Consider the following 461,373-nt stretch of genomic DNA (forward strand, 5'->3'; position numbering starts at 1 on the left):
AACCGGTCGCCCGCGGCGTAGACGGCCCGCTCGCCGGGCGGCTGGTGCACCTTGCGATGCCTGCCGAGCACACCGTCACCGGTGACGGCCAGCGCCGTGTTGAAGCGGACGTCGCCGTCGGCCTCGCAGTAGCCGACGCACACGACCATGTCCCGTGCCAGCGAGCCGATCCGCGCCAGGTGAGGGTCGTCGGGCGGCAGCGCGGGAGGCAGATTCCCGTCGTCGGGTTCGCGCAGGTCCGGCAGATATCCGCCGACGGCTGCGTCCGGCAGCACCAGCAACTGTGCGCCGGAATCGCGTGCGTGCTCGATCAGGGTGGCGATGCGGTCGAGGTCGAAATCGAGATCGCGGCCGAAGTGGGCGGCGACCGCGGCGATGCCGGTCAGAGCCATGTCGTGATCATCCCGCAGGTGCGCCGGCGGGGGCATACGCCTCGGGCCTGCGGTCGCGCAGGTGCGCCATCGAGCGACGTGCCGTCGCCAGCGCCTCGGCCACGTCGACCTCGGCGACCGCCAGCCCGTCACTCACACCCGTGTCCGCGACCACCTCACCACCAGGGTCCACGATCTTCGCGCTCGCCACGAACCGCAGGTCACCGAACGTGCCCGACTGGTTGGCCGACACCCACACGATCTGGTTCTCCAGTGCCCGCGCACGATCGAACAGATCGAAACGATGTTTCCACCGGTCCTGGGCGAGGTCGGCCGCCGCGTGGGTGCGACTGCCGGGCCATGCCGACATGCACACCCCGATCTCTGCTCCGTCGAGTGCCAGGGTCCGCGCCGACTCGGGAAATGCCTTGTCGTAGCAGATCATCATGCCGAGCCGGCCGACCGGAGTGTCGAACGCGGTGAACCCGTTGCCCGCGCGGTACGTGGCGTCCTCCGACAGCGGCTGGTGCACCTTGCGATGGCTGCCGAGCACGACACCGTCGGAGACGCACACGGCGCTGTTGTAGAGCACACCCCCGTCGGATTCGCAGTAGCCGGCCGTGACGACCAACTCGCCCGCGAGCTCGGCGAGTCTGCGGATCTCCGGGCCGTCGGCGTCCAGGGCGGGCGGCCCGTCGGCGCCGCCGTCGAGGTTCGCCAGATACCCGCCCAGACACGCCTCGGGCAGTGCCAGGAGCCGGACGCCGTCGGCGCGGGCACGGTCGATCAACGCGGCGATGCGCGCGAAGTCCTCGTCGAGGTCACGGCCGAACGGGGCGGCCGCCGCCGCGATACGCACCCCGGTCATGCCACCGTGCCCAGCCCGGTCACCGCCGTGTCGAGCACGGGGATCTCCTCTCCGTCGGGCCACCGCAGCCGGACACCGCCGGTCGCGGTCAACTCGCCGCATTCGGCCGACACGGCGGGCCCGGCCGCCGGTTCCCGGTCGCCCACGGTGACCATCGCGAAGCCCGGGAAGCACGTCAGCCAGTCGCCCATCGTCGCGTTCGACGGCCGTGGCACGTCCGCGACGTCCAGTACGGCGCCGCACCCGCTCGCCTCCGCCAGCATGCCGAGGGTTCCGGCGATTCCCGCCATGGACACGTCCTTGGCGGCCCGCGGGCGCACCGCGGCCACCGAGCTCTGCATCGTGCGGAGCTCGGTGGTCCGCCGAGTGGACGTCGAGTCCCACTGCGCACCGGTGTAGCCGGGCCGCCACGACCCACCGAGGTCGGCGGTGAGCCGCACCCGTTGTCCCGGCGCGCCGCCACCTCCCGGCACCGGGTCGGGAGTCCTACCGAGCGCCGTCACCGCCAACGACGCCGGTACGCCGAGCTGCGTGTGCCCGCCGAGCACGGGAACGTCCCAGGCCCGGCTCGCGGCCCGCAGCCCGGACAGCACCCGCGAGGCGAACGACGCGTCCCGCGCGCCCAGCGCGTCGAGCAGCCCGACCGGGCTCGCACCCATCGCGGTCAGGTCGTTGACGTTGACCAGCACCGAACACCAGCCCGCCCACTCCGGGTCGCGTTCGACCATGGACGGCAGGATCGCGTCGCACGCGGCGACCGTGTCGCCACCCGGAACGGGTACACCGTCGTCGCCGACGAACCCGGACACGCCCGTCATGCCCTGCAGCAGGGAGCCGAGGGCGGTCTTGGTCGACCGCACCAGCGCCGCCACCCGGCCGATCGGGTGCCGCATCAGCACATGCGGTCTGCCGGACACGTCCACCTCCCGGACACGCTGCCAGCCGAGGCGGCGGAACATCCGTTCGTTGGCCGGCTGCACCCTCGCCTCGAACCGCAACACGCCCGCGTTCTCCGCGTACGCCTGCGCCGCCCTGACGAGCGCGGCGCCGACGCGGGTGCCCTCGCGGCGGTGTGCCGGAGCCACCACGAGCCTGCTGCCGTACCACCACCCGATGTCTGCCCCGTCTGTCGCCGAATGCAGGCGCACACCTCCGAGCACGGCCCCGGACTGGTCCCTGGCGAGAAGCACCACTGTGCGCGGATCACCGTCGTGGCCGTCCGTGTCGTCGTTGTCGAAGATCCGTTGCTCGTCGACGAACACCGTGCGCCGCAACGCGCGGTACTCCGCGCGTGCGGCATCGTCGTCCGCGGGGCCGATACGAAACCGCGGTTGCCGCGCCACGCTGACCGGATCGCCGAGACCCGCCAGTACGTCGGGATACATGCTCACGCTCCCGCCGCACTCAGCGCACCGCAGGCGCCACAGGCGGCGCAGCCCGCCTGTTGATCGGCGCCGGTCATACCCGCGGCACGCAGGAGGGCCGCGACGCGTTCGGTCACGTCACGGACCAACGGCGCCGGGGGCGGCTGCACGCCGTCGGCACGCGCCAGCGTGCCCGCCATCGGACGCATCGGGACGACGAACGGATAGACACCGTGGTCGACGAGCTCGGCGGCGCCCGCCACCAGCTCGTCCGGGTCCTCGCCGAGGCCGACGAGCAGGTACGTCGAGACCCGGTTGCGGCCGAACACCCGCACCGACTCGTCCCACGCCTCCCAGTACTCGCTCAGCGGCACGGTCGACTTGCCCGGCATCCAGCGGGCCCGCACGGCGTCGTCGAGCGATTCGACATGGATGCCGATCGACGTCGCACCCGCCTGGCGCAACTCCGTCAGCACGCCGAGGTCGCCGGGTGGTTCGATCTGCACCTGGATCGGCAGTCCCGGCACGGCCCGGAGAACGGCCCGGACGCAGCGTACGAGGTGGCGCGCTCCCCTGTCCGGTCCCGCCGTCGTCCCGGTGGTGAGCACCAGCTGCCGCACCCCGTCGAGGCGTACGGCCGCCTCGGCTACCTCGGCCAGCTGGGCGGGTGTCTTCGCGGCGACCGTCGACCCCGCCCGCAGCGATTCCTCGATGGTGCAGAACCGGCACCGCTGGTCCTCGACGTAGCGGATGCACGTCTGCACCACTGTGGAAGCGAGCACGTCCCTGCCGTGCAGCAGGGCGATCCGGTGATACGGCACGCCATCCTCAGTGGACAGTTCGTAGAACCTCGGCCTGGCGACGGGTTCCACCGACAGGCCGAGGTCCCGGGTCCCGTCGAAAACCCTGCCGTCGCGCACGGTGTAGGGACTCTCCGGGTTCAGCGGCAGGGTCGCGGCGGCACCACCCACCACGAGATGGCCGTCGTCGCTCGGCCCGGCACCCTTGGTGCGCCGCACCGGTGTCTCCGTCCGGACTCCCTGCACCGCCAGATCGACACGCGTCGACACGACCGTGCTTTCGGCATCAGTTGTCACGACGTACCTCCGAACTCACCGACGGGCCCGATCACGGTCACCACATGTAGGTCGAATTGATGATCGCGCCCTTGCGCGCGTAGTGGATGAGCGCGTCCTGCACATCGAGCGGATGCGTGGGGATCACACCCTCGATGAGGTCCTCCTCGCGCAGCCCGTGCAACGACAGTCCGAACCGGCAGCAGTACACCTTGCCGCCTTCGGCTATGAACGTCTTGAGCTGTTCGTTGATGTTGTGCTCGCCGGGAAACGCCGAACTGCCCGTCGTCGGGAACCCGCGCGTGGCCATGCAGTTCATCGAACCGGGTCCGTAGAAGTAGATGGCGGCCTCGAAACCCTTCCGCAGCGCGCGGGTCGCCTGCAGGATCGCGACGAAGCTCACCGACGACTCGTGTGCGATGCCGTGCACCAGCGTGAAGTAGGACTGCCCGGGTTCTGCCTGGTAGTCGGGGAAGACCTTGGTGCCGCCGTAGATGTTGGAGCCGTCGGGAAGCGACGGGTGCGGGATCTCGTTCAGGCTCTGCTGTTCGGTCTCGGTCAGTTCGGGCACTGTTGCTCCTTCGTCGGTGTCGCGGATTTCCTGACTACGGCCGGCCGGATGTCAGCCGTAGAGCTTGTCGAAGTTCTCGCGGAACGCGAGGCGTGCGAGTTCCCCGTCGCCCGCGGCACCCCTGAGGGCCGCGAGTTCGGCGCCGTGGTCTCCCCAGGGCTCGTCGCTGGCGAACAGCACACGGTCGGCGCCGATGCCTCGCCGGGAGATCTCCTCGGCGAGCCAACGCGGCGCGAAGCCGATCGCCCACGACAGGTCGGTGTAGACGTGTTTGCCCGCCTCGATCCAGGAGAAGAAGCGGGAGCCGATCAGCTTGATGTGGCCGCTCATTCCACCGCCGAAGTGCACCAGGTGGATCTTCACGCGGTGGCCGTAGTCGTCGACGAGCGCGCCGACGTTGTCGATGTCCGAAGCGGCGCCCGGCGACGTGTGCACGTGAACGACGAGGTCGAGCGCCTCGGCGGTCGCGAAGATCTCGTCCAGCAACGGGCGGCAGTGCGGGTCCGTGGGATCGCCGCCGAGCAGGAAACTGAGCTTGAGTGCACGCACCCCCGGCTCGCCGGCGAGTGCCAGCGCCGCGCGGGTGCGCTGCTCGTCACGCGGCAACGGGGAGACCCACAGTGCGGCACGGATCCGATCGTCCGAGGCTGCAGCCTCCACGCAGAGTTCGTTGAACGAGAACGACACGGCCGGGTCGGGCACGCCGTAGTTCGGGATCACCAACGCGCGCTCGGTTCCCTCGGCGTCCAGGTCCGCGATCAGCTCGGCGATCGTCGCCCGTGCCCGGGAGTCGGGCTTCACCGCAGGCCCGCCGTAGAACGGGAACGCCAGCATCGAACCGAGGTGCCGGTGCGCATCACAGAAGTCGAACCGTGTCACTGATATCCTCCCACATCGCTGTGTCGCCGCGGCCGCACCACGGCGGCGGTGGCCGCGCCGCCGTTCTCGTGGCCGGTCATGCGACCGTGCTCGGTGACGTCCGGAACACACCGGCCGGGCAGGTGTCCCTGCGGGTTCCAGCGATCCACGGCACGTCGAGTTCTGCGCCCCGGGCTGTGTCGACGATCCGGCGCGCGAGGTATTCCGCGTCGCGGCCGACCCCGCTGAATCGCCCCGATCCCCACGTGCGCTGCCACGGCAGCCCCAGGAAGTACAGACCCGGACACCCCGTGGCACCTCGCTGATGTGCCGGATATCCGCGCCCGTCGAAGACCGGAACGTCGATCCAGCAGTGGTCCATGTCGAAGCCGGTGGCCCACACCACAGACGTGATTCCCGTGCTGTCCAGCACGAGCTCCCCGGTCTCGTCCGCCGGCTCCCACACCGGGACGTAGCGCCGCTCGGCGGGCGCGTCGAACCCGTGCAGTTCCACATACGCGTCGATCGAGTCCTTGATCCCCTCGGACACGGCGTCGGCGGCGTCGAGGTTCTCGCGCAGATCCGGGAGGAACCGCACGACCCCGGATTCCGCATCGGACAACCGCCCGTACAGCCGCATCCCCTCGAGGGCGAAGGCCCGCAGGTCGATGTCGCGACCGCCGCCCCGTCCGGTGACGTAGTGATTGGCCCGGAATCGGAGGGCATCGACGTCGGAGAACTCGTCGATGCCGCGGCGGTAATGGCCCATGTCCTCGAGCCAGTCGACGACGTCCCTGCCGCGGTACCGGCGTGCGACCCTCGGCGCGCCGCCCACGGACAGGTGTACCACGCGCCCGGCCAGATGCAGGTCCTCGGCGATCTGGCATCCGGACTGTCCCGATCCGACCACGAGCACCTCGCCGCCGGGGAGCTGCCGCGGATTCCGGTACGCCGACGAGTGCAGCTGGGTCAGTCCCGAAGGGAGGCGCTCCGCCAGTCGCGGGATCCGCGGGACTTGATACGGCCCGGTGGCCACCACGACCTGGTCGGCGGTCATCGTTCCGTGCGATGTGGACAGTACGAAGATCGTGCCGTCGTGGCACAGCCGTGTCACGTCCACTCCCGTGACGAGCGGACACGGGAAGGATCGTGCGTAGTCCTCGACGTAGGCCGCGACCTCGTCCCGGGACATGAATCCGCCGGGATCGCTTCCCTCGTAGGGAAAACCGGGGAGGTCGCATTGCCGGTTCGGGGTGACGAGACAGAACGAGTCCCAGCGCCGACTGCGCCATTCGAATCCCGGACTCTCCCGCTCCAGCACGACATGCTCGACCCGGTCCCGAGCCAGGCAGTAACTCATCGCCAGCCCGGCCTGTCCCCCGCCGACGATCGCGACAGTCCGATGCATTCCGTCCACAGTGGTCATCGGTCGAACCTTTCGACGAGCACAGCGGCGTCGGCGGGCAGGTCCGTAGCGAGATCGTCGAGCGCCACGACGGTGGCTGCCGCCCTGCCGCACGGGAATCCGTGCACCGCGGCGACTCGCTCCGACGCGACGACCAGCGCCGCCCTGGTCCGTTCCAGGAAATCGCCGATCCGGTACCGTCCACCGGTCCGGAGGTGCTCCTCGATCACGGTCGACGGGGAGTAGAACCGGCGCGACACACCGTCCGGCCAGCGCACGTGGAAATACACTTCGGGCACGAACACTCCTCTCACGGGGTGGTTCTGCAACGGACGGACGGGATACGATCGGCCCGCGGCCATCGCGGCGACGACTTCGCTGCAGTCACTCCGAACACCCGTGTGTTCCGAGCACCGACGGCGATCGGATGTGACGAGAACCAGTAGAGCCGCCGACGATTGCCGACCGATGTCACCCGGACTACCCGTGCGTTACCGAGAACGCGCCTTGTTACGAGAAAACGTCCGATAGCCTCGGGCGGTGATGAGCACGCCCGGAGCCACCGCATCCCACCCGGACACCGTGACCGATCCGGAGGCCGCGGCCGCCCTCGTGGACCGCGCCTACCGTCTGATCCTCGGCAGGACGCCCGACCCCGACGGCCTGGCCTACTACACGCACCGGCTGCGTTCCGGCGAGCTGTCGGACCGGCAGCTGTGCGCGGCACTGGCCAGCTCGGACGAGTTCGCGAGCCGGCTCTCCCCCGGCGAGACCGCGGCGTCCGGCGATACCGCACCCGCCGACGGGACGTCCGGCGCGCGGGAGGTGGTCGCCCGTGAACCCGGGTTCGTCGACGCCGCCGAACTCGCCCGCGCCGCGACGGTCGAGGATCTCGCCGCCACCGCCGAGGCGTACTTCTCGTCGCTCGACGACGCCGAACTGCTCCTGACCAAGCCGTTCAAGGAACCCGGCGAGGCGGCCGACCTACTGGTGACGTTCGGCCAGGTGCTGCGCGGGCTGCAACCTGCGGCGGGCATGACGGTGCTCGACTTCGGAGCCGGAACCTGCTGGACGAGCCGCATGCTGACCCAGCTCGGTTGCCGCGTGATCGCCGCGGACGTCTCGCCGTCGGCGCTCGACCTCGGCCGCGAGCTGTTCCGGCGGCAGCCCGTGCTCGGCGACCGGCCGGAACCGGAGTTCCTGACGTTCGACGGCCACCGCCTCGACCTGCCGGACGGCAGTGTCGACCGGATCCTGTCCTACGACGCACTGCACCACGTGCCGAACCCCGACCGGGTGCTCGGCGAGTTCGCCAGGGTGCTGCGCCCCGGCGGGGTCGCCGCGTTCGCCGAACCGGGGCCGGAGCATTCGCTGCAACCGCAGTCGCAGTACGAGATGCGGCACTTCGGCGTTCTCGAGAGCGACGTGGTGATCGAACGGGTGTGGGACCGGGCACGCGAGGTCGGGTTCACCGACGTGCGGTTGTGCCTGCTCGACTCGTCGCCGCAGTGGGTCGACCTGCCGACATTCCAGGACGTGCTGTCCGGCCGGGCCGACGACTCGGTGTTCCCGGAACCCGCACGCGCGGCGATCGGCGACCGGCGCATGTTCGTGCTGCGCCGCGACGGTGTCGAGACACCCGACAGCCGCGCCGCCGACGGGCTCGCCGCCGACGTGGTGCTGTCCGACGTCGACGTCACGGCAGGCGACGGCGACCCGATCGCCGCGACCGTCCGCGGCACGTGCCTGCTGCGCAACACCGGCACCCGCACGTGGTTGCCCTCCGACGCCCGGTACGGCCCCGTGTTCCTCGGCGCTCGCGTGCGCACCGCCGACGGCTCGCTCAGCGACCGCCTCGCCGACTCCGGGGGCCGCATCGCCCTGCCGGGACGCGGCGTCGCCCCGGGCGAGGAGGTGACCGTCGCCGTGGACCTCGACGTGCCCGCACGGCTCGGCGACGGCACGGGCGGCGGCCCGGTCGCCGTCGAGTTCGATCCCGTCAGCGAGTTCGTGTGCTGGTTCTCCGTCAACGGGTCGACCCCGGCGACGGTGCCGCTGCCCTGACGTCACTGGCCGGCGGCACCGGCTGCCGCCACGTCACCCGTCGCCGGACCTCACCCACGCTGTCCTGTTTGTCGGCTTCATCAGCGTTACTGGCCGGTCACCCCCGCGTTTTCTCCCCGTTGTACGACTTCCCGGACGTCCCGACCCATACGAATGAACCACTGTCGACGGGGAGCGGTAGCCTCCGCTCGCACATTCGGGGCAGACCTGCGGCGCAGGGACCGCATGGGACACGCGCAGACGGCGCAAACGAGGTGAACACCGATCCAGCAGGCGACGACGGCGGGCCCGGCAGGCACGGGCCCCACGGAGGCGAACCTGTACGCCGCCTTCCGCCGCTACGCGGTCGGCGTACGGATCGCCGTCGTGCTCGCGTGCATCGTGCTGGCGATGATCGGCATGCCGCAGCGGTACGAGCCGGCCGTGCTGGTCGCCGTCGTGACGGTCGGGTGGTGCGGCCTGTCGGCGTGGTGGACGTGGCGCGCCCCCGACCGAGCCGGACCCGCACTCGTCGTGGCAGCCGCCGTCGTCGCGCTGCTCACGGTCGAACTGCCCCAGGCCTGGACCGCGGTCGGCCCGTACAACGGCTGGGCGTTCGCGGTCGCGAGCATCACCGGCATCGCCGTCCAGTTCGAACTGCCCGCCCGGCCGCGGCTCGCGCTGTTGGTCACGGTCGTCGCCGCAGTGTCCTACGTGATCGGCGCGGCGATGGCCCGTCCGCTGCCGGACGCCGCTTGGTTCGGCGGCAGGGTGTTGCTCGACGCCCTGCTGTCCCGCTGCGCGTTCCTGCTCATCCGCTCGCGTGCGCGCGCGGCGGATCGGGCACGCGAACGTGCGGCCGCGGGCCGGCGCGCGGCCCGGGTCGCCGACGCCCGCCGCAGCGCCGAACGCGAGTACCTCGCCACGCTGCACGACACCGCCAGCGCCACACTGCTGATGGTGTCACTCGGCGCCGCGGCGCCCCAGCACTCGTGGCTGCCCGAGCGCGCCCGCAACGACCTCGACGCGATCACGACCGTGCCTGCCCCGCCCGGCGCCCGGCAGGGCACCGTCGACCTGCCCGTCCTGCTCCGGCAGGCCGTCGCGCACCCGCTCGTCGAAGTCACCCTCGACACGCCGGGGACACTTCCGCTGCCCGCGCGACCCGCCCTGGCGATCTCCCACGGCGTGCGCGAGGCCGTGGAGAACGTCGCCCGGCACGCCGGGGTCGGCGAGGCGCAGCTCCGTGTCCGCCCCACGGCGGCCGGGGCAGAGGTCACCCTGGCCGACGACGGCCACGGATTCGACCCCGCGACGATCGGCGACCATCACCACGGCATCAGCGAGTCGATCTCCCGCCGCATGACCGATGCCGGCGGTGCCGCCGCGATCGACTCCGCTCCCGGTAGGGGCACGACGGTGCGGTGGAGCTGGCATGACTGACCACGCCACCACCGCCCGGCCCGGTGCCGCCCCGGCGCTGCCTGCGCCCGTGCCGGATCCACCCGGGTCCGCGACGGCACCCGCACCGGACCCGCATCCGGCGCCGGCACCGCCGGGACAGACGGCCGAACAGGTGCGTGACCGGCTGGTTCGGGGTGCCCAGCTGGCCGTACTGCTCGTGGGCGTGACCACCCAGCTCACCAGCTGTCTGCCTCAACTGTTGGCCAACCGCGACCGCTTCGGTGCGTGGTGGACGGAGGTGGTGGGCTTCGTCGTACTGGCGGGCGTGGCCGCGACGATCGCGACCCGGTTGCTGCGGAGCAGACCCATGTCCCGACCGCTCGCGTTCACGTTGTGCGGCCTGTGCGTGGCCGCCGCGGCACTGGCGTCGATACCGATTCCGGCCCGTTTGCTCCTCGTGGCCGACGACTGGTCGTTCGGTATCGCGGGCTGGTACATCCTGGCGATCCTGCTGCGCACGCGTATGCGCACCATCGCGGCGGTCTTCGCGATCCACGCGCTCGTCACCGTCGTCGAGGTGTTGCTGAAAGGCGTGCCCGACCGGTACGTCACGGTGCAGATGGGCATGGTGGCCGTGTCGGTGTTCGGCCTCGAACTCGCCGTGGCGCTGCTCGCGGTGGTGCTGCACCGCACGGCGGCCGACGCGGGCGAGGCGGCCGAGCGCGAGGAACGAACCCGCACCGCGGAGGAGATCGCCGAGGCCACCCACCGCGACCACCGGGCCCGCTACACCCGGCTGCTCGACACCACCGTCCCCCTCCTCACCGGCCTGGCCTACGGCGCGCTCGACCCCTCCGACGAGACGGTGCGCAGACGCGCGGCCGTCGAAACGGCCCGCATGCGCCAGCTGTTCGCCGAGACGGACGACGTGTCCGACCCGCTGCTGCACGAACTGCGCGCGGGCATCGACGTGGCCGAACGGCAGGGTGTCTCGGTGCAGCTGGCGGTACGCGGCGAGATCCGGCCCGTACCGCAGCCGGTACGCCAGGAGCTGGTCGAGACCGCGGCAGCGGTGCTCGCGTCGGCGCGCACCACGGCCCGTGCCACCGTTGTACGCACCCCGGCGGCGATCCGCGTCAGCGTCCTGGCCGACGCCCCCGCCGAGGGCGCCGCGGCGGTCGACGCACAGCGACGGTCCCGCACGGAGACCACGACCACCACGAAGAACGGCAAACTCTGGGTAGAGGCGGTATGGCGGACGAAATCACCGTGACGGTCGTGGATGATCACCCTGCGATGCTGGTCGGCATCGAACAGTGGTATGCCGACGCACCGGAACCCGTACGCGTGGTCGCCGGTGGGGCGACCTCGAAGACCGCGTGGCTGCCACCGGGCGACACCGCGGACGTCGTGGTGTTCGATCTGCAACTGGCGGGGCAGGCGGCCCCCGCGCTCGGCGAGCTGCGCCGGCTCGTCGACGCGGGCCGGAACGTCATCGTCTACACCATGCGAGACGACGAACAGACCGCGCTGACGTGCCTCGACCTGGGCGCCGTGACGTTCCTGACCAAGACCGAGGGCGCCGACCACCTCGTGTCCGCGACACTGGCCGCCGCGAGGGACCGGCCGTACACCCCGCCGGCACTGGCCGGTGCCTTGTCCGCCAACACCAACTCCGACCGGCCGAAACTGTCGACCCGCGAGGAGGAGGTGCTCGTCGAGTGGTTCCAGTCCGAGTCGCGGGACCTCGTGGCCGAGCGCCTGGGGCTGTCCCCGAAGACGGTCACGACCTATCTCGACCGGGTGCGGTTGAAGTACGCCAACGCCGGTAGACCCGCGCGCAGCAAGGCCGCCCTCGTCGCGCGCGCCATCCAGGACGGGCTGATCAGCGTCGACGACCTCTGAGGCGACAGGCGACGGGGGCACACGGCGGGGTCGGGAACGTCCGGTGATCGTGCCACCCCCAGACGCACGATCACCGGACGTTCACCGGTCGCCGCTCCAGAGCGGCGAGTCGTTGCAGGTCACCGAGCCGGAAGGCGTCCGGGCCGCGCTGGGCGACGAGGCTGACCATGACCAGCCCACGCACCAGCGTCCGCGCCTCGTTCCGGTCACGACCGGTGAGACCCGCGACATCGTCGACGTCGAAGTCCAGCTTCCCCTCGGCCGCCAGTGCGTGCAGCAGTTCGGCCTGCGCCGGGGTGAGCCGGTCCTGGGCCCGCGTCAGTACCGCCCGCATGCCGGTCTCCACGTCCCCGGTGTCCAACAGGTCGAGCCGCGTGGCTTCGGCGCCCAGTCTGCTCGCGAGCCACGCCGGGCCCCGGCTCCCGCCGCGGGTGAGTTCCTCCGCGGCGATGCGCAGCGCCAACGGCAGGCCGTCGCACAGGTCGACCAGTTCGTAGACGTCGGCGGGTTCCGGGGCCTCGGCCCCGGCCAGCGCGGCGACCACACGCGCACCGTCCCGCGCCCCCAACGGCGCGACGGTCACGCGCACCGCACCCTCTCGGGCGACCAGTCCCCGCAACTGGTTCCGGCTGGTCACGATGGCCGCCGAGGTGCCGCCCGGCAGCAGCGGCCGGAGCTGGGCCGCGTCCCGGGCGTTGTCGAGCACGACGGCGGTGCGGCTCCGCGCCGTCACGCGGCGCAGCATCGCGCCGAGCGCGACCGGGTCCGCCGGCAGCCGTTCCGGCTCGTAGCCGACCTGGATGAGCAGGTCGGTCAACGCCTGCACGGTCGTCAACGGCGGTTCCGGATGGAAGCCGCGCAGGTCGACGTGCAGCACGCCGCCCGGGAACCGCGGCCTGGCCGCTGTTGTCCCGGCTGATCGGACCCAGTGGGACACCAGCGCCGTCTTGCCGACCCCGGCCGGCCCGTCGACGACGACGAGGCGGGCCCGCCCAGCGCCGAGCGCACCGTCGAGTGCCGCAAGCTCCCGCTGCCGACCCGGCAACGGGTCCGCCGGCTCCTGTCCCGCTTGGACCTCGGTCGACGGCTCGATCCCCGCCACCGGCGCCGGGTCGGTCGTGGCCTCCGCGGCGGTTCCGTCGAGGTCGGTACCGGCGCGGTCGCCGCTCACCGTCGCCTGGGTGCGGGCGGTGTCGGCCCGCACGCCGCCGAGGGCCGGGTCTCGTTGCGGGCCATCCTCACGCAGCAGCCGTTCGTGCACGGCACGCAGACTCGCGCACGGTCCGACCCCGAGTCCTTCAGCCAACGTGCGCCGCACCTCGTCGTAGGTGAGCAGCGCCTCGGCCGTCCGCCCGCTGTGATGCAGCGCCAGCAGCAGCCGGGCCCACAGGCTTTCCCGGTTCGGATGGGCGGTGACGAGTGGGCGCAGCTCGGACACGGCACGTTCGGCCTGGCCGAACTCGAGGCGCAGTTCGGCCCGCCGTTCGCAGACCTGCAGGTACTCCTCCTCGGCCGCGTCCGCGGCACTGGTGACCCACGGCATCGGCTCGAGCCCGCTGAGTGCCCGGCCGCGCCACCGGGACAGCGCGTCCCCCAGCCGCTGCAGTTCGCCTGCATGGCCGTGCGTGCCCGCGACCACCTGCTCGCCGGAGCCGTTGGGGCCGGACCCGGTGGGCGCGGACGCTGCTGCGGCGTCCCGCCGTAGCGTCCGGAAGCGCTCCAGGTCGACGTCCTCGGGTTCGACACAGAGCCGGTAGCCGCCCGGCACGGCTTCGATCGCCGTGTCCGCTCCGGCGCGGGCGAAGCCGGTCCGCAATCGTTTGACATAGCCCCGCAAGGTCGTGCGCGCCGTATCGGGCGGCTGCTCTCCCCACACGCGGTCGATGAGTTCCTCGGTGGTCAGCAGTCGACCCGGCCGCAGGGCGAGTGCCGCGAGAAGGAGGCGTTGCTTGCCTCCCGGGATGACCACCGGTGCGCCGGCCACGCGCACATCCAGCTCCCCGAGCATGCCGATCTCGATCGACGTCATCGTGTCCCCCACCTGAACGTGATGGCACCGGCCGGTCGCCCGGTGCGTCGCCGACGCTAACGACACGCACACGAAGAGGATGTCGGCAGAACTACCTACAAAATAGTCCGAGTCAGCGACCTCGCCGCAGGTATGAGAACTGTGAGTAGTCAGCCGGTTCCGTATCGGCGTGATGACGCCCCCGGGACACGGGTGGCGGCACCGGGGGCGGGGCCTGCGACGTCGGAGTCGGTTCGGGCGGCGGGCCGGGATCGGCGGGCCTGCGGTCGCCGAACACCCGCGCATCGGCGTCGAGGACACGGTCGAGCAGTTCGCTGTCGCCGAGCCCGCGCCGCACCACCTCGGCCTGCTCCCGCGCCGCCGCGTACCGGGCTTGTGCGATCGTGTGCGTCACCGACGCCGACAGTGCCTCCGGTGCGACGTCGCGGACACCGCCGGTGAAACTCACCCGGGAGACGCCGCCGTCGGCCGTCGCCACCACCGTGACGACCCCGTCCGGCGAGGTCGCCGTGCCGGTCACCTCGGCCAGCTCCTCGGTCATTCGCCGGTACGCCTCTGCGGCCCGTGCGTTGTCGGCCGCGGCCGTGTCGATCGCCTCGATCCGCCGCATCATGTCCTGCCCGGGGTCGGTCACCTGTCCCTCCGTCCTCGCCGCGTGGATCGCGGATGCTCGTCGCCGTCGTGGCCTGTCATTCACAGTCGTGGGGCTGGACCGCACCGTCGTGTGCTGTCACTACGCCCCGCCGGTCACGGTTCCCTGCGATGCCTGCCCGGCCGCCCGGGCGGCGAGTGCGGCGGCAGGCGTGGCCACGGCGGCCGGGACGGAGCGGGACGCCGACGGGGACGCGACAGGTCCGGCCGGATACCGCCGACGAACGCGTGGAAGTCGGCGATCAGTTGGGCCAGTTGGGCGGGCGTGGCCGTCAGCACGACGTCCACGACGAGCAGTCGGCCGCTGCCGGTGCGCTCGGCGACCGTGAGGAACGTCCGCAGCTGCGCCAGATCGGTGAGCTCACCGCCGGTCCGAACCCGCAGGCCGAGCGCCTGCGTCAGGCTGCCGCTCGTCTCGTCACCGGCCCGTTCACGTCTGCCGATCTTCACGGCCACGGCCTGCTCGGCCAGCCGCCGCGTGGACTCGTCGGCGAGCTCGTCGAGCCCCGCACCGTCCTCACGCACCCGGCCGGTCACGGCGATCGTCGCGGTGAAGCCCGCGCTCGACCCGGGGTGCACCGCGAGGAACTCCACGTCCGGTGCACCGGCCCGCGCCGGTGGCACGGAACGCCAACCGTCGGGGAGCGTGAATTCGATCGGGACGGGCAGCATCGTCACCAGCCCAGGTCGCGCACCATCGAGCCGACGGTGTCGGCCGCTCCGGTGACGGAATCGCCGAGCTGAGCCGGATCGACCGTGATCCCGCCACCGACCTTGCCCCCGAGGCCGACTCCGAGGCCGAGATCGGCTCCGACGTGGAACTTGCCGTCCTCGCCCATGCCGAACTGGAGGCCGGCCTCGGCACCCGCGCCTGCCCAACCCTCGGCGTTGACACCCGCCCCGATGCCGGCGATCTCGACACCTGCCCCGGCGTCCGCCCGCGCTCCGATGAACGCGTCGGCGCCCGCGTCGATACCGGTCAGCCCGACGTCGGCGTTCGCGTTCGCCGCGGCCTCGACCGCGGCGTTGGCCTGGCCGTTGACACCGAGCGGACCGAAGTCGAGTCCGCCTTCGGCGCTGCCCCGGGCGGCGTGCGCCTCGGCGCCCGCGCCCGCCGACACGCCGGTGAGATCGGCCGACGCCTCGGCGCTCGCGCTCGCCCCGAGCACGGATCCGCCGAGCGTTCCCTGCCCCGCGAGCGGGCCGCGGTCGAACTGGCCGCCGAGCTCGCCCTCCGCGACGCTCACCCCCGCTTCCGCCTGCGCGCTCGCACTGGGCAACCCGATGCCGAGCGTGTCGACCAGCCGCGCGACGGGGTCCTCCTTCAGCCCCTGCGAGCCGCCCCAGGACCGGTCCGCCCGCCGCTCGCGGATCCGTTCGTGTTCGCGGCCGTAGCCGCCCTGCCCGTCGGGTTGCAGGCCGAGTTTCGACGCCAGCTGTGCGCCGACCGCGTCGACCCGTTGCCGGGCGTTGTCGAGCACGGCCTGAGCCTCCACCAGTAGGCCGCCGCCCGGGTCGGTCTGCTGCGGGGGCGCACCCGCCGCGGCCTGCGCCTGGTGCCGCGCCATCGCCGCCCGTTGCACGGCCTGCGCCTGGGTGTGCATTTCGATCGCCCTGAGCGCCTCGCCTTGCCCCCAGGCCAGGACGTCGGCGAAGTCCGCGAGCGTCTGCCCTCCCCCGGCGACGGCGTCGACCAGTTCCGTCCACTTCGGCGGTTCGGCGGCGAACACGTCCCGGAACGCGGTGCTCGCGTCGCCGGTCCAGTCGCCTGGGTCGATCTGCCCCAACAGTCCGCCGACCTCGCCGACGGTGCCGAGGTTGCCGACGATTCCCCGCAGATCCGCGGCGATCTGCTCCGGCTCGCCCGGGATGAGCTGTTTCGGATCCGCCGTCTGCCCGAGCTGCACGACCATCTAGCCACCCCCGTCCAGGACGCTCGCGATCCGCCCCGGCGCCGCGCCGAACGCGGGCGCCCGCGGGGACCGCTCGACCGCATCCTGCAGTTCGGAGAAGACGCTCAGCCCCTCCTGCTCCTGCTCCAGGTACCGGTCGGCCGCGTCACGCAGGCCACTGCCGTGTTCACCGGCCCGTTCCCGGAGCGAGCGCAGTCGCCGATCGACGTCGTCCATGAACCGGCCCCACGCCGACTGGATGTCGCCGTGCCCGTAATCCCCACCGGGCCCCCGCCACGCGACCTCCGCGGCCCGTTCCACCGTGTCGGCGATGCGCCCGGCCGTCCGTCGCAGTTCGTCGGGTACCGCACCGAAACCCGCCATGCCGCTCCCCGTCGTCTCCTCGCCTCCTCGGCTCCGCTCACCGGGCCGTGCCCGGCCTCCACCCCTCGCCTGCCGGCGATACTGCCGAGGCGTCGTGGTTCTCCGGTGGTACAGCCGTGGCACCGGAGCGCGGGGAGGTGCCGTGCCGGCTCCGCGGAAGCGGCGCGGTCCGGGGTCAGCCCGTGCGCGTACTGTCCCGGACGACGAGCTTCGGCACCAGAGCGACGTGCGCGGCGTCGCGCGCCGCGGGCCCGCCCGCGGCGTCGGCCAGTAGGCGAACCGCCTCGTCCGCGATGCGCCGGGTCGGCTGGTCCACGGTGGTCAGTGGAGGCTCGGCGAGCCGGGTGAACTCGATGTTGTCGAAACCGGTGACCTGCACCCGGGCGGGCACCCCGATGCCACGGGTACGGCAGGCGCGCACCGCGCCGAGCGCGATCAGGTCGTCGGCGCACACGAGGGCATCGGGCAGTCGGCCGGAGTCGGCGAGCATGCCTACCGCACGTTCGCCCCACTCCACGCTGTAGTCGCCGAGGAGTGTCCACTGTGGTCCGGTTTCGACATCGAACTCGTTCGCGTGGCGGAGGAATCCGGCGTGGCGCAGTTCGCTCGACGAGTTGGTGAGCCGGGCACCGAGATACGCCGCCGACCGTGCACCACCGGCATGGACGTGTTCGACGACCGAACGCATCGCGGCGATGTCATCCACCCCGACCCAGTCCGTACTCGTGCCGCCGACGAACCGGTCGAGCTGGACCAGCGGGAGTCGCTCGGCCGTCCGCTGCACCGCGGGAGTGCTGTCGGTGCCGTGGCACGGGCTGACGATGATGCCGTCGACGTTGCGGGTCACGAGGGCGTCCAGGCGCTTGGCCTCCGTGTCGGGGTCGGACTGGGCGTCACAGAGCAGCAACTCCTTGCCGTCAGCGCCGAGTGCGTGTTCGACGCTCTCGACGAGCGCGGTGAAGAACGGGTTCCGGATACTCGGCACGACCATGCCGACCGTGTCCGTCCGGCTGACGCGCAGCGCCCGCGCGATCGGGTTCACCTCGTAGCCGAGCTCACGGGCGGCCGCCCGAACCCGTTCGGCGACGTCCGACGACACCTTGCGCCCACCCGACAACGCGCGGGAAACCGTGGCCGTCGAGACCCCGGCGCGGCGTGCGACGTCGGCAATGGTGACCCGCTGCAATCGTTTACCCCTCCGTAGTGAGCGAAACCGTAACTTAATCGGTTCCCTTGACACTGGTCCAGGCTAAACCATTGACGTTCCACCGAAAGTCTCTCTAACCTACTCCGCAATTCGCTGGCAATCGATTACACACGCGGAACGCCACGTTCGGGTCGCGGTCGAGCACCGGCCGCCGCCCACGACGACGGGACCCACCACAGGCGGCCCCCACGCTGCCGATGCCGTCCCGTCGAGCCACCCGCCCGCCGAGCCCCGCCCCGCCCATCGAGCACAGAGAGCACTGATGACCACCCTCGGAGTCTTCCCTCCCAAACCGCACGCCCTGCGTGAACTGTTCGGCACCGACAAGGTCGTGATCGGCGTCGTGCACCTGCCCGCTCTGCCCGGCAGTCCGCACTACACCGGAACTCCCCTGGCCGACATCCGCACGTTCGCCGTCGAAGAGGCCCGCGCCTATCTCGACAGCGGCTGCCACGGCGTCGTCGTCGAGAACCACTGGGACATCCCCTTCCCGAAACCGGGCGAGCACGGCTACGAGACCGCCGCGGCGATGGGAGTCGTCACCGCGGCCGTGCGCGACGCCACCGACGGCGGCGTCGGCGTCAGCGTGCTGTCCAACGCGGCCGAGTGCGCGATCGCCTCGGCGTGGTCCGGTGGTGGTGGGTTCGTGCGGGTGAACCAGTGGGCCAACGCCTACGTCGCCAACGAGGGCATCATCGAGGGCCAGGCGGCCGCCGCGACGCGCTACCGCAGCCGCATCGGCGCGGGCCCGGTGAAGGTGTTCGCCGACGTCCACGTCAAGCACGGTGCCCACGCGATCGTCGCCGACCGCACGTTGGCCGAGCAGACCGAGGACGCCGAGTTCTTCGACGCCGACGTGCTCATCGCCACCGGTTCCCGCACCGGGGACGCTGCCGCAGTCGACGAGGTGGCGGGCATCAAGGACCACACGAGCCTGCCCGTCGTCATCGGCTCCGGCATCACCGCGAACAACATCGGCGAGCTGCTGCCCGCCTGCGACGGCGTCATCGTCGCCTCGTCGGTGAAGGACAACGGCCGCTGGTGGGGCCGCGTCGACCCGGCCAAGGTCCGCGAGCTCACCGCCGCCGCCGAACGGGCGGGCGCGGTTCTGCCGTGATCGTGTTCTGCGGGTACGCCAACAACGACGTCACCGCGTCGGTGCCCGCGTTGCCCACGGCCGGGCAGCGGGTGCAGGCCGTCGCGGTCGACAGGGGCGACGGCGGAATGGCCGCCAACGCCGCGGCCGCCGCCGCCCGGCTCGGCGCCCACGCCCGGTTCGCGGGCGCCGTCGGCACGGATCCGCTGTCGACGGCGTTCCTCGATGCCCTCGCCGCCGACGGCGTCGACGTGTCGCTCACCCGCCGCGATGCGCAGCTGACGACCGCGTTCGTGCTGCTCACCCCGGACGGGGAACGGGCGATCATCAGTCAGGACGACGACCTCACCGGCACCGACATCGCGGAGGCCGCCCGGCGCGCAGCCGGCGGCTGGCTCTACCTGGACGGTTACCGCTTCCCGGAGGCGGCGCCGGCGCTGCCGGACTCCGCGCGGGTGGTGGTCGACCTCGACGGCTGCGAAACCCGGACGGCTGCGCTCACGGCACTCGACGTCGCCGAACACGTCGTACTGGGCCGCGGCCAGGCGGCGGCGTTGCTGGGTGACGACGACGCGTGCGCCTCGCTGGCCCACCGGCACGGCACACACCTGGTGATCACCGACGGGGGTCGCGGCGCGCTGCTGATCCCCCCGGACGGACGCCGCAGCCGGATCCCGTCGATCGAGGTGTCCGTCGTGGACACCACGGGTGCGGGCGACTGCTTCGTCGGCGCCTACTGCACCGAGCTCGCCCGCGGCGCCGCGCCGGCGAGCGCCGCCCGGTTCGCGGCTGTGGCCGCGGGCCTGTCCTGCACGCGCCCCGGTGCGCGCGCCGGACTCCCGCACCGCACCGCGGTGCTGTCCCGTCTCGACACCGGATCAGGCGCGGACACCGGTTCCCCCGGAGAGGAGCGAACGTCATGCGACGCAAGCTGATCGCGCTCGCCGCACTGGGCCTTCTGCTCGTGGTGACGGCGTGCGACACCGCCGCACGCCACGACATGGCGGCCGAGGCCCGGGCCCAGCAGCAGGGCCCGCCACCACCGTCCGAGGTGGCCGAGTCGTGCGAGGTCGACGGCGACCGGCCCAAGATCGGCATCGTGCCGATCAATCTGCAGGCGCTGTTCTTCAACCAGATCGTCACCGGCGCCGAGCACATCGCACGGGAGGCAGGCGTCGCGACGCAGGTCGTCAACGGTGACGACGACTCCCAGAAGCAGGCGAACGCGATCGACGACCTCGTGGCGAACGACGTCGACGCGATCATCGTCGACGCGGTCGACACCGACGGCATCCGGCCCGCGATCCGCCGGGCCGACGCGGCAGGGGTACCGGTGGTCGCGGTGGACGCCGTCGTCGACGACAAGGCCGTCTCCTCACAGGTGGGCACCGCCAACGTCGAGGGTGGCAGGCAGCTCGGTGACGCGCTGCTCGACCTCAGCGGGGCCGAGGGCGACGTCGGCATCGTGGGCGCGCTCAACAGCACCGTGCAGCTGCAGCGGCAGAAGGGCTTCTCCGACCGGGTGACCGACGGCGGAATGGCGATCCGGCACGTTGTGGACGGACGCAACATCCAGGAGGAAGCGCAGACGGTCGCCGAGAACCTTCTCACCGGCAACCCGGACCTGCCGTACGCCTACGCGACCGGCGAACCGGCCCTGATCGGGCTGGCGGCCGCGGTCACGAGTCAGCAGCGCAGCGACGAGATCGAGGTGGTCGGCTGGGACCTGTCGACACAGGCTGTCGACGGGCTGCGCGCCGGCTGGGTCAAAGGCGTCGTGCAGCAGAACACGTTCGAGTTCGGCTACCAGTCGATGAACGCGGCGATCGACCTGGTCTGCGGTCGTGACGTACCGGCCGACATTCCGGTGCCGACCCAGATCGTCACCCCGGACAACGTGTCCGAGTACCTCTACTACCTGGAGCGGGGATGAGTCACGAGAGCACCGACACCTGGGGCGGCGACAGGCAGGGCAGTGTCAGGCAGGGCAGTGACGGGCAGAGCGGCGACACGCTCGTCACGCTCGAGGGCATCACGAAGTCGTTCGGCGCTGTGCAGTCGCTGCGCGGCGTGGATCTGCGGCTCGGGCCGGGCGAGGTACTCGGCCTCGTCGGCGACAACGGCGCAGGCAAATCGACCCTGATGAAGGTCCTGTCGGGAGCGATCCGCCACGACGCGGGTTCGATCACCGTCGGGGGCAAACAGGTCCGCTTCCACAGCCCGGCCGACGCCCGTGCCGAACACATCGGCATCGTCTACCAGGACCTCGCCCTGTGCGACACGCTCGATGTCGCGAGCAACCTGTTCCTCGGCCGCGAACCGCGGACGGGACCGTTCGTCGACCGCGCCGAGATGCACCGGCGGGCCGCCGAGATGCTGTCCACATTGCACGTGCGGGTGCGTTCGACGTACCAGGAGATCGGCGAACTGTCCGGTGGGCAGCGGCAGGCGGTCGCGATCGCGCGCGCCGTGTCGTTCCAGCCGAAGGTGCTGATCCTCGACGAACCGACGGCCGCGCTGGCGGTCGCCGAGGTCCGGCAGGTGCTGCGCATGATCCGCGAGGTCGCCGAGCAGGGCGTCGGCGTCATCCTCATCACCCACCGGCTGCAGGATCTGTTCGAGGTGTGCGACCGCATCACGGTGATGTACGAGGGGCGGAGCGTCGACGACGCCGCGATCGCCGACCTCGACATCGAAACGCTCGTCGCGATGATCACCCGCTCGAACACGACGACCGAGGAGGCGGCATGACGACGCAGGTGGCGTCCCCGCGGCAACAGCGGGATCTGGCGGCGCAGCCCTCGTTGTGGGAGCGCGTGAACAAGGCGACCGTCGCGATGCTCGGCGTCACGGTGGCGCTGTTCATCGGATTCGGCGTGGCGTCGCCGAACTTCCTGACGTTCGGCAACATGTCGAACCTGGCGACCCAGGTGGCGATCACACTGATCGTGGCGATCGCGATGACGTTCGTGATCACGACGGGGCAGATCGACCTGTCGGTGGGCTCGACGGTCGCGTTCGTCGCGGCGATGACCGCCGAGCTGCTGCAGTTGGGTCTCGATTCGTCGCTCGTCATCGTGGTGGGTCTGCTGGCCGGCCTGTTCTGGGGTTCGGTCAACGGCTGGCTGTCGGCGTACCAGAACATCCCGCCGTTCATCGTCACGCTCGCCGCGATGTCGATCATCCGCGGGTTCGCTCTGTTGTGGACGGAGGGCTTCTCCGTCCCCATCGACCGGCGACTGTTCGTGGCGAAGATCGGCGAGGCCGAGTTCCTCGGCTTCTCCGCGCTGGCGTGGATCGCGCTGGGAACCGCGGTCATCGGCGGAATCCTGTTGTCGCGCATGCGGTTCGGCCGCTACGTCAACGGCATCGGCGCACAGGAGGAATCGGTACGCCGTGCCGGCGTGAACACCCGCCGCATCAAGATGATCACGCTGATGTTGACGGGACTCGCGGCGGGCGCTGCCGGCATTCTCACCGCAGCGCGCCTGGGGTCCGGTTCCGCCAACTCGGCGGAGGGCTTCGAGCTCACCGTGATCGCGGCGGTCGTCCTGGGCGGCACGAACCTGTTCGGCGGCCGCGGCACGATCGTCGGGACGGTGATCGGCGCGCTGATCACCGGCATGATCGCCAACGGCCTGACGCTCATGGGCGTGAGCCCGTTCCTCACCCCGATCGTGACGGGTCTGGTGCTGATCGCGGCGATCTGGATCAACCTGCGCGGCCGGTCGCTCGCCCAACTGGTCTCCCACCTGACGAAACGACCGACATGACCGCCGTCACCACCGTCACCGGCGCGGTGCCTGCCGCCGAGCTCGGGCTCACCCTCACGCACGAGCACCTGCACAACGACGTCCGGAAGGCGGTCGGCCCGCCCGCCGATCCGGAGCTGGCGTGGCTGCGCGACGCCCGCACCGGTCCGGAGATCGCGTGGCTGTTGCGCGAACAGCCCTACGCGTGTCTGGACCACTGCACGCTCGACGACCCGGACCCTGTCGCCGACGACCTGGCCGCGTTCGCCGCGGCGGGCGGCGGCACGGTCGTCGACGTCACGCCTCCGGGGCTGGGCCGGGATCCGTTGGTACTGCGCGAACTGTCCGAGCGGACCGGGGTGCGGATCGTCATGGGCTCGGGCTGGTACCTGGAGGACTTCCACCCGTCCGATCTGTCCACGGCGGACGAACACGTCCTGGCGACCGCGCTGGTCGACGAGTTCCGCCTCGGCGCGGGCCCGACGGGGATCGCACCCGGCGTGATCGGGGAGATCGGCGTCTCCCCCGCCTTCACCGACGCCGAGCACCGCACACTGCGGGCGGCGGCCGTGGCGCAACGCGAGGTGGGCGTGCCGCTGTACGTGCACCTGCCCGGCTGGCAGCGCCGGGCGCACGAGGTGCTCGACATCGTCCTCGACGAGATCGGCGTCGCGCCGGGCGCCGTCGTGCTGTGTCACATGGACCCGTCCGGCGGGGATGTCGCCTATCAGCGGTCCGTGGCGCGGCGCGGCGTGTGGCTGGAGTTCGACATGATCGGCATGCCGTTCCGCTACCCCGGTGAAGGCCAGTCGCCCGCTCCGGCCGACACGGCCGAGACCGTCGCGGGGCTGGTCGGCGACGGCTTCGCGGACCAGCTGCTGCTCAGCCACGACATGTTCCTCAAGAGCATGCTCACCGTGCACGGCGGCAACGGACTCCGCTACGTCCCGACCCTGTTCACCGCCCGACTTCGCGACCTCGGCGTGCCGGCAGCGGTCACGTCCGGACTGTTGCGCACCAACCCCACCCGGCTTTTCGGGGCTGCCGCCCCCGACTGAGGCCGCCCGCACCCACGATTCCCCACATCCGCACCCATCGACCGAGCCCCGGTGACGACCGGGGACCGCAACCAGAAAGGGACCACCTCCGTGGCACGAGTACTGATCGCCGGTGAAAGCTGGATCACGCAGTCGACCCACATCAAAGGCGTCGACTCGTTCGTGACGAGTTCGTACGTGGAAGGCGTTGCTCCCCTGCGGACGGCGCTGACCTCGCGCGGACACGAGGTCGCGCACCTGCCCGCACACCTCGTGCCGTCGGACTTCCCCGACGACAGGGCGGCGCTGGAGGCCTACGACGTCGTCGTGCTGTCCGACATCGGCGCGAACTCGGTGCAGCTCGCACCGTCGGTGTTCGAAGGCGCCCGCCCCGGCGGCGACCGCCTCGCCGCGCTCCGGGACTGGGTCGACGCGGGCGGCGGCCTGCTGATGGTGGGTGGCTACCTGTCGTTCACCGGGTTCGAGGCCAAGGCCGCCTACCGCAACACGGTGCTGCACGAGGTGCTGCCCGTCGACCTGCTGCCCGAGGACGACCGGGTGGAACTGCCCGCGGGCGCCCGCGGGCAGGTGACCGCCGATCACCCCGCGCTCGGCGGTGTCGACGGCGAGTGGCCGCTGCTGCTCGGCTACAACCGGGTACGCCCGCGGCCCGCCACCGAGGTCGTCGCGACGATCGGCGACGACCCACTGATCGCGGTCGGTACCTACGGCGAGGGCCGCAGCGCGGTCTTCACCTCCGACTGCTCGCCGCACTGGGCGCCGCCCGAGTTCTGCGAGCAGTGGCCGGGCTACGCGGACGTGTTCGGCGGCCTGATCGACTGGCTCGCCGCGTGAGCCGGTCCGAACGGCTCCTACGCGCAGGCGGTCCCGCACTCGAACGGGCGACGGCGATGCGGTTCGTCGGCGACGTCCACGACGGCACGATCGGCGACCAGGAGTACGCACGCTACCTCGAGTTCGAGGCCGGATTCGTCGACACCGCGGCCCGGCTGCACGGGCTCGCGGTCTGGCGGGCACCGCACTGGAGGGCCGTCATCCGCAACGCCGAGGCACTGCACGGGCTGGCTACCGAGCAGACGGAGTACTTCGCCGCCGCGCGCGCCGCGTGGCCGGTCCGGGCCGAGATGTCCGACAGCACCGATGCCGCACGACGCGCGGCGTCGGTGCTGTCGGACTACGCGCTGGCGGCCGCCGAGGAGGGCGGGTACGCGGCCGTCACCACCGTCATGTTCGCCGCCGAGACGCTCTACCTGACCTGGTGCACCCGTGCTCTGCAGGAGGGGACGCCGCCCGCCGGACCTGTCGCCGACTGGGTCGAGCTGCACACCCGCGAGCCGTTCACCTCGGGCGTCGCCGCACTCGGCGCCGCCGTCGACGAACTGCCCGCCGACGTCGCCGACGACCGCCTCACCGGCTGGTTCACCGGCATGCTCGACGCGGAGATCACCTTCCACGACGCGGTGTATCTGTAGCGGTGTATCTGTAGCGGTGTTCGCGAATCGTCTCGCGAGGGGCCCTGGGCATCGGAAAGCGACGGGACGCGGGCTCAGTCGTCGGCGAGTTCCGGCGGGAAGCCGCCGGTGGCGATCGGGCCCCAGTCGTCGATCGTGATGCGCAGCAGGGACTTGTCCTGCCGCCGCATCGCCTCGCGGTACTCGTCCCAGTCGGGGTGCTCGCCGGAGATGCAGCGGAAGTACTCGACGAGACCGTCGAGCGCGTCGGGCATGTCGAGCACCTCCGCGGTGCCGTCGAGTTGCACCCACGCGTCGTTCCACTCGTCGGAGAGCACACACAACGACACGGCCGGGGTCCGCCTCGCGTTGCGCGTCTTCGCCCGACTCCGGTAAGTGGCGATGACGATCCGGCCGCTCTCGTCGACGCCGCAGGTGACCGGCGACAGCTGCGGCCTACGGTCGGCCCTTGTGGTCATGAGCACGGTGCGGTGCCGCGGCCGCACGAACTCCAGGAGCTCGTCCTTGCCGACCCGTTCGGCGGTGGCGATGCGTGGCAACTCGGGACCTCCCGGTCTGCTGTCTGTGCTGTTTCCCGTTCGGCGGCAGCTGCTCCGCGACCGGGCGAGCCACCACGTCACATCGAACCGCTGAGGGAAGCGATTCACGATCGTTTTCGCGCCGAGCGAACACGGTCCGGCGATTCGCCACGGGGTGGCGTTCACCCGACAGCCGTGTGATCATTTCCCCGCGTGATCATTTTTCGGAACCGTGAAATGTCTCTACCAATAGTTTTTCGCGAATCCACCCCGAGTGATTTTCACGTTGCGTGTCCGGTTATCACACAGAGTATTGGACACGACACGCCGAGCACCATGCCACGTTCGAGCGACATCGACGAGCTGTGACCGAATGCCCACACAATGCCTCCCCCGTCGCTTTACTTCACTCACACGTGGCACAGTCTCCGCTGGTCACGGCGTTTCGCGGAGCAGTCTTGGCCAATCGGCACGCCTTTCTGATACGTTCTGCGGGTTGTCTGGCGTGAGTCAAAGAAAGCCGACTCCTGTACGCCTAAACCTTCTTTCGCAAAACGATCTGTGTTCCACGACACCGATACGTGACTTCTCCGTTGCCGTTTCGTAATCTCTCGGAAGGTGTTCGCGACAACCCCGCGTGTTCCCCAGCACGGTCGCGACCCTGCCGACTCGGAACCCCGACCGGTCGGCACGCGAAACCAAAAAGGAGAACCACCCCCGTGGAGTGGAACGACATCCCCCGGAACGCGAAGAACATCTTCGCGCGAAAGACCCTGACCCCGAGCTCCCCGAAACTGAACTCCTCCTTGAAGGAGAGTGTCCGCGGCTACGCCGCCGTGGGACTGCTCGCCACGGCGCTCGCCGGAGTCGTCGGCCAGGCCGCGTTCGCCGACGAGGAGGTCAACCCCGCCGCGTCCCAGCGCACCGCCGACTCCGCCGCCCAGAACGCAGGCGTGGTCCGTGCGCACAGCCACTTCGGTGTCGCCCAGCTCGGTGAGAAGGCCGCCGACTCCCAGAAGCCGGAGCAGTCCGGTGCGTCCGGTGGCCAGGCCCAGCAGGCCGCCCCGGCCGAGGGCGGGAAGCAGACCGACCAGAAGCAGCAGTCCCAGCCGCAGCAGAAGCAGGACGAGGCCAAGGGGCAGGGCCAGGATCAGGGCCAGGGCCAGGGCCAAGCCCAGCAGGCGAAGCAGGACAAGCCTGCCCCGAAGGCACAGCCCAAGCCGAAGCCCGCGCCGAAGCCGCAGTTCGACCAGGTCGACCGCTGGATCAACCGCGCGATCGACATTCTGCGGCAGAACAACGTGCCGATCACGCACGAGAAGCGGGACGAGATCCGCACGATCATCGAGAAGGAGTCGAGCGGTGACCCGCGCGCCATCAACCTGTGGGACAGCAACGCGGAGAAGGGCATCCCGTCGAAGGGCCTGATGCAGACCATCGACCCGACGTTCGACGCCCACAAGCTGGCGGGTCACGGCGACATCTACAACCCGGTCGACAACATCATCGCCGGCGTCCGGTACACCCTGGACCGTTACGGCGACTTCGACGAGCACCCCGGCCTCGCCTCGATGGCCGGCGGTGGTGACTACCAGGGCTACTGAGCACGCGGTTCGCGCGCCGACAGCCTCGCTCGGTCTCACAGGCCGCTCGGAGATCCCGGATCTCCGAGCGGCCTGCTCGTGTCGGGCGTACGACCGCCGGTCCGGCGACGCCGTCGGTCAGAGTTTGCGGCCGAGCCCGGCGAGGCCGGTCGAGGCTTCCGGGTGCGCGCGGAACTCGTCCGACGCGGGCGAGGGACGCAGGTCCGGTTTCCACTCCGGCGTCCAGGCGATGCCGGGCTCGACGAGTTCGAGACCGTCGAAGAACCGCGCGAACTCCTCGCGGGACCGCAGGAACAACGGCGAGCTGGACCGGGCGTACTGATCCCTGATAGCGGCCCGTTCCTCTTCGCCCTCGGCCGGCACCCCGTCGTCCGTCATGTGTGAGCTCAGCAGATACGAACCGGGCCGGAGCCGGTCCACGTAGTTGCGGATCACGCCGTACGGATCGTCGTCGGGACCGAAGAAGTACAGCACGTTGACGACGATGAGGCCGATCGGCTTCGTCGGGTCGAGCACTCCCGTGTCGAGGGCCGCCTCCCACACCTGGTCGACGTCGAGCAGGTCGGCCTGGACCACGGCATGACGGGTCGGATCACCCTCGCGCTCGAGCAGCACCCGGGAATGGGCCACGGCGACCGACTCGTTGTCGACGTAGACACAGCGGCTGTCGGGGTTGACCGAGTCGGCGATCTCGTGGACGTTGCCCACCGTCGGAACCCCGGAGCCGAGGTCGAGGAACTGGGTGATGCCCTGATCGGCGAGATACTGCACGCCGCGGCCGAGGAACTCCCGACCGACCCGCGCCATGGTGCGCACGTTCGGGAGGATCTCGACGGCCTTCGCGCCGAACTCGCGGTCGATGGCCCAGTTGTTGTGCCCGCCGAGGAACCAGTCGTAGATCCGGGCGGGGTTGGGGCGTTCCAGATCCACACCCTCCGGCACGGAGTCCTGGTCGTTCGGCGCCATCGTTCCTCCTCGTCGTCCCGCGGGCACGCATTGTTGATCAACCGCCCGTTGTCACCCTACCGGGGGAACGACCCGGGTCCCACCCGGCGCCGTGCCGGGTTCGACGGGGCCCGAACGCCACCCGCGGCCACCGGCCCGCCCGTCACAGTCGCCCGTCACAGCCGCCCGTCGCACCGGACGGCGCAGGGCATACCGGACGGCAGGGCATACCGGACGGCTCAGCGCACCAGCGAGGTGATCCGGGCCCGCATGTCCTTCCCGAGGAACCGGCGCAGCGCGGCGGTCAGGTCGCGGCGCGCCTGCTGCTGGTCGATCGCGAAGGCACCTGCCAGCTCCCCCATGGCCAGCAACGTGCCCGCGGGCGCGCGTCCCGCCTCGTGCATCCGGCCCGCGTGTTCCCTCAGCCCGTCGCTCTGCACCTCGCCGTCCTGGAACGCACCGAGGATGTCCTGGAGCTTCTTGAGCCGCTTCAACACCGCCGCGTACTCGGCGGCCGGGCACAGCGGCCGCGCGAACTCCAGCAGGTACCGCAGCTCCTTGCACTGTCTCCGCAGGTCGTGCACGTCCTCGGCGGGTGATTCCGGGGTGATGGCCGCCGCGTTGCGCGTCACCTTCTTCGCCGTGCGCGCGAGCCGGTCGCGCAGGAACGTCCGGACGTCCGGGACGGCGTCACCGCCCGCGGTACCCGACCCCGCGGCGGCGCCGTCCCGTCCCGCTGCGGCCTCGCCCGAGGTGTCCGCCTCCCCGCTGCTCTGCTCCCTGCGGCTCGTGTCCGTGTCCTCGCCCGTGTCGCCCGTGTCGCCGTCGCCCGTGTCGCCGTCGCCGATGACCTCCGTCAGCGCGGCGGGCCACTCCTCGAGCAGCCTGGCCAACCTGCGGGTGCGCAAGGCACGGACCAGCGCGCGACGGGCCGTGTCCCGCTCGCGCTGCAGGTGCTCGCGGTACGGGGTGAGATCGCCGGCCTCGCCCGCGGTCAGCCTGCTCGCGAGCTCGTCGAAGCCGAGCAGGTAGACGTCGAGATCACGCGTAGGGCCGGTGACGTCGCCGAGCCACTTCAGCGCCGGGGTGTGCCGCTCGACCGGCCGTGACGGCAGCACGTCACCCGCGAGCTTCAGCAGCGAACGGCTGCGCCGCACGGCGACGCGCAGGTCGTGCAGGTACTCGGTGTCGACGTCGCCGATCGTGCCGTCCACGTTGGCGGCGACGGACCGGGCGTGCGCCCGCAGCGCCAGGGCCACGGCGACGTCGGCGGGCGTGTCGGGCGTGAACTCGGGAGGCTCGGGCCGGTCCGGCAGTCCGGCCTCCGCGAGCAGCTCCTCGTAGAGGTCACCGGAGTGCTTGCGGAAACGCCAACCCGCACCGCCCTCGTCGCCGGCCTCCGAACCGGATGCGCACAGCGCCTTACGGATCCGCTTCGCGTGCTTGCCGACTCCCGCGGTGAGCACGTCCACGCGGATGAGCGGTGCCGTACGCACCGGTTCCTGCACCGTCGTCTCCCGCCAGACCAGACCGGCGACCACGGCTCCGTCGCCGTCGCCGTCGCGCACCCACACCTCGCGGGTCACCGTGCGCGCCCGCAGCACGGGGCCGACGGCGCGAACCCACATCGGCCCGGCGACGAGGTCGCGGACGTCGCCCTCGGGCAGCTCGTCGGCGAGCGCGGGCCACTCCGGTGGTCCGGACAGCGGCGTGCTGACCGTGTCGCCGCCGCGAACGGCCGTCAACGTGCCTGCGCCGGAGGCGCGATCGTGGGTCAACCGCGCGCCTTTGCGCCGCAGGCGCCCGTCGGCCGTGTCGAGGTACGTGCGATTGCGGATGCGGCGCGGGCCCGCCTCGAGGGTGTAGCGCTGCCCACCGGCCGGGGCGAGTGCCGCGAGCACCGCGTCGGCCTCACCGCGCGTCGGCTCGCCCTCACCCCGCACCGTCGCGAAGACCGCCGACGGTGTTTCCGCGTCCTCTCGCACAGCAGCCTCCTCGCGCCCTTCGCTTCTGTGCCGGGCCGGGAATTGTACGTCACCCGTGCCGGATCGGCACCGTCGAAGATCGACCCCCACGCCGTGCCGCCCGCCGCCGGATAGGCGAGACTCGCTCCGGCATCCGCAGTGAAACGACCCAGGGAAAGGGCTCAGCGAAGTGACCGAGAACGATATTCCGGTGGTGGAGCTCAACAACGGCGTGACCATGCCCCAGGTGGGGTACGGCGTGTTCCAGGTGCCGCCCGACGAGACCGCCGTCGCGGTGACGGCCGCGCTCGAGGCCGGCTACCGCAGCATCGACACCGCCACCCTGTACGGCAACGAGTCCGGCGTGGGCCGGGCCATCCGCGATTCCGGCGTCCCGCGCGAGGACCTGTTCCTCACCACGAAACTGTGGAACGACGCGCACGGGTACGACGCGGCACTGAAGGCGTTCGACGCGAGCCTGGCCGCATTGGGCACCGACTACGTCGACCTGTACCTGATCCACTGGCCGGTTCCCGATGCCGGCCTGTACCCGGAGACGTGGCGGGCGCTGGAGAAGATCAACGCCGAGGGCAGGGCGCGGGCCGTCGGTGTGTCGAACTTCCAGCCGCACCACCTCGACACCCTCGCCGAGAACTCCGACATCGTGCCTGCGGTCAACCAGATCGAGGAGCACCCGTTCCTGCAGCAGGCCGCCGTCCGCGAGTACGACGCCGCCCACGGCATCGTCACCGAGGCGTGGAGCCCGCTCGCCAAGGGTGGTGACCTGCTCTCCGACCCGGCCGTCACCGCACTCGCCGACAAACACGGCCGCACCCCCGCACAGGTCGTGCTGCGGTGGCACCTGCAGCTCGGCAACGTGATCATCCCGAAGTCGGTCACGCCCACACGCATGGCCGAGAATCTCGCGCTGTTCGACTTCGCCCTCGACGACGGTGACATGGCCCGGCTGGCCGAACTCGACCGCGGCGAACGGACCGGCCCGGACCCGGACACGTTCAACCGCCGCTGACGGCGGCCGCCCCCGCCGCAGCGGTTCCGTCGGCGACGGGCTCGTCGGCGCCCGGCCCATCGGGGTCCGGATCGCCGACACCCAGCTCGTCGACGTACCGCTGCGGCGGTCCGAACAACGCGGCGCTGCCGTGCGCCCGCTTGAAGTACAGGTGGGCGTCGTGTTCCCACGTGATCGCGATGCCGCCGTGCAGCTGGATCATCTCCGCCGCGATGTACTGCAGACTCTCCGAGCAGACGACCTTCGCCACCGCCGCGTCCTCCCCGGCCGGGTCCGACCCGCCTGCCGCGGACCCGACCGCCGCGTGACAGGCCGACCGCGCGGTCTCCAGCCGGACGAACGCATCGGCCAGCCGGTGCTTGACCGCCTGGAAACTCCCGATCGGCCTACCGAACTGGCGGCGCTGCAGCGTGTACTCGACCGTCCGCTCCAGGGCACGCTCCGCCGCCCCGGTCTGCTCCGCGGCCAGCACGACGACCGCCTCGCTGCGTGCCCGCCGCAACGCCTCCGCGGAAACGGCCGCGAGTCGCGTCCCCGCGGCCCCGGACAACGTGACCGTCGCGAGGCGGCGGAGCGGATCGAGCGCCTCGGCGTCGCGGCGGCTCACCCCGGCGGCCGCGCCCTCCACCTCGTACAGCGCCACCCCGCCGTCGCTGCCCGCCTCGTTCCCACCGTCGCACGCCAGAACCAGCAGTGTGTCCACCTCGTCCCCGTCCAGCACGTACGACGCGGTGCCTTCGAGCACGTACGACGCTGTGCCTTCAAGCGCAGCCGGCGCAGTGCCCTCGAGCGCGGCCCGCGCAGTGCCCTCGAGCGCGGCCCGCGCAGTGCCCTCGAACGCGGCCCGCGCAGTGCCCTCGAGCCCACCCGGGATCGCGGTGACGGCGGGCCGGTCGGACCACGCGCCGTCCTCGCCGGTCCACGCCACCGCAACGGGCCTGCTGCCGTCGGCGATGCCCGGCAGCAACCGCGCACACGCCGCCTCGTCCGCCGACTCCCGCAGCAGCCGTGCGGCCAGCACCGACGAGCCGAGCAACGGACTCGGCGTCAACGTGCGGCCCAGCTCGTGAGCCACGACGGCCACCTCCGCGAGCCCCGCGCCGGCACCCCCGTAGTCCTCGGGAAGCGCCAGGCCCGCGACACCGATCTGCTCGCACAGCAGCGACCACACCGCCGGGTCGTGACCGCCGGGCGACGCCATCACGGCGCGGACGTCGGAACGCTTCTCCAACAGTCCACGCACGGCGTCACGCAGCGCCGCCCGCTCCTCCTCACGTCCGTCAGCCGCCATGGCCACCCCGCACGGCCGTCAACACCCTGCCGCGGTGGGCGTCCGCTGTGCCCCACGCGCCCGCCAACGCGCGGACCTTCGTCAGCCACAGACCGAGGTCGTGCTCGGCCGTGTACCCGATCGCACCGTGCACCTGCAGCGACGTGCGGGCCGCCAGGAGCGCAGCGCGGGTGGCGGCGACCTTGGCCGCGGACGTGTCCCGCACGATCGCCGCCGCCCCCGCACCCGGAACGTCGGCACCCGGCGGATCGAGGGAGGAGGCGAGTGTCACCGCCGCCCCGTCGACGAGCGGGCGCGCCATCTCCAGGCGCACCGTGACGTCGGCCAGCAGATGCTTGACCGCCTGGTACTGCCCGACGGGCCTGCCGTACTGCCGCCGCTGCATCGCGTACTCGGTGGCCATTCCCAGCATCCGCCGCGCCGCGCCGACCAGTTGGGCCGACACCCCGAGCACACCGAACTCGACGGCGTGCGGCCGCGCGGCACCGAGCGGCACGCCGTGCTCGGGTACGGGAAACAGGCCCCGCGCCGCGTCGATCGACGGCACCCTGCCGCCCGGGTCCACATCGGAGGGAACGCGCGTGACGGACTCGCCGTCGAGCCGCAGCACGACGTCCGCCACGTCGGCGTCCAGAGCCCGCGGCACCTCAGGCGGGATCGCGACGGTCGCCATCGACTCGCCCGCGGCGACGCCGGCGAGTTCGTCACCGCCCAACAGTCGCGGCGCCACCACGGCCGTCTCCACGACGGGCCCCGGCACCGCGTGGTAGCCGCACGCCTCGAGCGCCACCACGGCGTCGGCCGGTTCCGCACCCGCTCCCCCGAGGTCCTCCGGCACGAGCAGTCCCCAGACCCCGAGATCGGCCAGGTCACGCCACAGCTTTCGCCCCGGTTCGCACCGACGGTCCGCCCACTCCCGTGCGACACCGGGCGTGTCGGATCCGGCCAGCAGTTCGTCCAGCGCCGCGGCGAAATCCCGCTGCTCGGGTGACAACGCGAACCTCATCGGCGCTCCTCCCGGGGCAGGCCGAGCACGCGCTCGGCGATCGTGTTGCGCTGGATCTGGTCGGTTCCGCCGTAGATCGGGCCCGCCAGCGAGAACAGGTAGCCGTCGACCCACGGCGAGGCGAGTTCCCCGTCCGCGCCGAGCACGTCGAGTGCGGTCTCGTGCAGTTCGACGTCGACGCCGGACCAGGCCAGCTTGTTCACACTCGACTCCGGCCCGAGCCGCTCGCCGTCGGCCAGTCGGGTCGCGGTGCCGTAGGTGTAGAGCTGGTAGGCGCGGGTGTCGATCCACGCGTCAGCCACCCGCGCCGCCGTCGCCACGGGCTCGCCCCGCTCGCCCCACAGGCGCACCAGGCGGTCGGCCGAGGCCAGGAACCGGCCGGGACTGCGCAGCGACAGACCGCGTTCGTTGTTGGCGGTGGTCATCGCCACCCGCCAGCCGTCCCCGGGTCGCCCGATCACGTCCTCGTCGGGCACGAACACCTCGTCGAAAAACAACTCGGCGAACCCCGGCTCGCCGTCCAGTTGCGGGATGGGTCGCACCGTGACGCCGTCGGCGCGCAGATCGAGCATCAGGTACGTCAGCCCGTGGTGTCGCTCCGAGTCCGGGTCACTGCGGAAGAGACCGAACGCCCGGTCCGCGAACGCCGCCCGCGAGCTCCACGTCTTCTGCCCCGAGACGAGCCAGCCTCCGCGAGTGCGCACCGCCCGGCTCCGCAGTGCGGCGATGTCGCTGCCCGCCTCCGGTTCGGACCACGCCTGCGCCCACACCTGCTCGCCCCGCGCCATCGCGGGCAGGATCCGGTCGCGCTGCTCCGCGGTGCCGTGGGCGAACAGCGTGGGGGCGAGCATGAAGATGCCGTTCTGCCCTACGCGCCCGGGTGCGCCCGCCGCGTAGTACTCCTCCTCGAAAAGCAGCCACTGCAGCAGTGAGGCGTCCCGGCCGGTGTACTCGGCGGGCCAGGTGACGACCGACAGCCGCGCGTCGGCGAGCTGCGCCTCCCACTCGCGGTGGGCCGCGAACCCCTCGGCCGTGTCCATCGACGGCAGGCCCCGCCGCGGCACGTTGTCGGCGAGCCACGCCCGCACCTCGTCGCGGAAGATCGCCGACTCCGGATCGATGTCGAGGTCCATGTCAGCTCCCCGAGTCGCGCATCGACTTCGCCGTCTGCCCCGCCAGCGGGTCCTCCTGCGTCTCGGCGTTGTGGGCGTGGGCGAAGTGGTGCAGACCGAACACCGAGTCCATTCCGGAGCGCATGCCCATCAGGTCCTGCGCCTGGTTGACGGCCTTCTTCGCCAGCGTGAGGCCGAACGCGGGCATCTCGGCGATCGTGTCGGCCAGGCCCAGAGCCGTGTCCCGCAGCTCCTCGCGGGGAACGACCCGGCTGACCATGCCCCACTCCTTGGCCTGCTGTGCGCCGAACCGCTGCCCGGTCAGCAGCACCTCCTTGGCGGCCGTGGGCCCGAGCACCCACGGGTGGGCGAAGTACTCGACCCCGGGGATGCCCATACGCACCACGGGATCGGCGAAAAACGCGTCCTCCGAAGCCACGATCAGATCGCACACCCACGCCAGCATCAGCCCGCCGGCGATGCACGCGCCCTGCACCGAGGCGATCACGGGTTTCGGGATCTCCCGCCAGCGCCGGCACATGCCGAGATACACCTCCGACTCACGGGCGAACCGGCGATCGCCGCCCTCCCGGTCGGTGTGGTCCCACCACAGCACGGCCTTGCGGTCGTAGCTGACGTCCACGTCGCGCCCCGGCGAGCTGATGTCGTGACCCGCGGAGAAGTGCTTACCCTCCCCCGCCAGCACGATCACCTTCACCTCGGGATCGTCGACGGCACGCGCGAACGCGGCGTCGAGCGCGTAGGTCATCACCGAGTTCTGCGCGTTGCGGTACTCCGGCCGGTTCATCGTCACCACGGCGACGGCGCCGCGGCGCTCGTACCGCACGGTCTCCTCGCCGGAACCCGTAGCCCGATCGCCCTCGCCCCGGCTCCCGTCGGGGCTGTACCCGCCGACGCTGTTCCCGGCGGACGTGCTCTCGTCGGTCATGCCACTTTCTCCTTGCCCAGCAGGCGTTTGAGGACCTTCCCCGACGCGTTCCGCGGCAAGTCGCCGACGAACTCCACCGAGCGGGGACGTTTGTAGTTGGCGAGGCGCTGCCGGCAGTGTTCGAGCAGCGTCTCCTCGGACGGCGGCCCGCCCGCCGCCATGTCGGCCGCGACGACGAACGCCTTGCCCACCTCGCCGAGGCGCGTGTCGGGCACGCCGACGACCGCCACCTCCGCGACGCCGTCCACACGGGACAGCTCTTGTTCGATCTCGGCCGGATAGACGTTGAATCCGCCGCAGATGTACATGTCCTTGAGCCGGTCGGTGATCGACAGGTTGCCCGCCTCGTCGAGCCGCCCGACGTCGCCGGTGTGCAACCAGCCGTCGACGTCGACCGCCTGCGCGGTCGCCTCCGGGTCGTCGAGGTAGCCGCGCATGACGTTCGGGCCGCGCAGCAGGACCTCGTCGCGGTCGCCGATGCACACCTCGAACCCGGCAGCCGCACGGCCACACGTGCGCGCGATGGTGGCGGGGTCGTCGCCCGGTTCGCACATCGTCGCGACGACGGCCTCGGTGAGGCCGTACGCGGTGAGTACGACGTCGAATCCGAGCTCGTCGCCCATCCGCTCGACGAGTGTGACCGGCACGGTGGCCGCGCCGGTGACCGCCAGCCGCAGCGACGAGAGGTCCGCCGCCGCGCGGTCCGGATGGTCGAGCAGGGTCCGGAACACGGTCGGCGCCGCGGGCAGGACCGAGACCCGCTCACGCTCGATCAGCTCGAGCGCGGCCGTCGCGTCGAAGGTGGCCTGCGGCACCAGCGTGGCCCCGGTCAGCAACCCGACGAGGACACCCGCCTTGTAGCCGAAGCTGTGGAAGAACGGGTTGACCACGAGGTACCGGTCGTCGGACGTGAGGCCGCCGCGGCCGGCCCATGCGGCAGCGACGTCGAGCGACTGGCGGTGCGCCGACAGCACCCCTTTGCTGCGGCCCGTGGTACCCGAGGTGAACAGGATGTCGGCGATGTCGTCGGCGCCGACCGCCTCGGCGCGCGCATCGGCCTCGGCCGGGTCGACGGCCGAGGCCACCTCGCCGAGCGCGTCCCAGTCGACGGCGACCGGATCGGGGCGGAGCGGCCCGGGCAGCGGCACCCGCACGACCAGGCGGAGAGTGTCGAGGTCCCCTTCTCCTGCGGCGGCCCTGAGGTCGGTGAGTCGGTCGGTGCCCAGGAAGTCCCCGGCGACGATCAGCGCCGCGGCCCTGCTGCGGCGGATGAGGTCGGCCGCCTCGGAACCGGTGAACCGGGTGTTGATCGGCACCAGCGTCGCCCCGGCGTAGTGCGCGCCGAGCGCGGCGATCACCCAGTGGTGCGTGTTGGGCGAGTTCACGGCCACGCGGTCACCGCTGCGGACACCGCGCGCCAGCAAGGCCCGGGCCATAATGCGAACGTGTTTCAGAAGCTGATCGAACGTGATCCGCACCGACCCGTCGACGATCGCTTCCCGGTGACCGAACCGTGCCGACGCAGCGTGCAACGCCTGCGGGATCGTCACCGGAGTTCCTGTCTCGCTCATCCCGCTCCCTTGCTGGACGAGAAATCTAGAACGTGTTCTTATTATGCTAGCGCACGGTAGCAGGAGGTGTGAGTGGAAAACCACGGGCGATTCCGGCGAGAGGTGGCCACCTGGCTCGCCGACAACCTCACCGGCGAGTTCGCCGGCGTGCGCGGACTCGGCGGCCCCGGCCGGGAACACGAGGCGTTCGAGGCACGACTCGCGTGGGAACGCCACCTCGCGGCCGCGGGATGGACGTGCGTCGGCTGGCCCACCCAGTTCGGCGGCCGCGGCCTGTCACTGGCCGAACAAGTGATCTTCCACGAGGAGTACGCCGCCTCCGGCGCACCCGCACGCGTGAGCCACCTCGGGGAGCAACTGCTGGGGCCGACGCTCATCGCGTTCGGCACCCCGGAGCAGCAGCGGCGGTTCCTGCCCCCGATCCGCGCGGTCGAGCAGCTGTGGTGCCAGGGCTACTCCGAACCGGGTGCCGGGTCGGACCTCGCCGCGGTGTCGACCACGGCCCGCCTCGAACCCGGCGCAGGCGGCGACGGTGGCCCGGGCTGGATCCTCAACGGCCAGAAGATCTGGACGTCGCTGGCACACGTCGCGGACTGGTGTTTCGTCGTCGCGCGCACCGAACCCGGGTCGACGCGGCACCACGGACTCTCCTACCTGCTCGTGCCGATGGACCAGCCCGGCGTCACGGTCCGCCCGATCACGCAGCTCACCGGGACGTCCGAGTTCAACGAGGTGTTCTTCGACGACGCCCGCACCGAGGCGGGACTGGTCGTCGGCGAGCCGGGTGACGGCTGGCGCGTCGCGATGGGCACGCTCGGTTTCGAACGCGGCGTGTCGACGCTGGGCCAGCAGATCGGGTTCCGCCGCGAGCTGGACGGCATCGTCGCGCAGGCGCGCGCGACGGGCACGATCGACGACCCGGTGCTCCGCGACGACCTCGCCCGCGCCCGGATCGACCTGCGGGTACTGCGCGCGCACGCACTCCGCACGCTGCAACGTGAGCCCGGGCCCGACGTCGCCGTCGGCAAGCTGCTGTGGGCCGGCTGGCACCGGCGGCTCGGCGAACTGGCGATGCGCGCCCGCGGCGCCCGCGGCCTCACGACCGGTGGCGACCTCGACGAGTGGCAACGGCTGCTGCTGTTCAGCCGCGCGGACACGATCTACGGCGGCTCCGACGAGATCCAGCGGAACATCATCGCCGAACGGGTGCTCGGACTGCCCAAGGAACCCAGGAACACGGAGGAACGCCGATGACCGAACCGGCAACGACGACACCGGAGCACTCACCGGCACCGAAGCACTCACCGACACCCGAGTACCCGAAGCCGCACGACCTGCTGGCGGGGCGGATCGTGGTGGTCACGGCGGCGGCGGGAACGGGCATCGGCTCGGCGACGGCGAAGCGCTGCCTCGAGGAGGGCGCACGGGTGGTCGTGAGCGATTGGCACGAGCGCAGGTTGACCGAGAGGGCCGAGGAGCTCGCGGAGTTCGGCGAGGTGCACGCCGTGCCCTGCGACGTGACCGACGACGACCAGGTGGTGGCGCTGATCGACGCCGCGTGCGATCGCTTCGGCCGGATCGACGTGATGATCAACAACGCGGGACTGGGTGGCACACAGTCCATTCTGGACATGTCCGACGACGAGTGGTCCCGCGTCCTCGACATCACACTGAACGGCACGTTCCGATGCACGCGCGCGGCGACGCGGCGGTTCGTCGCCCAGGGGGGCGGCGGGGTCGTCGTGAACAACGCCTCCGTCGTCGGCTGGCGGGCGCAGCAGGGCCAGGCACACTACGCAGCGGCAAAAGCCGGGGTGATGGCACTGACCCGCTGCGCGGCGATGGACGTCGCCGAGCACGGCATTCGTATCAACGCCGTCGCGCCGAGTCTGGCCGCGCACCCGTTCCTCGCCAAGGTGACGAGCGAGGAACTGCTCACCGAGCTCGCGGGCCGCGAGGCGTTCGGCCGGGCGGCCGAACCCTGGGAGATCGCGAACGTCATGGTGTGGCTCGCGTCCGGCTACGCCACCTATCTCACGGGCGAGACCGTGTCCGTGTCGAGCCAGCATCCGTAGGAGGAATCCATGGCCGAGGCCTACCTCGTCGACGCCGTCCGCACTCCCGTGGGCAAACGCGGCGGCGCACTGTCCACTGTGCACTCCGCGGACCTGGGCGGGCACGTGCTCGGTGCGCTCGTGGAACGGGCGGGGATCGATCCGGCGACCGTCGACGACGTCATCCTGGGATGCACCGACACGCTCGGCCCGCAGTCGGGCAACATCGCCCGCACGGCATGGCTGGCCGCGGGCATGCCGGATCACGTACCGGGCGTGACCGTCGACCGACAGTGCGGGTCGAGCCAGCAGGCGGTCCACTTCGCCGCGCAGGCGGTGCTGTCCGGCACGGCCGACGCGGTGATCGCGGGCGGCGTGCAGAACATGAGCGCCATCCCGATCAGCGCCGCCATGCTGGCGGGCCGCGAATACGGCTTCGACGATCCGTTGTCGGGCTCGGCGGGCTGGCACAAGCGTTACGGCGACGTCGAGGTATCCCAGTTCCGCAGCGCCGACATGATCGCACGGCACTGGGACATCACCCGTGAGCAGATGGAGGCCTACGCCTACCGCAGCCACGAGCGTGCGCTGCGCGCCGCCGACGAGGGGATCTTCGACGCCGAACTCAGCGGGCTCGCCGAGCTGACGGCCGACGAAGGACCACGCCGCGGGACCACGCCGGAGAAGATGGCGGGGCTGCCACCGTTGGCCGAGGACTCGCTGATCACGGCGGCCACGGCCAGTCAGATCTCGGACGGCGCGAGCGCGGCGCTCGTCGTGTCCGAGGACTACCTCCGCCGCCACGGACTCCCCCCGCGCGCCCGGATCCACCACCTGTCGGTCTCCGCCGCCGACCCGGTGTGGATGCTCACCGGTCCCATCCCCGCGACGTCGCGGGCGCTGCGCCGGACCGGTCTGTCGGTCGACGACATCGACCTGTTCGAGGTCAACGAGGCGTTCGCCAGCGTGGTGCTGGCGTGGCTCGACGAGACCGGCGCCGACCCGGACCGCGTCAACGTCAACGGCGGCGCGATCGCGCTCGGCCACCCCATCGGTGCCAGCGGCACGAAGCTCCTGACCACCCTGCTGCACGAGCTGGAACGCCGCGGCGGCCGCTACGGCCTGCAGACCATGTGCGAAGGCGGCGGCACGGCCAACGTCACGATCATCGAACGCCTCGCCTGACGCCGGTTGCTCCCGCCGTCGCCCACCGCCGCCCGTCCGAGCGTTGCGACGTCACATCGCCATGTCGACACTCGGCGCCGTCCCGACGCGCCGGCGACCACACCGGCCCGGGTGCCGGTTCATCGTCCCGGGAATCGACACCCCGAGTCCCTGAATCGACGACACCGGCCCCTGGGGACGCAACACGGGCCCCTGGGGAGGCAACACGGGCTCCGGAACCTGCGACACGGCGGGTCCGGATCGCACCGGCGGCGGCACGGCGGCGTCGCTCCTCGATAGAGTGCCGTGGGCGCGTGCGACGAAGGAGCGATGCGATGACCGGCACGAGACCACGGATCGTGGTCAGCAGGTGGATTCCCGACGACGCCGTGGCGCTGCTGCGCGAGGTCGGTGAGGTGTGGCTTCCCGAGCCGGACCGGGCGCTGCCCGCGGCGGAACTGCACGAGCGGCTCGCCGGAGCCGACGCCGCCGTGGTCACCCTCAGCGAGCAGGCAGGGGCGGACTTCGCGGACGCCGCCGGACCGCAGCTGAAGGTCGTCGCGAACGTCGCGGTCGGCTACGACAACATCGACGTTCCCGCGCTCGCGGAGCGCGGCGTCACGGTCACCAACACGCCCGGTGTGCTGACCGACGCCACCGCCGACATCGCGTTCGGCCTGCTGCTGTCGGTCACGCGCAGGCTCGGTGAAGGCGAGCGCCTGCTGCGTGCGGGCACGCCGTGGTCCTTCCACCTCGGCTTCATGCTCGGCTCCGGACTGCAGGGCAAGACGCTCGGCATCGTCGGACTCGGGCAGATCGGCCGGGCGATGGCGGAACGTGCCCGGGCGTTCGGCATGTCGATCGTCTACACGGGACGGCGCCGCGCCCCCGCGGAGGTCGAATCGGCCCTCGACGCGACGTATCTGCCGCAGGACGAGCTGCTGGCCACCGCGGACGTCGTGTCGCTGCACTGCCCGCTCACCCCGGAGACCCGGCACCTGATCGACGCCGACGCGCTCGCGGCGATGAAACCGACGGCGTTCCTCGTCAACACCACGCGCGGACCGGTGGTCGACGAGGCCGCACTCGCCGCAGCCCTGCGCGAGGGCACGATCGCGGGCGCCGGACTCGACGTCTTCGAGAACGAACCCGACGTCCACCCCGACCTGCTCGACCTCGACAACGTCGCGCTCGCCCCGCACCTGGGGTCGGCGACGGTCGAGACCCGAACCGCCATGGCGACCCTCGCCGCCCGCAACGTGCTCGCCGTTCTGGCCGGCAAGCCTCCGCTCACCGAGGTGACACCGTGAGAGGTGACGCCGTGACCGCACCGGCCCCACGACGTGTGGTCGTCGCGCCCGACAAGTTCAAGGGCAGTCTCACCGCGGTCGAGGCGGCCGACGCCATCGGCGCGGGCGTACGGGACGTGCTGCCGGACGCCGACGTCGCGCTGTGCCCGGTCGCCGACGGCGGCGAAGGGACCCTTGACGTGCTGATCGCGGCGGGCGGCACCCGCGTCGACCTGCGCGTGTCCGGTCCGCTGTCCGAACCGGTCGAGGCCTGGTACGTGATGCTCGACGGCACGGCATACGTCGAATCGGCACGGGCCTGCGGGATCGAACACGTCACGCCGTCACCCGACGTGGCACTCGGAGCGCACACGTACGGCGTCGGCGAGCTGATCGCCGACGCGCTCGGCCGGGGCGCCCGGCAGATCGTGCTCACCGTGGGCGGCACCGCGAGCACCGACGGCGGCAGCGGCATGCTGCAGGCCCTGGGCGCACGGCTCACCGACGGCGACGGCGGACCAGTGGGACTCGGCGGCGGCGCACTCGCCGACGTCGCCACCGTCGACCTGTCCGAGACACGCGCGCTGCTGGGCGATGCCCGGGTGCGCGTGGCGACCGACGTGACCAATCCGCTGCACGGCACCGACGGCGCCGCGGCCGTGTTCGGCCCGCAGAAAGGTGCGGGTCCTGCGGAGGTCGCTGCCCTGCAGGCCAACCTCGAATGCTGGGCACAGGCCCTCGGCTTCGCGGACCGCACGAGCGCGGGTGCGGGCGGCGGGATCTCCGGCGGGGCGATGGCCGCGCTCGGAGCGACCGCCGAGTCGGGTTTCGACCTCGTCGTCGAACTCACCGGGGTGGCCGACGCGATCGTCGGTGCCGACCTGGTCATCACCGGTGAGGGATCGCTGGACGCCCAGAGCCTCGCGGGTAAGGCCCCCGCAGGCATCGCCGCCATCGCGCGGCGTCACGGCGCGCGGGTCGCCGCGATCGCGGGCCGGGTCGCACTGTCGGCCGAGGACCTGGCCGACGCCGGAATCACGGCGGCGGTCGCGATCGCCGACCACGCTCCCTCGGTCGAGATCGCGGTCCGCGATGCCGCCGCACTGCTGCGTCGCCACGCCGCAGATCTCGTCCACACCGGACAGTGACGCACGGAACCGCGAACCATCCCGGCGGTCCACACGGGATCGCCTCGACCGCGCGCGAACCTAGGGCTGCAGCACCACCTTGATCGCACCGTCGCGCTTGGCCTGGAACATGCCGTACGCGTCGGATGCCTCGTCGAGCGGGACGTGGTGGGTGACGAGGTCGTCCACGCCGAGCGGATCGTCGTCCCCGGTCAGCAGCGGCAGGATGTCGTCGGTCCAGGCCCGCACGTTGGCCTGACCCATGCGCAGCTGGATCTGCTTGTCGAACAGCGTCATCATCGGCATCGGATCGGCCATGCCGCCGTAGACGCCGGAGAGTGACACCGTGCCACCGCGGCGCACGGCGTCGATGGCCGTGTACAACGCACTCATCCGGTCGATCCCGGCCGTGGTGAACGCCTTCTCGGCCAGCCGATCCGGCAGCAACGTCGCGAGCTGCTGCACGACCGTGCTCACCGGCGCTCCGTGGGCCTCCATGCCGACCGCGTCGATCACCGAGTCGGCGCCCCGGCCGTCGGTGCGGTCACGCACGGCCACACCGACGTCCTTGACGGTGCGCAGGTCGAGGGTGTCGATGCCGTGCCGCTGCGCCATCGCCAAACGCTCGTCGACCAGGTCGACCCCGAGCACCGTGCCCGCGCCGCGATGCCGGGCGATACGGGCTGCCAGCTGGCCGATCGGCCCGAGGCCGAGCACGACGCAACTGCCGCCCTCCGGCACGTCCGCGTACTCCACGGCCTGCCACGCCGTCGGCAGGACGTCCGACAGGAACAGGAAACGTTCGTCCGGCCCCGTCTCAGGCACCTTCACGGGACCGAAGTGGGCCTGCGGCACCCGCAGCAGCTCGGCCTGCCCGCCGGGCACCTGTCCGTAGAGCTTCGTGTAGCCGAACAGCGAGGCGCCCTTGTCCTGCCCGGGCGCCCGGGTCCGCTCGCACTGCGTGTAGAGCTGCTGTGAGCAGTAGTAGCACTGGCCGCACGCGATGTTGAACGGTACGACGACGCGGTCCCCTGGGATCAGGTCGGGAACGGCGTTACCCGTCTGCCTGACGATGCCCATCGCTTCGTGACCGAGGACGTCACCCGGGGTCATGAACGGGCCGAGCACCTCGTAGAGATGCAGATCCGAACCGCAGATCGCCGTGGACGTGACCTCCACGATCGCGTCGGTCGGTTCCTCGATGCGCGGATCGGCAACGTCCTGCACGCGAACGTCACGCTTGCCCTGCCAGGTCACAGCCTTCATCGCGGATGTCCCTCCGTCGCTCGTCGACTCGGTGCCGTCGGCTGCGACTACCCGCGATCACCGGGTGCGAACACACCGGTGCCGGCGCCTCCGAGGGAGACGCCGGCACCGCAAGACCGTTTTCGGGTGCGTCAGCCTTCGCCTTCCGGCTGCTGCATCACCGCGAAGTTCAGCTGGCCCTGTTCGTCCTGCTGGACGTCCAGCACCTTGTCGTCGAGGAACGACGACGCCTTCTCCTCGAGGAAGACCCGCGCACCGCTCTCGGTACCCAGCACCTGGTCGCCCTCCTCGGGCCCCGGAGCGACCGAAAGCGCGAGCTGAGCGCCCTCTTCCGTCTCCTCCCGGACCGCGAACCGGAGACCGGCGGCATCCTGACCGTCCTGGGCGGTCAGCGCGCTGATCGCCTCCACGGCAGCGTCAGTCATCGCAAGCATGGTCGCTATTTCCCTTCGGTTGCTTGGGGCTGCCATTCCCACCGTAAACGTCGCCCACACCGGGCGCCCTACCGGCACGCCCATTTCGGCTCGCTGACCGACTCCTCAGGAAATTCCACGAAATCGGTAGCACCGCTGAATTCGGACGTCTTTCCCGCTGCGACAGCCGGACGATCCGCGCCGCACTCGCCGCCGTGTCCACGTCGCATCGAGCCGAGTGCCGTGCCCACCGAAAACCCTTACGGCGTCAGGACGAACCGCCTCCCGGGGCAGGCCCGGGAGGCGGCGGAGTCCGAGTTCGCCGCCCCACGGACGGCCGCATCCCGAGCACTTTCCGAAAGTGGCGCACAGGAACTCTTCCGTCCCGCGGCGTGGGTACCCGGGGCCGATCTCACTAAACGCACGAGCCCCACGGGGAACGTCACACATGAGGCACCCATCCGCAGTTGAAAGCCCACGCAGATGTTCCTACGGTGGGAAAGGCAGGACGGGCGCAGATTTTCCGTCCGGGTAGATCCGCAGCACCGAGATATCCGCACACGTCCCGCGCTCGCCGATTCGACGGAGGGATACCGCAGTGCTACCCAGCCACTCCCACGACAGCGGCTCGCCTACCGACCGCAGCAACGACCCGGCCGGGGTCAGCGACCCCGCGTTCGGGCCGGCGCTCACCCCGGCGACCAAGCCGCAGGAGCCCACCGGGCCCGTGGACACCGTCGGCACCTCCGGTATGCGCATCGACGCCGAACGTCGCCCCGACGGCGTGGTGCACGTCCGCGTCGCCGGCGAGGTCGACCTGATGTCCGCACCGGACCTGCGCAAGTGGATCCACGAGGAGCTGAGTGCTCCGGCACGACTGGTGCTCGACCTGGACGGCGTCGAGTTCCTCGGTTCGGCCGGGCTCTCGGTACTCGCCGAGCTGTCCGAGCAGGCCGCGGGCTCGAGCTTGAACTGGGCGATCGTCGCGGGTACCCGGGTAGTGCTGCGCCCGCTGGAGGCCACCGGTCTCGCCGAGCAGATCCCGGTGCATCCGGACCTCGACTCGGCGGTTCTCGCCGTCCACCCGTCGCAGCGGCCCACGTCGTCGTGACCGGGCTGCCGCGTCCGCGCGGGTGCGGCCCGCGGACTCGGGTCGCACCCGGGCGGACGTTCGCCCACGGCCTGCCTCGCCCTCAGCCGGGGTCCGTCGTGGCGACCGACCCCGGCTGAGGGCGTGACCGGCAAGGACACGACGTATCGTGCGGGGCATGAGCTGTGTACGGGGCCGGACGCGCACGACGGCGCCGGAGCCCGCCGTCCGGACGGGCACCGCGCATCTGCCGGAGCTCGTCCGGCATGTGCCGCTGTACGTGCTGGGCGGAGCGATCAGCACCGGATTGCAGGCCCTGCTGTTCCTGCTGCTGCGCGATCCGCTGACTCCCGCGGCGGCCAATCCCGTCGCCATCGGCGTCACGACGATGCTCAACACCGAGTTCCACCGGCGGATCACCTTCGGTGACGTCACCGGTCCGCGGGCGCGCCGCCATCTGCAGTCCGTCGGCACGTTCCTGTTCTACGCGTGCGCCGGCACGGCGGCCCTCGGCCTGCTGCATCTGCTGGCCGACGACCCGTCACCGATGACCGAGACGACCGTGCTGGTCGCGACCAGCACGGTCGGCGGCATCCTGCGCTTCCTGGTGCTGCGCTCGTGGGTGTTCGTCTGGAGCCGGGACGCCGGGGCGGCCCGGTGACCACACGGAACCCACCACCCGAGGACGCCGACACCCGGGGAGAGGGCCGCACGCCCGACGAGGGCGACGGCGGCACCGGACCGATCACCGACTACCGGTTCACGCTGGCCAACGAACGCACGTTCCTCGCGTGGCTGCGCACCGCACTCGGCCTGGTCGCCGGGGGTGTCGCGATCCAGCAGCTCGTGCCGGGCCTGGCCTCCGAAGGACCGCGCACCCTGCTGGCGGCACTGTGCGTGGGTCTGGCGCTGGTGATCGCGACGGCCTCGTACCCACGGTGGCGGGCGGTGCAGCGGGCGATGGCCCGGGGCGGTCCGCTCCCCCGCAACATCCTGCTGGCCACCCTCGGCGGGGGCATCGCCGCGATCACGGCGGTCGCATTCGTGCTGGTGGTCACGGCGTGAGCGAAGGCCAGCCGGAACGCACCGGACTCGCGTGGCAGCGCACCGCGCTGGCCTCGGCCGCGTGCAGCGGCCTGCTGCTGCACGCGGCGGCCACCACGGGTCACGCCGCGCCGCTAGTCGCCGCGCCGATCTCGATCGTCACGACGGTCGTCCTCGCCGCTGCGGGAGCGGGGCGGGGCCGGCGGCTGCGCCGCAGCACCGCCCCGCTGTCACCCGTGCTGGCCGCGACAGCCACCGTCCTCGTCACGGCTACGGCCGCGGCGAGCCTCGGGGCGTTGCTCACCACCCTCTCAAGCGGCCACTGAACCCTAGTCCAGCTGCTTCCGCAGTTCCGGCAGCAACTCGGACTCGGCGGCCTCGAGGAACTCCTCCTGGTGGTCGCCGCCGACCTGCACGAGCGCCAGGTCGGTGAACCCGGCCTCCCGGAAGGGGCGAGCGGCGTCGACCACCGCCTGCACCGACCCGCCGCACGGGATCGCCGCGGCCACGTCCTCCTCGCGCACGTACTGTGTCGCGGCCGCGAACGCCTGCGTACTCGGTAGTTCGGCGTTGACCTTCCAGCCACCCGCGAACCACCGGAACTGCTCCCGTGCCCGGCGAGCCGCCTCATCGGTGTCGCGCCCCCACGACACCGGAAGCTGGCCGACCTTCCGGGACGAACCCAGCCCGAGCTGAGCACGCACCTCGTCCCACCGGCGGCACAGTCCCCCTGCCGGTTCCACCGCGATCATCGCCTCCGATGCCGCCGCGAACCGATCGACCGACTGGTCGCCCGACACCGCGACCCCGATCGGCACCCGCTGCTGCGGCAGGTCCCACAGCTTCGCCGAGTCGACCCGGAAATGCTCCCCGTCATGGTTGGTGTACCCGCCGTCGAACAGACCGTTGATGATCTGCAGCGCCTCGCCCAGCATGTCGTGCCGCACGTTCACCGGGGGCCAGCCCCGGCCGATCACATGCTCGTTGAGGTTCTCGCCCGCTCCGAGGCCGAGCAGGAACCGTCCGCTCGACAGCTCCTGCACGGTCGCCGCCTGCTGGGCCACCACCGCCGGGTGATAGCGCATGGTCGGGCAGGTCACGAACGACATCAGTTCGACGTCGCCGGTGACCTCCGCGACCGCACCGAGCACCGACCACGCATACGGCGCGTGCCCCTGCTCGTCCAGCCACGGCGAGAAATGATCGCTCATCACCTCGAACTCGAAGCCGGCCCGTTCCGCTCGCGCCGCATCGGCGACGAGCCGGCGCGGACCGGCCTGTTCGGTCAGCAACGTATAGCCGAAACGCACGCGTCTCCCCTATGGCCGGCGGCCACCGCCGGCCTGTCGTCGTCACAACGTTCGGTGCCCGCACCGGGCGACTGCCGGCGCGTCGGCGACTGGTCGGGCGCGGATGTCAGTGCAACGCGGGCTCGGGTTCGGTTTCGACACCGATCCGCTTGCGGCGGGCGATCGCCTCACGCCGCTCGGTCTCGTCGAGGCCTCCCCACACCCCGAACGGCTCCTGCACGGTCAAGGCGTGGTGTCGACATTGGACGATCACCGGGCAGGTGCGACAGACCTCCTTCGCCCGTGCCACGCGGTCGGCTCGCGCGAACCCTCGTTCGCCGTCAGGATGGAAGAACACCGAGCTGTCCAGATTGCGGCAGTTGCCGTGCCGCTGCCATTCCCAGATCTCAGCCACCGGGGTCGGCAGCCGGGACGTGTCGGCCATGGTGATCACCTCCGTGAAGATGTGCGATGCGCGGTGTACCCGGCGGGTGCGGAGCTCACACCTGCCGTTTCGTCAGCGGTACTCGTCGTCGTCGAGATCCACCGGCGCCGCCTGCTCGGCGACATCGGCGGGGTCGGCGTCCATCGGGACGGAGACCCCCGCCGGCCCGGGCTCGGACCCGGCTTCGGTGTCGCCGCTGAACTCGCCGTGTTCGATGTCGTCGACGGCCGGTCGCCGCTGCTCATCGACGTCCGGTTCCGGCGCGAGATCGTGGTTCTCCGTCATGATCGACGTGATACCCCGCCTGCGCGCGGTTCAATCACGGTTCGATCATCCGAATCCGCCGGCGCGGTTCATGGGCACGACCCGATCGGACATACCTCCGGTACGCTCCGCCCACACCGCAGCAGTGACGACGCCGGAGGATGGGCATGAGCGAACGGCAGTACGACATCGTGGTGTTCGGCGCCACGGGGTTCACCGGAGGACTGACCGCCGAATACCTCGCCGCCCACGTACCGGAGGGCTGCCGATGGGCGCTCGCGGGCCGTAACACCGCCAAGCTGGAGGCCGTACGCGAGCGGCTCGCCGGCATCGACCCCGCCTGCGCCGCCGTCCCGTTGCTGCAGGCCGACGTCACCGATCCCGCCTCCCTGCGCACCGTCGCCGAATCGGCCCGGGTGGTCGTCACGACCGTCGGCCCGTACCTGCAGTACGGCGAACCGCTCGTCGCGGCGTGCGCCGAGGCGGGCACCGACTACGTCGACCTCTCCGGTGAGCCCGAGTTCGTCGACCGCATGTACCTCGCCCACCACGAGACCGCCCGGCGCACCGGTGCCCGCCTGGTCCACGCGTGCGGGCTGGACTCGATCCCGTACGACCTGGGCGCCTACTTCACGGTCGGACAGTTGCCCGCGGACGGGCAGATCACGGTGGACGCCCAGATCCGCGCCAACGCCGAGTTCTCGGGCGGCACGTTCTCGTCCGCCCTGACCGCGTTCTCGCGCGCCCGGCAGATGACGGCGGTCGCCAAGCGCCGCCGAGCCGCCGACCCTCGGCCCGCCGACAGGAAGATCCGCACTCCCTCCGGACCGCCCACGCGGGACGCCGAGACCGGCCGGTGGCTCGTGCCGATGCCCACACTCGACCCGCAGATCGTGGCCCGCTCGGCCGCCGCACTACCGCGGTACGGCACCTCGTTCACCTACCGGCAGGCCGCGGCGATGAAGCGACTGACCACGCTCGTCGCGACCGGCGCGGGCCTGGGCGTGCTGGCGGTCGCGGCGCAGATCCCGCCCGTCCGGAACGCACTGGGCAAGGTCCGCAAGCCGGGTGACGGGCCGAGCGCGCAGCGGCGGGCACGGTCGTGGTTCCAGGTGCGGTTCACCGGCGAGTCGGCCGGGCAGCGCGTCGTCACCGAGTTCGCGGGCGGCGACCCCGGCTACGACGAGACCGCGAAGATGATGTCCGAATCGGCGATGTGCCTGGCGTTCGACGACCTCCCCCAGACAGCGGGCCAGGTCACGACCGCCGTCGCGATGGGCGACTCGCTCGTCGCGCGGCTGCAGAACGCGGGCCTGCGCATCCGCGTCCTCGACGAGTGAGGGTCGCGCAGGCCCGCTCGCGGGTGAGCCTCAGGTGACGAGTCGGCGGACGACGGCGTCGGCGAGGAGCCGGCCGCGGTCGGTGAGCACCGCCCGGCCGCCGTCGAGGTCGCGTGTGGACAGCAACCCGTCGGCGGCGGCGCGCCGGGCCTCGCGTGCGCCGCCGTCGTCCAGCGCGTCGAGCGGAAGCCCCTCGGCGAGACGGAGTTCGAGCATGACGCGCTCGAGGTGCCGGTCCTCGGCCGTCAACGCCTCCTGTCCGCCGACTGGCAGCGCCCCCTCGGCGAGCGTGGCCGTGTAGCGCGCCGGGTGCTTGACGTTCCACCACCGCACACCGCCGAGGTGCGAGTGGGCCCCGGGACCCGCGCCCCACCAGTCGCCGCCCAGCCAGTAGCCGAGGTTGTGCCGGCAGCGCGCCTCGTCGGAGGCAGCCCAATTGGACACCTCGTACCAGCGCAGGCCCGCCTTCTCGAGCATCGCGTCGAGCAGTTCGTAGTCGGCGGCCAGCACGTCGTCGTCGGGCGTCGGGATCTCGCCCTTGCGGACACGCCGTGCGAGCGCGGTGCCGTCCTCGACGATCAACGCGTAGGCGGACACGTGGTCCACGCCCGCCTCCAGCACGGCGTCGAGCGAGGCCTGCAGGTCCTCGGTGCGCTCACCGGGCGTGCCGTAGATGAGGTCCAGATTGACGTGGTCGAACCCGGCGGCACGCGCTTCCGCCGCGGCCTCGACGGGACGTCCCGGGGTGTGCGTGCGGTCGAGCACCCGCAGCACGTGCGGCGCGACCGACTGCATGCCGAGCGACACCCGCGTGTACCCGGCACCACGGATCCCGGCGAACAGTTCCGGCGACGTCGACTCCGGATTGGACTCGGTCGTGACTTCCGCGTCGGTGGCGAGACCGAAGGATTGCCGCACGGCGTCCAGCACCGCCGCCAGCCCGTCGGGACCCAGCAGCGACGGCGTGCCGCCGCCGACGAACACCGTGTCCGCGGCGGGAGGCGTCCCCAGCCGCTGCGCGGCCAGGTCCAGTTCCCTCCGCAGGCCGTCGAGCCAGTCCTCAGGCGCCGCACCGGAACCGAGTTCGCCCGCCGTGTAGGTGTTGAAGTCGCAGTAGCCGCACCGGGTCGCGCAGAACGGCACGTGCACGTACACGCCGAACGGCCTCGTGCCGAGCCCCTGCAGGGCCGTGTCGGGCAGGTGAAGATCGTCCGGGGTGCTCACGCCCTCCAGTGTCCCACCGGCGGAGCGGCGGCCGTGCGGCACCGGCCCTCGTCGCTGCGCAGCGGCCCCACTCCGCGGAAAGGATCGGCAGCTACGGGTCCACGGCCTACGAGTCCGCGGGTGGCGGGTCCAGGGGTTGCGGGTCCGCAGGTTGCGGGTCCAGGGGTTGCAGCCACGCGCCCGCCTCGTCGAGGCCGGCCGCGCCGGTCAGGTCGCCGGGCAGCAGCGGCACGGTCAGCACACCGCTCGCCCCGTCGCCGCCGAACCGTTCCCGCACGCGGGCCAGCACGGTGTGCTCCTGGTCCCGGCGACGGGCCAGCACCCCGGACTCCTCACCGGAGGCGACCCGGTTCACCAGCACGGCCGCGAGCGGCACGCCGGCCTCGGTGAGCTGGTCGGCGGCCCGTTCGGTCTCGGCCAGCGGCAGTCGTTCCGGCACGAGCACGAGGTGCACCCGGGCGTCGGCACGCAGCCGGGCCTGCAGCGCCTCGAGCCGCTGCCTGCGGGACTGCAGTCGTTCCAGCAGCGGGTCGCGCTGCGCACCGGCCTGGCCGAGCAGTCCGTCGGCGAACCGGTCGACGTCGCGTGCCTGCTTCCGGTTGTGCGCCAGACCTTCGATCCACGGGGTGAGCAGCTCCGGCAGGCTGAGCAACCGCAGCATGTGCCCGGTCGGGGCGCTGTCGACGACCAGCAGGTCCCAGTCCTTTCCGGTGCGTTCGACGAGGTCGGTGAGCCGGTCCAGCAACGCCGACTCGACGGTCCCCGGGCTCTCGACCGCGCGGCGCAGGTGTCGCTCCACGGCGGGCAGCACCTCGCGCGGCACCGCGTGCCGGGCGTCCTCGAGCACCTCGGCCACCCGCCTGCCCGCCTGTCGCTCCCCGCTGATCTCCGCGGCCAGCAGGGACTCGCCGGCCGGTCGCGGTTCGTCCGACAGCGTCGCGCCGAGCACGTCGCCCAGCGAGTGCGCCGGGTCGGTCGACACGACGAGTGTGCGCACACCGCGCCGGGCCTGCCGGACGGCGAACGCCGCGGCGAGCGTCGTCTTGCCGACTCCGCCCTTGCCGCCGAAGAACCGGATCAACAGCACACCCCGGCGTCGCCGAACTCGTCCCGTCCCATGCGCCGGTGCCACTCGTGGAAGTCCGCAACGAGGTACGGCACGGCGTCCAGCGTCTCGTAGGCGACCGGATTGTCGACACCCAGCGATTCGAGCAGCAGCAGCGTCCGGAGGGTGTCGTCCCTGCGACGGGCCTCCCTGCGCAGTCCCTGCCGCCAGCGGGAGACGAGCAGCAGCTCGTGACCGCGTTCGAACCGGCGCCAGTACCGGACCAGCCGGTCGCCGAGCCGCCGCAGTCCCCCGCCCGCGGTCACCGTTCGGTCAGCTCCGTCGGTTGCGGATCGCCCGCGTCGTCCCGGGCGACACCTCGCGCCCGGCGCAGTGCGAGTGCGGCCTCGACGATGAGCCACACGGCGAGCACGAAGATGATCGCGTCGAGCGGCGCGAGCACCCATTCGCTCTCGGCGACGAACGTGATGAGGTTGTCGATGAGCGCCCACGTCGTCATCACGACGAGGAACACCAGCGGCACCAGCACCGCGATCGGGTTGCGCCGGTTCTTGGTGACCCAGACCGCGATCACCGACAGGGCCAGGCCCGCGGTGAGCTGGTTCGTGGTGCCGAACAGCTGCCACAGCACGCCGAAGGTGTAGCCCGCATCGCCGCCGCCGGGCAGCAACGCCAGCACGAGGGGGATCAGCACGGCGATCAGCCCCGACAGCGTCAGGCTGCGCGACACCGGTCGGATACGGACGATCTCGGCGATCTCCTGCACGATGTAGCGCTGCAGGCGCACGCCGGTGTCCATCGTGGTCGCGGCGAAGCTGATGACGACCACGGCGGCGAACACGACGGCCGTCGCCTCGGGCACGCCGAGGTTGGCCGCGAAGTGCCCGACGCCGTTGACGAAGTTCGACGTCGCGCCGTCCGAGGCGGTGGCGAAGTCGGAGTACGCGGCGTGCCAGTCGGCGGTGGTGGCCACGATGCCCGCGGTGCACGCGAGGATCGACCCGAGCGCCAGCGACCCCTCGCCGACCGCACCGAAGTAGCCGACGTACCGGGCGTCGCTCTCCTTGTCGAGCTGCTTCGACGTCGTACCCGACGAGACGAGGCTGTGGAACCCGGAGATCGCGCCGCACGCGATGGTGACGAACAGCAGCGGGAACCAGCTCGGCGAATCGGCGGGGGCCTGGTCGTTGACCACGGGAGCCACGATCGTGTCCCAGCCGACGAGCACGCCGAGGCCGATCACGCCCAGCGCGATGAACAGCTGGTGGGAGTTGATGTAGTCGCGCGGCTGCAGCAGCACCCACACCGGGATGCGCGAGGCGATGAAGGTGTAGACGAACAGCAGCACGACCCAGATGTTGCGCTCGGTGAACAGGCCGTCCTCGGCGGCGATGCCCGCCAGCGAGATGGGCAGCGCCTGGCCGAGCAGGATCGTCACGTACAGCACGACGACGCCGACGAGCGACGGGACCAGCGCGGCACTGCGCGTGCGGTAGATGTACTGGCCGATGCCGATGGCCAGCGGGATCTCCAGCAGGATCGGCAGCACGGCCTCGGGGTTGGCCACGAACAGGTTCCCGATCACCACGGCGAACACGGCGTTCACGAGTGTCAGCAGGAAGAAGATGATCAGGAGGAACAGCACCCGGGCGCGGGTGCCCACCACCTCGCGCGTGAGCGTGCCGATGCTCTGCGCCTTGTGCCGCACCGAGACCACGATCGCACCGAAGTCGTGCACACCCGCCGCGAAGATCGTGCCCGCCACGACCCAGATCAGCGCCGGACCCCAGCCCCAGAACACCGCGATGGCGGGGCCCACGATCGGCGCGGCGCCTGCGACGGACGTGAAGTGGTGTCCGAAGAGGACGTGCCGGTTCGTGGGGATGAAGTCCACACCGTCCCGCATCGTGTGCGCGGGTGTCGGCCGGTCGTCGTCGAGTGCGTACACCCGACGCGCCAGGTACCCCGAGTAGTAGCGGTAGCCGAGGTAGAACAACACCCCGACGATCAGGACCATCACGATGGCCGGCATGGACGTTCCTTCCCGTGAGCGACGTTGACACGGTGGTCAGGCGACGTGGGACGGTAACAGCAGTGCGACCGGCGAGGTAAGAGCGGCGTGAATCCCGCGCTCGGAGACTGTGGAGGCGAAGCGACGGTGGACCGGCTGCGGGAGGCTTGGCGGCGTGCCGTCACGGCGGAGTTGTGCTGGACGAACCCCGACGGCACTCCCGCCGCGATCGCCGTGACGCCCGTGGTGCGCGGCGCCGGTTCCGCCACACCGACGCTCTGCGCCGCCCTGCCCTACGCGCGGGCGGACGAGGTCGCGGGCCTGCGCGAGGCCGACGCCGCCGTGTTCGCCGTGACCGACTCGCGCTCACTGCCCGCTGACGCGGGTGCTCCCGGGGCGGGTGCCGCCGGGTCGGGTGGCGCCGGGTCGGGTGGCGCCGGGTCGGGTGGCGCCGGCGCCGCGGCGGAAGCTCCCGTTCGGACCGGCGTCGCCGCGAGCGGCACCGTGCGGATCGTCGACGACCTCAAGGGCGAACTGTTCACCGACGAACTGCTCGACCAGGAACTGGTCAAGTACCCGCCGTCGCGCACCCTCGCCGACAGCGTGCTGCTGCGCCGCGAGAACTGGTGGTGGCTGCCCCGGATCGTCGTGGAGCTGACCGGCCCGGCCGCGGGCCCCGGCTCCCCGGAGGAGGCGCACCCGCCCGAGCGGACGAACCCCGCCCGGCACGGACTGCTGGTGACCGCCACGGCGGACGCCCCGGGCTCACTCCGCGCCCCCGAACTGCGCAGCGTCGACGTCGACGTCGATGCCACACCGCACGCCGCGGCACCGACTGGCGTCACGGGACTGCGAGACCTGACCGGTGAACCGCCGCCGCCGGCACCGAGCGCGCTGGTGTTCGGCTACGACTACACGATGCCGGATCTCGAACGATGGGAGACGTGGTCGCTGGCCGGGAGGGTCTCGGGCGGGCGGCTGTCCGTCGACGCGCGGAGCGGCACCCCGGGCGACGACCTGCGCACCCTGGGGCTGCTGGCGCGTACCCGGCGGCACCGCGCACTCGCGAAGGCGTGCCGGGCCGGTGTCCGCGCCGCCGAACGTCACCTCCACCCCGCACCCTGATCCGGGGTGCGAACGCCCGACAGTGCCGCCGAGGGGCTCCGCAGTGCCGCCGAGGGCACGAGCGGCATCGTCGCAGGTGACGTTGCTCCCACGATGCGGACGTCCCTGGACCACCCTGTGAACACCGTGGCAAGGTAACCGTCGTGACTGTGACGACCGCCGGTGTGGCCCTCGTGGTACGACGCCACGTGGACTACCTGCGTGTCTCCAGCAGTCTGTGCCGGTCCTGACCGCGACGCGCCGCTCCCTGCCCAGCCGCACGTCGAGCGCGCACCGGGCCGCACCCGGTCCGCCTGCCGGCGCAGGCCGATGCCTCACACATCGCCCACGCCCGCCAGGACGGCCCCTGGTCACCGACGCCCATCCGGCCCCACCGCGCGCACGTCCCGGCACCGGTCACGAGCGGCAGCACCGCCCCGGTCGTCCCGCACGACCCCGGCCGCCCGAACGCCCAGCCCGAACCGCCGCCGAACACACCGCCCTGGAGGACACCGCCATGGCCGCCGAGACAGGCCGACCCGCCCGCCCGAAGAAGCGCCGCGGGGAGGGCCAGTGGGCCCTGGGTTACCGCGAGCCGCTCAACCCCAACGAACGTTCCAAGAAGGACGACGCGCCGCTGAACGTGCGGGAGCGCATCGAGAACATCTACGCCCACACCGGGTTCGACGGCATCGACCCGGGTGACCTGCGCGGCCGGTTCCGGTGGTTCGGCCTTTACACCCAGCGCAAGCCCGGGATCGACGGCGGCAGCACCGCCACGCTCGAGCCCGAGGATCTCGACGACAAGTACTTCATGTTGCGGGTGCGGCTCGACGGCGGCGCACTGACGACCCGGCAGCTCGCCGTCCTGGGTGAGATCTCGCAGACCTACGCCCGGGACACCGCCGACATCACCGACCGGCAGAACATCCAGTACCACTGGATCCGTGTCGAGGACATGCCCACGATCTGGCAGAAGCTGGAGGACGCGGGCATGACGACGATGGAGGCCTGCGGCGACAGCCCGCGCGTCATCCTCGGCTCCCCCGTGGCGGGCATCTCCGCCGACGAGGTCATCGACGGCTCGCCCGCGATCGACGAGATCAAGCGCCGGTTCGTCGGCGACCCGACCTTCGCGAACCTGCCGCGGAAGTTCAAGACGGCCGTCTCCGGTCAGCCGGACGTGGCGCACGAGATCCACGACGTCGCGTTCGTGGGTGTCGAGCACCCCGAGCACGGCCCCGGGTTCGACGTGTGGGTCGGCGGCGGTCTCTCGACCAACCCGATGATCGCCCAGCGCCTCGGCGTGTGGGTGCCGCGGGACGAGGTGCCGGACGTGTGGGAAGGCGTCATCAGCATCTTCCGTGACTACGGCTACCGGCGGCTGCGCTCGCGTGCCCGCATCAAGTTCCTGGTCAAGGACTGGGGTCCGGAGAAGTTCCGCGAGGTGCTCGAGACCGAGTACCTGAAGCGCACGCTCATCGACGGCCCGGCCCCGAAGATTCCGGAGCGGCCGATCGACCACATCGGCGTGCACGAGCAGACCGACGGCCTGCGTTACGTCGGCGGGGCGCCGGTCGCAGGCCGTGCGTCCGGGTCGCTGCTGTTGTCGGCGGCGAAGGCCGCCGAGCGCGCCGGTTCGGGCCGGGTGCGCCTGACCCCGCAGCAGAAGCTGGTCGTGCTGGACGTGCCGGAGTCCGAGGTCGCCACGCTGCAGGCCGAGCTGGCCGAGGCGGGCCTGGACACGACGCCGTCGCCGTGGCGGCGCAACGTGATGGCCTGCACCGGCATCGAGTTCTGCAAACTGGCGATCGTCGAGACGAAGAAGCGCGCCTCGGATCTGGTGGCCGAGCTGGAGCAGCGACTGGCCGACCTGCAGGACGGCCTCGACGACCCCGTGTCCGTGCACCTGAACGGCTGCCCGAACTCGTGCGCGCGGATCCAGGTGGCCGACATCGGCCTCAAGGGCCAGATCGTCACCGACGCCGACGGCAACCGGGTCGAGGGCTTCCAGGTACACCTGGGTGGAGGCCTCGGGCTGGACGCGGGATTCGGCCGTAAACTTCGTGGTCATAAGGTCACGAGCGACGAGCTCACCGACTATGTGGAGCGGGTCGTGAGGAACTATCTGAAGCAGCGCGGTGAGGGCGAGCGGTTCGCCCAGTGGGTCGTGCGCGCAGAGGAAGCCGATCTCACGTGAGTGAGGCCACTTCCTCGAGGGCTACGCCCATGCACTGCCCGTACTGTGCCGACGAGGATCTCCGTCCGGAAGACGACGGTGCATGGCTGTGCACGTCCTGTCGGCGGGTGTTCACAGTGACCTTCATCGGACTGCGCATTCCGGAGGTAAAGCGATGACCGCGACAAGGACGGCCGAGGAGCTGCAGGCTCTCGCCGAACGAGCGTCAGGCGAACTGGCGGAGGCCACCACCGACGAGGCGATCCGGTGGGCGGTCGAGCAATTCGGCGACGATCTGATCGTCGCGTCGAATATGCAGGACGCCGTTCTGGTCGACATCGTCACCAAGGTCAAATCGGACATCGATGTGCTTTTTCTCGAAACGGGCTACCATTTCGCGGAAACACTCGGCGTGCGTGACGCGGTGGCGACGATCTATCCCGATGTGCGCATCGTCAACGCACAGGCCGAGCAGAGCGTGGCCGAACAGGACGCGGAATACGGTCCGAAATTGCACGACCGGGACCCCAACCAGTGCTGCCACCTGCGGAAAGTCGTTCCGCTGCAGAACACGCTGGCCGGCTATTCCTGCTGGATCACGGGTGTCCGTCGCGTGGATGCACCCACCAGAGCGAACACGCCGATCGTGACATGGGACGATCGCAATGGCCTGGTGAAGGTGAACCCGATCGCGGCCTGGACCGACGACGAGTTCAACGGCTACATCGACGAGCACGGGATTCTGCAGAATCCGCTGGTCCACGAGGGATACCTCTCGATCGGCTGCGCCCCGTGCACCGCGAAGGTCGCGCCGGGCGCCGACCCACGCAGTGGTCGCTGGGCCGGCAAGTCCAAGACTGAGTGCGGGCTGCACGCCTGAGGAAGGATGTCATGACCACACTTGAGGCCGCGGCCGATGCGGCGCGCGACAATCTCGCGGCGCTGGAATCGGAAGCCATTCACATCTTCCGTGAGGTGGCGGGCGAATTCGATCGTCCCGTGATCCTCTTCTCCGGTGGCAAGGACTCCACGCTGCTGCTGCACCTGGCGATCAAGGCGTTCTGGCCCGCACCGGTGCCGTTCCCGCTGTTGCATGTCGACACCGGCCACAACTTCGACGAGGTCATCGCCTTCCGTGACCACGTCGTCGAGAAGTACGGGCTGCGCCTGGTCGTGGCCAGCGTGCAGGACTACATCGACGACGGCAGGCTGGCCGAGCGGGCCGACGGCACCCGTAACCCGCTGCAGACACAGCCGCTGCTGGACGCGATCGCCGACAACAAGTTCGACGCCGTGTTCGGCGGTGGCCGCCGGGACGAGGAACGTGCCCGCGCCAAGGAGCGCATCTTCAGCCTCCGCAGCGCCTTCGGCCAGTGGGACCCGCGCAGGCAGCGCCCTGAGTTGTGGAACCTCTACAACGGCAGGCACCGGCCCGGCGAGCACGTCCGGGTGTTCCCGCTGTCGAACTTCACCGAGGCCGACGTCTGGAACTACATCGCGCGCGAGCAGGTCGAGCTGCCGTCGATCTACTACGCGCACAAGCGCAAGGTCTACAGCCGCGACGGCATGTGGCTGACCGAGGGCCCGTGGGGCGGTCCGCGGGACGACGAGGAGGTCCACGAGCTGATGGTGCGTTACCGCACCGTGGGTGACGGCTCGTGCACCGGCGCCGTCGAATCCACCGCCTCGACGGTCGACGAGGTCATCGCCGAGGTCCAGGCGAGCCGCCTCACCGAGCGTGGTGCGACACGTGCCGACGACCGCATGTCCGAGGCCGCCATGGAGGACCGCAAGCGGGAGGGGTACTTCTAACCATGAGCTCGTTGCTGAGGCTCGCCACGGCGGGCAGTGTCGACGACGGCAAGTCGACCCTGGTCGGCAGGCTGCTGTACGACACCAAGTCCGTACTCGCCGATCAGCTGGACGCCATCGAGCGCGCCAGCGTCGACAAGGGCATGACGACCCCGGACCTGTCGCTGCTGGTCGACGGTCTGCGGTCGGAGCGGGAGCAGGGCATCACGATCGACGTGGCGTACCGCTACTTCGCCACGCCGAATCGCAGCTTCGTGCTCGCGGACACGCCGGGGCACGTGCAGTACACCCGCAACACGGTCACCGGCGCGTCGACCGCGCAGCTCGGTGTGCTGCTGGTCGACGCCCGTAACGGTGTCGTCGAGCAGACCCGCAGGCACGCGGCCGTGCTGGCGATGCTCGGTGTGCCGCGGCTGGTGCTGGCGGTGAACAAGGTCGACCTCATCGACTACGACGAGGCCGCGTTCACCGTGATCGCCAAGGAGTTCGCCGCACACGCGACGTCGCTCGGCTATGCCGAGGGCACGGTGCTGGCCGTCCCGGTGTCGGCGCTGCAGGGCGACAACGTGGCGACCAAGTCGGAGAACACTCCGTGGTACTCCGGCCCGACGCTGCTCGAGCACCTCGAGGAGGTTCCGGTCGCACCGGACCCGCACGAGGCGCCGTTCCGCATGCCGGTGCAGTACGTCATCCGTCCGCGCACGTCGGAGTACCCCGACTACCGGGGTTACGCGGGCCAGATCGCGGCGGGCACGGTTCGGCCGGGTGACGAGGTCGTCGTGTTGCCGCAGGGCCTGAAGTCGACGGTCCAGAGCGTCGACACCGCCGACGGCTCGCTGGACGAGGCCGGCACCGGCAAGTCGATCACCGTGGTGCTCTCCGACAACCTCGACATCACGCGCGGCGACGTGATCGCCGCGGCCGACAACGCGCCGAAGGTCACCGACGAGTTCACGGCCGCCTTGTGCTGGCTGTCGAGCAAGCAGCTCGAGCCCGGCGCACGTGTTCTGGTCAAGCAGGGCACGCGCACGGTGCAGGCCATGGTCGAGGAGCTCAACGCCCGGTTCGACGAGCAGACGCTGTCCATCGTGGACGCTCCGGAGAAGTTGGAGCTCAACGAGATCGGCAACGTCAGCCTGCGACTGGCCGAGCAGTTGCCGGTGGACGACTACACGGTGAGCCCGCGCACGGGTGCGTTCATCGTGATCGACCCCAAGGACGGCGACACGCTCGCCGCGGGCCTGGTCGGACACCGGTTCAGCCAGCTCAAGGGCGTGACGGAGCCCGAGGACGCGTGACGGTGGCGCAACCGCCTCTGCTGATCGTCGCGCACGGTAGCCGGGACCCCAGGTCTGCGGCTACCGTGCGCGCGCTCGCGGAGGTGGTGCGCACCCGCTCCCCCGGTCCGGACGTCCGCGTGGCGTTCCTGGACCTGTCCGAACCGTCGGTCGGCGACGCGCTCGCCGGCCTGCATGCCGAGGGCCACCGCCACGTCGTGGCCGTGCCGCTGCTCCTCGGCCACGCCTATCACGCCCGGGTGGATCTGCCCGCGCTCGTCGACGAGGTCACCACCCGCCTGCCGCGGTTGTCGGTCACCGTCTCCGACGTCCTCGGGCCCGACCCGCTGCTGGAGGACGTCGCGCTCGACCGGCTCGCCGACGCGGGGGCCGACCTGTCGGATCCCGGCCTCGGTGTCGTGCTCGCCGCCGTCGGCTCGTCGCACGCACCGGCCAACGAGGTCGTTGCCCGGATCGCCCGCGGCTGGGACGGGCGCCGTCCCGCACGCGTCGCCGCCGCCTTCGCCAGCGCCGCACGACCCGACGTGCCCGCGGCGATCGCCAAGCTCCGTGTCCACGGCACGCGCCGGTTCGCCGTCGCGTCGTGGTTCTTCGCGCCGGGGCTGCTGCCCGACCGCATCGGGGAACTGACGGCCGAGGCCGCGCCGGGCGCGGTCGTCGCCGCGCCGCTGGGAACGGACCCCCGCGTCGCCGCGGTCGTCCTCGACCGCTACGCCGACGCGCTCACCGGCGCCGTCCGCACCGCCTGAGGCCCCGCCTGCACGGGTCGGCGTATGCCAGAGTGTTCGGCATGGCTGACGAACTCGTCCACTACTACCTCGACGGCGGGGTCGCGACGATCACGCTGGATTCTCCGCACAACCGCAACGCCCTGTCCGCGCAGCTGCGCAGCGAACTCACCGACGCGCTGACCCGGGCCGCGGACGACGAACGGGCGCGCGTGATCGTGCTGACGCACACGGGCACCGTCTTCTGCGCAGGCATGGACCTCAAGGAGGCCAAGGGCGCGGGCCACGACGACCAGGGAGTCAACGGCTTCCCCGCCATCCTCGAGCAGCTCTGGACGAGCCCGAAGCCGGTCGTCGCCAAGCTCGCCGGGCCCGCTCGCGCCGGCGGTGTCGGCATGGTCGCGGCCGCCGACATCGCGGTGGCCGCGACCGACGCGACGTTCGCGTTCACCGAGGTCCGCATCGGCGTCGTGCCCGCACTGATCTCGGTCACCGTGCTGCCGCGACTCTCCCCGCGTGCGGCACACGAACTGTTCCTGACCGGCGACACGTTCGACGCCACGCGCGCCGCCGAAGTGGGCCTGCTCAACGCGGCCGTCCCGCCCGGCGAGCTCGACGCGAAGGTCGCCTCCTATGTCGACTCGCTGGTGCGCGGCGGACCGACCGCGCTGGCCGCGACCAAGGAACTGCTGCAGGGCGAGCGCGGCCGCACCATGGGCGCCGAGCTGGAGAAGATGCAGGCGTTGTCGGCGCACTATTTCGCGAGTGAGGAAGGCCAGGAGGGCATCGCGGCGTTCGGCGAGAAGCGTCCGCCCCGCTGGACCCCCTGACCCTCGCCGTGAACACACAATGCCGCCCCTCCCCACTGCGGGGAAGGGGCGGCATTGCGCTGTCGCTCCTGCGATCGCGGCGTCGTCGTGCGCGGCCGACCTCAGGAGCGCAGGAAGTCCCGTAGCCCGGCGAGGTCGTCGGTGTTGATGTGGTCGACACCCGCGTCGCGAAGCTCTGTCCACACCGCGGTGCGCCCCTCGCCCGCGGCGTCCGGAGTCGCCCAGAACCGCAACCGCTGACCGGCGTCATGGGCACGGGCGACCATGTCGTGCAGCCGCGCCCGCTCGTCCGCGGGCATCGGCCCCTCACCGCTCCAGTCGAAGAGGTTCGTCCAGTTGTCGCTGACCAGCGGCATCAACTCGGCGGGTAGGTCGCCGCCCAGGTCGCCGGAACGACCGTCGTAGAACGAGCGCCGTTCGGTCGCCGCCGCCATGTCGTCGAGGGGCCGGTTGCCGCTCACCACGACCTGGATCGCACCGGGTTCGACCTTCCCGTCGCGGTAGCGCGTGAGCATGCCCTCGTACTCGGCGAGCTGCCGCTCCAGCAACCGCCATGTACGCGGCCCTTCGCTCTTGATGTCGACGAGCAACTGGAACTGCCCCTTCCAGCCCGGGTAGACGCCGGACTTACCGCGCACGGCGTCGCGGAGCGGATCCAGATACAGGCTGCGCAGCGTGCGGTCGGGGTCGAGCTCCCAGGAGTCGTGGGCGACCTGCAGTTCGCCGCCGGTGGCCCAGACGTCGGCCTCGACACTGGTGAAGCCGTGTTCCAGGGCGTCGAGCAACGGCCGGTCGTGCTCGTAGTCGTTGTGCGCGTGCGCCTGCGCCAGTGGTTCGCCGAGGTCCGGCCGTGGGTCGGCACCGGCCGCGGCAGGCGCGACCAGGGCGAGCACCGCGGCCAGAACGGCCGTGACGGTGACGCGGATCGGGCGCATGGGGGGCTCCTTCACATCGGCTGTGTCGGAGCCCATCGAAACGAGCGATCGTGGCCGCCCGGCGAACCTCAGGAATCGGCCAGCAGAACAGTGAACCGGCGGCTGCTCACCCGGTCACCACCGGCGGCGAGCGCGCGCTGGGCGTCCGAGAGCGTGCCGTGCACGGCGACGTAGGTCCGCGGATCGGCCCGCTTCAGCGCTTCGGCACCGACCCAGACGAGCACGTGCTCCCCCGCGGGCAGCCACGACAGGTCGGTCAAGCAGTCGTACAGCGCGTCCAGGTTCCGGCCGAAGTAGGACGGAAACCGCAGCAGCTCGGCGACGGCGTCGAGGGTCGCGGCCTTGTCGGTCAGGCCGGTGCCGTCGAGCACGTAGGTGAACGCGCCGCGCGCCTTGGCGTCGGCGACGAGAGCGCTGCTGTCGGGGTTCTGTGCAGGTGTGGAAGTCACGGTCAGGTCCGGGTATCGACGACGACGAATGATTCGTAATGGTCTCCGGTGTAGTACAGCTCGTCCTCACTGCCGGTGACGAGCCGTCTGGCACCCCGGTCCGGGCTTCCGGGCGTGGCCACCGTGTACTCGTGGTAGTAGCCGTGGGGTTCCTCGGGCAACAACCCTTCCCGGTTGCCGAAGACCGCGGCGTCCCGTTCGGGGTACGGGAAGGGCCCACCACGTTCGATGAGCTCCCACGTCTCCTCGGCCTCCGGGGGCAGGTCGGCGAGGGCCACCACCTCGAAACCGGATTCCGCGCCCGGCAGGCTACCGCCTCCGCCGGAGGCGTCACCGCCCCCGGTGAGCTCCCCCACCAGCCAGCCACCCAACGCCAGCAGGATGAGCCCGGCCAACGCCACACTGATACGCCTGCGCGAGAACACGCGCGCCTCCCTAGGAACGCCGACGGCCGCCGTTCGGCCGCCCGGCCTGCTCGTCCGGCCGCCCGGGCCGCAGCCGGCCGATGACGTTCATGGCGAAATCCACACCACGGCCGAGCAGCCAGGTCGCGGCGGCGCAGATCGGCAGCAGCACGGCCACGACCAGCACGAACTGCAACGGGAACCACTGCTGCGCGAGCCAGAGCTCGAACCCGTCCCACCAGCGGGCAACTCCGTCGAACACAACCGCGAGCCTACTGCAGGTACGTTGACGCCATGTTCGCCGTCTATGCCAACGAAGCCAATGCCGACGACCCCCTCGCCTCCCTCGTCGTGGGCGAGCGCCCCGACCCGGAGGTGCCCGAGGGCTGGGTCAAGGTGAATGTGAAAGCCGCAAGCCTGAACATGCACGACATCTGGACCCTGCGCGGGGTCGGGATCAAGAGCGAGCAGTTCCCCATGATCCTGGGCTGCGACGGTGCCGGCGTGCTCGACGACGGCACCGAGGTGGTCATCCACTCGGTCGTCAACGACGCGTCGTGGCGCGGGGACGACACCTTGGACCCGAAGCGCACCCTGCTGACCGAGAAGCACCAGGGCACGTTCGCCGACGCGGTCGTGGTGCCGTCCCGCAACGTCGTCCCGAAGCCCGCGGGCCTGTCGATGTCCGACGCGGCGACGATGGGTACCGCGTGGCTCACCGCGTACCGCATGCTGTTCGTCAAGTCGGGTCTGCGCCCCGGGCAGACGATGCTCGTGCAGGGCGCCTCCGGTGGCGTGTCGACCGCGCTGGTGCAGCTCGGTCGGGCGGCGGGCCTGCGCGTGTGGGTCACCGGCCGCACCGAGGACAAGCGAGCCCTGGCCGAGCGCCTCGGCGCGCACGAGACGTTCGAATCGGGCGCCCGACTGCCCGAACGCGTGGACGGCGTGTTCGAGACGGTGGGCAAGGCCACGTGGTCGCACTCGATGAAGTCGCTCAAACCGGGCGGCATCATCGTCGTGTCTGGATCGACGAGCGGCCCTGACGCGAGCGCCGAACTGCAGCGCCTCTTCTTCCTGCAGCTGCGGGTCGCCGGTTCGACGATGGGAACGCGCGACGAGCTGGCCGACCTGCTCGCCTACACCGAGCTGGCGGGCATCCGGCCGCAGATCGGCGCCGAGTTGCCGTTCGACGACGCCCGGAAGGGCTTCGAGGACATGCTCGAAGGTCGGACGTCGGGCAAGATCGTTTTCACACGCTGACCCGTGAAGACACCGCTGACCAGGCGAAACTCCGAACACGGAGAGCTACGATATCGTTTCGTGACCTTAATTACGGAGATCGAAACCGCGATCTGTGTTTAGCCTGGTGCCATGATCGCATCCCGGCGGGAGGCATCGGGCTCCCCGGCAGCAGCCGAGGTTCCGGGGACTCCGGACGCGTCCGACGCTCCGGAGTCCCCGGAACCTCCGGATACCGCGGCCCGCACCGGCGACCCCGGCGCGGGCCCGGACCAGGACCTCGACGTCGAGATCCGCTCCGGCTACCGCCGGTTCGGTGGCTTCTCGACCCGCGTCCTCGAAGCGGGGCCCCGGCCCGTGGAACGCCCCGCGGGACGACGCTTCCGCATGCGGTCGGACGACCGCCTGCGCCACGCACCCCGCCTCGTCCTACTGCACGGCTACTGCGACAGCGCCGACACCTGGCGTCCGGTACTGACCGAACTGGCGCGCGCGGGCGTGGCCGCGATCGCGGTCGACCTGCCCGGCTCCGGTGAGGCCTCGGCCCTGCGGTCCGGGGCGATGCTGCCGCAGCTCGACGTGTTCACCGCCGCCGTCGTAGCGGACCAGTCCGCACTGGGCGGCGTCGTGCTGGCGGGCAACTCGCTGGGCGGCACGATGGCCCTACGGGCCGCCCAGAACCCGTCGCTGCCGCTGTCGGGCGTCGCCTCGATCGCGGCGCCCGGGCTCTCCGACTCGTGGCTCGTGCGCGGTGTCGCGAGGAATCCCCTCGCCCGGCTGGCCACATCGCTGCCCGTGCCCGTCCCCCGCTTCCTCGTCCGGGGCATCGCCGAGCAGGTCGTGCCGCGGCTGCTGTACGCCGACTCGAAGCAGGCGGCGGCCGAGCACGTCGCACGGTTCGTCGAGCTGTTCCCGGACTTCAAGGCGACCGGCGAGCGCCTGGAGCAGGTCGCCCGCCTGATCGCCGAGCTCGACGACGCCTACGAGCTCGAACGGATCGCGCTGCCGCTGCTCGTCGTCGCGTGTGGCCGGGATCGGTTGGTCAACGCCGACGCGGGCCGTCGCCTGCATTCGCTCGTGCCACACAGCAGATTGCTGGTCCGCGAGGACTGGGGGCATTGCCCGCAGCTCGACGATCCGCACGGACTCACGGAGGCGCTGCACTACTTCGCGGGCAGCGCCCTGGCCGAACGGCCGCCGTCCGGGCGGCGGAACGCCCGGGCCGGGCTGCTGTCGGGCGCGGTGGGCTGACCCCTTGACGGGTAGGGCGGCGGCGCCTCGGCAGCAGCACCGCGGCCGAACCACCTCAGCCGAAGCGCCGTGCGGCCGCGGACGCGGCCTCCCGTGCCTCGTCGGCGAGCTGAGCGACGATCTCCCCCGCGGGACCCGACCCGCTCAGCGGATAGGTCTGCCCCGCCCAGAGGGACACCGCCTCGGGGTCGCCCGCGGCGGTCGCCGCGGCCCGCACGGGCTTGGTGATGTTGTTCAGCTGCGGATACGCGGCGGGCGCGCCCGCCGAGTTCTCCCGCAGGAATCGGTTCTCCATCCCGCGCGCGGGCCTGCCGCTGAACGCGCGCGTGATCGCCGTCGCCCGCCCGCCCGCGTCGAGGGCCGCGCGGTAGGTGCCGTTGGTGCCCGCCTCGTCGGCCCGCAGGAACGCCGTGCCCAGCTGGGCGGCGACCGCCCCCGCCGACAGCACCGCCGCGACGTCGGCGCCGTGCACCAGCCCACCCGCCGCCACCAGGGGCAGGTCGGTCTCGCCGCCGATGAGGCGGATCGCCGAGAGCAGGCCGAGCAACGGGCCGCCGCCGTCGGTGCTCGCGTCGTCGGTGAACACGGCCCGGTGCCCGCCGGCCTCGAAGCCCTGGACGCACAGCACGTCCGCGCCGGCCGCAGCCGCCTCGCGCGCCTCGTCGGGCGTCGTCACGGTCACCACGACGGTCACACGCGCCTCGTGGAGCCGCTCGATGTCGGCGGCGAGCGGCGTGCCGAAGGTGAACGACACGACCGGCACCCGCCGTTCGACGACGAGGTCCAGTTTCGCCGCGTAGCCGTCGTCGTCCCACCTGCCCGCACCGAGTGTGACCCCGTAACGGTCGGCCTCTCCGCGTAGCCGGTCGGCGTACGACGTCACGTCGACCAGTGACCGCACGCCGGGGACGAACAGGTTCACCCCGAACGTCTCTCCCGCGAGCTCACGGGTCTTGTGGATCTGATCAGCCAGCGTCGCGGCCGTGAGGTAGCCCCCGGCGAGGAACCCGAAGCCACCTGCCCGCACGACCGAGGTGACCAGTTCCGGAGTGGACGGACCGCCGGCCATCGGCGCCGCGACCACCGGGACGCGCAAGGACTCGAACATGCCCACATCGTACGAACGGGCGCCGCCGGGGCTCGATGCGGTATCGGAATGCCACCGGCGCGCGACCCGGGGGACAGCACACGCCGGCTCGCGATCATGTGACGTACGAGCCGCCAACGTAACGCCGTGATGACCCATCGTCACCCGCCTGAGCTACACCTCGCTTCGGGTCCGCTGACCCTGTCCGCCGAAGTGCGAGTGGACTGGTGCGAGTGGGCTGTGCGGAGCCGTGCAGGCTGCCGCTCATCCGCGGGATGCCTTCGCGCACCACCCGAGAGGAAGAGGACGCATGACCGCGAAGCAGCAGGCCCCGGTTCGCCGCGAAGCGTCGGCGACGCGCAAGCCTCGCCGCGAGTGCGCTCGCCGTCCCGGTGACGGGCGGAGGCCTCGCGATCCCGGGGGACCGTTGCGGCCTCCCGGCGCGAGAGAGCGATCACCACCGGCGCCCGCGACCACGGATGTCGCGATCGGACGGTCCGAATCGGACGCGATTCGCTACTTCTTGCCCTTGCCCTTGTCGCCACTTTCGCCGTCCTCAGCGGACAGTGCGGCGACGAACGCCTCCTGCGGCACTTCCACCCGGCCGACGGTCTTCATCTTCTTCTTGCCTTCCTTCTGCTTCTCCAGCAGCTTGCGCTTCCGCGAGATGTCACCGCCGTAGCACTTGGCGAGCACGTCCTTGCGGATCGCACGAATCGTCTCGCGCGCGATGATGCGGGAGCCCACCGCGGCCTGGATCGGCACCTCGAACTGCTGCCGCGGGATCAGCTCGCGCAACCGCTTGGTCATCTTGTTGCCGTAGCTGTAGGCGAAATCCTTGTGCACGATGGCCGAGAACGCGTCGACGGCCTCGCCCTGCAACAGGATGTCCACCTTCACCAGCTCGGCGGTCTGCTCACCGGCCTCCTCGTAGTCGAGCGAGGCGTAACCGCGCGTGCGGGACTTCAGCGAGTCGAAGAAGTCGAAGATGATCTCGGCGAGCGGCAACTGGTACCGCAGCTCGACCCGATCCTCCGACAGGTAGTCCATGCCGAGCATCGTGCCGCGCTTGCCCTGGCACAGCTCCATGATCGCCCCCACGAACTCCGAGGGAGCGATGATCGTCACCTTGCTGATCGGCTCGTGGGTCTCGGCGATCTTGCCCTCGGTCGGCCAGTCCGACGGGTTGGTGACGACGTGCTCGGTGCCGTCGTCGAGGAAGACATCGTAGACGACGTTCGGCGCCGTGGAGATCAGGTTCAGCCCGAACTCCCGCTCGAGACGGGCACGGGTGATCTCGAGGTGCAGCAGGCCGAGGAAGCCGCAGCGGAAACCGAATCCGAGCGCCACCGACGTCTCGGGCTCGTAGGACAGTGCGGCGTCGTTGAGCCGCAGCTTGTCGAGCGCGTCACGCAGCACCGGGTAGTCCGAGCCGTCGACGGGGTAGAGCCCGGAGAAGACCATCGGCTGCGGTTCGCGGTACCCGGCGAGCGGTTTCTCGGCACCGCGCCGTTCCGACGTGACCGTGTCACCGACCTTCGACTGCCGGACGTCCTTCACGCCGGTGATGAGATAGCCGACCTCACCGACGCCGAGCCCCTCCGACGGTTTCGGATCGGGCGAGATGATGCCGACCTCGAGCAGCTCGTGCGTCGCGCCGGTCGACATCATGCGGATCTTCTCGCGCGGGGTGATCTTGCCGTCCACGACACGGATGTAGGTCACGACGCCGCGGTAGGTGTCGTACACCGAGTCGAAGATCATCGCGCGGGCGGGCGCCTCCTCGTCGCCCTCCGGCGGCGGCACCTGTCGCACGACCTCGTTCAGCAGCTCCTCGACACCGTCGCCGGTCTTCGCCGACACCTTCAGCACGTCGGACGGCTCGCACCCGATGATGTTCGCCAGCTCGGCGGCGTACTTCTCCGGTTCGGCCGCGGGCAGGTCGATCTTGTTCAGCACCGGGATGATCTGCAGATCGTTCTCGAGCGCGAGGTAGAGGTTGGCCAGCGTCTGCGCCTCGATGCCCTGGGCCGCGTCCACCAGCAGGATCGCGCCCTCACAGGCTTCGAGCGCGCGCGAGACCTCGTAGGTGAAGTCGACGTGCCCCGGGGTGTCGATCAGGTGGATGACGTGGTCCTGGCCGTCGACGTGCCACGGCAGGCGCACGTTCTGCGCCTTGATCGTGATGCCGCGTTCCCGCTCGATGTCCATGCGGTCGAGGTACTGGTCGCGCATGACCCGCTGCTCGATCACGCCGGTCAGCTGCAGCATCCGGTCGGCCAACGTCGACTTGCCGTGGTCGATGTGGGCGATGATGCAGAAGTTGCGGATGAACTCCGGCGGCGTGAACGTCTTTTCGGCGGACGGGCGGTTCTTTGTCACTCGTTTCCTCGGATCGCTCGTGGACGGCCTTCCCCATGGTCCCATGCCGTCGACCGTGGGGTTCCTCCGGAGGCCGCCGCGTCCGACGAGGTCAGCGGCGGAGCCGCGGCCGCCGGGCGCCCGGCGTCAGCCGTCCGATGGCCGGACGTCGGTCCGCAGCGGATGGTCCGACGGGACCTGCACCAGCACGATCCGCACGCCGTCCGGGTCCCGCAGCCACGCCTCGTCGAGTCCCCACGGTTCGCGCCGCGCGTCGCGTTCGGGCTGCACTCCCCGTCGCCGGAGGGTCTCCAGCTCGGCGGGAAGGTCGCGGACCTGCAACCACAGCGCCATGTCCTCGCTCGGACCGGAGTTCGCACGGCCGACGATCTCCAGCAGGCCGCCGCCGAGGAAGAACACGGTTCCGCCGGGGAAGTCCCGGTAGATCGCCAGTCCCAGCGTGTCGCGGTAGAAAGCGGTCGTGACCTCCGGGTCCCGCGGCTGCAGCAGGATGCGGCTGTTCAGCACGTCCATGGCCGCAGGGTCTCACACGTCGGCCGGGCCTCACGCCAGCGCGATCGCCGTGATCCCCGCGAGCACCACCACCGACCCCGCCCGCCACCTGCGGCCGTGCGGCTCGCCCAGCAGCAGCCACCCCGCAGGCCCGCCAGGCCCGCCAGGCCCGATGCTCACCTCCCGCATCGGTGCCACCAGGATGACCGGCGCGAGCCGCATCGCGAACAGCACCAGCAGGTACGCCACCGGGGACAGGCGACCGACCAGCACCACAGCACCACGGTGTTCGCCCCAGAGCCTGCTGAGCGCGTGGTCCAGCGCGTCGCCTGAAGCCCCGCGCAGCGGTGTCGGCGAACGTTCCTGCGGGAGCGGGCGGGAGGCGGCGGAACCCTAGGTGCTGTCCGCGGGCGGGCTTACCTCCGCACGCAAGCGGCTCACCGGGCGCTGATAAACTCTTCCACCGCTGCCGTGCGGCATTCCGCCAGGGAGGAAACCCGGCTCAGCCGGGGCCGAGACGAGCGCGACAGCGAATCGAACCGCCGTAGGACACGGCCGAACGTGAAGGAGTCACCTCGTGGCCAACATCAAGTCCCAGATGAAGCGCATCCAGACGAACGAGAAGCGCCGTCAGCGCAACCAGTCGGTCAAGTCCGCGGTGAAGACCTCGATCCGCAAGTTCCGCGAGGCCGTCGACGCCGGCGACAAGGACAAGGCCGTCGAGCTGCAGCGCGCCGCGGGCCGCCAGCTGGACAAGGCCGCCACCAAGGGCGTCATCCACAAGAACCAGGCCGCCAACAAGAAGTCGGCCATGGCCCAGCGCGTGAACCAGCTCTGAGCTTTCACTCCTCGGCTCATGCGAAGCCCCGGTTCCGTCACGGAGCCGGGGCTTCGTGATGCGCCCACCCGTCGCACGCCCCAGCGACCCGCTGACGCGCGACTGTGTCTTCGGCGCCGTGTTGCGGATTCCAGGGGCCGTGTTGCGGGTTCCGGAGGCCGTGTTGCGGGTTCCAGGGCCGTGTTGCGGGTTCCGGGGTGCAGCGCCCGGCACCGAGGCTCGTCGTCCCCGGTCAGCGGCTCTGCTTCGCGCCGACGACATCGAGGACGGCGCGTTCGAGGGCGTAGTCGGGGTCGGCCGCCGCGCCTTTGACCTCGGCGTTCACACGGGCGACGGTGCGCATGGCCGCGGCGAGCCCTGCCGCGTTCCAGCCGCGGGTCTGGCCCTGTGCCTTGCGGATCTTCCACGGCGGCATGCCGAGCTCGCCGGCCAGCTGGTTCGGATTTCCCCTGCCCGCGGCCGACACGCGGGCGACGGTGCGTACCGCGTCGGCGAGCGCGTCGGCGATGAGCACGTGCGGGACGCCGATCTGCTGTGCCCACCGCAAGGTCTCCAACGCCGCCGCCCGGTCTCCGCCGACCGCCTTCTCGGCGACCAGGAACCCCGTGACGTCGGCCTTGCCGCGGTGGTACCGGCGCACGGCCTCCTCGTCGACCTTGCCGCCCGAGTCGGCCACGAGCTGGGTCGCCGCGGACGAGAGCTCCCGCAGGTCCGAGCCGACGGCGTCGACCAGGGCGGATACGCCTGCCGCATCGATCCGCCCGCCCGCCCGTTTGACCTCCGCGCGCACGAACGCCTCGCGCTCGGCGGGTTTGGTGATCTTGGCGCATTCGGTGACCTCGGCGCCGGCCTTCTTCAGCGTCGTGGGCAGCGACTTCGCGGCCTTGCTCCGGCCTCCCCCGGAATGCACGACGACGAGGGTCACGCCCCCTGCCGGGTCCTTGAGATACGCCAGCACGGCATCGGCGAGCTCCTGACCGATGTCCTGGGCCTGTTCGAGCACGATCACGCGGCCCTCGCTGAACAGCGACGGGCTGACCAGCTCGGCCAACTCCGGCGGTGTGAGATCGGACACCTTCACCCGCGTCAGTTCGGCTGTCTCGTCCACGGCCCTGGCCGCACCGACGGCGGCGTGCACCGCCCGGTCTACGAGCAGTTCTTCGTCGCCCAGCACGAGGTGCAGAGGCGCGGGAGCGGCGGAGGACGCGGTCACACCCAGATCCTGCCACGGTGACATGGATTGCAACGGCATGGCCGGGACTGATCGCCATGGCTTAGTGTGGTTACCGAACACGCCGCGCAGGCATACGGCGGATAAACGAATACCGCTCATCAAGAGGGGCAGAGGGAACGGCCCGTAGAAGCCCCGGCAACCGGCGTCAGCCTGTCATCTCGATTCCGCGAGGTAGCTGACGACAACGGTGCTAATTCCGACCCGTGCCAGCGGGGCAGATGAGGAAAGGAACCTCGCGATGACTGCAGCCCTGACCCCCTCCACCAACACCGCCGTCGACCTCGGTCCGGCCGTCGAACTGGTGTCGAAGGAAGAGGGGCACCGCCAGCCGCTCGCCCCGGAGTTCGTCTCCGCTGAGGACTTCTCGCCGCTCGAGGTCGGCTACGACTTCGGGAGGGTCCGCCGGGAGGACATCGAGTCCGGGCCGCGCAACATCTGGCGCTACAAGAAGCTGCTCCCCGTGCCGTCCAACGTCGAGGAGATCCCGAACACCGAACCCGGCTATACGCGGCTGGTGCGGGCCGACAACCTGGCGAAGGCGCTCGGCGTGAAGCGTCTCTGGGTGAAGGACGACACCGGCAACCCGACGCACTCGTTCAAGGACCGTGTGGTCGCCGTGGCGCTCGCCGCGGCCCGCGAGTTCGGTTTCGACACGCTGGCCTGCCCGTCCACGGGAAACCTGGCCAACGCCGTGGCGGCCGCCGCCGCACGCGCGGGATGGCAGTCGGTCGTGCTCGTGCCGTCGTCGCTCGAACAGGCCAAGATCCTCACCACCGCGGTCTACGACGGCGCGCTGCTCGCCGTCGACGGCAACTACGACGACGTCAACCGCCTGGCCACGGAGCTGGCCGCCGAGCACGAATCGTGGGCGTTCGTCAACGTCAACGTGCGGCCGTACTACTCCGAGGGGTCGAAGACCCTCGGCTTCGAGGTCGCCGAGCAGCTCGGCTGGCGCCTGCCGGAGCAGATCGTGGTGCCGATCGCGTCCGGTTCGCAGCTGACCAAGGTCGACAAGGGTTTCAAGGAGCTCGCCCAGCTGGGCCTCGTCGAGGACTCGCCTTACACGATCTTCGGCGCGCAGGCCAGCGGCTGCTCGCCCGTCTCGTCCGCGTTCCGCAACGGCCATGACGTCGTCCAGCCGGTGAAGCCGGACACGATCGCCCGCTCGCTGGCGATCGGCAACCCGGCCGACGGGCCGTACGTGCTCGACACCGTGAACCGCACCGGCGGCGCGATCGAGGACGTCACCGACGACGAGGTGGTCGAGGGGATCCGGCTGCTGGCCCGCACCGAGGGCATCTTCACCGAGACCGCGGGTGGTGTGACCGTCGCGACGGCGAAGAAGCTCATCGAGGCCGGCAAGATCGACCCGGACGCCGAGACCGTCCTGCTGATCACCGGTGACGGTCTGAAGACGCTCGACGCGGTCGAGGACAAGATCGGCCCGAAGGCGACCGTCGCACCGTCGGCCGCCGCCGTGAACGAGATCCTCGGCGGCTGAGCCCTCTCCCGCTGCCCTCCCGCTTCGGTCGCCTCTCCGGCGCGGGCCGTCACGGTCCCGGCCCGCGCCGGACGAGGACGGGTGCCGCCCCGTCGCCGGGCACCACGGCGAGGTCCCCTCCTCGGTCGGTGCGCGCGACGAGTGCGCCCGCCGCTTCCAGGGTCCGCAGCGTGACGGCACTGGGATGGCCGTGCTCATTGTCCGCGCCGACGCTCACCAGCGCGATGCGCGGCCGCACCGCGGTGAGGAACTCGGGCCGGGTGTAGCGGCTGCCGTGATGCGGCACTTTGAGCACGTCGGCGCGCAGGTCGACGTCGCGGGCGAGCAGATCGCTCTGAGCCGCCAATTCGATGTCGCCGCTGAGCACCACGCGACCCGCCCGTGTCGACGCCCGTAGCACGAGGGACGTGTCGTTGACGACCGTGCCGTCCTCGCTCTCGCCCGCCCGTGCGCGTTGCGGGGTGTGGTGCGGGCCGAGCACGTCGATCGTGAGCGTCTCCCAGCGCAGTCGCTCGCCCGTGGAGAGCTCGACGAGCGGCGTCCCGCTGCGACGCGCCGCGCCGGACACCTCACGCCACGCCCACGCCGGGCTGCGTCCGCCGCCGACCGCGACCCCTCCGACGCTGCGATCGTCCAGCAGGGCCCGCAGGCCACCGACGTGGTCGGCGTGGAGGTGACTGAGGACCAGCAGCGGCACGCGCTCCACGTCCAGCCGGTCGAGGCAGCGGTCGATCGTCCGGGGGTCGGGCCCGGCGTCGACGACCACCGCGCGGCCCGGACTCCCGGTCGCCAGCACGATCCCGTCCCCTTGTCCGACGTCGCACGCCACGACCGCCCAGTTCTCGGGCGGCCACCCGGGCTGCCACCACCGCGGCGGCAGGGTGACCACGAGCATGCCCGTCACCACGACGGCCACGGCCACCCGCGTCTTCCGATACCGCAGGGCCACCACGCCACCGACGACGATTCCGGCTGCGGCGATCCCGCCCCACCAACCCGTGGGCCACGACACGACCGCACCGGGCACGGCGGCCGCCTCCCTAGCGACGACCACCAGCCAACTCACCCCTGGTCCGGCGAGGTGCACCAGGATCTCCGCGGCAGCGGGCAGGGGAACGGCCAGTGCGGCCGCCGCGACGCCCAGCACCGTGACCGGAGCGACCACCGGCGCGGCGAGCAGGTTCGCGGCGACGGACACCAGGCTGACCTCGCCCGCCATCCCGGCGATGACCGGCGCCGTGGCGACGAAGGCGGCCACCGGCACGGCGAGCGCCTCAGCGGCACCGGGAGGTACCCGGCGGGCGGCGAGCGCCGCGGCCCACCGGGGCGCCAGGAACACCAGTCCGCCGGTCGCGACGACCGACAACGCGAAACCCATGCTCGTGGCCATCGCGGGGTCGACCAGTATCAGCCCACAGACGGCGACGGCCAACGCCGGCACCACCGACCGGCGGCGTCCGAGCACCAGTGCGGCCAGCCCCAGTGCACCCATCACCGCGGCACGCAGCACGCTCGGCTCGTACCCGACGAGCACCACGAACGCGGCCAGCGCCAGCCCGGCCACGCCGGCGGAGGTGCGGGGGCCGAGCCGGACCGCACGGGCCAGGAGGAGAACGGCTCCGCACACGATGGCGACGTTGGATCCGGACACGGCCGTGAGATGGGACAGTCCCGCGTCGAGGAACTCCTCCTCCACGCGCGCCGACTGCGCACCGGTGTCGCCGACGACGAGCCCGGGAAGCAGGCCCGCCTCGTCGTCGCCGAGCACGCCTGCGGCCTCCCGCAGCGCGGTGCGCACGACGTCGGCCGACCGCTGCCACCAGGACGCGGTGCCGACTCGCTCCGGCGGGCCGCGCACGTAACCCACCGCCACGGTCATGTCCCCGGGACGGGCCGGTGCCAACGAGACCGACGTGCCGAACCGCTGGCCCGGCAGGAGATCCGTCCACTCCCCAGCCGGTGCGATGAGCAGTACGCGGCCCGTCGAGGAGACGCCGCTCCTGTCGCTGTCCGCCGCCGCGACGCCGTCGTCGCCCACGTCCGCAACCCGCACGACGTCGACCGGCACCAGTACGGACCGGACTCCACCACGGCGGCCTCCGTAGCCGTCGTCCCGGAGCGGGCGCGGCCGTTCCCGCACCTCGGCCCGCAGCCGAACGTCGGCGCCGTCTGCGGCCACCGCGCGAAGGGGATCGTCGGTCACGTCATGGACCCGGATGCCGACCGGCACCAGCACCAGAGGTCCGCACACGCCCAGGGCCACCGCCGCCGCGGCGACCCTGGGCCACCGGCGACGCCTCGCATGCGCCGCGACGAGAAACCCCGCCACGGCGGCGAGGCCACCCACCGTGACCGCCGCCTGCCAACCCCACTGGAACCCGGCGAGGGAACCGGCCCAGACGACCGACGCTGCGGGCACCAACCGCATGTCCCGCCGTGCGCGGTACGACGGGTCGGCGGTGACCTCGGATGCCGCGCCGAGGCCTGCGGCGACGGTCACGCGACGCTCACCGCGTCGCGCAACGATTCGAAGCGTTTGGTCCCGATACCGTCGACCTCGCGCAGCTGTTCCACCGCGGTGAACCGGCCATGCTCGTCGCGCCACTCCAGGATCCGCCGGGCCGTGACCTCACCGACGCCGGGCAGGCTCTCCAGCTCCTCCTGATCGGCCGAGTTCAGCGGCACGGGTTCCTCGTCGGCCTCGCCGTCCGCCCCGGCCGTCTCGGCTGTCGCGCCACGGCCCTCGGCGCCGGTGCTCACTCCCGGCGGCACCGACACCCCGACGTAGATCTGCTCGCCGTCCACGAGCTCGCGAGCCAGGTTGACGGACAACAGGTCGGCGCGGCGCGGCGCACCGCCGGCGGATTCGACCGCGTCGGCCACGCGCGCGCCGGCGCGCACCCGCACGAGGCCGGGTTTCCGCACCTTGCCGACCACACTGACCACCAGCCGTTCCGGCGAGCCACCCGCCGCTCCCGAACCGGACGTGACCGGGGTCGCCGACCCCGCCTGCGAGCTCGGCTGCGGCGACCCGGACGACGGCTCCGCGTGGGCCGCGGGCAACGGCGGTGGGGCTTCGGCCGCGGGTTCGGCGGCGAATACGAACCCGGCAAGTCCGAGCGCTACCACGACCCCCGCCGCCACGGACGCGATCACCCGGCGCGACGGCCCGCGGCGTGCCCCGGCGGGCACCCATCGTTCGACGAGCCGCCCGGCACGGGCACGCAGAACCGCAGGCACCGGATTCTCGTGCCGGCCCCCGGTCTCATCCGACGGAGGACCGGCGCCCCCGTACGCGCGTACGCCGTCGTCCGACGGCGCGGTGTCGTCCGGCGGCGCGGTGTCGTCCAGCGGCGCGGTGTCGTCCGACGGCGCGGCTTTCCCGGTGGATGTGGACGGGCCCGCATGCGACGGTGCGTCGCGAGTTCGCGCGGGAATCACACCACGGCGTGCGGCCTCGTCACCCGCCGGCGGACACGCCGGTGTGCGGTCCGGCGGCTCTTCCGGAGTGCCGTCGAGAGGCGCGAGCGCGGCCAGGTCCGCCAGTCGTCGATGCGGTCCGCGCGAGGCGGTCGTGGCGGAGCGACCGGCCCGAACCTGCGTTGTTTCGTCGAACACACGCTCGACGTTAGGAAGCCGGCGAGCGACGCGGCAGAGGGAATGTCCGGCTCTGTGGACAGGCGGGGGTGTGTGGACAACTTCCTGGCCGAGGACAGGATCCGCCGATCACTGTCGGTGGGGTGTACTACGATGCCGCGCCGCCCTGCCGGCTGATCACGCGTCCCGCCCCGGCACCCGCTGCCCCGTCCTCACCGCTGCCCCGGCACCCGCTGCCTCATCACCCACTGCCCGTCGTCACCGCTCTTACGTCACCGTTCCACCGGCCTTGGTCACGGCTCGGGCACCGGGGGCTGCACGACGACGCCGAGCACGCCGGGGCCGGTGTGCGCGCCGATCACCGCGCCGAGTTCGCTGACGACGCACCCTCGCGAGCTGGGCAGACGCTCGTCCAGCCGCGTGGCCAGCTCGGCAGCACGGTCCGGTGCGGCCAGGTGGTGCACGGCGACCTCCACGTCCGACTCGCCTCCGGCTGCCTCCGCCGCCAACTCGACCAGCCGGGTCATCGCCCTGCTCGTGGTGCGTACCTTCTCGAGGGGCGTGATCTCCCCGTCGGCCATGTGCAGTACCGGTTTGACCATCAGTGCCGTGCCGAGCAGCGCCGCGGCGTGGCCGATCCGCCCACCGCGGCGCAGATGTTCGAGGGTCTCGACCACGAACAGGGTCCGCGACCGAGCCGCAGCCGCGGTCGCGGCGTCCTCGACCTCCTCACCGGTCACACCGGATCGCGCCGCGGCCGCTGCGTGGCCCGCTGCGAAGCCGAGTCCCATGGCCGTCGTCCGCGAGTCCACGACCCGCACGCGATCCGGCCCGACCTCCTGCGCCGCCAGCACCGCGGCCTCCCAGGTGCCCGACAGGCGTTTCGACAGGTGTATCGACACGACCGAGTCGGCACCCGCGTCGAGCGCCGCCCGGAACTCCGCCGCGAGCTCCGCCGGGGTCGGCCGCGACGTGGTCACGATCCGTTTGCGCCGCAGCGCACCGGTCAGGGCCTCGGGTCCGAACTCGCCGGACGGCACAGCCGTCCCGTCGACGAGCACGTGCAGCGGGACCACCCGGATACCGGCACGTTCGGCGAAGCCTTCCGGGAGATGGGCGGTGGAATCGGTGACGACGGCGACCGGCACGCCGCCACCCTACGTTCCGCGGGCCTCGCCGCCGACGACCGGCGCGGGCGCCACGCCGGGCAGCATCGCCGCGATCCGTTCCGCCATGGCGTGTCCCACGGCGGCGTGACCGTCCCAGCCCCAGTGCATGCCGTCGGGATTGCCGTGCCCGCCGAGGACGTGCTCGCCGACGACTGCCGCCACGTCGAGCATCGGGACGCCGGTGCGCTCGGCCCACGCGTCGAGCCTCGCCGCGGTCGCCGCGCGTTCGCTGTGCACCCGGCCGTAGTCGGCGGACCGGTGCACCGACGGCAGCCAGCCCACGATCGGCAGCTCCGAACGCAGGACGCGCAGCGCGCCGACGGCGGTGTCGAGATAGCGGACGGTCAACCGGGAAGGCAGCACGGCGGGCCTGCCCCGCGTGAGGCGGGCCAACGCAGGCTGCGCGCGACGGTAGGCGCCGCGGGCGAACCGCCGGAGCCCGTCGGGGCGCAGGTAACGCAATCCGGTGCGCAGGTACGTCGGCAACGGTGACGGCAACGTGTCCATGCTGCCGACGGCCAGCACGACGACGTCGGCGCGGTGCAGCTCGGCCCACAGCTGCGGGTCGCCGATCAGCGCCCACCACGCGTCACGCGCCGTCCATCCGAAACCCGCGAACAACACGGCCTCGCCGCCGATGTCGCGGGCGCACACGTTCGGCCACAGGCGGGGTTCGTCGGCCGGATGTCCGCTGTCAGGTCCATGGAAGCTCAGCGAATCGCCGAGCACCAGAATCCGTGGCGCGGTCGTCGGTGCCTGATCCGCCATCGCCGGTGCTATCCCGTCATACCCGCGTTGTAGGCCTGCAGGCGCCAGCGGTCGTCGCGACGACTCAGGTCCACCCAGTGGCAGTTGCCGATGCCACCGAGCGACGGCCACAGCGCCACGGGCAGGTCCACCAGGTAGGCGGTCAGCGCGAGGATCAGGCCACCGTGGGCCGCAAGCAGCACGGTGCCGTACTCCTCGTCGTCACGAACCAGATCGGCAACGACCTCCCCGGCACGTTCGGCGACGTCGACACGGGACTCGCCGCCGGGCGGGGCCCACGCCGCGTCGAGTCGCCACCGGTCCCGCTCACCGGGCGCCTGTGCGTCCACCTCGGCGCCGGTCATACCCTGCCACTCGCCGAGATGCGTCTCCCGCAGCCGCTTGTCGAGCCGCAGCGGAACGCCGATCGCGTCGGTCAGCACCGTCGCGGTGTCGGTGGCCCGGCGCAGGTCGGAGGCGATCACCAGGTCCGGTTCGAACCGCGTGAGGGCTGCCACGGCGAACCGCGCCTGGTTCCAACCCACCTCGGTGAGTGCCGAGTCGAGGTGACCCTGCATGCGGCCCGCGGCGTTGTAGTCGGTTTCGCCGTGCCGCCAGAGCACGATCCGTTCGACGCTCACTGGGCGTCCGATTCCTCGGCTGCGCGGGCCACGGCCTCGTCGAGGCCGTCGACCTCGAGTTGCGGGCAGTCCTTCCACAGGCGCTCGAGGCCGTAGAAGGCGCGTTCCTCGTCGTGCTGGACGTGGACCACGACGTCGACGAAGTCGAGCAGGACCCAGCGGCCTTCCCGCTCACCCTCACGGCGGACGAGCTTGTGCCCGGCCTTGCGCATCTTCTCCTCGACGTTGTCGACGATCGCACCGACCTGCCGTTCGTTCGGCGCGGACGCGATGACGAACGCGTCGGTGATGATGAGCTGATCGGAGACGTCGAGCACGACGATGTCGGTCGCTTTCTTGTCCGCGGCCGCGTGCGCGGCCACGTTCGCGAGGTCTCGTGCTTCGGCCGTCGCTGCCACGGTGGTGCCCTCCGGATTAGTACGTACGCCGGATGCAGGGTACCCGGAAGGGCGGACGCGCCCGTCGCCTCCGCCCGGTCAGTCGTGATCCGCGCGATACAGCCCGCGTTTGTGGATGTAGCGGACGACACCGTCGGGCACCAGGTACCACACCGGTTCGCCGCCGGCGACGCGCTCACGCAGCGCCGTCGACGAGATCGCCATCGCCGTGACCTCGACGAGACTGGCCTTGCCGGGCGGCAGGTGGTCGTCGTCGAGGCGGTACCCGGGCCGGGTCACACCGATGAAGTGGGCGTTGGCGAACACCTCGTCGGCGGCGCGCCACGTGAGGATCTGCTGGAGCGCGTCGGCGCCGGTGATGAAGAACAGGTCGTCGTCGGGATACTGCACGCGCAGGTCACGCAGCGTGTCGACGGTGTAGGTCTGGCCACCGCGGTCGATGTCCACCCTGCTGACGGAGAAGACCGGGTTCGACGCGGTGGCGATGACGGTCATCAGGTAGCGGTCCTCGGCGGGGGTCACCACCCGATCGGTCTTCTGCCACGGCTGACCCGTCGGGACAAAGACGACCTCGTCGAGTCCGAAACGGGCCTGGACTTCGCTGGCGGCGACGAGATGGCCATGGTGCACGGGGTCGAAGGTTCCCCCCATGACCCCGATGCGGCGCGACGACATGAGCACCCACCCTATACGGCCTCCGATACGGACATCGATCCGCGCCGGTGTTGATCCGTGTGGTGCGGGCCGGCCCTCCCCTGCCGGGTCGGCCCGCACCACACGGGGGCGGCGTGGTGACCTGGGGGCCGCACCACGCCGGCGACCGGGTCCCCGTTCCGATCGCGGATGAGACCTCGGCGCCGGAGCCCCATGACGCCGATTTCTCGTGTCCTGGGTCACATTCCGGCACGAGGGGCCCCTTCGCGACGGAAAACCGCCCCGCGGCGCGGACAGTGTCGGCTGCGGGGTGTAGAGCTGGACCCGTGACTACCGAGGAACACGGCTCCGGCGAGCATCCCGTCAGCAGCCGCCCCGCCCCCGACGACGGCGCCGGCACGGATTCCGGCGCAGGCCTCCGCGGCCGGGCCGCGACACTGCTGCGCGCGCTGGCGGGCGAGCACGCGCAGCTGCGCGACGACCAGTGGACCGCGATCGAGGCCCTCGTCGCGGAACACCGGCGCGCACTCGTCGTGCAGCGCACGGGCTGGGGCAAATCGGCGGTGTACTTCCTGGCCACGGCGCTGCTCCGCGAGCGGGGCGCCGGGCCGACGGTGATCATCTCGCCGCTGCTCGCGCTGATGCGGAACCAGATCTCGGCAGCCTCCCGGGCGGGCATCCGCGCCGCGACGATGAACTCGGCCAACCAACAGGAATGGGACGAGGTGCGGACCGGCGTCGACGCGGGCGAGATCGACGTGTTGCTGGTCAGTCCCGAACGTCTCAACAACCCGGACTTCCGCGACGCCGTGCTGCCCGAGCTGGCGGCGTCCGCAGGCCTGCTCGTGGTGGACGAGGCCCACTGCATCTCGGACTGGGGTCACGACTTCCGCCCGGATTACCGCAGGCTCCGCACGCTGCTGGCGGAACTTCCCGACGGCGTCCCCGTACTGGCCACGACGGCGACGGCGAACGACCGCGTCGTCACCGACGTCGCCGAACAGCTCGGCATCGGCAGGCGGTCCGACACGCTCGTGCTGCGGGGCCCGCTGGACCGCGAGAGCCTGCGTCTGTCGGTGGTCGACACCCCGACGGAAACGGCGCGGCTGGCCTGGCTCGCCGAGCATCTCGAGCAGCTGCCCGGTTCGGGCATCGTCTACACCCTCACGGTCGCCGCCGCCCACGACACCGCGGCCCTGCTCGCCCGGCGCGGCCACGAGGTCGCCGCCTACACCGGTAAGACCGATCCCGCCGACCGGCAGGCCATCGAGGACGACCTCCTCGCGAGCAAGGTCAAGGCCGTCATCGCCACCTCCGCACTCGGCATGGGATTCGACAAGCCCGACCTGGGGTTCGTCGTCCACCTGGGCGCTCCGTCGTCGCCGATCGCCTACTACCAACAGGTCGGCCGCGCCGGCCGCGGTGTGGAGCGTGCCGAGGTGGTGCTCCTGCCCGGCGCGGGTGACAAGGCGATCTGGGACTACTTCGGATCGCTGGCGTTCCCCGACGAGCACCGCGTCAACCAGGTGCTCGACGCGCTGGCGCACGCCGACCGTCCACTCTCGACGGCGGCGCTCGAGCCACGCGTGGAACTGTCCCGTTCGCGTCTGGAGATGGTGCTGAAGGTGCTCGACGTCGACGGCGCGGTCCGGAGGGTCAAGGGCGGCTGGATCGGCACCGGCGCACCGTGGAGTTACGACGCCGAGCGTTACGACCGGGTACGCATCGCCCGCGAGGCCGAGCAACAGGCCATGGTCGACTACGCAGCCACCGACGGCTGCCGCATGGAGTTCCTGCGCAGGCAGCTCGACGATCCGCACGCGCAGCCGTGCGGCCGGTGCGACAACTGCACCGGCGAGCGCTGGCCGTCCCTCGTCGCCGACGAGGTCGTGGGCGAGACGGCCGACGCACTGGCCAAGCCCGGCGTCGAGATCGCCCTGCGGAAGCAGTGGCCGACCGGCCTGGCGGCGCTCGACGTCCCGCTCTCCGGTCGCATCGGCGCCGACGATCAGGCCGCCCCTGGACGAGTCGTCGGCAGGCTCACCGACGTCGCGTGGGGCGGCCGGCTGCGCGACCTGCTCGGCCCGGAAGCACCCGACGGGCCTGTTCCCGACGAACTGGTCCAGGCCTGTATCGCCGTGCTGGCGTCGTGGGAATGGGAGGCCCGGCCGGTCGGCATCGTCGCGATGGACTCGCAACGGCGCCCACGGTTGACGACGGATCTGGCGGGCAGGCTCGCCTCGGTCGGCAGGCTGCCGCTGCTCGGCACGCTCGAGGCCGACGGGCCGCCGCCGCGCCGTGCCAACAGCGCGGTGCGCCTCGCGGACCTGTGGCAGCGGCTCCGGGTCCCCGTGGACCTCCACGCCGCGCTGAGCGAACTGACAGGCCCGGTACTGCTCGTCGACGACCTCGTCGACACCGGGTGGACGATGACGGTCGGTGCCCGGCTGCTACGGCGGGCCGGGGCGGACGCCGTCCTGCCTCTCGCACTGGCGTCGACGAGCTGACCGGGCCGCCGTGACGGTCGCCGCGTGCCCGATATGACCGGTGCGCGACGACGCGGGTCCGATGTGCCCGGTGCGGATCGCGCGTCCGGTGGCTTCCGTTGCGCGGCTCACTGTGTCACCGTGCGTTCTGCCGCGGCGCAGCACGCATCGTGGCCAGGCATCCCACGTCGAGGTGGAGGGCCGACATGGTCGAGTCGCACGTGCCCGCATCCCGCATCACCCGTCACCGGCTCCCGGTACGCAGGCTGGTCGCGGCGAGCGCGGGCAACGCGCTGGAATGGTTCGACTGGACCATCTACGCGACGTTCAGCATCTACTTCGCCAGTGCGTTCTTCCCCGGCGAGCTGGCGACGATCAACACGTTCGCCACGTACGCGCTCGCCTTCTTCTTCCGCCCACTCGGCGGGATGCTGATCGGCAGGCTCGCCGACGTACGCGGGCGCAAGCCGGCGATGATCTTCACGATCCTGCTCATGGCGGGCGGATCCATCATGATCGGCGTCCTTCCTACGTTCGAGCAGGTGGGCTGGCTCGCGCCGATCCTGTTGCTGCTCGCTCGGGTCGCGCAGGGCTTGTCACTCGGCGGCGAGGTGTCGAACGCGTCGGCGTATCTCGGCGAGATCGCGCCTCCCGAGCGCCGCGGCCGCTACTCGTCGTTCTTCTACATCTCCACCGGGTCGGCGGTGCTGCTCGCCTCGCTGCTCGGCTTCGCGCTCGCCCGCGGCATGTCAGAGGCCCAGCTCTACGACTGGGGCTGGCGGCTGCCGTTCCTGCTGGGCGGCGTGCTGGGCCTGGTGGCGCTGTGGCTGCGCCGCACGCTCGCGGAGACCGAGCAGTTCGAGGACAACAAGGCCACCGCCCGGCGGGTGCGGCATCCACTGTTGACGACGTTGAGCAAGCATCCGAAGGCCGTCGGCCTTCTCGTCGGGTTCACGATGCTGTCGACGCTGTGCTACTACACCTTCTTCAGCGCACTCACCCCGTTCGCGGTCAACTCGCGGGGCGCCGACGACGTCGACGTGTTCCTCGCCCTGTCGATCGCGACGGCCCTCTTCATCGCACTGCAGTACCCGATGGGCGCACTGGCCGACCGCCTCGGCCGCAAGCCGCAGCTACTGGTCTGGTCCGCCGCGACGGCGGTGCTGATCGTGCCGTTGTCGAGTCTCGTGGGACCCGGTTTCGGCGGGCTGCTCCTGGTGTTCTGTGTCGGACTCGGCCTCTACACGGCGATGACGTCGATCGCACCGGCGATCATGAGCGAGCTGTTCCCGACCTCGGTGCGCGCCCTCGGCATCGGGGCCTGGTACAACCTCACGGTCGCGCTGTTCGGCGGTACGGCTCCGCTCGTCATCACGGCGTTGTCCGACGCGGGCGCCGGAGTGGCGTTCTTCTGGTACGTCGCGGCCGCCTCCGCAGTGGCGTTCCTCGTCATCCTCCGCCTGCCCGAGACCCGCGGCTCCGAGCTGCGCTGACGCCGGGAGTTCAATGCCGGCCGATCGGCACCAGGTCGTCGGCGTGCACGACCTCGCGGCGGTGTTCGTCGGGTAGTTCGTGGGTCGAGCGGCCGATCATCTCGGGCAGCTCGGTGACGTCGTAGGCCACCACGCCCCTGGCGACGACCTGCTGCGCAGGATCGACGAGGTCGACGACGTCGCCGGCGCGGAAGTCGCCGTCCACGCCGACGATGCCTGCCGCGAGCAGCGACCTGCGTTTGCCGACGACCGCGGCGACCGCACCGTCGTCGAGCTGCAGCCTGCCTTCTGTCCCCGCGGCATAGCCGAGCCAGAATCTGCGTGCCGACAGCCGCTTGTCCGCGGCATGGAACGCGGTGCCGACGTCCGCGCCGGTCAACGCGCGCCGGGCGTCCGCCGCGGCCGCGACGAGCACCGGGATCCCACTGGAGGCGGCCATCCTCGCGGCGGCGACCTTCGACATCATGCCGCCGGTACCGAGGCCGGAACTGGACATGCCTACCTTCAGACCGTCCAAATCCGACTCGCCTGTCACCTCGGCGATCTTCCGCGTACCGCCCGCCCGTGGATCACCGTCATACAGTGCGTCCACATCGGACAGCAGGATCAGGCCGTCCGCCTGGACGAGGTGCGCTACGAGCGCGGCCAATCTGTCGTTGTCGCCGAACCGGATCTCCTCGGTGGCGACCGTGTCGTTCTCGTTGACGACCGGAACGGCGTCGAGGGCCAGCAACCGCGCCAGGGTCCGTTCGGCGTTGCGGTAGTGCGCGCGCCGGACGACGTCGTTGGACGTCAGCAGTACCTGCCCGACGGTGAGGTCGTAGCGGCCGAACGACGCGGCGTACGCGTGCGCGAGCGTGAGCTGGCCGACGCTGGCCGCGGCCTGCTGCGTGGCCAGATCCCGCGGACGGGTGTCGAGCGAGAGCGGGGCGAGACCCGCGCCGATCGCACCGGACGACACGAGCACGACCTGGCCGTCGCTCCCGACCCGGCCCGCGACGGCGTCGACAAGGGCATCGAGGCGGGCGACGTCGAGGCCGTCGTCGGCGGTCGTCAGCGACGACGATCCGACCTTGACGACGACCCGACTTCCACCCGCGATGGCCGCACGTGCCTCACTCACCGGCGCCCTCACTCACCGCAACACTCCGTTTCCGTCGCCGTCGTCTCCGCGCACCGGCCGCCGCCGCGTGGTGCCGACCTCCGTCACTCGTCATCGTCCGCGTCCGGTTCCAGGCCGTCCGGATCGCCGTCCTCCTCGCCCGCGACCCGGCGAGCGCGACGCGCCTGCTTCCGGTCGGCCGCCGACACGCGGTCGCTGCGTTCCAGTCGCGGATCCGTACCGCGTCCCGCCAGCTGTGTCGCGACACTCGGCGTCGACGGTTCCCACTCGAACGTGTAGTCGCCGATGGTCACGGGGCAGCCCGGCTCGGCCCCCATGCGGGCCAGCTCCTCCTCGACGCCGAGGCGGTTGAGGCGGTCACCGAGATAGCCGACCGCCTCGTCGTTGGCGAAGTTGGTCTGCTTGATCCACCGTTCCGGCCTCGGCCCGCGGACGACGAACCCACCGGGCTCGCCGGGGTCCGTTTCGACGGTGAATCCGCTGTCGTCGACGGCCTGCGGCGCGAGGACGACCTTGGTCGGCTCCGCGGGAGGCCGCTCGGCGCGGGTGCGCTCGACGATCTCGCCGAGTGCGAAACTCAGCTCCCGCAGCCCCTGGCGCGACACCGTGGACACCTCGAACACGCGCAGCCCGCGCTCCTCGAGGTCCGGTCGGACGAACTCCGCGAGCTCCGCCGCGTCGGGCACGTCCACCTTGTTCAGCACCACCAACCGCGGGCGGTCGGCGAGACTGTCCCCCAGCGCCGGGGTGTAGCGGGCGAGCTCGTCCTCCAGCGCGTCGATGTCCGACACCGGGTCTCGACCCGCCTCGTAGGTCGCACAGTCGATGACGTGCACGAACACCGCACAGCGTTCGATGTGCCGCAGGAAGTCGAGGCCGAGGCCCTTACCGCCGCTGGCGCCGGGGATGAGCCCGGGCACGTCGGCCATCGTGAACACCGTGTCGCCCGCGGTGACGACGCCGAGGTTCGGCACGAGCGTCGTGAAGGGGTAGTCGGCGATCTTCGGCTTGGCCGCGGACAGCACCGAGATCAGCGACGACTTGCCCGCCGACGGGAACCCGAGGAGGCCGACGTCGGCCATCGAACGCAGTTCGAGCACCAGGTCACGGGAGTCGCCTTCTTCGCCGAGGAGTGCGAACCCGGGTGCCTTACGGGCCCGCGACGCCAGCGCGGCGTTGCCGAGACCGCCGCGGCCGCCCTTGGCGGCGACGAACGTCGTCCCGGCGCCCACGAGATCGGCCAGCACCTCGCCGTCCTCGGTGAGCACGACGGTGCCCTCCGGGACCCGGAGTTCGAGCGTCTCGCCCGCGGCGCCGTTGCGATGGCTGCCCTGACCCTGCTTGCCGTTGCCCGCGCGCGCGTGCGGCCGGAAGTGGAAGTCCAGCAGCGTGTGCACCCCCGGGTCGACGACGAGCAGTACGTCGCCGCCCGCACCGCCGTTACCACCGTCGGGTCCGCCGAGCGGCTTGAACTTCTCCCGGTGCACGGAAGCACAACCGTTCCCACCCGAGCCGGCGGTCAGGTGGATCACCGCCCGGTCGACGAATCGGGTTGTCATGGCTCTGCCTTTCGAAATACGGACACTGTCGAGGTACCTGCGTTGCCGGGACACGGCCGGTGTCGAGGTGCGTCCCCGGCGCGGGCACGGTCGGTGTGCGGCGTTCCGGTGTCGAGATGCGGCGCCGCGATCGCGTACTACGCAAAACGAGGGGCGGGACCGGAAATGTTCCGGCCCCGCCCCTCGTCGGAGTTCCTCGTGGTGCTGGACGGGCCGTTCAGCCCTCGCCCGGAACCACGTTGATCATCTTGCGGCCGCGCTTCTCGCCGAACTCGACCGAGCCAGGGGCCAGGGCGAACAGCGTGTCGTCACCGCCACGGCCGACGTTGTCACCCGGGTGGAACTTGGTACCGCGCTGCCGGATCAAGATCTCGCCGGCCTTCACGACCTGGCCACCGAACCGCTTCACACCGAGGTACTTCGGGTTGGAATCCCGACCGTTCTTGGAGCTGGAAGCGCCCTTCTTGGTTGACATCTGAGCTCAGTCTCCTCTGGGAAAAGGCGAAAGCCTTACTTGCTGATTCCGGTGACCTCGACGCGAGTCAGCTTCTGACGGTGACCCTGGCGCTTGTGGTAGCCGGTCTTGTTCTTGAACTTGTGGATCCGGATCTTCGGACCCTTGGTCTGCTCGACGACCTTGCCGGTGACCGAGACCTTCGCCAGCGCGTCGGCGTCCGACGTGACCTTGCCGCCGTCAACGTGAAGCACGGCGGGGAAGGTGTGCTCGGTGCCCGGCTCGCCCTCGAGCTTCTCGACCTCGACGACGTCACCAACGGCGACCTTGTACTGCTTGCCGCCGGTCTGGACGACTGCATACGCCGACACGGAAGTCTCCTGCATTGCTCGACTGTGGGTGGGGGCTCACGTGATGGGGACCGCCCGAGGCGATCCAGCCTTCGCGTGTAGCGGCCCGCTCCAACAGCAGGCCGCTGTCCAGCTTACGTGGCACCCGGTGACGCTGGGACACCGGGGTCACGATCAGCTGCTCTCGTCATCGACGGGAGGCCCTGCGGGCCGACCCGCCGCCCGGCGCGGACGCCGGGTACTGCTCCGCACCGCGGAGACGGTCGCGACCGAGGTCGCGTCCTGCTCCGCCGTGCCCGGAACGCTCGCGTCGGAGGTCCCGTTGCTCTGACTCCCCGGCTCGGCCGGGGAGGACGACGAGCTCATCGTACCGGTCATCACCGTCTGCACCTCGACACCACTCCCCGTGGTGCCCGCGGCCGGCCCGGTGGGCCTGCCCGCGGCGCGCCGGGCAGAGCGGCGGCCACGACGCGCGCCACCGCCGGTGTCGTCGGAGCCGGCCGTCTCCCCGGCCGGTGCGGACGACGCGGTGCCAGCGGTCGCCGTGTTCTCGGTGGCCTGGGTGTCCTCGGTGGCCTCCACCGTGGGCGCGGCCGATTCCTGCACAGTGGCTTCCTGTGCTGTGGCTTCCTGCGCTGCGGTTTGCTGCGCTGTGGCTTCCGAGGTGGACTGCTCCGCAGCCGACCCGGTCGCCGCACCGTCAGACTCGGCAGCCGGTTCGGTCTGCGCCGCGGACTCTGCCGGCAGAGCCTCGGCCTGCGGTGCGGAACCCGCATCGGCGGAGTCCGGCACCGTGGCCACCGACTCCGCGACCTCCGACTCCTTGGGTGCGCCCCGGTCACGGCGGCTCTTGCGGTCACGGCTGCGCCTGCCCGCCTTGCCGGACGTCTCCCGGCCGTTCGCCTCCGTCGCAGTGGACGAACCCGTCGCGGCCTGCTCGACCTCGGTCGTGCCGGCGTCACCGGCGGCCGCGGCGTCGGAGGCCGCCTCGGAGGTGTCGCCCTCCGTGGAGTCCTCGTGCTTGGCCGCCTTCGACGCGTTGGCCACCGCCTGGACAGCCGTCACCAGGGATTCCCGCTGCTCCGGCGTCCGACCCTGGTCGGTCTGCTTCGACTTGTCGGCCTGGTCCGGCTGATCGCCGCCCTTGCCGCGGCCGCGCTTGCGACCACCGCCGTTGCCACCACCGTTGCCGTGCTGGTGACCGCCGGTGTTCGGCTCGGACGAGACGAGGACGCCGCGGCCCTTGCAGTGCTCGCACGTCGACGAGTACGCCTCGAGCAGCCCGGTGCCGACGCGCTTGCGCGTCATCTGCACCAGGCCGAGCGACGTCACCTCGGCGACCTGGTGCCGCGTGCGGTCACGGCCGAGGCACTCGGTGAGCCTGCGCAGGACGAGGTCCCGGTTCGACTCCAGCACCATGTCGATGAAGTCGATGACGATGATGCCGCCGATGTCGCGGAGCCGGAGCTGACGGACGATCTCCTCGGCCGACTCCAGGTTGTTCCGCGTGACGGTCTCCTCGAGGTTGCCGCCCGACCCGGTGAACTTGCCGGTGTTGACGTCGATGACGGTCATCGCCTCGGTGCGGTCGATCACCAGGTAGCCGCCCGAGGGCAACCACACCTTGCGGTCGAGTGCCTTGGTGATCTGCTCGTCGATCCGGTAGTCGGCGAACACGTTGCCGTTGCCGACGTAGCGCTTGACGCGCTCCATGAGGTCCGGCGCCACGTGCTCGACGTAGGAGCTGATCGTCTCCCACGCCGTCCGGCCCTGCACCTCGAGCTTGACGAAGTCCTCGGTGAACTGGTCCCGGACGACCTTGACCAGCAGGTCGGGCTCTTCGTAGAGCAGCGTGGGAGCACCGGACTTCTTGCCCGACGACGAGGAGGCCGACTCCGACTTCTCCTTGATGACCTCCCACTGCGCCTGCAGCCTGCGGACGTCGCGGTCCAGCTCCTCCTCGCTGATGCCCTCGGACGCGGTGCGGATGATCACACCCGCGTCCTCCGGGACGATGCGCTTGAGGATGTCCTTGAGCCTGCGCCTTTCGGTCTCCGGCAGCTTGCGCGAGATGCCCGTCGCACCGCCCGAGGGCACGTACACCAGGAACCGGCCCGGCAGCGAGATCTGCGTGGTCAGCCGGGCGCCCTTGTGGCCGACCGGGTCCTTCGTGACCTGCACCAGGACTTGGTCGCCACTGGAGAGCGCCTGTTCGATCTTGCGCGCCTTGCCTTCGAGGCCCGCTGCGTCCCAGTCGACCTCACCCGCGTACAGCACGGCGTTGCGACCACGGCCGATGTCGATGAACGCCGCCTCCATGGACGGCAGCACGTTCTGCACCCGGCCCAGGTAGACGTTGCCGACGATCGAGCCGCTGCCCTGAGAGGTGACGAAGTGCTCCACGAGCACGCCGTCCTCGAGCACGCCGATCTGCGTCGAGTCGCCGTGCTCCCGGACGACCATCGTGCGCTCGACCGATTCGCGCCGGGCGAGGAACTCCGACTCGGACAGGATCGGGGCGCGGCGCCGGCCCGCCTCGCGGCCGTCCCGGCGGCGCTGGCGCTTGGCCTCGAGCCGCGTCGACCCGCGGACGCTGCGCACACCGTCGCCGCCCTTGTCCTTGTCACCCTTGTCGTTCTTGTCGCCCTTGTCGCCCTTGTCCTGCTTGCCGTCGCGGACGTGCACGACGGTGTTGGGCGGGTCGTCCTGCGACTGGCCGTCGCCGTCGTCCCCGCCGCCGCTCTTGCGGCGACGACGGCGCCTGCGGCGCTTGCTGCCCGACTCGGACTGGCCGGACTCACCGTCGGCGTCGTCACCGTCGGCACCACCGTCGGCCTGGTCCTCGGAACCCGACGACTCCTCGCCCGCAGACGAGTCGCTCGCCGTCGACTCCCCGCCCTGCGAGTCGTCGCGCTCACCGGAGCCGTCGCTCTGCTGGTCCTCGCCGTTCTCGTCGCCGCCCTTGCCACGGCCACGACCGCGGCGGCCCCTGCGGCGGCGCCGACGGCCACCGTCACCGGACTGGTCGTCACCACCGTCGTCGGAGGCCGAGGCGTCGCTCGTGTCCTGCTCGATCGCGTCGGCGGTCGCGGCGCCCTCGTCCGTGTTCGAGGCGGGCTCGGCCTGCCCCGCATCGCCGGTGGCCTCACCCGTCTGGGCCGTGTCGACCGTCGGCTCCGGCGGCAGGAAGACCGGGGACGGCGCCGCGAACAGCGGCGTGTGCGGGGCCGCGGCGATCTCGCCCCCGGCGGCCTTCGGCGCGGTGTCCTGCCCAGCGCTTTCCTGCCCAGCGCTTTCCTGCCCAGCGGTGTCCTGCCCAGCGGTGTCCTGCGTGACGACCTCCGGTGCCGCCGCCTTCTCCGGTGTGGCCTCCTGAGCCGGCGCGTTCTCCGCCGTCACGTTCTCCGCCGCCGCGTCCTGCGCCGCCGTGTCCTGCGCCGTGTCCTGCGGCGTCGTGGCCGCGTCTGCGGCGGGTGTCTCGGCCGCTCCGGCCTCGCCCTCATCGGCGAGCACACCCGCCGTCTCGGCGACCTTCATCGCGACGTCGCGATGCACGCTGGACTGCGGGCTCCGGGCGGTTTCGCCGAGGTCGGCGAGCATCCCGAGCACTTCCCGGCTGCTGGAGCCGAGCAGTTTCGCCAGCGCGTGGACCCGCACCCGATTGGGCAGGTCCGCCAGTGCACGTGCGGTGGGTGTGGCGGCGGCCCCGCCGGTGTTCTCGGCGGGTGTGTCCGCGTTCGACATATGTCTCCTCCGCCCCCGGGCGCGCCTGCGTCCGTCCGGCCGAGGTGTCTCACCTCGCTGCCGGCACCGGACCACAGGACGCGGCCGCACAGGGGCCGTTCCTTGTTTACCGCCGTGGTGGGCTCACCACCGGCGGGAATCCTGTTGTCACTCGTGCCACCCGGGCGCCGGATCTTCCGACGTGCCCGATCTGGCGGGTCCCGCGGTGACGCGGCCGCCCTGTTCGCGACCTCTCGGTGCCTCCCGAGCCGTCGACGTCGACACAGCGTTCCGGCGTCCGGCCCGGTGTCCACGTCGTCCCAGCCGCCAGGCACATGGCGCGTGCCCGCGGCGACGACTCGGATCCGGAACCGGCACGTCACCGGGCCACCGTCCCTGCGTTCGCCGTACTGATCCGGCGACGACGGCTCGATGGCCGCATCCAGTATCCCACACGACGGGGCGGGCACTGCGCAGCGCGGCCTCCACGACGTCTCCGGTGCCGGTCACCCGGGTGGTGCGAGACACTTGGCACGCCCGGCCGCTCTGGCTACGGTGCGTCATGGGGTTGTCGCAGATCACAGCCGCGGATGCGATCACCCCTCCGACATCGACGGAGGTCCAGTGCTCGGCCGGAGGAGCCTGCCGCTCGTGTGTGCCGCGCTCGCCGTCGCCGCCCATCTGACGGCCACGACACCGGCTCACGCCACACACGGTGAGACCTGTCACACCGAATCCCGGGCGTGGCGGTACGTCGTGGTGTTCGACCCGGGCACGACGAAGGCCGGCGCACGAGACATGGTCGAGTCCGCCTGCGGCACCCTCACCGGCTACTTTCCCGAGATCGCGATCGCGGTCGCGACGTCGGCCGACCCCGGATTCGACGACACACTGGGACGCGATCGGGCGTTCAGCGCAGAGCGGGCACGGCACCTGCGCCGGGGCTCCGCGACCGCGACGAGCACGCACACGCGCCGCCACGGCGATACCCGAAACGGGCAGGCTGCCGCGGGCCGGGACGACGCCGGTGGCCATTCCACGGGCGATACCGGACCCGGGGACCGACGGCGAGGCCCGAACGGCGACGGTGCCGGCGCCCGCGCATCCGACCGGACCCGGGAGCAGTGGAACCTGCGCATGGCCGACGCTCCCGACTCCGGCACGGACCCCACCCGCTCGGCGCAGGCCGACCTGGCGGACGTCACCGTCGGTGTCCTCGACTCCGGCATCGACGACACGCACCCCGACCTTGCCCGGGCCGTCGACCCGGCCGCCTCGGCAGGCTGCGTAGGCGGCGTCCCGGACCGGCGCCGCTCGTCGTGGACGGCGGGCGAGTCGGCACACGGAACCCACGTCGCGGGAATCATCGGGGCCGCCGACGACGGTCACGGCGTCACCGGTACCGCGCCCGGAGTGCGGCTCGCCTCGCTGCGCGTCGTGGACGACGAGGGCTACGTGACGCCGGAGGCCGCCGTCTGCGGCTACGTGTGGGCGGCCCGGCACGGCATGGCGGTCGCCAACAGCAGTGTCACCGTCGCACCGTCGGGCGTGTCGTGCGCCGCGAGCCGCGGCCGACGCGTCGTGCACGAGGCCGTGTCCCGGGCGGTCGAGTTCGCCGAGCGTTCGGGAACGCTCACCGTCGCGGCGGCCACCAACGACGGCTTCGATCTCGACCCTCTTCCCCACAGCGAGCTCAGCGGCGGGAGCGGCGTCGACGACCTCGCCCGGTCCTGCGTCGCCGTGCCCGCAGGGCTGAGAGAGGCGGTCACCGTCGCCGCCGTCGACCACCACGGCGCCGCGACGGACTACAGCTCCTACGGCAGGGCCGTGATCGACCTCGCCGCGCCGGGCGGTACGGAAGGCCACTGCGTGTTGTCGACCGTGCCCGGTGGCCATGACCGGCTGTGCGGCACCTCGATGGCGGCCCCGCACGTCGCCGGGGCGGCCGCACTCCTGGCCGCCGCCCGTTCCGGGGATTCGTCCCCCGCGACGCTGGGGCGGATGTTGCAGGCGCAGGCTCGTCCGATCCACTGTTCCGGCACCGCCCGCGAGGACGGTGGCTGCACCGGCCCGCGTGGGGACGAGGCGCACTACGGCAGCGGCATGGTCAACATCGGCGCCGCCTACACGGCTCACGCGGTGCACCGGCTGCTGGTCCGGCTCGACGGTGCGCACTGAGCCTCACGCGTTCGGCAGGACTCCCGTACCGGCACCGCGCTGCCGGATCGTGGGCCCGGTCTCCACCACGTGTGCCCGCTGGGCGAGCTCGTCCGCGGAGCCCTGGACCACGAAGCCGTTGTCGGTGATCATCCGCAGGTCCGCCTGCGCCTGTTCGCCCTCGGACGTGAGGTAGTCGCCGAGGAAGATCGAGTTGGCGAGGTGCAGGGCCGCGGCCTGCAGGGAACGCAGGTGCATCTCCCGGCCACCGGCGATGCGGATCTCCCGGTCGGGGCAGACCAGCCGCGCCGTCGCCAGGATCTTCAGACAGCGTGCGGGGGTGAGTTCCCAGGTGCCCGCCATCGGCGTGCCCTCGAACGGCATCAGGAAGTTCACCGGAATCGAGTCCGATCCCAGCTCCTTCAGCGCGAAGAGGGCCTCCACGAGTTGCTCGTCGGTCTCCCCGAGCCCCGCGATGAGACCCGAGCACGGCGACATCCCCGCACCCGCCGCCTTCCGCACGGTGTCCACGCGGTCCGCGTAGGTGTGGGTCTGGACGATGGCGTCGTGGTGACTCTCCGCGGTGTTGATGTTGTGGTTGTAGGCGTCGACACCCGCGTCGGCGAGTCGCTGCGCCTGCCCGTCCTGCAGCAGGCCGAGGCAGGCGCACACTTCCACGTCCGGATGGTTCCGCCTGAGCTCGCCGACCGTCTCGGCGACCCGGTCGACGTCGCGTCGTGACGGCCCCCGCCCCGAGGCGACCAGGCACACCCGGCTCGCACCGGCCCGGATTCCGGCGCCCGCCTGCTCCAGGGTCTCCTCGGGCGAGAGCCACGAGTACTTCAGGATCGGCGCCTCGGAGCCGAGCGCCTGCGAGCAGTAGTTGCAGTTCTCCTGACACATCCCCGACTTCAGATTGACCAGGTAGTTCACCTTCACCGTGTTGCGGAAGTACCGGCGCCGCAGCCTGCCCACAGCTGCGACGACGTCCATCAGCTCGGCGTCATCGGCGCGCAGGACGGCCAATGCGTCGTCGCTGGCGGCCGGATTCCCCGCCAGCACCGCGGCCGCAAGGTTCTGGAAGTCGGTCATGCACCCTCCACACAGGAACCTGAACAGTGTTCAGTTGAACAGTGTTCAGGTTAGGGTGGTGCAGAATGCTCGGTCAATGGGAAGGCGCGAGAGGAGCCGAATGCGGCACAGCCGGGCCGACGTCGTGGCGCGCGCGATCACCGTGCTCGACGAGTACGGCCTCGAGTCGTTGACGATGCGCAGACTGGCAACGGAACTCGGGGTGCAGCCGAGCGCGCTGTATCACCACGTGCCCGACAAACAGACGCTGTTGGCCGCGGTCGCCGACGAGGTCCTGGCGCGGGGCAGGCGGCCGGAACAGGCTCACCGCTGGGACGACCGCGTGGTCGAGATCTGCACCGAACTGCGCGATGCCATGCTCGCCTATCGCGACGGGGCGGAGGTCGTCGTCACCGCGCACACCTTCGGGCTCGGCGCGGAGGGTCCCGCGGAACGGCTCCGCACGGCGCTGCGGGACGGCGGGTTGCCCGCCGATCTGGTCGAGACGGGGGCACGGGCGTTGCTGCACCTGGTGTTCGGGCACGCCGCCGAGGAACAGACGGCGTTGCAGGCCGCGAGTGCGGGCGCGATCGACCGCGGGCTCGGCGACCCGCCCGAGCTCGACCGGTCGCTCGGTCTCCTGCTGGACGGCCTGCGCGCTCGCATCGCCGTCCCGGACTGACCGGGTCCCGGCGAGGGCACGTCACCGCAGCAGCAGGCCCGCGAGCCGTTTCGCCGTGAAGTAGGCACCCGCCGCGGCGAGCACGAGCAGGTACGCGACGTGGCCGATCATGCTCACGTCCAGCACACCGACGGCGAGTCCCCGGGTCAGCTCGACGCCGTGGTAGAGCGGCAGGCACTGCACCGCGTACTGCAGCGGCTCCGGGTACACCGACAGCGGGTAGAACGTCGTCGACAGCAGGAACATCGGCATCACGGCGAGCTGGACGAAGTCGAACTGCGCCGGGGACTTCAGGAACGTCGCGCACACCATCCCGATGGCGGCGAACGCGAACGACACCAGCAGCGCCACCGGCACGAGCAGCAGCGCCCACGGCGAGGTGGCGAGCCCGAACCCGGCCATCACGCCGAGGAACGCCACCGCGTACAGCCCGCCGCGCAACACGGCCCAGCCGATCTCGCCGAGCGCGATGTCGAGCGGGCCGAGCGGCGTCGCGAGCATCGCGTCGTAGGTCTTGTTGTAGCGGAACTTGAAGAAGACGTTGAACGTCGAGTCGAACACGGCGCCGTTCATCGCGGAGGCGGCCAGCAGCGCCGGTGCGACGAACGCGACGTAGCTCATCGTCTCACCGCCGGGGCCGGTGACCTCCTCGACGAGCTTGCCGAAGCCGACCTGGAACGCCAGCAGGTACAGCAGCGGTTCCACCACACCGGAGACGAACACGAGCCAGGCCCGCGAGTACACCATCGCCGAGCGTTCGAGCAGCGCCCGCGCACGCCCGGTGTACAGCGGTGCGGGCAGCATCCGCAGCAGCAGGCCGCGCCGTGCGGATGCCGTGGGGGTGGCGTCGCGGGTCGTCGCCGAGGTCGTCGGGGCCATCCGCGTCACACCACCAGTCGCCGGTAGAAGTAGCGTCGCGCCAGTGCCGCGCTGAAGCCGGCCAGCACGCCGAGGAACGCGAGATGCCCGAGCGCGGGCCAGCCGCCGAGTCCGCCGAGCGTCACGCCGCGCGCGAGTTCGGTGCCGTGCCACACCGGTGAGATCCAGGCGAGCCACCGCACCGCGGCGGGGATCTGCTCGATCGGGAAGAACGTGCCGGAGAACAGGATCATCGGCATGACGAGGAACCGGAAGATGGCGGCGAACCGCTCCCCCTCGTTGTACGTCGTCGCCGCGACGGCCATGATCGGCACGCCGCACGCCACGGCGGCGAACACGCCGATCGGGACGACCAGCAGCGCCCCCGCGTTCAGCCAGGCGCCGAACAACAGCGCGACGAGCGTGTACACGACGCACGCGATGCCCACTCGCAGCACGATCCAGATGATCTGCCCGCCGAGCAGCTGCCCCGCCGTCACGGGCGTCGCCGTCACCGCGTAGTAGTCCTGTTGCCATTTGAAGCCGGACAGCACGGGATAGCTCGACTCACCGATGGCGTTCTGCACCGCGCCCGCGACCAGCAGTGCCGGCGCCACGTAGTGCACGTACGCCAGCCCGCCGGTGGCCGGGCCCGCCTCGACCTGGGAACCGAAACCGAGGCCCATCGCCGCGAGGAACAGCACCGGCTGCAGCCCCGATGAATACAGACTCGACCGCCAGTACCGCCGGTACCACGTCCAGTGCGCCTCCACCCGCAGCCAGGCCGCGCGCCACGATCCGACGACGCGGCCGGCCGAGCGGGATCCGATCTCCACGCGCGCCGTCGCGCCCGTCGCACCCGTTGTGCCCGTGGTGCCCGTTGTGCCCGTGGTGCCCGTTGTGCCCGTTGTGCCCGTGGTGCCGCTGCCCGTAGCGCCGCCGCTCGCCGTTCCCCCGTTCGCCATGTCAGTCCACCAGCGTCCGGCCGGTCAGACGCAGGAAGACGTCTTCGAGCGTGCTGCGCCGGACGAGGCTCGACACCGGTCGCACGTCCCGGCCGTGGACCTGTTCCAGCGCGCGTTCGCCGTCTCCGGTGTAGACGAGCACACGGTCCGGCAGCTCCTCGACCCGTTCGCCGAACTCCGCCACCCGCGCCGCGATGCCACCCTGCTCCCCCGGCGCGAACCGCAGCTCGAGCACCTCACGGGTCGAGTACCGGGCGATGAGTTCCGAAGGCGACCCCTCCGCGACGATGCGGCCGTCGTCCATGACGACGAGGCGGTCGCACAGCTGCTCGACCTCGTCCATGTAGTGACTGGTGATGATGAGCGTGACGCCACCGGCCTTGAGGCGGAACAACCGGTCCCACAACATGTGCCGCGCCTGTGGGTCGAGCCCGGTGGTCGGTTCGTCGAGCAGCAGCAGGTCGGGATCGTTCACGAGCGAGCGGGCGATCGTCAGCCGCCGTTTCATGCCGCCGGACAGCGCGTCCACCAGGCCGTCGGCGCGCTCGGAAAGCTGGGCGAACTCCATCAGCTCGGTCGCCTTGCGGCGCACGTCCGCCCGCGACATGCCGAAGTACCGGCCGTAGATCTGCAGGTTCTGCCGCAGTGTCAGCTCGGTGTCCAACGTGTCCTGCTGCGGCACCGAACCGAGGCGCGCACGGATCCGCGGCCCGTCGACGTCGGGGTCCATGCCCAGCACGCGCAGGTCGCCGTCGGACCGGGGTGAGGTCGACGCGATCATCCGCATCGTCGACGACTTGCCCGCACCGTTCGGCCCCAGGAAACCGAACGCCTCGCCCGTGCGCACCTGCACGTCGATCCCGCGGACCGCCTCGACGTCGCCGAAGCGCTTCACCAGCGCCTTGGCCTCCACCATCGGCGCGCCCACCATCGGGGCCGCCGCCTCACCGTTCATGTGCTCTCACCGCTCACCCGCCGAACATTGCCACAACCCACCGACAGGAAACGACGGATGTGGACATGGCAGGCGGACCGGTCCGAGCCCGGTGTCACATCACCAACCGGATCGGGAAGCGCACCGGAACGGCGGCCACGGCAAGCGCCGACGCGGTCGTGGCGATGGCGATGGCCGACCGCCCGAGCGGGCGGCGATCACCGCCGGGGTCGCCGACGCCAACGCGGCAACGGGGAGCACCAGCGCCAGGATGCCGTTGACGAACGACGGTGGCCGCTTCCTCCCGGGAGGAAGCGGCCACCGTGTCTCGAATGTTCAGGCGCGGCTCAGCACGCCCGAAGCACGCGCCGAGAAGCTCAGAGGCTGCCGAACCAGAGCTTCAGCTCGCGCTCGGCCGACTCGGGCGAGTCCGAGCCGTGCACCAGGTTGAACTGCGTCTCGAGGGCGTAGTCGCCGCGCAGCGTGCCCGGCGTCGCCTTCTCGACGGGGTCGGTGCCGCCTGCCAGCTGACGGAACGCGGAGATCGCCCGCGGCCCCTCGACAGCCATGGCCACGACCTTGCCCGAGGTGATGAACTCGAGCAGCTCGCCGAAGAACGGCTTGTCCTTGTGCTCGGCGTAGTGTTCCTCGGCCACGGAACGCTCGACGGTGCGCAGGTCCATCGCGGCGAGCGACAGTCCCTTGCGCTCGATGCGCGAGATGACCTCACCGACCAGGCCCCGCTTGACGCCATCGGGCTTGACCAGAACCAACGTGCGCTCAGTCACGGGGTATTTCTCCTTCAACACAAAACGGTAGTGGAAAAAGCGTAGCGGCCCCTCCCCGCGCCTTCTCGTGAGGGCGGGAAGCGGCCTGCCCGGTTCACTCCGGCTGCAGGGTCTTCGACCACAGGGAGGCGCCGGTGCCGTCGCGCAGGTCGACGGTCAGCGCGCCGCTCGGTCCGTCCACGTTGATCTCTGCGAAGTGCTGGAAGCCTTCCATGGGCGAGGCGTTCTGCCCGTCGGCAGGCGGTGCGTGCGTGAACACGGCCTCCGGGCCGAATGTGCCGTCGAGCTCGCTGGGGCCGAACGCACCCGCGTGCAGCGGACCCGAGACGAACTCCCAGAACGGGGCGAAGTCGGTGAAGCTCGCACGTTCCGGCGCGTAGTGGTGCGCGGCGGTGTAGTGCACGTCGGCGGTCAGCCACACGACGTTGCGGACCTGCCTCCTGGCGATCTCCGACAGCACCCACGCCAGTTCGGTCTCGCGACCGCCCGGCGCACCGCCGACGCCGTTGGACACGCCTTCCATGTCACCGGAGTCGCCGTCGGCGACGACGAGGCCGATGGGCAGGTCCGCCTGCACGATCTTCCACGTCGCCTTGCTGCGGGCCAGTGCGCGCACGAGCCATGCCGCCTGCCGCTCGCCCAGCACGGAACCGTCGCGGTGGGCGTCGCCGTCGTTGCGGTCCTTGTAGCTGCGCATGTCGAGCACGAACACCTCGACGTGGTCGCCGTAGGCGAAGTTGCGGTACACCCGCCCGTCCTCGGCGGCCTTCGGGTCGATCGGGTGCCACTCGTGGAACGCCCGGAACGCTCGCTGCGCCAACACGTCGACGCGTTTCTCGGTGTACTCGGGAAGGTCCAGGATCTCGCCGGGGTACCAGTTGTTGACGACCTCGTGGTCGTCCCACTGCACGTAGCTCGCGGTGGTGGCGTAGAACTCGCGCACGCTGTCGGCGAGCAGGTTGTAGGCGAACTGGCCGCGGTACTCGTCCAGCGTTTCGGCGACCTTCGACTTGGCCTCGGTGACGAGGTTGCGGTAGACGCGACCGTCGGGCAGCGTCACCGAGTCCTCGAGCGGGCCGTCGGCGTAGACGGTGTCGCCGTTGTGCAGGAACAGGTCGGGCCCGCGCTCGGCCATCGCCGTGTACGCGGGCATGCCGCCGATGTCGGTGTTGATGCCCCAGCCCTGGCCCGCCACGTCGCCGGACCAGGTGATGCGGACGTCGGAGCGGCCCTTCGGGGCGGTGCGGAACCGGCCGGTGAGCGGTTCGGAGGTCACGCGGCCGTCCAGGTCCTCGGCGGTCACGCGGTAGTGCACCTCGGCACCGGTGGGCAGGCCACGCAGGCGCAGTTTGCCGGTACCGCCGGTCTCGGGACTCAGCGCCGGACCGCGCACGACGCGGCTGCGGCGGAACGACGGGTCGGCGGAGACCTCGACGAACATGCGCGAGGGGCGGTCGGCACGTGTCCACACCATCGCCGAGTGCCGGTCCACGTCGCCGGACTGCACACCGTGGGTGAGCACCGGACGTCCGGAACGGGTGAACCCGGCAGCCGTACCGCCGGTGAGCGTGGTGGCGGCGAGTACGCCCGCGCCGACGGCACCAGCCTTCAGCAGGCTGCGGCGCTCGAAACCGTCGCCGGTCACGGACACGTCGTGGTGGGGAGGAAGATCAGTCATGCCGCACTTCTACCGCGCGGGCAGGGCCACCGGATCAACGCAGCGTGGCCGGACGATGAACGGCTCCTGCTGCGGTGTCTACTCCTGCTGCTGACTCGGCAGCGTCCCCCGGGCCATGCGCCGGGCGACGTCACGGCGCAGCCAGAGCAGCCACAGCCACACCCCGAGGAAGATCAGCCCGATCACGGCGATCGACGGCAGGGCCACGACGAACGCCAACAGCACGACGTGCAGCCCGAGGATCACCCACACCGCCCACGACTGCTTCAGTACACCGCACAGCACGAGCAGCGCCGCGACAACGGCCATGACCGTCCAGCCCTGGAAGCTCGTCACACCGTCGCCGAGCGTGCCGACGACGGGCAGCGCCAGCGCGACGACGATGGCCTCGATGACCAGCGTCCCGGCCTGCACACCGCGGAATCCCTTCATCGGGTCGGTCGCCGGCGCCGGAGCGTCGCCGTCCGGCCCGGCGCCCGCCGGGTCCGCGGAAGTGGCGCCGTCGTCGCTCATGCGGGCTCCTTGCCGAACAGGGTGCGGGCCTCGCCCGCGGTGACCACGGAACCGGTGACCAGCACACCGCCGCCGGAGAGGGGTTCCTCGGGGTCGTCGGGCTGCTCGACGAGGCTGATGGCGGTCTCGATGGCGGTGTCGAGCGCGGGCTCGACCGTCACCCGCTCCTCGCCGAACACGGCCATCGCGAGTTCGGCCAGCTGCTCGGCCGGCATGGCCCGCGGCGAGGAGTTGACGGTGATGACGACCTCGTCGACGACGGGGTCGAGCGCCTCGAGGATGCCGCGGACGTCCTTGTCCTCGAGGACGCCGATGACGCCGACGAGCCTGCGGAACGCGAACTCCTCGTCGATCGTGGCGGCCAGCGCGGCGGCTCCGTGCGGGTTGTGCGCCGCGTCGACGAGCACCGCGGGCGCGGCACGGACACGTTCCAGCCTGCCCGGCGTGACGATCTCGGCGAACGCCTCGCGCACCGACTCGCCGACGAGCTGCCGCTCCTTGCCCGCGCCGAAGAACGCCTCGACCGCGGCCAGAGCCAGCGCGGCGTTGTCGGCCTGGTGCTTGCCGTGCAGCGGCAGGAACACTTCCTCGTACACGCCGCCGAGGCCCTGGATGGTGAGCATCTGGCCGCCGACGGCCTTGGTGCGCTCCAGCACGGTGAACTCGCTGCCCGCCCGTGCGACGGCGGCGTCGACCTGGACGGCACGTTCCAGCAGTGGGCGTTCGGCGTCCTCCTGCTGCTCGGCGATCACGGCCACCGAACCGGCCTTGATGATGCCCGCCTTCTCGCCCGCGATGGTCGCGCGGTCGTCGCCGAGGTACTCGGCGTGGTCGATGCCGACCGGCGTGATGGCCGCGACCTGGCCGTCGGCGACGTTCGTGGCGTCCCACGCGCCGCCCATCCCGGCCTCGAGCACGGCGACCTCGACGGGCGCGTCGGCGAACGCGGCGAACGCCATGCCGGTGAGCACCTCGAACTTGCTCATCGGCGGCGCGTCGGCACCACCGGCCTGGTCGACCATCTGCACGAACGGAGCGACGTCGCGGTAGGTGTCGACGTAGCGTTCGGCGGAGATCGGCTGCCCGTCGATGCTGATCCGCTCGGTCACGAGCTGCAGATGCGGGCTGGTGTAGCGCCCGACGCGCAGGCCCATCCGCGTCATGAGCGCCTCGATCATGCGTGCGACCGAGCTCTTGCCGTTGGTCCCGGCGACATGGATCACCGGGTACGTGCGGTGCGGGTCACCGAGGAGGTTCATCAGCGCGGAGATGCGCGTCAGCGACGGCTCGAGCTTCGTCTCCGGCCATCGCTCGTTCAGTTCGGCCTCGACGATCTGCAGCTCGCGCCGGGACTGCTGCTCGATGGCGGCCTCGTCCTCGTCGCTGGGCGGCTCGGGATCGTCCGGCAACGGACCGGCGATGAAGTTGTCGCCCTCGGTGAGTTCGGGCGGAAACTCCTGCTCGTCGTCCGACACGCACACACTCCCTGCTGGTACTGCACTGGCGGGTCCGAGTCTACGTGCCGCGTGTCCTGCTCCCGCCCGTCGCCCAGCCACCGCCCCGCAACGACGCGCCGGCGCGCGGCTGCGGCCATGCGCGTGTCCTTCATTCAGACAGGCACCGCTCGGCGACGTCCGGCCGGTCCCACTGCCACAGCCGGTGCACGAACGCAGAACACGCGGGCCCGAGTGCGGGACACGCGCGGAGCGTCAAGCCAGGGAGGCCCACCAGCCCGCGTCGAGTTCGCCGCGGGCGACGAACTCGGCGGGCCCGGTCAGTGTCGAACCCTCGGGGTCGACCGTCACGGTCACCCTCCCGCCCGGGATATCCACTGTGGATGTTCCGGTGTCGGTACCCGAGAGGTGCAGTGCGGCCGCGACGGCGGCCACGGTGCCGGTGCCGCACGCACGGGTCTCTCCCACCCCGCGTTCGTACACCCGCATCCGCAGCGCGCCGGGCTCGACCGTGTTGACGAATTCGAGGTTGACGCCGCCGGGAAAGAACTCGTGGTCGAACCGAGGCTGGTCCCGCAGGTCCAGACCCGCGACGTCGTCATCCATTGTGGACACCAAGTGCGGGTTGCCGACGTCGACGGCGACACCGGAGAGCTCACGCCCGTCGACCACGGCGACCGATGCGCCGGTGATCCGCGCCGGGCCCATCGCCACGGTCACCGACAGATCCGGGTGCACCTGCACCGGCCGGTCGCCCGCGCGGGTGCCGACGGCGAACTCGCGCCGCGTCTCCAAGCCGGATTCGACGAGGTAGCGCGCGAACACCCGCACCCCGTTGCCGCACATCTCGGCCGCCGAACCGTCGGCGTTGCGGTAGTCCATGAACCACTCGGCGGCCGAGTCCTCGGTGCCGGGCACGTCGCCGGGCAGGGCCGACGAGCGCACGACCCGCAGCACGCCGTCGGCGCCGAGCCCGCGCTGCCGGTCGCACAGCGCGGCGGTCCGCTCCGGCGTCAGCTCCAACCCGCCGGCCGCGTCGGGCAGGATCACGAAGTCGTTCTGCGTGCCGTGCCCTTTGAGGAACTCGATTCCACCCATGCCGTCCAGATTACGGCGTCACCAGGCGCCGGACGCGATCGCCCAGCTCCGGATCGGCGCCGTCGAACCAGTGGATGCGGGTGTCGCGGCGGAACCACTTGCGCTGCTTGCGGACGAACCGTCGTGTCGCCTGCGCCGTCTCGTCGGCGGCCTGCGTGAAGTCGCCGGTCCCGGCCTCGAGCGCCGCCAGCACCTGCTGGTACCCGAGCGCCCGCGATGCGGTCCTGCCCTCCCGCAGGCCCTGCCGTTCCAGCGCGCGCACCTCGTCGACGAGCCCGTCGGCGAACATCTGCTCCACGCGCAGGTCCACGCGTTCGTCCAGTGCGGCGACGTCGCGGTCCACGCCGACCAGCACGGTGCCGTACCGCGGTTCTCCGGGCTTCGGCATGTTCGCCGAGAACGCCTCCCCGGTGATCTCGATGACCTCCAATGCGCGCACGATGCGCCGCACGTTCCCCGGAAGGATCGCCGCCGCCGCGTCCGGATCACGGACCGCCAGTCGCTCGTGCAACGCCTGCGCGCCGAGCCGCTGCGCCTCGGCCTCCAGCGAGGCCCGCACCTCGGGGTCGGTGCCGGGGAACCGCAGGTCGTCGACCACCGCCTGCACGTACAGGCCCGATCCGCCCACCAGCACCGGCGTCCGGCCCTCGGCGAGCAACCGCTCCACCTCGCTGCGCGCATCCCGCTGGTAGGCCGCGACCGACGCGGTCTCCGTCACGTCCAGCACGTCGAGCAGCCGGTGCGGCACGCCCCGGCGTTCCTCCACGGTCGCCTTCGCCGTGCCGATGTCCATCCCGCGGTACAGCTGCATCGCGTCGGCGTTGACGACCTCGCCGTCCAGGGACAGGGCCAGTTCCACGCCGAGAGCCGTCTTCCCCGTGGCCGTCGGCCCCACGACCGCGACCGGCCTGACGCTCATGCGCCCTCCCAGTAGGCGACGTGGTAGCCCACGCCACGCGGGGCGTCGGAGTAGAGCAGCTCACCGCGCCAGGCGCCGCCGCGTGCGAAGCCTGCGAGCACCTGCCACGGGACGCGGCCCGCCACCCGGAGTTCGGCGGCCAGGGCGGGGTCGATGTCGAGCAGGGCCTGCGTGTCGGCGCGGGCCAGCGCGGTGGCGACGGCCGCGTCGAAGCCCTCTGCCCGCGCGTCCTCCTCACCGGGTGGTGCGGTGTCACGGCGCGCGGAGCCGTCGCCGACCACCAGCAGACCGACCGGGCCGCCGTCGTCGTCGAACGCGGCGAGTTTTTCGCCGAGCATCACACAGTCGGTGGGACTCGCGTCCCCGGCGATCAGCTCCGTGCGCACCGACCCCGCACCCGCACGCACCCGCAACCACGCGGCGACGAGCGCGGGAAGGGGCAGGTCCTCGGGCTGTCCCACGGCGTGCTCGCCGAGTGGCACGACCACGTCGGCGCCGAACGCGCGGAACGTGCCCGCCCGATCGGCGGCGACCGTCACGGGCGCGCTCTCGGCGTCACCCGCACCCACCGCCACCCATCGCGCGGGCAGGCGGGACGCCGCGGCGACGGCGGCGGTACGCACCTCGTCGGCGAGCCGGGTACCCGGAACGAGCTCGGGCACCAGAAGCGGCGCAGCGGGAACCACGACGGCACACGAGATCACGCGTCCAGAGGTTACCGGTGACCCCTTCCGCGGGACGCGTTGAGGCATTCTTCCGGCAACGGAGTACCGAGAACCGCGCTGACCTGTTTGAATGCGGACAACATGACCCACCGGATCGCGCGCGATCCCAGGCAGCGACACCAACAGCACCACCCGGCCCCGCCCGCGGCGGGGCGCCCGCACCCACGGGCCTAGGTGAGAAGGAGCCGGCCATGGCCGAGCAGAACACCCCGGAGAACACGACGCACGTCCCGGCACCCAGCGAGGTGCCGCACACGCAGGCCGCATCCACGGTTCCCTCGGCGGAATCGCATCCCGAACGCTGGGGCCGCATCGACGACGAGGGCGCGGTGTTCGTCCGCACCTCGGAGGGTGAGCGACGGGTCGGCGTGTGGCAGGCGGGTACCGCCGAGGAAGGCCTGGTCCATTTCGCGCGGCGGTTCGACGACCTGCGCACCGAGGTGGAGCTGCTCGAGACCCGCCTCTCCTCCGGCGCCGGCGACCCGAAGCAGGCACTGAGCAGCGCGACTCAGCTCAAGGACGGCCTCCCCGACGCCGCCGTCGTCGGCGACGTCGATGCGCTGGCCGCGAAGCTGGACGCCGTGATCGCCCACGCCGAGCAGGCGGTCTCGCAGGTCAAGGAGAAGCGGGAGCAGGCCCGCGCCGAGGCCGTCGCCCGGAAGCAGGAACTTGCCGCGGAAGCGGAGCAGATCGCGGCCGAGTCGACCCAGTGGAAGTGGGCGGGCGACCGGCTCAAGGCGATCCTCGACGAGTGGAAGACGATCAAGGGCATCGACCGCAAGACCGACGACGAACTGTGGAAACGGTTCTCGAAGGCACGCGAGGCGTTCAACCGCAGGCGGGGTTCGCACTTCGCCGAGCTGGACAAGCAGCGCGCCACGGCGAAACGGCGCAAGGAAGAGCTCATCGACGAGGCCGAGTCGATGACAGAGTCGACCGACTGGGGCCCCACGGCCGCGCGGTACAAGCAGCTCATGGCCGATTGGAAGGCCGCGGGCCGGGCGCCGAAGGACTCCGACGACGCACTGTGGCAGCGGTTCCGCGCCGCTCAGGACGCCTTCTTCTCGCGCAGGGCCGCGGCGTTCTCCGAGCGGGACGCCGAATTCGCCGAGAACGCCTCCCGCAAGGAGGAACTGCTGGCCGAGGCGGAGAAGATCGACCCGTCGGCGAACCTGGAGGCGGCCCGCTCGCAGCTGCGGCGCATTCAGGAGCAGTGGGACGAGATCGGCAAGGTGCCGCGGGAGCGCATCCGCGAGCTCGACGGCAGGCTCAAGGCGGTGCAGGACCGCGTGCGCGGCGCCGAGGACGCGAAGTGGCGCCGGACCGACCCCGAGGCGCAGGCGCGCGTGGATCAGTTCCGGGAGAAGGTCGAGCAGTTCGAGGACCAGGCCGCCAAGGCCCGTAGCTCCGGGGACGAGAAGCGGGCCGCGAAGGCCGAGCAGCAGGCGGCGCAGTGGCGCGAGTGGCTGTCGGCTGCGGAGGCCGCGATCGCGGACCGCTGAGCGCACCCGTGGCGGGTGATGCGCCCCGTGTCAGGCGGGTCGCGTCACCGCACGCGACCTCGCCGACCGTCACGGGCGGGTCGGCGTCGCTCAGGTACGCGACCAGGCGAGGCGCGTCCACTGCACGGCCAGGACCGCCACGCAGATCCACATGAGGACCATGCCGAAGCCCGGGCCGGTACCGGGGTGGCCGCTCACGGGCGACGACTGTTGCGACCAGATGGCCAGTAGCCCGTCCACCGACGACACCCAGCAGCCGACGGTGCAGACCCAGCTGAGCCCCCAGCGGCGCGTGACGAGCGCCGCGGCGGAGCCGAGCACGCCGAACAGCGCACTGGTGGATGCGAACAGCAGCGGGATAGCGCCGCCGGCGCCCACGAACATGCGCCAGCCGGGTTCACCGCCCGCCCACGGCAGCAGCAGAGTGATGAGCGAGACGAACACGACGACCGCGATGGCGAACCCTGACCGGCCGGGCTCGATGGTCTTGGCCGCTTTCGACAACGTCGCGTCGACGTCGGCACCCAGCTCCTCGACCGCGTGGTCACGTTCCTCGTCGGTCACAGTCCGCATCCCGTCGCCGTGGTGGCCGCCACCGGTTCGGCGGGTTGGCCGAAGCTCGGCAGGCCGAGGCTGACGCCGTCGGTCTTGGGCCGTTGTCCCGCCTCTGCGTTGTCGCCCGCGCGGGTTCTGCGGTGGCTGAGCAGGTCGCCGTCGGCCACGAGGTGGTGCGGTGCGGCGTAGGTGACCGTCGTCTCGACGATGTCGCCGGGCCGCACTGCCGTGTCGATCTCGGGGCCGGTGGGGGTGAAGTGCACGAGCCGTCCGTCCCGGGCGCGCCCGCTCATGCGCTGCGTCTCGGCGTCCTTGCGGCCTTCGCCGGTGGCGACGAGCAGTTCGACGCGCTTGCCGACCTGCTTGCGGTTCTCCTCCCAGGAGATCTCGTCCTGGAGAGCGACGAGGCGTTCGTAGCGCTCCTGGACGACCTCCTTGGGCAGCTGGCCCTCGAGCTCGGCGGCGGGCGTGCCGGGCCGCTTGGAGTACTGGAACGTGAACGCGCTCGAGAACCGCGCCCGACGGACGACCTCGAGTGTCTGCTCGAAGTCCTCCTCGGTCTCCCCGGGGAAGCCGACGATGATGTCGGTGGTGATCGCGGCGTCGGGCATCGCGGTCCGCACCTTGTCCAAGATGGACAGGAACCGTTCCGAGCGGTACGAGCGGCGCATCGCCTTGAGGATCCGGTCCGAACCGGACTGCAGCGGCATGTGCAGCTGGTGGCAGACGTTGGACGTCTCGGCCATCGCGTCGATCACGTCGTCGGTGAACGCGGCGGGGTGGGGCGAGGTGAACCGCACGCGCTCCAGCCCCTCGACGGAACCGCACGAGCGCAGCAGCTTGCCGAAGGCGTGCCGGTCGCCGAACTCGACGCCGTAGGAGTTGACGTTCTGGCCGAGCAGCGTCACCTCGAGCACGCCCTCGGCGACGAGCGCCTCGACCTCGGCCAGGATCTCGCCCGGCCTGCGGTCGCGTTCCTTGCCGCGCAGCGACGGGACGATGCAGAACGTGCACGTGTTGTTACAGCCCACCGAGATCGACACCCAGCCCGAGTAGGCCGAGTCGCGCCGGGCGGGCAGCGTGGACGGGAACGTCTCGAGCGCCTCGAGGATCTCGACCTCGGCCTCGGCGTTGTGGCGGGCGCGCTCGAGCAGCGTCGGCAGCGAACCGATGTTGTGGGTCCCGAACACCACGTCGACCCAGGGGGCGCGCTTGACGATGTCGCCGCGATCCTTCTGGGCGAGACACCCGCCGACCGCGATCTGCATGCCGGGGTTGTCGTTCTTTCGGGCGCGCAGGTGACCGAGGTTGCCGTACAGCTTGTTGTCGGCGTTCTCCCGCACGGCACAGGTGTTGAGCACGACGACATCGGCGGCGTCGCCCTCGGCCGCCGCGACGTACCCCGCATCCTCCAGCTGTCCCGCGAGACGCTCGGAGTCGTGGACGTTCATCTGGCAGCCGAAAGTGCGGATGGAGTACGAGCGGGTCACGCCTTCCAGGGTAAACAGCCCCTCGACTCAGCGCCGCGGGCCCGGGTGGCTTAGGCTCTCCGCCCAGCGACTCCGGTCACGCGCAGTAGGCAAAACCGGAGTGAAAGATTGCGATTTGACTTAAATGGCGCACCGGGATTGACCCCATGGTGTTCAATCTCGGGGTTGCCGGACATGCTCGTCGAACCGGCAGCTCACCGTTATGGAGGCAAGATTGAGTACCGAGGCGTCCGGCTCCGGCGACGCGTCCACGGCCACCACCCCACCGATGATCAAGGCGGTCTCCGCGGACAAGTACTTCGGCGACCTGCACGTACTGAAGGACATCAACCTCGAGGTCCCGCGCGGGCAGGTCGTGGTCGTTCTGGGGCCGTCCGGGTCGGGTAAATCGACCCTCTGCCGCGCCATCAACCGCCTCGAGCCGATCAACTCGGGCTCGATCGAGGTCGACGGCGAGCCGCTGCCCGCCGAGGGCAAGGCCCTCGCCGCGCTGCGCGCCGACGTCGGCATGGTGTTCCAGCAGTTCAACCTGTTCGCGCACAAATCGATCGTCGAGAACGTCACGCTCGGCCCGGTCAAGGTTCGCAAGATCTCGCAGAGCGAGGCCCGCACCACCGCGATGGAACTGCTCGAACGCGTGGGTATCGCCGACCAGGCCGACAAGTACCCGGCACAGCTGTCGGGTGGCCAGCAGCAACGCGCGGCGATCGCGCGGGCGCTGGCCATGAAGCCGAAGGTCATGCTGTTCGACGAGCCGACCTCCGCGCTGGACCCCGAGATGGTGCAAGAGGTGCTCGACACGATGACCTCGCTCGCCGACGAGGGGATGACGATGGTCGTTGTCACGCACGAGATGGGTTTCGCCCGCCGGGCCGCCCACCGCGTGATCTTCATGGCCGACGGCGAGGTCGTCGAGGACTCCACCCCCGAGGACTTCTTCTCCAACCCGAAATCCGACAGGGCGAAGGACTTCCTCGGCAAGATCCTCACCCACTGATTCCACATGCACACCGGCCCCGAGGCGCCGCTGAGGGGGGCCTGTCCGGAGACCCGCCGCAGGCGGGGCGAACCACATGGAAGGAACACGACATGCGTTTCAGCCGAGTACTGCGTACCGGCGCCCTGGTGGCGGCGGTAGGCCTGACGCTCGCGGCCTGCGGCCAGCCCAACAGCGAGGAGGACGCGAACAAGTCGCTCGTGCAGCGCGCCGAGGACAACGGTGCGCTGACCATCGGCGTGAAGATCGACCAGCCCGGGCTCGGACTGAAGAAGCCGAACGGCTCGTACGAGGGCTTCGACGTTGACGTCGCCAAGTACGTGGCCAAGGAGCTGGGCGTCGAGGAGGGCGACATCGAGTTCGTCGAGACACCCTCCGCCCAGCGCGAGAACATGATCCAGAAGGGCGACGTCGACATGATCGTCGCCACCTACTCGATCACGCCGGAACGCGACAAGGCGGTCGACTTCGCGGGGCCGTACTTCCTGGCCCACCAGGACCTGCTCGTGCGGGAGGGCGACAACTCGATCCAGGGCGCCGAAGACCTCAACAAGAACAAGAAGCTCTGCTCGGTCAAGGGTTCGACCTCGGCGCAGAACGTCCGCGACGATTTCGCCCCGAACGCACAGCTGCAGGAGTACGGCGGCTACTCCGAGTGCCTCACCGGTGTCGAGAACAAGGCCATCGACGCGATGACCACCGACGACACGATCCTGGCCGGCTACGCGGCCCAGCAGCCCGGCAAGTTCAAGCTGGTCGGCGCCGAGCTCAGCAACGAGAACTACGGCATCGGCCTGCGTCAGGGCGACAGCGAGGGCAAGCAGGCACTCGACGAGGCGATCCAGAAAATGATCGACTCCGGCGAGTGGAAGAAGGCCGCTCAGAAGCACTTCGGACCGGCCGGTTACGAGGTCCCGGAGCCGCCGACCGTCGGCGAAGTGGTCGAGTAACTGACCTGAGACAGACACCGGATCGAGCTCGGGCCCACCTCAACAGGGTCGGCCCGGGCTCGTTCGGTCTCCGGAGGAGCACCACGTGTTCGATTTTCTGACCGAGTACGACATACTCGGCGCCTTCTGGGTCACCGTCCAGCTCACCGTGTACTCGGCGATCGGCTCGCTGATCTGGGGGACGATCCTCGCCGGGATGCGGGTCAGCCCCGTCCCCATCATGCGGGCGTTCGGCACGGCGTACGTCAACATCGTGCGGAACATCCCGCTGACCCTGGTCATCATCGCGATGTCCCTCGGTCTGTACCAGACCCTGAACGTCGCGTTGGGCGGCGGCACCATCACGACAACCAACTTCCGGCTGGCCGTTCTCGGGTTCGTGCTGTACACGTCGACGTTCGTGTGCGAGTCGCTGCGCTCGGGCATCAACACCGTCTCGGTCGGACAGGCCGAGGCAGCGCGGGCGCTGGGCCTCAACTTCGGACAGGTCCTGCGCATGATCGTGCTGCCGCAGGCGTTCCGGTCCGTGATCGGCCCGTTGACCAGCGTGCTGATCGCGCTCACCAAGAACACGACGGTGGCCAGCACCATCGGCGTCGCCGAAGCCTCACTGTTGATGAGCGAGATGATCGAGAACGAGAGCGACGTCATCGGACTGGTCTTCATGACCTTCGCGATGGGCTTCGTGATCCTGACCCTGCCCGTCGGGCTCCTGATGGGCCGGGTCGCCAAGAAAGCGGCGGTGAAACGATGAGCGCTCCCTCCGTCCTCTACGACGTGCCCGGCCCGAAGGCCAAGGCACGCAACGCCGTCTACACGGTGCTGTTCCTTTTGGCCCTCGCCGGCGTCGGCTGGTGGATCATCGCCACGCTGGTGGAGAAGGATCAGCTCACCTGGCAGAAGTGGGGCCCCTTCTTCACCGAGGGACAGGTGTGGACGACCTTCATCTTCCCGGGGTTGTTGAACACGCTCATCGCCGCAGGACTGGCGATCGCGATCGCGCTGCCCATCGGGTCGCTGTTCGGCATCCTCCGGATGTCGGATCACGTGTGGATCCGCGTGCCGGCCGGGGCCGTGGTGGAGTTCTTCCGCGCCGTCCCCGTGCTGATCCTCATGTTCTTCGCCAACGAGTTCTACTCCGAGTACACCGATGTCGACTCGGACTACCGGCCGCTGATGGCCGTGGTCACGGCGCTGGTCCTGTACAACGGAGCGGTGCTCGCCGAGGTGGTGCGTGCGGGTATCCAGTCGTTGCCCGCGGGCCAGACCGAGGCGGCCAAGGCGATCGGCATGCGCAAGACACAGACGATGACGAACGTCCTGTTGCCGCAGGCCGTCACGGCGATGCTACCGGCGATCGTGAGCCAGCTCGTCGTGATCGTGAAGGACACCGCACTGGGCGGTGCCGCGCTGGGCTTCATGGACCTGTTCAGCCAGATCCGGCCGATCGCGAACAACTACTTCGCGAACACGATCGCCACCATGACGGTCGTCGCGGTGATCTACATCCTGCTGAACAATCTGCTCACGGCCGCCGCGGGCTGGCTGGAGAAATGGTCCCGGCAGCGCAAGACGAGCTCCGGCGCCGTGGTGAAGCCGGTCGACGACAACGGCCGCAACGCGTAGCCGGTCCGACCGGTTCGGCTCCGACGAAGACGGGCCCGGCCGCTCTCACCCTCGGTGAGGCGGCCGGGCCCGTGTCGTTCAACCACGCGACAACTGCAGCGGCACCGCGGCTTCGGCCAGTGCGGCGCGGTCAGTCCGGGGTGGCGTCGTCGAGCGGGGTCGATTCGGCGCCGACGTTGCGGAGTTCCTCGCGCACGACGCCGTAGGACAGTCCCTGCGGGTAGCCCTTACGCGCGAGCATGCCCAGCAGCCGGCGCGTGGCCTTCTGCTCGTCGACACCCGTCATCGTCCGCAGCTTCTTGCGGACGAGGTCCCGCGCGCGTTCCTCCTCGGCATTCGCGTCGATCTCCCCGGCCGCCTCGGCGGCCACCTCGCTGTCGACGCCTTTCCGCCGGAGCTCGGCGACCAGCGCCCGCTTGGCCAGGCCCTGGTGGGTGTGGCGCGACCGCACCCAGGTCTCGGCGAACGCCGCGTCGTCGATCAATCCCGCGTCGTCGAGTTTGCGCAGCAGCTCATCGCAGATCTCGCCGTCGAAGCCCTTCCGCACGAGCGCCGACCGCAGTTCCTGCTTGGTGCGAGGCCGTGCGGCCAGGAGGTCGAAGCAGACCTCCTTGGCCTTCCTCCTCGCCTCCTCCGGGGGCAGCTCGGACACCGGGGTGCGAGCGCGCGAGCGCCGCGCACCCGCCGCATCCGGTTCGTTCACCGGCACACCCCTCAGAATTCGACGGGCGCAGGCTCGGCCGCGGCCTCCTCGGCGTCGACCTTAGCCCCGACCCCGAGCTTCTCCAGGATCTTCTTCTCGATCTCGTTGGCGACGTCCGGGTTGTCCTTGAGGAACCGCCGCGAGTTCTCCTTGCCCTGGCCGAGCTGGTCGCCCTCGTACGTGTACCAGGCACCGGACTTGCGCAGGATGCCCTGATCGACACCCATGTCGATCAACGATCCCTCACGAGAGATGCCGACGCCGTAGAGGATGTCGAACTCGGCCTGCTTGAACGGCGGGGCGACCTTGTTCTTCACGACCTTCACGCGGGTGCGGTTGCCGACCGGCTCTCCGCCGTCCTTGAGCGTCTCGATCCGGCGCACGTCGAGACGGACCGACGCGTAGAACTTCAGCGCCTTACCACCCGTGGTGGTCTCCGGCGAACCGAACATCACGCCGACCTTCTCGCGCAGCTGGTTGATGAAGATCGCGCTGGTGCCGGAGTTGTGCAGCGCACCGGTGATCTTCCGCAGCGCCTGGCTCATCAGCCGCGCCTGCAGGCCGACGTGGGAGTCACCCATCTCGCCCTCGATCTCGGCACGCGGCACGAGCGCGGCGACGGAGTCGATGACCACGATGTCGAGCGCACCCGACCGGATCAGCATGTCGGCGATCTCCAGCGCCTGCTCACCGGTGTCCGGCTGCGACACCAGCAGCGCGTCGGTGTCGACACCGAGGACCTTGGCGTACTCCGGGTCGAGCGCGTGCTCCGCATCGATGAACGCGGCGATGCCGCCGTTCTTCTGCGCGTTCGCCACGGCGTGCAGCGCCACGGTGGTCTTACCGGACGATTCGGGGCCGTACACCTCGATGACCCGGCCACGCGGCAGACCGCCGATACCCAACGCGATGTCGAGCGCGATGGCCCCGGTCGGGACGACCTCGACCGGCGGACGGGTGTCCTCGCCCAGTCGCATCACCGAGCCCTTGCCGAACTGCTTGTCGATCTGGGCCAGCGCCAGGTCGAGCGCCTTGCCCTTGTCCGGTGCACCCTTGTCCGATGCTGCTGCCATGGAACCCACCTCATTGGCCTTCGCGGTTGCTGTATCCGACGTTGCTGTATCCGACGTTGCTTGTCCGGGTCGTGCTCGTGCCGGCACCGAGTCGGTGCACGCATGCCGGGGCACGTGTGCCGGTCGCCGGGGCCGACACTACGGGCGGGGTCCGACAGTCGGCGCGACTCACGCTGAATCTGTGGACAGCCAACCCCGATGTGGACAACATCCTAGAGAACACCTGTTCGAGATCGGAAGCGACACCCCGATACGGTAGGATCTTTCGCCCTTCACCGGCGCTCGGCAGGCACCTCGAACTCCGTGCAGACCTGTTTCCAGATCTCCTTCGCGGACACACCCGCCTCAAGCGCCTCCTCGACGGTCCGGCCGTCGAGACCACTCAGGACGTGGTCCTTGGCCAGCATCTCCGCCCTGGTGGCGCCGAACTCGTCGGCCATCAGCCGACGGAACACCGTGATCCGCATCGAGGCCAGCGTAGTCGCGGTCCGGCGTCGTATCGTGGGCGCCATGCCACCCGACTCCGGACTGGGCTCCACCGCACTCACACTGGCCGCCATCGCGACGGTGACGGCCACACTCGTCGTACTGCTCGTGCAGGCCCGGCGTAACCGGCGGAAATGACCACCGCACGCGGTGCAGGCCCACGGGCCTGCCTCCCGGCCGCACCCGGCCCGCACCCCGAAATGTCGGTGACCGGACGCATCATGGAGACGTGACCACCCGCGCACTCGACCTCTTCTCCCCCGCGACCAGGGACTGGTTCGCGGGGGCCTTCGCCGCGCCCACCTCCGCGCAGGAAGGCGCATGGCGGGCCGCGCACGCGGGCGAGCACTCGCTGGTGATCGCACCCACCGGATCGGGCAAGACGCTCGCCGCCTTCCTGTGGGCCCTCGACCGGCTGGCCACCACGCCGCCGCCGGAAGAGGCCCGGCACCGGTGCCGGGTCCTGTACGTCTCCCCACTCAAGGCTCTCGCCGTCGACGTCCAGCGCAACCTGCGCTCACCGCTCACCGGCATCGCACAGGCCTCGAAACGCCTCGACCTGCCCGCACCCGATATCACCGTCGGCATGCGCACCGGCGACACCACGCCCGCCGAACGCCGGTCCTTCCAGCGCACTCCGCCCGACGTGCTGGTGACCACGCCGGAATCCCTGTTCCTGCTGCTCACGTCGTCGTCGCGGGAATCCCTGCGGGGCGTGGAGACGGTGATCGTCGACGAGGTGCACGCCGTCACCGGCGGCAAACGCGGCGCACACCTGGCGCTGTCGCTGGAACGCCTGGACGATCTGCTGCCGAAACCGGCGCAGCGCATCGGACTCTCGGCCACCGTCCGTCCGGTCGACGAGGTGAGCTCGCTGCTCGCGGGCGGCAGGCCGGTCACGGTCGTCCAGCCCGAAACGGCGAAGACCGTCGAGGTACGCGTCGAGGTCCCGGTCGAGGACATGGCCGAACTCGACGGCCCGGCCCCGGCCGCCGAACCCGGGTCCCTCGAGGACGAGGTGCCGGCCGCGGCTCCACCGAAACCGTCGATCTGGCCGTCGGTCGAAGGGCGCGTGCTGGACCTGGTGCGCGCCCACCGGTCGACCATCGTGTTCGCCAACTCACGGCGGCTGGCCGAACGGCTCACCGCCCGGCTCAACGAACTCGCCGCCGAACGCACCGAACTCGAACCCGGCGAGGAGTTCCCCGCCGAGGCCATCGGCGAATCCGGGCTGACCACCGGGGCCGAACCGACCGTGGCGAAAGCCCACCACGGTTCGATGTCCCGCCAGCAGCGCACCCGCGTGGAGGAAGAACTCAAGACCGGCACACTGCCGTGCGTCGTGGCGACCTCGTCGCTCGAACTCGGCATCGACATGGGTGCGGTCGACCTCGTGGTGCAGATCGAGGCGCCGCCCACGGTCGCCTCGGGCCTCCAGCGCGTCGGCCGCGCGGGCCACCACGTCGGCGCGGTCTCCAGCGGCGTGATGTTCCCCAAGTTCCGCGGCGACCTCGTCTCCTGCGCCGTCACCGCCGAACGCATGGCATCCGGCGCGATCGAAGCGACCCGCTACCCGCGCAACCCGCTCGACGTACTCGCCCAACAGATCGTGGCGATGGTGGCGCTCGAACCGCGCACCGTCGACGACGTGGCCGCGACCGCGCGCCGCGCGGCACCGTTCACCTCGCTGCCGGACGACGCCCTGCACGCCGTGCTCGACATGCTCGCCGGACGCTACCCCAGCGAGGAGTTCGGCGAGCTGCGCGCCCGCATCACCTGGGACCGCGTCACCGGCGAACTGCACGGCAGACCTGGAGCGCAGCGACTGGCCGTCACCTCGGGCGGCACCATCCCCGACCGCGGGCTCTTCACCGTGACCACGCCCGGCGACGGCGACACAGGCGACACCCCGGCAAACGGTTCGGGCAGTGTTCCCGCGCCCTCGGCGGGAAAACGTACCTCGGGCAGTGCCCCCACGCCCTCGGCGGGAAAACGTACCTCGGGCAGTCGCGTCGGCGAGCTCGACGAGGAAATGGTCTACGAGTCCCGCGTGGGCGACACCGTCCTGCTGGGTACGTCGTCGTGGCGGATCACCGACATCACGCACGACCGCGTCATCGTCGTTCCCGCCCCCGGCGTGCCCGCACGAATGCCGTTCTGGAAGGGCGACGCCCCTGGCAGGCCGCTCGAGCTCGGCAGAGCCCTCGGCGCCTTCCTTCGGGAGGTGTCCGGCGCCCGCGAGGAGACAGCCCTGCGTCGTGCGGCCGACGCGGGCCTCGACGACCGCGCTGCCTCCAACCTGCTCGCCTATCTGCGCGAACAACGCGAAGCCACGCGCCACGTCCCCAACGACCGGACCCTGTTGCTCGAACGGTTCCGCGACGAGCTCGGCGACTGGCGCGTCGTCGTGCATTCCCCGTTCGGTGCGCAGGTCAACGCGCCCTGGGCGCTGGCGATCACGGCGCGACTGCGCGAGACGCGCGGCGTCGACGTCCAGGCGGCGCACTCCGACGACGGCATCGTGCTGCGCCTGCCCGACGCGCTCGACGCCGACGGCCAGGAGATCACCCTGACCGGCGAGGACGTGCTGCTCGACCCGGACGAGGTGGAATCGCTCATCGTCACCGAGGTCGGCGGATCGGCACTGTTCGCCGCCCGGTTCCGCGAATGCGCGGCGCGGTCCCTGCTGCTGCCGCGGCGCAATCCCGGCAGGCGCAGCCCCCTGTGGCAGCAACGCCAACGCGCCGCGCAGCTGCTCAGCGTGGCGGCCAAGTACGAGCGCTTCCCCGTCGTCCTGGAAGCGATGCGGGAATGCCTGCAGGACGTCTACGACGTGGACGGCCTGCGCGAGCTGATGGCCGACGTGCGCAGCCGCACGGTGAAACTCGTCGACGTGGAGACGCCGTCGGCGTCGCCGTTCGCGCGGAGTCTGCTGTTCGGCTACGTCGGCATGTTCCTCTACGAAACGGACGCCCCGCTGGCCGAGCGCAGGGCGGCAGCGCTGTCGCTCGACTCCACGTTGCTGGCGGAACTGCTCGGCACCGAAGCGTTCCGGGAACTGCTCGACCCGGAAGCCGTCGCGGACGTCGAACGCGGGCTCCAGCGCCTCGACGAGGACCGCCACGCCCGCGGCCCGGAGGACACCGCGGACCTGTTGCGTTTCCTCGGCGACATGACGGCCGACGAAGCCGCAGGGCGCGGAGTGCGCCGCGAATGGCTGACCGAACTGGTCGACAGCCGCCGCGCGATCGTGGTGCGCATCGCAGGCGAGGACCGGTACCTGGCGATCGAGGACGCGGGGCGGGTTCGGGACGCACTGGGGGCGGCGCTGCCCGTCGGTGTCCCGGAGACATTCACCGAGCCCGTCGACGACCCGCTCGGCGACCTCGTCACCCGCTACGCGCGCACCCGCGGGCCGTTCGCGGCAGGGCAGCTCGCCGCACGGTTCGGCATCGGCACAGCCGTGGCGACGGGCGTGCTCGACCGGCTCACCGCCGACGGCAGGCTCGTCCGCGGTGAACTCAGTCCGCAGCCCCACGAGCCCGGCGGAGTCGAGTACTGCGACGCCGCGGTGCTGCGACGGCTCCGGCGCGCGTCGCTGGCGAAGCTGCGGGCCGAGGTCGAGCCCGTCGAACCGGCGGCGCTCGGCCGGTTCCTGCCCACCTGGCACGGCATCGGTGCACGACTGCGTTCGGCGCCGACGGCCGACGACGTGCTGGCGGTGGTCGAGCAGCTGGCCGGGGCTCCGCTGCCCGCGAGCGCGCTCGAATCGCTGATCCTGCCGAGCAGGCTGCCGGGCTATCACGGGGCGCTGCTGGACGAACTGACCACCGCGGGCGAGGTGGTCTGGGCGGGCTGCGGTGCGCTGTCCGGCGGCGACGGTTGGGTCACACTCGCACCGGCCGACGTGGCCGACCTGCTACTCCCCGAGGCGGACCACGACATCGCCGGAACCAGCCCGGTGCACCAAGCCGTGCTGTCGGCCGTCGAACACGGCGCGCTCTTCTTCCGGCAACTCGTCGACCGGGTGACGCCACTGCTCGACACCCCACCCGACGACGCCACGATCGTGGCCGCACTGTGGGATCTCACCTGGGCCGGGCTCGTCACGGGTGACACGCTCGCCCCGCTGCGCGCACAGGTCTCCGGGGGCGGTGCGGCGCACAAGCCCCGCCGGTCCGCGCCGCGGGGCCGCTACGCGCGCATGCGGGCGAGCAGGCCCGCGATGCCGTCGAGGAGCGGACCGCCGACCGTCGCGGGCCGGTGGGGCCCGACGCCGCCGCGGGAGACCGATCCGACCCGGCGGGCGCACGCGCGCACCGAGTCGTTCCTCGAGCGCCACGGCGTGCTGACCAGGGGTGCCCTCGACACCGAACGCGTCACGGGCGGCTTCTCCGGCATCTACAAGGTGCTGCGCGGCATGGAGGACTCGGGACAGGTCGTCCGCGGCTACGTCGTCGAGGGCCTGGGCGCCGCCCAGTTCGCCGCGCGAGGGGCGGTCGATCGGCTGCGCGCGGCGAGCGACACCGCGGGAACACGGGATGCCCAGGGGGCGGTCGTACTCGCCGCGAGCGACCCCGCCCAGCCATACGGTGCGGCGCTGCCGTGGCCGCAGCCGCTCGGCAGCACGAAACACCGGCCAGCCCGTAAGGCGGGTGCGCTGGTCGTGCTGGTCGACGGCGTTCCCGCACTGTACGTCGAGCGCGGTGGCCGGTCGCTGCTGTCGTTCACCGAACACACCGAGCCGCTGCGGCAGGCTGCCGAGGCCCTCTCGGCCGCGGTCCGCGAGGGCTGGCTGGGCAAACTGCAGGTGCAGCGCGCCGACGGAGAACAGGCTCTGACGTCGCAGCTCGCGGATGTGCTGCGTGACGCCGGCTTCCGCGCGACCCCGAAGGGCCTGCGACTACGGGCCTGACCGGCGGCGGGCACAGTTGTCGAACGCGGCGGCCCTAAGCTGGCACACCGACCCCAGTGGCGCGGCCGGCGCCGCATCACGACCACGAACTCGGCGGAGGACTACTGGCGATGGCCGTGCGCGAACTGCGGTATTTCGGTGACCCGGTGCTGAAGACCGTGGCCGATCCGGTGACCCGGTTCGACGACACGACGAAACGGCTGGTCGAAGACCTGCTGGACACGGTGGACATGCCGGGGCGTGCCGGACTGGCCGCACCGCAGATCGGGGTCGGACTGCGGGCGTTCAGTTACCGCCTCGACGGCAGGGTCGGCTACGTGCTGAATCCCGAGATCGTCGAACTGACCGAGACCACCCATGACATCGACGAGGGCTGCCTCTCCGTGCCGGAACTGCGGTACCCCGTCCGGCGCGCCACCTACGCCGTCGTGCGTGGTGTGGACCTGCGCGAGCAACCGGTCACGGTGGAGGGCGACGGCGTGACGGCTCAGTGTCTGCAACACGAGGTGGACCACCTCGACGGCATGCTCTACCTGGACCGGTTGGCGACCGACCAGCGTCGCTCCGCACTGCGGGACATGCGTTCCCGCGACTGGTTCCGCCTCCGCTGAAACCCCCGGAACTCGCCGGCCACGCTCCACCGGGTCAAGCCGACACGCCCCGAACCTCGGTCTCCCCGCCCCGGTGGTGCGCACCACCGGAAACCTCCCGTCACCTTTCTGACCAGCGATGATCGGAAGGGTTGTCTCGACCTGCTGTGCGCATTGCCACTCGCACGTGACGCCCCCGTTGCCGGTTCGTAACCTGTCCCCACCCCGATAGCCCACCCCGAGCAACCCCGAGGCAGGTCCCCATGTCAGGCCGACACCGCGCGGCGAATCCGCGCGCCCGGAAATCCCGAAGACCCACCCCCGGCGACATCCCGGCGCCGCAGAACCGCGGAACCGAGCGATCCCGACGCTCGTGGCCGCTCCCCGTCGGACTGGGCCTGGCCGCCGCCGCTCTACTGGGCGGCACCGTGTCGATCACGGAAGGTCTCGCCGGCTCCGACGCCGACCCCGCGAACGCCGCGCTCGCCATGAGCGCGCCCACCGCGTCCTCGACCTCGTCGACGACCACGACGTCGAGGACCACGACCGACAAACCCACCCCGAGCAGCACCACGTCGAAACCGAAACCGAAACCGAAGCCGAAACCGAAGCCGTCCACTACGACCCCGACGACGACGCACAAGCCGTCCCCTCCACCCCCGCCGCCGACGCCGGAGCCCGAGCCGTGCTCGACGGAACTGGAGGGCACACAGCCGCACGTGGCGCAGGTGGGAAACCACGTGCTGACGAAGTTCGACGTCGACTCGGTCGGCGGCGTCGCCAGCCGGTCCGGGGCGAGCGACCACCCGAGCGGACTCGCGCTGGACTTCATGACCACCGGCACCACCGGTGACCAGATCGCCGAGTACATCCTCGCCAACCAGTCCGAGTTCGGCGTGACGTACGTGATCTGGGAGCAGCGGTACAACGACGGCAGCGGCTGGTCGTACATGGAGGATCGTGGTAGCGACACCGCGAACCACTACGACCACGTGCACGTGTCGTTCGAGGAGTACGCGGACGTGGACGTCACCTGCTGATCCGCCATCGCGAACTCCCGTGACGCCGCGGCGGGTGCCGGTGCCCACCGCGGCGTCACGGGAGGAATGCTCAAAGTGGAATGCACAGTCGGCCGTCCTCGTCCCGCCAGACCGGTAAGAGCGCGGCCCGCTCGGCCACACGCGCGATCTCGGCGTGAGTGGCCGCCTCCGGCGTCGCGCCGCCGCGCGGTGTGACGTCGGTACACCGGCAACGCCGAAGGCGGTGTCAGCGGCCGGGCACGAGGTCGATCACGGTCCCGTCCGGATCGATGAGCCGGCCTGCTCCGCGGCGGGCCGCACCGAGCAGGCACAGCCGGTCGGCCTCGGCGGCGAACTCCCCCGGAGCCGCCGGTGCCGACGCGGTTCCGGCGGCGGCGTCTCCGTCGCTCGCCGGGACGGCCAGTTCGAGCCGGCAGCGCGGCGTCACCGGTGGACACGGTTCGGCCGACAACAGTTCCAGCCACGGGCCGCGGCCGTCGGCGTCACGCAGACTGACGAACTCCGGTTCGGTCCGCACGATCGGCCATTGTGTGGCACCGGACCAGAACTCGGCCAGCCGGTGCGGGTCCGGTGATTCGATCACCACGGCGGCGAGAGCCCCGGTGGCGGCGTACTCGGGGCGTGGTTCGAGGACGCAGAACTCGTTTCCCGCGGGGTCGGCCAGCACCTGCCACGGTGCCGGGATCGCACCCGAGTACTGCCCGATGTCGACGCGGGCGGCACCGAGCCGGATCGCTCTGTCCACAATGGTGTTCTGCTCTCCGGGCCCGTCGACACCTCCGGAGGCGAGGTCGAGGTGAATCCGGTTCTTGGTCGTTTTCCCCGCCGTGGCACCGACGAAGCGCATCGTGGGGCCGTCCGCGAGCCGGACTCGCCACCCGCCGTCGTCTCCGGCGAGTTCGCCGCCGAGCAACGCGGCCCAGAACTCCGCAACCGCCCGCGGCTGTTCGGCTTCGAACACCACTCCGGGCATACCGTTCACCGTGCACCTCCGTCCCGGCGGCACCCGCAACACCGGCCCAGCGTCGGGTGGTCGCAACATCATCATCGCGTTGCCAGCCGCATGAGCGCCAGCAATTGCCCGGCCGCGTCCTCGTCACCGGCCACGGCGACGGCGCCCGGCCGATTCCGGCCCCACAGCCACAGGTAGACCGCCTCCGGTCCTCCCGAAACCACGGCTGCGGCGTCTCTCGCCTCGGACTCCGGACAGCGGCGCACAGCCGTCTCTTCCGGTCCCGCGGACACGAGCCAACCGCGCCCGGCCGTGCACACACCGACCTCGCCCGCACGCGTTCCCCGGAGTCCGAGCCGGGGCAGCCGGTGGCCGAACCACAGCATGAGGGCCTCGTCGACCCCGTCGAGCGCCACGTCGGCGGCAACCCCGGACCAGGTCATGCCTCCGGCACCTTCGACGTCGACCCGGTGGACCGTGGTGTCGTGCGTCATGCGCCGGCACCAGAAGCCGTAGGTCCGATCCTTCGGCCACCATGTCGCCGCGGGCCTGTCCGGGCCGTGGAAGTCGAGGATCTCGCGCAGGTCCGCGTACCCCTGCCGGACGTAGCTCTCCTCGCTCTGCCCCGGAGCCGGAACACGCTGCCATTCCCGTGGTCGTTCACCGTCGATCAACCACGCCTGGGCCACTCGGTAGATGCTGCCGACGTGCCGCACCGTGTCCGCGACCGTCCACCCCGGACACGTCGGCACCGGCGTCTCGGGCGCGAGGCCTCGCGATGCCTCGATCAGCAGTGTGACCTCGTCGCCGAATGCCTCGGCGAGCCGCCGGTGATCGACCACCGGACCACCACTCGTCACGGTCACCGTCTCCGCGACCGTGGCCACGGCACGGTGGCTTCGCACGGCGTTGCTGCCCCGCGTCCGCCCGACTGCGCCTGCCCGCGCACGACCACGTCGGCGATCGCGAGGAACTCACCCGCCCGCTGCACCAGCTCGTTCGCCGACTCCTCGTCCGCGCCACGGGACGCGCCCGACTGGAGAGCGGCGTGCCGCGCCGAGAACGCCGCGAAGTAGGCCGCCCAGCCGGCCAGTTCCGGAGCCGCCGTTTCCAGCAGCGACCACGTGCTCTCCGGCTTGGCACGGCCCCGGTGGGGCCTGCCCCGCGCCGTGAGCACCGCCGCCGCGGCCCGCAGCGCCGACAGGTACGCACCCGTGAACCGCTCCACCAGGTCGGACTCCTCGCGCGCCGCCTGGACGCCGCGGCGGGCCTGAGCCAGCAGCGGAGCGGTCGCAGGCGCGGCGGGCGGTGCCTGCGCGAACGGCAGCGCGGGCTGCACGGCCCGCTTCCGCACCGACGGATCCTGCGGCGTCATGGCAACCGACACGGCCGCCCCCTTCCCAGTTCTGCCGCTCGTGGCACTCCCCGTTCGAGCGGCGTCCGGCACGGGATGCTTCCCCCATCCACGTGCCGGACGCCCGGGGATCCCCGTTGCCGAACATCTGTTCGACACTTTCACGGTAGCGCGCCGTCGGCTCCTCGAGCAAGCGCCTCCCACGAGCGATCTGCGTCGCACCCCGTACCGCCGACGTGATCTCATGAAGCCATGAGCACCCTCGACCATCCGTCGGTCGCGAAGGTCGCGGCCGCGCTCTCCGAGGCCGATCAGGACGCCGCTGTGCAGGGAATCCGTCTCCTACCGGACGACGCCCGCACGGCCGAGCTGGCCGCCGCGGCGCTGGGCATCGAGGTCGGCGCGATCGCCAACAGCCTGGTGTTCCGCGCCACGCTGCCCGACGGCACCGACCGCGCGTTGCTCGCGCTGACGTCCGGAGCGCACCGGGCGAACACGACGACACTCGCCGAGCTCGCGGGCGCCGAGAAGGTGGGCCGGGCCGAGCCGGAGCTCGTCAAGGCATCGACGGGACAGACGATCGGCGGCGTCGCCCCGGTCGGCCACCCGCAGCGCATCCTCACATTCGTCGACACGGCCCTGGCCGCCTACGACGTCGTGTGGGCCGCCGCGGGGCATCCGAAGTCGGTCTACCCCACCACGTTCGACGGGCTGCTCGCCGCGACCGGCGGCACCGCGGCGGACGTCGCCGCCGAACCGGGACAGCACCGATGACGGCGATGCCGAGCGCGCAGCGATACGTCCGGCTCTCCGGCGAGGAGTTCCGGCTGCGGCTGCGCGAGGCGCTCGACATCTACGTCGCTGCGATGAAGTACCCGCCGGGCACGGCCGAGCAGCGTGCCCCGATGTGGCTCACCCACGTGCTCCGCGAGGGCTGGCGCGCGGTCGCTGCCCTCGACGACGACGATCGTCTCGTCGGCATCGCCTACGGCTACCGCGGCATGCCCGGTCAGTGGTGGCACGAACAGGTGCGCCGCGGTGTCACCGACCGCGAGGGCGAGCAGACCGCCCACGCGTGGCTGGACGACTACTTCGAGCTCACCGAGATCCACGTGCGCCCCGGCGGCCAGGGCCGCGGAACCGGTGAAGACCTACTGCGCATGCTGCTCGACGGCGTCCCGGACGGGCGCGTCCTGCTGTCCACCCCGGAAGGCGACAGCCGCGCCTGGAAGCTCTACCGCCGGGTCGGATTCGACGACGTCCTGCGGCAGTACCGGTTCGCGGGCGACCCGCGGCCGTTCGCGGTACTGGGCCGCACCCTCCCGCTGGACTGAACCGCCGGGGCATGGGCACCGCGAACCCGCGCTGTGCGGCACGGGTTCTCCCGGGCCCACAACGCGACGCGAACGCAGAACACGCGGTGCTCACGTGCTCAGGACGGAGGTCAGCCGACGAGGAGTTCGCGGAGCGTGCCCAGCCCCATGCCGCCCATGCGGAGTGCGCGGCGGTGGAAGGCAGCCAGGTCGAACGCGTCGCCCTCACGGCGCCGGGCCTCCTCGCGCGCTTCGAGCCACAGCTTCTCGCCGAGCTTGTAGGAGGGCGCCTGGCCGGGCCAGCCGAGGTAGCGGTCGATCTCGTCGCGCACGTGGTCGGCGGCGGTGATCGTGCGGGTGAGCATGAACTCCAGCCCCAGTTCCGGGGTCCACCGCTGGCCCTCGTGGAAACCGGTGCCCGCGGGGATCTCCAGTTCGAGGTGCATGCCGATGTCGATGATCACCCGCGCGGCGCGGAACAGGTGCGCGTCGAGCATGCCGAGCAGGTTGCCGTCGTCGGACAGATAGCCGAGGTCGCGCATGAGCCGCTCGGCGTACAGCGCCCAACCCTCGGCGTGACCCGAGGTGAAGGCCATGAGCCGCTGGAACCGGTTGAGCGACTGCTCGTACACCGACGTGGCGATCTGCAGGTGGTGGCCGGGCACGCCCTCGTGGTAGACGGTCGTGACCTCGCGCCACGTGGGGAAGTCCTCCTTGCCGGGTGGCACCGACCACCACATCGTGCCCGGACGGGAGAAGTCCTCGCTCGGTCCGTTGTAGTACGCGCCGACGCCGCCCCCGGGCGGGGCGATACGACAGTCCAGCGCCATCAGCTCGTCGGGGATGTCGAAGTGCGTGCCGCGCAGCGACCGCAACGCCTCGTCGGAGAGGTTCTGCATCCACTCGCGCAGCGCCCGCTGCCCGGTGACGCGGTACTTCGGGTCGGCGTCGAGCGCCGCGGCGGCCTCGGCCAGCGTGGCGCCCGGTTTGATCCGCTCGGCGACCTCCTTGGCCTCCCGTTCGACGCGCGAGAACTCCTCCCAGCCCCACTCGTAGGCCTCACGCAGGTCCAGGTCGGCGCCGACGAAGTAGCGTGACGACAGGCGGTACACGTCCTCACCCGCGGCGTCCTTCTCGCGTGCCTCCGGCGCCAGCTCGGCGCGGAGGAACCCGGCGAACTCGGCGTAGGCCTCCTGGGCCGTCTGCGCCGCGTGGTCGAGATCGCCGCGCAGCGCGTCGGGCACGTCTGCGTCGGCGACGAGCGTCCGGAAGTACCCGTCGCCACTCATGCCGGCCCACGTCTCCGCCTGCTCGGCGACCTTGCTCACCTGGCGGATGGCGGGCACGCGCCCGGCGTCGGCGGACGCGAGCAGGGACGCGCGGACGCCGTCGAGCGCGTCGGGCACTCCCGCCATGCGCTTGGCGACCGTCTCCCACTGTTCGGGCGTCTCCTGCGGCATCAGGTCGAACACCTCGCGCACGTCCTGCACGGGGCTCGCGATGACGTTCAGGTCGGCCAGGTCCAGACCCGCCTCGTGGAGTTCGACGCTGACCCGTCCCCGCTCGGTGAACACGGCCTTCGCCACGCGTTCCGCCTCGTCGGTGGGTTCGGCGGCCTCCATGTCGCGCAGCGCACGGCGGGTCAGCGCCGCACGGTTGGCGTGCCCCTCGGGCGAGTAGTCGGTCAGCTGGTCGTCGAACCCGACGATCCCCATCGCGGTCGCACCGATCGGGTTGGCGGCCGCGTAGTCGTCGACGTACTGGTTGGCAATGTCGTGCACGCTCATAGCCCGGCACGCTACCCGTACGCCCGCGCGCGTCGCGCGCCGTTTTGGCCGATTCCGGGGCACGCGCCACCCGGCCAGCGCCCGGCTCGTCGTTTCGCGCGCCACAGTCGGCGATCGCACCGCACGGGCCGCGGGTGGCGCCTGGAACGATGGGGCCATGACCCAGCCCGACTTCGACGCCGACCTGCCCGCGGCCATCGGCGAGGCGCTGACCGAGTTCCTCCGCGACGCGAGCGAGTCGATCGGGCGGACCGAGCCCGCCTTCACCGGCGCCACCGACGCGTTGCGGGAGTTCGTGCTCGGCGGCGGGAAACGGCTGCGCCCAACGTTCTCCTGGTGGGCCTGGCGCGGGGCCGGCGGCGCGGCCTCCGGCGACGAGGCGGCGGGCGTGCTGCACGCCGTGTCGAGCCTCGAACTGATCCAGGCGTGCGCACTGATCCACGACGACGTGCTGGACTCGTCGGACTCCCGCCGTGGATCGCCGACGGTGCACGTGGCGTTCGCCAGCGAGCACGCCCGGGGCGGCTGGCTCGGCTCGGCCGAGCAGTACGGCCTGGCCGCGGCGGTGCTCATCGGCGACCTCGCGCTCGCGTGGGCCGACGACATGTTCGCCGACGCTCCGCTGCCGGCCGACGTGCTGCGCCGGGCGCGGCCCGCGTGGCGGGCGATGCGCTCGGAGGTCCTCGCGGGTCAGTACCTCGACGTGCGCACCCAGGCGACAGGCGATGCGTCGGTGGACGCGGCGCTGCGCATCGACCTGCTCAAGACGGCCGCCTACACGGTGCAGCGGCCGTTGCACCTCGGCGCGGCGCTCGCGGGCGCGGGCGACGACGTGATCGACCCGCTGCTGTCGTTCGGCGGCGACATCGGCGTGGCGTTCCAGCTGCGTGACGACCTGCTCGGCGTGTTCGGCGACCCCGGGGTCACCGGCAAACCCGCAGGCGACGACCTGCGCGAGGGCAAGCGGACCCTGCTGGTGGCGCTCGGCCTGCAGCACGCGGGCGCGGGGTCCGCGGCGGCGAGCGTCATCGATTCGGCACTCGGCGACGCGCACCTGACCGACGCCACCGTCGAGCGGGTGCGCGAGGTGCTCACCGACGTCGGTGCCGTCGCCGAGGTGGAACGCCGCATCGAGACGCTCACCGACTCGGCGCTGGCTGCGCTCGACACCGCGGGCCTGGCCGACCCGGCCCCGAAGCGGCTCACGGAACTGGCCGTCAAGGCGACCCAGCGCTCCCACTGATGCGACACGCACCCATGACGAACCGCTCGACGGCACACCGGCCGACGACTCACCGGCCTGCGCACGCGACGGCGGAGAGGCACTGATGCGGACGGTTTCCGGGGCCACCGACCGGGTGGTCGTGGTCGGTGCGGGCCTGTCCGGCCTGTCGGCGGCGTTGCACCTGACCGGTGCGGGCAGGCGGGTCACGGTGCTGGACGGCGCACCCCATCCCGGCGGCCGCGTGGCCACCGAGGAGATCGGCGGGCACGCGTTCGACACGGGCGCCACGGTGCTGACGATGCCGGAGCTGCTCGACGAGGCGTTCGCCGCCGTCGGCGAGAAGACGGCCGACCGGCTGTCCCTCACGCGGATCGACCCGGCGTACCGGGCACACTTCGCCGACGGTTCGTCGCTGAACCTGTACACCGAGGCCGAGGCGATGGAGGCCGAGCTGCGCGCCGTCGTCGGCCCGCGCGAGGTCGACGGGTACCGCAAGCTGCGCCGATGGCTGACCGAGCTGTACACGGCCGAGGCGGAACACTTCATCGGCGGCAACTTCGACAGCCCGCTGGACCTGCTGCACGCCGAGGCGCGACCTGCACTGGCGCGGCTCGTCGCGCTCGGCGGGTTCGGCAGGCTGTGGCCGAAGGTCGCCGGGTTCGTCACCGACGACCGGGTGCGCAGGCTGTTCTCGTTCCAGGCGCTGTATGCCGGGCTCGAACCGCGACGGGCGCTCGGGGCGTACGGCGCCATCCCGTTCATGGACACCGTGGGCGGCGTGTCGTACCCGGAAGGCGGGATGGGCGCGATCGCCGCCGCGATGACCGGAGCGGCCGAACAGGCTGGTGCCACCGTCCGCACCGGCACCCATGTGGCGTGGCTCGAACGCGTCGGCGACCGGGTGCGCGCGGTCCGCACCGCCGACGGCGAACGCATCGAGTGCGACGCCGTCGTGCTCGCGACCGAACCGACCACCGCGTACCGCCTGCTCGGCATCCGGCCCCGCAGGCTCGTCCGGACACGGTACTCGCCGTCGGCGGTCGTACTGCACGGCGAGACGTCGCGAACATGGGACGCGCTAGACCATCACACGATCTTCTTCGGCGCCGCCTGGCACGATACGTTCCGTGAGATCGTCCGCGACGGCACACCGATGAGCGATCCGTCGCTGCTGGTCACACGTCCCACAGCGACCGACCCTGCGCTCGCCGCCGACGGCAGGCAACTCGTGTCCGTGCTCGCGCCCGCACCCAACCTGCACACCGGGCCACTGGACTGGCCGCGCCTCGCCCCGGCCTACCGTGACGAGCTGCTGCGCACGTTGCAGACCCGTGGCCTCGACGGGTTCGCCGACGAGTTCCACCTCCACCGCATGGACACCCCGCACGACTGGTCCGCCCGCGGCATGGCGGCGGGCACGCCGTTCTCGCTCGCGCACACGGCGGCCCAGACCGGCCCGTTCCGGCCGGGCAATCTCGTGCGGGGCGCGGCCAACGTCGTGCTGGCAGGATCCGGCACCCGGCCCGGCGTGGGCATCCCACCGGTGCTGATCTCCGGGCGGCTCGCCGCCGAGCGCATCACCGGCAGCGCGACGTCGGAGCGGTCAGGACGACCGTGAGTTCCGCACGCTCCGCCCCCGCCGTCGCGGGCCGGTCCCTGCCGCCCGCGTTCCGTGCCTGCAGGCGGATCGCCGCCCGGCACGGCCGCACCTATTTCCTCGCCACGCTGCTGCTGCCTGCCCACGCCCGGCCCGCCACATACGCGCTGTACGCCTTCGCGCGACAGGTGGACGACGCCGTCGACCTGCCCGGCGGCGATCCGGGCCGCGCCCTCGACGACGCCGCGCGACTGCTCGACGACGTCTACGCCGGCCGCGAGGTCACCGGGCCCGTCGCGACGGCACTGGCCGGGACGGTCCACCGCTACGACCTCCGGCGCGTCTGGTTCGACGCGTTCCTGCGCTCGATGCGGATGGACTTGCACACGACCGAGTACCCGACGTTCGACGCGCTCGGCGAGTACGTGCACGGCTCGGCCCGCGTCATCGGCCTGCAGATGCTGCCGGTGCTCGGCACGACCGTGCCGCGGGCGGAGGCCGAGCCCTACGCCGCCGCACTGGGCGAGGCGTTCCAGCTGACCAACTTCCTGCGCGACGTGGGCGAGGATCTGCGCCGCGGCCGCGTGTACCTGCCCACCGAGGAACTCGCCGCGTTCGATGTGGACAGAGAGCTGCTGGAGTGGTCGCTGGCCACCGGCAGGCCCGATCCGCGAATCCGCAGGGCACTGCGCTGGCTGGTCGCCTACAACCGCGCGGTCTATCGCCGCGCCCGGCCGGGGATCGAGCTCCTGCGGCCGGAGTCGCGGCCGTGCGTGAGCACCGCCTTCACCCTCTACCGGAAGATCCTGGACGAGATCACGGCCGCCGACTACGACGTACTCCGCAGGCGGGTCGTGGTCGGCGGGGCGCGTCGCGCCGGAGTGGCCGCACGCGCGTTCGCCGGTAGGCTGGCGGCATGACTTCCAGGAACGTCCGAATTGGACTCCAACTCCAACCGCAGCACGCCGACTACGCAGCGATCCGCAGGGTGGCGAGCGAGGCCGAGGAGCTCGGCGCGGACATCCTGTTCAACTGGGACCATTTCTTCCCCCTCACCGGCGACCCCGGCGGCGAACACTTCGAGTGCTGGACGATGCTCGGCGCCTGGGCAGAACAGACGTCGGAGATCGAGATCGGCGCGCTTGTCACGTGCAACAGCTACCGCAACCCGGACCTGCTCGCCGACATGGCCCGCACCGTCGACCACATCTCCGGCGGCAGGCTGATCCTCGGCATCGGCGCGGGCTGGTTCCAACGCGACTACGACGAGTACGGCTACGAGTTCGGCACCGCGGGCAGCCGCATCGCCGAGCTGGGTGAGGCGCTGCCGCGGATCGAGACCAGGCTCGGCAAGCTCAACCCGGCCCCGACCCGCGACATCCCGATGCTCATCGGCGGTGGCGGTGAGAAGAAGACACTGCGCCTGGTGGCCCGGCACGCGGACGTGTGGCACGGCTTCGGCGATGTGGAGACGGCCCGGCACAAGCTGTCGGTGCTCGACGGCCACTGCGCCGACATCGGCCGCGACCCGTCGACGATCGAACGTTCCGTCGGCGTGCAGGGCGACCCCGAGGACTCGGGGGACCAACTGCTGGGCCTGGGCATCACCACGTTCACCGTCGGCTCCGGCGGACCAGACTACGACCTCTCGACCCTCAAGAAGTGGCTGGCCTGGCGCGACGCGCAGAACGGCTGACCGCCTCCCGCGTGTCCTGCCCCCAGCTCGCGTGTCCTGCACTCAGGCTCGCGTGTTCTGCGAGGCCGTCGCCCGAGCACGTCCTTCGACGACGCGCTACCGCGCGACAGCGTCCTCGCGGTCCTCGCGGTCCTCGCGCGTGGCCTGCACGATGCTGACGCGGCCGAACGAGCGGTCGACGTGGGCGACCTCTCCGGCGTCGGCGAACCCGGCGCCGGAGAGCAGGTCGACCAAAGCGTTGCCGTAGTTGCGCGCCGTCGTCGGGTGCTCGTCGGCCTTCGGGCGCAGCAGCCGCGTCAGCCGCCGCACGGCATGCAGCGGGCCGCGACCGTGTTCATGTCCGCCGTGTTCATGACCGCCGTGCTCATGACCCCGGCCGTGCTCATGACCGCGACCGGTGTGCTGCGCGGCGGGTGACGGGCCGCCGAAGTCGACGATCGTCACCGTCCCGCCCGGCCGCAGCACACGGAAGGCCTCCCGCGCGAATCCGTCACGGTCCTCGTCGGCGAGGTGATGCAACGCCAGGGCCGAGACGACGTGGTCGAACGAGCCGTCGCCCGAGGGGAGCCTGTCGGCGTAGCCCTGGGCGAGGGTGAGTGACGCCCGCCGCCTGCGTGCCTTGCGGGCGGCCCGGCGCAACGCCCCGGCGTCGGGGTCGAGTCCGGTGACCGCAGCGGTCGGCGTGGCCGCGAGCAGCGTGAGCGCGAGATTGCCGGTGCCGCATCCGACGTCGAGTACCGCCTGACCGGGTGCGACGCCCGCGACGCCGACGCCTCTCCGGTGCAGCTCACCGACTCCCAGCGCCCGGGAGAAGAGGTCGTAGATCGGCATCAGCCAGGTCTTGCCCATCCCCGGCAGGAACGGGCGATCGCGTTCGTCGGTGGTGCGTTCGTCGACGATGCGTACGTCGGTCATGGTCGGCTCCCCGTGTCGGCGCGTGTGTACCGATTCCAGGGTTGGACATTTCACGGCGATGGGGCAGGACATACCTTGGTGGGCATGGCACATTCGTCGGGCGATGCGGGATCCGCCACCACAGCCTCCGCGGCCGATGCCGTAGGCAGGCAGGTGGGCGGCACGCGGCGGCTGCGAACCGTGCGTCCGGACGGCACGCCCGTCTACCGCCACGAACAGCCCTCCAGCATGCCCGCCGTCACGGTGACCCGGCTCGGTTCCCCGGCACCCTGCGACCCCGCCGCCGACGATGCGGGTGCCCACAGCACGGTCGCCCCGCCGGAGCACCGCCACGCTCACGACTTCCTCGTGCTGACGTACGTCGAGCGGGACGTGGGTGCGATCGAGATCGACGGCGTCGTCCGGCCGCTGCGAGCCGGCGAGGTGCTCGCCCTGTCGCCGGGTCAGGCTGTGACCCCGGTCGTGGGGTCCGCGCCCGCGGACGGCAGCGCGTGGTCGGTCTCGTTCACGCCGGACGCCGTGCCCGCCCTGGCGTCGGTGTCCCCGCTGACCTGGACCGGACATCCGCTGCTCGCCCTGTTCACGCAGGACGCACCGGCCGCGCTCGTCCCCGAGCACGACCGCGACCGCTGGTCCCGGCAGCTGGCGGAGCTCGCCACCGAGCTGGCCGCACCGGAACGTCTCGGCGCGCGCGAAGCGGTCACCAGCCTGCTCACCCGGGTACTGATCGACGCGGCCCGCCTGGCCCCGCCACAGCCCGACACCCGGGACCCGCTCGTGGAGCGGGTGTTCGACCGCATCGAGGAGACGTTCCGGGAGCCGGTGTCGGCGGCCGACGTCGCGTCCGCACTCGGGTACACGCCGGGACACCTGACCACGCTGATGCGGGAACGCACCGGCAGACCGCTGCTGGAGTGGATCACCGAGCGAAGGCTGACGGAGGTGCGCCGGATGCTCCGGGAGACCGACCTGCCGCTCGGGGTGGTGGCGGCGCGGACCGGCCTGCGCGACGCGTCGTACCTCGTCCGCCGCTTCCGCAACCGCTACGGCGTCACCCCGCAGCGCTGGCGCGAGTCCCAGAGCGGGTAAAGCCCGGCGGCCAGGAGCTGCGTCCCCGCCGCGACGAGGAGACACACCGTCAACGACCAGGCCAGCAACGCACCGGCGAGCGCGGTTCCCGCGGCGATCCCACCGATCTTCAGGCTCGCACCGAGCATGAACACGCGGGCGCGCACCTCCGCGTCCGCCTCGCGGTGCCGTACGGCGAACAACGCGGCCAGCTGCGGTCCCTCACCGATCCCGCACACGGCCGCGGCCGCGATCGCGAAACCGGGGCCGGGTGCGACCGCCAGGAGGACACCGCCGCCGAGCACGAAGGTGCTCACCAGGAGCGTCGAATCGGGCCGCGGCTGCCGTTTCCGGCGCGCCAGCACGGCGTTGGCGAGCAGCCCGGCCGCAGCGAGGACTGCCAGCAGCAGCGCGCCGCGGTCCGCGTCGCCGAACCACCGCATCCCCAGCACAGGACAGCACACGACGAACATGCCGACCCCGACGTACGACACGACCGACACGGTGGTCGCGCGCGACAAGGACGTGCTCCCCGCGATCGCGCGCAGCCCGGCGACGACCTCCGTGCGCACGCGGGAACCCGGCATCGACCCGCGCCCGCGACCGGCACTGGCGGACGGCAGAGCCAGGGCCGCAGGCACGCCGACGGCCACGACCGCCACCGACACCACGACGCCCGCCTGTCCGCCGACGAGGCCCGCCACCGCTGGGCCGGCGAGGCTCGCGACGCTGAAGGTCATCGCGTCGAGCCTGCTCGCGCGGTCGAGGCCGGATCCGGCGACGGCGGGCAGCTGCGACGACCAGCCACCCGCGACCACGGGGCTGAGCAGTCCGGCAGGCACCGCTGCGGCCACGGCGACGGGTGCGGACACGTGGCCGAGGCACAGGACCACGAGGCCGAGCCCCGCGGCGTAGCCCGCGAGCGCCCCGGCCAGCACGGGGCCGGGTCTGCCGGTGCGGTCCAGCAGTACGCCGATCACGGGACCGCCCACGGCCGCGGCCGCCGTCAACGCCGTCAGTACGGCCGGGCCCTGTGTGATCGAACCGGTCACGGCGACGGCCGCCAGCAGCAGCGCGGGACCGGACATCTCGTCGCCGGTACGCGCCGCGAGCGCCCCGGCGAGGTACCCGGGCAGGCCACATCGAGGCCACGAGTAACGCCCTGACACATACGAGACGTTACACTGTGGTCGTGCCAGGACGCGACGACCGACCACTCGGCAGTTCCGCACGCGCGGCCGCGACGCGGGCCGCCGATCTGGTGAACGTGCTGCTGACCGGCGAACCCGACGTGGAAGCGGTGCGCGCGGTTCTCGTGTCGCACGGCGAACAGGAACCGCTCGACCTCACCGCGGCGGACCTTCCCCGCCTACGCGAGGCCGCACAGCGGTTGCGCACGGTGTTCGCGGCGACCACGGTCACGGCGGCGGCCGACGCTCTCAACGAGCTGCTCGTCCGTCACGCCCGTGCGCCGCGGCTGACCACTCACGAGGGAGCGCACCCGTGGCACGTGCACGTGGACTCCCACGACGACGCGCCGTGGGACGAGTGGCTGATCGCCTCGTCCTGCCTGGCACTGGCGAACCTGCTCGCGGACCGGCAACACGCGCCGGGAGGACTGTGCGCCTCGGCGAGTTGCCGCAGGGCGTTCGCCGAGCTCGGCGGCGGGAGTCCGCGGCGCTACTGCTCCACGCGGTGTGCGACCCGGGAACGTGTCGCGGCGCACCGCAGGCGCGAGTGAGGGCCGCGCGGCGCCGTCGTCCGCGCGGCCGGAGAGGAATCGCCCGTCAGAACGCCATCGCCTGGGCGCGGCGCTTGACCTCGGTGCCGTGACTGGTGCGCAGGGCGTTGATCGGTGTCGTACCGGGCAGCGACTCGTCTTCGGCGAACAGCCAGCGCAGCATCTCCGTACGGGTGAAACCGGCGTCCGACAGCACGGTGATCGTGCCGGCGAGGCCCTTGATCACGGCCCCGTCCCGCAGGAAATCGGCGGGAATCATCAGGTCGCCGTCGCGGCGGACGGCGATGAGGTGACCGTCCCGGAGCATCTGCCGGACCTTGTTCTGCGCCACGTTCAGCGTCTCCGCGACCTCGGCCACGGGTACGACCGCGACGTCGGCATCGAGCACATCGTCAGCCAGAGGGATTGCACTCACGTGCTCCACCCTGCCACACGCCACGCCGCGGAGGTGTCGTGCCAGGCTAATGGCGTAGCGGGGACACCGGACACCACCGGCATCGCCCGGCCGTAGGATCCCACGGTGTGACACGGACGGACGAAAATCTCGCCGGAGCGCTGCTCGACCGGCGGTACCGCGTGGACGGGCTACTCGCCCGCGGCGGCATGTCGTCGGTCTACCGGGGGCTCGACACCCGCCTCGACCGGCCCGTGGCCATCAAGATCATGGACTCGCGATTCGCCGACGACCGCAGCTTCGTCGAACGGTTCGAACGCGAGGCCCGATCGGCGGCGAAACTGCACCATCCGCACGTGGTCGCCGTCCACGACCAGGGATTCGACGGCACGCCGGGCAGCGAGCAGCGGCGCGCGTTCCTCGTCATGGAGCTCGTCGACGGCGGCACGCTGCGCGACCTGCTCGACGAACGCGGCGCCCTCACCCTGCCGCAGGTGCTGACGATCTCCGAGGACGTGCTGTCCGCACTCGGCGCCGCGCACGCCGCAGGGCTGGTGCACCGCGACGTCAAACCCGAGAACGTGCTCATCGGCCGCGGCGGCCAGGCGGGCAGCGGAGTGGTGAAGGTCGGCGACTTCGGCCTGGTCCGCGCGGTCTCCGCCACGGCCAACACGACGGGCAGCGTCATCCTCGGCACCGTCGCGTACCTGTCTCCGGAGCAGGTCACCAACGGCTCGGCGGGCGAGCGCGGCGACGTCTACTCGGTGGGCATCCTGCTCTACGAGATGCTCACCGGCCACGTGCCCTACACCGCGGACACGCCGATCTCCGTGGCCTACCGCCACGTCAACGACGACGTCCCCGCGCCGAGTGCGTCCCGCAGCGACCTGCCACCCGCGCTCGACGAGCTCGTTCTGCGTGCGACCCGCAGGGACGCCGAGGCCCGGCCCGCCGACGCGACGGCGTTCCTGGAACAGCTCCGCGAGGTCCGCGGTCAGCTGGGCATCCAGCGCACCGCGGTGCCGATTCCGGCGCAGCGGCAGCCCCAGCATCCGTCGTCGCCTTCCGAACACGCCGCGCCCGAATCGGACGCCGAGCGCACCGTCCCCGCGATGCAGGCCGTGACCGCGCCCACGGCGGGCGGGCCGACCGGGACCCAGGCCCTACCCCGGTCCGCGGCGGGCGCGGCCCCGGCGGCCGCCGACCCTTCCGAGGAGGAGCAACCCGCGAAGCCGCGGCGGAGCGGCGGGTGGCTCGCACTCTGGCTCGTGGCCGCGCTGCTGCTGGTGGCCGGCGTCGGAGCAGGAGGCTGGTGGCTGCTGTCGGGCCGCTACGTCGACGTGCCCGACATCTCCGGCATGGACCGGCAGCAGGCCGCGCAGGCTCTGCGCGACGCCGAGCTGACGCCGACGTTCGAGCAGGAGCGGCACAACACGGTGCCGAGCGGCACCAGCATCCGCACCGACCCGCCGGCGGGCGCGCGGGCCCTGCAGGGCGACCAGGTGAACGTGATGATCTCGCTCGGCAAGCCGGTGGTGCCGGACATCCAGCAGGGCATCTCGGTGGAACAGGCGCAGCAGGCGATCAAACAGGCCCAGCTGACGCCGACCCGGGACGAGAACACCGACCAGTACAGCACCGACGTGCAGCAGGGCGCGGTCATCTCGGTGTCGCCGCAACCCGGAACCCAGGTCAACATCGGCACGAACGTCGCCGTCGTCGTCTCGAAAGGCCCGGAACCACTGCCCGTTCCCGCGGTCGCCGGCATGCCCCGCGACCAGGCGTTCACGACGCTGCAGGAGGCCGGTTTCCAGCCGTACGACGCCGGTGAGGAGTTCTCCGCCGACGTGGCGGGCGGCCACGTCGTGCGCACCGAACCCGGGAACGGCGAGACGGTCGACCAGGGCAGCCGCATCGGCGTGTACGTGTCCAACGCGGTCGATGTGCCGGACGTGCAGGGCAGGCCGCTGCCGGATGCGCGGCAACTGCTGTCCGACGCGGGCCTGAAGGTGGCGGGCGGCTCCGGTGGCGACGACGACGGTGGCGGCTTCGGCGGCGACAGGTTCGTGTTCGTCGTCGGCCAGAATCCCGACCCGGGAACGCGCGTGAAGCGGGGTTCCGAGGTGGCCCTCTCGACGCTGCCGTGACCTGGATAGTGTGACGTCGCACCCACACCCCTCAAGCCGCGCGGTGGGATGCGCCGACAACGTCGACGGGGACCACGACCAGCTCTGCCGGACGTTTCCGGGTCGGCAACACGACGACCACGTCGGCGTCACGCGCGGCTGGTGCACTGATACCCAGCCGCATGCACACCATCTTCCGGGAGACTCCTATGGCACCGGAACGGCTCAGCGCACTCGACATGGCCTTCCTCTGTCTGGAGGGCGACGCGACACCGATGCACATGGGCGCGGTCGCGACGTTCCGCCCCAAACGGGACTGGGATGCCGACCACGTCGCGGGGCTGCTCGCCGAACGGGCCGCCCGCATGCCCCGGCTCCGGCGCCGGGTTCGTACCGGCCTGCTTCCGTTCAGCGGCGCCCATTGGGAGGACGACCCGGCGTTCGATCCGGCACGTCACGTAGCCGTCAGCAGCCTGTACGACCGGTACGCGCCCGATCCGCTCGCGACCTTCGCCGAGCACTGGATCGCCGAACCGCTCGACCTCGACCGTCCGCTGTGGAGCGTCCAGCTGGTGACCGGCCTGCCGGACGGGGATTTCGCGCTGCTGGTGAAGTTCCACCACGCGCTCGCCGACGGCATGGGCGCGGTCGAACTCGCACTCGCCCTGCTCGACGACATCACGCTGCCGTGGCAGCGCAGGCCCGTCGACGACGAGCCCGCGCAGAAACCGCGGTCCCCGCTCGGCGCGGCGACGGAATCGGCGACGGCATTGCTCGGTCAGGCCGCCGAGTCGGCGAGCATCGCCGGGTCGATCGTGACGTCGGCGCGTCCTTATCCGCTGTCGCCGACGGCGACGGTCAACTCGCCGAGCCGCCGCATCGGACTCGTCCGGCTGCCCGCGGGCGATGTCCGCGCCGTCCGCAGCGTGCACGGCGGCACCACCCACGACGTCGTGCTCGCGGTGCTCGCGGGCGCGCTGCGGGAGTGGATGATCAACCGGGGGCAGCGCGCGGACGCACGGTCGTTGCGCGCGCTCGTGCCGGTGAGCCTCCGCGGGCGCGACGGCGGGGATGCGGGCAACAGCCTGTCCGGCTATCTGTGCGACCTGCCTGTCGAGGTGGACGATCCGGTGGAGCGGCTGCGGCTGGTGCGCGAGGCGATGGCGCGCAACAAGGAGGCCGGTCCGACCCGCGGCGCAGGAGCGCTGCCGGTGCTGGCGAACAGGCTGCCCGCTGGACTGCACCGGCTGGCCACGAAGGCGGCGGGGCAGGCGGCACCGCTGCTGTTCGACACCGTCGTGACGACCGTGCCGGTGCCGAGCATTCCGTTGTCGCTGGCGGGGGCTCGGCTTCGGGAGGTGTATCCGTTCGTGCCGTTGGCGCCGCACCAGTCGGTGGGGATCGCGGTGGCGACGTATCGCGACGGCGTGCATGTCGGCCTGCAGGCGAACGGGCACGCCGTCAGCGACGTGGGTTCGCTGGCCGACGCCGTGAGCAAGTCGATGGCGCTGTTGCAGCTGGAGTCGTGACCCGGTCCCGGGCCGGGTGCGTTGCCCCGGCCCGGGACGGTCGTCAGGAGCGCAGCATCTCCGCGACGAGGAACGCCAGCTCGAGCGACTGCTGCGTGTTGAGTCGCGGGTCGCAGGCGGTCTCGTAGCGGCCGGACAGGTCGAGGTCGGAGATGTCCTGCGCGCCGCCGAGGCATTCGGTGACGTCCTCGCCGGTCAGCTCGATGTGCACGCCGCCGGGGTAGCTGCCGAGCCGGTTGTGGACCTCGAAGAAGCCCTGCACCTCGTCGACGACCCGGTCGAAGTGCCGGGTCTTGTAGCCGTTGGACGTCTCGTGCGTGTTGCCGTGCATCGGGTCGCACTGCCAGATGACCTTGTGACCGGAGCTTTCGACCTTCTCCACGATCGCGGGCAGCACCTCGCGGACCTTGCCGTTGCCCATGCGGGAGATCAGTGTGAGCCGGCCGGGCTCGTTGCGCGGGTCGAGCCGTTCGACGTACTCGACGGCCTGTTCCGGCGTGGTGGTCGGGCCGATCTTGAGGCCGATCGGGTTGGCGAGCATCTCGGCGAACGCGATGTGCGCACCGTCGAGCTGGCGGGTCCGTTCGCCGATCCACAGGAAGTGCGACGAGAGGTTGTACAGCTTGGCGTCGGGCGAGGACGGCTCGTCGAGGCGGAGCATGGCGCGCTCGTAGTCGAGCAGCAGCGCCTCGTGGCTGGCGAAGATCTCGGTGCTGTGCAGCGAGCTGTCCTGCACGCCGCACGCCGACATGAACCGCAGGCCGCGGTCGATCTCGCCGGCCAGGGCCTCGTAGCGTTCACCGGCGGGCGAGGTGCGGACGAAGTCCTTGTTCCAGTCGTGCACCTGGGCCAAGTCGGCCATGCCCGCACCGGTGAGCGCGCGGACGAGGTTCATCGCGGCGCCGGCGTTGGCGTAGGCGCGGATCATGCGGCCGGGGTCGGGCACGCGCAGCTCGGGCTCGGGCGCCAGCGAGTTGACGATGTCGCCGCGGTAGACGGGCAGCCCGAGCGCGTCCGTCGACTTGGACCGCGGCTTGGCGTACTGCCCTGCGATCCGGCCGACCTTCACCACCGGCAGGCTGGCGCCGTAGGTGAGCACGACGGCCATCTGCAGCAGCGTGCGCAGGTTGGCGCGGATGTGCGGTTCGGTGTTGGACTCGAACGTCTCGGCGCAGTCCCCGCCCTGCAGCAGGAAGGCCTCGCCGCGAGCCACCATGGCGAGCCGCTCGCGGAGCCGGTCGACCTCGGCGGGCATGGTGATCGGCGGCACGCTCTCGAGCAGCGACCGCACGCCCTTGACGTTGTCGGCGTCGGGCCATTCCGGCTGCTGCGCGGCGGGCCGGGCGAGCGCGTCGTCGAGCTGCTCACGCAACGGGGCGGGCAGCGGCGGGAGCGAGGGCAATGCGTCGAGGGGGACGTCCACAGTCCAGTTCACGCCCCTCAGCATACGAATGTCACATGCCGGGACGGCCCCGCCCCGTGTCGGTGGGTTTCGAGGGTCGCGAGTTCTCTCCGCAGACCGAGATCATTAAGGTGTCGGGCTGTTACATACCGTGATTGGGGAGGATCATGGCAGAGCCGGACTTCAAGGTCGACTTGGGCGGACTCGACGCGCTGAACAAGAACCTCGACCGCACCGCCGAGAACGTCGACAAGGCCACGAAGCGCCTTGCCAACCTCGGCCCGGACACGATCGGGCCCGACGTTCTGGACGAGGCGTGCGCCGACTTCCGCGACGACTGGGAAGAAGGCTTGGAGAAGTTGAGAGAGGCGATTGGGGACATCCGGGACGGTGTCGACAAGGCCAAGAACAGCTACGCCGAGGCCGAGAATCAGCTCAAGGAAAGTCTGAAGAAGATGGAAGGCGACCTCGCAGCCGCAGAGGTGGGTCAGCAATGAGCGAGAAGTACCCTTCGCTGGGCTTCGACCCCGCCCGCGGCAATGTTGCGACGGTCCGTGACCTCGCCACACAGATGTCGGACACCGCGACCTACGCGGGCGAGGCCCACGAAGTCATCAAGTCCGTGCAGGACAAGGAAGATGCGTGGAAGGGGCCGGCGTCACAGGCGTTTGCCGGCAAGCTCGGTGACCTGCCGGAATACCTCGACAACGCCCATTCGTCGCTGAAGAAGGCCGGTAGCGCTCGATACGTGGGCCGATCAGCTCGAACAGCACCAGAAGAAGGCCTCACACCTGGAGAAGGCCGCCTCAGAGGCGATCAAAGAGGCGAAGCAGGCCGACGCCGCGGCGACCGAGGCCAACGCCGCCGCCAACACACCGGTGATGCACGACGGCAGTCCTGGGTCGGCCCAGACAGCCCAGAATCAGCTGAACGAAAAGGCGGAAGCTGCGTCGACGGCGAACCGCGCGGCGGGTGCGGCGTGGGACAAGGTCGACAACATCCGACGACAGGCCCAACAGCTGATGGAGACGTGGCACCAAAACGGCGCCGCGTGTGCTGAGCAACTGAACCGGGCAGCTGAACTCGCTCCGGACAAGGGCTTCTTCGAGTCGATCGGCGATGCGCTGATCGGCGCAGGCGACTGGGTGATGGACCACCTGGAACAGATCGGCGATGTCGCCGGAATGATTTCCGCTGTCGCCGGCGCGCTGGCGTTCATACCGGTTCTGACACCCGTAATGGCGCCTATCGCCATCGTCTCAGGCGGGGCCGCTCTCGCCGCCCATGCCGGGGACATCGTCGCCAACGGCAAAGCTGGCAGCCTCAACGCGTGGATCAGCGTCGGTGGAGATGCACTCGGCCTCATCCCTGGTGTCGGCGCCATCAGTAGAGGCGTTGACGCCGCGACGACCTCGCTGCGGACCGTCGACGGCCTGATGCCCGCCGCCGCATCCGGCTTCAGCGATTTCGCCGCCGAAGCCGCCCGGACAGGCGGAGACGCAGCATCCGCGTTCAAGTGGTTGGGCCAGAATGCCGCCGATACGTTCGGCGGCAGTGCCGATGTGCTTGCGAAAAGCATGCAAGGCGGCGTCAACGTCGCACTCCAAGGCCCCACGGCTGCCGATTGGGTTGTTGGCAACGGCACAACCGGCGATGTCAAGAACGCAGCAGGTGCAGCCTCCGCTGGGCTCAACTCCGTACAGGGCGTGGGCAGCTACGGAGAGGCCGTCCATGGCGGGTTCGACATCGGCCGGTCCCTGCGTGGTTTCGCCGCCGCAGTCGGTTAAGGGGCCGAACTGATGACTGAGTCGAACCCAGCTGCTACGTTCCCCCTCACCTTCTCGCTGCCAGACGAGTTCCGCGAGATCGATCTCCATTCCGATCCGGCCACCCGCGCGGACGCGCTTTACGTGCGGATGAAGCAGTACGCTCCGGGCCTGCCGACGGGCCGGCAGCTCCATCTCATAGCGGCGCAGGAGGCCTTGGTGGAGCGCATGGTCGCTGAAGGCGTTCTTTACGCGGCTGCACTCATCACCCGGTCTGCTGGTGATCCTTTAATGCTGTCGACAGCACAGTTCACTGTGACCGTGAGAGATGCTCCGATCAGGCAGCGAGATCCCCTACCTCAGTTACTGTCGGCGATCGACAAGCGCCCGAACACCGAGGCTCGATACGTCGACCTGGAAGTCGGACGATGCATCGCCGTGATCGAAGAAGCTACGTTCCGACTCGGCCTCGATCTCATGGGAGCGCCGAATCCGAACGATCACCGCGTACGCCAGTTACAAGTCATCTACCCGATGGTCGACCGCGGACAGGTGGCCATGTTCGGCCTCAGCACCGAGTCAATCGACGACTGGGACGACTACGTGAACATGATGGCCGAGATCTGCAAAACGATCAGAGCGTCCGAATCTGGTGAATCCGGCAAAATCTCAGCAGTGTTGGGGTGATGAATGAGTACCGGACTATTGATCTTCTATGGGATTCTGGGGCTGCTCGGCCTGCTGGTCGTCGTCGGCATTGGGTTGTCCGTTGTGCAACAGCTACGGATCCCGATCGAGAATCGCAAGCGGCAAGTCCTCGACGAGCTCCGGAAGAACGAGACCGGCGCCGGGACCACGTACATCTCGCGCGGCCACCGCATCGGCGTGCGCGACGACGCGGTCCGGGAACTCGCCGACGCGCACGGCTACCGGTGGACCGGATATCGCGGGCGCAGACTCACCTTCCAGCGGAAGCTTCACGGGGCCGCGCCGCACGCCACACCTGTGTCGACCACCGGCACTTCGCAGCAATCGGCCACGCCGACACATTCCGCATTTCTCGCACAGCTCGCCACACTCACACCGGACAGTAGCGGCACCGCCCGGGTCGACCTCGGCGACTTCGAGCCTTCGAGCCACAAGGAACTCGTCCAGCTCGCCGAGACACACGGCTGGGCGTACGTGCGCCCCGACAGACGTGACGGCAGGACCGGATTCCTTGCTGCACGGACGGGTTCGGAGACGGTCACCATCAACGATCACTACTTCGTCAAAGGCCCCGGCGTCGAGGAGCTGCGCCGCCACCCGGCCGCCCACGATGCGGCTGTAGAAGCCGAGCGGCGCTTCGGCGTCAATCCCCTGTCCCGGTCGGCGTACAACGCCGCAGCAGCCCGATACAAGAAGGACAGCCAACGCGCGAACCGGTGGGCGGCGTTGTTCACTGTCCCGTTCCTCGCGCTGGTCGTGGTCGTTCCCACCACGGCGTCTGCGCTGGGCGATTCGGGAACGGACGCCACGACAATCCTCGCGATCTGGACAGTACTCGCCGTCCTCGTCGTCGTCGGTGTCCTCGGCCTGACGCGCGCGCACCGCGGCCGCAAGGCCAATCTCGCCCCGTACGAGGACGCCTACGACACCGTCGCCCGCGCCGTCGCCGGTGGTGGACGCGACCTCGAAGACCGCGCAGCCACCACCGACGACGGGCTGTGAGCCCGGTGTCGGGCGCTTCGGTTACGCCGCCGACGCCTTCTCGTAGAGCGTCTTCGCCTCGTCACCGAAGTAGGGACCGAACATCACGTTCGGCAGGAACGTGTAGCCGAAGCTGTTCACCGACTCCTGCACGCCCGTGCCCGTCTCGGGGTCGAAGGAGCTGAACCACGGACCACCACTGGAACCGCCGGTCATGTCGCAGTTCATGCCGTGGTCGTCGGTCAGCAGCGGATCGGTGAACGTGCCGCCGTTGCAGTAGGTCAGCGTGCTGCCGTCGTACGGCTCGGCCGCCGGGTACCCGAACGAGTACATTTCCTGGCCGCGCTCACCGTTGAAGGCGATCTGCTGCGTGCCGACCGTGTCGGCCACGGTCCTGCCGCCCTTCTCCTCGACCACGGCCATGCCGACGTCGTGGTTCATGTCCTCGTCGGCTTCCCACTGCGGCGTGGTCATCGTCTGCTCGGCGGCCCACTCCCCGTGCGGCGCCGCACCGTTGTCGTAGCCGGGGACGAACACCCAGTCGGTGTGCCACGTGCCCTGGTACTTCACGCAGTGGCCCGCGGTGACGACCACGCTGCCGTTACCGCTCTCCACGACGTTGCCGCTGCACGACGCGTCCTGCCCGTCCATCTTGAAGAACACTCGGCCGGCCGTCTTCGTGACCGCGCCTCCGCCGGTCCACTCGTCGCCCGTGGACGTGGCGCCGGGAAGCAGGCCCGGCAACGAGCCGAGAACCTCACTGACGAGTCCCGTGGACACCGAGAGCACCTTGTCCAGCGGCATGGCCGACCGCATCCGCTGCGGAGTCCAGTCCGCGGCATCGGCGTCCATCCGATTCACCGCGACGTCACCGGACGCATCCGGTGTCTGCGGTGCGGCGGCTGCCGGTATCACCGCCGCCGATGTCACCATCGCCGCTCCCGCCACCACGGCGGCGACTCTTCGCACTCCTTGCGCCCAACGCAACCGCACGATCACGCCTCCTCGTCGGAGATTCACAGAACCCCGCAAGAGTGACGTGGGCAACAACCGTTTTGTACCGCCGAGTAACCCAGGTGCTCGGCGGCCGTCCGGGCTCCCCTGGGCGTCTGTTCGGAGTAACCCCCACCGTGCAGGCGGACGAATCGGTGTCAGCCGCCGCTCTGGGGCAGCTCGCTCGACAGGGTCTCGAGACAGCCCCTGGTTGCACGTCGTCAGCACGTGCGACCCAGCGGACCGCCTGGTCCGGGACCTCCGGTTCGAGCGGACCCTCGGCGACCGCGGCGCCACTGGGCCGGTCGATCGCGAGACCGTGCTCGCCCACCGGCGCCGCACCGGTGGCACGTCCGCCGAAGATCTGGTCGAGATCAAGTTCGACGGGCAACCACGAACCTTCCGTCGCTGGGGCACCGGCCATCGCTGGTACGCCGCCCGGGAACCGGATCGTCACCCCGCGATCGTCATCGCCGCCCGCCACATCGACCCTGACGAGGTGGCACTGGTCCCGGTGCACGACATCGAGCCGTACCTGGCAGGTCGACGCGACCGGATCCGCGCGCATCGACAACCCGGATGACCCCGTCCCGCGTCGAATGCGCCACCCGGCCTACCCGCCGCCATCCGGCCCCGTGCGTCGAGTTCGTCCCACCCGGAACAGCGCCGCGACCACGCACCGCGGCTCCGGTATGTCCACATCGGACGTCTACATCAGACGACCGCCAACGGGAGCGCCGTGGGATGCACCGGGGACGGCAGCTCCGAATCGCCCATCAGGTAAGCGTCCACCGACGCGGCCACCGACCGCCCCTCGGCGATCGCCCACACCACCAACGACGCGCCGCGGTGGGCATCACCGCACACGAACACACCCGGCGCATCGGTCTGCCAGTCCGCGCCGCACGACACAGTGCCGCGCCCGTTCAACGACAGCCCCAGGTCGTCGATCAGCCGCATATGCTCGACACCCTCGAAACCGATCGCCAGCAACACCAGGTCGGCAGGCAGCTCCTGCACCTCGTCGCTGGTCGGCACGACCTCGCGGCGTCCCGTCTCCGGGTCCTTCTCCACGCGCACCGTGTGCAGCTCGGCCGCCCGCACCCTGCCGTCCTCGTCACCGACGAACCGCTTCACCGCGACGGCGAACAGCCGCTCCCCCGCTTCCTCCTGCACCGGGTAGGTGCGCAGGATGTACGGCCACGTCGGCCACGGCGACCGCTCGTCGTCCCTCGTGTGCGGCGGCTCCGGATACTGGTCGAGCTGCGTCACCGACAGCGCGCCCTGACGGATCGCCGTGCCGTAACAGTCCGCGCCCGTGTCACCGCCACCGATGATCAGCACGTGCTTGCCCTCGGCCGTGATCTCCGACGGGCCGTCACCCTCACACGACCGGTTCGCCGGAACCAGGTGTTCCATCGCGAGGTGCACGCCGTCCAGCTCACGCCCCGGCGTCCCCGTGTCGTCCCGGCCCCGCAGCGCGCCGACGGCCAGCACCACCGCGTCGTAGCGCTCCCCCAGTTCCTCGACGGTGATGTCCACCCCGACCTCGCAGCCGGTGACGAACGTCGTGCCCTCGCCGTGCAGCTGCGACAGCCGACGATCCAGGACCTTCTTCTCCATCTTGAACTCGGGAATGCCGTACCGCAGCAGCCCACCCAGCCGGTCGTCACGCTCGAACACCGTCACCTCGTGTCCCGCACGCGTCAGCTGCTGCGCCGCCGCCAAACCCGCGGGCCCCGACCCGACGACCGCGACATGCCTACCCGTCGCCACCTCCGGGGTGATCTCCTCGACATAACCGGATTCCCACGCCTGCGCGGAAATCGTCTCCTCGACCCGCTTGATCGCCACCGGACCGCCCGACAACGGCGAGATCGACAGCGTGCACCCCGCCTCACACGGCGCCGGACACAACTTCCCCGTGAACTCCGGGAAATTGTTCGTCGCGTGCAGCCGCTCACTCGCGGCGAACCACTCGCCGCGGCTCACCAGGTCGTTCCACTCCGGGATCAGGTTCCCCAACGGGCACCCCGACCGCTCGTTGTGACAGAACGGAATCCCGCAGTCCATGCAGCGGCTCGCCTGCGTACGCACCGCCTCGTTGCGCGCCTCCTGGCCCTGGTCCGCGTAGACCTCCCGCCAGTCCTGCATGCGCTCGGTCTTCGGGCGCTTCGGCGGCTCGGAGCGCTCGTGCTTCATGAAACCCGTCGGATCAGCCACGGGCCGCCTCCAGTGTCTTGCGGGACCGCACCCGGTCGGTGGCCGTGGCGGCTGCTCCGCAAGCTCCGCGATTGTCAGCCACGGGCCGCCTCCATGATCGCCTCGTTCACATCGCGACCCTCGGCGCGCGCCGCCTCGGTCGCCTCCAGCACCCGCTTGTAGTCGCGCGGCATCACCTTGGTGAACGCCGCCGACCGTCGCGGCCAGTCGCCGAGCAGCGACGTCGCCACCGCCGACCCCGTCAGCTCCGCGTGCCGGGCGACGACATCGTGCAACCACTCCAAGTCGTCGGCACTCGGCTCCTCGAGCTCGACCATGCCCGGGTTGACCTTGCTGCGGTCCAACTCCAGCACGTAGGCCTCGCCGCCGGACATGCCCGCGGCCAGGTTCCGGCCCGACGCGCCCAGCACCACGGCCCGGCCGCCCGTCATGTACTCGAAGGCGTGATCACCGACGCCCTCGGCCACGATCAGCGCTCCCGAGTTGCGGACACCGAACCGTTCGCCGACCTGACCGCTGAGGAAGACCTCGCCGCCCGTGGCGCCGTAGGCGATCGTGTTGCCCGCGATCACCTGACCCTCGGCGGAGAACGCCACGTCCGCGTGCGGCCGCACGACGATCCGCCCGCCCGACAGGCCCTTGCCGACGTAGTCGTTCGCATCGCCGGTCAATTCCAGCGTCACACCCGGCGGCAGGAACGCGCCGAACGACTGGCCCGCCGACCCCGTCAGCGCCACGCGGATCGTGTCGTCCGGCAGGCCCGCACTGCCGTAGCGGCGCGTGATCTCCGCGCCGAGCAGCGTGCCGACCGTACGGTTGACGTTGCGCACCGGCAGCTCGAGCCGCAACGGATGCGCGTCCTCGAGCGCCGCCTCGGCCAGCTGGATCAACGTGTGGTCCAGCGCGTGCTCCAAGCCGTGGTCCTGCTCGCGCAGCTTGCGCCGCGCGCCGCCGTACGGCGTCTCCTCCGGCATCGCGAAGATCGGCGCCAGATCGAGCCCGTCGGCCTTCCAGTGCTCGATCGCCTCCTCGGCGCCGAGCGCGTCGACGCGGCCGATCGCCTCGTCGAGCGACCGGAACCCGAGCTCGGCGAGCAGTTCACGCACCTCCTGGGCCACGAACCGGAAGTAGTTCACCACGTGCTCGGCCTGCCCGGTGTAGCGCTTGCGCAGGTCCGGGTTCTGCGTGGCGACACCGACCGGACAGGTGTCCAGATGGCAGACGCGCATCATGATGCAGCCCGCGACGATCAGCGGCGCCGTGGCGAAGCCGTACTCCTCGGCACCGAGCAGCGCGGCGACGACCACGTCCCTGCCGGTCTTCATCGCGCCGTCCACCTGCACGGTGATGCGATCGCGCAGACCGTTGAGCATCAACGTCTGCTGCGTCTCGGCCAGGCCGATCTCCCACGGCGTGCCCGCGTGCTTGAGCGAGTTCAGCGGCGAGGCACCGGTGCCGCCGTCGTGGCCCGAGATCAGCACGACGTCGGCGTGCGCCTTCGACACACCCGCGACGACCGTGCCGACACCGAGCGAACTGACCAACTTGACGTGTACCCGGGCCCGGTCGTTGGCGTTCTTCAGGTCGTGAATCAGCTGTGCCAGATCCTCGATCGAGTAGATGTCGTGGTGCGGCGGCGGGGAGATGAGCCCGACACCCGGCGTCGAATGCCGCGTACGGCCGATCCACGGGTACACCTTGTTCGGCGGCAGCTGGCCGCCCTCGCCGGGCTTGGCCCCCTGCGCCATCTTGATCTGAATGTCGTCGGCGCCCACGAGGTACTCGCTCGTCACACCGAACCGTCCACTCGCGACCTGCTTGATCGCGCTGCGCCGCTCCGGGTCGTACAGCCGTTCGGCGTCCTCGCCGCCCTCGCCCGTGTTCGACCGGCCGCCGATCCGGTTCATCGCGATCGCGAGGGTCTCGTGCGCCTCGGCCGAGATCGACCCGTACGACATGGCGCCGGTGTTGAACCGCTTGCAGATCGACTCGACGGACTCGACCTCGTCGATCGGCACCGGCGTGCGGCCCTCCGTGCGGAACCGGAACATGCCCCGTACGGCGCCGCCTGCACGGTTGAGCTCGTCGACGTTCGCCGTGTAGGCGCGGTACGCCTCCTCCCTGCGCGTCTTGCTGGCGTGCTGCAACAGGAACACGGTCTCCGGCGTGAACAGGTGAAGCTCGCCGTCGCGCCGGTAGGCGTACTCGCCACCGGACTCCAGACCGCGGTGCGCCCGCTCGGTCGGGTTGTCCGGGTACGCCCGCCGGTGCCGGATCGCGACCTCCTCGGCCATCACGTCCAGGCCGACGCCGCCGAGCTTCGACGATGTTCCGGTGAAGTACTCGTCCAGCAAGTCCTGCGACAGGCCCAGCGCCTCGAACACCTGCGCGGCGGTGTAGGCGCCGACCGTCGAGATGCCCATCTTCGACATGATCTTCAGGACGCCCTTGACCAGCGCGGTCACGTAGTTGCGCACGGCCTTCGCCGGCTCGATCCCCGTGATCGCGCCCTGGGCGATCATGTCCTCGATCGTCTCGAACGCCAGATACGGGTTCACCGCCGCCGCGCCGTAGCCGAGCAGCAGCGCGATGTGGTGCACCTCGCGGGCGTCGCCGGACTCGACGACCAATGCGACCTTCAGCCGCTCCTTCGTACGCACCAGGTGGTGGTGCACCGCCGACACCAGCAGCAGCGACGGGATCGGCGCCATGCGGTGGTCCGAATCGCGGTCGGAGAGCACGAGCGTGCGCGCACCGGCGACGATCGCCTCCGACGCCTCCCTGCGCACCCGCTCGATCGCCTCGGCCAGCGCCGGACCGCCGCCCTCGACGTCGTACAGGCCCGACAGCACCGCACAGGCGAAGCCGGGAAGGTCGCCGTCGTTGTCGACGTGGATGAGCTTGGCCAGCTCGTCGTTGTCGATCACCGGCTGCGGCAGTTCGATGTGCCGGCACGAGGCCGGACCGGGATCCAGAAGGTTCCGCTCCGGGCCCATGATCCGGCTCATCGAGGTGACCATCTCCTCGCGGATCGCATCCAGCGGCGGGTTGGTCACCTGCGCGAAGCTCTGCTTGAAGTAGTCGTAGAGCAGCCGCGAGCGCTGCGACGTCATCGCGGTCGGGGTGTCGGTGCCCATCGACCCCAGCGGCTCGGCGCCGCCCGACGCCATCGGGCCGAGCAGGATCTTCAGCTCCTCCTCGGTGTAACCGAAGGACAACTGCCTGCGCAGCACCGACTCGTGCGTCTGCGTGATGTGATCGCGGTCCGGTAGTTCCGCCAGCGACAACAGGCCCGCGTGCAACCACTCGGCGTAGGGCGCCCCGCCCGCGAGGCCGTCCTTGATCTCCACGTCGCTGACGATCCGCCCCGCGGCGGTGTCCACCAGGAACATGCGGCCGGGCTTGAGCCTGCCCTTGGCGACGACGTCGGCGGGCTCGATGTCGAGCACGCCCGACTCGCTGGCGAGCACAACCCGGTCGTCTGCGGTACGCCACCAGCGCCCGGGTCGGAGACCGTTGCGGTCGAGCACGCCACCGACGACGGTGCCGTCGGTGAACGTGACGCACGCCGGTCCGTCCCACGGCTCCATCAGGCTCGCGTGGAAGCGGTAGAAGGCGCGGCGCTGCTCGTCCATCGCGGCGTGGTTCTCCCACGCCTCCGGCACCATCATCAGCACCGCGTGCGGCAGACTGCGCCCGCCCAGGTGCAACAGTTCCAACACCTCGTCGAACGAGGCCGAGTCGGATGCGTCCTCCGTGCACACCGGGTACAGCCGCGAGAGGTCGCCGGGGATGAGGTCGCTCTCCAGCAGCGCCTCACGGGCGCGCATGCGGTTGCGGTTGCCGCGCACCGTGTTGATCTCGCCGTTGTGTGCGACGAACCGGAACGGGTGCGCCAGCGGCCACGACGGGAACGTGTTCGTCGAGAACCGCGAGTGCACCAGGGCGATCGCGCTGACCGTCCGCTCGTCCCGCAGTTCGGGGAAGAACAACGGCAGCTGCGCGGGCGTGAGCATGCCCTTGTAGACGAACGTGCGCGCCGACAGCGACGGGAAGTACACCCCGCACCCGGCGTCGACAGTCTCGTGTTCGACCCGCTTGCGCAGGCAGAACGCCAACCGGTCGAGGTCGATGCCCGACGGGAGTTCGCCGTCGGCGTCCGGCTCGCCGGTGACGTGCAGGTAGGCGAAGTGCGGCATGACCGAGCGCGCGGTCGGACCGACGTCGGCGGCGTCGACGTCGGTCGGCACGTCCCGCCAGCCCGCGATGCGGAGTCCTTCCTCGGCCGCGATGCGCTCGACGATCGCGACGGCCTCACGCCGCAGGTCTGCGTCGGCAGGCAGGAAGGCCATGCCCGCGGCGTAGTGGTGGGCACCGAAGGCGTCCGGATCGGGCAGGTCGAAATCGGCCTCCGCGCGCAACAGCTCGTCGGGCAGTTGCACCAGGATTCCGGCCCCGTCGCCGCTGGTCGGTTCGGCCCCCGCAGCACCGCGGTGGTCGAGGTTCGTCAACGCGGTCAGGCCGTCGCTGACGATGCTGTGGGAGCGGACGCCACGGATGTGGGACACCATGGCGACCCCGCAGGAATCCTGTTCCGTCGCAGGGTCGTACAGGCCCTGCTGTGACGGAATCGCGGAGAAGATCAACTCAGACCTCCTGCGTCGTCTTCGTGCTCGGTTTCTCGGGGCACGGGACGACGATGGCCCGCTTGTTATCGCGACTTTAACACCCGGGAAACGTCCCGGCGCCGGATCAGCGGCCGTTTTTCCGCTCGAACCGTAACGATCCGACGACCCCGGACGACTCAGTTTCTGATGAGCCGGTGGGTCGCGGCAAGAGCTCGCCGACGAGCATTCTTCACCCCGAGTGTACGTCGTACGAATCCGACATCCACAGGGAACGCGGACGCGGGGCTGGTAACGTCGTCTCGACGCGGGCGGTAGCGAAGTCCGGTGCGAATCCGGCGCTGTGCCGCAACTGTGATGCCGACCGAAGCGGGATGAGCTGGTGTTCTCCCGTTCCGGTGGGACGAGTCAGGTCGCCTTCGCCCGTGTCGACGCCTTGCCCACCTCCGGCGCAGAGGTGCGGCGTCAGGGACGGCCCTCAACCGCCGCCTCGGGCGCTCGAGGACTCCCCGCGGGTTCCGCACCGGCGCGGGCCGCCGCCCCACGCGGCCGCCGCACGCCTCCGCCGGCCGACCTGAACACCCGAGGCCCCCGATGGCTCACCAGCCGACTCCCCGATCCGGCGCGCGCCTGCGCGGACCCGCAGCGCCGCCCAGACCGGAACCCCGTGCCCACGACGCGCACGCCACCGGACAGTCCGGGCACCGCAGGCTCGTCCGGCTACTGGCACTGCTACCCCTGCTCGGTGTGCTCGCCCTCGCGGGCTGCGCCCAGCGGGCCGACGACAGCGGCGGCGGTGAGGCGGGCACCGGCTTCCCGGTGACGGTCGAACCCGCGGGCGCTCCCGCCGTCACCCTGGACGAACAGCCGCAGCGCATCGTCTCCCTCATCCCGTCGGTCACCGAGACGCTGTACGAGGTCGGTGCGGGAGAGCAGGTCGTCGCCGTCGACGAGATGTCGACCCATCCGTCGGAGGCGCCGCGCACCGAGATGTCCGGCATCGACCCGGACCCGCAGCAGATCGCGAGCCACGATCCCGATCTGGTGGTCGTCGGCTCCGACGCCGAGGGCAAGCTCGCCTCCGCACTGAAGAAGACCGGCGTCCCCACGCTGGTGCTGCCCGCCCCGAAGACGCTGCAGGACGCCTACGCGCAGTTCGCGCTCGTCGGCAAGGCCACCGGGCACGCGGACGAGGGAAGGCGGCTCGCCCGCGAGACCGAACAGGCGATCACCGACCTCGCCGACTCCGCCCCGGACAAGGACCTGAGCTATTACCACGAGGTCGACCCGACCTACTACACGATCACGTCGGCGACGTTCCTCGGCGAGGTGTACGACCTGTTCGGCCTGCGCAACATCGCCGACCAGGGCGATCCGAACGCGATGGGCGGCTACCCGCAGCTGTCGGCGGAGAAGATCGTCGAGGCGGACCCGGACCTCGTGTTCCTCGCCGACACGAAGTGCTGCGGGCAGAACGCCGACACGGTGGCGAAGCGGCCGGGCTGGAACACGATGACCGCCGTCGAGAAGGGTCGGGTGTACCCGCTGGACGACGACATCGCCTCCCGCTGGAGCCCGCGGCTGGTCGAGTTCGTGCGCGTCGTGGCCGACGCGGTCACGGAGGCCTGATGCTGCGCACCCGTTCCCGGCGCGCCACCGCGTCCGCGCATCGGGCCACCGCGGCCGAACATCCGGCTCGAGCGCGGGCCCACACCACGCGGCTGACACCGCTCGCGGTGGTCGTCGCGGTGGTGGTGCTCGTGGGCGTGGCGCTGCTCGGGCTCCTGATCGGGCCCGGTGAGCTCGCCGGTGGCCGGGTGCTGGCGGAGATCCTGGCCCAGCTCACGGGTGGCGTGTCGCCGCTGTCGGAGTCCGAGGCCGCGGTCGTGTGGCAGCTGCGAATGCCGCGGGTGCTGCTGGCGGCGCTGGTCGGGGCGGCGCTCGCGGGCGCGGGCGCCGCGTTCCAGGGCGTGTTCCGGAACCCGCTGGCCGATCCGTACCTGCTGGGTGCGGGAGCGGGTGCGGGCATGGCGGCCACCGCGGTCGTGGTGTTCGCGCCCGCCGTGACGGCGTGGTCGCTCGGCCCCGTGGGCCCGCTGCCACTCGCGGCGTTCGCGGGCGCACTGCTGGGCGTGGGCCTGAGCTGGGCGCTCGGCCGGTCGACGGGCGGCGCCGGCACGGCAGGCCTGCTGCTGGCCGGTGTCGCCGTGACGGCGTTCCTCACCGCGATCCAGACGTTCGTCCAGCAGCTCAACACCGACACGCTGAAACAGGTCTACACGTGGACACTCGGCGGGCTGAACATCACCGGCTGGACCGACGTGTGGCTCGTCCTGCCGTACGTGGCGCTGGCCGCGCTCGTCCTCGTGGCGGCGGCGCGGCTGCTGGATCTGCTCACGCTCGGTGACGCCGAGGCGGCCTCGCTGGGGGTGCGGCCGGGGCGCATTCGCCTCGTCGTGCTGGCGGCGGCCTCCCTCGCCACGGCCGCGGCCGTGTCGGTGAGCGGGCTCATCGGGTTCGTCGGGATCGTCGTGCCGCACCTGGTGCGGCTCCTCGCGGGCGCGAGTTACCGCGTGATCGTGCCGCTCTCGCTCCTCGGCGGCGCCGCGTTCGTGATCGCCGCGGACCTGGTCGCCCGGACGATCATGCCGGGCGAACTGCCGCTCGGCGTGGTCACCGCGTTCGCCGGTGCGCCGTTCTTCGCGCTGGTGCTGCGCACGAATCGGGAGCGGCTGTCGTGACCGGCGCCGCGACCACGACCGCGTTGTCGTTGCACGAGGTCAGCGCGGGATACGGCGCCGAGCCCGTCGTGCGGCACGTGTCGATGGAGGCCCGCCGCGGCCGGTGGCTGGCCATCGTCGGGCCGAACGGTGCGGGCAAGTCCACCGTGCTCAAGGCCATCGCGGGCCTCGTCCCGCGGCAGGGCACGGTGATGCTCGACGGCACGGCCACCGACACACTGTCGCGCAAGGAGCTGGCCCGCCGCGTCGGTTACGCGCCGCAGAACCCGGCGTTGCCGGAACGGCTCACCGTCACCGACTACGTCCTGCTCGGCCGGGCGCCCCATCTCGGCACGCTGGCTCGGGAATCGGCGTCCGACCTGTCCATTGTGGAGGATGCGCTCGTACGGCTCGACCTGGCCGGACTGGCCGGGCGGCGGCTGGGCACCCTGTCCGGTGGCGAGGCGCAACGGGCGGTGCTGGCGCGCGTGCTGGTGCAGCGCACACCGCTGCTGCTGCTCGACGAGCCGACGACCGGACTGGACATCGGCCACGCGCAGACGCTGCTCGAACGCCTCGACGAACTGCGCAGGGAGGACGAGACGACGGTCGTGACGACGCTGCACGACCTCACGGTCGCCGCGCAGTACGCCGACGAACTGGTTCTCATCGATCGCGGCGGTGTCGTCGCGGCGGGTCCGCCGTCACGGGTGCTCACCACCGAGCGACTGCGTGAGCACTACGCCGCCGACGTCGAGGTGCTCACCACGGCCGACGGCCATCCCGTCGTCGTACCCGTGCGCACCGCGGGCGCGGGCTGATCAGACCAGCCAGGCGACGGCACCGCCGACGGCCACCAGCGCGGCGAGGCCGAACGCGACGGCCAGGACGCGCGAACCGCCTCGCCACGTGCTGTACACGCCGCCGAGGAGGAAACCGGCCACGCCGAGCAACAGCACGCCGACCCACTGCTGATCCACTTACAGCACACCCTTCGTGGACGGCACGCCCCCGGCGCGCGGGTCGTTCTCCGTGGCGGCGCGCAGGGCCCGGGCCACGGCCTTGTACTGGGCCTCCGCGATGTGGTGCGGGTCCCTGCCGTGGATCACGCGGACGTGCAGCGCGAGCTGCGCGTGGAACGACAGCGACTCGAACACGTGGCGGGTCAGCACGAACGGGTAGTTGCCGCCGATCGTGAAGGTGTTGAACTCCTCCGGCTCGCCGGTGTGCACGCAGTACGGCCGGCCGGAGACGTCGATCGCCGCGTGCGCGAGCGTCTCGTCCATCGGGATCCAGCAGTCGCCGAAGCGGCGGATGCCCTTCTTGTCGCCGAGCGCCTGGCGGATCGCCTGCCCCAGCACGATCGCGGTGTCCTCGACGGTGTGGTGCGCGTCGATGTGCACGTCACCGGTCGCGGCGACCGTCAGGTCGAGCGAGCCGTGCGCGCCGAAGGAAGTCAGCATGTGGTCGTAGAACGGCACACCTGTCGACACGTCGACCTGTCCCGTACCGTCGAGATCCACTTCGACCCGGATCGACGACTCCTTCGTCGTCCGTTCGACCTTGCCCGTCCGGCTCACCGGCCGACCTCCTTGCTCGCCTCCAGGAAGGCGTCGTTCTCGTCCGGGGTGCCGATGGTCACCCGCAGGTGCCCGTCGATCCCGATGTCACGGATCAGTACACCCTTGCCCACATAGGACTTCCAGGTGGCCGACGGGTCGGCGAACCGTCCGAACAGGATGAAGTTGGCGTCGCTCGACACGGGCTCGAAACCCAGTCCTCGCAACGCATCCGCCACGCGGTCCCGTTCGGACGCGAGCGTGGCCACCGAAGCGAGTGTTGCGTCCGCGTGCCGCAGCGCGGCGCGTGCGGCAGCCTGCGTGAGCAGCGAGAGGTGGTACGGCAACCGCACCAGCTGCAGCGCGTCCACCACCGCGGGCGAGGCCGCCAGGTAGCCGAGCCGCCCACCCGCGAACGCGAACGCCTTGCTCATCGTGCGCGAGACGATCAGCTTCGACGGGTACCGCGGCAGCAGTTCCAACGCGCTCGGCTGCGAGGAGAACTCCGCGTAGGCCTCGTCGACCACGACGATGCCAGGGGCGGCCTGCAGCACGGCGTCCAGTTCGGCCAGCGGGATCGAACCACCGGTTGGGTTGTTCGGACTCGTCACGAACACGACGTCCGGCTTGCGGTCGCCGACGATCCGCGCGGCCTCGGCGGCGTCCAGCGAGAAGTCCCCGCGGCGCGGCGCGGGCACCCAGTCGGTGCGCGTGCCCGCCGAGATGATCGGGTGCATCGAGTACGACGGCTCGAACCCGAGCGCGGTGCGGCCGGGACCGCCGAACGCCTGCAGGATCTGCTGGAGCACCTCGTTGGACCCGTTGGCGGCCCACACGTGCCTGCTGGTGACCTCGATCCCGACCGACGACGTCAAGTACGCCGCCAGGTCCTCGCGCAGCGCCACGGCGTCCCGGTCCGGATAGCGGTGCAGCTGAGCCGCGACCTCACGCACCGCCTCGGTCACGTCGTCGACGAGCTCGGGCGGCGGAGGGTACGGGTTCTCGTTGGTGTTGAGCCGCACCGGCACGTCCAGCTGGGGCGCGCCGTACGGACTCTTGCCGCGCAGGTCCTCCCGCAGCGGCAGATCGTCGAGCGTCACGTCGTCGGACTGCTGCGAATCCCGAGCCGTCACCGGGCGTCTCCCTCGAATCGTGCCTGCACCGCCTCGCCGTGCGCGGGCAGGTCCTCGGCGTCGGCCAGCGCGACGACCTTGCCCGCCACCTCGCGTAGCGCGGCCTCGCTGTAGTCGATCACGTGGATGCCTCGCAAGAACGTCTGCACCGACAGGCCCGAGGAGTGCCGCGCGAAACCGCCGGTGGGCAGCACGTGGTTCGACCCGGCGCAGTAGTCGCCGAGCGACACCGGCGCGTACGGGCCGACGAACACCGCGCCGGCGTTGCGCACCCGCGCGGCGTCCTCGCGCGCGTTCGCCGTCTGGATCTCGAGGTGCTCGGCCGCGTAGGCGTCGACCACCTTGAGCCCGTCATCCACAGTGGACACCAACACGGTTCCGGACTGCGGGCCCCGCAACGCCGTGTCGACGCGCTCGGTGTGCTTCGTCTTCGCGACCCGGCGTTCCAGCTCGGCATCGACCGCGTCGGCGAGCTGCGCCGACGTCGTCACCAGCACGCTGGCGGCAAGCGTGTCGTGCTCGGCCTGACTGATCAGGTCCGCCGCGACGTGACCCGCGTCGGCCGTCTCGTCGGCGAGGATCGCGATCTCCGTCGGACCGGCCTCCGAGTCGATGCCGACGATGCCGCGCAGCATGCGCTTGGCCGCCGTGAGATAGACGTTGCCGGGCCCGGTCACCATGTCGACCGGGTCGAGCTCGGAGCCGTCCGTGTCGACCGCACCGTGGGCCAGCACGGCGACGGCCTGGGCGCCGCCGACCGCCCACACCTCGTCGACACCGAGCAGCGCCGCGGCCGCCAGGGTCGTCGGGTGGGGCAGTCCACCGAACTCGGCCTGCGGCGGGGAGCACAGCACCAGCGAACCGACGCCCGCCTCCTGCGCGGGCACCACGTTCATCACGACGCTCGACGGGTAGGCCGCCAGCCCACCCGGCGCATACAGGCCGACACGGGAGACCGGCAGCCAGCGTTCGGTGACGGTGCCGCCGTCGGCGACCTGTGTCGTCACGTCGCCACGCCGCTGGTCGGCGTGCACCGCGCGGGCACGGACGATCGCCTCGTCCAGCGCCGCGCGGACCTGCGGGTCGAGCTCGGCCAGCGCCGTGTCGAGCGCGGCCTGCGGCACGCGCACCGTCGCGGGGCGCACCCCGTCGAACTTCTCCGTGTACTCGAGCACGGCCTCGACGCCCCGGTCACGGACCGCCTCGACCACCGGCCGCACCTGATGCAGTGCCGCGTCCACGTTCACCTCGGCGCGCGGCAACGTGGCGCGCAGCTCGGCAGGCCGGGGGACGCGACCTCGCAGGTCGGTGCGGTTCAACATGCCACCAGGGTACGAGGTGAGGACCGCCACCAGCGCACGGGCCGCCGCCCCACCGCGGCCGTGCACCGGGTCCCGCCCGCCCCGGCGACCCGGACATCGCACCGCGGCGAGGCACGCCTTCGAGCGACCACCGCGCCGCCACCCCCACGTACGCTGACCCGTGCACGCTCGGACCCGGACACGGAACGCGAAGGAGACCGGTTGATGGAGGCGGCGCTGCGAATCGCCCTGTGCCAGGTCACGTCGACGGCGGACCCGGCGGCGAACCTCGAACTCGTGCGCACGTGGACGGCCGGCGCCGCGGCGCGCGGGGCTCGCGTCGTGGTGTTCCCCGAGGCCACGATGGCGCACTTCGGCGTGAAGCTCGCACCGTTGGCCCAGCCGCTCGACGGGCCGTGGGCCTCGGAAGTGGCCGCGATCGCGCGGGAGCACGGCGTGCTCGTCGTGGCCGGCATGTTCACCCCTGACGGCGACCGGGTGCGCAACACCCTGCTGATCACCGGTCCGGGCGAGCATCGGGGCTACGACAAGATCCACCTGTACGACGCCTTCGGATTCCACGAGTCGACGACGGTCGCCGGCGGCGATCAGCTCGTCACCGTGGACGTCGACGGCGTGCGACTGGGTGTCGCGACCTGCTACGACGTGCGGTTCCCCACGCTGTTCCAGCAACTGGCGGAGGCCGGCACGCACGCGGTGGCCGTCCCCGCGTCCTGGGGTGCGGGCGAGGGCAAACGTGAGCAGTGGGACCTGCTCACGCGCGCCCGCGCGCTCGACTCGGGCAACTGGATCCTCGCGTGCGGACAGGCCGACCCGGCCGCGGCGGGTGTCGAGGTGAACCCCAAGGCCCCCACGGGCGTCGGGTACTCGACGGTCGCCGACCCGTTCGGCGCCGCACACGCGCGGGCGGGAGCGGCCCCGGAACTCGTCGTCGCCGACATCGACCCGGCCGCCGCCGAGGCCTCCCGGAAGGCGACCGGCGCGCTCGCCAACCGCAAACTCCGTTGACCGTGCCCGCCCCGTCGGCGGACGCCGTCAACGGGTCAGATCCATCCCGACATCGAGCGCCGGCGAGGAATGGGTGAGCGCACCGACGGCGAGATAGTCCACGCCGGACTCGGCGTAGGCGCGGGCGTTCTCCAGGCGCAGCCCGCCCGAGGATTCCAGTCGGGTCTTCGGGCTGCGCTCGTCGCGCAGTGCCACGGCCTCCCGGCACCGCTCCGGCGTGAAGTTGTCGAGCAGCACCTCGTCCGCGCCCGCGTCGAGCGCCTCGACTAGCTGGCCGATGTCGTCGACCTCGACCTCACACGGCAGGCCCGCGGCGCGTTCCCTCGCCAGCCTCAGCGCAGCCGTCACCGATCCCGCCGCGACGACGTGGTTGTCCTTGATGAGTACGGCGTCTCCGAGCCCCATGCGGTGGTTGACCCCGCCGCCGCACCGGACGGCGTACTTCTCCAGCAACCGCAACCCCGGCAACGTCTTGCGGGAGTCGCGGATCGCGCATCCCGTTCCCTCCACAGCGGACACCCACGCCGCGGTCGCCGTCGCGATGCCCGACAGATGGCACACCAGATTCAGCGCCGTCCGCTCCGCGGTGAGCAGGTCCCGCACCGCTGCCCGCACCACCAGCACCGGCTCGCCCGGCTCGGCGCGAGCGCCGTCGGCCAGCCGCGACTCGACGTCGTACCGGTCGCCGAGGACCTCGTCGAACACCGCCAGCGCCGCGGGCACGCCCGCCACGACGCCCGACGCCCGCGGCGTCAGCGCCGCCGTCGCGGTCACGTCGGCACCGACCGTCGCCGCCGTCGTCGCATCCGGCCCGTACCGCAGGTCCTCTGCCAGCGCCGTTGTCACGACCCGGCGCAGATCCTCGGCGTCCGGTCCGTTCCCACTCACCTCGGCCACGTCACCCTCACTCACGCCGCCCTCGCTCCTGTCCGCATCGTTGGTGTCGCTGTGGTTGGTGTCGCTGTGGTTGGTGTCGCCGTGCTGGAGTCGCCGTGTTCACGCCGCCGCCAGGGCCGACGCCTCGGCCAGCACGGGCTGGCCGGACGGGCCCAGCCGGATCGTCCGACTGCGCCGCCAGGACACGTCGTCCCGGTCCGGGAAGTCCGTGCGGACGTGGCAACCCCGCGATTCGGTGCGCGCCGACGCGGCGGCCACGAGCGCCCGCGCCACCAGCGTCAGCGCGGCGTCCTCGACCCGCTCGCGTGTCCACCCGGCTGCGTGCGGTCCGGATTCGCAGGTTCTCCTCGCCGTCGCCAGGTCCAGGACGGATCCGGCGACGGCCAGGCCGTCCGCGTCACGACCGATCGCGGCGTACCGGCTCATCACACGCTGCACGTCGTCCCGGGGCGCGGACTCGAACGACGAGGCGTCCTCCCACGCGCCGGTCCCGGCCGCGGCGCCGTCCCCGGAGCGGACCGGCCTGCACGAGGCCAGGTCGGCCGCAACCGAGTCGGCCGCGCGCCTGCCGACGACGAGTCCTTCGAGAAGGCTGTTCGACGCGAGGCGGTTCGCACCGTGCAGACCGGTGCGCGCCACCTCGCCGACGGCGTAGAGGCCCGCGACGGGGGTACGCCCGTCGGTGCCCGCGACGACCCCGCCGCATGCGAAGTGCGCGGCGGGCGCCACCGGGATCGGCTCCGTCGCCGGGTCGATCCCCGTGGCAGCGCACGCGGCCAGCACGGTGGGGAACCGTGCGGCGAAGCCGTCGATGCCGGTCGCGTCCAGGAACACGTGGTCGTCGACACCGCCCGGCGCGGCGGCGAGGTGACGGATCACGGCCGCCGACACGACGTCCCGCGGCGCGAGGTCTGCCAGCGGGTGCACGCCCGCCATCACGCGCGCACCGGTGGCGTCCACGAGTACCGCGCCCTCCCCACGGACGGCCTCGGTGACGAGCGGGCGCCTGCCGCGCGCACCGGACGCGTACAGCACCGTCGGGTGGAACTGCACGAACTCCAGGTCGGCCACGGGGGCGCCGGCCCGCAGCGCGAGGGCCACCCCGTCACCGGTCGCGAGTTCGGGGTTCGACGTCGCGCCGTACAACTGGCCGAGCCCACCCGTGGCGAGCAGCAACGCGGGGGCGTGGACGATGCCCACCCGGCCCCGGTCGTCGAGCACCGTCACGCCTGCGACCCGCCCCGCCGGCGTGCGTACGGCGTCGACCGCCACGTGCCGTTCCAGTACCGGGACGTCGTCGGCCGCGGCCGCCACGAGGGCGCGCTGCACCTCGGCTCCGGTCGCGTCGCCGCCTGCGTGGATCACCCGCAGCGCGCTGTGCCCGCCTTCCCGCGTGCGTGCCAAGCCCGGTCCGTGCTCGGATCGGTCGAACACCGCGCCGAAGCGGCGGAGCCTGGCAACGGCCTCCGCTCCCCCGGCGACGATCTCCGCGACGGCCTCCGGGTCGCAGAGCCCGGCTCCTGCCGTCTCCGTGTCTTCGGCATGCGCGGCCACGCTGTCACGGCCGTCGCCCGGGGCACCGGCGACGCCGGGGACACCGTCCAGGACCGCGGCGATCCCGCCCTGTGCCCAGCGCGTGTTGCCGTCCTCGATCGCGCCCTTGGTGACGACGAGCACGCGCAGGCCGCGCTCGCGGAGCCGCACCGCGGCGCTCAACCCTGCGGCGCCGCTGCCGAGGACGACGACGTCCGCGGCGGCCTCCCACCGTGGACCGGGAAATCCGGTTTTCGCCTCTCGGTCGTTAACTGCGCCGGCCGCCGGGTCGCTCATTCGCCGCCACCCGGCGTGCCGATCTCGATCATCCGCCGCACCGACGCGCGGCCCCGTTCGGCGATCTCGGGTGCCACACGCACCTCGTCGGCGCCCTCCCGCAGCGACCGCAGCAGCGCCGCCGGGGTGATCATCTTCATGTAGCGACAGGACGCGCGGTCGTTGACGGCGCGGAAGTCGATCTCCGGCGCGGCCTTGCGGAGCTGGTGCAGCATGCCGACCTCGGTGGCCACCAGCACCGACTCCGCCTTCGTCTCACGCGCCGCGGTGAGCATGTCGCCGGTCGAGAGGATCTTCACGCGGTCCTCGGCGACAGCCCCCTCGCCCGCCAGATACAGCGCCGATGTCGCGCAGCCGCACTCCGGGTGGATGAACAGGTCGGCGCCGGGGTCTTCCTCCGCCCGCTCGGCCAGCTCGGGACCGTTGATACCGGCGTGCACGTGGCATTCGCCCGCCCAGATGTGCAGGTTCTCGCGACCGGTCACCCGCTTGACGTGCGCACCGAGGAACTGGTCCGGGCAGAACAGCACCTCGCGGTCGGCCGGGATCGACGCCACGACGTCGACCGCGTTCGACGAGGTGCAGCAGATGTCGGTCTCGGCCTTCACCTCGGCGGTGGTGTTGACGTACGAGACGACGACGGCGCCGGGGTGCTCGGCCTTCCACTCACGCAGCTGCTCACCGGTGATCGAATCGGCGAGCGAACAGCCGGCACGCGCATCGGGGATCAGCACGGTCTTGTCGGGCGAGAGCATCTTCGCCGTCTCGGCCATGAAGTGCACGCCGCAGAACACGATCGTCGACGCATCGCTCTCGGCGGCGATGCGGCTGAGGGCCAGCGAGTCGCCCGTGTGGTCGGCGATCTCCTGAATCTCGGGCAGCTGGTAGTTGTGCGCGAGCAGCACGGCGTCCCGCCGCTCCGCCAGGGAGCGGATCTCCTCCGCCCATGCCGCGTCCGCGGTCACGCCGCCGTAGGGCGTCAGGTCCGCTCCGGTGTCAGGGTCGCCGTTGATCGCCGTGTCGAGCGTCGGCATGTCGGGCCTCCGGTCCGTGCATTCCGTGGGTTTTCGCCTTACAATCGAAAACCGTGCGCTCCCATATTAACAGCCGCGACCCGCTGGCACACGAGGTTCTCGCCGCCGTCCTCCAGGTCCGCAGTGCGCGAGGGAGCGATCGGCCGCCGTCGTTGCAGGTCCTGCTGTGGCGGCGAGCCCTCGATCCACACCTCGGACGTTGGTCACTCCCCGGCGGCAGGCTGCGCGCCGACGAGGACGTCGAGACCTCCATCCGTCGCCAGCTCGCCGAGAAGGTCGACATCCGCCAGCTCCGGCACGTCGAACAACTCGCCGTGTTCAGCGACCCACGGCGCGTGCCCGGACCACGCGTGGTGGCCACGGCGTTCCTCGGCCTCGTGCCCTCCGACGTCGACCCCGAAGTCCCCGAAGACACCGCGTGGCACCCCGTCGAGGACCCGCCCCGCACCGCGTTCGATCACCGCGACATCGTCACCGGCGCCCGCGACCGACTCCGCGCGAAGCTCAGCTACACCAACCTCGGCTTCGCGCTCGTACCCCGCCGCTTCCCGATCTCCGTGCTCCGGGACCACTACTCGGCCGCGCTCGGCTACCGCGTCTCCGCGACCAACCTGCAGCGCGTCCTCTCCCGGCGCGGACTGCTCACCGACACCGGTGACACGGCGCCGTCCGGACGGAGCGGGGGCAGACCCGCCACGCTGTACTCGTTCGTCCACGACGACATGCAGGTCACCGATCCGTTCGCCGCCTTCAAACCACCCTCGGCCGGCAGGGCTCGGACCTCGTGAACGGGCGGTGTCCGGCGCGACGTCGTAACGTGAGGTCGTGGCCGACACGAGACCGGATGTCCAGCGGGAGACGCTGCCGTTGTTCCCGTTGCAAACCGTCCTCCTGCCGGGCACGTCGCTGCCGCTGCACGTCTTCGAACCGCGCTACCGCCAGCTGACCGCGGACCTGCTCACCGGCGCCGTCCCCGACCGGACGTTCGGCGTCGTGGCACTGCGCTCCCCGCTGCTGCGCGAAGTGGACGAACTCAACCACGTCCACACCATCGGGTGCGCCGCACGACTCGAGGAGGCGAAACCACTCCCCGACGGTCGCTACGACCTCACCACGACGGGCCTCCGGAGATTCGTGCTGCACGACATCGACACCCGGTCCGCCCCGTATCTCATCGGCACGGTGAGCCGACTGGACGACCTTCCCCTCGCGGGTGAATCGGACGACGACGAGGCCGCGGAGGATGCCGCGTCACGGTTGGGCGACCTGGCGCGGGCCGCACACCGGCGCTACTGCGACGCCGCGTGGCCGGAGGAGGGCAGGCGCACGCCCCCGTCCGACACCGATCCGGCCACGCTGTCCTACCTGCTCGCCGCGGACTGCCGGCTACCGCTCACCGACCGCCAGGCGCTGCTCGAACAGCGGGCCCCGCTTCCGCGCCTGCGGGAGGTGTGCCGGCTGCTCAACCGGGAGGCCGGATTCCGGTCGCTGTTGCGCGCGGTCCCGACGTCACTGCCCGACATGGACGGCGGCACCGGGGCGGGCGCGGCCGTGAGCCTCAACTGACGCACGCGCCGGTACCGGTCCGCTCACGCGGAGCGCGGAACGTCAGCCGAGCCTGCGCCCGAGGTCGTCGCGGCTGTTCCAGATCGCCGACATGCCGTACACGAGCGCGGTCGTCAGCGGCTGGGCGAGCACCGCCCAGCCGGTTTCGAGCACCGGTGCGGCCTCGACCACCGTGCCCACCTCGGGCGGTTCGGTGATCGCGTACCGGCCGCCCGCGAAGGACAGTCCCATCTGCATCGCCAACCACGCCGAGACCACCGATCCCAGCACCGCCGCGACGAGGATCACCGGTCCGCGCCGTTCGCGCAGGAGCCACACCACGAGCCCGACCGCGATCCCCGCGGCGAGCCCGAGGAGCAGGAACACCGCGAGCGCGTCGAACCGGTGCCAGCTCTCCAGCTGCAACGGAAGTTCACCCGCGGCGCCGCCCATCACGCGCATCCGCTGCGGGGGCGCCAGCAACGACCACAGCCAGCCGACGGGAATGCCCAGCAGCGCCACGAACGACACGACACTGATCGCGGGCAGCAGGTCCGCCTTCACGACCACCTTCGGCCGCTCGACACGCACGCCTTCGAGCGCCAGCGCCGACCATGCGGGCTGCTCGGTCCGCTGCTCCGACAACGGGCGTCCTCCTCGCTGCTGCGCTGTCCTCACCGTGGGTGCCGTCACATGCGCTGTGCCGTCACGTGCGCTGTTCGTCACATGCGCTGTGCCGTCACCGGAACGCGTTCTCCTCGGGGAACGCTCGGAGCCACCGGGTGGCGGCTCCCCGTGTCACGACCGGCCGCGCCATTCGCGGGGGTCTCCGCCGGGGTCGCCGGCAGGAGACCTCACGCGATGGCCGCGGCCTCGGCGGCGGAAGCGATCATCGTCCCCGCCGCCGGTCGGCGTCGGCGCGGCCGGGAACGCCGCGTGCCGACTCCGTGGTCGACACTAGCCCGCCCGCGCCGACCGCCGTCACCGGGCCTGCGCAGCGCCGTGCACGCCCGCGGGTTCGAAGTTGCTCGTCGTCGGATCCAGCAGGTAGACTTGCGCGTTGCCGAGGTCGAGGTACATACCCGTCAACGTCAGTTCCCCGCGTTCTACGGCAGCCCGCACCAACGGCGACTCCCGCAGGTGATCGAGCTGCTGGAGCACGTTGTGCAGGGCCAGTGCGTCACCCGGGTGTGCGGGCTCGGCACCGTCGAGGCGTACCGGTGCCGCCTCACGGCTGCGCGCCAGGCCCGCCTCACCGTGCTCGAGCCAGCCCGCGAGCCCTGCCAGGCCTTCCGGCGTGCCGTCGAGCAGCGCCCGCATCGCACCGCACGAGGAGTGCCCGCACACCACGACCTCACTCACGCCGAGCACGCCGACGGCGAATTCGACCGACGACCACACTGCGGCACCGTCGCCCGAGTGCCGTTCGTGCGGCGGGACGAGGTTGCCGACGTTGCGGACGGTGAACATGTCTCCGGGGCCGCTCGTGGTGATGACGTTCGGGACGATGCGCGCGTCAGCGCACGTGATGAACAGTGTGTGCGGGTGCTGCCCGGCGGCCAGCCTGCTCATCGTGTCGCGCACGAGTGGTGCCGTGCGGGCCTGGAACTCGGAGGTGCCGCGGCGCAGCGGTGCCTGGCGCTGGTCCGGGATCCGCACCTCCGGCAGTGGCTCCTCGGGCGCGCCGTCCCGTGCCATCCACTCCGACCATGGCGCAAGCCACCGCGGGACGGCCGCGCCGGCACGGTCCTTGCGGACGATCGGGCTGCCGCCCTTGCCGCGTGCGAACCACGGGTGGCCGACCTCGTCGACGATCACGCGGCCGCCCGTGCGCTCGTGGGCCTCCTGCCAGCTGTGCAGGCAGTCGAACGCGGCGTGGTCGAGGTAGTCCACGACGAGCTCCAGCGTCACGGTGGAGCGCTCGGGAAGTCCATTGAGGACGGCCGAGAGCCGCGGGACGGACAGGAACGTCAGCGCACCCTCGATGACGACCCGGCGCGTGTCGCCCGCCCCCTCGGCATGCGCCCCGGACCACATCGTGCGGTGGAGCATGAGCAGCACGGAGAGGCCGATGCCGATGAGCACGCCCGAGAGCAGATCGACGAGCACCACGCCCGCCACGGTCACGAGGTACAACGACAGGTCGCCGTGGCGCAGGACCTCGCGGATGTGGGCGGTGTTGACCAGCTTGGCGCCGACGTGCACCAGCAGGCCCGCGAGTGCGGCGAGGGGGATGCTCTCGATCAATGTCGCGAGCAGCGCGGTGAACAACAGCACCCACACGCCGTGCAGGATGGCCGACGCGCGCGTCCGTGCACCGGTGGCGACGTTCGTGGAGCTGCGGACGATCACGCCGGTGATCGGCAGGCCCCCCAGCGTGCCCGACGTCATGTTGCCGAGGCCTTGGCCGATGAGTTCGCGGTCGAAGTTGCCGCGCTTGCCGGTGTGCATCTTGTCGACGGCGACGGCCGACAGCAGGGATTCGATGCTGGCGATCAGCGCGATCGTCAGCACGGCGACGGCGAACTCGGTCCAGTCGCCGTCGGGCAGTTCCGGGGCGAACCGGATGTCGAGCACGTTGCCGGGCAGGTCCACGCGTTCGGCGGACGAACCGGTCGCGACGGCGAGGACGGTCACCACCACGATGGCGGCGAGCGGCGCGGGAACCTTGCGGACCGCCGCGGGAAGCTTGCTCCACACGAGCAGGATGCCCAGTGTCAGTAGTCCGAGGAACGTGGCCGGCCCGTGCAGGTCGAGCAGCTGGCCGGGCAGCTGCAGGATGTTGTCGACGGCGGAGCTGTTCGAGTCTCCGCCCAGGACGACGTGGAGCTGGCCCAGCACGATCGTGATGCCGATACCCGCCAGCATGCCGTGGACGATCGCGGGCGAGATGGCGAGCGCGGCCCTGGCGATCCTGCTCAGTCCGAACAGGACCTGCAGCAGACCCGCCGCCACGGTGATGGCACACGTGACCGCCCAGCCGAACTGGTTGATCGTCTCGGCCATGACCACGGTCAACCCGGCGGCCGGGCCGCTGACCTGCAGTGGCGATCCTCCCACGGAGCCCGCCACGATGCCGCCGACCACGGCGGCGATCAGTCCGGCGACGATCGGCGCGCCGGAGGCGAGCGCGATGCCCAGTGACAGCGGCACGGCGACGAGGAACACCACGAGCGAGGCCGGCACGTCGTAACGCAGCACCGTGCGCCACCACGGCACGGCATCAGCCTCCTGCTGGTCGCTTTCCTGACCGGTCTTCAGCGTCATTTGAAACGGCCTCCTCGAGGTCGGGTGAATTCCCCCGCGCATGTTTCGCAGGGGTAATGGCGCTCGGTCGACGGCGACCACGGACGCGTCGTCGCGGAACGGCCGGCACTCAACCGGCGGGCCGCGGCGTCCGCGCGCGTTTCGAGTACCAACACCAGGTACCAGAGGAACGCGCCGAGTGTCCGCCTCGGCAAGGATTCTCATGGCGTGCTCGCGTGCACGTCACTCCACAGAGGACAGCCGGACACGTAGATCAACATCTACGGGTGGCCCGACACTCACCCGATGAACGGACTTTCCGGAGGGCCCGATTACCGTTCGAATCCGAAAGCCCGGGAACACAATGAACAAAACCGGTTCGAGTGAATTTTGACGCCCAGCAGGGCGAGAAACACCGTGCTCATCCGGAAAACCCGGGCGATCTCAATGCTTGAGACTCAGGTCCGGGATCCGAGACGACCGTCGAGCAGCGTCTCGAGGCGCCGGGCGAGCACGTCCCAGCGCCAGTGCTCGCTCACCCACCGGCGTCCCGCCTCTCCCATCGCACGGGCCCGCACCGGGTCGGCCAGCAGCGCCGAGAGCGTGTCGACGAGCTGCTCGAGGCGCCTGCCGTCGACGACGTGTCCGGTGACCTCGTCGAGCACCGTCTCCGGTGCACCCCCGGAGTTCCCCGCGACGACCGGCAACCCGGTCGCCGACGCCTCCAAGTACACGATGCCCAGTCCTTCGACGTCGAGTCCCTTGCCGCGCGTCCGCGCGGGCATGGCGAACACATCGCCCGCCGCGTAGTGCGCGGGCAGTTCCTCGGCGGGCACCGATCCGGTGAGGACGACGTCGTCGGCGACCCCCAGTTGCTGTGCCAGGGACCCCAGCTGACCGCGGTACGGACCACCCCCGACGACCAGCAGCGCCGCCCCAGGCACCCGCTCCCGGATCGCGGGCAGCGCGCGGATGAGCATGTCCTGCCCCTTGCGCGGGACGAGCCGGGACACACAGACCACGGTCGGACGGTCGCCCAGCCCGTACCGGGTGCGCAGCTCGTCGCGGGCCGCGGCGTCGGGGCGGAACGTCTCCGGGTCGACCCCGGACGGCAGGTGTTCCAGACCGGCGAAACGGCCGAACGCAGCGGCGAACCGCTTGCGCGTGTAGTCGCTGACGTAGGTGACGACGTCGGTGGTGTCGCCGATCCGCCGCAGCGCCTGCCGCGCGGCGGGAAGCATGGACCAGCCGACCTCGTGGCCGTGGGTCGAGGCGACGACGCGGCGCGCACCCGCGGCCCGCAGCGGCGCACCCAGCAATGCGAGCGGGGCGGCGGCGCCGAACCACACGGTGTCGCACTCGCGCGAGGCCACGAGCTCCTTCGCACGCCGCAGCACGTCCGGTGTCGGCAGCATCAGCGCCGTGGGGTGGCGGACCACCTCGTAGGGCTGGCGCGCGTCGAACGCACTCGACGAGCCGGACGCACGCTCCCAGGCCGGCGCGTACACGACGAGGTCCTCGGAAGGCAGCCGCGAGGTGAAGGCCTGCAGATAGGACTGGATACCACCGGGCCGGGGCGGGAAGTCGTTGGTCACCAGGAGCGTGCGGCGCATGGTGACAACGCTATCCCGCCCCGGCCCGGGCGGTGTGCGGGTGTGCGGGTCAGGCGACCCGGACGGCCCCGCTGTATTCGTCCTGCAGCGGGCCGACCTTGACCGGCTCGCCCTCGGTCGGCGCGTGGACCATCTGGTCGTCGCCGATGTAGATGCCCACGTGGTACGCGGGCGACCCGGAGAACACGAGGTCGCCGGGCTTCAGCTGGTCACGGGACACCGGGGTGCCCCCACTGGCCTGCTGGTCCCGCGCCGTCCGCGGGATCGAGATACCCGCCGCGTCGTACGCGTAGGACGTCAGGCCGGAGCAGTCGAACGATTCCGGGCCGGTGGCGCCCCAGCTGTACGGCTTGCCGATCTGCGCCATCGCCGTGTCCACGGCGGTCTGGGCGGCCGGGCCGGGAGCCGTCACGGGGCCGACGTCCGGGCCGGTGTCCTCGAGCGTCGCCTGCTCCGACTCGTTCAGCATCCCGGAGGCCTCGCGGACCTCCGCGATCTTCTCGTCGAGGGCCTCCTTGCGCGCGGCGATGTCGCTCTCGAGCTTCGCCGCGGCGTTCTTGGCCTTCGCCGCCTGGTTACGCGCCTGCTGCGCCTTCTGCTCCGCCGCCGCGGCACTGTTGACCGCACCGCGGAGCTTGGTCAGCGCCCTGTTGCGGTCCTCCGCCAGTACGTCCAGCGCCGACGAACGCTCCAGGAAGTCCTGCGCGGAGTCACCGGTCAGCAGTGCCGACATCTTGTTCATTTGCGAACCGCTGGCGAACGACGCACCGGCGAACCGGTCGACGTCCTTGCGGTAACGCTCCTCGTTGGCGGAGGCACGCTGCTTCGCCTGCTTGGCGTTGTTCAGGCGCTTCTTCGCGTCGCCCAGTTCGCCCTGCTTCTTCTCGAGGTCGCTCTGCGCCTGCAGATGCCGCTCGTTCAGCTTCTCCGCCTTCTCCGAGAGCTCGTAGTACTTGTCGAGCGCCTCGGACTGCGTCTGCTGCTGTGAAGCCGGGGGGGTTTGGAGGGCGGGGTTGGGGGAAGCGGTCGCCGGTGACTGGAAGGTGACAACCGCGACGACGGCGGATGCCGCCAGCGCGCTCGAGATCACGCGCTTCACGGGCTGCGACTGCACGTCGCTCATGTCTCCTCTGCGGTAAGGCCGCCTACCGGTCGATCGGCCAGGTGAGGTCGGGGGCCCTCACCACGACCGGGCCCAGGGGTGACCACGACGTCCGGATGCGACATCCGGCACCGATGTGTCTCCGCGTTCGGCCCCGTCACACTACTGTGCGTGACGTCCGGCGCAGCTCCCCGACAAAAGCTGCTCTCGGCGGCGATCCCGCGTCGCCGAACATGGGGAACGGCTACCTGACGCGAAATCTCGGCCAGGTTACGAAACCCCATCGGCCACGTCCAGCGACCCCCGCATGTGATTCGTCGACCGCAGAGCCCGACACGTTCGGACCAGCGGTTCCGCAGTTGCTGTGACCGGTCTTACACAGCGCATCCGAAGTGGTCGCAACCGTTCACCTGATTGGTTGGACCGCTCACCGCACGACGAATGACGTCGCTCGACGACCGCGAGACCGCGCGCGGCGGCACGACGGTGCCACCGTGGGTGGCCCGACGGCGCGGCGCCGCCTCCGCAGCGACCCACGTGATCAGCCTGCGCGCCTGCCGTCGTCGGTCGGCTCCCCGGTCTCGACCGGCTCCACCGGAACGAGGCGCAGGTGCGGAACCATGCCACCGTCCGCCAGCGCGTCGACGGGCCGGCGTTCCGTCTCGTCCCACCGCAGCTCCGGAGGAGGACCGAGCAGCACACTGACGACACAGTCGCGGCACGCATCGCCCCGCACCCGGCACCGGTCACAGTCGATGATCAGCTCATCGTCGGCGTTCCCGTGCTCGGCGTCCCCGTGCTCGGAGTGCCCGTGGTGTGGACGTTCGTTCCCCTGTCGTTGCATGTCGCGCACGGTAGAGCCCGCCACCGACAGGAACGCGCCGCGAACCGTCGGCCACGGTGACGCACGTCTCGCAACGGTCACGCGGTCGGCGACCGGACCTCACGTGCGGCCGAGCCGCGTGAGCAGCACGTGCGACGGCACCGCGTGGGCACCACTGCGGCGCACGGCAGTGACGACCTCCTGGTCGGACGTCGCCACGATCACGGGCCGTCCGTGCGGTTCGGCGGCCACGAGATCGCGGATGACGTCGTCGGCGAGCACGCCCGGCTCGGAGAACAGCACCCGCACGCCGCGCGGGTTCGCGGCGGGGACCGACGTCACGCCCGCGCCGTCGAACACGACCGTGACCTCGGCGCCCACCCTCGCCTGCAGCGCCCCGAGCTGGCCCACCAGCCGCGACCGCTGCTCGGCCAGAGGCAGCTCGGCGTATCCGGTCTTGGTGACGTTGTAGCCGTCCACCACGAGGTGAACCGCGGGCAGGCGGAGCAGCCTGCCGAGCGCTTCGGCGTCGGCGATCCGCTCGGCCGCCTTCGTGGGCCCCGCGGTGCCTGCGACGGTGTCCGCGGGCGCCGCGCCCGTTCCCGTCTCGCCGAGGGCGAGTTCCCGGCGCAGGCCTTCGGCGGCGCCTCCGAGGGTGTCCAGCAGCAGCCGGAGCCGCACCTCGTCGGCGGCGCGGGCCTCCTGGGCGGACCGGCGGGCCGCTTCGGCGTCGGCGACCGCCCGTTCGGCCCGGGTGCGTTCGGCGGCCGCGCGTTCGCGTTCCCGCGCGAGTTCCTCGGCCAGCCGCTGCGCCTCGCCGCCGCGGGCACCGGTGGCCTGCTCGACGTCCCTGCGGGCCCGCTCGGCCGCGTCGCGCGCCTCCCGCAGTTCCTGCCCCTGCTTACGCAGGCGGCCGCGGAGCTTGTCGAGCTGGTCGGTCCGTTCCTCCCTGGCGCGCTCCACGTCGGCGCGCGCGGTCGCGAGTTCCTCGCGGGCCTCGACCAGCTCGGCCTCGAGTTTGCGCACCCGCGCGAGGGCCGCGTCCCGTTCGGACCGCAGCGAGGCGTCCTCGGCGCGGCGCGCCACATCCCGCACCTTCGCCGCGGCGTCCTGCTCGCCCAGCAGCAGGGCCACCGCGGCCGTCGTCGCCGGATCGGCCTCCGCGCTGACGTCGAGCGCCTCGGGCCGATGGGTGCGCGTCCATTCGACGACCGCGGTGCGGAACCGTGCCGACTCGCGCAGCCCGGCCAGCAACGCCGACGCACCCGAACCCGCCCGTTTCGCCGGAGCGAACCGTGCGACCGGCCGCACCCGCTTCGGCACGTCCGCCGCAGGGAGCGTGCTCAGCGCCGCCGCGGCGAGTTCTGCGAGGCGTTCCCGCACCGGATCGGGCAACGCACCCCAGTCGACGGTCTCGTCCCGGCCGGCATCACACGCCGTTCCCGTACCGTCGGAAGCGGACCGCCGCACGTCCTCCCGAGCCTGCTCCGGCGCGGGTTCGGAGACCGCGCCGCCTGCGGAACCGGCCCCCTGCTCGGGGCCGGACCGGCCCCCCGACGGGTCGGGACGGTGCGACGACGGTTGCATCCGTCCAGCTTAGGTTCCGGACGCCGCGCGCCCGCACACCCCGGCGCCCGTCCTCGTGTGGGCGCTGCCGGCTCACGACGTCGCCGTGCCGGCCGCCGCGACGCCGCGCCGGTGCCGACTCGCCGACGCCGCCCGGACCGAATCCGAACGACCGGAGTCAGCCGAGGTCGAGCTCCGCCACGACCGGGAGGTGATCGCTCGCCTCCGGTTCGTCGTCGAGCACCCGCGCCGACACGGGGGTCACGTCGCCAGCCGTGTACACGTAGTCGATGCGTTTCTCCGGCGCCTGCGACGGCAACGTCGCCCCGTCGCCCTCGCCCACGGCGGGCCAGACGTCGGTCAGCGTCCGGTCGAGCGGCGCGAGCTCGGGCGCACCCGGCTCGGCGTTGAGATCCCCGACGAGCACCGCTCGCCGGGTGTCCCCGATGAGGTCGGCGATCTGCCGCCCCTGCTCCGTGCGGTCGGACTGGGACGATGCCGCGAGGTGTGTGTCGTAGACGTGGACGCGCTCGCCGCGGATGTTCACCTCGGCGTGCAGCAGACCCCGCTGCTCCTGGTCGGGCGAACGGTGCAGGTGGGTGTTCGAGGAGTCCACGATCGGGTACCGCGACAGGATCGCCGTGCCGTACTGGACCCGCGGCGTGCCCGGCGCGGGCGGTGGATTGTCGATGTTGGCTCCGAACACCACGTGGTAGCCCAGTCGCTTCGCCAGCAGCCGTGCCTGGTCGGCCCACTCGCTGCGGTCCGAGTAGTGCCGGTCGACTTCCTGCAGACCCGCCACATCGGCGCCGCTGCGCTCGATCACGCGGGCGATACGGTCCAGATCGAGCACGCCGTCGGCACCTTCGGCGTGGTGGATGTTGAACGACAGGACCGTGAGCTCCCGCTGCTCCGCCGACGCCGGAGTGACCGCGCCGGCCGTCATCCCGACCGTCATCAGTACCGCCGCCAACCACCGCAGTGCCCGCATCCGCATGCCTCCAGGTTCGCCTCGGGCTCTCGCTGTCGACGGTGATCCTCGCCGAACAGAGCGGCCACGCGATGAGGCCAGGATGAACGCACGCGGAAGATCCCTCCCCGACTACCGCTCGGCACCGCACACGGACGCGTCCCCGACTACCCCGCCCCGGCCACCGCGATACCGGCGGACAGCCACGGATCACTGCATCGTGGGTCACGGCACCATCGCTCACCGGCGCCCTCGATCATGGGCTCCGTCGATCAGGGGCGCCGTCGATCAGGAGCGCCGTCGATCACACGTCCTCGGCGATGAGTTCACCGGAGCCGGGGATTGTCGGGGCCCGCCCCTACAGTGCGCGGCCATGCAGCTGGCTTTCGACGAACTGGGCACCCCGCTGCGCGACGTCACCTTCGTGATCGTCGACCTGGAGACCTCGGGCGGCGCGCCCGGCCCGGACGGGATCACCGAGATCGGCGCCGTGAAGATCCGCGGAGGTGAGGTGCTCGGTGAGTTCGGGACGCTCGTGGACCCGCGCACGACGATCCCGCCGCAGATCGTCGAACTCACCGGGATCACCACGGCGATGGTCCAGTCCGCACCACCGATCGACCAGGTGCTGCCCGCCTTCCTCGAATTCGCCGCCGGGGCCGTGCTGGTGGCCCACAACGCCGGGTTCGACACGCGGTTCCTGCGCGCCGCCTGCGAGGGCCACGGCTACACATGGCCGAAACCGGCCGTCGTGTGCACACTCACGCTCTCGCGACGAGTGCTCTCGCAGGCCGATACGCGGTCGCATCGGCTGTCGGCCCTCGCCCGGCTCTTCGGGGCCCGCACCACGCCGACGCACCGTGCGCTGGACGACGCCCGCGCCACCGTCGACGTGCTCCACGGTCTACTGGAGCGCGTCGGCCCGCTCGGCGTGCAGTCGCTGGAGGAGCTGCTCGACTTCCTGCCCGACGTCACGCCTGCCCAGCGGCGCAAACGCACCCTCGCGGCGGATCTGCCGGAGACACCCGGGGTGTACCTGTTCCGCGGACCGAACGACGAGGTGCTGTACGTCGGCACCGCCCGCAACATCCGCAGGCGCGTCCGGCAGTATTTCACCGGTTCCGAGTCACGCGGCCGCATGCGCGAGATGGTGGCGCTGGCCGAACGGGTCGACGGCATCGAATGCGCCCACGCCCTCGAGGCGCAGGTACGGGAACTGCGACTGTTGGCCGCGCACCGGCCTGCCTACAACCGGCGTTCGAAGAACCCCCACAGCCACTGGTGGATCGTCCTCACCGACGAGGCGTTCCCCCGGCTGTCGGTCGTCCGGTCCGAACGAGACGGAGCGCTCGGACCGTTCGGTTCGCAGGCACGAGCCAGAACCGCCGCCGACACCCTTGCCGGCGCCACCGGCCTGCGCACCTGCACGCAACGCATCCCCGCCCGCGCCCCGCAGGGGACACCGTGCGTGCTGGCCGAACTCGGGCGGTGCGGCGCGCCATGCGCGGGCAGGCAGAGCGTCGACGAATACGCCCACGCACCGCGGCAGATCGCCGACCTCGTCGCCGGAACAGGCGACACTCCCCTGCACGCCGCCCGCGCCCACATCGACACGCTCGCCGGAGACGGCCACTTCGAGCAGGCCGCGCGCCGACGGGACGAACTCGTCACGCTGCTGCGCGGCGTCGGGCACGCGCACCGGCTCAGTGCGCTGGCGGCGATCGAGGAGCTGGTCGCCGCCGCACCGGACGGCACCGGCGGATGGGAGTTCGCCGTCATCCGGCACGGCAGGCTCGCCTCCGCGGGTGTGGCCCGCCGTGGCACGCCGCCCATGCCCGTCGTCGACGCACTCGTCGCCTCCGCGCAGACCGTCCTGCCGTCGCCGGGGCCGCTGCGCGGCGCTCCCGCGGAGGAGACGGGCGTGCTGCTGCGGTGGCTCACCACACCCGGCAGGCGACTGGTGCGCACCTCACGGCCGTGGTCCGAACCCGTCCACGGCGCGGGCGGCTGGGCACCGTGGCTCGACAAGGTCGCCACTGCGGCGACACTCGAGAACATCGGCTGACCCGCGACTACGATCGCCCCCATGACAGTCCGTTCCCCCAGGAGGCCAGTGTGATCACCGCGATCGTCCTCATCAGCGCAGCAGCCGACCGGATTCCCGAAACGGCACAGGAGATCGCGGACATCGAGGGCGTGTCCCAGGTCTACTCGTGCGCGGGCGACGTCGACCTCATCGCCATCGTGCGCGTGGCCTCCCACGAAGACCTGGCGGCGCTCATCCCCGCCAAGATCAGCAAGGTCGACGGGGTCGTGAACACCGACACCCACATCGCCTTCCGCTCGTACTCCAGCGCGGACACCGGCACGGCGTTCGAACTCGGCATCGAGTCCGTCTGACCCGACCTTCGGGCTGCAACGACCCGGTCGCGACAGCCCACACACGACAGGGAGCCCCCAGTCACCAGGACCGGGGGCTCCCCTTCTGTTTCCGTGGTTACTCGCGCGACGAGCCTGCGGGCGTCTCGGACTCCTCCGAGTCCCCCGACTCCAGCTCGCGGGCACGCTGCTGCCGTTCGTGCTCGGCGTGCGCGGCCTCGAGCGCGGCGGTCTCGTCCGGCGGATCCGGCGACCACCAGCCGCCGGGCACCGGAGAACCGGCCGTGCCCAGCTTGTTCATCTTCTTCGGCACCGGAGCGCCCTGGTACTCGAGCGGCACCGCGTGACCGTGGTCGTCGACCGGGCCCAGCGGCTGGTGCAGCTCGATGAACTCACCGTGCGGCAGACGCTTGATGATGCCGGTCTCCAGGCCGTGTTCCAGCACCTCCCTGTCGGACCGTTGCAGGCCGATACAGATCCGGTAGGTGATCCAGTACGACAGCGGTGGCAGCAACAGGATGCCGATGCGGCCCATCCACGTCGTCGCGTTGAGCGAGATGTCGAACGCGAACGCGAAGATGTCGTTGAAGCCGGACATCTCCAGCACCATGAAGAACGTCAGCGCCATGACGCCGAGGCTCGTGCGTACCGGTGCGTCCCGCGGCCGCTGCAACAGGTTGTGGTGCGCGGTGTCCTTCGACAGTTTTCGCTCGATGAACGGGTACGCGATGAACACCGTGAACAGGATGCCCATACCGATCGCACCGGCGAAGAACACCGGCGGCACCGTGTAGTTGCCGAGATACAGCTCCCACGCAGGCCAGATCCGGAGAATGCCGTCGGCCCAGGCCATGTACCAGTCCGGCTGGGACCCGGCCGACACCTGTGACGGGTTGTACGGTCCGATGTGCCAGACCGCGTTGATCTGGAACAGACCCGACATCAGCGCGATCAGACCCGTGACGACTGCGAAGAAGGCACCGGCCTTGACGGCGAACACCGGGACGATCCGGACGCCGACGACGTTGGTCTCCTTGCGCTTCTTGCCCGGGAACTGGGTGTGCTTCTGATACCACACGAGTGCCAGGTGCACGGCGACCAGCGCGAGCATGATGCCCGGGATGAGCAGGATGTGGAGCGTGTACATCCGCGGCACGATCACCGTGCCGGGGAACTCGCCACCGAACAGTGCCCAGTGCAGCCAGGTGCCCGCCACCGGCACCGACAGCACGATGCCGGACAGCGTCGCGCGGATACCCGTACCGGAGAGCAGGTCGTCCGGCAGCGAGTAGCCGAAGAAGCCTTCGAACGCACCCAGGATCAGCAGCAGGGCACCGATGATCCAGTTGGCCTCACGGGGCCGGCGGAACGCACCGGTGAAGAACACGCGGAGCATGTGCACGACCATCGCCGCGACGAAGATCAGCGCGGCCCAGTGGTGCACCTGGCGCACGAACAGCCCGCCCCTGACCTCGAACGAGATCTCGAGCGTGCTCGCCATCGCGCGGGACATCTCGATGCCCTGCAGGTTCTCGTACGGCCCGTCGTAGACCACTTCGGCCATCGACGGGTCGAAGAACAGCGTCAGGTAGACGCCCGACAGGATGACGACGATGAAGCTGTAGAGCGCGATCTCCCCGAGCAGGAACGACCAGTGCGTCGGGAAGACCTTGTTCATCTGGTGCCGCAGGCCCTTGGACAGCACATACCGCTGGTCGGCGTTGTTCGCCGCCTCGGAGGCGTGCTGTGCGAGAGCGCTGGAGCCCTTGGTCGGTGTCGTCAGTGAGCTCATGACTTGCGCTCCCAGTAACCGGGTCCGATCGGCTCGATGAAGTCGTGCCGGGCGATCAGGTAACCGTCGGTGTGCACCGTGATGGGCAGCTGGGCCAGTGCGCGCGTCGCCGGACCGAACACCGGCTTGGCGTACTGCAGCGCGTCGAACTGCGACTGGTGACACGGGCACAGGATGCGGTTGGTCTGCTGCTCGTACAGCGACGTCGGGCAACCGACGTGGCTGCAGATCTTCGTGAAGGCGTAGAAGTCGCCGTAGTTGAAGTCCTCCTGGCCCTTGCGCTTCACCACCTCGGCGGCGTCGCCCGGGCGCAGCCGGATCAGCATGACCGGGTTGTCGGACCGGCGCACGGCGTGCAGGAGCGCCTCGTGGTCCCCACGCTCGGACTCGCGGAAGGGGAACACCGTCTCCATGCCGCCCGCGTCGATCTCCTCGGGGCGCACGAGCGATACCTCGTTCGCGTCACCGGTGTGACGGCGCAGGTAGACGATCTCGCCCGGGTGCTGCTTCTGCCAGCCCGTGTGGACCAGGCCGTCCTTGTTGTCCGCGTTGTCGTGCGGGTCCTTGATGAAGGACGCCACCGGCAGCGCGACCACGCCCAGGCCCAGCGCGCCGACGCCGAGACCGGCCGTGCGCTTGATCATCGACCGGCGGCCGATGGTCGCGCGGTCCCCGGCGTCGGCCAGGTGCGCGACGATGGTCTTGCGGTCGACCTCGGCCGACCCCTCGCCCATGTTGTCGCTGCGCTGCTGGATCGCGACCTCGTTCGGGATGAACTTCTTCGCGTACAGCAGCGCGCCGAAAGCGATCGCCAGCACCGAGACGCCGAGCGTGATGCCCAGCACCGGCGTGTACAGGCTGTACCAGAAGTGCGCGGACTCGTCGGTCCTCGGCTCGTACCGCCACGGCCACCAGATGAGCGCCACGACGAACGCCAGACCGGCGAGCGCGGCGACGAGGAACCACAGCGCCACGGCGCGCTCGGCCCGCTTCTCGGCCTTCGTGCCCTTGACCGGCCACGGGTCCGGGTAATCGACGATCTCGACACCGTCCAGCTGGCCACCCAGCTTGACGAGGTCGTCCCGGCCCATCGCCGCGAGTTCCTCGTCCGAAGGACGGGGTCCTGGCTCGTTGCCACTCATGCCTATGCCCTCGATCCAATCCACAGGGTGGCGCCGATCAGAGCGCCGATCCCCACGACCCACGCGATGACACCTTCCGAAGCCGGTCCGAGGCCGCCCAGCGAGTTACCACCCGGCTGGTTGTTGCCGTCGCTGACCGATTTCACGTAGGCGACGATGTCCTTCTTCTCTTCGGGTGTCAGCTGCCGGTCCGAGAACTTCGGCATGTTCTCCGGCCCGGTCTGCATCGCGGTGTAAATCTCTTTCTCGCTCGCGGGTCCGAGCTCCGGCGCGTACTTGCCGGACGACAGCGCACCGCCCTGACCGGTGAAGTTGTGGCAGGACGCGCAGTTGAGGCGGAACAGCTCACCGCCGCGGGCCGGGTTCTCGCCCTGCAGCTGCTCGCCGTGGCCCTCGGGGCTCTGCGGCCCGCCGCCGTGCGCCTGGATGTAGGCACCGAGCGCGTCGATCTCGGCGGGCGTGTACTTCGCGGGCTTGCGCGCGGCCTGCGCCTCCTGGCGCACCAGCGGCATCCGGCCGCTGGAGACCTGGAAGTACACCGAGGCCTCGCCGACGCCGATCAGGCTCGGCCCCTTGTCCTTGACGCCCTGCAGGTTCGACCCGTGACACGAGATGCAGGTGTTGTTGTAGATCTGCTCGCCCTTGCGCAGCTGGGCCGGATCGGACTGCGCCTCTGCGGTCTGCGGCTCCGGCGCGAACACGGCGTACATGCCGCCCGCACCGATCAGCGCCATCGCGAGCGCGGCGAATCCGGCGACCCGCCTGCGGAACTTCGAGCGGCGGCCCGCTCGCCGGTCGCCCGCCGCTGCGGGCTTCTTCGTGGAGGTCATCTTCTGCGGCAACCCTTGCTGTCAGTTCGGCCGTACTGGGGAGAACGGATCACAGTGGTCAATGCGTCAGGGGACGATGTAGATCACCGCGAACAGGCCGATCCACACGATGTCGACGAAGTGCCAGTAGTACGACACGACGATGGCCGAGGTGGCCTGCGCCGGTGTGAACTTGCTCAACTTCGTCCGGATGAGCAGGTAGACGAACGCGATCAGACCGCCGATGACGTGCAGGCCGTGGAAGCCGGTCGTCATGTAGAAGACGGTGCCGTAGGCGCCGGAGGGGATCGTCACACCCTCGCTGATCAGCGTCAGGTACTCGCCCGCCTGGCCGAGCACGAAGACCGTGCCCATGAGCAGCGTGATCAGATACCAGCGGCGCAGGCCGAAGACGTCACCGCGTTCGGCGGCGAACACGCCGAACTGACAGGTGAACGACGACGCCACCAGGATCGCCGTGAACGGCAGCGCGTAGGCGATATCCAAGTGGATCAGCTCGCCGGTGGCCTCGTTCACCGGTGGCCAGTGCCCGGTGTCGTTCTGCGCCTTGACCGTGAAGAACATCGCGAACAGCCCGGCGAAGAACATGAGCTCGCTGGACAGCCAGACGATGGTCCCGACGCTGACCATGTTCGGCCGGTTCAGCGAGTGCACTCGCTGGCTGATGTTGGGAGCTGCCGTTGTCACGAGTCGCATTATGTCTCTTCGCCTCCCGGCCGTGCAGCCCGGGTCCTACGGAGAGTCGTGGAAACCTCGGGATCGCCTGGTGATCACCTGGGTCTGGCGAGGTCGGGACGGTTAACATCGACGCGCGGCGGCAACGAGGCCGCCCGAACGCCCGACATGGAGGACGGCACATGACCGATCAGCCCCAGCGGATCCTCGTGTTCAGCCACCGGCCGGAGGTCCGTGACACGATCATGGGCGCCGTGGGGCGCAGGCCGGCGACGGACCTGCCCACGGTGACCTACGTCGAGGCGTCCGGGGTCGCCGACGTACTGGCCGAGATGGACGCCGGCACCGTCGACCTCGCTATTCTCGACGGCGAGGCCCAGCCCACGGGCGGCATCGGGCTGTGCAGGCAGCTCAAGAACGAGATCACCGCCTGCCCGCCGATCGCCGTTGCCATACGGCGCGCCGACGACCGATGGCTCGCGACCTGGTCGCAGGCCGACGCCGTGCTGGTGCACCCGCTGGACCCCCTCGCCGCCGCCGAAACGATCGCCGAGGTGCTGCGCAGGCAGCGCCTCCCCGCCGTACAGGGTTGATCTCACACATGCCTGACGCACACACCTGGCCCAGGATCCTGGGCAGGCTCATCGACCGCGCCGACCTCTCCGAGGAGGAGACGGCGTGGGCGATGGACCAGATCATGTCCGACGCCGCGACCCCGTCCCAGATCGGCGGGTTCGCCGTCGGACTGCGGGCCAAGGGCGAGACTCCCGCGGAGATCGCCGGTATGGCGTCGGCCATGCTCGCGCACGCTCGCACGCTCGACATCGACTACACGGCGGTCGACATCGTCGGCACCGGCGGCGACCGTGCCGGCTCGGTGAACATCTCGACGATGTCGTCGCTGGTCGTGGCCGCGGCGGGCGCCCCGGTGGTCAAGCACGGCAGCCGGGCCGCGTCGTCGAAATCGGGTGCGGCGGATGTGCTGGAGACCATGGGTGTGGCGATCACCATGTCTCCGGAGGACGTGCTGCGGTGCGTCTCCGAGGTCGGCATCGGCTTCTGCTTCGCGCCCGCCTTCCACCCTGCGCTCAAGTACGCGGGTGCGACGCGGCGTGAGCTGGGCGTGCCGACGACGTTCAACATGCTCGGCCCGCTGAGCAACCCCGCGCAGCCGTCGGCGAGCCTCATCGGCTGCGCCTACCGGGACAAGACGCGGGTACTCGCCGAGGTGTACGCCGATCGCGGGCACGACGTGCTGCTCGTACGGGGTGACGACGGTCTCGACGAGATCACCACCACGACCACGACGACGGCGTGGGTCATCACCGGCGGCACCATCCGGGAGACGACGATCGATCCGCAGGCTCTGGGCATCCCTCTCGCCACCGAGGAGGACCTGAAGGGCGGAACCCCGGAGATCAACGCGCGGGTCGTTCACGAGCTCGTCAGCGGCAAAGCGGGGCCCGTGCGGGACGCCGTGCTGCTGAACGCGGCCGGCGCGCTCACGGCCTATCACGGGTTCTCGGGCGACCTCTCCGCCGACCTGAGCGCCCATATCGGCCGCGCGGCCGAGGTCCTCGACTCCGGAAGGACCGCGGACCTGCTGCAGCGGTGGATCGACTTCTCGGCGGCGACCACGGCCTGACGCCCGCTCCCGCCTCCGAACACATGTGAAGGCCCTGCCACCCGGGAACACCGGGTGGCAGGGCCTTCACATGTGCGACTCGGGGGCCGCAGTGGCTGAGTGAGGTCGGTGGCTCAGTGGGGTCGGCGGCTCAGTGGTGGCTCGGACCCGAGTGGTACTCGAACACCAGACCGCCGATGGTGATCAGCAGGCCGATGATGGCGAAGATCAGCAGCCAGATCTGCATGAACGCGAGCGAGACACCCGCCACGGCCGCGAAGGCGGCGAGGCCGACCGGCCAGTAGCTGCCGGCGCTGAAGAAGCCCATTTCGCCTGCGCCGTCGCTGACCTCGGCCTCGTCGTTGTCCTCCGGTCGCGCCGGGATGCGGCGGCCGACGAATCGGATGTAGCTGCCGACGAGGAACGTGAGGCCGCCGGTCAGCAGCAGTGCGATGGTGCCGACCGGCTCGACACCGTCCCTGGTCATGACGCCCGTCATCACCGCGTAGACGGCCGCCACGAAGAACGCGAAGACCATGACGACGTCGAACAGCCTGGCTTCGTTCCTCATGTGCCCTGTGTCCTTACTGGTAGCTCAGCGTTCGTGATCAGCGTACTGGGAGTGGATCCGATACTGCGGCGTCCTGCCGCCGGCGGAACGATCCGCATCGGTCCGCCGGTGGCGAGGTGGTCAGCCCGACGCCGTCCGCAGCGTGCGGTCGGTGGCGAACGGCTTCGTCGTGGTCGCGGTCGGGCTGCACAGCTCCGCGTCGCAACCCTCGTTCTGCAGCGCCTTCAGCGCATCGGCCGCAGTGTTGGGCTCACCGGTCCGCGGGTTCACCTGTGCGCGCAGCTCGATGTAACGCTCGTACAGATCCGGCGACAGCGCACGGACCTCGAAGTTCATCATCGCGTGGTAGGTACCGCACAGCTCGGCGCAGCGACCCACGAACGCACCTTCCTGGTCGATCGTGTTCTGGAACGTGAAATCCTGGTTGTTCTTCTCCGGGTACGGCATGACGTCCCGCTTGAAGTTGAACTCAGGAACCCAGAACGAGTGGATGACGTCCGTCGACCGCAGGTTGTACTGGATCGTCCGGTCCGTGGGGACCACCATGAGCGGAATCTCCGAGGAGCTACCGACCGTGGAGATCGTCTGGCCGTTCTCGGCCTTCTGCTCGTCGGGGTAGCCGAACTCCCAGTTCCACTGGAACGCCGTGACGTCCACCGTCACGTCGGGCTCGTCCTCATCGGCCAGCACCTGGCTCTCGGTGGTGGCGGTGAAGAAGAACAGCACGCACACCATGATCACCGGCACGACGACGCAGAACAGCTCGAGCGGCACGTTGTACTGGAACTGCCGCGGGAGCGCTTCCTCGCCCGCCGTGTCGGCAGGCGAGGGCTTCTTCCGGTGGAAGATCATCGACCAGAACATCAGGCCCCAGACGATGGCGCCGACGACGAGCGCGGCGATCACGGACCAGGTCCAGAAGGTCCGCATGCTGTCGGCCTCAGGGGTGACACCTTCCGGCCACCCGAACCGCAGGACCTCCTCGCCGGAACATCCCGTCGCCAGGACGGCGACAAGCCCGGCGAGCACGGTCACCTTGGCGACCTTGCCCCGGCGTGTGTTCCGGGTGCGTTCTGGAACGCCCACTGCGCGATGCCTCCTCGCCCGATCACTACGTGACGTAGGGGGACTTTAGCCGAGGTGAACCGGATCGGCGCCCAAGGGGTATCCGTGCCCCCGCCGCCGTAACCGCGGACACACTGCGGGCATACTGGCGACTCCAGCGCTGCATCGGTTCACGGCCGGGTCACGGCCGGTGCGTGATCGGCCCCGGCGCCGACCGCCGGCAGGCCTTCTGACGAGCCGATTCGGCGAGCCCGCAACGAGCAAAAAGGTGTGTGAAGAGGCGTGTGCGGCCTGCTTGGACTGGTGTGTCCCAGTGAGAACGACGCGGCGACGGCACGGCCCGCCGTGGGCGAGGCGCTGCGCTGCCAGCGGCATCGCGGCCCCGACGAGACCGACACCTGGGCCGACGGCGAGGTCGTGTTCGGTTTCAACCGGCTCGCGATCATCGACGTCGACCACTCGCACCAGCCGTTGACCTGGGGCCCGCCGGAGAATCCGACGCGCTACACCATCAACTTCAACGGCGAGATCTACAACTACCTCGAGCTGCGGGCCGAACTCGCCGAGCAGCACGGTGCGACGTTCGACACAGAAGGCGACACCGAGGCGATCGTCGCCGCGTACCACCACCTCGGCCCTGCGGCCGTGGGCCGGCTGCGCGGCATGTTCGCCTTCCTGATCTGGGATTCCGAGGCGAGGGTCGTCTTCGGTGCCCGTGACCCGTTCGGCATCAAGCCGCTGTTCGTCTCGACCGGCCCGAACGGCGTGGCGTTCGCCAGCGAGAAGAAGAGTCTGCTCTCGCTGGCCGGCACGCTCGGCCTGGCCGACGAACTCGACCCCGTCGCACTGCAGCACTACCTGGTGCTCCAGTACGTGCCCGAGCCCGAGTCGCTGCACCGGAACGTGCGGCGCATCGAGTCCGGCACCTCGTTCACCGTCTCGCCCGGCGGCGAGCTGCGCACCGACCGGTACTTCTCCCCCGAGTTCCGCACCAGGCCGGTCTCGGGGCCTGCGCAGACGGCGACGCTGCACGAGGAGATCGCCGAGGTGATGCGCGACTCCGTGGCCAAGCACATGCGCGCCGACGTGACCGTGGGCGCGTTCCTGTCCGGCGGTATCGACTCGACCGCGATCGCGGCGCTGGCCAAGGAGCACAACCCGAACCTGATCACGTTCACCACCGGGTTCGAGCGCGAGGGTTACTCGGAGGTCGACGTCGCCGCCGAGTCCGCGGCCGCGATCGGCGTCAAGCACGTCGTCCGCACCGTCTCCGCCCAGGAGATGATGGAGACACTGCCGCTGATCGTCTGGTATCTGGACGACCCGGTCGCCGACCCGGCGCTCGTGCCGCTGTGGTTCATCGCCCGCGAGGCGCGCAAGCACGTGAAGGTCGTGCTGTCCGGTGAGGGCTCCGACGAGCTGTTCGGCGGGTACACGATCTACCGCGAGCCTCTGTCGCTCGCACCGTTCGAGAAGATGCCCGGTGCACTGCGGCGGCTCGCCGGAAAGGTGTCGAAGGCCATTCCCGAGGGCACGCGGGGCAAGGACCTGCTGCGGCGCGGGTCGCTGCCGCTCGAGGAGCGCTACTACGGCAACGCCCGGCTGTTCCGTGACGACCAGTTGCGCGAGGTACTGCCCCAGTACGCCGAGGGCGTCGGCCACCAGGACGTCACGCGGCCCTGGTACGACCTGTCCCGCGGCTGGGACCCGGTGTCCCGGATGCAGCACATCGACCTGTTCACCTGGCTGCGCGGCGACATCCTCGTCAAGGCGGACAAGGTGACGATGGCCAACTCGCTCGAGCTTCGGGTGCCGTTCCTCGACTCCGAGGTGTTCCGCGTGGCGTCGGCCATTCCGCTGGACCAGAAGATCACCAACGAGACGACGAAGTTCGCCCTCCGCAGGGCGCTCGACGGCATCGTCCCCTCGCACGTGCTGAACCGCCGCAAGCTCGGCTTCCCGGTGCCGATCCGCCACTGGTTGCGGAGCGACATGTACGACTGGGCACGCGGGATCATCGCCGACTCGCAGACCGGCCACCTGCTGGACAAGGCCGCGGTACGGGCTCTGCTCGACGAGCACCGCGCGGGCACCCTCGACCACAGCCGCCGGCTCTGGGCACTGCTGGTGTTCATGATCTGGCACGGCATCTTCGTCGAGAACCGCGTCAAGGTCGACGTCCCGGAGCCGCAGTACCCGGTTTACCTGTAGGACGAGAGCGACCCTCTCGACCACCGCCGCCGGCGGTGCCCCGTGCAGCGGGCGCACCGCCGGCGTCCGAACCGCTGGGCACGGTGATCCTGGCCGGCATCATCGCGGTGGACAACGCGTTCGTCGCGAGGACGCGGGCGTCGCTGTTCTGAACCGGCGTAACCCTGCCGAGCGACTACCGGGCGGTACGGCACCACTACCGATTGGTAAGCCTGTCGCCCCGCCGCAGCGCTGCCTAGGTTCGGTCGCGATGAACAGCACCGACCGTGATTCCGCGCTCCGCACGCCGTCCCTCAGCACTCCCTCGCCCCGTACCTCCGCGTCCCGCACGTCCGCGCCGGGTGCACCCGAGCCGGAGTCTCTCGACGACCTCATCGCCGACTGCCGCGACATTCCCCGTCCGCAGGTGCCCGGACAGCGCCCGCATCCGTCCGCTCGGCCGTGGAACGTGGACGACGCATGTCACGCTCAGGTTGCGGGACTGGACGCGTACGTCTGACACCAGGCAAGCTCTCCGGAGCCGCGGTCAACGGCGATCGCGGCCCCACTCCCCATCCCCGGGCCGGCGCCACACGACCGGCCCGATGACAGCGAAACGGGCGCCGGTCGATGACCGGCGCCCGTTTCGCAGTGTGGATGTCCCCGCTGTGGGGCGCGACTCAGTGGAACGAGTCGCCGCAGGCGCAGGAACCGCCCGCGTTCGGGTTGTCAATGGTGAAGCCCTGCTTCTCGATCGTGTCGACGAAGTCGATCTGGGCACCCTCGACGTACGGAGCGCTCATCCGGTCCACCGCGACGCGCAGCCCGTTGAAGTCGCGGTACAGGTCGCCGTCGAGCTCACGCTCGTCGAAGAAGAGCTGGTAGCGCAGGCCCGCACAGCCACCCGGCTGCACCGCGATGCGCAGGTGCATGTCGTCGCGGCCCTCCTGGTCGAGCAGCGCCTTGGCCTTGCCGGCGGCGGTCTCGGTCAGGACGACGCCGTGGGTGGCCTCCTCGGCGGCGGTGTTGCCGGTCTGCTCAGCGGTCGTCATGGCACTCCCTCAAGTCGCTGTCCCGGGGCTCGATCTCCACGCGGCAGTCACCTCGCGGAGCGGACATTCCCCATGCTCACTCCAGTATTCCACCGGAGGCAACAAGGAGGACGGCCGTCTTGTTCCCCGACGGCCATGGTGGCACATCGGCCGACCGCCTGAACATCGGCAGTGAGCACTGCAATACCCTGGCAGCGTGAGGTTCCTGCGCCGCAACAATGCCCAGAAGTCCGAATCCGATTCCACCGAGACCGCGGTCGACGTCGACGGGTCCGGCGAATCTCACGTGCCCAAGGGCCACACCCCGGCCAAGGGCAGGCCGACGCCGAGGCGCGTCGAGGCCGAGGGCAAGCGCCGGGGCCCGGTCGCGCCGCCGCCGACCACCACGCGCGAGGCGATCCGCCGGAACCGGGAGCTGAAGAAGCAGAACCCGGTCACCAAGGAGGACAAGGAAGCGCGCCGCGCCGCCGCCCGGGAACGCCGGGAGAAGATGATGGCCGGCGACCAGCGCTACCTGCTCCCCCGCGACCGCGGGCCGGTCAAGCAGTACGTACGCGACCTGATCGACTCGCGGCGCAACATCCTGGGCCTGTTCATGCCGCTGGCCGTGCTGGTGTTCCTGTCGCTGCTGGTGCCGGTCGTGGCGATCCAGCAGTACGCCACGCTGGTCACGACGATCTTCCTGCTCGGCATGCTGGTCGAGGGCTTCATCAACGGCAGGCGCGTGGCGAAGGCCGCGCGGGAGCGGTTCCCGAACGAGACGATCCGCGGTGCCTCGCTCGGCTGGTACGCGTTCGTGCGGGCGAGCCAGCTGCGGCGGCTGCGGGTGCCGAAGCCGCGCCTCAAGGCGGGCGACCCGATCCCGTAACGACGCGAGCCCGCTGCGCCGGGACGGTCGCCGCAGCGCGATCCCATGCCCGGCACCGCAGGGCGGCGTGAGACGTCTCGATCATCACACGTCCGGTTCGTTAGCCATGCGAACTAAGCCAGTAAGCTCGCGGTATGGAATTTCGACGTCTCGGCCGCAGCGGCCTCAATGTCAGTGAGATCTCGTACGGCAACTGGCTCACCCACGGCTCCCAGGTGGAGGAGGACCAGGCGCACGCCTGCATCAAGGCGGCCCTGGACGCCGGCGTGACCACTTTCGATACGGCCGATGTCTACGCGAACACCGCCGCCGAGTCCGTGCTCGGCCGTGGCCTGCAGGGACAGCGCCGCGAGAGCATGGAGATCTTCACCAAGGTCTTCTGGCCGACCGGCCCAAAGGGCCCTAACGACAAGGGCCTCGGCCGCAAGCACGTCATGGAGTCGGCGCACGCCTCGCTGAAGCGTCTCGGCACCGACTACGTCGACCTCTACCAGGCACACCGCTTCGACCACACGACACCGCTCGAAGAGACGATGCAGGCCTTCGCCGACCTCGTCCGGCAGGGCAAGGTGCTCTACGTCGGCGTCTCGGAGTGGACGGCCGAGCAGATCACCCGCGGTGCCGAACTCGCCCGCGAGCTGAAGATCCCGTTCGTGTCGAACCAGCCGCAGTACAACATGCTGTGGCGCGTCATCGAAGACCAGGTCGTGCCCGCTTCCGAGCGTGAAGGCATGAGCCAGATCGTGTGGTCGCCGATCGCGCAGGGCGTGCTCACCGGCAAGTACAAGCCGGGCCAGCCGCTCCCCGCCGGCTCGCGTGCGACGGACGAGAAGGGTGGCGCGAACACCGTTCAGAAGTTCCTGCGCGACGAGGTTCTCGAGCGGGTCGAGAAGCTCACCCCGCTCGCACAGCAGGCCGACCTGTCGCTGGCTCAGCTGGCCGTGGCCTGGGTGCTGCAGAACCGCAACGTCGCCTCGGCGATCATCGGCGCCTCCCGCCCCGAGCAGGTCCACGAGAACGTCAAGGCCGTCGGGGTGACGCTGGACGACGACCTGATGACGGCCATCGACGACGCGCTCGGCGACGTCGTGGTCACCGACCCGCGCGAGACGAAGAGCCCCGAATCGCTCTGAATCGCCGAGCCCATTGCCGCCCCGAAAGACTCAGCGGTCACGCCCGCCGTCGTCGGAATGACGGCGGCGGGCGTCGGCCGCGGCCGACCACACGAGCCGCACCTCGTCCAGCAGCCGCCACGGTTTGCGCGCGGCCGTGCGCGGCAGCGACCCGGTGAACCCGACCGGATGCCTGCGCAGCCTGCGAGCCATGCGGGCGGGTTTGCTGAGCATCCGGTGCCGCAGATCCTGCAGGTAGCGACGGCGGACGTCGCGTTCGATAGAGGTTCTGCACGTCAGGCACGTGGTGACCACCAGCAGCCGCCCGGCGTAGGCGAGTTCGTGTCGCGTCTCGCGGCCGCACCGGTGGCAGGCGAGCGTGGCGTGTTCGATCGTTCCCTTCGCACCCATCGCTTCCGTCCTCGTCGACGTCACGTCCGGTAGTCCGCCGCGGCCAGTACCTGCTCGGCGACCACGAGATCGTGCGGGTAGGTGATCTTGAAGTTCTGTTGTTCCCCGCGCACCCACCGCACCGGGAGCCCGGAGAACCGCTCCATCACCGAGGCCGTGTCGGTGCCCACGAAGTCATCGCGTGCGGCACGTTCGTAGACCTCGAGCAGCGGCCCCGCGCGGAAGCCCTGAGGTGTCTGGGCACGCACGATCGACGCCGGTTCCTGGCCGGTGAGCGCGCCGGACTCGTCCACGGCCACCAGGTCGTCGGCGGGCAGTGCGGGAATGGCTCCCCCGCACTCGCGGGCCTCGTGCAGCACACCCGCGATCAGTGCGGGACTCACCAACGGCCGTGCGGCGTCGTGGATCAGGACCGTGTCGACCGAACCCTCGTCGATGCGGCTCGACAGCCAGCGCAGCGCGCGCAACTCCGACTCCTGCCGCGTCTCGCCGCCGTAGACGACCTCCACCGGGGCGTCGACCTCGCGGTCCAGCACCCAGTCCACCAGCTCCCTGTCCTGCGGGCGCGTGACGAGCAGAAGGACGCCGATCTCGGGCACCCGCGCGAACGCGTCGAGCGACCACGACACCAGCCTGCGCCCCGCCAACGGCAGGTACACCTTGTTCATCTCCGCGCCGACCCGCGTCCCGGCCCCGCTGGCCAGCACGACGCCGGCCGCGGGCGGAACCCGGCGGCTCCGGCCCGCCGAGCCCCGCCGGGTTCTCCGTTCCGCCACGGCCGAGATCATACGAGACCGGATTCATCCGAGTCCCCCGCCGAGCAGCTCACCGATCGTGGCCAGCAGCCGCGCACCCGCGACGCCGTCCGCGACCCGGTGGTCGACGCTGAGCCCGAGCGTGCACCGCAGCCGGGTGCCGATCCCGCCCGGCACCGGCACCGCCCGCGGCTCGACCGTGCCGACGGCCAGCGCGGTGGCCTGCGGTGGCGTCAGCAACGCCTGGAAACCGCCGACGCCGCTGCCGCCGAGGTTCGACACGGTGCTCGACGCGGTCGCCGACAGCTCCGACAGTTCCAACCTGCCCGTCCGGGCGCGCGTGACGACGTCGTCGATACGCCGGGCCAGAGTCGGCAGGTCACCGGAGTCCGGGTCGGTCAGGACGGGCGCGAGCAGCCCCCGTTCGGTGTCGACGGCGATCGCGAGGGACAGCCTGTCGCAGGGCTGCACGCCGTCGCCGGTCCAGGTGGCATTCAGCTGGGGATGCCTGCGCAGTGCGGCGGCGAGCACACGGGTGAACACGACCGTCCAGCTCACCCCGCCGCGCAGGCGCTGGGCCTCCTCGAGATCGACGTCGCGGTACAGCACGAACTGCGGCACGTCGGCGCTCGCCGTCATGCGCCGGGCGATCGCGGCGCGCCCGTCCCGGCGGCGCGCAGGGGCGTTCGCGAACGCGGCCGGTTCCGGCGACCGTCCAGCGCCCCGCCGCTCCTCGGTCCGAAGCTCCTCGGCCCGAAACTCCCCGGTCCGAAACTCCTCGGCCGGGAGATCGGCCACCCGGATCGTGTGCCACGGGCCGGTCGGGGTGAGCGATGCGAGATCCAGCCCCCGTTCGCCTGCCAGCCGGCGCGCGGCGGGTACCGCGGCGGGCGGGCGAGCCGGTGCCGCTCCGCCCGCACCGTTGACCCCCAGGGTCGCTGGTTCCGGCGTGGGTTCGGGCTCCCGGGACACTACGGGTTCCGGCACTGTGGGGTCCGGCGTCGCTGTGGATTCCGGAGTCGCTGTGGGTTCCGGCTCCGGTGCGGGGCCGTCGAACAGTCCGTCCAGGAGGTCGTCGGCCTCGGAGTCGACGTAGGCGATGGGATCGCCGACGGCGATGACGTCCTCGGGGGCTGCGACGAGGCGAGCGAGCACCCCGTCGACCGTCGCCTCGACCTCCATGTCGACCTTGTCGGTCGTGACCTCGCAGACGACCTCGCCCTGACGCACCTCGTCGCCCTCGGCCTTGTGCCATGCGACGAACACGCCTTCGGTCATGGTCATCGACATCTTCGGCATGACGAGCGGGACCTGGTTGTTCACCATCGCCGCACCAACTCCGCCGCCTTCGTCACGATGTCGTCGACCTGTGGCACTGCGGCCTGTTCGAGCTGGGGCGCGTACGGGATCGGCACGTCGAGTCCGCACAGCCGGGACACCGGCGCCTGCAGCCTGCCGAACGCGGGCGATTCGACGATCCTCGCCGCGATCTCGGACATGAACCCGCCGGTCTTCGGAGCCTCCTGCACCAGCAGTGCCCGTCCCGTCGCAGCGACACTGTCCACAATGGTCTGATCGTCGAGCGGCCGCAGCGTACGCGGGTCCAGCACACTCGCCGACACGCCGTCGGCGGCGAGTCGCTCGGCCGCCTCCAGCGCACGCGACACCATCACGCCGGTGGCGACGATCGTGACGTCGGTGCCGGTGCGGCGGACGGCCGTCTCACCGAGCCGCACCCGGACGGGCTCCTCCGGAACCGGTCCGCTCTGCTTGTAGAGCAGCTTGTGTTCCAGCACGATCACCGGGTTCGGATCGTCGATCGCGCTGAGCAGCAGCCCCTTCGCGTCGGCGGCCGTACTCGGCATCACCACCTGCAGACCCGGCACGTGGGCGAACCACGCCTCCAGGCTCTGCGAGTGCTGGGCCGCCGCACCGGTTCCGGACCCGCCCGGCGCGCGCAGCACCATCGGCACGGTCGCCGCGCCGCCGAGCATGAAGTGGATCTTCGCCGCCTGGTTGGCGATCTGATCCATCGCCTGGGCCGTGAAGTCGGAGAACTGGATCTCCACGATCGGGCGCATACCCGCCAGGCCCGCACCCACAGCGGCGCCGACGATGCCGAGCTCACTGATCGGGGTGTCGCGCACCCGTTCGGTGCCGAAGCGGTGCACCAGGTCGCCACTGACACCGAACGCGCCGCCGTAGGTGCCGACGTCCTCACCGAGCAGGAACACCCGGTCGTCGGCCGCCATGGCCTGCGCCATCGCCTCGCGTACGGCCTCGGAGTAGGTCAGCGTGCGCGGTTCGGCCACCGCGGACACCGCGGGACCGACGGCGGATCTCGTGTCGCTGGTCGTCGTCATGCTCGGGTTCCTCCGGCGATCGGTTCCCCTGCCGGGGCGTAGACGGCGTCGGTCAGCGTCGCGGCATCGGCGTCCGGTGCGGCGTTCGCCGTGCGGATCGCCTCCCGCACGCGATCGCGCGCAAGAGCCCGGCACTCCTCGACGTCCGATTCGGACAGTGCGGGTGCCGTCGCGCCGCCACCGGTGACGGCCGCCTCGAACGCCGCGATCGGGTCACGCTCGCGCCAGCTCTCGATCTCCTCGCGGGTGCGGTAGAGGTTCTTGTCGCTCTTGGAGTGGCCCTTCCAGCGGTACGTCAACGCCTCCACGAACGACGGCCCGCCTCCGGACCTGGCCCGCCGCACGGCGTCGGCGACGGCGTCGTACACGGTCTGCGGATCGTTGCCGTCCACCGTCACGCCGGGGATGCCGTAGCCGCGCGCACGCTCGGCGAGGGTGTCGACGTTGAACGCCCGGTCCACCGACATCGACATCCCGTAGCGATTGTTCTCGCACACGAACACCACGGGCAGGTCCCAGATCGCGGCGAGGTTGACGCCCTCGTGCCAGGCTCCCTCGTTGACGGCGCCGTCGCCGAAGAAGCTGACGACGACCTCGGAGCCGCCGCGCATCCGCACGGCGAGGCCGGCGCCGGCCGCGATCGGCACGCCACCCGCGACGATGCCGTTGGCGCCGAGGTTGCCCGTGGCGACGTCGGCGATGTGCATCGACCCTCCGCGACCCCGGCAGTAGCCGGTCTCCTTGGCCAGCAGCTCGGCCATCATCGCGTCGAGTTTCGCGCCCTTGGCGATGCAGTGTCCGTGGCCACGGTGGGTCGAGGTGATGTAGTCGCCTTCGGACAGTGCCATGCAGGCGCCCGTCGGCACGGCCTCCTGACCGATCGACAGGTGCATCGTGCCGTGCATGAGCCCGCGCGCGAACATGTCGTCCACCGCCTCCTCGAAGCGGCGGATCGTCCACATCGTGGTGAGGGCGTGTTTGGCCCGGTCCGCCTCGGTTGTCAGCGTCATCGGACCGTCACCTCCTCGCCCGCGAGCAGCCGGTCCTGCAGCCGCCGCAGGGTGGCGATCGTCGTGCTCTCGTCCACGGCGACGTCGTCGGCCGTCAGCACCGTGCCCTCCGGGACGTCGCGCAGCACCCGGCCGCCCGCCACGAGGCCGAGGGGAAGGTGGCCGTCGCCGCTCACCGCGGAGGCCCGGTCGGTGACGCCGTACACGGTCGCACCGCCGATGCCGTCGATCCGCTCGCCCGCGGCGAGGTCGCGCTTGGCCACCGCGAGCACCTCGGCGTTCCACGCCACCGGGGCCAGACTCGGCGTGCGGTCCACGACGGCCTCGGCGACCGACAGCGGCGCCTCCACGCTCGCCAGGTGGTACGGGCGGTAGAAGGTGTAGTACGGACCCTTGCCCATGCCCAGGTAGGCCATTTCGGACACGACCGCGGGGTGATCGCTGCGGCCGATGACGAACACGCCGGGCGCGACCGGGCCGGTGCAGTAGTCGACCATGCCCTCGCCCGGCAGCACGCCGCCGTCGGACTCCGGGCGGAACGTCTCCGCCAGCGCCTCGACCGTGCAGTGCGGGCCTGTCATGCCCCGCGAGGGCACGGCCAGATCCACGCCGTTGGCCAGCGCCGCCATCTCGATCATCGTCTTCGAACCGTCGACGAAGCTGGCGAGCATGTGCGGGTTCATGCCCTTCGCCTCGGCCTCCTCGGTCAGCGACGCGGGCGTGGCCGACGGGCGGAGCGGGTTGTTCTTGCCCTTGCCCGCGCAGACGACGTCGAAGCCGATGTCGCGGACGTAGTCGGCGAGAGCCTTGCACTCGACGGGCTCATCACCGCGGCACACCGTGTACACGCGGCCGGTCCGCTCGGCGACGGTCTTGAGCAGGTAGCCGATGGTCACGTCGCATTCGACGTTCAGCATCGCGATGTCCTGGCCCGCCAGCAGACCGTGGAACGCCACCTGCGCGCCGACCTCCGGCACGCCGCTCGCGTCGACGAGCACGTCGAGCGGCAGGCCGGTCAACGTGGTCGCGTCCTCCGTGACGACCGGCGTGCCCGCCTCGATCATCCGCGCCGACTCCGCGCGATCGCCGCTCAGCACGGCGTCGCCGCGGCCCGCCTCGGCGAAAGCACGGCGCCCGCGGTCCGGGGCGATGTCGGCGATGGCCGCGACCTCCATCCCGTCGATCCGGCTCGCCTGGACCACGAAGCCGAGCCCCATCTGCCCCGCACCGACGAGCCCGACCCGGACCGGACGGCCCAGTTCCCGTTCCCGTGCTCGCAGCCGATCGACATACCTCATCCGCGTTCCTCCGGTCCGCTGTCGCCTGCGCCTGGTGCGGGTGAACGTGTGTGCACACCACCGCATTCACCCGACGCATTTGCACATTTGTGCTTAGCATGTGCACCTTGGTTCTTACTTGGTAGCACGGGAGTTCTGCAGCACACAAGATTCAGTTCTCTGCACATATGTGCGCGCATCGTGGGAGAAGACGTGTTCGAGACGGCGCGGCGGCCGAACTCCGGCCGCACCGGGACGGACGACCGAATCTGCGGACCGGCCCCGCACACACGCGCGGGCGGCCGCGTCCCCCATCACCGGGAGGACGCGGCCGCCCGCGTTCTCGTGTTCCGCCGGCCGCACCGCCGGCCGGGTTCGGTCAGGCGCGCGCCGAGCGCAGCCCGCCCGCGTTGAGCCGACCCGCGGTGCCGATCGCCTCGCGCACCGCCTTGGCCAACGCCGCCGTCCCTGCCCTCTCCTCGGCGCCGTCGATCGGGCCCCTCAACTCGGTCCGCTCCGTGAACCGGGCGAAGACGGACGCGCCCTGCATCGCCTGCGCCCGCGTGATCTCACCGCGCCTGCGGTCGATCACCAGCAGCACGATCGCGCCGCGGAGCCGGCCTTTCGCCCGTCCGCTGACCAGCAACATCCCGCTGCGGTTCTCGTCGTCGGCGAGTGCATTGACGGCGCTCTGGTACGCCAGGTGCTGCCGGTAACTCAGCACGCCCGCCACCACGAACGCGCCGAGGACGAGCACCACGGCCTGCCAGGTCACGGCGTCGCTCCCCGGAATCCGACGCGCGCACCCGCGGCCGGGGTCGAGACCGTGCCCTTGGCATGCACGGCTCCCGGCAACAGCTCCGTGCCGTCGTCGGGATTCAGGTACACCACGATGTGCCCGAGCGTGCTCAGGTTCTCGTGCGCCCTGTCGCCCACCGCGACCACCTCGACGTCCTCGTCACCGATGCTGAACACATCGCCGGTGCGGATCTCGCGCTCAGGCCCCTTCGCCGGACCGTGGACCACGCTCACGTCCTCCAGCGCGTCGGGGATGGGGTCTGCGTACAGGATCACGACGCCGCCTTCGACCATCTCCGCGGCCTCGTCGCCGGCGCGCAGGACCGTGCTCTCGTAGTAGAAGCTCATGTGTTCCTCCTCGAACTCACCGGCCGCTAGAGGCCGAAGCTTGCGGCCCACGCGATGACGACCGCAAGCGGCGACGTGATCATGCGGCTGATCAGCACCGCGGGAGTGCCGACGGCCACGGTTTCCGGTTTCGCCTCGCCGAGCGCCAGGCCGACGGGCACGAAGTCACAGCCCACCTGACCGTTGATGGCGAACAACGTCGGCAGCGCGTACTGCACCGGCAGCGCACCGATGGCGATCTGGCTGCCCATGAGGGTGCCCACGACCTGCGCGATCGCGGCGCCCGGGCCGAGCACCGGCGACAGGAACGGCAGGGCGACGACGAAGCTGATGGCGAGCAGGCCGAACGGATTGCTCGCGATCGGCGACAGCACCTGGCCCATCCACTCGGCCACACCCGTGTACATGACGATGCCGAGCAGCAGGCTCACGTAGGCCATGAACGGCAGGATGGTCTTCAGCGTGAGGTCGATCGTCTGCCTGCCGGCCGCCAGCATCGTGTTGACGAAGCTGCCCACGGCCGAACCGAACCCGACGAACACGTTCGTCACCGCGTTGAACGCCTTGCCCAGCGGGCCGCCGACGGGGAGAGTCGCCGCGACCGCCGACGCGGACGGCCGTTCGTCCCGGGGCGGCACGCCGCCGCCCGAATCCCGGCCGCCCGACATGGCGCCGTCGGACGTGCCACCGGCCGGAGCGGCACCCGCGGCGTCGCCGTCCGATGTGGACCGGGTTACCTCGTTCATGCCCACCGCGGACACGAACAGCTCCTCGGTGATGTACTTGGCCAGCGGGCCACCGGGAGCACCCGGATAGACGTCCACGGTCGGGATGCCCTTGCGCGGGTAGACGCCGATGCGCGCGGTGCCGCCGCAGTTGATGACGGCAGCCACCACCTCGTCGTCGGGCACCGTGGTGTTGAACCCGTCTACGGCCTCGGCGCCGGTGAGGTCGGCGATCTTCTGCGCCACGGGGTGAATCCCGCCGCCGGTCACCGAGAGCACCTTCGTCCGCTGCTCGTCGGAGCGCAGCGTCAGGCCCGGCCCCCAGCCGCCCGCACCCGCGCGAACGAACACCGTGGACGTCTCCGTGCCGGTCGCCGTGTCCGTGCCGGTCGCCGTCTCCCGGCCGGTCGTCGTCTCGTGGTCGGTCATGCCTTCTCACTCGCCTTCGCCTGCTCGAACTGCCGGTCGAAATCGGCGAAGACCTCGCTGCGGCCGGTCCGCTTGATCATGAACGCCGTGAGCTTCTCGGTGACGATGCCGCGGATGAAGATCACGAGGATGCCCACCAGGAAGTACCGCAGCGCCAACGGCACGGTGGACTCGCCGAGCTGCGTGACGCCGTTCGCGATGCCGAACCAGACGAACAGCTCACCGGCGTTGGCGTACGGGAAGAACGTCGTCACCGGGTGCACGAACGACACCGCGGAGTCGTAGAACGCAGGCTTGTACCGCTCGGGCAGGAAGCGGCCGAACGAGTAGGCCATCGGATTCGTCAACATCAGCAGCGCGAGGATCGGCATCACGGAGTAGCGGGTGATCCACCACCGGCCACACCACTGGACGGCGCGCGTGACGCGCTCCTCGCCGACGAACGTCGTGAGCGCGTACATGAACGTGAGCAGCACGATCAGTGTCGGCAGGATGCCGGTCACCAGATCGACGAACTGTGAGCCCGCTTCCTCGAACAGGCCGATGAAATGGGTTCCCAGCCATTCGAAGACACCCAGCACACCCCCGCTCGTCTCACCCTCCGGCTGAGCCGGCTGCTGCTGCGCCATTACAGCAAGCACTTGCATTGCCTGGCCTCCTTCTCGACCCCCGCGGATATGCGCTGATCGACACCCGGACCACCCGTGACCCGCCGGTCCGGCGCCTGCAGGATCGGTTCTCCGACGTGTCGTCGTCCCGATCGCCGCCCCGGACCCCTGTTGTCCGGGACTCGCTGGTTGTACGAAACTCGAATACAGAATCTCGTTGCACGAATGTGCAGACATTGTTCACGTTTGCCAGTGATGTGTGTAACATGCCGTCGAACCATCGACAAGGCCCCGGAGGCGACCGGGGTCGAGGAACGAAGGAGCGTCTCCATGCCGGAGATCCAGGTCAAGATCGGCTCGTCCGTCGGACTGCACGCCAGGCCCGCAAGTCAGTTCGTCAAAGCCGCTACCGCCACCGACAGCGACGTCCGCATCGGCAGGCCGGGCACGGATCTCGTGGACGCTCGCAGTATGTTGTCGGTGCTGAGCCTGGCCATCGGGCAGGGCGAAGAGGTCGTTCTGCGCACCGACGGCGAGGGCGCCGACGACGCGCTCACCGAACTGTCCCGCATGCTCGAGTCCGATTTGGACGCGTGATCCATCGATGCCACCGCCCCGCGATCAGCAGTCGCTCGTCGCAGCGGCGCGGCTGTACTACGAGGAAGGCCGCTCCCAGCACGAAGTCGCCAAAGCCCTGAACATCAGTCGTTCCAGCGTGTCCAGAATGCTCACGGCCGCGCGGGAACACGGCATCGTGCGCATCGAGATCAACGATCCAACGGGCCGCGACCTGGATCTCGAGGCTGAGCTCGCCGAGCGGTTCGGACTGCGGGACTGCCGCGTCGCCGAGATCCACAGTGGCGACCGGCCGCTGCAACGCGTCGGCGATCTCGGGGCGCGCTGGCTGCTGGACACGATCCAACCGGGACAACGGATCGGTGTGTCGTGGGGTACGGGCCTGCAGGCGCTGGTGCAGTCCATCCCGGATGACGGCGGACTCGACGTCGAAGTGGTGCCACTGGTGGGCGGACTGTCCGCAGTGGACACCGCCATCAGCGGCGAGGAGCTGGTCCGCGACCTGGCGGGCCGGCTCGGCGGCCGGTACCAGCGCCTGCACGCCCCCGCGTTGCTGACCTCCAAGGAGGGCAGGGACGTGCTGCTGGCCGAGCCGAGCGTCCAGGCCACCCTGGACTCGGCCCGGCGGGTGCAGGTCGCGCTCGCCGGCATCGGCCGGGTGGGCCGCGGCTCGTCGGCGTCGTTGGTGACGGCGATGAACCTGTCGGCCGAGGAACGTGCGGGACTCGACGCCGCCGCCCCGGTCGGCGACGTCTGCGCACGGTTCTTCGACGCCGAGGGCAGGGCGGTCACCGGCCCCGCAGACGACCGCGTACTCGCCGTGTCGCTGGCCGACCTGGCGGCGATCCCGACCGTCGCGGGCGTGGCGGCGGGCCCGGAGAAGGCCGACGGCGTACTGGGCGCTCTCCACACCACGGTGCTCGACGTGCTGGTCTGTGACAGCTCCCTGGCCAGGGCGCTGCTCTCGCGCGCCGCGCGGTAGCTTGAGCGCGTGAACATCGAGTTCGGCCCCGTCACCCTGCCCGACGAGAACGCCCGCGCCGGTGCGCTGCAGCGGCACGCGACACTGCTCTCACCCCCGCGCTCGCTGGGCAGGCTCGAACGGCTCGGCGCATGGCTCGCGGCGTGCCAGGGACGCACGCCGCCGCGGCCGCTGCGGCGCATGCGCGTCGTCGTGTTCGCCGCCGACCACGGCGTCACCGCCGAAGGCGTGTCTCTTGGCGGCCCCACCGCGACGCGTGAACTGCTCGGCGCGCTCGACGGCGGCTCCGCGCCGCTGAACGTCCTCGCCGACGTGGCGGGAGCCGGCATCCGCGTCGTCGACGTGGGCACGGCCGACGGTTCCGGACCGGATCACGTGCGCAGCGTCTCCGGCTCGATCGGCAGGGCCGATGCGCTCACCGAGGACGAGACCGAGGCCGCGGTACGCGCCGGGATGCGGGCGGCCGACGCCGAGATCGACGAGGGTGCCGACGTCCTCGTGGCGGCCGAGGTCGGCTCGGGCGTCACGACGCCCGCCGCCACGCTGGTCGCCGCTCTGACCGACACCGAGCCGGTGGCGGTCGTCGGCCGCGGTTCGGGCATCGACGACACCGCCTGGATGCGCAAGGCCACCGCGGTGCGGGATGCGCTGCGGCGGTGCAGGCCGGTCACGGGCGAGCCGCTGGGACTGCTGCGCACCGCGGGCGGCGCCGACCTCGCCGCGATGGCGGGATTCCTGGCACAGGCGGCGGTGCGGCGGACGCCGGTGGTGCTGGACGGCTTGCCGTCGACGGCGGCGGCACTGCTGGCCGAGGAACTCGCACCGGGCGCGCGGTCGTGGTGGCTGGCTGCGCACCGCGCGGCCGAGCCCGCACAGGTCGTGGCCCTGGAACACCTGGATCTGAATCCGGTGCTGGATCTGGAGATCCGCCTCGGCGCGGGAACCGGTGCCGCGACCGTGCTGCCGATGCTCGCCTCCGCGGCGCGGCTGCTCACCGATGTCGCACAGCGGCCTGCGCTGCCCGCCGACTCGGACATCACCTGACGCGGCACCACCCGGCACGACGGTGACGCCGCCCGTGGCACCGGGCGCCGAACCCCACGGTGCCGGTCCGCGGAACATTCCACGGACCGGCACCGAGAGCGGATGCGGCTCAGTCGAACTTGTGCACCCAGCCGTGGTCGTCGGGACGGGTGCCTTCCTGGATGCCGGTGAGCTGTTCACGCAGCGCCATCGTCAGCTCGCCCGGCTCACCGGTGCCGATCGTGAACTCGCCGTCGGCGTGCTTGACGTGTCCGACCGGCGTGATCACCGCGGCCGTGCCGCACGCGAACACCTCGGTCAGTTCCCCGGACTTCGCGGCGTTCTCCCACTCCTCGGTGGAGATCCGCCGCTCCTCGACGCGGTAGCCGCGGTCGACGGCCAGCTGCAGCAAGGACCTGCGGGTCACGCCGGGCAGCAGCGACCCGCTCAGCTCGGGGGTCACCACCGTCGCATCGGAGCCCGAGCCGACCACGAAGAACAGGTTCATCCCGCCCATCTCCTCGACCCAGCGGCGCTCGGCGGCGTCGAGCCACACCACCTGGTCGCAGCCCTGCTCACTGGCCTGCGCCTGCGCGACGAACGACGCCGCGTAGTTACCCGCGCACTTGGCCTCACCGGTGCCGCCCGGTGCGGCCCGCACGTACTCGGTGGACAGCCACACCGTCACCGGCTTCACGCCCCCGGAGAAGTACGACCCGGCGGGCGAGGCGATGAGCAGGTACAGGTACTCGGCCGACGGGCTGTTGACGCCCAGTCCCTCACCCGTGGCGATCATGAACGGCCGCAGGTAGAGGGCATCGCCCTGCCGCGTCGGCACCCAGCGCTTGTCGATGTCGACGAGCTCGGCGATCGAGCCGATGAACAGCTCGTCGGGCAGCTCCGGCATGGCGAGTCTGCGCGCGGAGTCACGGAACCGCTGCGCGTTCGCCTCGGGCCGGAACGCGCCGATCGTGCCGTCGGGCTGGCGGTACGCCTTGAGACCCTCGAAGATCGCCTGCCCGTAGTGCAGGACCTGCGTAGCCGGGTCGAACGTCAGCGGCGCGTACTCGCGCACCTCGGCGTCGTGCCACCCCTGCTCGGCGTTCCACTTCACCGTGACCATGTGGTCGGTGAACCGCACACCGAACCCCGGGTTCTCCAGTACTTCCGCTACGCGTTCCACGGGGGTCGCGTGCGTACTGGGAATCCGGGTGAACAGGGTTGTCGTCGTCATGCTCGGAGCATATCGCCCCGACGGCCCCACAGGGCCATACCCGGTCGTTACGATCGCGGGTGTGAGCATGAACCCCCAGCATCCGGGCCCCCACTACCCGGGATCCCAGCACCCCGGCTCCGGGCCGCGGTATCCGGGCGCCCCCTATCCGCCGAGTTCGCAGTCGACGGGCGCCGACGCGCAGCCGTCGCCGTCGGGCGGTGGGCTCCTGACCCTCGCCGGCGCCGCGCTGCTGACGTTCGCGGCCGGCATGGCCGTAGTGATCGGCTATCTGATGATCGGCGGGTTCGGCGCCTTCATCGGCATCGTCGGCGCGATCTTCGGCATCGTGTGGCTGGCGGGCGTGCACGGTGGCAAGGTGTTCCCGCGCGAGGGCTTCCCGGTGCGATCGGTGGCCGGTCTCGCCGCGGCCTCAGTGGTCATGCTGTTCCTCGCGTCCGTGATGAGCTGACCGGCAGTGCCCGCGGGCGGCCGCGTCACAGGCGGGTGAGCAGCCCGCCGAACAGCACGACGGCCGTCACGACGATCGCCACCCGCCGGGCGCCGCGCGGACCCGTGGCGGCGCGGGTGGCGAACTCGGCGAGAGCGAGCATCGCCGCGACCGTCACCGCCGCGGGGGGCGCCAGCAGCGCCGCGGGGATCGCCGCCACCGCGGCGGGTACGACCGTGCTCACCACCCGCGACGGATGAGCTCCGTCGCGGGCCGTGCCGAACGCGGTGAGGGCCGCGGGCAGGCACGCGAGCGCGACGACCCCGCCCAGCACCGGCACGAGCGGCTGGGCGTCAGCGGCGACGAAGACGTCCCGCAGCGACGTCGACGACAGGCCGAGTCGGAGCGGGCCCAGTTGGTACAGCGCGGCGCCCGCGACGACCAGCGCCGCCACCGCACCCACCACGACGGTGCGCCGCGACCGGCCGCGCAGCACCGGCACGAAGAGCGCGGCGGCGGAGAGCACTCCGGCGACCACGGCCCACGGGCCGCCGATCCCGCCCGGTTCGGCCACGGGCGACCGCACAGGGCTCACACCGAGACACACCGCCACGAACGCACCGCCCGCCACCAGGAGCAGACCGCCGACCCAACGTCGCCAGTAGGCGTCGAGCCCGATCCCCGCCACGTCGGCGACCGCCACTCCGGCCACGAGCAGTACCGCGACCGCGGGCCTGTGATCGGGCGCCAGATAGGCCGCGAACGTCGAGGCGGCCAGTACCACGATCGCCAATCGCGCCGCGCGGGCGAAGCCGTCGACCAGCCGCGGGAGACCGGGACGGGCCGCCACAGCGGCGCGAGCCGTCTCGGCACGGGCCTCGTCCCGGACCTCGTCACCGTCCTCCGAAGCCCCGCCGTCCCCGGTAGCCCCGCCGTTCTCGGCACCGCCACGATCGCGCGTCCCACCGGCTGCGGACGCGTGCCCGAGCACGCCCGGACGGCCCACCCCCGCCTCGGCGACCAGCACGAACGCCGCCGCCAACGCCATTCCCGCCGGCGCCCACCAGCCCGCGCCCGCCACGGCCGCCGCAAGCCCGCCGAGTACGCCCAGCGCGATCCACACCGCTGTCCACCCACCTTCGTCCGCGCCTCGCCCGCGTACCTACTTCCCGCGATCGCCGGAAGCGCCCATAGCATGGCTGACGAGTGAACAACCGAGATGAGGAGTCCGACGTGGCCGTTCCGAAGCTTGCCCTGACCGAGCTGACCGAGGCGTCGCTGGCGAAAACCCGCGCGCAGACCGTCGTCGTCGGCACCGTGCAGGCCGCGGGCGGCCTCCGACTGGCGCCCGGCGCCGAAGCGGTGGACGCCGCCTACGGTGGCACGCTCGCCGAGGTCCTGACCACGCTCGGCGCGACCGGCGCGGCCGAGGAGGTCGTGAAGGTGCCGTCGCTCGGCAGGCTGGCCGCCGACGTGGTGCTGGCGGTCGGACTCGGACAGCCGGAGGTGACGGCCGAGCAGGTGCGGCGCGCGTCGGGTGCCGCGGGCCGTGCCCTGTCGGGCACGAAGCGCGCGCTGACCACGCTGTCGGGCGTCGACCTGCAGGCCGCGGCGGAGGGTCTCGCGCTCGGGGCCTACACGTTCACCGAGTACAAGTCCGAGAAGGGCGACAAGCCGGTGCAGAACGTGGACGTCGCGGCGCCCGCCGAGGGCACCGCGAAGCAGCACCGCGCCACGCTGAAGGCCGCTACGGCCACCGCGGAGGCGGTCTGCACCACGCGCGACTTCATCAACACCCCGCCGAACGACCTGTTCCCCGCCTCGTTCGCCGACCGTGCCCGCGCACTGGCCGAGGACGCCGGCGTGGCCATCGAGGTGCTCGACGAGAAGCAGCTCAAGCGCAAGGGTTTCGGCGGCATCCTCGGCGTCGGCGTCGGCTCGTCGCGCCCGCCTCGGCTGGTGAAGGTGTCCTACAAGGGCGCCAAGGCGCGCAAGAAGGTCGCGCTCGTCGGCAAGGGCATCACGTTCGACACCGGCGGCATCTCGCTCAAGCCCGCGGCGAACATGGACAACATGACGTCGGACATGTCCGGCGCCGCGGCGGTGCTGTCGTCGGTGTTGCTGGCCGCGAAGCTGAAGTTCCCGCTCGAGGTCACCGCCTACATCCCGCTCGCGGAGAACATGCCGTCGGGCACGTCGTACCGGCCGGGTGACGTGCTGACCATGTACGGCGGCAAGACCGTCGAGGTGCTCAACACCGACGCCGAGGGCAGGCTGGTGCTCGCCGACGCGATCGTGCGTGCCGCCGAGGACGCCCCGGACTACCTCATCGAGACCTCGACGCTCACCGGCGCGCAGGTCGTCGCGCTGGGCAACCGGACGGCGGGCGTGATGGGCTCGGACGAGTTCCGCGACCGTGTCGCCGAACTCGGCCAGGTCACCGGTGAGAACGCCTGGCCGATGCCGCTGCCCGACGAGCTGCGGTCCGAACTGGACTCGAAGTTGGCCGACCTCGCGAACGTCACGGGCGCGCGCTGGGGCGGCATGCTCGCCGCGGGCATCTTCCTGCGCGAGTTCGTCGCCGACGGCCTGCCGTGGGCGCACATCGACATCGCGGGCCCGTCGTACAACACCGGCTCGCCGTGGGGCTACACCGGCAAGGGCGGCACGGGCGTTCCGGTCCGGACCATCGCGGCCGTGCTGTCCGACATCGCCGACAACGGCTGACGCCGATCAGCTGGCCACGGGAGACGCGAGTATTTCGGGAGACGTCCGGGTGACGGCGGGCAGGGGTGACCACCCCGAGGGGTCCGTCCGCACGGTGCTCACGGGGACCGACGACGCCGTCGACGCGACCGTCGCACGCGAGGCCCTTCTCCTCGCGTGCGCGGGCGCGCTCGGCGAATCGGACCGGCTCGTGCGGCACTGGCTGGCGGCCACCGACCGCAGCGTCGACCGGCTGGCCGCCACCGCCGTCACGGCACGGGCGTGGGCGATGTTGCTCGCCGCCCGTGACGAGCACTCCGACGACCGGCACCGGCGACCCGACTGGGCCGCCGGGCTGCTCCCTCTCGACCTGGACGCCGAACAGGCCGAGCACGAGAAGGTCCTGGCCGAACGGGACTCGCTGCCGGCGCGCGGCAGACGGCAGCGGGAGGCCGCGGCGGCGGCCGAGTACGCTGCGGCCTCCGGCGACCTCGACGCCGCCCGCGACGCACTGCACCGGTGGGCCGAGGTCGCCGGGGAGATCCCACAGCCGGACGCAGCGACGCTCGCCGCGTGCCGCCATATCGCCCCGCTGCTGGTGGACGGCGAACTGGCCGTCGACGCCGAGTGGGCGTGGAACTACACGGCCGCGCTCGTCGCAGCGCTCGACCAGCGGTACCGCGCCGAAGGCCCGGACTCCGACTGGCGGGACCTCATCGCCGAGATCATGCGGCTGCGCGGCGAGCCGGACGCCGTGCCGCCGCCCGCCTCGGTGGCGGCCGTCGACCACGCCGAGAACCGGCTGGGGCGAACGCTGCCCGAGGAGTTCCGCACGTTCCTGGGCGTGTGCGACGGCCTGCGGGCCGACGTGGTGTTCCCGCGGCTGCTCGGAGTGGCCGAGCTCCGCCACGGCACCGAGACCGGCGCGTCCGGACCCGGCATCGTGATCAGCGACCCGCCCGTGCTGACGCTGTGGCCCTCCGGCGAGGTGACCGAGGACGACGAGCTGTTCGGCCGCAGCGTCCGCCCCGGCATCCGAGCCGTACTCGAGGAGCACCTGCGCCTGCTCGAGGCGAGCGCCTGACGGTGGTGCCGGCGCCCGCCAGCCTCGCACGACGCATTCGGGCAGGTCCGGTACCAATTTTGGTACCGTTTACTCATGCCCGCGTTGAATCTGCAGTTCACCGACGAGGAAATGGCCGACCTGCGTGCTACGGCAGACCGGGAGGGAAGGTCGCTGAAGGTCGTCGCACACGACGCCGTCGTGTCGGTCGTGTCGTCGCGGAAACACCTCGTGGCCGAAGCCTCACGACGAGTGGCACGGATCAGCGGCGAGCTGAACGAGCGGCTGGCGAAGTAAGTGCCGGCTGTCTACTACCTCGATGTCGAGGACGTCCTGACAGCCACTCACCACGCCTCCGGCGCCGCGGTCGACGTACGCGATTTCGGGCTTCTTTCCGCTTCCGTGGCTCGTCCATCCGCGACCGTGTTCGGCCAGGACGCCTACCCGGACCTGCTCACCAAAGCCGCCGCTCTGCTGCACTCGCTCGTCCGCAACCACGCACTCGTCGACGGCAACAAGCGAGCCGCCTGGGCCGGAGCCTGGGTGTTCCTCGAGGTCAACGGACACCGCTTGCGCGATCCCATCGACGTCGACAGGGCCGAACAACTCGTGATCTCGGCGGCGAAAGGCGTGATCGATGTGCCCGAGATCGCCGAAGAGCTCCGCGCATTTCTGGCGAGGTGACCGAGGACGACGAGCTGTTCGGCCGCAGCGTCCGCCCCGGCATCCGAGCCGTACTCGAGGAGCATCTGCGCCTGCTCGAGGCGAGCGTCTGACGGTGGTGCCGGCGCCCGGCGGCACCACGCAGTGGGCGCTCACGCCTCCTGAACCCCGGGCCTGCCGTTCTCGACGACGAACCCGGCCAGCGTGCTCACCGGCGCGCCGGGCCGCGTGACGTACGGCACCACGCGGTAGTCGGCGCGATAGCCGTCGCGGTCCACCGTGCAGCGCACGTAGCCGCGCCGCTGGTTGTAGAACTTCATGTGGGGGTTGGCCGCCAGCCACTGCTCACCGCGCCGGTCCATGTCGGCGCCGTCGCCGCCCGAGCTGATCGACGTGCCGAGGAACTCCGCACCCACCGTGCGCGAATCCGGCTCGGCGAAATCCCGCTTCAGGTCCGCGGCCATGCTGCAGTGGGCGTCGCCGGTGATCACGACCAGGTTCTCGACGCACCGTTCGACGACACCGTCGAACAGGCGCTGCCGGGCCGGTTCGTAGCCGTTCCAGTTGTCCATCGGCAGCCGCAGTCCCTGACCGGGGTCGCGGTCGGCCCGCGCCATCACGGTCTGCTGGGCGAGGATGTTCCACCGCGCCGTCGACGCACCGAGACCGTCGAGCAGCCAGCGTTCCTGCTCCGCGCCGAGCATGCTGCGGTCGGGATCCTGCGCCTCCGGCGAGTTCCGGCCGACCTGGTCGCTGCGGTACTGGCGGCCGTCGAGCACGGTGAACTCGGCGAGCCTGCCGAACCGAAGCCGCCGGTGGATTCGCATGTCCGGCCCCTTCGGTACCGACGAGCGCCGCAACGGCAGATGCTCGTAGTAGGCCTGGTAGGCCGCGGCGCGGCGGACGAGGAAGTCGCCTGGAGCAACGTCGTCGTGCTGGGAGATCTCGTCCGCGTAGTTGTTCTCGACCTCGTGGTCGTCCCAGGTCACGATCCACGGGAAGGCCGCGTGCGAACGCTGGAGGTCCGGGTCCGTCCGGTACTGCGCGTGCCGGATGCGGTAGTCGGCGAGCGAGACGACCTCGCGGGCGGGAGCGTGTGCGCGGCCGAGGCTCCCGGTCGCGCCGCCCTCGTAGATGTAGTCGCCGAGGTGCACCACCGCACGCAGGTCCTCGTCGGCGAGGTGACGGTGTGCCGTGTAGTAGCCGGCCGGATAGTTCTGGCAGGACACGAACGCGAAGGCCAGCCGGTCGAGGTTCGCGCCGGCCGCGGGAGCCGTGCGGGTCCGCCCGACCGGGCTGATCTCGCCGCCGACCCGGAACCGGTAGAAGTACTCGCGGTCCGGCCGCAGCGTGTCGACCTCGACGTGGACCGAGTGACCGAGTTCCGGCGTGGCGTTGGACACCCCGTGGGCGACCCGCTCGGAGAAACGCTCGTCCTCGGCGACCTCCCATCGGACCGGCACCACACCGCGGCCCCGCATCCCGCCTGAACCGTCCTCGGCGAGGGGCTCGGGCGCCAGCCGGGTCCACAGCACCACGCCGCTGGGCAGCGGATCGCCGGAGGCGACCCCGAGCGCGAACGGGTGGCCGGCGAACCGGGAACGCTGTGCCGTGCGGAGCCGCCCGGCGGCGGGGCCGGCGTCTCACGCGTCGCGTTCGGCCTGCCTCCTGCGCTTCTCCAGGATCCGCTGCCGCTGCGTGTAATCGCGCATGCGCTGCGGATATCCGGTGCGCGCCACCTCGTACACCGGGATGGAACGCTTGCTGCCGAAGTCCTGTGCCTGCCCCAGACTGCCGATGCGCCTGCGGGTCCACTCACCGTCGTGCGCCACGAGCACGACCGTCGCCTCGGTGACATTGGTCCGGGGCTCCACGTACGCCTCGACCCCGCGCCGCTCGGACGCCCACGCGTCCAGATGGGCCGTGTCCGCGTCGCTCGCCCCGCGCAACGTCCCGGGCCGCTGTTTCCCACCGCGCTTGCTCCGCAGCCGGTCGAACAGCCCCACGTCGATCACCTCTCCACGTTCGCCTCCGACGATCATTGTCCCTTATTTCCGAAGTCGTGGGACACCCTCGCCGACCACACTTCGCACCTCCCGGACACGAAGTGACAGGATGAGGCATGACAAGCGCGCGCGTGCGCGCGTGCGTACACCACAGACACCCTCTGGGAGGCCGCGTGAGCACCCGGCGCCGCACAGCGCCGCGTAGTGTTCACAGGGCGACCGGGTGCCGGAGGAGACCTGCGCGAGGGAGTTGGAGAAGTGAGCGACGCTGAAGCCGACCTGGTGATCCTGGGTGGCGGATCGGGCGGTTACGCCGCGGCCTTCCGGGCCGCCGAACTGGGCATGTCCGTCACGCTGATCGAGAAGGACAAGCTGGGCGGCACCTGCTTGCATCGGGGGTGCATCCCGACCAAGGCGCTGCTGCACGCCGCCGAGGTCGCCGATTCGGCCCGCGAAGGCGAGCAGTTCGGCGTGAAGACCACGCTCGAGGGCGTCGACATGGCCGGGGTCCACAAGTACAAGGACGGCATCGTCACCCGGCTGTACAAGGGCCTGCAGGGCCTGGCGAAGCACCATCAGGTGACCTTCGTCGAAGGCTCGGGGACCTACGTCGGCGGTACGACCGTCGAGGTCGACGGCACCCGTTACACCGGCAAGAACATCATCCTGGCCACTGGTTCGTACTCGAAGACGCTGCCGGGCCTCGAACTCGGCGGGCGCATCATCGCCAGCGAGGAGGCTCTCCAGCTCGACTACGTGCCCAAGAAGGCGATCGTGCTGGGCGGCGGCGTCATCGGCGTCGAGTTCGCCAGCGTGTGGGCCTCCTTCGGCACCGACGTGACGATCGTCGAGGCGCTGCCGCGGCTCGTGCCGAACGAGGACGAGTTCGCCTCCAAGCAGCTCGAACGTGCGCTGCGCCGCCGCAAGATCGGCTACAAGACGGGCGTGAAGTTCACCGAGGCCAAGCAGGACGAGTCGGGTGTCACCGTGACGCTCGAATCGGGTGAGACGCTCGAGGCCGACGTGCTGCTGGTCGCGGTCGGCCGCGGCCCCAACACCGCGGGCCACGGCTACGAGGAGGCGGGCATCCAGCTCGACCGCGGCTTCGTCGTCACCGACGAGCGCCTGCGCACGAGCAACCCGAACGTCTACGCGGTCGGCGACATCGTGCCCGGTCTGCAGCTGGCCCACCGTGGCTTCCAGCAGGGCGTGTTCGTCGCCGAGGAGATCGCGGGCCTGAACCCGTCGCCGATCGACGAGGCGGGCATCCCGCGCGTGACGTACTCGCACCCGGAGGTGGCCTCCGTCGGCCTGACCGAGGCTGCGGCCAAGGAGAAGTACGGCTCCGACGTCGAAGCATTCACCTACGACCTCGGCGGCAACGGCAAGAGCCAGATCCTCAAGACCTCCGGCGCGGTGAAGCTGGTCAAGGCGCCGGACGGGCCGGTCGTGGGCCTGCACCTCGTGGGCGACCGCGTCGGCGAACTCATCGGCGAGGCCCAGCTGATCTACAACTGGGAGGCTTTCCCCGAGGACGTCGCGCCGCTCATCCACGCCCACCCCACCCAGTCCGAGGCGCTCGGCGAGGCACATCTCGCCCTCGCGGGCAAGCCGTTGCACGTCCACGGCTGACGCCCCGGCTCGCACCCAAGACCAACATCGACAACGAACCAAGGGAGTCAGCAAACGATGGCGTACTCCGTCACATTGCCGGAGCTCGGGGAAAGCGTCACGGAGGGCACCGTCACCCGGTGGCTGAAGCAGGAGGGTGAGTCGGTCGCGGTCGACGAGCCGTTGCTGGAGATCAGCACCGACAAGGTCGACACCGAGGTCCCTTCGCCTGTCGCGGGCACCGTCCAGAAGATCATCGCCAAGGAGGACGACACCGTCGAGGTCGGCGGTGAGCTCGCGCTGGTCGACGACGGCTCCGGTGGCGGCGAGTCCGCGCCCGCCGAGCAGGCCGCGCCCGCGGAGTCGTCGGCACCCGCCGAGTCCGCACCCGCAGAGCCCGCGCCGGCGGCTGCTTCGGAACCCGCTGCGGCTGCGGGCGGCTCCTCGTCCTCCGGCAGCCCGGTGACCCTGCCCGAACTCGGCGAGAGCGTCACCGAGGGCACCATCACCCGGTGGCTCAAGCAGGTCGGTGACTCCGTCGAGGTGGACGAGCCGCTGCTGGAGATCTCGACCGACAAGGTCGACACCGAGGTCCCGTCCCCGATGGCGGGCACGCTCCTGGAGATCTCCGCGGGCGAGGACACGACCGTCGAGGTCGGCGGCCAGCTCGCGGTGATCGGCTCGGCCGACGCGGCACCGTCCGCCCCGGCCCCCGCACCCACTCCGGAGCCCGAGCCCGCGCCGGAACCCGAACCTGCCCCGGCTCCGCAGCAGGAGGCGCCCGCCCCGGCTGCCCAGAGCGCTCCCGCTCAGCAGGCTCCCGCCCAGCAGGCACCGGCCCAGTCCGCCCAGCAGGCACCGGCCCAGCCCGCTGAGCCCGCCCCGTCCCAGCAGACACCGACCCAGCAGGCACCGGCCCAGGGTGACGGCGGCGGCACGCCGTACGTGACGCCGCTGGTGCGCAAGCTCGCGGCCGAGCACGGCATCGACCTGTCGAGCCTGACCGGTTCCGGTGTGGGCGGTCGGATCCGCAAGCAGGACGTGCTCGCCGCCGTCGACGCGAAGCAGCAGCAGGCCCCTGCGGCCGCGCCGAGCAGCTCGGCCGCTCCGGCAGCTCCGGCAGCACCGTCGAAGCCCGCCGCTGCGGCACCGGTGTCCGATGCGGAGAAGGCAGCGCTGCGCGGCACCGTGCAGAAGGCCAACCGGATCCGCCAGATCACGGCGGAGAAGACCAAGGAGTCGCTGCAGGTCTCGGCGCAGCTCACGCAGGTGCACGAGGTCGACGTCTCGAAGATCGCCAAGCTGCGCCAGCGTGCGAAGGTGGCGTTCCGCGAGCGCGAAGGTGTGAACCTGACGTTCCTGCCGTTCTTCGCCAAGGCCACGGTCGAGGCGCTGAAGCAGCACCCGAACGTCAACGCCTCCTACAACCAGGAGACGAAGGAGATCACCTACCACGGCTCGATCAACCTCGGCATCGCCGTGGACACCGAGCGTGGGCTGCTGTCGGTGGTCATCCACGACGCGGGTGAGCTGAGCCTGTCCGGTCTGGCCCACCGCATCGCGGACCTGGCGGAGCGTGCGCGCACCAACAAGGTCACTCCGGACGAGCTGACCGGCGGCACGTTCACCATCACGAACATCGGCAGCAACGGCGCGCTGTTCGACACGCCGATCATCGTGCAGCCCCAGTCGGGCATGCTCGGCACCGGCGCGGTCGTGAAGCGCCCGGTGGTCGTGGCCGACGAGGACGGCAACGACACCATCGCCGTGCGGTCGATGTCGTACCTGCCGCTGACGTACGACCACCAGCTCATCGACGGTGCCGACGCGGGCCGCTTCCTGACGACGATCAAGCAGCGGCTCGAAGAGGGCAACTTCGAGGACGAACTGGGACTCTGAGTCCCGTGGTCCCGGCGCTGCGCCGGGACCTGCCGGTTCGGTGGTCACCTGAGTCGTGACCACCGAGTCGGAGCCCGATCCCGTGCGAGGGGCGGGCCCGGTGGTACCGGGCCCGCCCCTCGAACCGTTTCGGCACCTCGTCCACATCGGACGGCACTCACCGAGGATGCGCTCCGCAACGTCGAGCACCGAGTGCGCGCAGCCCGGACTCCGGCACCCCGTCGGGACATCGGCGCACGGCACCCCGACGTCGTCGACCGCGCCGGTGGGTGGCAACGGCGGCGGAATACGACGAATCACCGATAAGGTGGGGCGTTATGCGAGTTGTGGTCGCGGGTTCGAGCGGGCTGCTGGGTGGCGCCCTGGTCACGAGGTTGCGCACGGCCGGGCACGACGTCCTGCGGCTCGTACGGCACGAGCCGCAGGCGGCCGACGAACGAGGCTGGGAGCCGCCCGCGGGCCGGATCGACGACGGCGCGTTCGACGGTGTCGACGCCGTGGTGAACCTGTGCGGCGCACCGCTGACCTCCGGCCGGTGGAGCGGCGCCCGCAAACAACAGCTGATCGACAGCCGCGTGGAGCCGACCGAAGTGATCGCCGACGCCGTCGCCCGCCACGGCACACCGGTACTGCTCAACGCTTCCGGCATCAACGTCTACGGCGACACCGGCGACCGTGAGGTCGACGAATCGGCCGGGCCCGGATCCGGGTTCCTCGCCGACCTGTGCCGCGACTGGGAGTCGGCCACCGACTCGGCGGCACACGCAGGCGCCCGTGTGGTGCACCTGCGCACAGCCCCCGTGCTGTCGGCCCACGGCGGGCTGCTCGCTCCGCTGCGGACGCTCTTCCGGTTCGGGCTCGGCGGAAAGCTCGGCGACGGCAGGCAGTACTTCCCGTGGATCGGGCTCGACGACCACATCTCTGCGATGGAGCTGCTGCTGCGGGACGGCGACCTCTCCGGCCCGGTGAACCTGACCGCCCCCGAACCGGTCACCAACGCCGAGTTCACCCGCGCTCTCGGCAGCGCCCTTCGCCGGCCGACTCCGTGGCGCGTGCCCGCCGTCGCGCTGCGGACCGCACTGGGTGACGCGGCCGACGAGATGCTCCTGTCCGGCCCGCGCGCCGTCCCGGGCCGGCTGCCCGAGGCCGGGTTCACGTTCGCGCACCCCCGCATCGACCAGGCCCTGGCCGCCGTCACCTGACAAGGGACTCCACGCCGTGCCCGGACAGCCGACCACCAGGTCGTCCACCGCGCGAACCGGACCGCACCGCTGTCGCCTCGCGGGCGCGGGCGCCGCGCTGCTCGTCGGTTTCGTCACGCTCGGCCTCCTTGCACGGGACGGCACGGATGCCGACACCGCGCTGAGCGACCGTCTGCACGGCGTGTGGCGCACCGCGGTGGGCGACGTCGCATGGATCGTCAGTGCCGTGCTCGGCCCTGCGCTGCCCGCGCTCCTCGGGCTCGCGCTGATCGTCGCCGCGGTGCGCCGTCGCCGGACGGATCCACGCCGCGCGGGTCTGCTGCTGCGGGTTCTCGTCGTGCTGGGCGTGTGCCGGCTGGTGAGCGTCGCCGCGAAACCGTTGTTCGCGCGCGATCGACCCCGCGAGTTCCCCGATTGGGCGTACCCGAGCGGGCACGTCACGTCCGTCGCGGCGACCGGGTTCGCCGCCTGGCTGCTCGCGGCGTGGCTGGCCCCGCGCCTGCGTCGCACGGTCGCGGTCGCCGCGGTCCTGGCCACCGTGACATGCGCGGCGTGCCGCGTCGTGTTGGACGTGCACTGGCTGACCGACACCGCGGGCGCGGTCGTCGGTGTCACCGGCGCGGGACTGGTGGCCGTCGCTGCGCTGCGACTGACGCCGATCCCGCCGCGGCCGCCGGAGTAGAGTCGGCTCCGTGACTGCGAACGCGAACCTTTCCTGCCGCACCGCGTCCGAGCCCGTCGACGTGCGGGAGATCGGCACGATCGACTACCTCGAAGCGTGGGAACTGCAGCGCACGCACGCCGACGCTCGCGCCGACGAGACCGGCCCCGACACGATGCTGCTGCTGGAACACCCGTCGGTGTACACCGCGGGCAAACGCACCCAGCCCGAGGACCGGCCGACCGACGGCACGCCGGTGATCGACGTCGACCGCGGCGGCCGCATCACCTGGCACGGACCCGGACAGCTCGTGGGCTACCCGCTGGTGAAGCTGGCCGACCCGGTGGACGTGGTGCAGTACGTCCGCCGGATCGAGGAGGCGCTCATCCACGTGTGCGAGACGTTCGGCGTGCACACGGGCCGCGTCGACGGCCGCAGCGGGGTGTGGCTGCCCGCCGACGACCGCGGACCGGAACGCAAGATCGCCGCCATCGGCATCCGTGTCCAGCGCGGCGTCACGATGCACGGGTTCGAGCTCAACTGCAACGCCGACCTGAGCGCGTTCGACCGGATCGTGCCGTGCGGCATCAGCGACGCCGGCACCACGTCGCTGTCGAAGGAGCTCGGCCGTGAGGTGCCCGTCGCCGAGGCGTTGCCCTACGCCCGCGACGCCGTGCTGGCAGCGCTCGAGGGCGACCTGCCGGTGAGCGACGACCGCTGGCTCCCCCGCCAGCAGCCGTCCGCCCCCGGCGTCACCTTCGCCCTCCAGAACTGAGTTCGGCACCCGTCGACGAACGGGGACTCAGTCGAGCTGGCGGGCGACCTCGGAACCGATGAGTTCGAGATGGTCCAGGTCCGACAGGTCGAGCACCTGCAGGTACAGCCTCGACACGCCGGTCTTCTCGCGCCAGGCGCCGATCTTGTCGACGACTTCGGCCGGCGTGCCTGCGAGGCCGTTCGCCTTCAGTTCCGGTACCTCGCGCCCGATGGCCGCCGCGCGCCGGGAGATCTCGGCGTCATCCCGGCCGACGGCCACGACCAGGGCGGCGGAGCGGCGGATCGGCGTGGTGCGACCCGCTTCCTTCGCCGCGACGTCGACGCGCTCGAACTGCGCCACCGCGGACTCGACATCCATGAACGGGGTGTTGAACTCGTCGGCGTACTGGGCCGCGAGCGCGGGGGTGCGCTTCTTGCCACCGCCGCCGAGAATCACCGGCGGACGCGGCCGCTGCGCCGGCTTCGGCAGGCCGGGGGCGCCGTCGAGGGTGTAGTGGTCGCCGGAGAACGAGAACGTCTCCCCTTCCGGCGTGTCCCACAGGCCGGTGATGACGGCGAGCTGCTCGGTGTAGCGGTCGAACAGCGTCTTCGTCTGCGGAAGGTCGATGCCGTAGGCGGTGTGCTCGTCGGCGTACCAGCCGGAGCCGAAACCGAAGTCGATGCGGCCGCCGGACATGCGGTCGGCCTGCGCGACGGAGATCGCCAGCACCGAGGGGTGCCGGAAGGTCGCCGCGGTGACGAGCGTGCCGAGCCGGATGGTCGAGGTCTCGCGGGCCAGGCCTGCGAGCGTGAGCCACGCGTCGGTCGGACCGGGCAGGCCGGACGCGTCACCCATCTTCAGGTAGTGGTCGGAGCGGAAGAACGCGCCGAAGCCGTTGTCCTCGGTCGCCTTCGCGACGCGGAGGAGGTCCTCGTAGTCGGCGCCTTGCTGGGGTTCGGTGAAGATCCTGAGTTCCACGGTCCAAAGACTAAGAGGTCACGCGCAGCCTGTCCCCTTGGGCGGCGGTGGGCGACGGGCGAGCTACCGCACGGTGGCGCCGTCGCAACGACGTCCTCGCCGTACCCGCCGCTCAGGCGTCGGCGGTGGGCGTGCGGACCTGGTTCAGCAGCCGCACGACGACGTCCTCGATCTCTTCGCCGACCTTGCGCTGGTCGGTGGAGTGAGCGATCTCGGTGGCGGCGCTGCAGAGCGCGCCGAACAGCAGCCGGGACGTCACCTCGAGAGGCACGGCCAGCACCTCACCGGCGTCGATGAGGTCGTGCAGCGCCTGTTTGATGAGGCCGAAGCTGTAGCGGTCCTCGGCCTCGCGCCAGCGTGCCCAGCCCATGACGACCGGGGCTTCCTGTAGCGCGATCCGCTGGTAGGCGGGGTCGAGACAGCTGCCGATGAACTCACGCAGCCCGGCCAGTGCGCGCTCCCACGGCGGCTGCGAGCCGGTCAGGATCTTCTCCAGTCGGCCTTTGACCTCGGCCTCGACCTCGTCGAATGCCGCCTCGAACACGGCCTGCTTACCGCTGAAGTGGTGGTACAGCGCACCCTTCGTCACGCGCGCCCGCTTCGCGATCTCGTCGAGCGACGTGCCGGCGTACCCACGTTCGGTGAACAGCCGAACGGCGCTCTTGACCAGCGCAGTTCGCGTCGATTCCGAGTAGTCGTCCCGTCTGGACCGCATTGTCACCACGCTCACAACTCTACTCGGGTTTCCGACCGCCATACCGGTGGTATGTTCGTGCTGTCGACTCCGTACTCACGGTATGCCGCAAACCCGCGGTATGACCATTTGTCCCGGTCACAGGGTGTCCCGGTGACAGAGTCGCGTAACCACGCAGCAGGGGGATCCCATGAGCTGGAACGACTACTACAGACGACGCGACATCCTCGACGCCGTCCTGCGCCACGCCCGCCGCGATCCGGAGGCACCGCTGGCGGTCTCGGAGATCCCGGGCGCGGTCGACGAGTTCGGCACCGAGGACAACCTGCTCCTCGCCCTCCACTACCGCTGGCAGCAGGCCCTCAGCGGCCGACTGCGCGCCGCGGTCGGCGGCCCCGAGGACTCCGCCGACCTGCCGGGTGGCCGTGACACCGACCACGTCGAATCCGTGTCCCGCGCGTGGCGCAAGACGTTGTCCGAGCACGCGACCCTCCGCACGGTGCTGGACGCTCACCTCGACGACCACCCCGCCCTGCGTCGTGCTCACGAGGCGGAAATGCGCATGCTGGCCGTCACGGCGGGCCTCGCCGAGCCCGGCGAACCGGCCGACGAGGTGACGCAGATCGGCAAGACCCTCGTCGGACTGATGCGCACCCGTACGTCCGAACTGGGTGCAGCGCCCCGCAACCCGTTCGGCCAACTGCTGCGCAAACTCGCACCGACCGGCTGAGCTGCGCCGCCGGCCGAGCTGCGCAGCTCAGCCGGTGTGGACAGCGGTCAGGAGTTCGGTGCAGCGGGTGCCGGGCACGTCGCAAGGCCAGGTTGCGCGGGGTGTACCGGGACCCCGGCCGGACGCATGTCCGCGGCCCCATTACCCGGTCCACGAGCCCCGGCCCGACGGCGGACGCTGTTGGCGGCTCGTAACTACGTGTCGGTAGGTTGTCGCCCATGACGCGGACGGACAGCTGGAGCGAATCCGACATCCCGAGCCAGAGCGGCAGGACGGTTCTGGTCACCGGCGCGAACTCCGGCCTCGGCCTGCACACCGCACGGGTTCTGGCCGCGCGGGGCGCCATGGTGCTGCTGGCATGCCGCTCCCACGAACGCGGCAAGCAGGCCCTCGACGCCATCGCCGCCGGGGCCGCCAGCCCACCGCGGCTCGTCGAGCTCGACCTCGCCGACCTGGCCTCCGTCCGCCGCGTCGCCGCCGAGGTCCGGGACCACACCGGCGACGCGCTCGACGTGCTGGTCAACAACGCGGGCGTGATGGCCCCGCCGCGCGAGACGACCCGCGACGGGTTCGAGCTCCAGTTCGGCACGAACCACCTGGGCCACGCCGCACTGACGTGGCTCCTGCTGCCCGCGCTGCGTACGCGTCCCGGCGCTCGCGTCGTCACCGTGTCCAGCCTCGCCGCGCGCGCAGGCCGCATCGACACGGTCGACCCCAACTTCGAACACCGCCGCTACAGCCCGGTCGCGGCGTACGGCCAGTCGAAGCTGGCCAACCAGGCATTCGCGCTCGAACTGGACCGCAGGCTGCGTGCGGCGGGCGACGACGTGCTGAGCGTCGCCGCACACCCCGGCTACAGCGACACCGGCCTGGCGCCGGCGATGGCGCGAGCCCAACGCAACGCCGTACTGCGCGGGGTCATGAACGTCGGCGGGCGGCTCGGCGGGCTGCTGCTGGCTCAGAACACCGAGCAGGGAACCGCACCGCAGCTCTACGCCGCGACCGCGCCGGACGTCTCCGGCGGCGACTACATCGGACCTCTCGGCCCCGGTCAGCTGCGCGGCAAGCCCGGCACGGTCTGCCCCCTGACCACGGCGGCCGACCCTGCCACCGGGTCCGCATTGTGGGACCTCACGGCCGAGTTGACGGGTGTCACGCCCGACCCGGCGTGACCTTGTCCGCTCCGAAGCGGGGCGTAGGGTGGGAACCGTGACTGCCTTGCCGGAGGGTCGGAAGCTGCTGCGTCTCGAGGTGCGCAACAGCCAGACCCCGATCGAGAGAAAGCCGTCGTGGATCAAAACGCGAGCCCGGATGGGCCCCGAGTTCACCGAACTCAAGGGCCTCGTCCGCCGCGAAGGTCTGAACACCGTGTGCGAAGAGGCGGGCTGTCCCAACATCTACGAATGCTGGGAAGACCGCGAAGCCACCTTCCTCATCGGTGGTGACCAGTGCACGCGCCGGTGCGACTTCTGCCAGATCGACACCGGTAAGCCCGCCGAGCTCGACACGGACGAGCCGCGCCGGGTCGCCGAGAGCGTGCAGGCGATGGGCCTGCGCTACTCGACCGTCACGGGCGTCGCCCGGGACGACCTCGAGGACGGCGGCGCGTGGCTGTACGCCGAGACGGTCCGCGAGATCCACCGGCTCAACCCGGGCACGGGCGTCGAGGTGCTCATCCCGGACTTCAACGCGGACCCGGACCAGCTGGCCGAGGTGTTCAGTTCGGAGCCGCAGGTGCTCGCCCACAACACCGAGACGGTGCCGCGGATCTTCAAGCGCATCCGCCCCGGATTCCGCTACGAGCGCTCACTGCAGGTCATCACCGAGGCCCGCAAGGCCGGACTGGTGACCAAGTCGAACCTGATCCTCGGCATGGGCGAGACGCCGGACGAGGTGGCACCCGCGATGCAGGACCTGTTCGACGCGGGCTGCGAGATCCTCACGATCACCCAGTACCTGCGCCCCTCACCGCGGCACCACCCGGTGGACCGTTGGGTCAAGCCGGCGGAGTTCGTCGAGCACACCCAGGCCGCCGAGGAGATCGGGTTCCCCGGCGTCATGGCGGGCCCGCTCGTCCGCTCGTCGTACCGCGCGGGCAAGCTCTACGCCAAGACCAAGGCGCACCGCGGGGAGGAGCTGTCCGAGAACCTGCAGCACCTGGCCGGCGAAGCGCCCGCCGCCCAGGAGGCCAGCAGCGTGCTGGCGCGTGAGTCCTCGTCCTGAGGAAGGACTTCCGGGTGATCCCTGACGCCGCGTGTGCGCGCCGACCGATAGTGTCGTCCGCACACGCGGCGTTCTGTTTCGCGGGCCGCGTCTGGTGGGGATGACGAACAGGGGTTGACCGTGGTCACCGACTTATTGAACTGGCTGCAGAGCCTGCCGCAACCGGCGCTGGTGGGGGCCACCGGTCTGCTCGTGCTGCTCGAATGCACGATCGGCCTGGGATTCCTCGCGCCCGGGGAGTCGGGGCTGCTGATCGCGGCCACGACGGCCACCACGGTGCCGCGGTTCCTCGTGCTGTGGATCGTCGTGACGATCTGCGCGGGTATCGGCGACTCGATCGGCTACACCATCGGCAGGCGGTTCGGGCCGAAGTTGCGCGAGACGAAACTGATCCAGAAGTACGGCGTCGACGCCTGGGACAAGGCCACCGGCATCCTCCAGCGCCGCGGCGCGTGGGCCGTGTTCTTCGCCCGGTTCTTCCCCGTCGTGCGCACGCTGACACCAGCGGCGTCCGGCACCTCGGGGTTGCCGTTCCACAAGTTCCTGCCCGCCGCGGTCGCCGGGGCCACCTGCTGGTCGGCCCTGCACATCGCGCTCGGCGCGGCGCTCGGCGAAGCGGCCAAACAGGTCGAGGACGCCATGAGCACCGGCGGCATGATCGTGGTGGCGGTGTTCGCGGCCGTCGCGGTATTCGCGTTGCTGCGGTTCAAGCGCAAGAAGGCGATGGCGGCGATGCCGTCGGCGACCGACGGCGACGACCCGGCGGACACCACGACGACCGGCGCGGTCGAGGGGCGGACGTCGCCCGCCGGTGACGTGACGGCTCCCGCGACCGGCCCGGAGTCCAACGAGCGGCCGTCGACGCCTCCCGGCTGATCCGTTCCCGGTGCCCGCCCTGCCGACGCGATCGCGGCGAGTGGGCGCATCATGGAACACATGGACGCCGACCTCCGGCGCGCTCGCGACCTGGTGACCGGGGCGAGCCGCATCACCGCGCTGACCGGCGCAGGCATCTCCACCGACTCCGGGATCCCCGACTTCCGCGGCCCGAACGGCTTGTGGACGCGGGACCCCGAGGCGGAGAAGCTATCGAACCTGCACGACTACGTCACCAGCGCCGACGTCCGCAGGCGGGCCTGGCAGGCGCGGCTCGACCACCCCGCATGGCAGGCGAGCCCGAACCCGGCCCACGACGCGTTCGCCTCCCTGCAACGACGCGGCACCCTCACCGCGATCATCACGCAGAACATCGACGAGTTGCACCAGCGCGCCGGGTCGGACCCGGCCACGGTCGTCGAACTGCACGGCACGATGTTCCACACCGAGTGCCTCGACTGCGGCGACCGGCGTGACATGGCCGAGGCGCTCGACCGCGTACGGGCAGGCGCCGAGGACCCGCCGTGCGCCGTGTGCGGCGGGATTCTGAAATCCGCCACCATCTCGTTCGGGCAGGCGCTCGACGCTGCTGTGCTGGACCGTGCCCGCGTCGCAGCGATCTCGTGCGACGTGCTGCTGGCCGCCGGAACCTCGCTGACCGTGCACCCGGCGGCGGGGCTGGTCGACATCGCCGCGGGCACCGGCGCGTCGATCGTCATCTGCAACGCCTCCCCCACGCCGTACGACGACGTCGCCGACGTGGTGCTGCGCGAACCGCTCGCGGAGGTGCTGCCCCGGCTCACGTGAGCGGGCCGTCGCGGCTTGCCGGTGACCGTTGTGCGGTGAGCCTGCGCTGCGGGTGCCGACGCGCGTCGGCCACCGCGACGGTCATCGCCACGAGCGTGAACCCGACCGCGCACAGCATCGCCATCGCGAGGCCGGCGCGGTATCCGGCGCCGTCGGTCACCCCGGCGTGGTACACGGCGCCGAGCACGGCCACTCCGAGGGCCGTGCCCAGCCGCTGTCCCGTCTGCAGAGCGGCTCCGGCCACACCCGCCATGTGCGTCGGCACTCGATCGAGGGTCAGCGTCGTGTTCGGCGAGATGACCATGCCGCCGCCGAGGCCGCCGAGCAGCAGCGGCACCGCGACCGCGTAGCCGACTGCGCCGTCCGGCAGAAGCGGCACCAGCACGGCGACGAGCCCGATGCCGAGTGCCACGAGACCGAGCCCGGTGAGCGTCACCTTCCGGCCCCACCGGGCGACCGCACGGCCCGCGAGCGGCGACGAGACGGCCGAGCCGAGCGCGAACGGGGTCACCAGCAGACCCGATTCCAACGGCGAGAAGCCGAGGCCCTGCTGGAAGAACATGGCGAACACCAGCCACATCCCGCCGAACCCGCAGAAGTAGGCCGCACCGATCGTCGCGCCGAGCGCGTATCCGGGTGTGCTCGTGTACAGCCGTGGGTGCAGTACGGGCATGCGACCGCGCCGCACCACCGCGCGCTCCCACTGCACGAACAGCCACGCGAACACGCCCGCCAGCGGGAACATCCACCACAGCGTCGTCAGCCCGCCCTGCTCCGACTGCACCAGCGGAAGCAGCACGCCGAGCACCGCCAAGCCGAGCAGTGCCATACCGGGGATGTCCAGCTGCGAGACCACGCCGGTCCGTGGGGATTCCCGTTTCGGGATCCACCGTGCCGCCAGCACCAGTGCGACCAGGCCGATCGGCAGGTTGACGTAGAACACCCACCGCCACCCGTCGTCACCGAACGCCGCGATGATCAGCCCGCCCAGCACCGGCCCGACGGCCGTCGACACCCCGACCGTCGCGCCGAACAGGCCGAACGCCCGGCCCCGCTCGGCACCGTGGAACAGTTCCTGGATCAGTCCCGTGTTCTGCGGCGCGAGCATTCCCGCGGCGACGCCCTGCGCCAGGCGCGCCGCGATCAGCATGCCCTCGCTCACGCCTGCGCCGGCGATACCGCTGGTGACGACGAACGCGGACAGGGCGACGAGGAACATCCGCCGCCTGCCGAGCGCGTCGCCCAGGCGCCCGCCCGTGACGAGCACCAGGCCGAACGTGAGCGCATAGCCGGACACGATCCACTGCGTACCCGCGACGCTGGCATCGAGCGCGTCCTGGATGGACGGCAGTGCCACGTTGACGATGCTGACGTCGAGCAACGACATGAACCCCGCGGTCAGCATGACGGCGAGGGCTCGCCAGCGTCGCGGATCCGGCGTGGCCACGGCGGTATCGCTCACCTCGCCACGGTAGGGCCCCCGAGCGAGGTGGGCGCGGTGACGACACCTGCCCTCGGCGCCGGCATCGGCGTGGGCGGAGCTTGATCAGGGGCACCGTCGGGAAGTTGAACGCCCCGAAGGTGCCCCTGGGGGCACCACCACGCCGGCACTCAGCCGGCCATGATGCCCGGGATGCCCTTGAGCTCGCCCATCAGCATCGAGCTGACCTTCACCGGATAGTCGTACAGCGCGAACAGGGTTTCGCGTTTGCCGACGAGCTTCAGCCGTACCGGCGTCTCCCCCGGGTGCGCCTTGAGCGTCTGCTTGAGCTCGACGACCACGCTCTGGTCGAGCTTCTCCGCCGACGCGACGAGCATCAGCGGCGGCTCCTCGTCGCCCGCGGCGATGTCGGACAGGTCCAGCGGTACGAGACCGCCGCCGAACACCGACATCTTGTCCTCACGCCAGTTGACGCGGCCCTTGACGACGACGGCGTTGTCCTCCACCAGGTCGGCGGCGAAGATCGCGTACGACTTCGGGAAGAACAGCACCTCGAGGGAGGCGTCCATGTCCTCGACCGTGCAGATCGCCCACGGTTCGCCCTTCTTGTTCACGCGCCGCTCGACCGACGTCAGCAGGCCCGCGATCTCGAGCTCACCCTCCTTCGGCGGATCGGCGAGGATCGCGGCGATGGGCTTCTTCGCATGCTTGCGCAGGATCCGCTCGGCTCCGTCCAGCGGGTGACCGGACACGTACAGGCCCAGCATCTCCCGCTCGTAGGCGAGCTTCTGCTTCCGCGGGTACTCCTCGTCGTCGAACTTGAGGTGCGCCAGCGGTGACGACGACGCGGCGGCGTCGGCACCCTCGTCGGCGGATCCCGCACCGAACAGATCGAACTGGCCCATCGCCTCCTGGCGCTTCAGCGGCACGACGGCCTCGACCGCGTCCTCGTGCACCTGCACCATCGACAGCCGCGTGTTGCCGAGCGAGTCGAACCCGCCCGCCTTGATCAAGGACTCGATGACGCGCTTGTTGCACGCGACGAGTTCGGACTTGTCGAGGAAGTCGGTGAACGAGGAGTACTTGCCCTTCTCGTCGCGCGTCTTGATGATCGACTCGACGACGTTGCCGCCGACGTTGCGCACCGCGCCCATGCCGAAGCGGATGTCGTCGCCGACGGCCGTGAACCGTGGGCCCGACTCGTTGACGTCCGGCGGCAGCACCTTGATGCCGAGCCTGCGGCATTCCGACAGGTACACCGCGGATTTGTCCTTGTTGTCGCCGACCGACGTCAGCAGGGCCGCCATGTACTCGGCCGGGTAGTTCGCCTTGAGGTAGGCCGTCCAGTACGACACCAGGCCGTACCCGGCGGCGTGCGACTTGTTGAACGCGTACCCGGCGAACGGGAGGATCGTGTCCCACAGGGCCTGGATGGCGGCGTCGGAGAACCCGTTCGCCTGCATGCCCGCGTGGAAGCCCTCGAACTCCTTCTCGAGGACCTCCTTCTTCTTCTTGCCCATCGCCCGGCGCAGAACGTCCGCTCGGCCCATGGAGTAACCGGCGACCTTCTGCGCGATCTGCATGATCTGCTCCTGATAGACGATCAGGCCGTAGGTCGAGGCCAGGATCTCCTTCAGGGGCTCTTCGAGCTCGGGGTGAATCGGGGTGATCTGCTGCCGGCTGTTCTTGCGGTCGGCGTAGTCGTTGTGGGCGTTCACACCCATCGGACCCGGCCGATACAGCGCGAGCACGGCGACGATGTCGTCGAAGCCCGTGGGCTGCATCCGGCGCAGCAGATCACGCATGGCGCCGCCGTCGAGCTGGAACACGCCCAGCGTGTCGCCGCGGCCCAACAGCTGGTACGACTCGGGATCGTCCATGCCCAGCCGGTCGAGGTCGATCTCCTCGCCCCGGTTGATCTTGATGTTGTCGATGGCGTCGCCGATGACCGTGAGGTTGCGCAGCCCCAGGAAGTCCATCTTCAACAGGCCGATGGCCTCACAGGACGGATAGTCCCAGCCCGTGATGACCGCGCCGTCGTCGCGCTGCCACAGCGGGATCGTGTCGATCAGCGGCTCGCTCGACATGATGACCGCGCACGCGTGCACACCGGCGTTGCGGATCAGGCCTTCGAGACCCCGGGCGGTCTCGAAGATCGTCGAGACCTCCTGGTCGCTCTCGATCAGCGAGCGCACCTCGGCGGCCTCGCCGTAGCGCTCGTGTTCCGGGTCGACGATGCCGGCCAGGGGGATGTCCTTGGCCATGATCGGCGGCGGCAGCGCCTTCGAGATCCGGTCGGCGATCGAGAAGCCCGGCTGGCCGTAGTGGACGCGGGCGGCGTCCTTGATCGCGGCCTTCGTCTTGATGGTGCCGAACGTGATGACCTGAGCGACCTTGTCGGCGCCGTACTTCTCGGTCGCGTAGCGGACCATCTCGCCGCGCCTGCGGTCGTCGAAGTCGATGTCGATGTCGGGCATCGACTCACGCTCGGGGTTGAGGAACCGCTCGAACAGCAGGTTCTGCGGCAGCGGGTCCAGGTTGGTGATACCGAGCGCGTAGGCGACGAGCGCGCCCGCCGCGGACCCACGGCCGGGGCCGACACGGATGCCGACACTGCGTGCGTAGTTGCAGAGGTCGGCGACGACGAGGAAGTAGGCCGGGAAGCCCTTCTGCGCGATGACGCCGAGCTCCATCTCCGCGCGATCGACGTAACCGTCGGGGACCCCCTCGGGGAACCGCCACTCCAGACCCTTGATGACCTCGTGATGCAGCCAGCTCGACTCGTCGTAGCTTTCCGGCACCTCGAACCGCGGCATCCGGTCCTTGTGCGCGTAGACGTCCTCATAGGACTCCACGCGCTCCGCGATCGCCAGCGTCGCGTCGGCCGCGCCGGGCACCTCGGAGTCCCAGTACTCGCGCATCTCCTCGGCCGACTTGAGGAAGTAGCCGTCGCCGTTGAACTGGAACCGGTTGGGGTCCGACAGCGTCTTGCCGGACTGCACGCACAGCAACGCCGAGTGGGCGTCGGCCTGGTCCTTCGTGACGTAGTGCGAGTCGTTGGTGGCCAAGGGCTGGATGCCGAGTTCCTTACCGATCTTCAGCAAGCCCTCACGGACCGAGCGTTCGATGGCCAGGCCGTGGTCCATCAGCTCGAGGAAGAAGTTCTCCTTGCCGAAGATGTCGCGGTAGTCGGCCGCGGCTTCGAGGGCCTTCTCCGGCTGACCCAGTCGCAGGCGGGTCTGTACCTCGCCCGACGGGCACCCGGTGGTGGCGATGATGCCCTCGGCGTTCTCGGCGATCAGCTCGCGGTCCATCCGGGGTTTGCGGTAGTAGCCCTGCATGCTGGCCAGCGACGACAGCTTGAACAGGTTCCGCAGTCCGGTCGCGTTCCGGGCGAGCATCGTCATGTGGGTGTAGGCACCGCCACCGGAGACGTCGCCGCCCTCACCGGAGTCGTCGGCGCCGCGCTGATTGCTCTGCCCCCAGAAGACCGGCTTCTTGTGGAACCGGCTCTCCGGAGCGACGTAGGCCTCGATACCGATGATCGGCTTGATGCCGGCCTGCTTCGCCTGTTGGTAGAACTCGTCCGCGCCGTACATGTTGCCGTGGTCGGTCATGCCCACGGCCGGCATCTGGAGCCGCGATGCCTCTTGGAACAGCGGAGCCATCTTCGCCGCACCATCGAGCATGGAGTACTCGGTGTGCACGTGCAGGTGGACGAAGGAATCCGTGGACACCGGCGAAACCTCCCCTTACGACCGCGCGCGTGCGCGGGCCCGCGAAACTCGGTGAAGTGCCCACCCTAATGGGCCGAGGCCGGGCTTCTGCGACGACATCCCGGAGCTCCGCGCGAGTGCGATCACACGCCCCTGAGCTCGGCCGTCGACGTGCACAGGCCGGCCGGTCACGGTACGCGCCGGAGCGGCAGCCGAACGCGCACTCACCCCACGAGGTCAGGGTGATGTGCGCGAAATGCCCCGTTCTTCCCGTACCACCGTCACACGCGCGCGGCCGTGATGGTTCACTGCAGACATGACACGTGACGAGGCGCTCGAGCTGAGGTGCGCAACAGGCTCCGACGTCGGCCAGCGGCGGAGCGGGAACGAGGACTCGGCGCTGGCGACCGCGCACCTGGTCGCCGTGGCCGACGGCATGGGCGGGCACGCGGCCGGCGAGGTCGCCAGTGCGATCGCGATCGACGCCGTCGCCGAGCTCGACACCCGGCTCGCCGAGAGTCCCGATCTGGCCCCGCTCGAGGAGCTCGCCTCCGTGTTCACGCAGGCCTCGACCGTGCTCGACGAGCGCGTCGGCACCGACCCCGAGCTCTCCGGCATGGGCACCACGCTCACCGTCATGCTGTGGCAGGGCCACGGGTTCGCACTCGGGCACATCGGCGACTCGCGTGCCTACCGGCTGCGCGGCGCCGAGCTGACCCAGCTGAGCCGCGACCACACGCTCGTCCAGTCACTCGTCGACGAAGGCAAGCTCGACGAGGAGACCGCGGCCGTACACCCCGGCCGGTCGGTGCTGATCAAGGCGCTGCTCGCGGGCCAGGTGGCCGAGCCGGACCTGGAGTTGCACGAGGCCGAGCCCGGCGACCGGTACCTGCTGTGCTCCGACGGGCTCACCGACGTCGTATCGATCCAGGAGATCGGCGCGGTCCTCGGGTCGACAGCCGAGCCGTCCGACACCGTCGCGACGCTCATCAAACTGGCCAACGAGGCGGGCGGTCCGGACAACATCACGTGCGTCGTCGTCCACGTGCTGGGCGCGGCCGATGTCGGCGACAGCACCGACACCGACAGCACCGACACCGACGGGGACGGCGAGGCGGCCTCGGCCGGCGACAGCGAGTCGGCCGGGGCCGACCAGGTCTGACACCCGTCGCCGCGCTCACGGCGACGCCGGCGCGCCGCTCTCCGACTCCTGTGTCCTCACGCCGCCGATGTCTACGGCCGGGGCGCTCCACGTGTCGCACGCGGCGACCGAGCCCCCGTTGAATCCGGTGGAGGCCCACTGCTTCTGCAGGCGGGCGCCGCCGTGGCTGTCGACGCCGCTCCAGTCCGCGAAGTCTTGGACCGCGGCCTCCGAGCTTTCACTCGAGCCACCCGATCCGGTGCCGCGGGTGGCGTCGAGGAACAGCCCGGCGAAGCAGGTGGCCTGCAGTTCGAACCGCCTGCCCACCTCGCTCTCGACCGCCGCGCTCACGTCCGACATCGCGTTGCCCGCCTCGGCGAACACACCGGTGAGCGCCTGGATGTGGTGGCCGTACTCGTGCGCGAGCGTGGCCAGGAACGCGGGTTCGTGCGTTTCGCCCACTGCGGTGGTCAGCCGCGAGTACGGCAGATGGATCGTGTGGTCGGCGTCGCAGTACAGGCCCAGCGCACGGTCGGCGGGTGGCAGCTCGCCGCACTCGGTGGTGCGGACGTCGGCGACGTCGACGGACGCGGGTTGCGGTTCGACGCCCATGCGGTCGAGCACCGGCCGCCACGCACGGTCGAGACAGTCGAGCACGGCGGTGTAGTAGGCGCGGGCGGAGTCCCGGCCTGGCCGCAGCTCCGGCGGCTCGCAGTCGACGGCCGCCAGTTGGGCACGGCTGTCGCGCAGGGCGGCAGCGGCGGAGCCGGGCGCGTTCGGGTCGGCGGCGGGCGTGATGTCCGACGCCGTGTCGCCGTCGCCCGCGACGAGATCGCTCACGACCACGACGCCGGCGACCATCAGCATCGCCACCACCACGGCGATCGCGACGGGAAGCCAGTTCGGGCGCCGCTCGCGAGGACGTGCAGGGGTTTCGTGGTCCGCACCGGTGGGGCCGGCGCGGTCGTCGTCGGGGGCCACGGACAACCTCGGGTCGGGGTGCGGCCGTCGGGGGAAACGGCCGGGGGCGCCTTCGAGGGTAACCCGTCACCCGCGCCTCGTCCGGCCCGCGCGTGGCCGGGCACAGCGACGGGAGGGCCCCCGCTGTGGCCGCCGGTCAGGCGCCGTCGCCGACACCACGGGCCGACTGGCCGTGGACCCGCCGGTCGAGGCCGGAGATGATCAGTTCCAGGCCGAACTCGTACCCGGCGTCGATACCCTCGTCGGCCCCGGTGGCGACCGGTTGGGTCTCCAGGTAGTTCCCCGCCAGCAGCACGGGAGCCAGGTGCGGGTACCGATCCGGGGTGACGACCTGGCTGAGCAGGTCCAGTCCCTCCGGGGTCACGGCCACGACACCTTCGTCGGCGAGGTTCAGCTCCAGTTCCACAGTGGACGTCACGTACTGGGAGACGGTCAGGATGACACCGATCTTCTCCTCGTCGGCCAACGGGAGGTCCCGCAGCGCCGCGAGGCCCAGGTCGGCCACGCGCACGCTGTTCGGCATCAGCACCGACACCTGGCCGCGCGGGATGCCCAGCACCCACGGGTGGGCGTGGAAGGCGTCGCGCACGAGGCCTGCCCACACGCGGAGCGCTTCGCGCCAGTCGCCGGGCAGCGAGACCTTCTCCGGCACGGCGACCGCGGCGTCCTGCATCAGCCGCAGCAGTTCGTCCTTGCCGGAGACATACCGGTAGAGGGACATCGTGGTGAACCCGAGGGACTTCGCCACGGCCTGCATGGTGACCGCGGCGAGCCCTTCGGCGTCGGCGATCTCGATGGCGGCGGCCACGATCCGCTCGTGACTCAGGCCGCGGTTCGGCCCGCGCTGGGGCACCTCCTGCATACCCCAGGCGATGGCGACGGCGCGTGGCAGTCCGGTCTCGGTCGTCTCGGCCATGCCGCGCATCCTCTCATCGCCACTTCCCGTCCCGATTACTAGTGTACGAGATAAACAGTGTATGTAATACTCGGTTTATGGCATACACAGATTCCCCGCTGCTGGCGCTCGACGGCCTGTCGAAGAGCTACGGCCGGCAGCGCGTGCTGACCGACCTGAACCTGACACTCCCGCCCGGTATCCACGCCCTGCTCGGGCCGAACGGTGCAGGCAAGACGACGCTGGTCAACGTCCTGTCGACCCTCGTTCCGTACGACGCAGGTCGCGTGCGAGTGCTCGGCCTGGACCCGCGGCGGGAGCGAAAGAGACTGCAGGGGCTCGTCTCGCTGACCGGGCAGTACGCCGCCGTCGACGACAAACTCAGTGGCGCCGAGAACATGCTCATGATGGGACGGCTGTTCGGGCTGTCCCGTCGTGACGCCCAGCGACGCGCCGACGACCTGCTCGAGCGGTTCGCCCTGACCGCGGCCGCCGGCAAGCGGGTCGCGACCTACTCCGGCGGTATGCGCCGCAAGCTGGACATCGCAGCCGGGCTCATCGGTCGTCCTCGGCTGATCTTCCTGGACGAACCCACGACAGGGCTGGACACCCGGAGCAGGCAGGCGCTCTGGGACGAGATCAGGACGCTGGCCGATTCCGGTGCGTCGGTCTTCCTCACGACGCAGTACCTCGAGGAGGCGGACGCGCTCGCCGACCGCATCGTGGTGCTCCACGGCGGCCGTATCGCCGCCGACGGCACTGCGGCGCAGCTGAAGAGCCGGGTGGGCGGATCGACGATCCAGCTCCACGACGACGCGGGCCACATCCTCGAGGAGATCCCCACGCGGGGATCCGCGCTCGACGTCGCCCGCCACCTGGACGCCGTCGCGGCGGCCCGACCGGACGTCGACGTCACGGTCCGCAGGCCGACGCTCGACGAGGTGTTCCTCGAACTCACCGGCCGGCAGGCCCGTGAGCGGACGCAGGAGGAGGTGCCGGCATGACCACGACGTCGCCCTCGCGAGAGGCACAGGAGCCCACGTCCGTGGGCAACGGCGCAGGTGCGCTGACCGGGCTGCGGGTGTTCACGGCCCGCAGCCTGAAGCACTCGTTCCGGGACGCCGAGTCGCTGCTGATGGCGATTCTGCTGCCGGTGATGCTCATGTTGATCTTCGTGCTCATCTTCGGCGAATCGATCGCAGCCGGTCAGGGCGGTGACCGCAGCGACTACCTGGCGTACGTGCTGCCGGCCGTGGCGCTGACGGCGGCGGGCTTCGGGGCCTCGTACACCGCCGTGGTGGTCTCCAACGACATGACGACCGGGTTCATGAACCGGCTGCGCACGATGCCGTTCCCCGCGGTGACGGTCCTGCTGGGGCACACCGCGGCGTCGATGGTGCGGAACCTGCTGGCCACGGGCGTGGTGCTGGCCGTCGCGTTCGCTCTGGGTTTCCGTACCGATGCGGGTGTCGCCGAGTTCGCGGGCGCGGTCGGGCTCATCGCGCTGTGGATCCTGGTGATCACGGTGGTGTTCGCCGTGCTGGGCATGACGGCCGGGTCGGCGGAGGCGGCCAGTAGCTACGGCTTCGTGTTGCTGTTCCTGCCGTACGTCTCGTCGGGGTTCGCGCCGGTGGAGACGATGCCCGGGTGGCTGCAGGGCTTCGCGGGACACCAGCCCATGACGCCGATCATCGACGCCTCCCGCGCACTGCTCGAGGGCGCGACTCCCGGCGACGCGTGGTGGGTCGGCCTCCTGTGGTGCGGCGGGTTCATCGCCGTCGCCGTGTGGCTGGCCGCCGTGCTCTTCCCGCGCAAGGTCGCCCGTTGACACGGTCGTCACGCCGTCGCCGCCGAGTCCCCGGTGGCGGGCACGGCGACGGCGTTGACCGGATCGTGCACTCGTCCGGCCTGATCGTGTCTTCCCGGCGCGGCGAAGCGAACACCAGACTCGGAGAACATGAACGGGAACCGGAACCGCGCGCTGCTGGTCGTCGATGTGCAGGAGTCGTTCCGTCGGCACGAGCTGTGGCCCACGATCTCGAATCCGGACATCGTCACGCCCGTGTCCACGTTGGTCGAGCACGCGAGGGCCGAGGGGGATCTCCTCGTGTGGGTGCTGCACACGGAGCCGGGGTCGGGCAACGTATTCGACCCGGCGAGCGGGCACGTCCGTCCGATGGCGGGCCTGACGCCGGGCGAGGACGAGCCGGTGCTGACCAAGACGGCGCACAACGCCTTCACGACGACCAGCCTCGACCGGATGCTGACCCGCCGGGGCGTCCGGAAGCTGGCGGTGTGCGGCATCCGGACCGAGCAGTGCTGCGAGACGACCGCACGGGTCGCCGCCGACCTGGGCTACGACGTCGACTTCGTCACCGACGCCACGGCGACGAATCCGGTGGCGCATCGCGACGCCCCTCCGGGCCGTTCGGTCGACGACCTCCTCGCCGATCCGCGCACGCTCGGCACCGGCGAGCTCGTCGCCCGCACCGAGTATGCGCTGTCCGGTCGGTTCGCCACGATCTGCAGCGTCGCCGAGGTGACCGGCTCCGACTGACGGACGTAGGCTGACTGGATCGTGCGTATCGTCTTCGTGCTTCTGCCGCAGCTGCACCTACTGGATCTCGCGGGGCCGGCGCAGGTGTTCTCCACCGCCGCGGAGATCGGTTGCGACTACGTGTTGCACTACGTGTCCCAGCCCGAGCTCGTATCCCGGCCGGCAGCCCGGTCCCTCAACGACGGTGACGGGGACGTGCGCAGTGCGCAGGGCCTGCCGTTGCGAGCCGACGTCGCGTGGCCCGACCTCGACCCGGCGGACCTCGTCGTGGTGCCCGGTTCACGCATCTCGCAGCCGCCTCGGTGGCCGCGGGTGCACCCGGAGACGGCCGAACGGCTGCGGCGGCACCATCGGGACGGGGGCACCGTCGCGAGCGTGTGTTCCGGGGCCGATGCGCTGGGGCGTGCGGGACTGCTCGACGGCCGCCGCTGCACGACGCACCACGAGCTGCAGGACGAACTCACGCGGCGTTATCCGGCGGCCCGCGTGGTGCGCGACGTGCTGTATGTGACCGACGGACGCGTCGTGACGTCGGCGGGCGTCGCGAGCGGCATCGACCTGGCGCTGCATCTACTCGCGGCGCGGCACGGTCCCGGAGTCGCCGCACGAGTGGCCCGAGAGCTGGTCGTCTACGCCCGCAGGAACGGCGATCAGCACCAGGATAGTGTGATGTTGCGGCACCGCGGGCATCTCGACGACGCGGTGCACCGCGTGCAGGATCTGATCGACGCACGGTTCACCGAATCGCTCCCACTGGCCACTCTCGCCGGGACGGCACGCTGCAGCGAGCGCACCGTGACGAGGCTGTTCGTCCGCGCCACCGGATTGACGCCGCTGCGGTACCAGCACGCGCTCCGGCTGGAACGCGCCGACCAGCTGCTCGCCCGGGGCGCGACCGCGGAGGGCGCCGCCCGGGCGGTGGGGTTCGCCGACGCCCGCATGCTGCGCCGCATCCGCACGCAGGTGCTCCACAGCGACGACACGGCATCGATCGCGGCCACGGGCGCACCTCCGCACGCGTAAGGAGCCGCCCCGGGGGGCACTCGGCGTCTCGACCACATGCTCAGCGCGCCGTGCCCAAACGGGGCGACCGTCTCAAGAATCACGTGGCGAGCCTCTGCCCCGAATCGACGTTTTCGCAGTTGAGAGACTATATGGTGGGCGCAGCTGGGTTCGAACCAGCGACGCCCTGCTTGTAAGTGCGCGGACATGCGCCAACCCGCCTGCCTACCGCAGGTCAACCCGACCTCACCTGTGTATCGAACGGCTCCGCTGCACCCCTGCGGACCGGTTTCGCACCCATCCTGGGTCCCCTTCTCGAGCGCAGCAAGCAAGGTCCGGTGCCTGCTTGTCGGTCACGAACCGTCCGCGGTCTTGGGGTGGGCACGTTCGGTCAGGTGGCAGCCCGTAACCGACGACAACGAAGTGGCCTTCTTCGTGCCGAACGAGAACTCCGCACCGTTGTCGTGGTGAGCGCTCACGAGGTGATCGTTCGGCCGGTCGACAACGGCCTTGGGCTTGTCGAAACCGTACTTGCCCATGATCTCGGTGAAGATCTCCAACGCTCGGGGCCAGTCCGCCTCCGGGATGGGGTGATCGAAGTTGGCCCAGTTGGGCATATGGATCGTCACGGCATCGAGGTCCTCATACTCCCCGGTACACCAATTCTCGGATTCCTCGTCTGTTGTCTCCCAGGAGTCCGGCAAACCGACTTCGGTGACCAGGCGACGTTGAATCTCGCGCTCGATCTCCGCGTGCTCGCTGATCACCGCGTCGATGTTCGGGCGCGCCGCAAGCTCCTGGAACGCACTCTGTGATGGCTCAGCATCCATGTCTTCCCCTTGACCTCCCGTCGAGGGCCCACTCGCACATGCCGCCAGCGTCATGGCCAAGGCCAAGAAGAACGGCATGGCGAACTTCGCAGAACGGCCGACGACTGACGATTGCTGGTGCACTACTTCTACCTATCTACGGCTCGGGAACAGGCGTAAAGTCAGGGGAACCGATCATTATCCGGGCCATCGCATACTCGCTCGTCTGGTAGACCTCCGAGCTCTGCCCCTGGCTCCGCTCCGATTTCATGTACTCACTGTGGCCCGTCGAAGCCTCGGTGCTTTGACCTGGAGCAGGTTCGTATTCCTCGGTGGACATGTGATGGATGCCGTCCTGCTCGACGACATCCTTGCCGTATCGCTCTACCACACCCGGAATGTTCGCGACGGCGTCCTCGCGAGCCTCCCACGCATAGACGTGGTTCTCAGGGACATTCAGCTCCTCGCCACTGTCAGTACCGATTCCCGGGGAGCCGAAGAATCCTGCTTCGTCGACGCCCGTTTCATGGTCACGCAGGGCATAGCCTTGGGTGAGCGATCCCCAGGAATGGCCGAGCGCGGTCATGTGCGGGTTGTCCGCGCGAGATGCATCGATACCGTTGTAGAACTCTGCGAGCTTCGGGGCCCCTTTCTCAGCCGAGTCGCCGGTGACGACAGCCTCGAAAACGCCGTCAGGATTCGTTTGAGGCGGTTCGTACCCCAACCATGTGACCGTGGCCACCGACTCGCCCCTGCGGTTCTCACGAACAAGCTCATCCTCTGCGTGGCGCTTCAGCGCGTCGGTGTCTTGCACGTAGTCGTCAAGATTGGTGTCAACTCTCGAGTTCATCCCCGGTGTGAACACGGCTACATTGTCCGCCTTGTCTACGTCGCCATTGGCAACCGCTGCTTTGACACGCTCACCGGAAGTATCAAGGAGCATGAGCTGTTTCCCAGCCTTCGGTTCACCGTGGCGGTCAGTCACTGTGCGCTCGACGGCAGCGAGACTGTCTAGCTTCTCCTCGGCCCGCGCGATCTTGCGGTCGATAGTCATCTGCTCCCCAAGGCCTCCCGGACCGCCGTGCTCGCGCCGCTCGGCCCGAAACTGCTTGATGCGGTTCTGCAGCCTGGTGCGCTCGTCATCGATGCGGAGCACGTTGGCAGCACTCCGATCAGATGCGGGTATGCCATCGCGATTGCCGACCTGACCAGGAAAGTCCTGGATAAAGCGCTTGCGCTGCGCGTCGCTGAGTGTCGCCCACCAGGCAGCGTTCTGGGCGACCGTCGTGTCGCTCAGGGGCGGAGGGGTGGGGATCGTGAGCGAGCCGACCTTCGTGCCGGCTTTCCCGGCCGCGGCGAGTGAGGTGGCGTCGCTGTCGGCGTCGACGGTGTCGCCCAGAATCTTGTCCAGGACCTTGCAGAAGTCGTTGTCAACGTCGTCGGCGCTGCGCAGTACGTTCTTCACTCGTTCCTGGAGCTCGTTCTTCACCCGCGCTCGCTCTTCAGCGACGGCTTCCCGCTGGTCCTTCGGTGTGTCCACTGGACGCCGTGGTCGGCTATCGAGCCGTCATCGGCAATGCTGAAATTGTTCGCCTTGGCGACTTCCTCGGCCTCAGTGACGCCGTTCTTGACTCCGCCGATGGCGTCGCTCGTCGCCGTGAACGCGGTACGGGCCGCTGCGATGTCGCCTGTCCATTCGCCCAACGCCTCAACCAGCTCACCGCACCGGCTGCCCGCAGCTTGCGCTGCCTGCCCGGACCAGCCGTCCGGCGACTGAATCTTGCCCAAGTCTTCGCCGGCGTTGATCAGCTCGTTGTACTCCCGGTTCAACGGCCCGATGGCTTCAGCGAGCGCTGCCGTTCCACTGCTTGACGTCGCTCCAGGTGACCATCAGACGGGCCTCCGGCCTCCGCCGCCGTCACCCAGGTCGGACCGAGCCGCCTCATCCGACTCCCGATACCGCTGCGCGGCAGTCGCCAGATCCTGCGCGTACTGGTCGAGCGCACCGGACAGCTCGGCACCTGTGCCCTGCCAGTGCTCTCTTTCACCCTGGCCAGCTTGGCGACCGCCTTCGCGCCTTTCATACCCGCGGGACTATCCGGAACGACCGCAGCCGGCTTGACCTGACGTACGGCCTCCGCCACGCCGTCAGCGGCGTCGCCACTCTCACTGATCGCCTCGATCTGTGCCTCGAACCCCACAAGACCGCCCCCTGGTCGTGTTCATGTCGTTACACACTGGCACCGCACATACCAACGATCAACCAGAAGCGACGTATCCAAGCCCTCCTACCTACCCCGTTCGGGGCGCTACGCACCCAGGGCTGAGTAACTTCACGGAGTACTCGACATCCAGCCGACGCGCCTCCCCCAGCCCCACGGCTGGCGCGTGATCCACTCCCACCGGACAGCCGCGCCCAGCGCGCCGCGCAACGCGAAATGGATCTTCGTGCTCGTCGCCGGCGACAACGGTCGGCAGACATGCGGCGGGCACTCCTTGACTTCGCATCCGGCCTGCTCGTAGTCGTGCGGCGGACTGCCCGGCGGCCGGCCGCCGGGCAGTCCGCTTGTGCTTCACGACGTGGCACTCCGTGCGGGTAGGTCGTCCGGTGGTCGACACGGCCCGGTTGGCCGTCACAGTGAGCACGGCACCGCCTCAACTCGGCGTAGAACTGCTCGAGTGTCCTCGGCGTGATCCTCGCGACCGGCTCGTCGCCGATCAGAGGGCCGATGTGGTGGGCGAGGAAACCCTCGTACAGCTCCCGGGGCGATTCATCCACCTCGTGGATCTGCAACCACTCTTCGAAGGTCCTCTGCAGCGTCGCTTGGGTCTTCCCATTGCGCTGCTCGTCGACCTCGTTCAGCAAGCGGGTCAGGATCCGCTCGGCCTCGGCCTCGTCGGTTGTCGACTCGCGGAGGTACAACCGCTTACCCGTGAGCGGATCGACGCCGGCATAGACCTTGATCCGCAGCGAGTTACCCCTGCGCTCGATCGTGCCGCGGGCTCGGGTCCCATCACAAGAATCCCTGAGGAGATCAGCGACCAAAACCCCAGGCCAATATGGTGGGCGCAGCTGGGTTCGAACCAGCGACCCCCTGCTTGTAAGGCAGGTGCTCTTCCGCTGAGCTATGCGCCCGTCACGGGTGGCGACGCCCGGGAGCGCCGACCACCCGGGAAACTCGTCAGCCGAGCTCCGAGACGGCCTTCTTCCAGGACTCCTGGTCACGCGGCTCGCCGGGCTGGTTCACCTCGGCGTACCTGACGACGCCTTCCTTGTCGATCAGGAAGGTTCCGCGCAGCGCGAGACCGGCCTGGTCGTTGAACACGCCGTACTTCGTGGCGACCTCGCCGTGCGGCCAGAAGTCCGACAGCAGCGGGAACTGGTAGCCCTGCTGCTCGGCCCAGGCCTTGAGCGAGAACGGGGTGTCCACCGAGACACCGAGGATCTGCACGCCCTCGCCGTCGTAGTCGGCGAACTCGTCGCGGAGCTGGCAGAGCTCACCCTGGCAGATGCCGCTGAACGCGAACGGGTAGAAGACCAGCAGTACCGGCTTGTCCCCGCGGAACGACGACAGGGTGACTTCCTGCTTGTTGTAGTCGTTCAGCGTGAAGTCCGGGGCCTGCGAACCGACCTCGACCGCCATAGGAGATTCCTCTCGCGCGCGTGCTCGTCCGGCCCGCCGAGATCCGGCGCGGCCGCATGTGCCCGTCCACCCTAACGCGAGCGGACACGACCGCGGCGGGCGCCGGTGATCAACGGCGGGTGAACTCAGCGACGGGACGTGGACCGCGGCACGAGCCGCGTGGCCGTCCAGCCGTCACCGACCGACAGGTTGGAGGTCTGCGACAGGCCGACCGTCGGCACCGCCTCGGCGATCTCACTGGGCTCGACGTGACCTGCCTCCCCGGTCTTCGGGGTCAGCACCCACACGACGCCCTCGTCGTCGAGGGGTGCCCTGGCGTCGACGAGGGCGTCACCGAGGTCGCCGTCGCCGTCCCGCCACCACAGCAGAACCACGTCGATCACCTCATCCGCGTCCTCGTCGAGCAGTTCCGCGCCGGTGCGGGCCTCGATGGCCGCGCGCAGGTCGTCGTCGACGTCCTCGTCCCAGCCGATCTCCTGGACCACCATGTCCGGCTTGATGCCAAGCCTCTCGGCGACGCTGTGCTGATCAGCGTCTCCAGCGGCGACCACGACTTCAATCCTCCAACGAACGACGGTGTGCGGACGGCGGATTCCGTCCGCACTGTTTGCACGGTTGGGTCAAGCGAACACTGAGCGCGGCTCCGATGCAACCGTCCACACCGGATCTGGCGCGTCGCCTGTGCCCAGCATCGCACGTCATGCCCGCAGCGGCCGCGGCGGAACCCGAATCGCCGCGCGCGCACGCGCGCGCGTTAGAGAGGCATAGAGCAGACTCGCCGAACACCTCGAACGCGGCGGGTCTAGGGTGGGGTGACCGGCCCCCGACAGGGGGCTGACCGGGGCCGATGACCGGGAAACCGCCGCGTCGGACGTTACCGCCGAGTAGCGATGACACGGCTCGTGGACACGACGACCATGTCCCTCGAACGGCCCGCACCCGGTCACCGCACCGGTCCGTGCCCGGCTCGCCGGACTGCGCCGCACACCGAGCGCAGCCTGCCTCCGGACCCGGACGAGGCGCGGCCCGGACAACGCAGTGACAACAGTGACGACAGCTGGCAACGACAACAGCGACGACTGGCGAGGAGACCCCTTGGCCCCGCAGAACGACAAGGCAGGGCGCGACGACGCCGCCCAGGGCAACCCGGCGCGCGTCCACGTGATCCGCAACGGCCTGGCGGCGCACCTGCCCGACATCGACCCGGAGGAGACCGGCGAATGGCTCGACTCCTTCGACGCAGCACTCGCCACCGGCGGTAAGCAGCGCGCCCGGTACCTGCTCCTGCGCGTGCTGGAGCGGGCACGGGAGCGCAACGTCGGCGTCGCCCCGCTCACCGAGACCGACTACGTCAACACCATCCCGACCGAGAACGAGCCGTGGTTCCCCGGCGACGAGGAGCTCGAGCGCCGCTACCGCGCCTACATCCGGTGGAACGCGGCCGTCATGGTGACCCGTGCGCAGCGCCCCGGCGTCGGCGTCGGTGGGCACATCTCCACGTACGCCTCGTCGGCGGCGTTGTACGAGGTGGGCTTCAACCACTTCTTCCGGGGCAAGGACCACTCCGGCGGCGGCGACCACGTCTTCATCCAGGGCCACGCCTCCCCCGGCATCTACGCCCGCGCGTTCCTCGAGGGCAGGCTCTCCGAGAACCAGATGGACGGCTTCCGCCAGGAGGTCTCCCACGCCGGAGAGGGCGGCGGCCTGCCGTCGTACCCGCACCCGCGGCTGATGCCGGAGTTCTGGGAGTACCCGACCGTGTCGATGGGCCTCGGCCCGATGAACGCCGTCTACCAGGCCCGATTCAACCGCTACCTGGACGCGCGCGGGATCAAGGACACCAGCGACCAGCACGTGTGGGCGTTCCTCGGCGACGGTGAGATGGACGAGCCGGAATCGCGCGGCCTCGTGCACGTCGCCGCCGGCGAGGGCCTCGACAACCTCACGTTCGTCATCAACTGCAACCTGCAGCGCCTCGACGGCCCGGTCCGCGGCAACGGGAAGATCATCCAGGAGCTCGAGGCGTACTTCCGCGGTGCGGGCTGGAACGTCATCAAGGTCGTCTGGGGCCGCGAGTGGGACGCGCTGTTGCACGGCGACCGCGACGGCGCGCTGGTCAACCTCATGAACGTCACCCCGGACGGCGACTTCCAGACGTACAAGGCCAACGACGGCGCCTACGTCCGCGAGCACTTCTTCGGCCGCGACCCGCGCACGAAGGACCTCGTCAAGGACCTCTCCGACGCCGACATCTGGAACCTCAAGCGCGGCGGCCACGACTACCGGAAGGTGTACGCGGCCTACAAGGCGGCGATGGAGCACCACGGCCAGCCGACCGTGATCCTCGCCCACACGATCAAGGGCTACGGCCTGGGCCCGGCGTTCGAGGGCCGCAACGCCACGCACCAGATGAAGAAGCTGACCCTCGACGACCTCAAACTGTTCCGGGACGCCCAGCGCATCCCGATCAGTGACGAGGAGCTCGAACGCGACCCGAAGCTGCCGCCGTACTACCACCCGGGTGAGAACTCGCCCGAGATCGAGTACATGCAGGGCCGCCGCAAGACCCTCGGCGGTTACGTGCCGGAGCGCCGACCCGCCCGCGCCAAGGCGCTCGCCCTGCCCGGCGACAAGGTCTACGACGCGATCCGGAAGGGCTCGGGCAAGCAGGAGGTCGCCACGACGATGGCGTTCGTCCGGCTCGTGCGCGAGCTGGCCAAGGACGCCGAACTCGGGCAGCGCATCGTACCGATCATCCCGGACGAGGCGCGCACCTTCGGCCTCGACTCGATGTTCCCGACCAACAAGATCTACAACCCGCACGGGCAGACCTACACCTCGGTCGACGCGCAGCTGATGCTGGCCTACAAGGAGTCCGAGGAAGGCCAGCTGCTCCACGAGGGCATCAACGAGGCGGGCTCGACGGCGTCGTTCACCGCGGTCGGCACGTCGTACGCCACGCACGGCGAACCGATGATCCCGATCTACATCTTCTACTCGATGTTCGGGTTCCAGCGCACCGGCGACGGGCTGTACGCCGCGGCCGACCAGATGGCGCGCGGCTTCGTACTGGGCGCCACGGCCGGCCGCACCACCCTCACGGGTGAGGGCCTGCAGCACGCCGACGGCCACTCGATCCTGCTGTCGGCCACGAACCCGGCGGCGGTGACCTACGACCCGGCGTGGTCGTTCGAGATCGCCCACATCGTCAAGGACGGCCTGCGCCGCATGTACGGCGAGACCGGCCCCGACGGCAACGGCGAGAACGTCTTCTACTACCTGACCGTCTACAACGACCCGTATCAGCAGCCCGCCGAGCCGGAAGGCCTCGACGTCGACGGCCTGCTCAAGGGCCTGTACCGCTACGCCGAGGCACCGGCCGGTGACGGACCGGAGGCGCAGATCCTGGTCTCCGGCGTGACGATGCCGGACGCGTTGCGGGCGCAGCAGATGCTGCTCGACGAGTGGGGGGTGCGCGCGGCCGTGTGGTCGGCGACGTCGTGGACGGAGCTGCGCCGCGAAGCCGTGGACGTCGACCGGGCGAACTTCCTGAACCCGGGCGATGCGCCGCGCGTGCCATACGTGACCGGGGCGCTGCAGGGCGAGAACGGCCCGTACGTGGCGGTGTCCGACTGGATGAAGGCCGTCCCGGACCTGATCCGTCCGTGGGTTCCCGGCGACATGCTCACGCTCGGCACCGACGGTTTCGGCTTCTCCGACACGCGCCCGGCGGCACGCCGCCACTTCCTGGTCGACGCCGAGTCGATCACGGTCGGCGTGCTCACGGCACTGGCGAAGCAAGGCGCGGTCGACCAGGACACGGTCTCCCGTGCGGCGCAGCAGTACCGAATCGACGACGTCGGTGCCGCCGGACCGCAGACGTCCGACTCCGGCGTCGCCTGATTCCCCGGCTGTTCCGGACGAAAAGGATGGCTCCCGCCACTGAAAGTGAGACCGCAGCGCGAATGGTTTCGCCGTTCGCGTGAGGTCGTTCCACGAACGAGTGAGGTCTCTGGCCAGCGACGATCCGTCCGGTCCATAGTGGAATCACCGGTGGGGACCGGGGAGAACGAAACCGCCCGACGCAGCGAATCATCGCCGCGTCGGGCGGTTTCGCGTCCGGCCGTTTCGCGTCGGGCCGTTTCGCGTCGGGCCGTTTCACAGGCGGTATTGCAGCGGGCGGTTTCGCATCGGGCACAGGTTTCGCATCAGACAAGGTTTCGCCCCGGTCTGCTCGGCACGCGGCCACGACGGCCACGACGGCCACGACGGCCACGACGGCCACGACGGCGAGTGTGCGCCACCGCTCAGTCGTCACCGCTCCGTGGCCGCTACGACGCCCGGCGACGTACGATCGCAGGCAAATGACCTCCGACGATTCCCGGCGCAAGCGGTCGAGTGCCGGCGCGAGAAACACGTCCTCGACCTCGCGGAAGGCCTCGACGACGACGTCGCCTGCGAAGGCCGAGAACTCCTCGCGCTCGAAACCCGCCACTCCGGCGGGCACCTCGACCCCGACGGGCACCTCGACCCCGGCGAAGGGCACCGCGCGGAGGTCGAATCGGTTGTCGGCGCGGACGCTGCGGGAGCTGGAACGCGCCTCGGGCAGGCTCGCCAAGGCCAGCGTCGCCGCGATGGAGGAGCGACTGTCCTGGTTCGGCAGGCTGCCCGCCGACCAGCGCGCCAGCGTCCTGCTCATCACCCAGACCGGCGCGGCGGGTTTCGTCCGCTGGCTGCGGGACCCCGAACACGCCCTCGAACTGACGACCGAAGCGTTCCGCGGCGCCCCGCGCGACCTGTCCCGCTGGATCAGCCTGCGGCAGACGGTCGGACTGGTGCGCCTGGCCATCGAGGTCTTCGAGCAGCAGCTACCCGAGTTCGCCGCCGACGAGACCGAGAGCGCCGCGCTCGTCGAAGGCATCCTCCGGTACGGCCGTGAGGTGGCCTTCGCCGCCGCGAGTTCGTACGCCGCGGCCGCCGAGGCCCGCGGCGCCTGGGACGCGCGACTGGAGGCACTCGTCGTCGACGGCATCGTCCGCGGCGACGCTGAGGAGTCCGTGCTCTCCCGCGCGGCCGCACTCGGCTGGGACCCCGCGGCCAGTGCGACGGTGATGGTCGGCACGTCGCCGTCGGACGATCCGCCGACCGTGGTCTTCGAGGTACGCAGCAGGGCCGCACGCGCGGGCTGCCCGGTGCTGCTGGGCGTGCAGGGCACGCGGCTCGTCGTCGTGGCGGGCGGCGCGGACGACGAACAGGCTCGCGACGGTGCGCTGCTGGACACGCTCGCGGCGGCGTTCGGCGACGGCCCGATCGTCGCGGGCCCCACCGTTTCCGGCCTGGCCGAGGCACACGCCAGCGCCGCGGAAGCGCTGTCGGCCATGCGCGCCGTCGTGGCCTGGCCCGGCGCTCCGCGCCCCGTGCGCTCGATCGACCTGCTGCCCGAACGCGCACTCGCGGGCGACCCGTCCGCGGAACGACGGCTCGTCGACGAGATCGCCAAACCCCTGGAGGAGGCAGGCCCCGCGCTGCTGGCCACGGTCGAGGGATACCTGGAGACCGGGGGCGTACTGGAGATGTGCGCCCGCCAGCTGTTCGTACACCCGAACACCGTGCGCTACCGGCTTCGCAAGGCCGCCGAACTGACCGGTCGCAACGCCGCCGACCCTCGGGACGCGCTCGTACTGCGCGTGGCGTTGGCCGCGAGCAGACTCGCCGGCGCCCGCAATCAATGGTGACGCAGCTCTCAGCCCGCCGGATCCGGCGCAGTGAGTCCGATCACGATCTTGACGACAGCCGCACCCGAACTGCGCAGAACCGACAAGGTGATCTCGCTGGACAACGGCCGACGCCACAGACCTTTGTATGGTTTCCACAACAGGGAAGGCGTGAGTTCGTGAGGCATCGGCATCCCCGCACCGGCCCGCCGACGTGTTTTCTGGTCACGTGATCGCGCTTCTATGCCCGGGCCAGGGTGCGCAATCCCCTGGCATGCTCAACGACTGGCTCGAACTCGACGGCGCACGCGAGCGCCTCCAGCAGTGGTCCGAGAAGGCGGACCTCGACCTGATCCGGCTCGGCACCGAGGCGGGCGCCGAGGAGATCCGCGACACCGCGATCACGCAGCCGTTGACGGTCGCCACCTCGCTGCTGGCCGCCGAGTACGTCCCGGAGACCCCGTCCGACGCGCCCGTGGCGGGCCACTCGGTGGGCGAGCTCGCCGCCGCCGCGATCGCGGGCGTGCTGCCTGCTGAGGACGCGGTCGCGCTGGCAGCAGTGCGCGGCGCCGCGATGGCCAAGGCCTGCGCGCTCGAGCCCACCAGCATGGCCGCGGTCATGCTGGGCGACCCCGACGAGGTCGTCGCCTGGCTGGCCGAGCGCGACCTCGAAGCGGCCAACCGCAACGGCGCAGGCCAGATCGTGGCGTCGGGCTCGGCCGAGGCGATCGAGAGGATCGTCACCGAGCCGATGGAGGGCACGAAGGTGCGCCCGCTCCAGGTCGCGGGCGCGTTCCACACCCGCTACATGGCTTCCGCCGAGGAAGCGCTGCGCGAGCACGTCGCCGGCATCTCCCCCGCCGACCCCACCCGGCCGCTGTTGTCGAACGCCGACGGCGCCGTGGTCACCGGCGGGGCCGAGTACCTCGAACGTCTCGTCGCACAGGTCACGAAGCCGGTGCGGTGGGATCTGACGATGCAGGGCCTGGTCGGCCTCGGCGTCACCGCCACGGCCGAGCTGCCGCCCGCGGGGACGCTCAGCGGCCTGGTTCGCCGCGAACTCAAGGGCACCGTCGCCTCGGCGGTCGCGCTCAAGAAGCCAGGCGATCTCGATGACGTGGACCCGGCCGCATGAGCGCACTGACCCTCCGGCAGGGACCCGCCGCGACCCGTGTGCTCGGCATCGGCAGCACCCAGCCCGACCGGGTCGTCACCAACGACGACCTCGCCCGGCACATGGACACCAACGATCAGTGGATCCGCGAGCGCGTCGGCATCGTCGAACGCCGCTTCGCCGGCGAGGACGAACGGCTGGTCGACATGGCCGTCGCCGCGGGCGCCAAGGCGCTCGCGGACGCGGGTGCGGACCCGTCCGAGGTCGACACGGTCATCCTTCCGAACTGCACCATGCCCACCCCGATCCCGAACGCGGCCGCCCAGGTCGCCGACCGGATCGGCATCACCGGCGCAGGCGCGTTCGACATCAACGCCGCGTGTGCCGGATTCTGCTACGGACTCGCGCTCGCCTCCGACCTGATCCGCGGAGGTTCGGCCGGCAAGGTCCTCGTGATCGGCGCTGAGAAGCTCACCGACGTCGTCGACCCGACCGACCGCTCGACGGCGATCATCTTCGCCGACGGAGCAGGTGCGGCACTGGTCGGACCGGCGGACGAGCCGGGTATCGGACCGGTGTCGTGGGGCAGCGCAGGCGACCAGGTCGACATGATCTACATGCGCGACCACAAGTACCTGTTCCAGGAGGGACAGTCGGTGTTCCGCTGGGCGACCACGCAGATCGCACCCGTGGCGACGCAGGCCGTCGAGCTCGCCGGCCTGCAGCTCTCCGATGTGGACGTGCTGATCCCGCACCAGGCGAACCTGCGTATCGTCGAGTCGATCGCCAAGCGGCTGCGTGCCCAGGGGGCGCGCGACGACATGGTGGTCGCCGACGACATCCGCTACTCCGGCAACACCTCGTCGGCGTCGATCCCCCTCGCACTCGACCACATGCGCGCGTCGGGCACCGTCTCGTCGGGCGATGTCGTGCTGGCCGTCGGCTTCGGTGCCGGCCTGTCGTACGCGGGGCAGGTTCTCATCTGCCCTTAACCGGAAGCGCGGACGGCGGATCACCCTGGTCCGTTAGTGTGCGTCCCGACCATCCATCCGAAAGCAACGAAAGGAACACCAAAGTGGCCGACAAGACGGAGCTGCTGACCGGACTCGCCGAGATCGTCGAGGAGGTCGCCGGCGTGGCAAAGGACGACGTCACCGCCGAGAAGTCGTTCGTGGACGACCTCGACATCGACTCCCTGTCCATGGTGGAGATCGCCGTGCAGGCCGAGGACCGGTTCGGTGTGAAGATCCCGGACGACGAGCTCGCGAACCTCAAGACGGTCGGCGACGCCGTGGACTACGTCGCGGCCAACTCCAAGTAAACGCCACTCGGCCGGCTACCTCGGGGAGACTCCACATGAGCAACACCGACGTCGTGATCACCGGTATCGGTGCGACCACGCCGCTCGGACCGGACGTGACGTCCACATGGGACGGTCTGCTCGCCGGGCGCAGCGGCGTTCGCGCCCTCGATGCGGACTGGGCGGAGACCTACGATCTCCCGGTCCGCATCGGCGCCACTCTCGCCGAGGAGCCGACCGAGAAGATCCCGCGCGTCCGGGCCCGGCGGCTCGACCGCTGTGAACAGGTCGCGCTCATCGCGGCGTGGCAGGCCTGGGAGGACGCGGGATTCTCGTTGCCGTCCGACGATGGCGAGGACGTCGAGCCCGAGCGACTCGGCGTGTCCATCGGCACCGGCATCGGCGGTCCGGTGACGCTGCTCGAGCAGGACGACAACCTCGAACAGCACGGCATGCGGAAGGTGTCACCGCTGACGGTGCCGATGTTGATGCCGAACGGGCCCGCCGCGCACGTCGGCATCGAACTTCGGGCCCGCGCGGGCGTGCACTCGCCCGCGTCGGCCTGCGCCTCGGGCGCGGAGGGCATCGCCAAGGCCTACGACATGATCCGGTCCGGCAGGGCCGACGTGGTCGTGGCGGGCGGCGCAGAGGCGTGCATCCACCCGATCACGATCGCCGGGTTCGCCCAGGCCCGCACCGTGTCGACCCGCAACGACGACCCGGAACACGCCTCCCGGCCGTTCGATGTCGACCGTGACGGGTTCGTGCTCGGCGAGGGCGCGGGGGTCATGGTGCTGGAGAGCGCGGCCCACGCCGAGGCGCGCGGCGCACGCGTGTACGGCAAGGTCGCGGGCACCGGCATCACCTCGGACGCCTACCACATCACGGGCAACCACCCGGAGGGCATCGGCCAGATCGCGGCGATGCGCCAGGCCATCGAACAGGCGGGCATCACCGCCCGCGACGTGGGTCACGTGAACGCGCACGCCACGTCGACGGTCGTCGGCGACGTGGGCGAAGCCGCGGCCATCCAGCAGGCGCTCGGCGACCACCCGGTCGTGACCGCGCCGAAGAGTGCACTCGGCCACCTCGTGGGCGGTGCGGGCGCGGTCGAGGGCATCGCCACGCTGCTGGCGATCTACCACGGCGTCGTGCCGATGACGCTCAACCTCGGCGAGCTCGACCCGAAGGTGGAGCTCGACGTCGTCGCGGGCGAACCGCGCAAGATGGAGCTGTCCGCGGCGATCAGCAACTCGTTCGGCTTCGGCGGCCACAACACGGCCCTGCTGTTCACCACGCCCTGAGCCCACCCTCCCGAGCCGCTGCCGACTCGGACCCGCGACCGTGAGAGCCGCGGGTCCGAGTCGGCGGTCGTGGCCGTCGGAGGCGGATTGCGTCCGGCGGCGGGCAACGGTCGTGGTCGCGGCGCCCCGCATTTCGGGTCGGCTGCGTTCCGCGTCAGCAGCGGGACTGTTCCGGCACCGTGCCCGGTGGGACGGTGCCGATCCGCCACCCCTCCTCCGCCCTCGTCAACGGGAAGGCCAGGCGCCACCGGATGCAGTCGGACTGCAGCTCGTCCGGCGCGTCCGCCGCGTCCTGCACGCTCGTGAAACCGAGCAGTACCGTCAGCCCGTCGTCGGATGCGGCCTCGATCCGGTACACGCGGATGCTGCCGTCGCGGGTACTGCGGTAGTTCTGGCGCCACTCCTGCTCGCCCTGCAGTGCGGCACGTTCGGCGACGACCGTGGTGACCCACAGGTCGTAGTCACGCCGGTTGATCGCGTCGAAGTAGTTCTGCAGCACGCCACGGACGGCCTGCGCGTTCGGGTGTGCGGCCGCGTCGGCGGTGAGCTGCACCCGTGTGGGCCCGGGTTGGTCGGCCGGCTCCACCGAGGTCGCCGCGGCCGATGTCGGCGGGGCCGCGGGCCGCGACGTCCGGGACGGCGGCTGATACACCTCGCGTGCGACGAGGCCACCCCCGACCGTCAGCGCCACGACCGCGACGAGCACCGGTACCAGCCAGCGCCGGTGCGGAAGAGACGTGGTCGGCACCGGTCCAGACTACTGCGCACACGGCACCTCGCACCTCCGGCGACCGCCGAACGGCGGTCCGCCGCTCCACCCGGTCCGCGGCCGCCCGCATCGGCCGGTTCAGCCGACCTGGTGCAGCCACGTCACCGGGGCACCGTCGCCCGCGTGGCGGAACGGTTCGAGCGCCTCGTCCCAGCCCGCACCGAGCAGCTCGTCGATCTTGTGGGCGAGCTGCTCCGACGCACGGCTCTTGGCGACCAGACTGCGCAACTGGTCCTCGGGCACGACGATGTCACCGTTCGCGCTGGTGCGCGCGTGCCACAGGCCCAGACCGGGCACGTGACAGAAGCGCTGACCGTCGACGCCAGGACTCGGTTCCTCGGTGATCTCGAAACGGACCATGGGCCACGCCTTCAGCGCGCCGGCCAGCTTGCCCGCGGTACCCGCCGGACCACGCCACTCGCACTCCGCGCGTAGCTGACCGGGGGCTGCGGGCTGCGCAGTCCAGCGCAATTCGGCACGCGTGCCCAGCGTGCCTGAAATCGCCCACTCGACGTGCGGACACACCGCAGACGGCGACGAGTGGACGTACACAACGCCACGTGTGCTCACTGCTGACCTCCGCTGTTCGACGAGGGGCGTCTTCCCCTACGACCTCGCGAACCACGCCGAGCCCAGTGCATGAGCACCGCTTGAGTTTTCTCTCGCACATTTTGCACCGCAGCGGCCCATTGCGCCACACGGACCCCTCAGATCACATCCCGACCTGGGCCAGCTGGACCCACCGGGAGCTACGAGCCGGTAGATTCCCGATGCCAGTTCACCAGGCGCAGGGAGGCTTGAGGCGTGCGACTCGTCCGGTTCTCGACCCGTCCCGCGCAGATCTCGCCGGACATCCGCGCCGCGTTGACGTCCCTGGGCCGCGGCGACGACCGGACCGGCGGTATCGGCCTGGTGGGCGTGCAGCCTCCCGAGACGGACGCACCGGTCGACGCCGTGGTCGTCACGGCACACGGCGTCGTGGTCGTCGTCGGTGTGGACCTGCCGGACCCGGCCATTCGGCTCGAGGCGCCGCTGCACGGTGTGTGGAAGGCCGACGACTGGCCGCTCGCCCGCGGTGAGGGAGGGTCCGGACCGGACGCGGGGAACCCGGCCGAGGACGCTCTCGCACTCTCCGAGCAGGTGGCCCAGCGGGTTCGGACCACTGCGGGCTCCACCGAACTCGCCGTCGGAACGGTCATCGCCGTGGGCCCGTTCGTCGAACACGTCGACCAGCCCGCCGCCGAGCTCTCCGGCCCGGTGCGCATCGTGTATCCGACCTCGACGAGCCTGCTCGCCTCGATCGTGTCCCTGTCCTCGACGCCGCGGCCACTCACTGTCGCGCAGGCACGTGCCGTCATCACCGCCCTGTCCCCCGACACCGAGCTCGACGACGACACACTCGCCGGCGAAGGCTTCGCCGCAGGGGACGCCGCCAGCACACACCCCACCACGGACGTCGCCGACTCCACGGACGCGGCCGACCCGCTGACCGACGACGCCGACACCGAAGCCCTCGACCACACGCCACGGCCATCCTCGCCACAGCCGGCCTCGCCACAGCCGGCCCCGGAACGACCCGACTCGGCGAGCAGCGCGGCGAACCCCGATGCGGCCGCCGGACCCATGACGACGAGCCCCACGCCGACAAGCCCCACGGCGCCGGTGGGCACGACCACGCCGCAGCCAGGGGCACCGCGAACAGAGACGTCGGCGGCAGGGACACCGGGGACGGCGGTCCCTGCCGCGGCTCCCGTTCCGGTTCCGGTTCCGGTTCCGGTTCCGGTTCCGGTTCCGGGCACGACGACCGTGGCAGCGAACCCCTCGGACTCGCCGTCGGCACGCGCCGCGGCACCGGCGACGTCCACGGCGTCCGGGCCCGCCGGTGCTCCGCAACCGCTCACGGCCCGGGAGGCACAGACCGGCGGCGCAGCGACCTCGGCCGGGACGGCGGCGCCGTGGCAGGCCCCGCGGCCGCCTGCACGTCCGACTCCACGGGCGAGTGCGCCACCGACTCCTCAGGCAGGTCGACCCTTACCTCAGGCCGGTGCAGGCCGACAGCCGCACGCGGTCCCGGGCGCTGCGGCAGGTGCAGCCGCGGTGCCCGCACCGGGCGGCCCGGCTCGCCCGGCGCGGTGGCGGCGCTTGTCGGCGCAGACGTGGCGATGGATCGCGGCCGGCGCGGCGTTCGTCGTGGCAGTCGTCGTGATCATCACGTTCACCGCCATGAGCGGCGGGGACACCGACGGTGGGCCGGTCCGCACGAGTGCGGGCGGGTTGGAGTTCACGCAGCGCGCGGCACAGCTCACCGAGGAGTGCGCCGACCACGCTGTGGGTGACCTGAGCGTGGCGCTGGCCGACGGCGGATGCACGGAACTGCGCCGCGGCAGTTTCACCACCACGGTCCGCGGCACCGACGTCGCCGTGTCGGTCGCCGCTCTCACCTTCACCGACAGGCAGGCGGCGCAACGCTTCCTCGAGGTCGCGGACACGCCCGGAACCGGCACGATCCGCGACCTCGCGACGACCTCGGGCCGCTGGGCGCCGCCCCCACCGGACTGGTCGGGTGCCGCGTACGTGAGCGATCTGGAGGGAAGCACGGTGCGGCTCGTACTGGCGTCGCCGCGCGATCGCGCCCCGGCCGAATCCCCCGAGGTCACCGAGGCCGCGGAAGCAGCTCTCGGCCTGGTCAAGCTGAACGACTGAGCGCGCGCCGCCGCGCTGCTGTTCCTCGGCGCCGGGGAGCCCGGCACGGACAGGCCGGGGCCCACTCGCGGGCACGCCCGACAGGCGGTTCGGACCCCGTGGCGCACTCAGTCGCACCATGCCTCGCCGTCGACGGACTTCGCGTCACGTTCCAGTCACCCGAATTGCCCGTTTCGAGTGGTGTGCCGGTACAGTCTGCTCCGTTTGAAGCGCGTGGGTTGATTTCGCTACGGGATTCGGGGCCCGGGGTTCGAGAGCCGTGTGCCTGCGCTGGAGCGACGGAGACGACGCGGATGACCACCACCGACACGCGCCCGACCACCGAACCGAGCGCCCGGCCGGGTCGCCCCGGATGGTGGAGAGCCGCGCCGGGCGCCGAGCGGAAGTTCCGACCGGAGTTGCAGGGCTTGCGGGCGATCGCGGCGCTGTTGGTCGTGGCGTATCACGTCTGGCTCGATCGGATCTCCGGTGGCGTGGACGTGTTCTTCGTCGTCTCGGGCTTCCTCATCACCGGCCAGCTCGTGCGCGCTCGCTCGCGTGGGCGCATCGCGTTCCGGCCGTTCTGGGGCCGGATGATCAAGCGGCTGTTCCCCGCGGCGTTGCTCGTGCTCGTGGCCACCATGGTCGCCGCCTACCTGTGGCTTCCGGAGCACCGCTGGTTCGCCACGATCCGCGATGTCGTCGCATCGGCGCTGTATCTCGAGAACTGGCAGCTGGTCGCGACCTCCGCCGACTACTTCGCCGCCCGCGACGAGGCGAGCCCGACGCAGCACTACTGGTCGCTGTCCATCCAGGGCCAGTTCTACGTGGCGTGGCCGCTGCTGATCGCGTTCCTCGGCGCGCTGGCCGCTCGGTCGGGATGGAGCCTCCGCAGGACCGTGTTCGGTTCGCTGCTGACGATCGGCGCGGGATCGCTGGCGTACTCGGTGTGGCTGACGGCGGCCGACCAGCCGCTGGCGTACTTCACGTCGTTGACGCGGATCTGGGAGTTCGCGCTCGGCGGGCTGCTGGCACTGGTGATCGACCGGATCGCGCTGCCGCGGGCGTTGCGGCTGGTGCTGGGCTGGCTCGGCGTGGCCGGGTTGGTCTCGTGTGGCCTGATCCTGCAGGTCGGCAGCGTGTTCCCGGGTTACGCGGCGTTGTGGCCCACGATGTCCGCCGTGTTGGTGCTGGTCGCGGGCGCCACGGCGAGCCCGGTGGGCGCCGACCGGTTCCTGTCCTCGCGGCCGGTGTCCTATCTGGGCGACATCAGCTACGCGCTCTACCTGTGGCACTGGCCGGTGCTGATGTTCTACCTGGTCGTCCGGGACCGGGCAGAGGTCGGCCCGAGAGGCGGCGCGGTGATCATCGCCGCGTCGCTCGTGCTCGCCGTCGCCACGTATCACCTGGTCGAGAACCCGGTGCGGCGGTCGAACATCGGAGCGACGAAGCCGTGGCGCGCCTACTCGCTGGGTGCGGCCATGCTGGTCGTGGTCCTCGGACTGGCAACGGTCTGGCAGGTTCACACCGTCGGTCGGGCGTCGTTCACGCAGCACGCCGACGACCCCGACCACCCCGGTGCCCTGGTGGTGAGCCACGACGCGCCGCTGTACGACCCGGGCCGCGACGTCGTCCCACCGGCCGCGGCGCTCGACGACGAGTACTACCTCCTCGAACCCGACGGCGACTTCGAGTGCAGCACCTCGCCGCGTTCCGACGAGGTGGAGATCTGCGTCAAGGAATCGTCCGGTGCGCCCACCCGGACCATCGTCACGGTCGGCGACTCGCACGTGCTCCAGTACGGCGCGGCGTTCGAACCGCTCGTGGACCGCAACGATTGGAGGATCGTCACGCTGTACAAGCGCGGCTGCGCCTTCAGCGCGGGCGATTACCATCTGAACGGCATGCCCATCCCGCCCGACTGCGCTCGGTGGAACGACGCGGTGCTGCCGGAGATTCTGGAGATCGACCCGGACGCCGTGTTCTCGATGGCGACCCGCGACGCGTATCCCGGGCTGACCGAGTCCACCCCGGAGAACTACGTGACCCAGTGGCGGCGCGTCGCCGACGCGGGGATCCCGCTCGTGCTCGCTCGGGACAACCCACGGTTCCGTGGCTGGGAGCCGTCCGAGTGCGTGCTGAAACACGGCTACGACGACGACCGGTGCACACGGCCGCGCGCCGAGATCTACGCGCCCGAACCGCCGTACGCCGCGCTGGCCGACCTGCCGCCGGAGGCTCACTTCCTCGACCTGACCGATCTGTTCTGTCCCGGCGACACCTGCGAACCCGTGATCGGCAATGTCCTGGTGTACCGCGACGACGACCACCTGACGCAGACCTACCAGACCACCATGGCGACGGTCCTCGAGGAGCGCATGGTCGACGCCCTGGACTGGTGACGCCGGCGCCACCGGAGCGGCGGCTGCTTCACAGGCCGTACTCCTCGAGCAACCGGAGCCAGACCTCGCTGATGGTCGGGAACGCAGGCACGGCATGCCACAACCGGTGCAGCGGAACCTCCCCGACGACGGCGATCGTCGCGGCGTGCAACAGCTCGGCGATGTCGGGGCCGACGAACGTCATGCCGAGCAGTACGTCCCGCCGGGTGTCGACGATCGCGCGCAACCGTCCCTGGTAGTCGTCGGCCTGCAGCGCGGACCCGGCGACCGCGATGTCGAGCTCCACGGCCCGCTGTCCGGGCCCGGCCGCCTCGCGCAGGCCGACCGACGCCACCTCGGGATCGGTGAACACCACCTGCGGCACGGCGTGGTGGTCGGCCGTCGCCGTGTGCTCACTCCACGGTGACGCGTTCACCGCGTCGCCGAGAGCTGCTGCGGCGACGACGTCGCCCACGATCCTCGCCGCGTACTTGCCCTGGTGAGTCAACGGTGCACGACCGGTCACGTCCCCGGCGGCGTAGAGCCACCGTGCGTCCACTCCGGACACGCAACCGTGATCGTCGACCGGCAACGATCCGCCGGGCTCCAGCCCCACGACGTCGAGTCCGAGATCGGACGTGGCGGGCCTGCGCCCCGTGGCCACCAGAATCCGGTCCACATCGAGCGTGGTGCCACCGTGGGTGATCCGCACGGCACCCGACCCGGATCCTTCTACTTCGGACACTCGCTCGACGGCGGTCTCCGGATACACCCGGACACCGCGGCAACGCAGACCGTCAGCCACCGCGTCGCCCGCGAAGGCCGGATAACCGGGCAGTGGTCGCGCCCCCTTCATGAACAGGTGCACCTCGGAGCCGAGTCGTGCCCACGCCTGCGCCATCTCCGTCCCGACGACACCACCGCCCAGCACCGCGAGCCGCCCCGGCACGGTCGACGACGTGGTCGCGTCGCGAGAGGTCCACAGCAGCTCCCCGGGCAACTCCTCGAGCCCGTCCACCGACGGCATCCTGACCACGCTGCCGGTACACACGATCACCGCCTGCCGAGCGTGGAACACGTCACCGTCGACGGTCACCTCGCGCTCGCCGGTGATGCGCGCGTGGCCACGCACCGGTTCGATCCCCGCGCTTTGCACCCATTCGACCTGCCCTTCGTCGTCCCCGCCGTGGGTGAACGCGTCCCGGCGGGCGAACACGGCCGCCGGATCGAGTCCGCCGCCGTCGCCGACCCCCGGCATCCGTTGCACGTCCGAGAGCAGATTTCCCGGTCGCAGCAATGCCTTGCTGGGGATGCACGCCCAGTAGGAGCATTCGCCGCCGAAACGTTCGTGATCGACGAGCGCCGCGGTCAACCCTCCGGCGACGGCGCGGGCGGCCGCGTTCTCCCCCACCGGTCCGGCTCCGATCACCACGACGTCGTACCCGCGCTGTGCCATACCGTCGAGCGCACACCACCGCGCGGTCGTCCGCAACCCGGCAACTACCCTCACGGAGGAGCGGACAGCGCGGGCGGTCGGCCCACGGCAAGCGGGAACGCCTGCGCCCACACGGAATTGCGGAGGACGTTGGTGGCACGGAACAGGGCGGTCGAGGTGCTCGACGACATCAGTGGCGAACCCGCACAGGAGACGGTGCGGTTCGCGCTCGATGGCGTTCACTACGAGATCGACTTGGCGACGGCCAACGCCGAGGTTCTGCGCACGACCCTCACTCGCTACGCCGACAGCGGACGCCGCACCGGCGGGCGGAAGCGGCCGCGGCGGCTGATCACCTCCGGCTCGTCCGGCACCGCGAAGGCGCCGGCCGAGAAGCCCACGGCGACAAAGTCCACGGCAGCAGAGTCCACGGCAGCCAAGACCGCCACCAAGAAGGCGGCGGCCAAGAAGGCGGCCGGGAAGAAGGCCGCGACCGAGAAGACCACGACAGCCACGTCCGCGGCTGCCAAATCCAGGGCAGCGAAGTCCACGACCGCCAAGACCACGGCGGCGAAATCCACGGCGGCGAAGAAGACCGCGGCGAAGAAGACCGCGACGACGAGCACGAGCGCGGCGAAGTCCGGTACGAAGTCCGTGACGACGCCGGCAGCCGCCGCGACGACCGCCAAGAACACGACCACCGGCACGGCCAAGAAGAACGCCACGGCGTCGAAGGCCGCCACCACCTCCAAGTCCGCCACCTCCTCCAAGTCCGCCACCTCCGAGGCCGCCACGGCGTCGAAGGCCACCACACCCCGGAGCGCGTCCCCCAAGAGCGCCGCAGCGAAGAAGACGGCCGCCACCACGACGGCGAAGGCGAAGGCCGCGTCGAAGACCACGGCCACGGCGGGAACAGCCAAGCGCGGCACCGAAACCACCGGCACCGAAACCACCGGAAAGAAGACCACCGGAAAGAACACCGACGCCGCGAAGAAGACCGCCACCAGGAAACCGACCACCAGGAAGGCCGCAGCCCGGAAGCCGACGGCCACGGCGGTGTCGGACAGCGCGGTGTCGGACACCGCGGTGTCGGACAGCGCGGCGGCCGAGAGCACGGCGACCGCGCAGTCGCAGCCCGCAGCGGCGGAGCGCGCGAAGCCGCCGGTCCCTCAGGTCACGTTCTCGGCGGCCCGCTGAGTCGACCGGCCGGTTCCCCGGTCACAGGCTTTTCAGCTCTTCGACGATGCCGCCGACGGACTCCTTGGCGTCGCCGAACAGCATCGCCGTCTTCGGATCGGTGAACAGGGCGTTGTCGATGCCTGCGAAACCCGAGCCCATCGAGCGTTTCAACACGATCACCGACCGGCTCGACGTGACGTGCAGGATCGGCATGCCGTAGATCGGCGAGTTCGGATCGGACTGCGCGGCCGGGTTGGTCACGTCGTTGGCGCCGATCACCAGCGACACGTCCACCTGCGGAAACGCCGAGTTGCTCTCGTCCATCTCCTTGAGCGACTCGTACGGCACGTCGGCCTCGGCGAGCAGCACGTTCATGTGCCCCGGCATGCGCCCGGCGACGGGGTGCACGGCGTAGGCGACGTCAATGCCCTTCGCCTCGAGCAGGTCGGCCATCTCTCGGACGGCGTGCTGCGCCTGGGCGACCGCCAACCCGTAGCCGGGAACGACCATGACCCGGCCCGCATAGGCGAGCTGAATCGCCGCATCGGCCGCACTGGTGCTGCGCACGGGACGGTCCCCGGCACCGCTCACGGTCGCGGCACCGCCGCCACCACCTCCGCCGAAACCGCCCGCGAGGATCGCCGGGATGGAGCGGTTCATCGCCTGCGCCATGAGGTTCGTCAGGATCGACCCGGACGCGCCCACGATCATGCCCGCGACGATCAGCGCCGTGTTGTCCAGCGCAAGGCCCATCGCCGCGGCCGACAGCCCGGTGCACGCGTTGAGCAGCGAGATCACCACCGGCATGTCCGCACCGCCGATCGGCAGCACCACCATGACGCCGATCAGGCCCGCCGCGACGAGCACACCGATGATCAGCCATTCGGACCGTCCGCCCGCGGCGATGATCACGGCGCACGCCAGAGCCGCCGCCAGCAGGACGATGTTCAGCGGCTGCTGGAGCCTGCCGAGCGTCACCGGCCTGCCGGGGAGGATCTCCTGCAGTTTGCCGAACGCGACGCCCGACCCCCAGAACGACACCGACCCCACGATCGCCGCGAACAGCGACGCGATCGCCACGTACAGCGGTTCGGCCTCGTAACCGGTCGTCACGCGGAACTCGACCCACGCGATGAGGGCGACCGCACCACCGCCGACGCCGTTGAACAGCGCGACCATCTGCGGCATCGCCGTCATCTTCACGCGCCGTGCCGCCGGGACGCCGATCGCCGCTCCGATGCCGAGCCCGAGCGCGATCAGCAGCCAGTTGCCCATTCCCGGCAGCAACAGCGTCGCGACGACGGCGACCGTCATGCCCGCCGCGGCGATCCAGTTGCCCCGGACGGCGGTGCGCGGACCCGTCATCCCCATGAGCCCGTAGATGAACAGCACGAACGCGACGATGTAGAGCACGGAGACGAGCGTGGTCACTGCTCGCCCTCCTCGCGCGCGTCCGCTCCGCGTTCGCCGGGGCGCTGCTCGCCGGGGCGCTGCTTGAACATGCCGAGCATGCGGTCGGTGACGAGGAACCCGCCGACCACGTTGATCATGCCGAAGGCGATGGCGACCACGAGCAGGATCTTGTTCAGCACTCCGTCGACGCCGTGGCCGAGCACGATCAGTCCACCGAGCAGCACGATGCCGTGGATGGCATTCGTCCCCGACATCAGCGGGGTGTGCAGCGTGTTGGGCACCTTGGAGATCACGGTGTAGCCCACGAATCCGGCGAGCACCAGGATCGCGATGCTTTCGATCGGCACCTACGCCACCTCCTCCGGCCTGCCGGCGACACAGGCGCCGGCCACGATCTCGTCGGCCGGGTCGATGGCGAACCGGCCTTCGGCGTCCACGAGCAGTTCGATCAGTTCGACGAGGTTGCGCGCGTACAGCTCGCTGGCGTGGAGCGGCATCCCGGCGGGCAGGTTGAGCGGCGAGCTGATCGTCACGCCGTCGTGATCGACGTCCTCGCCCGGCTCGGTCAGCTCGCAGTTGCCGCCGGTCGCCCCCGCCAGGTCGACGATGACGCTGCCGGGCCGCATCCCCCGGACGGCCTCGGCGGTGACGAGGGTGGGCGCGGTGCGGCCGGGCACGAGCGCCGTGGTGATCACGACGTCGAAGCCGCCGATGGCCTCGGTGAGCCTGCGTTGCTGCTCCGCGCGTTCGTCGTCGGTGAGTTCGCGGGCGTAGCCGCCGTCACCGATCGCCTCGATGCCGAGATCCAGCCACTGCGCGCCCACGGACCGCACCTGTTCGGCGACCTCGGGGCGCACGTCGTAACCCGTGGCCTGCGCACCGAGCCGTTTCGCCGTCGCGAGAGCCTGCAGCCCGGCGACACCGGCGCCGAGCACGAGCACCGTCGCGGGCGGCACCGTGCCCGCGGCCGTCGTGAGCATGGGGAAGAACCGCGGCGACCGCTGGGCCGCCAGCAGCGCGGCACGGTAGCCGGACACGTTCGCCTGCGACGAGAGCGCGTCCATCGCCTGCGCGCGAGAGATCCGAGGGATCGATTCGACGGCGAACGCGGTGATCCCGGCGCGTTCCAGCGCCTCGACCCGGCCGGGCGCGCCGAGCGGGTCGAGGAATCCGATGAGGACGGTGCCGGCCGCGAGCCGCTCGATGTCCTCCTCGCCCGGCGGAGCCACCGTCAGCACGATGTCGCTGCGACGGGCGTCGCCGGACTCCCCGCCCGCGAGCTCCGCTCCGGCGGCCGTGTACAGCGCGTCGGGCAGGCCGGCCCGGCTGCCCGCCCCCGGTTCGACCGCGACCCGGACTCCCCGCTTGACCAGGCGCTCGGCGAGTTTCGGCACCAGCGCGACCCGTCGCTCCCCTGGCGCCGTCTCGGCAACGACGCCGACCGTCAGCGGTCCTGCCACCTTGCACGTCCTCCTCGTCGAGGAACCAGTCGATCACCATCATGGACCATGATGTGACGCCAGATCACGTCTTGTGTGCCTCGGGGCGATGGCGTAGGACCGCCGGGCCACACGCCGATCACCTCCGCGGCTCGCGCTTCCGCTGCGTACCGTGGGGGTATGCACTCCACCGAGATCGAGATCCGCACCGGCGGCAGTGCGGTCGTGACGGACCTGACGCGCGAGGTGGAACGCTTCCTCGCCGATACGCCGAACGGTGCCGAGGACGGCCTGCTGCACGCATGGGTGCCGCACGCGACCGCGGGGCTGGCGATCCTCGAAACGGGCGCGGGCAGCGACGACGACCTGCTCGCCGCGATCGACGAGCTGCTCCCCCGTGACGACCGGTGGCGGCACCGCCACGGCAGTCACGGCCACGGCCGCGACCACGTGCTGCCCGCGTTCCTACCGCCGTACGCGACCGTGCCGGTGCTCGGCGGCTCGCTCGCCCTCGGCACGTGGCAGTCGGTCTGCCTCGTCGACACCAACATCGACAACGCCGTCCGCCGCGTCCGGTTCAGCTTCCTCGTCGGCTGACCCCGCTGACCCCGCCGGGTCCGCCGAACCCGCCGAATCGGCGGAGCCCGCCGATCCCGCACGCTCGGCCGCACTCCGCCGCGGCCACAGCACCGCGATCAGCCCGGCGACGAGCATCGAGGCGAGTACCCAGAGTGCGACCGTGACCTGGTCGGTTCCGGCCGTGCCCGCGAGCAGGCTGCGCAACCCCTCGGTCGGGAACCGGAACGGGGTCCACGACCACAGCAGCAGCCGGTAGGCCGGAGCGAGCATCTCGGGAACCTGCGACGCCACCGACGGCGCCAGCAGGTAGAGCGGCCCGAGCAGGGCCATCGCGGGAAGGCCGAGCCAACGCAGCAGCGCGCCCTGCACGGCGGCGAACGCGGTCGCCGTCAGTGCCAGGAAGGCGAGCGTCTGCCAGCCGAGCGCCAGGGTGGAGTCCCACAGCGCGAGGAACCCTGCCAGCACGCCGGTGACGAGCACCCCGATGAGCGCCACATGGCCGAGCCGCGCGCCGGCGCCCGGACGCAGCCGTCCACGGTGGACCTGTACCGCCAGCAGCGCCGAGCCGGCCAGTCCGCCGATCCACGCGAGCGCGCTCGCACCGAGCGGCGCCGTCCTCGCCGCGGGGCCCGTCGGATGGATCGTCTCCTCCTCCACCGGTGGCGGGTCCGCTGCCCGAACCTCGCCGATCGCCTCGGCGACCCGTCCGCCCGCGGTGGCCAGGGCCTGCTGCGCGACCTGCGTGCCCGCGGGATTGACGGTTCCCGATGTCACGCTCGTGACCGTGGGACCGCCGGCCCCGCTCCCGAGTTCGAGCACGCCGTAGACGTCCTCGTTCTCGAGCAGTGTCCGCCCCTGACCGGGCTCGACGATCCGCCAGTCGAGCGCCTCCCCGCCGGACCCGGTGACGCGTTCGGCCACCGCGTGCAGCGGGCCGGGCGCCTGCTCCGGGACCGCGACGGCGACGGGGATCCCGTCCGGCCGTGCACTCGCCTGCGCCCCGAACGTGAGAAACCCCAGCACGACGGCGACGAGCGCTCCCGCCACCGCCGTGCCCACGACGAGCGCGCCGCCCGCGTTCCGCTCCTCGACATGTCGACCACCCCCGGCCCGATTAATTCTTCATCCGTTGAATTCAACGTACGCGCCCCTCCCGAGGGGATGTCAACGCTTGTTGAAAAAGTCGGTGTCGAAAGAGTCGTCGGCTACGGTGTCCGGCGTGACGACCGGCGCACCCGAACACCCGCCCGACCATCTCGTGCTCTGGGACATCGATCTGACGCTCGTCGACCTGTCCGGCAGCGGCGGCGACTGGTACCGGCAGGCGCTCGCGACGGTCGCGGGCGTCACGCTCGAACGAATGCCGTCGTTTCCCGGACGGACCGAGCTGGCGATCACCACCGAACTGCTCACCGCACACGGGATCGAACCGACCCGCGAGCTCGTCGAGCGGCTGTGGCGGGAGCTCACCGCGCTCGCCACCGACCCGGCCGACGACCTGCGCGCCCGCGGGACGGCACTCCCGGGCGCGGCCGAGGTACTCGCGCGACTGGCCGGGACCGGGCGGGTCGTCCAGTCACTGGTGACCGGCAACCTGCCCGCGATCGCCCACCACAAGGTGAGCGCCTTCGGCCTGCACACCCACCTGGACTTCGACATCGGCGGCTACGGCTCGCTGTCGGAGCACCGCCCCGACCTCGTCGCCGAAGCCGTCGAGCTCGCCGGGGGCAAACACGGCGGCGCGCCGGAACAGGTCGTCGTCATCGGGGACACCCCGCACGACGTCGGCGCCGCGCTCGCCTGCGACGCGGTCGCCGTGGCCGTCGCGACGGGCAGACACGACGTCGACGAACTGAGCGCGTCCGGGGCCCACGCCGTCCTCCCGGACCTGTCCGACACCGACGCGGCACTGGCCGCCATCCTGCGCTAGGCCGGACCGGCACACATGCCTGCGGGCGGACCCGTCAGCCGGTGGGCGTGACCGTGACGGTGTTGCGGTCGGATTCCGGCACGGCACGGAAACTGCCGAGGATCCCGCGGACGTCCTCCGGGGTCGCGAGGTCGGTGTCGGCGTAGACGACGAGCGCCACCACACCGCCGCCGTCGTCGCCCGCCGCGACCGCCCGGGTGCCGACGAGGGCACGCTCCGGCACGCAACCTCCGGGCCGGGCCGGGGTCACCTCGGCGATCATCGATCGGGTGTTACCGGACTCGCCGTCTCCCCGGGTGAACGGACCCGAGTCCTCGGAGAGCACCCGCACCCCCGGTTTCGCGCCGCCCTCCTCGGTGTAGGCACGCGCGGAGACCTCGTCCACGATCGGGCGCGTGGCCGTGTCCACCGGCCGGTCGAAAGTCCGCACACCCGCGCCACCGGCGTGCGTGGCGTCGTCGCACTCCGTGCCCACGAAGGCCGACGCCGACAGCGCGAACCGGTCGTCGTATCCGCCGCCTGCCTCCCAGCCGTGCACGACACCCTGCTCGGGCTGCCAGCTCGGCGGCACGTCGTAGGCGTAGACACCGTCGCCGCCCGCCACCGACTGCCAGCCGTCCACCGCGGGCGGTACGCCGACCCGCGTGACGGGCGCCGGGGTGTCCTCAGCGGTCGGATCGGCCGAGTCGACACGGGCACTCGTGCCGTCGTCGGGGAACAGCTGCGGCACGCCCCACATGGCGGCGACCGCCACCAGCAGGGGAATCCAGCCGACCGCACGCTTTCGCCCCGCGCCACGGGACGACGTCTTCACCCTCGGCGGCGGCACCGGACCGCCCCGGGCGCCCTGAACCGGAGGCCCGTGAACCGGAGTTTCCGGATGGGGCGGGGCAGGCCGGTGCACTGCCGGAGTGTGCCCGGAGGGGTCGGGCGTGGGTGACGACTGCGGACGGTACGCGTCGCTCGCGTCGGCGGGCTCGTAGCCGCCGACGCCCTTCAGCGCGGCCTTGTCCTCGTAGCCGTAGCGTGCCGAGGTTTCGTCACGCTTCCTCCTCCGACCGAAGATCACCGGCGGCCTCCCCAGGCGGCGTGGGCTATCCGCGCACGAGTCCCGTCACGTGGTCGACGACGGCGTCCACGTCGATCTCGGTCCGCTCGCCGGTGGCGCGGTCCTTCACCTCGACCACGCCCTTCGCGAGACCCTTGCCCACGACGACGATCGTCGGCACGCCGATGAGTTCCGCGTCGGCGAACTTCACGCCAGGCGAGACGGTGCGGTCGTCGAACAGCACCGACACACCGCGCTGCGACAGCTCGCCCACGATGCGCTCACCGCCCTCGAACACGGTGTCGTCCTTGCCCGCCACGACGAGGTGGACGTCCGCGGGCGACACCGCTCGCGGCCACACGAGGCCCAGTTCGTCGTGGTGCTGCTCGGCGATCGCCGCGACCAGCCGCGAGACGCCGATGCCGTACGAACCCATCGTGATGCGCACGGGCTTCGAGTCCGGGCCGAGCGCGTCGAGCTCGAACGCGTCGGCGTACTTGCGGCCGAGCTGGAAGATGTGGCCGATCTCGATGCCGCGCGCCGCAACGAGCGTGCCGTGGCCGTCGGGCGAGGCGTCGCCCTCGCGGACCTCCGCGGCCTCGATGGTGCCGTCCGGGGTGAAGTCGCGGCCGCACACGAGGTCGACGACGTGGTGGTCGGCCTTGTCGGCACCGGTGACCCACGCGGTTCCCGTGACGATGCGCGGGTCGACGAGGTAGCGGACGCCGTTCGCCTGCAGCGCTCCCGGCCCGATGTAGCCCTTGACCAGGAAGGGGTTGGCCGCGAAGTCGGCCTCCTCGACGAGCGCGACCTCGGCCGGTTCGAGCCCGGCCTCGAGCCGCTTCATGTCGACCTCACGGTCGCCTGGCACACCGATACCGAGGAGCGTCCACTCCTTCTGTCCGGGCATCCGCGTCTTGACCAGCACGTTCTTGAGGGTGTCCGCGGCGGTGAACTCGCGGACCAGGCCCGCGCCGTTGAGGAAGTCGACGAGCGTCTCGATCGTCGGCGTGTCCGGAGTGTGGTGCACCTGCGCCTCGGGCAGCCCCTCGAGGGCCCGCGCGGGGGGCGCCGGCGTCACGACCGCCTCGACGTTGGCCGCATAGCCGGAGTCGGTGCTGCGGACGTAGGTGTCCTCACCGGCCTCGGCGGTCGCGAGGAACTCTTCCGACGCCGAACCACCCATCGCGCCCGACGTGGCGGCGACGATCACGTAGTCGAGCCCCAGCCGGTCGAAGATCCGGATGTAGGCGCCGCGGTGCTTCCGGTACGACGCCTCGAGACCCTCGTCGTCGAGGTCGAACGAGTACGAGTCCTTCATGACGAACTCGCGCCCGCGCAACACGCCCGCGCGGGGGCGCGCCTCGTCCCGGTACTTCGTCTGCACCTGGTACAGCATCACCGGGTAGTCCTTGTAGGAGCTGTACTCGCCTTTCACGGCGAGCGTGAACAGCTCCTCGTGCGTCGGCCCCAGCAGGTAATCCGCGCCCTTGCGGTCCTTGATGCGGAACAGCGTGTCGCCGTACTCGCTCCACCGGCCGGTGGCCACGTAGGGCTCCTTCGGCAGCAGCGCGGGGAACTGGATCTCCTGCGCGCCGATGGCGTCCATCTCCTCACGCACGACCCGCTCGATGTTGCGCAGCACGCGCAGGCCGAGCGGCAGCCAGGAGTAGCCACCCGGAGCGGCGCGGCGGACGTAGCCTGCGCGCACCAGCAACCGGTGGCTGGGCACCTCGGCATCCGCCGGGTCCTCACGCAGCGTGCGCAGGAACAACGACGACATCCTGGTGATCACGGTGTGCTCCTAGGGAGACGGAAAGCGGTGATGGACGAAGGGTAGTCGGCGCGCCCTGAGCCGGGACAACCGGTTATCGGGCCGGCTCGGCGACGGCACTACCCTCGGACGGCGTGCTCGTTCTGTTGCCCCCTTCCGAGACCAAGGCCGCAGGCGGTGGCGGCGCCCCACTCGACCTGGACGCGCTGTCGCTGCCCGAACTGAACCCGGTGCGGCGCAAGCTGGCCGACGCACTGGTCGAGCTGGCAGCCGACGTGCCCGCCAGCCTGACCGCGCTCGGACTGTCCGAACGGCAGTCGGGCGAGGTGGAACGGAACGCGACGCTGTGGACGTCGCCGACGATGCCCGCGCTGCAGCGCTACACCGGCGTGCTCTACGACGCCCTGGACGTGCGCTCGCTGTCCGGCGCCGCAGCCGACCGGGCGGCGAGCAGGCTCTCCGTGGCGTCGGCGCTGTTCGGTGTCGTGCGAGCGGGTGACCCGATTCCCGCGTATCGCCTGTCGGGAGGCAGCTCGCTGCCCGGCTTCCCGGCGTTGCGGTCGGTGTGGCGCCCAGCGCTGGAACCGGTGCTGCAGTCCGACGAACTGGTCGTCGACCTGCGCTCCGGGGCGTACGCCGCGTTGGCACGGATACCCGGCGCCGTCACCGTGCGCGTGGTCACCGAGGACTCGTCGGGCAAACGCAGGACCGTCAGCCACCACAACAAGGCCTACAAGGGACGACTCGCCGCTGCACTGGCCACGAGCCGCGCCGAGCCGTCCACTGTGGACGAGGTCGTGACCGTCGCGGAGAAGGCCGGCATGACCGTGGAACGCGCGGGCGAGACCGACCTCGTCCTCGTCACCGACCACTGAACCTGCGCCTTGCGGGGCTTCACACGGCGTTCTCGAACCGTTCGGGGCGGAAGAGCGCCGGGATGTCGGGCCGCTGCCCGAGCGCGGCCGCCGCGGCCAGACTCGCCGCGTACGGCCCGATCGTCAGCCCGCCTGCGCCGAAGCCGGTGAGCACCGTGACCTCGGGGTGGGTCTCGAGCGCACCGATGACGGGCCTGCCGTCGGGCGTGACGGGACGGAAGCCCACGCGCGTCTCCAGCAGTGTCGCGTCGGCCAGGCCGGGAGCCACCGTCAGCGCCTGCGTCAGCACCTCGCGTTGCCCCTCGGCCGTGACACGGTGGTCGAAACCCGCCCCGGTCTCGCGCGTGGCTCCCGCGACGACCCGGGCGTCGGGGAACGCGAGCATGTAGTGCCCGGACCCGACCGGTGACACGACGGGCCACGACGCGGTGCTCGGAGACGCGGTGCCGGGAGACGCGGTGCCGGGATCGCCGACCCCGAAATGGCTGATCTGCCCGCGTTGCGGCTCGACCGGCAGCGTCACGCCCAGCGACGCGGCCAGCGGGGCCGTCCACGCGCCCGCGGCGAGCACCACGCCGTCGGCCTCGACCACGTCACCGGCCACCCGCACGCCCGCGACGCCGCCGGAGCGGATCTCGAGTTCGGCCGTGCCGTCGAGGAGCCGCGCTCCCCGCGCGGCCGCCGCGGCGAGAAACGTCTCACGGAGCGTCCGGCCGTCGACCCGCCCGCCGCCCGCGATGTGCACGGCGCCGAGGTCGGGTGCCAACAGCGGCATGCGCTCGACGGCGTCCGCCGGGTCGAGCAGCGTCACCTCGCCCGCGTCGGGCCAGCGCCGCGCTCGCTCGACCGCGCGTCCGTGGAACTCGCGCAGCCACGTCTCGTCCGGCGAGACGACGAGTCCGCCGACGACCGCGAACGACGTCTCCCCCACTCCCTCGGCCGCCAGGTCCTCGACCAGCGTCCGGTAGTAGGCGGCGCCCTCCGCGTGGAAGGCGAGTTCCTCACCCTCGAGGGCCCGCGAGTTCCACGGCGAGACGATTCCGGCGCCCGCAGCCGTCGCCCGTCCCGCCAGATCGGCGTCCACCACGACGACCTCGGCGCCCCGCCGTGCCAACTGCCAGGCGGTACCCGCGCCTGCGATGCCCGAACCGATGATCACGATGCGCATGCGGCCACTATGCCCCCACCCACAGCCCCCACCCACAGCCGCTGCAGCCGCAGCCCCTGTACGCACGGGTCCGAAACACACGGGTCCGTGCACGGGTCCGTGCCCATCGCCGCGGGACAACCGGTGCGACACCTCACTCGCCCACCGCTGACGCACCGCTCCGGTCTGGGGTAGAGTGCCTGGAGCGCCGTGAGCCGAAGGGCTCCTTCACACGGCGATCCGATTTCCCATCCATTTGGCGCGCCACGTCGGCCGGACACGGCACCAGATTCCGGCGCGCCGGGTTCGTCCTTGCGAACGCCCGCCCGCACCTCCGACGTGCGACTCTCCCGGGCCTCCTTGCGACGTGCCACGTCCGAGAGGCCTGTGTGAGCACAAACCTGTCCACGTCCACATCCACGTCCACCGCGTCCGTGCCGTTCGCCGACCTGCCGTTGCCGCGCCCGCTGGTGCGCGCGCTCGAGGCCGACGGCATGACCGACGCGTTCGCCATCCAGGCGGCCACGCTTCCCGACGCACTCGCCGGCCACGACGTCCTCGGCCGGGCGCAGACCGGCTCCGGCAAGACACTCGCCTTCGGCCTCGCGCTGCTGGCCCGCCTCGAAGGCGGCAAGGCCCGCCCGAAGAAGCCCCGTGCGCTGGTGCTCGTGCCGACGCGCGAACTGGCGATGCAGGTCGCCGAGGTGCTGATCCCGCTGGCCAAGACGCTCGGCCTGTGGTGCCGCACCGCGGTCGGCGGCATGGCCTTCAACCGGCAGGCCGACGCGCTGTCCCGCGGCGTCGATCTGCTCATCGCCACCCCCGGCAGGCTGTCCGACCACGTCCGCCAGGGCACGTGCGCCCTCGACGAGATCGGCTACGTCGCGCTCGACGAGGCCGACCAGATGGCCGACATGGGCTTCCTGCCCCAGGTCCGCGAGATCCTCGACCTCACACCCGCCGACGGGCAGCGGCTGCTGTTCTCCGCCACGCTCGACGGCGACGTCTCCAAGCTCGTGCAGCGTTACCTGCACGACCCGGTGACGCACTCGGTCGCGCCCGTGACGGCGTCGGTGACGAACATGGACCACTACCTGCTGCAGCTCGCGCAGCCGGACAAGATGCGCGTGATCACCGAGATCGGCGCCCGCGAGGGCCGGACGATCATGTTCGTGCGCACCAAGCACCACGTCGACCGGCTCGCCACGAAGCTGCGGTCCCAGGGCGTGCCCGCCGGGGCGCTGCACGGCGGCAAGACCCAGGGACAGCGCAACCGCGTGCTCGCGGACTTCAAGGACGACCGCACCACGGTGCTGGTCGCCACGGACGTCGCCGCACGCGGCATCCACGTCGACGACGTCAGCCTCGTGCTGCATGTCGACCCGCCCGCCGACCACAAGGACTACCTGCACCGAGCAGGGCGCACCGCGCGAGCAGGCGCCTCGGGCACGGTCGTCACGCTGATCACGCGCGACCAGCGGCGGCAGACTCTGCGGCTCACCGACAAGGCGGGTGTGAAGCCCAAGTCGCTGCTCGTCACGCCGGGCGACGCCGAGCTCGTCCGCATCACCGGCTCGCGTTCTCCCAGCGGCGTGCCGCTGGTCGACAAGCAGCCGCAGCAGGAGCAGCGCCGTGCCGGCGGCGGACGCCCCGGCGGCGGTCGTCCCGGCGGCAGGAACGGCGGCCGTCCCGGCGACCGCGGCGGTCAGGGTCGTGACGGCCAGGGCCGTGGCGGCAACGGCGGCCAGGGCCGCGGGGGCAACGGCGGCCAGCGGCGCGGCGGCGGCCGCAAGCCCCGCAGGCCGGTCGACGCCTGACCCTCGGTCCCGTTTCCCCGAAGGGCGCCTGAGGGGCGTTGAACGCCCCTCAGGCGCCCTTCGGGCGTTTGCCGGTGCCGGAACGCCGCCAGAGTGCTCTCAGGGCGCTACATCGGGAACAGTTCGAACGCACATGCAGGCACGCCGCCGAAACGGGCACCCGCTTCGGCGGCGGCTTCGCGCAGGAAGGCCGGATCGGCCATCGACGCGTCGCCGAGGCCTTCGAGGTAGGCGCGGTGCTCCTGGAGCGAGTCCACCGCCAGATCCAGCGTGTCGGTGATGTCGACGGCGTGCGTGGCCTGCGGCGAGGCGACAGCGGCGACCCAGCGCACACCGTCCCACGGTTCGAGCCCCTGGGCCGTCAGCTCGCGGAAGACCCACCGGTTCGCGGCGTCGCGCACCGCATCCAACGTCGCGTGTCCCACGTTGCGGTGGTCGGCCATGTTCAGCCACGGACCGCCCGGCCACGTGTCCCGATGGTTCGTCATGATCACGAGCTCGGGCCGGTGCCTGCGGATCGCGGCGGCGATGTCCCTGCGCAACGGCAGGCCGTATTCGACGACGCCGTCGGCGTGGTCGAGGAACTCCACCGTCTCGACCCCCACCACGCGTGCCGCGGCGATCTGTTCCCGCTCGCGCACGACGGCCGCCTCCTCGGGCGCCATGCCGTCGATCCCCGCCTCGCCGCGGGTGGCGAGGGTGTAGACCACCGATCTGCCTTCCCGCGTCCAGCGCGCGACCGCCCCCGCACCCCCGTACTCCAGGTCGTCCGGATGCGCCACCACGGCCAGCGCCCGGTCCCAGTCACCGGGCATGACCTCCAATTCCGGCGTGTCGGCCACCCCTCGCTCCCCTCTCGTCGTCCGCCTGGTGCGACACTGCCACCCGTGAACGCACCCGGTCCAGCTCTTCCGCCCGACGAGGTTCTCGACTGGCTCGACGCCGAAGCGGCCACCCGGAGCGATTCCGGTCTCACGCGCAGGCCGCGGCAGCGCGGTGCCACCCCCGTTCCCGGCGAGATCGACCTCGCCGGCGACGACTACCTCGGGCTCGCGCGCGACAAACGCGTCGCGGGCGCCACCGCGGCAGCGGCGCTGAAGTGGGGCGCGGGCGCGGCAGGCACCCGCCTCCTCGGCGGTTCGCTCGAACTGCACGCGGAACTGGAACACGACCTCGCCCGGTTCGTGGGCGCGCAGGCCGCGGCCGTGTTCCCGTCGGCGTACACCGCGAACCTGTCCGCGGTCACGGCGCTGTCGGGCACCGAGTCGGCGATCGTCAGCGACAAGTACGTCCAGCCCTCGCTCGTCGACGGCTGCAGACTGGCCCGAGGCGACGTCGCCGCCGTGGCGCACCTCGACACCGACGCCGTCGCCCACGCTCTGTCCACCCGGCGCAAACCGCGCGCGCTCGCGGTGACCGAGTCGGTCTTCGCCGTCGACGGGGACGCGGCCGACCTCGGAGCCCTCGCCGCGACGTGCCGCAGCCACGGCGCGGCACTACTGGTCGACGACGCCCACGGCTTCGGTGTGCTGGGTGACGGCGGCCGCGGCGCGGTGTACGACGCAGGCCTGTCCTCGGCGCCCGACGTGGTGACGACGCTGTCGCTCGGCGGCGCCCTCGGCGTGCAGGGTGGGGCCGTTGTCGGGCCGCGCCGTGCGATCCGGCAGATCATCGACGTCGCCCGCGCCTACGGCTACGACGCCGCGCCGGCCCCTGGCACCGTCTCAGCCGCACTGGCCGCGCTCGCCGCACTGCGGGAGGAACCGGAACTGCCCGGAACCGCCGTCGACGGCGCCATGTCCCTCGCGCAGGGGCTGCGGGCGGCGGGACTGCGGACCAGCCTGCCCGCAGCGGCCATCGTGTCGTTACCCGCGCCCAGCGCGGCGGCCGCCGCCTCGTGGGCCGACGCGTGCGCCGAACACGGCGTGCACGTGGGTCGCGTGTGCCCACCGGTCGCCCCCGACGGGGTGACGCGACTCCGATTGACCGCCAGGGCCGGACTATCGGAGTCCGATGTGGACACCGCCGTCAAGGTCGTCTCCGAGACGGCGCCGCGTTCCTGACCGCACCGCGTCGGGCTCTCGGCACGCGACCACAGCCGTGACCATGGCGCAGAACGGGTACCGAGTGCAGAACGCGCGGTGACGGGCGGATCGGTCAGGCCGGTCGCAGGACGAGGTCGGCGTTCGCCCGCAGCACCGCGGCCGCGTCGGCCACGACGCCGTCGACGAGCTCGGCCACCGTGGGCAGGTCGTCGACCGCCCCCACGACCTGTCCCGACGCCAGCACACCGGTGTCCGTCCGGCCGTCGACCAGCCCGGACCGCAACAGCATCGGCGTGTTGGCCGCCATCAGAACCTGCCCCCACGTCAGGTCGTTGCCGCGCTTCATCGCAAGGCCCTCCCGTACCATCGCGATCGGTGACAGTCCGGTCAGTGCACGGAACCGCACCGCGTTGCGCAACGCCCGGACGGCACCGGCGAACCGGCCGGACGACTCCAGGCGCTCGACCAACTCGGTACGCAGCACGCGGTGCGGCATGCCGTCGACCCGGTCGGTCACGACCGTGCCCGAGACGTCCCGCTCCAGGTAGCGGCGTTTGACCTCCTCCGGCACGGTGCTCTCGGCCGTCAGCAGGAACCGGGTGCCCATCGCGATCCCCGCCGCGCCGTAGGACAACGCCGCTGCGAGTCCGCGGCCGTCGAAGAATCCGCCCGCCGCGACGACCGGGATGTCGACCGCGTCGACCACGGACGGCAGCAGGACCGTCGTCGCCACCGAGCCCGTGTGCCCGCCGCCTTCGCCGCCTTGCACCACGACGGCGTCGGCGCCCCACGAGGCCACCTTCTCCGCGTGCCGCACCGCACCGACGGACGGGATCACGAGGATGCCGTGGTCCTTGAGCTTCGCGATCTGTTCCCTGCGCGGTGCCAGCGCGAACGATGCCACGCGCACGCCGTGGTCGATCAGCAGGTCGACCCTGCGGTCGGCGTCCTCGGCGTCGGCCCGCAGGTTGACGCCGAACGGCCGGTCCGTGCGCCGTTTCGTCTCGGTGATCGCGGCCGCGAGCTCGTCGAAGGTCATCGTCGCCGACGCGAGGATGCCGAGGCCGCCCGCCTGGGCCGTCGCACCGACGAGCCGTGACCCCGCCACCCAGCCCATGCCGGTCTGCACGACCGGATGCCGGACGCCCACCAGGCGCGTGAGTGGAGTGTCCACTGTGACCGCCGGATCCGCACCTGCCGTCATGACGGCACTTCCTGATCCCGCATACCCGCGGGGTCGAGCACGTCGCGGATCAGGTGCAGTTCCTCGGCTGTGGGTAGGCGTGAGGTGCTCGCACCGGTGCAGTCGACGGGGAACGACGTCGCCTCCGCCACCTCGTCCTCGGTCACGCCGGGGTGCAACGACAGCCCGCGCATCACGTGGTCGGGCCCGCCGAAGTCGAACACGCCGAGGTTCGTCACCACCCGGTGGACGTCGTGGAAGCGTTGCGCCGCCGCGCCGGCCTTCGCCGCGTTGTCGTATCCGACGCCCGCCACGACGTCGACCGACTCCACGAACACGCGCCTGCCGTGGCGCGGCACCCAGTAGCTCGTGCGGTGGTTGACGGTGTTGCCCGGCGCCCCGCGCACGCCCAGCAGCTGCTTCGCGGGACGGTCGTGCTCGCCGATCGCGGAGATGTTCTGGTTGCCGTACCGGTCGACCTGGTTGGCGCCCATCACAACGTGCCGCCTGCCGTGCGGCACGATCGTGTCGAGCATCTTCCGGAACGGCTGCCACCCTTCGACCGTGCCGTCGCCGTCGACGAGGTAGGCCTGTCCGTCGGACAGCAGCAGGTCCGGCTCGAACGTCGCCCGCGCCAGCCGCGCACCCAACGACGGGACGGTTCCCATCGGGCTCGCCACGAGCTCGCCGTCGCCGCGGAACAGCTCGGCCACCGCCACCACGGCGATCTCGGCCCTCGTCACGTCACTCATGCGGCCACCTCCGTGGCGAACCGGTCGATCTCGGCCCGATACGCGGCCTCGTCTCCGGAGAGGAAACGGTCGACGAAGGACGGCCACCGCTCGGGATCCTTCGCGGAGTCGACATAGTGCTTCTGGAACTGTTCGTCCCTGCCGTAGTCCGGGGCCGCGGTGGTGAAGTGCGCCCCGCGCGGCGCCTCGATCACACCGTCCACAGCGGATCGGTTGAGCAACAGCGACTGCACCGGCCCGCCCTCGGTCAGCTCGGTCGTGGGCACGACACGTTCGGCCGACACGAAACGTGTCGCCGCGGCGAGGCAGAACAGGTCGTCGAAGTAGGGGTCCGGGCCGAGGTACTGGGCGTTGCCGCGTGCGTCGGCGCGGTTCAGATGGACGAACGCGACGTCGAGGGGCTGCGCGGGCACGGCGAGCAGCTCCTCGCCGTCCGCGTAGGGCGAACGCACCGTCCGCAGCTGCGGCGACAACCGCGGCACGTCGGAACCGAGGCCCGCTCGCGTCGGCAGGAACGGCAACCGCTGGGCAGCGGCTTGCAGCGCCAGACCGAACATGCCCTCGTCGTACTCGGTGACCTCGATGTCACCGCTCTCCCGCGCGCGGCCGAAGTGCGGATCGAACGGCACCGAATCGAGCGTCACGAACCCGAAAACGACGCGCCGCACCTTCCCCGCGGCGCACAGCAGTCCGACGTCGGGCCCGCCGTAGGACACGACGGTCAGGTCCTTCACCGGCGAGCGGAGGATCGCCCGCACCGCGGCCATCGGCTTGCGCCGGGAACCCCAGCCACCGATACCGATCGTCATCCCATCGCGCAGTTCGGCGACCGCGTCGTCGACGGTCGTACGTTTGTCGGCCATCACGACCCCTTCTCGTCCAGGAACGCCTGCCGCGCCGCGTCCGAGGCGCCGAGCAGGTTCAGCTCGAACGTGAAGCCCTGTTCGAACCGGTAACTGCGGTGCACGTCCTGCGTGTCGATGCCGTTGAGCGCCTCCTTCGCGGCGCGGATCACCCGGGTGTCCTTCGCGGCGATCGACCGGGCCAACTCCAGCGCGGCGTCGTCCAGTTCGGACGTCGGCACGACCGCGTAGACCGAGCCGAATCCCTGCAGTTCGGCCGCCGTGACCGTGCGTGCGGTGAAGTACAGCGTGCGCATCAGGTGCGGTGGCACCAGCCGGGCGAGGTGCGTCGCCGCGCCGAGCGCCCCGCGTTCCACCTCCGGCACACCGAAGGTCGCGTCGTCGGAGGCCACGACGACGTCGGCGTTGCCGACGAGCCCGACCCCGCCGCCGAGGCAGTGCCCGTGCACCGCGGCGACCACCGGCACCGCACAGTCGTAGACGGCGCCGAACGCCGCGTAGCAGCCCCGGTTCGCGCCCACGAGCGCCTCGTAACCGCTGCTCGCCTGGATCTCCTTGATGTCGACGCCCGCGTTGAAACCGCGTCCCTCGGCCCGCAGCACGACGACGTGCACGTCCGGGTCGGCGCCCGCCGCGCGCACGGTGTCGGCCAGTTCGAACCAGCCCGCGACCGTCAGCGCGTTGACCGGCGGCGCGTCGACCGTGACCACCTCGATGTGCTCGTCGACGCGTTTCCTCGTGATGGTCATCCGCCCACTCCGTAGACAGGTTCCGGTGCCGGCGCCTTCGCCAGCAGGTCCGTCACGACCGGGCCCAGTTCGGCCGGGTCCCAGCGTGCTCCCTTGTCGACCTCCGGTCCGTGGCGCCACGACTGGGCCACCGAGACCTTGCCTCCCTCCACTTCGAACACGCGCCCTGTCACGTCCGCAGACTCCGCACTGCCCAGCCAGACGGCCAGTGGCGAGACGTTCTCCGGTGCCATGGCGTCGAATCCGTCGTCGGGACGCGCCATCATGTCGGCGAACACGTCCTCCGTCATGCGGGTGCGCGCCGACGGCGCGATCGCGTTGACCGTCACGCCGTAGCGGGCCAGCTCGGCGGCCGCCACCACGGTCAGACCCGCGATCCCCGCCTTGGCCGCGGAGTAGTTCGCCTGGCCGACGCTGCCGAGCAACCCGGCTCCGGAGCTCGTGTTGATCACCCGAGCGTCCGGTGTGCGTCCCGCCTTCGACTCCGCCCGCCAGTACGCGCCTGCGTGGCGCAGCGTGGCGAAGTGTCCTCGCAGGTGCACCCGCATCACGGCGTCCCACTCGTCCGCGCCGAGGTTGACGAGCATGCGGTCCCGGACCACGCCCGCGTTGTTGACGAGCACGTCGAGGCCTCCGAAGCGCTCGACGGTGTCGTCGACGAGCGCCTGCGCCGCGTCGAAGTCGGCCACGTCGTGGGTGCTGGCGAGAGCCGTGCCGCCGCGGTCGGCGATCTCGGCGACGACGTCCGCCGCCGGTCCCTCGCCGGTGCGTGAGCCGTCCAGCGCCACGCCGACGTCGTTGACCACGACCCGTGCGCCCGCGTCGGCGAAGGCGAGCGCATGCGCCCGTCCGATGCCCCGCCCGGCGCCGGTCACGATGACCACCCGGTCGCGGCACAGCCCGTTACCCATGTGCGTTCTCCCGTCGAATGTCGCGGTCCGCGGTCGCGGTCCCAGTGGTGCCGCCGGGGTCCGCCGCGGCGTCGTTCGCGTCCGCCGCGGTGAGGAAGGCGGGCCGCTCACCGCCGCCGTGGACGAGGAGGGAGGCGCCGGTGACGTAGGAGGCGAGCGGCGAGGCGAGGAACGCCGCGCACCGCCCGATCTCCGCGGGTTCGGCGAGCCTGCCGAGCGGCACCGTGGCCCCGACCGCGGCGATGCCCTCCTCGCTGCCGTAGTGCAGATGCGCCTGCTCGGTGCGCACCATGCCGACGGCGAGGGCGTTGACCCGCACCTTCGGCGCCCATTCCACGGCGAGGCTGGCGGTCAGGTTCTCGAGCCCCGCCTTGGCTGCTCCGTAGGCGGCGGTGCCGGGCGAGGAACGCCTGCCGCTGACGCTGCCGACCATGACGATCGAGCCGCCGTCGTCCTGGCGCCGCATCACCGCGTTGGCCTGCTGTGCGACGTGGAGCGGTGCGAGGAGGTTGAGTTGGACGATCTTGTCGTGGAACCGCGGCGAGGCCTCCGCCGCGGCGGCGTGCGGTGCCCCGCCCGCATTGTTGACCACGACGTCGAGTCGGCCCCAGCGTTCGAGAACCTGTTCCATCATCGCCTCGATCTGCCCGGGGTCGCGCACGTCGCACTCCACGAAGCAGGCGTCGGACGCGCCGGGCGGAGTCCGCCCGCAGACGACCACCCGGGCGCCGAGTTCACGGAAAGTGGCCGAGATCCCCGCGCCGACTCCCCGCGCTCCGCCGGTCACGAGTACGACCGCCCCGTCGTACGAGAGCTCCCGATCCGCCACGAACACCTCCGTTCCCCGTGCGCCCATGAAACTAGAACATGTTTCTATTCTCGACAAGGTCGCCGCGCACGGACTTTCCGGGGTGACATCGAGCACATAGGGTGGGAACTCTCGTCAGCGCCGACCAGAACCCGGGAGTCCCCATGGCAGCACCGTCCGCGGACCGCCGAGCCGACGCCACAGCAGCCCCGCAGCCCGTCACCGCCGATCCCGGCACCGACACCATCCCCGCGCTGCTGCAACGCAACGCACGCGACTTCGCCGACCTGCCCGCGCTGACGTCACTCGACGTCGAAGGGGCCCCGACCCTGAACTGGGCCGCCCTGCGCGACGAGGTCGCAGCGGTCGCCCGCGGACTGGCGGACCTCGGACTGCGTTCCGGACAGCGGATGCTGATCATGGCGCCGAGCAGGCCGGAGCACATCATCGTCGACCTGGCCGCGACCTGCCTCGGCGCGATCCCGTGCACGGCCTACTCGACGCTGAGCAGCGACCAGATCGCCTTCGTCGCCGAACACAGCGCGGCACCCGTGGCCGTGCTCGCCGGCACCGACGAACTCGCCCGCTGGCGACCGGTGCTGGATTCACTGCCCGCACTGGCCCACGTCGTCGTGATGGACGACGACGCCGTGCCCTCCGGCGACGACCGGTTCCTCGCGTTCGACGAACTCCACGCGCAGGGCGCGGCCGCGCATCCGGCCGACCCGGACACGTTCGACCGCGCCGTGGCGGACGTCAGGCCCGACGACCCGCTGGCGATGATCTACACCTCGGGCACGACGGGCGTACCGAAGGGCGTCGTGCTGTCCCACCGCAACGCGCTCCACGAAGCCGTGGCACTGCGCGACCTGCACGAGAACCCACCGCACCTGACGAACGTCGCGTACCTGCCGCTCGCGCACATCGCCGAGCGCGTGCTGTCGATCTACCTGCCGACGGTCAACGCGGGCCATGTGCACACGCTCGTCGACCCCGCCAACGTCGTCACCGCCCTCGGGCGGGTGCATCCCCAGCAGTTCTTCGGCGTGCCGCGGGTCTGGGAGAAGATGGTCGCCGGCCTGAAGAACATGCTCGCAGGACTACCCGAGGAGAAGCAGACCGCGCTGCTGCAGGCCAATGAACTGTTGCAGGAGGGCTACAAGCTCCGCAGCGCTGGTGAGCCGGTTCCCGCTGACCTGGCCGAGCGCATCGCCGAGACCGACGAGGCGGTGCTCGCGCCGGTCCGGCAGATGCTCGGGCTCGACCGCCTGTTCCTGGCTTCCAGCGGTGCCGCGGCGCTACCCGTCGAGGTGCTGTACTTCATCGCCGGGTTGGGCGTCGAGATCCAGGAGGTGTGGGGCCTGTCCGAGACGACGGGCGCCGTCACCGCCAACACTGCGGGCGCGTTCCGTGCGGGCACGGTCGGCAGGCCGCTGCCCGGCATCGAGGTACGCGTCGCCGACGACGGCGAGCTGCTCGTCCGGGGACCCATCGTGTTCCTCGGCTACCTGCAGGCCGACGGCACGATCGAGGACGTGACCGACGACGACGGCTGGTTCGCCACCGGCGACATCGGCACGATCGACGCGGACGGCTACGTCACCATCACCGACCGCAAGAAGGAGCTGATCATCACCGCGGGCGGCAAGAACATCGCCCCGTCGCGGATCGAGGGTCTGCTCAAGGAGCACCCGCTGATCGGGCAGGCCGTCGCGATCGGCGACGACCGGCCCTACATCAGCGCGCTCATCGTGCTCGACGACGAGATCGCACCCGCGTGGGCGGCGGCGCGGGGTATCGAGGCGGCCGAGCCGGCCACGCTGGCGAGTCACCCACAGGTGCGGGCGGAGATCGAGCAGGCCGTCGACGCCGCGAACGAACGGCTCGCGCGGGTGGAACAGGTCAAGCAGTACACGCTGCTGTCGCGGTCGTGGACCCCGGAGAGCGGCGAGCTGACACCCACGCTGAAGCTCAAGCGGCGGGTGATCAACGAGCGCTACCGCGACGACATCGAGTCGCTGTACGGAGCATGACTCGGCCCCCTGTCAGGCGCTGCTGACGTTGAGCCACTTCCGAAGCCGCGGCGGAACCCGCTTCTCCAGACCGTACGGCTCGAGGTGGGCGCCGAAGACCTCCTCGAACGCACGTTGGACGCCCTCGGTGTCCCACACGTCGCGTTCGAGGATCGGTGCCTTCAGGTACGGCTGGCCGACGATGTGCAGTTGCGGCCCGTTGCAGCGCACCAGCTGGCCGGTGATGCCCGCCGAACCGTCACCGAGCAGGTAGAGCACCAGCGGCGCGATGCGGCTGGGCGTGCGGTCCGGCGGGCAACCGCGCAGCGCCCGTTCGGACGTCCACACCATGCGCGTGTGGGCGAGCGGGCACACGGCGTTGACGCGAATGCCCTCGTCCTCCATGTCGAGGGCCCACGAGTACGTCAACGACGCGACGGCTCCCTTGCTCGCGGCGTACGCGCCGAGCTTGCGCTGCCCGAGGGACGCGCCGGAACTGATGTTGACGATCGACCCGCCGCGGCCCGCGTCGACCATGGCGCGGGCCGCGGCCATGCCGGTGAAGGCCACACCGAGCACGTTGGTCTCGATCAGGCTGCGCACACGGGCCGGATCGTCCTCCCACGGCAGCGCCTCGTGGTTCACCGCGGCGTTGTTGACCAGGCCGTCGACGCCGCCGAACTCGCCGACGCACGTGTGCACGACGGCGGCGGCCTGGTCGGCGTCCGACACGTCGTGTGCACTCGCGACCGCGCGGCCACCGTGAGCCCGGATGTTCGCCGCCACGGACTCGGCGGCGCCGACGTCGACGTCGTTGACGACGACATCGGCGCCCGCGCGCGCCGCGTGCACGGCGAACGCCTCCCCCAGTCCTCGTCCGGCGCCGGTGACGACGACGGCCTTGCCGCCGAGTAACCCGTCCATGTCGACCTCCCGCTGTCAGCACCCGGTCCGACCGCGAGGGGGTTCTACCCACAGCAGCGGTCCTTCCCAGTCTTTCCCCCTGATGGCGCAGCACATGCCTGCCATCGGCGGACGGACGGGTAGGTGCGCCGAGCGTGCGGCAACCGATCGGCCCCATGGAAGAGCGCGGCCGAACGGGCAGCGGTACCGGGAACGAACGGCCACCCGGGCCTCACGCCCCGGCGCGGGAGCGCCGGCGGCGGCCGAGCCGCCAGGACATCACGCCGGCCGGTCACACGGGTCAGAAGTCACGGTCGAACATCACGGAACCTCCCCTCACCTCACAGACGGCGAGCTGGGCGAACGCTGTGCGGCTCGGCGTATCGTGTGGGATCAGCCTAGTCGGCGCCATGCCCCTCCACCAGGGCATTCGACTCCGGAGACCCGGCCGGCGCAGCACGCCCGACCCGGCTCGCCGTCCCCTTCTCGGTGACGTCTCACCCACGCCCGTGCCGTACGCGGACGAAACGGGCACACCCGTGATCCACTGTCACGGAGACGACACCACTCGATACGCAACGTGTTCGTATCGCGGTGCGACGGAGGCCGCGATGGCGGGTATCCGCAGACACCGGCCCCAGGACAGTAGGGAGGTCACCCATGCGGCGCGAGCGGCATGTCCGGCTTCCTCCAGGGTCCGGCGCCGGCGGGTCCGGTCCCGCGCATTCCGTCGGCACCACCTCCGGCACCACCTCCGGCACCACCTCCGGCACCACCTCCGGCACCGCAGCATCCCGATCCGCGTCCCGTTCCGCAGCGTCCCGTTCCGCAGCGTCCCGTTCCGCGGCGTCCGAGCCCCCGGTGCCGAGGGCGCAAACCGCTCCGGCCGCGGCGGCCGACGGTCCCGTCTCGCGGCACGTGCCTCGTCACGGAGCCGGTCCGGAGCGGCGCCGCCCCGGACCGATCAACCCGCTGAGATGGAAGCTGTGGCGGCGACCGCCGGCGTTCATCGGATTCGTCGTGGTCGCCGAGCTCGTGGCCCTGGCCGGGGTCGCGCTCGCCGCGATGTCCGCACCGACACCCGGGACGACGGACTGGCTCCGGCTCGGGCTCCTCTTCGCGGGAGCCACCGTCCACATCCAGCTGACGCGGCGGCAGGAGGAACGCCGTCGCAGCCGGATGCGGTCGGTGCTCATCGACCTGAACGCGGTGTGGGTGTTTCCCGCCGTGCTGGTGTTGCCGGTGACGCTGACGGTGGCGCTGATCGTCGCGGTGCGCGCCCAACGCTGGCTCATCGCACGGCGCCCCGCACACAACTTCGTGTTCTCGACCGTCGCGCACTGTTTCGCGGCGGCGCTGGCCGGAAACCTCCACCGCGCGCTCGGTCCGTCCGACTGGGAGTCGCTCACCGCGGCCGCGTCGCTGCGCGAGTTCGCCCTGATCCTGCTCGCCGCGGCCGTGTACGAGAGCGTGCAGCTGGTCTACGTCGGCGGTGCGATCGCGCTCAGCGGGCCGTCGCCCACGCGGCGCGGGGTGTTCGGCAGCACCGCCGACAACCTGCTCGAGGCCATCGCCACGGGCCTGGGCGCCGTGACGGCGGTACTGCTGGTCGCGCTGCCGCCCGCGGTGCTGATCATGACCGCGGTGGCGGTCGTGTTCAACCGGCTCGCCGAGATCGAACAACTGCAGGCCGACGCCGCCAGCGACCCGAAGACCGGACTGCGCAACATGCGCGGCTGGTCGGAGGCCGCCGGCCGCGCGCTCCGCAGGGTGCGCCGCGCCGACGGCGTCCTCGCGGTGCTGATGATCGACCTCGACCACTTCAAGGACGTCAACGACACCTACGGCCATCCCGCGGGCGACGACGTCCTGACGCGGGTGGCGGGCGTGCTGCGCGAGGCCACCAGGCCGGCCGACATCGTCGGCCGGTTCGGCGGCGAGGAGTTCCTCCTGCTGCTGCCCGACACCGACGCCGATGCGGCGAGACACGCCGCCGAGCGCATTCGCGCGACCATCGCGGAACTGCACATCGACACGACCGACAAACGCGGTTCGCACGTCGCGATCGCGGGTCCCACGGCGTCGGTCGGCATCGCCGTGTATCCGGACCACGCGACGACGCTGGACGACCTCACGCAGGCCGCCGACGCCGCGGTGTACGCCGCGAAGGAAGCCGGGCGTGACGCGGTGCATCTGGCGGAGCCCGCGGGCCCGTGACCCGGTCGGGCGGCCACTCACCCGGCGGTTCCGCAGGGCGGGCCGGATGCGGCACGTGACCGCGCCGCGTGACCCCCGTCACCAGATCGTCACGCTTTCGGGGGTTCCCCCGATATCCGCTTCACACGGCCGCTGCCACCCTGGACGTCGATGGCCCACCCGACCACCGAGTCCGCCGAGGCATCCCCGGCCTCCGCGTCGCCGGTGCCCGTCGCGCCACCACCGCGCGGCGGGCACCGGCGACGCGGCTTCGGACGAGGGCTCGGCCGAGGACTGAACACCACCGGGCGCGTGCTGCTGCTGCTCGTCGTGGTCGTCGGGTTCGGGTTCTTCGCCTCCCGCTCCGCTCCGCCACCGGAGCAGGGGCCGCCCCACGGTGACGTGGCCATGGCCGAGCAGGCCGCACACGCGCTGCTCGACCCGCGGACGGCGGGTGAGGCCCACGAGCGCCTTCCCTCGGACTTCCGGGCAGTCACGGGCGCCGCGGCGGGCGAGGAGACCGCACGAGACGGCACCGTGCGGTCGGTCCACATCGACGGCGGATGCTCGGCGCCCTGGGGCGACGACGGGACCCGGTGGAACTTCGACACGGCGTGCCGGGCACACGATCTCGGCTACGACCTGTTGCGCTACGCCGACGCCAAGGGCCATCCACTCGACCCGGCGTTGCGTGACGGGCTCGATCAGCGACTGGCCGACGACATGCACGCCACGTGCGAGACCAACCCGCGCGGCTCCGCGCGCGCCTGCCACGCCGTCGCGTCGCTGTACGCGGCGGGCATGGACGTCAACTCGTGGCATCAGCGTTGGGGACCGCCCACCGGCGAACCCCTGGGCCCACTGCTGGCGGGGGTTGCTGCGATCGGCCTGCTGCTGGCCTTCCGGTTGCGCACGTGGCGGAGGAGCCGACGGGCGCGCCCGCGGGTCGTGACCGCACCGCCCCGGCCCGCGGCGCCCGCGAACCGGTGGCGACTGCTCGGCGTCGCCGCGATCGGAGCGATCGTGCTCGGCGAATCGGCCGTCGCGCTCGCAGGCTGGGCGGGCGTCGACGAGGCGTGGCTGTGGCCCGCGACCTGGCTCGCCCAGTTCGCGTTCGTGTTCTTCTTCGCCGGCGGTCACGCGAACCTCGCGGACTGGCGCGACGTACGGAACGCGGGAGGCGGATACCGCGAGTACCTGGCACACCGCACGAGCTGGCTACTCCGCATGGCACTGGTGTTCGCTCTCGTGGCCTTCGCGGTGCCGACGGCACTCGAGCTGATGACGGTGCCGTCCTCGACCGTCGAGGTCGCCGTGCGTATCGCGCTGCATCCGCTGTGGCTGCTCGGTGTCTACGTGCTGACGGCCGTCGCGGCACCGGTGATGCACCTGCTGCACCGGAAGGCAGCCACGGTCACGGGTGTCGTCCTGGTCGCCGCGCTGGGCGGGTTGGTGGTGGCCGCCGAACGCACCCAGACGCCGGTGCTGGCCGGCCTCGCGGCGCTGGTCATGGCCCTCATCGCGCAACAGTTGGCGCTCGTCCACGCGACCGGGCGGCTCCGCTCGGCCCGGCCCGCCGCGGTCACGGCCGTCCTCGGCACGGTGCTGCTGGCCGCGGGCGCGTGGCAGGGCCTCGTTCCCGCGACGGTCCTCGGCGCCCCCGACGGTCCTCCGCCGTTGGCCGGCCCGGTCGTCCCGGTGCTGCTGCTCGGGCTGGTGCAACTGAGCGTGCTCCGCCTGGCTCGTACGCCGCTGGCCGCACTGGCACGCAGGCCACGGCTGCGGCTCGCCGCCGGGCGCGCCGCACAGGCACCGATGAGCCTCTACCTGCTGTTCCTATCCGGAATGATCCTGCTGGTCGCGGCCGTGTACCTGCCGGACCTGGTGCCGTCGGGCAGCCTGCGTGTGGGCCTCGCCGTGGCCATGTTGGCCGTGCCCGCGCTCGCGGTGTTCTGGTGGTTCGAACGGCATGCCGCCCACCGGCCGCCCGCCGCTCCGGCGCAGCTGCCCACGGCTCGCCTGGAACGGCTGCTCGCCCACGTCGCCACGACCGCGGGCGTCGGCTACGCCACGATCGGGGTCTTCGGGTTCGCGCTGTCCAGCTTCCGCACCTTCGGTGACACGCCGCTGCTGCCGGAGTTGCCGCTCGACCCGATCCAGAGTCTCGTCCACCTGCTGCTGGGGATGTCGCTGCTGCACACGGTCCGCACCGGGGACAGTCACTCCCCGCGTACCTGGCTGCTCACCGCGCTGGCCTGTGTCCCGCCGTTGCTCTCGGCCACGGCCGGACCGGGAGTGTTCACCGCGGGCGTCGTCGTCTACACGGCCACGGGGGCGCTGGCGGTCGCCGCGGTACTGGCTACGGTGTGGGCCGCGCGCCGGGCCTCCCGGCCGCTGCGGTCGTTGTGGCGCGTTCCGCCCACCGGGACGGCCGAGGGATGAGCGAATCCGACACCGGCCGCGATCCGGGCAGCCTCCGGACGGCCTGCCGTGTCCTCGGCCACATAAAGGCACCGATGTGCCACGCTACGAACAACCTCCGGCCGCGCCGCCGCGTCTCCCTGGAGGGCCGGGCTCCGGCCGTACGCGGTTCCCTACGGGGTACCCCGTACCGGAGACCGGTGCCGGAGATCGTTGCCGGACACCGGGTCGACGCCCGGCGACGGCGTCGACGCAACGGCCCGCGACCCACCGAGCCCGCAGTACGCCCCACGAGTCAGGAAAGGGAGCCGTCGGCGTGAACGAACCACCGCGGAACCCGTCTCAGGGGCGTGGCCCGCAGCGGCCGTGGCAGCGCGGCGCCGACGGCCCACCCGCCGGCGGGCAGGGGCCGGGACCCCGCGGCCCGCAGCGGCCCGCGAACCCGCAGCGGTCACCCGAACCGGGGTCGCCCGTGGGCGGTGGCAGGCCGGGGCAACCGCGCAAGTCCGGCCCGCCCCCGGCCGCCCGTGGAGGCGAGCCCGCAGGTCCACGGCGAACCCCGGCCGCCGGCGGGCAGGGCTCTCCGGCGGCGTCCGCGGGCAACGGACCGCGTAAGCCACCGCCGCCGGGCAAGGGCGACCGGCCACGCGGCGGCAGGCCCGTCCCGCCGAAGCGACGGTCGTCGCTGCTGGCACCGAAGGTCGCGCTGGCGATCGTGTCGGTGCTGGTCATGTCGCTCACGGGATATGCGTGGGCCGCGATGCAGGGCCTGGTCAACGGCCTGACGATGGCCGACGTGATCGACGAGGGGTCGAAGCCCGCCGACGGGGCGCGCGACATCCTGCTGGTCGGCATGGACAGCCGCACCGACGCTCAGGGCAACCCGCTGCCCGAGAAGATGCTGGCCAAGCTCAACGCCGGGGTCGCCGACGGCGAGCTGAACACCGACACGCTGATCTTCGTGCGCATCCCGAACGACGGCAGCAAGGCGACCGCGATGTCGCTGCCGCGGGACTCGTACGTCGACATCCCCGGTTACGGCAAGCACAAGATCAATTCGGCGTACGCACGGGCGAAGTCCGACGCGCGCCAGCAGTTGCAGGCCGAAGGCGTCACCGACAAGGCCGACCTGGAGGTTCGCAGCAACCAGGCGGGCGCCAAGAAGCTCATCGAGACGGTCGAGGGCGTCACCGGCGCGTCGATCGACAACTACGCGTCGATCAACCTGCTGGGCTTCCACGACATCACCAAGGCCATCGGCGGCGTCGAGGTGTGCCTCAACGAGCCGGTCGACGACCCGTACTCGGGGGCCAAGTTCGACGCGGGCAAGCAGACGATCTCCGGTCACCAGGCACTGGCGTTCGTCCGGCAGCGGCACGGTCTGCTGCGCGGCGACCTCGACCGCGTCGTGCGGCAACAGGTCTTCATGGCCGGGCTGGCCAGGAAGGTCGTGTCCGCGGGCACGCTCGCCGACCCCGCGAAGTTGAACAACCTCATCGACTCGATCCAGAAGTCGGTCGTCGTGAACAAGGGCTGGGACCTGCTCGGGTTCGCCCAGCAGTTGCAGGGCCTGTCGGCGGGCAACATCGAGTTCACCACGATCCCGGTCGCGAACCCGGAGTACGAGACTCCGAGCGACGGCCAGGCCGTCCAGGTCGACCCGGCGGAGGTGCAGTCGTACGTCCGCGAGCTGGCGGGCCTGAAGGACCCCAAGGAGTCGTCGAAACCTGCTCCCGCACCGTCGGAGATCACTGTCGACGTCCTGAACGGCTCGAGCATCACCGGACTGGCCGGGAGTGTGTCGGAGACGTTGACGGCCGCAGGCTTCGGCCAGGGCGAGGTGGGCAACACCGACCCCCGCACGACGACGGTCGTGCAGGCGGCCGAGGGTGAGCGCGCGACGGGCGAGAAGGTCGCCGGGAAGCTCGGCGACGTGTCGGTGGAGACGAGCTCCTCGGTGCCGCCGGGGCAGGTTCAGGTACTGCTCGGGCCGGACTACGAGGCCCCGGCCGACTCGGGTGGCGGCGCGGCACCGGGCGGCGCCCCCGAGGGACTGCGCGCGCAGGCACAGGGCCCGCCCGCCCCGCAGCAGCAACAGCCCTCGGGCGACGAGCCGATCAGCGCCGACGGCGTCACCTGCGTCAACTGACGCCCGACCCGCTGTCCCGATCCCCTGTCGCAACCGGCTGTCGCCACCGGCCGGTATCGGCGCTGTGACCCCCGTCGAACGTCGCCGCGTGCACAGGTGAGACCTATTCACACAGGGTGAGCCCATTCGGGGCAATAACGTCACCCACACAGACTAAGTTGACAAGAAGAGCGAATCTTTTTCGCACAGTCGCGTCAGCACGACGCCCCAGCGCACTTTCATTCGGGTGAAGGACGCAGAGCCGGGCCATCCGGCAGATGATGCGGGCAGGGGACAAGGAGTGCTGATCGACGCGGACGCTTTCCAGCGCGTCCTGGGGGAAGAACTGCGCAAGCTCAGAAAGCAGCGCGGTTGGACAAGGAAAGAGTTGAACGAGCGGCTGCAGAGCGACATCTCGCTGCAGACACTCGCCACCTACGAACTGGGCACCAGGCACTGTTCGGTGGTTCGACTGGTGGAGCTGTGCACGGCTTTGGGGGAACCGCCCCAAGACCTGCTCGGGCGGGTACACCGGCGGGTCTTCGGCGACGATCCGGGGCAGATCAGGGTGAACCTCGCGAGCGTCGTCGCCGACGACAGTCCGGGGCTGTCACCGCTGCGGCGGTGGGCCGAGGACCGGCTGCAGCGGTCGAGTTCACCGGAGATCCAGCTCGACCACTCGGCACTGGAGCGCATGGCCGAGCTGTGCCGGATGCCCACGACGCAGCTGCTGGCCAAACTCGCCGAGCTCTCGCCGGGTCCGGGTGCGGCCACGGGGGACGCCCACCGGCACGGCTGACCACACGACCCTCCGGCCCCCGACACGACGACGGCCGGGTGACGGCTGCTCCCGTCACCCGGCCGGTCCGCGTCGTCGGCTCACCGCCGCGGCGTCACGCCGCCGGAGGCGTCACTTGGTCAGCGTGTAGTCGCTCGGGTCGAGCTTGCGGGTCTGCATCCAGTACCGCCACGTGAAGCCGGGCCAGACGGTGCGGTTGACACCCTGGGCGTCGAGGTACCAGCTGGTGCAGCCGCCGCGGCTCCAGATGCCGCCTTCGAGTTTGCGCTGGATGTCGGTGTTGAACTTGTCCTGCACCTCGGGCCGCACCTCGATCGCCTCGGCGTCCTTGCGCTCGGTGTACTCGATGGCCTCGGCGATGTAGCGGATCTGCTGCTCGATCATGAACACGACCGAGTTGTGCCCCAGGCCGGTGTTCGGCCCCAGCAGGAAGAACAGGTTCGGGAAGCCCGCGACGGTGATGCCCTTGTGCGTCTGCATCCCCTCGGTCGCCCACAGTTTGCCCAGGTCCTGCCCCCCGACCCCGACGATGTTCAGGTGGTCGAACGCGTCGGTCACGTGGAAGCCGGTGCCGTAGATGATGACGTCGGCCTCGCGCTCGACACCCGCGGAATCGATCACGCTGTTCTCGGTCACCTCGGCGACCCCGTCGGTGACGACGTCGACGTTGTCGCGCTGAAGCGCCGGGTAGTAGTCGTTGGAGATGAGCACGCGCTTGCAGCCCATCACGTAATCGGGCGTGACCTTCTCCCGCAGTTCGGGATCGCGGACCTGCTTCTTGACGTGCCGCTCGGCGACCTTCTGAGCGAACTTCATGATCCTCGGGTCACCGTTGAACCCGATGGCGCGCATCTCGAGCATCCAGTAGATGGCGCTGCGGTAGAGCCGCTGGACACCGGGGACCCGTGCGAAGAGCTTGCGGACCCAGCCGGGCATCCGACGGTCGGGCTTCGGCATGATCCACGGCGGTGTGCGCTGGAAGAGCGTCAGCCTGTCGACCTCCTTGGCGATCTGCGGCACGAACTGCACCGCACTCGCTCCCGTGCCGACGACCGCGACCTTCTTGTCGCGCAGGTCGACGTCGTGGTCCCACTGCGCGGAGTGGAACGCGGGCCCCTGGAACCTCTCGGCGCCGCGCAGTTCGGGGATCTGGGGGATGTGCAGCGCGCCGACGCCTGCGACCAGGTGCTTGCCGACGAACTCGTCGCCGCGGGCGGTGCTCACGTGCCAGCGTCGGGTCTCCTCGTCCCACCGGGCGCCGGTCAGCTCCTGCCCGAAGTGGATCGAGCGGTAGAGGTCGTACTTCCTGGCGGTGGCGCGCAGGTAGTCGTGGATCTCCGGCTGCCGGGAGAACGCCCGCGACCAGTCGGGGTTCTGCTCGAACGAGAACGAGTACATGTGCGACTGGATGTCGCAGGCGCAGCCGGGGTAGGTGTTGTCGCGCCAGGTGCCGCCCACTTCGTCGGCCTTCTCGATGACCACGAAGTCCTCGCGTCCGTCCTGGCGGAGCTTGATCGCCATCCCCATGCCGGAGAACCCGGTCCCGACGATGATGACGCCCGCCTCGATGCGGTTGCCCATGCGTGCCTCCAGCCGCTGTCTGCTCCCGTTGCCTGTTACCGCGAGTCCACCTTACTCGAAGTAGGTTACTTCCGGTAGCCTAGGGTCTGTGAGTTCTACGGCGAAAGCCCCCGACACCGCCGGGGGCGGAGCGGAATCGGCACGGGCGAAACCACGTAAGCGCATGCCCCGCGCGCAGCGCGAGCGGCAGATGATCCAGGTCGCCGAGACCGTGTTCGCCGAGCGCGGCTACACCGCGGCCTCGATGGACGAGATCGCGGAACGCGTCGGTGTGTCGAAGCCGATGCTCTACGAGTACTTCCATTCGAAGGAGGGCCTGCTCGTCGCATGCATCCGCGAGGCACGTGCCGAACTGCGACGCGACACCGAACAGGCCGTCGCGAACTCCCCCACCGGCGAGGAGGCGCTACGACAGGGACTGCGCGCCTTCTTCCGTTTCATCCGCGATCGCAAACAGGCGTGGCTGCTCGTGCGCCACGAAGCCAGCCTGGTCGGCACGGCCTCCGAGGAACTCGAGACGACCCGGCAACAGCAGACCGACCTCATCGCCACACTTATGGGTGATTTCACAGACCCCGAGACGGCACGGATGGCCGAAGAATCGGGCCTACTCCAGGCGGCCGCGGAATTCGTCGTCGGCGGCTGCGAGCGACTGGCGATCTGGTCCGAGCAACGCAGTGATCTCACGCCCGAGATCGTCGCCGAATACGCCGTCAACCTGCTGTGGGGCGGCCTCGCGCAAATCACCGACCGCTGAGGGAAATTCACAGCCCCCACGCGCACAGTGGCACTCCGTGACCACAACGGCCCGACCGCTGAGACCGTTCTCACCCTGCGTAATTCCCGACACCGACTCGTATTGCTGTGGGCACCCTTTCGTAACACAATTCCGAGGCGGCGCCGGGTTGCCACACGATCGTGTGTTCAATGGATCGGCGTCATAGGACGGCGGCGGGAGCGTCCTGCACAGTGAGACCTGCCGTTGGGAGAGGGGTGAGGACAGTGGCGCAACCGATCACTGCGGTCTACGTGCGCGACGAGGAGGACTACACGGTCACCGTGGCCGGCGAGGGCCAGGAGCTGACCGACAAGGCTCCGGGCATCATCGCCGCGCGCGACCGTGCAGATCAGCTCATCGAGAAGATCGCGCCCAGGACCGGGGGTGACGAGGACCCGACCGTGGTGCACCTGCTCAACGGCAGTGCGTTCGAGTTCACCTCGGCGTACATGACGGCGCGGCTCTCGCGTACCGAGGCGGCCGAGCAGGACGAGTCCGCGGGCGGTGACGCCACGGTCGAGGGGGCGGCCGAGGCGGCGGAGTCCGGCGAGGTCACCGAAGCCGAGGCGGCGGAATCCGACGTCGAGGAGTCCGACGCCGAGGAATCCCGCGCCGAGGAGTCCGGCACCGATGCGGACGTGGCCGACGAGGGTGACGCGGCCGAGGCGGACGCCGCCGCTGACCAGACCCCGGACACGGAGGAAGCCGCCGAGGTGACGGCCGCCGAGGCAACCGATGCCGACGCGGACTCCGACGAGGGCACGACCCCGCAGGGCACCGCGCCGGGCAGCGGGGTACCTCGCAAGGAGATCACCAAGAGCCCGGAGGCCACGAGCAACGCGAACGCCGACGACGACGAGTCGGACGGCAAGAGCTACGCGGCTGCCGCAGGCACGTCCGCGGCCAGCTGATCGGCGCGAGCTCCCCTCGCCCGGCTCGCTCCGGCACCGGACCCACACCCACGCCGACGGTCGCGCTCCTGATGCGCGGCCGTCGGCGTGGTGTGTGTCAGCGGACCAGCTTGCGCACCAGCAGCGCCGCGATCAGCGCGCCGGCGCCGATCAGCGGGAACTTCACCTTCGGCTCCTCGAGCTTGGCCTGGACGCTCGTCTTGGCGTTGTCGGCGAGCCGCTGCGGGTTGGCCTTCACCGCGAGCTGGTCGATCGTGCCGGCCAGGGCAGTCCGAGACCGCTCGATCTCGCGTTCGATGGCGTCCGGGTTGCGAGCCACGTGTCCTCCTCGCTGAATGCATGCATTGCGCGCAGAGTGTCACGGTAGATCACGATGCGGCCCCGGGGCGCACAGGCCACGCCGAAACCGCACGGACCCGTCCCCGCTAAGCTGATCCCCCGTCGGGTCCGTAGCCCAATCGGCAGAGGCACTAGGTTTAGGTCCTAGCCAGTGTGGGTTCGAGTCCCACCGGGCCCACCGAATCGATCGTCACCTTGAGCGGCGCCACCTCGAGTGGCGCCACCTCGGGCGTCGTCACCGGCCGTCCGGGGCCGGTTCGTCGCCGACGTTGGTGCGCAGCCGGTCGAGAAGATGCTCGAGCCGGTCGATGTCGTGGTCGTCGAGCCCACTGCGCAGCCGCCGGTCGCGACGACCACGGGCGTCCGTCTGGGCACGACGGTGACCGGCGTGACCTTCCGCCCGCCGGCCTGCTGCTCAAGGCGGTCACCACACTCGACGTCCTGGCCGAGGGACGCGCGTGGCCCCGAAAGGTCCGAACCCGTCTCCCGTGAGCCGCTGCGGTCGATCTCCCAGGGCGGCACCTGCCGAATGGCCACGCCACCCGGCAGTGTCGACGTTCGGACGGATTTCCTCATGGAACCGGTGCGGACCCCCGTGCGTCGGTACCATCAACGTCGCTTCGTTGCGGGAAACGTGCGCAGGCGGGTGCCGTGTCACGGCCCGCACGAGTCACGGCCCGCACGGTGGACCAGCGGGTACGTCGCGGGGCGCGGACGCCACCACGGGAGGGGATCACAGATGAGCCGTCAGTTCGACCCGGAGCAGATCGCCGAACTGGCCACCAAGATCGGCAAACTGAAGGACAACTTCAGCAAGGCGAGCACCGATCTCGGCGACGGCGACCCCGGCGGCGCGTACGGCCACCTGAAGAACGCGGCGAGCGCAGGCGAGACGATGCGGCACTTCTACAGCGGCGTGAACTCCGAGCTCAGCGCCGGTGCGAACCTCGTCGACTCCGCGTCGCGCGCGCTGGCCGAGGCCGCCGAGCGCATGCGTGGCGACGAGGACGCGGGCGTGCACACCTTCGGGGGCACCGACCCCGAGCGGGCTTGACCGAGGACGGGAACCAGGGGAGTTAGGCGATGACCACCGCAGAACCACAGTCGGACAGACTCGACGACCCGTCACTCGACCGTCCGAAGTCGATGGACGCCATCGACAATCACGCCCAGCAGGCTCAGCAGCTCGACGCGTCGGCCGTGAACGATCAGGCCGAGAAGGTCCGCGGCGCTTCGACCAGCTCCAACGACCTCGGCAACGATCTCAAGATCTTCCGGGACGACGTGCTCCGCGGCTGGGACGGCAAGGACGCCGACGCCGTCGCCGACCACCTCGACAAGCTCAGCAAGGCCAGCTACAAGGTCAGCGACAAGGCCGAGGCGGCGAAGAACGCGCTCCAGCGTGTCTCCGAGATCCTGGAGAACGTCAAGAAGAAGGTCGCCCAGCTCGCGGAGGAAGCCACCAACAAGGACGCGGAGAACCGCAGGCTGATCGGCGCGGCGCGGCAGCGGAAGAACGGCTCCGACGACGAGAACGAGATCGAGACCGCTGCCGCCGACATCGAACGGCTCCGGCAGCTCAACGAGAAGGACGCCAGCGGCAAGAAGGACGAGATCGAACGGGCGCTCGACAACGCCGAACGGCAGATCGACGAGCTGCTCAAGCCGCTCGGCATCGAGATCGAGGGCGGCTTCGTCGAGCTGACGCCCGCCGGGTCCAGTTCAACCACGGCGTCGAGCGCGAGCCCGGCGCCGGTTTCGATGAGCGGCGGCAACGCTCCGGCCGTCAGTGGAGGCGGCGGCCCCGTCGGCGGCGGGGACTCCGGCGGTGGTGGCGGTGCCGTCGCCGCGGTCCAGGGCGACGGGCGGCCCGCCAAGCCGATCGACGCACGTGGCGACAACCCGGCCAAGATCGCCGAACAGTTCCTCGGCCGGAACGCGAGCGACCTCAAGATGTCCGGCGAACTGCCCGCGATGGAGTCGTGGGTGCCGAACAACGTCAACTGCGCGAACTTCGTCTCCGGCACCCTGGAGGCGGCGGGCCTGATCGACAAGAGTCAAGCCAGCGCCTCGGTCGACCAGCTCTCGGCCAACCTCAAGGCGGACGGCTGGCAGTCGGTCCCGCTGTCCGAGGCGAAGCCCGGCGACGTCGTCGTCTCGAACGGCGGCGGCCACGTCGTGCTCTACGCCGGCGACGGCCAGTTCATCGGGTCGAACAACATCAACCCCGACGGTTCGCAGCAGATCAGCATGGGCGGTGGCAGCGGCCTCGTCGAGGTGCTCACCCCGCCGTCCTGATCGCCCCTCGACGACAGGTGCCCCGCTGCCGGTTCCGGTCCGGAACGGGCGGCGGGGCACCTGTGGCTGCGGATCCCGTCGCGACGGCTCCTGTGGCCGCGGCGACGGCCCCACGCTGTTCGTCGCACCGCGGCGCCGAGGCGCGGCCACGACGTTCAGCCGGGCCGACCGCCAGGTGCCGAATCAGAAACCGAACAGGGCGCGCGGAACCTCGTGCCTGTCCGCCCAGGGAAGCCAGGCGATGTCGGTCGGGCCGATGGCGTACTCGGCCACCCGCCACGACCGGGCGTCGCCTTCGGTGACCGCGGCGTCGGTCTTCTCGAGCAACGCGACGTAGACGTCGGACATCACGCCGTCGGCGCGGCGGGTCTCGAAGACGGTGTCGGTGTAGTCCGCCCGACCACCGCCTGCACTACGCATCGTGCCCTGCAGAAACACCCGGGACCCGACGCGGTTGAGTCGCTCCACCTCGACGTCGAGGCGGTCCCCGACGGCGTTGCGCAGCGGCGCCGTGGCGGCCTGGAGCACCGCATCCCGGGCGGGGTCACCGGGCCCGATCGACTGCGGCGCGGACTGCGTGGACGGGATGTCCATCGAGCTACCTCCCGAGGACGGGGCGACGGTTCGGCGATGACGACGACCGCACCCCGGCGAGCGACGTGGGCCGGCGCCGGACCGGCAGGCCCGGCGCCGATGATGTTACCGCCTCGAGCCGTCGCGGACGCGGACATCGGGCGAACCCCGGTACCAGCTCCTCAAGCGCCGGGCCACGTGATGGACAACGTCGTCGCAGCGCTGCGCGCCGAACATCACTGGTCGCAGGCGCACCTGGCCGAGCTACTGGGGGCCTCCCGGCAGACCGTGGTGTCGATCGAGAAGGGCCGGTCCGACCCGAACCGCGTCGGCGGGGCGCGGCGACGCGGTTCACCAGCCGGACCCTGGTGCGCACCCGGCGCGGCTGCGCGTCAGGACGCGGGTTTGGCCGTCCTCGCCACCACGGCCACGGCCGCGACGACCAGTCCGCAACCGAGGAGTTGCAGCGACGACGGCGTCTCATGCAGGAACACCACACCCAGCACGACGGCCGCGACCGGCTGGATCAGCAGCAACGTCGCACCGAGCGCACCGGACAGCCTGCGGATCGCCGACCCGACGAGCATCCAGCCGAGGATCTGCCCCGTCACGGCGAGCACGGCGATCCAACCGAACGAGGACAACGACGGCGTGAGGTCGAGCGTGCCGGTCACCAGTCCTGCGGTCATGGCGACGAGCGCACCGACGCCGTTGACGGTCGTCAACATCGTGACCTGCGAACCGGGCTGGTCGGTACGGCGCAGCACCAGCAGGTAGCCGGTGTAGGCGACGCCCGCGAGCAGTCCCATCACGGTGCCGTAGACGGGCGCGTCGCCGAAGGCGTTCGCATCGGCGACACCGCCTGCCAGCGCCACCCCGCCGAGCGCCAGGGGGACGGTGGCCCAGAAGACCGTGCGCACGGTCTCACGGAACAGCACCAGGCATGCCAACGGAACGAGCACGACCTGCACGTTGACCACCACCGTCGCCACGCCCGCACCGACGCCGGTGATCGCCTCGGACCACAGCACCATGTCGAGGCCGAGGAACACCCCGGCGAGCGCGTGGTGCCGATGGAACCGCCACCGCATACCGCCCCGCAGGCCCAGCGCCAACAGCAGTGGCACGGCGAGCAGGCAGCGGTAGAACGTCACGGTCGCACTGGAGGCGTCGGCCAGCGCGACGAACAACGCCGTCGTGCCGATCGTCAGCGCCCCGGCGACGGCGACGAACCGCGGATCGAGACGGTCCAGCAGTCCCTGCGGCGACGGTGCGGCGGCGGGAACGGCGGTTCCCGTCGGATCCGCAGCGGCGGGCGTGTCGGGGGCGGACGGCCGGACGGTCGGCGTGGCGGTATCGGTCACGGCATCCATCAGACCTGCGCACCGGCGCGGACACCAGCGATGAAAACTGACGAATACTCGTCACGAACCGTCATCAGAGGTTCGCATCACAGGCGGCATCGGCCCGGGACACCCGTATCGTTGCTTACGTGTTCCGCATCGAACGCCTCCAGGCTCTACACGCCGTCGACCGGCACGGCTCGCTCGCCGCGGCGGCCGAGGTGCTGCACCTGACGCCGTCCGCGGTGTCCCAGCAACTGTCCAAACTGGAACGCGATGCGGGCGTCCGGCTGCTCGTACCGCACGGCCGCACCGTGAAGCTCACCCCCGCGGGAAAGGTGCTCGCCGAGTCCGCGGAGACCGCGCTCGACGAGCTGGCACGAGCCCGCACCCGGATCGACGCCCTGTCCGGCAGCATCACCGGACCGGTGCGCGTCGGCACGGTGCCGACGGGCGTCTACGTGTTCGTCACCGAAGCGCTCACGGCGCTCGTGGCCGACCATCCCGCCATCGAACCCGCCGTCGTGGAGGCCGAACCGGAGAAGAGCCTGCCGATGCTGGTCAACGGCCAGCTGGATATCGCGGTCGTCGAGAGCTGGGACAACATGCCGGTCACACGCCCGCCGCACACCACGTGGCGCGGCCTGCGCGACGACACCGCCCGCGTCATGCTGCCCGCAGGCGATCCCCGCGCGGCCGCGGACGTCATCAGCGCATCCGACGTCGCCAGGGACAGTTGGGTGTCGTGGACGGCGGGGTCCCGCGCCCACGCGTGGCTGCAGCACACCCTGCGCGAACGCGGCGTCGAACCGGACGTGCGCCACTACGTCACCGGGTACGCCACCCAGTTCTCGCTCGTCACCCGCCTGGGCGCGACCGCGCTCATGCCGGCGATGTCGCTGGCCGTCGCCTCCGGCTACGACGTCCGCGCGCTGCGACTCGAGGACCCGGCGCCGCATCGCACGCTGTACGCCGTCACGGCCGAACCCCATCCACGGCCCGCCGTCGGCGCGTGTCTCGACGCGCTCGCCGACGCGGCACACCTCGACCACGCGGCACCCTGAACCACGCAGCGCCCGGAACCACGCGGCACCCTGAACCACGCGGCGCCCTGAACCGGGCACACACCTCGGCACGACGTCGACCGTTCGCACCGACGAGCTCGTTGCCCGCGTCTCCATCCCGCGGACACGGCCTGGACATTCATAGTCATGATTGACATGATCTTGTCGCCGGGTCCGCAACCGGGACCGACGGAGCCGAGGCCGAGGAGGACCCGCGTGAGCGCACCTACGACGCCGACGCGCGCCGGGAGCGGCAACCTCGTCGCCGTCATCTGTTGCTGCGCGGTGATCTTCGACGGGTACGACCTGTCGGTCTTCGCCACCACCATCCCCGCCCTGCTCGAGTACGAACCGTGGAACCTCGACGAGGCCCGCGCGGGCGTGATCGCGAGCTACGCCTTCATGGGCATGCTCGTCGGCACGCTGATCTGCGGCCTGGCCACGGACCTGCTCGGCCGCAGACGGATGCTGATCGCGAGTATGAGCTGGTTCTCCGTGTTCATGGGTGCGTGCGCGATCGCCCCCGATCCGGATCTGTTCGGCCTGTTCCGGTTCGCCTCCGGAATCGGGCTCGGCGGGCTGTTGCCCACGGCGCTGGCCTTGACGGCAGAGTTCGCGCCCCGCGGTCGCCGCAACCTGTTCAACGCACTGGTGAGCTCGGGCTTCTCCGTCGGCACCATCGCCGCGTCGCTCATCGGCCTCGTGGTGATCGAACAGTGGGGTTTCCGCCCCATGTTCGCGATCGGCGTGCTCCCCCTGGTGCTTCTCGTGCCCGTCGCCTACTTCGCACTCCCCGAGTCGGCGGATTTCCTCCACAGCAAGGGACGGCACGACGAGGCCCGCGTGGTGGCCGACCGCTACGGCCTCCCGGAACGCGCCGGTCCGGGAACCGCCTCGGAGCCCCGCGCACGCCTGCGCGACCTTGCGCGCAGGCCACTGTTGACCACCGCCGTCGTGTTCGCGCTGGCCACGCTCATCGGGCAGCTGTTCATCTACGGCCTGAGCACGTGGCTACCCGAGATCATGCGCTCCGCCGGATATCCGCTCGGCTCGGCGCTGAGCTTCCTGGCGACCATGAGCCTCGGCGCGATCGCGGGCGCCACGACGATGTCGTGGTTCGCCGACCGCATCGGTCCACGCACCGTCGCCACCTGGGGATTCGGCATCGGCGTGCTGTCACTGGTGACGATGAGCCTCGCGCCCCCGACACCGGTGTTGTACGTCGCCGTCGCACTGGCGGGCGTCGGCGCCAACGGCACGGCGGTGATCCTCAACGGCTTCATCGCGACGTGGTTCCCCGCCACCATCCGCGCCACCGCACTCGGGTCGATCATGACCGTCGCCCGCCTCGGCGGCATCGTCGGACCGATCATGGGCGGCCTGATCGCGGCGGCGGACCTTCCCGTGCAGTGGAGCTTCTACGTCTTCCTGATCCCGGCGGCTGTCGGCATCGGCCTCGTCCTGCTCCTGCCGCGCCGTCATCTGGACGGCAGTCCGCTCGGCACCACCCGTGAGCCCGAGACAGTCCGAGGAGGAGCCGCATGACGACCATCGCAGATCCGGCCGGCGCCGAGGCCGCACGCGCGACGCTGCATCGCTACGCCCGCGCCGTCGACAACCGCGACGAGGCGGCGCTCGCCCTGGTGTTCACCGAGGATGTCGCCTTCGAGCGCGTCGACGGGCTGCGCGAGGGCCGTGACACCGTGCTGGCCTTTTACCGCACCGTGTTCGGCGGGCCCACGGTGTGGAGCAAGCACATGGTCACCAATGTGCTCGTCGAGCCGCACCGGGACGGTCTCGCCGTCACCGCGTATTTCCAGGCGGTCTCCCGCACCGCCGACGACGCGATCGCCGTGTTCGGCGAGTACGACGACCTGCTCGTGCCCGGCGGCGACGGCCTACGTATCGCCCGCAAGCGCATCGACGTGCAGCAGACCTTCGACCTGGAGCCGCGCGATGGCTGAACGCACCGCTGCCGACCCCGCCGTACCTGCGCCCACCGCGCCTGAACCCTCCGCGCCTGAACACACCGGGACTCGGCACACCGGGTCCGACGCCACCGCCCGCCCCGCATCCGCCGTCGTGGTGACTGGTGCCGCACAAGGCATCGGTGCGGCCATCGCCGCGCGATTCGCCGGCGCCGGACATCCCGTCGTCGGGGTGGATCTCGACGGCGACCGGCTCGGCGCGACCGTGGCCGGCTGGCCCGGCGACGGGCACGTGGCCGCCACCGGCGACGCCGCCTCGTCCGACGACCTCGCCGAGGCCTGCGCCCACGCGGCCGCGACGCCCGGCGGACTCGGCACGTTCGTCGCCAACGCCGGGCACGCCAAGGCAGGCGACTCGCTCGACTACGCCGCCGAGGACTGGGACTCCCTGCTCCGCGTTCACCTCACCGGCGCGATGGTCGGCGCGCAGCAGGCGGCCGCGCACATGCCGTCCGGCGGAGCACTGGTGCTCATGTCGTCGATCAACGGGATGCGCGGTTTTCCCCGCCGTACCGCCTACGGCGCCGCCAAGGCCGGAGTCGCGGGCCTCGTCCGCGGCCTCGCGGCGGAGTGGGCCTCCCGCGGAATCCGAGTCAACGGCATCGCACCCGGTCCGATCAAGACGGAACTGTCGGCGGAGTTCATCCGGCGTGGCGTGATCGACGAGAAGGAGTTCCTCGCTCGCGTGCCGATGGACCGGTTCGGCCTGCCCGCTGAGGTCGCCGAGCTCGCGTACTTCCTCGGCACCCCACTCGCGTCGTACATCACCGGCACCGTCGTCCCGATCGACGGCGGCTGGAGCGTCCAGGGCGTCGCCGACTGACGCGGAGGCACGGAGGCGGACACCCCGGGGGCGGAGACCGCAGGCAGAGACACGGAGCCGGACAGCCGACACACGGTGCTGCCTGCCCCGGGCGGGACCTACCCGGGCGGGGTCTGCCCGGGGCCGTGACGGCACCCCACTGGCCACGCCGCGACGAGTGCGCGAGACTGCCCGCCATGGTGGACGAAACGGACCTGGCGCACCTGCAGCGGTGCGTCGAACTCGCGGCCGAGGCCCTGGAATCGGGTGACGAGCCGTTCGGTTCGGTGCTCGTCACCGCCGACGGGGCGCGGGCCTTCGAAGACCACAACCACGTTGCCGGTGGCGACCACACCCAGCACCCGGAGCTGGCCATCGCACGCTGGGCCGCCGAGCACCTCACAGCCGAACAGCGCGCCGCCGCAACGGTCTACACCTCCGGCGAGCACTGCCCGATGTGCGCCGCCGCGCACGGTTGGGCCGGGCTGGGCCGCATCGTGTACGCCTCGTCGTCGGAACAGCTGACCGCGTGGCTCACCGAACTGGGCGTCCCGCCGTCGCGGGTGCAGCCGCTGCCGATCGGCGAGATCGTCCCCGACGCTCTGATCGACGGCCCCGTTCCGGAACTGGCCGAACAGGTCCGAGCACTGCACGTCCGCCGACACGGCGGCGCCTGACCACGCGTCCCACGGGCAACCTCACCCCGACGACACGTCCCACCGCGCCGTCCCGCCCCGCGGCGACGCGCGGTCCCGGCTCGCTGCGGCGTTCCCGCCCGATGCGGTGTCCTCGCGGAGCGCCTGCAGGATTTCGAGCTCCCGCTCGATGTCACGGCGTTTGTCCTGGAGCCGCGCGACCTCGTCGGCGAGCAGGCGTTCCATCACACCGGTGCGCTCCTCCGGCGGCGCCTGCAGGCACGGCAGCAGTTGATAGACGGTGCCACTGCACAAGCCGGCCGCGAACAGGTGCTGGATCAGCACGACGCGCTCGACCATGGACTCGTCGAAGTTCCGCCACCCGCCTGCGGTACGTCGCGCTTCGATCAGTCCCTGCTGCTCGTAGTACCGCAGGGAACGAGCGCTGACCCCGCTGGCCGCCGCCAGCTCACCGATCCGCATCACGCCTCCCGGACAGGACGTTCCGGCACCAGTCTTGCACTTCACACCGGTGTCAACTTCCACGCTCGGGTCGGCCACCGGCACGCGGTGGCCGACCCGAACCGGAGGCTCACCATGACCGTCCGCCTGCATATCCGGTCCGACTACGTCTGCCCGTCCTGCACTCCACGGAACTCGATGAGCGACGTCGAAGCCACGTAGCTCGCACGGCCTCAGCCGAACGCCGACGGAGCGTCGCCGAGCCGCGGGACCGCCGAACCGCCGGCCGACCGGGCCGACGAGCCCGGCGCTCCGCCGCACCCGCCACCGAACACCACCGACAGAAGGGATCCTCGTGCACTGGTTGTTCCTCGCCGTCGCCGTCGTTCTCGAGATCGCCGTCGCTCTCTCCGCGAGCCGCGCGCAGGGGTTCACCCGGCCCGGCTGGACGATCACGACGCTGCTCAGCGGCGCCGTCGCCACCTATTTCCTGAGCCTGGCGCTGCTCACGTTCGACGTCGGCGTCGGCTACGCCGTCTGGACCTCCGCCGCAGGGGTCGGCATCGTCGTCCTCGGATCCGTCCTGTTCGGACAGTCGCTGAACGTTCGCAAGTTACTGGGCATCGCCGTCGTCATCGTCGGCGTCGCCGGACTGCAGCTCAGCGGCGCCGGCTGACGGCACCGTATCCCTCACGCGCCACCACCACCGCTGCCCGTTCCCGGCCGCCCCAGCGGCCTCGATCACCTCACCGGGAAAGGAACCGACATGGCACCGGACAACGACCCCGGCACGGCGGTCCCACACGCGGCGGTCCGCGGCACGACCGCCGACCCCGCCACGCCACACCCCGACGAGACCGACCCCGGCACACCCACGGCGACACCCGACCGGCGCGGCCGGGCCTGGCTCGTCCTCCTGCTCGCTGGCGGGTTCGAGGTCGGCTACGCGCTCGCCGTCGGCGGCAGCGAAGGATTCACCGTGGCGTCCTGGTCGGCCGTCGCCGTCGTCTTCTTCCTGCTGACCCTGTTCGCCCTCAGCGTCGCGCTGCGCACCATCGACGTCGGCATCGGGTACGCGGTGTGGGCGGGCACCGGTGCCGTCGGCGCGGCGACCCTGGGGCCGGTCTTCTTCGACGAGAGCCCGACCCTCGCGACAGCCGGCTGGCTGGCCGTGATCATCGCAGGCCTCGTCTGGCTCAAACTCGCCGACAGACCCGTGGAGCCGGACCCGACGGACCGCCTGTGAGCTGTCCTCGCCCCTGGCGGGGACAGCTCCGCCACGCGACCCGAGGCGGGACTCAAAACGGCAGCACGTGGCGGTGCGGGTGCGCTTCGAGTGCCTCGCGATCCCATCCGGCGTTGTCGGCCGCCGCCTCATAGGTCGTCTGCAGGAACTCCAGCACCGCCCCGTCAGGGTCTGCGGCGGACCGGGCGGCGTCGTACGGCAGCAGGTACTCACCCATTCCCGCGGAGTAGGCCGCGACGTGCGGTCGAACCGGGTGGGTCGCGAAGCCGTCGGGTTCGGGGTAGGCGTACGCGTAGAAGCTGCCCTCCGCACTGCCGCCCGGCCAGAAGCCGCAGCTGTACAGCTCGTGCGAGTAGCCCTCGACCATGACCCAGTCGGCACAGTTGGGCGCGCCACCGGGATGCTGCGGAGCGGCCCGGCCGGAGAAGCGTGTGCAGGCCAGGTCCATGGCCCCCCAGAAGAAGTGGACCGGGCTGCTCTTGCCGTAGAACCGGGAGCGGAACCGGTTCATGACCCGGTCCGCCGCGCGCAGCTGCCGCCAGAACAGCCGGGCGTGCTCCGGGTCGTAGGCGGCGTGCTCGTGATCGTGCTCGAACGGGATCGCGCGTTCGACCTCCACGGGCGTCGCCATGATCGACACCTCGAGTCCCAGGTCGGCCAGCGCGTCCATGACCTGGCGGTAGAACACCGCGACCGGCTTCGGTTCGAGCCGCACCTCCCGGGTCCCACCACGACTGGAACGGATCCGCAGGACCTCGGCCACCAGGTCGAACTCCATGTCGAACACGTCGTCACCGTGCGGCATCGACGACGTCGTCAACCCGCGCGCCGACACGTAGAGCGGAACCTGCCACCAGTGGTTCAGCATCGAGGCCTGCGCCATGCGGACCTTGCCCACGATCTGCAGCCACATGTGCAGCGTCTCCCGCGTGCGTGTCCAGTCGTCGACCGCCAGCGACGGCCAGGCCTCGCTCCGGGCCGACGCGTGCGGCGCCGAGAGTGCGTTCATCGATTCCTCCAGGTCCGCCGGTGCGGTGCGCGACCACCTCGCGTGCCCGCCGGGTACCACGCGGGCGGGATTCGAACGCCCACGGCGGTGCCCGCGCTCACGCGGGTGCAGTACCGTCACGGCAACCGTCGTCGACCGGGCCGGAGGTGACCTTCCCGTGCGGAACCCGCTCAGCTGGCCGGGGCGTCTCGCCGACTGGTTCGAACTGCGCGGCGTCTACGTGCCCGGTGAGGACAACCGCGTGGTCGACCCGTGGCGCGACTGGGGCTGGCTGATCGTCGCGTGGCTCGTGACGGTCGCCGTGTTCATCCTGCTGTTCGCGTTCGCGCTCTGACGGACGTCGCAGGCGCCTCCGCGCGCGGGACCGACGCGGGTACGCGCCCGGCGCCGCGAGCGAACTGCCCCGTTCAGCGGTACCCAACCGTGTGACACGCGACATCCGCGGGTCACGAGCAGGACACAGGCCAGAACCAGGAACGCCTCAACCACGTGCTGCGGGTGGCACCACCGGGCCGGCGCACGCACAGTGGTCCGGGGCGTCGACCGGCGCCCGGTGCGGACCCGCGACCCGGCGGGGCCTCGGCGGAATCCGCACCGACGACGAGCCCACGGTGCGCCCGCACCGCCGGGCGGAACAGGAGCCACCGCGGTGCGAATGGGCAGTTCGGCGCTGGCCGTCTGCGCGCTCCTGGCACTCACCGGCTGTGGCGGTGTCGAGACCGCCACGCCGGCGGGCGGCGCAGCCGTGCCTCCCGGCACCACCAGCCGGGTACCGGTGTCCGCCACGCCCGCGCAGGAAACGCCTGCCCGGCCGGCGGTGCTGTTCGGCGGCGACTACCAGTTCGGCTCCGGACTGGTCGTCACCGTGTCCGAGCCGAAGACGTTCACACCCAGCGAGTCGGCGTTCCCCGACGCCGACCGCGCCGCCGCGTTCATGCTCACGGTGCGCAACGGGACCGGCAAGCCCTACCGTCTCTCCCAGCTGTCCGTGCGCGCCAGTACCGGTCACGAACGTGCCCCGCAGGTCGTCGACCCCACACAGGGCTACACCGGCATCGTCGAGGCCGACCACGACCTTCCCATGGGCGACGAGATCAAGCTGCAGTACGCCTTCGCCGTCCCCGCCCGGCACACGCCGGTCGAACTCACCGTGTGCCCGGAGATGTCCGGCCAGGTCGAAGCCACCTACCACGGCCGGGTGTGACACTCCGGCCACCGCGCACCCGCGCCGGATACGCTGCGACCATGACCGAGCAGACGCGACTGGAACCCGGCGACAAGGCACCCGACTTCACCCTGCACGACAGCGAGGGACGCGACGTGTCCCTCGCGGACTTCCGCGGCAGCCCTGTCGTCGTGTACTTCTACCCGCGCGCGAGCACCCCGGGCTGCACCACGCAGGCGTGCGACTTCCGCGACAACCTGGCACTGCTCGGCGAGTCCGGCTATCAGGTACTGGGCATCTCGCCGGACAAGCCGGCCACGCTCGCCACTTTCGCCGAGAACGAGGGGCTGACGTTCCCGCTCCTGTCGGACCCCGACAAGAGCGTGCTGAGCGCCTACGGAGCGTTCGGCGAGAAGAAGAACTACGGCAAGATCGTGCAGGGCGTCATCCGCTCGACGTTCGTGCTCGACGGCGACGGCGTGATCGTGAAGGCGATGTACAACGTCCGCGCCACGGGCCACGTCGCGCGCCTGCTGAAGGAACTGAAACTCGACGCCTGAGTTCCGGGCGGCCGACTCCGGCACGGCTGAGCTCCTGCACGACTGAGCTCCGGCACCCGGGTGGTCTGCGCGTTCCGGTGCCCCGCGGTCGCCCCGCAGCGCACCGGAACGCCGCACGCGACTCAGTCGCCTCCGACGTACTCCTGCAGGTGCGGCAGCAGCGACCGCAGGGCCTTGCCCCGGTGCGACGCCGCGTCCTTCTCGGCGGGCGTGAGCTCGGCCGAGGTCCGCGTCTCACCATCCGGCACGAAGATCGGGTCGTAGCCGAACCCGTTGCCGCCCCGCGGTTCCCGGATGATCGTGCCGCGCCACTCGCCCCGGACGACGATCTCTTTGCCGTCGGGGACGACGAACGCGGCCGCGGACACGAATCCAGCACCCCTGCGCTCGTCCGGCACGTCCTGCAGCTGGCCGAGCACGAGCCGCAGGTTCGCCTCGTCGTCGCCGTGCCTGCCTGCCCAGCGAGCCGAGAGCACCCCGGGCATGCCACCCAGCGCGTCGATGCTCAGTCCTGAATCGTCGGCGATCGCGGGCAGTCCCGTCGCTTTCGCGGCGTCGTACGCCTTGGCGACCGCGTTCTCCTCGAACGTCGCACCGGTCTCCGGAGCCTCCGGGAAGTCCTCCACATCGGACAGTCCGAGCACCCGGACGTCACCGAGGCCGCGCTTGACGACGATACGCCGGAGCTCGTCGAGCTTGCCCGTGTTCCGCGTGGCGAGCAGGAGCCTGGTCGTCACTTGGAACCCTTCGACTTCTTGCCGGCGGGAGCGGGTTCGGGCAGCGTGCCGGGATACGGCTCGGCGAGCACCTCGGACTGCTTCCGCGCGAGCTCGGCACACCCGGCCTGCGCCAGATCCAGCATTTTGTCCAATGTGGACCTCGTGAAGGTGGCGCCCTCGCCGGTGCCCTGCACCTCGATGAGGGTGCCCGTGTCCGTGGCCACGACGTTCATGTCGACCTCGGCGCGCGAGTCCTCCTCGTAGGGCAGGTCCAGCCGGACCCTGCCATCGACGACGCCGACGCTGATCGCCGACACCGTCGCCGACAGCGGCTTCGGATCGGCGAGCTTGCCCGCGGCGTCGAGCCACGTGATGGCGTCGGCCAGCGCGATGTAGGCGCCGGTGATCGCCGCCGTGCGCGTACCGCCGTCGGCCTGGATGACGTCGCAATCGAGCTGGATCGTGTTCTCGCCGAGCGCGGCCAGGTCGATGCACGAGCGCAGCGACCGGCCGATGAGCCTGCTGATCTCGTGGGTCCGGCCGCCGATCTTGCCCTTGACGGATTCACGGCTGCTGCGGTCGTGCGTCGCGGACGGCAGCATCGCGTACTCGGCCGTGACCCAGCCGAGCCCGGAGCCCACCCGCCAGCGCGGCACACCCTCGGTGACGCTCGCCGCACACAACACCTTCGTGTCGCCGAACTCGATCAGCACCGATCCCGCGGGCCACTGCTGGAAACCGCGCGTGATCCGTACTTCGCGAAGCTGGTCGTCGTTTCTGCCGTCTTTTCGCACCACGGGGCCGACCCTACAACCCGGCCCGCCCTCCTTGTCGCCCCGACGGGCCGCCGCGGCGGGGCGAACCCGCACCCGCAGGCGTCAGATGTCGTACCCCTCGCCCTGGGCCACCACGGCGACGTCACCACCGAACGCCGACCGCGCCTCGGCCAGCACCGCGGCGGCATCGGTCCACGGCGCGATGTGCGTGAGCAGGAGCCTGCCGACTCCTGCGCGCGCGGCCAGCTCACCGGCCTGCCTGCCGGACAGGTGCACTCCGGCGGGCCGGTCGGGAGCGTCGGTCCACGACGCCTCGGCCAGCAGCACGTCGGCCCCGCCCGCGAGCGCATCGAGCTCGTCGCACGGCCCGGTGTCACCGGTGTAGGCGAGCGTGCGCCCCCCGCACGACAACCGCACCCCGAACGCGGGTGTCGGATGAGCCATCGGCACGGTCACGACGTCGAACGGGCCCAGGCTCCGCGCACCGACTTCCAGCGAGTGGAAGTCGTAGACGTCGGACAGGTCCGCACCGCTGCGTTCGTCCTCGTCGGCGGCGAACGCGTTGGCCAGCCGCGCGGGAGCCTGTGCGGGCGCGTGCACCGGCAGGCGCCGCAGGGCCGGGTCGTACGGCGGCGCGGGGTGATAGCGGCGCAACACGGTCAGCGCGCTCATGTCCGCGCAATGATCCGGATGCAGGTGCGACAGGACGAGTGCGTCCAGGTCGAACGGATCCCGCAGGGCCTGCAGCTGCGCCAGCGTGCCGTTGCCCAGTTCAAGTCCGAGCACGAAACCGTCCGCTTCGACGACGTAGCCGGATGCCGCGCTGTTCGGCCCGGGGATGCTGCCCGAGCAACCGAGGATCGAGAGTCGCACGGCTCGTACCTTGCCACAGGCCGATCGCCCGCCGCCCGCACTACGTGGCGGCGAGCACGTCGCACGTGGCGGTCGGCACGGACCCGCCCCGCAGCAGTGCGGACGCCGGGGTTCAGCCGACCGGCAGCGCGGGTCCGAAGCCCATGAACCGGCCCGCGAGGCGTGTGAACCGCTCCTGGTCGCCGGTGGCGTGGAAGACGTGCCGGGGTTCTTCGTCCGGCTCGGCCAGCATGTCGCGTTCGGTGAGCACGCGGACGACGTCCTTGGCCGTCTCCTCCGCGCTGGACACGAGCGTCACGTCAGGGCCCATCGCCAGCTGCAGCACGCCCGTCAACAGCGGATAGTGCGTGCAGCCCAGGATCAATGTGTCGACCCCGTCGCGCGCGAGCGGTTCGAGATACCCCTGTGCCAGTCCGAGCACCTGCCGCCCCGACGTCACGCCCCGCTCGACGAAGTCGACGAACCGCGGGCAGGCCACGCTGACCAGGCGCACGTCGTGGGCCGCGGCGAACGCGTCGTCGTAGGCACGTGAACGGACGGTGCCCTCCGTGCCGATCATGCCGACGCGGCCGTTGCGGGTCGCGGCGACCGCGCGGCGCACCGCGGGCAACACGACCTCGACGACCGGGATGTCGTAGCGCTCCCTGGCGTCGCGCAGGCACGCCGACGAAGCCGTGTTGCAGGCGATGACCAGCGCCTTCACCCCGTCGTCGACGAGCCCGTCGAGCGCCCGCAACGCGAGTTCGCGGGCGCGGGCGATGGGCAGCGGGCCGTACGGGGCGTTCGCGGTGTCCCCGACGTACCGCAGGCTCTCGGCGGGCAACTGGTCGGCGATGGCGCGGGCGACGGTCAACCCGCCGACGCCGGAGTCGAAGATTCCGATCGGGGCGCTCACGTAGTGCAGATTATCCCGCGACCGGTCCGGCGCCGCCCGCCGTCTTCCGACTCGCCGCGCGGTCGGCCTTGCCGGCCAGCCACGCCGCCAGCACGCCGCCGAGCGCACCGAACAGGTGACCCTGCCAGGAGACGCCGGCCTGTCCGGGCAGCACGCCCCACAGCATGCCGCCCCAGATCGCCAGCAGCACCGCCGCGACGGCGAGCTGCGCGACGCTCCGGTTGAACACGCCCCGCACCAGCAGGAACGCGAGCCAGCCGAACGCGAGCCCCGACGCGCCGACGGTGACGACTGGCTCCGGCGGTCCGGCCAGCCACACGCCGACGCCGCCGACCAGCCAGATCGTCGCCGTCACCATCACCCACTGCCCGATGCCGCCCGCCATCGCGAGGAACGCGAAGACCAGCACCGGCACCGTGTTGGCCAGCAGGTGGCCCCAGCCGCTGTGCAGCAGCGGAGCCCACGCGATGCCGTCGAGCCCGCCGAGCGAACGCGCGACGATGCCGCCGTCGTCGAGCCGTGCGGGCAGGATGACGTCGAGCAGCTCGATCACGTACAGCACGACGGTGAAGGCCAGCGCGACGATGCCGGCCGCGAGGGGTTTCGGCGGCAGGATCCGCTTGGCGGGCGGGCGCGCCTGCTTGGCGTCACCGGCACCGGGTGTGGGAACGGGCTGCATGCTCACGGGACCAGATTACGTCCACCGCACCCCGCCGGACCTCGGTGATGACCCTGAGATCCGCGCCGAACTCGGGCGCGTGTCCCGCACTCGGCACTGCGTGTCCTACGCTCGCCCGCCGTCGGCGGTCGGGCGTACGGGGCCCGTCGTGGCGGCGGGTCCGTAGGATCGCCGGCGTGCGTTTCCGGCCCATCTCGTTCGACCGGCTCGTGACCGAACTGGTCGAACGGATCGCAGCCTCGCCCACCGACCGGCGCGTCGCCGTGGCCGTCGACGGTGCGTCGGATGCCGCGGACCCGGCAGTCCTGGCCGACGCACTTGTCGACCCGCTGCGCGTGGCAGGGCGGGAGACTCTGCGCGTCTCGGCGTGGGACTTCCTGCGGCCCGCGTCGCTGCGGTTCGAACGCGGCCGCCACGACCCCGACACCCGCTACGACGACTGGCTCGACCTCGGAGCTCTGCGCCGCGAAGTGCTCGGTCCGGCGCACCCCGGCGGCACCGGGGAGGTGCTGCCCGCGCTGTGGGACGCCGACGCCGACCGCCCCTACCGCATGCCACGTTCCTCCCTGCCCGGCGACGCGGTCGTGTTGGTCGACGGCGAACTGCTGCTCGGCCGCGGACTGGACTTCGACCTCACGGTCCACCTGTGGCTGTCACCGGCGGCGCTGGCCCGCAGGCTGTCCGCCGGTGAGCACTGGGCACTGCCCGCGTACGAACGGTACGACCGCGAGGTCTCCCCCGCCGACACCGCGGACGTCGTCGTGCGCATGGACCACCCACGGAACCCGGCCGTCAGGGACGGCTGAGCCGAAAACGGCTGCGGCCCCACCGGAACCCGGTGGGGCCGCAGCCGTGTAGATCAACTATGAGGTCGACGCTACGCCCAGAGCTGGCCGTCGAGACGTTCGGCTGCCTCGTCGAGCGAACCGGCGTAAGCACCCGTCGACAGGTACTTCCAGCCCGCGTCGGCCACGACGAACGCGATGTCGGCCGACTGGCCCTTCGCGATCGCCTTCTCGGCCATCCCCAGCGCCGCGTGCAGCACGGCACCGGTCGAGATGCCCGCGAAGATGCCCTCCTGCTCGAGCAGCTGACGCGTCCGGCGCAGCGCGTCGTACGCACCGACCGAGTACCGGCCACTGAGCACGTCCGGGTCGTACAGCTCGGGGACGAACCCGTCGTCGAGGTTGCGCAGGCCGTAGACCAGCTCGCCGTACCGCGGCTCGGCGGCGACGATCTGGACGTCGGGCTTGGCGTCCTGCATGTACCGTCCGACGCCGACGAGCGTGCCCGTGGTGCCGAGGCCGCCGACGAAGTGGGTGATCGTCGGCAGGTCCGCCAGCAGTTCCGGGCCGGTGCCCTCGTAGTGGGCGGCGATGTTGGCCGGGTTGCCGTACTGGTACAGCATCACCCAGTCCGAGTTGAGCTTCGCGAGCTCCTTGGCCTTGCGGACGGCCTCGTTCGACCCGCCCGCGGCCTCCGAGAAGATGATCCGCGCGCCGTACGCCTGCAGCAGCTGCTTACGTTCGGCGGACGTGTTCTCCGGCATGACGCAGACCAGGCCGTAGCCCTTGAGCTTGGCGGCCATGGCCAGCGAGATGCCGGTGTTGCCCGACGTCGGCTCGAGAATCGTGGCACCGGGACGGAGCGAACCGTCCTTCTCGGCGGCCTCGATCATCTTGAGCGCCGGACGGTCCTTGATCGACCCGGTCGGGTTGCGGTCTTCGAGCTTGGCCCACAGCCGGACGTCGCCGGAGGGGGACAGGCGCGGCAGGCCGACGAGCGGCGTGCCACCCAGCGTGTCGATCAAGGACTCGTAGCGGGCCATGATCAGCGCATACCGCCGGCGACGGCGGGCAGGATGGTCACGGTGTCGCCGTCGGTGACCTCGGCCTCGAGGCCGCCCGCGAACCGCACGTCCTCGTCGTTGACGTAGACGTTGACGAACCGGTGCAGCTTCTCGTCCTTGACCAGACGGTCCTTCAGGCCGCCGTGACGCGACTCGATGTCGTCGATCACCTGGGCGACAGTCTTACCGGCCGCCTCGACGGACTTCTCGCCGCCGGTGTGCGTACGCAGGATCGTCGGGATGGACACGGTCACGGCCATGGGTTACCTCCGCAGAATGGCTTGTCGATCAGGACAGACGTTTGAGCACGCGGGAAAATTCCGCGTGTGACCCGGGCTACGCCGGGGAGTGATCAGGCGTCGGGGACGTCGTCTCCCCCGGTGTTGGCGAACATGTACGACTCGACGGGCGCGAGGTCCGGGTTGAGCCGGATCGCCGGGCTCTCGGCGCCCGCATCCCCGACGACCTGCACCGGCTCCTCGGTGACCTCGCCCTCGACGATCCGGTAGGACCGGAAGTCCGCGACGTCGTCCTCCCGGGTCGACACCAGCACGTAGTGCGCGAAGGGCTCCGAGGCGAACTTGATGTCCGTCCTCGACGGGTAAGCCTCGGTGGCCGTGTGCGAGTGGTAGATCACGACGGGTGTCTCGTCATTGGCGGCCATCTCGCGGTACAGCTTCAGCAGGTCGCCCGAGTCGAATTCGTAGAACGTCGGCGAGCGCGCCGCGTTGACCATGGGGATGTAGCGCTCTGGGGTGTCGCTGCCGTCGTCGGGCCCCGCGATGACCCCACAGGCCTCGTCGGGGTGGTCACGACGGGCGTGGGCGACGATCGCGTCGACATGGTCACGGCGGATCCGAAGCACGGGCCCCATCTTACTGGCTGAATGAAGCGGGTTCACAGTGTGAGACGACCACTGTGGCCCATCCCTCCCACGGCCGGCCCGGCAGCCGCCGACCAGGTGTTTCAGTCCTCGAAGGCCTCGGGCCAGAGATCGCGGTAAGCCCGTAGGCCGGCCGCGGAGGTGGCGGCCAGCACGCCGTGGATCATGGCGCGCGTGAACACCAGGGCGGCCGCCGAACACAGGCCGTCCAGCGCGGCGGCGCGCCCTGCCTCCTGCTCGCCGCCGAGTCGGCCGGCCTGTTCCGTCAGCTGCCGTGCGCCCGTGGCCAGTGTGAACACCGTGTCGCCGTCGTACATCGTGTGCGCAGGCCGCACGGCGCGGGCGAGCCCGTCCTGCGCGGCGACGGCGAGCCTGCGCGCCTCGGCCTTCGACAGGTCGGCGTCGGTGGCCACCACGCCGATCGTGGTGTTGAGATCCTTACGGTCGCCACCGCCGAGGTCGACGGCACGACGCGGCCAGCGGGTGACGCCGAACTCGCCCGGTTCCGCGTCGTCAGCGGCCAGCGGCCGGCCCGTGCTCGCACGTACCGCCTCACCCGCCGCGTTGACGACCGCCAGTACGCCGACGGTGAACTCGCCGACCCGTTCGCTCGCGGTGCCGATGCCACCTTTCAGCGACCCGACCTGCGCGCCCGTCCCGGCACCGACCGTGCCCTGTGCGACCGGACCGGCCGTGGCCGCTTCGCACGCCGCGTAGCCGAACGTCGCGTCCGGACGGTTGCCCCAGTCGCCACGAGGCAGGTCGAAGACGACGGCGGCGGGGACGATCGGCACCACCTCGAACGGCCGAGTGCCGACGGAAAAGCCACGCTGGCGCTCACCGAGCCAGCGGACGACGCCGTCGGCCGCGGCGAGCCCGTAGGCGCTGCCGCCGGACAGGCAGATCGCGTCGACCCGCTGCACCAGGTTCTCCGGCGCCAGCAGGTCGGTCTCACGGGTGCCCGGCGCCCCGCCGCGCTGGTCGACCGCACCGACGGCCTGCCCGGGGACGAGCACCGCCGTCGCGCCCGTGGCCCAGCCGCGGCCGAGACGCTGATGATGGCCGACGAGCACGCCGGGGACGTCCGTGATCGCGTTCAACTCACCCGGCATGGCGGCCTCCTGGTCGTTCTACTCGGTGAGGGCCTGCACCAGGCTTTCCTGTACCCAGGTCAGCCAGTGGTAAATGCCCAGGTGCGAGGAACGGGGGTCGTCCTCCGGCAGCTCCTCGGGCATGTCGTCGTCGACGTCCAGCGCCGTGCCCAATGCCAGGCGGACGTCGTTGAGCGCCGAGACCCACGCGTCGGCCTGCTCGTAGGTGAGTTTGACGTTGCCGCCCTCGGGCGGCAACGTCTTCAGCAGTTCGGCGGCGACCCCGAGCTTGGCGTCGAGCACCTGCGGCTCGTGCAGCGAACGCAGTGCCGCGGCCGAGTCGACCTCGTCCTGCGACGGCTGGTCGGGGTCGAGCTTGTGGAAATCGGGAAGGAGCCTGCCGAGCACCGGGTCGTCCGGGCCCTCCGAGGGGCCGGTCTTGATACCGGTCAGCTCCGCCAGCTCGTCCTGCGGCGCTTCTTCCGCACGGGCGCGGAGCATGTCGTCGACCTGGCTCACCAGGCCCCGCAGCACGGCCGCCTCCTGCTGCTCGAACCCGCCGAGCACGCGTCCGCCCTTGCGCCGCCAGCTCTTCACGTCTGCTCCATCGTGGCCCACAGGCCCGCCGCGTGTAGTTTCGCGACGTCGCCCTCGACCTTCTCCTTGCTGCCCGACGTGACGATCGCCCGACCCTTGTGGTGGACGTCGAGCATGAGTTTCGTGGCGTGGTCGCGGCTGTACCCGAACAGCTTCTGAAAGACGTACGTCACGTACGACATCAAATTGACCGGGTCGTTCCACACGATCGTCTGCCACGGTTGGTCCCCGGCGCTGGTGTCCTCGCCGAGTGTCTGTTCGGCCTCGACCGGCGTCGTCATGCCCTCCATGTTGGCACGCCCCCTCTCACGCCCTGCCCGGAACCCCGCAAGTCCCCTCCCCTCCATTCCTGCGTTGCCCCGAGGGCACTGTGGTGGCACCGAGTGCGACCGAAGTGCCCTCGGGGGCCCCCTCCGCCCACGACTCCTCACGACACGCCGACGCGTGACGGCGCACCCCCGCTGGTCGGCACCCACGGCTGGGGTGGCCACCCGTTCGCGGATAGGTTCTTCCGCATGGAACAGATCGGCCCCAGCACGGCACTGCTGACCGACCACTACGAACTGACCATGCTCGGCAGCGCGCTCGCGGACGGGTCGGCCGACCGCGAGTGCGTGTTCGAGGTGTTCGCACGCAGGCTCCCCGGCGGCAGGCGCTACGGCGTCGTCGCGGGCACGGGCCGGGTGCTCGACGCGATCGCGGACTTCCGCTTCACCGACGCCGAGTTGACACAGCTCGAACACACGGCGGTGGTCGACTCGGCGACCCTGTCCTGGCTGGCCGACTACCGGTTCTCGGGCGACGTCGACGGCTACCCGGAGGGGGAGCTGTACTTCCCCGGTTCGCCGATCCTCACCGTGCGTGGAACGTTCGCCGAGGCGGTCGTACTCGAGACGGTGGTCCTGTCGATCCTCAACCACGACTCGGCGATCGCCTCGGCGGCGGCGCGAATGTCGGCGGCTGCCTCGGGCAGGCCCATCATCGAGATGGGTGGGCGCCGCACCCACGAACTCGCCGCGGTGGCGGCCGCGCGGGCCGCGTACCTGGCCGGTTTCGCGACGACGTCGAACCTCGAGGCGGGCAGGCGCTACGGCATCCCCACCCGCGGCACGACGGCACACGCCTACATCCTGTTGCACGACAGCGAGGAGGCGGCGTTCCGTTCGCAGGTCGCCAAGGCCGGTCCGGACACGACGCTGCTCGTCGACACCTACGACATCACCGCGGGGATCGACACGGCGGTGCGCGTGGCGGGGCCGGAACTGGGTGCGATCCGCATCGACTCCGGCGACGTGGGCGTGCTCGCGCGCAAGGCCCGCGAACAACTCGACGACCTCGGCGCCAAGGACACGCGGATCATGGTCTCCGGCGACCTCGACGAGCACGCCATCGCAGCGCTGCGCGCCGAGCCCGTCGACGCCTACGGTGTCGGAACGTCCGTTGTGACCGGTTCCGGCGCGCCGACGGCGGGAATGGTGTACAAACTCGTCGACGTGGACGGCCGCCCCGTGGCGAAACGCAGCGAGGACAAAGCCTCCCGCGGCGGGCGCAAGTCGGCGGTGCGCAGGCACAAGGCCACCGGCACGGCGCTCGAGGAGGTGGTGCACCCCGCGGATGCGCCACCCGAGCTCGGAGAGCACGACCGGACCGTGCCGATCCCGCTCATGCGGGCGGGCAAAACCGTGGGCGGGCTGCCCACACTGGAAGACGCGCGCACTCGACTGCGCCGCGGCATGGTGAGCCTGCCGTGGGAAGGCCTGAAGCTCTCCCAGGGCGAGCCTGCCATTCCGACGACATTCAGCTGAGAAGAGCGGGAGGCGGTCATGAGCACCGCGTTGATCGTCGTGGACGTGCAGAACGACTTCTGCGAGGGAGGTGCGCTCGCCGTCGCGGGCGGCACGGCCGTCGCGGGCGACGTGTCGGAGCTGCTGCGCCGGGGCGAGTACGCCCACGTCGCGGCCACCCGCGACCTCCACATCGACCCGGGCGCGCACTTCAGTGACGAGCCCGACTTCGTGACGTCCTGGCCCCGGCACTGCGAGGCGGGCACGCCCGGTGCGAGCTTCCACCCGGCACTCGACGTCGGGCCGGTGCAGGCCGTGTTCTCGAAGGGCCAGTACAGCGACGGCTACTCGGGATTCGAATCGGCCACCGACACCGGCGAGACGCTCGAACACTGGTTGCGCTCGCGCGGGGTCACGGCCGTCGACGTCGTGGGCATCGCGACGGACCACTGTGTCCGCGCCACGGCCCTGGACGCCGCACGCGCCGGGTTCACGGTGCGGGTGCTGGCGGATCTGACCGCGGGTGTCGCGGTGGAGACGACCGAGCGGGCGCTGACCGACTTCGTCGATGCCGACGTCGAGATCGTCGGCACTCCCCGGGTCGGCGCGTGAGCGCAGGCCTGGTGACGTTCGGCGAGGCGCTGGCGTCCTTCCGCACCTCGACGGGCAAGCTCCGGCACGCGACGACCGTCGACGTCGGGATCGCGGGCACCGAGGCGACCGTGGCCGTCGGCGTGTCCCGGCTCGGCGCCCGCGCGGCGTGGACCGGCCGGATCGGCGCCGACGAACCGGGCGCGCTCGTGCTGACCCGGCTGCGGGAGGAGGGCGTCGACACGTCCGCGGCGGTGACCGACGCGCACTCGCCCACCGGCCTGGTGCTCCGGGACGTGCGGTCGCGCGACACCAACCGGTCGGCGTTCTACCGCACCGGCAGCGCGGGCACGCGCATCGCACCGGAGGACCTGCGCGAGGACCTGATCGCCGGGGCGGGCGTGCTGCACCTGTCCGGCAGCACCGCCGCGCTGTCGGAGACGGCCGACGACGCCACGTTCACGGCCGCCGAGATCGCGGGTGAGGCGGGCGTGCCGGTGTCCGTGGCGCTCGACCACCGGCCCGCGTTGTGGCGGCCCGAGGACGCCCGCGACACGCTGCTGGACCTCGTCTCGCACGCCGACATCGTGTTCGCCCGCACCGACGAGGCGCGCCTGCTCGGGTTCGACGGCGACGCCGACTCACTGATGGCCGAGCTGGCCGCGCTCGGCCCCGACGACGTGATCGTCACGCAGGGCCCGCGCGGCGCGGTCGCCGAGATCGCGGGCGCCCGCTACGACGTGCCGTCCTATCCGGTGCACGAGATCGACCCGGACGCCGCCGACGAGGCGTTCGTCGCGGGGTATCTCGCGGACCTGCTGGCGGGCGAGCCCGCCGACCGGCGCGTGCGCACGGCCGCGGCGTGCCGAGCCGCTGCGATGACCGTGCCCGGCGGCGCCGACAGCCTGCCGGAGCGGGGCGACCTCGTGGACCTGCCCCGGCAGCACCGGCTCGCGCGTCAGTCTCCGTAGGGGGCGCAGCTCGACGAGCCGACGCGGATGTCGCCGGTGACCGGGCCGCCTTCGGGGAACAGCTCGATGTGCACGGCGGACATGGCCATGCTGCCGTCCGGCGGTTCGGGCGCGGTGAACTCGTTGAGCACGACGCGCGCCATCGGCGGGTCGTTCTCGGTCGCGCCGGGGATCAGCACCTCGTGGTTCGGCGGGATCTCCTCCGGCACGTCGAAGCCGGTCACGCCGGACAGCGACATCGACGACGCACTGCCGTTGTCGGTGGTGTGGCACGACGCCGAGTAGGAGCGCACGCGGATCTTCGGGCCGCCGTACTGTTCCAGCACGGACGTCGAGAACCGGTCGCCCGTCACCTCCGCGCGTGCCCGTCCGCCGGAACGCTCGCAGGACGTCTCGGCCCGGCCGTAGGCGGCCAGTTCACCGTCCTCGCCGACCGTGATGCCCGGCGTGCCGCCTTCGGTCTCACCCTCGACGTCGCACGCCGCGATCGGGCCGACCCGCACGTCGGTGCCGCCCTGCACGACGTCGACCATGCCCGCGTCGCCGGTCGCCGTCGGCGCCCAGTCGTCGTGCGCGTGCACCGCCTGCGTCTCGGCCGCGTGCCCCGAGGCCCGGCCGTCGGTGTCCCCGGTGCCGTCGGCGCCGGCATGGGCGGAGCCCGTCAACGCGGCGATCAGCGCCAATGAGGCAAGCCCCACCACCGACAGTCGGCCGGTTCGGCGTGCGGTGCGCGTGCGTGTCATGTGACGTCCTCCCGAATCGTGACTGGCGCATCCCCGACATCGGCAGCCACGGACTAGAGCCTGACCCGGCCGACCGCACACCACCCGGCCGTGTGACCGCCCGTTCGGGGCCGCCTGCCCACACCCCGACGACGGGTCACCGCCGGGCGGCACCGGCACCCAGGTACCGGTGCCCCTCGGTGCCGCTGTCCCTCGGTGCCGGTGCCCGTCGGGTCGGCCCATCGGTGTCGGTACCCATCGGTGTCGGCCCCGATCGGTAAGGTGGCGCTCCGTGCCCGCCGAGATCAGCACCCTGCAGAAGCCCCGCGAGCTCCCCGGCGTCCGCGAGCTGCTCACCGACGCCGTCGAGGCGGTCGGCGGCACCGAGCGCGACGGCCAGGTGCGCATGGCGGAGGCCGTCGGGCGGGCGATCCGCACCGGTGAGCACCTCGCCGTGCAGGCGGGCACCGGCACGGGCAAGTCGCTGGCCTACCTCGTGCCCGCGATCCGGCACGCGGTCGAAGGGCACACCACGGTCGTCGTGTCGACCGCCACGATCGCGCTGCAGAACCAACTCGTCGACCGCGACCTTCCGCGGCTGGCGAAAGCACTGAAGAAGCCGCTGGGCCGCGAACCGACGTTCGCGATCCTCAAGGGCAGGCGCAACTACCTCTGCATGCACCGCGTGCATTCCGGCGCCCCCGAAGAGCCGGAGGACAGCGGATTGTTCGACGCGTTCGCCGTGTCGCGTATCGGCCGCGAGGTGAAACGGCTGCACGAGTGGTCCTCGGAAACCGAGACCGGCGACCGCACGGAGCTCGTGCCGGGTGTGTCGGAACAGGCGTGGCGGCAGGTGTCGGTCAGCGCGCGCGAATGCCTCGGCGCTGCGCGCTGCCCCGTCGGCGACGACTGCTTCGCGGAGAAGGCGCGCGCCGACGCGGGCCGGGTCGACGTCATTGTCACCAACCACGCGCTGCTGGCGATCGATGCGCTCCAGGAACAGCGCGTGCTGCCGGAACACGACCTCGTCGTCATCGACGAGGCGCACGAGCTGGTCGACCGGGTCACGTCGGCGGCCACGGCGGAGCTGACCGCCTCGGCGGTCTCGGCGGCCACCCGACGCTGCGGGCGCATCATCGACGCCGACACGTCGGACCGGCTCCTCGAGGCTGGCGAGGGTCTCGCACTCGTACTCGACGACCTTCCCGCGGAGCGGCTCGACACGCTGCCGCACGCGCTCGGCGGCGCGGTCACCGTCGTCCGCGACGCCGCGCACGCGTGCCTGACGGCGCTGGGCGGCGAACGCAAGGAGGACGTCGAGGAGGCCACCGCACGCAAACTGGCGCGCTCGGCCGTCGAGGAGATCCACGACACCGCGGTACGGCTGCTCGACGCGTTCGACGCCGACCAGGCGAACCGGCCCGACGTCGTGTGGATCTCGAAGGACACCTACTCGTCCTCGCCGCGGCCGCCATCGTTGCACGTCGCGCCGCTGGCCGTGGGCGGACTGCTGCGGGAGCGCGTGTTCGCCCGCTCGACGACCGTCCTGACGTCGGCGACCCTCGCACTCGGCGGCCGGTTCGACACCCTGGCCCGCCAATGGGGACTGCCTCCGGAACCGACGTCCGCGCCCGCCGACGACGGCACCGCCACCGACAAGCCCGCTCCGGCCGACGACGCCGACGACGGACTGCGGTGGAGCGGACTCGACGTCGGCTCCCCGTTCGACTACGGGCGCAACGGCATCCTCTACGTCGCCAAGCACCTCCCGCCGCCCGGCCGCGACGGACTCGGCGACGCCACGCTCGACGAGATCGCCGCGCTCATCGACGCCGCGGGCGGGCGCACCCTGGGCCTGTTCTCATCCATGCGCGCCGCCAAACGGGCCGCCGAGGAGCTCCGCGAACGGCTCCCCTACGACATCCTGTGCCAGGGCGATGACTCGACGTCGACGCTCGTGTCGCAGTTCGCGGACGAGCCGCGCACGTGCCTGTTCGGGACGCTGTCGCTGTGGCAGGGCGTGGACGTGCCGGGGCCGTCGCTGCAGCTGGTGATCGTGGACCGGCTGCCGTTCCCGCGGCCCGACGACCCGGTGGCCTCGGCCCGGCAGCGGGCGATCGAGGCGCGCGGCGGCAACGGCTTCCTCACGGTCGCGGCCACGCACGCCGCGCTGTTGCTGGCGCAGGGTGCGGGCAGGCTGCACCGCTCGTCCAGCGACCGCGGAGTCGTCGCCGTCCTCGACTCACGGCTCGCGACGGCGCGGTACGGCGGCTTTCTGCGCGCGTCGATTCCGCCGTTCTGGCCAACGCAGGATCCCGCCGTTGCGCGCGATGCGCTCACGCGGCTCGACGCCGCCGCCCCGGGAAGGGCGAGCACGTCCACCGCGTTACGGTGAACGCCACCCCCGAGCCCAAGGGAGAGTTCGTGTCCCCCGATTCCTCCACCGCCCATTCCCGCGCCGTCAGTGTCGACGACACCGGTGTCCGGCGGCAGCTCGCCGACGGCTCCGAGGAGCGGGTCGACTGGGACGACCTCGCCGCCGTGGTCGTCCGTGTGATCCCCGAGGGACTGTCGGACGAGGACGTCTTCCTGATGCTCGCGGCGGCCGACGGCACGGGCACCGCCGTGCCGAGCGGCGACCCGGCCGCGGACGCGCTCATCGAGCGGCTGCAGACCCTGCCGGGGTTCGACCACGAAACGTTCGTCGAGGCGATGACCACCGACGCCGACCAGGCCTACGTCGTGTGGAAGGCGGGCGAGGGCTCGGCCTGACGTTCCCGGGCGGCCTCATTCGGCCGCCACGGCGCGGATCACGGCGTCGACGCCGGTGCCTTCGACGTCGCGGCTGCGCTCCTCGGCGACCTCGAGCCGCCAGCCGCCGAGCGCGTCGAGCGCCGCGGTCGCCTCCTCGACCGAGACCTGCACCTGTCCCGCAGCAGGCGTGTCGGCACCGGTTTCCGGGTCCACGGGGCGATGTCCGACCAGTAGGAGCGTGCCGCCGGGTGCGACACCGCGGGCGAGCCGCGTGACGAACTCGCCGACCAGCCCCTCGATGTGCACGTACACGCACGCCACGAGGTCGTAGGTCCGGTCGGGCGGATTCCACGTGGCGAGGTCCGCCTCGCGCCACTCGATCCTCTCGGCGATGTCCGCACCGAGACGTTCGGCCGTCTGCCGTCCCACGTCGAGGGCCGTGGGCGAGAAATCGACCGCCGTGACCCGCCAGCCGGACGCGGCCAACCAGTGTGTCTCCGCACCGTGACCGCATCCCGCGTCGAGTGCGCTGCCGGGGCGCAGGCCGGCCACCTCCGCGAGCAGGTGCCTGTTGGGAGGCCGGTTCGCGACAGCATCCGGGTGATCGCGGACAACCTGTCCCCAACGGCGTTCCCAGAAGTCACGGTCGAACGTCGAATCCATGTTCGCGACTGTGCCACGGCGTGTACCAATACGGCGATCTCCTTTGCCGAATCCGCAAACATGTCGCCGGCCGGCCACTGAGGGCGCCGTCTCGGACGGCCCATGTCGGGAAGCCGGCCGCGTGGAAACCCTCTGCCGGAGACCCGGGCCGGCGAGTGCGGCTTGTGGCTTGCGGCTTGCGGCTTGTCGACTCAGAGCCCGCGCGCCTGCGCGAGCACGGTGACCGTGCCGGGTGCGATCTCGGTGAATCCGGCGTCGCGGACGGCGATGACGCCGCGGTCGCGCCACGTCGCGGCCGGATCACCCGGTGCCAGCTCGGCCCACTGGGCGGGCGTGGCGTCACGCACGGCGCAGCGGAAACCGTCGGCGCGCCAGCGCGACAACTCGACGTCGCCGAGCACTGCGGCCAGCAGCATCGTGGCGTGCCCGACCTGCGCGGCGAACTTGCCGGTCGTCATCGGCACGTCCGGGTTCAGCAGCAACAGCGGACGGTCGTCCGAGGCGGGCCCGGGCTCGTCGACGGGCAGGTCGGTACCGGAGACCTGCAGGCGCGCCACCTCTTTGGGCACTTCCGACACGCGCCCGGGCAGCAGGGCTCGTACCTGCGCGCCGTCGACGTCCACCGTGATGCCGGGCAGCTCCTGCACCGCGTCCCAGTGAGCGCCCCGGGCCCTCCGGGCGACCTTGCGGATGTGGCCTGCGAGCCAGTCCCGCATCGGCTCGTGCCAGGGCCCGCCTGGTTCGCACCGCTCGTCGAGGCACACGGCCAGCGCCGCGGTCGCGGCGGCTTCCAGTAACGGCGTGCGTGCGGGCGGCGAGGCCTTCTCCATGCGCAGGATCACCGGCATGGCCCGCACCTCGTCGGGTTCGGCCTCGACGACGGCGGCGGTGTCGGCCGCGGGCAGGTCGAGCCAGGAGGCGTAGCGCGCGGCGAGCGGAGCGAGCGGCCCGGTCACGGCCGGACGAGCGCGAGACCGTCGGCCGCGTCGGCGGCCTCGACCTCGGTACGCGTCACGCCGAGCATGAACAGGATCGCGTCGAGGTACGGGTACGACAGCGCGGCGTCGGCGACCTCGCGCAGCGCGGGCTTGGCGTTGAACGCGATACCCATGCCCGCCGCCGACAGCATGTCGATGTCGTTGGCGCCGTCACCGACGGCGACGCACTGCTGCACCGGGATACCGAACTCGTCGGCGAAGCGATTCAGTGCCCGCGCCTTGCCGGGCCGGTCGACGATCTCACCGACGACGCGGCCGGTGAGCTTGCCGTCGACGACCTCCAACTCGTTCGCCGCGGCGAAGTCGAGGCCCAGGTCGTCGACGAGCCGGTCGATGATCCGCATGAAGCCACCGGACACGACACCGCACTGGTAGCCGAGCCGCTTGAGCGTGCGGATCGTCGTCCGGGCGCCGGGGGTGAGCTCGATCGCGTCGGCCACCTCGTCCATCGCCGTCTCGGGCAGCCCTTCGAGCAGGGCGACGCGGCGTTCCAGCGACTCGTTGAAGTCGATCTCGCCGCGCATGGCGGCCTCGGTGATCTCCCGCACCTGCGGTTCGACCCCGACGTGCGCGGCGAGCATCTCGATGACCTCACCCTGGATGAGGGTGGAGTCGACGTCGAACACGACCAGCCGCTTCGCCCGCCGAGACAGGCCGGAACGCTGGATGGACACGTCGAGCCCGCCGCGGTTGGCGAAGTCGGCGAGGATCGAGCGCAGCTCGGCGTCGGACTCCGGCGTGTCCTTCTCGACCGACAGCTCCACCTCGAGGCCGGTCACCGGATAGTCGGCGATGCTCCGGATGGCGTCGATGTTGGCGTGGACCGACGCGAGCTTGCCCGCGACCGCGTAGATCGACTGTGCCGTGAGCGGGCGGCCGAGCAGCGTCAGTACGTGGGTCGAGCCCTGCCTGCCCTGCGCGAACGGCTCGGTGCCGATCTCGTCGCCGATCTTCACGTCGACCGACATCGCCACGGTCGCCATGGCCTGCTCGACGGCCTCCTGCAGGGCTTCCGGGTCGCTGTCGACGGCGACCAGCACTCCCAGTACCAATCGTCCACGGATGACCACCTGCTCGACGTCGTGCACGTCGACGCCGTGTGCGGTGAGCGCGGCGAACAGGACGGACGAGACGCCCGGCTTGTCCGGCCCGGTCGCGGTGATCAGGACTGGGGTGCTGTTGGTACTCACTGTTCGCTCGCGTTGTCCTTATCGTGGTCGCCCGGCATGACCGCCTTGGTGGCCACCTGCGAGGGCGCCTCCTTGGCATGCGGGCTGTCGATCTGCTTGCCGGTGAACGAGATGTGGCCCTCGGAGTGGAGCCGCTCGATCATGTGCGGGTAGTGCAGCTCGAACGCCGGCCGCTCGGACCGGATCCGGGGCAGCTCGGTGAAGTTGTGCCGCGGCGGCGGGCAGGACGTCGCCCACTCCAGCGAGTTGCCGTAACCCCACGGGTCGTCGACGTCGACGAGCTCACCGAACCGGTAGCTCTTGAAGACGTTCCAGATGAACGGCAGCGTCGAGGCACCGAGCACGTAGGCACCGATCGTAGAGATCGTGTTGAGCGTCGTGAAGCCGTCGGAGGCGAGGTAGTCGGCGTAGCGGCGCGGCATGCCCTCCGCACCCAGCCAGTGCTGGACGAGGAACGTGCCGTGGAAGCCGAGGAACGTGAGCCAGAAGTGCAGCTTGGCCAGCGGTTCGTCCATCATCCGGCCGGTCATCTTCGGGAACCAGAAGTAGATGCCGGCGAATGTGGCGAACACGATCGTGCCGTAGAGCACATAGTGGAAGTGCGCGACGACGAAGTAGCTGTCCGACACGTGGAAGTCGATGGCGGGCGCGGCCAGCAGGACGCCGGTCAGACCGCCGAAGAGGAACGTGACGAGGAAGCCGACGGAGAACAACATCGGCGACTCGAACGTGATGCGGCCCTTCCACATCGTGCCGATCCAGTTGAAGAACTTCACACCCGTCGGCACGGCGATCAGGAAGGTCATGAAGGCGAAGAACGGGAGCAGCACGGAGCCGGTCGCGTACATGTGGTGCGCCCACACCGACACCGACAGGGCTGCGATCGCCAGCGTCGCCAGCACGAGGCCCTTGTAGCCGAAGATCGGCTTACGGCTGAACACCGGGAAGATCTCGGACACGATGCCGAAGAACGGCAGCGCGACGATGTACACCTCGGGGTGGCCGAAGAACCAGAACAGGTGCTGCCACAGGATCACGCCGCCGTTGGCGGGGTCGAACACGTGGGCGCCGATGACACGGTCGGCCAACAGCCCCATCAGCGCGGCGGTCAGGATCGGGAACGCGATCAGCACGAGGATGCTGGTGACCAGGATGTTCCAGGTGAAGATCGGCATCCGCCACATCGTCATGCCGGGAGCACGCAGGCAGACGATGGTCGTGATCATGTTGACCGCACCGAGGATCGTGCCCAGACCACTGACGACCAGCCCGGTGATCCAGAGGTCGGCCCCCACGCCCGGCGAATGGATCGCGTCGGAGAGCGGGGTGTAGGCGAACCAACCGAAGTCGGCGGCGCCGCCCGGGGTCATGAAGCCCGCGAGCGCGATCAGACCGCCGAACGTGAACAGCCAGAACGAGAAGGCGTTCAGTCGCGGGAACGCGACGTCGGGCGAACCGATCTGCAGCGGCAGGACGAAGTTCGCGAAGCCGAACACGATCGGCGTCGCGTAGAACAACAGCATCACCGTGCCGTGCATGGTGAACAGCTGGTTGTACTGCTCCTGGGACAGGAACTGCTGACCCGGCTGAGCGAGCTCGGTACGGATCAGCATCGCCATCGCTCCGCCGATCATGAAGAAGGCGAAGCAGGTGACGATGTACATGATGCCGATCTGCTTGTGATCCGTCGTCCGGAACATACTCAGCAGGTACGAACCCTTTGCCGACTTCTGCGCCGGGTATGGGCGCTTCGCGATCGGCTGGGGGGCTACGGCCGTCACTCCTGCCTCCTGCACTTCGAACCCCGATCCTTGCTGCGCCACGGGCGGGGACCCACGTTGGCTACGACAGATCGTAGCCGTCGCGAGTTTCGATGGTTCCCGCGGCTGCGAACATCACGTCGGGAGTGCCCGATCGGCGCCTTCCAGCGTCGCGGTCCTCCTCGACACGACCCGCCGGTTCGGCGTGTGCACCGAGACGCCGGACATGCTCGCCACGGAGTCGAATCTGCTGGTGAGACCGGGTGACGTGGCCGCGCGGACACCGGCCGCGACGGCGTTGCCGCGAACGGATCCGCATGCCGCACTCGCCCCGACGTCCGACTCGCAGGCTTCCTCGCGGCGGCCGGCGCGCCCGTCGTGCCGCCGTCGTCGGACCCGCCGGCGGGTCCCCGTGGAGCAGGTGAGACCACGGTCACGTTCTGGCGTTACGTCCGTCACGATCGGTCGGCGGTACCGGCGCCCACCGAGGTGGCCTACACCCCTCGTCCAGGCCCACACCCCTCGTCCAGGCCTACACCCTCGTGCGGGCCCACGACGCGGCCGCGGGCGCCGTGTCCCCGGCCGGCGCCCCGGCGCCTCGTCACCGGCGCCTCGTCGCCGGCGGCGGCCGTCCGGGGCCTCCCTCACGCTGCCGGGTACCAGTCGGTGATCGCTCCGGCCACGGCATCGGGTGCTTCGAGTGGCGTGAGGTGTCCCGCGTCCGGGATCGTCTCGAGCCGCGCGGAGGGCAGCACCTCGGCCATGGACCGGGCCGCTTCCGGCGGGGTGAGTCCGTCTCGCTCCCCCACGATCACCAGGGCGGGGACGTCCGCACCGCGCAGGGTCTCCGTGGAGTCGGAGCGGGCGGCCATGGCGCGCTGTGCCCACGCGACGCCGGAGGGCTGCTGCGATTCGATGAGCTCGCGCACCAGGGCCTCGACCTCGGGCTGCCGTTCGCGGGTGGGGTCGGACAGGAGGTTGGGCAGCATCGCGTCGGCGAGCCAGTCCGAGATGCCCTCGGACTCGGCCCGGTCGGCCACCGACAGCCGATTCGCGCGGGCCTCGTCGGTGTCGGCCTCGGCCTTGGTGTCGATGAGCACCAGTCCGCCGACGCGCTCGGGAGCCGCCCGCAGCACGGCCATGGTCAGATATCCGCCCATCGAGCAGCCACCGAGCACCACCCGGTCGAGTTCGAGCCGATCGAGCAGCGCCACGACGTCGCGGGCCGCGTCGTCGAGACTCGGTTCCCGGTCGGCCCGTCCGCCGGAGGCGCTGTCCGAGGTCGCGCTGTCCGAGGTCGCGCTGTTCGGGGGCGCGCTGTTCGGGGATGCGGAATCCGGGAACGGGCTGCGGCCCATGCCTCGCTGATCGGGCGTGATCACGCGGGTACGGGCCGACAGCGGTCCGCGGACGGCGTTCCACATGCGCGCGTCGAGCGGGTAGGCGTGCAGGAGAACGAGCGGAAGATCGGCCATGCCCGCGATTCTTCCCGATCACTCGGCACCTCGGCGAGGTGGCGTCGGCCGTGCGACGGCACAACGCGGTGGCGGGCGAACTCGGCGGGGTGGGACTCAGCGGCGGGATTCGGCGCGGTGGGATTCGGCGCGGTGGGACTCAGCGGCGACGGGTGGGGCCGCGACGACCGCGCGCCTGCCAGCAGCCGTTGTGCCAGTGCCTGCGGTCGGCCACCGAACCCAGTTCGTCGGCGGGCCACGCCACGACGTGCGGCACACCCGGCCGGATCTCGTGGTCACATCCCGGGCAGCGATACATCTTCGTCGCCTGCGCACCCGGCACGGTGCGCACGAGCCACTCGCCGTCCTCGGCGGACTCGGAGCGCGCCCACCCGGTGACGGCGGGACGCGGGCGCTCGTCCCGCGATCGGCGATGGCGTCGAGGCATGCATCCACGGTAGCGAACTCCGCGCCGCACTCCGGTCGGCCTGTTCCGCCCGCCTCACGCGTGTCCTGCGCCCCAACCCGCGTGTCCTGCACTGCGGCCCGCGTGTCGTGCACTCGGGCACCGCGGCGTAACTTCCCGGCGCTCGGTCGTCGGCGGGCTTTCCGACGTCGGGCCCTTCAGCACGCCTTCCGGCGCATGGCGATGTGGGGGATGCCGTCCTCGTCGAACTCCTCGCCCTCGGGTTCGTAACCGAACCGCGCGTAGAAGCCCTGCGCGTACGTCTGCGCGTTGAGCACCGATTCGGCCTCCCCGATGTGCTCGACGGCCGCCTCCATCAGGCGGGCCCCGAGCCCGGTGCCCCGCGCGGACGGCGCCGTCACCACACGGCCGACGCGGGCGACGCCGTCCGGTTCGGCCAGCACCCGCAAGCACCCGGCCGCACCCGCATCGTCGGCCCGGCCCGGCGCCCACAGATGCCACGTCGTCGGCAGCAGGTCCAGTCCGTCGAGCTCGCCGTAGGGGCAGTTCTGCTCCACGACGAACACGTCCACGCGCAGGCGGAGCAGGTCGTACAGTTCGGCGGCCGTGAGGTCCGGGCCGCGGCGAGCCACCAGGTCGGTCACCCGCCCAGTGTGACACGGCCGTGCCACAACAGATCCGTCGCTCCGGGCCGCCGACCCCGCCGACGACCCGGAACTCACCCGAGGTCGATCAGGAGTCGACGCCCTGACCCCCGAGCTGCGGTTCGAACGTCGACACACGGGTGTAGACCCCCGGTTTGCCCGCCTGGGCACAGCCGTCGCCCCACGACACGACACCGATGAGCGTGTCGCCGACCATCAGCGGGCCACCCGAGTCGCCCTGGCAGGCGTCGACACCGCCCTCCGGGTAACCGGCACAGACCATCGACTCGCGGTCGTACTCGTCGTAGGCCCGGGAACAGGTGTCGTCCGCGACGACGGGCACCTGCGCGGAACGCAGCGTGTTCGACCGCTCGCCCGACTCAGAGACCCGGCCCCAGCCGAGCACGGTCGCCTCGGTGCCCGCTCGGTACTTCGCCGAGTCGGAGGCGTCGGCGACCTCTGCGGTGCGGTACGGCACGGCACGGTCGAGCGAGAGCACCGCGATGTCACCGCCCGAGATCGGGTCCTGGTAACTCGGCGCGATCCACACGTCACGGACACCGGCCTCGATGCCACGGTCCGTTCGCGTGTCCTGCCTGCCCGCGACGACGCCCAGGTCGTCGGCGGGCAGCGCGTCAGCGCAGTGTGCCGCGGTGACGACCTTCCGCGACGACGTGAGCGTGCCGCCGCAGAACTGCCTACCGTCGTCGTCGACGAGGTAGACGGCGTAGGAGTGGTCGGCCACCGAGGCCTCGTCGCCGCCGACGACGTACGGTTCCGCGGCGCCGGCCGTCGCCGGCGCCAGGGACGCACCCGTCAGCGCCGTCAACGCGAACGCGGCGAGGACGGACGAAGCGCGACGGGCCGGGCGGCCGGAACGGACACCACTCGAACGGACACCGCCGGAACGCGACGATGCGGGCATCACGGGCATAGCGGTTCCCTCGTAGGTCTGCTGGTCGGGTCGCGCCCAGGCTACGGCCCACGTGCCCGAATCCGGGGTCGCTGGATCGGGTGGACTACCGTGCTGGCGTGCGTGGTGGCCTCTTGATCGCAGGAACGACATCCGACGCCGGCAAGTCCACAGTGGCCGCCGGCGTGTGCCGGTGGCTCGCGCGCCGCGGCGTGCGGGTTGCGCCGTTCAAGGCGCAGAACATGTCGAACAATTCGATGGTCTGCTCCGATGGGGCCGAGATCGGGCGGGCGCAGTGGCTCCAGGCGGTCGCCGCGGGCGCCGAGCCCGAGTCGGCGATGAATCCGGTTCTCCTGAAGCCCGGCGGCGACCGGCGCAGTCACGTCGTGCTGCGCGGCACCCCGTGGGGCGACCTCCACGCGGGTGATTGGGCCCACGGCCGCCGCGAACTGGCGGACGCGGCCTTCGGCGCGCTGGCCGAGCTGCGGGAACGGTTCGACGTCGTCGTCTGCGAGGGCGCGGGCAGTCCCGCGGAGACCAATCTGCGCGACGGCGACTACGTGAACATGGGCCTGGCCCGCGCGGCGGACCTGCCCGTGCTGGTGGTCGGCGACGTCGACCGCGGCGGGCTGCTCGCGGCACTGGCCGGCACGGTCGGCATCGTCGACGAGGCCGATCAGGCGCACCTCGCGGCGTTCCTGGTGAACAAGTTCCGTGGTGACGCGACGCTGCTCGAACCGGGACTGCGGTCGGTGGCCGAACTGACCGGCCGCCCCGTGCTGGGCGTTCTCCCCTGGCTCCCCGACGTGTGGCTCGACTCCGAGGACGCGCTCGCGATCGCGGGCTGGGACGGACATCGTCCGGGAGCCGGTGCGACCCTGCGCGTGGCCGCGGTGCGTTTCCCGCGCGTGTCCAACGCCACGGACCTCGACCCGCTGGCGGCCGAACCCGGCGTCGACGTGACCGTGACGGCCGATCCGGACGTCGTCGCCGCCGCCGACGTCGCCGTCCTCCCCGGCACACGGTCGACTGTGGACGACCTGGCGTGGCTGCGCAGGCGCGGAATCGACGCCGCCGTACGTCACCGCGCCGAGAAGGGCAGGCCGGTGCTCGGCATCTGCGGCGGCTACCAGATGCTCGGCAGGGCCATCACCGACGGGGTCGAATCCACCGACGACGAGGCGGCCGGGCTCGGACTGCTGCCGATGTCGGTGGCGTTCAGGGCCGACAAGACCCTCGCAACGCCGTCCACGCAGTGGCGTGGCCACGACGTGTCCGGCTACGAGATCCACCACGGTGTCGCCGAGCACGACCGCGGGCACACCTCCGAACCGTTCCTCGACGGCCTCCGCAACGGCGCCGTGTGGGGCACGATGTGGCACGGCGTGTTCGAGAACGACGCGTTCCGCAGGGCCTGGCTCACCCAGGCCGCTCGGCAGACCGGGGTGGACTGGACACCCGCCGACGCGCCCGGCTTCGCCGAACGACGCGAGGCGATGCTCGACGGGCTGGCCGACGCCATCGAGGAGAACGTCGACACGGCCGCGCTGGAGAAGCTGATCACCGACGGCGTTCCCGCCGACCTGCCGACCCTGAAACTCACCCAGCACTGACGGCTCCCCCCGGAAAGCCGTCGCGGCCGTCCCGATCCGAGACCGCGCCTGCCGTCGTGACGGTCATCCGGCCGACCGCGCGACGTGGGCCGGGTTACCGCTCGGGGTCGAAATCCTCCGGAGCGACCAGTCCGTCGAAGGCCTCGGGATGGGCGACACAGCCAGTCGGCGCAGGCTCCGGTCGCGCCTCGTCCTCCGGGTCCGCGGCACCGTCCTCCGGGTCCCCGACAACCACATCCGGGTCCGCCACAACCACATCGTCCACGGCCGTGAACTCGTCGGCCCCGAACTCCGCGGGATTCACCGGCCATGCGCCGTCCGCACCTTCGCCGATATGGCCGTCCGTTCCCTCGTCGACACCGGCGACGCCCGCGTCCCCGCCGTTGCGGGACGGGTCGACGACGTAGCGCAGCAGCGGCAGCAGGTCCTGCTCGACGGCCTCGCCCGCCACCGCCGTGGAGCACCGTTCGACCTCGGCGCGCAGTCCGTCCGCGTCCACTCCGGCGCCGATGAGCACCAACCCGGTCGCCGGGTCCGCCTGCGGCGCGACACGCTCCACGCGGACGTACGCCCCCACGGTGTGTACCTCGTACGCGTCACCGTGCCCGGGCACGCCGACCGAGACGGTGCCCTTCATCCGGTACAGGCCTGCGGGCCGGGTCTCGAGGAAGGCGGCGAACCGGCGTGGGTGCAGCGGTCCGGTTTCGACGGTCACGGTGTCGTAGGCGGTGTGCGCGTGCCCGGTGTGATCGTCGTGGTCATCGCCGGAGCCGCAGCCGGCTTCGGCGTCCTCGAAGCGCAGGTCGTCGAACGTCAGCTGCCGCGGGCCCGCGTGCCGTCCCCGGTCGACGCGGTCGAACAACAGCTCCGGGTCGATCCGCCCGAACTCGGTGGGCAACACCGGCGTCGCACCCGCCAGTTCACCGACCAGCTCGGCCACCCCGTCGGCGGCGCGGTCGACCTTGTTGAGCACGACGAGGTCCGCCATCGCCACCTGGTCGGCCAGTTCGGGGTGCTGCTCGCGCATGGCCGGGAACTCGGCGGCGTCGACGAGTTCCACCAGGCCGCCGTACTCGAGGTACGGGTCCTCGCTGGCGAGCACGAGCCGGACGAGGCTCCGCGGCTCGGCCAACCCGCTGGCCTCCACGACGACGAGGTCGAGATCGGCGGACGGATCGGTGAGGGTCGACAGCATCCGGTCCAGTCCGCTCGCATCGACCGCGCAGCACAGGCAGCCGTTCTCGAGCGAGACCATCGAGTCGACCTGCCCCGCCACGCTGAGCGCGTCGACGTTCACGCTGCCGAAGTCGTTGACGACGACGCCGATGCGCGTGCCACGGGTGCCCGCGAGCAGGTGGTTCAGCAGCGTCGTCTTCCCCGCGCCGAGGAAACCGGCGAGGATCACGACCGGCACCCGGCGGGCTCCGCGGCCCGCGGACCGGCCACGCCGCTGCGGACCGTTCAGAACCATGCTTCCCCCACCACCATGCCGTCCCCCACAGCTATGCCGCCCCTCACAACCATGCCGCCCCAACAATCATGTCGCCCCTCACCGCCATGTCGCCCCTCACAGCTATGCCGCCCCTCAGTGTCACGCTCGCCTCGCAGCCACGCCTCGGCCTCCTGGGAACACTCGGACGTCGGGACGGGTTGAGGTAGGCGGACAGACCGGCAAACCCACGGCCTGAGAGGGTACCGACGTGCCGCACTACGACATCGTCATCATCGGGACCGGCTCGGGGAACTCGATCCTCGACCAGCGCTTCGCCGACCGGAAGGTCGCCATCGTCGAGAAGGGCGTGTTCGGCGGCACATGCCTGAACGTCGGCTGCATCCCGACGAAGATGTTCGTCCACCCCGCGGATCTGGCGGCCACACCGGCCTCTGCGGCACGGCTCGGTGTCGACGAGACGCTCGACGGGGTGCGCTGGCGCGACATCCGCGACCGCATCTTCGGGCGCATCGACGCCATCGCCGCGGGCGGCCGTGAGTACCGCATCGAACACGACGACAACGCGAACGTCACCGTCTACGAGGGCCAGGGCCGGTTCACCGGGCACAAGGAGTTGACCGTCGAGCTGGCAGGCGGGACCGAGACGATCACCGCGGACCGGTTCGTCCTCGCCGCGGGCGGCCGCGCGGTCGCTCCCGACGTGCCGGGGCTGGCCGAGACGGACTTCCACACGTCGGACACGATCATGCGGATCGACGAGCTGCCGCGCCGCCTGGTGATCCTCGGCAGCGGATTCATCGCGGCCGAGTTCGCGCACGTGTTCTCGGCGTTCGGCGTCGACGTCACCATGATCGCGCGTTCCGGGGCGATGCTGCGCGCCGAGGACGAGGACGTCAGCCGCCGCTACACGGCACTCGCGTCGCAGCGGATCGATCTGCGCCTGAACCGCACCACGACGCTGGCCCGCAACACCGGGACCGGGGTCGAGCTCGACCTCGAGGGGCCGGGCGGCGCGGAGACCGTCGAGGGCGACCTGCTGCTGGTCGCCACCGGCAGGCGGTCCAACGCGGACCTGCTCGACGTCGAGGCCACGGGCGTCGCGGTGACGAGGTCGGGACACGTGGAGGTCGACGAGTACCAGCGCACCGCCGTCGACGGCATCTACGCGCTGGGCGACATCAGTTCCCCCGCCGAGCTCAAGCACGTCGCCAATCACGAGGCGCGCGTGGTGCAGCACAACCTGTTGCACGACCTCGGCGTCGAGGACTCGCCCGTGACGGTCGACCACCGGTTCGTGCCGCACGCGGTGTTCGGCTCACCGCAGATCGCGTCGGTCGGGCTGACGGAACGGGACGCGGCCGCTCAGGGCGTGGCGTACGTGACGGCGACGCAGGACTACGGCGGCATCGCCTACGGCTGGGCCATGGAGGACGAGTCGCACTTCGCCAAGCTGCTCGCGGATCCGTCGACCGGTCGGCTGATCGGCGCGCACATCATCGGCCCGCAGGCGCCGACCCTCATCCAGCCCTTGATCCAGGCGATGAGCTTCGAGATCGACGCTCGCAGCATGGCCCGCGGTCAGTACTGGATCCACCCGGCCATGCCGGAGCTGATCGAGAACGCCCTGCTGAACCTGCCGTTGGACTGACGACCGCTCCCCGTTCGACCCCGAGGGCCTGCGGAACGCTCCAAGGGCACCCTGGGGGCAGATTCACAGCCACCCGTGAGCGTGCCGGTGAGGAGTGGTGGCCGGGCCGACGGGTGGGTGCCCGATTCTTCCCGTGATCATGCCTCGGGCGCGTCTCGCGCCCCGCGCGCAGACCAGCCGCTAGACGTATCGCTCCTTGCCCGCGTACCAGCCGAACACGAGCTGGGCGGTCACGACGGCGATCACCATCGTCAGCGGCACCGTCCATCCGCCGGTGAGGTCGTGCAGCACGCCGAAGGCGAACGGGCCGGCCGCGCCGAGCAGATAGCCGAGCCCCTGCGCCATACCGGACAGCGACGCCGTGTCGGTGCCGGTCCGTCCGCGCAGCGTGATCGCGGTGATGGCGAGTGAGAACACCGCCATGCCGAGTCCGATGAGGACGGACCAGAGCAGCGGCGCCGCGGCGGGCGCCAGCAGCAGCCCCGTCAGGCCGGTGATGCCGAGCAGTCCGAGCGCGAGGGACCAGAATCCGAGACCGCCACGCGCGACGACGAGCGGCGGCACGAAGAAGCTGACGGGCAGGCCCAGCAGTGACACAAGGCCCATCAGCAGGCCGGCACTGGTCCGGCTCACGCCCGCGTCGATGAGGACCTGCGGCATCCAGCCCATCATGATGTACGCGAAGCACGCCTGGGTGCCGAAGAATCCGGTGACGATCCACGCGAGTCGGTTCCGTAGCAGTGACCGGCGGGGCTCGCCCGACTGCGCCGCGTGCGAGGCGCTGAGGCCGCCGCCGCGCGTCGCCGCGAACCACAGCACCAGTGCCACCACGGCCAGCACGGCCCAGCCGCCGAGTCCACCCCGCCAGCCGCCGGTGGTTTCCGTCAGCGGCGGGGTCACCGAGGACCCCAACGCGCCGCCGGTCTGCAGCGCCGCCGTGTAGACGCCGGTCATCAGGCCGACCCGCGCGGCGAACGAGGTCTTGATGACGACGGGAATGAGGACGTTCGCGAGGGCGATGCCCGCGCTGGCCACGAACGTCCCGGCCAGCACCACGGACGGCCCGTCGACGACGCGCAGCACCAGCCCGCCCGTGAGGACCCCCAAGGCCGTCGCGACGGCCGCCGACAGGCCGATCCGCCGAGCCAGCCAGGGCGCGCCGAACCCGGCGAGCGCGAAGCACAGTCCGGGCATCGTGGTCAGCGCACCCGCCCACGTGCCGCTCGCTCCGAGGGTGCGAGTGACCTCGTCGAGGATGGCTCCCACCGAGGTCACCGACGGCCGGAGATTCATCGCCGCGAGCACGACGGCCACGGCGAGCAGGCCGGCACCGGCGCCCGCCGCGCCGTGCCACCGACGTCGTCCGGTTCCCGACGCGGCCGGTGCCACCGCGGTGTCGGGGTCCGCAGCATCGGCCGCCGCGGTGTCGGATCCCGCGGCGGCCGAGTCCACCGCGCGGGATTCCATCGAGCTGCTCGCCATACCCCCGACGTTAACAAAAGGTAGGATGACCGGGCGAACCAACCTTTCGCCGGGTGGTCGGCATTCGGCAGAATGGCCGGCCCCGAAGGAGGTGCAGCCTGTGCCACTGTCCGCGCCCCAACGCTCCGGCCTGGTCGACCAGGTGATCGGCCAGCTGCGCGGAGCGATCCGCAGCGGCGAATGGCCCCTCGGTGAGCGCATCCCCACCGAGGCGTCGCTGGCCGGTGATCTCGGCGTCGGGCGCAACACCGTGCGTGAGGCGGTCCGCGCCCTGGCGCACAGCGGCCTGCTCGAGGTCCGGCAGGGTGATGGGACGTACGTGCGCGCCACCAGTGAGGTGTCCGGCGCGATCCGCAAGCTGGCGGGCACGGAACTGCGCGAGATCCTCCAGGTACGCAAACCCCTCGAGGTCGAGGGTGCCCGCCTCGCAGCCGCGGCACGCACCGACGCCGACATCACCCGCCTGCGCGAACTGCTCGACGGCCGCGACCGCGCATGGGCCGACCGGCGGATCGACGACTACGTCCGCACCGACGCAGCCTTCCACCAGGCCGCCATCGAGGCGGCACACAATTCCGTCCTCACCGAACTGTACCGGGGCCTCACCGAGGTCGTCGTCGCCAGCGTCGCGGCGACCACCCGGCTCGACGTGCCGCAGCCCGAGGAATCCGGCCACCGCGGCCTGCTCGACGCGATCACCGCGCGGGACGCCGACCGTGCAGCCACCGAGGTGTGCGCCTTCTTCGCCGAACTCCACGCACGCAGCGACCCACGCTGACCGGGCGTGTTGCAGGTTCCGGGGCCCGTGTTGCGTACTCCGGGGCGCGTGTTGCAGTTCCAGGCCGTCCCCGAGCTCGTGCCGCAGGGTGGTGACGACCGGACCGGGCCGCCACCGTCAGGCGAGCCGGTGCAGCCGGAGCGCCAGCTGGAGCTCGAGAGCACGCTCCGGCTGCTGCCAGTCGTCGCCGAGCAACGAGGACAGCCGCTCGAGCCGCTGGGACACCGTGTTGACGTGGACGTGCAGCCGGTCCTTGGCGCGCGTCAGGCTGCCGTTGCACGCGAAGTAGGCGGACAGCGTGTTCACGAGATCCGTGCCGCGCTCGGCGTCGTAGTCGAGCACGGGTCCGAGTGTGCTGCGCACGAAGTCGGGAACGTTCGCGCGGTCGCCGAGCAACAGGCCGACGAATCCGAGGTCCGCCGCGTCCGCCCCGGTCCCCTGCCTGCCCAGCACGAGCAACGCGCGCAGGCAGCGCGCGGCCTCGGCGTGCGCCTCCGCGATCTGTGCAGGTCCGTGGGCAGGGCCCGCCGACCCGACCGTGACCGGGCCGCCGAGCCGGCGCGTGAGCTCCCCCGCGACGGTCCGTGCGGCGTCACCCGGCCCCTCGGACCTCGTCAGCACGACCACGCGGTCGGCGTGGACGCCCGCGAGGACGCCGTAGCGCGTCGCGGCCGAGGCCAGCCGAGCACGCGTGAGCCCCGCCTCGCCGTCGGCGTGCAGCAACAGGACGGCATGCGGCTCGCTCAGGTCGAGGCCGAGCCTGCGGCCACGTTCCAGCAACGCAGACGGATCCCGTTCGGGAGCGCTGAGCAGGTCGGTGAGCAGCTCCCCTCGCACCCGGTCCTCGGCTTCGGCCGCCGACGACCGCAGCAACAGCAACAACGCCGTGACCAAACCCGCGCGTTCGAACAGTCGCCTGTCCGCGTCACCGAGACCGGGCCTGCCGGTGAGCGTGATGCTGCCGAGCAGCTGCGGACCCGCCATGACGGCACACACCCAGGCGTCCCCGTCGACGACGGCACGCCCCGAAGCACGCGACGCCGCGAGCGCGTACGGGCTGCGGCCCACCTGTTCCGCGCCCGCGCACGCCAGTTCGGCGCCGTCGGGGTCGTGCACGACGATGCCCCCGTCGAGCACCGCCGCGACGGCCTCCGCGACACGCTGCACGTCCGCACCGCCGAGGACGAGCTCGGCCAACCGGTCGTGCGCGTCCTGCGCCCGCGCCAGCGACTCGTGGTGCGCGCGGATCGTCTCGTTGGCCTGGCCCAGCTCGTCCAACGCCACCGCGCTCGACTCGATGAGCCGGGCGTTGTCGATCGCGATGGCGGCGTGGTCGGCCAGCGACGACAGCAGCGCCACTTCGTCGGGGGTGAACGTCCGTGGTCGCCGATCGGAGGCGTAGAGCACGCCGATCACCCGGTCCCCGAGCGCGAGCGGCACGCCGAGGATGGCGATCAGCCCCTCGTCGCGCACCGCTCTGTCGATCGGCCCGGTGTGGCGGAACCGGTCGTCGGCCGGGTAGTTCGACGTCGCGTACGGCCGCACCGTCTGCGCGACCAGCCCGCCGAGACCCTCCCCCATCCCGAGGCGTACCTGCTGGAACAGCGCCGACGCCGAACCGTCCGTCACGCGCATGTAGGTGTTGTCGGAGTCCTCGTCGTTCAGACTCAGGTACGACACGTCGACCCGCAGCAGCATGCGCGCACGGTGGACGATCGACCGCAGCACGGCGTCGAGGTCCCGTAGCCGTGCGAGGTCGCTGGCCGTGTCGAACAACGCGGCCAGCTCGGCCTCACGCCGGGTGTGCGCGTCGAGGGTGCGCCGGATCGTCAGCGCCAGCCGCAGCGCTTCGTCGTCGGTCTCGCCGGTGTCGGTCCGGGCGAGTTCCTCCGCCGAAGCGCCGTCGGCCAGCAGTCGCAGGAGTCGGGCGGCGCCGTCGGTCACCGTTCGATGGTCGCACCGGCGGCTGTCGAGCGGGGGTCGCCCGCGTCGTCGGGCCCGCCCGCGTCGACCAGCGACCGCCCCCTGGTCTCCGTGGCGAGGTACACCGCGACGATCGTGATCGCACAGGTCGCGGCGACGTACAGCGAGATCGCCACGCTGGCGCCCGTGCTGCTGAGCAGTGCCGTCGCGATGAGCGGCGCGAGACCGCCCGCCGCGATCGACGCGAGCTGGTATCCGATCGACGCGCCCGAGTAACGCACCTTCGTGCCGAACAGTTCGGAGAAGAACGCGGCCTGCGGGCTGTACATGGCCCCGTGCAGCACCAGGCCGACCGTGACGGCCGCGATGGTGCCCCACGCCGATGCGGTGTCGAGGAGCGCGAAGAACGCGAACGCCCACACACCCATCCCGACGGCACCGAACAGGTACACGACGCGGCGTCCCACGATGTCGGACAGCCAGCCCCAGAACGGGATCACCGCGAAATGCACAGCCGAGCCGACGAGCACGGCGTTGAGGCCGAGCGATTTCGGTAGTTCCAGGTGCGTCGTGAGGTAGGTGAGCACGAACGCGGTGATCACGTAGTAGGAGGCGTTCTCACCGAAGCGCGCGCCCATCGCGATGAGCACCTCGCGCCAGCTGTACCGGAGCACCGACAGGATCGGCGCCCTCTCTGGCGCCGGGTTCTCGCCGGCCTTCTTGACCGCCTCGACGAACACCGGCGATTCCTCGACCGCGAGCCGGATCCACAGTCCGATTCCGACCAGCACACCTGACAGCAGGAACGGGATGCGCCAGCCCCAGGCCTCGAACGCGGCGTCGCTCTGCACGGTGGCGAGTACCGCCAGCACGGCCGTGGCGAGCAGGTTCCCCGCCGGCACCCCGGCCTGGGGCCACGAGGCCCAGAATCCGCGTCGTTTCGCGTCACCGTGTTCGGACACGATCAGCACGGCGCCGCCCCATTCGCCGCCGACCGCGAACCCCTGCACGAGACGCAGGAAGATCAACAGCAGTGGCGCCGCGACGCCGATGCTCGCGTAGGTGGGCAACAGGCCCATCAGGAACGTGGCCGCACCCATCAACAGCAGACTGAGCACGAGCAGTTTCTTCCGGCCGAGCTTGTCGCCGAAGTGGCCGAACACGAGCCCACCGAGCGGCCGGGCCACGAATCCGATGGCGTAGGTGGCGAACGCCAACATCACGCCGACGAGCGGGTCGTAGTCGGGGAAGAAGAGCTTGTTGAACACGAGCGCCGCTGCCGAGCCGTACAGGAAGAAGTCGTACCACTCGACGGTGGTCCCGATCATGCTCGCGCTGACGACACGGAGGATGGAGGTCTGTTTCGGCTGCTCTCCGGACTCGGCGGCGCCGGCCCCGTGGCCGGACGTCGGATCTGTCATCTCGATCACCACTTCGTTGTGTGTGCGGGACGGGTGGGGAGTTCCCGGATGGCCTCAGGCGGCGGTCCAACCGCCGTCGACCGGGATGGACGCGCCGGTGAGGTAGGCCGCGTGATCGCCGCACAGCCACACGGCGACGGCTGCGACCTCCTCGGGCTCGATGAGGCGTTTCACCGCGGTACGTGCGAGGAAGACCTCGTCGGTGACGGCCTCCTCGCCGATTCCCCGCGTACGAGCCTGATCCGCGATCTGACCGGTGACCAACGGAGTGCGCACGTAGCCGGGGTCGATGCAGTTGCTGGTCACACCGTGGGACGCGGCTTCGAGCGCAGTGACCTTGCTCAGCCCTTCGAGTGCGTGTTTGGCGGCGACGTAGGCGGACTTGTGCGGGCTGGCACGAAGTCCGTGCACGCTCGAGATGTTGACGACGCGGCCCCAGCCGCGTTCGTACATCACGGGCAGTACGCGACGCAGCAGCAGGAAGGGCGCCGTGACCATCAGGTTCTGGATGGTCCGGAACGCCGCGGGCGGGAAGTCTTGGATCGGCGCCACATGCTGCATGCCCGCGTTGTTGACGAGAATGTCGATGTCGCGGGGCAGGGCCTCGATCGCCTCCGGATCGGTGAGGTCGGCGACGTGTGCGCGTGCCCCGAACTCGGTTGCGGCGGTGGCCGCGGCGCATTCGTCGACGTCGACGAGATGCACCGATGCGCCCGCCTCGGCGAACGCGCGCACACAGGCGCGGCCGATGCCGCTCGCACCACCCGTGACGAGCACACTGCGCCCGTGCAGCGGTGGATACAGCGACGCGGCGGCCTCTCCGGCGGCGATGGGAGTGGTCGTGGTCACAGGTGTCGACCGTAAGCGGGACCCCGCACGACGGCCATGTGGTCACTCCACACATCTCAGTGATATGCGGTGGGGGTCGGATACATTCACGGACAGCCGGGCAGGGTGACGGGCCCCGACGACACCCCGACTACGGGGCTGGACACCGACTCGGCGGTGGTCGAACTCCACGCGACCTCTCCGCCCGCCCTGGATCTCGGCGTCGACACCCGTCCCCGACGCCATCATGGTTCCGCAGGCATCCCGCAGACCACGCCGCCCCGCGCCGCTCCCACGGTTGCCACCTGGCCAATACTGCGCACTCGCAGGCCGGCACTTTTTGAACACTTCTCATGTTTCCACCCTTTCCAGTTCACCTGATCGGACAATGGATACTCGCACACACATTCGATACCGTCGAGCCCATGGGGGAACGAGACGAGCTGATCAGGGACCTACGCACGGCACGGGCGGAACGCGCCCGTGCCGACGCGGCCGAGATGACGGCACTGGCGCGACTCGCCGAGCTCGAGGGCGACGTGCGCAGCCTGGCCGACGAGGTCGCGCCGGAGTTGAGAGTGTCCGCCGCAGAGGCCTCCCGGAGGATCGGGCGGGCCACGGCCCTGGCTCAACGTCTGCCGACGGTGCACGGGTGGATGCATGCCGGACAGCTGGAGGCCTACGGCGCGCGGCGACTCGTAGACGTGACCGCCCCGCTCGGAAACGAGCACGCGCGCCGTGTGGATGCGCTGCTGGGGCAACGACTGGCCGCCGACCCGACAGGATCATGGGCGCCGGTCAACCTGGCTCGGCGGGCACGACGACTCGTGGAACACGTCGACCCACACGGGCAAGCGGTGCGTGCCCGCACAGCGCGTAATAAGCGGGGCGTAGAGCTACAGCCGCGCGAGCATGCGATGTCTCGGCTCGCCGTCGACCTGCCGGCCGACGTGGGCACGGCCGTCAAGAGCCACCTCGATGCGCTGGCGCGGCGCCTCCGCGGACGGAACCGGGAAGATGGCGGGGCCGGCGACGGGCGGACGATGGACCAACTGCGGGCCGACGTGGCCGCCGACCTACTCCTCGGTCGCGATCCCGGAGCCACCGTGCCGAAGGCGGCGGCCACGGTGCACGTGCATCTGCCCGTCGACACCGCTCTGGCGATCACCGACGACGGCTGTGAGCTCGACGGCTACGGGCCCATCCCGGGGCCGGTCGCCCGCGAGATCATGACCAACCCGCACAGCACCTGGCGCGCGGTGCTGTGCGACCCCGGCAGCGGCCGGCCCGTCGACCTGGGACGCACCCGACGCCGTCCCACCGCCACTGTTCGAGAGCTGGTCGCCGTGCGCGACCGTGAGTGCTGCATCCCGTGGTGCCACCGCCCCGCCCGGCATTGCGACTTCGACCACAACACGCCGTGGGCCGATGGTGGAGACACGTCGACTGTCAACGGCAGTCCCAAGTGCGACCACCACCACGCCCGCAAGAACCATCCCGGTTGGCGCATACGGCACGACACGGAAACCGGCGTCACCGCGGTGACCACGCCCAACGGTGCCGTGCACACCACGGCCACCGAACCGATCCACCATCCCACCCGGCGCCGCCCCACGCGGAGCGGCGGGGCTCGCCGAGCTCCGCAGGCAGTGCTGAAACGACCTCATCCGCGAACAGAGCCTGGGGCTGCGGACGCAGAGACACCAGCGATACGACCGCTGGCGTCACAAGCGGAACACGGCGCGCCCGGAGGCCGGTCGGCCGGCGAGTGGGCCGGATGGACGGCGTGACAGGCCCGCACCGACCGCCGATGTCAACGGGACCGTCTCCCATCCGCGGCACAGCATCCGGCGCCGGACAACAGTCAAGGCGCGCGAGCTCAGGGCAGCGTGAGGATCTCCGCGCCGTCGGCGTTCACCACAAGGGTGTGTTCGAACTGGGCGGTCCACTTCTTGTCCTTAGTGGTGACCGTCCAGTCGTCGTCCCACACGTCGTAGTCGATCGTGCCGAGCGTGATCATCGGCTCGATCGTGAAGGTCATACCTTCCTCGATGAGCGTGGTGACGTTCGGCTCCTCGTAGTGCAGCACCGTCGGCTCGGTGTGGAAAGCAGGGCCGACGCCGTGGCCGGTGAAATCGCGAACGACGCCGTAGTCGAACCGCTTGGCGTAAGCCTCGATGACCCGGCCTATGACGTTCAGCTGCCTACCGGGCTTGACGGCCTTGATCGCACGCTTCAACGCCTCCTCGGTGCGCTCCACCAGCAGGCGCGCCTCCTCGTCGACGTCGCCGGCCAGGAACGTGGCGTTCGTGTCCCCGTGGACGCCGCCGATGTACGCCGTGACATCGATGTTGCAGATGTCGCCGTCCTCGATGACCGTCGAGTCCGGGATGCCGTGGCAGATGACCTCGTTCATCGACGTGCAGCACGACTTTGGGAAGCGGCGGTATCCGAGGGTCGACGGATAGGCGCCGTGATCCATCAGATACTCGTGCACGACCTTGTCGACGTCGTCCGTCGTGTTGCCGGGCTTGACGGCCTTGCCGCCCTCCTGCAGGGCCTGCGCCGCGATCTTGCTCGCCACCCGCATCGCCTCGATGGTCTCGGGCGTGCGCACCGCACCACTGTTGTCCCGCTTCGGAGCGGGCTTGTCGACATATTCGGGGCGGGCGATCGACGACGGGACCTCACGGCGAGGCGTCTGAACGCCGGGCTTCAACGGAGCACGAACGGGCATGCCCCGAGCATAGTCGCGCGGTAGCGCGTCCTGAGGCCGGGCGGGCAGCGAGGTCGGTGCCGACGCGACGCCGGGTTATCGCAGGCCGGACAAGAAGTCGCCGGTGACGTCGACGGCGGGTTTCGACGAGCCTGCGCCGGTGAGCAGGGTCGCGAACGCCACGTCGTCGAGCGGCCCGGCGTCGCCGTAGCCGGCGAACCAGCCGTGGGAGTTGCTGCCGTCGCCGTACTGGGCGGTCCCGGTCTTCCCGTGCACCGCAGGCAGGTCCTGCAGTGCCGTCGCGGTGCCGTCGGTGACGACCTCGCGCATCATCCGCCGCAACGGTCGCAGCACGTCGTCGGGCAAGGGTTCGCCGGTTTTGCTCGCCTTGGTGCGGTCTCCGCGGACGAGCCCGGGGGTGGGCATTTCGCCGGTGTCGACCGTCGCGGCAGCGAGCGCCATCCCGAACGGGCTCGCGAGTGTCTTGCCCTGGCCGATGCCGTTTTCCGCGCGCTGCACTCGTTCGCCGGATTCGGGCACCGAGCCGGTGATCGTGGTGATGCCGGGGATGACGAAGTCGGCGCCGATCCCCAGTGACCGTGCGGAGTTGGTGAGTGCGTCGTCCGGCAGTTTCGCCGCGAGCTGGGAGAACGTCGTGTTGCACGATTCGGCGAACGCCGTGTGCAGCGGCACCCTGCCCAGGTCGAAGTTGTTCTCGTTCGGGATGCGCCGGTGGCCGATCGTGGTCGTGGCCGGGCACGCGACCGTCGCGTTCGGCCGGGTCTCGCCCGCGTCGAGGGCGGCGGCGGCCGTGGCCATTTTCAGGGTCGACCCGGGTGGGTAGCGCCCGGTCAGTGCGATCGCGCCCTGTTGGTCGGCCGCCTCGTTCTGGGCGACCGCCAGCAGGTCACCGTTCGACGGCCGGAGGGCCACGATCGCCGCGGGACCGTCGACGTTCTGCAGCGCGCGCTCGGCGGCCTGTTGGACGGGCAGGCTCAGCGTCGAGTGCACGGCCGCTGCCGGCCGGGCCTCCACGGCGTGCAGTTCGCGTACCTCGGCGCCCGCGCTGTCGTTGACGACGACCCTCCAGCCGTCCTTCCCTGCCACCCGTTCGGACACGTGGTTACGGATCATCGGGAGGATCTTGGCGCCGAGGCCTCGTTCGGCGGCCAGCAGGCGCTCCTGACTGGTGAACCGCACCCCCGGCAGCTCGTAGATCTGCGACTTGACCGACTGGTAGTCCGCCGACCTGAGGCTGACGACGAGGTAGGGCCTGCCGTCCTCGGTGTCGCGGGCGCCTTTGAGGATCGAGCGTTTGGTGATGCTGTCGTCGAACCGGGACACGGCGTCGGCCAGCGTGCCCGCGACCTGGTCGAGCCGGTGTCCCGCGGCCTTCCGTTCGAGCGTGACGCCGATCACGGTGTCGGTCTTCAACAGTGCGGCGCCGTCGCGGTCGAGCACCGGTGCGGGAGCGGGCGTCTCGGTCACGAGCGACAGGCTCTGCTGCGCCCCGAGGTCCGGGTGCACGACCGTCGGCGCGAAATGCACCTTCCAGCCGTCGTCGGTGGACCGCAGTTCGGCCTGCGCGTCGTAGCGCCAGGTGCGGCCGTCGCCGAGTTTCCAGCTGAGGGTGTAGCGGGCGTCCGCACGTTCACCACCGGCGGTTTCGGTCACCTCGCCCGCTTCGGCCGACAGCGACTCCGCGCCGAGCGACTTGCCGGTCCCGCGCAGCATCCCCTCGGCGGTGCCGGGTGTGTCGGTCAGCGCTGCCGCTTCACCGGGCTTGTTCTCCTGCCAGGCGGTGAGGAACTCGTCGAGGGCGTTCTCGGCCCCGCTGCCTCCGAACACGCTGCAGCCGGACATCGCCAGGACGGCCGTCAGCACGAAGGCGGTCGCAGTACGTCTCGCCATGGTTCAGAACAACACCGTCGCGAAGCTGCCCACCTGGCGGAAGCCGATCTTGCGGTACGACGCGAGCGCCGGGGTGTTGAACGAGTTGACGTACAGGCTGGCCACCCTGCCCATTCCTTTCACCAGACGCGACGCGATCGCGGCCGTGCCCGCCGCGCCGAGTCCTTCTCCTCGGCGGTCCGGATGCACCCACACGCCCTGGATCTGGCCGACGTGCTGCGACAGCGCTCCGATCTCCGCCTTGAACACCACTTCGCCGTCCTCGAATCGTGCGAACGCGCGCCCGTTCGCGATCAGTTCCGCGACCCGGGCGCGGTACCCCGCGCCGCCGTCGCCCGCGCGGGGGTCGACGCCGACCTCCTCGGTGAACATCGCAACGGCCGCGGGCAGGTAGCGCTCCAGTTCGTCGGGCCGCACGGGTCGCACGAGCCGGTCGGGCAGGACGTCCGGCTGGCGTTCGAGCGCCATCAGCGGCTGCTCCGCGCGGACCTCGCGGGCGGGTCCCCAGTCGACTGCCAGTTCGTCCCACAGGCCCAGTACCTGCTCGGACGGTCCGACCACGGAGGAACACCTCCGCGACCGGCGCAACGCTCGATCCGCGAACGAGCGGATCGCCGCGTGGCCGCCGGACAACGGGACCATGTTCGGCCCGGCGAAGCACAGCCCGTCGAGCGCGCCGTTGGCCTCGCGACCGTCGGTGCCCCACAGCTCACCGCCGAGGCGCCACGGGTCCACACCCGCGATCTCGACGCGCGCGGACACCATGCAGTTCGCCACCGGGTTCACGCCCAGCGCGGCCCGGACGGCCGGATAGTCCCTGTCATCGAGGAGCCGCGCGCCAGCAACCCGCAACACATCGTCCAGACTGCCAGAGAACACCTCGTAACGGGGAACGACCACCCCGGTGGGCGTACCGGCGGCGAGTCCGACCACCGTCCGGTACGCGGTTCAGGCCGGTCGTCAGGCTCCCGGGTAGGTGCCGAACACCCAGACGGTGCCCTCGGGGTCGGCGATCGCGACGTTGCGGGATCCGTAGTCGGTGTCGTGCGGTTCCTGTTCGACCGTCGCGCCCGCGGCCCGCGCCCGCTCGTACACGGCGTCGGGGTCGGCGGTCACGACGTAGATCCACTGCGGTGCCCGTTCGAGCGCCCCCGTTCCGCCGTGCGCCTCGGGCCTGCGGGACCCGACCATGACCCCGCCGCCCTCGGGCCAGCGGAGTTCGCCGTGTACGACACCGCCGCTCTCGTCGGGGACGATCAGCGCCTCGGTGAAGCCGAGTACCCCGGTGAGGAACGCGCGGGCGGCGGCCATGTCGTCGTAGAGCACGCCGGGCCACACGCCGGGCTTGGGAGTGTGGTCCGACGTGGCCGTGTCGGTCGCGGTGTCGGTGGTGGTGTCGGTCCTCGTGTTCGTCATGGCTCCGAGTCTGGGACCGGAGCGGTGAGCGGGTCTTGGAGAAACGGGAACTCGGCGGCCAGCCATGCCGTCGGCGCGCAGCCCGCGAGCGCCCGCCATTCCGCGGTCAGGTGCGGCTGGTCGGAGAATCCGCACCGGGCCGCGGTCTCGGCGAGGTCGCCACCGGCCTTCAGTAACCCCACGGCGCGTTCGAATCGGACGACCCTGGCCGCCTGCTTGGGGGTCAGTCCGATCTCACGCCGGAACCGCTCGCCGAAGTGGCGCCTGCTCCAGCCCGTTTCGCGGGCGAGCGCCTCCACCCTGACGGTCCCGCCGGAGCCGCGGATCCGTCGCCACGCCCACGCGACGTCCTCGGCGGAGTCGCTCGTGACCTCACCCACCCGGGCGCCGAGCACGTCGTCGAGGATCGCGAACCGGCTCTGCCAGTCGGGCGCCTCGGCGAGCCGCTCCGGCAGCACGGCGAGATCACCGCCCACATCTGCCAGGTCGAGGACGTGGCCCGTGAGTTCGGCGGCGGGCACGCCCGCCACCGCCTCCGCACCCGCGGGTTCGAGCGCGAGCTCCATCCCGTACTCGGTGCCGCTGCGCGCGATGAGCACCGGCGAGGTGTGCAGTCCGCCGAGCAGTGCCCGGAACTCACCAGGCGCCTGGTCGTCGCGCGGCATGCCCACGATGCGCACCGGGTCGCCGAGGCTGATGTTGAGGGTCAGATGTCCGCTCGGCAGACCCCGATGGACGGCCGACCCGCCGCCCGAAGCGGCGGACCGGTACCCGACATACCGCGCCACCCACGGCCGAAGCCGTGGCCGCGGCCGCGCAACGGCCCATCCGTCTCCCACATCGCCGAGCGTGGCAGAAGCGGGCGACGGTCACCAGTGCCCCGATCTGCCCGCTCACCAGCGGGCCGCGGGTCAGCCCACGGTGACGACCGGCTCCCCGGACCCATCGACGTCGCCGTTCTCCTCGGCGATGCGCATGGCCTCCTCGATGAGGGTCTCGACGATCTGCGCCTCGGGCACGGTCTTGACGACCTCGCCCTTGACGAAGATCTGGCCTTTGCCGTTGCCCGACGCGACGCCGAGGTCGGCCTCCCGCGCCTCGCCAGGACCGTTGACGACGCAACCCATGACGGCCACGCGTAGCGGCACCTCCATGCCCTCCAGGCCCGCGGTTACCTCGTCGGCGAGCTTGTAGACGTCGACCTGCGCGCGTCCGCACGACGGGCACGAGACGATCTCGAGCTTGCGGGGGCGCAGGTTGAGCGACTGCAGGATCTGCGTACCGACCTTGATCTCCTCGACCGGCGGCGCCGACAGTGAGACGCGGATCGTGTCGCCGATGCCCTGCCGCAGCAGCGTGCCGAACGCGACCGCCGACTTGATCGTGCCCTGGAACGCGGGTCCGGCCTCGGTGACGCCGAGGTGCAGCGGGTAGTCGCACTGTTCGGCGAGGATCTCGTAGGCACGCACCATGACGACCGGGTCGTTGTGCTTGACGGAGATCTTCAGGTCGTGGAAGTCGTGCTCGGCGAACAGCGAGGCCTCCCACAGCGCCGACTCGGCGAGCGCTTCGGGCGTCGCCTTGCCGTGCTTCTCCATCAGCCGCTTGTCGAGCGACCCGGCGTTGACTCCGATGCGGATCGGCGTGCCGTGGTCCTTCGCCGCCTGGGCGATCTCCTTGACCTGGTCGTCGAACTTGCGGATGTTGCCCGGGTTCACGCGCACTCCCGCGCAACCGGCCTCGATCGCGGCGAACACGTACTTCGGCTGGAAGTGGATGTCGGCGATCACCGGGATCTTCGACTTCTGCGCGATCGCGGGCAGCGCCTCGGCGTCGTCGGCGCTCGGGCACGCGACGCGCACGATGTCGCAGCCCGACGCGGTCAACTCGGCGATCTGCTGCAGCGTGGAGTTGATGTCCGCGGTGTTCGTCGTGGTCATCGACTGCACCGAGATCGGGTGCTCACTGCCGACGCCGACGGGTCCGACCTGCAGTTGCCGGGTCTTACGCCGTTCGGCCAGTACGGGGGGTGGTGTGCCGGGCAGACCAAGGTCGACGGTCATCGATTCCTCTGCAAAGTCGGCGAACGCGTTCGCTCCCACGATACCCGCGTGCTCATCGGGCCTGCCCCGCCGAGGGCCGCTGCGCACGCCGGCCGCGGGGTCACGGGGGTCGCGGGCGCCCCGCGGCGCCGGTACGGACGCCGCGGGGCCGGGCTAGTCGGTGATGGTGATCGGGTTGACGATGTCGGCGGTGATGGTGAGCAGCACGAACGCCCCGCCGACGACGATGATGACCATCGTCACGGCGTTGAGTTTCGTGTAGTCCACCGGCCCGGCGGCCGACTTGCCACGCAGTTTGCGCAGGAAGTCGCGGACGCGTTCGTACCAGGTCACGGCGATGTGACCGCCGTCGAGCGGCAGCAACGGCAACAGGTTGAAGATGCCGACGAAGAAGTTGAGGCTGGCCAGCAGGAAGAAGAACAGCTCCCACAGGCCTTCCTGTGCGGCCTCCCCGCCGATCCGGCTGGCACCGACCACACTGATCGGCGTGTTCGGATCCCGTTCCGCACCGAAGATCGACTCGACGACGGCGGGTACCCGTTCGGGCAGTTCGAGCAGGCGGTTCCACGTCTCCACCACGAGGTCGCCGGTGAACGAGGCCGTGCCGCCGATCGCCCCGACGGCGTCGTACTCCCAGCGGTTCGTGAACGTGACGCCGATCGACCCGATGTCGACGAGCTTCCTGGCCTCGGGGTTGTCCGGGTCGGCCACCGGGCGTGTGACCTGCTCCACGTCGACGGTCAGCGGGATGACCTCGCCGTCGCGTTCGACCCGGAAGTCCGTCGGACCGGACAGGTTCTGCACCTCGGCGACGACGTCGCTGTAGGTCCGGGTCTCCTCGCCGTTCACCGAGACGATCACGTCGCCGTGACGGATCCCGCCGTCGCGGGCAGGTGCGGGGGCGCCGGGCTCGCAGGACGGGTTCGTGTACTGCTGGTTCGTGCGCGCGTCCTGCACACAGGGCGACACCTGCGAGATCTCCGGCGTGCCGAACAGGTTCGGCAGGCCCATCGTGGCCGCCATCAGGTACAGCACGACGAAGCCCAGGACGAAGTGGGTGAACGACCCGGCCGCCATGACGACCGTGCGCTTCCACGTCTTGAACCGGTACATCGCGCGCGGCCGCTCGTCGTCGGTGACCTCGTCGAGCGCGGTCATGCCCGCGATGTCGCAGAAGCCGCCGAAGGGCAGCCACTTGAGGCCGTACTCCGTCTCGCCGCGGCGGAACGAGAACACCGTCGGGCCGAAGCCCACGAAGTAGCGCCGCACCTTCATCCCGAAGGACTTGGCGGCGACCATGTGGCCGGCCTCGTGCAACGCCACCGAGATACAGATGCCGAGCGCGAAGGCCACGACCCCCAGGATGTAGACGAGCACCCGCTACTTTCCTCCGTTACCGATCATCGGTCCCCCGACCTCGCGGGCACGCGCACGTGCCCATTCCTCTGCGGCGAAGACGTCGTCGACGCCCACGGGTTCGCGGCGCCATTCGTCGGCCGCGGCGACCACCGCACTCACAGTGTCCACGATGGACGTGAAACCGGCGTTGCCGGCCAGGAAGGCTCCCACCAGTTCCTCGTTGGCGGCGTTGAACACGGCGGGCATGCAGCCACCGGCGGCGCCGACCTCGCGGGCCAGCTCCACGGCGGGGAACGCCTCGTCGTCCAGCGGTTCGAACGTCCACCGGGCTGCGGTGTCCCACCGGCACGGGCTCGTGGCGCCCGGCACCCGGTCCGGCCAGTGCAGTGCCAGTGCAATGGGCAGGCGCATGTCGGGCGGGCTGGCCTGCGCGATCGTCGACCCGTCGGTGAAGGTGACCATCGAGTGCACGATCGACTGCGGATGCACCGTGACGTCGATGCGCTCGCACGGGATGTCGAACAGCAGGTGCGCCTCGATCAGTTCGAGACCCTTGTTGACGAGTGTCGCCGAGTTGATCGTGACGAGCGGGCCCATCGCCCATGTGGGATGCGCCATGGCGTCGTCGACCGTGACGTCGGCCATTCCCGCCCGCGTCCGGCCGCGGAACGGGCCGCCGGACGCGGTGAGCACGAGCCGATCGACCTCCTCGGCCCTGCCGCCGCGTAGGGCCTGGGCGAGTGCCGAGTGCTCCGAGTCGACGGGCACGAGCTGCCCCGGGGCGGCGGCGCCGAGCACGAGCGGACCGCCCGCGATCAGCGACTCCTTGTTGGCCAGTGCCAGCGAGGCGCCCGTCTCGATGGCGGCGAGCGTCGGCCGCAGCCCCTGCGAACCGGGCAGGCCGTTGAGCACGACGTCGACCCGCTCGGCGTCGATGAGCTCGGTCACGGCGTCGGCGCCCGCGAAGATCCGCGGCAGCGCGAACTCACCGCGGGAGTAGCCGCGACGCTGCGCTTCGGCGTACAGCGCGAGCTGCAGGTCCTCGACGGACGTGGCCCGCGTGATCGCCACGGAGTTCACGCGGTGCTCGATGGCCTGCGCGGCCAGCACCTTCGGATCGGAGCCGCCCGCGGCGATCCCGGCCACTCGGAACAGTTCGGGATGACGCTCCGCGATGTCGATCGCCTGGGTGCCGATCGACCCGGTGGAACCGAGGACGAGGACGCTGCGTGGGGTGTTCACGTGGCCATTGTCTCGGACTCCTGACGGCGACCCGACGGCAGGCATGTGGGATCATCCCTGCGAGGCAGGAGTTCGAGCGCAGGAGGAGTGAACGTGGCTGGCAACGCGGTCGAGAAGCGCACCGGCACCGAGGTGAGTTACTCGAACGGGGTCGACCCCCACGAGGAGCCGTCCGCCGAGTGGGGCTGGCACGGCGGGTTCCCCAAGGCCACGCAGGGCGCCGGCTGGTTCACCGTGTTCGCGCTGCTGATCATGCTCATCGGCAATCACGAGAACAACACCGAGAACCTCTGGCTCATCGGTACCGCCGCCGCCGTGGCCGCGGGCCTGGTCTACGACCTCAAGCGCCGCCGCACGGCCTGGCGCAGGAACTGACGTCCGTCGACCCTTCGGGAGTCGACCGTCCCTGATCGGAACGCACACCGCCGCCGAGGCGTACACCGCCGCGTGTCCTGCGTTCGGATGCGCGTGTCCCGCACTCCGGCACGGGTGTTCTGCACTTCGGCACGGCCGCCGCGCGAGTGACGTCCCGCCCGGCGGCGAACGCGTCCTCGTGCGGCGGCGTTCTCCCACCGCGCCGTTCTCCCACTGCGCCGTCCTCCCACGGCGCCCTTCCCTCCTGCGTCCGCCACGACCGCCGCCGGCCGACGTAATTCCTCGTCGCCGTCGTTGACGACCGGTTGTTTTGGATCCAAACTGACCGGGATTCTTCGGCCCGTTGCGTGGAGGCGGCATGTCGTTCTCGTCCCTCAGCCATCTCGAGTGCTCCCGTACCGGTGAGCGCGTCGACGCGGACCGGGTGGCGGGGACCTCCGTCGCGGGTGCACCGCTGTTGGCGCGGTACGACCTCGACCGCGTGCGCGAGACCGTGACGCCGCAGGACATCGCGGCGCGCAGACCCGATCTCTGGCGCTATCACGAGGTGTTGCCGGTCCGTTCGCCGGAGCACGTCGTGACACTCGGCGAAGGCATGACGCCGCTGCTGCCGACCCCGAACTTCGGCAAGCACGCGGGCGTGCCCACCCTGCTGATGAAGGACGAGGGGCTCGTGCCGACGGGCTCGTTCAAGGCACGCGGCGCGGCGGTGGGCGTCTCCCGGGCCGCGGAGCTGGGCGTGCGCGGTGTCGCGATGCCCACGAACGGCAACGCCGGTGCGGCGTGGGCGCTCTACGCGGCGCGGGCCGGCATGAAGAGCCTCATCGCGATGCCGAACGACGCGCCCTCGATCACGATGAAGGAATGCCTGTCGGCCGGCGCGGAGCTCTACCGGGTGGACGGGCTGATCGGCGACGCGGGCAAGCTCGTCGCGGCCGCGGTCGCCGAGCGGGGCGGTTACCAGGAGACCTCGACACTCAAGGAGCCCTACCGCCTCGAAGGCAAGAAGACGATGGGCTACGAGATCGCCGAGCAGCTCGGCTGGCGTATGCCCGACGTCATCCTCTACCCCACGGGCGGCGGGGTCGGCATCATCGGCATCTACAAGGCGCTCCTGGAGATGCAGGAGCTCGGCTGGATCGGCGACAAGCTGCCGCGGCTCGTCGCCGTGCAGGCCGAGGGGTGCGCACCCATCGTCGACGCGTTCGCCCGCGGCGCGCGGGAGAGCGAGCCACCCGCGGAGGCGCGCACGATCGCGTTCGGCATCACCGTCCCGAAGGCACTGGGCGATTTCCTCGTGCTGGACGCGGTCTACGCCACGGACGGAACGGCGATCGCGGTCAGCGACGAGCAGCTCCTGGCCGCGCAGCGCACGCTGACCGAACTGGACGGCACGTTCATCTGCCCCGAGGGTGCCGCGTGCTTCGCCGCGCTCGAACAACTGCGTGAGGGCGGCCAGGTCGCGGAGGGCGACGAGGTCGTCGTCCTCAACACCGGTGCGGGCATCAAGTACCCGGAGACCGTGGAACTGGACGTCCCGATGCTGGGCAGGACCGAGCCGATCCCGGCGCCGATCTCCGGCTGATCGGATCCGATCCGGGAGGGAGCCGGTAGGTGAGCGACGCGGCGGGCAGTCTCGTCCAGGCGGCGTACGACGCCGTCCGGGACGCCGTGGTGCAACGGGAGCTGCTGCCCGGGCAGCGCGTCACGGTGCGGCCGTTCGCGGAGCGGCTCGGTATCTCGCCGACGCCCGTCAAAGCGGCCCTGGCCGTCCTCGAACGCGAGGGTTTCCTCGTGGCCCGGCAGCACGCCGGATACTTCGTCGCCGAGCTCACCGCGGCCGACATGCGGGACATCTACGACCTGCGCTCGGCCGTCGACGCCCTCGCAGCGCGGGACGCCGCGCGGACCCGACCCGCGGAGCTGCTCACGCGGCTGTGGGAACTGCTCGACGGGCAGCGGTCCGCGCTCGCCGACGGCGACGTCGCCCGGTACGCGGAGCTGGACCGCGCGTTTCACACGGCGATCTGGCGGAGCTCACCGAACCGACGACTGCTCGGTGTGGCGGACCAACTGGACGCGCAGCTGCGACTCGGCCGGAACGTGACGATCACCGTGCCCGGACGTCCCGAGGCCAGCCTCGGCGAGCACACGGAAATACTCGACGCACTGGAATCGGGCGACACCGCCGCGGCCGAAGCCGCCACCCGACGACACGTCGCCCAGATCATCCGCGCACTTGAAACAGCGCTCGATTCGACATCCTGACGCCGGCACGACACTGCTACGTTGCACACCATGAAGATCAAGACCTTCTATTCGAGCAGCCCGGAGAAACTGGACCGGAAGGCCAACGAATTCATGGCCGATCCCACCGTCGAGGTCCTCGACGTCCAGATCTCCAGCAACGTATTTCTCGCCTGGGTACTGATTCGTTACAAGCTCACCTGACGGATCGCCCGAACCGGGCGGCAGATCCACAGGCCAACCCTCCCTCACGCGGAACGGGCGTTGAATTCGCACACCGCGCACACCGCGCCGAGAATCCGGTAGGCCTCGAGCGGAAACGAAACCCACGACGATTCCGGGGAATTCGGTCACCGAGACCCGGCTCACGCATTCCCGCTCACACAACTCCGCTCGCACGGCCCGCTCACACGGCCCCGCTCATACGACCTCTGAGCGGCACACTGCCGCAGGTGGAACCCCAGGAGAATGCACTCCACGCAGCCAGTCTCCCACCGGCCGACGGCCGCTGTGAGGGCAGTTCGACCCACAAATCCGGAACCCGCGAAAAGCGGGTCACATTCCCCGCTCGTTAACTCCGAATTTGTTGTCGACCCACGGCCGGAAAAGTACTACTGGAAACGCACTGCAGAACACCTTCGGAAAGGAACACTCATGCGTTTCCCTGTCATGCGTTTCGCCGCCACCGCCGCGGCCGCGGGTCTTGCCCTCACGTTGTCGGGCACCGCCGCCGCCACGGTGCCCGCGGCCGGCACGACGGCCGCTCCGCACCAGGTCGCGTGCGCCCCGGGCAGCGCCGCTGCCTGGAACCGGACGGCCGAGACCGCTCCGGTGTTCGAATTCCCGGGCACGGGCGAGGCCTTCATGTCAGTGCCGCCCGGCGGGCAGGTCTGCACGGACTACAACCGCGCGAACGGTCCCGACGGCGTATACCTGCACTTCACGGGTGACGGCCACACCGGCCCTGCCGACGGCTGGATCCACGAGCGGTTCGTCTCGCCCTGAGCCACGATCACCCCCGAGCGACGACCGTCGTGAGACGCCCGGTCACTCCGCAGCGCCCAGCCGTGCGGCCAGTTCCGACCGGGAGCGGACACCGAGCTTGCCGTAGACCCGGGTGAGGTGGAACTGCACCGTCTTCGTCGACAGGTACAGCTCGGCGGCCACCTCCCGGTTCGTCATGCCCTGCGCGACGAGCCGGGAGACGGCCTGTTCCTGAGGGGTCAGCTCGCCAGGCTCCCGTTCACTGCGGGGAACCCGCACACCGCCCGCCTTGGTCTCACGGTCGCAGCGTTCGACGTAGGTGACCGCGCCGAGAGCCGCGAACACCTCGCGCGCGGCGGTGAACGCCTCGTCGGCCTCCTTGCGTTTGCCCGCACGGCGCAGGACCTGGCCGTGAACGAACTCGATACGGGCACGGTCGTAACGCAGGGGCAGGCCCTCGAGCAGTTCGAGGGCCTCGCCGAACGCGGTCCGCGCCGCGCCGAGATCGCCCTGGGCGGCGGCGATCCTGCCGCGCGCGGCCCGGAGTCGGGCACGCGCCGACGCGGGCCCGCTTGCGGCCGCGCGCTCCTCGTGCGGGCGCAGGAAGGGGTCGGCCTCGTCGACGCGGCCGGCTGCGACGAGGGCTTGTGCGTACATGTCGGCCCACGGCCAGCGGCCCGGCTCGTCGTCGACAGAGCTGCGCGCCCACGGTTTCGTCAACGGCCGCAGCGCCCGCAGCACGCCGGCCGCGTCGGCCTTCACTTCCGCCACGAGAGCATGCGCCAGGTACGACGGCGCCTGCATGATCTCGTAGTCGCGCGGGCCGGCCTCGACACGGCGGGAGACTGTCTCGACCGCGTCCCACTCGCCGCGCAACGCGTGCACGGCCACCGCAGACCAGTGCAGCAACGGTCCGGTGACGGCGATGCCGCTACGGTCGAGCACGTCCTGCGCGGCGTGCACGGTGCGCAGTGCCTCGTCCCACTCGCCGGTGAGGAACTGGGTCCGCGCCAGCCAACCCCGCGCCCACAGGGACACCCGGGTGGATCCGCCCAGCACGGTGGTGGGCACGCCGAGTTCGAGGTCGGTGCGCGCATCGTCGAAGGCGTCGCGGCCGAGCCCCAACCAGCCGCGTCCCATGACGATCCGCTGCCACTGCGCGCCCGAGGGCACGCGGTCGGTCAGCTCGGAGTAGGCGGCTGCCGCCTCGTCACCACGGCCGGTGCCCGCGAGGCCGAGCCCGCGGATCGCCTCGGCCTCGACCGTCGTCGGGTCGTGCTCGCCCGCCAGTGCGATCGCCCGGTCCGCCCATGTCACGAGTTCCTCGGAACGGCACCGGCACAGGCAGTGCAGGACGTATCGCTGCGCGATCACCGCGGCGACGGCGGAATCGCGGTCGGGGTTGACCAGCCGCCACGCGCGGTCGAGTCGCGCCTCCGCTTCGGCGGGCCTGCCCCGCACGACGGCGAGGTACCCGAGCACCGCGTTGCGCAGCGGAGTCTCGCGCAGCCCTTCCACCTCGGGGACGAGTGCGCCTGCACCCAGGGCGTCACCCGCCCCGATCAGCGCGTCGACGGCGCGGGTCATGCGGCGTTCGCGGACGAGCCGGTCCTCGGTGAGCCTGCCCGCGTCGCTCAGCAACGACGCGGCGACCGCCCACGCGCCCTCCTCGGCGTGGTCGACGGCCAGCGCGTCGAGGCGGTCGGCGAGCTCGGCGTCGGGAACCGGGGTGGCCGCGACGAGCAGCCGGGTCCGCTGGACCGGGTCGTCGACGATGTCGGCGGCCCGCGTGCACAGTTCGGCGGCCGCGGCATGGCCGAGCGTGTCCAGCACGGCCGCGCGCACCAGAGGGTCCGCGGGCCCGAGTTCGGTGAGCCCGCGCGGGCCGGTGCGTACCAGCCCGCTGGCGCACGCCTCGTCGGCGACGTCGAGCAGCCCGCCCGGGCCGTCGCCGAGGCCCGCCAGCAACGCGACGTCCCGGACGGACGCGCCCTGGCCGAGCACGGCTGCGGCGTCGATGAGCCTGCGAGCGGGTTCCGAGCAGCGTTCCCGCGCGGCGGCCACCCGCTTGGCGACCGCTGCCGGCGCGGGCAGCTGCGGGTCGAAGCGGCGCCACGTGTCTGCGGGCACCTCGGCGAGCAGGTCCACAACGTGCGCCGGGACGCCGGACGTGTGCCGCGTCAGCTGTTCGGCCATCGCCCGGGACAGCACGGTGCCGTGGGCGTCGGCGAGGTCGGCCACCTCGCCGACGCCGAGTGCGGGCAGGTGGACGACCGTCGCGGTCGCCTGCCGCAGCACGTCGCGGTCGGTGCTGCGCGTCGCGGCGACGATCAGCAACCGCGACGTCGGGTGGTGCCGCACCGCCGAGGCCAGCGCCCGGAGCGACTCCTCGTCGACCCACTGCGCGTCGTCGACGATCAGCAGGGTCGCGGTGCCGACGTCGACGCTGCCGGTCTCGTCGTCCGAAGCCGCTTGAGTGGCCTGCGCGTTCGGGGACTCCTCGGGCTCGGTGCCGACGGTTCCGGCTTCGCCGTCGGCCTCCCTGTCACCGTCGGTGTCGGCCGGCGCGTCGGTGTCGGCCAGCGCGGCGATGCGGGCGGCGACGTCGGCGATGCCCTGCGTCGCGCCGAGGCCGCGCACCAGCTGGTCAGCGACGCCGAAGGCGCGGTCGGTCTCCCAGGACACGCCGGAACCGCGGTGGACGGGACCCTGGTGCCGGGCGGCGAGCGCCGACAGGAGCGCGGTCTTGCCGGTCCCGGCGGCACCGGTGACGACCGCGAAGCCGGCTTCCCGTGCGTTGGCCCGGCCGAGCGCACGCTCGAGCGTGTTCAGCGCGCGGGCCAGGCCGACCAGGGCGGGGGCCTCTTCGCTCACGTCCGCACTGTACCGGCCGGAACGTCCGGAACCGCCCCTCCGATCCGGTGTCGTCACGCGGCCGCGGGGCCCGGGAGCGCGCACGCCCGCCGGGCCCCGCCGAGGTTGTCTCACGGGTCTCACCCGCTCAGACCGGTTCGGGCCGGCCCACCTGTACGGTGGCCATCGCCTCCACCGCCTCGTGGGCGGGACGGGGAACCAGCAGCGTCACGAGCGCGGCGAGGAGCGCGATGCCGGCGAAGATGTAGAACGCCGCCATGCCACCGAGACCGGCGCCCACGAGCAGTCCGCCGATGACCGGCCCGCCGATGCCGCCGAGCCTTCCGAACCCGGCACACCAGGCGACGCCTGCGCCGCGTGCCCGTGTCGGGTAGTAGTTCGACACCAGGCCGTAGATCAGCACCTGGGTGCCGATCGTGCCCGTGCCCGCGACGGCCACGGCGACCAGGAGCAGGAGCAGCGGCAGGTCGAGGGGCAGGAGCGCGAGCGTGATCGCGGCGAGGACGAACGTGGTGCTGACGACGCGTTTGGCACCCGTTCTGTCGGCCCACGCCGACGCGAGCAGACCGCCCACGATCGCGCCGCCGTTGAGCACGAGCAGGAACGCCAGCGAGTAGCTCTCGCCGTAGCCGCTGGCGCCCATGATCTCCGGCAGCCACGTGTTGAGCCCGTACGTGAGCAGGAGTCCGGCGAAGCTCATCGTGCCGAGCAGCACGGTCGGCCACGCGAGCGCACGGGTGGCCAGAGCCGGGAATCCGACCCGCCCTCCGGTGGAACCGGTCTCCGGCACCAGCTGGATGCCGTTGCGCTCGGCCACGACTCGCGCCTGGTCGTGCCTGCCGCGCGAGGCGAGCCACTGCGCCGATTCGGGCAGTTTCATGAACGCGAGCGGCAACACGGTGACGATCGGCAAGGCTCCGATCCAGAACAGGCCGCGCCAGCCGATCACGTCGGTGAGCGCCAACGCCAGCAGGGAGGCGAGCACGCCGCCCGCGGGGATGCCGCTGTAGACGATCGCGTTGAGGCGGTTGCGCTGGTGGGCCGGGGCGAACTCGGCGACGATCGCGCCGACGGTGCCGACGAGCGCACCCACCCCGATGCCCGTGAAGAACCGGCCGATGCCGAACAGCATGACGCTCGTGGTCATGGCGGTGAACGCCATGCCCAGTGAGAACCACGCGAGGTTGAGCAGCATGATGCGGCGGCGGCCGACGAGGTCGCCGAACGTACCCGCGGCGAGCGCGCCGACGAGCACGCCGACGAGGGCGTAGCTGCCGAGCGCCCCGCCCTGCTGCGGGCTGATCGCGCCGAGGTGACTGGGGTCGTCGAGCAGGATGGGCAGGACGGTGCCGTACACGACCAGGTCGTAGCCGTCGAAGACCAGGGAGATCGCGGACAGGGCGACCACCCAGAAGACGGTGCGCCGGCGCTTCGTTGCGTCGGAGTCGGACATTCTGAGGCTCCCGGGGAGAGGAAAGGGATGTCGATCACTGCGGATCGGAGTACTGCGGCGCGCCGCATGGCATGACGACGGACCGCGTCGGCCCGCTGTGGCGGGCGTGGAGGAAGGATTCCGGTGCCGATCCGGCGGGGATCGCCCTGCCGGACGCGGTGTTCGACTCGCGGCGGCGGCCGTGGTGGCCGCCGCCGCGAGGGGTCAGCCCTGATCGCCTCCGGCGACGGGCACGACGGTGCCGGTGACGTAGGCGGCTTCGTCCGAGGCGAGGAACGCGATGACGGCGGCCTGTTCGTCGAGGGTGCCGTAGCGCTTCAGCAGGGAGGAGTCGACGGTCTGGTCGATGTGTGCCTGGAACCAGGCCTTCTCCTGGTCGGTCTGCGGGGTGTCCCCGCCACGCGGGATCCGGCGGGGCGGTGCTTCGGTGCCGCCCGGCGCGGTGGCCACCACCCGGATGCCGGCGTCGGCGTACTCCATGGCGAGCGATTCGGTGATCGCGTTGATCCCGCCCTTCGCCGCCGAGTACGGGATGCGGTGGATGCCGCGGCGGGCCACGGAGGAGACGTTGACGACCGTTCCCCCGCCGCGCCGCACCATCTCCGGCAGCGCGGCGCGGCACGACCACAGCGTCGTCATGAGCGAGCGGTTGATCTCGGCCTGGATCTGCTCGGCGGTGAACTCGGTGTAGGGCTTGAACCACATCGCCCCGCCGACGTTGTTGATCAGCACGTCGATGCGGCCGAACCGCTCCAGGGCCGCAGTGATCACCGCCTGCGCGCCCTCGTAGGACTCCAGGTCGGCGAGCACGGCGTGGGCGCGGCCGCCCGCCGCGACGACGTCGTCTGCGACACCGGTGACGAGGTCGGAACGGTCGGCCAGGACGACCTGGCCGCCTTCCGCGCCGATCCGCCTGGCCGCGCGTTCACCGATGCCCTGGGCCGAGCCGGTGACGACCACGACCTTGCCGTCGAACCGGCCGGGTGAGACGAACGCGGGACGCTTCGCGTGCTGGGCGTCCTTCATGGCACGCCGGGTGGTGGCCTTCGACCGTGCGGCGTGCTCGGCGACGAGCGACCGTGCGGCCTGCCGGTCACCGGCCTCGAACGCCTCGACGATGTCGAGGTGGTCCTGCGTGCACCGCGGGTCGCACCAGGTCGCTTCGCGCAGCACCTCGTCCATGTGGCCTTTGACGCCGAGTGCGCGGTAGGCCTGCAGCAGGTGGTCGTTGCCGGTGAGGGTGAACAGGTGGTCGTGGAAGGCGGCGTTGGTCTCCGTGTAGGCGGCCGCATCGACGAACCGGTCACCGTCCACATAGGGCACCGTCGCCTCGGCCAGCAGGCGGAATCCGGCCAGCTGCTGCGAGGCGAGCCTGCCGATGGTGAGTTCGACGGCCCCGAGTTCGAGCGCCTGCCGCGCGTCGAACACGGCGTCCGACTCGTGCACCGAGGGGTGTTCCTCACCGATCTCGTAGCCGTCCTCCGTCGCCGTGACCCGTGCGGCGGCCGGGGATGCGGGGCTGGGCGCAGTCGGATCGGGCGCAGTCGGATCGGGCGCAGTCGGATCGGGCACTGTGGAATCGGGTGCCGTGGGGGCCGATGTCGCGACGAGGGGGCTCATCGCTTCGTCGGCCGCGTGCATCTCCTGTCCGGCGATGGCGCGCGCGGTTCCTGCGGGCAGGAGTTCCGCGCCGGGATCGCGGTCGAGCGGCTGCCCTCCGCCGGCGGGCCAGATGGGCTGACGGGCGATGGCGCGCATGGTGTCGGCTTCGTCGTCGGCGGCACGGGCGACGGCGATCCCGGGGCCGAGCGGTTCGGCGGTGGTGCCGAGGAACGTGTCCTGGCCTGCGATGCGGCGGCCTTCGCCGGCACCGAGGGATGCGACTTCGAGGAGCGGTTCCGGTTCGAGGGCGAGGACGACGCTGTCCATGGTGGCCTCCGGTGCGGTGGTGTCGTGCCCGTCGCCGTCGTCCGTGGCGTCGGTGGCGCCCCCGGCGGTGTCGTCGGCGGTGTCGGGCGCGGCGGCGACGGCGAACTTCTCGTAGTAGATGCCGGTGGGTTCGATGCCGCGTTCGGTGAAGTGGGTGCGGACGGCCTCGACCATGGGCGGCGGGCCGCACAGGTAGACGGCGACGTCGCCGCCGTAGAGGTGTTCGTCGCGGATCAGGCTCATCACGTAGCCCTTGTTGGGCGCGCTGCTGTTCGGGTCGGAGACGACGTAGTCCCAGGTCAGCTGCGGCAGTTCGGCGGCGAGCGCGGTGATGGTGTCGAGTTCGACGACGTCGTCGTCGGTGCTGGCGCCGTAGACGAGGTGCACGGGGCGCTGGGATCCGGTGGCGACCATGGTGCGCACGATCGACAGGATCGGTGCGAGACCGGTGCCGCCTGCGAGCAGCAGCACGGGCCGGTCGGCTTCGCGGAGGAAGAAGCTGCCGTGGGGGCCGGTGAAGGTGAGCGGGTCGCCGACAGCGGCGCGGTCGGTGAGGTAGTCCGACATGACGCCGCCGGGGGCGAGTTTCATGAGGAAGGTCAGGGTCTTCTCGTCGGGCCCGTTGCTGAACGAGTACGAGCGGGTCTCGTCGGTGCCGGGTACGGCGATGTTGACGTACTGCCCGGGCAGGAAGGCGAGGTCGTCGCGCTGCGGTGTTTCGATGGTGAGCGCGACGGTGGTCGGCGAGAGCCGGTCGAGGCCGGTGATGGTGGCTTCGAAGGTGCCCGCCTCGGTCTTGGCGACCTCGGAGGTGGTGGCGATGCGGAGGACGAGGTCGGACTTGGGGGTCATGCTGCAGGGCAGCACGTAGCCTTGGGCCGCTTCGTCGTCGGTGAGGGCGTCGTCGATGTAGGTACCGCCGTCGAAGTCGCCGGATTCGCAGAGAGCCTTGCAGGTGCCGCAGGCGCCGTCACGGCAGTCGAGCGGGATGTTGATCCGCTGCCGGTACGAGGCGTCGGCGACGGTCTGGTCCGGCTCGCACGTGATGAAGCGGGTGACACCGTCCTCGAACGACAGCGCTACTTGGTGACTCACAACAGCTCCTAGGGAAAAACTCGACCCGGCGCCCGTCGCCGTTCGCGTCGGGTACATACGCCCGAGTCAGGAAATCCACGTATCCGGCGGACGCCCGCCCGGGCGGGCGTCCACGATCCGCGAACCGATCAGCAACAGCCCCGCTCGCCCACCGGCACCACCACTGGCGCCGTCAAGCAACGCAACCACTGACAGTCACTAGATGTGGTAGATGTCGACTACGTGGTGGATGTAATCGTTCTTGAGAATGACGGTCTTGCGGCGGATGAGTGGTGATTCGCCGGAGAAGTCGATCGTGTAGAACGAGGTGCCGTAGTACGGGTCGACGGTGTTGTACCGGAAGTACATGGTGTGCCAGTTGAACCGGATGTCGACGAGGTCGCCGCGGCGTTCGATGACTTCCACGTTGGTGATGTTGTGGCTGGTGCGCGGCTCGGGGATGGAGGTCGCGCTCGAGCGCTCGGTGCGGATGCGGAAGACGCGGTCTTCGAGCCCACCCTTGTTGGGGTAGTAGATGAGCGACAATTCCCGCTGGGGGTCTTCTGTGAGGTTGTCGTTGTCGTCCCAGCAGGGCATCCAGTAGACGACGTCGTCGGCGTAGCATTCGAGCCATTTCTCGAATTCGCGGTCGTCGAGGTAGCGCGCCTCGCGGTAGAGGAATTGTTCGATGTCGTTCTGGGTGATGTGTTTGGTCCGCGGAGGGGTGTCGGCTCCGTCGGTGGTGGTGTCGGCGGTGACAGTCATGTCGGAAAGCCTCCTCGTGGCTGATCGGACGGCGGGGCGCCTCAGGCGTCGCCCTTGCCGGACGCTTCCTTCTCGACGGCCGCGCGCATGGTGTCGGCCCAGTAGCCGTGCTGAACGGGGTAGAGCCCTTCGTCCTCGTTGCGCTGGCCCGCGGAGATGACGCCTTCCATGCCGAGTGCGGTGGCGACCTCGTCCGGCCCGTTCAGCCAGTGCTCGGCGCCGCGGCTCATGTCGTTCCAGGGCGCGGCGGTGGCGCGGAAGGTGAGTTGGCAGGAGCGGAACTCTTCGAGGTCGTCAGGCGTGGCCATGCCGGAGGCGTTGAAGAAGTCCTCGTACTGGCGGATGCGCCAGGCGCGCGATTCGTCGCTTTCGCCCTTGGGGGCGATGCAGTAGATCGTCACTTCGGTCTTGTCCGGTGCGATGGGGCGGAAGTGCCGGATCTGGGTGGAGAACTGGTCCATGAGGTAGACGTTCGGGTACAGGCAGAGGTTGCGGGACCCCTTGACCATGAATTCGCCCTTGGCCTCGCCGTGCTTGGCTTTGAGCTCTTCCATGCTGTCCCACAGTGGACGGTCCTGCGGGTTGCCCGCCCAGGTCCAGAGGCAGAGGTGGCCGTGGGGGAAGGACCAGTAGCCGCCGCCGGACTTGCCCCAGCTGCCTGCGTCGAGGGTCTTGGTCTCGTTCTTCGACTCGCCGGTGTTGCGGCGGGAGGTGGTGGCGGCGTAGTTCCAGTGGGTGGCGGTGACGTGGTAGCCGTCGGCGCCGTTCTCGGCCTGGACCTTCCAGTTGCCGTCGAAGGTGTAGGTGGACGCGCCGCGGAGGACCTCGAGGCCGTCGGGCGACTGGTCCACGAGCATGTCGATGACCTTCGTGGTGTCGCCGAGGTGTTCGGTCAGCGGGAGCACGTCGGCGTTGAGGCTGCCGAACAGGAAGCCTCGGTACGACTCGAACCGGGCGACCTTGGTGAGATCGTGCGAGCCGTTCTGGTCGAAGGAGTCCGGGTAGCCGGCGCCGTCCGGGTCCTTGACCTTGAGGAGTTTGCCGTCGTTACGGAACGTCCAGCCGTGGAACGGGCAGGTCAGCGTGGTGCGGTTGTCAGTCTTGCGCCGGCAGAGCATCGCACCGCGGTGGGCGCAGGCGTTGATGAGGCAGTGCAGCTCACCCTGCTTGTCGCGGGTGATCACGACGGGCTGGCGGCCGATGTAGGTCGTGAAGTAGTCGCCGGGGTTGGGCAGCTGACTTTCGTGGGCGAGGTAGATCCAGTTGCCCTCGAAGATGTGCTTCATCTCGAGTTCGAAGATCTCCTCGTCGGTGAAGATCCGCCGGTTGGCGCGGTACACACCGGCTTCGCGGTCTTCGACGACGGCGTCGGCGATCACGCCCGACACGTGGTCAAGGGTCTCGGTCATTGAGTCCTCCTGAAGCCGTTCGGCTCTGAGTCGGCGGGGTGTCCCGACTGTGACAGCGCCGTTAACGGCGGCAAACAAGGCAAATGCCGAGTCCTGACCCAGGGGGGAATTGATCGATGGTGTTTATCAATCCTGCGGCAACAAGTACTTGTCATGGATGAATGATGCTCCTTACCGTGAAGAATCGGCCCGAGTTCGCAGTCGAGGAGGCCGGTCAGCAGGGAAGGAGACGCCGCGATGGAGCTTCGCCATCTCCGCTACTTCGTCGCGGTCGCCGAGACGTGCCACTTCGGGCGGGCCGCCGAACGGTTGCGGCTGGCCCAGCCCGCGTTGTCCCACGCGATCCGCCAGCTGGAGGGCGAGCTGGGTGCGACACTGTTCGCCCGCACGACCCGCCAGGTCAGCCTGACGCCCGCAGGCGAGTTCTTCCTCGCGGAGGCGCAGCGAGTGCTCGACACCCTGGCCGACGGCATGCACGGTGTGCGCCAGATCGCGGGCGGCAGGCTCGGGCTGCTGCGCATGGGTTTCACCGGCACGGCCGCGTTCTCGCATCTGCCTCTCATCGCGCGCACGCTCAAGCGGGATCTGCCGGAGGTGGCACTCGACGTCAACGCCGACCTGCTGACGCCCGCCCAGTGCGACCTGCTCCGGTCGGGCGATCTGGATCTCGGCATCCTGCGCCCGCCGGTGCGCGGCGAGGACATCGAACTCCTCGTCGTCGAAAACGAACCGCTGATTCTGGCGGTGCCCGCCGACCACCGGCTCGCCACCGAACCCGTCGTGTCGACGCCGGACCTGCGCGCCGAGGGGTTCATCGGCTACGCGAGCAAGGATTCCGTGGTCAACGACGCCGTGACGCGCAGTTGCGAGGCCGCCGGGTTCACGCCGCAGCGCGAGCACCAGGCGGCCGGCACGGCCGTGCTGTTGTCGCTCGTGGCGGGCGGGCTGGGCATCGCGATGGTGCCGACGTCGGCACGCGCCCTGCCGCTCGAGGGCGTCGTGTTCCGCGACCTCACCGATGCCGGCAGCGTGGAACTCGCGCTCGCGTGGCACGCAGGCAACGACTCCGCCCTGGTGCGCTCCGTCGTCGACGTGCTCGAACCGGCCCTCACCTCCCCCGGCGCCGTCCCCACGGCCGCAGCCGATGCCCCGAATCCCGAGGGAAGTCCATGAAGATCACGCAGATCGAGGCGATCCCGTTCGCCATCCCGTACCGCAAGCCGCTCAAGTTCGCCTCCGGTGAGGTGCACGCGGCCGAGCACGTGCTGGTGCGGGTACACACCGACGACGGTGTCGTCGGTGTCGCCGAGGCCCCGCCTCGGCCGTTCACCTACGGCGAGACACAGACCGGCATCATCGCCGTCATCGACCAGATCTTCGCGCCGCAGTTGACCGGGTTGAGCCTGCTCGAGCGCGAGACGATGCACGCGCGGATGCACCGCACGGTCGGGAACCCGGCGGCGAAGGCCGCGGTCGACATGGCGACCTGGGACGCGCTCGGCCGCAGTCTCGACGTCGGCGTCAGCGAACTGCTCGGTGGGTACACCGACCGGATGCGGGTCTCGCACATGCTCGGGTTCGACGAGCCCGCCGCCATGGTGGCCGAGGCCGAGCGCATGCGCGACGAGTACGGCATCACGACGTTCAAGGTGAAGGTCGGCAGACGCCCCGTGTCGCTGGACACGGCCGTGGTGCGCGCGCTGCGGGAGAACCTCGGCGACGAGGTCGACCTGTACGTCGACGGCAACCGCGGCTGGACCGCCGCCGAGTCGGCCAAGGCGATGCAGCAGATGTCCGATCTGGACCTGTTGTTCGCCGAGGAGCTCTCCCCCGCCGACGACGTGCTCGGACGGCGCTGGCTGGTGTCGCAGTTGGACGTACCGTTCATCGCCGACGAGTCGGCGGTGACCGCCGCCGACGTCACCCGCGAGATCCTGGGCGGGTCGGCCACGGCGATCAACATCAAGGTCGCCCGCAGCGGGTTCACGCTCTCGCAGCGGACCCACCACCTGGCCGAGGGGCTCGGGCTCGAACTCGTGATGGGCAACCAGGTCGACGGTCAGCTCGGGTCCATGTGCACGGTCGCGTTCGGGGCGGCGTTCGAGCTCACCTCGCGACGTGCGGGCGAGCTGTCGAACTTCCTGGACATGCGCGACGACCTGCTCACCGAACCCCTGCAGATCTCGGGCGGAGAGCTGACCATCCGGCCCGGTACCGGCCTCGGCGTCGAGATCGATCCGGACAAGCTCGCCCACTACCGGCAGGACACCTGACTCCCGTGCCGCTGGGCCAGGAGTTCCCGACATCGGAATCAAGGAGGATCCCATGACCACCGTTCCCACCGAACCGACCGCCGCGGCCGCGGGCGCCAACGCCACCGCGCACTTCACGAGCGACAAGAACCCGTACGAGGCCGTCAAGGACGTCCCGCCCTCGCGCGTGGACACACTGGCCAAGCGGGTGCTGTCGGCCATCCACGACACGATCCGCGAGGAGAAGGTCACCTACGAGGAGTACAACGCGCTCAAGGCGTGGCTGATCCAGGTGGGCGAGGACGGCGAGTGGCCGCTGTTCCTCGACGTGTGGGTCGAGCACGTGGTCGAAGAGGTCGCCACGGAGCACCGCGAGGGCAGCAAGGGCACGATCGAGGGGCCGTACTACGTCCCGGATGCACCCGAGTGCGCCGTGAACGGCGTCGGCACCATCCCGATGCGCGACGACGAGCAGGGCACCAGGCTCACCTGGACCGGCACCGTCACCGCGACGGACGGCACGCCGCTGGAGAACGCGAAGGTCGAGCTGTGGCACGCCGACAACGACGGGTTCTACAGCCAGTTCGAGCCGAGCCAGCCGCAGTGGAACCTACGCGGCACGTTCTCCGTCGGTGAGGGCGGCCGGTTCGAGATCACCACGATCCAGCCCGCGCCCTACCAGATCCCGACGGACGGCTCGTGCGGCAAGCTCATCGCCGCCGCGGGCTGGCACGCCTGGCGCCCGGCCCACCTGCACGTGAAGGTCTCCGCGCCGGGCTACGAGCTGCTGACCGCGCAGCTGTACTTCCCGGGCGACGAGCACAACGACGACGACATCGCCTCGGCGGTGAAGCCGGAGCTGATCCTCGACCCGAAACCGGTGGGCGACGGCACGGCCACGGTCGACTACGGCTTCGTCCTCGACCCGGCGAAGGGCTGACGCACGACCCGACTCGGCCCCGGCACTTCTCGCACGTGCCGGGGCCGAGTCGGGTTCAGGGTCGGCCGCCGTTCACCGGAGCCCGGCGGCCACCCACACGGTGCGTCGCGCTAGCCCACAGAGAGCAGTGATATCGCGGGGCGTGAACGTTGCACCGCCGAGCCGGACCGGAACAGGCGAGTGACCGGTACGGACCCGATTCCTAGCGTGGATCGGGTGGCCAACCGCAAGCGATTGCCCAGTAACCAGTACGCATGCCGTAACTGTGGAGGCGCGCACGTCTACGGGTCGCAGCGTGGGTACGAGTGCGGCCGGGTCGCGCGCCGGTCCTCGGCCGAACCCCGCTCGCGTGCGTCGAGCCACCGCCCGAACTGGACGACCGGCAGGCCGACTTCGGGCCACCCGGTCCCGTCGGGGAGTTCACCCACGGTCACGCCGACGCGGCACACACCGGCCGCGGTCGCGGCCACTCCTCCCCAGCGACGACGCGCTCGGATCGGGCAACGACGTCGGCATGCGCGCGCACATCTGGAACACATCGGGTCGGCCGCGTGCAACAACGCCGTCGCGCAGGTGTTCGCGCCCGACGGCTTCTACACGCAGCTCGCCGACCGGATGCTCGCGGCCCTTCCCTGGCGCTACCGGGTGCGCCGGAAGGGCCACGCACTGTGCACTCGCCTTCGAGAACTGGCCACCGGGCTCCACCCCGCCGCGTACGCCAAACTCGCCCAGCATCCGGTCCGCGACGGGTTGCTGCGCCTCCGGTTTCCGCCGTTCCTCGCGGACGTGCTGGATTCCGGCGCGGTCTTCGGCCCGAAGCAGATCCTCGGCGCGCTGAACCGGGACCATCTCACCACGACGTTGACCGCAGTGACCCCGCTCGTGTGCCCGGACCTCGAACATTGCCCGACTCGCGGCGAGATGTTGACGACCTACGCCTCGCCGGTCTTGGCCGACCGCCTGCACGCGGTCACCGCGGGCGCGGGGTGATCCGCAACCGACCCGTCAGTTCTCCGCCGCGAGCTGACCGCAGGCGGCCGCGATCTCCTGGCCACGGGTGTCGCGCACGGTGCACGGAACGCCGCCGTCGTTGACGCGACGGACGAACTCGCGCTCCACATCCTTCGGCGAGGCGTCCCACTTCGACCCCGGCGTGGGGTTCAGCGGGATGACGTTGACGTGCACCAGGTGCCCGAGGTGTGTGCGCAGACGCTTGGCCAGCAGGTCGGCGCGCCACGGCTGGTCGTTCATGTCCCGGATCAGCGCGTACTCGATCGACACGCGGCGCCCGGAGGTGTCCGCGTAGTAGCGCGCCGCCTCGAGGACCTCGTCGATCGCCCAGCGGTTGTTCACCGGCACGAGCGTGTCACGCAGCTCGTCGTCGGGCGTGTGCAGCGACACCGCGAGTCGCACCTGCATCCGCTCGTCCGCGAGCTTGCGGATCGCCGGAGCCAGGCCGACCGTCGACACGGTCACCGACCGCTGCGAGATACCCAGCCCCGAGGGCGCGGGCTCGGTGATCCGGCGCACCGCGGCCACGACCCGCTTGTAGTTGGCGAGCGGCTCCCCCATGCCCATGAACACGATGTTCGACAGCCTGCCCTCGCCACCCGACAACACGCCGTCGCGCATCACCGCGGCCGCCGACCTGACCTGGTCGACGATCTCCGCCGTCGACAGATTCCGCTCGAGTCCGCCCTGGCCGGTCGCGCAGAACGGGCACGCCATCCCGCACCCGGCCTGACTGGAGATGCACAACGTCGCCCGGTCCGGATAGCGCATGAGCACGCTCTCCAGCAGAGTCCCGTCGTGTGCCCGCCACAGTGTCTTGCGGGTCTCACCGTCGTCGCAGTCCATCGCGCGCACCTCGGTGAGCAGCGACGGCATCAGGTCGTCGACCAGCTTCTGCCGGGATGCGGCCGGGATGTCCGTCATCTGCTCGGGGTCGACGGTCAGCCGCGAGAAGTAGTGGTTCGACAGCTGCTTCGCACGGAACGGCTTCTCGCCGAGCTCGGCAACCGCCTCCGCACGCTCCTCCAGCGTGAGGTCGGCGAGATGCCGCGAGGGCAGGCCGCGGCGGGGCGCGTCGAAAACAAGGGGAAGGGCAGTCATAGCGCTCTCCATGGTCCCACATGTCGACATCGTGCGCGGCGACTGTTTCCGATATATCGTCGAGCTATCGAAAACGGTCGGAAGGGGATAGGACATCATGAGACGGCGACTCAGAGCATTCGTGCCGATGACCGACGACGACGACCACACGCGACCGGCCTTCGGTCCGCGCGGCGGCCCGTTCAGCGGCGAGTTCGGACCGGAGTTCGGCCCGGGCGTGCGCGGCGGAGGCCGGCGGGGACACGGCGGCCCCGGCAGGCGCGGCAAGCGCGGCGACGTGCGGTCGGCGATCCTGTCGCTGCTCGCCGAGCAACCGCGACACGGTTACGAGATCATCGGCGAGATCAGCGAACGCAGCGGCGGGTTCTGGCGCCCCAGCCCCGGGTCCATCTACCCCACGCTCCAGCTGCTGGCCGACGAAGGTCTCGTCCACGGCAGCGAGGACAACGGCAAGCGGCTGTTCGAGCTCACCGAGGAAGGCCGCGCCGCGGCCGGCAAGATCGAGACACCGCCGTGGGAACACTTCGCCCAGGAGGCCGACCCCAACGAGCTCAGGCTCCGCACGGCGACCCGCGCACTGATGGTCGCGACCAAGCAGGTGTCACAGGTGGGTTCGAGCGACCAGCGGGCCCGTGCCACCGACGCGCTCGACGAGGCCCGCCGCACGCTTTACGGGATACTCGGCGAAGCACCGTCGGACGAGGGCTGAAGGACGAGGCCCGTCGGCTTGCGCCGCACGAGCATCCGGTAACCGACCGGCAGCTCGAACCGGTCGCAGGCCCCGATGTTCCGGCGCAGCGTCTCCTCCACGGCCCGGCGGGCCACCCGTGGACTGAACTCGATGCCCAGCACAGCCTCCACGGCCTCGCGGCCGGGAAAAGCCCAGCGCGTCTCCACCCGCGTGCACGCGAACCCGGCGCGCTCGAAGAACGCGTCGACGGCGTCGGGGTCGTAGTGCGGCAGATCCTCACGCATCCACCCGCCGTACGGCTCGTGCCGGGTGTCGACGTCCACGATCACCAGCGCCCCGCCGGGCCGCAGGACCCGCTCGACCTCCCGCAACCCGGGCTCACAACCGGGACCGAAGAAGTACGCGGTGCGGGCATGCACCACGTCCACGGACGCGTCCTCGACCGGGATGCGCTGCGCGCGGCCCCGCGCGACCCGCACGTGCGCCGAGCCTTCCATCCGCTGCCGCGCCCTCCGCACCAGCGGCGCGTGCGGCTCGACCCCCAGTACGTGCCGCGCCTCCGACGCCAGTCGTGGCAGGTGGAATCCGTCACCGCACCCGAGGTCGACGACATCCCCGCCCGCCCACGGAACGCTCGCGGCCAGCTCCGCCCAGATCACCCCGTCGACGTCCTGCACCCGGTTCTCCAGCTCGTAGGTGCCGGGGTGGTACCAGATGTTCGGACTGGGATAGACCTCGGTCTTGCGCAGGAGCCGGTTCACGCACTCAGCGTATCGACGCCGCTTCCCCGGGCGTAAGATCATCCACGTCTCAGCTCGAGGACGGTTTCTGCTGGACGACGACGGCGCCGAAGGGTCTCGTGACCATGTCCGATACGAACGAACCCACCGCGATACTGGCCGCCGGCACGCCGTGCTGGGTCGAACTCGCCACCCCCGACGAATCCGCCGCGCGCGCGTATTACGAGCAGCTGTTCGGCTGGACGTTCGCCGTCAAACGCGATCCGGCGACGGTCAACCATCGCTACAACATCGCGACACTCGACGGCTGGGAGGTCGGCGGCATGTACGAGGCCGGCCGGAACCAGCCGACCGGCTGGGTACCGCATCTGGCCGTCACCAACGCCGCCGCCACCGCCGAATGGGTACACCACCTCGGCGGCGTCGTCACCCTCGGGCCCGTCGAGATCCCCGGCCGTGGCGCCATCGTGCACGCACTCGACCCGAGCGGCACACCCGTCGTGTTCTGGCAGCTCGCCGACAGCTGGACGTTCGCCCGGAGCCTTCCCGGCAGTTTCAGTGGCAGCGACCTGAACACGCACGACGCCGCCCGCGCCGACGACTTCTACGACAAGCTCTTCGGCTACGCCAGCCACCAGATCGGCACCGACGGCATCGACTACCTGGAATGGCGACTCGGTGCCGAGCCCGTCATCTACCGGTACGTACTGCCGCAGGAGGACGCCGGGCGCAGCCCCCACTGGATGGTGTACCTGCAGGTCGATCCGCACCGCGGTACCGACGCCGTTGCCGGGCAGAGCCTGATGCTCGGCGGGTCGGTGATCACCCCGCCGTTCGACACGCCGTTCGGGCGGGTCGCCGTGCTCGCCGACCCCGGCGGTGCGGTGTTCTCCGTGGTCGACCACAGCTGTCCGGTCGACCTGGGTATCGGCCGCGCCGAGGTCGACGATCCCTACGACGACTGAAACCCGCCGCGGACACGACAGCGGCGGGCGCCCGGGCGACGCGACCGGACGTCAGGCGGGCACGAAGGCGCTGAGCAACAGCCACGACGCGAGCGCCGACGGCAGCAGCGAATCGAGACGGTCCATGAGCCCGCCGTGCCCCGGCAGCAGGTTCCCCATGTCCTTGATTCCGAGGTCGCGTTTGATGAGCGACTCCATGAGGTCGCCGAGCGTCGCGGTCAGCACGATCGCGATCCCGAACAGCACGCCCTGCCACGCGACGCCGTCCACCAGCAGAGACAGCGCCAGCGAACCCGCCGCGATACCCGCGGCCAACGACCCGGCGAAGCCCTCCCAGGTCTTCTTCGGGCTGATCGACGGCGCCATCGGATGCCGGCCTCGCAGCACCCCGGCCACGTACCCGCCGGTGTCGGAGGCGACCACGACGACCATGAACGAGATGACCCGGCCCACACCGTCGTCCGGCGGCACGAGCATCGCCGCGAACGAGGCGAACAGCGGCAGATACGCCGCCGCGAACACGGACGACCCGACGTCGCGCACGTAGCCGTCGGCACCCGCGGGCAACCGCCACAACAGGCACACCAGCACCGTGACGACGAACGCCGTCAACGCACCTTCCCTGCCGAACGGCCACGCCAGCCAGATCATGGCCTGACCGCCGACCAGCACCGGTGTCATCGCGATGCGGATGTCGGCCGCCCTGCGGAACGCCTTGCTCAGCTCGACCGTGCCGATCGCGATGGCGATCGCGACGATCCCGATGAACAGGTAGCGGACCGTGAACAGCGACGTCAGGATCGCGCCGCCGAGCAGCACTCCCACGCCGATCGCGGCGGGCAGGTTCCGCCCGGCTTTGCCCTTCTCGTCCTGCTTCGGCACGGGTTCGTCGGGAGCCGCCGACGGGCCGGGCGGCTCGCCCTGTGAGGCGCGCCTGTCCGGCTGGTCACCCGGCTCTGCCACTGCGGCGTCGTTGCTCTCGTCCGGACGCCGGCCAGGATCGGCAGCACCGGAGCGCCGCTCCTGGTCGTCGGTCACGTTCGGCATCAGACCTCGAGCAGCTCGGATTCCTTGTGCTTGACGAGCTCCTCGACCTGGGCGACGTACTTGTCCGTGAGGTTCTGCAGCTCCTTCTCGGCGCGGGCGACCTCGTCCTCACCGGCTTCGCCGTCCTTGCCGATGCGGTCGAGCTCGTCCTTCGCCTTGCGCCGCACCCCGCGGACGGAGACGCGGGCGTCCTCGCCCTTCTGCTTGGCGACCTTGACCATCTCCTTGCGCCGCTCCTCGGTGAGCTGCGGGAAGACGACGCGGATGACGTGGCCGTCGTTGCTCGGGTTCACGCCCAGATCGGAGTCCCGGATGGCCTTCTCGATGGCCGCAAGCTGCGACGCGTCGTACGGCTTGACGACGGCCATCCGCGCCTCGGGGACGTTGATGCTGGCCATCTGGTTCAGCGGGGTCGGCGCGCCGTAGTACTCGACCGTGATGCGGGAGAACATCGCCGGGCTCGCCCTGCCGGTGCGCACCGACGACAGCTCCTCCTTGGCGTGAGACACCGCCTTTTCCATCTTCTCTTCTGCGTCGAAGAGTGTCTCGTCGATCACGGCTGCTCCAGGTTCGTCGGTGTACTGACCAGTGTCCCGATCCTCTCACCGCTGACCGCGCGTGCGATGTTGCCCTCGGTGAGGAGGTTGAAGACGATAATCGGCATGTTGTTGTCCATGCACAGGCTGAACGCCGTCGTGTCGGCCACCTTGAGGCCGCGTTCGAGCACCTCGCGGTGGGTGATCTCGTCGTACAGCTTGGCGCTCGCATCGACCCGCGGGTCGGCGGTGAACACGCCGTCGACGCCCTTGGCCATCAGCACGGCGTCGCAGCCGATCTCCAGCGCACGCTGGGCAGCGGCGGTGTCGGTGGAGAAGTAGGGCATGCCGGTTCCCGCGCCGAAAATGACCACGCGCCCCTTCTCCAGGTGACGCTCGGCCCGTCGCGGAATGTACGGCTCGGCGACCTGCCCCATCGTGATGGCGGTCTGCACCCGTGTCGGCACGCCTTCTTTCTCGAGGAAGTCCTGCAGCGCCAGCGAGTTCATCACGGTGCCGAGCATCGCCATGTAGTCAGCACGGTCACGGTCGAGTCCGCGCGTCGACAACTCCGCACCGCGGAAGAAGTTGCCGCCGCCGATGACGACCGCGATCTGCGCGCCGTCACGCACGACCTCGGCGATCTGCTCGGCGACCGAGTGGACCACGTCCGGGTCGACGCCGACGGAACCACCGCCGAACATCTCCCCGCCGAGCTTCAGCAGAACCCTTCGATAACCGCGTCCGGGCCGGTCGGTCTGTCCTTCGGTCATATCCGCTGGTCCCTTCAGCGTCTGCGGCGGCGATCGGACGGATGTCGGTGTCGATGTGCGTCTCGCACATGTGCCCCGCCTCCGGACTGGCGGGAGACGGGGCACATGTGTGCGAGCTGGCTCAGGCCTGGCCGACCTCGAAACGGGCGAACCGCGTCACGGTGACCCCGGCCTCGTCGAGCAGCGCCTTCACGGTCTTCTTGTTGTCCGTGACCGACGGCTGCTCCAGCAGGACGTTGTCCTTGTAGTAGGCGCCCACCTTGCCCTCGATGATCTTCGGCAGAGCCTGCTCCGGCTTGCCCTCCTCGCGGGCGGTCGACTCGGCGATCCGGCGCTCGTTGTCGACGGTCTCGGCCGGCACCTCGTCACGCGTGAGGTACTGCGCCTTGAGGGCCGCGACCTGCAGCGCCGCGCCGCGAGCGGCCTCGGCAGCCGCCTCGCCCTCGCCGGTGTACTCGATGAGCACGCCGACCGCGGGCGGGAGGCCCGAGCCACGGCGGTGCAGGTACGTCTCGACGTTACCGTCGAAGTGCGTGACCCGGCGGACCTCGAGCTTCTCACCGAGCTTGGCCGAGAGTTCCTGGACGAGCTCGGCGACGGACTTGCCGTCGACCTGGGCGGCCTTGAACGACTCGACGTCGTCGGTCTTCTGCTCCTGGGCGACCTGGACGAGCTTGTCGGCCAGCTGCTGGAACTCCTCGTTCTTCGCGACGAAGTCGGTCTCGGAGTTCAGCTCGACCAGGGCACCGCCGGCACCTGCCACCAGGCCCTCGGCGGTCGAACGCTCGGCACGCTTGCCGACGTCCTTGGCGCCCTTGATGCGCAGGATTTCAACGGCCTTGTCGAAGTCGCCTTCGCTCTCCTCCAGCGCCTTCTTGCAGTCCATCATGCCGGAGCCGGTGAGGTCGCGGAGGCGCTTCACGTCCGCCGCGGTGTAGTTCGCCATCGTGCGTTTCCGTTCTCTGTCGCGGGATGCGCAGGTGGTGTCGGTACTGGATCAGGAAGCGGTGCTCTGACCGGCGGCCTCGGAGCCGGCGAGGAGCTCCTGCTCCCACTCGGGCAGCGGCTCGGCGGCCTCGGGCTTGTCCTCACCCTCCGGAGCGGCGCCGTTGCGACCGGAACGCGCCATCAGACCGGCGGCGGCGGCCTCGGCCACGACCTTGGTCAGCAGGGCGGCCGAACGGATCGCGTCGTCGTTGCCCGGGATCGGGTAGTCGACCTCGTCCGGGTCGCAGTTGGTGTCCAGGATCGCCACGACCGGGATGTTGAGCTTGCGCGCCTCGCCGACGGCGATCTGCTCCTTCTTGGTGTCCACGATCCAGATGGCGCTCGGGACCTTGGACATGTCGCGGATACCGCCGAGGGTCTTCTCGAGCTTGTCCTTCTCGCGGGTCAGCGTGAGGATCTCGCGCTTGGTCAGACCCTGGAAGCCGCCGGTCTGCTCCTGCGACTCGAGCTCCTTCAGGCGCTGCAGACGCTTGTGCACCGTCTGGAAGTTGGTCAGCATGCCGCCGAGCCAGCGCTGGTTCACGAACGGCATGCCCACACGCTGGGCCTCCGTCGCGATGGCCTCCTGCGCCTGCTTCTTCGTGCCGACGAACAGGATCGTGCCGCCGTGCGCGACCGTCTCCTTGACGAACTCGAACGCGCGGTCGATGTAGCTCAGCGTCTGCTGCAGGTCGATGATGTAGATGCCGTTGCGCTCGGTGAGGATGTAGCGCTTCATCTTCGGGTTCCAGCGGCGGGTCTGGTGCCCGAAGTGCACGCCGGAATCGAGCAGCTGTTTCATGGTGACGACGGCCATGGCCTGGTTCGCACCTCTTCTGTCTGGGCGTACCGGACGTCTCGTCCGGTACGCGGGGCCGGTTGTCGCGGTCCACCGGGGTCGGTGGCCGCCCTGGTGCCGTGCCGGTGTCCGGACTCCCGGATCGTTCTCGGTCCGGGAGACCGCCGGGCACCGTTACCCCGATACGCGGCCGGAGCCGCGGGCGGGGCGCGCACGTGCACGCGAAGTCAGTCTGTGTGAACACAGACTGCGCCAAGTAGTGTACGCCGCCCGCCCCTCCGCGCTCGACCCGGAGGCCTCGTCCCCGCGAGTTGTCCACATCGAAGTCGCCCATCCACAGATTCGCAGCGCACGGCCACGGCCGACGCCACGCGGGGCACGCTGGGCGAATGAGGTTCCGTTCGACCGCGCGGTCGCGTGTGGGCACGCCTGCACCTGCGTGCGCGCACCAGTCCGGATCGCGCGGGCAGCGGCACCGACGACACACGGTCACCGTGCCCCGAACGCCCACGGACCCGGGGCACCTGTCCGTGGCGGCCGGTGTGCCCGTCACGGCCCGCACCAGCCGGGTAACGGCGGTCGTCGCCACGGTGGTCGCCGTCCTCGCGGCGCTCGTGCCGCCGACCTCGACCGTTCCACCCGGCACTTCGGGAGGGACCGGAACGGCCCGCCACGCCGAGCCCTCCGGAGCGTCGGGACCCGGCGTGGCGGGCGCGGCCGGGAGCCGCGCGGCGGACGGGAGGGCGGACGAAGTGACGCTCGCGTGGCCGCTGGAACCCCGTCCGGAGGTGGCGCGTCCGTTCGACCCGCCGGACAGCGAGTACGGCCCGGGCCACCGTGGCGTCGACCTGGTGGCCGAGCCCGGACAGCCGGTGTCGGTGGCCGCGGCGGGCCGGGTCGTGTACGCCGGTGACCTCGCCGGCAGAGGTGTCGTGTCGATCGAGCACCGCGACGGTTTGCGCACGACGTACGAACCGGTGTCCGCACAGGTCGCCGAAGGAGACCGGGTACGGGCCGGCGCCCGCATCGGCACCGTCGCCCGCGGCCACGACGGCTGCCCGGACTCCGCGTGCCTGCACTGGGGGCTCCGGCGCGGCGAGCAGTACCTCGACCCGCTCGCCTTCGTCGCGGCGGCGGGCCCGCTCCGCCTGAAACCCTGGCCCGGCTGACCCGGCGTGCCGACCCCGGCGTGCCGACCCCGGCCCGGGCTGCGCCGCGCACCGGCCGTGGTCCGGCGCCGGACGGGTCAGCTCCCGGTCTGCTCCTGGAGCTTCGCGCGCAGCCGCAGGACCGCCCGGGTGTGCAGTTGGCTGACGCGGGACTCGGTCACACCGAGCACCTTGCCGATCTCGGCGAGCGTCAGGCTCTCGAAGTAGTAGAGGCTGACGACGATCCGGTCCCGCTCGCTCAGTTGGGCGACGGCGTCGGCGAGCTGCTCGCGGTTGTCGCGGTCGACGAGCACCGCAGCGGGATCGACGGCGTCGTCGTCGGGCAGCGATTCGACGACCGATTCGCTGTCCCGGCCCGCCGCGACGAGCGTTTCGAGCGCGACGACGCTGGTGAGGCGCAACTGGCCGTAGAGCTCGTGCAGTTCGTTCAGCGAAATGCCCAACTCGGTGGCGACCTCGGCGTCCGTGGGCGTCCGGCCGAGCCGTGCACCGAGCCGCTCGAGCGTGCGCTCCACCTCGCGGGCGCGGCTGCGCACCACCCGCGGAACCCAGTCCTGCGAACGTAGATCGTCGAGAATCGCACCCCGGATGCGCTGCATCGCGTACGTCTCGAATCGCAGTCCGCGGCCCGGGTCGAACTTCTCGATCGCGTCGACGAGTCCGAAGATGCCCGACTGGATCAGGTCCGCGACGTCGACGTGCGTCGGCAGGCCCGTGCCCACCCGGCCCGCGACGTACTTGACCAGCGGGGCGTAGTGCAACACCAGGCGGTCCCGCACCCGCTGCGACGGTTCGGTGGCGAACTCGTGCCACAGCGCCTTGATGGCCGCGTCCGCCTCGGCACGGCCGCCTCCGGAGCTGCCACCACCGTCACCAGCTGCTGCGGCAACGTCGGAAGACGTGCTGGTGTCCGGGGCGCCGGTGTTCGGGGCGCCGGCCGGCACCGCCCCGTTCGAAGCGGCCTCGGTGGAAACGGTCTCGGAGCCGGGGTTCGCCGGGGCGCCGCCGGCCGCGACCGTCGGTGCGGCGCCGTCGTCACGGCGGTCGCCGTTGCCGTGGTGGCCACCGGCCGCGACGTCCTCGTCCGCCCGCGTCTCGCAGCGGTGCTGGTCGACCGGAGGGTCGGCGGCACGCAGGTCGGTGTCGGCCATCGGCTTCTCGACGGAGGTTTCGGCGGCGGGGTCGGCGAGGGGCACGTCGGCCGTCGGTGCTTCGGCCGTCGGTGCTTCGGCAGCCGGCGCGTCGGCGGGCTCCCGGGTGGACGTCACGTACTCACCCGCCCTGTGCGCAACCGTATGGGCCGAAACTCCACCGGCGTCACCGGGCACGGGGGTGGGTTCGGTCATGAATCGCCTTCAGCCGCTCGACGGTCACGTGCGTGTAGAGCTGCGTCGTGGACAGCGTAGCGTGACCGAGCAGTTCCTGAACGCTTCGCAGGTCCGCTCCCCCCTCGAGCAGGTGCGTCGCCGCCGTGTGCCGCAGCCCGTGCGGACCCATGCCCGCCGCGCCGGGCACCGACTCTACGGCGTCGTGCACGACGCGCCGCACCGTCCTCTGGTCGACCCGGCCACCGCGCGCGCCGAGGAACAGCGCAGGCCCGGATGCCGCGGTGGCGAGCGCGCCCCGTCCCGTATGGAGCCAGGACCGCAGCGCCCGCTCGGCAGGCAGCCCGAACGGGACCATCCGTTCCTTCGAGCCCTTGCCGAAGACCCGCACGAGTCTGCTGTCGAGGTCGGCGTCGTCCACGTCGACGGCGCACAACTCGGCGACCCGCATCCCGGTCGCGTACAGCATCTCCACCAGTGCGTGGTCGCGCAGTGCGACCGGATCCTCCTGCTGCGCCCCTGATGCGGATGCGCCGAGTACGTCGGCGGCCTGCTCCTGCCGCAGCACGCCCGGTAACCGGCGGTGCGGCTTCGGCGCCGCCAGGCGCAGCCCGGGATCGACCGCCAACAGCCCGCGGTCGACGGCCCACGCGGTGAACGTCCTCGCCGAGGCCGCCCGGCGCGCGAGTGTCGTGCGGCTGTGACCCTCGGCCCGCTGCTGTGCCAGCCACCCCCGCAGCACCTCGATGTCGAGCCCGTCCAATCCACCGGGGGCGTTCTCCGCGGCGTCGGTCGCCGCGTCGGAGCCACCTGCGGCCCCACCGGCGGCGCCGTCGGAGCTGGCGCCGCCTGCCATGGCGGAGCCGGTCTCGGATCCAGCCGTTCCGGATCCTCGGGTGGCGAGCTCCTCACTCCCCGCGCCGTCTTCGGACCCGCGGGCCACCGGGCCGTCGTGGCCGTCGTGGCCGTCGGAATCCTCCAGCCGGTGGAGAAACGCGACCATCGACACGACGTCGCCGACGTAGGCGCGGACCGTATGGGCCGACAGACCGCGTTCGGAAGCCAGGTGCCGCTCGTAGTCGTCGAGGACGGCCGCGACGCGCGCCGGTAGCCGCTCACGCAGTCGACGCAGGTCCGTACGCCGACCGGCGGCGCCCGCGGCCTGTCGCCCACGCGCGGTCGAAGAACTCATGCCGCTGACGCTGGGCCACGCCACCAACGGGGTCAAGCATCGCCACACCTCGATGATCAAGCTGCAATCAGCGGGTGCGCGGGTGACGTTCCCCCTTTCCGGTCACACGCCCGGACGATTTCACCCGACCAGGGACACCTACGGCGAGTCGCCAACCGGTCTCGCACCGTTCGGCCAAGCCGGACAGTTCCAGTTCCGGCAGCACCGCCCGTACCCGGGCGAGCGGTACACCCGACTCTTCGGCGACCTCGTCGGGAGAACGGCCCCGCCGCTCCCCCAGCGCCTCGTGCACGCGCAGGGCCTGTGGACCCAGGTCGTCGGTCGGCCTGCGGGGACGCGGCGCGGCCGTGTCGGCCCGCGGCTCGCCCAGCCGTCCGACGGTGTCGAGCACATCGGACACCGACCCCACCAACGTCGCGTACGCATCGCGGATCAGTTCGTGGCAGCCGACCGACATCGCGGAACCGACCGGCCCGGGAACCGCCATGACGACCTTGCCGAGAGTTCCCGCCGTCGACGACGTGTTGCGGGCGCCGCTGCGCTTTCCCGCCTCGACGACGACCGTTCCCGCGGTGAGTGCCGCGAGCAACCGGTTGCGGACGAGGAACCGGTGGCGTGCGGGCAGTGCGCCCGGTGGGTACTCGCTGACCACCGCGCCCCGTTCGGCGACCCGGTTGAGCAGTCCGACGTGGCCCGCCGGGTATCCGGCATCGAGTCCGCAGCCCAGCACCGCCACCGTCGGACCTCCCGCGGCCAGCGCGCCACGGTGGGCGGCACCGTCGATGCCGTAGGCCGCGCCGGAGAACACGCCGATCCCGTCGGCCACGAGGCCGTGGGCGAGTTCCGCGGCGGTGTGCTCGCCGTACTCGGTCGCCGCTCTCGCGCCGACCACGGCCACCGCGCCGTCCACGGCCTCGTCGAGACGTGCCGTACCCCGGACCCACAGGGCCAGCGGCGGCGCGACGCCCTCGGCCCCGCGGCCGGTCGCCACCTCGAGCGAGAGCAGCGGCCACGCGGGCCACTCGTCGTCCTCGGGGGTCAGGAGCCGGTAGCCGGCCTTCACGGCCCGCTCGAGGTCACGTTCCGATCGGTCCGTGCCGCGTCGCGCCTCGGTCTCCTGCGCAACCGGGTCAGGCACCTCGCCGCGACGCACCCGCTCGGCCGCCTCCACCGGGCCGTGTCTCGCGACGAACGCCACGAGCGCGGGAGCGGGTGGTTCGGCGGCACCGAGCAGATACGCGCGGGCGCGGTGCACGGGGTCTGCGGCGCAGGTGGCCCGGCGCGGCTCGGCGTCGACGCTGCGTTGCTCACTCATGCCGCCCTCCTGTCCCGGAACTCGAGCGCCGCCGCGACGTGGTCGGCGGTCGGTTCGTCGGCCTCTTCCAGGTCCGAGAGCGTCCATGCGATGCGCAGGCATCTGTCCGCTCCGCGGGCCGTGATCGCACCCCGGTTCAGCCCACGGTCGAGCAGCCGGGTCGCCTCGGCGGGCAGCGCGAACTCACGGCGCAGTACCGGACCCGGCACCTCGGCGTTGGTCTGCCAACCGTGATCCGACCATCGCTTGGCCGCGCGTTCGCGGGCGGCGACGACCCGTTCACGCACCCGTCCGGTCGGCTCGGGCTGCTGCTCGCCCGCCACGTTCATCGCGGTGGCGGGGCGCATCCGCACGCGCAGATCGACCCGGTCCAGCAACGGCCCCGACAGTTTCGCCAGGTAGCGGCGCCGTGCCGCCGGACTGCAACTGCACTCCGTTTCCCGCGGGGGCGCGCACGGGCACGTGTTCGTGGCCAGCACCAGCTGGAACCGGGCGGGGTAGCGCACCGAACCGCGGGACCGGGCGATCCGCACCTCGCCCTCCTCGAGCACCGTGCGGAGCGCTTCGAGACGTTCACCGCCGTACTCGGCGGCTTCGTCGAGGAACAACACACCGCGATGTGCCTTGCTGATCGCGCCCGGTGCCGCGATCCCGCTGCCACCCCCGATCAGCGCGGCGACCGAGATCGAATGATGGGGCGCGACGAACGGAGGTACCCGCACCAGTGGTGAGTCTCGCTCCAGGGACCCGTCGACCGAGTGCACCGCGGTGACCTCGAGTGCCTCGTCGTCGCCGAGTTCCGGCAACAGCCCGGGCAGCCGCGTGGCCAGCATGGTCTTTCCGACGCCGGGCGGTCCTGTCATCAGCAGGTTGTGCCCGCCCGCCGCCGCGACCTCCAGCGCCCAGCGCGCCTCCGGTTGTCCGACGACGTCGGCCAGGTCCGACTGCTCCGGCGGCGTGCGGTCGCGTTCCGGTTCGGCCTCGGCCAGCCGGCCCTCGTCGGACAGCCAGGCGATGAGCTCGCCGAGGCGTTCGGCCCCGACCACGTCGATACCGCCGACCAGCGACCCTTCGGCGAGCGATTCGAGCGCCACCACCGCCCGGCGGTAACCGGCCTTCCGCGCCGTCAGCAGCGCGGGCAGCACACCGCGCACAGGACGGACCCTGCCGTCGAGCGCGAGCTCCCCGAGCAGCACGGTGTCCAGCAGTTTGGGGGTCGGCACCGCGCCCGACGCGGCGAGCACGGCCACCGCGATCCCCAGGTCGTAGCCGGAGCCGTCCTTCGGCAGGTCGGCCGGCGACAGGCCGAGCGTCACGTTGCTGTCGGGCCAGCGCTGACCGCTGTTGCGCACGGCCGCCCGCACGCGGTCCTTGGCCTCGCGCAGGCCCGCGTCCGGCAACCCCACGAGTTTCGTTCCCGGCAGGCCGGCACCGATGTCGGCCTCGATCTCCACCGGCCGCCCCTCGATACCGATGAGCGCGACCGACCAGGCACGTGCGAGCGGCATCAGAACGCTCCCGGGATGTGCCGGACCGTCGGCTCGCCGCCCGGAGGACAGTCCACGGACAGCACGTCGAACCTGATCGGGCACCAGCCCACCTGGAACTCCGACAGCCACCGCGACGTGATCCGGCGGATCCGCGCCTGCTTGTCCTCGGTCACTGCCTCGGCCGGCTCGCCGAACCGGCGACCGGACCGGGTCTTGACCTCGCACACCACCAATGTCGAGCGATCGGTCGCGACGATGTCGAGCTCGCCTTCACGGCATCTCCAGTTGCGGCTCAGCACGATCAGGCCACGCTCGGTCAGATATCGCGCCGCCAGGTCCTCGCCCCGGCGCCCCAGGTCGAGATGGGATCGTTTGCCGCGTGTCCGGGAACCTCCGTTCCCGGGGTCGCGCACCGTGATACTCACTCGCGTTCACCCCCAAGGTTCGTGGCCGGCGCTCGCCGGCCCCGCACCCACCATCACCGGGTCGCCGCCGCGACGGCAGGGGGTTTCCGCGAAGTTGTGGACAACCGGGGCGATGTGGACAACCCGCTCAGCCGGGCGAGCCGTCCCCCGGCATCGTCAGGGGTCCGTGCTAACCGGCGGCCCGCCCGGGGCGGTGTACCGCACAGGGGCCGCTGCGGACGGGGTGTCAGCCGCCGAACGGGCCTTCCTCGGGCAACCTCAGCTCGGGCTTCTCCAGCTCCTCGACGTTCACGTCCTTGAAGGTGATCACGCGGACGCTCTTGACGAAGCGGGCCGGGCGGTACATGTCCCACACCCACGCGTCCGACATGCGCACCTCGAAGTACACCTCGCCGCCGCTGTCACGCACCTGCACGTCGACGGAGTTGGCCAGGTAGAACCGCCGCTCGGTCTCCACGACGTACGAGAACTGCCCGACGATGTCGCGGTACTCCCGGTACAGCGACAGTTCCATCTCGGTCTCGTACTTCTCGAGATCCTCTGCGCTCATCTGCTCCTCGCAAGCCTTGCAGCCGGTCGGTGGCGAACAACCATTGTGACACCCGAACACCGCGGCCGGAGAAGAGTCGGGCGGCACCGGTTTCCGCCTCACCCGGTGGGCACGTCGAACAATGCTTCCTGGTTGTCGACGGCGGGGCCCTGCTTCGCCTGGAGCGCAGCCGCGGTCAACAGCACCGGATGCGGCGGGTGCAGGTCGTGCGTCTTCGCGGCGACGGCCACGTTCGTGTACGACCAGCGGTGCGCCGGGCAGGGCCCGTGGACCGTGAGGGCCTCGCCGTGGTCGGTCGTCGTGTAGCCCTTGTGCACGTCGAAGCCGTACTGCGGATACTCGGCGTGCACGTCGGCCATGATCCGATCACGCGTGACCTTGGCCAGTACCGAGGCCGCCGCCACGCACGCCGCCACCCGATCACCCTTGATCACGGGAACGCTCGGCGCCGGCAGCCCGGGCACCCTGAAGCCGTCGATCAGCACGTAGCCCGGTGCCACCTGCAGCCGCGTGACCGCCCTGCGCATGCCTTCGATGTTGGTCACGTGAATACCGCGGGCGTCCACCTCGTCGGGCGGCACGACCACGATCGAGTAGGCGACCGCGCGGCGGACGACCCGCTCGTACACGCGATCCCGGGCCGCCGCCGTCAGCAGCTTCGAATCGGTCAGTTCCGAGAGACGGGAGGCGTCGCCGGGCCGTAACACGCACGCGGCCACAACCAGGGGCCCCGCGCAGGCACCGCGGCCCGCCTCGTCGACGCCCGCCACCGGGCCCAGGCCACGACGGTCCAGCGCGCCCTGCAGCGCCCACGGCATCGCACCTCGGATGATCGCGCGCGGGGGCCGCAGGGCCGCCGACGACAGCAGCGAGGGCTTCCTCGCCCCCTTCGCGACGGCAGAGGACTTCGCGGCGGGGGACGCCGATGTCGGGGAACGGTTCGACGGATTGGGCACGGGACGCTCCAACACTCGTCCGCCGGGTCAGCGGTCGCGGCGCAGCACTCCGCCCGCGGCGGCGCCGACACGGCGTCCCGTCGCGAGCACCGGCCACGCCGCCAGGGCACCTGTGGCCAGCGGGATGCCCTGTTGCCAGGCGGGCGCGCTCATGGCTTCGGCCTGCTGCTGCGGATTGTCCGCGTGAATGATTCCCCACCGGGACGGCGGCAGGACGATCAGGCGCGCCTTGCCGATGATGTTGTCAACGGGAACCGCGCCAGAGGCTCCGCCACCGTCGTTGTGGTAGCGGGAATCGGCCGAGTTGTTGCGATTGTCGCCCATGACCCAGACGTACCCCTCGGGCACGGTGACCTGGTCGAACGAAGCCTGCGGGCGGCCCCCCTCGAGATGCAGGTACGGCTCCTCGAGCGGCTTGCCGTCCACCAGGACCCGGTTCTGGTCGTCGCAGCATTCGACGGTCTGCCCGCCGGTCGCGATGACCCGCTTGACGAAGTCGCGCTCATCGGGCGGGGCGAGCCCGAAGGCGGAGCCGACCATCTGGAAGAAGTCGGCCACGGCGTTGCCGCCGTCGTCCAGTCCCGGTCCGACCCACGAGTCGGGGCCGCGGAACACCACGACCTCGCCGGGGTCGGGGTCCGAGAAGTCGTAGACCAGCTTGTCGACCAGGATCCGGTCGGGTGTGCAGCCGGGGCAGCCGTGCAGCGTCTGCTCCATCGACCCCGACGGGATCATGTAGACCCGCGCGAAGAACTGCTGGATGACGAAGGCGAGCACCAGCGCGATCCCGATCAGGATCGGGAGTTCCTTCCAGAACGAACGCTGCTTCTTCGCCTTGCCCTTGCTCCGCCGGCTGCGGGACCGCTCACTCACGCCGTCGGCGGCCTGTGCCTTCTCGCCGTTCTCCTCGGACGAGTCGGACCGGCCGGTCGGCGTTTCGAACGGATTCTTACGCTCGTCGTCCGGGTTCTCCGGCTCGTCCTGGGGGGCGTTTGAAGGCACAGGCTCGACCACGACGTCAGGCTACGGGAAGCTCCGGAGCTATCAGGAAGCGGCGGTCTCGCGGCGCTCCTTGATCTTGGCTGCCTTGCCGCGCAGATTGCGGAGGTAGTAGAGCTTCGCCCGGCGGACGTCACCCTTCTTGGAGACCTCGATCTTGGCGATGTTCGGCGTGTGCACCGGGAACGTGCGCTCCACACCGATACCGAACGACATCTTGCGGACGGTGAACGTCTCGCGGATGCCGCCGCCCTGACGAGCGATCACGACGCCCTCGAAGACCTGGTTCCGCTCGCGGTTGCCCTCGATGACGCGGACGTGAACCTTGAGCGTGTCGCCCGGGCGGAAGTAGGGGATGTCGGAACGCAGCGACTCAGCGTCCAGCGCGTCCAGGGTGTTCATCTTCAGGTCCGTCCTCGTCCTTGTGGCAATGTGGCTTGACATGTCCGGGCGCGCACCGGCCTCGCAGCGGGCGGCCCAGGAGTTCTCGGCAGCGCGTGTTCACACGTCGCGCCAACTGGTCAAGTATGGCATGGGGGATGTCCGCGCCGGACACGGGGCCGTCGGCAGGCACCGTCATGCCTGGTCGTGCCCCTGGCCGGCACCGGGCCCGCCGGTGTCGGCGCGGAGCTCGTCGAGTACCGCGCGGTCGTGGGCGTCGAGTTCGTCGGCGAGCCGGTCGAGCAGCTCGGGACGGCGGTGGAACGTACGCTCCAGAGCCTGGTCACGGCGCCAGCGGTCGATCCGGGCATGGTTGCCGGAGCGCAGCACGTCCGGCACCGCCAGGTCACGCCACACCTCGGGCCGCGTGAAGCTGGGCCCTTCCAGCAGCCCGTCGGAGAACGAGTCCTGTTCGGCGGAGACCGGATTACCGAGGACGCCGGGCAGCAGCCGGACCACGGCCTCGACCATGACCAGCACCGCCGCCTCGCCCCCGACGAGCACGTAGTCGCCGATCGACACCTCGTCGACGGGCATCCGCCGCGCCGCGTCGTCGAACACGCGCTGGTCGATGCCCTCGTAACGGCCGCACGCGAATACGAGGTGTTCCTCCTCGGCGTACTCGCGCGCCATCGCCTGGGTGAACGGCCTGCCCGCCGGCGTGGGCACGATCAGCCGGGACCGGTCGGTACAGACGGCGTCGAGCGCCTCACCCCAGACCTGCGGCTTCATCACCATGCCAGGACCGCCGCCGTACGGCGCGTCGTCGACGGCCCGGTGCACGTCGTAGGTCCAGTCCCGCAGGTCGTGCACCCCGATCTCGATCAGCCCGCGGTCGATCGCCCTGCCCAGCAACGCGGCACGCAGCGGCTGCAGATACTCGGGGAAGATCGTGAGGGCGTCGAGTTTCACAACGGGAGCTTTCGGCGGTGTTCGTGGACTGGATCGGCCGCGGGACCGGAGCCCGGGGCCGGGGCGGCCGTCATCGGGTGGACTCGTCCCGATCGGCCGCGTCGTCGGGAGTACCGGCGGTCTCGGCCGCGTCGTCGAGAAGACCGTCGGGCGGGTCCAGCACGACGCGTCCACCCGCGACGTCGACCTCCGGCACGATCTGCCGCACGAACGGTACGAGCGCCTCACCGCCGTCCCGGTCGAGGGAGAGCAACTCACCCCCCGGCGAGTGGACGACCTCGCGCACGGTTCCGACGACGGTGCCGTCGGTCAGTTCCGCACGCAGCCCTTCGAGTTCGTGGTCGTAGAACTCGTCGGGGTCGTCGATCGGCGGCAGTTCACGGGCTTCGGCGAGCAGCAGCAGCCCGCGTTGCCGCTCCGCCTCGGTTCGGTCGGGCACCTCCTCGAAACGCAGCAGCAGCCGCCCGCTGTGCCAACGGGCGGCTGCCACTGTGAGTCGAGTCGTGCGACCGTTACGGGACTTGCCGGTCAGTACCACGCCTTCGGCGAAGCGCTCCTCTGGCGAGTCGGTCCGCACGTCCACGGCGAGTTCGCCGCGAATGCCGTGCGCTTTCGCGACCCGGCCGACCACGACCTGCACGGTGACTGCCGTTCAGCGGTCGGTGTCGATGACGTCGACGCGGATGCCCTTGCCGCCGACGGAGTTCATCACGGTGCGCAACGACGTCGCGGTACGCCCGCTGCGGCCGATCACCTTGCCGAGGTCGTCCGGGTGGACGTGGACCTCGAGGGTGCGACCGCGGCGGCTGCTGACCAGGTCGACACGGACGTCGTCGGGGTTGTCGACGATGCCGCGGACCAAGTGCTCGAGCGAGTCGGCGAGGAAGCTCACGCCTCGTCGGCCTTCTTCTCGCCCTCGCTGGACTCAGAGGCCTCGGCGGTCTCCTCGGACTCCGCCTTGTCGGCCTTCTTGTTGCCACCCTTCTTCTTCGGGGTGACGGCCGCGACGGACGGCTCTTCGTTCGCGGCAGCGAGCGCCTCGTTGAAGATCTCCTGCTTGGTCTTCTTCTCGGGCTGCGGCTTGAGCGTGCCCTCGGCACCGGGCAGGCCCTTGTGCTTCTGCCAGTCGCCGGTCACCTCGAGGATGCGCTGGACCGGCTCGGTCGGCAGTGCGCCGACGCCCAGCCAGTACTGCGCACGCTCCGAGTTCACCTCGATGAAGCTCGGCTCTTCCTTCGGGTGGTACTTGCCGATCGTCTCGATGGCCTTGCCATCCCGCCGGGTACGCGCGTCCGCGACGATGATGCGGTAGTACGGCGCACGGATCTTGCCCAGGCGCTGCAGCTTGATCTTGACGGCCACGGGTGTGGGTACTCCTGTCGTGTTCGCTTGCTCGGTTCGAGGCACCACCCCCGAGTGGGGAGCGGATCGGCGATGCCCGCAGGTCTGTGTATCGCTCCGACGCGGTGAGAGGGCCCGTTCGGAGCGGGCAAGCTCCCATTTTGCCAGAGCGAGGTACGTCACCTGCGGCGGGCTCCCCTCCCGGGCTCCGGCGGCGGCCGAGAAGACTCCGGTGCGGGCCCGTACCGGCGCCGTGGCGCGAGCCGGCCGACGCGGTCGGGACCCGGCGGACACCTGCCGCGGCGGGTGCCCGCGACCTCCGCTTCCGGAGCCGGGCCGACGACGAGAGGATCGCACGTGGACGTCACCTCGGTGGCACTGCTCTCCGGAGCGGGGGTGGCGGCGGGACTGGCGTCGTCGGTGGCGGGCCTCGCCTCGTTGTTCAGTTATCCGGCGCTGCTCGCGGCGGGACTGCCGCCGTTGACGGCGAACATGACGAACACCGTGGCGATGCTGGCGACGACCCTCGGCGCCGCGGGCGGTTCCCGTCGCGAACTCCGTGGGCAGGGCCGCAGGCTCGGCAAGATCGTCGCCGCGGCGACCGTCGGCGGGTCGGCCGGTGCCGCGCTGCTGCTGACGACGCCCGCCGACACGTTCGAACTGGTCGTGCCATGGCTGATCGCGCTCGGCTCGGTGCTGCTCCTGCTGCGCGACCGGCTCCGACAGGCCGCGGACGTCCGCGCGGCGCGGCGGGGCCGCGAGCGCTCCCCCGGTGTGGGGTTCGCGGCGGCGTTCGTCGCCGTGACGATCTACTCCGGGTACTTCGGGGCGGGCGCGGGCATCATGATGCTCGCGGTGCTGTCGATCTCGCTGCCGGACCGGCTGCCCGTGGCGAACGCGCTCAAGAACATCGCCAGCGGCGCCGCGAACGGCACGGCCGCCGTCGCGTTCGCGATCCTCGCGCCGGTGAACTGGGCGGCGGCGGTCTCGCTCGCGGCCGGATCGTTCGTCGGCGCGTGGGTGGGTCCCATGTTGGTGCGGCGGCTGCCGGAACGGCCACTGCGCGTCGCCATCGCGCTCGCGGGCCTCGGGCTCGCGACCCACCTGCTGGTGCAGACCCTCTAGCGGTTCAGGCCTCGACGATCCCCAACGCCGTCAGCAGGATCGCCACCGCGGGCAGGAAATTGTTCATCTGGTGGGCCACGATGCTGCCGAGCAGTCGTCCGGTGATCAGCCGAGCCAGGCCGATCGGGATGGAGATGACCAGCAGCAACGTCGTGCGCAACGGTTCGAGGTGGCTGACCGCGAACACGGCGGTCGACAGGCCGAACGCCGCGAGCCTGCCCCATTTCTCCTTGCGCCATTCGAGCCGTTCCGTGGCGCTCCAGAGCAGGCCGCGGTAGATGATCTCCTCGCAGATCGGCCCGAGCAGCCACAGGTACAGGAACATCACCACAGCCGCCTGCACCGACATCGGCTGCCCCTCGACGAGGGCGCTGATGGCGGACTGGGCGTTGCGTTCGCCGACGATCTCGGTCCAGATCCACGCCCCGACGCTGGTCACGACCAGCCCCAGGGCGCCCAGCTTGAGACCGAGCTTCACGTCATCCCACGACCACGACAGGTTGAGGTCGGCGAGTGGGCCGTTGCCGCGCACCTTCGTGATGACCAGGGCCGTACTCGCCGCGATCACCGTGGGCAGCATCGTGCCGATGAGCACGCTGCGTACCGACAGGCCACCGCCACCACTGTGCAGGATGGCACCGATCAGCGCGGCCGAGGCCAGGAGCACGGCCTCGACCAGCAGGAAGGCACCGAACCCCCAGCGTGGCGGTGGCGGGCTGACCGGAGACGGGTCGCCGGAGACCGGCTCACCCGGATTCGGTACCGCCACGCTGGTCCTCCCCCGATTCGGCCGACAGATCGCCGCGAGCCTACTGTGCGTACCCGCGTCGTCACGACGGCCCGGCAGGCGTCAGCGGGCCAGCCGTCCCCTGAGGAGAATGTGACGAGGGCTGCGGAGGACGTCGACGTCCTCACGAGGGTCGGCGTCGAAGACCACGAGGTCGGCCTGCGCACCGTCGGCGATGCCGTCGTGGCCGAGCCATGCGCGAGCCGCCCAGGACGCCGCACCCAGAGCCTGCTCGGCCGGCATTCCCGCACGGTGCAGTGCGGAAACCTCATCGGGCAGCTTGCCGTGGGCGACCATGCCGCCCGCGTCGGTGCCCGCGTAGATCTCGACGCCGGCGTCCATCGCCTCGCCGATCATGTCGCCGACGCCGGCGTGCAAGGCGCGCATGTGCGCCGCGTACGTCGGATACTTGACCGCCTGATCGGCGATTCCGGGGAAGTTCTCGATGTTGATCAGCGTCGGGACCAGGGCCGTCCCCTGTGCGGCCATCCGGTCCAGCAGTTCGCGGTCCAGGCCCGTGCCGTGTTCGAGACAGTCGATACCCGCGTCGATGAGGCCGGGCAGCGCGGCCTCGCCGAACACGTGCGCCGTCACGCGCGCACCCGCGTCGTGGGCGGCCTTGACGGCGTCGGCCAGCACGTCGTCGGGCCACAGCGGGGCGAGGTCGCCGACTCCGCGGTCGATCCAGTCACCGACCAGCTTCACCCAGCCGTCGCCCGCGACGGCCTGTTCGGCGACCGCGTCCGGCAGCTGCTCCGGATGTTCCAGGTCGATACCGAGGTTCGGGATGTACCGCTTGGGCAGCGCGATGTGCCGGCCGCAGCGAATGATCCGCGGCAGGTCGTCGCGCCGTTGCAGTGGCCGCGTGTCGATCGGCACGCCACAGTCGCGGATGAGCAGCGTGCCCGCGTCGCGGTCGGTCTCGGCCTGTGTCACGGCCTCGTCGAGCGTGACCGGCCCGTCGACGCCGACGCCGGGGTGGCAGTGCGCGTCGACCAACCCGGGCAGCACGAACGCGCCCTCAAGGGTCTGCGCACCCTCCACCGGCGTCAGGGAGATCCGGTCACCGTCTGTCCAGAGGTCCTGCTCCCGCCCGTCGGGCAGGACGACACCGCGAATGTGGAACATGGGCGGCTACTTGTTCTTCGGCAGCTTCAGCTTCGAAGGGTCGAATCCGGGTGGCAGGTCGTTGAGCCCGCCCCCAAGCTGCGACATGTCGGGCATGCCGCCCCCGCCGCCGGGCATGCCGCCGGGAGGCATTCCGGGGAAACCACCGGGCATCTTCTGCTTCTGCTGCCCCTTGTTCTTACCCTTCTTGTTCTTGCGGCCCTTCTTCTGCTTCTTCGTGGCGCTGCCGCCGCCACCGCCGAAACCGAACTTGCCCGCCATCTGCTGCATCATCTTGCGGGCCTCGTAGAACCGGTTGACGAGGTCGTTGACCTCCCTGACCGCGACGCCGGAACCGGTGGCGATGCGCTGCCGCCGCGAGGCGTTGATGATCTTCGGGTTCTCCCGCTCGGCGGGCGTCATACCGCGAATGATCGCCTGCAGCCGGTCGATCTGGGCGTCGTCGACCTGTGAGAGCTGGTCCTTCATCTGCCCGGCGCCGGGCAGCATGCCCAGCAGGTTGCCGATCGGGCCCATCTTGCGCACGGCCTGCATCTGCTCGAGGAAGTCCTCGAGCGTCATGTCGCCCGTACCGAGCTTGGAGGCCGCCTGCTCCGCCTTCTCCTGGTCGAAGGCCTGCTCGGCCTGCTCGATCAGGGTGAGCATGTCGCCCATGCCGAGGATGCGGCTGGCCATCCGGTCGGGATGGAAGACGTCGAAGTCCTCGAGCTTCTCACCGTTGGAGGCGAACAGAATCGGCTCGCCGGTCACCTGCCGCACCGACAGGGCCGCACCACCGCGGGCGTCGCCGTCGAGCTTGGTCAGCACGACACCGGTGAACCCGACGCCGTCGCGGAACGCCTCCGCGGTGGTCACCGCGTCCTGACCGATCATCGCGTCGACGACGAACAACGTCTCGTCCGGCTGGACCGCGTCGCGGATGTCGGCGGCCTGCTGCATGAGTTCTTCGTCGACACCGAGGCGTCCCGCCGTGTCGACCACGACCACGTCGTGCTGGGCGTGACGCGCCTCTTCGATGCTGCGTTTGGCGACGTCGACCGGGTCGCCCACGCCGTTGCCCGGCTCGGGGGCGAAGGTCGTCACGCCCGCACGCTCACCGACCACCTGCAGCTGCGTCACGGCGTTCGGGCGCTGCAGGTCGCAGGCCACGAGCATCGGCGCGTGCCCCTGCGACTTCAGCCACGTCGCCAGCTTGCCCGCGAGCGTCGTCTTACCGGAGCCCTGCAGACCGGCGAGCATGATGACGGTCGGCGGGTTCTTCGCGAGGTTCACCCGCCGGGTCTCGCCGCCGAGAATGCCGACGAGCTCCTCGTTGACGATCTTGATGACCTGTTGGGCCGGGTTCAGCGCCTCGGAGACCTCGGCGCCCTTCGCACGCTCCTTGACGTGCTTGATGAACTCCCGCACCACGGGCAGCGCGACGTCGGCCTCCAGCAGCGCGATGCGGATCTCGCGTGCGGTGGCGTCGATGTCGGCGTCGGAGAGCTTGCCCTTGCCGCGGAGGTTCTGCAGGACCGAGGTGAGCCGATCCGAGAGGGTGTCGAACACGGGGTGCACGCTCCAGCAGTTCGTGGTTCCTGGCGCCGGCCCACTACGCCGACGACCTCCCAGGGTACTGGCCGCCGGTGGCCGAGGGGCCGCCCGGCCGGTCTGTCCCCCACAGATCCCCCTCGTCCGGCCGGGCGGCGTCTCTGCTCGGGCACCACGGCCCTGGGCGGCCTGTTCGCCAGACCCCCAGCACCAGGCGAACCTCACCGCCGCAGAACCGTTGCTTCCGAGCTGGTTCCCAGCATGGATTCCCGGCGGGGTGTGACGGCAGCGTGAAGACACCGGAATCGGGCTGAGTAGAGCTACTCAACCTGCTGGTACGTACGCCCACGGCCCGGGTGGGGAATGCTCCACTCGGCCGCCCACACCCGGTACGCCCCGGCCGGCGGGCGGCCGGCCACCAGGCGTGGAGCGTGCGGCGTGCCGCCGTCGTCAGCCCGCGGCGGCGAGCAGGGCCTGCTCGAGCCGCCCGCGCCAGGCGGCGTCCAGTGTTCCGGTCCTCGGCCCGACGGCGAACGAATCGACGACCCGGTCACCGAGCGTCTCGACCTTCGCCCAGCGCACCTCGGCGTCGCTGCGCCGCAGCGCTCCCGCCACGCGGTGCAGGAGTGCGATCCGGTCCATGGCGCGCAACTCCACCACGACGGTCTCCGCACCCGCCGTCTCGTCGTCGAACCACAGCACCTTCGGCGATACAGGCCCGGCGGGCGCACCCGCGTAGGCCCGCTCCTTCTCGGCGAGCTTCTGCGCCAGCGCCAGCCTGCCCGCGACGGCGCGGGCGAACTGGTCCCGCAGCAAGGCCGGATCGGGCGGTGTGCCGAACCGCGGCGACGCCGTGAACACGCCGACCCTGCCGCCCGCGTGGGTACGCAGCGTGGCCGTGTGCACCTCGAGCGAGTTGAGCGCGAGCACGCCCGCCGCCGGGGTGAGCAGCTCGGCGCCCGCGGGGGCGGCGAACACGACCGTGGTGACCTCGCCCCGCGGCCGCGACGGCGTGACCGTGACCTGTCCCCTCGTCGCACGGACCGCCTCGGCGACGAGCTCGCGCTGGGTCGCGTCGACGGCCTCCGGTTCGGGGAGCGGCCTTCCTGCCAGCAGCGTGCGGGTACGGCTGACCAGCTCCGCCACGAGGCCGGCCTTCCAGTGGGTCCACACGCCGGGGCCGGTCGCCCGCGAGTCGGCCTTCGCCAGCGCGTGCAGCAGGTCGAGCAGCAACGGGTCACCGTCGATGGTCTTGGCGACGCGTTCGACGGTCTCCGGTTCGCTGATGTCGCGCCGCGTGGCCGTGTCCGGCAGGAGCAGGTGGTGCCGGGCCATGCCGACCACGAGGTTCGTGTCGCGTTCGGACAATCCGATACGGACGGCGACGTGGCCCGCGATCTCGGCGCCGAGTTCGGAATGGTCGGCCCGGCGCCCCTTGCCGATGTCGTGCAGCAGAGTGCCGAGCAGGAGCAGGTCGGGGCGCGCGACGGTGTCGGTCAGGCCGGCCGCCTCGACGCACGCCTCCACCAGGTGCCGGTCGACCGTCCACGCATGCACGGGTGCCCGCGGCGGCAGGTCGCGGACCGCTCCCCACTCCGGCAGCAACCGTGCCCAAAGGCCGGTGCGATCGAGTGCCTCGACGGCGTCGACGAGTCCGTCGCCCGCGCCGAGCAGTTCGGTCAACGCCCTCCTGGCCGACTCCGGCCACGGCGCCCGCAGTTCCGGCGCCGCATCGGCGAGCGTGCGCAGCGTGCCGTGCGAGATCGGGTTGCCGGTCCGCGCCGACGCGGCGGCGACCCGCAACAGCAGTCCGGGGTCCCGTGCGGGGACGGCGTCGCGGGCCAGCGCCACCTCGCCGGAGTGGAGCACCACGCCGTCGTCGAGCGGAGAACGGGACGGCCGCCTGCCGAACCTGCCCTTCGGCGGGTCGGCGGCACGCAGCGCGACGTCGACGGCGTACGCGACCGTCCTTCCCGCGCCGGAGAGCCTGCGGGCCAACGCGAACCGGTCTCCGAGGTCGAGTTCCGACGCGACCACGGCGGCGTCCTCCGCGCTGAGCACGTCCCTGCTGCGGCGGGCCGTGCGCCGCAGGTCGGTCCGCACGTCCAGCAGCAGTTCCCGCGCGGCGGTCAGTTCCTCGCCCGGCCGGTCGGCCAGCTGTGCGGCGGCGAACGCGTCGAGCACCACCAGGTCCCGCAGACCGCCGCGGCCGTGTTTCAGGTCCGGTTCGGACGACTGCGCGATCTCGCCGCTGCGCCGCCAACGCTCCCGGGTGTACTCGAACAGTTCGGGAACGCGTTTCCTCGCCGTGCGCCGCCACTGGTCGCGGGCTGCGCCGACGAGTCGGGACGCCAGGTCGGCGTCACCCGCGATGAGCCTGCCGTCGAGCAGGCCCATGGCCGTGCGCAGATCCTCCGAGGCGACCTTCAGCGCCTCGGAGGGCGTGCGCACGGAATGGTCGAGACCGATGCGCGCATCCCACAGCGGGTACCAGAGCGCGTCCGCGATCTCACCGATGTTCGGGTGTCCATTGTGGATAAGAATGAGGTCGAGGTCGGAGAACGGCACGAGTTCCCGACGGCCGAGGCCACCGACGGCGACCAGCGCCACGCCGTCCGGGAGCACCCCGGAGGCGTCGGCGCCGGCCGCCGCGACGGCCTTGCTCAGCCAGAACTCGTAGAGGTCGACCAGCGCGGCCCGCAGTGCCGTGGCACCGAGCCTGCCGTGCCGGCCTTCCAGCAGCCTCTCGGCCGCCTCGACAAGTCCCCCTACGACCACCGCGTGCGCCTAGAGGGCGTCCGCGCCGCGTTCGCCGGTGCGGACACGGACTACGGTGTCGACCGACGTGACCCACACCTTGCCGTCACCGATCTTGCCGGTGTGGGCCGCGCCCGCCACCGCCTCGATGACCTTGTCGACGCCCGCGTCGTCGGTGACGACCTCGACCTTCAGCTTGGCCACGAAGTCGACGGCGTACTCGGCGCCGCGGTAGATCTCGGTGTGACCCTTCTGCCTGCCGTATCCCTGGACCTCGCTGACGGTCATGCCGAGCACGCCGAGCTGTTCGAGCGCCGAGCGGACGTCGTCGAGGGTGAACGGCTTGATGATGGCGGTGATCAGCTTCATGAGTTGGACTCCTCCAGCTTCCTGGCCGAGTTCGCCACACCGCTGCCGGCCGACGTCGGACGGCCACCGCGGCCGCCCGCGACGTCGTAGGCCGACTCGGCGTGCTCCGCCTCGTCGATACCCGCGACCTCGTCCTCGGTCGAGACCCGGCCGCCTGTGACGGCCTTGACGAGGAAGCCGAGGACCGCGGCGATGATCCCGGAGTAGATCATGACGACGACCACGGACAGCACCTGCTTGCCCAGCAGGTCGATGCTGCCGCCGTAGATGAGCCCGTCGACGCCCTCACCGTCCGGGACCACGCTCGCGGTGGCCACGAAACCGAGCATGATCGTGCCGATCAGGCCGCCCACGAGATGGACGCCGACGACGTCGAGCGAGTCGTCGTAGCCGAAGCGGTACTTGAGGCCGACGGCCGCGGCGCAGACGACACCGGCGATCGCGCCGATGGCCAGCGCGCCCCACGTGTCGACGTACGCACAGGCGGGCGTGATGGCGACCAGACCCGCGACGACACCGGAGGCGGCGCCGAGGCTGGTGGGCTTGCCGTCCCGGACGCGCTCGAGCAGCAGCCAGCCGAGCATCGCGGCGGCGGTGGCCGTCACGGTGTTGATGAATGCGATGCCCGCGACCCCGTCGGCGGCGTAGGCCGAGCCCGCGTTGAAGCCGAACCAGCCGAACCACAGCAGACCCGCGCCGAGCATCACGTACGGCAGGTTGTGCGGCTTCATCGGCTCCTTCGGCCAGCCCGCCCGCTTGCCGAGCACCAGGACGAGGCCGAGCGCGGCGGCACCCGCGTTGGTGTGCACCGCCGTACCGCCCGCGAAGTCGAGGGCGCCCATCTCGTCGATCCAACCGCCGGTGCCCCACACCCAGTGCGCCACCGGGAAGTAGACGAGCGTGGCCCACAGGCCGCCGAACAGCAGCCAGGCGCCGAACTTCATGCGGTCGGCGACGGCACCGGCGATCAGCGCGACCGTGATGATCGCGAACATCGCCTGGAACGCCACGTCGACCGTGCCCGCCGTCGGGTCGCCCTCGGGCGTCATCAGCCCGGACAGGCCGAGCATCTCGAACGGGTTGCCGAGGACGCTACCGACGGTCTCGCCGTAGGTCATCGAGTAGCCGTAGACGACCCACAGCACGGAGATGAGCCCCATCGAACCGAAGCACATCATCAGCATGTTCAGGACGCTCTTCGAGCGGACCATGCCGCCGTAGAAGAACGCCAACCCCGGCGTCATGAGCAGCACCAGTGCGGAACTGGTGAGCAACCAGGCCGTATTCCCTTCCACGCTTCTCCTCCTTAAGAGAGCAGGCAGCCGAACTCGCGATTGCGGGACAGCATCGGGAAACCGTGTTGCGCCGAATGGCTCGTGGCGTTTCGGGTTCGTGAAGCGATTCGTCGTCGTTGTTACTTCTGCGTTTCTGCCGACCGGGGCGGATACGTCCGGTTGCGAAACCTCGTGGTCGAATAGGGCTCGTGACGACTCCGAACCGGCCGCCGCGTTCGCTGCCGCCCGCGGTCGTGAACGCGCTGCGCTGCTCCGTGTGCGCGGAGCCGTTGCACCCGGAAGGACGGTCGCTGCGCTGCGTGCGGCGGCATTCGTTCGACCTCGCGAAGCAGGGCTACGTGAACCTCCTCCGCGCCGGGGTCGATGCGGGCACCGCCGACACCGGCGAGATGGTCGCGGCCCGCGCGGACTTCCTGGCGACGGGCCGGTACGACCCGCTCGTGAAACTGCTCGCACGCGTGACGGCCGCGACCGGTGATCCGGAGCTCGTCGTCGACGCCGGCGCGGGCACGGGCCACTACCTCGCGGGAGTGCTGGACCGGGTGGAGTCCGCGTGGGGCCTGGCGCTCGACGTGTCGGCCCCCGCCCTGCGGCGCGCGGCGAAGGCGCATCCGCGGATCGGCGCCGTGGTGTGGAATCTGTGGGAGTCGTGGCCGGTGGCCGACGGTGTCGCCGACGTCGTGCTCGACGTCTTCGCACCGCGCAACGCCGCGGAGTTCCACCGCGTGTTGCGGCCCGGCGGGCTGCTCGCTGTCGCAACGCCCGGGGCGGGCCATCTGCACGAGCTCGTCACCGAGCTGGGCCTGCTCGACATCGCGGGCGACAAGGCCGACCGGGTCGCCGAGTCACTGGCAGGGCATTTCGAACCCGCCGGGGTGGAGAGGACCCGCCAGACCGCCGAGCTCGACGCCGACGAGGTGCGCAAACTCGTGCTCATGGGACCGAACGCCCACCATCTCCACCGCGACGGGCTCGGCGAGAGACTCGACGCGCTGACCGGTGGCGTGACGGTCACGATCGAGTTCGACGTCTCGGTGCTGCGCAGAAGGGGATGAGACAGGACAGGACGAGGCCCACCCGTACGGTCGGGTACCGAGACGACGGGCTTGTGACGTGGAGGCGAACGTGACCGAGCTGGCAGCGAGCGTGCTGGCCGACCGCACCTGGCTACGGGAGGACCTGCGGCGCGCGGCGGGACTCTACGGAGAGGCGGGCGACCGGGTGCTGGGGACGATCCGGTGGTATTCGGCGTCGTCGATGCTCGTGGCGCCCGCGCTGGAATCACTGGTTCACACCGGCACGGCGACGGATCCGGCACTGGAGGCGGTGATGTTGGACGTTCACCACGACGGCCGGATTCTCGACGCGCGATCGGTGCGCCCCTTCGACGGCGACGTCCCACAGTTGGCACAGGCGTTCTCCGGCGCGCTGGGGGCCGCGGTCGAGGCGATCGCCGATGTCAGCGGAGCGACACCGCGATCGCTCTGGGCGATCGCGGCCGACTCGATCGGCAACCGCCTGTTGTGGGCCGGTGCGAGGCTCGGGGCCGCCGAGGACGCGATGCGGCTCGCCGGCGAGCTCGGTGACGGCATCGCAGCGACGGGCGCTCCCCTGCCCCGGCCGTTGTTCACCGAGGCGGGCGGCACCCCCGTGGTGCGGCGGACGTCCTGCTGCCTGATCTACGAGATCCCCGGCGGCCAGAAGTGCGCCAGCTGTCCGAAGCAGACACCCGAGGAGCGGACCCGGCGACTGCGGTCCCTGCTCGGCTGACCGCTTCCGGGGCTCGACTCGAGGGCCGAGGCGAGACAACCCGGAACCGGTCAGGACGCCACGTCGAACCGCTCGGCGAGTGCCGCACGCCCCGCGCTCGTCAGCGAGCCGAAGAGCCGCAACCTGGCCAGGCCGCCGTCCGGGTAGATGTCGAGACGCAGCCGGTTCGCGGGGTGGGCGCCGGTGATGGGGAACCGGTGCCGCGTGTCGGGCTGCAGCCGGGTCCTCGGGAGCAGTTCGAACCAGGTCTCGCCGTCGGTCGAACCACTCAGCGACGCCCAGCCGGGCGCGTTGCCGCGCAGGTTGCTGGTGTCGAGTTCGGCGAACCGCGGCACGCCCTCGGCCGCCAGGTCCAGGATCATCCAGTCGTTGCCGTCGTCCCTGCGGCGCGCTGTCTCCCAGCCTTCCGCCTGATGGGCGGCCAGCCCCGGGGCGAGGACGTTGTTCGGCGAGGAGTAGAACATGTCGCTGCACGCGGTGACGACGGCGCCGTTCTCCAGCGCGGCGAGGTCGACGGCTTCCGGGTCGACGAGCGCCGGATCGGGCACGACCGTGCCGTGCACGCGCAACCGCGCGATGCCCCCGTCGGGGTGCATCGTCAGCCGTACGTGCGTGTACCGGCGCGCCGCCATCGCAGGGCTCATCGGGTAGAAGTTCTCCGTGTGCCCCTCCGCGGGCGCGCGGTCGACGAGCACGTCCCAGTCGGCGGCCGCCACCTCGTCGGCGTCGGGGTAGCCGGGTAGCGCGCACGCCTCCACCGAGACGTGCGGCGGGTAGTTTCCCTTGAAGAACGCCGTGTCGACGACGACGCCCGTGACGGTGCCCGGTGCGCCGAGTCGCACGACGGCCCGGTCGTCGCCGGGGCCGCGGTGTCTGCGCGTCTCCCATCCGTCGTAGACCTGCCCCTTGGGGCCGAACGTCTCCGGCTGGTGCCGCGGCGGCCACGGGTTGACGAGGTTCTCCTTCTCGGCGAACAGCTCGTCGCTCGCCCACATGACCGTGCCGCCGAACCGGCGGGAGGCCAGGTCGGCCAGTGTTGTCCACTCCGGACGGTCGGTCATGTGTCCTCCCTGGTCAGAAACTCTCCGAACGGCTCGGATCCGGGTTCGAAGTCGAGCTCGCGGCCGCGCAACCAGCTCGCGCGCACGACCCCCGCGAGCGCCCGGTCGTGGTAGGCGCTCACCGGGTTGCGGTGGTGCAGACTCGTGCGGTCGACGACGAACGCGTCGTCGGGGGCGAACACCGCGAAGTCCGCGTCGCAGCCGACGGCGATACGCCCCTTCCGCGATAGGCCGACCTGTTCGGCGGGGTTCCGGGCCATCCACCGCACGACGTCGTCGAGCGTGAACCCGCGTGCGCGGGCGCCCGTCCACACCGCGGGCAGGCCGACCTGCAGCCCGGCGATGCCGCCCCAGGCGTCGCCGAAATCCCCGGTGTCGAGCCGTTTCAGGTCGGGCGTGCACGGCGAATGGTCGGTCACGACGCAGTCGATCACGCCGTCGCCCAGCGCGCACCACAGCCGTTCCCGGTTGCCTGCCTCGCGGATGGGCGGGCAGCACTTGAACTCGGTGGCGCCGTCGCGGATCTCCTCGGCCACGAAGCTCAGGTAGTGCGGGCAGGTCTCGGCGGTGACGCGCACGCCGTCGGCGCGTGCCTGTGCGAGCAACGGCACCGCGTCCCCCGAGGCCAGGTGCAGGATGTGCACGCGCGCGCCCGTGCGGCGGGCGAGGTCGAGAACGCGGGCGATCGCCGTGTTCTCCGCGTCGCGGGGGCGGGAGCCGAGGAAGTCGGCGTACGCCCGGCCGTGGGCCGCGGGCGCGGCGTCGATCGTGTCGGCGTCCTCGGCGTGCACGATCAACAGCCCGTCGAAGTCGGCCAGTTCGCGCATCGCGTCCTCGAGCCCGGCCTCGTCGAGCGGGGCGAACTCGTCCACGCCCGAGTGCAGCAGGAAGCACTTGAACCCGAACACGCCCGCCTCGTGCAGTGGCCGCAGTTCGCCGCGGTTGCCCGGGACCGCGCCACCCCAGAACCCGACGTCGACGGCGATGCGCCCCGCGGCCGCGCGGCGTTTGACGTCGAGCGATGCGACGTCGACCGTCGGCGGCAGGCTGTTGAGCGGCATGTCGACGAGCGTGGTGACGCCGCCCGCGGCCGCTGCGCGCGTGGCGGTGTCGAAGCCCTCCCAGTCGCTGCGGCCGGGATCGTTGACGTGGACGTGCGTGTCGACCAGGCCGGGCAGCAGCACCTCGTCGTCGCGCAGCTCCACCACGCGGTCGCCGGTGAGCGCGCCGTAGTCCTCGACCGCGGCGATGCGCCCTCCGGACACACCGACGCTGCAGGACCGCTCACCGTCGGGCATCACCGCACGCGGCGCGCGGAACACCAGGTCCATACCCGCACCTCCTCGCCGTACGCTCCCTCGCAGCCAAGCACATGTGAAGTCATGGGTAAACACCCGCATGAAGTGTTTCCTTCACACCATGAACACGACCATGACCACGACCACGGCCCGCGCTCGACCCGCTAGATTCGACCTCGTGGCCACCGCCGACAACGCTCACTCCGCCGACGCCGAGCAGCCGGGCGACGCCGCACAGCTGGGCGCACGCATCCGGTCGCTGCGCACCGCGCGCGCCGTGTCGCTGCGCGGACTGGCCGCCGACCTCGGGATCAGCCCGAGCGCGCTGTCACAGATCGAACGCGGCAGGATGCGTCCGTCGGTGACGCGGCTGCTGCAGATCATGTCGACGCTGAACGCCCCACTGTCCGCGGCGTTCGGAGAGCCGACCGGTGATGCGGTGTCGGGCGGGGCGGTGTCGGGCGGGGCGGCGGTTCTTGATGCGGACTCACCGGACGAGCACGCGGCGACCCGCGGCGACGCCGTCGTCGTCACCCGCGCCGGCGACGCCGCCGTGCTCTCACTGGGCGACGGCGTGACCTACCGGAGCCTCACACCCGTGCCGCTGGCGGAGGCGGAGGTGTACGAAACGGTGTACCCGCCCGGATCGACGTCGAGCCAGGACGCCGAGTACCTGCGCCACACCGGCCACGAGATGGGCACCGTGACGGCGGGCAGGCTGAGCGTCGACGTCGACGGCGTCCGGCACGACCTCGGCCCGGGCGACAGCATCCGCTTCCCGTCCGCGACGCCGCACCGCATCCGCAACGACGGCGAGCACACCGCCACGGCGGTGTGGATCAACGTGCGCTGACCACGCGTACCGCCTGCGCCGTTCAGCGGATCCCGCGGCGCTCCCGCGGCAGCCAGTCGAGCGAACCGAGTGTGTCGGTGGACGGCAGGTACTCCAGTCCGACGAAGCCGTCGTAGCCCGCGGCTTCGAGTGCAGCGAGGTGCCGGTCCAGATCGGTGGTACCGCTGCCCGGTTCGCGGCGGCCGGGCGCGTCGGCCAACTGGACGTGCCCGGTGCGTCCGGCCTGCTCGGCCACCGTGTCGATGTCGCCCACGACGGCGCGGTGGTACAGGTCCGTGAGCAGCGTGAGTTCGGGCCTGCCGACCCGGTCGAGGACGGCGAGGGCGTCGGCGGTCGTGGTCAACGGGTACGCCGGGCGGCCGGACAGCGCCTCCAGCACGAGCTTCCCGTCGAACTCGCCGACGCGGCGGGCGAGCGTGTCCAGGGTGGCGGCGGCGACCTCGTCCTGTTCCTCCGGATCCACGCCGTCGAGGCGGTTGCCGTACAGCGCGTTGAACCGCCGCGTGCCGAGCCTGTCCGCGATGTCGAGCGCCACCTCCACGCTCTCGGCCAGTTCCTCCTGCCGGCCGGGCCACGACACGAGCCCGCTGTCGCCCGCCGCCATGTCGCCTGCGAAGAAGTTGAGGCTGACGAGCCGGACCCCGGCGTCGGTGATCGCGGAGACGAACGCGTCGACCGCGGCGTCCGACGGCACCGCCACGGCGTCGAACGGCCACCAGCACTCCACGGCGTCGAAACCGGCCTCGCGCGCCACTCGGGGGCGTTCGAGCAGGGGACGCTCCGTGAACAACGTCGACAGATGGGCGTCGAAGGACAGGCCGTGCAGCGTGGGGTCGGGGGTCATGCGCCCATTCTGGCCCGCCCCGGCCGCGGCCACGTAACCTTCCCCCTCGTGGGACAGCTGGAGGCCGAGTTCACGAGCGAACCCTTCCACGGGGAGGGACCGCCGCCCGCGCACGCCGTCCGGGCACGTACCGCGGCCGAGGACGCCGGGCTGACCACCGAGTTCGGCCCGCTCGGCACGTCGGTCAGCGGCGAGGAGGACGCACTGCTCGACGCGCTGCCCGCCATCGCACGCGCGGCACTCGACGGCGGCGCCACCCGCCTCACCCTGCGGGTGCAACGGCCCGGCGCCGCGGTCGAAACCGGCGGCGGGGACCCCGGCAGCGTCCTCGACGGAATGGTGCGCCAGGTGGAGGCCGAACTCGGCACACGACTGTCCGAGCTGGACAGAGCCGGGAAACAGCGGGCGGTGCGACTCCTCGACGAACGGGGCGCGTTCCAGCTGCGCCGTTCCGTGGCCGCGGTCGCCGAGCAGCTCGGCGTCACCCGCTTCACGGTGTACAACTACCTCAACCGCGGCTGATCGACCCGCACCACGGCCGATATCGGGTCCCGCTCCCCGGCGCGCGATGCACTCTCGCCGAGTACACCCTGATTTCAACAAAATGTTGACGCACTGATGGGGCTCGCTTACTTTGCAACGGATGAGCCACATTCGGCTGGCCGAATTCAACTCGGCCGATCCGGACCGCATCCGACCACTGCTGACCGAGTGCCTCGACGTCCCCCGGTGGGCCGATCACGTGCTCACGGGCCGCCCGTACGCCGACCTCGACACGCTGCTCGCCCACGCCCCCATCACCCTCGAACCGGCGGAGATCCACACCGCGATGGCGGCCCATCCCCGTATCGGTGAAAAACCGGCCACCGGGACGTCACGCTCCGAGCAGTCCGGTGTGGACGACGAGGACGCGAAGAAGTTCCGCGCCGCCAACGTCGAGTACGAGGAGCGTTTCGGCCACGTGTTCCTGGTGTGCGCAAGCGGCCGCAGCGGCGCTGAGCTCCTCGAGAACCTCCGCGGCCGGCTCGGCAACGACCCCGACACCGAATTGCGCATCGCCGGCGAGGAACTGGTCAAGATCGCGCTGCTGCGCCTGGAGAAAGCGGTGACCGCATGAGCCACGTGACCACTCACGTCCTCGACACCGCCCGCGGGCACCCCGCCGCGGGCATCCCCGTGCGCCTGGACGCGCGCGACGACGACTGGTCGACCATCGCCACCGCCGCCACCGACGACGACGGCCGCGTCCGCGATCTCGGCCCGGAATCGTTGCCCGCGGGGGTGTACCGGCTGGTGTTCGACACCGAGTCCTACCTGGGCGGAGACTGTTTCCTGCCCGAGGTCACGGTCGCGTTCCGCATCACCGATCCGACTGCGCACTACCACGTGCCCGTGCTGCTGAGCCCGTTCTCCTACTCCACCTACCGAGGGAGCTGATTCGACGTGGGTATCGCCCTGGGGCCCAACCAGTACGGCAAGGCCGAGGTTCGGCTCGTCACCGTCGACCGGCAGGGGCCGGTGCACCACCTCAAAGACGTCACGGTGTCGACGTCGCTGCGCGGTGGCCTGGAACGCACGCATCTGACCGGCGACAACACCGACGTCGTGGCCACGGACACGCAGAAGAACACCGTTTACGCGTTCGCCGCCGACGGCGTCGGCCAGATCGAGGACTTCGCGCTGCGGCTCGCCGAGCACTTCACCGGCGCGTTCGAACACATCACCGGCGCCAGAATGCTGATCTCCGAGCACGGCTGGAACCGCATCGACGTCGACGGCACGCCACACGAGCACGCCTTCAGCCGCGCTGGCGGCGAGGAACGCACCACGGCCGTCACCGTGCAGGACGGCAGGGCCTGGGTCGTGTCCGGCCTGACCGGGCTGACGGTGCTGAAATCCACCGGATCGGAGTTCCACGGCTTCCCTCGCGACGAGTACACCACGCTCGCCGAAACCACCGACCGGATTCTTGCGACGGCGGTCACGGCACGCTGGCGTTATTCCGCCGCGAGCGGTATCGACTGGGCCCTGTCGTTCGACGAGATCCGCCGCACGCTGCTCGAGGCGTTCGCCGCGAAACACAGCCTGTCGCTGCAGCAGACCCTGTACGCGATGGGCGAGGCCGTGCTCGAGGCACGGCCCGAGGTCGCCGAGATCCGGCTGTCCCTGCCGAACAAGCACCATTTCCTCGTGGACCTGAGCCCGTTCGGGCTGTCCAACGAGAACGAGGTGTTCCACGCCGCAGACCGCCCGTACGGCCTCATCGAAGGCACCGTGATCCGGGACGACGAGCCCGCCGACGCGGCCGGACTCGCCTGGTACTCGCTGCCGGAGTTCTGAGGCGCGGAGGGGGTTCCACCCGGCGCCACCCGCCGGGCCTGCCGCCCGCCGGGCACGCCGGCAGGGTCCTCACCGTCAGGCCACCGACCACTTTGGAGCGTTCCCGTGCATCCCGTCGACGCGAAACCGCCGTTACCGCAACTGATCGCCGGAGGCCTGCAGCACGTCGCGGCCATGTACGCGGGTGTCGTGGCGCCGCCGCTGATCATCGGTGGCGCGGTCGGCCTCTCCCCCGGCCAGCTGAGCCTGCTGATCAGCGCGAGCCTGTTCACCGCGGGCCTGGCGACGCTGTTGCAAACGCTGGGCGTGTGGCGGTTCGGTGCACGGCTGCCGCTGGTGAACGGCGTGACGTTCGCGACCGTCGCACCGGTGCTGGCCATCGTGGAGCAGCACGGGCCGGAGGCCTCACTCGGCGTGGTGTACGGCGCGACGCTCGTCGCGGGCGCGCTGATCGTGCTGGCAGCTCCGTTCTTCTCCCGGCTGACCCGGTTCTTCCCGCCGATCGTCACAGGCACGGTCATCACCCTCATCGGGGTGTCGCTGCTGCCGGTGGCCGTCGGGTGGGTCTCGAACCAGGAGGAGTCGGCGAGCGGCACGAACCTGCTGCTGGCGGGCATCACACTCGTGGCGGTCCTGGCGTTCAACCGGTTCCTGTCCGGTTTCTGGAGCAGGGTCGCACTGTTGCTGGGGCTCGTGCTCGGCACGCTCGTGGCCTGGCCACTGGGCGAGGTCGACACGTCGACACTCGCGGAGGCGCCCGCGTTCGGCATCGTCACGCCGTTCCACTTCGGCGCGCCGGTGTTCGACATCGCGGCGATCGTGTCCATGGCGATCGTGGCGCTGGTGATCATGGCCGAGAGCACGGCGGACATGCTCGCCCTCGGCGAGATCGTCGAACGCCCCACGTCCGAGCGCACGCTCGCGGACGGACTGCGCGCCGACGGGTTCGGCACCGCCGTGGCGACCGTGTTCGGCGGTTTCGCCTGCACGGCGTTCGCGCAGAACGTCGGACTCGTCGCGCTGACACGCATGGTGAGCCGGTACGTCGTAGCTGCCAGTGGACTGATCCTCGTGCTGCTGGGCATGTTCCCGGTGACGGGTGGGGTCGTCGCACTCGTGCCGCAGCCGGTACTCGGCGGCGCCGGACTGGTGCTGTTCGGCAGCGTGGCGGTGTCCGGTCTGCGGACACTGGCGAAGGCATCGTTCGAACGGCCCGCCAACGTCACGATCGTCGCGGCGGCCCTCGGTATCGGCCTCATCCCGATCGCCGCGCCCGAGTTCTACGCCGGGTTCCCGTCGGCCTTCCGCACAGTGCTCGACTCCGGCATCAGTGCCGGCTGCCTCGCCGCCGTGATCCTCAACCTCGTGTTCGGCGACCGCGTGCGACGGTCCACTCCGGACACCGCCGGCGACTCGGAGTCCGCGGACCGGACGGCGACGGCGCGTGCGGAAGCCGGGGAGCACGCGGACGAGGCATGATGCGTACCTCGGCGATCGGCCGGGTACGCCGAAGGACATGGCGAATGACGCGGCGAAGTTCGTTCCGCCCGAGCGCGGCAAACGGCGGATCCACCAGAAACCCTCCCGGACCGAGGTCGTCGCGTGCCGGCCGTGGCTCACGGCCGAGCTGGCAGCCGTGCGCCCGGACGTGGTGGTGCTGTTGGGCGCGACCGCGGCGCAGGCGGTGTTCGGCACGTCGTTCCGCGTCACACAGCGCCGCGGCGAGGTGATCGACATGCCGGACGACACCACGCCTGACGACACCGCCGCCTCGCCTGCGCGAGCGGTGGCGACAGTGCACCCGTCGTCGGTGCTGCGTTCCCGCGACCGCGACGCCGACTACGAGGCGCTCGTCGACGACCTCCGGCAGGCGCGGGAAGCCCTCTAGGACCGGCCCGGCATCGGGACCGGGCCGGGCGACAGGACCGGCGCGGCATCAGGACCGGCGCGGCATCAGGGCCGAAGCTGCGTCAGGGCCGGAGTTGCGTCACCGGCGTGTCGGCGATGAACTCCCGCAGGGCACGCGCGAGGAACTCCGGGTTGTCCTCGGGGATCAGCGTGCGACTGTCGGGCACCTCGACGAGCCGGCCTTCCGGGAACAGATCCGCCAGCCTGCGTCCGTGGTCACGCGGCATGAGCTTGTCCTCCGCGGCCCATGCGACCAGCACCGGCCGGTCGAACGAGCTCATCTCCGCGGCCCACTCCCGCAGGGTGCGCTTCGGTGGGATACCTCTGCCGTATCTGATCAGGTCGCGGCGCACCGCAGCGTCCGTGCGGCCCGGCGTGAACCAGTCCCGTTGCACGTCCCGGGGAATCGGGCGTTTCGACATCCAGCCCCACCCGCCGGGTGCACGCTGCACGGCACGGAACCGCAACAGCTGCAGCAGCGCCGCGATGCCTCCGGGGACGCGGCCGAGGACGCCGAGCAGTTTCCCGGGAATCCCCGGCGGATAGTTGTCGAACGCCTCGCACGAGGTCAGCACGACCCGCGCGAGACGGTCGGTGCGCCGCTCGGTGAGCAGGACCTGCCCACCACCCCAGTCGTTGAGCACCAGTGTGACCTCGCGCAGGTCGAGTCGTTCGAGGAACTCGCCCACGAGCAGGCCGAGACCGCGCAGGCTCAGGTCGGCGTCGGCGCGCATGGGGATCCGGTGACCACCCAGCGGCCACGTCGGCAGGACGCAGCGGTACTCGCCCGGCAGCTCGGCGACGACCCTGCGCCACACCGTCGCGTTCATCGGCGGGCCGTGCAGCATCACCAACACGGGCCCGTCACCTCCGGTATCGGTGTACTCGATGGTGCCTGCGGACAGCTCCACGCTCCGACGTTCGCCGGGTAAGCGGTCGACCATGGCTGCTCCTTTGCGAGGCCGGTCGTCGGTGGCGACGGCGGTGCAGGGCCGACCACCACGGGACGGCCACTACGGGACGGCCACTGCGGTCACGGCCACAGGGATCACGGTAAGTTCTAGATAGATCGCTCTAGTGAGAGAGTAGCGTAGACTGCCCCGCATGGCGAGCACGCGCGAACGGATCGTGACGGCGACGGCCGAGTTGTTCCGGCGCAACGGCTACACGGGTACGGGCCTGAAGCAGATAGTCGGCCGCGCCGAGGCGCCGTTCGGATCGCTGTACCACTTCTTCCCCGGCGGCAAGAAACAGCTCGGTGCCGAGGTGATCCGCGAGGCGGGGCTGCCGTATGCCGCACTGTTCGACATCTACATCGCCTCCGCCGACGACCTCGTGGCCGGCATCGAGCAGGCTTTCGCCGGCGCCGGCGAGACGCTGGTCGAGACCGACTACGCCGACGCCTGCCCCATCGCGACCGTCGCCCTCGAAGTGGCGAGTACCGACGACGGCCTGCGCCGGGCGACCGCCGAGGTCTTCGAGGCCTGGCTCGCAACGGGCACCGAGGCCTGCTCCACCTTCGGACTGTCGCGCGAGGCTGCGCGCGCGCTCGCCATCGCAACCGTGACCAGCCTCGAAGGCGCGTTCGTGCTCAGCCGGTCACTGCGCAGCACCGAACCGCTCGACGCCGCGGGCGCGACCGTGGCAGCGAGGGCCAGGGAGCTGCTGTCGACGTCGGCCGGCTCCGCCCGACACCCCCGCGGCTGACCTTCCTACGTAGCGCACACCGGCCTTCCGAGCGGAGGGGTCACCCCCGGCCGATGCGTACGCCACCCGGGACGTGGCCGGGCAGCGGCTTCCGGGAAGCGACAACACGGCCCCCGGAAGCTGCAACACGGTCCCCGGAAAGCGCAACACGGCGGTTCGCTGGTTCGGCTTACCGGGGAGCGCCCCCGTCGCCGTCGTCGGCGTCGTCCCCTCGGGGACCGTCGTCGGCCGGAAGGCCCGCGACTTGACGCACCAGGCCGCGGAACTCGACCAGCGTGATCGCGTTGTCGGGTGCAGCGACGGCGGTCTCGACACGGCGCAGCCGCTCTGCGGCGAGGCGTTCGCCGAGCGTCACGTCGAGGGGCAGGAACGTCATCGTGGTGCGGGAGAACTCGTCGACCTCGGACAGCAGCGGGTGGTGCACCGCGACGTCGACGAGGCCGGCGTCGTCGTCGACCTGCGCCACGACACGCACGTCGTCGAGGTCGAACCGCTGTCCCGCGAAGTTCACCGCGACACCCGCAGGGTCGGGCACGGGCGGCACCGAGTCGTGGAACTCCCAGATCGCGTCGTCCGGCGGCGCGGCCTGCCGCCACGCGTCGGTGTAGGGCCGCAGTTCCGGATCCTCGCGGCTGCTGACCACGAGCGCGTAGATCGCGCGGCCGCCGCGGTCGACGCTGAACTGGAGCCCGGGGTGCACGGCCGCCACCGGTTCGACGAGCAGGTTCTCCGCACGCTCGGTGTCGCCCTCCCCCAGCGCCGCACTCAGGTGCGGTAACAGCTCGGCCCACGTGGACCAGAACTCCGCAGCCGCGGCGTGCGGGTCGTCCGGGACGGGCTGCTCCGGCCACGGTGTGCGCGGGTCGGGCGCATCCCCGACCGGCGTACTCTCCGCGGCGACTCCGGTGCCGTCGTCACCCCGGTGTCCGACGCCGTCCGCACCGGACCGTTTCCTGCGGAACAACCCCATGACGTCCCCTCCTACCACCGTTCCGGCGGTTCGACGAATGCCCTGCCGACGTCGCGGGTCAGTGCGAGGGCGCGGCGCAACCAGCCTCCGGTCGCGCCCGCCAGACCACACGTCGGCGTCACGAGCGCGCGTTCGGCCAGGATCGACCGGTTGAACCCGAGGCGGTCGACGAGATCGAGCGCGGGCCGCGCCACCCGCGACAGATCGGGCCACACGGCGGGCGGTTCGGCGGGAACCAGCCCGAGCCCGAGCTGCACCCCGGCGTCCCACGTCTCGCCGAGCTCGTCGAGCAGACTGCCCGGCGCGCCGTCGAGCAGCGTCGCGTCGAGGGCGATGGCGTGCGCACCCGCCGAACGCAACAGCGCCACGGGAGGCCTGCGCGCGCAGCAGTGCACGACCACCGGGTTGCCGGTGATCTCGGCCGCGCGCGTGATGACGTGGTGCAGCAGTTCGCGCGCCTCGGGTTCGGGCACCGCGCCGACCGTGCCGTAACCGGACGGCGTCGGCAACGAGCCCGCCAGCACGTCGGGCAGCATCGGCTCGTCGAACTGCACCACGACACCCGCGCCGGTGCGTTCCGACAGCTCGGCGGCGTGTGCGGCGATCCCTTCGAGCAGCGACTCGACGACGTCGCGGGTGGCGCCGTGGTCGGTCAGCACCCGGTGCCCGCGGGCGAGCTCGATTCCCGCGGCGGCCGTCCACGGACCGGCGACCTGCGTCTTCACCGCCCACGGCGTGGCACCCGCGTGGTCGGCCGCCTCCGTCACCGCGTCGACGTCCCACCGCCGCAGATCCACGGCCCGCCGGTGATGGCGCCCGGGACGGTCGGTGATGCGGTACCCCGTCGGCACGAGGTCCACCGCGATGTCGACCAGAAGCCCGGCCGTGCGCCCGATGAGGTCCGCACCGACCCCGCGATCGGGCAGCTCCGGTACATGAGGCAGGTCCGGCAGTTCTCCGAACACGATCGCCGCCGCCTCGGCGATGTCCGTGCCCGGCATCGATCCGATCCCCGTCGCCACGCCGCTCGGCCACACTCGCTGTTCCACGGACCCGATTGTTTCCCATTCGCCCGTCGCCGCGTTGCGGCACCCGCCGATCGACGGCCGACGCGCCCACGCGCCGGAGCGGCAGGGCGTCAGCGGGTCGGTGTCAGCAGGTCGGCGAACCGCTCGACCCCCGGGGACTCGATCGGAAAGTGACCGGCCGCCTCGAGCGGCACGTACTCCTTCGACGCGGCGATCCGGTCGAAGAACCGCAGGCTCAGCTCCGCCGGGGTCCAACGGTCGGCGGCCGGATGCGCCAGCACCACGTGCGGTCCCGTCGCCGCCTCCGGTTCGACCGCGGGCGCCGACTCGAAGAAGCTCCGGAAGAAGCCGAGCGGCATCCGGTTGCCCCCGCCCCGGCGGTCCGACAGCACGACGGCGACCAGCGCGGGGTCGTTGGCGATCGCGCTCATGTGGGTGAGCCACCGCAACGGCACCGCAGCGCCCGCCAGCGGCCCCGCCGAGAGCCGCAACAACGGCCCGGCGACCGCACCCAACCACGGGTGGCGCGCCGCGGCCCTGCGCGCATCGGCGTCCCTCGGATCGAGCAGGCACGTCGCGATCAGCCGGTCCACACCACCGACCCGCGTGGCGGCGTCGTACGCGAGCATCCCGCCCATGCTCGCGCCGACGAGCTGCAGCGGGCCGTCGTGGGCCTCGCGCTCGGCCGACGTCAACGCGCACGCCATGTCGACCCAGTCCGGATAGCGGATCGCCGACCGGGCGGCCACGCGGGTGCGTCCGTAGCCGGGCAGGTCCGGGACGACGACGTGGATTCCGCGGGCGGCGGCGAGCGCAGCGTACGGCCACATCAGCGCGGCATGCCCGCCTGCGCCGTGGAAGACGATCGCCCGATCCGGCGCGGCGGGGTCGCCGATCCGCTCCACGTGGACGTCCGTGTCCCGCCACCGCCACCACGTCGACTCCCGATGCGGCGGTTCCACGCGCAGTTCCGAGGGCAGGAAACGACGGTAGGCTTCGTGCATACGCCCATCCCAGCCCCACTCGCGGTACGGGACAACTCGCGTTGGGACCGCCATGGACACCCCCAGAAAACGCCCACGCCAGCAGCGATCCCGGTTCACGGTCGATGCGGTCCTCGAAGCGGCTGCTCGGGTTTTCCAGCGCGAAGGCATGGCGGCGACCACCAATCGCATCGCCGAACGCGCCGGTTTCTCCATCGGCACCCTGTACCAGTACTTCCCCAACAAGGTCGCGTTGCTGAGCGCGCTGGCCGAGCGGCACATCGAGGACGCGGCCGCCGCCCTGCGCGCCACCTTCGCCGAACTCGACGACTCGCGACCGGGCTGGGAGGACACCGTCCGGGCACTCGCCGCGACGCTGGCGGCGCTGCACGCCGACCGGCCGCGGCTGCACACCGTGCTGTACGACCTCGCTCCACGGGTGCCCGACGGCGTGGCACGCCTGCACGCACTCCACGCCGAGACCACGACGTCACTCGCCCGGCACGTGCGCCGGTGCGGAGTCGCCCCTGTCGGTGACGGTGGCGCTGGTGCCGGCGAGCAGGAGCAGGCGGACCGCACCGCGGCGCTGTTGGTGCAGACCGCTGAGGTCACCGTCCACCGCATCGTGCTGGCCGACACCGCTTCCGGCGCCGCAACCGACGACGTCGCCGCACCTCTGGCCAAGACGCTGCTGGCCCTCGTCCCGGCACCTACCCGCTGAAGCGGTCGCGCAGTTCCCGTTTGAGAATCTTGCCCGACGCGTTACGCGGCAGGTCGTCGACGAAGCGCACCTGCTTGGGCACCTTGAACGTTGCCAACCGGTCCTTGACCCACTGCGTCAGCTCGTCCTCCGCGGGCGCGCCGCCGCCCTTCGGGACCACCACGGCGGTGATGGCCTCGATCCACTTCTCGTCGGGCAGGCCGACCACGGCCACCTCGCCGACGTCCGGATGCGTGTACAGCGCGTCCTCGACCTCACGCGAGGCCACCATGACGCCGCCGGTGTTGATCACGTCCTTGATGCGGTCGACGACGAAGACGTAGCCCTCCTCGTCCAGCCGCACCAGATCACCCGAGTGGAACCAGCCGCCCGCGAAAACCTCCTCCGTCTCCTCCGGCTTGTCCCAGTAGCCGAGGCACAGCTGCGGCGACCGGTAGACGATCTCGCCCTCGCCGCCGGGAGGGACGTCGCCTCCCTCGGCGTCGACGACCCGCGCCTCGACGAACAGTGCGGGACGGCCCGCGGACTCGGGTCGGGTCTCGTGGTCCTCGGGACGCAGCACGGTCGCCAGCGGGCCGATCTCCGACTGGCCGAAGCAGTTGTAGAACCCGAGTTCCGGCAGCTTCTCGCGGAGCCGCTGCAGGATCGGACCCGGCATGATGGACGCGCCGTAGTACGCCTTGCGCAGCGCGGAGAGGTCACGGGCGCCGAAGTCCGCGTGGTTGGCGATCGCCACCCACAGGGTCGGCGCGGCGAAGAACGCACCGTGCCGGTCGTCGGCCATGCGGCGGAGCACATCGGCCGGGTCGGGGGTTTCGACGATCGTGTTGGTGGCACCGACCGCCAACCACGGCATGAGGAACACGTGCATCTGCGCCGAGTGGTACAGCGGCATGACGTGCAGCGGATCGTCGTCGGCCGCGAGGTCCAGGTCGACGATGCACGAGAGGTACTCGTGCACGAGGGCGCGGTGCGTCATCATCGCGCCCTTGGGCTTCGACGTCGTACCGGACGTGTAGAGCAGCTGGGCGAGGTCGGTGTCCGCGACCGGGGTGTCGAGCACCGCGTCGAGGTCTGCGCCGTCTCCGGTGCTCGCCACCGCCAACAGCGAGTCGTCCGGGGTGTCCCGCAGCGGCAGGATGCGCTCGACGGGCAGGTCGAGGGCGTCCAGGTTGCCTCGCAGTGCCGGGTCGGTCAGCACGACGCGACTGCCGGACTGGGTGATCAGGTACGCGAGCTCGTCACCGGTGAGGTTGTAGTTGACGGGCACGTGGACCAGTCCCGCGCGGGCACACGCGAGGAACCCGATGAGGAAGGCGTCGGAGTTCTTGCCGTAGGCGGCGACGCGGTCGCCGTGGTGCAGGCCCAGCGAGAGCAGGTACGCGGCGGCGCGGCTCACGGCGGCGTCCAGCTCGGCGTATGTCCACGTTCGGTCGGCGAAGCGGATCGCCACCCGATGCGGCGTCCGCGAGGCACTGCGCCGCGGGATGTCGGCGATCGTGCTGGACCGAAGCGCGCTCGAGGCGGCGCCGGTGGAGGCGCCGACCGGGGCCGCGGACGAGGTGGCGCTTCCGGACGTGGCACCGCCGGCCGTGGTGGACCCTGCGTTCGACATTGAGCTCCTCCGTGATCGCGACGCGTTCGACCGTGCGTCGTGAACGCGATCCTCCCCCAGCCGAATGAACCGTTCAACACCCCCACGCCTGCACCCAGCCGCGGGCCGTGTTGCAGGCTCCGGGGGCCTTGTTGCGGGTACCAGGGATCGTGTTGCGAGTTCCGGTGGCTGTGTTGCGGGTACCAGGGGTCGTGTTGCGAGTTCCGGTGGCTGTGTTGCAGGTTCCAGGGGTCGTGTTGCGAGTTCCGGGGGCTGTGTTGCAGATTCCAGGGGTCGTGTTGCGAGTTCCGGGGGCTGTGTTGCGGGTTCCGGGTACCGGCGGCGGAGATGGCAAGTCTGGCTGTTGCGATGTTTGACTCCGACCGACCCGGCGACGCTGCCCACGACATGCCGCCTCACGCCCCGAAACCGCGTGGCCCCAAGCCCGACTGATTCCGGGACGGGTTCGGCGGCTGCGCTCGAAGGAGCAACACGGCACCGTGTCAATGCGGGGTGGTGGCCGGGCACAACACGGCCCCCGCAAAGGCAACACGGCCCCCGCAAAGCGCAACACGGCCTCCGGAGGGCGCAACACGGCCGCCGGGGGCACGTGCGTCCGGGTGCAGGACATGCGCGTAGGACGGGTTGCGCCTAGGAAGGTTACGCCGTGGCGGCGATCTTCGCGCTGCCGAGGACGACGTCTCCCGCCTCGGCGTCGGGTCGGTAGAGGACGGCGACCTGCCCCGGCGCGACGCCCGTGAGCGGTTCGCGCAGCGACATGCGCACCGCGTCGCCGTCGACCTCCGCCACGGCCGGGGCCATGCCGCCGTGCGCGCGTACCTGTACGACGCACTCGGTCGGGCCGGACAGCGGCTGCTCCGACGGCCAGATCGCGCGGTCGGCGTCGATCGTGGACACGGAGAGCTCCTCCGAGGAACCGACCTTCACGGTCCCGGAGACCGGTTCGAGCGAGAGCACGTACCGCGGCTTGCCGTCGGCCGCGGGCGCGTCGATGCCGAGGCCCTTGCGCTGGCCGACCGTGAAGCCGTGAACCCCCGTGTGCTGTCCGAGCACGGCACCGGTCTCGGCGTCGACGAGGTCGCCGGGACGCTCGCCGAGCCGGTTCTCGAGGAACTTCTTCGTGTCGCCGTCGGGGATGAAGCAGATGTCGTGGCTGTCGGGCTTCTCGGCGACGGCGAGGCCCCGATCGGCCGCCTCCTCACGCACGTCGGGCTTGCGCGAACCGCCGAGCGGGAACATGGCGTGCCGCAGCTGCTCCGGTGTCAGCGACGCCAGCACGTACGACTGGTCCTTGTGGTCGTCGGCGCTGCGGCGCAGTTCCGGCACGCCGCCGGAAACGGACAGCCGGGCGTAGTGCCCGGTGCACACCGCGTCGAAGCCGAGCGCGATCGCCTTCTCCAGCAGCGCTTCGAACTTGATCTTCTCGTTGCAGGTCACGCACGGGTTGGGGGTCCGGCCCGCCGCGTACTCGCCGACGAAGGTCTCCACGACCTCCTCGGTGAACCGCTCGGCGAAGTCCCACACGTAGAACGGGATGCCGAGGATGTCGGCGGCCCGCCGGGCGTCGCGGGAGTCCTCGATGGTGCAGCACCCGCGCGCGCCGGTGCGCAGCGTGCCGGGCTTCGCCGACAACGCCAGGTGCACACCCGTCACGTCGTGTCCGGCCTCGACGGCACGCGCCGCCGCCACCGCCGAGTCCACGCCCCCGCTCATCGCGGCCAGTACGCGCATCGGCTCATGCCTCCTGCTTCTGCTTGCGCATGCCGGCGAGACCCGCCTGGCGTGCCCTGTCGACGGCGCCGCGGAGTTCCCGCGCCAGCGCGTCGACGTCGTCCCTGGTGGATGTGTGGCCCAGCGAGAACCGCAGCGAACCGCGGGCCGCCGTCTCGTCGGCGCCCATCGCGGTGAGCACGTGGCTCGGTTCGGCCACGCCGGCGGTGCACGCCGAGCCGGTGGAGCACTCGATGCCCTTCGCGTCGAGCAACATCAACAGGCTGTCACCCGCGCAGCCGGGGAACGTGAAGTGCGCGATGCCGGGCAGCCGATCCGGCGAGTCGCCCGGAAGGCCGTTCAGCACGGCATCCGGCACCTCGGCGCGCACGGCGGCGATCAGCTCGTCGCGGAGCTTGATCATCCGGTCGGTGGACTCGCGGTGGCTCTCGACCGAGACCCGCACGGCCGTGGCGAACGCGTGGATGCCGGGCACGTCGAGTGTACCGGAGCGCACCTCACGCTCCTGCCCGCCGCCGTGCAACAGTGGCACGGCGGTCGTCGTCCGGTCCAGCAGCAGCGCGCCGACCCCGTAGGGCCCGCCGATCTTGTGGCCGGTGAGCGTCAGCGCCTGCGCGCCCGAGGCCGCGAACCCGACGTCCACGCCGCCGACGGCCTGTACCGCGTCGGTGTGGAGCGGGACGTCGTACTCGGCGCAGACGGCCGCGAGTTCGGGGACCGGGTTGACGGTGCCCACCTCGTTGTTCGCCCACATGACGGTCGCGAGCGCGATGTCGTCGTGACCCTGTTCGAAGGCGGCGCGCACCGTGTCCGGGCACACCCGGCCGTGCTCGTCGACCTCGAGCCACGTCAGCTCGGCGCCCTCGTGGTCGGCCAGCCAGTGGACGGCGTCGAGCACGGCGTGGTGTTCGACGGCGCTGACCAGGATCCGCCTGCGTGCGGGGTCGGCGTCCCTGCGCGCCCAGAACGTGCCCTTGACGGCGAGGTTGTCGCTCTCCGTCCCGCCGCCGGTGAAGATCACCTCGGATGGGCGGGCGTCCAGCGCCTCGGCCACCACCTCCCTGGCCTCCTCGACGACGCGTCGTGCCCGGCGCCCCGAGGAATGCAACGATGACGCGTTGCCCACGGTGGACATCGCGTCACTCATCGCCGCAATGGCGTCCGGCAACATGGGGGTGGTCGCCGCATGGTCGAGGTAGGTCATCGCCTTTCCAGGGTAGTCGGACCGTCACGGCGAACGCTGCGGCATCGCTCACTGGCCGCTGCCCTGCCGTCGCGCCCCCGCGAGCGCGCCGCCCACCGCGGCCAGCAGTGTCAGCGAGGCGGCGAGCACCACGATCGGCCAACCGGGCGCCGCCGCGGACCCGAGCACGCCGAGCAGCACCCCACCGAAGCCGATGACCAGCGCAGACGTCACCCAGTCGCCGAGCTGCATGGCCGAACTGGCGAACCCGCGCTCCGACTCGGCAGCGCGCCGCAGCATCAGGACCTGCACCGAGGGGAACGCCATGCCCATCCCGGCTCCGGCGACGACCGCCGCCGCGAACGCCACCCATCCGGGGCAGCCCGGCACCGCGACGCAGCCGAACAGCGCCACCCCGGCCCCGACCAGCACGAACCCCGCCCGTACCAGCCGGTCACGGTCCCAGCCCGGGAAGCGCCCCTGCACCGCGGACCCGACCGACCAGCTCAGCGCCGAGACGGTCAGCGGCAGGCCCGCGAGCGCGGGCCCGTAGCCGTGCACGCCGGACATCGTCAGCGGGAGGAACGCCTCCATCCCGGCGAACGTGCCTGCCAACAGCGCCCGCGAACGCACCAGCCCACCGAGCCCGCGCCGGTCGGTGAGTGTCCCTGCGGGCAACAGCCTGCGCAGCGCGAACCCGACCGCGGCCAGCCCCGCCGCGCCGTAGCCGAGCGACAGCGCCGACGGGTGCTGCGCGGCCCACGTCAGCGCAGCCACCCCCGCCGCGGCCGTGACGGCGGCGGGCACGCTCGCCACCCGTCCGCTCGGCGGTGGCCGATACGTCGCGATGCGGCGTGTCACCGGCACCAGCAGCGCGAGCCCCACGAGGACGAGCGGCACCAGGCCGTGGAACACCCAGCGCCAGCCGACGGTGTCGGTGACCAGGCCGGCGACGGACGGTCCGACCACGGCGGGCAGTACCCAGGCCGCCGCGTTGGCGGCGTAGATCACCGGACGTTCGGCGTCGGTGAACACGAGCGCGACCAGCAGCGACGTGGCGACCAGCACGGTTCCGGTGCCCAGGCCCTGCAGGAACCGTCCCGCCAGCAGCACGGCCATGTTCGGCGCGAACCCGGCCGCCAGCAGGCCGACGAGGAACACCACGGGACCGCCGAGCAACGACGGCACCGGGCCCCGGCGGTCGCACACGCGGCCGGACAGCACGGTCGCCACCACGCTGGCGACCAGGAACGCCGTGAACGGCCACGAGTACAGCGCACCGCCGTCGAGGTCCGCGACCATCGTGGGCATAGCGGTCGCCACGCCGAGGTTCTCGAAGGCCATCAGCGTGACGAGCAGCAGCACGCCCAGGGTGGTCGTCCGGTGTTCGGGGCTCCACAGCACGCTGCGCCGCGGACTCCGCGGTTCCGGCGCGGTCGTCGTCATGCCGGCAACGATGCAACTTCGAGCGCACTGCAGGTCCAGCACCGATCTCCGGATCACGTCGACGCCGGGCCGGGATGGCGGAAACCGCTCCTACGGTGGCGCCGACCGTCGTAGCCTGCCACGGTGGACACCTTCCCCGTCGCCGCGGCGTGCGCCCGCGAAGGCATCACCGGCCTTCCGGTGAGCCCGTTGCCCACCGGTTCGCTGCCGGTCTTCGCGATCGGCGACGCACTGGTCCTGAAGGGTTATCCCGCCGACGACGTCGACGAGGCGCTCACCGAGCTGGCGACCCTCAGGGCCGTCGACGGCAGGCTCGGCGTCGAGACGCCCCGCGTCGAGGGCGAGGGCGAGATCGACGAGTGGCGCTACATCGTGATGCGCCGACTGCCGGGTGTCGACGTCGCGACGGCCTGGCCTTCGATGTCCACATCGGACCGGGTGGGCCTGATGCGCGAGCTCGGCGGTCTGCTGGCACAGCTCCACGCCGTCCCGCCGCCGGACCTGTGGCCCGCGGACTGGTCGCGGTTCCTGGCCGACCGCCGCGGTGGGGTGATGGCACACCAGGGCGGCCTCGGCCTCGCCGGGTGGTGGCGCGAGCAGATCCCCGCCTTCCTGGACTCGGTCGATCTCGGCGAGCCCGAACCGGTGCTGCTCCACACCGAGGTCATGCCCGAGCACGTGTTCGTCGACCCGGACACGTTCGTGCCCACGGGACTGCTCGACTTCGAACCCGCGATGCAGGGCGCACCGGAGTACGAGTTCTCGTCGGTCGGCGTGTTCCTCACGGCGGGCGACACGGGCCTGCTGCGGGAGCTGCTGCTCGGTTACGGCTACGCCGGGACCGAACTCGACGAGGACCTGGCGCGCAGGCTGCTGGCCTACACGCTGCTGCACCGGTATTCGAACCTGTCGACGTACCTGCGGCTCCTGCCCGCCCCGGACGACCCCACACTGCCGTCACTCGCCCGCCGCTGGTTCCTGCCCACCTGAGCGGCGAGCCGGCCCCTCGGGGAACCGGTCATCACGCGAACGGCTGATGCCGACTCAGCGGTTGATCAGCGAGTGCGGGGAGTGCGAGGCTCGGATCCGTCCGCAACGGAGCGCGACGCGGCGGTCGGCCGCGCGACGACACCTGGAGCTCGCCGATGACATCCGGTTCGCCGAAGACCCAGTACCTGAACGAGACCGTGTTCACCTGGGGTGCGACGCCGCTGAAGTTCGGCGCGGGCGCGGTCGACGAGATCGGCTGGGACCTCGCGCAGCTGGGCGCGCAGCGCGTGCTGATCGTCACCGACCCGGACGTCGCCGCCACCGGCGTGCCGCAACGCGTCGCCGACGCGGCGAAGGCGGGCGGACTGACCGTCGAGATCTACGACCGCGTGCACGTCGAGCCGACCGACCGGAGCATCCGCGACGCGATCGACTTCGCGAGCGAGTCCACGTGGGACGGGTTCATCGGCGTCGGCGGCGGTTCGTCCATCGACACGGCCAAGGCGGTCAACCTCTTCACGACGTACCCGGCGGACCTCTACGACTACGTCAACAAGCCGATCGGCCAGGGCAAGGCACCCGACGGCCCGCTGAAACCGCTCGTCGCGGTCCCGACCACAGCGGGCACCGGTTCGGAGACGACGCCGGTGTGCGTCATGGACTTCCTCGACCTGCAGGTCAAGTCCGGTATCAGCCACGCCCACCTGCGGCCGAACCTCGCCGTGATCGACCCGCTGCTGACCCTGTCCATGCCGCCGGAGGTCACCGCGGCCAGCGGGATGGACGTGCTGTGTCACGCTCTCGAGTCCTACACCGCGCGCCCGTTCCACTCGTTCCCGCGGCACGAGCCGGAGACGCGCGTGGCCTACAACGGCTCGAACCCCATCTCGGACGCCTGGACCGAGCAGGCACTGCAGTTGCTGGCGCGGTCGTTCCGCAAGGCCGTCCTCAACGGCGGCGACCTCGACGCCCGCACCGACATGATGCTCGCCGCGACGTTCGCGGGCATGGGGTTCGGCAATGCGGGCGTGCACGTGCCGCACGCGTGCGCCTATCCGATCGCGGGCCGCGTGCGCGAGTACCGGCCGGCCAACTATCCGCAGGAGCTCGCGCTCGTGCCGCACGGTGAGTCCGTGTCGCTGACGGCACCGGCCGCGTTCCGCTTCACCTTCCCGACCGACCCGGGCAAGCACCTGCGGGCCGCCGACATCCTCGACCCGCGCGCACAGCGGACCACCCCGGACGACCGCGAGCGACTGCCCGCGGCACTGACGTCGCTGATGCGCGACATCGGCATCCCCAACGGGCTCGCCGGCGTCGGCTACGGCCGCTCCGACATCGGCGCGCTCGTGGAGGGCACGATGCAGCAGCAGCGACTGCTGGCCGTCGCGCCCCGCACGGTGCGCGAGGAGGACGTCGAGGCCGTTCTCACCGAGTCGCTCGAGAACTGGTGATGCCGCGACGCCTACGGTGGGCGCCGTGAGCGATCCCGTCAACGAAGCCGCCGCAACGCCCACCGACCCGTCCCGGCCCGGCCCGGCACACCCCGGCGCCGAGCGGACCGGCACCGCACCCGCCGACGCCGAGCGGCTCGCAGCCCGGCTCCGCGCCGCGGTGACCGGCGACGTCGAGGCCGATCCGACCGCGCGCGCCGTCTTCAGCATGGACGCGTCCAACTACCGCCACGTCCCGCGTGCCGTCGTGTTCCCGCGCGATGCCGGCGACGTGCGGGCGACCCTGCGCGTCTGCCGGGAACTCGGCGTGCCGATCACGGCACGCGGTGCGGGCACGAGCATCGCGGGGCAGGCCGTCGGCGAAGGCGTCGTGCTCGATCACACGCGGTACATGAATCGCATCCTCGACATCGATCCGCAGGCGCGCACGGCGAGGGTGCAGCCCGGCGTCGTGCTCGACGCGCTGCGCGCCGAGGCATCCCGGTACGGGTTGACGTTCGGACCGGACCCGTCGACGCACAGCCGCTGCACGCTCGGCGGCATGATCGGCAACGACTCGTGCGGTTCGCATTCGGTGGCGTGGGGTCGTACGACGCACAACGTCGTGGCGCTGGACGTGCTGTCCGCCGACGGGACGTCGATGACGTTCGGACCCGGCGAGGCCCCCGACAACGCCCACACCCGGGCGCTGAAGTCGCTCGTCGACGACAACCTGGCCACCATTCGGCAGGGCTTCCCGTCGCTGCCGCGCCGCGTGTCCGGCTACGCGCTGGATCGCCTGCTTCCCGAGAACGGTTTCGACGTCGCCCGCGCACTGGTGGGCAGCGAGGGCACCTGCGCGCTGCTCACCGAGGCGACCGTGCGCCTCGTGCCCGCTCCGGCCGTGCGGGTGCTGCTCGTCGCCGGGTACGCCGACGACGTCGCCGCCGCCGACGCCGTCCCCCACGTCCTGCCGCTCGAACCTCTCACGCTGGAGGGGATGGGCTCGGACATGATCGACGCCCTGTTGGTGCGAGGCCGCAGGCCCGCCGCGCTGGACCGGCTTCCCGAGGGCGGCGGCTGGCTGTTCGCCGAGATCGGCGGCCACGACCTCGCCGACGCACGGGACCGCGCGGAACGGATCGCGGCCACGCTGACGACCGAGACGGGCGCCGCGACGTCGATCGCCGACGACCCCGCGGACCAGAAGCAGCTGTGGTCGATCCGCGAGGCCGCCTCGGGCATCGCCACCCGCATCCCCACGCCGGAGGGCAGCGCCGAGGCGTGGCCGGGCTGGGAGGACGCCGCCGTGCCGCCGGAGCGCCTCGGGGCGTACCTGCGGGAGTTCCGGCAGCTGCTCGTCGACCACGGCCTGCGCGGCATTCCCTACGGCCACTTCGGCGAGGGCTGCGTCCACGTGCGCATCGACTTCACACTCACCGACGACGACGGCCGCGCGCGGTTCCGGTCGTTCATGGAGGACGCGGGCGATCTCGTCGTCGCGCACGGCGGATCACTGTCCGGTGAGCACGGCGACGGGCAGGCGCGTGCCGAGCTGCTGCCACGGATGTACTCACCTGAGGTCCTGCGCCTGTTCGAGGCCTTCAAGGCGATCTGGGACCCCGGCGACCTGCTGAACCCGGGCGTGCTCGTGCGCCCACGTCCGATGGACGCCGACCTGCGGTTCGACGGCCCGGTGCGGGAACTGCCGCTCACGCTGAAGTACCCACACGACGGCGGCAGTCTCGCCGTCGCAGCGCGCCGCTGCGTCGGCGTCGGCAAGTGCATCGACACCTCGACCGGCGTGATGTGCCCGAGCTACATGGCGACGGGCCGCGAGGAACACTCCACGCGCGGGCGCGCGAGGATGCTGTCGGAGATGATGCGCGGCGAGACCGTGCCGGACGGCTGGCGTTCCACCGAGGTCCGCGACGCGCTGGATCTGTGCCTGGCGTGCAAGGGGTGCCTGTCCGACTGTCCGGTCAATGTGGACATGGCTTCGTACAAGGCCGAGTTCCTGCACCAGCACTACCGGCGCCGGGTGCGTCCCGCCGCGCACTACTCGCTCGGCTTCCTGCCGCTGTGGTCGCGCCTCGCCGCCGTGGCTCCCCGTGCGGCCAACGCGGTGCTCGGTTCCCGAACCCTGTCACGCGCGCTGACGCGGCTCGGCGGCATCGCGCCGGAACGTTCCCTGCCCCGCTTCGCGCGCCGAACGCTGCGCAAACGCCTGCGCACCCGCGGGGAGGCCGCACCCGCCACGTTCACCCGCCCGCGCGTGGTGCTGTGGCCGGACACGTTCACCGACCACTTCTCCCCCGACGTGGGCCTCGCCGCGGCGCGGGTGCTCGATCACGCGGGGTTCGACGTCGTGCTCCCGCGTTCGTCCGTCTGCTGTGGACTGACGTGGATCTCGACCGGCCAGCTCGGTGTCGCCCGCACGGTGCTGCGCCGGACGCTGAGGGTCCTCGGCCCGGAGATCGCCGCAGGCACGCCGATCGTCGCGCTGGAGCCGAGCTGCCTCGCCGTGCTGCGCCACGACATCCACGACCTGTTCGATCCCGGGGAGATCGGCGCCGAGGACGGCCGCATCAACGCCCTGACCCTCGCGGAGTTCCTCGAGCGGTACGCACCCGACGTCGACTTCCCCCATCTGGACCCCGACGGTCCGACACAGGCGATCACCCAGCAGCACTGCCACCAGCACGCCGTCGCGGGCAACGCCGCCGACCAGCGGGTGATGGCCAAGGCCGGGGTCTCCTGCCGCACGCTGGACTCCGGCTGCTGCGGGCTGGCAGGCAATTTCGGGATGGAGCGCGGCCACTACGGCGTGTCCGTCGCCGCCGCCGAACGGATGCTCGTCCCCGAGGTCGAGGCCGCTGCCGACGACACGCTCGTCCTCGCCGACGGGTTCAGCTGCCGCACGCAGATCGCCGACCTCACGTCCCGGCGCGCGGTGCACCTGGCGGAGATCCTCGACCGCGCTCTGCGCCATGGGAGTCGGCGAACGTCCCGGTGACCGGAACGCCGTCCTTGCCGCCCCGAACCCCCGACCCGGAATGTGAGCCCCATGAACGCCATCGACGCCGCCACCATCGGAGACCTCGCGAAACGCCTGCGGCAGGCCTACGAGACCGGCACCCCGATCGACCCGCTCGTCGACGAGCGACCGGAGCTCACGATCACCGACGCCTACCGGATCCAGCAGGAGCAGGTCCGAGGCTGGGTCGAGGCGGGAGAGGCCGTCAAAGGCCACAAGGTCGGCCTGTCCTCGCCGGCGATGCAGCAGCAGATGGGTGTCGCCCAACCGGACTTCGGCCATCTCACGAGTGGCATGTTCCACCTCGAACACCGGCCGATCACGGCGCCGTTCCTGCAGCCGCGCATCGAACCGGAGGTGGCGTTCGTCCTCGGCCGGGAGCTGACCGGGCCGGGCGTCACGGTGGCGGACGCGGCGAGGGCGGTCGAGTTCGTGCTGCCCGCGCTCGAGATCGTCGACTCGCGCATCCGTGACTGGAAGATCTCGATCGTCGACACCGTGGCCGACAACGCCTCCTCGGGCGGCGTCGTGCTCGGCACGAAGCCGACCCCGCTCTCGGCCGTCGACCTGCGACTGATGGGGTGCTCGCTGTACCGGTCGGGCGAGCTGCTGGGTACCGGCACCGGCAGCGCGGTGCTCGGCTCGCCGCTCAACGCCCTGGTGTGGCTGGCGAACACGATCGGCCCGCTCGGCATCGCGATCGAACCGGGCCACGTCGTGCTTCCCGGAACGATGACGCAGGCCTTCTTCGTACACCCGGGCGAGACCGTTGTCGCCCACATGGATGGTCTCGGCGACGTCACCGCGGTGTTCGGCCAGGAATCGGAGTAACCGTGGTCCGCACCTGCTGAGAACTCAGCCGTTTTCGCAGGTCAAAGCGGGTTTTCTGGGATCCACCAGTTGACGGACGGCCGTCAATCCCGCAGTGTTGTATCCCACGAGCGCTCACTGAGAAGTCCCGATAACGGCGATTTCACATTACTGTCATAAGACCGGTTAACCCCGGGATGTTCAGCGCGCGCCGCATGCGGCAGGCGAACCCTGCCTGTGTCGGCGCGTGTCTGCGCACCAGCGCCGTTCGCCACCACGGACGGCGCGCACCCGGCTCATCCGAGCCAGACAGGATCCACACAACGGCGTGTGGTCGACGTTTCGGTGTCATGCCCGCCGCCGGAAGGTGGACGGGCCGCCATCGACGAGTCCCCTACTGACCTATCGCACCACCAGGCCGCACCGTTAGCCGACCGGACCACACCCCGGCCGGCTGGCAGCGCGGCCTGGCTGTGCCGAGCCAAGGAGGGCGGCAAGCCGTGACCCGCCACGCACCGCGTAAGCCGAACACCGGTCTCTACGACGAGCAGTACGAACACGACGCCTGTGGTGTCGCTTTCGTCGCCGACCTGTCCGGCCGTCCCGACCACGAGATCGTCCGAAAAGCCCTGGTTGCGCTGAGCAACCTCGAGCACCGTGGCGCGCGCGGCGCCGAGACCGAGACCGGCGACGGCGCCGGGATCCTGATCCAGATCCCGGACGCGTTCTTCCGGGAGGTCACCGACTTCGAACTGCCCGAACCCGGTACGTACGCGGTCGGCACGGGGTTCCTGCCGACCGACGAGACCGCCCGCGGCAAGGCGATGTCGGCGATCGAGCGCATCGCCGCCGAGGAGCGCCTCCGCGTGCTCGGCTGGCGCGACCTGCCGGTCGACGCCGAGCACGTCGGCCCGAGTGCTCGCGAGGCGATGCCGTACTTCTCGCAGGTGTTCCTCGGCTCGCAGCGTGACGGCGACCACGCGCTGACCGGACTCGAACTGGAACGCGCCGCATTCGTCGTGCGCAAGCGTGCGGAGCACCAGCTCGAAGAGGCCGGTGTGTACTTCCCGAGCCTCTCGGCGCGCACCATCGTCTACAAGGGCATGCTCACCGAGCCGCAGGTCCCGAAGTTCTTCCCGGATCTGACCGACGAGCGCGTCGTCAGCGCGATCGGCCTCGTGCACTCGCGCTTCTCCACGAACACGTTCCCGTCGTGGCCGCTGGCACACCCGTACCGGTACGTGGCGCACAACGGCGAAATCAACACGCTCAAGGGCAACCGCAACTGGATGGACGCCCGCGAGTCGCAGCTCGACACCGATCTCATCCCCGGGCCGCTGCGGCGGATCTACCCGGTGATCACGCGCGGTGCGAGCGACTCGGCCTCGTTCGACGAGGTGCTGGAGATGCTGCACCTCGGTGGCCGGTCGCTGCCGCACGCGGTGCTGATGATGATTCCGGAGGCGTGGGAGAACCACGCCGAGATGGACCCGGCGCGCCGCGCGTTCTACGAGTTCCACGCCACGATGATGGAGCCGTGGGACGGCCCCGCGCTCGTGTCGTTCACCGACGGCACCCAGATCGGCGCCGTACTCGACCGCAACGGGCTGCGCCCCGCGCGGTACTGGGTCACCGACGGCGGGCTGGTCGTGCTGGCCAGTGAGGCCGGCGTGCTCGAGCTGGACCAGTCGTCGATCGTGCGCAAGGGCAGGCTCGAACCGGGCCGCATGTTCCTCGTCGACACGGCCGAGGGCCGGATCATCGACGACGAGGAGGTCAAGGGCCAGCTCGCCGCCGAGAACCCGTACGCCGAGTGGCTCGAGACCGGCAGGCTGAAGCTCGACGACCTGCCCGAGCGCGAGCGTGAGGTGCCCACGCACTCCTCGCTCGTGCGCAGGCAGCAGGCGTTCGGCTACACGGCCGAGGAACTCGACGTGCTGCTCGAGCCGATGGCCCGCACCGGTGCCGAGCCGATCGGGTCGATGGGCAACGACTCCCCGGTCGCCCCGCTCTCCAGTGGTCAGCGGCCGATCTTCGACTACTTCACGCAGCTGTTCGCCCAGGTCACCAACCCGCCGCTCGACGCGATCCGCGAGGAGCTCGTCACGGCGCTGGGCACGCAGCTCGGTTCGGAGCCGAACCTCCTCCAGGCCGGTCCGGAGCACGCCCGCAAGATCGTGCTGCCGTTCCCGGTGTTGGACAACGACGACCTGGCGAAGCTCGTCCACGCCAACGACGACGGCAACCTGCCCGAGTTCTCGTCCCACACGGTGCACGGCACCTACGAGGTCGCGGGCGGCGGTGAGTCGCTGCAGCGCAGGCTGGACGAGATTCGCGCCGAGGTGTCCGAGGCGATCGCCGACGGCGCGCGGCTGATCGTGCTGTCGGACCGCGGTGTGGACGCCGACCATGCGGCGATCCCGTCGCTGCTGCTGACCGGCGCGGTGCATCACCACCTGGTGCGCGAGAAGAGCCGCACGCAGGTCGGGCTGATCGTCGAGTCCGGCGACGCCCGCGAGGTGCACCACATCGCGCTGCTCGTCGGCTACGGCGCAGCGGCGGTGAACCCGTACCTGGCGATGGCCACCGTCGAGGAGCTCGCCGAGCAGGGCCGTGTCCCCGGCGTCACCGCCAAGGAGGCGACGACCAACCTCATCAAGGCACTCGGCAAGGGTGTCCGCAAGACGATGTCGAAGATCGGCGTGTCCACAGTGGCCTCGTACACCGGCGCGCAGATCTTCGAGGCGATCGGCCTCGGGTCCGAGGTCGTCGACACGTGCTTCACCGGCACCACCTCGCGACTCGGCGGCGTCGGGTTCGACGTGCTGGCCCGCGAGGTCACCGAGCGGCACCGGCGCGCCTTCCCCGCCGACGACGTGCGGCCCCACCACCGTGAGCTCGCCACCGGCGGCGACTATCAGTGGCGCCGCGAGGGCGAGCCGCACCTGTTCAACCCGCAGACGGTCTTCAAGCTGCAGCACTCCACGCGGTCCGGCAAGTACGAGATCTTCAAGGAGTACACGAAGGCTGTCGACGAACAGGCCGAGGAGCTGATGACGCTGCGCGGCCTGTTCAAGTTCAAGGAGGGCGAGCGCCCGCCGGTGCCGATCGAGGAGGTCGAGCCGGTCTCCGAGATCGTCAGGCGGTTCGCCACGGGCGCGATCTCCTACGGCTCCATCTCGGCCGAGGCGCACGAGACCCTCGCCATCGCGATGAACCGGCTGCAGGGCAAGTCCAACACCGGTGAAGGCGGCGAGGACCCGGAGCGGCTCTACGACCCGGAGCGGCGCAGCGCGATCAAGCAGGTCGCGAGTGGACGGTTCGGGGTGACGAGCGAGTACCTCGTCAACGCCGACGACATCCAGATCAAGATGGCGCAGGGGGCCAAGCCCGGCGAGGGCGGCCAGCTGCCCGGCGGCAAGGTCTACCCGTGGATCGGCAAGACCCGGCACTCGACGCCAGGGGTCGGGCTCATCTCCCCGCCGCCGCACCACGACATCTACTCGATCGAGGACCTCAAGCAGCTCATCCACGATCTGAAGAACGCCAACCCGGCCGCGCGCATCCACGTGAAGCTCGTGTCCGAGGTCGGCGTCGGCACGGTCGCCGCGGGTGTGTCGAAGGCGCACGCCGACGTCGTGCTGATCTCCGGCCACGACGGCGGCACCGGCGCATCCCCGTTGTCGTCGATCAAGCACGCGGGCGGCCCGTGGGAGCTCGGCCTGGCGGAGACGCAGCAGACCCTGCTGTCGAACCGGCTGCGCGACCGGATCGTGGTGCAGACCGACGGCCAGCTCAAGACCGGCCGTGACGTACTCATTGCGGCGCTGCTGGGCGCCGAGGAGTTCGGCTTCGCGACCGCGCCGCTGGTGGTGTCGGGCTGCATCATGATGCGGGTCTGCCACCTGGACACCTGCCCGGTCGGCGTCGCGACGCAGAACCCCGCACTGCGGGAGAAGTTCAGCGGCAAGGCCGACTACGTGGTGAACTTCTTCGAGTTCATCGCCCAGGAGGTGCGCGAGTACCTGGCGGCGCTGGGCTTCCGGTCCATCGCCGAGGCCGTCGGCCACGCGGAGTTGCTCGACACCCGCGACGCCGTCGACCACTGGAAGGCCGAGGGTCTCGACCTGTCGGCGATCTTCGAGGTGCCGGAGATCGAGCCGGGTGCGGCCCGCCGCCAGATCGTCGAACAGGACCACGGGCTCGACGCCGCGCTGGACAACACGCTGATCCAGCTGGCGGAGGGCGCGCTGCGGTCCGGCGACCGCGTGACGCTCGACCTGCCGGTGCGCAACGTCAACCGCACGGTCGGCACCATGCTCGGGCACGAGCTGACGAAGCAGTGGGGCGGCGAGGGCCTGCCGGACGACACGATCGACATCACGTTCACCGGCACGGCCGGGCAGGCGTTCGGTGCGTTCGTGCCGAAGGGCATCACGCTGCGGCTGCTCGGTGACGGCAACGACTACGTCGGCAAGGGCCTCTCGGGCGGGCGCATCACGGTGCGGCCGCCGCACGACTCGCCGATCGTGGCCGAGGACCACATCATCGCGGGCAACGTGATCGGTTACGGCGCCACGGGCGGTGAGCTGTTCCTTCGCGGCAAGGTCGGCGAGCGGTTCTGCGTGCGCAACTCGGGCGCGCTGGCCGTCGTCGAGGGCGTCGGCGACCACGGCTGCGAGTACATGACGGGCGGGCGCGTGGTCGTGCTCGGGAACACGGGCCGCAACTTCGCGGCGGGCATGTCCGGCGGTGTGGCCTACGTGCTCGACCTCGACCCGGTTCGCGTCAACGGTGAGATGGTCGACCTGGAAGGACTCGACGAGGAGGACGTTGAGGTCCTGCTCGAAGCCGTCGAGAAGCACTACACCGAGACCGGGTCGGCCGTGGCGCACGCGCTGCTCACCGATTGGGAGTCCGCACTGCCGCGGATCACGAAGGTCATGCCGAAGGACTACAAGCGTGTCCTGCAGGCCCGCGCTCAGGCGGAGCGCGACGGCAGGGACGTGAACGAGGCGATCATGGAGGCGGCTCATGGCTGACAATCGCGGAGTTTACGAAGCGGCAGCCATGAGCCCCGACCGGGCGTGGGTGTCCCACAAGACACAGGAGGCGGCTCATGGCTGACCCCAAGGGTTTTCTGAACACGAAGCGGGAGACGCCGAAGTCTCGTCCCGTCGACATCCGGATCAAGGACTGGCGTGAGGTCTACGAGGACTTCGAACGTACGAAGCTGAAGGACCAGGCGGGCCGCTGCATGGACTGCGGCATCCCGTTCTGCCATCAGGGGTGCCCGCTGGGGAACCTGATCCCCGAGTGGAACACCCTGACATGGCGGGACGACTGGGCCGACGCGATCGAGCGGCTGCACGCGACGAACAACTTCCCGGAGTTCACGGGCACGCTGTGCCCCGCGCCGTGCGAGACGGCGTGTGTGCTGGGGATCAACGACGATCCGGTGACGATCAAGCGCGTCGAGATCTCGATCATCGACCGCGCGTGGGAGGAAGGCTGGGTCACGCCGCAGCCGCCGACCACGAAGACGGGCAAGAAGGTCGCGGTCGTCGGGTCGGGCCCGTCGGGCCTGGCGGCGGCGCAGCAGTTGACGCGTGCGGGACACGACGTGGTCGTGCTCGAGCGGGCCGACGCGATCGGCGGGCTGCTGCGCTACGGCATCCCCGAGTTCAAGATGGAGAAGCACCGCCTGGACCGGCGTCTCGACCAGATGCGCGCGGAGGGCACCGAGTTCCGCACCAACGTGAACGTCGGTGTGGACATCACCGCGGACGAGCTGCGCGCGCAGTACGACGCGGTCGTGCTGGCGGGCGGGGCGACGGCGTGGCGCGACCTGCCCGCGCCCGGCCGTGAGGCCACAGGCGTCTACCAGGCGATGGAGTACCTGCCGCCGGCGAACAAGGTGGCGAGCGGCGAGCTCGACGTCTCGCCGCTCGACGCGGCGGGCAAGGACGTCGTGGTCATCGGCGGCGGCGACACCGGCGCCGACTGTGTGGGCACGGCCCATCGGCAGGGCGCCAGGTCGGTGACGCAGCTGGAGATCATGCCGAAGCCGCCGGAGTCGCGCGCCGAGGCGCACCCGTGGCCGACGTACCCGATGATCTACCGCGTCTCCTCGGCCCACGAGGAGGGCGGCGAGCGGCTGTACTCGGTGAACACGCAGGAGTTCGTCGCCGACGCCGACGGCAATCTGCAGGCGTTGCGGATCGTCGAGGTGCAGCGCGCCGAGAGCGGCGGGTTCGAACCGGTCGAGGGCACCGAGAAGGAACTGCCCGCGCAGTTGGTGCTGCTGGCGATGGGCTTCGTCGGGCCGCAGAAGCAGGGCCTGATCGAGGACCTCGGCGTCGAGCTGGACGAGCGCGGCAACGTCGCGCGGGACGCGGATTTCCGCACGAGCGTGGACAACGTGTTCGTGGCCGGCGACATGGGCCGCGGGCAGTCGCTGATCGTGTGGGCGATCGCCGAGGGCAGGTCGGCGGCCGCGGGCGTCGACGCGCATCTCACCGACCGGGACATGCTCCCGGCGCCGATCGCGCCGACGGACCGTCCGATGTCGTAACACCGCAGGTTCGACACCCGGCGGCGGGTGGGCGCGCGTTCCCGACGGAGCCGCGCCCACCCGCCGCCCGTGTTCCGGGTCCCGGGGCCTGTGTTGCGGATTCCGGGGCCTGTGTTGCGGCTTCCGGGGATCGTGTTGCGGTCCGCACACGCTGCGTCGCAGGTCTCGATCCGGTCGCGGTGAACGCGCAAATGTTCAGCATTGCTCAACATCCGTGCCACCCGACGTCCAACGGTGACGGCGAGACTGCGACGTATGTCCCCTTCCGGAGTATCCCGACGTTCCGTCCTGTCCGCCGCCGCCGTCACCCCCGCGGTCGTGGCGGCTTCCGGCGCCGTCACCGCGGCGCCGGCACAGGCCGCCCCGCACGGCCACCCGTCATCCGAGGGCGTGAGGTTCACGTTCGCCGTCCTGCCCGACATCCAGTACCTCATCGACGAGGGTGGTTCGGACCACGAGCCGGTGCGCGAAAGTCTGCGATGGGCCGTGCGGGAGCGACGCAACCGCAACGTCGCGTTCCTCGCCCAGCTCGGCGACCTGACCGAGCACGGCACCGAGGCCGAGATGCGCATCGCCGACAAGGTCTTCCGTACCGGTATCGACGGCAGGCTGCCCTACAGCGTGCTGGCGGGCAACCACGACGTGTCCGGTGACGACCAACGCGGCGACACGCCGTACCTGCGCACGTTCGGACCCGAGCGGTTCGCTGGGTCCGGCTCCTACGGCGGCTCGTCTCCCGAGGGCTACAACAGCTTCCACACCTTCGAAGGCGGCGGCCGCACGTGGCTGGTACTCGCCCTCGACTGGCGCGTCTCCGACGCGGGAATCCGTTGGGCGCAGGGAGTTCTGGACCGGCATCCGAAGCTTCCGGCGATCCTGACGACGCATGACATCGTGTGGGCCGACGAGTCCGGCGACGCCACGCTGTCCGATCACGGCAGGCACCTGTGGGACGGGCTGGTCCGCGGCAACGACCAGATCTTCCTCGCACTGGGCGGGCACTACTGGCCGTGCGGGCGGACGACGCTCACCAACGACGCGGGAAATCCGGTCCACGTGCACATCACGAACTACCAGGACCGCTACTACGGCGGTGCGGGCATGCTGCGGACGTACGCGTTCGACGTCGCCCGCGGCCGCATCGACGTCGAGACGTTCTCGCCGTGGCTGCTGGGCAAGAAGGACCGCACGCCGTTGGAAGCCGAGACGGTGGAGCTGACCGGTGACGTCGACCGGTTCAGCATCGAGATCCCGTTCACCGAACGGTTCGCGGGGTTCGCACCTCCCGCGAACCCGCCGTCACGGCCGGCCTCGGAGATGCTCGTCGCGGGGACGACGGCGTACTGGCGGTTCGACGAGGAGGGATTCGCCGGTGCGGGCGAGGACGGCGCACCGGTGACCGGCGGCGCGGTGGCCCGTGACCTGTCCGGCAACGGCAACGACCTCGTCGCCCTGCGGCTCCACGACGGCCCCGCCGACGTGCTGACGTGGTCGGCCGACCACCACGTCGGCGCACCCGCCCACGCCGGTGTCCGGTTCGACGGCGGCAAGAATCCGGACCGCGGCGCGGTGCTGCACACCCGTTCGGGCGCACCGGTCAACACGGCGACGTTCGAACACGGCTACACCATCGAGACCTTCTTCCGCCTGCCCGAGCCGTTCGAGGGCGACCACGCGTGGATGGGCGTCCTCAGCTGGGAGGGCCGCGCGGGCGACGCGGGCAAGGACGGTGGCTACTCCACCGACGACGCCGTGTGCAGCCTGAACGTCACGAGCGAACGCTTCCTGCAGTACGTCGTGTACCCGACGTCGAGCAACGACGATCCCACCTGCTGGAGTCACGCCGTCCCGATCGGACGGTGGACGCACGTCGCGATCGTCAACGACGGCGAGCACACGGTGGTCTACGTCGACGGGTCGAAGATCAGCCGCAACGCGGTGCAGCGGTCGAAGGGCATCTCGACGGTCGGCAAGCCGTTCGCGATCGGCGGCACCCAATCGGGTGGACGCTTCGGGCAGGGTTTCTACGGCCACATCGGTGACACGCGCATCGTGTCGCGGGCCCTGTCACCGAAGGATTTCATGCTGCCCGGCTGACACGGCTGCACGCGACGAAGCAGCCGCGGGTCGGCGCCGTCGGGTCGTGGCCGGGTGCCGAATGCACCACACGCGGTGCCGAGTGGAGGGCACGCACAACGGGAAGGACGAGCGGTGCGGGCCACATCGCGTTGACTTCCCGCGCCGGGCGGGCCTAGCCTCGAACGGCTCATGCGATGACGGCTGGAAGCCGGTGAGAACCCGGTACGGTCGCGCCACTGTGATCGGGCGTGTGCGCAACTTCGCGCGCCCCGTAGTCAGACCCACCGCCATCGCCACCCACCGACCGGGCCGCGACAAGCCCAAGGAGGTACCGCGATGTCGCAGACGCACGTCGTCTCCGTCCCCCGTTCCACCGCCCATCCGGGTGCCGTCCGTATCCCGCTGCGGGAGATCGTGCCGTGGGCGGTCTTCACCACCGTGCTGGCGCTGCTCGTGCTGCTGTTCGTCACCACCGAGGCGGGCGCCGTCTCGGTGGTGTCGGACGGTCTGGTCCACGAGTTCGTCCACGACGGCCGGCACTTGCTGGCCTTCCCCTGCCACTGACCGGGCGGGGGAAACGATGATGAGGACCTTGTTGGTCCGCGGCATGCTCGCGGGCCTCGCCGCCGGACTGCTCGCGACCGTGTTCGCCTTCTTCGTGGGTGAACCGCCGGTCGACACCGCCATCGGACTCGAGGACTCCCCCAGCACGGAATCCCACGCCGACACACGCGGCGAAGCCCGACCCGGCCACAGCGCGCCACACGACGACACGGCGTCCCACGGCCACAGCGCGCCACACGACCACAGCGCCCCACACGACCACGCCGCCCCGCACGACCACGCCGAATCCTCCGGCCATGCCGCGGAATCCGGCGCCACATCCGGACACGCGCACGGTGACGACGCGCTCGTCGGCCGTGGGGTGCAGAGCACGTTCGGTCTGCTGACCGGCGTGACCGGGTACGCCGTCGCGGTGGGTGGCCTGTTCGCGATCGCGTTCGCCGTCCTGCAGGGCAGGGTGACCACGCTGCCGCCCCGCGTGTCGGCGGCGCTGCTCGCCGCGGGCGGATTCACCGTGGTGGTGCTGGTGCCGTTCCTGAAGTATCCGGCGAATCCGCCTGCGGTGGGCCAGGCCGGAACGATCGAGGACCGCACCGCCCTCTACTTCGGATTCCTGGCGCTGTCGGTGGTCGCCGCGATACTGGCGATGGCCGCCGGCAGAGCGGCGGCCGACCGCGTCGGTGCCGCGAGCGGCGGCCTGCTGGGCGTGGGTGCCTACGTCACCGTGATGGCCGTGGCGGGGGCGCTCCTACCCGCGGTCGACGAGGTGCCGAACGACTTCCCCGGCTCCCTGCTGTGGGACTTCCGCCTCGCCTCGCTCGGCACGCAGGTAGTGCTGTGGGGCGCGCTCGGCGTCACCTTCGCCGTGCTGGCCGAGAAGGCCCTCGGGTCCCGGGCGCCGCAGGGAACCGGCGGCCCGGTTGCGGTGCGTCAGTGACGGCGGATCGCGGCGACGCCCGCGGTGACGGTCAACGAGGCCAGCCCGACGAGCCTCGACAGGCGCACGGCGCGTCCGAGGTCTGCGGCTTGCGGCGACGGACCGTCACCGAGCGTGCCGCGGTCCTCGGTGCGCCCGCCGTAGACGTTGGTTCCGCCCAGCCGCACACCGAGCGCGCCCGCGAACGCGGCCTCGACGGGACCGGCGTTGGGGCTCGGGTGCCGATGGGCGTCACGGCGCCACACCCGCAGTGCACGGGCGGGCCGCCCTCCGACGCCGGGTGCGGTGACGGCGGCGGCCAGCGCCGACAACCGCGAGGGGACGAGGTTCGCGACGTCGTCGGCCCGCGCGGCCGCCCAACCGAAGCGTTCGTACCGGGCGCAGCGGTGCCCGACCATCGCGTCGAGGGTGTTCAGTGCGCGGTAGCCGAGCAGCCCGGGCAGGCCCGCGAGCCCGCCCCACACGAGCGGCGCGACGACCGCGTCCGAGGTGTTCTCGGCGATCGATTCAGTCGCGGCGCGGGCGAGTCCCGTGCCGTCGAGTTCGGTGGCGTCACGCCCGCACAGGTGGCCGAGCCGGGCGCGCGCTCCGGGCAGGTCGCCCGCCTCCAGGTGTCGGGCCATGACGTCGCCCTCGCGGGCCAGTCCCGTCCCGCCGAGCACGGCCCACGTGGTGACGGCGGTGGCGGCGAACCGGGCCGCCGGCCTGCGCCGGGTCACGGCCGACAACGCCGCTCCGGCCGCGACCGCGCCGCCCGCACACACTCCCGCGTACGCCAAGCCGCGCAGGCGGGAGTCGGCCCACATGCGCCTCTCGAGGGCCGCCGCAGCAGTGCCGAACAGCGCGACGGGGTGTCCCCGCCGAGGGTCGCCGCCGACGACGTCGGCCGCGTACCCGGCAACGATCCCGGCGACGGTGACAGCTTGAACACGGATCACAGCGCTCACCCTAACGAGTGGTCCAGAATGCCCTGCATGACGAACGATGCGAAGAGGCGTCTCGCCGAGTCCGCGGCTCGCCGCCTCGAGGCCGCGGCCTCGGCGCTGCGCGGCCGCGGGCAGCCCACGAAGCGGGTCAACGACGTCGACGGCGGCAAGACGCTCGTGCTCGGCGGCGTGCGTTCGGGCAAGTCGCGGTACGCCGAGGAGCTCGCGGGCAGGTATCCCGCGGTGACCTACATCGCCGCCGGGATGCCGCCGAGCGACGACGACCCCGAGTGGAGCGCCCGCGTGGCCGCCCACCGCGCGCGCAGGCCGTCGCACTGGACGACCGTGGAGACCGGCGACGTCACGGCCGCCCTGCGCGACGCCGACTCCCCGGTGCTCATCGACTGCCTCGGAACGTGGTTGACGCGCGTGCTCGACGAGTCCGGGGCGTGGGAGCAACGCGACGGCTGGCAGCAACGCGTGGACGAACGGCTCGGTGCGTTCGCCGACGCGTGGCGGCAGGCCGCCGTGCCCGCGATCGCGGTGAGCAACGAGGTCGGCAGCGGCGTCGTTCCCGCGTCGGCCTCGGGCCGCATCTTCCGTGACGTGCTCGGGGCCCTGAACACCGCCGTGGCCACGCATTCCGACGCGGTCCGGCTGATCGTCGCCGGCCGTGTGCTGACGCTGGAATAGGAGAACACCGTGCAGATCCCCCCACTCGACGACCGCGCCCGCGACGAGGCGCTGCAGCAGCTCGACGGGCTGGTCAAGCCGGTCGGCGCACTCGGCAGGCTCGAGCACCTGGCCGCCTGGCTGTGTGCCGCACACGGTGAGGTGCCGCCGCGCCGGCTGGACGACGTGCGGGTCGTGGTGTTCGCGGGCGACCACGGGGTGTCGGTCTCCGGGGCGGTGTCGGCGTACCCGCGGCATCTGACGGCGGCGATGGTGCGGGTGTTCCTGGCGGGTGAGTCCGGCGTGAACGTGCTGGCCCGCGAGGTCGGCGCCCGGGTGCGGGTGCTGGACCTGGCGGTGGACGACCCGCTCGACGACGTGCCCGACGACGTGCGGCGGCACAAGGTCCGGCGCGGTTCCGGCTCGATCGACGTCGCGGACGCGCTCGAACCCGGTCAGGCGCGGCAGGCGTTCGACGGGGGTGCCGCGGCCGCCGACGCCGACATCGACGACGGGGCGGACCTGCTCGTTCCCGGCGACATGGGCATCGGCAACACGACGATCGCCTCGGCGCTCGTGGCCGCGGTGCTGGGGCTGCCTGCCGAGGACGTGGTCGGCACGGGCACCGGTGTCGACGGCGACGGCCGCGCCCGCAAGGTGGCGGTACTCGAGCGAGCACTCGCGCGCGCAGCCACCGACGATCCGTTCGCGGTGCTGACCTCGCTGGGGAGTGCGTGCGCGGCGGCGACGGCGGGGTTCCTGGTGCGTGCGGCCGAGCGGAAGGTTCCGGTGGTGCTGGACGGCGTGTTCCCGTGCGCGGCCGCGGTCGTGGCACGGGAGATCGCACCGGGTGCCGAACGGTGGTGGGTCGCCGGGCACCGGTCGACCGAACCGGCGCAAGCGTTTGCCCTCAAAGCCTTGGGTCTGGAACCGATTCTCGACCTGGGGTTGCGACTGGGCGAGGGCAGCGGCGCCGTGCAGGCCGTTCCGGTCCTGCGCAACGCCCGCGCCGTGCTGGCGGGCATGGGACGGCTGGCCGACCTTGGGTGAGCACGAACCCACCACCGGCTCGGGCCCGGAAGACGGTGCGGCGTCCGGGCCTGCCGCGGGCGACGGCCTGCGCATGGCGTTCGGCACGCTGACGGCGTTGCCCGTGCCCGCACCGACCGCCATCGACCGCCGCGTCGCGGGAACGGCCATGACGGCCGCGCCGCTCGCGGGACTCGCACTCGCCGCGGCCGCGGGCATCGTCGTCTGGGTCGGGGGGCTGATCCAGCTGCCGTCGTTCGTCGTGGCGGCACTGGCGCTCGCAACGGTGGCGCTGACGACCCGTGGACTGCACCTCGACGGCCTCGCCGACACCGCCGACGGGCTGAGCGCCTCCTACGACCGCGGGCGAGCGCTCGACATCATGCGCCGCGGCGACGCCGGACCGACGGGCGTCGCCACCCTGGTGCTGACGCTGCTGATCCAGACCGGTGCGTTGGCGGGCGTGGTCGCGGCCGGCGCCGGTGTCACGGGCATCGTCGTGGCTCTGGTCGCCAGCCGTGTGGTCCTGCCGCTGTGCTGTACGCGGTTCGTACCGTCGGCGCGGCCGGAAGGTCTGGGTGCGGCGGTGGCCGGCGCGGTCCCGGTGCCGGTCGCCGCGGCGGTCGCGCTGACGGTGGCGGCGCTGTCGGTGCTGGCCGGATTCGACCCGGCGATCGCGTGGTGGCAGGGCCCTGCCGCGGTGCTGGCAGGGTGGTGCGTGGCGGGCGCGCTGCTCGGGCGATGCGTGCGGCGGCTCGGCGGCATCACCGGCGATGTCCTCGGCGCCTGCGTCGAGACCGCCCTCGCCGCAACGCTGGCGATCCTCAGCATCTGACCCGGGACAACAACCCCGCGCGTGTGCTGCACTCGGCTACGCGTCACCCGGCCCTCCCCACGAGGACACAGCTCCGACCGCGTCAGCCGTTATCTCTGAGGTCATCGACATGCGTCGTCACCGCCACCGATCATGGTGCCGAGAAGAGAGGGGCAGCGATGACCACGACCGCATGGTCCGAGTTCGACACCGACACCGCCGTCACCGCATCCGGGGACGGCCACTACTCCACGACCGTCTCGGACCGCTGGGCGATACGCGAGGGCGTGGCCAACGGCGGATATCTGCTGGCATTGTGTGTGCGGGCGCTCGGCGATCAGATGGCGATGCCCGACCCGCTGGTGGTGTCGGCACACTTCGTGCGGCCCGGCACACCCGGCCCCGCCGAGATCGCCACCGAGGTCGTGAAACAGGGCCGCAGAACGGCGACCGGCTGTGCCCGTCTGTCCCAGCAGGGCGGCGCGGTGCTGCTCGCGCAGGCCACGTACGCCGACCTCGAGGGGGTGTCCGCTCCGGCCGCCGGCAACGGCCCGGTCGCCCCGCACGACTCCGTCGCCCCACCCGAATCGGTCGCGTTCACCAACACCGCACCCGCGCTCGCCGGACCGGAGACCTGTACGGATCCGCTGACGCTGAGCGAGCAGCCCGGCGCCACCGTGGCCGCGCGCATCGAGTACCGGCTCGATCGGGTCCCCGGTTTCTGGTACGGCACGCCGTCCGGGGAGCCGATCTCCGAGTTCTGGATGCGGTTCGCCGACGGGCGCGACGCCGACACGACCGCCCTCGCGATGCTCGTCGACGCCGCTGCCCCCGTCGCGCTCGACCTCGGCGTGGGTGGATCGTCGACGATCGAGCTCACCGTGCACGTCCGGGCCAGGCCCGCACCGGGTTGGCTCGCCTGCCGCGCGTTCACGAAGCATCTGTCCGGCGGACACCACGAGGAGGACTTCGAGATCTGGGACTCGCGCGGCGTGCTGGTCGCCCAGTCCCGGCAGCTCGCCCTCGTCCGGTGACCGCGCAGCCGGACGTGGAACGCCCCGTCCGAACGCACCACGGAATGCGGCGTGCTCGCGGGGCGGACGGCCGGCCGCCGAATGCAGAACATGCTGCCCGAAGGCAGAACGTGCGGGGCTGAGTGCAGGACAGGCGGTTACAGGAGAACCGCCAGCGCGTCGAGGAAGTCGTCCATGTCGGAGCGCACGGCGATACGCAGCCAATCCGGGCCGAGTCCGGGGAACGTGTCCGCGCGCCGCACGGCGTAACCCGCCTCGCGCAACGCCAGCCGGATCTTCTCCCCACCCGGCACCCGTACCAGCACGAACGGCGCGCGCGGCGTGCCTGCCACCTCGACGCCGAGATTCCGCAACCGGGAGACCAGCCGGTCCCGGTCCGCCTCGGCCTCCCGGGCCAGCGCCTCCGCCTCGGCCACCGCACCCGGCCTGCTGCAGGCCGTCATCGCCACGGCCGCCGGGGTCGACACCGACCACGGCGGCTGAAGCCCGCGCAACCGTTCGACGACCACGGGTTCGGCGAGCACATAGCCCGCGCGCAGCCCGGCGATGCCCCACGTCTTCGTCAGACTGCGCACCACGGCCACGCCCGGGATCCGTTCCGGTGCGAGGCTTTCCGGTTCGCCCGGCACCGCGTCGAGGAACGCCTCGTCGACGACGACGAGCCTGCCGGGTCGCGCCAAGGCCCGGATCGACGCCGCCGGGTGCAGCACCGACGTGGGGTTCGTCGGGTTGCCCACGAACACCAGGTCGGCGTCGGCGGGCACCAGGTCGGCGTCGAGCGCGAACCCGCCGGATTCGGTCAACTCCACACGGGTCACGTCGTGGCCCGCGGCGAGCAGCGCCGCCTCGGGCTCGGTGAACTGCGGGTGCACCACGACCGGCCTGCATCCGGGCCACGCCCGCGCCAGCAGCGTGAACGCCTCCGCACCGCCCGCGGTCGGCAGCACGTCCTCCCGGCTCCTGCCGTGCCGCGCCGCGATCGCCTCGACCGCCCCGGCCACGTCGGGGTAGGCGGCCACGGCCGACAGACTGTCGCGTAGCTCGGCCAACAGCCACTCCGGCGGCTGCGGCACACGGACGTTCACGGCGAGGTCCACGAGGCCGTCACCGACCTCGCGGTCGCCGTGATGCCACAGATCGACGTCGTGAGCCACTCTGCCGTCCCCGCCCGCGCTGCCCTCCGTGCCGATCATCGGGCCGCCCTCCGGTGCACCGCGTCGGCGAACGTCCGTGCCAGCTCGGGATGTCCCGCCCAGTGGACGTGCAGATAGGACGCGTGCAGCGTCGGACTCGCGAACCCCTCCGACTCGCCGTTCCAGCGCCACGCAGCCGTCGCGCCCGCGCGTGGTTCGACGACGGTGCGGTGGAACTCGTGCCCGCGCGCGGGGTCGCCCTCGGCGGCGAGCAGGTTGTCGGACGCCGCGGTGGCCGTCCGGTAGCCGAGCGCGCCCCGCCGGGTCATGCGGGCCGTGGCGTCCAGCGCGCCGACCATCGGCAGTCCGTCCAGTTCCCGGCACAGATACAGCAGGCCCGCGCATTCGGCGACCGCGGGCATGCCGCCGGCGAGGGCGTCGCCGATCGCGATGCGCAGCGGCTCGTTCGCCGACAGCCGCTCGAGATGCGCCTCGGGGAACCCGCCACCGAAGTACATGCCGGCACACTCGGGCGGCAACGCCTCGTCCCGCAGCGGGTCGAAGTCCACGACGTCGACGCCGTGGGCCGCGAGCAGCTCGACGGTCTCGGTGTAGCGGAACGTGAACGCCTCACCGGCCGCGGCGGCCACCACGGCGCGTGGTCCGCTGTGGACCGGGCCCGGTGACCACGGCTCGGCGGTCAGTGGCCGCGCTCCCCGAGCGACGCCCATGACCGCGTCGAGGTCCACCCCGCCCGAGATCCAGTCGGCCAGTTTGGGCAGCAGCTCCCGCGCGTCGGTCTCCCGCTCACCGGCGGGAACGAGTCCGAGGTGCCTGCTCGGCGCGTGGATGTCGTCGCTGCGACGGAGCGCGCCCAGCACGGGAATGCCCGTCGGCGCGAGCGCCCCACGGATCTCGTCCTCGTGCCGCTGCGAGCCCAGCTTGTTGAGGATCACGCCGGCGAGCTCGAGGTCCGGGTCGTAACGCGCGAACCCCAGCACGAGCGCCGCGACACTCCGGCTGGCCGCACTGGCATCGACGACCAGCACCACCGGGGCGTCGATCAGCCGTGCGACGTGCGCCGTCGAGGCGTAGCCGTCGGTGCCCAGCGCACCGTCGAACAGGCCCATCACGCCTTCGACGACCGCGACGTCGGCGCCGCTCGATCCGTGCTGCAACAACGGCACGACGCGGTGCTCTCCCTGCAAGAACGGGTCCAGGTTGCGGGCGGGTCTGCCGGTGGCCATCGCGTGGTAGCTCGGATCGATGAAATCGGGGCCGACCTTGTGCCCGGAGACCGCCGTACCGCGATCCCGGAGCGCGGCCATCAGTCCGGTCGCGACGGTCGTCTTCCCGTGCCCGGACCCGGGCGCGGCGATGACGACGCGCGCTACCACTCGATGCCCCGCTGGCCCTTTTGCCCGGCGTCCATGGGGTGTTTGACCTTCGACATCTCGGCGACGAGATCGGCGGAGTCCAGCAAGGCCTGCGGAGCGTTGCGGCCGGTGATCACCACGTGCTGACGGCCGGGCCGGTCCCGCAGCGTCTCCACCACGTCGTCGACGTCGACCCAGCCCCAATGCAGCGGGTAGGTGAACTCGTCGAGCACGTAGAAGTCGTGCGTCTCCTCGCCGAGCCTGCGTTTGATCTCCGTCCAGCCCTCGCGGGCGCTGGCGGCGTGGTCCTCGTCGGTGCCCTTCTTGCGGGACCAGCTCCAGCCCTCGCCCATCTTGTGCCACTCGACGGGGCCGCCCTGGCCTGTCTCGCCGAGCGTGCGCAGCGCGTTCTCCTCACCCACACGCCACTTGGCGGACTTGACGAACTGGAACACACCGATGTTCCAGCCCTGGTTCCACGCCCGCAGCGCCATACCGAACGCCGCGGTGGACTTGCCCTTCATCGATCCCGTGTGGACCGCCACGATCGGGCGGTTGCGCCGCTGCCGCGTGGTCAGTCCGTCGTCCGGCACCGCGGCCGGCTTCCCCTGCGGCATCAGGCCGCCCTCCGTTTCACCTCGTCGGTCAACTTCTCCGCCGCCACGTCCCCGACAGCCACGTGTTCCGCTCCGAGCCGGCCCGCCAGGGTCTTCGCCAGGCCGAGCCGCATGCGGCCGGTCTCACAGTCCATGACCACAGTGGACACGCCCGTGCGCGCCAGGCCGTCCGCGGCGGTGTGCGCACGGGCCAGCGCCTCCGGCCCGCTGGTGGCGCGGCCGTCGGTCACCACCACCAGCAACGGCCTGCGGTCGCCGTCGCGCAGCGCCTCGACCCGCAGCACCTCGGCGGCCCGCGTCAGCCCTTCGGCGAGCGGCGTGCGCCCACCGGTCGGCAACTGCTCCAGCCGGGCGGCCGCGACGTCGACGCTGCCCGTCGGCGGCAGCGCCACCTCCGCCTCGGACGCGCGGAACGTGACCAACCCGACCTTGTCCCTGCGCTGGTAAGCGTCCAGCAGCAACGACAGGACGGCGGTCTTCACCTCACGGATCCGTGCTTTCGACCCCATCGAGCCGGACGCGTCGACACACAGCAGGACGAGGTTGCCCTCCTTGCCTTCCCGCCGGGCGAAGCGCAGATCCCGGGGCAGCACGACCGGGCCGGCACCGTCGGCGCGTGGGCCACGCTGCGGCCGGTGCCGGGCCGCCGCACGCAAGGTGGCGACGAGGTGCGGCGATCCGCTCCGGGTGCCGTCGGGCCGGACGCCGACGATCCGGCCCCGCTCCCCTTCGGACCGGGAACGCCTGCCGTCCGCGCCGGAACCGGCGCCGTCCACGGTGAACAGCTTCGCCCGGTACGGCGTGTCCGTGCCTGCGCGCTGCTCGGTGCGCGGTGCGGCACCGTCCTGGCTCCCCGCGTCCGCGTCGCCGTGTTGCGGGCCCGGGGGCTCGTGTTGCGGATTCCGGGGCTCGTGTTGCGGGTTCTCGTCGGGCGCTCCCCCGCCGGGGCCGCCGTCGGGACCACTGTCGTCGGGACCACTGTCGTCGGGTCCACCATCGTCGGGACCCTCCGGGTCGCCCTCGCCCCCGTCGTCCGGGCCGTCGCCGTCCGGGCCGTCGCCGTCGGGGTCGTCCTCCGGTGGCTGGGCGTCCTGCAACGCCTGTTCGAGCTGTTCGGAGTCGATTCCCGGCGCGTCGAACGGGTTGCGCCTGCGCCGGTGCGGCAACGCCAGCCTCGCCGCGACGCGGATGTCCTCTGTGGACACAGTCGTGCGGCCGCACCAGGCCGCGTGCGCCACGGCGGTGCGTGCCGTGACGATGTCGGCCCGCATACCGTCGACCTCGAACGCCGCGCACACCTCGGCGATCTGCAGCAGCGCCTCGTCGGTCAACTCCACCGACGGCAACAGTTTGCGCGCCGCGGCGATCTCGGCGGCAAGGGAGGCGTCGTCGTCGGCATAGCCCGCGGCGAACGCGTCCGGATCCGATTCGTACGCGAGTCGCCGCCGCACGACCTCGACCCGCTCGGCGGCGTCGCGGCTGGACGAGACCTCGACGGTCAGCCCGAATCGGTCGAGCAGCTGGGGCCGCAGTTCGCCTTCCTCGGGGTTCATCGTTCCGATGAGCACGAACCGAGCGGCGTGCGAGACCGACGCACCTTCCCGCTCGACCGTCACCCGGCCCATCGCCGCCGCGTCGAGCAGCGTGTCGACCAGGTGGTCGTGCAGCAGGTTGACCTCGTCGACGTAGAGCATCCCGCGGTGCGCACCCGCGAGCAGGCCGGGCTGGAAGTCCGTGACCCCGTCGCGCAGCGCGCGTTCCAGGTCGAGCGAGCCGACGACGCGCTCCTCGGCGGCCCCGACGGGAAGTTCCACCAGCCGCGCGGGCCGCTGGGACGACGAGACCGTCCGGTGTGGACCGTCGGGACACGACGGGTCGGGCGCCTCCGGGTCACACGAGAACCGGCAACCGTCGACGACGTCCACATCGGGCAGCAGCCCCGCGAGGGCGCGCACCATGGTGGACTTCGCCGTGCCCTTCTCCCCGCGTACCAGCACGCCGCCGATCGACGGTGAGATGGTGCACAACAGGAGCGCCAGGCGCAGTTCGGCCATTCCGACGACTGCCGTGAACGGGTACGGCCGCATGCAGACTCCCTTGCTCGACGGCGGGTTTCCACGCCCACCGGGCTTCACACCACGCAAGCATTCCCGCGGCCACCGAAGCTCTGACTTCCCCGACCCGTAGGCCGGTCACAGTGGCGGGACCGTCCCGGATTCGCACCGGGTTCCACGGCGACCGCTTCCCGCGCATCATCGCACACGTTCCACCGCCCGCGGGTGTTCGCCGCAACACAACTACCGTGACTCGACGTGACAATCACCGTGGTGGGCATCGGCGCGGACGGGTGGCGGGCGCTGCCTCCGGCCTCGCGTGCGGAGCTCGAGACGTGCGACGTACTGCTCGGCGGGCCCCGGCAGCTCGACCTGGTCCCGGACGGCCCGTACGAGAAACGCCCCTGGCCCAGTCCGCTGCTGCCCGCGCTGGACGACGTGCTGGCCGAGCTGACCGGCCGCCGGGTCGGCGTGCTGGCCAGCGGGGATCCGCTGCTGTCGGGCATCGGCGGGACGCTGGTGCGCAGGCTCGGCGCCGACGCGGTCCGGATCGTGCCCGCGGTGTCCTCGGTCACCCTGGCCCGTGCGCGACTGGGCTGGACCGCGGAGGAGACCGACGTCGTCAGCGCCGTCGGCCGCGACGCCCGCAAGGTGCTGCGCGTGCTCGCCCCGGGCAGGCGGGTGCTCGTGCTCAGCTCCGGGGCCGACACCCCCGGACGCGTCGCGGCACTGCTGGCCGACCACGGGTTCGGCGACAGCACCCTGACCGTCCTCGAGAATCTTGGTTCGCCCGAGGAACGCAGACTCGACGGCACCGCCCGCGACTGGCCGCACGACGCGGTCGCACCGCTCAACGTCGTCGCGATCACCTGCACCGGTCGGGCGTACTCGCTGTTGGCCGGCTTGCCCGACGAGGCGTTCGACCACGACGGCCAGCTCACCAAACGCGACCTGCGGGCGAGCGCACTCGCCCGGCTCGCCCCGACGCCCGGCGAGCTGCTGTGGGACGTCGGCGCGGGCGCGGGCAGCGTCGCGATCGAGTGGTGCCGCGCGCACCCGGTCAACCGGGCGATCGCCGTGGAGTCGCGGCCCGAACGCGCCGATCGCATCGCCCGCAACGGGGCGAACCTCGGAGTGCCCGACATCGAGGTCGTCACCGGCAGGGCTCCCGATGCGCTCACGGGCCTGGCCGTCCCCGACGCCGTGTTCGTCGGCGGCGGCGTCGCCGGCGCGGGCGTGCTGTCCGCCTGCTGGGACGCCCTGCGCCCCGGCGGCAGACTGGTGGCCCACGGCGTGACGCTCGAGGCCGAGCAGGCCCTCGCCGCGCAGTACGCCGACCGCGGCGGCGAACTGACCAGGATCTCCGTCGAACGCGCCGCACCGCTGGGCGGCCTGACCGGGTGGAGTCCCGCCCGTGCCGTAACGCAATGGAGTGTGAGAAAGCCGTGACCGTCCATTTCATCGGTGCCGGACCGGGCGCCGCCGACCTGATCACCGTCCGCGGGCAGCAACAGCTCGCGAGCTGCGGCGTCTGTCTCTACCCGGGCAGCCTCACGCCGACCGACCTGCTCGCACACTGCCCGGACGGCGCCGCACTGGTCGACACCGCCGACCTGACGCTCGACGACATCATCGGCAGGCTGATCGAGGCCCACGAAGCGGGCCACGACGTCGCCCGGCTGTGCTCCGGCGACCCCGCCGTCTACAGCGCCGTCGCCGAGCAGATGCGCCGCCTCGACGCGGCAGGAGTGCCCTACGACGTCACCCCCGGAGTGCCCGCGTTCTCCGCCGCCGCCGCGGTGCTGGGCCGCGAGCTGACCGTGCCGACCGTCGGCCAGAGCCTCGTCCTCACCCGGGCGCAGGCACGGTCGACGTCGATGCCCGAGGGCGAGGACCTGGCCACGCTGAGCGCGTCGGGGACGACGCTGGCCCTGCACCTGGCGATCAACCGCGTCGAGCAGGTGGTCGACGAACTGCTGCCGCACTACGGCGCGGACTGCCCCGCCGCCGTGGTGGCCAAGGCGACCCAGCCGGGCGAAACGGTGCTGCGCGGAACGCTCGGCGACATCGCAGGCCAGGTCCGCGAGGCCGGACTGAACCGCGCGGCGATGATCTTCGTCGGCAAGGTCCTCGCGGCCGAGAACTTCCCCGACAGCTTCCTCTACTCGGCGGGACGGGAACGACACGCGCCCGGTGACCCCTACTGCGAGAACGGGGGCGGGCCCCACTGACAGGGCTGCCGTCGGCCGCGATCGTGGAGGACATGACGGGCGACCTCCTGGGCAGTACGTGGCTCCTGCCGTTGCTGGCACTCGCCGTGCTGGCCGACGGCCCACTGCCGTTCCTGCCGAGTGAACCCGTGCTGCTGTCGTCGGTCGCGGCCGCTGGCGATGCGGGCCGGGTCGCCGCGCTCGCGGCCGCGGCCTTCGCGGGATCGCTCGCCGGCGACGCCCTGCTGTACACGCTCGGCCGGTCGTCGCACCGGTTCCTTCGTGGCAAGCGCGACGACACCCGGGTACGCAGGTGGTTGCACCGGAGGCCGGTACTCACGCTCGTGGCCGTGCGATTCCTGCCGGGCGGCCGCCTCGTCAGCGTCGCCGCGGCGGGCCGCGTACACATCCCCGTGGCGCGCTTCGTCCCGGCGACGCTCGTCAGCTCCGCCGTGTGGTGCGGGTACATGACGGGCATGGGACTGCTGATCACACCGGTCACCCACGGCGACCCGGTGCTGTCGCTGCTCGCCGGGATCGGCATGGCCACGGTCATCGGCGCCGCGGGCGAGACCGTCCGGCGGATCGTCTCTCGCCGCCGGGCCGCCGTACCGGCAACTGTTCCGCCAGCGCGTGCAGCGCTGCCCACTGCCGTGCGGTGAGTCCTCGAGGCAGCACCGTCGGCGGCACGCCGTTGTCCGCAAGCCACCGGCCCACCGCTGCGCGGTGGCCGAACCGGCGCGTCAGGATGTCCTCGATGCCGCGCCCCGGTCCCGTGAACACGTCGTGGACGAGGTCGGCGTAGTCGCGGCGCTGCGCCTGCGGGACGAACGGCCGCGGGCGGCGGGTGATCGTCAGCAGGCCGCCGTCGACGTCGGGACGAGGTGTGAACGCCGACGCCGGGACGCGGCGGTCCAGGCCGAACTCGAACCACGGCCACCACTGGGCGGTCATCATGGTGGCCCCGCCGACGCCCGCACGCCGCCGCGCCACCTCCCACTGGACGAGCAGCACGGCATCGGTCCAGTGGTCCGCGGCCAGCACCCGGCGCAGCATGCCGGTGGTGCGGTGGAACGGCAGGTTGCCGACGATCACGTGCGGCGTGCGGGGTAGGTCGAAGCCACCGAAGTCGGCGTGCACGACGCGGGTCCGCCGCACCCGCGGCCGGAGCGTGGCGACGAGCCGTCCGTCGAGTTCGACGGCGGTGATCGGCCTGTCGAGCGTTTCGAGCGGGAGCGTGACGGCGCCCTCTCCGGCGCCGATCTCGATGATCGGGCCATCGGTGCGGGCGACGTGGTCGACGATGCGGGCGATCGTGGCCCGGTCGGTGAGGAAGTTCTGGCCGAGTTCGTGTCGGCCGCTGTGACGAGACACGGGTGTTTCTCCGGGTGCCGTGGGATGACCCGGGCAGCACGAAGCGGGCCGCCCGGCAGGACATACCGAGGACGGCCGGCGCACGGAGGAGTCGAGCGATACGCCGAGGCCGCCGCTATGCGCGGCGCAACCTCACGAAGAACGCGACGAAGAAGGCACCTGAACCCATGGCGGCCAACCTAGCGCACCCCTACAGCCCGGTCGACCGAATTTCCCACTACACCACGTAACCGCCCTCGCGCCGGGAATGCTCACCGGATCCCCGCCTGCCACGCAGGGATGTTGCGAGAGTGTGGGGTCAGCCTGCGCGGCCGACGATCGTGCCCGCGCGGTCGATGGCGACGACGTCGACGTGCACGGGCGCCTCGCCCAGCACCTCGACGGCCTGCCGGCGGGCACGTTCCGCGACGAGATCGCCCAGCTCCAGGCCGGCCTCTCGCGCCAGTTCCAGCGCGTGCAGCGCCGTGTTCGCCCCGCCGATCACGGTCGCCAGCTCACCCCGGCCCGCCTCCTCGGCAATGCCAGCCAGCAATCCGAAGTCCACCTGTGACCGCTTCGAGTGCAGGTCCAGGTGACCCGCCCCGAGTTTCGACAGCTTCGCGAACCCGCCCGACAGCGTCAGCCGCGGCACCGGATTCCTACGCAGGTACTTCAGCACCGCACCCGCGAAGTCACCCATGTCGAGCAGCGCCTCGTCCGGCAGGTCGTACAGCTCCTTCGCCACCCGCTCGGACGTCGATCCCACCGCGCCTGCGACGTGCTCCAGTCCCAGCGCCCGGGCGACGTCGATCCCCCTGCGGATGCTGTCGATCCACGCCGAGCAGGAGTACGGCACCACCACGCCCGTGGTGCCGAGCACCGACAGGCCGCCGACGATGCCGAGCCGCGGGTTCCACGTGTGCCGAGCCATCTCCTCGCCGCCGTCGATACCGATCTCGACGACGACGTCGGGGGACGCGCCGTGCTCCGCGGCCACGCGCTCCACCGCCTCGGTCATCAGCCGCCGCGGCACGGGGTTGATCGCGGCCTCGCCGACGTCCAGCGGCAGGCCGGGCAACGTCACCGTCCCGACGCCCGCGCCCGCCCGGAAGGTGACCCCGCTGCCCTCGTCGCCCGGGCGCACTGTGGCGATCACCAGCGCACCGTGCGTGACGTCCGGATCGTCACCGGCGTCCTTGATCACACCGGCACTGGCCTCGCCGTCGCCGAGTCGTTCGGTGGCCAGCGCGAACGACGGGCGCCGGTCCTTCGGAAGCCGGACCTCGACCGGGTCGGGGAACCCGCCGGTCAGCAGCGCGGTGTAGGCGGCCGTCGTCGCCGCGGTCGCGCACGCGCCCGTCGTCCAGCCGTACCGGAGCTCGGTCACACAATCACTCCGTCACGCGCTCGCTTACGTCACACATTCGCCCGGCCGGGCGGGCGGCTCGGTCAGACTGTCCGGTCATGGGAAGTATCGCTCCACGGGTGCTGATCCTCGGCGGCACCTCCGAGGCTCGCGCGCTCGCCGCCGAACTCGTCGCCCGCGACATCCCGGTGACATCGTCCCTCGCGGGCCGTGTGGCCGAGCCACGCCTCCCGGAGGGTGACATCCGAGTGGGTGGTTTCGGCGGCCCCGGGGGGCTCGCGCGGTGGCTGGCCGACCACGATGTCCGGGCTGTGGTCGACGCGACGCATCCGTTCGCGCGGCGCATCTCCGAGTCCGCCGCCGTCGCGACCGCGGCTGCGGGCGTGCCCGTGCTGCGTCTCGAACGGCCCGGGTGGCAGGCGGGCGAGGCCGACGACTGGCACTGGGCCGACACGCTCGCCGACGCCGCACGGCTCCTGCCCCACCTCGGCACGAGAGCGCTGCTGACCACCGGCAGGCAGGGACTCGCCGAGTTCGCCGGACTCGACATGTGGCTGCTCGCCCGCTGTGTCGACCCGCCGGACGAGTCCGACGGACCGCTTCCCCCGCGGCTCGAGGTGATCCTGTCGCGCGGTCCGTACCAGCTCGCCGGCGAGTCCGAGCTGCTCCGGCGCCACCGCATCGACGTGCTCGTCACGAAGGACAGCGGCGGAGACATGACCGCGGCGAAGCTTCACGCGGCACGCGAGGCCCGGATTCCGGTGATCGTCGTACGCCGTCCACCGCGTCCGGATATGCCCCGTTCGGCCGATGTGAAATCCGCCGTGTGCTGGGTTGTCGACCACACGAAGCGATAGCCCCGCGGACGTGGTGTCTTCGGGCTGCCGCTAGCGTGACGTCCGATGCCGCCAGCGAACTCGACTTCGACGGACAATTCCGGCACACAGCCGGATTCCGGCGCGTCCGCCGGATCGCCGGGCCTTCGCGCGAACACGCAGAAGAAATGGCTCGCGACGATCCTGGGGCTCGTCGCCGCCCTATGCGCCGTGGCGTACCCGTTCCTGCCAGTGGTCCAGGACACCGCGCAGATCAGCTGGCCCGCGGGCGGCAACACCGAACAGGTGAACGCGCCGCTCGCCGGGTACTGGGCCCAGGAACTGACCGCCGAGGTCCCCTGCGCCACGGCACGGTCGCTCGACGCCCGCACCTCGGGCGAGACGAATCTGCTGTCGACCGTTCCGCCGGAGCGACTCGAAGACGGCGCCGGCATGCAGCTGCGTGTGAACGACCACACGCTCATCGCGTTCAGCCGCGGCGAACAGGTCGCCCGCCAGCCGCTCCCCGCGGGTGACTGCACCATCTCGGTCTCCTCGACCGCCGAGCACACGAGCCTGTCGGTCAACGGCACGCCGGTGTATTCAGAGGACGGCGATGTGCGGCCGCGCGTCGTCGGCATCTACTCGACGATCGAAGCCGGACAGGACCCGACCGACGGGCTCGGAGTGTCGATCACACCGGACACTCGCTACCAGTCCGAACCGACGGCGCTGAAACTCGCCGTGGGCGCGGTCGCGGTCGTCGCGTTGCTGGCGTGCCTGTTCGTGGTCAACCGGCTCGACCGCGGATTCGCCCGCCGTGCACCACGGTGGGCCCCGGTCGGCTGGTGGCGGTTGACGGGCCGCGACGCCGTCGTCATCGGCATGCTCACCATATGGGTGTTCATCGGCCCGGTGACGGCCGACGACGGCTACATCCTGTCGATGGCCCGCGTCGCCGAGGACGCCGGTTACCTCACGAACTATCACCGATGGTTCGGCGTCGCGGAGGCGCCGTTCGGCTGGTTCTACCACGTCTACGAGCTGATGGCGCACGTCAGCACGGTCGCACCGTGGATCAGAGTGCCTTCCTTCCTGCTCGGCGTGCTCAGCTGGCTACTCATCAGCCGCGAGGTGATGCCGCGCCTCGGCAAGGAGGTCCGGTCCAGCCGCGCCGCCGGGTGGGCCGCGGCGATGGTCTTCCTCGTCTGGTGGATGACCTACAACACCGGCACCCGCCCCGAGCCGGTCGCCGCGCTCGGTTCGCTGCTCGCGATCTGCGCCGTCGAGCGTGCGCTCGTCACGCGGCGGCTGCTGCCCGTCTGCCTCGGCCTGCTCGCCGCGGCATTCACCCTGGCAGCGACGCCGACGGGGCTCATCGCGGTCGCCCCGTTCCTGGTGGCGGCGAAACCGTTGTTCCAGCTGCTCCGCCAGCGCGCCCGCGACAACGGGTGGCGTCCGGTGCTCACGCCGATCGCGGGCGCGGGCCTGCTGGTGCTGGTCGTCGTGTTCGCCGACCAGACATTCGCGACGGTGCTGGAGGGCACGCGACTGCGCACCGCGGTCGGACCGAACCTGTCGTGGTTCCAGGAGCTGAACCGCTACGATCTGCTGTTCACCGATTCCGCGGACGGTTCGGCGACCCGCCGGTTCCCCGTGCTGTTGCTGCTGCTGTGCACCGCGGCGTGTCTGGCGGTGCTGCTGCGGCGCAGCCGGATCAAGGGTGCCGCGCTCGGGCCGAGTCGCCGCCTGATCGGCACGACGGCGGTGTTCTTCCTGCTCATGGCGCTGACGCCGACCAAGTTCACGCACCACTTCGGCGCGTTCGCCGCCGTGGGTGCGGCGATGGCCGCCCTGACGGCGCTGGCGGTGAGCGCGTCGGTGCTGCGGTCACGGCGCAACCAGGCCCTGTTCGTCGCGGGCCTGCTGGGCGTCTCCGCGCTGGCACTGACCGGCCCGAACGCCTACTGGTTCATCTCACGCCTCGGCGTGCCGTGGTGGAACATGCCGCCCCAGATGTTCGGCATCAAGCTCGCCACGGTGCTGCTGGCGGGCGCGGGGCTGTTCGCCCTGTACGCGTTCGTGGAGAACATCCGCGCGGGACGGCCACAGGCGCCGCAACCGTCACAACGTCGGATGCTGTTCCGCGGCTCGCTCGCGTTCGTCGTGGTCAGCGGACTGTTCGTGGCCGCCGAGGTCGGTTCCATGGCCAAGGCGCTCCACGAACAGCGCGACACCTATTCGTTCGGCAAGGCCAACATCGAACACGCACTCGGCTCCAGCTGCGGCCTCGGCGACTATGTGATGGTCGAACGCGACCCCGTGTCGAGCATGCTCACGCGGTTGCCACCGGGACAGCAGCGCACCGCCCCGCAGCAGGAGGAGCAGCCGGAGCAGAACCGGCCCGGCAACGAGCTGCCCGAACCGGAGCAGGCGACCGGCCCCGTGCAGGCGGGCTTCCACATGCAACCGATCAGCGACGGCGACGCACTGGCCGAACCGCCACACGGGTTCACGCCCGAGACGGTGCCCATGTGGAGCAGCTACAACGAGCAGGCCAACCCGACCGGCCAACTGCGCACCGCGTGGTTCGGGCTCGGCGACCGCGCCGAGGGCGACCAGGTGGCGCTGTCGGCGTACGCGCCGAGCGGCAAGGCGACGCAGATCGAGTTGGAGTTCGGCCGGTCCACACCGCAGGGCTTCGAGGTCGTCGGCACCGAGGCGGTACTCGGCTCCGGCGACGGCGAGGGCAAGTGGAAGGACCTGCGGCTGAAGCTCGACAAGGCGCCGGACACGGCCACGGCTGTGCGCGTCGCGGCCAACGACGACGACCTCACCGAGGACGGCTGGGTCGCCGTGACCGGCCCCCGCGTGCCCGAGTTCACCACGCTGACCGAACGCATCGGCGACGAACCGGTGTACATCGACTGGCCCGCCTCGTTCGTCTACCCGTGCCTGAACCCGATGAAGATCCGCAACGGCATCTACGAGATGCCCGAGTACCGGATCGTCGCCGAGCCCCTGGCCCACGAGTCGAACATCGCCAGCAGCCAGGGCGGCGGACCGATCGGCAATCTCGACGAGGTCGCCGACGACCCCGAGGTGCCGAGCTACGTGAAGGGCAAGCCCAGCCAGGCGTGGGGCTCGCTGTACGAGGTCAGGCCGTACATCCAGGGCACGGAACCGGCCGTGGAGACAGGCGAGCGGACCATGTGGGGCTGGGAGTCCCCCGGTCTCGGACCGCAACAGCCGGACGGCAACTCCAAGAGCCGCTGACCCGGCCGTGACGGACGGAGCCGGTACCCGTGCCGGCCCCGGCCGTCAGTCGTGCCAGGTCAGCAGTTCGGACACCGAGCGTCTGCCCGTCGGCACCGCGGACGTACCCGGCGCAGCACCTGCCGCCGGTGCCGGGTCGCCGCCCTGTGCGCGGCCCACGGACAGGGCGTGTTCGGCGTGCCACGGCCCGTCGAGGCCCAGCAGCAGATCCGCGGCGCGAACATTGTCTTGGGGGTAGAACGTGGCGAGGCACGAGTCGTACCCCAGCGCCGACGCGGCGAGGACGAGCGACTGGGCGACCCTGCCCAGATCGAAGGGCGTGTCACGGAACCCGTCGGCGCGTGTCAGCAGCACCAGCACCAGCGGTGCACCCGTGAGGTGCCCGGCGTAGGCACCACAGCCTGCAAGGCCGCTGCGCACGGTGGCGTCGGTGACCGCGACGAACCGCCACGGTTGCCGGTTCCGTGCCGAGCCGGTGCGGCGCGCGAGGTCGATCATGCGCTCGACGTCCTCGCGCGGCACCGGGTCGGCCGTGAAACGGCGCCGCGACGGCCTGCCGACGAGTTCGCGCAGGCCGTCCACGGGGTCTCCGCCACCGGACATCGGTCGCTCCCGGGCGTCAGTCGTAGCTGCGCGGCGTCCAGACGATCGAGGTTCCGTCCGACTGGGTGCGCACCCGCGTCCGCGACGACCCGACGATGAGCACGCACCGCATGTCGACCTCCGCCGGGTCGAAGCCGCCCAGCGTCTCCACCCTGACGGACTCCTCGGCACCCCCGATGTCGCGGGCGATCACGACCGGCGTCTCCGGGTTGCGGTGCCGCAGCAGCACCTCGCGCGCCGTCACGAGCTGCGTCGTACGGCTGCGCGAAGCGGGGTTGTACAACGCCACGACGAGATCCGCCTGCCCCGCGGCATCGAGCCTGCGCTCGATGATGTCCCACGGTTTGAGGCGGTCCGACAGCGACACCATCGCGAAGTCGTGCCCGAGCGGGGCGCCCACCCGGGAGGCGGCGGCGTGCGCCGCGGTCACGCCGGGCACGACCCGCACCGAGACGTCGGCGAACTCGTCGGCCTCGGCCTGTTCCAGAACGGCCGAGGCCATGGCGAACACGCCGGGGTCTCCCGACGACACGACGGCCACCCGCGCACCGCCTGAGGCCAGCTGCAGGGCCTCCCGGGCCCGATCGGCCTCCACGCGGTTGCCCGACGCGTGACGCTGCTGCCCCGCCCGCTGCGGCACCTTCGCCACGTAAGGTCCGTAACCCACGAGGTGTTCGGCCTCCCGGAGGGCCTCGTCGGCCTCGGGGGTCAGCCACTCCGGACCCGCCGGGCCGAGCCCCACGACCACGACGGCACCCCCGGCCTGGTCGTTCTTCGGTGCGGGCGCCTCGTCGGCGCCGGCCTTGCGCGAGGCGTAGGCGGGGCTCGGCACCACGGCGAGCGAGAAGTACGGCACCGTCTCGGGGTCGACGTCGGTCAACGGTTCGACCCGCTGGACCTGCCAACTCGCGCGTTCGACGTAGTACGCCTCGTCGAGCCGGCCCGCCTCGCTCAGTGCCTCGTGCACGGCGCCGAACGTGCGCCCGAGCTTCAGCACAGCGGCGGCCTCGGTGTCGGCCAGCCTGCGGGCGAGCTCCGGTGCGGGCAGCGTGCCGGGCAGCAGGGTGAGCACCTCGTCGCGCTGCACCAACGGTCGGCCGAGCTCGGCCGAGGCGCCGCTCACGGACGTCACACCGGGTACGACGTGGGCCTCGTAGCGGTCGGCGAGGCGCTCGTGCATGTACATGTACGAGCCGTAGAAGAACGGGTCCCCCTCGCACAGCAGGACGACGTCGCGGCCCTCGTCGAGGTGTTCGGCCAGCCGCTTCGCCGCGAGCTCGTAGAACTCGGCGATCGCTCCCTCGTAGCCGCCGGGGTGGTTCGTCGTCTCCGTCGTGACCGGGTACATGAGCCGCTCTTCGAGCTGCCCGTCACGCAGGTAGGGTTCCGCGACCGACCGTGCGATGCTCCGCCCGTGGCGCGCGCAGTGGTACGCGATGACGTCCGCCTCGGAGATCAGCCGCGCGGCCTTGACCGTCACCAGTTCCGGGTCTCCGGGCCCGAGCCCCACCCCGTACAGCACGCCGGTTCCGGAGCTCACAGGATCTCCTCCTTCGTGGCCAGCGCGTTGACGGCGGCGACGGCCATCGCGCTGCCTCCGCGGCGCCCGCGCACGGCCAGGTACGGCGCCGGGCCGCGCGTGATGAGCAGGTCCTTCGACTCGACGGCACCGACGAACCCGACGGGGACGCCGATGATCGCCGCGGGCTTGCCGACGCCCTCGTTGATCAGCTCCAGCAGCCGGAACAGCGCCGTGGGGGCGTTGCCGATCGCGACGACCGAGCCCGGCAGCCGGTCCCGCCACAGTTCGAGCGCAGCCGCCGAGCGCGTGTTGTTCAGCTGCTCGGCCAGCCGCGGGACCCGGTCGTCGGACAACGTGCAGATGACCTCGTTGTCTGCGGGCAACCGCTTACGGGTGATACCGCTGGCGATCATGTTCGCGTCGCACAGGATCGGCGCGCCCGCCTCGAGCGCCCTGCGGCCCGCCTCCACGAAGTCCAGGCTGTAGGCGAGGTCGTCGACGAGATCCGTCATGCCACACGTGTGGATCATCCGTACCGCCACACCTGCGACGTCGTCCGGCAACACGGCGAGATCGGCCTCCTCCCGGATCGTCGCGAACGAGTGGCGGTAGATCTCCGCTCCGTCGCGGATGTAGTCGATCACTGCTGTCCTTCCCGTGTCGTGCGGTCGAGTGGTCGCGCGCCTGCCGACGAGGTCGTCATCGGCGCTGCGCGGACAGGGCCTCGGCGACCCGGTCGAGCCCGACGAACGTACCCCCGACGTGATAGCCGCCCTCCGCGGCGACCACGTCGATGTGAGATCCGCCCGGTCTGCCGCACCGCCGTGAACACCCAGCGAAGTGGGCGCCGACCCCCGCGGGCGCGAGTGCAGCCGCGTCGGCACGCACGTCGGCGTGGGATTTCGCGCACCGCGGGGCGCCGATACAGGCGCTCACCCCGAGTAACGGGTCAGCGGGATCGACGACCAGGTCCGGCAGCTCGGCGAGCTCGTCGGCCGACGTGTCGTGGACGACGACGGTGCGCCACGGGGTGACCGTGACCGCTCTGTCGGCAGCGTGCCCTGCGAGGGCACGCCCGCCCAGCTCGTACAGGGTGGCCGCGGACAGTTCCCCGAACCGCGGTGCGGCGACGACCGCCCGGGCGCCCGGGACGGGCCCGACCGGTGCCGGTGGTGCGAACCGCTGTGGCACGGGCTCGACGTCGGCGCTCGCATGCGGGCGCAGGGCCTCGACCACCGGTGCCGGGTCGATCTCTCGGAGTCGCCACGCCGATGCGCGTACCTCGTCGAACGCGCGCGCACCCGCGACCATCGCCTCGGCCGCACCGGATGCGGGCACCCGCAGTCCGGTGTCGGTACCGGCCACGAGCACGGCACCGGTGTCGGCGGTGGTCGCGCGCCAGCACAGGTCGGCGTCGGCCGCGACGTCGCCGCTGCCGTCGTCCAGGGCGAACAGGAACCTGCCGGGCAGTCCGGTCAGCCCGGGTGTGGCGCACACCACCTCGTCGAGTTCACTCACGAGCGGTCGGATGTCGGCGACCCTCGCGGACGTGCCCGGTTCGACGACCGCGGTCGCGCCCTCCTCGTCGGCCTCCTCGCGCGGCGGGACACCAGACAGCGGCGAGCCCAGGATGTTGCGGATGCGCTCGTGCCCTGGCGACGGCAACAGACCCGCGTCGGCCAACCGTCCGACGAGTGCGTCGACGTCCCGGATCGCACGCAATTGCAGGTTGCCGCGGGAGGTCAGGTGCACCCTGCCGTCGCCGAGCTGCCTAGCGCACGCGGCAAGCGCCTGCGCTTGCGCGGGTGACAGTCCACCGCCGGGCAGCCGGACACGCGCGAGCGGACCGTCGGCGGCGTCGTGTGTCGCCAGCACGCCGGGACACGCGTCAGCGCGGAGCCGGACGGTGCCGGGTTCCTCGCCGGCGGGTCGGGTCGTGGCCATGCGCCCACTCTAGGCATCGGCCCGACAGTCCCGAAGGTTCCCGATGGGCGCGACCGAGCCCCGGCTTCACCCGTGCGCGTCCGAAGCGGCTGTTCACCGAGGTCGGCGCGGGGAACGGCGCGCTGCCAACGAAAGCCGCCGGCACCGAGCGAGTGGCACGAAGGGTCCCCTCGTGCCGGCGCCCGCAGGTCAACGCGCTGCGGAGCAATTCGTCACCTTGACTCGCCACGCCCGCCCCCGGAGAGTTGGCGGCCGAGGAGGAACCACCTGTGATCTTGCTGCTGTCCACGTCGGACACCGACCTGTTGAGTGCGCGCTCGAGCGGCGCCGACTACCGCCTTGCCAACCCCGCCCGCCTCGACCTCGAGGAACTGCCCGGGCTGCTCGACGGCGCACCGATCGTCGTCGTGCGAATCCTCGGCACCGAGCGCACGTGGGCCGAGGGACTCCGCGTCGTACGCGAGAGCGGTGCGCACGTGGTGGTGCTGGGCGGCGAACAGGCGCCGGACGCCGAGCTGATGGCGTTGTCGACCGTCCCCGTCGGCACCGCGACCCAGGCACACACGTACCTCGCCCACGGCGGACCGGAGAATCTGGCGCAACTGCACCGTTTCCTGTCCGACACCCTGCTGCTCACCGGTGACGGGTTCGAACCGCCCGCCGAGCAGCCGTCGTGGGGTGTGCTGCCGCGGAACTCGGACGGCCCGGCCGACGGTCCCGTCGTCGCGATCCTGTACTACCGCGCGCACCACCTGTCCGGAAACACCGCGTTCGTCCACACGCTCGCCGACCAGGTCGAGGCGGCGGGCGGGCGTCCGCTGCCCATCTACTGTGCCTCGCTGCGTTCGCGCGAACCGGAGATGATGGCCGAGCTCGAGAAGGCCGATGCACTGCTGGTGACCGTGCTGGCCGCGGGCGGTACCCGGCCGTCCGAGGCGGGCGCCGGAGGCGACGACGAGTCGTGGGACGTCGCCGAGCTCGCCGCACTCGACATCCCGACGTTGCAGGCGATGTGCCTGACCAGTGACCGCGACACCTGGCTCGACAACGACGAGGGCCTGTCGCCGATGGACGCGGGCAACCAGATGGCCGTGCCCGAGTTCGACGGCAGGCTCATCACGGTGCCGTTCTCGTTCAAGGAACTCGACGAGGACGGGCTGCCCCACTACGTTCCCGACGCCGAACGCGCCTCCCGTGTCGCGCACATCGCGCTGGCACACGCACGCCTGCGCCACACCCCTGCCTCCGACCGCAGGGTCGCGCTGATGCTGTCGGCCTACCCGACGAAACACTCGCGGGTGGGTAACGCAGTCGGGCTGGACACTCCCGCCTCGGCCGTCGAACTGCTCCGCCGGATGCGGTCGCAGGGCTACGACCTGGGAGCGGACGCGTTCCCCGGGGTCGACCCGACCGGCACGGATCAGCCCGACGGCGACGCACTGATCCACGCGTTGATCGAGGCGGGCGGGCAGGATCCGGAGTGGCTGACCGAGGAGCAGCTCGCGGGCAACCCCATCCGGGTGCCCGCCGCACGCTACCGCCAGTGGTTCGCGCAACTGCCGGAACAGCTGCGCGCGGACATGGTCGAGCACTGGGGCCCGCCGCCCGGCGAGCTCTACGTCGACGGCGGTGAGGACGGCGACATCGTCCTGGCGTCGCTGCAGGCGGGCAACGTCGTCCTCATGATCCAGCCACCGCGCGGATTCGGCGAGAATCCGGTCGCGATCTACCACAACCCGGATCTTCCGCCGAGCCACCACTATCTGGCCACGTACCGCTGGCTCGAGGAGGAGTTCGGCGCCCACGCGGTCGTGCACCTCGGCAAGCACGGTTCACTGGAGTGGTTGCCCGGCAAGACGGCGGGCCTGTCGTCGGCCTGTGCACCCGACGCCGTGCTGGGCAACCTGCCGATGATCTACCCGTTTCTCATCAACGACCCGGGAGAGGGCGCGCAGGCCAAGCGCAGGGCGCACGCCACGATCGTCGACCACCTGGTGCCGCCGATGGCACGCGCCGAGAGTTACGGCGACATCGCCAAGTTGGAGCAGCTGCTCGACGAGCACGCCAACATCTCGGCGATGGACCCGGCCAAGCTGCCGGCGATCCGTCAGCAGATCTGGACGCTGATGCAGGCGGCCAAGCTCGACCACGACCTCGGACTCGAGGAACGGCCGCACGACGCGGAGTTCGACGACATGCTGCTGCACGTCGACGGCTGGCTGTGCGAGGTCAAGGACGCGCAGATCCGCGACGGGCTGCACATCCTCGGCGAGGCGCCGACCGGCGAAGCCCGGGTCAACCTCGTCCTGGCGATGCTCCGTGCCAATCAGATGTGGGGCGGCGCCCAGGCGGCGGTGCCGGGTCTGCGCACCGCGCTCGGGCTCACCGAGGACGCACCGAAGTCCGATGTGGACCGCATCGAGGCGACCGCCCACGAGCTCGTCGGGACGATGGAGCAGCGCGGCTGGTCGCCCGACGTCGTCGACGAGGTCTGCGCCGGCGTCGACGAGAATGCCCGGGCCGGCGTGACCTCCGTACTGCGGTTCGCCGCAGAGGAGGTCGTGCCACGACTCGCAGGCACGAGCGGCGAGCTCGACGCGGTCCTGCACGCGCTCGACGGCGGCTACATCCCGGCGGGTCCGAGCGGGTCGCCGTTGCGCGGTCTGGTCAACGTGCTGCCGACCGGCCGCAACTTCTACACGGTCGATCCGAAGGCGATCCCGAGCAGGCTGGCGTGGGAGACGGGCCAGTCGCTCGCCGATTCGCTGATCGGCCGCTACCGCGCCGACAACGACGACGAGTACCCGCGTTCGGTGGGACTGTCGGTGTGGGGCACTTCGGCGATGCGTACCTCCGGCGACGACGCCGCCGAAGTGCTGGCGCTGCTGGGTGTCCGTCCCGTGTGGGACGAGGCGTCACGGCGGGTCACGGGGATCGAACCGATCCCGCTCGACGAACTCGGCAGGCCGCGCATCGACGTCACGGTGCGCATCAGCGGATTCTTCCGCGACGCGTTCCCGCACGTGGTGAACCTGCTCGACGACGCCGTCCGGCTCGTGGCGACACTGGACGAACCGGAGTCGCAGAACTTCGTCCGCGCCCACGTGCGTGCCGACGTGGCCGACCACGGCGACGAACGCCGGGCCACGACCCGGATCTTCGGCTCGAAGCCGGGATCGTACGGCGCGGGCCTGCTACCGCTGATCGATTCCGGCAATTGGCGCGACGACTCCGACCTGGCGGAGGTCTACGCCGTGTGGGGCGGCTACGCCTACGGCCGCGGCCTCGACGGTGCCGAGGCGCGCGCGGACATGGAGAGCTCGTACCGGCGGATCGCGGTGGCGGCGAAGAACACCGACACCCGCGAGCACGACATCGCCGACTCCGACGACTACTTCCAGTACCACGGCGGCATGATCGCTGCCGTGCGCGCGCTGACCGGAAGCGCGCCGCGGTCGTACATCGGCGACAGCACCAGTCCGGATGCGGTCCGTACCCGGTCGCTGTCGGAGGAGACGACACGGGTGTTCCGGGCACGCGTCGTCAACCCGCGGTGGTTGGCTGCGATGCGCCGCCACGGCTACAAGGGCGCGTTCGAGCAGGCGGCGACGGTGGACTACCTGTTCGGCTACGACGCCACGGCAGGCGTGGTCGAGGACTGGATGTACGAGAAGCTCACCGAGTCGTACGTGCTCGACAAGGAGAACCAGGACTTCCTGTCGCAGGCCAACCCCTGGGCGCTGCGGGGCATCATCGAACGGCTGAACGAGGCGGCCGACCGTGGCCTGTGGGCCGAACCGGACCCCGAGCTCATGTCGGCGATGCAAGAGGTCTACCTGCGCATCGAGGGTGACCTCGAGGACAGGTGACGCCGTCGCCGGTGGGTGCATGACGGGATCGCCCGTCATGCACCCACGGCGCTACCGTGGCGACGTCACACCGGCCCCGGACCTCGAGGACGCTGCCGCGGCCCCGGGGTCAGGAGCACACGGCGCCCTTCGCCGCCGTTCCGACGGTCTTCGCGTACTTGGCGAGCACGCCGGTCCGCCGCGGCACCGGGGGCATCTCCCAGCCCTCCGCCCTGCGCGCTAGTTCCTCGTCGTCGACGCCGACGTCGAGCGTGCGCTGCTCCATGTCGAGCGTGATCGGGTCGCCGTCGCGGACGAAGGCGATGGGCCCGCCGTGCGCGGCCTCGGGCGCGACGTGTCCGATACACAGTCCCGTGGTGCCACCCGAGAACCGGCCGTCGGTGAGCAGCAGCACGTCCTTGCCGAGCCCGGCACCCTTGATCGCACCGGTCACGGCGAGCATCTCGCGCATTCCTGGCCCACCGCGCGGCCCCTCGTTGCGGATCACCACGACGTCGCCGGGCTGCAGCGAACCCAGCGCATCCATGGCGGCCTGTTCGCCGTCGAACACGCGAGCCGTGCCTTCGAACCGGGCCGAGTCGAAGCCCGCGCTCTTCACGACGGCACCCTCGGGCGCGAGGCTGCCGTGAAGGATCGTCAGCCCTCCGGTCGGGTGAATGGGTTCGCTGAGTTTGCGGATCACGTCGCCGTCCAGCTCGGGCGGCGCCAGCTCCGCGAGGTTCTCCGCGACCGTCTTCCCGGTGACCGTGAGGCAGTCGCCGTGCAGCAGGCCCGCATCGAGCAGCGCCTTCATCACGACCGGCACGCCACCCACCCGGTCGACGGCGGTCATCACGTGCCGTCCGAACGGCTTGACGTCGGCCAGGTGCGGCACCCGGTCGCCGACGCGCGAGAAGTCGTCGAGCGTGAGTTCCACCTCGGCCTCGTTGGCGATGGCCAGCAGGTGCAGCACCGCGTTCGTCGACCCGCCGAGCGCCATGACCACCGCGACCGCGTTCTCGAACGCCTCGCGGGTGAGGATGTCGCGGGCGCTGATGCCCTTCTCCAGCAACCCGACGACGGCCTCACCGCCGGCCCGGGCGAACCGGTCGCGCCGCCGGTCCACCGACGGCGGACTGGCCGAGCCGGGCAACGACATGCCCAACGCCTCGGCGGCACACGCCATCGTGTTCGCGGTGTACATGCCGCCGCAGGCGCCCTCACCGGGGCAGATCGCACGTTCGACCTTGTCGACCTCCTCACGACTGATCAGGCCCCGCGCGCAGGCACCGACGGCCTCGAACGCGTCGATGATCGTCACCTCGCGGCCGTCGACACTGCCGGGCAGGATCGAGCCCGCGTACAGGAACACCGACGCCACATCGAGGCGGGCGGCGGCCATGAGCATGCCGGGCAGGCTCTTGTCGCACCCGGCGAGCAGCACGGCACCGTCGAGGCGTTCGGCCTCCATCACCGTCTCGACCGAGTCGGCGATGACCTCTCGCGACACGAGCGAGAAGTGCATGCCCTCGTGGCCCATCGAGATCCCGTCCGACACCGAGATGGTGCCGAACTCCATGGGGAACCCTCCCCCGCCGTGCACGCCCTGCTTGCTCGCCTCGGCCAGCCGGTCCAGGGACAGGTTGCAGGGGGTGATCTCGTTCCACGACGACGCGATCCCGATCTGCGGTTTCGTGAAGTCCTCGTCGTCCATTCCGACCGCTCGCAGCATCCCGCGAGCCGCCGCACGTTCCATCCCGTCGGTCACCTCGCGGCTGCGAGGTTTCACGTCATGTTCGGCCATGGGGAGATCCTCCCCCGAATCCGGCCGGACGGGCAGGGCACAATGCCGTGCGTGGTTCAGACGGTGTCCATTCCCCAGAAGATCGCCGACGAGCTCGGCGTCCGCCCCGGCCAGGTACAGGCGACGGTCGAACTCCTCGACGGCGGCGCGACCGTGCCGTTCATCGCCCGGTACCGCAAGGAGGTGACCGGCACCCTCGACGACACGCAGTTGCGCACTCTCGAGGAACGCCTGCGCTACCTGCGGGAACTCGAAGAACGCCGGACGGCCGTCCTCGAGTCGATCGATTCGCAGGGCAAGCTCGACGACGAGCTCAGGGCGAGCATCATGGCGGCCGACACGAAGGCCCGCCTCGAAGACATCTACCTGCCGTACAAGCCGAAGCGCCGCACCAAGGCGCAGATCGCACGGGAGGCCGGCCTCGAACCGCTCGCCGACGGGCTGCTCGGCGAGCCGACGACCGACCCGCAGGCGGCCGCCGCGGCGTTCGTCGACGCCGAGAAGGGCATAGCGGACGCGCAGGCCGCGCTGGACGGTGCGAAGGCGATCCTCGTGGAGCGCTTCGCCGAGGACGCCGACCTGATCGGTGAACTGCGCGAACGCATGTGGACCCACGGCTGGATGACCTCGAAGGTCCGGGAGGGCAAGGAAACCGAGGGCGCCAAGTTCGCCGACTACTTCGACTTCGCCGAACCGCTGACGAAGCTGCCGTCGCACCGGGTGCTGGCGCTGCTGCGCGGGGAGAAGGAGGAGATCCTCGACCTGTCGACCGAGCCGGAGCAGCCCGCGAATCCGGAGGACCCGCCGCGGACCGGCCCGACCGAGTACGAGGTACGCATCGCCGAACGGTTCGGCATCGACAACCGGGGCAGGCCGGCGGACAAGTGGCTGTCGGACACGGTGCGCTGGGCCTGGCGGACGAAGATCCTGCTGCACCTGGGCATCGACCTGCGGATGCGGCTGCGGCAGAACGCCGAGGACGAGGCCGTGCGCGTGTTCGCCACGAACCTGCGTGACCTGCTGCT

The 461,373-nt window shown here is 71.1% G+C and carries 421 protein-coding genes, 2 tRNA genes, 4 pseudogenes and 2 riboswitches (2 of these 429 running past the window's edge); of the genes and pseudogenes, 189 read left to right on the plus strand and 238 right to left on the minus strand.

The annotated features are described in order from the left end of the window. The 8 genes from FHS23_RS13795 to FHS23_RS13830 all read right to left on the minus strand — a co-directional run. Positions 1–392, minus strand: the start of a protein-coding gene (locus tag FHS23_RS13795; protein WP_183654545.1) for a carbon-nitrogen hydrolase family protein. It extends 442 nt beyond the left edge of the window; 392 of the gene's 834 nt are visible here — the first part of the coding sequence; its start codon is at positions 390–392; its stop codon lies beyond the left edge, outside the window. A 7-nt stretch (positions 393–399) separates the two neighbouring features. Then, positions 400–1,239, minus strand: a complete 840-nt coding sequence (locus tag FHS23_RS13800) for a carbon-nitrogen hydrolase family protein (protein WP_183654547.1) — start codon at positions 1,237–1,239, stop codon at positions 400–402. Then, a complete protein-coding gene (locus tag FHS23_RS13805; RefSeq protein ID WP_183654549.1) occupies positions 1,236–2,624 on the minus strand; it encodes an MSMEG_0567/sll0787 family protein in 1,389 nt (462 codons plus the stop codon). The genes FHS23_RS13800 and FHS23_RS13805 overlap by 4 nt, the downstream gene beginning before the upstream one ends. 2 nt (positions 2,625–2,626) lie before the next feature. Further along, positions 2,627–3,700 carry an MSMEG_0568 family radical SAM protein gene (locus FHS23_RS13810; protein ID WP_183654551.1) on the minus strand — a complete coding sequence of 358 codons (1,074 nt, stop codon included), beginning with the start codon at positions 3,698–3,700 and terminating at the stop codon, positions 2,627–2,629. A 37-nt stretch (positions 3,701–3,737) separates the two neighbouring features. Further along, positions 3,738–4,250: an MSMEG_0572/Sll0783 family nitrogen starvation response protein gene (locus tag FHS23_RS13815; RefSeq protein ID WP_183654553.1), complete on the minus strand. Its 513-nt coding sequence runs from the start codon at positions 4,248–4,250 to the stop codon at positions 3,738–3,740. Positions 4,251–4,301: 51 nt separating this feature from the next. Further along, positions 4,302–5,129, minus strand: a complete 828-nt coding sequence (locus FHS23_RS13820) for an amidohydrolase family protein (protein ID WP_343053907.1) — start codon at positions 5,127–5,129, stop codon at positions 4,302–4,304. 76 nt (positions 5,130–5,205) lie between these two features. After that, entirely contained in the window at positions 5,206–6,534 is a 1,329-nt protein-coding gene (locus FHS23_RS13825) for an MSMEG_0569 family flavin-dependent oxidoreductase (RefSeq protein ID WP_183654555.1), read from the minus strand. Further along, positions 6,531–6,812 (minus strand): MSMEG_0570 family nitrogen starvation response protein, encoded by a 282-nt coding sequence (locus FHS23_RS13830; RefSeq protein ID WP_183654557.1) that lies wholly within the window; start codon positions 6,810–6,812, stop codon positions 6,531–6,533. Before FHS23_RS13830 ends, FHS23_RS13825 begins: the two co-directional genes overlap by 4 nt. 244 nt (positions 6,813–7,056) lie before the next feature. Between FHS23_RS13830 and FHS23_RS13835 the strand changes: the two genes are divergently transcribed. The 4 genes from FHS23_RS13835 to FHS23_RS13850 all read left to right on the plus strand — a co-directional run bounded on the left by FHS23_RS13835 (position 7,057) and on the right by FHS23_RS13850 (position 11,865). After that, entirely contained in the window at positions 7,057–8,577 is a 1,521-nt protein-coding gene (locus FHS23_RS13835) for a methyltransferase domain-containing protein (RefSeq protein WP_183654559.1), read from the plus strand. Between the two features lie 366 nt (positions 8,578–8,943). Then, positions 8,944–9,999: a sensor histidine kinase gene (locus FHS23_RS13840; protein ID WP_183654562.1), complete on the plus strand. Its 1,056-nt coding sequence runs from the start codon at positions 8,944–8,946 to the stop codon at positions 9,997–9,999. Next, positions 9,992–11,233 (plus strand): hypothetical protein, encoded by a 1,242-nt coding sequence (locus FHS23_RS13845; protein ID WP_183654565.1) that lies wholly within the window; start codon positions 9,992–9,994, stop codon positions 11,231–11,233. Before FHS23_RS13840 ends, FHS23_RS13845 begins: the two co-directional genes overlap by 8 nt. A 5-nt stretch (positions 11,234–11,238) precedes the next feature. Next, positions 11,239–11,865, plus strand: coding sequence for a DNA-binding response regulator (locus FHS23_RS13850; protein WP_343053910.1), 627 nt, complete (start codon positions 11,239–11,241; stop codon positions 11,863–11,865). A 70-nt stretch (positions 11,866–11,935) separates the two neighbouring features. Here FHS23_RS13850 and FHS23_RS13855 read toward each other — a convergent pair whose 3' ends face one another. The 6 genes from FHS23_RS13855 to FHS23_RS13880 all read right to left on the minus strand — a co-directional run bounded on the left by FHS23_RS13855 (position 11,936) and on the right by FHS23_RS13880 (position 18,007). Continuing rightward, on the minus strand, positions 11,936–13,894 hold the full coding sequence (locus FHS23_RS13855) for an AfsR/SARP family transcriptional regulator (RefSeq protein ID WP_183654571.1): 1,959 nt from the start codon (positions 13,892–13,894) through the stop codon (positions 11,936–11,938). 112 nt (positions 13,895–14,006) lie between these two features. Further along, positions 14,007–14,528, minus strand: coding sequence for a YbaB/EbfC family nucleoid-associated protein (locus tag FHS23_RS13860; RefSeq protein ID WP_343053911.1), 522 nt, complete (start codon positions 14,526–14,528; stop codon positions 14,007–14,009). 113 nt (positions 14,529–14,641) lie between these two features. After that, a complete protein-coding gene (locus FHS23_RS13865; RefSeq protein ID WP_183654574.1) occupies positions 14,642–15,223 on the minus strand; it encodes a hypothetical protein in 582 nt (193 codons plus the stop codon). Then, positions 15,220–16,458, minus strand: coding sequence for a putative T7SS-secreted protein (locus tag FHS23_RS13870; protein ID WP_183654577.1), 1,239 nt, complete (start codon positions 16,456–16,458; stop codon positions 15,220–15,222). Before FHS23_RS13870 ends, FHS23_RS13865 begins: the two co-directional genes overlap by 4 nt. Beyond that, entirely contained in the window at positions 16,459–16,821 is a 363-nt protein-coding gene (locus tag FHS23_RS13875) for a hypothetical protein (protein WP_183654580.1), read from the minus strand. It abuts the gene before it with no gap. 175 nt (positions 16,822–16,996) lie between these two features. Continuing rightward, on the minus strand, positions 16,997–18,007 hold the full coding sequence (locus FHS23_RS13880) for a LacI family DNA-binding transcriptional regulator (protein ID WP_183654583.1): 1,011 nt from the start codon (positions 18,005–18,007) through the stop codon (positions 16,997–16,999). A 283-nt stretch (positions 18,008–18,290) separates the two neighbouring features. Here FHS23_RS13880 and FHS23_RS13885 point away from each other — a divergent pair, with 283 nt between their 5' ends. From FHS23_RS13885 to FHS23_RS13920, 8 genes are all read left to right on the plus strand, one after another. Next, the gene (locus tag FHS23_RS13885; RefSeq protein WP_183654585.1) at positions 18,291–19,145 is read left to right on the plus strand and encodes a BtpA/SgcQ family protein; all 855 of its coding nucleotides are present in this window, start codon (positions 18,291–18,293) and stop codon (positions 19,143–19,145) included. Then, positions 19,142–20,059, plus strand: a complete 918-nt coding sequence (locus tag FHS23_RS13890; protein WP_183654587.1) for a PfkB family carbohydrate kinase — start codon at positions 19,142–19,144, stop codon at positions 20,057–20,059. The genes FHS23_RS13885 and FHS23_RS13890 overlap by 4 nt, the downstream gene beginning before the upstream one ends. After that, positions 20,044–21,057 carry a substrate-binding domain-containing protein gene (locus FHS23_RS13895; RefSeq protein WP_183654589.1) on the plus strand — a complete coding sequence of 338 codons (1,014 nt, stop codon included), beginning with the start codon at positions 20,044–20,046 and terminating at the stop codon, positions 21,055–21,057. The genes FHS23_RS13890 and FHS23_RS13895 overlap by 16 nt, the downstream gene beginning before the upstream one ends. Next, positions 21,054–21,875 carry an ATP-binding cassette domain-containing protein gene (locus FHS23_RS13900; RefSeq protein WP_183654591.1) on the plus strand — a complete coding sequence of 274 codons (822 nt, stop codon included), beginning with the start codon at positions 21,054–21,056 and terminating at the stop codon, positions 21,873–21,875. Before FHS23_RS13895 ends, FHS23_RS13900 begins: the two co-directional genes overlap by 4 nt. Then, complete coding sequence (locus FHS23_RS13905; RefSeq protein ID WP_183654593.1) at positions 21,872–22,897, plus strand: ABC transporter permease; 1,026 nt, start codon at positions 21,872–21,874, stop codon at positions 22,895–22,897. The genes FHS23_RS13900 and FHS23_RS13905 overlap by 4 nt, the downstream gene beginning before the upstream one ends. Continuing rightward, on the plus strand, positions 22,894–23,934 hold the full coding sequence (locus tag FHS23_RS13910) for a phosphotriesterase family protein (protein ID WP_183654595.1): 1,041 nt from the start codon (positions 22,894–22,896) through the stop codon (positions 23,932–23,934). The genes FHS23_RS13905 and FHS23_RS13910 overlap by 4 nt, the downstream gene beginning before the upstream one ends. Positions 23,935–24,024: 90 nt before the next feature. Next, on the plus strand, positions 24,025–24,768 hold the full coding sequence (locus tag FHS23_RS13915; protein ID WP_183654598.1) for a glutamine amidotransferase: 744 nt from the start codon (positions 24,025–24,027) through the stop codon (positions 24,766–24,768). Further along, positions 24,765–25,406, plus strand: coding sequence for a TenA family protein (locus FHS23_RS13920; RefSeq protein WP_183654601.1), 642 nt, complete (start codon positions 24,765–24,767; stop codon positions 25,404–25,406). The genes FHS23_RS13915 and FHS23_RS13920 overlap by 4 nt, the downstream gene beginning before the upstream one ends. 74 nt (positions 25,407–25,480) lie before the next feature. On the opposite strand, the gene FHS23_RS13925 is transcribed toward FHS23_RS13920, so the two are convergent. Continuing rightward, the gene (locus tag FHS23_RS13925; protein ID WP_183654604.1) at positions 25,481–25,945 is read right to left on the minus strand and encodes a PPOX class F420-dependent oxidoreductase; all 465 of its coding nucleotides are present in this window, start codon (positions 25,943–25,945) and stop codon (positions 25,481–25,483) included. 698 nt (positions 25,946–26,643) lie between these two features. Between FHS23_RS13925 and FHS23_RS22945 the strand changes: the two genes are divergently transcribed. Continuing rightward, the gene (locus tag FHS23_RS22945) at positions 26,644–27,528 is read left to right on the plus strand and encodes a transglycosylase SLT domain-containing protein (protein ID WP_343053914.1); all 885 of its coding nucleotides are present in this window, start codon (positions 26,644–26,646) and stop codon (positions 27,526–27,528) included. Between the two features lie 117 nt (positions 27,529–27,645). Here FHS23_RS22945 and FHS23_RS13935 read toward each other — a convergent pair whose 3' ends face one another. Both FHS23_RS13935 and FHS23_RS13940 read right to left on the minus strand, forming a co-directional pair. Further along, positions 27,646–28,494 carry an SAM-dependent methyltransferase gene (locus FHS23_RS13935; RefSeq protein WP_183654606.1) on the minus strand — a complete coding sequence of 283 codons (849 nt, stop codon included), beginning with the start codon at positions 28,492–28,494 and terminating at the stop codon, positions 27,646–27,648. A gap of 218 nt (positions 28,495–28,712) precedes the next feature. Next, a complete protein-coding gene (locus FHS23_RS13940; protein WP_183654609.1) occupies positions 28,713–30,458 on the minus strand; it encodes a CHAD domain-containing protein in 1,746 nt (581 codons plus the stop codon). Between the two features lie 217 nt (positions 30,459–30,675). On the opposite strand from FHS23_RS13940, the gene FHS23_RS13945 reads away from it, so the two are divergent. Then, on the plus strand, positions 30,676–31,467 hold the full coding sequence (locus tag FHS23_RS13945; protein WP_183656031.1) for an aldo/keto reductase: 792 nt from the start codon (positions 30,676–30,678) through the stop codon (positions 31,465–31,467). On the opposite strand, the gene FHS23_RS13950 is transcribed toward FHS23_RS13945, so the two are convergent. The 5 genes from FHS23_RS13950 to FHS23_RS13970 are packed head-to-tail and all read right to left on the minus strand — an operon-like array spanning position 31,454 to position 37,396. After that, complete coding sequence (locus tag FHS23_RS13950; protein ID WP_183654612.1) at positions 31,454–32,758, minus strand: acyl-CoA dehydrogenase family protein; 1,305 nt, start codon at positions 32,756–32,758, stop codon at positions 31,454–31,456. The genes FHS23_RS13945 and FHS23_RS13950 overlap by 14 nt on opposite strands. Next, positions 32,748–33,764 (minus strand): acyl-CoA dehydrogenase family protein, encoded by a 1,017-nt coding sequence (locus FHS23_RS13955; protein WP_183654615.1) that lies wholly within the window; start codon positions 33,762–33,764, stop codon positions 32,748–32,750. Before FHS23_RS13955 ends, FHS23_RS13950 begins: the two co-directional genes overlap by 11 nt. Beyond that, complete coding sequence (locus FHS23_RS13960; protein ID WP_183654618.1) at positions 33,761–34,897, minus strand: acyl-CoA dehydrogenase family protein; 1,137 nt, start codon at positions 34,895–34,897, stop codon at positions 33,761–33,763. Before FHS23_RS13960 ends, FHS23_RS13955 begins: the two co-directional genes overlap by 4 nt. Before the next feature lies 1 nt (position 34,898). Next, positions 34,899–35,825: an enoyl-CoA hydratase gene (locus FHS23_RS13965; protein ID WP_183654622.1), complete on the minus strand. Its 927-nt coding sequence runs from the start codon at positions 35,823–35,825 to the stop codon at positions 34,899–34,901. Next, positions 35,822–37,396 carry a FadD3 family acyl-CoA ligase gene (locus FHS23_RS13970; RefSeq protein ID WP_183654625.1) on the minus strand — a complete coding sequence of 525 codons (1,575 nt, stop codon included), beginning with the start codon at positions 37,394–37,396 and terminating at the stop codon, positions 35,822–35,824. The genes FHS23_RS13965 and FHS23_RS13970 overlap by 4 nt, the downstream gene beginning before the upstream one ends. Before the next feature lie 72 nt (positions 37,397–37,468). Here FHS23_RS13970 and FHS23_RS13975 point away from each other — a divergent pair, with 72 nt between their 5' ends. The 5 genes from FHS23_RS13975 (at position 37,469) to FHS23_RS13995 (ending at position 43,051) form a co-directional block, all read left to right on the plus strand. Beyond that, a complete protein-coding gene (locus FHS23_RS13975; RefSeq protein WP_183654628.1) occupies positions 37,469–38,650 on the plus strand; it encodes an acyl-CoA dehydrogenase family protein in 1,182 nt (393 codons plus the stop codon). After that, on the plus strand, positions 38,647–39,471 hold the full coding sequence (locus FHS23_RS13980) for an SDR family oxidoreductase (RefSeq protein WP_183654631.1): 825 nt from the start codon (positions 38,647–38,649) through the stop codon (positions 39,469–39,471). Before FHS23_RS13975 ends, FHS23_RS13980 begins: the two co-directional genes overlap by 4 nt. Before the next feature lie 9 nt (positions 39,472–39,480). Further along, positions 39,481–40,635: an acetyl-CoA C-acetyltransferase gene (locus FHS23_RS13985; RefSeq protein ID WP_183654634.1), complete on the plus strand. Its 1,155-nt coding sequence runs from the start codon at positions 39,481–39,483 to the stop codon at positions 40,633–40,635. 314 nt (positions 40,636–40,949) lie between these two features. Next, complete coding sequence (locus FHS23_RS13990) at positions 40,950–41,924, plus strand: 2-hydroxyacid dehydrogenase (protein WP_183654637.1); 975 nt, start codon at positions 40,950–40,952, stop codon at positions 41,922–41,924. Positions 41,925–41,935: 11 nt separating this feature from the next. After that, positions 41,936–43,051, plus strand: a complete 1,116-nt coding sequence (locus FHS23_RS13995; RefSeq protein WP_343053916.1) for a glycerate kinase — start codon at positions 41,936–41,938, stop codon at positions 43,049–43,051. A gap of 60 nt (positions 43,052–43,111) precedes the next feature. Here FHS23_RS13995 and FHS23_RS14000 read toward each other — a convergent pair whose 3' ends face one another. After that, positions 43,112–44,296, minus strand: coding sequence for a zinc-dependent alcohol dehydrogenase (locus FHS23_RS14000; RefSeq protein ID WP_183654640.1), 1,185 nt, complete (start codon positions 44,294–44,296; stop codon positions 43,112–43,114). Positions 44,297–44,427: 131 nt separating this feature from the next. Further along, complete coding sequence (locus tag FHS23_RS14005) at positions 44,428–44,730, minus strand: iron-sulfur cluster biosynthesis family protein (protein ID WP_183654643.1); 303 nt, start codon at positions 44,728–44,730, stop codon at positions 44,428–44,430. A 577-nt stretch (positions 44,731–45,307) separates the two neighbouring features. Here FHS23_RS14005 and FHS23_RS14010 point away from each other — a divergent pair. The 4 genes from FHS23_RS14010 to FHS23_RS14025 all read left to right on the plus strand — a co-directional run bounded on the left by FHS23_RS14010 (position 45,308) and on the right by FHS23_RS14025 (position 47,169). Further along, entirely contained in the window at positions 45,308–45,820 is a 513-nt protein-coding gene (locus FHS23_RS14010) for an STAS domain-containing protein (RefSeq protein ID WP_343053917.1), read from the plus strand. A 157-nt stretch (positions 45,821–45,977) separates the two neighbouring features. Further along, entirely contained in the window at positions 45,978–46,460 is a 483-nt protein-coding gene (locus FHS23_RS14015) for a GtrA family protein (RefSeq protein ID WP_183654658.1), read from the plus strand. Positions 46,461–46,543: 83 nt separating this feature from the next. After that, positions 46,544–46,864, plus strand: a complete 321-nt coding sequence (locus FHS23_RS14020) for a YidH family protein (protein WP_343054000.1) — start codon at positions 46,544–46,546, stop codon at positions 46,862–46,864. Further along, positions 46,861–47,169: a DUF202 domain-containing protein gene (locus FHS23_RS14025; protein ID WP_183654663.1), complete on the plus strand. Its 309-nt coding sequence runs from the start codon at positions 46,861–46,863 to the stop codon at positions 47,167–47,169. Before FHS23_RS14020 ends, FHS23_RS14025 begins: the two co-directional genes overlap by 4 nt. A gap of 3 nt (positions 47,170–47,172) precedes the next feature. Here the strand turns inward: FHS23_RS14025 and FHS23_RS14030 are convergent, their stop codons facing one another. The 3 genes from FHS23_RS14030 to FHS23_RS14040 all read right to left on the minus strand — a co-directional run bounded on the left by FHS23_RS14030 (position 47,173) and on the right by FHS23_RS14040 (position 48,862). After that, on the minus strand, positions 47,173–48,153 hold the full coding sequence (locus FHS23_RS14030) for a TIGR03557 family F420-dependent LLM class oxidoreductase (protein ID WP_183654665.1): 981 nt from the start codon (positions 48,151–48,153) through the stop codon (positions 47,173–47,175). A gap of 106 nt (positions 48,154–48,259) precedes the next feature. Then, positions 48,260–48,577, minus strand: coding sequence for a WhiB family transcriptional regulator (locus FHS23_RS14035; protein ID WP_183654667.1), 318 nt, complete (start codon positions 48,575–48,577; stop codon positions 48,260–48,262). A 72-nt stretch (positions 48,578–48,649) separates the two neighbouring features. Next, positions 48,650–48,862 carry a hypothetical protein gene (locus tag FHS23_RS14040; protein WP_183654669.1) on the minus strand — a complete coding sequence of 71 codons (213 nt, stop codon included), beginning with the start codon at positions 48,860–48,862 and terminating at the stop codon, positions 48,650–48,652. 146 nt (positions 48,863–49,008) lie between these two features. Here FHS23_RS14040 and FHS23_RS14045 point away from each other — a divergent pair, with 146 nt between their 5' ends. After that, a complete protein-coding gene (locus FHS23_RS14045; RefSeq protein ID WP_183654672.1) occupies positions 49,009–50,181 on the plus strand; it encodes a saccharopine dehydrogenase family protein in 1,173 nt (390 codons plus the stop codon). Positions 50,182–50,211: 30 nt separating this feature from the next. Here FHS23_RS14045 and hemW read toward each other — a convergent pair whose 3' ends face one another. From hemW to FHS23_RS14065, 4 genes are all read right to left on the minus strand, one after another. Then, entirely contained in the window at positions 50,212–51,405 is a 1,194-nt protein-coding gene (gene hemW, locus FHS23_RS14050; RefSeq protein ID WP_183654674.1) for a radical SAM family heme chaperone HemW, read from the minus strand. Positions 51,406–51,511: 106 nt separating this feature from the next. Next, positions 51,512–52,492, minus strand: a complete 981-nt coding sequence (locus tag FHS23_RS14055) for a TRC40/GET3/ArsA family transport-energizing ATPase (protein WP_183654676.1) — start codon at positions 52,490–52,492, stop codon at positions 51,512–51,514. Then, positions 52,483–52,776 (minus strand): cory-CC-star protein, encoded by a 294-nt coding sequence (locus FHS23_RS14060; protein ID WP_343053919.1) that lies wholly within the window; start codon positions 52,774–52,776, stop codon positions 52,483–52,485. The genes FHS23_RS14055 and FHS23_RS14060 overlap by 10 nt, the downstream gene beginning before the upstream one ends. Further along, the gene (locus tag FHS23_RS14065) at positions 52,773–54,503 is read right to left on the minus strand and encodes a carbon starvation CstA family protein (protein WP_183654679.1); all 1,731 of its coding nucleotides are present in this window, start codon (positions 54,501–54,503) and stop codon (positions 52,773–52,775) included. Before FHS23_RS14065 ends, FHS23_RS14060 begins: the two co-directional genes overlap by 4 nt. A gap of 87 nt (positions 54,504–54,590) precedes the next feature. Here FHS23_RS14065 and FHS23_RS14070 point away from each other — a divergent pair, with 87 nt between their 5' ends. The 8 genes from FHS23_RS14070 (at position 54,591) to FHS23_RS14100 (ending at position 62,433) form a co-directional block, all read left to right on the plus strand. Beyond that, positions 54,591–55,607, plus strand: coding sequence for a hypothetical protein (locus tag FHS23_RS14070; protein ID WP_343053920.1), 1,017 nt, complete (start codon positions 54,591–54,593; stop codon positions 55,605–55,607). 496 nt (positions 55,608–56,103) lie between these two features. Then, a complete protein-coding gene (locus FHS23_RS14075; protein WP_183654682.1) occupies positions 56,104–57,786 on the plus strand; it encodes a nitrite/sulfite reductase in 1,683 nt (560 codons plus the stop codon). A 29-nt stretch (positions 57,787–57,815) separates the two neighbouring features. Then, complete coding sequence (locus tag FHS23_RS23260; protein WP_228726678.1) at positions 57,816–57,944, plus strand: Insertion element protein; 129 nt, start codon at positions 57,816–57,818, stop codon at positions 57,942–57,944. Further along, a complete protein-coding gene (locus tag FHS23_RS14080) occupies positions 57,941–58,645 on the plus strand; it encodes a phosphoadenylyl-sulfate reductase (protein WP_183654685.1) in 705 nt (234 codons plus the stop codon). Before FHS23_RS23260 ends, FHS23_RS14080 begins: the two co-directional genes overlap by 4 nt. Positions 58,646–58,656: 11 nt before the next feature. Further along, positions 58,657–59,577 carry a sulfate adenylyltransferase subunit CysD gene (cysD, locus tag FHS23_RS14085; RefSeq protein WP_183654688.1) on the plus strand — a complete coding sequence of 307 codons (921 nt, stop codon included), beginning with the start codon at positions 58,657–58,659 and terminating at the stop codon, positions 59,575–59,577. Positions 59,578–59,579: 2 nt separating this feature from the next. After that, positions 59,580–60,875 (plus strand): sulfate adenylyltransferase subunit 1, encoded by a 1,296-nt coding sequence (locus FHS23_RS14090; protein ID WP_183654705.1) that lies wholly within the window; start codon positions 59,580–59,582, stop codon positions 60,873–60,875. 65 nt (positions 60,876–60,940) lie between these two features. Then, positions 60,941–61,624, plus strand: a complete 684-nt coding sequence (locus FHS23_RS14095) for a sirohydrochlorin chelatase (protein ID WP_343053922.1) — start codon at positions 60,941–60,943, stop codon at positions 61,622–61,624. 41 nt (positions 61,625–61,665) lie between these two features. Beyond that, on the plus strand, positions 61,666–62,433 hold the full coding sequence (locus FHS23_RS14100) for an enoyl-CoA hydratase family protein (protein ID WP_183654712.1): 768 nt from the start codon (positions 61,666–61,668) through the stop codon (positions 62,431–62,433). 101 nt (positions 62,434–62,534) lie between these two features. Here the strand turns inward: FHS23_RS14100 and FHS23_RS14105 are convergent, their stop codons facing one another. The 4 genes from FHS23_RS14105 to FHS23_RS14120 form a co-directional block, all read right to left on the minus strand. Next, positions 62,535–63,368, minus strand: a complete 834-nt coding sequence (locus tag FHS23_RS14105; RefSeq protein ID WP_183654716.1) for a phosphatidylinositol-specific phospholipase C/glycerophosphodiester phosphodiesterase family protein — start codon at positions 63,366–63,368, stop codon at positions 62,535–62,537. Positions 63,369–63,436: 68 nt separating this feature from the next. After that, a complete protein-coding gene (locus FHS23_RS14110) occupies positions 63,437–63,817 on the minus strand; it encodes a barstar family protein (protein WP_183654717.1) in 381 nt (126 codons plus the stop codon). Between the two features lie 2 nt (positions 63,818–63,819). Further along, positions 63,820–64,242 carry a ribonuclease domain-containing protein gene (locus FHS23_RS14115; protein WP_183654720.1) on the minus strand — a complete coding sequence of 141 codons (423 nt, stop codon included), beginning with the start codon at positions 64,240–64,242 and terminating at the stop codon, positions 63,820–63,822. 10 nt (positions 64,243–64,252) lie between these two features. Beyond that, positions 64,253–64,483 (minus strand): hypothetical protein, encoded by a 231-nt coding sequence (locus FHS23_RS14120; RefSeq protein ID WP_183654722.1) that lies wholly within the window; start codon positions 64,481–64,483, stop codon positions 64,253–64,255. A gap of 32 nt (positions 64,484–64,515) precedes the next feature. Here FHS23_RS14120 and FHS23_RS14125 point away from each other — a divergent pair, with 32 nt between their 5' ends. Next, a complete protein-coding gene (locus FHS23_RS14125; RefSeq protein WP_183654724.1) occupies positions 64,516–65,481 on the plus strand; it encodes a zinc-binding dehydrogenase in 966 nt (321 codons plus the stop codon). 111 nt (positions 65,482–65,592) lie between these two features. Beyond that, a complete protein-coding gene (locus FHS23_RS14130; RefSeq protein ID WP_183654726.1) occupies positions 65,593–66,711 on the plus strand; it encodes an alpha/beta fold hydrolase in 1,119 nt (372 codons plus the stop codon). A 55-nt stretch (positions 66,712–66,766) separates the two neighbouring features. On the opposite strand, the gene FHS23_RS14135 is transcribed toward FHS23_RS14130, so the two are convergent. The 4 genes from FHS23_RS14135 to FHS23_RS14150 form a co-directional block, all read right to left on the minus strand. Beyond that, a complete protein-coding gene (locus FHS23_RS14135; protein WP_183654738.1) occupies positions 66,767–67,819 on the minus strand; it encodes a nitronate monooxygenase in 1,053 nt (350 codons plus the stop codon). Positions 67,820–68,314: 495 nt separating this feature from the next. Beyond that, on the minus strand, positions 68,315–70,180 hold the full coding sequence (gene lepA / locus FHS23_RS14140; RefSeq protein ID WP_343053925.1) for a translation elongation factor 4: 1,866 nt from the start codon (positions 70,178–70,180) through the stop codon (positions 68,315–68,317). Between the two features lie 126 nt (positions 70,181–70,306). Further along, complete coding sequence (locus tag FHS23_RS14145; protein ID WP_183654742.1) at positions 70,307–70,693, minus strand: VOC family protein; 387 nt, start codon at positions 70,691–70,693, stop codon at positions 70,307–70,309. Positions 70,694–70,723: 30 nt separating this feature from the next. After that, entirely contained in the window at positions 70,724–70,948 is a 225-nt protein-coding gene (locus tag FHS23_RS14150) for a hypothetical protein (protein ID WP_183654744.1), read from the minus strand. A 301-nt stretch (positions 70,949–71,249) separates the two neighbouring features. On the opposite strand from FHS23_RS14150, the gene rpsT reads away from it, so the two are divergent. Continuing rightward, on the plus strand, positions 71,250–71,510 hold the full coding sequence (gene rpsT, locus FHS23_RS14155) for a 30S ribosomal protein S20 (protein ID WP_183654746.1): 261 nt from the start codon (positions 71,250–71,252) through the stop codon (positions 71,508–71,510). 232 nt (positions 71,511–71,742) lie between these two features. Here the strand turns inward: rpsT and holA are convergent, their stop codons facing one another. Further along, positions 71,743–72,723 carry a DNA polymerase III subunit delta gene (gene holA / locus FHS23_RS14160; RefSeq protein WP_183654748.1) on the minus strand — a complete coding sequence of 327 codons (981 nt, stop codon included), beginning with the start codon at positions 72,721–72,723 and terminating at the stop codon, positions 71,743–71,745. A gap of 113 nt (positions 72,724–72,836) precedes the next feature. Next, a riboswitch (SAM riboswitch) is annotated at positions 72,837–72,969 on the plus strand. Between the two features lie 13 nt (positions 72,970–72,982). On the opposite strand from holA, the gene thrC reads away from it, so the two are divergent. Next, a complete protein-coding gene (gene thrC, locus FHS23_RS14165; protein WP_183654750.1) occupies positions 72,983–74,245 on the plus strand; it encodes a threonine synthase in 1,263 nt (420 codons plus the stop codon). Between the two features lie 49 nt (positions 74,246–74,294). On the opposite strand, the gene FHS23_RS14170 is transcribed toward thrC, so the two are convergent. From FHS23_RS14170 to nadD, 7 genes are all read right to left on the minus strand, one after another. Then, the gene (locus FHS23_RS14170) at positions 74,295–76,673 is read right to left on the minus strand and encodes a ComEC/Rec2 family competence protein (RefSeq protein ID WP_183656046.1); all 2,379 of its coding nucleotides are present in this window, start codon (positions 76,671–76,673) and stop codon (positions 74,295–74,297) included. 68 nt (positions 76,674–76,741) lie between these two features. Beyond that, a complete protein-coding gene (locus FHS23_RS14175; RefSeq protein ID WP_343053928.1) occupies positions 76,742–77,485 on the minus strand; it encodes a ComEA family DNA-binding protein in 744 nt (247 codons plus the stop codon). Positions 77,486–78,135: 650 nt separating this feature from the next. Then, a complete protein-coding gene (locus FHS23_RS14180; protein WP_183654752.1) occupies positions 78,136–78,990 on the minus strand; it encodes a DegV family protein in 855 nt (284 codons plus the stop codon). A gap of 9 nt (positions 78,991–78,999) precedes the next feature. Beyond that, entirely contained in the window at positions 79,000–79,779 is a 780-nt protein-coding gene (gene octT / locus FHS23_RS14185) for a diglucosylglycerate octanoyltransferase (RefSeq protein WP_183654754.1), read from the minus strand. Positions 79,780–79,787: 8 nt separating this feature from the next. Then, complete coding sequence (locus FHS23_RS14190) at positions 79,788–80,399, minus strand: histidine phosphatase family protein (protein WP_183654757.1); 612 nt, start codon at positions 80,397–80,399, stop codon at positions 79,788–79,790. After that, positions 80,396–80,797, minus strand: coding sequence for a ribosome silencing factor (gene rsfS / locus FHS23_RS14195; protein ID WP_183654772.1), 402 nt, complete (start codon positions 80,795–80,797; stop codon positions 80,396–80,398). The genes FHS23_RS14190 and rsfS overlap by 4 nt, the downstream gene beginning before the upstream one ends. 78 nt (positions 80,798–80,875) lie before the next feature. Next, a complete protein-coding gene (gene nadD / locus FHS23_RS14200) occupies positions 80,876–81,472 on the minus strand; it encodes a nicotinate-nucleotide adenylyltransferase (protein ID WP_183654775.1) in 597 nt (198 codons plus the stop codon). Positions 81,473–81,888: 416 nt separating this feature from the next. Here nadD and FHS23_RS14205 point away from each other — a divergent pair, with 416 nt between their 5' ends. Both FHS23_RS14205 and FHS23_RS14210 read left to right on the plus strand, forming a co-directional pair. After that, positions 81,889–83,958, plus strand: a complete 2,070-nt coding sequence (locus tag FHS23_RS14205; RefSeq protein WP_221219599.1) for a RecQ family ATP-dependent DNA helicase — start codon at positions 81,889–81,891, stop codon at positions 83,956–83,958. Positions 83,959–84,143: 185 nt separating this feature from the next. Beyond that, positions 84,144–85,430, plus strand: a complete 1,287-nt coding sequence (locus FHS23_RS14210) for an MFS transporter (RefSeq protein WP_183654780.1) — start codon at positions 84,144–84,146, stop codon at positions 85,428–85,430. A 10-nt stretch (positions 85,431–85,440) separates the two neighbouring features. On the opposite strand, the gene proB is transcribed toward FHS23_RS14210, so the two are convergent. The 5 genes from proB to FHS23_RS14235 form a co-directional block, all read right to left on the minus strand. After that, positions 85,441–86,553, minus strand: coding sequence for a glutamate 5-kinase (gene proB / locus FHS23_RS14215; protein ID WP_183654783.1), 1,113 nt, complete (start codon positions 86,551–86,553; stop codon positions 85,441–85,443). Between the two features lie 83 nt (positions 86,554–86,636). Continuing rightward, entirely contained in the window at positions 86,637–88,112 is a 1,476-nt protein-coding gene (obgE, locus tag FHS23_RS14220; RefSeq protein WP_183654786.1) for a GTPase ObgE, read from the minus strand. A gap of 217 nt (positions 88,113–88,329) precedes the next feature. Continuing rightward, positions 88,330–88,587: a 50S ribosomal protein L27 gene (gene rpmA / locus FHS23_RS14225; protein WP_183654789.1), complete on the minus strand. Its 258-nt coding sequence runs from the start codon at positions 88,585–88,587 to the stop codon at positions 88,330–88,332. A 35-nt stretch (positions 88,588–88,622) separates the two neighbouring features. Beyond that, a complete protein-coding gene (rplU, locus tag FHS23_RS14230) occupies positions 88,623–88,937 on the minus strand; it encodes a 50S ribosomal protein L21 (RefSeq protein ID WP_183656051.1) in 315 nt (104 codons plus the stop codon). A 153-nt stretch (positions 88,938–89,090) separates the two neighbouring features. After that, positions 89,091–92,660: an Rne/Rng family ribonuclease gene (locus FHS23_RS14235; protein ID WP_183654792.1), complete on the minus strand. Its 3,570-nt coding sequence runs from the start codon at positions 92,658–92,660 to the stop codon at positions 89,091–89,093. 603 nt (positions 92,661–93,263) lie between these two features. Between FHS23_RS14235 and FHS23_RS14240 the strand changes: the two genes are divergently transcribed. After that, positions 93,264–94,817: a S8 family serine peptidase gene (locus tag FHS23_RS14240; protein ID WP_183654795.1), complete on the plus strand. Its 1,554-nt coding sequence runs from the start codon at positions 93,264–93,266 to the stop codon at positions 94,815–94,817. Positions 94,818–94,820: 3 nt separating this feature from the next. On the opposite strand, the gene bioB is transcribed toward FHS23_RS14240, so the two are convergent. Continuing rightward, the gene (gene bioB, locus FHS23_RS14245; RefSeq protein ID WP_183654798.1) at positions 94,821–95,888 is read right to left on the minus strand and encodes a biotin synthase BioB; all 1,068 of its coding nucleotides are present in this window, start codon (positions 95,886–95,888) and stop codon (positions 94,821–94,823) included. A 100-nt stretch (positions 95,889–95,988) separates the two neighbouring features. On the opposite strand from bioB, the gene FHS23_RS14250 reads away from it, so the two are divergent. Continuing rightward, entirely contained in the window at positions 95,989–96,549 is a 561-nt protein-coding gene (locus FHS23_RS14250; protein ID WP_183654800.1) for a TetR/AcrR family transcriptional regulator C-terminal domain-containing protein, read from the plus strand. 21 nt (positions 96,550–96,570) lie between these two features. On the opposite strand, the gene FHS23_RS14255 is transcribed toward FHS23_RS14250, so the two are convergent. From FHS23_RS14255 to FHS23_RS14300, 10 genes are all read right to left on the minus strand, one after another. Further along, positions 96,571–97,428 carry an ABC transporter permease gene (locus tag FHS23_RS14255; protein ID WP_183654803.1) on the minus strand — a complete coding sequence of 286 codons (858 nt, stop codon included), beginning with the start codon at positions 97,426–97,428 and terminating at the stop codon, positions 96,571–96,573. Between the two features lie 5 nt (positions 97,429–97,433). After that, a complete protein-coding gene (locus tag FHS23_RS14260) occupies positions 97,434–98,237 on the minus strand; it encodes an ABC transporter permease (RefSeq protein ID WP_343054001.1) in 804 nt (267 codons plus the stop codon). 136 nt (positions 98,238–98,373) lie between these two features. Then, complete coding sequence (locus tag FHS23_RS14265) at positions 98,374–99,327, minus strand: ABC transporter ATP-binding protein (RefSeq protein ID WP_246382186.1); 954 nt, start codon at positions 99,325–99,327, stop codon at positions 98,374–98,376. Between the two features lie 356 nt (positions 99,328–99,683). Then, the gene (gene ndk / locus FHS23_RS14270) at positions 99,684–100,094 is read right to left on the minus strand and encodes a nucleoside-diphosphate kinase (protein WP_183654809.1); all 411 of its coding nucleotides are present in this window, start codon (positions 100,092–100,094) and stop codon (positions 99,684–99,686) included. A 94-nt stretch (positions 100,095–100,188) separates the two neighbouring features. Next, the gene (locus tag FHS23_RS14275) at positions 100,189–101,772 is read right to left on the minus strand and encodes an alkaline phosphatase D family protein (RefSeq protein ID WP_183654812.1); all 1,584 of its coding nucleotides are present in this window, start codon (positions 101,770–101,772) and stop codon (positions 100,189–100,191) included. 78 nt (positions 101,773–101,850) lie between these two features. Further along, positions 101,851–102,285, minus strand: coding sequence for a DUF4233 domain-containing protein (locus FHS23_RS14280; protein WP_183654815.1), 435 nt, complete (start codon positions 102,283–102,285; stop codon positions 101,851–101,853). Further along, positions 102,282–103,760, minus strand: a complete 1,479-nt coding sequence (folC, locus tag FHS23_RS14285; protein ID WP_183654817.1) for a bifunctional tetrahydrofolate synthase/dihydrofolate synthase — start codon at positions 103,758–103,760, stop codon at positions 102,282–102,284. The genes FHS23_RS14280 and folC overlap by 4 nt, the downstream gene beginning before the upstream one ends. 234 nt (positions 103,761–103,994) lie before the next feature. Beyond that, positions 103,995–104,837 (minus strand): diaminopimelate epimerase, encoded by an 843-nt coding sequence (gene dapF, locus FHS23_RS14290; protein ID WP_183654820.1) that lies wholly within the window; start codon positions 104,835–104,837, stop codon positions 103,995–103,997. Between the two features lie 10 nt (positions 104,838–104,847). After that, entirely contained in the window at positions 104,848–105,756 is a 909-nt protein-coding gene (gene miaA / locus FHS23_RS14295) for a tRNA (adenosine(37)-N6)-dimethylallyltransferase MiaA (protein WP_183654823.1), read from the minus strand. Next, on the minus strand, positions 105,753–106,460 hold the full coding sequence (locus FHS23_RS14300; protein ID WP_183654826.1) for a class III extradiol ring-cleavage dioxygenase family protein: 708 nt from the start codon (positions 106,458–106,460) through the stop codon (positions 105,753–105,755). Before FHS23_RS14300 ends, miaA begins: the two co-directional genes overlap by 4 nt. A 212-nt stretch (positions 106,461–106,672) precedes the next feature. Here FHS23_RS14300 and FHS23_RS14305 point away from each other — a divergent pair, with 212 nt between their 5' ends. Then, positions 106,673–107,983: a DUF349 domain-containing protein gene (locus tag FHS23_RS14305; protein WP_183654829.1), complete on the plus strand. Its 1,311-nt coding sequence runs from the start codon at positions 106,673–106,675 to the stop codon at positions 107,981–107,983. A gap of 90 nt (positions 107,984–108,073) precedes the next feature. Here FHS23_RS14305 and FHS23_RS14310 read toward each other — a convergent pair whose 3' ends face one another. Next, positions 108,074–108,556 (minus strand): Rv2732c family membrane protein, encoded by a 483-nt coding sequence (locus FHS23_RS14310; RefSeq protein WP_183654831.1) that lies wholly within the window; start codon positions 108,554–108,556, stop codon positions 108,074–108,076. Further along, positions 108,544–110,028, minus strand: coding sequence for a tRNA (N6-isopentenyl adenosine(37)-C2)-methylthiotransferase MiaB (miaB, locus tag FHS23_RS14315; RefSeq protein ID WP_183654833.1), 1,485 nt, complete (start codon positions 110,026–110,028; stop codon positions 108,544–108,546). The genes FHS23_RS14310 and miaB overlap by 13 nt, the downstream gene beginning before the upstream one ends. 268 nt (positions 110,029–110,296) lie before the next feature. Here miaB and FHS23_RS14320 point away from each other — a divergent pair, with 268 nt between their 5' ends. The 4 genes from FHS23_RS14320 to FHS23_RS14335 all read left to right on the plus strand — a co-directional run bounded on the left by FHS23_RS14320 (position 110,297) and on the right by FHS23_RS14335 (position 113,601). Further along, on the plus strand, positions 110,297–111,025 hold the full coding sequence (locus tag FHS23_RS14320) for an amino acid ABC transporter ATP-binding protein (protein ID WP_183656056.1): 729 nt from the start codon (positions 110,297–110,299) through the stop codon (positions 111,023–111,025). A 92-nt stretch (positions 111,026–111,117) separates the two neighbouring features. Then, positions 111,118–111,975 (plus strand): glutamate ABC transporter substrate-binding protein, encoded by an 858-nt coding sequence (locus tag FHS23_RS14325; protein ID WP_183654835.1) that lies wholly within the window; start codon positions 111,118–111,120, stop codon positions 111,973–111,975. A gap of 85 nt (positions 111,976–112,060) precedes the next feature. Beyond that, positions 112,061–112,729, plus strand: coding sequence for an ABC transporter permease subunit (locus FHS23_RS14330; protein ID WP_183654837.1), 669 nt, complete (start codon positions 112,061–112,063; stop codon positions 112,727–112,729). Then, a complete protein-coding gene (locus FHS23_RS14335; protein ID WP_183654839.1) occupies positions 112,726–113,601 on the plus strand; it encodes an amino acid ABC transporter permease in 876 nt (291 codons plus the stop codon). Before FHS23_RS14330 ends, FHS23_RS14335 begins: the two co-directional genes overlap by 4 nt. Before the next feature lie 130 nt (positions 113,602–113,731). Here FHS23_RS14335 and FHS23_RS14340 read toward each other — a convergent pair whose 3' ends face one another. The 3 genes from FHS23_RS14340 to FHS23_RS14350 form a co-directional block, all read right to left on the minus strand. Further along, on the minus strand, positions 113,732–114,253 hold the full coding sequence (locus tag FHS23_RS14340; RefSeq protein WP_183656058.1) for a RecX family transcriptional regulator: 522 nt from the start codon (positions 114,251–114,253) through the stop codon (positions 113,732–113,734). Between the two features lie 62 nt (positions 114,254–114,315). Continuing rightward, entirely contained in the window at positions 114,316–115,377 is a 1,062-nt protein-coding gene (gene recA / locus FHS23_RS14345) for a recombinase RecA (RefSeq protein WP_183654841.1), read from the minus strand. Between the two features lie 272 nt (positions 115,378–115,649). Then, entirely contained in the window at positions 115,650–115,844 is a 195-nt protein-coding gene (locus tag FHS23_RS14350) for a DUF3046 domain-containing protein (RefSeq protein WP_183654845.1), read from the minus strand. Between the two features lie 248 nt (positions 115,845–116,092). Here FHS23_RS14350 and FHS23_RS14355 point away from each other — a divergent pair, with 248 nt between their 5' ends. The 3 genes from FHS23_RS14355 (at position 116,093) to FHS23_RS14365 (ending at position 122,408) form a co-directional block, all read left to right on the plus strand. Continuing rightward, positions 116,093–120,778: a DEAD/DEAH box helicase gene (locus tag FHS23_RS14355; RefSeq protein ID WP_183654848.1), complete on the plus strand. Its 4,686-nt coding sequence runs from the start codon at positions 116,093–116,095 to the stop codon at positions 120,776–120,778. A 110-nt stretch (positions 120,779–120,888) separates the two neighbouring features. Beyond that, positions 120,889–121,389: a peptide deformylase gene (gene def, locus FHS23_RS14360; protein ID WP_183656061.1), complete on the plus strand. Its 501-nt coding sequence runs from the start codon at positions 120,889–120,891 to the stop codon at positions 121,387–121,389. Between the two features lie 407 nt (positions 121,390–121,796). Next, a complete protein-coding gene (locus FHS23_RS14365; RefSeq protein ID WP_343053931.1) occupies positions 121,797–122,408 on the plus strand; it encodes a VldE C-terminal domain-containing protein in 612 nt (203 codons plus the stop codon). Positions 122,409–122,634: 226 nt separating this feature from the next. Here the strand turns inward: FHS23_RS14365 and FHS23_RS14370 are convergent, their stop codons facing one another. The 3 genes from FHS23_RS14370 to FHS23_RS14380 all read right to left on the minus strand — a co-directional run bounded on the left by FHS23_RS14370 (position 122,635) and on the right by FHS23_RS14380 (position 124,747). Continuing rightward, positions 122,635–123,381 (minus strand): VOC family protein, encoded by a 747-nt coding sequence (locus FHS23_RS14370; protein WP_183654852.1) that lies wholly within the window; start codon positions 123,379–123,381, stop codon positions 122,635–122,637. A gap of 71 nt (positions 123,382–123,452) precedes the next feature. Continuing rightward, complete coding sequence (locus FHS23_RS14375; RefSeq protein WP_343053932.1) at positions 123,453–124,247, minus strand: maleylpyruvate isomerase N-terminal domain-containing protein; 795 nt, start codon at positions 124,245–124,247, stop codon at positions 123,453–123,455. Next, a complete protein-coding gene (locus tag FHS23_RS14380; RefSeq protein WP_343053933.1) occupies positions 124,223–124,747 on the minus strand; it encodes an SAV_6107 family HEPN domain-containing protein in 525 nt (174 codons plus the stop codon). Before FHS23_RS14380 ends, FHS23_RS14375 begins: the two co-directional genes overlap by 25 nt. A gap of 219 nt (positions 124,748–124,966) precedes the next feature. On the opposite strand from FHS23_RS14380, the gene FHS23_RS14385 reads away from it, so the two are divergent. Together FHS23_RS14385 and FHS23_RS14390 are read left to right on the plus strand one after the other, a co-directional pair. Continuing rightward, positions 124,967–125,488: a YbaK/EbsC family protein gene (locus tag FHS23_RS14385; protein WP_183654855.1), complete on the plus strand. Its 522-nt coding sequence runs from the start codon at positions 124,967–124,969 to the stop codon at positions 125,486–125,488. Further along, positions 125,485–126,048, plus strand: coding sequence for a GNAT family N-acetyltransferase (locus FHS23_RS14390; RefSeq protein ID WP_183654859.1), 564 nt, complete (start codon positions 125,485–125,487; stop codon positions 126,046–126,048). The genes FHS23_RS14385 and FHS23_RS14390 overlap by 4 nt, the downstream gene beginning before the upstream one ends. A 110-nt stretch (positions 126,049–126,158) precedes the next feature. Here the strand turns inward: FHS23_RS14390 and FHS23_RS14395 are convergent, their stop codons facing one another. Then, positions 126,159–127,814, minus strand: coding sequence for a DUF885 domain-containing protein (locus FHS23_RS14395; protein WP_183654862.1), 1,656 nt, complete (start codon positions 127,812–127,814; stop codon positions 126,159–126,161). A 157-nt stretch (positions 127,815–127,971) separates the two neighbouring features. Here FHS23_RS14395 and FHS23_RS14400 point away from each other — a divergent pair, with 157 nt between their 5' ends. From FHS23_RS14400 to FHS23_RS14415, 4 genes are all read left to right on the plus strand, one after another. Then, entirely contained in the window at positions 127,972–129,057 is a 1,086-nt protein-coding gene (locus FHS23_RS14400; RefSeq protein WP_183654865.1) for a polyprenyl synthetase family protein, read from the plus strand. Between the two features lie 85 nt (positions 129,058–129,142). Beyond that, positions 129,143–130,657 carry a phytoene desaturase family protein gene (crtI, locus tag FHS23_RS14405; RefSeq protein WP_183654868.1) on the plus strand — a complete coding sequence of 505 codons (1,515 nt, stop codon included), beginning with the start codon at positions 129,143–129,145 and terminating at the stop codon, positions 130,655–130,657. Beyond that, entirely contained in the window at positions 130,654–131,556 is a 903-nt protein-coding gene (locus FHS23_RS14410; protein ID WP_343053936.1) for a phytoene/squalene synthase family protein, read from the plus strand. Before crtI ends, FHS23_RS14410 begins: the two co-directional genes overlap by 4 nt. Further along, a complete protein-coding gene (locus FHS23_RS14415) occupies positions 131,553–132,332 on the plus strand; it encodes an LLM class F420-dependent oxidoreductase (protein WP_183654873.1) in 780 nt (259 codons plus the stop codon). The genes FHS23_RS14410 and FHS23_RS14415 overlap by 4 nt, the downstream gene beginning before the upstream one ends. A 96-nt stretch (positions 132,333–132,428) precedes the next feature. Here FHS23_RS14415 and FHS23_RS14420 read toward each other — a convergent pair whose 3' ends face one another. Continuing rightward, on the minus strand, positions 132,429–133,247 hold the full coding sequence (locus tag FHS23_RS14420; RefSeq protein WP_183654876.1) for a class I SAM-dependent methyltransferase: 819 nt from the start codon (positions 133,245–133,247) through the stop codon (positions 132,429–132,431). An 84-nt stretch (positions 133,248–133,331) separates the two neighbouring features. On the opposite strand from FHS23_RS14420, the gene FHS23_RS23265 reads away from it, so the two are divergent. Beyond that, positions 133,332–134,336, plus strand: coding sequence for an AraC family transcriptional regulator (locus FHS23_RS23265; RefSeq protein ID WP_246382188.1), 1,005 nt, complete (start codon positions 133,332–133,334; stop codon positions 134,334–134,336). Here FHS23_RS23265 and FHS23_RS14430 read toward each other — a convergent pair. Next, positions 134,291–135,484 (minus strand): MFS transporter, encoded by a 1,194-nt coding sequence (locus FHS23_RS14430; RefSeq protein ID WP_343053937.1) that lies wholly within the window; start codon positions 135,482–135,484, stop codon positions 134,291–134,293. The genes FHS23_RS23265 and FHS23_RS14430 overlap by 46 nt on opposite strands. Before the next feature lie 23 nt (positions 135,485–135,507). Here FHS23_RS14430 and FHS23_RS14435 point away from each other — a divergent pair, with 23 nt between their 5' ends. Further along, positions 135,508–136,056 carry a CGNR zinc finger domain-containing protein gene (locus FHS23_RS14435; RefSeq protein ID WP_183654879.1) on the plus strand — a complete coding sequence of 183 codons (549 nt, stop codon included), beginning with the start codon at positions 135,508–135,510 and terminating at the stop codon, positions 136,054–136,056. A gap of 46 nt (positions 136,057–136,102) precedes the next feature. On the opposite strand, the gene FHS23_RS14440 is transcribed toward FHS23_RS14435, so the two are convergent. Further along, entirely contained in the window at positions 136,103–136,471 is a 369-nt protein-coding gene (locus FHS23_RS14440; RefSeq protein ID WP_183654882.1) for an Rv2175c family DNA-binding protein, read from the minus strand. 107 nt (positions 136,472–136,578) lie between these two features. Between FHS23_RS14440 and pknB the strand changes: the two genes are divergently transcribed. After that, positions 136,579–138,597, plus strand: a complete 2,019-nt coding sequence (pknB, locus tag FHS23_RS14445; protein WP_183654885.1) for a Stk1 family PASTA domain-containing Ser/Thr kinase — start codon at positions 136,579–136,581, stop codon at positions 138,595–138,597. A 188-nt stretch (positions 138,598–138,785) separates the two neighbouring features. Beyond that, positions 138,786–140,105: a wax ester/triacylglycerol synthase family O-acyltransferase gene (locus tag FHS23_RS14450; protein WP_183654888.1), complete on the plus strand. Its 1,320-nt coding sequence runs from the start codon at positions 138,786–138,788 to the stop codon at positions 140,103–140,105. A gap of 43 nt (positions 140,106–140,148) precedes the next feature. On the opposite strand, the gene FHS23_RS14455 is transcribed toward FHS23_RS14450, so the two are convergent. Continuing rightward, on the minus strand, positions 140,149–141,552 hold the full coding sequence (locus FHS23_RS14455; protein ID WP_183654891.1) for a class II 3-deoxy-7-phosphoheptulonate synthase: 1,404 nt from the start codon (positions 141,550–141,552) through the stop codon (positions 140,149–140,151). A gap of 122 nt (positions 141,553–141,674) precedes the next feature. Here FHS23_RS14455 and FHS23_RS14460 point away from each other — a divergent pair, with 122 nt between their 5' ends. From FHS23_RS14460 to FHS23_RS14475, 4 genes are all read left to right on the plus strand, one after another. Further along, a complete protein-coding gene (locus tag FHS23_RS14460; RefSeq protein WP_183654894.1) occupies positions 141,675–142,004 on the plus strand; it encodes a hypothetical protein in 330 nt (109 codons plus the stop codon). Positions 142,005–142,388: 384 nt separating this feature from the next. Beyond that, positions 142,389–143,294: a hypothetical protein gene (locus FHS23_RS14465; RefSeq protein ID WP_183654897.1), complete on the plus strand. Its 906-nt coding sequence runs from the start codon at positions 142,389–142,391 to the stop codon at positions 143,292–143,294. 12 nt (positions 143,295–143,306) lie between these two features. After that, positions 143,307–143,960, plus strand: coding sequence for a hypothetical protein (locus FHS23_RS14470; RefSeq protein ID WP_183654900.1), 654 nt, complete (start codon positions 143,307–143,309; stop codon positions 143,958–143,960). A 3-nt stretch (positions 143,961–143,963) separates the two neighbouring features. Next, positions 143,964–144,983 (plus strand): hypothetical protein, encoded by a 1,020-nt coding sequence (locus FHS23_RS14475; protein ID WP_183654902.1) that lies wholly within the window; start codon positions 143,964–143,966, stop codon positions 144,981–144,983. A gap of 21 nt (positions 144,984–145,004) precedes the next feature. On the opposite strand, the gene FHS23_RS14480 is transcribed toward FHS23_RS14475, so the two are convergent. Continuing rightward, positions 145,005–145,895: a trypsin-like serine peptidase gene (locus tag FHS23_RS14480; RefSeq protein ID WP_183654905.1), complete on the minus strand. Its 891-nt coding sequence runs from the start codon at positions 145,893–145,895 to the stop codon at positions 145,005–145,007. A 271-nt stretch (positions 145,896–146,166) separates the two neighbouring features. Between FHS23_RS14480 and FHS23_RS14485 the strand changes: the two genes are divergently transcribed. After that, a complete protein-coding gene (locus FHS23_RS14485) occupies positions 146,167–146,538 on the plus strand; it encodes a hypothetical protein (protein WP_183654908.1) in 372 nt (123 codons plus the stop codon). Between the two features lie 131 nt (positions 146,539–146,669). Here FHS23_RS14485 and FHS23_RS14490 read toward each other — a convergent pair whose 3' ends face one another. After that, complete coding sequence (locus FHS23_RS14490; RefSeq protein WP_183654911.1) at positions 146,670–148,178, minus strand: glutamate synthase small subunit; 1,509 nt, start codon at positions 148,176–148,178, stop codon at positions 146,670–146,672. A gap of 74 nt (positions 148,179–148,252) precedes the next feature. Next, on the minus strand, positions 148,253–152,824 hold the full coding sequence (gltB, locus tag FHS23_RS14495; protein ID WP_183654914.1) for a glutamate synthase large subunit: 4,572 nt from the start codon (positions 152,822–152,824) through the stop codon (positions 148,253–148,255). A 573-nt stretch (positions 152,825–153,397) separates the two neighbouring features. On the opposite strand from gltB (FHS23_RS14495), the gene FHS23_RS14500 reads away from it, so the two are divergent. Genes FHS23_RS14500 through FHS23_RS14510 form a run of 3 tightly spaced genes read left to right on the plus strand, consistent with a single transcriptional unit; the run spans position 153,398 to position 156,344 of the window. Then, positions 153,398–154,432, plus strand: coding sequence for an ABC transporter substrate-binding protein (locus tag FHS23_RS14500; RefSeq protein WP_183654917.1), 1,035 nt, complete (start codon positions 153,398–153,400; stop codon positions 154,430–154,432). Then, on the plus strand, positions 154,432–155,544 hold the full coding sequence (locus FHS23_RS14505; protein WP_183654919.1) for a FecCD family ABC transporter permease: 1,113 nt from the start codon (positions 154,432–154,434) through the stop codon (positions 155,542–155,544). The genes FHS23_RS14500 and FHS23_RS14505 overlap by 1 nt, the downstream gene beginning before the upstream one ends. Then, on the plus strand, positions 155,541–156,344 hold the full coding sequence (locus FHS23_RS14510; protein WP_425501120.1) for an ABC transporter ATP-binding protein: 804 nt from the start codon (positions 155,541–155,543) through the stop codon (positions 156,342–156,344). The genes FHS23_RS14505 and FHS23_RS14510 overlap by 4 nt, the downstream gene beginning before the upstream one ends. Here the strand turns inward: FHS23_RS14510 and FHS23_RS14515 are convergent, their stop codons facing one another. Genes FHS23_RS14515 through hisD form a run of 4 tightly spaced genes read right to left on the minus strand, consistent with a single transcriptional unit; the run spans position 156,345 to position 159,537 of the window. After that, positions 156,345–156,503 (minus strand): hypothetical protein, encoded by a 159-nt coding sequence (locus tag FHS23_RS14515; RefSeq protein ID WP_183654922.1) that lies wholly within the window; start codon positions 156,501–156,503, stop codon positions 156,345–156,347. Then, positions 156,504–157,103, minus strand: a complete 600-nt coding sequence (hisB, locus tag FHS23_RS14520; RefSeq protein ID WP_183654925.1) for an imidazoleglycerol-phosphate dehydratase HisB — start codon at positions 157,101–157,103, stop codon at positions 156,504–156,506. It lies immediately after the preceding gene. After that, a complete protein-coding gene (locus FHS23_RS14525) occupies positions 157,100–158,215 on the minus strand; it encodes a histidinol-phosphate transaminase (protein ID WP_183654928.1) in 1,116 nt (371 codons plus the stop codon). Before FHS23_RS14525 ends, hisB begins: the two co-directional genes overlap by 4 nt. Then, positions 158,212–159,537: a histidinol dehydrogenase gene (gene hisD / locus FHS23_RS14530; protein ID WP_183654931.1), complete on the minus strand. Its 1,326-nt coding sequence runs from the start codon at positions 159,535–159,537 to the stop codon at positions 158,212–158,214. The genes FHS23_RS14525 and hisD overlap by 4 nt, the downstream gene beginning before the upstream one ends. Before the next feature lie 204 nt (positions 159,538–159,741). Here hisD and FHS23_RS14535 point away from each other — a divergent pair, with 204 nt between their 5' ends. Further along, on the plus strand, positions 159,742–160,545 hold the full coding sequence (locus FHS23_RS14535) for a carbon-nitrogen hydrolase family protein (RefSeq protein ID WP_183654934.1): 804 nt from the start codon (positions 159,742–159,744) through the stop codon (positions 160,543–160,545). Between the two features lie 27 nt (positions 160,546–160,572). On the opposite strand, the gene nadC is transcribed toward FHS23_RS14535, so the two are convergent. The 3 genes from nadC to nadA all read right to left on the minus strand — a co-directional run bounded on the left by nadC (position 160,573) and on the right by nadA (position 164,306). Continuing rightward, on the minus strand, positions 160,573–161,457 hold the full coding sequence (nadC, locus tag FHS23_RS14540; RefSeq protein ID WP_343053942.1) for a carboxylating nicotinate-nucleotide diphosphorylase: 885 nt from the start codon (positions 161,455–161,457) through the stop codon (positions 160,573–160,575). A gap of 84 nt (positions 161,458–161,541) precedes the next feature. Further along, positions 161,542–163,272, minus strand: a complete 1,731-nt coding sequence (locus FHS23_RS14545; protein WP_183654937.1) for an L-aspartate oxidase — start codon at positions 163,270–163,272, stop codon at positions 161,542–161,544. Then, a complete protein-coding gene (gene nadA, locus FHS23_RS14550; protein WP_183654940.1) occupies positions 163,269–164,306 on the minus strand; it encodes a quinolinate synthase NadA in 1,038 nt (345 codons plus the stop codon). The genes FHS23_RS14545 and nadA overlap by 4 nt, the downstream gene beginning before the upstream one ends. A gap of 83 nt (positions 164,307–164,389) precedes the next feature. On the opposite strand from nadA, the gene FHS23_RS14555 reads away from it, so the two are divergent. Both FHS23_RS14555 and FHS23_RS14560 read left to right on the plus strand, forming a co-directional pair. After that, a complete protein-coding gene (locus FHS23_RS14555; RefSeq protein ID WP_221219614.1) occupies positions 164,390–165,094 on the plus strand; it encodes an NUDIX hydrolase in 705 nt (234 codons plus the stop codon). A 37-nt stretch (positions 165,095–165,131) separates the two neighbouring features. Further along, complete coding sequence (locus FHS23_RS14560) at positions 165,132–165,872, plus strand: LON peptidase substrate-binding domain-containing protein (RefSeq protein ID WP_183654946.1); 741 nt, start codon at positions 165,132–165,134, stop codon at positions 165,870–165,872. Positions 165,873–165,914: 42 nt separating this feature from the next. On the opposite strand, the gene FHS23_RS14565 is transcribed toward FHS23_RS14560, so the two are convergent. The 7 genes from FHS23_RS14565 to FHS23_RS14595 form a co-directional block, all read right to left on the minus strand. After that, positions 165,915–166,496, minus strand: a complete 582-nt coding sequence (locus tag FHS23_RS14565; RefSeq protein WP_221219534.1) for a DUF2567 domain-containing protein — start codon at positions 166,494–166,496, stop codon at positions 165,915–165,917. Positions 166,497–166,832: 336 nt separating this feature from the next. Beyond that, positions 166,833–169,118 carry a SulP family inorganic anion transporter gene (locus FHS23_RS14570; protein WP_183654950.1) on the minus strand — a complete coding sequence of 762 codons (2,286 nt, stop codon included), beginning with the start codon at positions 169,116–169,118 and terminating at the stop codon, positions 166,833–166,835. 437 nt (positions 169,119–169,555) lie between these two features. After that, the gene (locus FHS23_RS14575; RefSeq protein ID WP_183654953.1) at positions 169,556–170,710 is read right to left on the minus strand and encodes a glycosyltransferase family 4 protein; all 1,155 of its coding nucleotides are present in this window, start codon (positions 170,708–170,710) and stop codon (positions 169,556–169,558) included. A gap of 49 nt (positions 170,711–170,759) precedes the next feature. Next, positions 170,760–171,824 carry an NlpC/P60 family protein gene (locus tag FHS23_RS14580; RefSeq protein WP_183656087.1) on the minus strand — a complete coding sequence of 355 codons (1,065 nt, stop codon included), beginning with the start codon at positions 171,822–171,824 and terminating at the stop codon, positions 170,760–170,762. A 529-nt stretch (positions 171,825–172,353) separates the two neighbouring features. Next, a complete protein-coding gene (locus tag FHS23_RS14585) occupies positions 172,354–172,656 on the minus strand; it encodes a hypothetical protein (protein WP_343053944.1) in 303 nt (100 codons plus the stop codon). A 99-nt stretch (positions 172,657–172,755) separates the two neighbouring features. Beyond that, a complete protein-coding gene (locus FHS23_RS14590) occupies positions 172,756–174,222 on the minus strand; it encodes an NYN domain-containing protein (protein WP_183654957.1) in 1,467 nt (488 codons plus the stop codon). A 157-nt stretch (positions 174,223–174,379) separates the two neighbouring features. Further along, positions 174,380–175,198, minus strand: coding sequence for an endonuclease/exonuclease/phosphatase family protein (locus tag FHS23_RS14595; RefSeq protein WP_183654960.1), 819 nt, complete (start codon positions 175,196–175,198; stop codon positions 174,380–174,382). A gap of 346 nt (positions 175,199–175,544) precedes the next feature. Here FHS23_RS14595 and FHS23_RS14600 point away from each other — a divergent pair, with 346 nt between their 5' ends. Together FHS23_RS14600 and FHS23_RS14605 are read left to right on the plus strand one after the other, a co-directional pair. Then, positions 175,545–177,236: a DEDD exonuclease domain-containing protein gene (locus FHS23_RS14600; protein ID WP_183654963.1), complete on the plus strand. Its 1,692-nt coding sequence runs from the start codon at positions 175,545–175,547 to the stop codon at positions 177,234–177,236. A 50-nt stretch (positions 177,237–177,286) separates the two neighbouring features. After that, positions 177,287–177,571 (plus strand): Lrp/AsnC ligand binding domain-containing protein, encoded by a 285-nt coding sequence (locus FHS23_RS14605; RefSeq protein WP_183654966.1) that lies wholly within the window; start codon positions 177,287–177,289, stop codon positions 177,569–177,571. A 97-nt stretch (positions 177,572–177,668) separates the two neighbouring features. Here FHS23_RS14605 and qcrB read toward each other — a convergent pair whose 3' ends face one another. From qcrB to ctaE, 4 genes are all read right to left on the minus strand, one after another. After that, on the minus strand, positions 177,669–179,342 hold the full coding sequence (gene qcrB / locus FHS23_RS14610) for a cytochrome bc1 complex cytochrome b subunit (RefSeq protein WP_183654969.1): 1,674 nt from the start codon (positions 179,340–179,342) through the stop codon (positions 177,669–177,671). Next, positions 179,339–180,484 carry a cytochrome bc1 complex Rieske iron-sulfur subunit gene (gene qcrA / locus FHS23_RS14615; RefSeq protein WP_183654973.1) on the minus strand — a complete coding sequence of 382 codons (1,146 nt, stop codon included), beginning with the start codon at positions 180,482–180,484 and terminating at the stop codon, positions 179,339–179,341. The genes qcrB and qcrA overlap by 4 nt, the downstream gene beginning before the upstream one ends. A gap of 2 nt (positions 180,485–180,486) precedes the next feature. Next, a complete protein-coding gene (qcrC, locus tag FHS23_RS14620; RefSeq protein ID WP_183654976.1) occupies positions 180,487–181,314 on the minus strand; it encodes a cytochrome bc1 complex diheme cytochrome c subunit in 828 nt (275 codons plus the stop codon). A gap of 66 nt (positions 181,315–181,380) precedes the next feature. After that, the gene (gene ctaE / locus FHS23_RS14625; RefSeq protein WP_183654979.1) at positions 181,381–182,010 is read right to left on the minus strand and encodes an aa3-type cytochrome oxidase subunit III; all 630 of its coding nucleotides are present in this window, start codon (positions 182,008–182,010) and stop codon (positions 181,381–181,383) included. Between the two features lie 161 nt (positions 182,011–182,171). Here ctaE and FHS23_RS14630 point away from each other — a divergent pair, with 161 nt between their 5' ends. Both FHS23_RS14630 and trpD read left to right on the plus strand, forming a co-directional pair. Beyond that, positions 182,172–182,582 (plus strand): response regulator, encoded by a 411-nt coding sequence (locus FHS23_RS14630; RefSeq protein WP_183654981.1) that lies wholly within the window; start codon positions 182,172–182,174, stop codon positions 182,580–182,582. Positions 182,583–182,590: 8 nt separating this feature from the next. Next, positions 182,591–183,634 (plus strand): anthranilate phosphoribosyltransferase, encoded by a 1,044-nt coding sequence (gene trpD, locus FHS23_RS14635; RefSeq protein ID WP_183654983.1) that lies wholly within the window; start codon positions 182,591–182,593, stop codon positions 183,632–183,634. 130 nt (positions 183,635–183,764) lie between these two features. Here trpD and FHS23_RS14640 read toward each other — a convergent pair whose 3' ends face one another. Both FHS23_RS14640 and ctaC read right to left on the minus strand, forming a co-directional pair. After that, a complete protein-coding gene (locus FHS23_RS14640; RefSeq protein ID WP_183654985.1) occupies positions 183,765–184,184 on the minus strand; it encodes a cytochrome c oxidase subunit 4 in 420 nt (139 codons plus the stop codon). A 120-nt stretch (positions 184,185–184,304) separates the two neighbouring features. After that, positions 184,305–185,270: an aa3-type cytochrome oxidase subunit II gene (gene ctaC, locus FHS23_RS14645; protein ID WP_183654987.1), complete on the minus strand. Its 966-nt coding sequence runs from the start codon at positions 185,268–185,270 to the stop codon at positions 184,305–184,307. A 261-nt stretch (positions 185,271–185,531) separates the two neighbouring features. On the opposite strand from ctaC, the gene asnB reads away from it, so the two are divergent. Next, the gene (gene asnB, locus FHS23_RS14650) at positions 185,532–187,460 is read left to right on the plus strand and encodes an asparagine synthase (glutamine-hydrolyzing) (RefSeq protein WP_183654989.1); all 1,929 of its coding nucleotides are present in this window, start codon (positions 185,532–185,534) and stop codon (positions 187,458–187,460) included. A 250-nt stretch (positions 187,461–187,710) separates the two neighbouring features. After that, on the plus strand, positions 187,711–187,959 hold the full coding sequence (locus FHS23_RS14655) for a hypothetical protein (protein WP_183656247.1): 249 nt from the start codon (positions 187,711–187,713) through the stop codon (positions 187,957–187,959). Positions 187,960–188,119: 160 nt separating this feature from the next. Here the strand turns inward: FHS23_RS14655 and FHS23_RS14660 are convergent, their stop codons facing one another. Further along, positions 188,120–188,491 carry a HesB/IscA family protein gene (locus tag FHS23_RS14660; protein ID WP_183654991.1) on the minus strand — a complete coding sequence of 124 codons (372 nt, stop codon included), beginning with the start codon at positions 188,489–188,491 and terminating at the stop codon, positions 188,120–188,122. A gap of 196 nt (positions 188,492–188,687) precedes the next feature. On the opposite strand from FHS23_RS14660, the gene FHS23_RS14665 reads away from it, so the two are divergent. Together FHS23_RS14665 and FHS23_RS14670 are read left to right on the plus strand one after the other, a co-directional pair. Then, positions 188,688–189,359, plus strand: coding sequence for a DUF3043 domain-containing protein (locus FHS23_RS14665; protein WP_183654994.1), 672 nt, complete (start codon positions 188,688–188,690; stop codon positions 189,357–189,359). 134 nt (positions 189,360–189,493) lie between these two features. Beyond that, positions 189,494–190,492 carry an aldo/keto reductase family protein gene (locus tag FHS23_RS14670; protein WP_183654997.1) on the plus strand — a complete coding sequence of 333 codons (999 nt, stop codon included), beginning with the start codon at positions 189,494–189,496 and terminating at the stop codon, positions 190,490–190,492. Between the two features lie 30 nt (positions 190,493–190,522). Here the strand turns inward: FHS23_RS14670 and FHS23_RS14675 are convergent, their stop codons facing one another. The 10 genes from FHS23_RS14675 to srlA all read right to left on the minus strand — a co-directional run bounded on the left by FHS23_RS14675 (position 190,523) and on the right by srlA (position 199,234). Continuing rightward, positions 190,523–190,882, minus strand: coding sequence for a hypothetical protein (locus FHS23_RS14675; protein WP_183655000.1), 360 nt, complete (start codon positions 190,880–190,882; stop codon positions 190,523–190,525). Positions 190,883–190,902: 20 nt separating this feature from the next. Next, the gene (locus FHS23_RS14680) at positions 190,903–191,670 is read right to left on the minus strand and encodes an IspD/TarI family cytidylyltransferase (RefSeq protein ID WP_183655003.1); all 768 of its coding nucleotides are present in this window, start codon (positions 191,668–191,670) and stop codon (positions 190,903–190,905) included. A 12-nt stretch (positions 191,671–191,682) separates the two neighbouring features. Beyond that, complete coding sequence (locus FHS23_RS14685; protein WP_183655006.1) at positions 191,683–192,963, minus strand: dihydrolipoamide acetyltransferase family protein; 1,281 nt, start codon at positions 192,961–192,963, stop codon at positions 191,683–191,685. Then, positions 192,957–193,958, minus strand: coding sequence for an alpha-ketoacid dehydrogenase subunit beta (locus tag FHS23_RS14690; RefSeq protein ID WP_425501130.1), 1,002 nt, complete (start codon positions 193,956–193,958; stop codon positions 192,957–192,959). The genes FHS23_RS14685 and FHS23_RS14690 overlap by 7 nt, the downstream gene beginning before the upstream one ends. Before the next feature lie 38 nt (positions 193,959–193,996). Beyond that, on the minus strand, positions 193,997–195,010 hold the full coding sequence (locus tag FHS23_RS14695; RefSeq protein ID WP_183655012.1) for a thiamine pyrophosphate-dependent dehydrogenase E1 component subunit alpha: 1,014 nt from the start codon (positions 195,008–195,010) through the stop codon (positions 193,997–193,999). Then, positions 195,007–196,308: an NAD(P)H-dependent oxidoreductase gene (locus FHS23_RS14700; RefSeq protein WP_183655015.1), complete on the minus strand. Its 1,302-nt coding sequence runs from the start codon at positions 196,306–196,308 to the stop codon at positions 195,007–195,009. The genes FHS23_RS14695 and FHS23_RS14700 overlap by 4 nt, the downstream gene beginning before the upstream one ends. Before the next feature lie 358 nt (positions 196,309–196,666). Further along, positions 196,667–197,062 carry a transcriptional regulator GutM gene (locus tag FHS23_RS14705; RefSeq protein ID WP_183655018.1) on the minus strand — a complete coding sequence of 132 codons (396 nt, stop codon included), beginning with the start codon at positions 197,060–197,062 and terminating at the stop codon, positions 196,667–196,669. Further along, positions 197,059–197,433: a PTS glucitol/sorbitol transporter subunit IIA gene (locus FHS23_RS14710; RefSeq protein WP_183655020.1), complete on the minus strand. Its 375-nt coding sequence runs from the start codon at positions 197,431–197,433 to the stop codon at positions 197,059–197,061. The genes FHS23_RS14705 and FHS23_RS14710 overlap by 4 nt, the downstream gene beginning before the upstream one ends. A gap of 26 nt (positions 197,434–197,459) precedes the next feature. Continuing rightward, positions 197,460–198,587 (minus strand): PTS glucitol/sorbitol transporter subunit IIB, encoded by a 1,128-nt coding sequence (locus FHS23_RS14715; protein ID WP_183655022.1) that lies wholly within the window; start codon positions 198,585–198,587, stop codon positions 197,460–197,462. Beyond that, positions 198,584–199,234 carry a PTS glucitol/sorbitol transporter subunit IIC gene (srlA, locus tag FHS23_RS14720; protein WP_246382191.1) on the minus strand — a complete coding sequence of 217 codons (651 nt, stop codon included), beginning with the start codon at positions 199,232–199,234 and terminating at the stop codon, positions 198,584–198,586. The genes FHS23_RS14715 and srlA overlap by 4 nt, the downstream gene beginning before the upstream one ends. A 291-nt stretch (positions 199,235–199,525) precedes the next feature. Here srlA and FHS23_RS14725 point away from each other — a divergent pair, with 291 nt between their 5' ends. From FHS23_RS14725 to FHS23_RS14735, 3 genes are read left to right on the plus strand one after another with little or no spacing between them, the layout of a single operon-like run. Further along, a complete protein-coding gene (locus tag FHS23_RS14725; protein WP_183655024.1) occupies positions 199,526–199,792 on the plus strand; it encodes an HPr family phosphocarrier protein in 267 nt (88 codons plus the stop codon). A 7-nt stretch (positions 199,793–199,799) separates the two neighbouring features. Further along, complete coding sequence (locus FHS23_RS14730; RefSeq protein ID WP_183655026.1) at positions 199,800–200,753, plus strand: sugar-binding transcriptional regulator; 954 nt, start codon at positions 199,800–199,802, stop codon at positions 200,751–200,753. A 9-nt stretch (positions 200,754–200,762) separates the two neighbouring features. Then, on the plus strand, positions 200,763–201,797 hold the full coding sequence (locus FHS23_RS14735) for a nicotinate-nucleotide--dimethylbenzimidazole phosphoribosyltransferase (RefSeq protein WP_183655028.1): 1,035 nt from the start codon (positions 200,763–200,765) through the stop codon (positions 201,795–201,797). A 109-nt stretch (positions 201,798–201,906) separates the two neighbouring features. On the opposite strand, the gene FHS23_RS14740 is transcribed toward FHS23_RS14735, so the two are convergent. Beyond that, entirely contained in the window at positions 201,907–203,010 is a 1,104-nt protein-coding gene (locus tag FHS23_RS14740) for a branched-chain amino acid aminotransferase (RefSeq protein WP_183655030.1), read from the minus strand. A 61-nt stretch (positions 203,011–203,071) separates the two neighbouring features. On the opposite strand from FHS23_RS14740, the gene FHS23_RS23270 reads away from it, so the two are divergent. After that, positions 203,072–203,461, plus strand: a complete 390-nt coding sequence (locus FHS23_RS23270) for a hypothetical protein (protein ID WP_425501122.1) — start codon at positions 203,072–203,074, stop codon at positions 203,459–203,461. A gap of 25 nt (positions 203,462–203,486) precedes the next feature. On the opposite strand, the gene FHS23_RS14750 is transcribed toward FHS23_RS23270, so the two are convergent. After that, a complete protein-coding gene (locus tag FHS23_RS14750; protein WP_183655031.1) occupies positions 203,487–204,563 on the minus strand; it encodes a hypothetical protein in 1,077 nt (358 codons plus the stop codon). 110 nt (positions 204,564–204,673) lie between these two features. Here FHS23_RS14750 and FHS23_RS14755 point away from each other — a divergent pair, with 110 nt between their 5' ends. The 4 genes from FHS23_RS14755 (at position 204,674) to FHS23_RS14770 (ending at position 207,893) form a co-directional block, all read left to right on the plus strand. Then, positions 204,674–206,167: a leucyl aminopeptidase gene (locus tag FHS23_RS14755; protein ID WP_183655033.1), complete on the plus strand. Its 1,494-nt coding sequence runs from the start codon at positions 204,674–204,676 to the stop codon at positions 206,165–206,167. 49 nt (positions 206,168–206,216) lie between these two features. After that, positions 206,217–207,230 (plus strand): SMI1/KNR4 family protein, encoded by a 1,014-nt coding sequence (locus FHS23_RS14760; protein ID WP_183655035.1) that lies wholly within the window; start codon positions 206,217–206,219, stop codon positions 207,228–207,230. Positions 207,231–207,305: 75 nt separating this feature from the next. Continuing rightward, positions 207,306–207,506, plus strand: a complete 201-nt coding sequence (locus FHS23_RS14765; protein ID WP_183655038.1) for a hypothetical protein — start codon at positions 207,306–207,308, stop codon at positions 207,504–207,506. After that, complete coding sequence (locus tag FHS23_RS14770) at positions 207,507–207,893, plus strand: type II toxin-antitoxin system death-on-curing family toxin (protein WP_183655048.1); 387 nt, start codon at positions 207,507–207,509, stop codon at positions 207,891–207,893. It begins immediately after the preceding gene. Positions 207,894–208,024: 131 nt separating this feature from the next. Here the strand turns inward: FHS23_RS14770 and FHS23_RS14775 are convergent, their stop codons facing one another. Then, complete coding sequence (locus tag FHS23_RS14775) at positions 208,025–209,410, minus strand: alkaline phosphatase D family protein (protein ID WP_221219536.1); 1,386 nt, start codon at positions 209,408–209,410, stop codon at positions 208,025–208,027. A 105-nt stretch (positions 209,411–209,515) separates the two neighbouring features. Then, positions 209,516–209,914 (minus strand): oxidoreductase, encoded by a 399-nt coding sequence (locus FHS23_RS14780; protein ID WP_221219537.1) that lies wholly within the window; start codon positions 209,912–209,914, stop codon positions 209,516–209,518. A 222-nt stretch (positions 209,915–210,136) separates the two neighbouring features. On the opposite strand from FHS23_RS14780, the gene lpdA reads away from it, so the two are divergent. The 5 genes from lpdA (at position 210,137) to lipB (ending at position 216,026) form a co-directional block, all read left to right on the plus strand. Then, the gene (gene lpdA, locus FHS23_RS14785; RefSeq protein ID WP_183655050.1) at positions 210,137–211,510 is read left to right on the plus strand and encodes a dihydrolipoyl dehydrogenase; all 1,374 of its coding nucleotides are present in this window, start codon (positions 210,137–210,139) and stop codon (positions 211,508–211,510) included. Between the two features lie 57 nt (positions 211,511–211,567). After that, positions 211,568–213,388, plus strand: coding sequence for a 2-oxoglutarate dehydrogenase, E2 component, dihydrolipoamide succinyltransferase (gene sucB / locus FHS23_RS14790; protein ID WP_183655052.1), 1,821 nt, complete (start codon positions 211,568–211,570; stop codon positions 213,386–213,388). A gap of 317 nt (positions 213,389–213,705) precedes the next feature. Next, positions 213,706–214,590 (plus strand): TIGR01777 family oxidoreductase, encoded by an 885-nt coding sequence (locus FHS23_RS14795; protein ID WP_183655054.1) that lies wholly within the window; start codon positions 213,706–213,708, stop codon positions 214,588–214,590. 16 nt (positions 214,591–214,606) lie between these two features. Next, positions 214,607–215,272: a phosphatase PAP2 family protein gene (locus tag FHS23_RS14800; RefSeq protein WP_343053947.1), complete on the plus strand. Its 666-nt coding sequence runs from the start codon at positions 214,607–214,609 to the stop codon at positions 215,270–215,272. Positions 215,273–215,282: 10 nt separating this feature from the next. Further along, positions 215,283–216,026, plus strand: a complete 744-nt coding sequence (lipB, locus tag FHS23_RS14805; protein WP_183655056.1) for a lipoyl(octanoyl) transferase LipB — start codon at positions 215,283–215,285, stop codon at positions 216,024–216,026. Between the two features lie 27 nt (positions 216,027–216,053). On the opposite strand, the gene FHS23_RS14810 is transcribed toward lipB, so the two are convergent. Together FHS23_RS14810 and FHS23_RS14815 are read right to left on the minus strand one after the other, a co-directional pair. Continuing rightward, a complete protein-coding gene (locus FHS23_RS14810; RefSeq protein ID WP_183655059.1) occupies positions 216,054–216,986 on the minus strand; it encodes a TIGR03560 family F420-dependent LLM class oxidoreductase in 933 nt (310 codons plus the stop codon). 112 nt (positions 216,987–217,098) lie between these two features. Continuing rightward, positions 217,099–217,701 (minus strand): TetR/AcrR family transcriptional regulator, encoded by a 603-nt coding sequence (locus tag FHS23_RS14815; RefSeq protein ID WP_183655062.1) that lies wholly within the window; start codon positions 217,699–217,701, stop codon positions 217,099–217,101. Positions 217,702–217,870: 169 nt separating this feature from the next. Here FHS23_RS14815 and FHS23_RS14820 point away from each other — a divergent pair, with 169 nt between their 5' ends. From FHS23_RS14820 to FHS23_RS14840, 5 genes are all read left to right on the plus strand, one after another. Beyond that, a complete protein-coding gene (locus FHS23_RS14820) occupies positions 217,871–218,410 on the plus strand; it encodes a hypothetical protein (RefSeq protein ID WP_183655065.1) in 540 nt (179 codons plus the stop codon). Positions 218,411–218,628: 218 nt separating this feature from the next. Then, a complete protein-coding gene (locus FHS23_RS14825) occupies positions 218,629–219,582 on the plus strand; it encodes an oxidoreductase (protein ID WP_183655069.1) in 954 nt (317 codons plus the stop codon). A 37-nt stretch (positions 219,583–219,619) separates the two neighbouring features. Then, the gene (gene lipA / locus FHS23_RS14830) at positions 219,620–220,633 is read left to right on the plus strand and encodes a lipoyl synthase (RefSeq protein ID WP_183655072.1); all 1,014 of its coding nucleotides are present in this window, start codon (positions 219,620–219,622) and stop codon (positions 220,631–220,633) included. A gap of 120 nt (positions 220,634–220,753) precedes the next feature. Next, entirely contained in the window at positions 220,754–221,509 is a 756-nt protein-coding gene (locus tag FHS23_RS14835; protein WP_425501123.1) for a DedA family protein, read from the plus strand. 60 nt (positions 221,510–221,569) lie between these two features. Beyond that, positions 221,570–222,316 (plus strand): SIR2 family NAD-dependent protein deacylase, encoded by a 747-nt coding sequence (locus tag FHS23_RS14840; RefSeq protein ID WP_183655077.1) that lies wholly within the window; start codon positions 221,570–221,572, stop codon positions 222,314–222,316. Here the strand turns inward: FHS23_RS14840 and FHS23_RS14845 are convergent. Continuing rightward, positions 222,309–223,721 carry an MFS transporter gene (locus FHS23_RS14845; protein ID WP_183656108.1) on the minus strand — a complete coding sequence of 471 codons (1,413 nt, stop codon included), beginning with the start codon at positions 223,719–223,721 and terminating at the stop codon, positions 222,309–222,311. The two genes, FHS23_RS14840 and FHS23_RS14845, sit on opposite strands and share 8 nt — an antisense overlap. Before the next feature lie 206 nt (positions 223,722–223,927). After that, positions 223,928–227,494: a DNA polymerase III subunit alpha gene (gene dnaE / locus FHS23_RS14850; protein ID WP_183655080.1), complete on the minus strand. Its 3,567-nt coding sequence runs from the start codon at positions 227,492–227,494 to the stop codon at positions 223,928–223,930. Between the two features lie 295 nt (positions 227,495–227,789). Between dnaE and FHS23_RS14855 the strand changes: the two genes are divergently transcribed. Continuing rightward, positions 227,790–228,635, plus strand: a complete 846-nt coding sequence (locus tag FHS23_RS14855) for a PP2C family protein-serine/threonine phosphatase (protein ID WP_183655083.1) — start codon at positions 227,790–227,792, stop codon at positions 228,633–228,635. 15 nt (positions 228,636–228,650) lie between these two features. Here the strand turns inward: FHS23_RS14855 and FHS23_RS14860 are convergent, their stop codons facing one another. Together FHS23_RS14860 and FHS23_RS14865 are read right to left on the minus strand one after the other, a co-directional pair. Then, positions 228,651–229,595, minus strand: a complete 945-nt coding sequence (locus FHS23_RS14860) for a neutral zinc metallopeptidase (protein WP_183655086.1) — start codon at positions 229,593–229,595, stop codon at positions 228,651–228,653. A 136-nt stretch (positions 229,596–229,731) separates the two neighbouring features. Continuing rightward, positions 229,732–230,511: a TetR/AcrR family transcriptional regulator gene (locus tag FHS23_RS14865; RefSeq protein WP_183655089.1), complete on the minus strand. Its 780-nt coding sequence runs from the start codon at positions 230,509–230,511 to the stop codon at positions 229,732–229,734. Between the two features lie 77 nt (positions 230,512–230,588). Between FHS23_RS14865 and FHS23_RS14870 the strand changes: the two genes are divergently transcribed. The 4 genes from FHS23_RS14870 (at position 230,589) to FHS23_RS23765 (ending at position 234,070) form a co-directional block, all read left to right on the plus strand. Then, positions 230,589–231,494: an ATP-binding cassette domain-containing protein gene (locus FHS23_RS14870; RefSeq protein ID WP_183655091.1), complete on the plus strand. Its 906-nt coding sequence runs from the start codon at positions 230,589–230,591 to the stop codon at positions 231,492–231,494. Continuing rightward, the gene (locus tag FHS23_RS14875; protein WP_183655093.1) at positions 231,491–232,318 is read left to right on the plus strand and encodes an ABC transporter permease; all 828 of its coding nucleotides are present in this window, start codon (positions 231,491–231,493) and stop codon (positions 232,316–232,318) included. Before FHS23_RS14870 ends, FHS23_RS14875 begins: the two co-directional genes overlap by 4 nt. Positions 232,319–232,447: 129 nt before the next feature. After that, positions 232,448–233,047 (plus strand): cysteine hydrolase family protein, encoded by a 600-nt coding sequence (locus tag FHS23_RS14880; protein ID WP_183655096.1) that lies wholly within the window; start codon positions 232,448–232,450, stop codon positions 233,045–233,047. Positions 233,048–233,068: 21 nt separating this feature from the next. Continuing rightward, positions 233,069–234,070, plus strand: coding sequence for a GlxA family transcriptional regulator (locus tag FHS23_RS23765; protein WP_343053949.1), 1,002 nt, complete (start codon positions 233,069–233,071; stop codon positions 234,068–234,070). Positions 234,071–234,402: 332 nt separating this feature from the next. Here the strand turns inward: FHS23_RS23765 and FHS23_RS14890 are convergent, their stop codons facing one another. The 6 genes from FHS23_RS14890 to FHS23_RS14915 all read right to left on the minus strand — a co-directional run bounded on the left by FHS23_RS14890 (position 234,403) and on the right by FHS23_RS14915 (position 239,053). Beyond that, the gene (locus FHS23_RS14890) at positions 234,403–235,002 is read right to left on the minus strand and encodes an LppA family lipoprotein (protein WP_183655098.1); all 600 of its coding nucleotides are present in this window, start codon (positions 235,000–235,002) and stop codon (positions 234,403–234,405) included. Between the two features lie 13 nt (positions 235,003–235,015). Further along, positions 235,016–236,347, minus strand: a complete 1,332-nt coding sequence (locus tag FHS23_RS23770) for an alpha/beta hydrolase (protein ID WP_183655100.1) — start codon at positions 236,345–236,347, stop codon at positions 235,016–235,018. Further along, complete coding sequence (locus FHS23_RS14900; RefSeq protein WP_183655103.1) at positions 236,344–236,688, minus strand: hypothetical protein; 345 nt, start codon at positions 236,686–236,688, stop codon at positions 236,344–236,346. Before FHS23_RS14900 ends, FHS23_RS23770 begins: the two co-directional genes overlap by 4 nt. 1,231 nt (positions 236,689–237,919) lie before the next feature. Continuing rightward, positions 237,920–237,994, minus strand: a tRNA-Val gene (locus FHS23_RS14905). A gap of 46 nt (positions 237,995–238,040) precedes the next feature. Continuing rightward, a complete protein-coding gene (locus FHS23_RS14910; protein ID WP_183655106.1) occupies positions 238,041–238,502 on the minus strand; it encodes a peroxiredoxin in 462 nt (153 codons plus the stop codon). A 125-nt stretch (positions 238,503–238,627) separates the two neighbouring features. Further along, positions 238,628–239,053, minus strand: coding sequence for a DUF3052 family protein (locus FHS23_RS14915; protein WP_183655109.1), 426 nt, complete (start codon positions 239,051–239,053; stop codon positions 238,628–238,630). 544 nt (positions 239,054–239,597) lie between these two features. Here FHS23_RS14915 and aceE point away from each other — a divergent pair. The 6 genes from aceE to FHS23_RS14945 all read left to right on the plus strand — a co-directional run bounded on the left by aceE (position 239,598) and on the right by FHS23_RS14945 (position 247,934). After that, positions 239,598–242,405, plus strand: coding sequence for a pyruvate dehydrogenase (acetyl-transferring), homodimeric type (gene aceE, locus FHS23_RS14920; protein WP_183655112.1), 2,808 nt, complete (start codon positions 239,598–239,600; stop codon positions 242,403–242,405). A gap of 461 nt (positions 242,406–242,866) precedes the next feature. Beyond that, the gene (locus FHS23_RS14925; RefSeq protein ID WP_246382193.1) at positions 242,867–244,237 is read left to right on the plus strand and encodes a PucR family transcriptional regulator; all 1,371 of its coding nucleotides are present in this window, start codon (positions 242,867–242,869) and stop codon (positions 244,235–244,237) included. A gap of 193 nt (positions 244,238–244,430) precedes the next feature. Further along, complete coding sequence (locus tag FHS23_RS14930) at positions 244,431–245,351, plus strand: ACP S-malonyltransferase (RefSeq protein ID WP_343053950.1); 921 nt, start codon at positions 244,431–244,433, stop codon at positions 245,349–245,351. After that, entirely contained in the window at positions 245,348–246,322 is a 975-nt protein-coding gene (locus FHS23_RS14935; RefSeq protein ID WP_183655117.1) for a beta-ketoacyl-ACP synthase III, read from the plus strand. The genes FHS23_RS14930 and FHS23_RS14935 overlap by 4 nt, the downstream gene beginning before the upstream one ends. A gap of 83 nt (positions 246,323–246,405) precedes the next feature. Further along, complete coding sequence (locus FHS23_RS14940) at positions 246,406–246,651, plus strand: acyl carrier protein (protein ID WP_183655120.1); 246 nt, start codon at positions 246,406–246,408, stop codon at positions 246,649–246,651. 35 nt (positions 246,652–246,686) lie between these two features. After that, positions 246,687–247,934 (plus strand): beta-ketoacyl-[acyl-carrier-protein] synthase family protein, encoded by a 1,248-nt coding sequence (locus FHS23_RS14945; protein WP_183655123.1) that lies wholly within the window; start codon positions 246,687–246,689, stop codon positions 247,932–247,934. Positions 247,935–248,088: 154 nt separating this feature from the next. Here the strand turns inward: FHS23_RS14945 and FHS23_RS14950 are convergent, their stop codons facing one another. Then, positions 248,089–248,682, minus strand: a complete 594-nt coding sequence (locus FHS23_RS14950; RefSeq protein WP_343053951.1) for a hypothetical protein — start codon at positions 248,680–248,682, stop codon at positions 248,089–248,091. A gap of 99 nt (positions 248,683–248,781) precedes the next feature. Beyond that, the gene (locus tag FHS23_RS14955) at positions 248,782–249,273 is read right to left on the minus strand and encodes a DUF3145 family protein (RefSeq protein WP_183655126.1); all 492 of its coding nucleotides are present in this window, start codon (positions 249,271–249,273) and stop codon (positions 248,782–248,784) included. Between the two features lie 234 nt (positions 249,274–249,507). Between FHS23_RS14955 and FHS23_RS14960 the strand changes: the two genes are divergently transcribed. Next, positions 249,508–251,406 (plus strand): hypothetical protein, encoded by a 1,899-nt coding sequence (locus FHS23_RS14960; RefSeq protein ID WP_183655129.1) that lies wholly within the window; start codon positions 249,508–249,510, stop codon positions 251,404–251,406. Between the two features lie 293 nt (positions 251,407–251,699). Beyond that, positions 251,700–253,787, plus strand: a complete 2,088-nt coding sequence (locus FHS23_RS14965; RefSeq protein ID WP_183655132.1) for an acyltransferase family protein — start codon at positions 251,700–251,702, stop codon at positions 253,785–253,787. A gap of 28 nt (positions 253,788–253,815) precedes the next feature. Here FHS23_RS14965 and FHS23_RS14970 read toward each other — a convergent pair whose 3' ends face one another. Further along, entirely contained in the window at positions 253,816–255,222 is a 1,407-nt protein-coding gene (locus FHS23_RS14970; RefSeq protein WP_183655135.1) for a dihydrolipoyl dehydrogenase family protein, read from the minus strand. Positions 255,223–255,417: 195 nt separating this feature from the next. Here FHS23_RS14970 and FHS23_RS23925 point away from each other — a divergent pair. Further along, positions 255,418–255,468, plus strand: a pseudogene (locus tag FHS23_RS23925) (hypothetical protein); the annotation flags it as partial. Positions 255,469–255,500: 32 nt separating this feature from the next. Here FHS23_RS23925 and FHS23_RS22950 read toward each other — a convergent pair. From FHS23_RS22950 to FHS23_RS14990, 4 genes are all read right to left on the minus strand, one after another. Next, entirely contained in the window at positions 255,501–256,316 is an 816-nt protein-coding gene (locus FHS23_RS22950) for a hypothetical protein (RefSeq protein ID WP_221219539.1), read from the minus strand. A gap of 103 nt (positions 256,317–256,419) precedes the next feature. Next, positions 256,420–257,811, minus strand: coding sequence for an NAD(P)(+) transhydrogenase (Re/Si-specific) subunit beta (locus tag FHS23_RS14980; protein ID WP_183655137.1), 1,392 nt, complete (start codon positions 257,809–257,811; stop codon positions 256,420–256,422). Further along, positions 257,808–258,140, minus strand: coding sequence for a proton-translocating transhydrogenase family protein (locus FHS23_RS14985; protein ID WP_183655140.1), 333 nt, complete (start codon positions 258,138–258,140; stop codon positions 257,808–257,810). The genes FHS23_RS14980 and FHS23_RS14985 overlap by 4 nt, the downstream gene beginning before the upstream one ends. Next, on the minus strand, positions 258,141–259,253 hold the full coding sequence (locus FHS23_RS14990; protein ID WP_183655143.1) for a Rossmann-fold NAD(P)-binding domain-containing protein: 1,113 nt from the start codon (positions 259,251–259,253) through the stop codon (positions 258,141–258,143). Positions 259,254–259,412: 159 nt separating this feature from the next. Between FHS23_RS14990 and FHS23_RS14995 the strand changes: the two genes are divergently transcribed. After that, positions 259,413–259,829 (plus strand): YjbQ family protein, encoded by a 417-nt coding sequence (locus FHS23_RS14995; RefSeq protein ID WP_183655146.1) that lies wholly within the window; start codon positions 259,413–259,415, stop codon positions 259,827–259,829. On the opposite strand, the pseudogene FHS23_RS15000 reads toward FHS23_RS14995, so the two are convergent. Further along, a pseudogene (locus FHS23_RS15000) lies at positions 259,773–260,870 on the minus strand (YhgE/Pip domain-containing protein); the annotation flags it as partial. The gene FHS23_RS14995 and the pseudogene FHS23_RS15000 sit on opposite strands and share 57 nt — an antisense overlap. Positions 260,871–261,030: 160 nt before the next feature. Here FHS23_RS15000 and FHS23_RS15005 point away from each other — a divergent pair. Then, positions 261,031–261,741: an HAD family hydrolase gene (locus FHS23_RS15005; RefSeq protein WP_343053953.1), complete on the plus strand. Its 711-nt coding sequence runs from the start codon at positions 261,031–261,033 to the stop codon at positions 261,739–261,741. Positions 261,742–261,775: 34 nt separating this feature from the next. On the opposite strand, the gene FHS23_RS15010 is transcribed toward FHS23_RS15005, so the two are convergent. After that, positions 261,776–262,810 (minus strand): DUF8017 domain-containing protein, encoded by a 1,035-nt coding sequence (locus FHS23_RS15010; protein ID WP_183655149.1) that lies wholly within the window; start codon positions 262,808–262,810, stop codon positions 261,776–261,778. A gap of 25 nt (positions 262,811–262,835) precedes the next feature. After that, positions 262,836–264,584, minus strand: coding sequence for a proline--tRNA ligase (locus FHS23_RS15015; RefSeq protein WP_183655153.1), 1,749 nt, complete (start codon positions 264,582–264,584; stop codon positions 262,836–262,838). Positions 264,585–264,697: 113 nt separating this feature from the next. Between FHS23_RS15015 and yaaA the strand changes: the two genes are divergently transcribed. After that, positions 264,698–265,438, plus strand: a complete 741-nt coding sequence (gene yaaA, locus FHS23_RS15020) for a peroxide stress protein YaaA (protein ID WP_183655156.1) — start codon at positions 264,698–264,700, stop codon at positions 265,436–265,438. 19 nt (positions 265,439–265,457) lie between these two features. On the opposite strand, the gene FHS23_RS15025 is transcribed toward yaaA, so the two are convergent. After that, positions 265,458–266,606: an NAD(P)/FAD-dependent oxidoreductase gene (locus FHS23_RS15025; protein WP_183655158.1), complete on the minus strand. Its 1,149-nt coding sequence runs from the start codon at positions 266,604–266,606 to the stop codon at positions 265,458–265,460. Between the two features lie 368 nt (positions 266,607–266,974). Between FHS23_RS15025 and FHS23_RS15030 the strand changes: the two genes are divergently transcribed. Next, positions 266,975–268,402, plus strand: coding sequence for a DEAD/DEAH box helicase (locus FHS23_RS15030; RefSeq protein ID WP_343053954.1), 1,428 nt, complete (start codon positions 266,975–266,977; stop codon positions 268,400–268,402). A 107-nt stretch (positions 268,403–268,509) separates the two neighbouring features. On the opposite strand, the gene FHS23_RS15035 is transcribed toward FHS23_RS15030, so the two are convergent. After that, positions 268,510–269,217, minus strand: coding sequence for a PIG-L deacetylase family protein (locus tag FHS23_RS15035; RefSeq protein WP_183656127.1), 708 nt, complete (start codon positions 269,215–269,217; stop codon positions 268,510–268,512). A gap of 72 nt (positions 269,218–269,289) precedes the next feature. On the opposite strand from FHS23_RS15035, the gene FHS23_RS15040 reads away from it, so the two are divergent. Then, positions 269,290–270,465: an aminotransferase class I/II-fold pyridoxal phosphate-dependent enzyme gene (locus FHS23_RS15040; protein ID WP_343053955.1), complete on the plus strand. Its 1,176-nt coding sequence runs from the start codon at positions 269,290–269,292 to the stop codon at positions 270,463–270,465. A gap of 94 nt (positions 270,466–270,559) precedes the next feature. On the opposite strand, the gene FHS23_RS15045 is transcribed toward FHS23_RS15040, so the two are convergent. The 6 genes from FHS23_RS15045 to FHS23_RS15070 are packed head-to-tail and all read right to left on the minus strand — an operon-like array spanning position 270,560 to position 275,761. Continuing rightward, positions 270,560–271,621, minus strand: coding sequence for a nitronate monooxygenase (locus FHS23_RS15045; RefSeq protein ID WP_183656136.1), 1,062 nt, complete (start codon positions 271,619–271,621; stop codon positions 270,560–270,562). Between the two features lie 26 nt (positions 271,622–271,647). Continuing rightward, entirely contained in the window at positions 271,648–272,382 is a 735-nt protein-coding gene (locus FHS23_RS15050) for a CoA-transferase subunit beta (RefSeq protein WP_183655165.1), read from the minus strand. Continuing rightward, positions 272,379–273,245 carry a CoA transferase subunit A gene (locus FHS23_RS15055; protein WP_183655169.1) on the minus strand — a complete coding sequence of 289 codons (867 nt, stop codon included), beginning with the start codon at positions 273,243–273,245 and terminating at the stop codon, positions 272,379–272,381. The genes FHS23_RS15050 and FHS23_RS15055 overlap by 4 nt, the downstream gene beginning before the upstream one ends. Beyond that, positions 273,245–273,994, minus strand: coding sequence for an enoyl-CoA hydratase family protein (locus FHS23_RS15060; RefSeq protein ID WP_183655172.1), 750 nt, complete (start codon positions 273,992–273,994; stop codon positions 273,245–273,247). The genes FHS23_RS15055 and FHS23_RS15060 overlap by 1 nt, the downstream gene beginning before the upstream one ends. Then, on the minus strand, positions 273,991–274,905 hold the full coding sequence (locus FHS23_RS15065; RefSeq protein ID WP_183655174.1) for an SDR family oxidoreductase: 915 nt from the start codon (positions 274,903–274,905) through the stop codon (positions 273,991–273,993). Before FHS23_RS15065 ends, FHS23_RS15060 begins: the two co-directional genes overlap by 4 nt. Beyond that, on the minus strand, positions 274,898–275,761 hold the full coding sequence (locus tag FHS23_RS15070) for an SDR family oxidoreductase (protein ID WP_183655178.1): 864 nt from the start codon (positions 275,759–275,761) through the stop codon (positions 274,898–274,900). The genes FHS23_RS15065 and FHS23_RS15070 overlap by 8 nt, the downstream gene beginning before the upstream one ends. A 116-nt stretch (positions 275,762–275,877) precedes the next feature. On the opposite strand from FHS23_RS15070, the gene FHS23_RS15075 reads away from it, so the two are divergent. After that, positions 275,878–277,746 (plus strand): AMP-dependent synthetase/ligase, encoded by a 1,869-nt coding sequence (locus FHS23_RS15075; protein WP_183655181.1) that lies wholly within the window; start codon positions 275,878–275,880, stop codon positions 277,744–277,746. A gap of 12 nt (positions 277,747–277,758) precedes the next feature. Here FHS23_RS15075 and FHS23_RS15080 read toward each other — a convergent pair whose 3' ends face one another. Continuing rightward, positions 277,759–278,649 carry an SDR family NAD(P)-dependent oxidoreductase gene (locus tag FHS23_RS15080; RefSeq protein ID WP_183655184.1) on the minus strand — a complete coding sequence of 297 codons (891 nt, stop codon included), beginning with the start codon at positions 278,647–278,649 and terminating at the stop codon, positions 277,759–277,761. Positions 278,650–279,648: 999 nt separating this feature from the next. Between FHS23_RS15080 and FHS23_RS15085 the strand changes: the two genes are divergently transcribed. The 4 genes from FHS23_RS15085 to FHS23_RS15100 all read left to right on the plus strand — a co-directional run bounded on the left by FHS23_RS15085 (position 279,649) and on the right by FHS23_RS15100 (position 286,172). Further along, positions 279,649–280,845: a GGDEF domain-containing protein gene (locus tag FHS23_RS15085; protein WP_343053956.1), complete on the plus strand. Its 1,197-nt coding sequence runs from the start codon at positions 279,649–279,651 to the stop codon at positions 280,843–280,845. 150 nt (positions 280,846–280,995) lie between these two features. Next, on the plus strand, positions 280,996–283,266 hold the full coding sequence (locus FHS23_RS15090; RefSeq protein WP_183655190.1) for a phospholipase A2: 2,271 nt from the start codon (positions 280,996–280,998) through the stop codon (positions 283,264–283,266). A gap of 295 nt (positions 283,267–283,561) precedes the next feature. Next, a complete protein-coding gene (locus FHS23_RS15095) occupies positions 283,562–285,394 on the plus strand; it encodes an LCP family protein (protein ID WP_343053957.1) in 1,833 nt (610 codons plus the stop codon). A 280-nt stretch (positions 285,395–285,674) separates the two neighbouring features. Next, the gene (locus FHS23_RS15100) at positions 285,675–286,172 is read left to right on the plus strand and encodes a helix-turn-helix domain-containing protein (protein ID WP_183656140.1); all 498 of its coding nucleotides are present in this window, start codon (positions 285,675–285,677) and stop codon (positions 286,170–286,172) included. Positions 286,173–286,283: 111 nt separating this feature from the next. Here FHS23_RS15100 and FHS23_RS15105 read toward each other — a convergent pair whose 3' ends face one another. Beyond that, positions 286,284–287,753, minus strand: coding sequence for a flavin-containing monooxygenase (locus tag FHS23_RS15105; protein ID WP_183655193.1), 1,470 nt, complete (start codon positions 287,751–287,753; stop codon positions 286,284–286,286). A 163-nt stretch (positions 287,754–287,916) separates the two neighbouring features. Here FHS23_RS15105 and FHS23_RS15110 point away from each other — a divergent pair, with 163 nt between their 5' ends. Together FHS23_RS15110 and FHS23_RS15115 are read left to right on the plus strand one after the other, a co-directional pair. Next, positions 287,917–288,510, plus strand: a complete 594-nt coding sequence (locus FHS23_RS15110; RefSeq protein ID WP_183656143.1) for a TetR/AcrR family transcriptional regulator — start codon at positions 287,917–287,919, stop codon at positions 288,508–288,510. Positions 288,511–288,755: 245 nt separating this feature from the next. Next, complete coding sequence (locus FHS23_RS15115; RefSeq protein WP_183655196.1) at positions 288,756–289,442, plus strand: hypothetical protein; 687 nt, start codon at positions 288,756–288,758, stop codon at positions 289,440–289,442. A gap of 97 nt (positions 289,443–289,539) precedes the next feature. Here the strand turns inward: FHS23_RS15115 and FHS23_RS15120 are convergent, their stop codons facing one another. Next, the gene (locus FHS23_RS15120; protein WP_183655199.1) at positions 289,540–289,761 is read right to left on the minus strand and encodes a DUF3618 domain-containing protein; all 222 of its coding nucleotides are present in this window, start codon (positions 289,759–289,761) and stop codon (positions 289,540–289,542) included. 124 nt (positions 289,762–289,885) lie between these two features. On the opposite strand from FHS23_RS15120, the gene FHS23_RS15125 reads away from it, so the two are divergent. The 3 genes from FHS23_RS15125 (at position 289,886) to FHS23_RS15135 (ending at position 292,079) form a co-directional block, all read left to right on the plus strand. Then, positions 289,886–289,959 (plus strand) — tRNA-Leu (locus tag FHS23_RS15125). Between the two features lie 561 nt (positions 289,960–290,520). Further along, on the plus strand, positions 290,521–290,835 hold the full coding sequence (locus FHS23_RS15130) for a hypothetical protein (RefSeq protein WP_183655202.1): 315 nt from the start codon (positions 290,521–290,523) through the stop codon (positions 290,833–290,835). Between the two features lie 29 nt (positions 290,836–290,864). Then, positions 290,865–292,079, plus strand: a complete 1,215-nt coding sequence (locus FHS23_RS15135; RefSeq protein ID WP_183655205.1) for a C40 family peptidase — start codon at positions 290,865–290,867, stop codon at positions 292,077–292,079. Between the two features lie 183 nt (positions 292,080–292,262). Here the strand turns inward: FHS23_RS15135 and FHS23_RS15140 are convergent, their stop codons facing one another. Further along, complete coding sequence (locus FHS23_RS15140) at positions 292,263–292,673, minus strand: hypothetical protein (protein ID WP_183655208.1); 411 nt, start codon at positions 292,671–292,673, stop codon at positions 292,263–292,265. Between the two features lie 180 nt (positions 292,674–292,853). On the opposite strand from FHS23_RS15140, the pseudogene FHS23_RS23595 reads away from it, so the two are divergent. Continuing rightward, positions 292,854–292,964 (plus strand): annotated as a pseudogene (locus tag FHS23_RS23595) (helix-turn-helix transcriptional regulator); the annotation flags it as partial. 80 nt (positions 292,965–293,044) lie between these two features. Here FHS23_RS23595 and FHS23_RS15150 read toward each other — a convergent pair. Then, a complete protein-coding gene (locus FHS23_RS15150) occupies positions 293,045–294,016 on the minus strand; it encodes an EamA family transporter (protein ID WP_183655211.1) in 972 nt (323 codons plus the stop codon). Between the two features lie 128 nt (positions 294,017–294,144). Here FHS23_RS15150 and FHS23_RS15155 point away from each other — a divergent pair, with 128 nt between their 5' ends. The 5 genes from FHS23_RS15155 to FHS23_RS15175 all read left to right on the plus strand — a co-directional run bounded on the left by FHS23_RS15155 (position 294,145) and on the right by FHS23_RS15175 (position 298,526). Continuing rightward, positions 294,145–295,059, plus strand: a complete 915-nt coding sequence (locus tag FHS23_RS15155; RefSeq protein ID WP_343053958.1) for a LysR family transcriptional regulator — start codon at positions 294,145–294,147, stop codon at positions 295,057–295,059. A 216-nt stretch (positions 295,060–295,275) separates the two neighbouring features. Next, on the plus strand, positions 295,276–296,604 hold the full coding sequence (locus tag FHS23_RS15160) for an MFS transporter (protein WP_183655214.1): 1,329 nt from the start codon (positions 295,276–295,278) through the stop codon (positions 296,602–296,604). Beyond that, positions 296,601–297,023 carry a nuclear transport factor 2 family protein gene (locus FHS23_RS15165; protein WP_183655216.1) on the plus strand — a complete coding sequence of 141 codons (423 nt, stop codon included), beginning with the start codon at positions 296,601–296,603 and terminating at the stop codon, positions 297,021–297,023. Before FHS23_RS15160 ends, FHS23_RS15165 begins: the two co-directional genes overlap by 4 nt. A gap of 118 nt (positions 297,024–297,141) precedes the next feature. Then, a complete protein-coding gene (locus tag FHS23_RS15170) occupies positions 297,142–297,870 on the plus strand; it encodes an SDR family oxidoreductase (RefSeq protein WP_183655219.1) in 729 nt (242 codons plus the stop codon). A 176-nt stretch (positions 297,871–298,046) separates the two neighbouring features. After that, positions 298,047–298,526, plus strand: coding sequence for a nucleoside deaminase (locus FHS23_RS15175; protein WP_183655221.1), 480 nt, complete (start codon positions 298,047–298,049; stop codon positions 298,524–298,526). Between the two features lie 21 nt (positions 298,527–298,547). On the opposite strand, the gene FHS23_RS15180 is transcribed toward FHS23_RS15175, so the two are convergent. Then, positions 298,548–298,967, minus strand: coding sequence for a MerR family transcriptional regulator (locus FHS23_RS15180; RefSeq protein WP_183655224.1), 420 nt, complete (start codon positions 298,965–298,967; stop codon positions 298,548–298,550). Positions 298,968–299,301: 334 nt separating this feature from the next. Between FHS23_RS15180 and FHS23_RS15185 the strand changes: the two genes are divergently transcribed. Together FHS23_RS15185 and FHS23_RS15190 are read left to right on the plus strand one after the other, a co-directional pair. Next, positions 299,302–299,622 carry an SMR family transporter gene (locus FHS23_RS15185; RefSeq protein ID WP_183655227.1) on the plus strand — a complete coding sequence of 107 codons (321 nt, stop codon included), beginning with the start codon at positions 299,302–299,304 and terminating at the stop codon, positions 299,620–299,622. Positions 299,623–299,712: 90 nt separating this feature from the next. Further along, a complete protein-coding gene (locus tag FHS23_RS15190) occupies positions 299,713–300,192 on the plus strand; it encodes a DMT family transporter (RefSeq protein ID WP_183655230.1) in 480 nt (159 codons plus the stop codon). Between the two features lie 52 nt (positions 300,193–300,244). Here FHS23_RS15190 and FHS23_RS15195 read toward each other — a convergent pair whose 3' ends face one another. After that, a complete protein-coding gene (locus tag FHS23_RS15195) occupies positions 300,245–301,201 on the minus strand; it encodes a DUF5996 family protein (protein WP_183655233.1) in 957 nt (318 codons plus the stop codon). Positions 301,202–301,358: 157 nt separating this feature from the next. Between FHS23_RS15195 and FHS23_RS15200 the strand changes: the two genes are divergently transcribed. The 3 genes from FHS23_RS15200 (at position 301,359) to bcp (ending at position 302,926) form a co-directional block, all read left to right on the plus strand. After that, complete coding sequence (locus FHS23_RS15200; protein ID WP_183655237.1) at positions 301,359–301,535, plus strand: hypothetical protein; 177 nt, start codon at positions 301,359–301,361, stop codon at positions 301,533–301,535. Between the two features lie 315 nt (positions 301,536–301,850). Next, positions 301,851–302,405, plus strand: a complete 555-nt coding sequence (locus FHS23_RS15205) for a hypothetical protein (RefSeq protein WP_183655240.1) — start codon at positions 301,851–301,853, stop codon at positions 302,403–302,405. A 41-nt stretch (positions 302,406–302,446) separates the two neighbouring features. After that, positions 302,447–302,926 (plus strand): thioredoxin-dependent thiol peroxidase, encoded by a 480-nt coding sequence (gene bcp, locus FHS23_RS15210; protein WP_183655243.1) that lies wholly within the window; start codon positions 302,447–302,449, stop codon positions 302,924–302,926. Positions 302,927–303,048: 122 nt separating this feature from the next. Here bcp and rdgB read toward each other — a convergent pair whose 3' ends face one another. The 5 genes from rdgB to FHS23_RS15235 form a co-directional block, all read right to left on the minus strand. Continuing rightward, positions 303,049–303,663, minus strand: a complete 615-nt coding sequence (gene rdgB / locus FHS23_RS15215; protein ID WP_183655246.1) for an RdgB/HAM1 family non-canonical purine NTP pyrophosphatase — start codon at positions 303,661–303,663, stop codon at positions 303,049–303,051. Continuing rightward, a complete protein-coding gene (rph, locus tag FHS23_RS15220) occupies positions 303,660–304,442 on the minus strand; it encodes a ribonuclease PH (protein ID WP_183655249.1) in 783 nt (260 codons plus the stop codon). Before rph ends, rdgB begins: the two co-directional genes overlap by 4 nt. An 81-nt stretch (positions 304,443–304,523) precedes the next feature. Further along, a complete protein-coding gene (locus FHS23_RS15225) occupies positions 304,524–305,294 on the minus strand; it encodes an MBL fold metallo-hydrolase (protein WP_183655252.1) in 771 nt (256 codons plus the stop codon). A 112-nt stretch (positions 305,295–305,406) separates the two neighbouring features. After that, a complete protein-coding gene (gene murI, locus FHS23_RS15230; protein ID WP_183656149.1) occupies positions 305,407–306,198 on the minus strand; it encodes a glutamate racemase in 792 nt (263 codons plus the stop codon). Between the two features lies 1 nt (position 306,199). Continuing rightward, positions 306,200–306,868: a rhomboid family intramembrane serine protease gene (locus FHS23_RS15235; protein ID WP_183656163.1), complete on the minus strand. Its 669-nt coding sequence runs from the start codon at positions 306,866–306,868 to the stop codon at positions 306,200–306,202. Positions 306,869–307,044: 176 nt separating this feature from the next. On the opposite strand from FHS23_RS15235, the gene FHS23_RS15240 reads away from it, so the two are divergent. Continuing rightward, positions 307,045–307,674 carry a nucleoside/nucleotide kinase family protein gene (locus FHS23_RS15240; protein WP_183655255.1) on the plus strand — a complete coding sequence of 210 codons (630 nt, stop codon included), beginning with the start codon at positions 307,045–307,047 and terminating at the stop codon, positions 307,672–307,674. 71 nt (positions 307,675–307,745) lie between these two features. Here FHS23_RS15240 and FHS23_RS15245 read toward each other — a convergent pair whose 3' ends face one another. The 6 genes from FHS23_RS15245 to clpS form a co-directional block, all read right to left on the minus strand. Then, positions 307,746–308,696 (minus strand): PLP-dependent cysteine synthase family protein, encoded by a 951-nt coding sequence (locus FHS23_RS15245; protein ID WP_183655259.1) that lies wholly within the window; start codon positions 308,694–308,696, stop codon positions 307,746–307,748. A 2-nt stretch (positions 308,697–308,698) separates the two neighbouring features. Continuing rightward, positions 308,699–308,977 carry a MoaD/ThiS family protein gene (locus FHS23_RS15250; protein ID WP_183655262.1) on the minus strand — a complete coding sequence of 93 codons (279 nt, stop codon included), beginning with the start codon at positions 308,975–308,977 and terminating at the stop codon, positions 308,699–308,701. Positions 308,978–309,069: 92 nt separating this feature from the next. Further along, complete coding sequence (locus FHS23_RS15255) at positions 309,070–309,591, minus strand: M67 family metallopeptidase (RefSeq protein ID WP_183655264.1); 522 nt, start codon at positions 309,589–309,591, stop codon at positions 309,070–309,072. A 92-nt stretch (positions 309,592–309,683) separates the two neighbouring features. After that, positions 309,684–310,712 (minus strand): P1 family peptidase, encoded by a 1,029-nt coding sequence (locus tag FHS23_RS15260; protein ID WP_183655267.1) that lies wholly within the window; start codon positions 310,710–310,712, stop codon positions 309,684–309,686. Positions 310,713–310,730: 18 nt separating this feature from the next. Next, positions 310,731–311,288, minus strand: a complete 558-nt coding sequence (locus tag FHS23_RS15265; RefSeq protein ID WP_183655270.1) for a DUF2017 family protein — start codon at positions 311,286–311,288, stop codon at positions 310,731–310,733. Then, a complete protein-coding gene (gene clpS, locus FHS23_RS15270) occupies positions 311,285–311,569 on the minus strand; it encodes an ATP-dependent Clp protease adapter ClpS (protein WP_183655273.1) in 285 nt (94 codons plus the stop codon). Before clpS ends, FHS23_RS15265 begins: the two co-directional genes overlap by 4 nt. 234 nt (positions 311,570–311,803) lie before the next feature. Between clpS and FHS23_RS15275 the strand changes: the two genes are divergently transcribed. The 3 genes from FHS23_RS15275 to FHS23_RS15285 are packed head-to-tail and all read left to right on the plus strand — an operon-like array spanning position 311,804 to position 314,634. After that, positions 311,804–313,093, plus strand: a complete 1,290-nt coding sequence (locus FHS23_RS15275) for a nicotinate phosphoribosyltransferase (protein ID WP_183655276.1) — start codon at positions 311,804–311,806, stop codon at positions 313,091–313,093. An 18-nt stretch (positions 313,094–313,111) separates the two neighbouring features. Continuing rightward, entirely contained in the window at positions 313,112–313,684 is a 573-nt protein-coding gene (locus FHS23_RS15280) for a nicotinamidase (RefSeq protein ID WP_183655279.1), read from the plus strand. Beyond that, entirely contained in the window at positions 313,681–314,634 is a 954-nt protein-coding gene (locus FHS23_RS15285) for a PfkB family carbohydrate kinase (protein ID WP_183655282.1), read from the plus strand. Before FHS23_RS15280 ends, FHS23_RS15285 begins: the two co-directional genes overlap by 4 nt. Here the strand turns inward: FHS23_RS15285 and FHS23_RS15290 are convergent. Further along, the gene (locus tag FHS23_RS15290) at positions 314,622–315,377 is read right to left on the minus strand and encodes a hypothetical protein (protein ID WP_183655285.1); all 756 of its coding nucleotides are present in this window, start codon (positions 315,375–315,377) and stop codon (positions 314,622–314,624) included. The two genes, FHS23_RS15285 and FHS23_RS15290, sit on opposite strands and share 13 nt — an antisense overlap. Before the next feature lie 271 nt (positions 315,378–315,648). Here FHS23_RS15290 and FHS23_RS15295 point away from each other — a divergent pair, with 271 nt between their 5' ends. Both FHS23_RS15295 and FHS23_RS15300 read left to right on the plus strand, forming a co-directional pair. Next, positions 315,649–317,751, plus strand: a complete 2,103-nt coding sequence (locus FHS23_RS15295) for an ATP-dependent DNA helicase (RefSeq protein WP_343053963.1) — start codon at positions 315,649–315,651, stop codon at positions 317,749–317,751. A gap of 29 nt (positions 317,752–317,780) precedes the next feature. Then, a complete protein-coding gene (locus tag FHS23_RS15300; RefSeq protein ID WP_183655288.1) occupies positions 317,781–318,128 on the plus strand; it encodes a hypothetical protein in 348 nt (115 codons plus the stop codon). Positions 318,129–318,143: 15 nt separating this feature from the next. Here the strand turns inward: FHS23_RS15300 and FHS23_RS15305 are convergent, their stop codons facing one another. From FHS23_RS15305 to FHS23_RS15340, 8 genes are all read right to left on the minus strand, one after another. Further along, positions 318,144–318,773 (minus strand): class I SAM-dependent methyltransferase, encoded by a 630-nt coding sequence (locus FHS23_RS15305; RefSeq protein ID WP_183655290.1) that lies wholly within the window; start codon positions 318,771–318,773, stop codon positions 318,144–318,146. A gap of 191 nt (positions 318,774–318,964) precedes the next feature. Beyond that, positions 318,965–319,729 carry a peptidyl-tRNA hydrolase gene (locus FHS23_RS15310; protein WP_183655293.1) on the minus strand — a complete coding sequence of 255 codons (765 nt, stop codon included), beginning with the start codon at positions 319,727–319,729 and terminating at the stop codon, positions 318,965–318,967. Then, positions 319,726–320,961, minus strand: a complete 1,236-nt coding sequence (gene serB / locus FHS23_RS15315) for a phosphoserine phosphatase SerB (RefSeq protein ID WP_343053964.1) — start codon at positions 320,959–320,961, stop codon at positions 319,726–319,728. Before serB ends, FHS23_RS15310 begins: the two co-directional genes overlap by 4 nt. Next, positions 320,958–322,742, minus strand: coding sequence for an aa3-type cytochrome oxidase subunit I (ctaD, locus tag FHS23_RS15320; protein WP_183655296.1), 1,785 nt, complete (start codon positions 322,740–322,742; stop codon positions 320,958–320,960). The genes serB and ctaD overlap by 4 nt, the downstream gene beginning before the upstream one ends. Before the next feature lie 623 nt (positions 322,743–323,365). Further along, positions 323,366–324,196 carry an alpha/beta fold hydrolase gene (locus FHS23_RS15325; RefSeq protein ID WP_183655299.1) on the minus strand — a complete coding sequence of 277 codons (831 nt, stop codon included), beginning with the start codon at positions 324,194–324,196 and terminating at the stop codon, positions 323,366–323,368. 139 nt (positions 324,197–324,335) lie between these two features. Beyond that, positions 324,336–324,623: a hypothetical protein gene (locus FHS23_RS15330; RefSeq protein ID WP_183655302.1), complete on the minus strand. Its 288-nt coding sequence runs from the start codon at positions 324,621–324,623 to the stop codon at positions 324,336–324,338. Positions 324,624–324,799: 176 nt separating this feature from the next. After that, positions 324,800–325,246: a GNAT family N-acetyltransferase gene (locus FHS23_RS15335; protein WP_183655305.1), complete on the minus strand. Its 447-nt coding sequence runs from the start codon at positions 325,244–325,246 to the stop codon at positions 324,800–324,802. 88 nt (positions 325,247–325,334) lie between these two features. After that, positions 325,335–326,171: a S1 family peptidase gene (locus FHS23_RS15340; RefSeq protein WP_183656172.1), complete on the minus strand. Its 837-nt coding sequence runs from the start codon at positions 326,169–326,171 to the stop codon at positions 325,335–325,337. A gap of 107 nt (positions 326,172–326,278) precedes the next feature. Between FHS23_RS15340 and FHS23_RS15345 the strand changes: the two genes are divergently transcribed. Next, positions 326,279–327,772, plus strand: a complete 1,494-nt coding sequence (locus tag FHS23_RS15345; RefSeq protein WP_183655308.1) for a cobyric acid synthase — start codon at positions 326,279–326,281, stop codon at positions 327,770–327,772. A 394-nt stretch (positions 327,773–328,166) separates the two neighbouring features. Here FHS23_RS15345 and FHS23_RS15350 read toward each other — a convergent pair. After that, positions 328,167–329,243 (minus strand): annotated as a pseudogene (locus tag FHS23_RS15350) (CobW family GTP-binding protein); the annotation flags it as partial. 229 nt (positions 329,244–329,472) lie between these two features. Between FHS23_RS15350 and FHS23_RS15355 the strand changes: the two are divergent. Further along, positions 329,473–330,873, plus strand: a complete 1,401-nt coding sequence (locus FHS23_RS15355) for a mycothione reductase (protein WP_183655314.1) — start codon at positions 329,473–329,475, stop codon at positions 330,871–330,873. 180 nt (positions 330,874–331,053) lie between these two features. On the opposite strand, the gene FHS23_RS15360 is transcribed toward FHS23_RS15355, so the two are convergent. Next, the gene (locus tag FHS23_RS15360) at positions 331,054–332,355 is read right to left on the minus strand and encodes an MFS transporter (protein WP_425501127.1); all 1,302 of its coding nucleotides are present in this window, start codon (positions 332,353–332,355) and stop codon (positions 331,054–331,056) included. 100 nt (positions 332,356–332,455) lie between these two features. Between FHS23_RS15360 and FHS23_RS15365 the strand changes: the two genes are divergently transcribed. Then, a complete protein-coding gene (locus FHS23_RS15365) occupies positions 332,456–333,133 on the plus strand; it encodes an FCD domain-containing protein (protein WP_183655317.1) in 678 nt (225 codons plus the stop codon). 117 nt (positions 333,134–333,250) lie between these two features. Here the strand turns inward: FHS23_RS15365 and FHS23_RS15370 are convergent, their stop codons facing one another. Genes FHS23_RS15370 through FHS23_RS15380 form a run of 3 tightly spaced genes read right to left on the minus strand, consistent with a single transcriptional unit; the run spans position 333,251 to position 337,326 of the window. Continuing rightward, positions 333,251–335,077, minus strand: a complete 1,827-nt coding sequence (locus tag FHS23_RS15370; protein WP_183655320.1) for a GAF domain-containing protein — start codon at positions 335,075–335,077, stop codon at positions 333,251–333,253. Further along, on the minus strand, positions 335,074–336,477 hold the full coding sequence (locus FHS23_RS15375) for an MFS transporter (protein ID WP_183655323.1): 1,404 nt from the start codon (positions 336,475–336,477) through the stop codon (positions 335,074–335,076). The genes FHS23_RS15370 and FHS23_RS15375 overlap by 4 nt, the downstream gene beginning before the upstream one ends. Positions 336,478–336,531: 54 nt before the next feature. Further along, positions 336,532–337,326 (minus strand): 3-hydroxybutyrate dehydrogenase, encoded by a 795-nt coding sequence (locus FHS23_RS15380; protein ID WP_425501128.1) that lies wholly within the window; start codon positions 337,324–337,326, stop codon positions 336,532–336,534. A gap of 404 nt (positions 337,327–337,730) precedes the next feature. Between FHS23_RS15380 and FHS23_RS15385 the strand changes: the two genes are divergently transcribed. Further along, positions 337,731–339,095, plus strand: coding sequence for an HNH endonuclease signature motif containing protein (locus FHS23_RS15385; RefSeq protein ID WP_183655326.1), 1,365 nt, complete (start codon positions 337,731–337,733; stop codon positions 339,093–339,095). 89 nt (positions 339,096–339,184) lie between these two features. Here the strand turns inward: FHS23_RS15385 and map are convergent, their stop codons facing one another. The 8 genes from map to dxr form a co-directional block, all read right to left on the minus strand. Continuing rightward, positions 339,185–340,042: a type I methionyl aminopeptidase gene (map, locus tag FHS23_RS15390; protein ID WP_183655331.1), complete on the minus strand. Its 858-nt coding sequence runs from the start codon at positions 340,040–340,042 to the stop codon at positions 339,185–339,187. A gap of 75 nt (positions 340,043–340,117) precedes the next feature. Then, positions 340,118–341,932 carry a penicillin-binding transpeptidase domain-containing protein gene (locus tag FHS23_RS15395; RefSeq protein WP_183655334.1) on the minus strand — a complete coding sequence of 605 codons (1,815 nt, stop codon included), beginning with the start codon at positions 341,930–341,932 and terminating at the stop codon, positions 340,118–340,120. Positions 341,933–341,935: 3 nt separating this feature from the next. Then, the gene (locus FHS23_RS15400; RefSeq protein WP_183655337.1) at positions 341,936–342,787 is read right to left on the minus strand and encodes a GNAT family N-acetyltransferase; all 852 of its coding nucleotides are present in this window, start codon (positions 342,785–342,787) and stop codon (positions 341,936–341,938) included. 105 nt (positions 342,788–342,892) lie between these two features. Beyond that, the gene (locus FHS23_RS15405; RefSeq protein ID WP_183655340.1) at positions 342,893–343,348 is read right to left on the minus strand and encodes a VOC family protein; all 456 of its coding nucleotides are present in this window, start codon (positions 343,346–343,348) and stop codon (positions 342,893–342,895) included. Next, entirely contained in the window at positions 343,345–344,187 is an 843-nt protein-coding gene (locus FHS23_RS15410) for a helix-turn-helix domain-containing protein (protein ID WP_183655344.1), read from the minus strand. The genes FHS23_RS15405 and FHS23_RS15410 overlap by 4 nt, the downstream gene beginning before the upstream one ends. 72 nt (positions 344,188–344,259) lie before the next feature. Next, complete coding sequence (ispG, locus tag FHS23_RS15415; RefSeq protein WP_183655347.1) at positions 344,260–345,411, minus strand: flavodoxin-dependent (E)-4-hydroxy-3-methylbut-2-enyl-diphosphate synthase; 1,152 nt, start codon at positions 345,409–345,411, stop codon at positions 344,260–344,262. A gap of 153 nt (positions 345,412–345,564) precedes the next feature. Beyond that, positions 345,565–346,788, minus strand: a complete 1,224-nt coding sequence (locus tag FHS23_RS15420; protein ID WP_183655350.1) for a site-2 protease family protein — start codon at positions 346,786–346,788, stop codon at positions 345,565–345,567. A gap of 3 nt (positions 346,789–346,791) precedes the next feature. After that, positions 346,792–348,012 carry a 1-deoxy-D-xylulose-5-phosphate reductoisomerase gene (gene dxr, locus FHS23_RS15425; protein WP_343053968.1) on the minus strand — a complete coding sequence of 407 codons (1,221 nt, stop codon included), beginning with the start codon at positions 348,010–348,012 and terminating at the stop codon, positions 346,792–346,794. Between the two features lie 93 nt (positions 348,013–348,105). Here dxr and FHS23_RS15430 point away from each other — a divergent pair, with 93 nt between their 5' ends. From FHS23_RS15430 to FHS23_RS15450, 5 genes are all read left to right on the plus strand, one after another. Next, complete coding sequence (locus tag FHS23_RS15430; RefSeq protein WP_183655356.1) at positions 348,106–348,387, plus strand: DUF2631 domain-containing protein; 282 nt, start codon at positions 348,106–348,108, stop codon at positions 348,385–348,387. Between the two features lie 358 nt (positions 348,388–348,745). After that, a complete protein-coding gene (locus tag FHS23_RS15435) occupies positions 348,746–349,972 on the plus strand; it encodes a threonine synthase (protein ID WP_183655359.1) in 1,227 nt (408 codons plus the stop codon). Positions 349,973–350,001: 29 nt separating this feature from the next. After that, on the plus strand, positions 350,002–350,655 hold the full coding sequence (locus tag FHS23_RS23775; RefSeq protein ID WP_183655361.1) for an FCD domain-containing protein: 654 nt from the start codon (positions 350,002–350,004) through the stop codon (positions 350,653–350,655). A 30-nt stretch (positions 350,656–350,685) separates the two neighbouring features. Then, the gene (locus FHS23_RS15445) at positions 350,686–350,838 is read left to right on the plus strand and encodes a hypothetical protein (RefSeq protein WP_183655364.1); all 153 of its coding nucleotides are present in this window, start codon (positions 350,686–350,688) and stop codon (positions 350,836–350,838) included. Positions 350,839–351,288: 450 nt separating this feature from the next. Beyond that, positions 351,289–351,639 carry a hypothetical protein gene (locus tag FHS23_RS15450; RefSeq protein ID WP_183655367.1) on the plus strand — a complete coding sequence of 117 codons (351 nt, stop codon included), beginning with the start codon at positions 351,289–351,291 and terminating at the stop codon, positions 351,637–351,639. A 42-nt stretch (positions 351,640–351,681) separates the two neighbouring features. On the opposite strand, the gene FHS23_RS15455 is transcribed toward FHS23_RS15450, so the two are convergent. The 5 genes from FHS23_RS15455 to benA all read right to left on the minus strand — a co-directional run bounded on the left by FHS23_RS15455 (position 351,682) and on the right by benA (position 361,122). Continuing rightward, entirely contained in the window at positions 351,682–354,492 is a 2,811-nt protein-coding gene (locus FHS23_RS15455; RefSeq protein WP_343053969.1) for a helix-turn-helix transcriptional regulator, read from the minus strand. Between the two features lie 127 nt (positions 354,493–354,619). Further along, positions 354,620–355,945, minus strand: a complete 1,326-nt coding sequence (locus FHS23_RS15460) for an MFS transporter (protein WP_183655370.1) — start codon at positions 355,943–355,945, stop codon at positions 354,620–354,622. A gap of 204 nt (positions 355,946–356,149) precedes the next feature. Beyond that, positions 356,150–358,969 carry a benzoate 1,2-dioxygenase electron transfer component BenC gene (gene benC, locus FHS23_RS23610; protein WP_343053970.1) on the minus strand — a complete coding sequence of 940 codons (2,820 nt, stop codon included), beginning with the start codon at positions 358,967–358,969 and terminating at the stop codon, positions 356,150–356,152. Positions 358,970–359,167: 198 nt separating this feature from the next. Further along, positions 359,168–359,713: a benzoate 1,2-dioxygenase small subunit gene (gene benB, locus FHS23_RS15470; protein WP_183655377.1), complete on the minus strand. Its 546-nt coding sequence runs from the start codon at positions 359,711–359,713 to the stop codon at positions 359,168–359,170. Between the two features lie 41 nt (positions 359,714–359,754). Continuing rightward, a complete protein-coding gene (gene benA / locus FHS23_RS15475; RefSeq protein ID WP_183655380.1) occupies positions 359,755–361,122 on the minus strand; it encodes a benzoate 1,2-dioxygenase large subunit in 1,368 nt (455 codons plus the stop codon). 237 nt (positions 361,123–361,359) lie between these two features. On the opposite strand from benA, the gene FHS23_RS15480 reads away from it, so the two are divergent. The 4 genes from FHS23_RS15480 to FHS23_RS15495 all read left to right on the plus strand — a co-directional run bounded on the left by FHS23_RS15480 (position 361,360) and on the right by FHS23_RS15495 (position 365,304). Then, positions 361,360–362,295: a LysR family transcriptional regulator gene (locus tag FHS23_RS15480; protein ID WP_183655383.1), complete on the plus strand. Its 936-nt coding sequence runs from the start codon at positions 361,360–361,362 to the stop codon at positions 362,293–362,295. Continuing rightward, a complete protein-coding gene (locus FHS23_RS15485; protein ID WP_183655386.1) occupies positions 362,292–363,395 on the plus strand; it encodes a mandelate racemase/muconate lactonizing enzyme family protein in 1,104 nt (367 codons plus the stop codon). The genes FHS23_RS15480 and FHS23_RS15485 overlap by 4 nt, the downstream gene beginning before the upstream one ends. Positions 363,396–363,447: 52 nt before the next feature. After that, positions 363,448–364,314 (plus strand): catechol 1,2-dioxygenase, encoded by an 867-nt coding sequence (catA, locus tag FHS23_RS15490; RefSeq protein ID WP_183655390.1) that lies wholly within the window; start codon positions 363,448–363,450, stop codon positions 364,312–364,314. Between the two features lie 573 nt (positions 364,315–364,887). Continuing rightward, positions 364,888–365,304: a hypothetical protein gene (locus tag FHS23_RS15495; protein WP_343053972.1), complete on the plus strand. Its 417-nt coding sequence runs from the start codon at positions 364,888–364,890 to the stop codon at positions 365,302–365,304. 15 nt (positions 365,305–365,319) lie between these two features. Here the strand turns inward: FHS23_RS15495 and rlmN are convergent, their stop codons facing one another. Continuing rightward, entirely contained in the window at positions 365,320–366,426 is a 1,107-nt protein-coding gene (gene rlmN / locus FHS23_RS15500; RefSeq protein ID WP_183655393.1) for a dual-specificity RNA methyltransferase RlmN, read from the minus strand. Positions 366,427–366,553: 127 nt separating this feature from the next. Between rlmN and FHS23_RS15505 the strand changes: the two genes are divergently transcribed. Next, the gene (locus FHS23_RS15505) at positions 366,554–367,135 is read left to right on the plus strand and encodes a PadR family transcriptional regulator (protein ID WP_246382201.1); all 582 of its coding nucleotides are present in this window, start codon (positions 366,554–366,556) and stop codon (positions 367,133–367,135) included. Here the strand turns inward: FHS23_RS15505 and FHS23_RS15510 are convergent. Then, entirely contained in the window at positions 367,096–367,920 is an 825-nt protein-coding gene (locus FHS23_RS15510; protein ID WP_183655399.1) for a class I SAM-dependent methyltransferase, read from the minus strand. The genes FHS23_RS15505 and FHS23_RS15510 overlap by 40 nt on opposite strands. Positions 367,921–367,982: 62 nt before the next feature. Here FHS23_RS15510 and FHS23_RS15515 point away from each other — a divergent pair, with 62 nt between their 5' ends. Continuing rightward, positions 367,983–368,822: a VOC family protein gene (locus FHS23_RS15515; RefSeq protein WP_183655403.1), complete on the plus strand. Its 840-nt coding sequence runs from the start codon at positions 367,983–367,985 to the stop codon at positions 368,820–368,822. A 51-nt stretch (positions 368,823–368,873) separates the two neighbouring features. Here the strand turns inward: FHS23_RS15515 and FHS23_RS15520 are convergent, their stop codons facing one another. The 5 genes from FHS23_RS15520 to rpsB form a co-directional block, all read right to left on the minus strand. Then, positions 368,874–369,869, minus strand: coding sequence for a phosphatidate cytidylyltransferase (locus FHS23_RS15520; protein WP_246382203.1), 996 nt, complete (start codon positions 369,867–369,869; stop codon positions 368,874–368,876). Then, positions 369,869–370,426: a ribosome recycling factor gene (gene frr, locus FHS23_RS15525; RefSeq protein ID WP_183655406.1), complete on the minus strand. Its 558-nt coding sequence runs from the start codon at positions 370,424–370,426 to the stop codon at positions 369,869–369,871. Before frr ends, FHS23_RS15520 begins: the two co-directional genes overlap by 1 nt. After that, on the minus strand, positions 370,423–371,178 hold the full coding sequence (gene pyrH / locus FHS23_RS15530; RefSeq protein ID WP_183655409.1) for a UMP kinase: 756 nt from the start codon (positions 371,176–371,178) through the stop codon (positions 370,423–370,425). Before pyrH ends, frr begins: the two co-directional genes overlap by 4 nt. A gap of 121 nt (positions 371,179–371,299) precedes the next feature. Continuing rightward, the gene (tsf, locus tag FHS23_RS15535) at positions 371,300–372,124 is read right to left on the minus strand and encodes a translation elongation factor Ts (RefSeq protein WP_183655412.1); all 825 of its coding nucleotides are present in this window, start codon (positions 372,122–372,124) and stop codon (positions 371,300–371,302) included. A 51-nt stretch (positions 372,125–372,175) separates the two neighbouring features. Then, a complete protein-coding gene (rpsB, locus tag FHS23_RS15540; protein WP_183655415.1) occupies positions 372,176–372,982 on the minus strand; it encodes a 30S ribosomal protein S2 in 807 nt (268 codons plus the stop codon). Positions 372,983–373,458: 476 nt separating this feature from the next. On the opposite strand from rpsB, the gene FHS23_RS15545 reads away from it, so the two are divergent. Continuing rightward, a complete protein-coding gene (locus FHS23_RS15545; protein ID WP_343053975.1) occupies positions 373,459–374,133 on the plus strand; it encodes a M23 family metallopeptidase in 675 nt (224 codons plus the stop codon). A gap of 77 nt (positions 374,134–374,210) precedes the next feature. On the opposite strand, the gene FHS23_RS15550 is transcribed toward FHS23_RS15545, so the two are convergent. From FHS23_RS15550 to rpsP, 13 genes are all read right to left on the minus strand, one after another. Beyond that, positions 374,211–375,077 carry a FliA/WhiG family RNA polymerase sigma factor gene (locus tag FHS23_RS15550; RefSeq protein ID WP_183656185.1) on the minus strand — a complete coding sequence of 289 codons (867 nt, stop codon included), beginning with the start codon at positions 375,075–375,077 and terminating at the stop codon, positions 374,211–374,213. 373 nt (positions 375,078–375,450) lie between these two features. Further along, the gene (locus tag FHS23_RS15555; RefSeq protein ID WP_183655421.1) at positions 375,451–376,650 is read right to left on the minus strand and encodes a tyrosine recombinase XerC; all 1,200 of its coding nucleotides are present in this window, start codon (positions 376,648–376,650) and stop codon (positions 375,451–375,453) included. A 67-nt stretch (positions 376,651–376,717) separates the two neighbouring features. Then, positions 376,718–377,965, minus strand: coding sequence for a DNA-processing protein DprA (gene dprA / locus FHS23_RS15560; RefSeq protein ID WP_183655435.1), 1,248 nt, complete (start codon positions 377,963–377,965; stop codon positions 376,718–376,720). After that, entirely contained in the window at positions 377,962–379,473 is a 1,512-nt protein-coding gene (locus tag FHS23_RS15565; protein WP_183655438.1) for a YifB family Mg chelatase-like AAA ATPase, read from the minus strand. The genes dprA and FHS23_RS15565 overlap by 4 nt, the downstream gene beginning before the upstream one ends. Further along, entirely contained in the window at positions 379,473–379,874 is a 402-nt protein-coding gene (locus FHS23_RS15570) for a YraN family protein (protein WP_183656190.1), read from the minus strand. Before FHS23_RS15570 ends, FHS23_RS15565 begins: the two co-directional genes overlap by 1 nt. 232 nt (positions 379,875–380,106) lie before the next feature. Continuing rightward, a complete protein-coding gene (locus FHS23_RS15575; protein WP_183655439.1) occupies positions 380,107–380,430 on the minus strand; it encodes a DUF2469 domain-containing protein in 324 nt (107 codons plus the stop codon). 98 nt (positions 380,431–380,528) lie between these two features. After that, complete coding sequence (locus tag FHS23_RS15580; protein WP_343054006.1) at positions 380,529–381,263, minus strand: ribonuclease HII; 735 nt, start codon at positions 381,261–381,263, stop codon at positions 380,529–380,531. Positions 381,264–381,413: 150 nt separating this feature from the next. After that, a complete protein-coding gene (gene lepB / locus FHS23_RS15585) occupies positions 381,414–382,388 on the minus strand; it encodes a signal peptidase I (protein ID WP_343053977.1) in 975 nt (324 codons plus the stop codon). A 42-nt stretch (positions 382,389–382,430) separates the two neighbouring features. Continuing rightward, positions 382,431–382,787 (minus strand): 50S ribosomal protein L19, encoded by a 357-nt coding sequence (gene rplS / locus FHS23_RS15590; RefSeq protein WP_183655443.1) that lies wholly within the window; start codon positions 382,785–382,787, stop codon positions 382,431–382,433. Positions 382,788–382,961: 174 nt separating this feature from the next. Then, a complete protein-coding gene (trmD, locus tag FHS23_RS15595) occupies positions 382,962–383,738 on the minus strand; it encodes a tRNA (guanosine(37)-N1)-methyltransferase TrmD (protein WP_183655445.1) in 777 nt (258 codons plus the stop codon). A gap of 70 nt (positions 383,739–383,808) precedes the next feature. After that, positions 383,809–384,378, minus strand: a complete 570-nt coding sequence (gene rimM, locus FHS23_RS15600; RefSeq protein WP_183655448.1) for a ribosome maturation factor RimM — start codon at positions 384,376–384,378, stop codon at positions 383,809–383,811. A 12-nt stretch (positions 384,379–384,390) separates the two neighbouring features. After that, positions 384,391–384,630, minus strand: coding sequence for an RNA-binding protein (locus FHS23_RS15605; protein ID WP_183655451.1), 240 nt, complete (start codon positions 384,628–384,630; stop codon positions 384,391–384,393). Further along, the gene (rpsP, locus tag FHS23_RS15610; protein WP_183655454.1) at positions 384,627–385,100 is read right to left on the minus strand and encodes a 30S ribosomal protein S16; all 474 of its coding nucleotides are present in this window, start codon (positions 385,098–385,100) and stop codon (positions 384,627–384,629) included. The genes FHS23_RS15605 and rpsP overlap by 4 nt, the downstream gene beginning before the upstream one ends. A 336-nt stretch (positions 385,101–385,436) precedes the next feature. Between rpsP and FHS23_RS15615 the strand changes: the two genes are divergently transcribed. Then, a complete protein-coding gene (locus FHS23_RS15615) occupies positions 385,437–386,204 on the plus strand; it encodes a TSUP family transporter (protein WP_183655456.1) in 768 nt (255 codons plus the stop codon). A 4-nt stretch (positions 386,205–386,208) separates the two neighbouring features. Here FHS23_RS15615 and FHS23_RS15620 read toward each other — a convergent pair whose 3' ends face one another. From FHS23_RS15620 to FHS23_RS15645, 6 genes are all read right to left on the minus strand, one after another. Beyond that, positions 386,209–386,973 carry a CPBP family glutamic-type intramembrane protease gene (locus tag FHS23_RS15620; RefSeq protein WP_183655459.1) on the minus strand — a complete coding sequence of 255 codons (765 nt, stop codon included), beginning with the start codon at positions 386,971–386,973 and terminating at the stop codon, positions 386,209–386,211. A gap of 81 nt (positions 386,974–387,054) precedes the next feature. After that, positions 387,055–388,119 carry an amidohydrolase family protein gene (locus FHS23_RS15625; protein ID WP_183655477.1) on the minus strand — a complete coding sequence of 355 codons (1,065 nt, stop codon included), beginning with the start codon at positions 388,117–388,119 and terminating at the stop codon, positions 387,055–387,057. A 6-nt stretch (positions 388,120–388,125) separates the two neighbouring features. Then, the gene (ffh, locus tag FHS23_RS15630; RefSeq protein ID WP_183655481.1) at positions 388,126–389,667 is read right to left on the minus strand and encodes a signal recognition particle protein; all 1,542 of its coding nucleotides are present in this window, start codon (positions 389,665–389,667) and stop codon (positions 388,126–388,128) included. A 432-nt stretch (positions 389,668–390,099) separates the two neighbouring features. Beyond that, positions 390,100–392,427 carry a [protein-PII] uridylyltransferase gene (locus FHS23_RS15635; protein WP_183655495.1) on the minus strand — a complete coding sequence of 776 codons (2,328 nt, stop codon included), beginning with the start codon at positions 392,425–392,427 and terminating at the stop codon, positions 390,100–390,102. A gap of 9 nt (positions 392,428–392,436) precedes the next feature. After that, positions 392,437–392,775 carry a P-II family nitrogen regulator gene (locus FHS23_RS15640; protein ID WP_183655498.1) on the minus strand — a complete coding sequence of 113 codons (339 nt, stop codon included), beginning with the start codon at positions 392,773–392,775 and terminating at the stop codon, positions 392,437–392,439. Beyond that, the gene (locus FHS23_RS15645; protein WP_183655501.1) at positions 392,772–394,070 is read right to left on the minus strand and encodes an ammonium transporter; all 1,299 of its coding nucleotides are present in this window, start codon (positions 394,068–394,070) and stop codon (positions 392,772–392,774) included. The genes FHS23_RS15640 and FHS23_RS15645 overlap by 4 nt, the downstream gene beginning before the upstream one ends. A 218-nt stretch (positions 394,071–394,288) precedes the next feature. On the opposite strand from FHS23_RS15645, the gene FHS23_RS15650 reads away from it, so the two are divergent. Further along, entirely contained in the window at positions 394,289–395,125 is an 837-nt protein-coding gene (locus FHS23_RS15650; RefSeq protein ID WP_221219662.1) for a putative RNA methyltransferase, read from the plus strand. A 70-nt stretch (positions 395,126–395,195) separates the two neighbouring features. Next, entirely contained in the window at positions 395,196–395,840 is a 645-nt protein-coding gene (locus FHS23_RS15655; protein WP_183655507.1) for a (2Fe-2S)-binding protein, read from the plus strand. A gap of 50 nt (positions 395,841–395,890) precedes the next feature. On the opposite strand, the gene alc is transcribed toward FHS23_RS15655, so the two are convergent. Next, entirely contained in the window at positions 395,891–396,901 is a 1,011-nt protein-coding gene (alc, locus tag FHS23_RS15660) for an allantoicase (RefSeq protein ID WP_183655510.1), read from the minus strand. Next, the gene (allB, locus tag FHS23_RS15665) at positions 396,898–398,232 is read right to left on the minus strand and encodes an allantoinase AllB (protein WP_183655513.1); all 1,335 of its coding nucleotides are present in this window, start codon (positions 398,230–398,232) and stop codon (positions 396,898–396,900) included. Before allB ends, alc begins: the two co-directional genes overlap by 4 nt. Positions 398,233–398,320: 88 nt before the next feature. Here allB and FHS23_RS15670 point away from each other — a divergent pair, with 88 nt between their 5' ends. Next, positions 398,321–399,052: a helix-turn-helix domain-containing protein gene (locus FHS23_RS15670; RefSeq protein ID WP_221219543.1), complete on the plus strand. Its 732-nt coding sequence runs from the start codon at positions 398,321–398,323 to the stop codon at positions 399,050–399,052. 22 nt (positions 399,053–399,074) lie between these two features. On the opposite strand, the gene FHS23_RS15675 is transcribed toward FHS23_RS15670, so the two are convergent. Beyond that, the gene (locus tag FHS23_RS15675) at positions 399,075–399,896 is read right to left on the minus strand and encodes a hydroxypyruvate isomerase family protein (protein WP_183655516.1); all 822 of its coding nucleotides are present in this window, start codon (positions 399,894–399,896) and stop codon (positions 399,075–399,077) included. Between the two features lie 48 nt (positions 399,897–399,944). On the opposite strand from FHS23_RS15675, the gene FHS23_RS15680 reads away from it, so the two are divergent. The 6 genes from FHS23_RS15680 to FHS23_RS15705 all read left to right on the plus strand — a co-directional run bounded on the left by FHS23_RS15680 (position 399,945) and on the right by FHS23_RS15705 (position 404,124). Then, positions 399,945–400,418 (plus strand): helix-turn-helix domain-containing protein, encoded by a 474-nt coding sequence (locus FHS23_RS15680; RefSeq protein ID WP_343053979.1) that lies wholly within the window; start codon positions 399,945–399,947, stop codon positions 400,416–400,418. Positions 400,419–400,548: 130 nt separating this feature from the next. Beyond that, positions 400,549–401,013 (plus strand): 2-oxo-4-hydroxy-4-carboxy-5-ureidoimidazoline decarboxylase, encoded by a 465-nt coding sequence (uraD, locus tag FHS23_RS15685; protein WP_425501132.1) that lies wholly within the window; start codon positions 400,549–400,551, stop codon positions 401,011–401,013. After that, positions 401,010–401,333, plus strand: a complete 324-nt coding sequence (uraH, locus tag FHS23_RS15690) for a hydroxyisourate hydrolase (RefSeq protein WP_183655540.1) — start codon at positions 401,010–401,012, stop codon at positions 401,331–401,333. Before uraD ends, uraH begins: the two co-directional genes overlap by 4 nt. Positions 401,334–401,339: 6 nt before the next feature. Next, on the plus strand, positions 401,340–402,236 hold the full coding sequence (pucL, locus tag FHS23_RS15695) for a factor-independent urate hydroxylase (RefSeq protein WP_183655543.1): 897 nt from the start codon (positions 401,340–401,342) through the stop codon (positions 402,234–402,236). Positions 402,237–402,341: 105 nt separating this feature from the next. Beyond that, on the plus strand, positions 402,342–403,715 hold the full coding sequence (locus FHS23_RS15700; protein ID WP_183655546.1) for a solute carrier family 23 protein: 1,374 nt from the start codon (positions 402,342–402,344) through the stop codon (positions 403,713–403,715). 37 nt (positions 403,716–403,752) lie between these two features. After that, positions 403,753–404,124: a uracil-DNA glycosylase family protein gene (locus tag FHS23_RS15705; RefSeq protein ID WP_183655550.1), complete on the plus strand. Its 372-nt coding sequence runs from the start codon at positions 403,753–403,755 to the stop codon at positions 404,122–404,124. An 82-nt stretch (positions 404,125–404,206) separates the two neighbouring features. Here FHS23_RS15705 and FHS23_RS15710 read toward each other — a convergent pair whose 3' ends face one another. Further along, positions 404,207–405,088 (minus strand): alpha/beta fold hydrolase, encoded by an 882-nt coding sequence (locus FHS23_RS15710; RefSeq protein WP_183655553.1) that lies wholly within the window; start codon positions 405,086–405,088, stop codon positions 404,207–404,209. Between the two features lie 160 nt (positions 405,089–405,248). Here FHS23_RS15710 and FHS23_RS15715 point away from each other — a divergent pair, with 160 nt between their 5' ends. After that, positions 405,249–405,851, plus strand: coding sequence for a TetR/AcrR family transcriptional regulator (locus FHS23_RS15715; RefSeq protein WP_183655557.1), 603 nt, complete (start codon positions 405,249–405,251; stop codon positions 405,849–405,851). 169 nt (positions 405,852–406,020) lie between these two features. On the opposite strand, the gene FHS23_RS15720 is transcribed toward FHS23_RS15715, so the two are convergent. The 3 genes from FHS23_RS15720 to FHS23_RS15730 form a co-directional block, all read right to left on the minus strand. Further along, positions 406,021–406,821: a hypothetical protein gene (locus FHS23_RS15720; RefSeq protein WP_183655560.1), complete on the minus strand. Its 801-nt coding sequence runs from the start codon at positions 406,819–406,821 to the stop codon at positions 406,021–406,023. Positions 406,822–406,832: 11 nt separating this feature from the next. Further along, positions 406,833–407,870, minus strand: a complete 1,038-nt coding sequence (locus tag FHS23_RS15725; RefSeq protein WP_183655564.1) for a uroporphyrinogen decarboxylase/cobalamine-independent methonine synthase family protein — start codon at positions 407,868–407,870, stop codon at positions 406,833–406,835. A gap of 89 nt (positions 407,871–407,959) precedes the next feature. Beyond that, complete coding sequence (locus tag FHS23_RS15730; protein ID WP_183655567.1) at positions 407,960–408,853, minus strand: alpha/beta hydrolase; 894 nt, start codon at positions 408,851–408,853, stop codon at positions 407,960–407,962. A gap of 52 nt (positions 408,854–408,905) precedes the next feature. Here FHS23_RS15730 and FHS23_RS15735 point away from each other — a divergent pair, with 52 nt between their 5' ends. Beyond that, a complete protein-coding gene (locus tag FHS23_RS15735) occupies positions 408,906–409,553 on the plus strand; it encodes a TetR/AcrR family transcriptional regulator (protein ID WP_183655570.1) in 648 nt (215 codons plus the stop codon). On the opposite strand, the gene FHS23_RS15740 is transcribed toward FHS23_RS15735, so the two are convergent. From FHS23_RS15740 to FHS23_RS15755, 4 genes are all read right to left on the minus strand, one after another. Further along, positions 409,543–411,168, minus strand: a complete 1,626-nt coding sequence (locus FHS23_RS15740; RefSeq protein WP_183655574.1) for an acyl-CoA synthetase — start codon at positions 411,166–411,168, stop codon at positions 409,543–409,545. The two genes, FHS23_RS15735 and FHS23_RS15740, sit on opposite strands and share 11 nt — an antisense overlap. Positions 411,169–411,807: 639 nt before the next feature. Continuing rightward, complete coding sequence (gene mnmA / locus FHS23_RS15745; RefSeq protein WP_183655577.1) at positions 411,808–412,899, minus strand: tRNA 2-thiouridine(34) synthase MnmA; 1,092 nt, start codon at positions 412,897–412,899, stop codon at positions 411,808–411,810. 4 nt (positions 412,900–412,903) lie between these two features. Then, positions 412,904–414,103 carry a cysteine desulfurase family protein gene (locus FHS23_RS15750; protein ID WP_183655581.1) on the minus strand — a complete coding sequence of 400 codons (1,200 nt, stop codon included), beginning with the start codon at positions 414,101–414,103 and terminating at the stop codon, positions 412,904–412,906. Between the two features lie 48 nt (positions 414,104–414,151). Further along, a complete protein-coding gene (locus tag FHS23_RS15755; protein WP_183655584.1) occupies positions 414,152–415,528 on the minus strand; it encodes an MFS transporter in 1,377 nt (458 codons plus the stop codon). 123 nt (positions 415,529–415,651) lie between these two features. On the opposite strand from FHS23_RS15755, the gene FHS23_RS15760 reads away from it, so the two are divergent. The 9 genes from FHS23_RS15760 to FHS23_RS15800 all read left to right on the plus strand — a co-directional run bounded on the left by FHS23_RS15760 (position 415,652) and on the right by FHS23_RS15800 (position 431,952). Further along, on the plus strand, positions 415,652–416,518 hold the full coding sequence (locus FHS23_RS15760; RefSeq protein ID WP_183655587.1) for a phosphotransferase: 867 nt from the start codon (positions 415,652–415,654) through the stop codon (positions 416,516–416,518). Positions 416,519–416,673: 155 nt separating this feature from the next. Beyond that, positions 416,674–417,972 carry a hydroxyacid-oxoacid transhydrogenase gene (locus FHS23_RS15765; RefSeq protein ID WP_183655590.1) on the plus strand — a complete coding sequence of 433 codons (1,299 nt, stop codon included), beginning with the start codon at positions 416,674–416,676 and terminating at the stop codon, positions 417,970–417,972. Positions 417,973–418,180: 208 nt separating this feature from the next. Then, a complete protein-coding gene (locus FHS23_RS15770) occupies positions 418,181–420,967 on the plus strand; it encodes an FAD-binding and (Fe-S)-binding domain-containing protein (protein ID WP_183656199.1) in 2,787 nt (928 codons plus the stop codon). 51 nt (positions 420,968–421,018) lie between these two features. Beyond that, entirely contained in the window at positions 421,019–421,819 is an 801-nt protein-coding gene (locus FHS23_RS15775; protein WP_183655603.1) for a 2-keto-4-pentenoate hydratase, read from the plus strand. A 479-nt stretch (positions 421,820–422,298) separates the two neighbouring features. Further along, positions 422,299–426,840: a glutamate synthase large subunit gene (gltB, locus tag FHS23_RS15780; RefSeq protein ID WP_183655605.1), complete on the plus strand. Its 4,542-nt coding sequence runs from the start codon at positions 422,299–422,301 to the stop codon at positions 426,838–426,840. Positions 426,841–426,917: 77 nt separating this feature from the next. After that, the gene (locus FHS23_RS15785) at positions 426,918–428,372 is read left to right on the plus strand and encodes a glutamate synthase subunit beta (RefSeq protein ID WP_183655607.1); all 1,455 of its coding nucleotides are present in this window, start codon (positions 426,918–426,920) and stop codon (positions 428,370–428,372) included. A 255-nt stretch (positions 428,373–428,627) separates the two neighbouring features. After that, the gene (locus FHS23_RS15790; RefSeq protein WP_183655609.1) at positions 428,628–430,469 is read left to right on the plus strand and encodes a laminin G domain-containing metallophosphoesterase family protein; all 1,842 of its coding nucleotides are present in this window, start codon (positions 428,628–428,630) and stop codon (positions 430,467–430,469) included. Between the two features lie 318 nt (positions 430,470–430,787). Next, positions 430,788–431,015, plus strand: a complete 228-nt coding sequence (locus tag FHS23_RS15795) for a CbtB domain-containing protein (RefSeq protein ID WP_183655612.1) — start codon at positions 430,788–430,790, stop codon at positions 431,013–431,015. Positions 431,016–431,031: 16 nt separating this feature from the next. Beyond that, positions 431,032–431,952: a CbtA family protein gene (locus FHS23_RS15800; RefSeq protein ID WP_183655615.1), complete on the plus strand. Its 921-nt coding sequence runs from the start codon at positions 431,032–431,034 to the stop codon at positions 431,950–431,952. Here FHS23_RS15800 and FHS23_RS15805 read toward each other — a convergent pair. After that, entirely contained in the window at positions 431,946–432,887 is a 942-nt protein-coding gene (locus FHS23_RS15805; RefSeq protein ID WP_425501133.1) for a cobalamin biosynthesis protein, read from the minus strand. The two genes, FHS23_RS15800 and FHS23_RS15805, sit on opposite strands and share 7 nt — an antisense overlap. A gap of 39 nt (positions 432,888–432,926) precedes the next feature. Between FHS23_RS15805 and FHS23_RS15810 the strand changes: the two genes are divergently transcribed. The 4 genes from FHS23_RS15810 (at position 432,927) to FHS23_RS15825 (ending at position 436,427) form a co-directional block, all read left to right on the plus strand. Further along, the gene (locus FHS23_RS15810) at positions 432,927–433,571 is read left to right on the plus strand and encodes a bifunctional adenosylcobinamide kinase/adenosylcobinamide-phosphate guanylyltransferase (protein WP_183655621.1); all 645 of its coding nucleotides are present in this window, start codon (positions 432,927–432,929) and stop codon (positions 433,569–433,571) included. A gap of 9 nt (positions 433,572–433,580) precedes the next feature. After that, positions 433,581–434,600 carry a nicotinate-nucleotide--dimethylbenzimidazole phosphoribosyltransferase gene (gene cobT, locus FHS23_RS15815; RefSeq protein ID WP_183655624.1) on the plus strand — a complete coding sequence of 340 codons (1,020 nt, stop codon included), beginning with the start codon at positions 433,581–433,583 and terminating at the stop codon, positions 434,598–434,600. 73 nt (positions 434,601–434,673) lie between these two features. Next, the gene (locus tag FHS23_RS15820; protein WP_183656202.1) at positions 434,674–435,414 is read left to right on the plus strand and encodes an adenosylcobinamide-GDP ribazoletransferase; all 741 of its coding nucleotides are present in this window, start codon (positions 434,674–434,676) and stop codon (positions 435,412–435,414) included. A gap of 158 nt (positions 435,415–435,572) precedes the next feature. Further along, on the plus strand, positions 435,573–436,427 hold the full coding sequence (locus FHS23_RS15825; RefSeq protein WP_183655628.1) for a thioesterase family protein: 855 nt from the start codon (positions 435,573–435,575) through the stop codon (positions 436,425–436,427). Positions 436,428–436,564: 137 nt separating this feature from the next. Here FHS23_RS15825 and cobC read toward each other — a convergent pair whose 3' ends face one another. The 4 genes from cobC to FHS23_RS15845 are packed head-to-tail and all read right to left on the minus strand — an operon-like array spanning position 436,565 to position 441,640. Continuing rightward, entirely contained in the window at positions 436,565–437,620 is a 1,056-nt protein-coding gene (gene cobC / locus FHS23_RS15830) for an Rv2231c family histidinol phosphate aminotransferase CobC (RefSeq protein ID WP_183655631.1), read from the minus strand. Then, positions 437,617–438,957 (minus strand): cobyrinic acid a,c-diamide synthase CobB, encoded by a 1,341-nt coding sequence (locus FHS23_RS15835; RefSeq protein WP_183655634.1) that lies wholly within the window; start codon positions 438,955–438,957, stop codon positions 437,617–437,619. The genes cobC and FHS23_RS15835 overlap by 4 nt, the downstream gene beginning before the upstream one ends. Next, complete coding sequence (gene cobO / locus FHS23_RS23295; RefSeq protein WP_183655637.1) at positions 438,951–439,553, minus strand: cob(I)yrinic acid a,c-diamide adenosyltransferase; 603 nt, start codon at positions 439,551–439,553, stop codon at positions 438,951–438,953. Before cobO ends, FHS23_RS15835 begins: the two co-directional genes overlap by 7 nt. After that, positions 439,553–441,640, minus strand: coding sequence for a putative cobaltochelatase (locus tag FHS23_RS15845; protein ID WP_183655640.1), 2,088 nt, complete (start codon positions 441,638–441,640; stop codon positions 439,553–439,555). The genes cobO and FHS23_RS15845 overlap by 1 nt, the downstream gene beginning before the upstream one ends. Positions 441,641–441,705: 65 nt before the next feature. Then, positions 441,706–441,795: riboswitch (adenosylcobalamin (AdoCbl) riboswitch) on the minus strand. A gap of 70 nt (positions 441,796–441,865) precedes the next feature. Between FHS23_RS15845 and cbiE the strand changes: the two genes are divergently transcribed. From cbiE to FHS23_RS15860, 3 genes are read left to right on the plus strand one after another with little or no spacing between them, the layout of a single operon-like run. Beyond that, positions 441,866–443,056, plus strand: a complete 1,191-nt coding sequence (gene cbiE / locus FHS23_RS15850) for a precorrin-6y C5,15-methyltransferase (decarboxylating) subunit CbiE (protein WP_343053985.1) — start codon at positions 441,866–441,868, stop codon at positions 443,054–443,056. After that, positions 443,053–443,838, plus strand: a complete 786-nt coding sequence (gene cobM, locus FHS23_RS15855) for a precorrin-4 C(11)-methyltransferase (protein WP_183655643.1) — start codon at positions 443,053–443,055, stop codon at positions 443,836–443,838. The genes cbiE and cobM overlap by 4 nt, the downstream gene beginning before the upstream one ends. Positions 443,839–443,870: 32 nt before the next feature. Next, positions 443,871–444,479 (plus strand): DedA family protein, encoded by a 609-nt coding sequence (locus FHS23_RS15860; RefSeq protein WP_183655645.1) that lies wholly within the window; start codon positions 443,871–443,873, stop codon positions 444,477–444,479. On the opposite strand, the gene erm is transcribed toward FHS23_RS15860, so the two are convergent. Continuing rightward, on the minus strand, positions 444,370–445,191 hold the full coding sequence (gene erm, locus FHS23_RS15865; RefSeq protein ID WP_183655647.1) for a 23S ribosomal RNA methyltransferase Erm: 822 nt from the start codon (positions 445,189–445,191) through the stop codon (positions 444,370–444,372). The two genes, FHS23_RS15860 and erm, sit on opposite strands and share 110 nt — an antisense overlap. A gap of 298 nt (positions 445,192–445,489) precedes the next feature. Next, positions 445,490–446,557, minus strand: a complete 1,068-nt coding sequence (locus FHS23_RS15870; protein WP_183655649.1) for a cobalt-precorrin-5B (C(1))-methyltransferase — start codon at positions 446,555–446,557, stop codon at positions 445,490–445,492. Between the two features lie 77 nt (positions 446,558–446,634). Between FHS23_RS15870 and FHS23_RS15875 the strand changes: the two genes are divergently transcribed. Together FHS23_RS15875 and FHS23_RS15880 are read left to right on the plus strand one after the other, a co-directional pair. Then, the gene (locus tag FHS23_RS15875; RefSeq protein ID WP_183655651.1) at positions 446,635–447,393 is read left to right on the plus strand and encodes a cobalt-precorrin-6A reductase; all 759 of its coding nucleotides are present in this window, start codon (positions 446,635–446,637) and stop codon (positions 447,391–447,393) included. Positions 447,394–447,438: 45 nt separating this feature from the next. Further along, positions 447,439–450,627, plus strand: coding sequence for an arabinosyltransferase domain-containing protein (locus FHS23_RS15880; protein WP_183655653.1), 3,189 nt, complete (start codon positions 447,439–447,441; stop codon positions 450,625–450,627). Between the two features lie 45 nt (positions 450,628–450,672). Here the strand turns inward: FHS23_RS15880 and FHS23_RS15885 are convergent, their stop codons facing one another. Genes FHS23_RS15885 through FHS23_RS15900 form a run of 4 tightly spaced genes read right to left on the minus strand, consistent with a single transcriptional unit; the run spans position 450,673 to position 454,696 of the window. Next, complete coding sequence (locus tag FHS23_RS15885) at positions 450,673–451,230, minus strand: nitroreductase family protein (RefSeq protein ID WP_183655655.1); 558 nt, start codon at positions 451,228–451,230, stop codon at positions 450,673–450,675. A gap of 16 nt (positions 451,231–451,246) precedes the next feature. Next, complete coding sequence (locus tag FHS23_RS15890; protein ID WP_183655659.1) at positions 451,247–452,770, minus strand: precorrin-2 C(20)-methyltransferase; 1,524 nt, start codon at positions 452,768–452,770, stop codon at positions 451,247–451,249. After that, on the minus strand, positions 452,767–453,396 hold the full coding sequence (locus FHS23_RS15895) for a precorrin-8X methylmutase (protein WP_183655662.1): 630 nt from the start codon (positions 453,394–453,396) through the stop codon (positions 452,767–452,769). The genes FHS23_RS15890 and FHS23_RS15895 overlap by 4 nt, the downstream gene beginning before the upstream one ends. A 55-nt stretch (positions 453,397–453,451) precedes the next feature. Further along, positions 453,452–454,696, minus strand: a complete 1,245-nt coding sequence (locus FHS23_RS15900; RefSeq protein WP_183655665.1) for a precorrin-3B synthase — start codon at positions 454,694–454,696, stop codon at positions 453,452–453,454. A gap of 269 nt (positions 454,697–454,965) precedes the next feature. Here FHS23_RS15900 and cobN point away from each other — a divergent pair, with 269 nt between their 5' ends. Further along, on the plus strand, positions 454,966–458,565 hold the full coding sequence (gene cobN, locus FHS23_RS15905; protein ID WP_183655668.1) for a cobaltochelatase subunit CobN: 3,600 nt from the start codon (positions 454,966–454,968) through the stop codon (positions 458,563–458,565). Positions 458,566–458,674: 109 nt separating this feature from the next. Here cobN and ilvD read toward each other — a convergent pair whose 3' ends face one another. Beyond that, complete coding sequence (gene ilvD, locus FHS23_RS15910) at positions 458,675–460,348, minus strand: dihydroxy-acid dehydratase (RefSeq protein WP_183655671.1); 1,674 nt, start codon at positions 460,346–460,348, stop codon at positions 458,675–458,677. Between the two features lie 42 nt (positions 460,349–460,390). On the opposite strand from ilvD, the gene FHS23_RS15915 reads away from it, so the two are divergent. After that, positions 460,391–461,373: the beginning of a Tex family protein gene (locus FHS23_RS15915; protein ID WP_183656208.1), read on the plus strand. Its footprint extends 1,432 nt past the window's final position; 983 of the gene's 2,415 nt are visible here — the first part of the coding sequence; the start codon lies at positions 460,391–460,393; the stop codon falls past the right edge of the window.

This window comes from Prauserella isguenensis (assembly GCF_014191605.1).
GTDB classification, from domain to species: Bacteria; Actinomycetota; Actinomycetes; order Mycobacteriales; family Pseudonocardiaceae; genus Prauserella; species Prauserella isguenensis.

Excerpts from the sequence above, each read along its gene's own strand:
- qcrA (WP_183654973.1), bottom strand. The coding sequence starts at position 180,484 with ATGAGTGGCAACGAGCCAGGACCCCGTCCTTCGGACGAGGAACTCGCG.
- FHS23_RS14135 (WP_183654738.1), bottom strand. The coding sequence starts at position 67,819 with ATGTTCGAGTCCTTGCGCGTCCCGGTGGTCGCGGCGCCGATGGCCGGC.
- FHS23_RS15280 (WP_183655279.1), top strand. The coding sequence starts at position 313,112 with ATGAGCACCGCGTTGATCGTCGTGGACGTGCAGAACGACTTCTGCGAG.
- dprA (WP_183655435.1), bottom strand. The coding sequence starts at position 377,965 with ATGAGTGAGCAACGCAGCGTCGACGCCGAGCCGCGCCGGGCCACCTGC.
- FHS23_RS15515 (WP_183655403.1), top strand. The coding sequence starts at position 367,983 with ATGTCCGATACGAACGAACCCACCGCGATACTGGCCGCCGGCACGCCG.
- FHS23_RS14640 (WP_183654985.1), bottom strand. The coding sequence starts at position 184,184 with ATGAGGAACGAAGCCAGGCTGTTCGACGTCGTCATGGTCTTCGCGTTC.
- FHS23_RS15135 (WP_183655205.1), top strand. The coding sequence starts at position 290,865 with ATGACCACCGCAGAACCACAGTCGGACAGACTCGACGACCCGTCACTC.
- FHS23_RS14325 (WP_183654835.1), top strand. The coding sequence starts at position 111,118 with ATGCGTTTCAGCCGAGTACTGCGTACCGGCGCCCTGGTGGCGGCGGTA.
- trpD (WP_183654983.1), top strand. The coding sequence starts at position 182,591 with ATGCCTGACGCACACACCTGGCCCAGGATCCTGGGCAGGCTCATCGAC.
- FHS23_RS14590 (WP_183654957.1), bottom strand. The coding sequence starts at position 174,222 with ATGCAACCGTCGTCGCACCGTCCCGACCCGTCGGGGGGCCGGTCCGGC.
- FHS23_RS15880 (WP_183655653.1), top strand. The coding sequence starts at position 447,439 with ATGCCGCCAGCGAACTCGACTTCGACGGACAATTCCGGCACACAGCCG.
- FHS23_RS15190 (WP_183655230.1), top strand. The coding sequence starts at position 299,713 with ATGGCACCGGACAACGACCCCGGCACGGCGGTCCCACACGCGGCGGTC.
- FHS23_RS15845 (WP_183655640.1), bottom strand. The coding sequence starts at position 441,640 with ATGCGGCCGTACCCGTTCACGGCAGTCGTCGGAATGGCCGAACTGCGC.
- FHS23_RS14570 (WP_183654950.1), bottom strand. The coding sequence starts at position 169,118 with ATGACGCTGAAGACCGGTCAGGAAAGCGACCAGCAGGAGGCTGATGCC.
- rpmA (WP_183654789.1), bottom strand. The coding sequence starts at position 88,587 with ATGTCAACCAAGAAGGGCGCTTCCAGCTCCAAGAACGGTCGGGATTCC.
- FHS23_RS13950 (WP_183654612.1), bottom strand. The coding sequence starts at position 32,758 with ATGGCGGCTGACGGACGTGAGGAGGAGCGGGCGGCGCTGCGTGACGCC.
- FHS23_RS15330 (WP_183655302.1), bottom strand. The coding sequence starts at position 324,623 with ATGCCTCGACGCCATCGCCGATCGCGGGACGAGCGCCCGCGTCCCGCC.
- FHS23_RS13800 (WP_183654547.1), bottom strand. The coding sequence starts at position 1,239 with ATGACCGGGGTGCGTATCGCGGCGGCGGCCGCCCCGTTCGGCCGTGAC.
- FHS23_RS15575 (WP_183655439.1), bottom strand. The coding sequence starts at position 380,430 with ATGAGCGCAGAGGATCTCGAGAAGTACGAGACCGAGATGGAACTGTCG.
- FHS23_RS14015 (WP_183654658.1), top strand. The coding sequence starts at position 45,978 with ATGAGCTGTGTACGGGGCCGGACGCGCACGACGGCGCCGGAGCCCGCC.
- FHS23_RS15255 (WP_183655264.1), bottom strand. The coding sequence starts at position 309,591 with ATGGGGCCCGTGCTTCGGATCCGCCGTGACCATGTCGACGCGATCGTC.
- FHS23_RS15325 (WP_183655299.1), bottom strand. The coding sequence starts at position 324,196 with ATGGCCGATCTTCCGCTCGTTCTCCTGCACGCCTACCCGCTCGACGCG.
- FHS23_RS13935 (WP_183654606.1), bottom strand. The coding sequence starts at position 28,494 with ATGGCGCCGAACGACCAGGACTCCGTGCCGGAGGGTGTGGATCTGGAA.
- FHS23_RS14415 (WP_183654873.1), top strand. The coding sequence starts at position 131,553 with ATGACTTCCAGGAACGTCCGAATTGGACTCCAACTCCAACCGCAGCAC.
- FHS23_RS13905 (WP_183654593.1), top strand. The coding sequence starts at position 21,872 with ATGACGACGCAGGTGGCGTCCCCGCGGCAACAGCGGGATCTGGCGGCG.
- FHS23_RS14925 (WP_246382193.1), top strand. The coding sequence starts at position 242,867 with ATGACCTCCGACGATTCCCGGCGCAAGCGGTCGAGTGCCGGCGCGAGA.
- FHS23_RS14600 (WP_183654963.1), top strand. The coding sequence starts at position 175,545 with ATGCAGCTGGCTTTCGACGAACTGGGCACCCCGCTGCGCGACGTCACC.
- ispG (WP_183655347.1), bottom strand. The coding sequence starts at position 345,411 with ATGACCGTCGACCTTGGTCTGCCCGGCACACCACCCCCCGTACTGGCC.
- FHS23_RS14730 (WP_183655026.1), top strand. The coding sequence starts at position 199,800 with ATGCCACCGCCCCGCGATCAGCAGTCGCTCGTCGCAGCGGCGCGGCTG.
- crtI (WP_183654868.1), top strand. The coding sequence starts at position 129,143 with ATGCGGACGGTTTCCGGGGCCACCGACCGGGTGGTCGTGGTCGGTGCG.
- FHS23_RS14125 (WP_183654724.1), top strand. The coding sequence starts at position 64,516 with ATGTTCGCCGTCTATGCCAACGAAGCCAATGCCGACGACCCCCTCGCC.
- FHS23_RS13875 (WP_183654580.1), bottom strand. The coding sequence starts at position 16,821 with ATGGCGGGTTTCGGTGCGGTACCCGACGAACTGCGACGGACGGCCGGG.
- FHS23_RS15720 (WP_183655560.1), bottom strand. The coding sequence starts at position 406,821 with ATGGGGTTGTTCCGCAGGAAACGGTCCGGTGCGGACGGCGTCGGACAC.
- FHS23_RS14310 (WP_183654831.1), bottom strand. The coding sequence starts at position 108,556 with ATGCGGACTGTGACCGACGAGGAACGTGACCACGCGGTCGAGGAGCTG.
- FHS23_RS15825 (WP_183655628.1), top strand. The coding sequence starts at position 435,573 with ATGACCACGACCGCATGGTCCGAGTTCGACACCGACACCGCCGTCACC.
- FHS23_RS13960 (WP_183654618.1), bottom strand. The coding sequence starts at position 34,897 with ATGGACCTCGACATCGATCCGGAGTCGGCGATCTTCCGCGACGAGGTG.
- FHS23_RS13990 (WP_183654637.1), top strand. The coding sequence starts at position 40,950 with ATGACCGGCACGAGACCACGGATCGTGGTCAGCAGGTGGATTCCCGAC.
- FHS23_RS15060 (WP_183655172.1), bottom strand. The coding sequence starts at position 273,994 with ATGACCATCACGAGGAAACGCGTCGACGAGCACATCGAGGTGGTCACG.
- FHS23_RS14370 (WP_183654852.1), bottom strand. The coding sequence starts at position 123,381 with ATGCCCGGAGTGGTGTTCGAAGCCGAACAGCCGCGGGCGGTTGCGGAG.
- FHS23_RS15710 (WP_183655553.1), bottom strand. The coding sequence starts at position 405,088 with ATGGTCGACCGCTTACCCGGCGAACGTCGGAGCGTGGAGCTGTCCGCA.
- allB (WP_183655513.1), bottom strand. The coding sequence starts at position 398,232 with ATGGACCTGGTGTTCCGCGCGCCGCGTGCGGTGATGCCCGACGGTGAG.
- benB (WP_183655377.1), bottom strand. The coding sequence starts at position 359,713 with ATGACTGTCACCGCCGACACCACCACCGACGGAGCCGACACCCCTCCG.
- FHS23_RS15260 (WP_183655267.1), bottom strand. The coding sequence starts at position 310,712 with ATGCCGGGTGAGTTGAACGCGATCACGGACGTCCCCGGCGTGCTCGTC.
- FHS23_RS14130 (WP_183654726.1), top strand. The coding sequence starts at position 65,593 with ATGATCGCATCCCGGCGGGAGGCATCGGGCTCCCCGGCAGCAGCCGAG.
- FHS23_RS14765 (WP_183655038.1), top strand. The coding sequence starts at position 207,306 with ATGCCCGCGTTGAATCTGCAGTTCACCGACGAGGAAATGGCCGACCTG.
- FHS23_RS15885 (WP_183655655.1), bottom strand. The coding sequence starts at position 451,230 with ATGTCCGGTGGCGGAGACCCCGTGGACGGCCTGCGCGAACTCGTCGGC.
- FHS23_RS14235 (WP_183654792.1), bottom strand. The coding sequence starts at position 92,660 with ATGTCGAACGCGGACACACCCGCCGAGAACACCGGCGGGGCCGCCGCC.
- FHS23_RS15820 (WP_183656202.1), top strand. The coding sequence starts at position 434,674 with ATGGCGTTCGGCACGCTGACGGCGTTGCCCGTGCCCGCACCGACCGCC.
- FHS23_RS15625 (WP_183655477.1), bottom strand. The coding sequence starts at position 388,119 with ATGTTCCACATTCGCGGTGTCGTCCTGCCCGACGGGCGGGAGCAGGAC.
- cobO (WP_183655637.1), bottom strand. The coding sequence starts at position 439,553 with ATGCCGCAGGGGAAGCCGGCCGCGGTGCCGGACGACGGACTGACCACG.
- FHS23_RS15035 (WP_183656127.1), bottom strand. The coding sequence starts at position 269,217 with ATGCCCGGTGACTGGGACCGGGCGCTGGCCGTGGTGGCGCATCCGGAC.
- FHS23_RS14075 (WP_183654682.1), top strand. The coding sequence starts at position 56,104 with ATGGCCGCCGAGACAGGCCGACCCGCCCGCCCGAAGAAGCGCCGCGGG.
- FHS23_RS15165 (WP_183655216.1), top strand. The coding sequence starts at position 296,601 with ATGACGACCATCGCAGATCCGGCCGGCGCCGAGGCCGCACGCGCGACG.
- FHS23_RS23265 (WP_246382188.1), top strand. The coding sequence starts at position 133,332 with ATGGCACATTCGTCGGGCGATGCGGGATCCGCCACCACAGCCTCCGCG.
- FHS23_RS14820 (WP_183655065.1), top strand. The coding sequence starts at position 217,871 with ATGAGCTGGAACGACTACTACAGACGACGCGACATCCTCGACGCCGTC.
- FHS23_RS14995 (WP_183655146.1), top strand. The coding sequence starts at position 259,413 with ATGCACTCCACCGAGATCGAGATCCGCACCGGCGGCAGTGCGGTCGTG.
- FHS23_RS14035 (WP_183654667.1), bottom strand. The coding sequence starts at position 48,577 with ATGGCCGACACGTCCCGGCTGCCGACCCCGGTGGCTGAGATCTGGGAA.
- alc (WP_183655510.1), bottom strand. The coding sequence starts at position 396,901 with ATGACCGACCGTCCGGAGTGGACAACACTGGCCGACCTGGCCTCCCGC.
- FHS23_RS15250 (WP_183655262.1), bottom strand. The coding sequence starts at position 308,977 with ATGGCCGTGACCGTGTCCATCCCGACGATCCTGCGTACGCACACCGGC.
- FHS23_RS14710 (WP_183655020.1), bottom strand. The coding sequence starts at position 197,433 with ATGAGCTTCTACTACGAGAGCACGGTCCTGCGCGCCGGCGACGAGGCC.
- FHS23_RS13970 (WP_183654625.1), bottom strand. The coding sequence starts at position 37,396 with ATGAGCGAGACAGGAACTCCGGTGACGATCCCGCAGGCGTTGCACGCT.
- FHS23_RS14305 (WP_183654829.1), top strand. The coding sequence starts at position 106,673 with ATGGCCGAGCAGAACACCCCGGAGAACACGACGCACGTCCCGGCACCC.
- FHS23_RS14455 (WP_183654891.1), bottom strand. The coding sequence starts at position 141,552 with ATGCTGAGGGGCGTGAACTGGACTGTGGACGTCCCCCTCGACGCATTG.
- FHS23_RS13945 (WP_183656031.1), top strand. The coding sequence starts at position 30,676 with ATGCCCCAGGTGGGGTACGGCGTGTTCCAGGTGCCGCCCGACGAGACC.
- FHS23_RS13835 (WP_183654559.1), top strand. The coding sequence starts at position 7,057 with ATGAGCACGCCCGGAGCCACCGCATCCCACCCGGACACCGTGACCGAT.
- FHS23_RS15800 (WP_183655615.1), top strand. The coding sequence starts at position 431,032 with ATGATGAGGACCTTGTTGGTCCGCGGCATGCTCGCGGGCCTCGCCGCC.
- FHS23_RS14420 (WP_183654876.1), bottom strand. The coding sequence starts at position 133,247 with ATGACCGACGTACGCATCGTCGACGAACGCACCACCGACGAACGCGAT.
- FHS23_RS15180 (WP_183655224.1), bottom strand. The coding sequence starts at position 298,967 with ATGCGGATCGGTGAGCTGGCGGCGGCCAGCGGGGTCAGCGCTCGTTCC.
- FHS23_RS14335 (WP_183654839.1), top strand. The coding sequence starts at position 112,726 with ATGAGCGCTCCCTCCGTCCTCTACGACGTGCCCGGCCCGAAGGCCAAG.
- FHS23_RS15785 (WP_183655607.1), top strand. The coding sequence starts at position 426,918 with ATGGCTGACCCCAAGGGTTTTCTGAACACGAAGCGGGAGACGCCGAAG.
- FHS23_RS13855 (WP_183654571.1), bottom strand. The coding sequence starts at position 13,894 with ATGACGTCGATCGAGATCGGCATGCTCGGGGAGCTGGATGTGCGCGTG.
- FHS23_RS14740 (WP_183655030.1), bottom strand. The coding sequence starts at position 203,010 with ATGACGACGACAACCCTGTTCACCCGGATTCCCAGTACGCACGCGACC.
- FHS23_RS14795 (WP_183655054.1), top strand. The coding sequence starts at position 213,706 with ATGCGAGTTGTGGTCGCGGGTTCGAGCGGGCTGCTGGGTGGCGCCCTG.
- FHS23_RS14870 (WP_183655091.1), top strand. The coding sequence starts at position 230,589 with ATGGCATACACAGATTCCCCGCTGCTGGCGCTCGACGGCCTGTCGAAG.
- FHS23_RS14545 (WP_183654937.1), bottom strand. The coding sequence starts at position 163,272 with ATGAGCGACCCGGCGGCCGGCGCAGTTAACGACCGAGAGGCGAAAACC.
- FHS23_RS15405 (WP_183655340.1), bottom strand. The coding sequence starts at position 343,348 with ATGACGAACACGAGGACCGACACCACCACCGACACCGCGACCGACACG.
- FHS23_RS23260 (WP_228726678.1), top strand. The coding sequence starts at position 57,816 with ATGCACTGCCCGTACTGTGCCGACGAGGATCTCCGTCCGGAAGACGAC.
- FHS23_RS13985 (WP_183654634.1), top strand. The coding sequence starts at position 39,481 with ATGGCCGAGGCCTACCTCGTCGACGCCGTCCGCACTCCCGTGGGCAAA.
- FHS23_RS14535 (WP_183654934.1), top strand. The coding sequence starts at position 159,742 with ATGGAGGCGGCGCTGCGAATCGCCCTGTGCCAGGTCACGTCGACGGCG.
- FHS23_RS14065 (WP_183654679.1), bottom strand. The coding sequence starts at position 54,503 with ATGCCGGCCATCGTGATGGTCCTGATCGTCGGGGTGTTGTTCTACCTC.
- map (WP_183655331.1), bottom strand. The coding sequence starts at position 340,042 with ATGCCCGTTCGTGCTCCGTTGAAGCCCGGCGTTCAGACGCCTCGCCGT.
- FHS23_RS15340 (WP_183656172.1), bottom strand. The coding sequence starts at position 326,171 with ATGCCCGCATCGTCGCGTTCCGGCGGTGTCCGTTCGAGTGGTGTCCGT.
- FHS23_RS14275 (WP_183654812.1), bottom strand. The coding sequence starts at position 101,772 with ATGACTGATCTTCCTCCCCACCACGACGTGTCCGTGACCGGCGACGGT.
- FHS23_RS14080 (WP_183654685.1), top strand. The coding sequence starts at position 57,941 with ATGACCGCGACAAGGACGGCCGAGGAGCTGCAGGCTCTCGCCGAACGA.
- FHS23_RS15765 (WP_183655590.1), top strand. The coding sequence starts at position 416,674 with ATGACATCCGGTTCGCCGAAGACCCAGTACCTGAACGAGACCGTGTTC.
- FHS23_RS15505 (WP_246382201.1), top strand. The coding sequence starts at position 366,554 with ATGACCGACGACGACGACCACACGCGACCGGCCTTCGGTCCGCGCGGC.
- FHS23_RS15485 (WP_183655386.1), top strand. The coding sequence starts at position 362,292 with ATGAAGATCACGCAGATCGAGGCGATCCCGTTCGCCATCCCGTACCGC.
- FHS23_RS14670 (WP_183654997.1), top strand. The coding sequence starts at position 189,494 with ATGGAATTTCGACGTCTCGGCCGCAGCGGCCTCAATGTCAGTGAGATC.
- pyrH (WP_183655409.1), bottom strand. The coding sequence starts at position 371,178 with ATGACCGAAGGACAGACCGACCGGCCCGGACGCGGTTATCGAAGGGTT.
- FHS23_RS15305 (WP_183655290.1), bottom strand. The coding sequence starts at position 318,773 with ATGGATTCGACGTTCGACCGTGACTTCTGGGAACGCCGTTGGGGACAG.
- FHS23_RS14170 (WP_183656046.1), bottom strand. The coding sequence starts at position 76,673 with ATGCGGTTGGTGCCCGCAGCGTCGGTCGTCTGGGCCGGTTCCCTCGCC.
- FHS23_RS15175 (WP_183655221.1), top strand. The coding sequence starts at position 298,047 with ATGGTGGACGAAACGGACCTGGCGCACCTGCAGCGGTGCGTCGAACTC.
- FHS23_RS13825 (WP_183654555.1), bottom strand. The coding sequence starts at position 6,534 with ATGACCACTGTGGACGGAATGCATCGGACTGTCGCGATCGTCGGCGGG.
- FHS23_RS14910 (WP_183655106.1), bottom strand. The coding sequence starts at position 238,502 with ATGGCGGTCGAGGTCGGTTCGCAGGCCCCGGACTTCACGCTGAACGAC.
- FHS23_RS14825 (WP_183655069.1), top strand. The coding sequence starts at position 218,629 with ATGACGCGGACGGACAGCTGGAGCGAATCCGACATCCCGAGCCAGAGC.
- FHS23_RS14385 (WP_183654855.1), top strand. The coding sequence starts at position 124,967 with ATGAGCACCCTCGACCATCCGTCGGTCGCGAAGGTCGCGGCCGCGCTC.
- FHS23_RS14040 (WP_183654669.1), bottom strand. The coding sequence starts at position 48,862 with ATGACGGAGAACCACGATCTCGCGCCGGAACCGGACGTCGATGAGCAG.
- FHS23_RS14265 (WP_246382186.1), bottom strand. The coding sequence starts at position 99,327 with ATGAACGGTGAGGCGGCGGCCCCGATGGTGGGCGCGCCGATGGTGGAG.
- FHS23_RS14575 (WP_183654953.1), bottom strand. The coding sequence starts at position 170,710 with ATGCGCCGCACGCTCCTGGTGACCAACGACTTCCCGCCCCGGCCCGGT.
- FHS23_RS13895 (WP_183654589.1), top strand. The coding sequence starts at position 20,044 with ATGCGACGCAAGCTGATCGCGCTCGCCGCACTGGGCCTTCTGCTCGTG.
- FHS23_RS14970 (WP_183655135.1), bottom strand. The coding sequence starts at position 255,222 with ATGGCACAGCGCGGGTACGACGTCGTGGTGATCGGAGCCGGACCGGTG.
- hisD (WP_183654931.1), bottom strand. The coding sequence starts at position 159,537 with ATGTTGAACCGCACCGACCTGCGAGGTCGCGTCCCCCGGCCTGCCGAG.
- FHS23_RS14855 (WP_183655083.1), top strand. The coding sequence starts at position 227,790 with ATGACACGTGACGAGGCGCTCGAGCTGAGGTGCGCAACAGGCTCCGAC.
- FHS23_RS15360 (WP_425501127.1), bottom strand. The coding sequence starts at position 332,355 with ATGGCGAGCAGCTCGATGGAATCCCGCGCGGTGGACTCGGCCGCCGCG.
- FHS23_RS15245 (WP_183655259.1), bottom strand. The coding sequence starts at position 308,696 with ATGGCCCGCTACGAGTCCTTGATCGACACGCTGGGTGGCACGCCGCTC.
- FHS23_RS15025 (WP_183655158.1), bottom strand. The coding sequence starts at position 266,606 with ATGCGCATCGTGATCATCGGTTCGGGCATCGCAGGCGCGGGTACCGCC.
- FHS23_RS15675 (WP_183655516.1), bottom strand. The coding sequence starts at position 399,896 with ATGACCCCCGACCCCACGCTGCACGGCCTGTCCTTCGACGCCCATCTG.
- FHS23_RS14945 (WP_183655123.1), top strand. The coding sequence starts at position 246,687 with ATGAGCAACACCGACGTCGTGATCACCGGTATCGGTGCGACCACGCCG.
- FHS23_RS15055 (WP_183655169.1), bottom strand. The coding sequence starts at position 273,245 with ATGGCCGACAAACGTACGACCGTCGACGACGCGGTCGCCGAACTGCGC.
- recA (WP_183654841.1), bottom strand. The coding sequence starts at position 115,377 with ATGGCAGCAGCATCGGACAAGGGTGCACCGGACAAGGGCAAGGCGCTC.
- FHS23_RS14000 (WP_183654640.1), bottom strand. The coding sequence starts at position 44,296 with ATGAAGGCTGTGACCTGGCAGGGCAAGCGTGACGTTCGCGTGCAGGAC.
- obgE (WP_183654786.1), bottom strand. The coding sequence starts at position 88,112 with ATGACAACCCGATTCGTCGACCGGGCGGTGATCCACCTGACCGCCGGC.
- FHS23_RS14700 (WP_183655015.1), bottom strand. The coding sequence starts at position 196,308 with ATGAGGTATGTCGATCGGCTGCGAGCACGGGAACGGGAACTGGGCCGT.
- FHS23_RS15750 (WP_183655581.1), bottom strand. The coding sequence starts at position 414,103 with ATGACCTACCTCGACCATGCGGCGACCACCCCCATGTTGCCGGACGCC.
- FHS23_RS14880 (WP_183655096.1), top strand. The coding sequence starts at position 232,448 with ATGAACGGGAACCGGAACCGCGCGCTGCTGGTCGTCGATGTGCAGGAG.
- FHS23_RS15860 (WP_183655645.1), top strand. The coding sequence starts at position 443,871 with ATGACGGGCGACCTCCTGGGCAGTACGTGGCTCCTGCCGTTGCTGGCA.
- FHS23_RS14630 (WP_183654981.1), top strand. The coding sequence starts at position 182,172 with ATGACCGATCAGCCCCAGCGGATCCTCGTGTTCAGCCACCGGCCGGAG.
- FHS23_RS15450 (WP_183655367.1), top strand. The coding sequence starts at position 351,289 with ATGCGTTTCCCTGTCATGCGTTTCGCCGCCACCGCCGCGGCCGCGGGT.
- bioB (WP_183654798.1), bottom strand. The coding sequence starts at position 95,888 with ATGACCGACTTCCAGAACCTTGCGGCCGCGGTGCTGGCGGGGAATCCG.
- FHS23_RS14695 (WP_183655012.1), bottom strand. The coding sequence starts at position 195,010 with ATGACGCTGACAACCGAGGCGGACCGGGCCAAACACGCCCTCACCACG.
- FHS23_RS15705 (WP_183655550.1), top strand. The coding sequence starts at position 403,753 with ATGGCGAATGACGCGGCGAAGTTCGTTCCGCCCGAGCGCGGCAAACGG.
- FHS23_RS14100 (WP_183654712.1), top strand. The coding sequence starts at position 61,666 with ATGGCTGACGAACTCGTCCACTACTACCTCGACGGCGGGGTCGCGACG.
- FHS23_RS15735 (WP_183655570.1), top strand. The coding sequence starts at position 408,906 with ATGGACACCCCCAGAAAACGCCCACGCCAGCAGCGATCCCGGTTCACG.
- FHS23_RS15075 (WP_183655181.1), top strand. The coding sequence starts at position 275,878 with ATGGCAGCACCGTCCGCGGACCGCCGAGCCGACGCCACAGCAGCCCCG.
- FHS23_RS15480 (WP_183655383.1), top strand. The coding sequence starts at position 361,360 with ATGGAGCTTCGCCATCTCCGCTACTTCGTCGCGGTCGCCGAGACGTGC.
- FHS23_RS14280 (WP_183654815.1), bottom strand. The coding sequence starts at position 102,285 with ATGAGCGACGACGGCGCCACTTCCGCGGACCCGGCGGGCGCCGGGCCG.
- FHS23_RS13910 (WP_183654595.1), top strand. The coding sequence starts at position 22,894 with ATGACCGCCGTCACCACCGTCACCGGCGCGGTGCCTGCCGCCGAGCTC.
- FHS23_RS15385 (WP_183655326.1), top strand. The coding sequence starts at position 337,731 with ATGGGGGAACGAGACGAGCTGATCAGGGACCTACGCACGGCACGGGCG.
- ctaE (WP_183654979.1), bottom strand. The coding sequence starts at position 182,010 with ATGCGACTCGTGACAACGGCAGCTCCCAACATCAGCCAGCGAGTGCAC.
- cobC (WP_183655631.1), bottom strand. The coding sequence starts at position 437,620 with ATGATCGGCACGGAGGGCAGCGCGGGCGGGGACGGCAGAGTGGCTCAC.
- FHS23_RS15070 (WP_183655178.1), bottom strand. The coding sequence starts at position 275,761 with ATGGGCGCACGGGGAACGGAGGTGTTCGTGGCGGATCGGGAGCTCTCG.
- FHS23_RS14505 (WP_183654919.1), top strand. The coding sequence starts at position 154,432 with ATGCTGCGCACCCGTTCCCGGCGCGCCACCGCGTCCGCGCATCGGGCC.
- dapF (WP_183654820.1), bottom strand. The coding sequence starts at position 104,837 with ATGGGTGGAATCGAGTTCCTCAAAGGGCACGGCACGCAGAACGACTTC.
- FHS23_RS14465 (WP_183654897.1), top strand. The coding sequence starts at position 142,389 with ATGCACGACGGCAGTCCTGGGTCGGCCCAGACAGCCCAGAATCAGCTG.
- ilvD (WP_183655671.1), bottom strand. The coding sequence starts at position 460,348 with ATGGCCGAACATGACGTGAAACCTCGCAGCCGCGAGGTGACCGACGGG.
- FHS23_RS15670 (WP_221219543.1), top strand. The coding sequence starts at position 398,321 with ATGAACACGACCATGACCACGACCACGGCCCGCGCTCGACCCGCTAGA.
- nadD (WP_183654775.1), bottom strand. The coding sequence starts at position 81,472 with ATGTCGTCGCGCCGCATCGGGGTCATGGGGGGAACCTTCGACCCCGTG.
- FHS23_RS14685 (WP_183655006.1), bottom strand. The coding sequence starts at position 192,963 with ATGGTGAACAACCAGGTCCCGCTCGTCATGCCGAAGATGTCGATGACC.
- FHS23_RS15790 (WP_183655609.1), top strand. The coding sequence starts at position 428,628 with ATGTCCCCTTCCGGAGTATCCCGACGTTCCGTCCTGTCCGCCGCCGCC.
- FHS23_RS15640 (WP_183655498.1), bottom strand. The coding sequence starts at position 392,775 with ATGAAGCTGATCACCGCCATCATCAAGCCGTTCACCCTCGACGACGTC.
- FHS23_RS15770 (WP_183656199.1), top strand. The coding sequence starts at position 418,181 with ATGGACGCGTCCAACTACCGCCACGTCCCGCGTGCCGTCGTGTTCCCG.
- FHS23_RS15130 (WP_183655202.1), top strand. The coding sequence starts at position 290,521 with ATGAGCCGTCAGTTCGACCCGGAGCAGATCGCCGAACTGGCCACCAAG.
- FHS23_RS13885 (WP_183654585.1), top strand. The coding sequence starts at position 18,291 with ATGACCACCCTCGGAGTCTTCCCTCCCAAACCGCACGCCCTGCGTGAA.
- FHS23_RS14320 (WP_183656056.1), top strand. The coding sequence starts at position 110,297 with ATGATCAAGGCGGTCTCCGCGGACAAGTACTTCGGCGACCTGCACGTA.
- rlmN (WP_183655393.1), bottom strand. The coding sequence starts at position 366,426 with ATGACTGCCCTTCCCCTTGTTTTCGACGCGCCCCGCCGCGGCCTGCCC.
- FHS23_RS14715 (WP_183655022.1), bottom strand. The coding sequence starts at position 198,587 with ATGACCGACCACGAGACGACGACCGGCCGGGAGACGGCGACCGGCACG.
- FHS23_RS14250 (WP_183654800.1), top strand. The coding sequence starts at position 95,989 with ATGCGGCACAGCCGGGCCGACGTCGTGGCGCGCGCGATCACCGTGCTC.
- thrC (WP_183654750.1), top strand. The coding sequence starts at position 72,983 with ATGACTGCAGCCCTGACCCCCTCCACCAACACCGCCGTCGACCTCGGT.
- FHS23_RS14045 (WP_183654672.1), top strand. The coding sequence starts at position 49,009 with ATGAGCGAACGGCAGTACGACATCGTGGTGTTCGGCGCCACGGGGTTC.
- FHS23_RS14660 (WP_183654991.1), bottom strand. The coding sequence starts at position 188,491 with ATGACGACCGCTGAGCAGACCGGCAACACCGCCGCCGAGGAGGCCACC.
- FHS23_RS15520 (WP_246382203.1), bottom strand. The coding sequence starts at position 369,869 with ATGCCGAACGTGACCGACGACCAGGAGCGGCGCTCCGGTGCTGCCGAT.
- FHS23_RS13870 (WP_183654577.1), bottom strand. The coding sequence starts at position 16,458 with ATGGTCGTGCAGCTCGGGCAGACGGCGGATCCGAAACAGCTCATCCCG.
- FHS23_RS14105 (WP_183654716.1), bottom strand. The coding sequence starts at position 63,368 with ATGCGCCCGATCCGCGTCACCGTCACGGCCGTTCTGGCCGCGGTGCTC.
- sucB (WP_183655052.1), top strand. The coding sequence starts at position 211,568 with ATGGCGTACTCCGTCACATTGCCGGAGCTCGGGGAAAGCGTCACGGAG.
- FHS23_RS15105 (WP_183655193.1), bottom strand. The coding sequence starts at position 287,753 with ATGGGCAACCGCATCGAGGCGGGCGTCATCATCGTCGGGACCGGGTTC.
- FHS23_RS15715 (WP_183655557.1), top strand. The coding sequence starts at position 405,249 with ATGGCGAGCACGCGCGAACGGATCGTGACGGCGACGGCCGAGTTGTTC.
- miaA (WP_183654823.1), bottom strand. The coding sequence starts at position 105,756 with ATGAGCGTCAGGCCGGTCGCGGTCGTGGGGCCGACGGCCACGGGGAAG.
- FHS23_RS14935 (WP_183655117.1), top strand. The coding sequence starts at position 245,348 with ATGAGCGCACTGACCCTCCGGCAGGGACCCGCCGCGACCCGTGTGCTC.
- FHS23_RS14845 (WP_183656108.1), bottom strand. The coding sequence starts at position 223,721 with ATGCTGACCGCGGGGTTCATGTCGTTGCTCGACGTCAGCATCGTCAAC.
- FHS23_RS13965 (WP_183654622.1), bottom strand. The coding sequence starts at position 35,825 with ATGACCGACGAGAGCACGTCCGCCGGGAACAGCGTCGGCGGGTACAGC.
- FHS23_RS15730 (WP_183655567.1), bottom strand. The coding sequence starts at position 408,853 with ATGCACGAAGCCTACCGTCGTTTCCTGCCCTCGGAACTGCGCGTGGAA.
- def (WP_183656061.1), top strand. The coding sequence starts at position 120,889 with ATGGCCGTGCGCGAACTGCGGTATTTCGGTGACCCGGTGCTGAAGACC.
- FHS23_RS15140 (WP_183655208.1), bottom strand. The coding sequence starts at position 292,673 with ATGGACATCCCGTCCACGCAGTCCGCGCCGCAGTCGATCGGGCCCGGT.
- FHS23_RS15795 (WP_183655612.1), top strand. The coding sequence starts at position 430,788 with ATGTCGCAGACGCACGTCGTCTCCGTCCCCCGTTCCACCGCCCATCCG.
- FHS23_RS15065 (WP_183655174.1), bottom strand. The coding sequence starts at position 274,905 with ATGGGTAACGGGCTGTGCCGCGACCGGGTGGTCATCGTGACCGGCGCC.
- qcrB (WP_183654969.1), bottom strand. The coding sequence starts at position 179,342 with ATGAGCTCACTGACGACACCGACCAAGGGCTCCAGCGCTCTCGCACAG.
- FHS23_RS15900 (WP_183655665.1), bottom strand. The coding sequence starts at position 454,696 with ATGGCCACGACCCGACCCGCCGGCGAGGAACCCGGCACCGTCCGGCTC.
- cysD (WP_183654688.1), top strand. The coding sequence starts at position 58,657 with ATGACCACACTTGAGGCCGCGGCCGATGCGGCGCGCGACAATCTCGCG.
- FHS23_RS14390 (WP_183654859.1), top strand. The coding sequence starts at position 125,485 with ATGACGGCGATGCCGAGCGCGCAGCGATACGTCCGGCTCTCCGGCGAG.
- nadA (WP_183654940.1), bottom strand. The coding sequence starts at position 164,306 with ATGCCGACGCTCGACACGGCGATCAACGGCGACCCTGACACCGGAGCG.
- FHS23_RS14500 (WP_183654917.1), top strand. The coding sequence starts at position 153,398 with ATGGCTCACCAGCCGACTCCCCGATCCGGCGCGCGCCTGCGCGGACCC.
- FHS23_RS15555 (WP_183655421.1), bottom strand. The coding sequence starts at position 376,650 with ATGAGTTCTTCGACCGCGCGTGGGCGACAGGCCGCGGGCGCCGCCGGT.
- qcrC (WP_183654976.1), bottom strand. The coding sequence starts at position 181,314 with ATGACCTCCACGAAGAAGCCCGCAGCGGCGGGCGACCGGCGAGCGGGC.
- clpS (WP_183655273.1), bottom strand. The coding sequence starts at position 311,569 with ATGACGACGCCGGTCGAGGCCGAACAGACACTCGGCGAGGACACCAGC.
- FHS23_RS15445 (WP_183655364.1), top strand. The coding sequence starts at position 350,686 with ATGAAGATCAAGACCTTCTATTCGAGCAGCCCGGAGAAACTGGACCGG.
- FHS23_RS14815 (WP_183655062.1), bottom strand. The coding sequence starts at position 217,701 with ATGCGGTCCAGACGGGACGACTACTCGGAATCGACGCGAACTGCGCTG.
- FHS23_RS14090 (WP_183654705.1), top strand. The coding sequence starts at position 59,580 with ATGAGCTCGTTGCTGAGGCTCGCCACGGCGGGCAGTGTCGACGACGGC.
- FHS23_RS15810 (WP_183655621.1), top strand. The coding sequence starts at position 432,927 with ATGACGAACGATGCGAAGAGGCGTCTCGCCGAGTCCGCGGCTCGCCGC.
- FHS23_RS15235 (WP_183656163.1), bottom strand. The coding sequence starts at position 306,868 with ATGCAGCCCGTTCCCACACCCGGTGCCGGTGACGCCAAGCAGGCGCGC.
- FHS23_RS14255 (WP_183654803.1), bottom strand. The coding sequence starts at position 97,428 with ATGGCCCCGACGACCTCGGCGACGACCCGCGACGCCACCCCCACGGCA.
- FHS23_RS13980 (WP_183654631.1), top strand. The coding sequence starts at position 38,647 with ATGACCGAACCGGCAACGACGACACCGGAGCACTCACCGGCACCGAAG.
- FHS23_RS14005 (WP_183654643.1), bottom strand. The coding sequence starts at position 44,730 with ATGCTTGCGATGACTGACGCTGCCGTGGAGGCGATCAGCGCGCTGACC.
- catA (WP_183655390.1), top strand. The coding sequence starts at position 363,448 with ATGACCACCGTTCCCACCGAACCGACCGCCGCGGCCGCGGGCGCCAAC.
- tsf (WP_183655412.1), bottom strand. The coding sequence starts at position 372,124 with ATGGCGAACTACACCGCGGCGGACGTGAAGCGCCTCCGCGACCTCACC.
- mnmA (WP_183655577.1), bottom strand. The coding sequence starts at position 412,899 with ATGCGCGTACTGGCCGCGATGAGCGGGGGCGTGGACTCGGCGGTGGCG.
- FHS23_RS15755 (WP_183655584.1), bottom strand. The coding sequence starts at position 415,528 with ATGACGACGACCGCGCCGGAACCGCGGAGTCCGCGGCGCAGCGTGCTG.
- FHS23_RS15290 (WP_183655285.1), bottom strand. The coding sequence starts at position 315,377 with ATGACACGCACGCGCACCGCACGCCGAACCGGCCGACTGTCGGTGGTG.
- FHS23_RS15395 (WP_183655334.1), bottom strand. The coding sequence starts at position 341,932 with ATGGCGAGACGTACTGCGACCGCCTTCGTGCTGACGGCCGTCCTGGCG.
- FHS23_RS15090 (WP_183655190.1), top strand. The coding sequence starts at position 280,996 with ATGGCCCACCCGACCACCGAGTCCGCCGAGGCATCCCCGGCCTCCGCG.
- FHS23_RS15195 (WP_183655233.1), bottom strand. The coding sequence starts at position 301,201 with ATGAACGCACTCTCGGCGCCGCACGCGTCGGCCCGGAGCGAGGCCTGG.
- FHS23_RS15565 (WP_183655438.1), bottom strand. The coding sequence starts at position 379,473 with ATGCCGCTCGCACGTGCCTGGTCGGTCGCGCTCATCGGTATCGAGGGG.
- FHS23_RS14470 (WP_183654900.1), top strand. The coding sequence starts at position 143,307 with ATGACTGAGTCGAACCCAGCTGCTACGTTCCCCCTCACCTTCTCGCTG.
- FHS23_RS14395 (WP_183654862.1), bottom strand. The coding sequence starts at position 127,814 with ATGAGCGTGCACGACATTGCCAACCAGTACGTCGACGACTACGCGGCC.
- FHS23_RS14400 (WP_183654865.1), top strand. The coding sequence starts at position 127,972 with ATGACCCAGCCCGACTTCGACGCCGACCTGCCCGCGGCCATCGGCGAG.
- FHS23_RS13845 (WP_183654565.1), top strand. The coding sequence starts at position 9,992 with ATGACTGACCACGCCACCACCGCCCGGCCCGGTGCCGCCCCGGCGCTG.
- FHS23_RS13955 (WP_183654615.1), bottom strand. The coding sequence starts at position 33,764 with ATGAGGTTCGCGTTGTCACCCGAGCAGCGGGATTTCGCCGCGGCGCTG.
- FHS23_RS15775 (WP_183655603.1), top strand. The coding sequence starts at position 421,019 with ATGAACGCCATCGACGCCGCCACCATCGGAGACCTCGCGAAACGCCTG.
- FHS23_RS15050 (WP_183655165.1), bottom strand. The coding sequence starts at position 272,382 with ATGAGTGACGTGACGAGGGCCGAGATCGCCGTGGTGGCGGTGGCCGAG.
- FHS23_RS14480 (WP_183654905.1), bottom strand. The coding sequence starts at position 145,895 with ATGGTGACATCGGCGGCGGTGATACCGGCAGCCGCCGCACCGCAGACA.
- FHS23_RS14210 (WP_183654780.1), top strand. The coding sequence starts at position 84,144 with ATGGTCGAGTCGCACGTGCCCGCATCCCGCATCACCCGTCACCGGCTC.
- rplS (WP_183655443.1), bottom strand. The coding sequence starts at position 382,787 with ATGAACACCCTGGACGCGCTGGACGCTGAGTCGCTGCGTTCCGACATC.
- FHS23_RS13900 (WP_183654591.1), top strand. The coding sequence starts at position 21,054 with ATGAGTCACGAGAGCACCGACACCTGGGGCGGCGACAGGCAGGGCAGT.
- FHS23_RS14655 (WP_183656247.1), top strand. The coding sequence starts at position 187,711 with ATGAACAGCACCGACCGTGATTCCGCGCTCCGCACGCCGTCCCTCAGC.
- FHS23_RS13805 (WP_183654549.1), bottom strand. The coding sequence starts at position 2,624 with ATGTATCCCGACGTACTGGCGGGTCTCGGCGATCCGGTCAGCGTGGCG.
- FHS23_RS15740 (WP_183655574.1), bottom strand. The coding sequence starts at position 411,168 with ATGTCGAACGCAGGGTCCACCACGGCCGGCGGTGCCACGTCCGGAAGC.
- FHS23_RS15435 (WP_183655359.1), top strand. The coding sequence starts at position 348,746 with ATGTCGTTCTCGTCCCTCAGCCATCTCGAGTGCTCCCGTACCGGTGAG.
- srlA (WP_246382191.1), bottom strand. The coding sequence starts at position 199,234 with ATGCAAGTGCTTGCTGTAATGGCGCAGCAGCAGCCGGCTCAGCCGGAG.
- FHS23_RS14595 (WP_183654960.1), bottom strand. The coding sequence starts at position 175,198 with ATGCGGATGCGGGCACTGCGGTGGTTGGCGGCGGTACTGATGACGGTC.
- FHS23_RS14875 (WP_183655093.1), top strand. The coding sequence starts at position 231,491 with ATGACCACGACGTCGCCCTCGCGAGAGGCACAGGAGCCCACGTCCGTG.
- uraH (WP_183655540.1), top strand. The coding sequence starts at position 401,010 with ATGAGCCACGTGACCACTCACGTCCTCGACACCGCCCGCGGGCACCCC.
- FHS23_RS15375 (WP_183655323.1), bottom strand. The coding sequence starts at position 336,477 with ATGACAGATCCGACGTCCGGCCACGGGGCCGGCGCCGCCGAGTCCGGA.
- FHS23_RS14780 (WP_221219537.1), bottom strand. The coding sequence starts at position 209,914 with ATGATCGTCGGAGGCGAACGTGGAGAGGTGATCGACGTGGGGCTGTTC.
- FHS23_RS14680 (WP_183655003.1), bottom strand. The coding sequence starts at position 191,670 with ATGATCTCGGCCGTGGCGGAACGGAGAACCCGGCGGGGCTCGGCGGGC.
- FHS23_RS15080 (WP_183655184.1), bottom strand. The coding sequence starts at position 278,649 with ATGGACGGGTTACTCGGCGGCAAGGCCGTCGTCGTCACCGGCGCCGGA.
- FHS23_RS15510 (WP_183655399.1), bottom strand. The coding sequence starts at position 367,920 with ATGATCTTACGCCCGGGGAAGCGGCGTCGATACGCTGAGTGCGTGAAC.
- rpsB (WP_183655415.1), bottom strand. The coding sequence starts at position 372,982 with ATGGCCGTCGTCACCATGAAACAGCTGCTCGATTCCGGCGTGCACTTC.
- FHS23_RS15110 (WP_183656143.1), top strand. The coding sequence starts at position 287,917 with ATGCCCCGCGCGCAGCGCGAGCGGCAGATGATCCAGGTCGCCGAGACC.
- FHS23_RS14450 (WP_183654888.1), top strand. The coding sequence starts at position 138,786 with ATGGCACCGGAACGGCTCAGCGCACTCGACATGGCCTTCCTCTGTCTG.
- FHS23_RS14350 (WP_183654845.1), bottom strand. The coding sequence starts at position 115,844 with ATGCGGATCACGGTGTTCCGTCGGCTGATGGCCGACGAGTTCGGCGCC.
- FHS23_RS14725 (WP_183655024.1), top strand. The coding sequence starts at position 199,526 with ATGCCGGAGATCCAGGTCAAGATCGGCTCGTCCGTCGGACTGCACGCC.
- FHS23_RS14475 (WP_183654902.1), top strand. The coding sequence starts at position 143,964 with ATGAGTACCGGACTATTGATCTTCTATGGGATTCTGGGGCTGCTCGGC.
- FHS23_RS15275 (WP_183655276.1), top strand. The coding sequence starts at position 311,804 with ATGGAACAGATCGGCCCCAGCACGGCACTGCTGACCGACCACTACGAA.
- FHS23_RS14865 (WP_183655089.1), bottom strand. The coding sequence starts at position 230,511 with ATGGCCGAGACGACCGAGACCGGACTGCCACGCGCCGTCGCCATCGCC.
- FHS23_RS15460 (WP_183655370.1), bottom strand. The coding sequence starts at position 355,945 with ATGTCCGACTCCGACGCAACGAAGCGCCGGCGCACCGTCTTCTGGGTG.
- FHS23_RS15875 (WP_183655651.1), top strand. The coding sequence starts at position 446,635 with ATGGGAAGTATCGCTCCACGGGTGCTGATCCTCGGCGGCACCTCCGAG.
- FHS23_RS14675 (WP_183655000.1), bottom strand. The coding sequence starts at position 190,882 with ATGGGTGCGAAGGGAACGATCGAACACGCCACGCTCGCCTGCCACCGG.
- FHS23_RS14965 (WP_183655132.1), top strand. The coding sequence starts at position 251,700 with ATGACCACCACCGACACGCGCCCGACCACCGAACCGAGCGCCCGGCCG.
- octT (WP_183654754.1), bottom strand. The coding sequence starts at position 79,779 with ATGGCGGATCAGGCACCGACGACCGCGCCACGGATTCTGGTGCTCGGC.
- FHS23_RS14145 (WP_183654742.1), bottom strand. The coding sequence starts at position 70,693 with ATGGACGTGCTGAACAGCCGCATCCTGCTGCAGCCGCGGGACCCGGAG.
- FHS23_RS14840 (WP_183655077.1), top strand. The coding sequence starts at position 221,570 with ATGGACGCCGACCTCCGGCGCGCTCGCGACCTGGTGACCGGGGCGAGC.
- bcp (WP_183655243.1), top strand. The coding sequence starts at position 302,447 with ATGACCGAGCAGACGCGACTGGAACCCGGCGACAAGGCACCCGACTTC.
- FHS23_RS14460 (WP_183654894.1), top strand. The coding sequence starts at position 141,675 with ATGGCAGAGCCGGACTTCAAGGTCGACTTGGGCGGACTCGACGCGCTG.
- benA (WP_183655380.1), bottom strand. The coding sequence starts at position 361,122 with ATGACCGAGACCCTTGACCACGTGTCGGGCGTGATCGCCGACGCCGTC.
- FHS23_RS14585 (WP_343053944.1), bottom strand. The coding sequence starts at position 172,656 with ATGCAACGACAGGGGAACGAACGTCCACACCACGGGCACTCCGAGCAC.